This window comes from Enterobacter cloacae complex sp. GYL001 (genome assembly GCF_049237125.1).
GTDB classification, from domain to species: Bacteria; Pseudomonadota; Gammaproteobacteria; order Enterobacterales; family Enterobacteriaceae; genus Enterobacter; species Enterobacter hormaechei_C.
This window is the reverse complement of sequence record NZ_JBMKGW010000001.1, coordinates 56553-517925: the sequence shown is the minus strand read 5'-3', so window position 1 is coordinate 517925 and position 461373 is coordinate 56553. Positions and strand designations below refer to the sequence as shown.

The 461373-nt window shown below is 56.3% G+C and carries 404 protein-coding genes, 15 tRNA genes, 3 pseudogenes and 2 riboswitches (1 of these 424 cut by a window edge); of the genes and pseudogenes, 202 read left to right on the top strand and 220 right to left on the bottom strand.

Translation table 11 applies throughout. The features are described 5' to 3' along the window. Nucleotides 1–155 precede the first annotated feature (155 nt). Nucleotides 156–325: riboswitch (M-box (ykoK) riboswitch) on the top strand. A 60-nt stretch (nt 326–385) separates the two neighbouring features. After that, nucleotides 386–1387, top strand: a complete 1002-nt coding sequence (locus ACOTWU_RS02380; protein WP_126498950.1) for a magnesium transporter — start codon at nt 386–388, stop codon at nt 1385–1387. A 42-nt stretch (nt 1388–1429) separates the two neighbouring features. Here the strand turns inward: ACOTWU_RS02380 and ACOTWU_RS02375 are convergent. Next, nucleotides 1430–1517, bottom strand: a tRNA-Ser gene (locus ACOTWU_RS02375). Between the two features lie 254 nt (nt 1518–1771). On the opposite strand from ACOTWU_RS02375, the gene ACOTWU_RS02370 reads away from it, so the two are divergent. After that, complete coding sequence (locus ACOTWU_RS02370; RefSeq protein WP_110292605.1) at nt 1772–2290, top strand: LuxR C-terminal-related transcriptional regulator; 519 nt, start codon at nt 1772–1774, stop codon at nt 2288–2290. 39 nt (nt 2291–2329) lie between these two features. On the opposite strand, the gene ACOTWU_RS02365 is transcribed toward ACOTWU_RS02370, so the two are convergent. Beyond that, nucleotides 2330–3943, bottom strand: a complete 1614-nt coding sequence (locus tag ACOTWU_RS02365; protein ID WP_126498951.1) for a mechanosensitive ion channel family protein — start codon at nt 3941–3943, stop codon at nt 2330–2332. Nucleotides 3944–4116: 173 nt separating this feature from the next. On the opposite strand from ACOTWU_RS02365, the gene ACOTWU_RS02360 reads away from it, so the two are divergent. From ACOTWU_RS02360 to ACOTWU_RS02350, 3 genes are read left to right on the top strand one after another with little or no spacing between them, the layout of a single operon-like run. Beyond that, on the top strand, nt 4117–5124 hold the full coding sequence (locus ACOTWU_RS02360; protein ID WP_040117465.1) for an ABC transporter substrate-binding protein: 1008 nt from the start codon (nt 4117–4119) through the stop codon (nt 5122–5124). Continuing rightward, nucleotides 5121–6152 carry a FecCD family ABC transporter permease gene (locus ACOTWU_RS02355; RefSeq protein WP_040117464.1) on the top strand — a complete coding sequence of 344 codons (1032 nt, stop codon included), beginning with the start codon at nt 5121–5123 and terminating at the stop codon, nt 6150–6152. Before ACOTWU_RS02360 ends, ACOTWU_RS02355 begins: the two co-directional genes overlap by 4 nt. Next, nucleotides 6149–6910 (top strand): ABC transporter ATP-binding protein, encoded by a 762-nt coding sequence (locus ACOTWU_RS02350; protein ID WP_040117463.1) that lies wholly within the window; start codon nt 6149–6151, stop codon nt 6908–6910. The genes ACOTWU_RS02355 and ACOTWU_RS02350 overlap by 4 nt, the downstream gene beginning before the upstream one ends. Nucleotides 6911–6970: 60 nt before the next feature. Here the strand turns inward: ACOTWU_RS02350 and ACOTWU_RS02345 are convergent. Continuing rightward, nucleotides 6971–7058, bottom strand: a tRNA-Ser gene (locus ACOTWU_RS02345). A gap of 144 nt (nt 7059–7202) precedes the next feature. Further along, complete coding sequence (locus ACOTWU_RS02340) at nt 7203–8831, bottom strand: ABC transporter substrate-binding protein (protein ID WP_040117462.1); 1629 nt, start codon at nt 8829–8831, stop codon at nt 7203–7205. Between the two features lie 270 nt (nt 8832–9101). Here ACOTWU_RS02340 and yccA point away from each other — a divergent pair, with 270 nt between their 5' ends. Together yccA and tusE are read left to right on the top strand one after the other, a co-directional pair. Further along, nucleotides 9102–9761 carry an FtsH protease modulator YccA gene (yccA, locus tag ACOTWU_RS02335; RefSeq protein WP_003858127.1) on the top strand — a complete coding sequence of 220 codons (660 nt, stop codon included), beginning with the start codon at nt 9102–9104 and terminating at the stop codon, nt 9759–9761. A gap of 88 nt (nt 9762–9849) precedes the next feature. Then, complete coding sequence (tusE, locus tag ACOTWU_RS02330; protein ID WP_003858129.1) at nt 9850–10179, top strand: sulfurtransferase TusE; 330 nt, start codon at nt 9850–9852, stop codon at nt 10177–10179. On the opposite strand, the gene yccX is transcribed toward tusE, so the two are convergent. Continuing rightward, nucleotides 10176–10457: an acylphosphatase gene (gene yccX, locus ACOTWU_RS02325; RefSeq protein ID WP_023296278.1), complete on the bottom strand. Its 282-nt coding sequence runs from the start codon at nt 10455–10457 to the stop codon at nt 10176–10178. The two genes, tusE and yccX, sit on opposite strands and share 4 nt — an antisense overlap. Nucleotides 10458–10550: 93 nt before the next feature. On the opposite strand from yccX, the gene rlmI reads away from it, so the two are divergent. Beyond that, nucleotides 10551–11741, top strand: a complete 1191-nt coding sequence (gene rlmI / locus ACOTWU_RS02320; protein ID WP_015570890.1) for a 23S rRNA (cytosine(1962)-C(5))-methyltransferase RlmI — start codon at nt 10551–10553, stop codon at nt 11739–11741. A gap of 60 nt (nt 11742–11801) precedes the next feature. After that, nucleotides 11802–12119: a heat shock protein HspQ gene (gene hspQ, locus ACOTWU_RS02315; RefSeq protein WP_126498952.1), complete on the top strand. Its 318-nt coding sequence runs from the start codon at nt 11802–11804 to the stop codon at nt 12117–12119. A 33-nt stretch (nt 12120–12152) separates the two neighbouring features. On the opposite strand, the gene ACOTWU_RS02310 is transcribed toward hspQ, so the two are convergent. Further along, entirely contained in the window at nt 12153–12566 is a 414-nt protein-coding gene (locus ACOTWU_RS02310) for a CoA-binding protein (RefSeq protein WP_006809337.1), read from the bottom strand. Between the two features lie 171 nt (nt 12567–12737). Between ACOTWU_RS02310 and csgI the strand changes: the two genes are divergently transcribed. Together csgI and mgsA are read left to right on the top strand one after the other, a co-directional pair. Further along, nucleotides 12738–13400, top strand: coding sequence for a curli synthesis inhibitor (gene csgI / locus ACOTWU_RS02305; RefSeq protein WP_040117461.1), 663 nt, complete (start codon nt 12738–12740; stop codon nt 13398–13400). A gap of 80 nt (nt 13401–13480) precedes the next feature. Next, entirely contained in the window at nt 13481–13939 is a 459-nt protein-coding gene (gene mgsA, locus ACOTWU_RS02300; protein WP_003858146.1) for a methylglyoxal synthase, read from the top strand. A 53-nt stretch (nt 13940–13992) separates the two neighbouring features. Here the strand turns inward: mgsA and helD are convergent, their stop codons facing one another. Further along, on the bottom strand, nt 13993–16047 hold the full coding sequence (gene helD / locus ACOTWU_RS02295; protein ID WP_040118286.1) for a DNA helicase IV: 2055 nt from the start codon (nt 16045–16047) through the stop codon (nt 13993–13995). A 122-nt stretch (nt 16048–16169) separates the two neighbouring features. Here helD and ACOTWU_RS02290 point away from each other — a divergent pair, with 122 nt between their 5' ends. Together ACOTWU_RS02290 and yccS are read left to right on the top strand one after the other, a co-directional pair. Continuing rightward, nucleotides 16170–16616 carry a YccF domain-containing protein gene (locus ACOTWU_RS02290; RefSeq protein WP_003858149.1) on the top strand — a complete coding sequence of 149 codons (447 nt, stop codon included), beginning with the start codon at nt 16170–16172 and terminating at the stop codon, nt 16614–16616. Between the two features lie 18 nt (nt 16617–16634). Further along, a complete protein-coding gene (yccS, locus tag ACOTWU_RS02285; protein WP_040117460.1) occupies nt 16635–18797 on the top strand; it encodes a YccS family putative transporter in 2163 nt (720 codons plus the stop codon). On the opposite strand, the gene ACOTWU_RS02280 is transcribed toward yccS, so the two are convergent. Then, nucleotides 18754–19380 (bottom strand): TfoX/Sxy family DNA transformation protein, encoded by a 627-nt coding sequence (locus ACOTWU_RS02280; RefSeq protein ID WP_017384804.1) that lies wholly within the window; start codon nt 19378–19380, stop codon nt 18754–18756. The two genes, yccS and ACOTWU_RS02280, sit on opposite strands and share 44 nt — an antisense overlap. 217 nt (nt 19381–19597) lie before the next feature. Here ACOTWU_RS02280 and sulA point away from each other — a divergent pair, with 217 nt between their 5' ends. Together sulA and ompA are read left to right on the top strand one after the other, a co-directional pair. Continuing rightward, nucleotides 19598–20107, top strand: a complete 510-nt coding sequence (sulA, locus tag ACOTWU_RS02275) for an SOS-induced cell division inhibitor SulA (protein ID WP_026094322.1) — start codon at nt 19598–19600, stop codon at nt 20105–20107. Nucleotides 20108–20463: 356 nt separating this feature from the next. Further along, nucleotides 20464–21516 carry a porin OmpA gene (gene ompA, locus ACOTWU_RS02270; protein WP_017694761.1) on the top strand — a complete coding sequence of 351 codons (1053 nt, stop codon included), beginning with the start codon at nt 20464–20466 and terminating at the stop codon, nt 21514–21516. Between the two features lie 65 nt (nt 21517–21581). On the opposite strand, the gene matP is transcribed toward ompA, so the two are convergent. Beyond that, entirely contained in the window at nt 21582–22034 is a 453-nt protein-coding gene (gene matP / locus ACOTWU_RS02265) for a macrodomain Ter protein MatP (RefSeq protein WP_006809347.1), read from the bottom strand. A 186-nt stretch (nt 22035–22220) separates the two neighbouring features. On the opposite strand from matP, the gene ACOTWU_RS02260 reads away from it, so the two are divergent. Both ACOTWU_RS02260 and fabA read left to right on the top strand, forming a co-directional pair. Continuing rightward, complete coding sequence (locus tag ACOTWU_RS02260; protein WP_017384808.1) at nt 22221–23981, top strand: AAA family ATPase; 1761 nt, start codon at nt 22221–22223, stop codon at nt 23979–23981. A gap of 68 nt (nt 23982–24049) precedes the next feature. Further along, on the top strand, nt 24050–24568 hold the full coding sequence (fabA, locus tag ACOTWU_RS02255) for a bifunctional 3-hydroxydecanoyl-ACP dehydratase/trans-2-decenoyl-ACP isomerase (RefSeq protein WP_000227926.1): 519 nt from the start codon (nt 24050–24052) through the stop codon (nt 24566–24568). Nucleotides 24569–24639: 71 nt separating this feature from the next. Here the strand turns inward: fabA and rmf are convergent, their stop codons facing one another. From rmf to rlmKL, 6 genes are all read right to left on the bottom strand, one after another. Beyond that, nucleotides 24640–24807, bottom strand: a complete 168-nt coding sequence (gene rmf / locus ACOTWU_RS02250; RefSeq protein ID WP_003858162.1) for a ribosome modulation factor — start codon at nt 24805–24807, stop codon at nt 24640–24642. A 254-nt stretch (nt 24808–25061) separates the two neighbouring features. Beyond that, the gene (pqiC, locus tag ACOTWU_RS02245; protein WP_015570900.1) at nt 25062–25628 is read right to left on the bottom strand and encodes a membrane integrity-associated transporter subunit PqiC; all 567 of its coding nucleotides are present in this window, start codon (nt 25626–25628) and stop codon (nt 25062–25064) included. Continuing rightward, on the bottom strand, nt 25625–27265 hold the full coding sequence (pqiB, locus tag ACOTWU_RS02240) for an intermembrane transport protein PqiB (protein WP_015570901.1): 1641 nt from the start codon (nt 27263–27265) through the stop codon (nt 25625–25627). The genes pqiC and pqiB overlap by 4 nt, the downstream gene beginning before the upstream one ends. A gap of 4 nt (nt 27266–27269) precedes the next feature. Then, entirely contained in the window at nt 27270–28523 is a 1254-nt protein-coding gene (pqiA, locus tag ACOTWU_RS02235) for a membrane integrity-associated transporter subunit PqiA (RefSeq protein ID WP_023296270.1), read from the bottom strand. Between the two features lie 13 nt (nt 28524–28536). Then, nucleotides 28537–30444: an ABC transporter ATP-binding protein gene (locus ACOTWU_RS02230; protein WP_252049314.1), complete on the bottom strand. Its 1908-nt coding sequence runs from the start codon at nt 30442–30444 to the stop codon at nt 28537–28539. A gap of 12 nt (nt 30445–30456) precedes the next feature. After that, nucleotides 30457–32565 (bottom strand): bifunctional 23S rRNA (guanine(2069)-N(7))-methyltransferase RlmK/23S rRNA (guanine(2445)-N(2))-methyltransferase RlmL, encoded by a 2109-nt coding sequence (gene rlmKL, locus ACOTWU_RS02225; RefSeq protein WP_040118285.1) that lies wholly within the window; start codon nt 32563–32565, stop codon nt 30457–30459. 98 nt (nt 32566–32663) lie between these two features. Between rlmKL and ACOTWU_RS02220 the strand changes: the two genes are divergently transcribed. Beyond that, entirely contained in the window at nt 32664–33773 is a 1110-nt protein-coding gene (locus ACOTWU_RS02220) for a YcbX family protein (RefSeq protein ID WP_017384813.1), read from the top strand. On the opposite strand, the gene zapC is transcribed toward ACOTWU_RS02220, so the two are convergent. Continuing rightward, on the bottom strand, nt 33770–34312 hold the full coding sequence (gene zapC / locus ACOTWU_RS02215) for a cell division protein ZapC (protein ID WP_015570906.1): 543 nt from the start codon (nt 34310–34312) through the stop codon (nt 33770–33772). The genes ACOTWU_RS02220 and zapC overlap by 4 nt on opposite strands. 166 nt (nt 34313–34478) lie before the next feature. Next, a complete protein-coding gene (pyrD, locus tag ACOTWU_RS02210; protein WP_017384814.1) occupies nt 34479–35489 on the bottom strand; it encodes a quinone-dependent dihydroorotate dehydrogenase in 1011 nt (336 codons plus the stop codon). A 249-nt stretch (nt 35490–35738) separates the two neighbouring features. On the opposite strand from pyrD, the gene ssuE reads away from it, so the two are divergent. Genes ssuE through ssuB form a run of 5 tightly spaced genes read left to right on the top strand, consistent with a single transcriptional unit; the run spans nt 35739 to nt 39979 of the window. Beyond that, complete coding sequence (ssuE, locus tag ACOTWU_RS02205) at nt 35739–36314, top strand: NADPH-dependent FMN reductase (RefSeq protein WP_003858180.1); 576 nt, start codon at nt 35739–35741, stop codon at nt 36312–36314. Beyond that, nucleotides 36307–37269 (top strand): sulfonate ABC transporter substrate-binding protein, encoded by a 963-nt coding sequence (locus tag ACOTWU_RS02200; RefSeq protein ID WP_047717613.1) that lies wholly within the window; start codon nt 36307–36309, stop codon nt 37267–37269. The genes ssuE and ACOTWU_RS02200 overlap by 8 nt, the downstream gene beginning before the upstream one ends. Next, nucleotides 37266–38411 (top strand): FMNH2-dependent alkanesulfonate monooxygenase, encoded by a 1146-nt coding sequence (ssuD, locus tag ACOTWU_RS02195; RefSeq protein ID WP_017384817.1) that lies wholly within the window; start codon nt 37266–37268, stop codon nt 38409–38411. Before ACOTWU_RS02200 ends, ssuD begins: the two co-directional genes overlap by 4 nt. A 9-nt stretch (nt 38412–38420) precedes the next feature. After that, nucleotides 38421–39212 carry an aliphatic sulfonate ABC transporter permease SsuC gene (ssuC, locus tag ACOTWU_RS02190; protein WP_003858185.1) on the top strand — a complete coding sequence of 264 codons (792 nt, stop codon included), beginning with the start codon at nt 38421–38423 and terminating at the stop codon, nt 39210–39212. Beyond that, on the top strand, nt 39209–39979 hold the full coding sequence (gene ssuB, locus ACOTWU_RS02185) for an aliphatic sulfonates ABC transporter ATP-binding protein (RefSeq protein WP_126498953.1): 771 nt from the start codon (nt 39209–39211) through the stop codon (nt 39977–39979). The genes ssuC and ssuB overlap by 4 nt, the downstream gene beginning before the upstream one ends. 100 nt (nt 39980–40079) lie before the next feature. Here the strand turns inward: ssuB and pepN are convergent, their stop codons facing one another. Then, a complete protein-coding gene (gene pepN, locus ACOTWU_RS02180) occupies nt 40080–42692 on the bottom strand; it encodes an aminopeptidase N (RefSeq protein ID WP_126498954.1) in 2613 nt (870 codons plus the stop codon). A gap of 254 nt (nt 42693–42946) precedes the next feature. Here pepN and pncB point away from each other — a divergent pair, with 254 nt between their 5' ends. The 4 genes from pncB (at nt 42947) to ACOTWU_RS02160 (ending at nt 48758) form a co-directional block, all read left to right on the top strand. Continuing rightward, nucleotides 42947–44149: a nicotinate phosphoribosyltransferase gene (pncB, locus tag ACOTWU_RS02175; RefSeq protein ID WP_045344713.1), complete on the top strand. Its 1203-nt coding sequence runs from the start codon at nt 42947–42949 to the stop codon at nt 44147–44149. 168 nt (nt 44150–44317) lie between these two features. Then, the gene (gene asnS / locus ACOTWU_RS02170) at nt 44318–45718 is read left to right on the top strand and encodes an asparagine--tRNA ligase (protein ID WP_015570955.1); all 1401 of its coding nucleotides are present in this window, start codon (nt 44318–44320) and stop codon (nt 45716–45718) included. Between the two features lie 606 nt (nt 45719–46324). Next, on the top strand, nt 46325–47383 hold the full coding sequence (gene ompF, locus ACOTWU_RS02165) for a porin OmpF (protein WP_017384819.1): 1059 nt from the start codon (nt 46325–46327) through the stop codon (nt 47381–47383). 184 nt (nt 47384–47567) lie between these two features. Beyond that, entirely contained in the window at nt 47568–48758 is a 1191-nt protein-coding gene (locus ACOTWU_RS02160) for an amino acid aminotransferase (RefSeq protein WP_017384820.1), read from the top strand. Between the two features lie 53 nt (nt 48759–48811). Here the strand turns inward: ACOTWU_RS02160 and ACOTWU_RS02155 are convergent, their stop codons facing one another. The 7 genes from ACOTWU_RS02155 to cmoM all read right to left on the bottom strand — a co-directional run bounded on the left by ACOTWU_RS02155 (nt 48812) and on the right by cmoM (nt 59447). Beyond that, nucleotides 48812–49459, bottom strand: coding sequence for an MBL fold metallo-hydrolase (locus ACOTWU_RS02155; RefSeq protein WP_032619969.1), 648 nt, complete (start codon nt 49457–49459; stop codon nt 48812–48814). Nucleotides 49460–49479: 20 nt separating this feature from the next. Beyond that, nucleotides 49480–50031, bottom strand: a complete 552-nt coding sequence (locus ACOTWU_RS02150; RefSeq protein ID WP_003858202.1) for a YcbK family protein — start codon at nt 50029–50031, stop codon at nt 49480–49482. Nucleotides 50032–50206: 175 nt separating this feature from the next. Beyond that, the gene (gene ldtD / locus ACOTWU_RS02145; RefSeq protein ID WP_126498955.1) at nt 50207–52030 is read right to left on the bottom strand and encodes a L,D-transpeptidase; all 1824 of its coding nucleotides are present in this window, start codon (nt 52028–52030) and stop codon (nt 50207–50209) included. Nucleotides 52031–52208: 178 nt separating this feature from the next. Further along, nucleotides 52209–56657 (bottom strand): chromosome partition protein MukB, encoded by a 4449-nt coding sequence (mukB, locus tag ACOTWU_RS02140; RefSeq protein ID WP_252049315.1) that lies wholly within the window; start codon nt 56655–56657, stop codon nt 52209–52211. Beyond that, nucleotides 56657–57361 carry a chromosome partition protein MukE gene (mukE, locus tag ACOTWU_RS02135; protein WP_017384823.1) on the bottom strand — a complete coding sequence of 235 codons (705 nt, stop codon included), beginning with the start codon at nt 57359–57361 and terminating at the stop codon, nt 56657–56659. Before mukE ends, mukB begins: the two co-directional genes overlap by 1 nt. Then, the gene (gene mukF / locus ACOTWU_RS02130) at nt 57342–58664 is read right to left on the bottom strand and encodes a chromosome partition protein MukF (protein WP_015570962.1); all 1323 of its coding nucleotides are present in this window, start codon (nt 58662–58664) and stop codon (nt 57342–57344) included. Before mukF ends, mukE begins: the two co-directional genes overlap by 20 nt. Nucleotides 58665–58667: 3 nt before the next feature. Further along, nucleotides 58668–59447 (bottom strand): tRNA uridine 5-oxyacetic acid(34) methyltransferase CmoM, encoded by a 780-nt coding sequence (gene cmoM, locus ACOTWU_RS02125; RefSeq protein WP_003858212.1) that lies wholly within the window; start codon nt 59445–59447, stop codon nt 58668–58670. 120 nt (nt 59448–59567) lie between these two features. Here cmoM and elyC point away from each other — a divergent pair, with 120 nt between their 5' ends. Next, entirely contained in the window at nt 59568–60347 is a 780-nt protein-coding gene (elyC, locus tag ACOTWU_RS02120) for an envelope biogenesis factor ElyC (RefSeq protein WP_126498956.1), read from the top strand. Here the strand turns inward: elyC and ACOTWU_RS02115 are convergent. From ACOTWU_RS02115 to ACOTWU_RS02055, 13 genes are all read right to left on the bottom strand, one after another. Beyond that, complete coding sequence (locus ACOTWU_RS02115; protein WP_003858216.1) at nt 60324–61217, bottom strand: YcbJ family phosphotransferase; 894 nt, start codon at nt 61215–61217, stop codon at nt 60324–60326. The two genes, elyC and ACOTWU_RS02115, sit on opposite strands and share 24 nt — an antisense overlap. A 142-nt stretch (nt 61218–61359) precedes the next feature. Further along, entirely contained in the window at nt 61360–62106 is a 747-nt protein-coding gene (kdsB, locus tag ACOTWU_RS02110; RefSeq protein WP_015570964.1) for a 3-deoxy-manno-octulosonate cytidylyltransferase, read from the bottom strand. After that, on the bottom strand, nt 62103–62285 hold the full coding sequence (ycaR, locus tag ACOTWU_RS02105) for a protein YcaR (RefSeq protein ID WP_003858220.1): 183 nt from the start codon (nt 62283–62285) through the stop codon (nt 62103–62105). Before ycaR ends, kdsB begins: the two co-directional genes overlap by 4 nt. A 45-nt stretch (nt 62286–62330) precedes the next feature. Further along, on the bottom strand, nt 62331–63560 hold the full coding sequence (locus tag ACOTWU_RS02100) for a winged helix-turn-helix domain-containing protein (protein WP_032671220.1): 1230 nt from the start codon (nt 63558–63560) through the stop codon (nt 62331–62333). Nucleotides 63561–63603: 43 nt separating this feature from the next. Next, nucleotides 63604–64581: a tetraacyldisaccharide 4'-kinase gene (lpxK, locus tag ACOTWU_RS02095; protein WP_015570966.1), complete on the bottom strand. Its 978-nt coding sequence runs from the start codon at nt 64579–64581 to the stop codon at nt 63604–63606. Next, the gene (gene msbA, locus ACOTWU_RS02090; RefSeq protein WP_017693697.1) at nt 64578–66326 is read right to left on the bottom strand and encodes a lipid A ABC transporter ATP-binding protein/permease MsbA; all 1749 of its coding nucleotides are present in this window, start codon (nt 66324–66326) and stop codon (nt 64578–64580) included. Before msbA ends, lpxK begins: the two co-directional genes overlap by 4 nt. Before the next feature lie 36 nt (nt 66327–66362). After that, complete coding sequence (locus ACOTWU_RS02085) at nt 66363–68627, bottom strand: ComEC family protein (RefSeq protein WP_220719784.1); 2265 nt, start codon at nt 68625–68627, stop codon at nt 66363–66365. Between the two features lie 212 nt (nt 68628–68839). Then, on the bottom strand, nt 68840–69127 hold the full coding sequence (ihfB, locus tag ACOTWU_RS02080) for an integration host factor subunit beta (protein WP_003858233.1): 288 nt from the start codon (nt 69125–69127) through the stop codon (nt 68840–68842). 170 nt (nt 69128–69297) lie between these two features. Further along, nucleotides 69298–70971, bottom strand: coding sequence for a 30S ribosomal protein S1 (gene rpsA, locus ACOTWU_RS02075; protein ID WP_003858235.1), 1674 nt, complete (start codon nt 70969–70971; stop codon nt 69298–69300). A 111-nt stretch (nt 70972–71082) separates the two neighbouring features. Next, complete coding sequence (gene cmk, locus ACOTWU_RS02070; protein WP_015570968.1) at nt 71083–71766, bottom strand: (d)CMP kinase; 684 nt, start codon at nt 71764–71766, stop codon at nt 71083–71085. A 185-nt stretch (nt 71767–71951) separates the two neighbouring features. Beyond that, nucleotides 71952–73235 (bottom strand): 3-phosphoshikimate 1-carboxyvinyltransferase, encoded by a 1284-nt coding sequence (aroA, locus tag ACOTWU_RS02065; RefSeq protein WP_126498958.1) that lies wholly within the window; start codon nt 73233–73235, stop codon nt 71952–71954. A gap of 68 nt (nt 73236–73303) precedes the next feature. Beyond that, a complete protein-coding gene (gene serC, locus ACOTWU_RS02060; protein ID WP_017384829.1) occupies nt 73304–74392 on the bottom strand; it encodes a 3-phosphoserine/phosphohydroxythreonine transaminase in 1089 nt (362 codons plus the stop codon). Nucleotides 74393–74554: 162 nt separating this feature from the next. Continuing rightward, complete coding sequence (locus ACOTWU_RS02055; RefSeq protein ID WP_017693700.1) at nt 74555–75247, bottom strand: DUF421 domain-containing protein; 693 nt, start codon at nt 75245–75247, stop codon at nt 74555–74557. Between the two features lie 127 nt (nt 75248–75374). Here ACOTWU_RS02055 and ycaO point away from each other — a divergent pair, with 127 nt between their 5' ends. From ycaO to pflA, 4 genes are all read left to right on the top strand, one after another. Continuing rightward, nucleotides 75375–77135: a 30S ribosomal protein S12 methylthiotransferase accessory factor YcaO gene (gene ycaO, locus ACOTWU_RS02050; RefSeq protein WP_015570974.1), complete on the top strand. Its 1761-nt coding sequence runs from the start codon at nt 75375–75377 to the stop codon at nt 77133–77135. Between the two features lie 406 nt (nt 77136–77541). Further along, the gene (focA, locus tag ACOTWU_RS02045) at nt 77542–78399 is read left to right on the top strand and encodes a formate transporter FocA (protein WP_017384832.1); all 858 of its coding nucleotides are present in this window, start codon (nt 77542–77544) and stop codon (nt 78397–78399) included. 51 nt (nt 78400–78450) lie between these two features. Next, complete coding sequence (gene pflB, locus ACOTWU_RS02040) at nt 78451–80733, top strand: formate C-acetyltransferase (RefSeq protein ID WP_015570975.1); 2283 nt, start codon at nt 78451–78453, stop codon at nt 80731–80733. 203 nt (nt 80734–80936) lie between these two features. After that, nucleotides 80937–81677 (top strand): pyruvate formate lyase 1-activating protein, encoded by a 741-nt coding sequence (pflA, locus tag ACOTWU_RS02035; RefSeq protein WP_003858250.1) that lies wholly within the window; start codon nt 80937–80939, stop codon nt 81675–81677. A gap of 36 nt (nt 81678–81713) precedes the next feature. Here the strand turns inward: pflA and ACOTWU_RS02030 are convergent, their stop codons facing one another. From ACOTWU_RS02030 to lrp, 10 genes are all read right to left on the bottom strand, one after another. Then, on the bottom strand, nt 81714–82235 hold the full coding sequence (locus ACOTWU_RS02030) for an anti-virulence regulator CigR family protein (RefSeq protein ID WP_017384833.1): 522 nt from the start codon (nt 82233–82235) through the stop codon (nt 81714–81716). A 122-nt stretch (nt 82236–82357) separates the two neighbouring features. Beyond that, nucleotides 82358–83506 (bottom strand): MFS transporter, encoded by a 1149-nt coding sequence (locus ACOTWU_RS02025; RefSeq protein ID WP_003858254.1) that lies wholly within the window; start codon nt 83504–83506, stop codon nt 82358–82360. A 274-nt stretch (nt 83507–83780) separates the two neighbouring features. Beyond that, a complete protein-coding gene (locus ACOTWU_RS02020; RefSeq protein ID WP_017384834.1) occupies nt 83781–84644 on the bottom strand; it encodes a dimethyl sulfoxide reductase anchor subunit family protein in 864 nt (287 codons plus the stop codon). A 1-nt stretch (nt 84645) separates the two neighbouring features. After that, nucleotides 84646–85263: a DMSO/selenate family reductase complex B subunit gene (locus ACOTWU_RS02015; RefSeq protein ID WP_017384835.1), complete on the bottom strand. Its 618-nt coding sequence runs from the start codon at nt 85261–85263 to the stop codon at nt 84646–84648. A gap of 10 nt (nt 85264–85273) precedes the next feature. After that, nucleotides 85274–87718, bottom strand: coding sequence for a dimethylsulfoxide reductase subunit A (gene dmsA / locus ACOTWU_RS02010; protein ID WP_126499015.1), 2445 nt, complete (start codon nt 87716–87718; stop codon nt 85274–85276). A gap of 211 nt (nt 87719–87929) precedes the next feature. After that, nucleotides 87930–89222: a serine--tRNA ligase gene (gene serS / locus ACOTWU_RS02005; RefSeq protein WP_003858266.1), complete on the bottom strand. Its 1293-nt coding sequence runs from the start codon at nt 89220–89222 to the stop codon at nt 87930–87932. A 92-nt stretch (nt 89223–89314) separates the two neighbouring features. Further along, nucleotides 89315–90658, bottom strand: coding sequence for a replication-associated recombination protein RarA (gene rarA / locus ACOTWU_RS02000; RefSeq protein ID WP_126499016.1), 1344 nt, complete (start codon nt 90656–90658; stop codon nt 89315–89317). A gap of 9 nt (nt 90659–90667) precedes the next feature. Next, nucleotides 90668–91282: an outer membrane lipoprotein chaperone LolA gene (gene lolA, locus ACOTWU_RS01995; protein ID WP_126499017.1), complete on the bottom strand. Its 615-nt coding sequence runs from the start codon at nt 91280–91282 to the stop codon at nt 90668–90670. Nucleotides 91283–91409: 127 nt separating this feature from the next. Continuing rightward, nucleotides 91410–95084, bottom strand: coding sequence for a DNA translocase FtsK 4TM domain-containing protein (locus tag ACOTWU_RS01990; RefSeq protein ID WP_126499018.1), 3675 nt, complete (start codon nt 95082–95084; stop codon nt 91410–91412). A 135-nt stretch (nt 95085–95219) separates the two neighbouring features. Continuing rightward, the gene (lrp, locus tag ACOTWU_RS01985) at nt 95220–95714 is read right to left on the bottom strand and encodes a leucine-responsive transcriptional regulator Lrp (RefSeq protein WP_000228469.1); all 495 of its coding nucleotides are present in this window, start codon (nt 95712–95714) and stop codon (nt 95220–95222) included. Between the two features lie 543 nt (nt 95715–96257). Here lrp and trxB point away from each other — a divergent pair. From trxB to infA, 5 genes are all read left to right on the top strand, one after another. After that, a complete protein-coding gene (gene trxB / locus ACOTWU_RS01980) occupies nt 96258–97226 on the top strand; it encodes a thioredoxin-disulfide reductase (RefSeq protein ID WP_003858303.1) in 969 nt (322 codons plus the stop codon). A 114-nt stretch (nt 97227–97340) separates the two neighbouring features. Beyond that, a complete protein-coding gene (gene cydD, locus ACOTWU_RS01975; protein WP_126290825.1) occupies nt 97341–99107 on the top strand; it encodes a heme ABC transporter permease/ATP-binding protein CydD in 1767 nt (588 codons plus the stop codon). After that, on the top strand, nt 99107–100828 hold the full coding sequence (cydC, locus tag ACOTWU_RS01970; protein ID WP_110292408.1) for a heme ABC transporter ATP-binding protein/permease CydC: 1722 nt from the start codon (nt 99107–99109) through the stop codon (nt 100826–100828). Before cydD ends, cydC begins: the two co-directional genes overlap by 1 nt. A gap of 45 nt (nt 100829–100873) precedes the next feature. Then, nucleotides 100874–101578 (top strand): leucyl/phenylalanyl-tRNA--protein transferase, encoded by a 705-nt coding sequence (aat, locus tag ACOTWU_RS01965; RefSeq protein ID WP_023296218.1) that lies wholly within the window; start codon nt 100874–100876, stop codon nt 101576–101578. A gap of 284 nt (nt 101579–101862) precedes the next feature. Then, nucleotides 101863–102081, top strand: a complete 219-nt coding sequence (gene infA, locus ACOTWU_RS01960) for a translation initiation factor IF-1 (protein ID WP_002211347.1) — start codon at nt 101863–101865, stop codon at nt 102079–102081. A 204-nt stretch (nt 102082–102285) separates the two neighbouring features. Here the strand turns inward: infA and clpA are convergent, their stop codons facing one another. Beyond that, nucleotides 102286–104565: an ATP-dependent Clp protease ATP-binding subunit ClpA gene (gene clpA / locus ACOTWU_RS01955; RefSeq protein ID WP_006809407.1), complete on the bottom strand. Its 2280-nt coding sequence runs from the start codon at nt 104563–104565 to the stop codon at nt 102286–102288. 27 nt (nt 104566–104592) lie between these two features. Beyond that, nucleotides 104593–104913, bottom strand: a complete 321-nt coding sequence (clpS, locus tag ACOTWU_RS01950) for an ATP-dependent Clp protease adapter ClpS (protein WP_006174393.1) — start codon at nt 104911–104913, stop codon at nt 104593–104595. A gap of 267 nt (nt 104914–105180) precedes the next feature. Here clpS and cspD point away from each other — a divergent pair, with 267 nt between their 5' ends. Beyond that, on the top strand, nt 105181–105402 hold the full coding sequence (gene cspD, locus ACOTWU_RS01945; RefSeq protein ID WP_006809408.1) for a cold shock-like protein CspD: 222 nt from the start codon (nt 105181–105183) through the stop codon (nt 105400–105402). Nucleotides 105403–105472: 70 nt separating this feature from the next. Here cspD and macB read toward each other — a convergent pair whose 3' ends face one another. Both macB and macA read right to left on the bottom strand, forming a co-directional pair. Then, nucleotides 105473–107413: a macrolide ABC transporter ATP-binding protein/permease MacB gene (macB, locus tag ACOTWU_RS01940; RefSeq protein ID WP_126499019.1), complete on the bottom strand. Its 1941-nt coding sequence runs from the start codon at nt 107411–107413 to the stop codon at nt 105473–105475. After that, nucleotides 107410–108525 carry a macrolide transporter subunit MacA gene (gene macA / locus ACOTWU_RS01935; protein ID WP_033486313.1) on the bottom strand — a complete coding sequence of 372 codons (1116 nt, stop codon included), beginning with the start codon at nt 108523–108525 and terminating at the stop codon, nt 107410–107412. The genes macB and macA overlap by 4 nt, the downstream gene beginning before the upstream one ends. A 159-nt stretch (nt 108526–108684) precedes the next feature. On the opposite strand from macA, the gene ACOTWU_RS01930 reads away from it, so the two are divergent. Further along, entirely contained in the window at nt 108685–109641 is a 957-nt protein-coding gene (locus ACOTWU_RS01930) for a VirK/YbjX family protein (protein WP_126499020.1), read from the top strand. On the opposite strand, the gene ACOTWU_RS01925 is transcribed toward ACOTWU_RS01930, so the two are convergent. Next, complete coding sequence (locus ACOTWU_RS01925; protein ID WP_017693708.1) at nt 109638–111296, bottom strand: ATP-dependent endonuclease; 1659 nt, start codon at nt 111294–111296, stop codon at nt 109638–109640. The genes ACOTWU_RS01930 and ACOTWU_RS01925 overlap by 4 nt on opposite strands. 291 nt (nt 111297–111587) lie before the next feature. Here ACOTWU_RS01925 and aqpZ point away from each other — a divergent pair, with 291 nt between their 5' ends. From aqpZ to ACOTWU_RS01885, 8 genes are all read left to right on the top strand, one after another. Further along, nucleotides 111588–112283 (top strand): aquaporin Z, encoded by a 696-nt coding sequence (gene aqpZ / locus ACOTWU_RS01920; RefSeq protein ID WP_032103428.1) that lies wholly within the window; start codon nt 111588–111590, stop codon nt 112281–112283. Nucleotides 112284–112462: 179 nt separating this feature from the next. Beyond that, a complete protein-coding gene (locus ACOTWU_RS01915; RefSeq protein WP_015570988.1) occupies nt 112463–113362 on the top strand; it encodes a lysine exporter LysO family protein in 900 nt (299 codons plus the stop codon). Nucleotides 113363–113506: 144 nt separating this feature from the next. After that, nucleotides 113507–115159 (top strand): hydroxylamine reductase, encoded by a 1653-nt coding sequence (gene hcp, locus ACOTWU_RS01910; RefSeq protein ID WP_040117445.1) that lies wholly within the window; start codon nt 113507–113509, stop codon nt 115157–115159. A gap of 10 nt (nt 115160–115169) precedes the next feature. Beyond that, nucleotides 115170–116138: an NADH oxidoreductase gene (gene hcr / locus ACOTWU_RS01905; protein ID WP_040117444.1), complete on the top strand. Its 969-nt coding sequence runs from the start codon at nt 115170–115172 to the stop codon at nt 116136–116138. Between the two features lie 304 nt (nt 116139–116442). Further along, the gene (gene poxB / locus ACOTWU_RS01900) at nt 116443–118161 is read left to right on the top strand and encodes a ubiquinone-dependent pyruvate dehydrogenase (RefSeq protein WP_032653119.1); all 1719 of its coding nucleotides are present in this window, start codon (nt 116443–116445) and stop codon (nt 118159–118161) included. Nucleotides 118162–118199: 38 nt separating this feature from the next. Then, entirely contained in the window at nt 118200–119201 is a 1002-nt protein-coding gene (ltaE, locus tag ACOTWU_RS01895) for a low-specificity L-threonine aldolase (RefSeq protein WP_126499021.1), read from the top strand. Nucleotides 119202–119211: 10 nt separating this feature from the next. Then, nucleotides 119212–120648, top strand: coding sequence for an SDR family oxidoreductase (locus tag ACOTWU_RS01890; protein ID WP_126499022.1), 1437 nt, complete (start codon nt 119212–119214; stop codon nt 120646–120648). 92 nt (nt 120649–120740) lie between these two features. Continuing rightward, nucleotides 120741–121754 carry an NAD-dependent epimerase/dehydratase family protein gene (locus ACOTWU_RS01885; protein WP_017384852.1) on the top strand — a complete coding sequence of 338 codons (1014 nt, stop codon included), beginning with the start codon at nt 120741–120743 and terminating at the stop codon, nt 121752–121754. A gap of 138 nt (nt 121755–121892) precedes the next feature. Here ACOTWU_RS01885 and ACOTWU_RS01880 read toward each other — a convergent pair whose 3' ends face one another. From ACOTWU_RS01880 to gspC, 15 genes are all read right to left on the bottom strand, one after another. Further along, entirely contained in the window at nt 121893–123704 is a 1812-nt protein-coding gene (locus ACOTWU_RS01880) for a glycoside hydrolase family 19 protein (RefSeq protein WP_252049319.1), read from the bottom strand. 134 nt (nt 123705–123838) lie between these two features. After that, nucleotides 123839–124279 carry a type III secretion system invasion protein IagB gene (iagB, locus tag ACOTWU_RS01875; RefSeq protein ID WP_040117441.1) on the bottom strand — a complete coding sequence of 147 codons (441 nt, stop codon included), beginning with the start codon at nt 124277–124279 and terminating at the stop codon, nt 123839–123841. Between the two features lie 102 nt (nt 124280–124381). Continuing rightward, a complete protein-coding gene (locus tag ACOTWU_RS01870; protein WP_126499023.1) occupies nt 124382–127084 on the bottom strand; it encodes a glycosyl hydrolase family 18 protein in 2703 nt (900 codons plus the stop codon). Nucleotides 127085–127338: 254 nt separating this feature from the next. Then, nucleotides 127339–128136, bottom strand: coding sequence for a prepilin peptidase (locus tag ACOTWU_RS01865; protein ID WP_023303380.1), 798 nt, complete (start codon nt 128134–128136; stop codon nt 127339–127341). Next, on the bottom strand, nt 128133–128618 hold the full coding sequence (gspM, locus tag ACOTWU_RS01860; protein WP_017384857.1) for a type II secretion system protein GspM: 486 nt from the start codon (nt 128616–128618) through the stop codon (nt 128133–128135). Before gspM ends, ACOTWU_RS01865 begins: the two co-directional genes overlap by 4 nt. Beyond that, complete coding sequence (gene gspL / locus ACOTWU_RS01855; protein ID WP_032103415.1) at nt 128615–129748, bottom strand: type II secretion system protein GspL; 1134 nt, start codon at nt 129746–129748, stop codon at nt 128615–128617. The genes gspM and gspL overlap by 4 nt, the downstream gene beginning before the upstream one ends. A gap of 15 nt (nt 129749–129763) precedes the next feature. Then, the gene (gspK, locus tag ACOTWU_RS01850; RefSeq protein WP_126499024.1) at nt 129764–130774 is read right to left on the bottom strand and encodes a type II secretion system minor pseudopilin GspK; all 1011 of its coding nucleotides are present in this window, start codon (nt 130772–130774) and stop codon (nt 129764–129766) included. After that, a complete protein-coding gene (gene gspJ, locus ACOTWU_RS01845; RefSeq protein WP_126499025.1) occupies nt 130771–131379 on the bottom strand; it encodes a type II secretion system minor pseudopilin GspJ in 609 nt (202 codons plus the stop codon). Before gspJ ends, gspK begins: the two co-directional genes overlap by 4 nt. Beyond that, nucleotides 131376–131756 (bottom strand): type II secretion system minor pseudopilin GspI, encoded by a 381-nt coding sequence (gspI, locus tag ACOTWU_RS01840; RefSeq protein ID WP_015571001.1) that lies wholly within the window; start codon nt 131754–131756, stop codon nt 131376–131378. Before gspI ends, gspJ begins: the two co-directional genes overlap by 4 nt. Then, nucleotides 131749–132234 (bottom strand): type II secretion system minor pseudopilin GspH, encoded by a 486-nt coding sequence (gspH, locus tag ACOTWU_RS01835; RefSeq protein ID WP_045334210.1) that lies wholly within the window; start codon nt 132232–132234, stop codon nt 131749–131751. The genes gspI and gspH overlap by 8 nt, the downstream gene beginning before the upstream one ends. Then, nucleotides 132234–132683: a type II secretion system major pseudopilin GspG gene (gspG, locus tag ACOTWU_RS01830; protein ID WP_003858352.1), complete on the bottom strand. Its 450-nt coding sequence runs from the start codon at nt 132681–132683 to the stop codon at nt 132234–132236. Before gspG ends, gspH begins: the two co-directional genes overlap by 1 nt. 3 nt (nt 132684–132686) lie before the next feature. Further along, a complete protein-coding gene (gene gspF, locus ACOTWU_RS01825) occupies nt 132687–133895 on the bottom strand; it encodes a type II secretion system inner membrane protein GspF (RefSeq protein WP_017384864.1) in 1209 nt (402 codons plus the stop codon). Further along, nucleotides 133895–135373 carry a type II secretion system ATPase GspE gene (gspE, locus tag ACOTWU_RS01820; RefSeq protein WP_126499026.1) on the bottom strand — a complete coding sequence of 493 codons (1479 nt, stop codon included), beginning with the start codon at nt 135371–135373 and terminating at the stop codon, nt 133895–133897. Before gspE ends, gspF begins: the two co-directional genes overlap by 1 nt. Nucleotides 135374–135387: 14 nt before the next feature. Continuing rightward, a complete protein-coding gene (gene gspD / locus ACOTWU_RS01815) occupies nt 135388–137304 on the bottom strand; it encodes a type II secretion system secretin GspD (protein ID WP_015571003.1) in 1917 nt (638 codons plus the stop codon). A 13-nt stretch (nt 137305–137317) separates the two neighbouring features. Beyond that, entirely contained in the window at nt 137318–138049 is a 732-nt protein-coding gene (gene gspC, locus ACOTWU_RS01810) for a type II secretion system protein GspC (RefSeq protein WP_017693723.1), read from the bottom strand. A 300-nt stretch (nt 138050–138349) separates the two neighbouring features. On the opposite strand from gspC, the gene ACOTWU_RS01805 reads away from it, so the two are divergent. After that, nucleotides 138350–139912 carry an ExeA family protein gene (locus ACOTWU_RS01805; protein ID WP_220719354.1) on the top strand — a complete coding sequence of 521 codons (1563 nt, stop codon included), beginning with the start codon at nt 138350–138352 and terminating at the stop codon, nt 139910–139912. Continuing rightward, a complete protein-coding gene (locus ACOTWU_RS01800) occupies nt 139912–140550 on the top strand; it encodes a hypothetical protein (RefSeq protein ID WP_032653093.1) in 639 nt (212 codons plus the stop codon). The genes ACOTWU_RS01805 and ACOTWU_RS01800 overlap by 1 nt, the downstream gene beginning before the upstream one ends. Here the strand turns inward: ACOTWU_RS01800 and ACOTWU_RS01795 are convergent. The 3 genes from ACOTWU_RS01795 to ACOTWU_RS01785 all read right to left on the bottom strand — a co-directional run bounded on the left by ACOTWU_RS01795 (nt 140547) and on the right by ACOTWU_RS01785 (nt 142590). Then, the gene (locus ACOTWU_RS01795) at nt 140547–141170 is read right to left on the bottom strand and encodes a helix-turn-helix domain-containing protein (RefSeq protein WP_126499028.1); all 624 of its coding nucleotides are present in this window, start codon (nt 141168–141170) and stop codon (nt 140547–140549) included. The genes ACOTWU_RS01800 and ACOTWU_RS01795 overlap by 4 nt on opposite strands. 269 nt (nt 141171–141439) lie before the next feature. Further along, complete coding sequence (locus ACOTWU_RS01790) at nt 141440–142270, bottom strand: N-acetylmuramoyl-L-alanine amidase (RefSeq protein WP_023303370.1); 831 nt, start codon at nt 142268–142270, stop codon at nt 141440–141442. Further along, nucleotides 142267–142590, bottom strand: a complete 324-nt coding sequence (locus tag ACOTWU_RS01785; RefSeq protein WP_006174327.1) for a heavy metal-binding domain-containing protein — start codon at nt 142588–142590, stop codon at nt 142267–142269. Before ACOTWU_RS01785 ends, ACOTWU_RS01790 begins: the two co-directional genes overlap by 4 nt. Nucleotides 142591–142687: 97 nt before the next feature. On the opposite strand from ACOTWU_RS01785, the gene ACOTWU_RS01780 reads away from it, so the two are divergent. The 6 genes from ACOTWU_RS01780 (at nt 142688) to artJ (ending at nt 147213) form a co-directional block, all read left to right on the top strand. Beyond that, nucleotides 142688–143206, top strand: a complete 519-nt coding sequence (locus tag ACOTWU_RS01780) for a lipoprotein (RefSeq protein WP_015571007.1) — start codon at nt 142688–142690, stop codon at nt 143204–143206. 226 nt (nt 143207–143432) lie between these two features. Further along, on the top strand, nt 143433–144161 hold the full coding sequence (gene artP / locus ACOTWU_RS01775; RefSeq protein WP_006809439.1) for an arginine ABC transporter ATP-binding protein ArtP: 729 nt from the start codon (nt 143433–143435) through the stop codon (nt 144159–144161). 18 nt (nt 144162–144179) lie between these two features. Beyond that, entirely contained in the window at nt 144180–144911 is a 732-nt protein-coding gene (gene artI, locus ACOTWU_RS01770) for an arginine ABC transporter substrate-binding protein ArtI (RefSeq protein ID WP_006174322.1), read from the top strand. Nucleotides 144912–144917: 6 nt separating this feature from the next. Further along, nucleotides 144918–145634, top strand: coding sequence for an arginine ABC transporter permease ArtQ (gene artQ / locus ACOTWU_RS01765; RefSeq protein WP_003858367.1), 717 nt, complete (start codon nt 144918–144920; stop codon nt 145632–145634). Continuing rightward, nucleotides 145634–146302, top strand: a complete 669-nt coding sequence (gene artM, locus ACOTWU_RS01760; RefSeq protein WP_003858369.1) for an arginine ABC transporter permease ArtM — start codon at nt 145634–145636, stop codon at nt 146300–146302. The genes artQ and artM overlap by 1 nt, the downstream gene beginning before the upstream one ends. Before the next feature lie 179 nt (nt 146303–146481). Beyond that, entirely contained in the window at nt 146482–147213 is a 732-nt protein-coding gene (artJ, locus tag ACOTWU_RS01755) for an arginine ABC transporter substrate-binding protein ArtJ (RefSeq protein ID WP_015571008.1), read from the top strand. 76 nt (nt 147214–147289) lie between these two features. Here artJ and ACOTWU_RS01750 read toward each other — a convergent pair whose 3' ends face one another. From ACOTWU_RS01750 to nfsA, 11 genes are all read right to left on the bottom strand, one after another. After that, nucleotides 147290–148759 carry a sensor histidine kinase gene (locus ACOTWU_RS01750; RefSeq protein ID WP_126499030.1) on the bottom strand — a complete coding sequence of 490 codons (1470 nt, stop codon included), beginning with the start codon at nt 148757–148759 and terminating at the stop codon, nt 147290–147292. Beyond that, entirely contained in the window at nt 148743–149450 is a 708-nt protein-coding gene (locus ACOTWU_RS01745; protein WP_022650690.1) for a response regulator transcription factor, read from the bottom strand. Before ACOTWU_RS01745 ends, ACOTWU_RS01750 begins: the two co-directional genes overlap by 17 nt. A 313-nt stretch (nt 149451–149763) precedes the next feature. Continuing rightward, entirely contained in the window at nt 149764–150894 is a 1131-nt protein-coding gene (gene rlmC / locus ACOTWU_RS01740; protein ID WP_110870882.1) for a 23S rRNA (uracil(747)-C(5))-methyltransferase RlmC, read from the bottom strand. Nucleotides 150895–150934: 40 nt separating this feature from the next. Next, on the bottom strand, nt 150935–151432 hold the full coding sequence (locus tag ACOTWU_RS01735) for a YbjO family protein (protein ID WP_085929694.1): 498 nt from the start codon (nt 151430–151432) through the stop codon (nt 150935–150937). A gap of 42 nt (nt 151433–151474) precedes the next feature. Then, entirely contained in the window at nt 151475–152320 is an 846-nt protein-coding gene (potI, locus tag ACOTWU_RS01730) for a putrescine ABC transporter permease PotI (RefSeq protein ID WP_003858378.1), read from the bottom strand. Then, nucleotides 152317–153270, bottom strand: coding sequence for a putrescine ABC transporter permease PotH (gene potH, locus ACOTWU_RS01725; protein WP_017693731.1), 954 nt, complete (start codon nt 153268–153270; stop codon nt 152317–152319). Before potH ends, potI begins: the two co-directional genes overlap by 4 nt. Before the next feature lie 9 nt (nt 153271–153279). Beyond that, complete coding sequence (gene potG / locus ACOTWU_RS01720) at nt 153280–154413, bottom strand: putrescine ABC transporter ATP-binding subunit PotG (RefSeq protein ID WP_006809449.1); 1134 nt, start codon at nt 154411–154413, stop codon at nt 153280–153282. 143 nt (nt 154414–154556) lie between these two features. Next, the gene (gene potF, locus ACOTWU_RS01715) at nt 154557–155669 is read right to left on the bottom strand and encodes a spermidine/putrescine ABC transporter substrate-binding protein PotF (protein ID WP_421625754.1); all 1113 of its coding nucleotides are present in this window, start codon (nt 155667–155669) and stop codon (nt 154557–154559) included. A 350-nt stretch (nt 155670–156019) separates the two neighbouring features. Further along, entirely contained in the window at nt 156020–156496 is a 477-nt protein-coding gene (locus tag ACOTWU_RS01710) for a YbjN domain-containing protein (RefSeq protein WP_003858385.1), read from the bottom strand. 63 nt (nt 156497–156559) lie between these two features. Next, a complete protein-coding gene (rimK, locus tag ACOTWU_RS01705; RefSeq protein ID WP_017384877.1) occupies nt 156560–157462 on the bottom strand; it encodes a 30S ribosomal protein S6--L-glutamate ligase in 903 nt (300 codons plus the stop codon). Nucleotides 157463–157526: 64 nt separating this feature from the next. Then, nucleotides 157527–158249, bottom strand: a complete 723-nt coding sequence (gene nfsA, locus ACOTWU_RS01700; protein WP_015571015.1) for a nitroreductase NfsA — start codon at nt 158247–158249, stop codon at nt 157527–157529. A gap of 185 nt (nt 158250–158434) precedes the next feature. Between nfsA and ACOTWU_RS01695 the strand changes: the two genes are divergently transcribed. Next, entirely contained in the window at nt 158435–158704 is a 270-nt protein-coding gene (locus tag ACOTWU_RS01695) for a GrxA family glutaredoxin (RefSeq protein ID WP_006809455.1), read from the top strand. Between the two features lie 30 nt (nt 158705–158734). Here the strand turns inward: ACOTWU_RS01695 and ACOTWU_RS01690 are convergent, their stop codons facing one another. After that, nucleotides 158735–159109, bottom strand: coding sequence for an inner membrane protein YbjM (locus tag ACOTWU_RS01690; protein WP_017384878.1), 375 nt, complete (start codon nt 159107–159109; stop codon nt 158735–158737). 274 nt (nt 159110–159383) lie between these two features. Between ACOTWU_RS01690 and ACOTWU_RS01685 the strand changes: the two genes are divergently transcribed. From ACOTWU_RS01685 to arsC, 6 genes are all read left to right on the top strand, one after another. After that, the gene (locus ACOTWU_RS01685) at nt 159384–161069 is read left to right on the top strand and encodes an aspartate:alanine antiporter (protein ID WP_026080732.1); all 1686 of its coding nucleotides are present in this window, start codon (nt 159384–159386) and stop codon (nt 161067–161069) included. Nucleotides 161070–161736: 667 nt separating this feature from the next. Then, nucleotides 161737–162258 (top strand): DUF2778 domain-containing protein, encoded by a 522-nt coding sequence (locus ACOTWU_RS01680; RefSeq protein ID WP_072050684.1) that lies wholly within the window; start codon nt 161737–161739, stop codon nt 162256–162258. A gap of 254 nt (nt 162259–162512) precedes the next feature. Next, nucleotides 162513–163004, top strand: a complete 492-nt coding sequence (locus tag ACOTWU_RS01675; RefSeq protein WP_126499032.1) for an Hcp family type VI secretion system effector — start codon at nt 162513–162515, stop codon at nt 163002–163004. Nucleotides 163005–163113: 109 nt separating this feature from the next. Beyond that, nucleotides 163114–163434 (top strand): metalloregulator ArsR/SmtB family transcription factor, encoded by a 321-nt coding sequence (locus tag ACOTWU_RS01670; protein ID WP_015571018.1) that lies wholly within the window; start codon nt 163114–163116, stop codon nt 163432–163434. Nucleotides 163435–163474: 40 nt separating this feature from the next. Then, a complete protein-coding gene (locus tag ACOTWU_RS01665) occupies nt 163475–164764 on the top strand; it encodes an arsenic transporter (protein WP_039271233.1) in 1290 nt (429 codons plus the stop codon). A 12-nt stretch (nt 164765–164776) separates the two neighbouring features. After that, the gene (gene arsC, locus ACOTWU_RS01660) at nt 164777–165208 is read left to right on the top strand and encodes a glutaredoxin-dependent arsenate reductase (RefSeq protein ID WP_015571020.1); all 432 of its coding nucleotides are present in this window, start codon (nt 164777–164779) and stop codon (nt 165206–165208) included. Nucleotides 165209–165229: 21 nt separating this feature from the next. Here the strand turns inward: arsC and ACOTWU_RS01655 are convergent, their stop codons facing one another. Continuing rightward, nucleotides 165230–165781 (bottom strand): TetR/AcrR family transcriptional regulator, encoded by a 552-nt coding sequence (locus ACOTWU_RS01655; RefSeq protein WP_015571021.1) that lies wholly within the window; start codon nt 165779–165781, stop codon nt 165230–165232. A gap of 82 nt (nt 165782–165863) precedes the next feature. On the opposite strand from ACOTWU_RS01655, the gene ACOTWU_RS01650 reads away from it, so the two are divergent. Beyond that, nucleotides 165864–167078 carry an MFS transporter gene (locus tag ACOTWU_RS01650; RefSeq protein ID WP_017693738.1) on the top strand — a complete coding sequence of 405 codons (1215 nt, stop codon included), beginning with the start codon at nt 165864–165866 and terminating at the stop codon, nt 167076–167078. Next, on the top strand, nt 167068–167880 hold the full coding sequence (locus ACOTWU_RS01645) for a Cof-type HAD-IIB family hydrolase (RefSeq protein ID WP_015571023.1): 813 nt from the start codon (nt 167068–167070) through the stop codon (nt 167878–167880). Before ACOTWU_RS01650 ends, ACOTWU_RS01645 begins: the two co-directional genes overlap by 11 nt. Before the next feature lie 90 nt (nt 167881–167970). Here the strand turns inward: ACOTWU_RS01645 and ACOTWU_RS01640 are convergent, their stop codons facing one another. Next, on the bottom strand, nt 167971–169203 hold the full coding sequence (locus tag ACOTWU_RS01640) for an MFS transporter (protein WP_126499033.1): 1233 nt from the start codon (nt 169201–169203) through the stop codon (nt 167971–167973). A gap of 167 nt (nt 169204–169370) precedes the next feature. Here ACOTWU_RS01640 and ACOTWU_RS01635 point away from each other — a divergent pair, with 167 nt between their 5' ends. From ACOTWU_RS01635 to deoR, 3 genes are all read left to right on the top strand, one after another. After that, nucleotides 169371–170099, top strand: a complete 729-nt coding sequence (locus tag ACOTWU_RS01635) for a phosphatase PAP2 family protein (RefSeq protein WP_023303358.1) — start codon at nt 169371–169373, stop codon at nt 170097–170099. Nucleotides 170100–170106: 7 nt separating this feature from the next. Then, the gene (gene ybjG, locus ACOTWU_RS01630; RefSeq protein ID WP_023296185.1) at nt 170107–170715 is read left to right on the top strand and encodes an undecaprenyl-diphosphate phosphatase; all 609 of its coding nucleotides are present in this window, start codon (nt 170107–170109) and stop codon (nt 170713–170715) included. Nucleotides 170716–170782: 67 nt separating this feature from the next. Next, nucleotides 170783–171541 (top strand): DNA-binding transcriptional repressor DeoR, encoded by a 759-nt coding sequence (gene deoR / locus ACOTWU_RS01625; RefSeq protein ID WP_017384886.1) that lies wholly within the window; start codon nt 170783–170785, stop codon nt 171539–171541. Nucleotides 171542–171625: 84 nt separating this feature from the next. Here deoR and dacC read toward each other — a convergent pair whose 3' ends face one another. Beyond that, nucleotides 171626–172831 (bottom strand): serine-type D-Ala-D-Ala carboxypeptidase, encoded by a 1206-nt coding sequence (dacC, locus tag ACOTWU_RS01620; RefSeq protein ID WP_023296184.1) that lies wholly within the window; start codon nt 172829–172831, stop codon nt 171626–171628. Between the two features lie 243 nt (nt 172832–173074). On the opposite strand from dacC, the gene ACOTWU_RS01615 reads away from it, so the two are divergent. Next, on the top strand, nt 173075–173701 hold the full coding sequence (locus ACOTWU_RS01615) for a glutathione S-transferase family protein (protein ID WP_023296183.1): 627 nt from the start codon (nt 173075–173077) through the stop codon (nt 173699–173701). Here the strand turns inward: ACOTWU_RS01615 and ACOTWU_RS01610 are convergent, their stop codons facing one another. Both ACOTWU_RS01610 and bssR read right to left on the bottom strand, forming a co-directional pair. After that, a complete protein-coding gene (locus ACOTWU_RS01610) occupies nt 173702–174820 on the bottom strand; it encodes a PQQ-dependent sugar dehydrogenase (protein ID WP_023296182.1) in 1119 nt (372 codons plus the stop codon). 106 nt (nt 174821–174926) lie between these two features. After that, nucleotides 174927–175310 (bottom strand): biofilm formation regulator BssR, encoded by a 384-nt coding sequence (gene bssR / locus ACOTWU_RS01605; protein ID WP_032620009.1) that lies wholly within the window; start codon nt 175308–175310, stop codon nt 174927–174929. A 217-nt stretch (nt 175311–175527) separates the two neighbouring features. Between bssR and rimO the strand changes: the two genes are divergently transcribed. Continuing rightward, nucleotides 175528–176853, top strand: a complete 1326-nt coding sequence (gene rimO / locus ACOTWU_RS01600; RefSeq protein ID WP_017693743.1) for a 30S ribosomal protein S12 methylthiotransferase RimO — start codon at nt 175528–175530, stop codon at nt 176851–176853. A gap of 63 nt (nt 176854–176916) precedes the next feature. On the opposite strand, the gene gsiD is transcribed toward rimO, so the two are convergent. Genes gsiD through iaaA form a run of 5 tightly spaced genes read right to left on the bottom strand, consistent with a single transcriptional unit; the run spans nt 176917 to nt 183139 of the window. Then, complete coding sequence (gene gsiD, locus ACOTWU_RS01595; RefSeq protein ID WP_110870890.1) at nt 176917–177828, bottom strand: glutathione ABC transporter permease GsiD; 912 nt, start codon at nt 177826–177828, stop codon at nt 176917–176919. Nucleotide 177829: 1 nt separating this feature from the next. Further along, the gene (gsiC, locus tag ACOTWU_RS01590; RefSeq protein WP_006809475.1) at nt 177830–178750 is read right to left on the bottom strand and encodes a glutathione ABC transporter permease GsiC; all 921 of its coding nucleotides are present in this window, start codon (nt 178748–178750) and stop codon (nt 177830–177832) included. A 5-nt stretch (nt 178751–178755) separates the two neighbouring features. After that, nucleotides 178756–180294, bottom strand: coding sequence for a glutathione ABC transporter substrate-binding protein GsiB (gsiB, locus tag ACOTWU_RS01585; RefSeq protein ID WP_032634035.1), 1539 nt, complete (start codon nt 180292–180294; stop codon nt 178756–178758). Between the two features lie 23 nt (nt 180295–180317). After that, nucleotides 180318–182189: a glutathione ABC transporter ATP-binding protein GsiA gene (gsiA, locus tag ACOTWU_RS01580; RefSeq protein ID WP_032620016.1), complete on the bottom strand. Its 1872-nt coding sequence runs from the start codon at nt 182187–182189 to the stop codon at nt 180318–180320. Nucleotides 182190–182200: 11 nt separating this feature from the next. Further along, nucleotides 182201–183139 (bottom strand): beta-aspartyl-peptidase, encoded by a 939-nt coding sequence (gene iaaA, locus ACOTWU_RS01575; protein WP_017384893.1) that lies wholly within the window; start codon nt 183137–183139, stop codon nt 182201–182203. A gap of 189 nt (nt 183140–183328) precedes the next feature. Between iaaA and moeA the strand changes: the two genes are divergently transcribed. Together moeA and moeB are read left to right on the top strand one after the other, a co-directional pair. After that, nucleotides 183329–184561: a molybdopterin molybdotransferase MoeA gene (moeA, locus tag ACOTWU_RS01570; RefSeq protein WP_126499034.1), complete on the top strand. Its 1233-nt coding sequence runs from the start codon at nt 183329–183331 to the stop codon at nt 184559–184561. A 1-nt stretch (nt 184562) separates the two neighbouring features. Beyond that, entirely contained in the window at nt 184563–185315 is a 753-nt protein-coding gene (moeB, locus tag ACOTWU_RS01565; protein ID WP_023296178.1) for a molybdopterin-synthase adenylyltransferase MoeB, read from the top strand. 114 nt (nt 185316–185429) lie between these two features. Here moeB and fsa read toward each other — a convergent pair whose 3' ends face one another. Next, nucleotides 185430–186092 carry a fructose-6-phosphate aldolase gene (gene fsa, locus ACOTWU_RS01560; RefSeq protein ID WP_017693747.1) on the bottom strand — a complete coding sequence of 221 codons (663 nt, stop codon included), beginning with the start codon at nt 186090–186092 and terminating at the stop codon, nt 185430–185432. A gap of 127 nt (nt 186093–186219) precedes the next feature. On the opposite strand from fsa, the gene ACOTWU_RS01555 reads away from it, so the two are divergent. From ACOTWU_RS01555 to ACOTWU_RS01540, 4 genes are all read left to right on the top strand, one after another. Beyond that, nucleotides 186220–187119, top strand: a complete 900-nt coding sequence (locus ACOTWU_RS01555) for a glycyl-radical enzyme activating protein (RefSeq protein ID WP_023296177.1) — start codon at nt 186220–186222, stop codon at nt 187117–187119. 4 nt (nt 187120–187123) lie between these two features. Continuing rightward, nucleotides 187124–189556, top strand: coding sequence for a formate C-acetyltransferase/glycerol dehydratase family glycyl radical enzyme (locus tag ACOTWU_RS01550; RefSeq protein WP_023296176.1), 2433 nt, complete (start codon nt 187124–187126; stop codon nt 189554–189556). 218 nt (nt 189557–189774) lie between these two features. Next, the gene (locus ACOTWU_RS01545; protein ID WP_126499035.1) at nt 189775–190590 is read left to right on the top strand and encodes a Cof-type HAD-IIB family hydrolase; all 816 of its coding nucleotides are present in this window, start codon (nt 189775–189777) and stop codon (nt 190588–190590) included. A 150-nt stretch (nt 190591–190740) separates the two neighbouring features. Further along, nucleotides 190741–191997 (top strand): DUF1479 domain-containing protein, encoded by a 1257-nt coding sequence (locus ACOTWU_RS01540; RefSeq protein ID WP_032620020.1) that lies wholly within the window; start codon nt 190741–190743, stop codon nt 191995–191997. On the opposite strand, the gene ACOTWU_RS01535 is transcribed toward ACOTWU_RS01540, so the two are convergent. After that, entirely contained in the window at nt 191994–193067 is a 1074-nt protein-coding gene (locus ACOTWU_RS01535; RefSeq protein ID WP_023303349.1) for a LacI family DNA-binding transcriptional regulator, read from the bottom strand. The two genes, ACOTWU_RS01540 and ACOTWU_RS01535, sit on opposite strands and share 4 nt — an antisense overlap. A gap of 286 nt (nt 193068–193353) precedes the next feature. Between ACOTWU_RS01535 and ACOTWU_RS01530 the strand changes: the two genes are divergently transcribed. Beyond that, nucleotides 193354–194655, top strand: a complete 1302-nt coding sequence (locus ACOTWU_RS01530; protein WP_015571039.1) for an MFS transporter — start codon at nt 193354–193356, stop codon at nt 194653–194655. Nucleotides 194656–194672: 17 nt separating this feature from the next. Further along, nucleotides 194673–197036: a TIM-barrel domain-containing protein gene (locus ACOTWU_RS01525; RefSeq protein WP_126499036.1), complete on the top strand. Its 2364-nt coding sequence runs from the start codon at nt 194673–194675 to the stop codon at nt 197034–197036. 92 nt (nt 197037–197128) lie between these two features. On the opposite strand, the gene ACOTWU_RS01520 is transcribed toward ACOTWU_RS01525, so the two are convergent. After that, nucleotides 197129–198724: an ABC-F family ATPase gene (locus ACOTWU_RS01520; RefSeq protein WP_003858434.1), complete on the bottom strand. Its 1596-nt coding sequence runs from the start codon at nt 198722–198724 to the stop codon at nt 197129–197131. Between the two features lie 222 nt (nt 198725–198946). Between ACOTWU_RS01520 and ldtB the strand changes: the two genes are divergently transcribed. Next, a complete protein-coding gene (ldtB, locus tag ACOTWU_RS01515) occupies nt 198947–199867 on the top strand; it encodes a L,D-transpeptidase (protein ID WP_015571042.1) in 921 nt (306 codons plus the stop codon). Nucleotides 199868–199908: 41 nt separating this feature from the next. Here ldtB and ACOTWU_RS01510 read toward each other — a convergent pair whose 3' ends face one another. From ACOTWU_RS01510 to ACOTWU_RS01485, 6 genes are all read right to left on the bottom strand, one after another. Beyond that, on the bottom strand, nt 199909–200625 hold the full coding sequence (locus tag ACOTWU_RS01510; RefSeq protein WP_023296171.1) for a GntR family transcriptional regulator: 717 nt from the start codon (nt 200623–200625) through the stop codon (nt 199909–199911). A 14-nt stretch (nt 200626–200639) separates the two neighbouring features. Continuing rightward, the gene (locus ACOTWU_RS01505; RefSeq protein ID WP_023296170.1) at nt 200640–201962 is read right to left on the bottom strand and encodes a PTS sugar transporter subunit IIC; all 1323 of its coding nucleotides are present in this window, start codon (nt 201960–201962) and stop codon (nt 200640–200642) included. Between the two features lie 51 nt (nt 201963–202013). Further along, on the bottom strand, nt 202014–203390 hold the full coding sequence (locus tag ACOTWU_RS01500; RefSeq protein ID WP_023296169.1) for a glycoside hydrolase family 1 protein: 1377 nt from the start codon (nt 203388–203390) through the stop codon (nt 202014–202016). 184 nt (nt 203391–203574) lie between these two features. Further along, nucleotides 203575–204945, bottom strand: coding sequence for a TolC family protein (locus ACOTWU_RS01495; protein WP_126499037.1), 1371 nt, complete (start codon nt 204943–204945; stop codon nt 203575–203577). 3 nt (nt 204946–204948) lie between these two features. Continuing rightward, on the bottom strand, nt 204949–206889 hold the full coding sequence (locus ACOTWU_RS01490) for a MacB family efflux pump subunit (protein WP_126499038.1): 1941 nt from the start codon (nt 206887–206889) through the stop codon (nt 204949–204951). Further along, entirely contained in the window at nt 206886–208073 is a 1188-nt protein-coding gene (locus tag ACOTWU_RS01485; RefSeq protein WP_023296166.1) for an efflux RND transporter periplasmic adaptor subunit, read from the bottom strand. Before ACOTWU_RS01485 ends, ACOTWU_RS01490 begins: the two co-directional genes overlap by 4 nt. 670 nt (nt 208074–208743) lie before the next feature. Between ACOTWU_RS01485 and iroB the strand changes: the two genes are divergently transcribed. The 4 genes from iroB to ACOTWU_RS01465 all read left to right on the top strand — a co-directional run bounded on the left by iroB (nt 208744) and on the right by ACOTWU_RS01465 (nt 216019). Beyond that, nucleotides 208744–209859 (top strand): salmochelin biosynthesis C-glycosyltransferase IroB, encoded by a 1116-nt coding sequence (gene iroB / locus ACOTWU_RS01480; RefSeq protein ID WP_017384908.1) that lies wholly within the window; start codon nt 208744–208746, stop codon nt 209857–209859. A gap of 141 nt (nt 209860–210000) precedes the next feature. Continuing rightward, nucleotides 210001–213660 (top strand): salmochelin/enterobactin export ABC transporter IroC, encoded by a 3660-nt coding sequence (gene iroC, locus ACOTWU_RS01475; RefSeq protein WP_062938637.1) that lies wholly within the window; start codon nt 210001–210003, stop codon nt 213658–213660. Between the two features lie 101 nt (nt 213661–213761). Continuing rightward, complete coding sequence (locus tag ACOTWU_RS01470; protein WP_017384910.1) at nt 213762–214991, top strand: esterase family protein; 1230 nt, start codon at nt 213762–213764, stop codon at nt 214989–214991. 83 nt (nt 214992–215074) lie between these two features. Then, nucleotides 215075–216019: an alpha/beta hydrolase gene (locus ACOTWU_RS01465; RefSeq protein ID WP_015571052.1), complete on the top strand. Its 945-nt coding sequence runs from the start codon at nt 215075–215077 to the stop codon at nt 216017–216019. A 44-nt stretch (nt 216020–216063) separates the two neighbouring features. Here ACOTWU_RS01465 and iroN read toward each other — a convergent pair whose 3' ends face one another. From iroN to mntR, 7 genes are all read right to left on the bottom strand, one after another. Then, nucleotides 216064–218238 carry a siderophore salmochelin receptor IroN gene (gene iroN / locus ACOTWU_RS01460; RefSeq protein WP_026080738.1) on the bottom strand — a complete coding sequence of 725 codons (2175 nt, stop codon included), beginning with the start codon at nt 218236–218238 and terminating at the stop codon, nt 216064–216066. A gap of 346 nt (nt 218239–218584) precedes the next feature. Further along, nucleotides 218585–219625, bottom strand: coding sequence for an aldo/keto reductase (locus ACOTWU_RS01455; RefSeq protein WP_015571054.1), 1041 nt, complete (start codon nt 219623–219625; stop codon nt 218585–218587). A 102-nt stretch (nt 219626–219727) separates the two neighbouring features. Next, on the bottom strand, nt 219728–221251 hold the full coding sequence (locus ACOTWU_RS01450) for an efflux transporter outer membrane subunit (protein WP_017384913.1): 1524 nt from the start codon (nt 221249–221251) through the stop codon (nt 219728–219730). Further along, the gene (locus tag ACOTWU_RS01445; RefSeq protein ID WP_015571056.1) at nt 221251–222822 is read right to left on the bottom strand and encodes a DHA2 family efflux MFS transporter permease subunit; all 1572 of its coding nucleotides are present in this window, start codon (nt 222820–222822) and stop codon (nt 221251–221253) included. The genes ACOTWU_RS01450 and ACOTWU_RS01445 overlap by 1 nt, the downstream gene beginning before the upstream one ends. Continuing rightward, nucleotides 222819–223913: an HlyD family secretion protein gene (locus tag ACOTWU_RS01440; protein WP_062938638.1), complete on the bottom strand. Its 1095-nt coding sequence runs from the start codon at nt 223911–223913 to the stop codon at nt 222819–222821. The genes ACOTWU_RS01445 and ACOTWU_RS01440 overlap by 4 nt, the downstream gene beginning before the upstream one ends. A gap of 101 nt (nt 223914–224014) precedes the next feature. Continuing rightward, nucleotides 224015–225124, bottom strand: a complete 1110-nt coding sequence (locus ACOTWU_RS01435; protein WP_017384914.1) for an anion transporter — start codon at nt 225122–225124, stop codon at nt 224015–224017. After that, the gene (gene mntR / locus ACOTWU_RS01430; RefSeq protein WP_015571059.1) at nt 225121–225594 is read right to left on the bottom strand and encodes a manganese-binding transcriptional regulator MntR; all 474 of its coding nucleotides are present in this window, start codon (nt 225592–225594) and stop codon (nt 225121–225123) included. Before mntR ends, ACOTWU_RS01435 begins: the two co-directional genes overlap by 4 nt. Nucleotides 225595–225777: 183 nt before the next feature. Here mntR and mntS point away from each other — a divergent pair, with 183 nt between their 5' ends. After that, entirely contained in the window at nt 225778–225906 is a 129-nt protein-coding gene (gene mntS / locus ACOTWU_RS01425; protein ID WP_017384915.1) for a manganase accumulation protein MntS, read from the top strand. 269 nt (nt 225907–226175) lie between these two features. Continuing rightward, nucleotides 226176–227759, top strand: coding sequence for a phosphoethanolamine transferase (locus ACOTWU_RS01420; protein WP_062938639.1), 1584 nt, complete (start codon nt 226176–226178; stop codon nt 227757–227759). Between the two features lie 114 nt (nt 227760–227873). Here the strand turns inward: ACOTWU_RS01420 and ompX are convergent, their stop codons facing one another. Next, nucleotides 227874–228392: an outer membrane protein OmpX gene (gene ompX / locus ACOTWU_RS01415; protein WP_003858450.1), complete on the bottom strand. Its 519-nt coding sequence runs from the start codon at nt 228390–228392 to the stop codon at nt 227874–227876. 354 nt (nt 228393–228746) lie between these two features. Here ompX and rhtA point away from each other — a divergent pair, with 354 nt between their 5' ends. From rhtA to ybiO, 6 genes are all read left to right on the top strand, one after another. Next, entirely contained in the window at nt 228747–229634 is an 888-nt protein-coding gene (rhtA, locus tag ACOTWU_RS01410) for a threonine/homoserine exporter RhtA (protein ID WP_126499040.1), read from the top strand. Nucleotides 229635–229932: 298 nt separating this feature from the next. Next, on the top strand, nt 229933–230436 hold the full coding sequence (gene dps / locus ACOTWU_RS01405; protein WP_000100801.1) for a DNA starvation/stationary phase protection protein Dps: 504 nt from the start codon (nt 229933–229935) through the stop codon (nt 230434–230436). 361 nt (nt 230437–230797) lie between these two features. After that, entirely contained in the window at nt 230798–231541 is a 744-nt protein-coding gene (glnH, locus tag ACOTWU_RS01400) for a glutamine ABC transporter substrate-binding protein GlnH (RefSeq protein ID WP_421625753.1), read from the top strand. A gap of 93 nt (nt 231542–231634) precedes the next feature. Beyond that, nucleotides 231635–232294 (top strand): glutamine ABC transporter permease GlnP, encoded by a 660-nt coding sequence (glnP, locus tag ACOTWU_RS01395; RefSeq protein ID WP_003858462.1) that lies wholly within the window; start codon nt 231635–231637, stop codon nt 232292–232294. Further along, the gene (glnQ, locus tag ACOTWU_RS01390) at nt 232291–233013 is read left to right on the top strand and encodes a glutamine ABC transporter ATP-binding protein GlnQ (protein WP_006809503.1); all 723 of its coding nucleotides are present in this window, start codon (nt 232291–232293) and stop codon (nt 233011–233013) included. The genes glnP and glnQ overlap by 4 nt, the downstream gene beginning before the upstream one ends. A gap of 118 nt (nt 233014–233131) precedes the next feature. Beyond that, nucleotides 233132–235348 carry a mechanosensitive channel protein gene (ybiO, locus tag ACOTWU_RS01385; protein WP_126499056.1) on the top strand — a complete coding sequence of 739 codons (2217 nt, stop codon included), beginning with the start codon at nt 233132–233134 and terminating at the stop codon, nt 235346–235348. A 45-nt stretch (nt 235349–235393) separates the two neighbouring features. Here ybiO and rlmF read toward each other — a convergent pair whose 3' ends face one another. Further along, nucleotides 235394–236305 (bottom strand): 23S rRNA (adenine(1618)-N(6))-methyltransferase RlmF, encoded by a 912-nt coding sequence (gene rlmF / locus ACOTWU_RS01380; protein WP_045343727.1) that lies wholly within the window; start codon nt 236303–236305, stop codon nt 235394–235396. 242 nt (nt 236306–236547) lie between these two features. Here rlmF and mcbA point away from each other — a divergent pair, with 242 nt between their 5' ends. The 3 genes from mcbA (at nt 236548) to ybiJ (ending at nt 237747) form a co-directional block, all read left to right on the top strand. After that, on the top strand, nt 236548–236811 hold the full coding sequence (gene mcbA / locus ACOTWU_RS01375) for a DUF1471 family periplasmic protein McbA (RefSeq protein ID WP_003858470.1): 264 nt from the start codon (nt 236548–236550) through the stop codon (nt 236809–236811). 123 nt (nt 236812–236934) lie between these two features. Continuing rightward, a complete protein-coding gene (locus ACOTWU_RS01370; RefSeq protein ID WP_220719369.1) occupies nt 236935–237201 on the top strand; it encodes a DksA/TraR family C4-type zinc finger protein in 267 nt (88 codons plus the stop codon). A 285-nt stretch (nt 237202–237486) separates the two neighbouring features. Further along, on the top strand, nt 237487–237747 hold the full coding sequence (gene ybiJ / locus ACOTWU_RS01365; RefSeq protein WP_003858474.1) for a DUF1471 family protein YbiJ: 261 nt from the start codon (nt 237487–237489) through the stop codon (nt 237745–237747). Nucleotides 237748–237864: 117 nt separating this feature from the next. Here ybiJ and ybiB read toward each other — a convergent pair whose 3' ends face one another. Continuing rightward, a complete protein-coding gene (gene ybiB, locus ACOTWU_RS01360; RefSeq protein WP_017384921.1) occupies nt 237865–238827 on the bottom strand; it encodes a DNA-binding protein YbiB in 963 nt (320 codons plus the stop codon). Nucleotides 238828–239082: 255 nt separating this feature from the next. Here ybiB and ACOTWU_RS01355 point away from each other — a divergent pair, with 255 nt between their 5' ends. From ACOTWU_RS01355 to ACOTWU_RS01335, 5 genes are all read left to right on the top strand, one after another. Further along, nucleotides 239083–239619 (top strand): fimbrial protein, encoded by a 537-nt coding sequence (locus ACOTWU_RS01355; protein WP_023303332.1) that lies wholly within the window; start codon nt 239083–239085, stop codon nt 239617–239619. A gap of 69 nt (nt 239620–239688) precedes the next feature. Beyond that, nucleotides 239689–240363, top strand: a complete 675-nt coding sequence (locus ACOTWU_RS01350) for a fimbrial biogenesis chaperone (protein ID WP_017693767.1) — start codon at nt 239689–239691, stop codon at nt 240361–240363. A gap of 26 nt (nt 240364–240389) precedes the next feature. Next, nucleotides 240390–242933 carry a fimbria/pilus outer membrane usher protein gene (locus tag ACOTWU_RS01345; RefSeq protein WP_164554789.1) on the top strand — a complete coding sequence of 848 codons (2544 nt, stop codon included), beginning with the start codon at nt 240390–240392 and terminating at the stop codon, nt 242931–242933. A 21-nt stretch (nt 242934–242954) separates the two neighbouring features. After that, nucleotides 242955–243944 carry a fimbrial protein gene (locus ACOTWU_RS01340; protein WP_126499041.1) on the top strand — a complete coding sequence of 330 codons (990 nt, stop codon included), beginning with the start codon at nt 242955–242957 and terminating at the stop codon, nt 243942–243944. Nucleotides 243945–243949: 5 nt separating this feature from the next. Continuing rightward, nucleotides 243950–244453: a fimbrial protein gene (locus tag ACOTWU_RS01335; protein ID WP_015571072.1), complete on the top strand. Its 504-nt coding sequence runs from the start codon at nt 243950–243952 to the stop codon at nt 244451–244453. Here ACOTWU_RS01335 and dinG read toward each other — a convergent pair. Next, complete coding sequence (gene dinG / locus ACOTWU_RS01330) at nt 244440–246617, bottom strand: ATP-dependent DNA helicase DinG (protein ID WP_421625752.1); 2178 nt, start codon at nt 246615–246617, stop codon at nt 244440–244442. The genes ACOTWU_RS01335 and dinG overlap by 14 nt on opposite strands. A gap of 97 nt (nt 246618–246714) precedes the next feature. After that, nucleotides 246715–248097: an ATP-dependent RNA helicase RhlE gene (gene rhlE / locus ACOTWU_RS01325; protein ID WP_017693771.1), complete on the bottom strand. Its 1383-nt coding sequence runs from the start codon at nt 248095–248097 to the stop codon at nt 246715–246717. Between the two features lie 204 nt (nt 248098–248301). On the opposite strand from rhlE, the gene cecR reads away from it, so the two are divergent. From cecR to ACOTWU_RS01300, 5 genes are read left to right on the top strand one after another with little or no spacing between them, the layout of a single operon-like run. Further along, nucleotides 248302–248979 carry a transcriptional regulator CecR gene (cecR, locus tag ACOTWU_RS01320; RefSeq protein WP_015571074.1) on the top strand — a complete coding sequence of 226 codons (678 nt, stop codon included), beginning with the start codon at nt 248302–248304 and terminating at the stop codon, nt 248977–248979. After that, nucleotides 248976–249971 (top strand): secretion protein HlyD, encoded by a 996-nt coding sequence (gene hlyD / locus ACOTWU_RS01315; protein WP_023296152.1) that lies wholly within the window; start codon nt 248976–248978, stop codon nt 249969–249971. The genes cecR and hlyD overlap by 4 nt, the downstream gene beginning before the upstream one ends. Next, complete coding sequence (locus ACOTWU_RS01310) at nt 249964–251703, top strand: ATP-binding cassette domain-containing protein (protein WP_032668742.1); 1740 nt, start codon at nt 249964–249966, stop codon at nt 251701–251703. Before hlyD ends, ACOTWU_RS01310 begins: the two co-directional genes overlap by 8 nt. Continuing rightward, the gene (locus ACOTWU_RS01305) at nt 251693–252826 is read left to right on the top strand and encodes an ABC transporter permease (RefSeq protein WP_023296150.1); all 1134 of its coding nucleotides are present in this window, start codon (nt 251693–251695) and stop codon (nt 252824–252826) included. Before ACOTWU_RS01310 ends, ACOTWU_RS01305 begins: the two co-directional genes overlap by 11 nt. 57 nt (nt 252827–252883) lie before the next feature. Then, complete coding sequence (locus ACOTWU_RS01300; RefSeq protein ID WP_040117403.1) at nt 252884–253990, top strand: ABC transporter permease; 1107 nt, start codon at nt 252884–252886, stop codon at nt 253988–253990. On the opposite strand, the gene ACOTWU_RS01295 is transcribed toward ACOTWU_RS01300, so the two are convergent. After that, nucleotides 253952–254362 (bottom strand): YbhQ family protein, encoded by a 411-nt coding sequence (locus ACOTWU_RS01295; protein WP_003858499.1) that lies wholly within the window; start codon nt 254360–254362, stop codon nt 253952–253954. The two genes, ACOTWU_RS01300 and ACOTWU_RS01295, sit on opposite strands and share 39 nt — an antisense overlap. Before the next feature lie 133 nt (nt 254363–254495). Between ACOTWU_RS01295 and ACOTWU_RS01290 the strand changes: the two genes are divergently transcribed. The 3 genes from ACOTWU_RS01290 to ACOTWU_RS01280 are packed head-to-tail and all read left to right on the top strand — an operon-like array spanning nt 254496 to nt 257454. Continuing rightward, nucleotides 254496–255257: an endonuclease/exonuclease/phosphatase family protein gene (locus ACOTWU_RS01290; protein ID WP_017384933.1), complete on the top strand. Its 762-nt coding sequence runs from the start codon at nt 254496–254498 to the stop codon at nt 255255–255257. Further along, nucleotides 255254–256492 carry a cardiolipin synthase ClsB gene (gene clsB / locus ACOTWU_RS01285; protein WP_126499042.1) on the top strand — a complete coding sequence of 413 codons (1239 nt, stop codon included), beginning with the start codon at nt 255254–255256 and terminating at the stop codon, nt 256490–256492. The genes ACOTWU_RS01290 and clsB overlap by 4 nt, the downstream gene beginning before the upstream one ends. Then, nucleotides 256492–257454, top strand: coding sequence for a lysylphosphatidylglycerol synthase domain-containing protein (locus ACOTWU_RS01280; protein ID WP_015571080.1), 963 nt, complete (start codon nt 256492–256494; stop codon nt 257452–257454). The genes clsB and ACOTWU_RS01280 overlap by 1 nt, the downstream gene beginning before the upstream one ends. A gap of 126 nt (nt 257455–257580) precedes the next feature. Here ACOTWU_RS01280 and ACOTWU_RS01275 read toward each other — a convergent pair whose 3' ends face one another. The 6 genes from ACOTWU_RS01275 to moaA all read right to left on the bottom strand — a co-directional run bounded on the left by ACOTWU_RS01275 (nt 257581) and on the right by moaA (nt 261054). Beyond that, nucleotides 257581–258288, bottom strand: a complete 708-nt coding sequence (locus tag ACOTWU_RS01275; protein ID WP_015571081.1) for a Bax inhibitor-1/YccA family protein — start codon at nt 258286–258288, stop codon at nt 257581–257583. A 58-nt stretch (nt 258289–258346) separates the two neighbouring features. Then, nucleotides 258347–258799 carry a molybdopterin synthase catalytic subunit MoaE gene (gene moaE, locus ACOTWU_RS01270; RefSeq protein WP_015571082.1) on the bottom strand — a complete coding sequence of 151 codons (453 nt, stop codon included), beginning with the start codon at nt 258797–258799 and terminating at the stop codon, nt 258347–258349. A 1-nt stretch (nt 258800) separates the two neighbouring features. Next, complete coding sequence (gene moaD / locus ACOTWU_RS01265; protein WP_040117401.1) at nt 258801–259046, bottom strand: molybdopterin synthase sulfur carrier subunit; 246 nt, start codon at nt 259044–259046, stop codon at nt 258801–258803. Further along, on the bottom strand, nt 259039–259524 hold the full coding sequence (moaC, locus tag ACOTWU_RS01260) for a cyclic pyranopterin monophosphate synthase MoaC (protein WP_006809528.1): 486 nt from the start codon (nt 259522–259524) through the stop codon (nt 259039–259041). Before moaC ends, moaD begins: the two co-directional genes overlap by 8 nt. Nucleotides 259525–259527: 3 nt before the next feature. Then, nucleotides 259528–260040, bottom strand: coding sequence for a molybdenum cofactor biosynthesis protein B (gene moaB / locus ACOTWU_RS01255; RefSeq protein WP_252049321.1), 513 nt, complete (start codon nt 260038–260040; stop codon nt 259528–259530). A 24-nt stretch (nt 260041–260064) separates the two neighbouring features. Next, nucleotides 260065–261054, bottom strand: coding sequence for a GTP 3',8-cyclase MoaA (gene moaA, locus ACOTWU_RS01250; protein WP_063157823.1), 990 nt, complete (start codon nt 261052–261054; stop codon nt 260065–260067). Next, nucleotides 261042–261175, bottom strand: a riboswitch (molybdenum cofactor riboswitch). Its footprint overlaps the gene before it by 13 nt. 226 nt (nt 261176–261401) lie before the next feature. Between moaA and yvcK the strand changes: the two genes are divergently transcribed. After that, nucleotides 261402–262310, top strand: a complete 909-nt coding sequence (gene yvcK / locus ACOTWU_RS01245) for a uridine diphosphate-N-acetylglucosamine-binding protein YvcK (RefSeq protein WP_017384936.1) — start codon at nt 261402–261404, stop codon at nt 262308–262310. 78 nt (nt 262311–262388) lie between these two features. On the opposite strand, the gene uvrB is transcribed toward yvcK, so the two are convergent. Continuing rightward, the gene (uvrB, locus tag ACOTWU_RS01240) at nt 262389–264404 is read right to left on the bottom strand and encodes an excinuclease ABC subunit UvrB (RefSeq protein WP_023303330.1); all 2016 of its coding nucleotides are present in this window, start codon (nt 264402–264404) and stop codon (nt 262389–262391) included. 748 nt (nt 264405–265152) lie between these two features. Between uvrB and ACOTWU_RS01235 the strand changes: the two genes are divergently transcribed. Next, nucleotides 265153–265875, top strand: coding sequence for an ABC transporter ATP-binding protein (locus tag ACOTWU_RS01235; protein ID WP_015571086.1), 723 nt, complete (start codon nt 265153–265155; stop codon nt 265873–265875). Here the strand turns inward: ACOTWU_RS01235 and bioD are convergent. From bioD to bioB, 4 genes are read right to left on the bottom strand one after another with little or no spacing between them, the layout of a single operon-like run. After that, nucleotides 265838–266539 (bottom strand): dethiobiotin synthase, encoded by a 702-nt coding sequence (gene bioD / locus ACOTWU_RS01230; RefSeq protein WP_023303329.1) that lies wholly within the window; start codon nt 266537–266539, stop codon nt 265838–265840. The two genes, ACOTWU_RS01235 and bioD, sit on opposite strands and share 38 nt — an antisense overlap. After that, the gene (bioC, locus tag ACOTWU_RS01225) at nt 266532–267287 is read right to left on the bottom strand and encodes a malonyl-ACP O-methyltransferase BioC (RefSeq protein WP_040117398.1); all 756 of its coding nucleotides are present in this window, start codon (nt 267285–267287) and stop codon (nt 266532–266534) included. Before bioC ends, bioD begins: the two co-directional genes overlap by 8 nt. Next, on the bottom strand, nt 267271–268428 hold the full coding sequence (gene bioF / locus ACOTWU_RS01220; RefSeq protein ID WP_126499043.1) for an 8-amino-7-oxononanoate synthase: 1158 nt from the start codon (nt 268426–268428) through the stop codon (nt 267271–267273). Before bioF ends, bioC begins: the two co-directional genes overlap by 17 nt. Next, the gene (gene bioB, locus ACOTWU_RS01215; RefSeq protein ID WP_023303328.1) at nt 268425–269465 is read right to left on the bottom strand and encodes a biotin synthase BioB; all 1041 of its coding nucleotides are present in this window, start codon (nt 269463–269465) and stop codon (nt 268425–268427) included. The genes bioF and bioB overlap by 4 nt, the downstream gene beginning before the upstream one ends. An 86-nt stretch (nt 269466–269551) precedes the next feature. Here bioB and bioA point away from each other — a divergent pair, with 86 nt between their 5' ends. Together bioA and ACOTWU_RS01205 are read left to right on the top strand one after the other, a co-directional pair. After that, nucleotides 269552–270841 (top strand): adenosylmethionine--8-amino-7-oxononanoate transaminase, encoded by a 1290-nt coding sequence (gene bioA / locus ACOTWU_RS01210; protein WP_421625751.1) that lies wholly within the window; start codon nt 269552–269554, stop codon nt 270839–270841. A 47-nt stretch (nt 270842–270888) separates the two neighbouring features. Then, a complete protein-coding gene (locus ACOTWU_RS01205; protein WP_003858531.1) occupies nt 270889–271365 on the top strand; it encodes a kinase inhibitor in 477 nt (158 codons plus the stop codon). 84 nt (nt 271366–271449) lie between these two features. Here ACOTWU_RS01205 and hutH read toward each other — a convergent pair whose 3' ends face one another. From hutH to hutI, 5 genes are all read right to left on the bottom strand, one after another. Continuing rightward, nucleotides 271450–272970, bottom strand: a complete 1521-nt coding sequence (gene hutH / locus ACOTWU_RS01200; protein ID WP_032670307.1) for a histidine ammonia-lyase — start codon at nt 272968–272970, stop codon at nt 271450–271452. After that, a complete protein-coding gene (gene hutU, locus ACOTWU_RS01195) occupies nt 272967–274655 on the bottom strand; it encodes a urocanate hydratase (RefSeq protein ID WP_032670308.1) in 1689 nt (562 codons plus the stop codon). Before hutU ends, hutH begins: the two co-directional genes overlap by 4 nt. 127 nt (nt 274656–274782) lie before the next feature. Next, nucleotides 274783–275517, bottom strand: coding sequence for a histidine utilization repressor (locus ACOTWU_RS01190; protein WP_017384945.1), 735 nt, complete (start codon nt 275515–275517; stop codon nt 274783–274785). A gap of 19 nt (nt 275518–275536) precedes the next feature. Next, nucleotides 275537–276475, bottom strand: coding sequence for a formimidoylglutamase (gene hutG / locus ACOTWU_RS01185; protein WP_047063390.1), 939 nt, complete (start codon nt 276473–276475; stop codon nt 275537–275539). Then, the gene (hutI, locus tag ACOTWU_RS01180) at nt 276472–277695 is read right to left on the bottom strand and encodes an imidazolonepropionase (RefSeq protein WP_032670311.1); all 1224 of its coding nucleotides are present in this window, start codon (nt 277693–277695) and stop codon (nt 276472–276474) included. The genes hutG and hutI overlap by 4 nt, the downstream gene beginning before the upstream one ends. Before the next feature lie 223 nt (nt 277696–277918). On the opposite strand from hutI, the gene ACOTWU_RS01175 reads away from it, so the two are divergent. Beyond that, nucleotides 277919–279202: a putative acyl-CoA thioester hydrolase gene (locus tag ACOTWU_RS01175; protein ID WP_023296146.1), complete on the top strand. Its 1284-nt coding sequence runs from the start codon at nt 277919–277921 to the stop codon at nt 279200–279202. A gap of 102 nt (nt 279203–279304) precedes the next feature. On the opposite strand, the gene pgl is transcribed toward ACOTWU_RS01175, so the two are convergent. After that, nucleotides 279305–280300 (bottom strand): 6-phosphogluconolactonase, encoded by a 996-nt coding sequence (gene pgl / locus ACOTWU_RS01170; protein ID WP_015571095.1) that lies wholly within the window; start codon nt 280298–280300, stop codon nt 279305–279307. Between the two features lie 119 nt (nt 280301–280419). On the opposite strand from pgl, the gene ACOTWU_RS01165 reads away from it, so the two are divergent. Beyond that, on the top strand, nt 280420–281238 hold the full coding sequence (locus ACOTWU_RS01165) for a pyridoxal phosphatase (protein ID WP_017384949.1): 819 nt from the start codon (nt 280420–280422) through the stop codon (nt 281236–281238). On the opposite strand, the gene modC is transcribed toward ACOTWU_RS01165, so the two are convergent. The 4 genes from modC to ACOTWU_RS01145 form a co-directional block, all read right to left on the bottom strand. Next, nucleotides 281239–282297: a molybdenum ABC transporter ATP-binding protein ModC gene (gene modC / locus ACOTWU_RS01160; RefSeq protein WP_017694124.1), complete on the bottom strand. Its 1059-nt coding sequence runs from the start codon at nt 282295–282297 to the stop codon at nt 281239–281241. Continuing rightward, a complete protein-coding gene (modB, locus tag ACOTWU_RS01155; protein ID WP_003858545.1) occupies nt 282297–282989 on the bottom strand; it encodes a molybdate ABC transporter permease subunit in 693 nt (230 codons plus the stop codon). The genes modC and modB overlap by 1 nt, the downstream gene beginning before the upstream one ends. Beyond that, on the bottom strand, nt 282986–283762 hold the full coding sequence (modA, locus tag ACOTWU_RS01150; protein ID WP_017384951.1) for a molybdate ABC transporter substrate-binding protein: 777 nt from the start codon (nt 283760–283762) through the stop codon (nt 282986–282988). Before modA ends, modB begins: the two co-directional genes overlap by 4 nt. 178 nt (nt 283763–283940) lie before the next feature. Beyond that, nucleotides 283941–284093: an AcrZ family multidrug efflux pump-associated protein gene (locus ACOTWU_RS01145; protein WP_003858549.1), complete on the bottom strand. Its 153-nt coding sequence runs from the start codon at nt 284091–284093 to the stop codon at nt 283941–283943. 127 nt (nt 284094–284220) lie between these two features. Between ACOTWU_RS01145 and modE the strand changes: the two genes are divergently transcribed. The 7 genes from modE to gpmA all read left to right on the top strand — a co-directional run bounded on the left by modE (nt 284221) and on the right by gpmA (nt 292029). After that, the gene (gene modE / locus ACOTWU_RS01140) at nt 284221–285009 is read left to right on the top strand and encodes a molybdenum-dependent transcriptional regulator (protein WP_015571099.1); all 789 of its coding nucleotides are present in this window, start codon (nt 284221–284223) and stop codon (nt 285007–285009) included. Nucleotides 285010–285076: 67 nt separating this feature from the next. Further along, nucleotides 285077–286549 (top strand): molybdate ABC transporter ATP-binding protein ModF, encoded by a 1473-nt coding sequence (modF, locus tag ACOTWU_RS01135; protein ID WP_126499044.1) that lies wholly within the window; start codon nt 285077–285079, stop codon nt 286547–286549. A 201-nt stretch (nt 286550–286750) separates the two neighbouring features. Then, complete coding sequence (gene galE / locus ACOTWU_RS01130; protein ID WP_003858554.1) at nt 286751–287767, top strand: UDP-glucose 4-epimerase GalE; 1017 nt, start codon at nt 286751–286753, stop codon at nt 287765–287767. 9 nt (nt 287768–287776) lie between these two features. After that, nucleotides 287777–288823, top strand: a complete 1047-nt coding sequence (gene galT / locus ACOTWU_RS01125; RefSeq protein ID WP_017694127.1) for a galactose-1-phosphate uridylyltransferase — start codon at nt 287777–287779, stop codon at nt 288821–288823. 2 nt (nt 288824–288825) lie between these two features. Next, on the top strand, nt 288826–289974 hold the full coding sequence (galK, locus tag ACOTWU_RS01120; protein WP_023324336.1) for a galactokinase: 1149 nt from the start codon (nt 288826–288828) through the stop codon (nt 289972–289974). Beyond that, nucleotides 289968–291011, top strand: a complete 1044-nt coding sequence (galM, locus tag ACOTWU_RS01115; protein WP_040117389.1) for a galactose-1-epimerase — start codon at nt 289968–289970, stop codon at nt 291009–291011. The genes galK and galM overlap by 7 nt, the downstream gene beginning before the upstream one ends. A 265-nt stretch (nt 291012–291276) precedes the next feature. Next, the gene (gpmA, locus tag ACOTWU_RS01110; RefSeq protein ID WP_006809557.1) at nt 291277–292029 is read left to right on the top strand and encodes a 2,3-diphosphoglycerate-dependent phosphoglycerate mutase; all 753 of its coding nucleotides are present in this window, start codon (nt 291277–291279) and stop codon (nt 292027–292029) included. A 61-nt stretch (nt 292030–292090) separates the two neighbouring features. Here gpmA and aroG read toward each other — a convergent pair whose 3' ends face one another. Beyond that, nucleotides 292091–293143: a 3-deoxy-7-phosphoheptulonate synthase AroG gene (gene aroG / locus ACOTWU_RS01105; RefSeq protein ID WP_017694130.1), complete on the bottom strand. Its 1053-nt coding sequence runs from the start codon at nt 293141–293143 to the stop codon at nt 292091–292093. A gap of 304 nt (nt 293144–293447) precedes the next feature. On the opposite strand from aroG, the gene ACOTWU_RS01100 reads away from it, so the two are divergent. Together ACOTWU_RS01100 and zitB are read left to right on the top strand one after the other, a co-directional pair. Continuing rightward, nucleotides 293448–293807: a protein YbgS gene (locus ACOTWU_RS01100; RefSeq protein WP_003858566.1), complete on the top strand. Its 360-nt coding sequence runs from the start codon at nt 293448–293450 to the stop codon at nt 293805–293807. A 99-nt stretch (nt 293808–293906) separates the two neighbouring features. Further along, nucleotides 293907–294851: a CDF family zinc transporter ZitB gene (gene zitB, locus ACOTWU_RS01095; protein ID WP_040117388.1), complete on the top strand. Its 945-nt coding sequence runs from the start codon at nt 293907–293909 to the stop codon at nt 294849–294851. On the opposite strand, the gene pnuC is transcribed toward zitB, so the two are convergent. The 21 genes and pseudogenes from pnuC to mngA all read right to left on the bottom strand — a co-directional run bounded on the left by pnuC (nt 294848) and on the right by mngA (nt 311718). Continuing rightward, on the bottom strand, nt 294848–295567 hold the full coding sequence (gene pnuC / locus ACOTWU_RS01090) for a nicotinamide riboside transporter PnuC (protein ID WP_017694131.1): 720 nt from the start codon (nt 295565–295567) through the stop codon (nt 294848–294850). The genes zitB and pnuC overlap by 4 nt on opposite strands. 22 nt (nt 295568–295589) lie before the next feature. Further along, complete coding sequence (nadA, locus tag ACOTWU_RS01085; protein ID WP_040117387.1) at nt 295590–296633, bottom strand: quinolinate synthase NadA; 1044 nt, start codon at nt 296631–296633, stop codon at nt 295590–295592. A gap of 230 nt (nt 296634–296863) precedes the next feature. Further along, nucleotides 296864–296939: transfer RNA gene (locus ACOTWU_RS01080), tRNA-Lys, on the bottom strand. 31 nt (nt 296940–296970) lie between these two features. Beyond that, nucleotides 296971–297046, bottom strand: a tRNA-Lys gene (locus ACOTWU_RS01075). Between the two features lie 41 nt (nt 297047–297087). Next, nucleotides 297088–297163: transfer RNA gene (locus ACOTWU_RS01070), tRNA-Lys, on the bottom strand. 41 nt (nt 297164–297204) lie between these two features. Further along, nucleotides 297205–297280 (bottom strand) — tRNA-Lys (locus ACOTWU_RS01065). Nucleotides 297281–297283: 3 nt separating this feature from the next. After that, a tRNA-Val gene (locus ACOTWU_RS01060) sits at nt 297284–297359 on the bottom strand. A gap of 27 nt (nt 297360–297386) precedes the next feature. Continuing rightward, nucleotides 297387–297462: transfer RNA gene (locus ACOTWU_RS01055), tRNA-Lys, on the bottom strand. Between the two features lie 161 nt (nt 297463–297623). Then, nucleotides 297624–298412 (bottom strand): cell division protein CpoB, encoded by a 789-nt coding sequence (gene cpoB / locus ACOTWU_RS01050; RefSeq protein WP_126499045.1) that lies wholly within the window; start codon nt 298410–298412, stop codon nt 297624–297626. A 9-nt stretch (nt 298413–298421) separates the two neighbouring features. Next, nucleotides 298422–298943 carry a peptidoglycan-associated lipoprotein Pal gene (pal, locus tag ACOTWU_RS01045; protein WP_003858578.1) on the bottom strand — a complete coding sequence of 174 codons (522 nt, stop codon included), beginning with the start codon at nt 298941–298943 and terminating at the stop codon, nt 298422–298424. Between the two features lie 34 nt (nt 298944–298977). Beyond that, nucleotides 298978–300270, bottom strand: coding sequence for a Tol-Pal system beta propeller repeat protein TolB (gene tolB, locus ACOTWU_RS01040; protein ID WP_017384962.1), 1293 nt, complete (start codon nt 300268–300270; stop codon nt 298978–298980). Nucleotides 300271–300370: 100 nt separating this feature from the next. Continuing rightward, on the bottom strand, nt 300371–301618 hold the full coding sequence (gene tolA / locus ACOTWU_RS01035; RefSeq protein WP_045328908.1) for a cell envelope integrity protein TolA: 1248 nt from the start codon (nt 301616–301618) through the stop codon (nt 300371–300373). A gap of 28 nt (nt 301619–301646) precedes the next feature. After that, nucleotides 301647–302075 carry a colicin uptake protein TolR gene (gene tolR, locus ACOTWU_RS01030; protein WP_003858589.1) on the bottom strand — a complete coding sequence of 143 codons (429 nt, stop codon included), beginning with the start codon at nt 302073–302075 and terminating at the stop codon, nt 301647–301649. 3 nt (nt 302076–302078) lie between these two features. Continuing rightward, nucleotides 302079–302771, bottom strand: a complete 693-nt coding sequence (tolQ, locus tag ACOTWU_RS01025; protein ID WP_003858590.1) for a Tol-Pal system protein TolQ — start codon at nt 302769–302771, stop codon at nt 302079–302081. After that, nucleotides 302768–303172 carry a tol-pal system-associated acyl-CoA thioesterase gene (gene ybgC, locus ACOTWU_RS01020; protein WP_003858593.1) on the bottom strand — a complete coding sequence of 135 codons (405 nt, stop codon included), beginning with the start codon at nt 303170–303172 and terminating at the stop codon, nt 302768–302770. Before ybgC ends, tolQ begins: the two co-directional genes overlap by 4 nt. Before the next feature lie 148 nt (nt 303173–303320). After that, the gene (ybgE, locus tag ACOTWU_RS01015) at nt 303321–303611 is read right to left on the bottom strand and encodes a cyd operon protein YbgE (RefSeq protein ID WP_003858596.1); all 291 of its coding nucleotides are present in this window, start codon (nt 303609–303611) and stop codon (nt 303321–303323) included. Next, entirely contained in the window at nt 303611–303724 is a 114-nt protein-coding gene (gene cydX, locus ACOTWU_RS01010) for a cytochrome bd-I oxidase subunit CydX (RefSeq protein ID WP_003858598.1), read from the bottom strand. The genes ybgE and cydX overlap by 1 nt, the downstream gene beginning before the upstream one ends. Nucleotides 303725–303738: 14 nt before the next feature. Continuing rightward, nucleotides 303739–304878 carry a cytochrome d ubiquinol oxidase subunit II gene (cydB, locus tag ACOTWU_RS01005; RefSeq protein ID WP_023303309.1) on the bottom strand — a complete coding sequence of 380 codons (1140 nt, stop codon included), beginning with the start codon at nt 304876–304878 and terminating at the stop codon, nt 303739–303741. A gap of 15 nt (nt 304879–304893) precedes the next feature. Continuing rightward, nucleotides 304894–306462, bottom strand: coding sequence for a cytochrome ubiquinol oxidase subunit I (gene cydA, locus ACOTWU_RS01000; protein ID WP_003858601.1), 1569 nt, complete (start codon nt 306460–306462; stop codon nt 304894–304896). A 679-nt stretch (nt 306463–307141) separates the two neighbouring features. Beyond that, a pseudogene (gene mngB, locus ACOTWU_RS00995) lies at nt 307142–309778 on the bottom strand (mannosylglycerate hydrolase). A 23-nt stretch (nt 309779–309801) separates the two neighbouring features. Beyond that, a complete protein-coding gene (mngA, locus tag ACOTWU_RS00990) occupies nt 309802–311718 on the bottom strand; it encodes a PTS 2-O-a-mannosyl-D-glycerate transporter subunit IIABC (protein WP_220719348.1) in 1917 nt (638 codons plus the stop codon). A gap of 170 nt (nt 311719–311888) precedes the next feature. Between mngA and ACOTWU_RS00985 the strand changes: the two genes are divergently transcribed. Further along, the gene (locus tag ACOTWU_RS00985) at nt 311889–312605 is read left to right on the top strand and encodes a GntR family transcriptional regulator (RefSeq protein WP_040117384.1); all 717 of its coding nucleotides are present in this window, start codon (nt 311889–311891) and stop codon (nt 312603–312605) included. An 86-nt stretch (nt 312606–312691) separates the two neighbouring features. Here ACOTWU_RS00985 and sucD read toward each other — a convergent pair whose 3' ends face one another. The 8 genes from sucD to sdhC all read right to left on the bottom strand — a co-directional run bounded on the left by sucD (nt 312692) and on the right by sdhC (nt 322464). Continuing rightward, the gene (sucD, locus tag ACOTWU_RS00980) at nt 312692–313561 is read right to left on the bottom strand and encodes a succinate--CoA ligase subunit alpha (RefSeq protein ID WP_003858609.1); all 870 of its coding nucleotides are present in this window, start codon (nt 313559–313561) and stop codon (nt 312692–312694) included. Then, nucleotides 313561–314727 carry an ADP-forming succinate--CoA ligase subunit beta gene (gene sucC, locus ACOTWU_RS00975; protein WP_017384968.1) on the bottom strand — a complete coding sequence of 389 codons (1167 nt, stop codon included), beginning with the start codon at nt 314725–314727 and terminating at the stop codon, nt 313561–313563. Before sucC ends, sucD begins: the two co-directional genes overlap by 1 nt. An 85-nt stretch (nt 314728–314812) precedes the next feature. Beyond that, a complete protein-coding gene (gene odhB, locus ACOTWU_RS00970; RefSeq protein WP_003858613.1) occupies nt 314813–316039 on the bottom strand; it encodes a 2-oxoglutarate dehydrogenase complex dihydrolipoyllysine-residue succinyltransferase in 1227 nt (408 codons plus the stop codon). Nucleotides 316040–316053: 14 nt separating this feature from the next. Further along, nucleotides 316054–318861, bottom strand: coding sequence for a 2-oxoglutarate dehydrogenase E1 component (gene sucA, locus ACOTWU_RS00965; RefSeq protein WP_003858615.1), 2808 nt, complete (start codon nt 318859–318861; stop codon nt 316054–316056). Nucleotides 318862–319220: 359 nt separating this feature from the next. Continuing rightward, on the bottom strand, nt 319221–319937 hold the full coding sequence (locus ACOTWU_RS00960) for a succinate dehydrogenase iron-sulfur subunit (protein WP_023303307.1): 717 nt from the start codon (nt 319935–319937) through the stop codon (nt 319221–319223). 15 nt (nt 319938–319952) lie between these two features. After that, nucleotides 319953–321719 (bottom strand): succinate dehydrogenase flavoprotein subunit, encoded by a 1767-nt coding sequence (gene sdhA, locus ACOTWU_RS00955; protein WP_017384970.1) that lies wholly within the window; start codon nt 321717–321719, stop codon nt 319953–319955. Then, entirely contained in the window at nt 321719–322066 is a 348-nt protein-coding gene (gene sdhD, locus ACOTWU_RS00950; RefSeq protein ID WP_003858621.1) for a succinate dehydrogenase membrane anchor subunit, read from the bottom strand. Before sdhD ends, sdhA begins: the two co-directional genes overlap by 1 nt. After that, a complete protein-coding gene (gene sdhC / locus ACOTWU_RS00945) occupies nt 322060–322464 on the bottom strand; it encodes a succinate dehydrogenase cytochrome b556 subunit (protein WP_164550786.1) in 405 nt (134 codons plus the stop codon). Before sdhC ends, sdhD begins: the two co-directional genes overlap by 7 nt. Nucleotides 322465–323103: 639 nt before the next feature. Here sdhC and ACOTWU_RS00940 point away from each other — a divergent pair. Continuing rightward, nucleotides 323104–324387 (top strand): citrate synthase, encoded by a 1284-nt coding sequence (locus tag ACOTWU_RS00940; protein ID WP_006809584.1) that lies wholly within the window; start codon nt 323104–323106, stop codon nt 324385–324387. Between the two features lie 84 nt (nt 324388–324471). Here the strand turns inward: ACOTWU_RS00940 and nei are convergent, their stop codons facing one another. The 7 genes from nei to ACOTWU_RS00905 form a co-directional block, all read right to left on the bottom strand. Then, nucleotides 324472–325263 (bottom strand): endonuclease VIII, encoded by a 792-nt coding sequence (nei, locus tag ACOTWU_RS00935; protein WP_126499047.1) that lies wholly within the window; start codon nt 325261–325263, stop codon nt 324472–324474. 18 nt (nt 325264–325281) lie between these two features. After that, nucleotides 325282–326022: a 5-oxoprolinase subunit PxpA gene (gene pxpA / locus ACOTWU_RS00930; protein ID WP_126499048.1), complete on the bottom strand. Its 741-nt coding sequence runs from the start codon at nt 326020–326022 to the stop codon at nt 325282–325284. After that, on the bottom strand, nt 326009–326941 hold the full coding sequence (pxpC, locus tag ACOTWU_RS00925; RefSeq protein WP_047728001.1) for a 5-oxoprolinase subunit PxpC: 933 nt from the start codon (nt 326939–326941) through the stop codon (nt 326009–326011). The genes pxpA and pxpC overlap by 14 nt, the downstream gene beginning before the upstream one ends. Next, a complete protein-coding gene (gene pxpB, locus ACOTWU_RS00920; RefSeq protein WP_003858633.1) occupies nt 326935–327591 on the bottom strand; it encodes a 5-oxoprolinase subunit PxpB in 657 nt (218 codons plus the stop codon). Before pxpB ends, pxpC begins: the two co-directional genes overlap by 7 nt. A 14-nt stretch (nt 327592–327605) precedes the next feature. After that, nucleotides 327606–328349 (bottom strand): type 2 GTP cyclohydrolase I, encoded by a 744-nt coding sequence (locus tag ACOTWU_RS00915; protein WP_026094364.1) that lies wholly within the window; start codon nt 328347–328349, stop codon nt 327606–327608. 10 nt (nt 328350–328359) lie between these two features. Next, the gene (phrB, locus tag ACOTWU_RS00910) at nt 328360–329772 is read right to left on the bottom strand and encodes a deoxyribodipyrimidine photo-lyase (RefSeq protein ID WP_023303302.1); all 1413 of its coding nucleotides are present in this window, start codon (nt 329770–329772) and stop codon (nt 328360–328362) included. Between the two features lie 598 nt (nt 329773–330370). Continuing rightward, nucleotides 330371–330577 carry a YbfA family protein gene (locus tag ACOTWU_RS00905; RefSeq protein WP_003858637.1) on the bottom strand — a complete coding sequence of 69 codons (207 nt, stop codon included), beginning with the start codon at nt 330575–330577 and terminating at the stop codon, nt 330371–330373. 309 nt (nt 330578–330886) lie between these two features. Between ACOTWU_RS00905 and kdpF the strand changes: the two genes are divergently transcribed. The 9 genes from kdpF (at nt 330887) to potE (ending at nt 342777) form a co-directional block, all read left to right on the top strand. Then, nucleotides 330887–330976: a K(+)-transporting ATPase subunit F gene (kdpF, locus tag ACOTWU_RS00900; protein ID WP_003858638.1), complete on the top strand. Its 90-nt coding sequence runs from the start codon at nt 330887–330889 to the stop codon at nt 330974–330976. Continuing rightward, complete coding sequence (kdpA, locus tag ACOTWU_RS00895) at nt 330976–332655, top strand: potassium-transporting ATPase subunit KdpA (RefSeq protein WP_126499049.1); 1680 nt, start codon at nt 330976–330978, stop codon at nt 332653–332655. Before kdpF ends, kdpA begins: the two co-directional genes overlap by 1 nt. An 18-nt stretch (nt 332656–332673) precedes the next feature. Continuing rightward, a complete protein-coding gene (kdpB, locus tag ACOTWU_RS00890) occupies nt 332674–334722 on the top strand; it encodes a potassium-transporting ATPase subunit KdpB (RefSeq protein WP_126499050.1) in 2049 nt (682 codons plus the stop codon). Between the two features lie 12 nt (nt 334723–334734). Beyond that, nucleotides 334735–335310, top strand: coding sequence for a potassium-transporting ATPase subunit KdpC (kdpC, locus tag ACOTWU_RS00885; RefSeq protein ID WP_126499051.1), 576 nt, complete (start codon nt 334735–334737; stop codon nt 335308–335310). Next, a complete protein-coding gene (kdpD, locus tag ACOTWU_RS00880; protein WP_015571120.1) occupies nt 335311–337998 on the top strand; it encodes a two-component system sensor histidine kinase KdpD in 2688 nt (895 codons plus the stop codon). Further along, nucleotides 337995–338672, top strand: a complete 678-nt coding sequence (kdpE, locus tag ACOTWU_RS00875) for a two-component system response regulator KdpE (RefSeq protein WP_032670340.1) — start codon at nt 337995–337997, stop codon at nt 338670–338672. The genes kdpD and kdpE overlap by 4 nt, the downstream gene beginning before the upstream one ends. Nucleotides 338673–338950: 278 nt before the next feature. Next, nucleotides 338951–339055 (top strand): leader peptide SpeFL, encoded by a 105-nt coding sequence (gene speFL, locus ACOTWU_RS00870; RefSeq protein WP_003858645.1) that lies wholly within the window; start codon nt 338951–338953, stop codon nt 339053–339055. Nucleotides 339056–339310: 255 nt separating this feature from the next. After that, a complete protein-coding gene (gene speF / locus ACOTWU_RS00865; protein ID WP_126499052.1) occupies nt 339311–341509 on the top strand; it encodes an ornithine decarboxylase SpeF in 2199 nt (732 codons plus the stop codon). Then, a complete protein-coding gene (potE, locus tag ACOTWU_RS00860; protein WP_126499053.1) occupies nt 341506–342777 on the top strand; it encodes a putrescine-ornithine antiporter in 1272 nt (423 codons plus the stop codon). The genes speF and potE overlap by 4 nt, the downstream gene beginning before the upstream one ends. Before the next feature lie 145 nt (nt 342778–342922). Here potE and pgm read toward each other — a convergent pair whose 3' ends face one another. Further along, nucleotides 342923–344563: a phosphoglucomutase (alpha-D-glucose-1,6-bisphosphate-dependent) gene (gene pgm / locus ACOTWU_RS00855; RefSeq protein ID WP_126499054.1), complete on the bottom strand. Its 1641-nt coding sequence runs from the start codon at nt 344561–344563 to the stop codon at nt 342923–342925. Nucleotides 344564–344587: 24 nt separating this feature from the next. Beyond that, nucleotides 344588–345133: a replication initiation negative regulator SeqA gene (gene seqA / locus ACOTWU_RS00850; RefSeq protein ID WP_003858650.1), complete on the bottom strand. Its 546-nt coding sequence runs from the start codon at nt 345131–345133 to the stop codon at nt 344588–344590. Nucleotides 345134–345316: 183 nt separating this feature from the next. Between seqA and ybfF the strand changes: the two genes are divergently transcribed. The 4 genes from ybfF (at nt 345317) to fur (ending at nt 347930) form a co-directional block, all read left to right on the top strand. After that, nucleotides 345317–346090, top strand: a complete 774-nt coding sequence (gene ybfF / locus ACOTWU_RS00845; protein WP_032670343.1) for an esterase — start codon at nt 345317–345319, stop codon at nt 346088–346090. Nucleotides 346091–346218: 128 nt separating this feature from the next. Beyond that, nucleotides 346219–346506: a LexA regulated protein gene (gene ybfE / locus ACOTWU_RS00840; RefSeq protein ID WP_003858652.1), complete on the top strand. Its 288-nt coding sequence runs from the start codon at nt 346219–346221 to the stop codon at nt 346504–346506. Nucleotides 346507–346661: 155 nt separating this feature from the next. After that, nucleotides 346662–347192 (top strand): flavodoxin FldA, encoded by a 531-nt coding sequence (gene fldA / locus ACOTWU_RS00835; RefSeq protein WP_003858653.1) that lies wholly within the window; start codon nt 346662–346664, stop codon nt 347190–347192. Between the two features lie 291 nt (nt 347193–347483). Next, on the top strand, nt 347484–347930 hold the full coding sequence (gene fur / locus ACOTWU_RS00830) for a ferric iron uptake transcriptional regulator (protein ID WP_010428651.1): 447 nt from the start codon (nt 347484–347486) through the stop codon (nt 347928–347930). Between the two features lie 142 nt (nt 347931–348072). Here fur and chiQ read toward each other — a convergent pair whose 3' ends face one another. The 4 genes from chiQ to nagE all read right to left on the bottom strand — a co-directional run bounded on the left by chiQ (nt 348073) and on the right by nagE (nt 354077). Further along, the gene (gene chiQ, locus ACOTWU_RS00825; protein WP_032102682.1) at nt 348073–348399 is read right to left on the bottom strand and encodes a ChiQ/YbfN family lipoprotein; all 327 of its coding nucleotides are present in this window, start codon (nt 348397–348399) and stop codon (nt 348073–348075) included. 47 nt (nt 348400–348446) lie between these two features. Then, entirely contained in the window at nt 348447–349844 is a 1398-nt protein-coding gene (gene chiP / locus ACOTWU_RS00820) for a chitoporin ChiP (protein WP_017694280.1), read from the bottom strand. Nucleotides 349845–350290: 446 nt separating this feature from the next. Further along, nucleotides 350291–351958: a glutamine--tRNA ligase gene (gene glnS, locus ACOTWU_RS00815; protein WP_040117376.1), complete on the bottom strand. Its 1668-nt coding sequence runs from the start codon at nt 351956–351958 to the stop codon at nt 350291–350293. A gap of 169 nt (nt 351959–352127) precedes the next feature. Further along, nucleotides 352128–354077, bottom strand: a complete 1950-nt coding sequence (nagE, locus tag ACOTWU_RS00810; RefSeq protein ID WP_126499164.1) for a PTS N-acetyl glucosamine transporter subunit IIABC — start codon at nt 354075–354077, stop codon at nt 352128–352130. Nucleotides 354078–354402: 325 nt separating this feature from the next. Here nagE and nagB point away from each other — a divergent pair, with 325 nt between their 5' ends. From nagB to ACOTWU_RS00750, 12 genes are all read left to right on the top strand, one after another. Further along, complete coding sequence (nagB, locus tag ACOTWU_RS00805) at nt 354403–355203, top strand: glucosamine-6-phosphate deaminase (protein WP_003858663.1); 801 nt, start codon at nt 354403–354405, stop codon at nt 355201–355203. A 55-nt stretch (nt 355204–355258) separates the two neighbouring features. Continuing rightward, a complete protein-coding gene (nagA, locus tag ACOTWU_RS00800; protein ID WP_023296119.1) occupies nt 355259–356407 on the top strand; it encodes an N-acetylglucosamine-6-phosphate deacetylase in 1149 nt (382 codons plus the stop codon). Between the two features lie 8 nt (nt 356408–356415). Then, a complete protein-coding gene (nagC, locus tag ACOTWU_RS00795) occupies nt 356416–357636 on the top strand; it encodes a DNA-binding transcriptional regulator NagC (RefSeq protein WP_006809613.1) in 1221 nt (406 codons plus the stop codon). A gap of 45 nt (nt 357637–357681) precedes the next feature. Then, entirely contained in the window at nt 357682–358434 is a 753-nt protein-coding gene (nagD, locus tag ACOTWU_RS00790; protein WP_003858667.1) for a ribonucleotide monophosphatase NagD, read from the top strand. A gap of 250 nt (nt 358435–358684) precedes the next feature. Continuing rightward, entirely contained in the window at nt 358685–360349 is a 1665-nt protein-coding gene (gene asnB, locus ACOTWU_RS00785) for an asparagine synthase B (protein ID WP_015571128.1), read from the top strand. Between the two features lie 225 nt (nt 360350–360574). Beyond that, nucleotides 360575–360651: transfer RNA gene (locus ACOTWU_RS00780), tRNA-Met, on the top strand. An 8-nt stretch (nt 360652–360659) separates the two neighbouring features. Continuing rightward, nucleotides 360660–360744 (top strand) — tRNA-Leu (locus ACOTWU_RS00775). Between the two features lie 23 nt (nt 360745–360767). Further along, nucleotides 360768–360842 (top strand) — tRNA-Gln (locus ACOTWU_RS00770). Between the two features lie 32 nt (nt 360843–360874). Beyond that, nucleotides 360875–360949: transfer RNA gene (locus ACOTWU_RS00765), tRNA-Gln, on the top strand. Nucleotides 360950–360966: 17 nt separating this feature from the next. Continuing rightward, nucleotides 360967–361043, top strand: a tRNA-Met gene (locus ACOTWU_RS00760). A gap of 41 nt (nt 361044–361084) precedes the next feature. Then, a tRNA-Gln gene (locus tag ACOTWU_RS00755) sits at nt 361085–361159 on the top strand. 34 nt (nt 361160–361193) lie between these two features. Then, nucleotides 361194–361268 (top strand) — tRNA-Gln (locus ACOTWU_RS00750). Nucleotides 361269–361373: 105 nt separating this feature from the next. Here ACOTWU_RS00750 and ubiF read toward each other — a convergent pair. Further along, complete coding sequence (gene ubiF, locus ACOTWU_RS00745) at nt 361374–362549, bottom strand: 3-demethoxyubiquinol 3-hydroxylase (RefSeq protein WP_040117374.1); 1176 nt, start codon at nt 362547–362549, stop codon at nt 361374–361376. Nucleotides 362550–362684: 135 nt separating this feature from the next. Between ubiF and miaB the strand changes: the two genes are divergently transcribed. The 10 genes from miaB to rihA all read left to right on the top strand — a co-directional run bounded on the left by miaB (nt 362685) and on the right by rihA (nt 372933). Further along, nucleotides 362685–364109 (top strand): tRNA (N6-isopentenyl adenosine(37)-C2)-methylthiotransferase MiaB, encoded by a 1425-nt coding sequence (gene miaB / locus ACOTWU_RS00740; protein WP_126499163.1) that lies wholly within the window; start codon nt 362685–362687, stop codon nt 364107–364109. A gap of 163 nt (nt 364110–364272) precedes the next feature. Beyond that, nucleotides 364273–365319 (top strand): PhoH family protein, encoded by a 1047-nt coding sequence (locus ACOTWU_RS00735; protein WP_003858674.1) that lies wholly within the window; start codon nt 364273–364275, stop codon nt 365317–365319. Then, nucleotides 365316–365783: an rRNA maturation RNase YbeY gene (gene ybeY, locus ACOTWU_RS00730; RefSeq protein ID WP_017694310.1), complete on the top strand. Its 468-nt coding sequence runs from the start codon at nt 365316–365318 to the stop codon at nt 365781–365783. Before ACOTWU_RS00735 ends, ybeY begins: the two co-directional genes overlap by 4 nt. Nucleotides 365784–365867: 84 nt before the next feature. Further along, a complete protein-coding gene (gene corC, locus ACOTWU_RS00725; RefSeq protein WP_003858679.1) occupies nt 365868–366746 on the top strand; it encodes a CNNM family magnesium/cobalt transport protein CorC in 879 nt (292 codons plus the stop codon). 5 nt (nt 366747–366751) lie between these two features. Beyond that, entirely contained in the window at nt 366752–368290 is a 1539-nt protein-coding gene (gene lnt, locus ACOTWU_RS00720) for an apolipoprotein N-acyltransferase (protein ID WP_040117373.1), read from the top strand. A gap of 380 nt (nt 368291–368670) precedes the next feature. Next, complete coding sequence (locus ACOTWU_RS00715; RefSeq protein ID WP_003858681.1) at nt 368671–369576, top strand: amino acid ABC transporter substrate-binding protein; 906 nt, start codon at nt 368671–368673, stop codon at nt 369574–369576. 155 nt (nt 369577–369731) lie between these two features. Then, nucleotides 369732–370472, top strand: coding sequence for a glutamate/aspartate ABC transporter permease GltJ (gltJ, locus tag ACOTWU_RS00710; protein ID WP_015571133.1), 741 nt, complete (start codon nt 369732–369734; stop codon nt 370470–370472). Continuing rightward, entirely contained in the window at nt 370473–371147 is a 675-nt protein-coding gene (gene gltK / locus ACOTWU_RS00705; RefSeq protein WP_003858686.1) for a glutamate/aspartate ABC transporter permease GltK, read from the top strand. Beyond that, nucleotides 371147–371872, top strand: a complete 726-nt coding sequence (locus tag ACOTWU_RS00700) for an amino acid ABC transporter ATP-binding protein (protein ID WP_017382465.1) — start codon at nt 371147–371149, stop codon at nt 371870–371872. The genes gltK and ACOTWU_RS00700 overlap by 1 nt, the downstream gene beginning before the upstream one ends. Before the next feature lie 119 nt (nt 371873–371991). Then, nucleotides 371992–372933 carry a pyrimidine-specific ribonucleoside hydrolase RihA gene (gene rihA / locus ACOTWU_RS00695; RefSeq protein WP_040117372.1) on the top strand — a complete coding sequence of 314 codons (942 nt, stop codon included), beginning with the start codon at nt 371992–371994 and terminating at the stop codon, nt 372931–372933. A gap of 56 nt (nt 372934–372989) precedes the next feature. Here the strand turns inward: rihA and ACOTWU_RS00690 are convergent, their stop codons facing one another. Continuing rightward, nucleotides 372990–373472, bottom strand: a complete 483-nt coding sequence (locus tag ACOTWU_RS00690) for a zinc ribbon-containing protein (RefSeq protein ID WP_003858689.1) — start codon at nt 373470–373472, stop codon at nt 372990–372992. Between the two features lie 214 nt (nt 373473–373686). Between ACOTWU_RS00690 and leuS the strand changes: the two genes are divergently transcribed. From leuS to lipA, 14 genes are all read left to right on the top strand, one after another. Continuing rightward, entirely contained in the window at nt 373687–376269 is a 2583-nt protein-coding gene (gene leuS / locus ACOTWU_RS00685; protein WP_015571136.1) for a leucine--tRNA ligase, read from the top strand. 14 nt (nt 376270–376283) lie between these two features. Further along, nucleotides 376284–376853: an LPS assembly lipoprotein LptE gene (gene lptE / locus ACOTWU_RS00680; RefSeq protein ID WP_006809628.1), complete on the top strand. Its 570-nt coding sequence runs from the start codon at nt 376284–376286 to the stop codon at nt 376851–376853. After that, nucleotides 376853–377884, top strand: coding sequence for a DNA polymerase III subunit delta (gene holA, locus ACOTWU_RS00675; RefSeq protein WP_252049323.1), 1032 nt, complete (start codon nt 376853–376855; stop codon nt 377882–377884). Before lptE ends, holA begins: the two co-directional genes overlap by 1 nt. Then, nucleotides 377877–378542, top strand: a complete 666-nt coding sequence (gene nadD / locus ACOTWU_RS00670) for a nicotinate-nucleotide adenylyltransferase (protein ID WP_003858694.1) — start codon at nt 377877–377879, stop codon at nt 378540–378542. The genes holA and nadD overlap by 8 nt, the downstream gene beginning before the upstream one ends. A gap of 268 nt (nt 378543–378810) precedes the next feature. Continuing rightward, nucleotides 378811–379128 (top strand): ribosome silencing factor, encoded by a 318-nt coding sequence (rsfS, locus tag ACOTWU_RS00665; protein WP_003858696.1) that lies wholly within the window; start codon nt 378811–378813, stop codon nt 379126–379128. A 3-nt stretch (nt 379129–379131) separates the two neighbouring features. After that, nucleotides 379132–379599, top strand: a complete 468-nt coding sequence (gene rlmH / locus ACOTWU_RS00660; RefSeq protein ID WP_003858701.1) for a 23S rRNA (pseudouridine(1915)-N(3))-methyltransferase RlmH — start codon at nt 379132–379134, stop codon at nt 379597–379599. Between the two features lie 28 nt (nt 379600–379627). Beyond that, nucleotides 379628–381529 carry a peptidoglycan DD-transpeptidase MrdA gene (gene mrdA / locus ACOTWU_RS00655; protein ID WP_015571138.1) on the top strand — a complete coding sequence of 634 codons (1902 nt, stop codon included), beginning with the start codon at nt 379628–379630 and terminating at the stop codon, nt 381527–381529. A 2-nt stretch (nt 381530–381531) separates the two neighbouring features. Next, complete coding sequence (mrdB, locus tag ACOTWU_RS00650; protein ID WP_015571139.1) at nt 381532–382644, top strand: peptidoglycan glycosyltransferase MrdB; 1113 nt, start codon at nt 381532–381534, stop codon at nt 382642–382644. 16 nt (nt 382645–382660) lie between these two features. Next, the gene (gene rlpA / locus ACOTWU_RS00645) at nt 382661–383767 is read left to right on the top strand and encodes an endolytic peptidoglycan transglycosylase RlpA (RefSeq protein ID WP_023303295.1); all 1107 of its coding nucleotides are present in this window, start codon (nt 382661–382663) and stop codon (nt 383765–383767) included. Between the two features lie 139 nt (nt 383768–383906). Continuing rightward, entirely contained in the window at nt 383907–385118 is a 1212-nt protein-coding gene (gene dacA, locus ACOTWU_RS00640; RefSeq protein WP_003858714.1) for a D-alanyl-D-alanine carboxypeptidase DacA, read from the top strand. A gap of 107 nt (nt 385119–385225) precedes the next feature. Continuing rightward, on the top strand, nt 385226–385489 hold the full coding sequence (gene ybeD / locus ACOTWU_RS00635) for a DUF493 family protein YbeD (protein WP_003858718.1): 264 nt from the start codon (nt 385226–385228) through the stop codon (nt 385487–385489). Nucleotides 385490–385583: 94 nt separating this feature from the next. Then, complete coding sequence (gene lipB / locus ACOTWU_RS00630; protein ID WP_017694313.1) at nt 385584–386225, top strand: lipoyl(octanoyl) transferase LipB; 642 nt, start codon at nt 385584–385586, stop codon at nt 386223–386225. A 291-nt stretch (nt 386226–386516) separates the two neighbouring features. Continuing rightward, the gene (locus ACOTWU_RS00625) at nt 386517–387470 is read left to right on the top strand and encodes a YbeF family transcriptional regulator (RefSeq protein ID WP_017694314.1); all 954 of its coding nucleotides are present in this window, start codon (nt 386517–386519) and stop codon (nt 387468–387470) included. Nucleotides 387471–387677: 207 nt separating this feature from the next. Beyond that, nucleotides 387678–388643: a lipoyl synthase gene (gene lipA / locus ACOTWU_RS00620; RefSeq protein ID WP_006809637.1), complete on the top strand. Its 966-nt coding sequence runs from the start codon at nt 387678–387680 to the stop codon at nt 388641–388643. A 79-nt stretch (nt 388644–388722) separates the two neighbouring features. Here lipA and tatE read toward each other — a convergent pair whose 3' ends face one another. Together tatE and ACOTWU_RS00610 are read right to left on the bottom strand one after the other, a co-directional pair. After that, complete coding sequence (gene tatE, locus ACOTWU_RS00615; RefSeq protein ID WP_003858723.1) at nt 388723–388926, bottom strand: twin-arginine translocase subunit TatE; 204 nt, start codon at nt 388924–388926, stop codon at nt 388723–388725. A 125-nt stretch (nt 388927–389051) separates the two neighbouring features. Then, entirely contained in the window at nt 389052–389840 is a 789-nt protein-coding gene (locus ACOTWU_RS00610) for a deaminated glutathione amidase (RefSeq protein ID WP_023303294.1), read from the bottom strand. Nucleotides 389841–389907: 67 nt separating this feature from the next. Here ACOTWU_RS00610 and crcB point away from each other — a divergent pair, with 67 nt between their 5' ends. Continuing rightward, entirely contained in the window at nt 389908–390291 is a 384-nt protein-coding gene (crcB, locus tag ACOTWU_RS00605) for a fluoride efflux transporter CrcB (RefSeq protein ID WP_023303293.1), read from the top strand. A 219-nt stretch (nt 390292–390510) separates the two neighbouring features. Here the strand turns inward: crcB and cspE are convergent, their stop codons facing one another. From cspE to ACOTWU_RS00570, 7 genes are all read right to left on the bottom strand, one after another. Continuing rightward, nucleotides 390511–390720, bottom strand: a complete 210-nt coding sequence (gene cspE, locus ACOTWU_RS00600) for a transcription antiterminator/RNA stability regulator CspE (protein WP_002439184.1) — start codon at nt 390718–390720, stop codon at nt 390511–390513. A gap of 190 nt (nt 390721–390910) precedes the next feature. Further along, complete coding sequence (gene pagP / locus ACOTWU_RS00595; RefSeq protein WP_017382475.1) at nt 390911–391486, bottom strand: lipid IV(A) palmitoyltransferase PagP; 576 nt, start codon at nt 391484–391486, stop codon at nt 390911–390913. Nucleotides 391487–391647: 161 nt separating this feature from the next. Then, nucleotides 391648–394764 carry an efflux RND transporter permease subunit gene (locus ACOTWU_RS00590; protein WP_126499162.1) on the bottom strand — a complete coding sequence of 1039 codons (3117 nt, stop codon included), beginning with the start codon at nt 394762–394764 and terminating at the stop codon, nt 391648–391650. Continuing rightward, nucleotides 394761–395960: an efflux RND transporter periplasmic adaptor subunit gene (locus ACOTWU_RS00585; protein WP_032103118.1), complete on the bottom strand. Its 1200-nt coding sequence runs from the start codon at nt 395958–395960 to the stop codon at nt 394761–394763. Before ACOTWU_RS00585 ends, ACOTWU_RS00590 begins: the two co-directional genes overlap by 4 nt. After that, the gene (locus ACOTWU_RS00580) at nt 395957–397213 is read right to left on the bottom strand and encodes a TolC family protein (RefSeq protein WP_015571145.1); all 1257 of its coding nucleotides are present in this window, start codon (nt 397211–397213) and stop codon (nt 395957–395959) included. Before ACOTWU_RS00580 ends, ACOTWU_RS00585 begins: the two co-directional genes overlap by 4 nt. A gap of 11 nt (nt 397214–397224) precedes the next feature. Beyond that, nucleotides 397225–397518 carry a copper-binding protein gene (locus tag ACOTWU_RS00575; RefSeq protein ID WP_045907131.1) on the bottom strand — a complete coding sequence of 98 codons (294 nt, stop codon included), beginning with the start codon at nt 397516–397518 and terminating at the stop codon, nt 397225–397227. A gap of 54 nt (nt 397519–397572) precedes the next feature. Next, nucleotides 397573–397974: a hypothetical protein gene (locus ACOTWU_RS00570; RefSeq protein ID WP_032620077.1), complete on the bottom strand. Its 402-nt coding sequence runs from the start codon at nt 397972–397974 to the stop codon at nt 397573–397575. 339 nt (nt 397975–398313) lie between these two features. Here ACOTWU_RS00570 and dcuC point away from each other — a divergent pair, with 339 nt between their 5' ends. The 7 genes from dcuC (at nt 398314) to ptsP (ending at nt 407015) form a co-directional block, all read left to right on the top strand. Next, a complete protein-coding gene (gene dcuC / locus ACOTWU_RS00565; RefSeq protein WP_045328961.1) occupies nt 398314–399681 on the top strand; it encodes an anaerobic C4-dicarboxylate transporter DcuC in 1368 nt (455 codons plus the stop codon). 94 nt (nt 399682–399775) lie between these two features. Continuing rightward, complete coding sequence (gene rna / locus ACOTWU_RS00560; RefSeq protein WP_003858741.1) at nt 399776–400585, top strand: ribonuclease I; 810 nt, start codon at nt 399776–399778, stop codon at nt 400583–400585. A 173-nt stretch (nt 400586–400758) separates the two neighbouring features. Then, nucleotides 400759–401082 (top strand): PTS fructose transporter subunit IIB, encoded by a 324-nt coding sequence (locus ACOTWU_RS00555; RefSeq protein WP_017382483.1) that lies wholly within the window; start codon nt 400759–400761, stop codon nt 401080–401082. A gap of 27 nt (nt 401083–401109) precedes the next feature. Beyond that, complete coding sequence (locus tag ACOTWU_RS00550) at nt 401110–402360, top strand: PTS fructose transporter subunit IIC (RefSeq protein ID WP_045615074.1); 1251 nt, start codon at nt 401110–401112, stop codon at nt 402358–402360. Nucleotides 402361–402371: 11 nt separating this feature from the next. Then, nucleotides 402372–403484, top strand: a complete 1113-nt coding sequence (gene ypdF, locus ACOTWU_RS00545; RefSeq protein WP_126499161.1) for an aminopeptidase — start codon at nt 402372–402374, stop codon at nt 403482–403484. Next, nucleotides 403457–404497 carry an aminopeptidase gene (gene ypdE / locus ACOTWU_RS00540; protein ID WP_023303286.1) on the top strand — a complete coding sequence of 347 codons (1041 nt, stop codon included), beginning with the start codon at nt 403457–403459 and terminating at the stop codon, nt 404495–404497. The genes ypdF and ypdE overlap by 28 nt, the downstream gene beginning before the upstream one ends. 22 nt (nt 404498–404519) lie before the next feature. Then, on the top strand, nt 404520–407015 hold the full coding sequence (ptsP, locus tag ACOTWU_RS00535) for a phosphoenolpyruvate--protein phosphotransferase (RefSeq protein WP_126499160.1): 2496 nt from the start codon (nt 404520–404522) through the stop codon (nt 407013–407015). A 3-nt stretch (nt 407016–407018) separates the two neighbouring features. Here ptsP and ACOTWU_RS00530 read toward each other — a convergent pair whose 3' ends face one another. After that, complete coding sequence (locus ACOTWU_RS00530) at nt 407019–407873, bottom strand: helix-turn-helix domain-containing protein (protein ID WP_026080541.1); 855 nt, start codon at nt 407871–407873, stop codon at nt 407019–407021. A gap of 1 nt (nt 407874) precedes the next feature. Continuing rightward, a complete protein-coding gene (locus ACOTWU_RS00525; protein WP_003858756.1) occupies nt 407875–408495 on the bottom strand; it encodes a flavin reductase family protein in 621 nt (206 codons plus the stop codon). Nucleotides 408496–408757: 262 nt separating this feature from the next. Here ACOTWU_RS00525 and rnk point away from each other — a divergent pair, with 262 nt between their 5' ends. Then, a complete protein-coding gene (rnk, locus tag ACOTWU_RS00520) occupies nt 408758–409168 on the top strand; it encodes a nucleoside diphosphate kinase regulator (protein WP_006809650.1) in 411 nt (136 codons plus the stop codon). Between the two features lie 137 nt (nt 409169–409305). Then, nucleotides 409306–409395: a small membrane protein YldA gene (gene yldA, locus ACOTWU_RS00515; protein ID WP_015571155.1), complete on the top strand. Its 90-nt coding sequence runs from the start codon at nt 409306–409308 to the stop codon at nt 409393–409395. 10 nt (nt 409396–409405) lie between these two features. Here yldA and ACOTWU_RS00510 read toward each other — a convergent pair whose 3' ends face one another. Next, the gene (locus ACOTWU_RS00510; RefSeq protein ID WP_015571156.1) at nt 409406–410644 is read right to left on the bottom strand and encodes a zinc-dependent alcohol dehydrogenase; all 1239 of its coding nucleotides are present in this window, start codon (nt 410642–410644) and stop codon (nt 409406–409408) included. Between the two features lie 181 nt (nt 410645–410825). Between ACOTWU_RS00510 and uspG the strand changes: the two genes are divergently transcribed. Continuing rightward, a complete protein-coding gene (gene uspG, locus ACOTWU_RS00505; protein ID WP_006809652.1) occupies nt 410826–411254 on the top strand; it encodes a universal stress protein UspG in 429 nt (142 codons plus the stop codon). 59 nt (nt 411255–411313) lie between these two features. Here uspG and ahpF read toward each other — a convergent pair whose 3' ends face one another. Then, on the bottom strand, nt 411314–412879 hold the full coding sequence (ahpF, locus tag ACOTWU_RS00500; protein ID WP_017382489.1) for an alkyl hydroperoxide reductase subunit F: 1566 nt from the start codon (nt 412877–412879) through the stop codon (nt 411314–411316). A 188-nt stretch (nt 412880–413067) separates the two neighbouring features. Then, nucleotides 413068–413631, bottom strand: coding sequence for an alkyl hydroperoxide reductase subunit C (gene ahpC, locus ACOTWU_RS00495; protein ID WP_014882974.1), 564 nt, complete (start codon nt 413629–413631; stop codon nt 413068–413070). 621 nt (nt 413632–414252) lie between these two features. Here ahpC and citR point away from each other — a divergent pair. The 3 genes from citR to ACOTWU_RS00480 all read left to right on the top strand — a co-directional run bounded on the left by citR (nt 414253) and on the right by ACOTWU_RS00480 (nt 417134). Beyond that, nucleotides 414253–415173, top strand: coding sequence for a DNA-binding transcriptional repressor CitR (gene citR, locus ACOTWU_RS00490; protein WP_126499159.1), 921 nt, complete (start codon nt 414253–414255; stop codon nt 415171–415173). 126 nt (nt 415174–415299) lie between these two features. Further along, entirely contained in the window at nt 415300–416523 is a 1224-nt protein-coding gene (locus ACOTWU_RS00485; protein ID WP_017382491.1) for a phosphoadenosine phosphosulfate reductase, read from the top strand. After that, entirely contained in the window at nt 416508–417134 is a 627-nt protein-coding gene (locus ACOTWU_RS00480; protein ID WP_017382492.1) for an IbrB-like domain-containing protein, read from the top strand. Before ACOTWU_RS00485 ends, ACOTWU_RS00480 begins: the two co-directional genes overlap by 16 nt. Here ACOTWU_RS00480 and ACOTWU_RS00475 read toward each other — a convergent pair whose 3' ends face one another. Continuing rightward, nucleotides 417135–418295, bottom strand: a complete 1161-nt coding sequence (locus ACOTWU_RS00475) for a pyridoxal phosphate-dependent aminotransferase (RefSeq protein WP_017382493.1) — start codon at nt 418293–418295, stop codon at nt 417135–417137. A 122-nt stretch (nt 418296–418417) separates the two neighbouring features. Here ACOTWU_RS00475 and ACOTWU_RS00470 point away from each other — a divergent pair, with 122 nt between their 5' ends. Genes ACOTWU_RS00470 through ACOTWU_RS00460 form a run of 3 tightly spaced genes read left to right on the top strand, consistent with a single transcriptional unit; the run spans nt 418418 to nt 420257 of the window. Continuing rightward, nucleotides 418418–419032 (top strand): methylthioribulose 1-phosphate dehydratase, encoded by a 615-nt coding sequence (locus ACOTWU_RS00470; protein WP_017382494.1) that lies wholly within the window; start codon nt 418418–418420, stop codon nt 419030–419032. Next, on the top strand, nt 419029–419718 hold the full coding sequence (gene mtnC, locus ACOTWU_RS00465; protein WP_045340906.1) for an acireductone synthase: 690 nt from the start codon (nt 419029–419031) through the stop codon (nt 419716–419718). Before ACOTWU_RS00470 ends, mtnC begins: the two co-directional genes overlap by 4 nt. Beyond that, nucleotides 419715–420257 (top strand): 1,2-dihydroxy-3-keto-5-methylthiopentene dioxygenase, encoded by a 543-nt coding sequence (locus ACOTWU_RS00460; protein ID WP_045340908.1) that lies wholly within the window; start codon nt 419715–419717, stop codon nt 420255–420257. Before mtnC ends, ACOTWU_RS00460 begins: the two co-directional genes overlap by 4 nt. A gap of 89 nt (nt 420258–420346) precedes the next feature. Here the strand turns inward: ACOTWU_RS00460 and ACOTWU_RS00455 are convergent. After that, a pseudogene (locus ACOTWU_RS00455) lies at nt 420347–420418 on the bottom strand (polyketide cyclase); the annotation flags it as partial. Between the two features lie 103 nt (nt 420419–420521). After that, a complete protein-coding gene (gene mtnA / locus ACOTWU_RS00450; RefSeq protein WP_126499157.1) occupies nt 420522–421538 on the bottom strand; it encodes an S-methyl-5-thioribose-1-phosphate isomerase in 1017 nt (338 codons plus the stop codon). 102 nt (nt 421539–421640) lie between these two features. Between mtnA and mtnK the strand changes: the two genes are divergently transcribed. Then, a complete protein-coding gene (gene mtnK, locus ACOTWU_RS00445; RefSeq protein ID WP_045334385.1) occupies nt 421641–422840 on the top strand; it encodes an S-methyl-5-thioribose kinase in 1200 nt (399 codons plus the stop codon). A gap of 52 nt (nt 422841–422892) precedes the next feature. Here mtnK and ACOTWU_RS00440 read toward each other — a convergent pair whose 3' ends face one another. From ACOTWU_RS00440 to ACOTWU_RS00425, 4 genes are all read right to left on the bottom strand, one after another. Then, nucleotides 422893–424134: an LVIVD repeat-containing protein gene (locus tag ACOTWU_RS00440; RefSeq protein ID WP_206513927.1), complete on the bottom strand. Its 1242-nt coding sequence runs from the start codon at nt 424132–424134 to the stop codon at nt 422893–422895. Between the two features lie 92 nt (nt 424135–424226). Then, nucleotides 424227–425291, bottom strand: a complete 1065-nt coding sequence (locus ACOTWU_RS00435) for a sugar ABC transporter substrate-binding protein (protein ID WP_015571167.1) — start codon at nt 425289–425291, stop codon at nt 424227–424229. Nucleotides 425292–425310: 19 nt separating this feature from the next. Beyond that, nucleotides 425311–426306: an ABC transporter permease gene (locus ACOTWU_RS00430; RefSeq protein ID WP_032103096.1), complete on the bottom strand. Its 996-nt coding sequence runs from the start codon at nt 426304–426306 to the stop codon at nt 425311–425313. Continuing rightward, nucleotides 426303–427805 carry a sugar ABC transporter ATP-binding protein gene (locus tag ACOTWU_RS00425; protein ID WP_126499156.1) on the bottom strand — a complete coding sequence of 501 codons (1503 nt, stop codon included), beginning with the start codon at nt 427803–427805 and terminating at the stop codon, nt 426303–426305. The genes ACOTWU_RS00430 and ACOTWU_RS00425 overlap by 4 nt, the downstream gene beginning before the upstream one ends. Nucleotides 427806–427964: 159 nt before the next feature. On the opposite strand from ACOTWU_RS00425, the gene ACOTWU_RS00420 reads away from it, so the two are divergent. The 3 genes from ACOTWU_RS00420 to ACOTWU_RS00410 all read left to right on the top strand — a co-directional run bounded on the left by ACOTWU_RS00420 (nt 427965) and on the right by ACOTWU_RS00410 (nt 430091). Further along, nucleotides 427965–429053: an oxidoreductase gene (locus ACOTWU_RS00420; protein ID WP_048973963.1), complete on the top strand. Its 1089-nt coding sequence runs from the start codon at nt 427965–427967 to the stop codon at nt 429051–429053. Nucleotides 429054–429409: 356 nt separating this feature from the next. Further along, nucleotides 429410–429715, top strand: coding sequence for a type II toxin-antitoxin system RelE family toxin (locus ACOTWU_RS00415; protein WP_126499155.1), 306 nt, complete (start codon nt 429410–429412; stop codon nt 429713–429715). Further along, nucleotides 429687–430091, top strand: a complete 405-nt coding sequence (locus tag ACOTWU_RS00410; RefSeq protein ID WP_032670385.1) for a helix-turn-helix domain-containing protein — start codon at nt 429687–429689, stop codon at nt 430089–430091. The genes ACOTWU_RS00415 and ACOTWU_RS00410 overlap by 29 nt, the downstream gene beginning before the upstream one ends. Here ACOTWU_RS00410 and ACOTWU_RS00405 read toward each other — a convergent pair. The 7 genes from ACOTWU_RS00405 to entC form a co-directional block, all read right to left on the bottom strand. Further along, a complete protein-coding gene (locus tag ACOTWU_RS00405; RefSeq protein WP_006809671.1) occupies nt 430088–430285 on the bottom strand; it encodes a YbdD/YjiX family protein in 198 nt (65 codons plus the stop codon). The two genes, ACOTWU_RS00410 and ACOTWU_RS00405, sit on opposite strands and share 4 nt — an antisense overlap. Nucleotides 430286–430345: 60 nt before the next feature. Beyond that, nucleotides 430346–432451, bottom strand: a complete 2106-nt coding sequence (gene cstA / locus ACOTWU_RS00400) for a pyruvate/proton symporter CstA (protein ID WP_015571172.1) — start codon at nt 432449–432451, stop codon at nt 430346–430348. A gap of 149 nt (nt 432452–432600) precedes the next feature. Continuing rightward, nucleotides 432601–433014 carry a proofreading thioesterase EntH gene (gene entH / locus ACOTWU_RS00395; RefSeq protein WP_015571173.1) on the bottom strand — a complete coding sequence of 138 codons (414 nt, stop codon included), beginning with the start codon at nt 433012–433014 and terminating at the stop codon, nt 432601–432603. Then, nucleotides 433014–433766 carry a 2,3-dihydro-2,3-dihydroxybenzoate dehydrogenase EntA gene (entA, locus tag ACOTWU_RS00390; protein ID WP_015571174.1) on the bottom strand — a complete coding sequence of 251 codons (753 nt, stop codon included), beginning with the start codon at nt 433764–433766 and terminating at the stop codon, nt 433014–433016. Before entA ends, entH begins: the two co-directional genes overlap by 1 nt. Continuing rightward, entirely contained in the window at nt 433766–434620 is an 855-nt protein-coding gene (locus ACOTWU_RS00385; protein ID WP_015571175.1) for an isochorismatase, read from the bottom strand. The genes entA and ACOTWU_RS00385 overlap by 1 nt, the downstream gene beginning before the upstream one ends. A 10-nt stretch (nt 434621–434630) precedes the next feature. Then, complete coding sequence (gene entE, locus ACOTWU_RS00380; RefSeq protein WP_017382511.1) at nt 434631–436241, bottom strand: (2,3-dihydroxybenzoyl)adenylate synthase EntE; 1611 nt, start codon at nt 436239–436241, stop codon at nt 434631–434633. Nucleotides 436242–436250: 9 nt separating this feature from the next. Continuing rightward, entirely contained in the window at nt 436251–437426 is a 1176-nt protein-coding gene (entC, locus tag ACOTWU_RS00375; RefSeq protein ID WP_017382512.1) for an isochorismate synthase EntC, read from the bottom strand. A gap of 187 nt (nt 437427–437613) precedes the next feature. Between entC and fepB the strand changes: the two genes are divergently transcribed. After that, a complete protein-coding gene (fepB, locus tag ACOTWU_RS00370) occupies nt 437614–438573 on the top strand; it encodes a Fe2+-enterobactin ABC transporter substrate-binding protein (protein ID WP_032103091.1) in 960 nt (319 codons plus the stop codon). Between the two features lie 77 nt (nt 438574–438650). Here the strand turns inward: fepB and entS are convergent, their stop codons facing one another. Beyond that, entirely contained in the window at nt 438651–439877 is a 1227-nt protein-coding gene (gene entS, locus ACOTWU_RS00365) for an enterobactin transporter EntS (protein WP_126499154.1), read from the bottom strand. A 109-nt stretch (nt 439878–439986) separates the two neighbouring features. Between entS and fepD the strand changes: the two genes are divergently transcribed. From fepD to fepC, 3 genes are read left to right on the top strand one after another with little or no spacing between them, the layout of a single operon-like run. Then, on the top strand, nt 439987–440991 hold the full coding sequence (gene fepD, locus ACOTWU_RS00360; RefSeq protein WP_421625750.1) for a Fe(3+)-siderophore ABC transporter permease: 1005 nt from the start codon (nt 439987–439989) through the stop codon (nt 440989–440991). Continuing rightward, nucleotides 440991–441980 carry an iron-enterobactin ABC transporter permease gene (gene fepG, locus ACOTWU_RS00355; protein WP_026094382.1) on the top strand — a complete coding sequence of 330 codons (990 nt, stop codon included), beginning with the start codon at nt 440991–440993 and terminating at the stop codon, nt 441978–441980. The genes fepD and fepG overlap by 1 nt, the downstream gene beginning before the upstream one ends. Continuing rightward, nucleotides 441977–442771 (top strand): iron-enterobactin ABC transporter ATP-binding protein, encoded by a 795-nt coding sequence (gene fepC / locus ACOTWU_RS00350; RefSeq protein WP_032652926.1) that lies wholly within the window; start codon nt 441977–441979, stop codon nt 442769–442771. Before fepG ends, fepC begins: the two co-directional genes overlap by 4 nt. A gap of 82 nt (nt 442772–442853) precedes the next feature. On the opposite strand, the gene entF is transcribed toward fepC, so the two are convergent. The 3 genes from entF to fes are packed head-to-tail and all read right to left on the bottom strand — an operon-like array spanning nt 442854 to nt 448130. Then, the gene (entF, locus tag ACOTWU_RS00345) at nt 442854–446711 is read right to left on the bottom strand and encodes an enterobactin non-ribosomal peptide synthetase EntF (protein ID WP_126499153.1); all 3858 of its coding nucleotides are present in this window, start codon (nt 446709–446711) and stop codon (nt 442854–442856) included. After that, the gene (locus ACOTWU_RS00340) at nt 446708–446920 is read right to left on the bottom strand and encodes an MbtH family protein (RefSeq protein WP_015571182.1); all 213 of its coding nucleotides are present in this window, start codon (nt 446918–446920) and stop codon (nt 446708–446710) included. The genes entF and ACOTWU_RS00340 overlap by 4 nt, the downstream gene beginning before the upstream one ends. A 10-nt stretch (nt 446921–446930) precedes the next feature. Further along, nucleotides 446931–448130: an enterochelin esterase gene (fes, locus tag ACOTWU_RS00335; protein WP_045334393.1), complete on the bottom strand. Its 1200-nt coding sequence runs from the start codon at nt 448128–448130 to the stop codon at nt 446931–446933. 146 nt (nt 448131–448276) lie between these two features. Here fes and ACOTWU_RS00330 point away from each other — a divergent pair, with 146 nt between their 5' ends. Next, the gene (locus ACOTWU_RS00330) at nt 448277–450526 is read left to right on the top strand and encodes a TonB-dependent siderophore receptor (protein ID WP_015571183.1); all 2250 of its coding nucleotides are present in this window, start codon (nt 448277–448279) and stop codon (nt 450524–450526) included. Nucleotides 450527–450588: 62 nt separating this feature from the next. Continuing rightward, nucleotides 450589–451278 (top strand): enterobactin synthase subunit EntD, encoded by a 690-nt coding sequence (gene entD, locus ACOTWU_RS00325; RefSeq protein WP_126499152.1) that lies wholly within the window; start codon nt 450589–450591, stop codon nt 451276–451278. On the opposite strand, the gene ACOTWU_RS00320 is transcribed toward entD, so the two are convergent. The 7 genes and pseudogenes from ACOTWU_RS00320 to betT form a co-directional block, all read right to left on the bottom strand. Then, nucleotides 451214–452053, bottom strand: a complete 840-nt coding sequence (locus ACOTWU_RS00320; RefSeq protein WP_017382522.1) for a metal ABC transporter permease — start codon at nt 452051–452053, stop codon at nt 451214–451216. The two genes, entD and ACOTWU_RS00320, sit on opposite strands and share 65 nt — an antisense overlap. Next, nucleotides 452047–452898, bottom strand: a complete 852-nt coding sequence (gene sitC / locus ACOTWU_RS00315) for an iron/manganese ABC transporter permease subunit SitC (RefSeq protein ID WP_023296090.1) — start codon at nt 452896–452898, stop codon at nt 452047–452049. The genes ACOTWU_RS00320 and sitC overlap by 7 nt, the downstream gene beginning before the upstream one ends. Continuing rightward, on the bottom strand, nt 452895–453701 hold the full coding sequence (gene sitB, locus ACOTWU_RS00310) for an iron/manganese ABC transporter ATP-binding protein SitB (protein WP_017382524.1): 807 nt from the start codon (nt 453699–453701) through the stop codon (nt 452895–452897). Before sitB ends, sitC begins: the two co-directional genes overlap by 4 nt. A 2-nt stretch (nt 453702–453703) precedes the next feature. Then, on the bottom strand, nt 453704–454615 hold the full coding sequence (gene sitA / locus ACOTWU_RS00305) for an iron/manganese ABC transporter substrate-binding protein SitA (RefSeq protein WP_040117351.1): 912 nt from the start codon (nt 454613–454615) through the stop codon (nt 453704–453706). Between the two features lie 203 nt (nt 454616–454818). Beyond that, nucleotides 454819–455103 carry a NadS family protein gene (gene nadS / locus ACOTWU_RS00300; protein ID WP_032670406.1) on the bottom strand — a complete coding sequence of 95 codons (285 nt, stop codon included), beginning with the start codon at nt 455101–455103 and terminating at the stop codon, nt 454819–454821. Between the two features lie 65 nt (nt 455104–455168). Then, nucleotides 455169–455492, bottom strand: a pseudogene (locus tag ACOTWU_RS00295) (type II toxin-antitoxin system RelE/ParE family toxin); the annotation flags it as partial. Between the two features lie 139 nt (nt 455493–455631). Beyond that, the gene (gene betT / locus ACOTWU_RS00290; RefSeq protein WP_126499151.1) at nt 455632–457665 is read right to left on the bottom strand and encodes a choline BCCT transporter BetT; all 2034 of its coding nucleotides are present in this window, start codon (nt 457663–457665) and stop codon (nt 455632–455634) included. Between the two features lie 128 nt (nt 457666–457793). Between betT and betI the strand changes: the two genes are divergently transcribed. The 3 genes in view from betI to betA are tightly spaced (at most 13 nt apart) and all read left to right on the top strand, a layout consistent with a single transcriptional unit that may run on beyond the window. Next, nucleotides 457794–458381 (top strand): transcriptional regulator BetI, encoded by a 588-nt coding sequence (gene betI / locus ACOTWU_RS00285; RefSeq protein WP_017382531.1) that lies wholly within the window; start codon nt 457794–457796, stop codon nt 458379–458381. A 13-nt stretch (nt 458382–458394) separates the two neighbouring features. Continuing rightward, nucleotides 458395–459867, top strand: coding sequence for a betaine-aldehyde dehydrogenase (betB, locus tag ACOTWU_RS00280; RefSeq protein ID WP_126499150.1), 1473 nt, complete (start codon nt 458395–458397; stop codon nt 459865–459867). A 13-nt stretch (nt 459868–459880) separates the two neighbouring features. After that, nucleotides 459881–461373, top strand: partial view of a choline dehydrogenase gene (gene betA / locus ACOTWU_RS00275; protein ID WP_252049324.1) — the 5' portion only. Its footprint extends 172 nt past the window's final position; only the first 1493 of its 1665 coding nucleotides appear in the window; its start codon is at nt 459881–459883; its stop codon lies beyond the right edge, outside the window.

Genomic DNA, 461373 nt, shown 5'->3' with positions numbered 1-461373 from the left:
CCCTCCCCCGTTAATAATTTAATTGTCCATTTAAAATGAATAACCTTAAATAAACCCTCAACATTTTATTAATAAGATTTACCTAAACCGTTCTTAAACATTATTTAATTTTCTGAGCACTAAATTTAAACAGGCGTATTATCCCTCTCGTTTTACAACGATCTCGTTATGGCGAGGCTCCTGTACAAATACACGTTATCGCTCTGGTGGGTTCGAGAGAACCGGCACAGGGTAAAACAGGCACTGTCGAATCAAGGCTTTGTCAGTATAACTTCCCTTGTGGGATACGGTGTACAGTGCTGAACCCAGGACGTGGGGATCTCCTTTCCGACATGCCCTGTCTTGCTCGCCCCTGAGAGATTTTAATATTCAAAGGGAATTTACTATGTCTTACGCTATTCACAACCAAAACCTGGTTTTTAATGACAGCGCCATCGCGCAATATATGAATACCGATTTTATCGTTATCGATATTTCATTATGCGTAGCTCTGGCACGCGAGCAGTTCTTTGAAAAATTAAAAGATGATGATATTCCGTCGCATATTTTTATCGAAGATAACGGTCGCCTCGCGGGTTTAATCGCCGTACGCAAATTATTGCAGGCCACGGACACCGTGCAGCCTGTTAAGGGGTTGATGATATCGGATTTTATTCAGCTCAAACCGGAAGATGAGCGGGCGGATGTCGCCGGGCTGCTGGCGCACGCGGGTGCGGATGTAGTGCCGGTGGTGACCCACGGCAAGCTGGTGGGCTGCCTTACCGAGCGTGAAATCGCCCATCTGCTGGAAGATGACGTTACTGAAGATGCCCAGCTTCAGGGGGCGACGCTGCCGCTGGAGAAGCCCTATCTGGAAACCAGCGCCTTCAGCCTGTGGAAGAAACGCTCCGTCTGGCTGCTGCTGCTGTTTGTTGCGGAAGCGTATACCAGTTCGGTGATCCAGCATTTTGAAGAGGCGCTGGAATCAGCCATCGCGCTGGCGTTCTTTATTCCGCTGCTGATTGGCACCGGCGGAAACAGCGGGACGCAGATCACCTCGACGCTGGTGCGCGCCATGGCGCTGGGTGAAGTCCACCTTCGCGATGTGGGTCGCGTGCTGCGCAAAGAGATGAGCACCTCGTTAATGATTGCCGCCACGCTGGGTCTGGCGGGCTGCGTTCGCGCCTGGATGATGGGTATTGGGATGGAAATCACGCTCATCGTCAGCCTGACGCTGGTCTGCATTACACTGTGGAGCGCCATCGTCTCGTCGGTGATCCCGATGGTACTGAAACGCTGCAAAATCGATCCGGCGGTGGTCTCCGCACCGTTTATCGCCACGCTAATCGACGGGACCGGGCTGATTATCTACTTCAAAATCGCGCAGTATACGCTGGGGCTGGAATAACGAAAAAACCCTGCGATATTGCTATCGCAGGGTTTTCGAATTTGGCGGAAGCGTAGAGATTCGAACTCTAGAACCCTTTCGGGTCGCCGGTTTTCAAGACCGGTGCCTTCAACCGCTCGGCCACGCTTCCAAAGTGAGGCGCACTATAAACATCTCTGAGCATGATGTAAAGCACGAATTTGCATAACATTACACGTCTTCCGTCCTCCCCTTCCGTCCCGCTGATTTCTTCGCCATCGACTGGCTAAAATGTAAACATTTATTTTTACATTCATAACGTTTATTAGATTCGCGGATGGTCATTTAGACTCTTTTTCGCACAACACCCATTAACCGTAGATCACTGCGATAAGAGATTAGCCATGACTTTATTTAACGACGATTATGAATTTTTTATTTATCAGTGATAACTATTACCTTTGCCATGGTGTATCAAGCTCCCTGACATCAACCCATTTGATTCGCGATGACGCGGATATTCACGATCTTGATGGGGTCGATCAGGCGATGGATTTTATCATTGCGATTGAACAGGATAAGTTACGCAATAAAACCATTCGGCAGGTCAAAAAAGTTAAGTGTGATTACATTGTCCTGATGCATGAGATAGAAGCCAACCGCGCAGTGAGAATCGATAATATTATCTATTCGTCGATGCATTTTACTGCTCACCCTTTTCAGCAGCTGATGCGCTTTTACCGGGCGCTCAGAACACACTCCTTTACGCGACGCGAATATGACGTGCTGAAGCTGTTTCATTTGGAAAACCATGAGATCGCGAAAAAGCTGCAACTGTCACAAAAAACGACCAGCACCTACCGCGTGAGGATCCTCGAGAAATTAAATATGCGCTCAAAAAACATTCTGGCGATGACCCGTGTAAAATCGGCGATCGTCGATTAAAAGCTGTAACATTTTGCCTTGCCACAAAAAACCGGGCCGTCACGTTTCGCCCTGAGGGGGTTTGGCTGGCGCGGTATACCAGTTCTCTTTGGCAACCATTACGCTGCCCTCTGGCTGCATAACAAAATTCGGGGACATGATCTGCACGTTAAATTCGTTAAACACATCCTGTATCTGGCTATGCAGTTCATTGCGGGCAACCGCGAGGGACTGTTCGGGCAGCAGACGGACCTGCAATTCGTAAGCGATATACCAGTCCATTAACCCTAACTGGCGTACCAGCGGCGGCTCGGAAAGGTCAATCCCTTTTGCCCGTTTCGCGGCCAGCTCCAGCATGGCATGCACCTGACGCCATGGGGTGTCATAACCGATCGTGACGCTGACCGTCAGATTGAGGCTGCCATCGGGCTGTAGCGCGCTCAGGTTGGTGATCTTACCGCTCACCACCACCGCGTTGGGTACGGTAACGACATAATTTTCCCGGGTAATAATTTTGGTCGCCAGCATGCCAATTTCACTGACCTTGCCTTCGTTATCCGCTACCCGAATGACATCGCCTTTGCGCAGCGCGCGGGAGTAAATCAGGACCAGACCGCTCATGGCATGGTTCATCACCCCTGCCGAGCCCAGCGTTAACATCAGGCCGAAGAAGACGCTAATACCTTTAAACGCCAGCGAGTTAGCACCGGGAAGAAACGGCCAGGCGGCGGAGAGAGCAAATAGCCAGACGGCAACGGAAATGAGCTTACGGGTCGCCCCTACGGTTTCCGGATGTACGCCGGGAAGTTGCAGACGACCAGCCTCCACCTGATTGAGCACCATCTTAAGAAGCTTCAGAATAAAAGCGGTAATGAGGAAAATGATCAGCACAATCGTCAGCCCCGGCAAGGCCGAGACAATCGCCAGGGCGATTTGCTGCACCACGCGAAGCGTCCAGTCTCCCAGCGACGTGCCCCACACCCGCGTCCACGGAAACAGACTGAACGCCCAGCTCAGCCAGACGTAAAAGCCGATCAGCCCCAGCAGGAACATCAGCAAGGCGTAAAGCCGAATCTCAATGGCGCCAATGTATCGCCGCCAGCTTTGCGGCACCCGGCTGCGATTCTCCACAATACGCCGACGGTAGACGCGCCGGAACCAGCGCCAGGAACGCCACGCGCCATAGCAGAGCAGCAACAGCCCCAGCAGGCCAGCGGCAGTTTTTACCGTAGACAGCGCCAGCCAGCCGGTATCGTATTGATCGCGCAGCGCCATTCTCTGCGCTTCCATGCGCGCCAGCACGCGCTGTGCGGCCTGATCGAGGGTAAGGTCGTCCCCTTCGTCCAAATCCCCTTCGGTCAGCAGCATCACAGGTTTACCGTTCATCACTATCAGCCGTCCCTGCTGGTTATAGCGGGTCACGGGGACGATGCTGAGCGGCTCACGCACATCCGCCTCGGTAAAATTGCGCAGGGTGTTGCGGATGCGTAAAACGCGCTCTTCCGGCGTGGTCAGGCCAAATTTCGCCTGTAGCATGACGATGGGCTGATGAAAGTTATAGACCGTTCGGGCGCGCTCCTGCTCCGTAGGCGCCTGGCGGGGCTCTGCGGCATACGATAAGAAGCCGCTCAGGGCGGCAAAACAGAACGCAAACGCGAGCAGGATCTTTTTCATCCTTACTACCCCAGGTCAGAAATCTTGTTATTTTTCAGGCAACCCGCGAATGCCAGGTGGGTATGTTGAGAATAGTCCAGCCTTTCGTTTCTGCAACAAGCGACGGTGAGCGTGTTGCTCTCAGTCACAATATATGTATTATGTTATAACATAACAATTTTGGATTGCGTTTTATGTTACTCAAAAAAGGGTTATTTCTGGCTTCACTGCTCACCATAGCGCCTGCCGCTTTCGCCGCTACCACCTGGCCACTCACGATTGAAAATTGCGGCGTAAAGCAGACCTTTACGCAGGCTCCTCAGCGCGTCGTGACCGTGGGTCAGCATGAAACAGAATTACTGCTCGCACTGGGGCTGGAGAAAACGATCGCCGCGACGTCAGTCTGGTTCGGCAAGCTCCCGGCCCCGCTGGAGGATGCCGGAAAAAACCTCCCCCGGCTTGCAGATAATTCCCCCTCCTTTGAAGCCGTGGCAGGGCAGAAACCTGAACTCGTTCTCGCGCAGTATCACTGGCACATTGGTCCGCAGGGAGAAGTGGGAACCCGTGAGCAGTTTGCCTCGCTGGGGATTAATACGTGGATCTCCCCTGCCGACTGCACGGATAAAACGGTAACGGAAACCTCAAACGCAGACGGAGCACGTAGCGCGCCGTTTTCACTGGCGGAAATTACACGGGAAGTGACGGATCTGGCGACGATTTTTGATGTTTCCGCGCGAGGTGAGCAGCTCAATCGTGCGCTGACGGAACGTATTAAAAAGGCCCAGGCGCGCGCCTCCGCGAAACCACTTAGCGTTGTATTCTGGTTCTCCAGCAGCCGTCTGAATGGCGATCCCTGGGTGGCGGGGAATTACGGCGCGCCAGGCTGGATCAGCCGCACGCTGGGGTTAAAGAACATTATTGACTCTCACGACGAATGGCCCGCTGTAACGTGGGAACATATAGCCCGCTCGCAGCCGGACGTGATTGTTATCGCCGGGATGTCCCGCAGGCTCTACCCTGCCGATGACGTTGAGGTAAAAAAAGCGTTCTTGCGCAGTGACCCGGTGACAAAGAACATGCCTGCGGTCAGGAACAACCACATCATCGTGGTGCCAGCGATGTCGTTAAACCCTTCATTGCGTAACGTCGATGCGGTTGAGCTTATCAGCGATCGGCTGGCTTCTTTCCGGGATGAACAATGAGTCATTTCGCTTTTGACCGCCGCCAGCAGGGTTTACTGGCAGCAGGCGCCATGGCGCTGCCGCTGATGCTGGTCTTTGCCGCCAGTATCGGTGATATGCCGGTGTCGTATGCCAGTACCGGGAAAGCGATCCTCAACGGACTGGGTTTGACCTCTTATGCGTTGCCGCAAACGGAGGAAGGTATCGTCTGGCAATATCGCATGAGCCGGGCAGTAATGGCCGCGTGCAGCGGCGGCGGCCTGGCGTTGTGCGGGCTGGTGTTGCAGTCGATCCTGCGTAACCCTCTGGCTGAGCCTTATCTGCTGGGGATTTCCGCGGGCGCATCGCTGGGGGCCGTCTGCGTGATGCTTCTCGGCATCGGGGGGAGCGTGATTGGCGTGAGCAGCGGTGCGTTTGTCGGCTCGTGCGCCGCCTTTGCGCTCATCATGGTTATTACAAACGGGATGAGTGAAAGCCCGTCGCGCATTTTGCTGGCTGGCATTGCGGGCACCCAGCTCTTCAACGCCATGACCGCGTACGTCGTCAGTACGTCCGCCAATGCCGAGCAGTCCCGTAGCGTCATGTTCTGGCTGCTGGGAAGTCTGAGCGGCGTGCGCTGGCCTGACGCGCTGCTGGCGCTGGCCGTTACGCTTGCGGGTTTACTGGTGGTATTGCTCTTTTCACGGGCGCTGGACACCTTCACCTTCGGGGATGAGGTCTCCACCACGCTGGGGATCCCGGTTACCGCCGTGCGTATTGTCTTATTGCTGACCTGTGCCATTGTTACCGCAACGCTGGTGAGCGCCACGGGCGCAGTGGGGTTTGTCGGGCTGGTCATTCCCCATGTAACGCGCATGCTATGTGGGCCGGGCCATCGTCTATCTATCCCGCTGACGTTTCTTATCGGCGCCCACTTTATGATCCTCGCCGATATCGTCTCACGCACGCTGATTGTGCACCAGGTTCTGCCCATCGGGGTGGTGACTGCGCTGGTGGGCGCCCCCGTCTTTGTGGCGTTGCTTTATCAAAACCGAAAGGAGCATCCATGAATATTACTGTGGCCGGGTTAACCGTAACCCGACAAGCGCAGACGGTGCTTAAGGATATCGATCTCGACCTGCCATCCGGGCAGATTATCGGCCTGTTAGGGCCAAACGGCTCGGGCAAGTCGACGCTGCTGCGCTGTCTCGCCGGGCTGTTTCCACGACTCAGCGAACGCGTGGCGCTTAATGGCACAACGCTAGGCATGATGCCGCTGAAAAAACGCGCGCAGCACATGGCTTTTGTCCCGCAACATGCTGAGGTCGACGGAGAACTGACCGTTGAGGACATTGTCAGACTGGGGCGTACGCCCTACCGGAAAACATTCCAGAAAACCTCGCGCGACGATGAGGCTGCGGTTGAGCAGGCGATTGGCCTGATGCAGTTATGCCGCTTACGCCAGCGGCGATGGCACTCTTTGTCTGGCGGAGAGCGCCAGCGAAGCCAGATAGCCCGCGCGCTGGCCCAGCAGCCGCAGGTGCTGTTGCTCGATGAACCGACAAACCACCTGGACATTCAGCACCAGCTGGAGCTGATGCGGCTCGTTTCACAGCTGCCGCTTACGGTGGTGGTTGCACTGCACGATCTCAATCTTGCGGCCAATTATTGCCAGCGTCTGATCCTCCTGAAGGCCGGGCAGATCGCCGCCACGGGCGCGCCAGAGGAGGTACTGACACCAGCAAACATCGAGGACACCTGGTGCGTAAAAGCTCAGGTCTGCAAGGCCGACGCCGGGATCACGATAAGCTACAACATGGTGGCATGACGGAAGCCTGGCGCAAAAGCAAAAACCCCTGCGATATTGCTATCGCAGGGGTTTCAAATTTGGCGGAAGCGTAGAGATTCGAACTCTAGAACCCTTTCGGGTCGCCGGTTTTCAAGACCGGTGCCTTCAACCGCTCGGCCACGCTTCCTAAGTGAGGCGAACTATAAACACCTCACCGCGCGCTGTAAAGAGTGCGCGCATTCGTTCGCTTTAAAAATAGCCAAAATGCGTTTAATTGGTTGAATAGACGACAGATTGGCCATTTTGGCAGCATAATATCCACCGCGGATCGTTAGTGCTTTTTGATGTACATATCTTTGGTGTAGTAGTACCCGAGCTTGTCTGGCGTGAAGCCCCCTACCCACGGTTTCACCAGGTGCGTGCGCACGTAATGATAGACCGGGATCGCCGGTACATCCCGTCCCAGCAGATCTTCTGCCTGCTGGTAGAATTTACCGCGCTCCTCCGCCGTTTTCGATTTCGCCGCGTTCACCAGTGCCCGATCGTAGTCCGGATTGCTGTACTGAGTGGTGTTTTGGCTGTCCCCGGTACGGAAGTTGTTCAGGAAGGTTGCCGCATCGTCGTAATCAGCAATCCAGGCGTAGCGTACCGCGTCAAAGTTATGGGTGTGCATGGTATCAAGCATGGTTTTCCACTCCTGATTTTGCAGCTTCGCCTCAACGCCGAGGTTCTTCTTCCACATTGAGCTGGCGGCAATGGCAATACGCTGGTGCGATTCCGAGGTGTTATAGAGGAGATTAAAGCTGAGCGGATGGCTGTCGTTAAATCCGGCTTCGGCCAGCAGCTTTTTCGCCTCGGCAATGCGTTTATCCATCGGCCAGCTGGCGTAATCCGGGTTCTGGAGCTTGACGCCGCCAATATCCGGCTGGCTGATCAGCCATGCCGGGCGCTGGCCCTGCCCTAATACTTTCCCGGCGATGATGTCTTTATCCAGCGCCAGGTTCAGCGCCTTGCGCACGCGGGCGTCGTTGAACGGCGGCCGGGTGGTGTTGAACTGATAATAATAGGTGGCAAGCTGCGGTGAAACGTCCAGCTCGCTCCCCAGCGTTTTCTTCAGCTGAGCAAACTGGTTGATCGGCACCGTGTAAACAATGTCGATTTCGCCCGCTTTGTAGCGGTTGACGTCAGCAGCTTCAGAGGAAATGGGCAGATAGGTCACCTTGTTGATGACGGTATGTTCGTTATCCCAATATTTCGGGTTACGCACCGCCACAATGCGTTCGTTAACCACCCACTGTGACAGTTTATAGGCCCCGCTGCTGACGAAGTGCTCCGGTTTGGTCCACTTATCACCGAAACGGCCTACCAGGACTTTATCAATTGGCACCAGAGACGGGTGAGCCAGCATCGCCAGGAAAGCGGCGTTAGGTTGCGTGAGCGTCACTTCCAGCGTGCTGTCATTGATGGCTTTCACCCCCAGCGACTCGGGCGCTTTTTTGCCTTCTGCAATATCAGTGCCGTTGACGATACGCATACTGCCGGGATAGCTGGCATACGGAGAGGCAGTTTTCGGGTCGACCAGTCGCTGCCAGCTCCAGACAATATCTTCCGCGGTGATGGGGGTTCCATCGCTCCAGATAATGCCCGGACGCAGATGGAACGTCCAGACGGTGTTGTCTTTATTTTCCCATTTCTCCGCCAGGCGCGGCTGGATTTCACCTGCCGGAGAGACGCTGACCAGCCCGTCGAATAAATCGCTGATAATATTGAATTCGACATCGCTTTCGACTTTATGCGGGTCGAGCGAGGCGGGTTCACTGCCGTTGTTCCTGACCAGTTCCTGCTTATCTGCCAGCTGGGTTCCTGCCGGCACGTTAGCCGCCCAGGTTGCCGTGCTGGCGCACAGGATCCCTGCGGTTAACAAAGAGAGTGTAAAGTGCGTGCGTGTTTGTGGTTTCATTTCCTTCGCCTTATTGTCTGTTTTTATGACGATCCGGAAATAACTCTTAGCGGCCTTAGGGAAATAACGCAATATTTTTCAGTGACCTATAAGAGGTTGATCTGAATACGCCCTACAAACCGCACTTCATTCTGAGTACAAAGGCTTTGCCAGAATAAAAAACCAGTATAATCCCTAAGGGGCTGAGTAAAGATGGGTAAAACCACTTTGCGTCTGCCGCGCCGTTTCCTATTCTTTGCGCTAATTACATCTGTCATAAGAGAGTGACTCATGGATCGTATAATTACTTCTTCACGCGACCGCACATCGCTACTCAGCACCCATAAGGTGCTGCGCAATACCTATTTCATGCTCAGCCTGACGCTGGCGTTTTCGGCGATTACCGCGACGGCCAGCACCGTACTGATGCTGCCTTCTCCGGGCCTGATCCTCACGCTGGTAGGTATGTACGGTCTGATGTTCCTGACCTACAAAACCGCGGATAAACCGGTGGGTATTCTCTCCGCGTTCGCCTTTACCGGCTTCCTGGGCTACATTCTGGGGCCAATCCTGAATGCCTATCTGTCTGCCGGAATGGGCGACGTGATTGGTATGGCGCTGGGCGGTACCGCGCTGGTGTTCTTCTGCTGCTCGGCCTACGTGCTGACCACCCGTAAGGACATGTCCTTCCTTGGCGGTATGCTGATGGCAGGTATCGTGATTGTGCTGGTCGGTATGCTGGCGAACATCTTCCTGCAATTGCCTGCGCTGCATCTGGCAATCAGCGCGGTGTTTATCCTGATTTCATCCGGCGCAATCCTGTATGAAACCAGCAACATCATTCACGGCGGTGAGACGAACTATATCCGCGCCACCGTGAGCCTGTATGTGTCGCTGTACAACATTTTTGTCAGCCTGCTGAGCATCCTGGGCTTCGCCAGCCGCGATTAACTCACCGTGCTGTGAACAGGGCCCCGCTTATGCGGGGCTTTGTTTTTTTGGTAGACTTAGGCGGTTTTTGACTAACGTGTGAATGAATATGTTGAGTTTTGAAGGCAAAGAGATCGAAACCGATAACGACGGTTATCTGAAAGAGAGCAGCCAGTGGAGCGAAGCGCTGGCGGAGAAAATTGCGGAAAACGAAGGAATTACCCTCTCCCCGGAACACTGGGAAGTGGTGCGCTTCGTGCGAGAATTTTACCTTGAATTCAACACCTCGCCGGCTATCCGCATGCTGGTCAAAGCCATGGCGAATAAATTTGGCGAAGAGAAAGGCAACAGCCGTTATCTGTATCGCCTGTTTCCGAAAGGCCCGGCTAAACAGGCGACAAAAATCGCCGGCCTGCCAAAGCCGGTAAAATGCATTTAATAGCGAATACTGAAGTTAGCGTATTCCCGGTCGGGTTGATGCGGTTCCGTTAGCACCTTATCAACCCGCGCGCTGCGCGGTCCGCCCGCTTTCAGCCACGCCACCAGCTTCTCAACCCGATCCGCCTCACCGCAGGCCACAACCTCCACGCTGCCATCATCCATGTTACGCGCATACCCTGTCAGCCCGAGCTGAAGGGCTTCGCGCTGGGTGCTGTAGCGGAATCCGACGCCCTGTACAAGGCCATGAACCCAGGCAATGGTGCAAACATTTGACATCATTCTTCTCCTTATCCGACTGGCGCGTTGCATTTCCTCACTGAAGTCGGGAAAATGGCGGCCATTTCATTGGAATCGACAGAATAGCAAATTATGAGTGTACGTTTAGTGTTAGCCAAAGGGCGCGAGAAGTCATTACTGCGCCGTCATCCCTGGGTCTTTTCCGGCGCGGTTGCCCGCATGGAAGGTAAAGCCAGCCTCGGTGAAACCATCGATATTGTTGACCATCAGGGGAAATGGTTAGCACGCGGCGCATACTCGCCAGCATCTCAGATCCGCGCGCGCGTCTGGACGTTCGATAAAGAAGAAACCATCGATATCGACTTCTTTGTCCGTCGTTTGCAACAGGCGCAGCAGTGGCGCGAGTGGCTGGCAAAGCGTGACGGGCTGGACAGCTATCGTCTGATTGCCGGAGAGTCCGACGGGCTGCCGGGCGTGACCATTGACCGCTTCGGCAATTTCCTGGTGTTGCAGCTGCTGAGCGCCGGGGCGGAATACCAGCGTGCCGCGCTGATTAGCGCCCTGCAAACCCTGTTCCCGGAATGTGCCATTTACGACCGCAGCGACGTGGCGGTACGTAAAAAAGAGGGCATGGAGCTGACGCAAGGCCCGGTCACCGGCGAACTGCCGCCTGCCCTGCTGCCTATCGAAGAACATGGCATGAAGCTGCTGGTGGATATCCAGGGCGGCCATAAGACCGGTTATTACCTCGACCAGCGTGACAGCCGTCTGGCAACGCGCCAGTACGTTGCCGATAAACGCGTGCTGAACTGCTTCTCTTATACCGGCGGCTTTGCGGTCTCTGCCCTGATGGGCGGCTGTGCTCAGGTGGTGAGTGTCGACACCTCACAGGAAGCGCTGGACGTGGCGAAGCAGAACGTTGAGCTGAACAAGCTGGATCTGAGCAAAGCGGAGTTTGTGCGCGACGACGTATTCAAACTGCTGCGTAAATACCGCGACCAGGGCGAGAAATTTGACGTCATCGTGATGGACCCGCCGAAGTTTGTTGAAAACAAAAGCCAGCTGATGGGCGCCTGCCGTGGCTATAAAGACATCAACATGCTGGCGATCCAGCTGCTGAACCCGGGCGGTGTGCTGCTGACGTTCTCCTGCTCTGGCCTGATGACGACAGATTTATTCCAAAAAATCATCGCCGATGCCGCAATAGATGCGGGTCGTGATGTACAATTTATAGAGCAGTTCCGTCAGGCCGCCGATCACCCGGTGATCGCTACCTACCCGGAAGGGCTGTATCTGAAAGGGTTTGCCTGTCGCGTCATGTAACTTGAAAAGAGAAATATTGCCCGCACATAGTGTGTATGTAATGTTTCCCGGGAGGTGACTATGATTGCCAGCAAATTCGGTATCGGCCAGCAGGTCCGCCACACCTTGCTTGGATATTTGGGTGTGGTCGTGGATATCGACCCGGAGTATTCCCTTGATGAACCGTCAGCAGACGATCTGGCCGTTGACGCAGAGCTTCGCGCCACGCCCTGGTATCATGTGGTTATGGAGGGCGACGATGGTCAGCCTGTCCATACCTATCTTGCCGAAGCGCAGCTGAGTGGTGAACTACAGGATGAGCATCCGGAACAACCCACTATGGACGAGCTTGCTCAGACCATCCGCAAACAGTTACAGGCACCAAGACTGCGCAACTAAAGGTGTAAAAAAGCCCGTCAAACGGGCTTTTTTTTATTTTGCCAGCCCCAGACGGGGAATATCGATTGCCGGACAGCGATCCATCACCACCTTCAGCCCGGCATCGCGCGCCAGCACGGCCGCCTGCTCATTAATCACGCCCAGCTGCATCCACAGCGTTTTCGCGCCGATGGCAATCGCCTCCTGCGCCACGCCCCAGGCCGCCTCTGAATTACGAAAAACGTCCACCATATCCACCTTTTCCGGCACGTCCGCGAGCGTCGCATAGCCCTGCTGGCCCAGCAGCGTTTTCCCCGCCACCTTCGGCGAGACCGGGATCACGTGATAACCCTGATCCAGAAGGTATTTCATGACCCGATAGCTTGGGCGATCCGGTTTATCGCTCGCGCCGACCAGCGCGATAGTGCGCGTGGACGTCAGAATCTCGACAATGTCGTTCTCTTTCATGCTCTTCCTCCTGGCTTTTTTCAAAGTGTACGTCAAAGCGGACATCTCAACCACGCATCCCATACAGAAGTATGAGGGCAAAACGGCAGAATATGTCTATATGTTAGTAAACGTGTTTGTCGAAAACTTTTGATACATTCTTACCGGGTAGTTTGTCTACAGGAGTCTGCTATGAAAACCGGCATTGCCTGGGCTATGGTTGCGTTAATCATGCCGGTTTGTGTTTTCGCAACCACCCTCAGACTCTCAACCGACATTGACCTGCTGGTGCTGGACGGGAAAAAAGTCTCCAGCTCCCTGCTGCGGGGTGCAGACAGTATCGAGCTGGATAACGGCCCGCACCAGGTGGTTTTTCGGGTGGAAAAGACCATTCGCCTCGCCGACAACGAACAGCAGGTGTACATTTCGCCTCCGCTGGTGGTCAGCTTTAATACCCAGCTTATCAGCCAGGTCAATTTTCGTCTCCCGCGCCTTGAGACAGAAAAGGAGTCACTGGCATTTGATGCCTCGCCGCGCATTGAACTGGTGGACGGGGACTCCATGCCCATCCCGGTAAAACTGGATATTCTGGCGCTGACAAAAAGGTCAAAGGGAACAGACTATGAAGCGGACACCGAGACCTACAACAGGGCCAGCAGGCGCGCCTCGCTGCCCCAGTTCGCCACCATGATGGCGGATGACAGTACCCTGCTTTCGGGCGTATCGGAGCTGGATGTACTCCCCCCTCAGTCGCAGACCCTTACTGAGCAACGCCTCAAGTTCTGGTTCCAGAATGCCGATCCGGACACGCGCGCCCGTTTTCTGCAATGGGCGAAGCAACAACCTTCGTCGTAAGCCACATTTTTTCGTCCTTTCTCTTGCAGCATCAGCCAGTTCCCGTCATCGTGTAACGAGGTAACCTCACGGATAAGATTATGGAACTGACAACACGCACACTTCCGGCGCGCAAGCACATTGCTCTGGTTGCGCACGATCACTGTAAACAAATGCTGCTTAACTGGGTTCGTCGCCATCAGCCTCTTTTACAGCATCATGCCCTTTCTGCCACGGGAACAACCGGCAACCTGATCCACCGCGAAACCGGTCTGGAAGTGAATGCCATGCTGAGCGGCCCGATGGGGGGTGACCAGCAGGTAGGTGCTCAGATTTCAGAAGGTAAAATTGACGTTCTGATTTTCTTCTGGGATCCGCTGAACGCGGTTCCGCATGATCCAGACGTTAAAGCGCTGCTGCGTCTGGCGACGGTGTGGAACATTCCGGTAGCCACCAATCTTTCAACGGCAGATTTCATCATTGAATCGCCGCAGTTTAACGATCCGGTGGAGATTTTGATCCCGGATTATCAGCGTTATCTTGCGGAGAGACTGAAGTAGTTTTTTGCCCGGTGGCGCTGCGCTTACCGGGCCTACAGAATTTGCCCGGCGCGTTACGGCTTTCTCGCCACCGGCACGTCAATACTCTTCAAAATATCGACAAACACCGACGGCTCCTCTTTGTTGAACAAGAGCCACACGCGATGGCGCGCGCGGGTTATCGCCACGTACAGTAAACGCCGCTCCTCTGCATCCGGGAAATCTTCCGGAACAGGTAATAACGCCTCTTCCATCACGGATTCCCGCGCCGGTGCAGGGAAACCGTCGCTCCCCTCTTTTAGCCCCACCACAATCACGTAGTCGGCCTGCTGCCCTTTACTGGCGTGAATGGTCATAAAATCGAGCTGAAGTTTTGGCCAGCGCGTCGCCGCTTTTTCCAGCGCCGTCGGCTTGAGGTGGTGATAACGCGCCAGGACCAGAATCCGCTCATCCGGTTTCGCATAGCCGCTCAGTTTATCCAGCAGCGGCTCCAGCTGATCGTCCGCCAGCAGCGTGACGGCCTTTTTATCCCCCGACGTCAGGCTGTTAAGCGGTTTCGACAGCTGGTGCGGGTTCTGCTGAATAAAACGGTTGGCTATTTCGCCAATCCGCGAGTTGAAGCGGTAGGTGGTGTCCAGATCGCTGCGATCGCCTTCCCCAAAATAGTGGTGGAAGGCCGTCGTGAGGGATAGTTGCGCCCCGCTGAAACGGTAGATAGCCTGCCAGTCATCGCCCACGGCAAACAGCGACGTGTGTTTATTCTGCGCCCGCAGCGCCGAAAGCAGCGCAGCGCGCTGCGGCGAGATATCCTGAAACTCATCCACCAGGATGTGTTTCCACGGGCTGACGAAGCGCCCTTTCTCCAGAATGATAATGGCCTGATGGATCAGCCCCGAAAAATCGACCGCGTTTTCGTCTTTCAGCGCGGTTTTCCACGCTTTCAGCATCGGTGCCATCAGCTTTACCCGTTTAGAAAACACAGCGCGGATCGACTCCGGTGCGCTTTCTATCATCTCCGCCTGAGAGCCGCCGTGCATGCGCATCAGGCTTACCCACCGGTCGAGACGAGAGCCCAGCCGGCGCGCCAGCTTTTCATCCTGCCAGAAGCTGCCCTCCGGCACCTCCCAGCTGAGTTCCTCTTCAAGCCACTGACGCCAGCCTTTCGCCTGCGCCTTTTTTTCACTGCACTGCTGACGCCATGCCTTGATAAACAGCGCCTGGCGAGCCTGAGCGTCGTTCTCCAGCTTGCTGACAACAGGAACTTTTTTGCTGCCCTGTTGAATGATGTGTAAAGCGAGGGAGTGGAACGTGCGCGCCGAGATATCCTGGGTATGCAAACGCGCCTGAATGCGCTCATCCATCTCCTGCGCAGCCTTGCGACCAAAGGCCAGCAGCAAAATCTGGTCTGCAACCGCCTCGCCCGTTGTCAGAAGCCAACCCGCGCGCGCCACCAGCACCGACGTTTTGCCGCTCCCGGCACCTGCCAGCACCAATAAAGACTGTTCGCCATTCACCACGGCGCGCGCCTGGGCAGGATTGAGGGGCGATGACTCCACCGTGCTGAAGAAGTCGGCATATTGCGTAAGCATCGCCTCAGTCCAGGCCTGGTTATGCGCCAGACGGCTTTTCTCGATATCGCTCAGCCAGGCCTGGCACTTCCGCCACGCGTCGCGGCAGTTATCAAATTCCTCAAGCCGCGCCACCGGTAAAGGCAATGCCGTCAGCGCCTGGGCGATTTTTTGCTGAAGCCCGGCGGTTTGCTGGCGCGTCAGCCACTTCTGCTGCGTATTGCTTAGCGCGATATCGTCCAGCATCTGTTGCAGAACCTGTGCGGCAATCACGCTCATCTCCTGGCTCCACTGCTGCCAGCGCGTGTTCAGATGATGGTGGAAGCGTTGGGTTTCCGCCCACTCGGTCCCGTGGAGTCGCACCACTTTGTCTGCCGGCAGGACGAACTCCAGCTCCCCCCATACCAGCCCTCGTTTACAATGAATGGCCAGTAGCTGATTAAACGGAATAAGGTATTCGTGGCGTTCACCGGAGACTTTCACTCCTGCATTGAGCAGGACAATCTTGTCGTAAGGGTGCTGCGCCAGGCGTTTGCCCATTGAAGTTGCTTTCAGTTCCATATCCTGCCGGATCCACGAGGTCATAATTTGTCAGACAGTTTAACTGCCAGTTTTAAGGTGCTCCAGCCCAAAAAAACGTTACAATCACCGGGCGTTAATCATATCGAAGGAAATGAGGGTTTATGCGTACCGTTCTGAATGTGTTGAATTTTGTCCTTGGCGGTTTTGCCACCACCCTTTCCTGGCTTTTTGCCACCCTGGTGAGCATCGTGCTCATCTTCACCCTTCCGCTGACGCGCTCCTGCTGGGAAATCACCAAACTGTCCCTCGTTCCTTATGGAAATGAAGCCGTACACGTGGATGAGCTGGAGCCGGAAAGAAAAAACGCCCTGATGAATACCGGCGGCACGCTGCTGAATATTTTATGGCTGATCTTCTTTGGCTGGTGGTTGTGTCTGATGCATATCTTCGCCGGTATCGCCCAGTGCATCACGATTATAGGCATTCCGGTTGGCATCGCTAATTTCAAAATTGCTACCATCGCCCTGTGGCCGGTAGGACGCCGTGTTGTCCCGGTCGAAGTCGCGCAAGCCGCGCGTGAAGCCAACGCCCGTCGCCGTTTTCAGTAATAAGGACTGGCCGCACTCATGCTAAGCCCCCTGCTTCGTCGCTATACGTGGAACAGTAACTGGCTGTATAACGTCAGGATCTTTATCGCCCTCTGCGGCACCGTCGCTCTGCCGTGGTGGCTAAATGACGTGAAGCTCACCATCCCCCTCACGCTTGGGGTGGTGGCCGGTGCGCTGGCGGATCTCGACGACCGCCTGGCCGGTCGTTTGCGTAATCTGGTCATCACGCTGGTCTGCTTCTTTATTGCTTCCGCCTCCGTTGAGCTGCTTTTCCCCTGGCCCTGGCTGTTTGCCTTAGGGCTGACGGTGTCCACCAGCGGTTTCATTTTGCTCGGCGGCCTCGGGCAACGCTACGCCACTATCGCGTTTGGCGCCCTGCTGATTGCCATTTACACCATGCTGGGCGTCTCTCTTTACGATCAGTGGTATCAGCAACCGGTCCTGCTGCTGTTGGGCGCTATCTGGTATAACCTGCTGACCTTAACCGGACATCTTATTTTTCCGGTTCGTGCCTTACAGGACAACATTGCCCGCAGTTACGAACAGCTGGCCCACTATCTGGAACTGAAATCCCGGCTGTTTGATCCGGATATTGAAGAGGACAGCCAGGCGCCCCTGTACGATCTGGCGCTGGCAAATGGCCAGCTGGTCGCCACGCTGAATCAGACCAAAGCGTCTCTGCTCACCCGTCTGCGCGGCGATCGCGGTCAGCGCGGTACCCGGCGCACACTGCACTACTACTTTGTCGCCCAGGATATTCACGAGCGCGCCAGCTCCTCGCATGTGCAGTACGCTGACCTGCGCGAGAAATTCCGCTACAGCGACGTGATGTTCCGTTTCCAGCGCCTGCTGTCGATGCAGTCTCAGGCCTGCCAGCAACTTACGCGCTCAATACTGCTGCGCACGCCCTATCAGCACGATCCTCGCTTTGAACGCGCATTCAGTCATCTGGATGCGGCCCTCGATCGCGTTCAGGCCAGTGGGACATCGCCGGAACAGTTCAAAGCCCTGGGATTCTTGCTCAACAACCTGAGAGCCATCGATGCTCAGCTCGCCACCATTGAGTCTGAACAGGCGATGGCAATGCCGGGCAATGACGCCGACAACCAGCTTGCCGACGACAGTCTCAACGGTTTCAGCGATATGTGGCTGCGCCTGAGCCGTCATTTTACGCCGGAATCCGCCCTCTTTCGCCATGCGGTAAGGATGTCGCTGGTTCTGTGCGTCGGCTACGCGTTTATCCAGATAACAGGATTGCACCACGGTTACTGGATCCTGCTGACCAGCCTGTTTGTCTGCCAGCCGAACTATAACGCTACCCGCCATCGGCTCGCGCTGCGTATTGTCGGGACATTAGTCGGGGTCGCCATCGGGCTGCCGGTGCTCTACTTTGTGCCATCCGTAGAAGGGCAACTGATCCTGATCGTGATTACCGGTGTACTGTTTTTCGCCTTCCGCAATGTGCAGTACGCCCACGCCACGATGTTCATCACGCTGCTGGTGCTGCTCTGCTTCAATCTGCTGGGTGAAGGCTTTGAAGTGGCCCTTCCTCGCGTTATCGACACGCTAATCGGCTGCGCCATTGCCTGGGCGGCGGTGAGCTTTATCTGGCCGGACTGGCGTTTTCGTAACTTACCGCGCGTGTCCGACAGAGCGATGAACGCTAACTGCCGCTATCTGGATGCTATTCTTGAGCAATACCATCAGGGTCGCGATAACCGTCTGGCCTATCGGATTGCCCGTCGCGATGCGCATAACACGGACGCAGAGCTGGCTTCCGTTGTCTCGAATATGTCAACTGAGCCGCGCGCCACGGCAGAAATCCGGGAGACAGCCTTCCGCCTGCTGTGTCTGAACCACACGTTCACCAGCTATATCTCTACCCTTGGCGCCCACCGTGAGAAACTGACAAACCCGGGCATCCTGGCGCTGCTGGACGACGCCGTTTGCTACGTTGATGATGCGCTTCATCATCAACCTGCGGATGGGCCACGGGTTCACCAGGCACTGGATGAACTGGTGCAACGTATCGCTCACCTTGATCCTGGCACCGACAACAAAGCTCCGCTGGTCCTACAGCAAATTGGCCTGCTTATCGCTTTGCTGCCGGAAATTTGTCGGCTGCGACAGAAGATCGCTACCTGGCGGAATGATGGCCCTGCGACTCAGGCAGCGCATTAAACCACTCCATAAGCTCCCGGCGAATATCCGCCGGGAGTGCCGCTTCATGTAACCCTTCGATGGCGCCTTCAAGCGCGAACAATACCCGGATACTCAGCGCTTTATTCTTAGAGCGCATTTTCAGCCAGCTCGTCTTCGCCCCCAACTGTCGTAGCGTCTCTTCATTGGTAATGCCCGCCTCCATAAGCAGGACCTCAATCTGAAAGGTCAGGTTCGGCAGATCCTTAAGCCGGTTACGCTGATGGCGCTGGTAGCGCTCTTTCCTGGCGGCATCGAGCGCAAACGAGGAGAGCTGAAGCAGCTTTTCCCTGTTTTGCCACAGACCTTCATCCACACGGTAGTAATTAAGCAGCACTGGCCGTCCTCGTTTCATCAGGGTCAGAAAAGAGGAGGCGTTTTTTACACAGTATTTTGCACTTTGCTCACAGGCGCGAAGGTACAGCTCGCCGTCAGACACCATCGCGAACACCGCTTCATCCACGGCCAGGGTATAACCGCCAAACAGGGCGCGATGATGAATTTCGCCCAGCGGAGAGAGGTATTCCTGAGATTGATAAATCCGATCATAAGATATCTTTTTCATGATAATTCCATTAAAAATCATACAGTAAACACGATATTTCTTACTAACGGATCCGTTAGCAGGAAAATAGGCAACTTATTGCCGTTGGGCAAGATGATTTTTTCAGGTTCACCAGGAATGGATGAAATTTGCGAGTCGCTTTCCGAAAATGAGGTTGATCTTTATGCACACAGGGGTTACTGTATATCCATACAGTAACTACAGGGCTGGAATGAATATGTACACTTCAGGCTATGCAAATCACTTAACACCTTCCACTTCTGCCGCAGGCAATGCTGCGCAGAATTCTATCGGGCGTGTATCGACAGGGCTTATCAGTGAAGTGGTTTACCGTGAAGACCAGCCGCTGTTAACACAACTCTTACTCCTGCCGCTTTTGCAGCAGCTCGGGCAACAGTCTCGCTGGCAGCTCTGGCTGACGCCACAGCAAAAATTAAGTCGTGAATGGGTTCAGTCGGCTGGCCTGCCGTTAGCGAAGGTGATGCAGATTAATCAACTCTCCCCTTGCGATACGGTCGAGTCGATGGTCCGGGCATTACGTACCGGGAACTATAGCGTCGTGATTGGGTGGTTGCCTGAGGATCTGTCGCAAGAGGAACATTTGCGTCTGACTGAAGCGGCTGAAGAAGGTAACGCGATGGGTTTCATCATGCGGCCGGTTCGTGGAGATTCCTATCGCAGAGGACAACATCCCGGGCTAAAAATTCACTCAAATGTGTACCATTGAGTCATTTTAAGAGTTTTCCTGGAATTTTTTTCGACCGCAGTATGCAAAAAAAGTTCAACGCGCCAAAACTGCGGCAAGGCTTGTCTGACGCGGTTCTCGTTAATTTTACTGCACAAAATTCGTTCAAAAATTGTTAAATATTAGGTATACGGAACTTTTTTTTTCATATGCCTGACGGACTTCACACTTGTAAGTTTTCAGCTACGTTGTAGACTTTACATCGCCAGGGGTGCTCGGCCTAAGCCGAAGATATCGGTAGGTTTATATTTGACCACGCCCCCCGGTGAAGGATTTAACCGTGATTCCTCCGATGGAGATATTCATGGCAAATTTTGGATGATAACGAGGCGCAAAAAATGAAAAAGACAGCTATCGCGATTGCAGTGGCACTGGCTGGCTTCGCTACCGTAGCGCAGGCCGCTCCGAAAGATAATACCTGGTATGCAGGTGGTAAACTGGGCTGGTCTCAGTTCCATGACACCGGTTGGTACAACAGCAGCCTGAACAACGATGGCCCTACTCACGAGAGCCAGCTGGGTGCAGGTGCGTTCGGTGGCTATCAGGTTAACCCGTATGTTGGCTTTGAAATGGGTTACGACTGGTTAGGTCGTATGCCTTACAAAGGCGACAACGTAAATGGCGCTTTCAAAGCTCAAGGCGTACAGCTGACCGCTAAACTGGGTTACCCAGTAACTGACGATCTGGACGTGTACACCCGTCTGGGCGGCATGGTATGGCGTGCAGACTCCAGCAACAGCATCGCTGGTGACGACCACGACACTGGTGTTTCCCCAGTATTCGCTGGTGGCGTTGAGTGGGCAATGACCCGTGACATCGCTACCCGTCTGGAATACCAGTGGGTTAACAACATCGGTGACGGTGCTACCGTTGGCGTTCGTCCAGACAACGGCATGCTGAGCGTTGGTGTTTCTTACCGTTTCGGTCAGCAGGAAGATGCGCCAGTCGTAGCTCCAGCTCCGGCTCCAGCTCCAGAAGTACAGACCAAGCACTTCACTCTGAAGTCTGACGTTCTGTTCAACTTCAACAAAGCTACCCTGAAACCAGAAGGTCAGCAGGCACTGGATCAGCTGTACACCCAGCTGAGCAACCTGGATCCTAAAGACGGTTCTGTAGTGGTTCTGGGCTTCACCGACCGTATCGGTTCTGACGCTTACAACCAGGGTCTGTCTGAGAAACGTGCTCAGTCTGTAGTTGATTACCTGGTATCTAAAGGTATCCCAGCTAACAAGATCTCCCCACGTGGTATGGGCGAATCTAACCCAGTTACCGGTTCTACCTGTGACAACGTGAAACCACGCGCTGCACTGATCGACTGCCTGGCACCAGATCGTCGCGTAGAGATCGAAGTTAAAGGTATCAAAGACGTTGTAACTCAGCCTGCGGCATAAGTTATCGTCTTATAAAAAAACCCCGCGATGCGGGGTTTTTTATTATCTGAAGAAAAGTAAAAAGCTTATTTTTTACCTAACAGTGCCTGTAGATCGTTCTTCAGCGTCGACATCTGGCTGGCATACTTCTCTTTGTGCTCGGCATCTTCAATCAGCTGCACCACCGTTTCCGACAGGGTTTTTCCGCGCCGCTGCGCAAGCCCGGCCAGACGCTGCCAGACCATGAACTCCAGGTCGATCGATTTCTTACGGGTGTGCTGATGCTCGGCATTGAAATGCCGTTTACGACGAGCACGGATAGTTTGCTTCATCCGGTTTAACAAGGCCGGATTAATGTGTTTCTCAATCCAGCCGTTGACCTGTACCGGTTCGTTTTCGAGGGTCAGCAACATATCCACAGCTTCTTGTGCCGCGCTGGCTTCGATGTAGCAGGTGATCAGCTCCCCTTCACGGTGCTTTTTGACCAGGTACTTCCATTTCCAGCCGCTTTCGAGGTTTTCCAGTTGTTGATATTTCATTGCGATCTCAGTGTTACCGTGTAACTCTGTTCAGAATATCAGTTTTTTGGCAATCTGCTGAAAAGAAATCATATCCTGTGAAACGCCGCAGGCGATCCGCATGACGAAAACCCGAATCCTGATTGGGCAGAGTGCGCCGCTTACGGTATACTCCACGGTTTTACTTCTGACTAAAAAACATCAACTTTGACCATTACGAAACTTGCATGGCGTGACCTGGTTCCGGATACCGAGAGCTATCAGGAGCTGTTTGCACAGCCAGACCTCACAAAAGAACACGAATTCATACTTAGCGATACACAACCGCGTTTGCATTACGCGCTGGAACAGATGTCATCCCCATGGGCTACATCTCCTTTCATGCTGCTCAAAGCCCCGGAAGAAGCCGAGTATCTGACGCTTCTCGGTGATGCCATGCGCCAGTTGCATCCAAAAACGAATGCCGTTTTTGGTGGTCAGTATCATATTGCCGGACGTGACGTGACCTTCGAACCTGCCACGCAGGCAGACGGACAATTCGCTGCAAAAGGCGAAGTGATCACCGCCAACTGGGTGGAAGCAGAACAGCTGTTCGGCTGCCTTCGTCAGTTCAATGGCGATGTGTCACTGCAACCCGGTCTGGTACACCGCGCGAACGGTGGTGTGTTGCTCATCTCCCTTCGCACCCTGCTCGCACAGCCTCTGCTGTGGATGCGCCTGAAAACGGTGGTGATGCAGCAACGTTTTGACTGGATAGGCTACGACGATTCACGTCCGCTGCCTGTTTCCATTCCGTCTATGCCGCTGTCGCTGACCGTCGTGCTGACGGGTGACCGTGAATCTCTGGCTGATTTCCAGGAAATGGAGCCAGAACTCGCGGAGCAGGCGGTTTACAGTGAATTTGAAGACAATATTCAGATCGCCGATGCCGATGACATGGCGCAGTGGTGTCAGTGGGTTATGGCCGTGGCGGAACGTTTCGCGCTGCCCTCGCCTGCCGAGGATGCGTGGCCGGGCTTAATCCGCGAGGCCGTACGCTACACTGGCGATCAGGAAACCCTGCCGCTCTGCCCGCTCTGGATCGGTAAACAGCTGCGTGAAGTGGGCGTTATCAGCGGCAACGGTCCGTTTACTGGTGAGCAGCTTAGCCAGATGCTGGCCCAGCGTGAATGGCGTGAAGGTTATCTTGCTGACCGTATGCAGGATGAAATTCTGCTGGAACAGATTCTGGTGGAGACCGAAGGCGAACGTATCGGGCAAATCAACGCCTTGTCCGTCATCGAGTTCCCCGGACACCCGCGCGCCTTTGGCGAGCCTTCCCGTATCAGCTGTGTCGTGCACATTGGTGACGGCGAATTTACCGATATCGAACGCAAGGCCGAACTGGGCGGAAACATTCATGCCAAAGGCATGATGATCATGCAGGCATTCCTGATGTCTGAACTTCAGCTGGAGCAGCAGATCCCCTTCTCTGCCTCGTTGACCTTTGAGCAGTCCTACAGTGAAGTCGACGGCGACAGCGCCTCGATGGCAGAGCTGTGCGCCGTGATCAGCGCGCTTGCAGACGTACCGATTAATCAGAATATTGCGATTACCGGTTCCGTGGATCAGTTTGGTCGTGCTCAACCGGTGGGTGGACTGAATGAGAAAATCGAAGGCTTCTTCGCTATCTGCCAGCAGCGCGGTTTAAACGGCAAACAGGGCGTGATTATTCCGGCGCCTAACGCTCGCCATTTGAGCCTGAGCCAGGCGATTCTGGATGCGGTAGAGCAGGAACAATTCGCCGTCTGGGCCATCGAAGGGGTTGAGGATGCACTACCCTTACTGACAAACCTGGTCTGGGACGGCGAAGGCCAGACAACCCTGATGCAGACCATTCAGGAACGTATAGCTCAGGCGACACAGCAGGATGCTCGTCATCGTTATCCGTGGCCGTTACGCTGGTTAAGTTGGTTTAGTGCTAACTGATCGGACTTGTTCAGCGTACACGTGTTAGCTATCCTGCGTCCTTCACTAAAATAAGGCTTACTGAGAACATGGTAGATAAACGCGAATCCTATACTAAAGAAGACCTTCTTGCCTCTGGTCGCGGTGAACTGTTTGGTGCGAAAGGCCCGCAGTTACCGGCCCCAAATATGCTGATGATGGACCGTGTCGTGAAAATGACCGAAACCGGCGGCAACTTTGATAAGGGTTACGTAGAAGCAGAACTCGATATCAACCCGGACCTGTGGTTCTTCGGTTGCCACTTTATTGGCGATCCGGTAATGCCTGGCTGCCTGGGCCTCGATGCCATGTGGCAGCTGGTTGGCTTCTATCTGGGCTGGCTTGGCGGTGAAGGTAAAGGCCGTGCGCTGGGCGTAGGCGAAGTGAAATTCACCGGTCAGGTTCTGCCTACCGCGAAGAAGGTCACCTACCGTATCCATTTCAAACGCATCGTTAACCGCCGCCTGATTATGGGCCTGGCGGACGGTGAAGTGCTGGTAGATGGTCGTCTTATCTATACCGCGAACGACCTGAAAGTGGGTCTGTTCCAGGATACCTCCGCTTTCTGATAACGGCATTTAGCCCCTTCCAGAAAGGCGAAACCTCCGCATTGCGGAGGTTTCTTTTTAAAGAGACGGTATCAAGCAAGTACTGCCCTGTCTCCGATGGCTTCTCGCCAGCCCCCTAGCCATTGGGACCTTTGATTCAGGGCCTGATAGGGACACATTTCTTTTGAACGTCCGGCGATGCCAGCCTGATAACCACGTTGATGAGCCCTTTCCAGGCGATCTCGTTTCTGTCTCTTCATGCCTCGTTTCCCTCATTCTTTTGTCTGGTGGAAAGAAAACAGTGATTGCAATATGTGCAAGCACAGTTAACGAATACCCCGAATCGGCGTCAGCGTCAACGTTCAAAATTCATACGGGTGTCATATTTGTGAGCTACATGGAAGATCGTTTGTACAAAAAATGTGACGCGGGACAAGTAACAAACTGAACATAAAACGAAAAAAAAGCCGCAATCAGCAAGAAGCTGAGTGCGGCTTTCGTCGATGAATTTTACTTATGGCAGCCGGGAAATCTCTCTTGCGATAGCAGCCGACTCCTGTGCCCACCCCTGCGCAAGCACTTTCACCATTTCGTCATAGCCATCTTTCTGCTGCTTCAGTTCCAGATGGAAAGGACGCTTAATCAACTGGCCCTGATGATTCAAGAGCCACTCCCCGCTGATAACAACCGCACCATCATAGCGGCCATGGAATCCCGTCACGTTAACATTCAGAGTGTCCTGATCGCTTCCCAGAGGCTGCGAGGCGACTACCCAACCAGGAAGCTGGCTGCTCAGATTCGCCACCAGCGTATTGCGTAGCTGCTGATCCAGCGGGCTGGCCCACAGGTTATTGTTGGCAATAACGTACTGCACATCGCTGGTCTGGTAGACCACCCCGTTGCCCGCCAGATAATCTGGCACGGCAACCTGTTCAACCCACAGCAGACGGCTGCCCTGCGAGCTGCTACTCTGCGCACCGGATTGCGCGCTTAACGGCAACTGGTAGTAGCTTTTGTTATCGCTTCCAGAGCTACAGGCCGTTAATACCAGTGCGCCTGCGATGATTAGCCATTTTTTCATTGTTTCGCCCTCTTAGGCTCAGGATCCTTTTTGTCTTTCGCTTCAAACACCAGCGCGTTGCTCTTTTCATTGAGCGTTTTCAGAACGGGCTGTAGCTCGCGTAAAACCTGATCAAGACGTTGCATATCCGCCACCATCTTGTTGTAAGCCGCTGAGCCCGGCTGGAAGCCCTGCATACTGCGATTCAGTTCGCGCAACGTTTTCTGCATATCCTGCGGCAGCTGCTGCATGGACTGGTTGGCGGTGATCTTGTTGATATTATCCAGCGTGGTTTGCAGACGTTGCATCGTCGCCTGGCTCTGATGCAGTGATCCCGTCGCGGCCTCAAGCATTGGATTCAGCGGCAGATTGTTGATCTTATCCAGTGTTTCCATCAGGCGCTGTTGGATCTGCGCCAGGCCACTGCTGACCGTAGGAATGATTTTGTAGCCGCCAAATTCACGGATCCCCGTCATTGGTGGCGCTTTTGGATAGAAGTCCATATCGACATATAACGCCCCTGTGACCAGGTTGCCAGTTTTCAGCGAGCCACGCAGACCGCGATTCATCAGATCGCTGATATGCTCCCCAATATCCTGGTCCTCGCCTATCTGGTTAATCAAACGCTCAGGCTCAATGCGGATCAGCACCGGAATACGATAATCATCATCAAGCATCTGCTTGAGTCCCGGAACAAAGTAAGGCACTTGTCCCACGGTCCCCAGACGGATACCGCGGAACTCAACTGGCGCCCCAGGCTGCAAGCCGCGTACAGAGTCCTTAAAGAACATCAGGTAGTCGATGTGATCGGTATAGAGCGCATCCTGAATGCTTTTTTGATCGTCAAACAGCCTGAAGGCGGTTTTCTCCGCCACCGGTTGTCCCAGATCTATACCTTCCGGCACATCAAAACTGACGCCCCCACCAAACAGCGTGGTGAGTGAACCCATCTCAACGCGCATCCCCGCAGAGGTCAGATCCACCGCGATCCCGCTGTCTTTCCAGAAGCGAACGTTGCTGGTCACCAGGCGGTCATTAGGCGCATTGATAAAAAGCTGATAGCTGATGGTCCGTTTTTGCGGATCGAAGGTGCTTGTTTCAACCGAACCGACGCGATATCCACGGAACAGCACCGGATCGCCCGGCGAGAGCTGGCCCGCTTTTTTGCTGTCCAGAATAACGCGGATCCCTTTTGCATCCGGTGGCGCAAGCGGCGGTGAATCCAGCAGCTGATAGTTTGCTGGCTGGGCGCCTTTGTTGCCGGGCTGGAGTTCAATATAAGCCCCGGACAATAGCGTCCCTAAGCCGCTGATCCCTTCTCTCCCGACCTGCGGTTTCACTACCCAAAAAACAGAATCTTCATGGAGCAGTTTTTCCATGCCGGCATTCAGGCGGGCCTTGATTTCAACATGGGTTAAATCATCCGTCAGGGTCGCGCTTTCCACGACACCCACATCCACGCTGCGGCTCTTGATGGTGGTTTTTCCGCCCTCAATCCCCTCTGCATTGGTGGTAATTAGCGTGACTTCCGGTCCCTGATGGCTGTAATGATAAAACAGGATCCATGCACCGATCAGCGCGGTCACGATGGGGAAAATCCACACCGGCGACCAGTTTCTGACCTTCTGCACTTTAGCCTCTCCACTCTTATTTTCCATGCTCTTACTCTTCCTCATGGCTTGAATCGGGCTCACGATCCCACGATAAACGAGGGTCGAAGGTCATGGCCGCAAACATGGTCATAATGACGACCAACGCAAACATCAGCGCCCCCATAGCGGGATAAATACTCATCAGCCCCCCCATACGCACCAGCGCTGAGAGAACTGCAATCACGAACACGTCAATCATCGACCAGCGGCCAACAAATTCCACGACCTCATAAATCAGATGCATACGCTCGCTGTCTCGCTTACCGTGCCCTTTTGCATCCCAGCAAAGCCAGGCAATGGCAATCATCTTTAAGGTCGGAACCATAATACTGGCGAGGAATATGACGCCTGCCACAGGGTAAGACCCCTCGCTCCACAGCAAAATCACCCCGGCCAGTATGGTCGAGGGCATTCTGTCGCCGAGCAGATCGGTGATCATGATCGGCAAGATATTGGCGGGCAGATAGAGCATGACAGAGGTCACCAGCAGCGCCATGGTCCATTGCAGGCTATTTTTACGCCGGACGTGACCTTTTGTTTCACAGCGTGGACACACCTCGACATCCGCGGGCAGCACGGCGGTGCAGCACGAGCAGGAGCGAAGCCCCTGACGGATACCCGGTACGCCCACCTTTACCGTCTGCAAGAGCGTCGGCGCCGGGGCAATATCGTCCCAGGCCCAGCGTCGGTCCACGCACTGGAACGCGCGCAGTTGTAGCACGCAGTACAGACACCACGGAATAAAGCTGCTGCCAATCCCCACATCGCCGTAGGCCATCAGCTTCACGAAGCTGACCAGGATACCCGCGAGAAAAATTTCCGCCATCCCCCAGCTTTTCAACTGGAACAGGATCCGCGCGAGTTTGATTTTAAGGACAGTGGGCATCCTGACGCGGTTGACCAGCAGCAGAATGACGACCAGGCAAAAAGCCGGGACGATCTGCACGAAAAGAAGAAAGAAGGTGCCAAGGCTGGCGTAATCTTCCGAGAACATCACGCCTGGTATTTCCAGTAAATCCACCTGGCTGGTCATCCCGCCCACTTTCATATAGATGAAAGGGAAGAGATTGGAGAGCAGTAACATGAATAAGGCTGCCAGCGCATAAGCCGTAGGACGCTGCCTTGGCGCGTCCCACTCGGTCGTCAGCGTAGCGCCGCAGCGCGGGCAGGCAGCCTTATGTCCGTGACCAAGCTCTGGCAACGCCACGAGCATATCGCATTGCGAGCATAATATATGCCGATCGGCATGGTGCTGGTCACACATAGATTATCCCTGTTTATGCGCCGTTTTTCAGAGACTCAAGGTACTCCCAGCGCTCAAATGCCTCTTCCAGCGCCTGTTCAGCCTGGGAGAGTTCAGCCAATACTTTCTGAGTATAGTCGTGAGGCTGCGTAAAGAATGACGCATCAGCGACCTGGATTTGCAGTGCTTCCAGTGCAGCCTCCAGCTCTTCCAGACGCTGCGGCAGCCCTTCCAGCTCGCGCTGCAAGTTATAACTCATTTTAGCAGGAGACTTTTTGACAGTTTCTGCCTTTGCAACAACAGGTTCAGCGACATTTTTGGTCTTCGCCTGTTTTTGCGCCAGCGACTGCGATTGCTGTCCACGCGCGTCATGATAGCCGCCCACATATTGCCCGATGCGCCCTTTGCCTTCGAAGATCCAGCACTCGGTCACGGTGTTATCGACAAACTGACGATCGTGGCTGACCAGCATTACGGTTCCCTGATAACCATCAATCAACTCTTCCAGCAGTTCCAGCGTTTCGACATCCAGATCGTTAGTCGGTTCATCGAGAATCAATAAGTTACTGGGTTTCAGGAACAGACGCGCCAGCAAAAGACGGTTACGTTCTCCCCCGGACAGCGCGCGCACCGGCGTCATAGCGCGTTTCGGGTGGAACAGGAAGTCCTGAAGGTAGCCCAGCACGTGACGCGGCTTGCCATTAACCATGACCTCCTGTTTACCCTCGGCGAGGTTATCCATCACCGTACGGTCTGGATCCAGCTCGGCGCGGTGCTGGTCGAAGTACGCCACTTCCAGTTTGGTACCGCAGTGGATACGACCGCTGTCGGCCTGGAGCTGACCGAGCATCAGTTTCAGCAGTGTGGTTTTACCGCACCCGTTCGGGCCGATCAGCGCAATTTTGTCGCCGCGCTGAACCTGAGCGGAGAAATCGTTCACCAGCACTTTGCCGTCAACCGAATAATTCACGTTCTCCATTTCGAAGACAATCTTGCCCGAGCGGGACGCCTCTTCCACCTGCATTTTGGCGCTACCCATGACTTCGCGGCGTTCGCTACGTTCGCGGCGCATCGCCTTCAGGGCGCGAACGCGGCCTTCGTTACGGGTACGACGCGCTTTAATGCCCTGACGGATCCATACCTCTTCCTGGGCCAGCTTGCGGTCGAACTCGGCATTTTGCAGCTCTTCCACGCGCAGGTTTTCTTCTTTCTCCTGCAGATAGGTATCGTAATCGCCCGGATAGGTCACCAGCTTGCCGCGATCAAGATCGACAATGCGCGTGGCCATGTTGCGGATGAACGAACGGTCGTGGGAGATGAAGATAATGGTGCCGTTAAAGGTTTTCAGGAACCCTTCCAGCCAGTCAATCGCTTCGATATCCAGGTGGTTCGTCGGTTCGTCCAGCAGCAGCACCTTAGGCCCGCTCACCAGGGCACGACCCAGCGCCGCTTTACGCAGCCAGCCACCGGAGAGCGCCGACAGCTCCATATCCGCTTCCAGGCCAAGCTGGGCCAGCACTTCGTTAATGCGGTTTTCCAGCTGCCACAGGCCGTGGTGATCGAGCATCTCCTGCACTTTTGCCAGCTCGTTGAGATTCTTGTCGCTCGGGTCCGTCATCACCAGATGCGAAATCTCGTGGTAACGCTTGAGGTATTCCGCCTGCTCTGAAATCCCTTCGGCCACAAAATCGTACACGCTGCCGGTGACGTTACGCGGCGGATCCTGTTGCAGACGAGAGACGATCAGATCCTGCTCGTAAACAATACGGCCGTCATCCAGCCCCTGCTCACGGTTGAGGATTTTCATCAGCGTCGATTTACCTGCGCCGTTACGGCCCACCAGACAGACGCGCTCGTTATCTTCGATATGCAGCTCTGCATTATCGAGAAGCGGTGAGTCGCTGAAAGAGAGCCACGCGCCGTGCATACTAATTAAAGACATTTATTTTTCCTTTCAGACCGCGGAGATCAGCCAGCAGTTGTGGATTTGACGGTTACGGGCAAAGTCCTGAGACAGCGTTTTTTGGCTGATTTCTTGTGCTTTCAGTCCCAGTTCGGCCAGGCCGTCGTGATCCATGCGGAATCCGCGCTTGTTATTCGAGAACATAATGGTGCCGCCTTTACGCAGCAGACGCTTCAGGTCGGTCATCAGGCGCAGGTGATCGCGTTGAACATCAAAGCTATCCTCCATACGCTTGGAGTTAGAGAAGGTCGGCGGATCGATAAAGATCAGGTCAAACTGCTCGTCGGTATCGCGCAGCCAGCCCAGCACGTCGGCCTGTAACAGGCGATGCTGACGGCCGGTTAAGCCGTTAAGACGCAGGTTGCGCTCTGCCCACTCCAGATAAGTCCGGGACATATCTACCGTGGTGGTGCTACGCGCGCCGCCAAGCCCCGCATGAACGCTGGCGCTGCCGGTATAGGAGAACAGGTTCAGGAAGTCTTTCCCCTTGCTCATCTGGCCCAGCATGCGGCGGGCGATACGGTGATCGAGGAACAGGCCGGTATCAAGGTAGTCGGTCAGGTTAACCCACAGGCGCGCGTTATATTCGCCCACTTCGAGGAAGTCGCCTTTCTCGCCCATCTTCTGATACTGGTTTTTGCCTTTCTGACGCTCACGGGTTTTCAGCACCAGCTTGTTTGGCGAAATGCCGAGTACGGCGATGGTGGCCGCAATCACATCCAGCATACGCTGACGCGCTTTTTGCGCATCGATAGTTTTCGGCGGGGCGTATTCCTGAACCACCACCCAGTCCGCATAGCGGTCAACCGCCACGTTGTACTCGGGCAGGTCAGCGTCGTACAGGCGATAACATTCGATGCCTTCTTGCTTCGCCCACTTCTCAAATTTCTTCAGGTTTTTGCGCAGGCGGTTGGCGTAATCTTCCGCCACGCCTGACGGTTTGCTATCCGCCGCTACCTCTGCCAGATGGTAGTTTTTCTGCACGCAGTCCAGCGGGCCGTTTTTCGCTTTGAACTGGCGATCGGCACGCAATTGCAGGCAGCTCAGCAGCTCCGGCGAGGCGCTAAACAGGGAGAGGTTCCAGCCGCCGAAATGCGCTTTCATGTTGCGGCCCAGCAGGCTGTGCAGTGCAATCAGCGCCGGCTCGCTGTCCAGACGCTCACCATACGGCGGGTTGCTGATCACCGTACCGTACGGGCCTTTTGGCAGCGGATTGGTCAGGTTCGCCACGTCCTTCACCTCGAAGGTCACCAGCTCGCCGATACCGGCACGACGGGCGTTGCTGCGCGCGCGTTCAATCACCCGTGCATCGCTGTCCGAACCGTAAAAGTGAGAGGTGTACTCCGCCAGCCCTTTACGGGCGCGGGTCTGCGCATCGTCTTTGACCTCTTTCCAGATGGCTTCATCGTGCTGCGCCCAGCCTTTGAAGCCCCAGTGGCCGCGGTGCAGCCCTGGCGCACGGTCGGTGGCCAGCATCGCGGCTTCAATCAGCAGCGTACCGGAACCGCACATCGGATCGAGCAGCGGCGTACCTGGCTGCCATCCGGAGCGCATCACGATAGCGGCAGCCAGCGTTTCTTTGATCGGCGCCATTCCGGTGCGATCGCGATAGCCGCGCAGATGCAGGCCTGCGCCACTCAGATCCAGGGAAATACTGGCCGTATCGCCGTTCAGCCAGACGTTGATACGCAGATCCGGGTTGTCACGGTCAACGTTCGGACGTTCTTTATTGCGACGCGTGAAGCAGTCCACAATGGCATCCTTAACGCGCAGGGCACCATACTGGCTGTTGCGGATCTCATCGTTGACGCCGTTGAAATGCACCGCAAAGGTAGCGTCCGGGGTGAAGATCTCTGTCCAGTCGATCATCTGTACGCCGGTGTAGAGATCAAGATCGCTGTAGACCTTGCACTCTTTCATCGGCAGCATGATGCGCGACGCCAGACGGCTCCACATCAGGCTCTGGTAAATAAGCCGCGTGTCGCCCTCAAAATGGACACCACCCTGAACCACCCGGCACTCTTTCGCGCCCAGGGCTTCCAGTTCAGTTTTTAACAGCTCTTCCAGCCCACGGGCCGTACTGGCAAACAGAGAATTCATATCGTCACTTTTACTCATAGAAAATTGTCGCGCATTATAGCTAATATGGCGTGTATGTCATAAAGTTGAAGGCTTATTTTCTTTAGCGGGAGTGTGCAGTGGCGACGTTATCCAGGCTTTTTATTCATCCGGTGAAATCCATGCGCGGCATCGGCGTCTCTCACGCGCTGGCCGATATGAGCGGATTCGCCTTCGATCGTATTTTTATGGTCACCGAGCCTGACGGTACGTTTATCACCGCACGTCAGTTCCCGCAGATGGTTCGCTTTACCCCTTCCCCGCTTCATGACGGGCTGCATTTGACTGCGCCGGACGGTTCAAGCGTCGTGATCCGCTTTGCTGATTTTGCGCCGCTTGATGCGCCAACGGAAGTGTGGGGCAATCATTTTACCGCGCGTATCGCGCCGGATAACATTAACCAGTGGCTGAGCGGCTTTTTCTCCCGTGACGTTCAGCTGCGCTGGGTTGGGCCTGCGCTGACCCGTCGCGTGAAGCGCCACGATGCGGTTCCTCTCTCCTTCGCGGATGGTTTTCCCTTCCTTCTGACCAGCGAGGCCTCGCTGCGTGATTTACAAAACCGTTGCAAAGCCAGCGTGCAGATGGAGCAATTTCGCCCGAATCTGGTGGTGACCGGAGCGAATGCCTGGGATGAAGATACCTGGAAAGTGATCCGCATCGGCAGCGTTATTTTTGATGTCGTGAAGCCGTGCAGCCGCTGTATTTTTACCACCGTCAGCCCGGAGAAAGGTCAGAAACACCCTTCCGGCGAACCGCTGAAAACCTTGCAGTCATTTCGTACCGCGCAGGATAACGGCGATGTCGACTTCGGCCAGAACCTGATCCCCCGCTCCAGCGGCGTGATCCGCGTGGGCGACGAGGTCGAAATTCTCACCCGCGGGCCTGCCAGGGTGTACGGCGCAGGTCAGGAAGAAGAGATGGTTGACGTTGTCACCAACGTCGCTTCCGCGGTGGATATTCACTGGGAAGGCAAAGTTATCCGTGGTAACAATCAGCAGGTGCTACTGGAACAGCTGGAGCAGGCAGGTATCCGCGTACCGTATTCCTGTCGCGCGGGGATTTGCGGATGCTGTCGCATTAAACTGGTCGATGGTGAAGTAAGTGCCCTGAAGAAATCTGCGATTGGCAGTGACGGCACGATCCTGTGCTGTAGCTGTGTCCCGAAAACATCCGTACAGCTGGAAGCTTAAACTGCCTGTTCAAGGCTGAAGGAATCAACGCGCAGCTGTGGCTTCAGCCTGTCATTCATCACTTTGATGGCATCACCTAACTGCATAACTCGCCCGGCAATGGTCACGCCGGGTTGGGCCAGCAAACAGAGCGCAGCGTTTTCACCGGGTTCAACCACCAGCAAATTCACCTCTTCTTCGGTATCGCTCAGATTGACGCTCGCCGCATCGCCGATAGCCGGGGTCCAGCACATGCCGTGGGCGAGAAAATGCCAGCTTTTCGGCATTTGCGGTTTCAGGAAACGGATCGCCACCAGCGCATTTAGTACCAGTTCAGCGCGCTGTTCTTTGGAGAGATCGAACTCGCGGCATTTTTCTTCAAAAGAGAAATAGAGTGCAGCGTCGTCAACGCAAAAGCCTGAGGGAGCAAACGCGTCTGGCGTTAACATTCGGCGCGCAAAACGAGAGCGAAACAACATGCCATTGGCTAAGTCGAGCATCATACGGTCATGCTCGTCACAAAAATACCAGCGCCAGTTATCGTCAGGTTTAATTCGCATGTTTCTCTCCCGTCCCCTAAACGTCCTGTACTAAAAATGTCCTGTTTGCCGCTTCGCTTATAACACTAGTAATAAAAGACTATAATGTTTAAATAAGCAACAATGACGGAATATAAAACAACCAGGGCTGGAAATAAAGCCCTGGTTGTCTGATTAAGAGAAAAGATTAGATATGCGTGACGATTTCTTTAATCAGCGGCGGCCCTTTAAAAATAAAGCCGGAATAAATTTGCACCAGCGATGCACCTGCCGCCATCTTCTCACGTGCAGCGATGACAGAGTCAATGCCACCCACGCCAATAATCGGCAGCTGACCTTTTAATTCTGCGGAGAGTGCGCGAATAATTTCGGTGCTTTTTAATTGTACCGGACGGCCACTTAATCCACCCGCTTCGTCACAGTTTTTCATTCCCTGAACGAGAGAGCGATCGAGTGTTGTATTGGTTGCAATCACACCATCAATATTATGGCGAACTAAACTGTCGGCAACCTGGATCAATTCTTCTGCCGAAAGATCCGGGGCGATCTTAACCGCGACCGGAACATATTTATGGTGGATCGCCTGTAGCGCCGTTTGTTTATTTTTAATGGCGCTAAGAAGATCGTCGAGCGCTTCGCCATATTGTAATGAACGCAGTCCTGGGGTGTTAGGCGAAGATATATTCACCGCAATATAACCGGCATAGGCATAGACTTTTTCCATACAAATCAGATAGTCATCTTTACCCTGCTCGACCGGCGTGTCTTTATTTTTGCCAATATTAATACCCAGCACGCCATCAAAATGGGCTTTCTTAACGTTCTCAACCAGATGATCGACGCCAAGGTTATTAAAGCCCATGCGGTTGATCAGCCCCTCGGCTTCAACCAGGCGAAACAGACGTGGCTTGTCATTTCCCGGCTGCGGACGCGGCGTCACCGTCCCGATTTCGATCGAGCCAAAGCCCATCGCACCGAGTGCATCAATGCATTCGCCATTTTTGTCCAGACCGGCCGCCAGGCCCAGTGGATTTTTGAAAGTCAGGCCCATGCACTGAACTGGTTTTTCCGGCACGTTTTGACGCACCAGCGCGGCCAGAGGCGTTCCTGTAATACGGCGTAACTGCTGAAATGTTAATTCATGAGCGCGCTCAGGATCGAGCTGGAAAAGGGCTTTACGAACGAAGGGGTAGTACATGAACTCTCCTGGATTCCCGGTGTGCAAACCGGGAGGGGATTATGTGCGATCCCGCCCGGAAAGGGAATTGACCTGTGGCAAAAAAAGCCACGTAAAACGCAATCGTTTACTTATCGGTTCGCTTCTTATGCATTTTTCTGCATTCATCCTGAGGATAAATCATTTAGTGGAATAACCATGCAATGTCACACTCCTGAAAATTGTTATGAATGTTAGATAAAAGCAAACAATTAGTTATAAGGAGCAACCATGCGCGTCATTACCCTGGCCGGAAGCCCCCGCTTCCCCTCTCGCTCCAGCGCACTGCTGGAATACGCTCGCGAAAAGCTTAATGCTCTGGATGTCGAAGTGTGTCACTGGAATTTGCACAATTTCGCGCCTGAAGATCTGCTCTACGCCCGTTTCGACAGCCCGGCGCTGAAAACCCTGATCGAACAACTTAAGAGTGCTGACGGGCTGGTCGTCGCGACACCGATTTATAAAGCCTCTTTTTCCGGCGCACTGAAAACGCTGCTCGATCTGCTGCCCGAACGCGCGCTGGACGGTAAGGTCGTCCTGCCGCTGGCCACAGGCGGTACGGTAGCTCATTTACTGGCGGTGGATTATGCCCTCAAGCCGGTTCTGAACGCGCTGAAAGCGCAGGAGATCCTGCATGGCGTCTTCGCTGACGACTCACAGGTAATCGACTACCAGCATAAACCCCATTTCACGCCGAATCTGCAAACCCGCCTCGACAGTGCGCTCGAAACCTTCTGGCACGCCCTGAACCGTCGGGATCGCCACGCGGCAGCATTTCATCAATCACAAGGAGTGGCGCATGTTTAAAACAGTTACCCGTATCGGGCTGGCAGGTCTGCTGGCAGTGGCGTCGCTGGCTCAGGCGGCGGAGAAAGCGCCGGAGAGCCTGCGTATCGGTTATCAGAAAGGCAGCGTCAGCATGGTATTGGCGAAAAGCCATGCGTTGCTTGAGAAGCGTTTCCCGGAGACCAAATTCTCATGGGTCGAGTTCCCTGCCGGACCACAGATGCTGGAGGCGCTGAACGTCGGGAGTATTGATTTAGGCAGCACCGGCGATATCCCGCCAATCTTTGCGCAGGCTGCCGGGGCGGATCTGGTTTACGTTGGCGTTGAGCCCGCCAAGCCGAAGGCAGAGGTTATTTTGGTGCCGGAAAACAGTGAGATCAAAAGCGTCGCCGACCTCAAAGGCCGTAAGGTTGCTTTCCAGAAAGGTTCCAGCTCGCACAACCTGCTGCTGCGCGCGTTGCAGGAGGCCGGCCTAAAATTCACCGATATCCAGCCCGTTTACCTGACGCCTGCCGATGCGCGCGCGGCGTTTCAGCAAAAAAATGTTGATGCCTGGGCTATCTGGGATCCGTACTACTCCGCCGCACTGTTGCAGGGCGGTGTGCGGGTGCTGAAAGACGGCACCACCCTGAAGCAGACCGGTTCGTTCTACCTGGCGGCACGTCCTTACGCTGAGAAAAATGGCGCATTTATTCAGCAGGTGCTGGATACCTTCTCTCAGGCCGATGCGCTGACCCAAAGCCAGCGTCAGCAGAGCATCACGCTGCTGGCAAAAACCATGGGCCTGCCTGAACCGGTGATCGCCACTTATCTTGACCACCGTCCTCCCACCACCATAGCACCGGTTGACGCCCACGTTGCCGCTCTCCAGCAGCAAACGGCAGACCTCTTTTATCAAAACCGCCTGGTTCCAAAGCAGGTGAATATTCGCGAACGCATCTGGCAACCCGCTGGCATTGAAGGAAAAAAATCATGAGTCTGAATCTTTTCTGGTTTTTACCCACCCACGGTGATGGACACTATCTTGGCACAGAAGAAGGCGCCCGCCCGGTCGATCACGGCTATCTACAGCAGATCGCCCAGGCGGCAGACCGCATCGGTTTTACCGGGGTACTGATCCCGACGGGCCGCTCGTGTGAGGATGCGTGGCTGGTTGCCGCGTCAATGATCCCCGTCACCCAGCGTCTGAAATTCCTGGTAGCCTTGCGCCCGAGCGTGGTGTCGCCCACCGTCGCGGCGCGTCAGGCGGCAACGCTGGACAGGCTTTCCAACGGCCGTGCGCTGTTCAACCTGGTGACGGGCAGCGATCCGCAGGAGCTGGCGGGCGATGGCGTCTTCCTCGACCATACCGAGCGCTATGAAGCCTCCGCAGAGTTCACCCGCGTCTGGCGACGTCTGCTGGAAGGGGAAACCGTCACCTTCGAAGGGAAACATATCCACGTTCGCGATGCACAGCTCTACTTCCCGCCGGTACAGCAGCCGCGCCCTCCCCTCTATTTCGGCGGATCGTCGGACGTGGCGCAGGAGCTGGCGGCTGAGCAGGTCGATCTCTATCTGACCTGGGGCGAGCCACCGGAGCTGGTGAAAGAGAAAATTGCTCAGGTACGCGCTAAAGCCGCAGAACATGGCCGTACGGTACGCTTCGGCATTCGCCTGCACGTGATCGTACGCGAAACCAACGACGAGGCCTGGCAAGCCGCCGACCGTCTGATCGCTCATCTGGACGACGACACTATCGCTAAAGCACAGGCGGCGTTTGCCAAAACCGACTCCGTGGGCCAGCACCGGATGGCTTCCCTGCACAACGGCAAGCGTGAAAATCTTGAGATCAGCCCGAACCTGTGGGCCGGGGTAGGTCTGGTGCGCGGAGGCGCCGGCACGGCACTGGTCGGCGACGGTCCAACCGTAGCGGCACGCATTAATGAATACGCGGCGCTGGGGATCGACAGCTTTATCCTGTCTGGCTACCCACATCTGGAGGAGGCGTACAAGGTGGGTGAACTGCTGTTCCCGCATCTGGATGTCGCTATCCCGGAAATTCCGCAGCCACGTCAGCTTCAGTTGCAGGGCGAAGCCGTGGCGAACGCGTTTATCCCGAGAAAAGTCGCGCAAAGCTAAGGAGCCACCATGTCTGCAACCGCACAAAAATGGCTGCTGCGCGCCGCGCCGTGGTTTCTGCCCGTCGGCATTGTCCTCGTCTGGCAACTGGCGTCTTCAACTGGCTGGCTGTCGAGCCGCATTTTGCCCTCTCCGGAGGGCGTTGTGGAAGCGTTCTGGTCGCTAAGCGCAAGCGGTGAGCTGTGGCAACATCTTGCCATCAGCTCCTGGCGCGCGGTAATTGGCTTTTCGATAGGCGGAAGCATCGGCCTGACGCTGGGGCTGATCAGCGGCCTGTCACGCTGGGGTGAGCGGCTGCTGGATACCTCCGTTCAGATGCTGCGCAACGTGCCGCATCTGGCGCTTATTCCGCTGGTTATCCTGTGGTTTGGCATTGATGAGAGCGCCAAAATTTTCCTCGTGGCGCTGGGAACGTTATTCCCGATTTATATCAATACCTGGCATGGGATCCGTAATATCGATCGCGGTCTGGTGGAGATGGCCCGCAGCTATGGCCTGTCAGGTTTTGCCCTGTTTACCCATGTGATCCTGCCGGGCGCCCTGCCCTCCATTATGGTTGGGGTGCGTTTTGCGCTCGGCCTGATGTGGCTAACCCTGATCGTGGCGGAAACCATTTCGGCTAACTCCGGCATTGGTTATCTGGCGATGAACGCCCGCGAGTTCCTGCAAACGGACGTGGTGGTGGTTGCCATTATCCTTTATGCCCTGCTCGGCAAACTTGCGGACGTCAGCGCCCAGTGGCTGGAACGTAGCTGGCTGCGCTGGAACCCGGCCTACACCGCTCAGGAGGCGAAAGCATGAATACTGCACGACTGAACCAGGGAACACCGTTACTGCTGAACGGCGTGACCAAACGCTACGGCGACAACACCATTCTGAATGCACTGGATCTGCATATTCCTGCCGGACAGTTCGTGGCCGTTGTCGGCCGCAGCGGTGGCGGCAAGAGTACCCTGCTGCGTCTTTTAGCCGGGCTGGAAGCGCCAAACAGCGGTGACATTCTGGCAGGCACTACGCCGCTGGCCACGATTCAGGATGATACGCGCATGATGTTTCAGGACGCGCGTCTGCTGCCGTGGAAAACGGTGATGGATAACGTCGGGCTGGGCCTGAAGGGCAGCTGGCGGGAGGACGCCCGGCAGGCACTCGCAGCGGTAGGGCTGGAGAATCGCGCGGGAGAGTGGCCTGCGGCCCTGTCGGGTGGACAAAAGCAGCGCGTAGCGCTGGCACGCGCGCTGATTCACCGTCCCGGCCTGTTGCTGCTCGATGAACCGCTCGGCGCGCTTGATGCCCTGACGCGGATCGAGATGCAGGATCTGATTGAAACCCTCTGGCAGACGCACGGCTTTACGGTACTGCTGGTGACGCATGATGTCAGTGAAGCCGTGGCAATGGCAGAGAGGGTGCTGTTAATAGAAGAGGGCAAAATTGGTCTGGATCTGACGGTAGATATTCCACGTCCTCGCCGCGTGGGATCGGCCAGACTGGCGGAGCTGGAAGCCGAAGTACTGGATCGGGTGATGAAACGTGGGGAAGCGGAGATTCAGCGGATAAAGGCTAATGCCTGATGCCCTCACCCCGGCCCTCTCCCTGTGGGAGAGGGAGAAAACCGATGCCCCGCGACCCCACGTAGGCCCGGTAAGCGTAGCGCCACCGGGCTTTTTTACATCAGGCCAGCGCCTTAGCAATCTTCTCGTACAGATCGCCAGACAGATTTTCCAGCCCTTTCAGCTGCTCAAGCGCGGCGCGCATTTTCGCCTGACGCTGCGCATCGTAACGTTTCAGGCGGATCAGCGGCTCAATCAGACGAGACGCCACCTGCGGGTTACGGCTGTTCAGCTCGGTCAGCATTTCAACCATGAACTGATAACCGCTGCCGTCTTCGGCATGGAACGCGGCCGGGTTGCTGCTGGCGAAGGCACCAATCAGAGAGCGGACGCGGTTCGGGTTGCTCATGGTGAACGAACGGTGCTTCAGCAGGCTGCGTACTTTGCTGAGTACATCGGCTGCCGGGCTGGTGGCCTGAAGGATGAACCACTTGTCCATCACCAGACCATCCTGATACCACTTGTCGTCGTACTCCTGCATCAGCGCATCGCGGCACGGCAGCTCGGCGGCAACGCTTGCGGCCAGCGCGGCCAGGGCATCCGTCATGTTATCGGCTTCGTGGTACTGCTTGCTGACCAGCGTGTTCGCCAGCTCTGCCTCACCAAACGCCAGATAGCGCAGGCAGGTATTGCGCAGGGAACGTTTACCGATATCCGCATGTTCCACCCGATACGCGTCCAGCTTGTTGGCGTTGTAAATGGCGAGGAACTCATCTGCCAGTTCGGTCGCCAGCGTGCGGGTCAGCGCTTCACGCACGGCGACGATGGCAATCGGGTCGATGATGTCAAACAGCTCGGCGATTTCAGTCGCAGAAGGCAGCGTCAAAATTTCAGCCGCCAGCGCCGGGTCAATGTTCTCATCCAGCAGGATGGCACGGAACGCGTCTGCCACATGAACCGGCAACGTCAGCGGCTGGCCCTGCTGGTAACGGTTGACGTTCAGCTTGATGTAGGTCGCCAGCAGGCTTTGTGCCGCATCCCAGCGCGAGAAATCGTTGCGCGCGTGACGCATCAGGAACGTCAGCTGCTGATCGCTCCACTTATATTCGAGTTTCACCGGCGCGGAGAATTCGCACAGCAGGGCAGGAACGGGCTGGAAATAGACGTTATCGAAGATAAAGGTCTGCTCTGCCTGGGTCACGTTCAGCACGTTATGCACCGGGTGGCCGCCCTTCTGTAACGGGATCACGTTGCCTTCGTTGTCGTATAGCTCAACGCTGAACGGAATGTGCAGCGGATGTATCTCTTCCTGCTCGGCCGTTGGCGGCGTGCGCTGGCTGATGGTCAGCGTGTACTGCTCGGTTTCCGGGTTGTAGTCGTCTTTGACCGTCACAATCGGCGTACCGGCCTGGCTGTACCAGCGGCGGAAATGAGACAGATCGACGTTAGAGGCGTCCTCCATCGCCTGGACGAAATCGTCGCAGGTGGCCGCACTGCCGTCGTGGCGTTCGAAGTAGAGCTGCATCCCTTTCTGGAAATTCTCTTCACCCAGCAGGGTGTGGATCATACGGATAATTTCAGCGCCTTTTTCATACACCGTCAGGGTGTAGAAGTTATTCATCTCAATGACTTTATCCGGGCGGATCGGGTGCGCCATTGGGCTGGCATCTTCTGCAAATTGCAGACCACGCATGGTGCGCACGTTGTTGATGCGGTTCACCGCCCGCGATCCCAGATCGGAGCTGAACTCCTGATCGCGGAAGACGGTTAAGCCCTCTTTCAGGCTCAGCTGGAACCAGTCGCGACAGGTGACGCGGTTCCCGGTCCAGTTATGGAAATATTCGTGGCCGATAACGCGTTCGATATCGAGGTAATCTTTATCCGTGGCGGTATCGGTACGCGCCAGCACGTATTTAGAGTTAAAGATGTTAAGGCCTTTATTCTCCATCGCGCCCATGTTGAAGAAATCGACCGCAACGATCATATAGATGTCGAGGTCATATTCGAGGCCAAAGCGCGTTTCATCCCACTTCATGGAGTTGATGAGGGAGGTCATTGCCCACGGTGCGCGGTCAAGGTTGCCACGGTCCACGAACAGCTCCAGCGCGACTTCACGGCCAGAGCGCGTTTTAAAGGTGTCGCGCAGGACATCGAAATCTCCCGCCACCAGCGCAAACAGATAGCAGGGTTTCGGGAACGGATCCTGCCACTGTACCCAGTGACGGCCATTCTCCAGTTCCCCTTCAGCAATCCGGTTGCCGTTGGAAAGCAGGTACGGGTACAGCGTTTTGTCGGCAATAATTTTGGTGGTAAAGCGCGCCAGGACGTCCGGGCGATCCAGATACCAGGTAATGTGGCGGAAACCTTCGGCTTCACACTGGGTACACAGGGCTACGCCTGACTGGTAAAGTCCTTCCAGCGCGGTATTGGCGGCAGGGCTAATTTCATTCACGATGCGCAGGGTAAAGCGTTCCGGCAGGTTGTCGATGACCAGCTGGTTGCCTTCTTCTTTATAGTCTGACCAGGCTTCATCGTTAATATGCAGGGAAACCAACGTCAGGTCTTCACCATCCAGACGCAGCGGCACGGCAGTCGCGCTCTGGCGCGTCACCTGGCTTATCGCCGTCACCACGGTTTTTGTGGCATCCAGGTCGAAAGTCAGATCGATATCGCTTATCAGGTATTCCGGCGCACGATAGTCGTGGCGGTATTTAGCTTGTGGCTGTTGTGTCATAGAAAACCTTATGCATCGTTTGTCGAGTAACGATTCAATATATTCCTGTTGTGTAAAACGCGCTATGCAGAATGTTCATCTTTTCAGGCACAACGCCCTTTTTAGCTACATTTTTATAACACGGGGCACGAAATGCTCTCGACCATAAAGTGTGCTTATGTTGTGATCGGGGTTCAATAAATCACTAAACAGGGTATACTCCGGAGTTGTTTATTGTACTAAACGCTCCCGTGAGAGGATGCTACAGCGCACCTATGACTCAATTCGCTTCTCCGGTTCTGCATACGTTGCTGGATACCGACGCGTACAAGCTGCATATGCAGCAAGCCGTGTTTCACCACTATCATGATGTCCATGTTGCGGCGGAATTTCGCTGCCGGGGTGACGACTTGCTGGGTATCTACGCAGATTCCATTCGTGAACAGGTCGAGGCCATGCAGCATCTGGCGCTCACCGATGACGAATATCAGTGGCTTTCAGGCCTGCCTTTCTTTAAAGCGGATTATCTGAACTGGCTGCGTGAGTTCCGCTATAACCCGGAACAGGTCACCGTCACCAATGATAACGGCAAGCTGGACATTCGTCTGACCGGCCCGTGGCGTGAGGTGATCATGTGGGAAGTGCCGCTTCTGGCCGTGATCAGCGAGCTGGCCCACCGCTATCGCTCCCCTGAAACCGGTGTGACGCAGGCGGTTGCCGCTCTGGAGAATAAACTCGTTGAGTTTTCCAGACTGACCGAAGGACTGGATATGTCCCGATTCCGTCTGATGGACTTTGGCACGCGCCGCCGCTTCTCTCGCGAGGTTCAGGAAGCCATTGTCAGACGTCTGCAACAGGAGCCTTGGTTCGTTGGCACCAGTAACTACGATCTGGCACGTCGCCTTGATTTAACGCCGATGGGCACCCAGGCGCACGAATGGTTCCAGGCGCACCAGCAGATCAGCCCTGACCTTGCCAACAGCCAGCGCGCCGCCCTCGCCGCGTGGCTAAAGGAATACCCGGATCGGCTGGGTATTGCCCTTACCGACTGCATTACCATGGACGCGTTCCTGCGCGACTTTGGCCCTGAGTTTGCCGAACGCTACCAGGGTTTGCGCCATGATTCCGGGGACCCGGTTGAATGGGGTGAGAAAGCCATCGCCCATTACGAAAAACTGGGCATCGACCCCATGAGTAAGGTGCTGGTCTTCTCCGATAACCTTGACCTGGCGAAAGCCGTCGACCTTTATCGCCATTTCTCATCGCGGGTGAACCTGAGTTTCGGGATTGGTACGCGGTTAACCTGTGATATTCCTCAGGTGAAACCGCTGAACATCGTCATAAAACTGGTGGAATGTAACGGTAAGCCGGTCGCGAAGCTCTCCGACAGTCCGGGCAAAACCATCTGCCATGACAAAGCGTTTGTCCGCGCATTACGTAAAGCCTTCGATTTGCCTCAGGTTAAAAAAGCCAGTTAACGGCTTCGGGGGAGCCTGCATGGCTCCCCTTCTCTTATTAATTTCTTATTTCTTCTCTTAAGACGGTGAAATTTACTTGTCTGATAGCGGATGGCAGGTAACATAGATATCCCCCCTATAAGGGCGGACAAGTGTTTATTTTTTCCGACTATTAACAGAGAGAATATTATGAGCGTTGTGCCTGTAGCCGACGTACTCCAGGGCCGTGTCGCCGTTGACCAGGAGGTCACCGTGCGCGGATGGGTGCGTACTCGCCGAGATTCTAAAGCTGGCATCTCCTTCCTCGCCGTCTATGACGGTTCCTGCTTTGATCCTGTACAGGCCGTCATTAATAATTCTCTGCCCAATTACAATGATGACGTTCTGCACCTGACAACCGGCTGTTCCGTGATCGTCACCGGTGTTGTGGTGGCCTCTCCGGGCCAGGGTCAGAGCTACGAAATTCAGGCGACCTCGGTGGAAGTGACCGGCTGGGTTGAAGATCCTGACACCTACCCGATGGCTGCAAAGCGTCACAGCATCGAATATCTGCGTGAAGTCGCGCACCTGCGTCCGCGCACCAACCTGATTGGTGCGGTTGCCCGCGTGCGTCATACGCTGGCGCAGGCGCTGCATCGTTTCTTTGACGAGCAGGGTTACTTCTGGGTTTCTACTCCGCTGATCACGGCTTCCGATACCGAAGGCGCAGGTGAAATGTTTCGCGTTTCAACGCTGGATATGGAAAACCTGCCGCGTACGCCGGAAGGTAAAGTCGATTACGACAAAGACTTCTTTGGTAAAGAAGCCTTCCTGACGGTTTCCGGCCAGCTCAACGGTGAAACCTACGCCTGTGCGCTGTCTAAGATCTATACCTTCGGCCCAACCTTCCGTGCGGAAAACTCCAACACCAGCCGTCACCTGGCGGAATTCTGGATGCTGGAGCCGGAAGTGGCCTTTGCCGATCTAAATGACGCGGCAGCCCTGGCAGAAGCGATGCTGAAATACGTGTTTAAAGCCGTTCTCGAAGAGCGTGCAGACGACATGAAATTCTTCGCTGAGCGTGTCGATAACGACGCCATCGCCCGTCTTGAGCGCTTCGTCTCCGCAGACTTCGCGCAGGTGGATTACACCGACGCGGTCGCTATCCTGGAAAAATGCGGCGAGAAATTCGAAAACCCGGTTTACTGGGGCGTGGATCTCTCCTCCGAGCACGAACGTTATCTGGCAGAGAAGCACTTTAAAGCACCGGTTGTGGTAAAAAACTATCCGAAAGACATTAAGGCGTTCTATATGCGCCTTAACGAAGACGGTAAAACCGTTGCCGCGATGGATGTCCTCGCGCCGGGCATCGGTGAGATCATCGGTGGCTCCCAGCGTGAAGAGCGCCTGGATGTGCTGGACGCGCGTATGCAGGAGATGGGCCTTAACCCGGCGGACTACAGCTGGTATCGCGATCTCCGTCGCTACGGCACCGTTCCACACTCCGGCTTTGGCCTGGGCTTCGAACGTCTGATTGCTTACGTAACAGGTGTTCAGAACGTACGTGATGTGATTCCGTTCCCACGCACACCGCGTAACGCAAGTTTCTAACCGACCAAATCATTAATGGCCAGCAAATGCTGGCCATTATTTTATCCTGCAATGTCAGTTTTCGTCAGTCAGAAGTAAGCGTCTTTAAACCACAACCCCGCTATTACCTCTACCTGTTACGTTTTGTTTCCACGAAATATCCTGAGACAAAAAAATAACCCCATTCTTATTGCGCTTAAAACAATTCTTACGCATTAGCATAAAAAACAATCAATTTCACAGCCATCTGGATGGCTTTTGTCGATCATAAGAAAAAATGAGCCGTTTAACTTCTGTTTATACGAAAGGCCTTTAGCTAAATTAAATATAAGGAAATCATATATATAAGAATAAAGCGGATGTTTAATTCGCCAGGCGGCACTGAAATTTGAGGTGCTTCACAAAGTTCCCAAAAATACATATTTAGTTACACATATTTTCTTTTGGTAACTGAATCTTGAAGATTGTAGCACTTTCAGTGTAGCGAAACGGTTCTATGAATGGAAAGCTGCCTGTCAGACACATAAAGACACCTAACTCTCATCAATAGTTCCGGAAATATTTATTGACAGAATTTATTGGCGGCAGTGGCGAGTGTCATAAAAAAACCAATGAGGGTAATAAATAATGATGAAGCGCAATATCCTGGCAGTGGTAGTCCCTGCCCTGCTGGTAGCCGGTGCAGCAAACGCTGCTGAAATCTATAACAAAGACGGCAACAAATTAGATCTTTACGGGAAAGCAGTTGGCCTGCATTACTTCTCTGATTACGCGGGCAACGATGGCGACAACACTTACGCGCGTCTGGGCTTCAAAGGTGAAACTCAGATCAACGATCAGCTGACTGGCTACGGTCAGTGGGAATACAACTTCCAGGGTAACAACTCTGAAGGTGGCGATGCACAGAACGGCAACAAAACCCGTCTGGCATTCGCAGGTCTGAAATTTGGTGACGCAGGCTCCTTCGACTACGGTCGTAACTACGGTCTGGTCTATGACGCAATCGGCATCACCGATATGCTGCCTGAGTTCGGCGGCGACACCGGCGCGAGCGATAACTTCTTCGCAGGCCGTACGGGTGGTCTGGCGACTTACCGTAACAGCAACTTCTTCGGCCTGGTTGACGGTCTGAACTTTGGTGTTCAGTACCTGGGCAAAAATGAACGTGATGATGCAGTACGTTCCAACGGTGACGGCTGGGCAACCTCTCTGAGCTATGATTTCGACGGTTTCGGCATTGTGGGTGCTTATGGTGCAGCTGACCGTACCAACAACCAGCAGACGCTGGAATGGGGTAAAGGTGACAAAGCTGAACAGTGGGCAACCGGCCTGAAATATGACGCGAACAACATCTACCTGGCAGCTATTTATGGCGAGATGCGTAACGCAGCGCGTCTGGGCAGCCGTGGTTTCGCTAACAAGTCTCAGGACTTCTCTGTCGTCGCTCAGTACCAGTTCGACTTCGGTCTGCGTCCATCCATCGCTTACTACAAATCTAAAGCGAAAGACGTAGAAGGTATCGGTGACGAAGACTACATCAACTACATCGACGTTGGTGCGACATACTACTTCAACAAAAACATGTCTACCTATGTTGACTATCAGATCAACCAGCTGAAAGACGACAACAAGCTGGGCATCAACAACGACGATATCGTGGCTCTGGGTCTGGTTTACCAGTTCTAATCAGCACACCTCGTTGTTATATGCTTAATGAACAGGGCTTCGGCCCTGTTTTTTTATTCCTGAGAGAAAATAATAGCGACTTTTGAAAAGCCGCACGCTTTTCGTCGCAAACGGTTGGCATTTTGTAAATCTACCGTTAACCTGATAGCGGATTTCACTTCTGTAATCACAATGGAACTTCGTCATGTTTGAGAACATTACTGCCGCTCCTGCCGACCCAATTCTGGGCCTGGCCGATCTGTTTCGTGCCGACGACCGCCCTGGCAAAATCAACCTGGGTATTGGTGTATATAAAGATGAAACCGGCAAAACTCCGGTACTGACCAGCGTCAAAAAAGCTGAGCAGTATCTGCTGGAAAACGAAACCACCAAAAACTACCTCGGTATTGATGGTATCCCTGAATTTGGTCGCTGCACCCAGGAGCTGCTGTTCGGCAAAGGCAGCACCATTGTGAGCGAAAAACGCGCCCGCACAGCGCAGACCCCAGGCGGTACCGGCGCACTGCGCGTGGCGGCAGATTTCCTGGCGAAAAACACCTCTGTGAAGCGTGTGTGGGTAAGCAATCCAAGCTGGCCGAACCACAAGAGCGTTTTTAATTCTGCGGGTCTGGAAGTGCGTGAATACGCCTACTACGACGCGGCAAACCACGCGCTGGATTTCGACGGTCTACTGGCCAGCCTGAGCGAAGCCCAGGCGGGCGATGTGGTGCTGTTCCACGGCTGCTGCCATAACCCAACCGGTATCGATCCTACGCTTGAGCAGTGGGAACAGCTGGCTAAGCTGTCCGTTGAAAAAGGCTGGCTGCCGCTGTTCGACTTCGCTTACCAGGGCTTTGCCCGTGGTCTGGAAGAAGATGCTGAAGGTCTGCGCGCATTCGCCGCCGTGCATCAGGAGCTGATTGTCGCAAGCTCCTATTCCAAGAACTTTGGTCTGTATAACGAGCGTGTCGGCGCCTGTACGCTGGTGGCTGCTGACGAAGCAACCGTCGATCGCGCATTCAGCCAGATGAAGTCCGTGATCCGCGCTAACTACTCTAACCCACCGGCACACGGTGCGTCTGTGGTCGCGACGATCCTGAGCAACGATGCGCTGCGCGCAATCTGGGAGCAAGAGCTGAACGATATGCGTCAGCGCATTCAGCGCATGCGTCTGCTGTTTGTGAACACGCTGGCTGAGAAAGGCGCTGACCGTGACTTCAGCTTCATCATCAAGCAGAACGGCATGTTCTCCTTCAGCGGCCTGACCAAAGAGCAGGTGCTGCGCCTGCGTGAAGAGTTTGGCGTGTATGCCGTTGCCTCTGGCCGCGTGAACGTTGCAGGTATGACGCCTGACAACATGGCGCCGCTGTGCGAAGCCATTGTCGCGGTGCTGTAACCTGCACCCATAAAAAAAGCCTGCATCGCGCAGGCTTTTTTATTTTACCGGGTTTACCAGACAGGCATTTCATCCTGAAGGAACGGGTTATGCAACCGCTCATCGCCCAGCGTCGACATCGGTCCGTGTCCAGGGATAAACGTCACATCATCACCTAACGGCAATAACTTCTGCTTAATCGACTGAATCAGCTGACCGTGATCGCCGCGTGGGAAATCACTGCGTCCTACGCCCCCTTTGAAAATCACGTCACCGGAAATCAGCAGGCGCGACACGTCATCAAAGAAGACGATATGGCCGGGCGTATGCCCTGGGCAATGCAACACCTGTAAAGTTACATTCCCTACGTTAACGCGATCGCCTTCGTTCAGCCAGCGGTCCGGTGTCAGTGGCTGACACTCATCCAGACCAAACATACGGCTTTGGGCAGGTAGCCCCTGAAGCCAGAACTCATCTTCTTTTTCCGGGCCGATAATCGGCACACCGTAGTGTTCAGCCAGTTCTGCCGCTGCACCCACATGGTCGAGATGGCCATGGGTGAGTAAAATCTGCATCAGCGTTACACCGCTGGCAGCGACTTCCTGCTTGATTGTCCCGGCGTCTCCACCGGGATCGACAAGCGCGGCCAGTTTAGTTTGTTCACACCAGATCAATGAACAGTTCTGTGAGAACGCGGTAACCGGAATAATACGATAGTTCATACTGCTCCTGTGTTTCGTTATTACCAGTGCCGAACCGGCCCGGTATCAATATGCACAAAGTTGCTACGTGGGTAGTATCCTACACCACCTGCGCGCATAGATAACGCCGCTTTGCGAATATTGGCTAACGAAACGCCTTCAATATGGAAATCCATCGCCTGCCCTTTAGTGTGATAGCTTTTTTTCGCTACCCCACGGCTGTGGGCGCGCAGTTCATTGTTGGTATCCAGAGAGCGATAGCCAGAAATGAGTTGCACCGGCCTTTTGGTCCCCAGCAGTCCCTGCAAGCGGTAAAGCTGATCGAATAATCCAGGGTCGATGGCTTTGATTTTATTCGCGCGGAAATCACGGAAAAAATGGTTGAGTCTTGCTAATTCATCCTGAATATAGCCTCTGCCATCGAAAAATTCCGCTTTAAGCGTCTCACCAGTATGCAGATTGTTGAGCGTTAAAATACGCGGACGAGGTGTCGAGAGGGTGGCAAATGCTGGCGTCGGAAGGATGGCTGCTGCGCCCAGCGCAACGCCACCTAACGCCAGCAATTTGCGGCGATTAGCGTCAAATTTGTCCATGATAATCAGGTCTACAGGTAAAAGAAATTGTCAATATGCTTAGCGCACGAAGGGCACCATAACTGGCAAAGCTTGCTACGTCAAGGCGCCCAACCCCAGTGAATACGCGGCTTGCAGCCAGATCGCCTCATATTCACCATAACTTACGACAATCATTTTTACCGAACTACTTCATTTACCTGATTAATTGTTCCGCTTTTGGCAAAATTTGTGCGCCTGATCGCGCTGTCAGATCATAATTGTAAATATCTGTACGATACTGGGTGCGTCCGTCCGCGCCTACAAACGCCGTCAGATAGTAAAGATTGACCGGAATATTGTGGCGGATATTGACGTAACGCGTATCCCCCTGCTTCAGGGCATCTGATATCCGCGTATCGTTCCAGCCTGCATCCTGCAACAGCATATTCGCCAGCTCGGAGGCCTTGTTCACGCGGACACAGCCCGAGCTGAGCGCGCGTGCATCTTTCTGGAACAGATTATGGTTCGGGGTATCATGCAGGTAGATAGCGTCCGAACTTGGCATATTGAATTTGTAACGTCCCAGCGAGTTATGTGCGCCAGGTGCCTGCTGGAAACGAAACGGCAGGTTCGAAGGCGTAATCGTTGACCAGTCGACCATCCAGGGATCAATCGCTTCTTTGCTGTTCCAGCCACGCATCACCGTATAGTTATGTCGCTCCAGATAACCCGGATCATTCCATACCTTAGGCAGGATATCTTTGCGCGCCAGCGTCGGCGGCACGTTCCACGGCGGGTTAACCACCACGTTATTCAGCGCGCTGCTCATCATTGGCGTTTTTCGGTCAGGTCGGCCGACAATCACGCGGGACGCCAGCACTTCGCTACCGTCCTGATAGTAGACCAGGGAGTACGCCGGAATGTTGACCATAATGCCGGTGGATAACGTGCCCGGCAGCAAGCGCAAGCGCTGGATATTCAACGCCAGCACCCCTGCCCGCTGGGCCGGAGAGACGTTCAGCCAGTCGCGAGTAGATGGACCAATCACGCCGTCAGCGCCAAGCCCCTGCGCGGCCTGGAACTGCTTCACTGCGGCGACCAGCTCGCGATCGTAAGCGGCGGGCTTATTGCTCAACGCAACGGCCGTTTTCTCTTTTACCGGCGCCGACGGGCTGACGACCGCATTTTGCGTCTCGTCACCGGGCAGAGCAATTTTAGGGCCGCTGTCGAGAATGCCGGAGCGTTTCATAATTTCGCGGATCGCAGGCACATCGCTGCTCCACTGCCCCGGACGCAGCGTTGTGGTGCCACGCAGCTGAGGCCACGGGCGGGAATCCGCGACCAGCTCAAGAAGCGACTGATGCATCGTGGCATATTGCGGATGGGCAGGCGCAAGGCTTGCGATAAAGCGCGGCAGTTCGCCGTTATCCAGCGACAGCTGCCACTGATTAATGACGGACAGCGCAGGCGTCGCCAGCTTGTACGGTTTACTGCTGTATAACCAGCGGTTGCCGTTCACCGAAATCCCCGCCACAAACTGTAAGTAGCCCATCATGGCATCAGACAACACCACGTCACGCGCCTGTCCGGTAACGGCAGGGTCGGTCAGGAGCTCAACCCAGGTCGTGAACTGCGGCTGAAAGCCTGCAATCGCCACTTCAGCCAGCTGCTGCTGGAAGGCTCGTACCGCCTCGCGATTTTCCCACATCGGTTTCATATCGCGCGCAGCGTAAAGCAGCGTGAGCTGGTTAATATAAGCGGGAGTATAGCCCGAGGGCAGGCCGGTCATAAGCTGCTGGCGTAATGATTCAGTATCGATGCCTTCCGGCAGCGGTTTAATGTCGGCCATGATGGCCGTCGCCGGAGACTGATCCAGCGGTTGTGACAGCGACGTCGGCTGCGCGCCCATCGTCGCGGAGCTGTCAGTCGGTACAATTTCAGGCTCATCGGCCTGAGCGGTAAACAGTGGAGCAAACATCACTGTCAGGCACAAACTCAGCGCAGACAGCTGACGACCACGATTTTTCTTAAGCAACATCCCTTGCCCCCTGTTTTTCACGACATGCCCATTATTCTGGAGCTTTCCTTCAGTATAGAAAGGCATACTCGCTGCTGCCTTACCTTATGTAAAGAAGTTTAAAGATAACGCAGCCCTGAACACAAGTTAAGTGAATAAAAAAGCGGCGCATGAGCGCCGCTATTTGTCGCACCCCGGGTTAAGAGGCGTCAGCCGTGCCCGGTAATGACTCCGGTGGCTGCGGGGCGAAACCACGCAGGCCCACGACGTGTACGTGTTCACTGTTCTGAAACACCTTACGCACCAGCTTATAGGTTGTCCCTTTTTCCGGACTGATGTTTTCCGGCGCCGCGATGATGAGCTGCATATCGAGTCGCTCGCAAAGCTCAAACAGCGTGGCGATGGAGCGGGCGTCGAGACGCGCGGCTTCATCGAGGAACAGCAGACGGCATGGCGAGATGTCTTTGCCGCGCAGACGACGCGCTTCATCTTCCCAGCTCTGCACCACCATCACCAGAATCGACATACCGGTACCGATAGCTTCACCGGTAGAGAGCGCACCGGATTCCGCGCGCAGCCAGCCGTCTGAGCCACGGTTAACCTCAACTTCCATTTCCAGATAGTTGCGGTAGTCCAGCAGCTCCTCGCCGATGGTTTGCGGCGTACGCTGGCCCATGTCAATCTGCGGATTCAGACGCTGATATAGCTTCGCCAGCGCTTCGGAGAAGGTCAGGCGGTTACTGTTGAACAGATCCTGATGCTGTTCGTGCTGTTCAGACAACACGTCCAGCAGCGTGGAGTGCGCCTCACGCACGTTCACGTTCAGCCGCACGCTGTTGACCTGGCCAAACGACACGCTTTGCAGGCCCTGGTTCAGCTGACGGATACGGTTCTGCTCGCGTTGAATGGTTTTACGAATAATATTCGCCACGCTGCGGGAGCTGATTGCCAGCTTCTGCTCGCGGGAGGTCAGCTCCTCCGTCAAACGGCCCAGCTCGATCTCCATCTGTTCGATCGCTTCCACCGGATCGTCGGTACGGATGATGTCCTGACGAATACGCTCGCGTAAGTGCTGATAAACCGCCACGAAGAACTGAATTTTGCGCTCAGGACGCTTCGGATCTTCGGACATACGCAGCACGTCGCGCAGGTGTTCGTTATCCGCCACCGCCAGACGCAGCGCGCCCAGCGCCTTATCCGACATAGAGCGCAGTTCATCGGCTGACAGGTACGCCAGCTCGCGACGATGCAGACGACGCTCCACGTTGTTATCTTTCACCATGCGCATCACCGCGCACCACCCCGCCTTCGCGGTCACAACCTGTTCACGCATCTCGTGATAGTCACGCTCCAGCTTGCGCAGGCGTCGCGTCAGGTTGTCCATCTCTGCTTCACAGAAGGTCAGCGCTTTTTCCAGCTGATTACGACGCGCGCGGTTGTTGCTGAGCTGAGCATGCAGCTCATCGCGGCGAATACGCGCCCGCTCTTCTGCACCGCTGTCGGCGCGAACGCCGATGTCCTGCAACTCTTTATGCAGATCGTTTAACAGCTCTTTCTTGGTGTCGAAGGAGCTTTTCAGCGAGGCCATGACCTGGCTGTACTGGCTCAGCTGTGCGGCGTGAGTACGCATCGCTTCACGGGCGCGCGTACGCTCTGCTTCGGCCTGCTCAAGACGCTGGCGCAGCTTTTCATTAAGATCGCTGTTCCCGCTCAGCATTTCTGCTGAATCGGAGTAGCCGAAGTGTGCGCGACGTTGCACCACTTCCGTCAGGGCAAACGCCTGCTGACGCGCTTCGCGCTGCACCTGCTGTGACCAGGCATAATCCTCTTTTAACTGCTCAAACTGTTCCGGGTCGCTCTGGAGAACGGAAACCATCGGCTCCAGTTTTGCCAGCTGATTGCCGTGCTGCTGCACAAAGCGCGCCGCTTCCTGCGCTTCGTCCAGACGTTCCTGAATTTCGTCTACGCGGTCGGCGAGCGTATCGTCCGCCAGCAGGTTCAGGCGCGGCAGGATGCGGTTAAGGGCCGCAACGCCCTCTTTCGCCTGCTCGAACTGCACGCGGCTTTGCTGGTTGTCATTTTCATGGCTGGCAAGCGCACGCTCCAGCTCACCACGGCGGATGTTGAGCTTGCGGATTTCAGCTTCCGGATCGGGCTCAAAGGCCACGCCCAGGTGGCTGCCGATAAAGCGGCTGAACGCCTGATGCAGACGCTGCGTTTTTTGAACATCAAACGACAGGGTTGCAAAACGTTCAGAAAGCGTTTCGCGCTCAGCGTGCAGGCTTTCAATACGGTTTTCACGCGCGGCGCGGCCAAACAGCGGCAGTTCCGGGAAGCGCGAATAGCGCCACTGGCGATCGGCGATTTTCACCACCACCGCTTTTTCCAGCTCGTCGACGCTGAATACGCTGTCATCAAACGACTGCGGATCCCCTTCGATGAGGTAGAGATCTTCCGGGCAGTCTTCCAGCCCTGCAAGCTGGTCAGAAATCAGCGACAGATCCGGCACCACAATCGCGTTACGGGATGGACCGTACAGCGCGGAGAAGTACGGCGCATCGTCCAGGCCGACATCGTCGTAAATTTCAGACAGCAGCACGCCGCCGAAACGCTCGGCTAAGGCATTCAGGCGCGGATCTTCTGAGCCGCCAGGCTGGCTTAAACGCTCAATCTCTTCATCGACGTCACGCTTGCGCGCACCCACTTCGTCACGCTCAACAATCGCTTCACGCTCGCGCTCCAGCAGCTGTTGCATGTATTCGGTGACGTCCTGGCTGGAGGAAAACTCCTGGCCACACTGTTCGCTGAGCTGGTTCAGGCTGCTTTGTGCGGCCAGCCAGATCGGCGCACGCTGTAAGAGCGTCTTCGAACGGGACTGAAGCTGTTCCAGCTCCTGACGCAGCGTCATGCGCTGTTCGCTGGCGTTCGATACGGTATCCGACAGGGCCGCAATACGCGCTTCCAGCTCCTGGTGCAGGGCCTCAAGCTCGTCGAAATCGTAATTTTTACCCTGACGCTTGCAGAATTCCGCCAGCAGACGCTCGGCTTCCTGCTGTTCACGCAGACGCTGTTCCAGCTCGTTCAGGCGCATGCGCAGCGACTGCACCTGTTCGGCCAGATGGCGTTGATTGACGCCGTCGCGCAGCAGCTCACGGGCAACGTCCCACGCTTCGTTACGCGCCAGCGGACCGTTAATCGCCACCACCAGCTGGTACGCCTGCTCAAACTGGCTATGCGCCGTTTGCGCCACGCTCATTTTCTGATCGAGAGAAAGCAGTTTCTCAGTGGCTTCCTGCTCTTTGGCCTGGAAGGTATCCAGCCATTCGTCAGCGCTTTCCGGGGTCAGGTCCGGCAGATGGCACAGCTCTTTGGCACGCTGCAACGCCTGCAATGCCTGGTTGTACTGAATCGCACGCGTCTGCTGCACGTCCAGCGCCTGCTGGTAATCAGCAAGCTGGCTTTTCAGCTCATCCACTTCCAGCTCGGCGGCTTCCGCGCGGGCTTCGTTCTCTTCCTGCAAATCGGCGGCTTCGGCCACCACTTCATTTTGCTCTTCAAGACGAATTTGCAGCTCATCCAGATCGGCTTCATAGCGCTCGATTTTTTCCTGCTGACGCAGCGCGGTCTGCACCAGGTTCAGGTGATCGCTGGCCGCCTGGTAATCGGCTTCCAGATCCCCTTCCGCACCGTTGTGCTCGCCCAGTTCGCGCGCCATTTCGACATGCTTATACTGCTCAGCCACCAGCTGTTTGCGGGAGGTAAACAGCTCGCGGCGGTATTCCAGCGCCTGATCGAGATGAATACGGCGCTCGTTGGCGTGGCGCATATAGTCCGCCGCCACGTAGTTGGTGGCTTCGCTGATCAGGTGCTTAAACAGGTCGCGGTCAGACTGTGTGACGCGAATCGCTTCCAGCGTCATGCGGTTTTCACGCAGCGCGGCTTCCATATCCTGGAAAGCCTTACGCACGCCGCTGTTTTCCGGCAGCAGGTAGTCGCGCAGGGAGCGCGTAATGGCGCTGGAGATACCGCCGTACAGGGAGGCTTCAATCAGACGGTAGTATTTACTACGATCTGACGCGCTGCGCAGACGACGGGCTACCACGCCGAGATCGAACATCAGAGAGTGGTAGTCGGTAATGGAGTTAAACTGCTTAAACTGCACGCCTTCGATAGCTTCCAGCTTGTCCTTCAGCTCCTGAAGCGTGAGGACGCGCGCCTGACGTTCATTCAGGGTTTCCGTCAGCAGCGCGGTCGGCTGTACGGAGGTTGGTAGTCCCTGGATCGCAAACGGTTTGATATCTACTTTACGGTCGCGACCGGCAACCTGTTGCAGGCGCACGCCTACAACCACGCGCTGATGACGGGAGTTGATCACGTCCAGTACGGAATAACAGACGCCCGCTTTCAGCTTACCGTGCAGACCTTTATCGCGGGAGCCGCTCGTGGCGCCCGCTTCGGTGGTGTTACGGAAGTGCAGCAGGGTCAGGTCAGGGATCAGCGCCGTCACGAAGGCCGCCATGGTGGTGGATTTACCCGCCCCGTTACCGCCGGAGAGCGTTGTCACCAGCTCATCCAGATCGAAGGTTCGGGCAAAGAAGCCGTTCCAGTTAATCAGCGTTAGTGAGCGAAATTTACCGCGTTCAATCATTACTCTTCCTCCCCGCTATCCGGCTGATTCTCTTCGTGCTCGTCATTGAGCTGCAAATGGTTTTCCACCGGCATCGCTTCACCGTCACGGATCATGCGCAGCTGCGCTTCACGCGCATCGTCACCCGCACGCACATCGGCGCCAAAACGGAAGACCGATTCGGTAATACGGAACTTGCTGCTGTCGTGACCCATGAACCAGACCATTCCCAGACGGCGCAGACGGTTCAGGGAAGAGCGAACTTTTTCCTGTAATTTCTGACGGTCCAGATCGGACCCCGTTGAGCGGTTATTCACCAGCTTGAGCAGCTTGCTTTCATCCGCCAGCGACAGCAGCTCATCGTAAAGCTCCTGCTGGGTGAAGATCCCTTCATTCGCCAGACGTTCCGGGCTGAGATAGAGGTAGCAGAGAATTTTGCCGACCATCATATCCAGTTCGGAAAGCACCGAGCGCGGAATAAGCGTGGTAGAGCGCGGACGCAGGTAGAAAAACCCTTCCGGCGCGCGGATCAGCTCAACGTTATAGCGAGCGTAAAACTCTTCCAGGTACTCCTGAAAGTCCATCAAAAAGGCGTGATTATCCAGCTCGTCAAGGCCAATGTGACGACCGGCACGCAGCTGGCTATCCAGCGCCGGAAACAACGGATTCGCCAGCGCCTGTGCCAGCTTAACTGGCATCACGTGTTCAATATTTGTCAATGACATGCGCCTGTACCTTGGCTCCGTAATCGTTAATCGGCTGCCACTTCGGCGGCAGTCCGGTGAAATCGGCTTGTGCGATGCCCAGGCGCACCGCCTGGTCTACAACAATGCGGGCAACATCGAAGTGGCGCGCGCGCGGATACTGCGCCAGATAGTCGCGTACCACGAGGCCAAGATCCAGCGGTGCTTGTCTGGTTTTGTAGACAGCGAGCTGTTCTTCGATCATCGCCGCAAGCTGCTCGCGAATTTCGTTAAATTCTTCGTATTCCAGATCCGGCGGCAGTTCACCGGTGACCTCTTCATCACGCAGCGCCATCTCTTCGTCGCGCATATCCAGCAGACGATCGGCGTTGGCGTAGGTCAGCGCCCACGGCGCATCGAAGTAGGTCTGTACCGACTGGCGCAGACGTTGAGCAAAGACGCGATTCTTATCCATATCGATGGCGGTACGGATAAATTTATGCACGTGGCGGTCGTAACCGATCCACAGGTCGATCGACTGCTGGCCCCAGCTGATAATGCGGTCAAGCTTGCTCTGCAAATCAAACACCAGACGGTCGATAAAATGCAGATCGTCGTGCGCCATCGTCGCGTCCTGGATGCGCAGCAGATTGGCCTGTAGCTTATCTCCCGCCGCCTCCAGCGTATCCTGCAACTCACGCAGCGTACCCGACGTTTCTGACAGCAAGAGTTCACAGCTGGAGATGGCCGCACGCCAGTCTTTATTAAGCAGTTGAGCGATATCGTCTTTCACCTGCTGCTGCTGTTCGTCCATCAGACGTTGAGTCAGATCGATACTGTCGAAAATCTCGGCAACCGAATATTTCAGCGGCGCGTAAACGTTGCGATGCCAGTGGAATTCGTCACCGTTTTCATCAGCCGCGTCGGCGGCACGCTTCAGCTCGCCTGCAACAATAGAGAGCTGCATGGAGAGACGCAGCGTGGAAAATTCGCGCTGGCGGATGTAATAGTCGGTAATGCCAATGCCCAGTGGCGTAAGACGATAGATGGCGTTTCCTTCCGCCTGCTCGCTGGTAAAGCGGTTCAGCAGACGTTGACGCACCATATCATTGATTGCGTTGTTGGCACGCACGCTAATGGTTTCGCTGGTTTGCTCAAACGCATCACTGACGTGGCGGAACGCATCCACCAGTTCGCCTTCACTCATTTCGCCATCCAGGCGTTCGCCGTTTAGCGTCGCAACCGCCAGCAGGAATGAGAGTCTGTCTACCGGCAGCGAGATGGAGAAATCGTTTTTCCTGGCCCAGGCAACCAGTTCGGGGACTGTCTGGGAAAATTCACTCATAGATTATCCTTGCATCTGCGGCTTGCGCGCGGTGACGTGTATATAGCGGCCAAGGCTCAGATAAGGCTCCTGGCGGCAGTACCGCGTCTCTATTTCTGTTAAGGCGTCTAAACAGTCATCCTGTTTTTGTTTATCACGCAGATAATCATGAAACACCCTCACGCCGGTTTTGCCGGTAATTTCCCAACCGATCTCCTCCAGCCAGCCATAGACCTGCTGCGGTTCACGGGGGAAATCCGGTGAAAGCGTGCGTCGTTTCTTTTTATACATGCCCTGCTGTACATAGCCAAAATTGCCGACCAGCACGTTTCGCATTAGCAGGCCGTTGGCATTGTAAAACATCAGCGATAACGCACCGCCCGGGCGCAACATCGACCACAGCGTTTTTAACATCGCTTGTGGTTCGGCGATCCATTCGAGCACAGCATGAAACAATATCAGATCAACCTGCGTTTCCAAATGCTGCGGAATGTCCTGAGCGGCGCAATGTATAAAATGCATGTTGTCGCTCACACCTTTCTCTTCCGCCGCTCGCCCTGCGCGCGCAACCATCTCGGCAGAAAGATCGCAAAGCGTGACGTGATGTCCCCGCTGCGCCATCAGAATTGCAGTCTGACCTTCCCCACCGCCGGCATCCAGCACGCGCAACGGTCGGTCACCGAATTCAGCCAGCAGCTTGTCCAGATCCTGCCAGAGGATCGTCTGACGCAGCTGACCTTTGGTGGTGCCATAAATGTTGCGCGAAAACTTTTCCGCGATGTCATCAAAATTGCGATCCCGCATTGGGAGGGTTCCACTCACTGCAAAACCGCTATTTTGTCACACCCGCGCGGAGAATGAACCACTCTGGTGTAATATCACCGACAATCGCCTGCTGTATGGTTAAAAAAGGAACCAAAAAGGATGCTTTTTACCCTAAAAAAATATATCGGAGGCATGATGCTTCCCCTTCCCCTGCTGTTGCTTCTCATCGCGCTGGGGCTGGCATTAATATGGTTTAGCCGCTTTCAGAAAAGCGGTAAATCCCTCGTTACCGTGGGCTGGCTGGCGCTGCTGTTACTCAGCCTGCAACCGGTCGCTGACGGTTTATTACGTCCGATTGAAAACACCTACCCGACATGGCAGGGAAATCAGAAGGTGGGCTATATCGTGGTGCTGGGCGGCGGATATACCTGGGATCCGAACTGGGCGCCCAGCTCGAACCTGATCAACAACAGCCTGCCGCGCCTGAACGAGGGGATCCGCCTGTGGCTGGCCAATCCTGGATCGAAGATGATCTTCACGGGCGCTGCGGCAAAAACCAACCCGGTCAGTACCGCTGAAGCAGGAGCAAGAGTGGCTGAATCGCTTGGCGTACCACGTTCCGCCATCATCACGCTGGATAGCCCAAAAGATACCGAAGAAGAGGCGGCGGCGGTGAAACAGGCCATCGGTGATGTACCGTTCCTGCTGGTGACCTCTGCTTCACACCTGCCGCGCGCAATGATTTTCTTTAAGAAGCAGGGCCTGCATCCGCTTCCTGCTCCGGCAAACCAGATGGCTATTGACGCCCCGCTCAATCCGTGGGAACGGATAATCCCGTCCCCGGTATGGCTGATGCACAGCGATCGCGTCGGCTACGAGACGCTTGGCCGCCTCTGGCAGTGGCTCAAAGGTTCGTCAGGCAAGCCAGGGCAGGAGTGATTTTGCGGCCAGATCGAAACTGGCGCGATTAAAGCGCCCGGTGTTGACCAGCTGCGCCACCTCATCCCAGAGAAGATAGAGCCAGCGTCGCCAGAGAAAGGCCTCCGCAACAGGGGCGCGCTGAAGATAGTGCCAGAGCAAATCTTCCGCCGCCCCGCCCTCGCTCAGCCTGAACAGTTCGTACTCGCGCGGCGCCCAGAGCATGATCCCCGGCCCGACCATCGCCAGCAGCTGGTCGCTGCGCGAGTCTTTAAGCATACTGCGCAGCGTGAAATTGCCGTGAACCAGCACGCAGTTGTCGTTAAAACCCTCAAACAGCGTCGGCAGACACTCCCGGGTGCGGAATAAAATACGTTTGTCCTGCATCGTTAAACCGGTGTTGTTGAACTGGTTCAGCGTGCCCCACAGCACTTCAACACGCTGGCGATACCACAGCGGCCACAGGTTTTCCTGCGTGCTGTCCACCGCGCCAACAAGACCCCGGCTGTCCTGCCGATGCCAGGCAAGCAGAGCCTCGACAATCTGATCTTTCAGCTGTTCCCAGCGCTCCGGTGTACGCGTCGGGGCTTCAACAGAAACCCCGCGTAAACGCTCGATAAGCAGAACATCCGGGCCGGGATGCTCCTCATGGGTCATCACGCCGTAGACCGTCGGCATGCGGACAGTCCCTTCCCGCGCCAGCATCGACATTTTCCAGGCCAGCTGTCTGGCGACGCCCGGCGAGGTAAAACTTCTGGCCATCAGCGGCATGGGGTTTCCCTGACTGTCGTACAACGACCAGAGTGCGGTGTCGGCCTTTTCATTCACGCATTCCACCCGGCTTAGCTTTTCGCCAAGGAGATGGCTGAGTTCAGCACGCAGCTGTTCCATATGAGATTACCCCCATTAAGACTACTGCTTTTATAATGAGCGCGCGAAACCCGGATGTCACCCGGTAGAGATCAATAATGAAAAAGAAAAGGAAAATAGCCAGGCGGGAGAACATCCCCCCAGACGAGGGGATGCCAGCGAATTAACGCATTTCGACGCGTACGCGCTCGAGATCTTCAGGGGTATCCACGCCGGTGCCTGGGATTTCCTGGGCAACCGCAACGTGAATTTTCTCGCCGTACCACAGCACGCGAAGCTGTTCGAGCATTTCAATATGCTCCAGCGGGCTTGGTGCCCAGGCGACGTAGCGACGAATAAAGCCGGCGCGGTAGCCGTAAATACCGATGTGGCGCAGGAAGGTTTCGCCGATTGTCTCTTTCGATTGCGCGAAACGATCGCGATCCCACGGAATGGTGGCGCGGGAGAAATAGAGCGCGTAGCCCTCTGCGTCCATGACCACTTTCACCGCATTCGGATTGAACGCCTCTTCAGCGTGGTGAATCGGCACCGCGAGGGTCGCCATCCCGACCTGACGCTGTGCCAGGTTGTCGGCCACCTGACGGATAATCGCCGCCGGGATCATCGGCTCATCGCCCTGCACGTTCACAATCACCGTCTCGTCGCTGAAACCGCATTTTTCGACGACTTCCGCCAGGCGCTCGGTGCCTGACTGATGATCGGCACGGGTCATGCACACTTCCCCACCCGCGGCCTCAACCGCGCGCGCAACATCCGGGTGATCGGTGGCGACGATGACGCGTCCGGCGCCCGATTCGCGTGCCCGTTCAAGGACATGCACAATCATCGGTTTGCCATTGATATCCACCAGCGGTTTACCTGGCAGGCGCGTTGAAGCATAACGCGCAGGGATAATGACAACAAAACTCATGGTTTGATCTCTTCTGCCACCAGGGAACGGGCTTCATTTTCCAGCAGGACCGGAATACCGTCACGCAGCGGGAACGCCAGGCTGTCCAGTTTGCAAATCAGCTCTTGTTTATCCTGGCTGTAATACAGTTTGCCGTTGCACACCGGGCAGGCAATAATTTCAAGTAAACGGTGATCCATAGTTCCTCCGTATGGGTAATCGCTAAAGCTTATCACATTCCCTTTTCAGGGAGTGCCTGTTTCCCAGCCACCTCGACAGGTCGTAAACAGCCCCGCAGGCACGCGACCGAGTACAATTTCATGCGCCCCCTGCCAGCGGGCAAATTCACTGAGCGCAGTCGTTAACCCTTTTTCCAGGCCAGCCGTCACCTTTATGCCCTCTTCAAGCCAGAGCGCGATAATTTCAAGCATGCCGGTTTTACGGTGCATTTTAGCGTCCATGCGCCCGACTAGCTGGCCTTTGTGCAGCAGCGGCAAAACAAAATAACCATACTGCCGCCTGGGCGCCGGAGTGTAGCATTCCAGACGGTAGCTGAAATTAAACAACTGCCCGGCCCGCTTTCTGTCCCAGACAACGGGGTCGAACGGCGACAGCACGGCACTGTGGGTCGCCTGGAGTTTGCCCTCCTGCGCCTGCGCCAGCAGAGGGAACAAATCCGCATGCAACCACATTTCACCTAACGACTCTACCGAGACCGGCATGACGCGCTGTTCGCGCTGCCACGATTCCAGCAGTGGTTTTAGCTGCGGCTGACGCAGACGATAATAATCCGCCAGCCACTGTGGACGGAAGATGCCAAGGCTGCGGGCGCTATTCCCGAGCATGATGGCTTCGGCTGCGTCCTGAGACAGCAGGTCACGCGTATCGTCCCAGTGAGGCATAACGCGGTGCGTGAGGTCATAGACGCGCTGAAAGTTGCGACGCTCGACCACCATCACTTTGCCCGACGTAAACAGCCCTTCAAGATGGCGTTTGTGCGGTTTCCACTCCCACCATCCGCTTGCCCCTTTTCGCGGGTGTTCAAAATCCGCGGAGCGTACCGGCCCGTTTTCCTGAATATGGGCAATCAGTTGCTCTATTTCATCCGCGTGTTCCACCATCCACTCCTGACGGTATTTCCAGCCCATTTTGTCCGGGGCGAGCATGCGGTGACGCACCAGTGCAAAATCGCTTCGCGGGAGAAAACAGGCTTCATGCGCCCAGTATTCCATCAGTTCGCCCTGACTTAGCGCATTATCCAGCCACTGCGGAGGATAGTTTCCCAGGCGGCTAAACAGGACCAGATACGGGCTACGCGCCACGATGTTAATGGTGTCGATTTGCAGCAACGACATGCGTTGCACGGTAGAGAGGATATCAGCTGGCTGCGCGCGGCGACGGGGCTTTTTCAGAAGCCCCTGGGCGGCAAGATGCAAGTTTCGTGCGGCTGCAAGTGAGAGTTGCGGTAGAGACATGCGTTTTCCTGTCAGTCAAAGCGCCACCGGAACCGCGTAGAAGTTACTGCACTAACGCGAGCAGTTCCTTGAGCAAATGTTCCGGCTGTTCGCCGCTGAGTTCAGCGTCAACCGGCAGATACCACCAGTTTTCTTTCGCAAAGGCCCGGCATTTTACCGCGTCTTTTTCCGTCATGATCAGCGTCTGTCCCGGCGCTGCCAGCCTTTCAACCTCTTCGGCAACTAACGCCTGGTGATCGGCGAGCGGCACCCGTTTATCAAGCTTTGCGCCGCACTGCTCCAGCGTTGCGAAGAAACGCGGCGGATGACCTATACCGGCCATCGCAACCAGATGTTCCAGTTGCGCGACGTCTTTACGCACGCCGGTCAACATATTCACGGCCTGTCCGGGACGAAGATGCATCGGGATTTCGCCCGCTCTGGCTTCACCACCGTTTACAATCACAGCATCGACGCTCTTCAGGCGCGACGCACGCTCACGCATTGGACCGGCTGGCAGCCACCAGCCGTTGCCAAAACGCCGAACGCCGTCAATGACCACGATCTCTTTGTCACGCGCCAGCGCGTAATGCTGCAAACCATCATCGGTAATAACGATTTGTACGTCATGCTCCGCAAGCAGTGCCTTCACGGCATCACTGCGCACCGGCGATACCGCAACCGGCGCGCCGGTACGCTGGTAAATCAGTACCGGCTCATCACCGGCTTCAGCGGTTGTCGTAGCTGGGCTCAGCACCAGTGGATACTGCGCCGCTTTACCACCGTAACCGCGTGAGACAACTCCCGGGCGGATACCGCGTTTATGGAGCTGTTCTACCAGCCAGATCACCACCGGGGTTTTGCCGTTTCCACCCGCCGTCAGGTTGCCGACCACCACCACCGGTACCGGTGCGCGCCAGGCGCGCTTGATCCCGAGGCGGTAAAGCAGACGAATAGCACCGCTCACCAGGCCATACAGCCAGGAGAGCGGGAGAAGCAGCACCCACAGAGGGGATTCACCCGACCAGATGCGTGCAATCATTGACCGAACTGCATTTTATGAAGCTGCGCGTAAACACCACGCTGTTCCAGCAGGTCCGCATGGCTGCCGCGTTCAACGATCACGCCATCTTCCACCACCACGATTTCGTCAGCCTGTTCGATGGTCGACAGACGGTGCGCGATAACCAGCGAGGTACGGTTTTTCTGTAATTCATCCAGAGCAGACTGGATAGCGCGTTCAGATTCCGTATCCAGTGCGGACGTTGCTTCATCGAGGATCAGAATCGGGCTGTTGCGCAGCAGCGCACGGGCAATCGCGATACGCTGACGCTGACCACCTGAGAGCAGCACCCCGTTTTCGCCAATGATCGTATCCAGACCGTTATCCATTTTGTTAATGAAGTCCATCGCATAGGCCATACGCGCCGCATTCTCAATCTCTTCACGGCTGTACTCTTCGGTACGGGCATACGCAATGTTGTTCGCCACCGTATCGTTGAACAGATGCACGTTCTGCGAGACCAGCGCGACCTGGTTACGCAGCGACTGGAGGGTATATTCCCGCAGGTCGTGACCATCAAGCAGGATCTCGCCCTGGTCGATATCGTAGAAACGGGTAATCAGGCTGGCAATGGTCGACTTGCCCGAACCGGAACGACCGACCAGCGCAACGGTTTTACCCGCCGGGATGGACAGGCTGATATCACGCAGCGCCGGCACTTCACGGCCTGGATAGGTAAAGGTGACGTTACGGAATTCCAGGTCGCCTTTAGCGCGCTCGATCACGCGTGTACCTTCATCTTTTTCCTGTTCGGAATCGAGGATGCTGAACAGCGTCTGACAGGCTGCCATCCCGCGCTGGAACTGGGCGTTGACGTTAGTCAGCGATTTCAGCGGACGCATCAGCGCAATCATGGATGAGAACACCACCGTAATGGTACCCGCAGTCAGGGTTTCCATGACGCTCGGGAAACTGGCGGCATACAGGACGAAGGCCAGGGCCAGAGAGGCAATCAGCTGAATGATCGGATCGGAAATCGACGAGGCCGATACCATTTTCATTCCTTGCAGGCGCATTCTGTTGCTGACCTTGTCAAAGCGTTTGGTTTCGACTTCCTGACCGCCAAAAATCAACACTTCCTTATGGCCTTTCAGCATCTGCTCGGCGCTGGTAGTCACCTGCCCCATCGTATTCTGCATATTTTTACTGATGTTGCGAAAACGCTTTGATACCACGCGGATCGCGATGGAGACAATCGGCGCCAGCACAATAAGGATCAGCGACAGTTGCCAGCTGTAATAGAACATCATCGCGAACAAGCCGATGATGGATGCGCCTTCACGCACAACGGTAATCAGTGCGCTGGAAGAGGACGACGCCACCTGCTCTGAATCGTAGGTAATACGCGACAGCAGGGTGCCGGTTGACTGTTTGTCAAAGAATGAGACCGGCATCCCCATCATATGGCTGAACAGCCGGCGGCGCATGGTCATCACCACTTTACCGGATACCCAGGAGATGCAGTAGCTGGATACATAGCTGGAGATTCCGCGTAAGATCATCAGCCCAATAACCACCAGCGGCATCCATAGCAGCACTGAACGATCCGTTTTACCGAAACCGTCATCCAGTAACGGTTTGAGAAGCGATAACATAAACGTATCGCTGGCTGCGTTGAGGATTAACGCTACGCCCGCCACGATCAAGCCTGTTTTGAAAGGAGCAATCATCGGCCAGAGCCGGCGGAACGTTTGCCACGTGGAGAGATCTTTGTCGTTATGCATTCAAAAAACCAGCATTTGTTGAAATAGCCGCATATTCTACCCGTTATCTACGGGCGCGCCAAACCACTGATGATACCAACGCGGTAAATAGTGTTCGCGTAAGCGACGAATTTGCCGACTATGGTGCGAAAAGGTCACAGATATCTGCCCGGAATGCGGGGTATCAAGCCAGAGATATCCCTCCGTTCGATAGCGCCGGACCACTTTAATAGAAGGGAAACGCCACGCGTTATAGCGAGCCATCGAGGCCAGCGAAACCTGCCCCTCTACGCGCTGTAGCAACGGTGTTGAAGATGACGTGTTACTTCCATGATGCGGCACCTGAATCAGTGTAGACGCAAGCTGACGCCAGCGGTGGCTTAGCATTGCCAGTTCTGCCTGCGCTTCAATGTCTCCGGTCAGTAAAACGCTCTGTTCGCCGTCATCGATTTTTACCACACAGGAGCGGTTGTTACCTTTCGCCGAGGTGTTTTCGGGTGGCCAGTGCACGGAGAACGTTAAACCCTGCCACTGCCATCGCTGTCCTCGAAAGCACGGAAGATGTCCGGACCAGGATAAGGGGCTCCTGATCCACATTGCGGGCCAGGCAGCTTTTAGCGATGCCAGTCCCCCCGCGTGGTCGAGATGTTCATGGCTCAGGATCACCCCTTCCGGTCTCAGATGATGCCAGCGTAGCCAGGGGATAATCAGCTGCTGCGCACTGTCCCCACCGGGCCATGCCAGCCCGGTGTCATACAGAATGGCCTTGCCGTGACGCTCAATGACCATCGCCAGCCCCTGCCCTACATCCAGCATATGCAGGGACCAGCTGTCTGTTTTAACCCTGTGCCAGAGGGGAAAGGCCAGCACCACGCTGCCTGCCAGACAGACTGCGGGTGCTGCGCTGAAGGCCCTGAATCGCCAGCCAATGACCAGCAGCCACGGCAGTAACGTCAGGTATTGCCAGCGTTCATCAACGTCCTGCCAGCCATTCGGTAAACGCATCAATAGCCAGAAAAGCCCTGCCAGAGATTTATCAGTAGCCAGCCAGACAATACTTTCCAGCGCAGCGACCGGAAACAGATGCAGAAACATGCCGAGCAGGATCAGCGGAACTGAGATAAACGTGACCAGAGGAACGGCAAACAGGTTCGCCACCAGCGAGGAGAGGCTGAAACCATGGAAAATCAGGACCTGAAGCGGCAACAGAAGCAGCAGCATTCCAACCTGCAAATACACTAGCGTCGCCAGCGGCCGCAGGCACCGGCCACGTTGCCAGTGCGGGAGAGGCAACCACTGATACCAAAAAATAAGCGCGGCGACCGCAAACGCTGACAACGCCAGGCTTTGTGACAGTACCGCCAGTGGATCGAAAATCAGGATCGCCGCCACGCAGGTAAGCCATACCTGCCAGGGCGACCACTGGCGACCACTCATTTTTAATGCAGCCAGTACCACAAGCGCGATAACCGTGCGCAGCGCGGGCGGCTGCAAGCCCGTTAGCCATGCGTAAAACGCGGCAAAAATCAGCCCTGCCAGCAAGGGGATTTGCCAGATAATCCAGCGGCCCGGCAGGAAGAACTGGATGCCCCGCGCCAGAAACCAGATGACAGAAGCGGCCAGCGCAATATGTAATCCCGAGATTGCCATCAGATGCATCGTTCCGGTATTACGCATCAGGTTTTTTATCTCCCGCGAGACCGATAGCCGCTCCCCCATCCCCAGCCCCAGGATCACGGGTCCCCACTGATATGCTGAAAGAGTATTCTGTAGTGATGTCAGGTATTGCGCACGCAGACTACAGCCTTCGTCAACGAGCGCCGCATGGGTAAACCGTCCACTCAGCGTCTGGTGTCGGGCAAAGGCATTTTTCTGTGAATCATAGCCGCCATCGTTGAGTTCTCCGTGTACCGCCCTGAGCCGCAGGGTCATTGCCCAGCGTTGACCCACGCAGACGTTTTGCGGCAAATAGTTGCCATACAGCGCCACGCCCATGGCAGCCCACACGCGTTCTCCATTGAGGCTGACAATCCTTCCCTGATGCATCGTTGCGCCGTCCGTTGCGGTAATGACCACCTCGGCCTGCTGCGGTGCTTGCGTTAAATAGTTCATCGGCCACACGCTTTCCTGAGCTGCCAGGATCCCCCAGCACATAAAAAGCAATGCGAGGCCTGAAAACCTGAGCCATTTTCTCTGCTGTACGGATAACGCAATTCCTGCGGCAATCAGCAACCAGACAATATGCAAATCTGGCAAAACGGGTAACCAATAGAGCGGGATTATGGCCAGAATGGCGCACATACTGATAACGTGGATCCCCATCTTCACCTCCATGTTTCAGGTGATTATGCGGCGGGACTGATGCGTCGTCAGACAGAAAAAACGTGATTTACAGCGGGCGCTGCAACCTTTTTAAGCGCTTACAGCAAAGAGAAAATTTAAATGCGGCGCGTATTCAGAAATGCAGGGGCGGGATACAAAAAAAGCACCCTAAGGTGCTTTCTTTAAACTCAGTTTAACCCTGATGATTAAACTCAGTTACCGTAAATATTGGCGCGATCGCGCAGTTCTTTACCCGGCTTAAAGTGCGGAACATACTTTCCTTCCAGCTCCACTTTATCGCCAGTCTTCGGGTTACGCCCGGTACGTGGTGCACGATAGTGCAGAGAAAAACTACCGAAACCGCGGATTTCAATGCGCTCGCCCTGGGCAAGAGTGGTAGCCATATGCTCCAGCATCTCTTTAACGGCATCTTCCACAGCCTTGGCAGGGATATGCGGTTGCTGACTGGCAAGTCTTTCAATCAATTCTGACTTGGTCATGATTCCTCCGGTTCCTTTCAAACCCATTAGCTGAACAGCTTATTAAACAAGGGCGGCCGTAGCCGCCCTTTGTTATTGATTACAGGACGAATCCTGCAATCTGTCAAGTCTGCTCTCCATCCTTCGCGCTGTAAATGCGTTACAGCTCAAATGATGGTGCGAACCTGAACTTACTCGCCTTTAGCTGCTTTGAAAGCTTCAGCCATTGCGTTGTTAGAGAAGTTTGCATCTTCCTGTTTGTTCACAGTTGCGATTGCATCTTTCTCATCAGCTTCGTCTTTAGCACGAACAGACAGGCTGATTGCACGGTTCTTACGGTCAACACCGGTGAACTTAGCTTCAACGTCGTCACCAACGCTCAGAACCAGAGTTGCATCTTCAACGCGGTCACGTGAAGCTTCGGAAGCGCGCAGGTAACCTTCAACGCCGTCAGCCAGTTCTACGGTTGCGCCTTTAGCGTCAACAGCAGTCACTTTACCGTTTACGATTGCGCCTTTCTTGTTCAGTGCAACCCAGTTGTTGAACGGATCTTCTGCGAGCTGTTTAACGCCCAGGGAGATACGCTCACGCTCTGCGTCAACTTGCAGAACAACTGCTGCGATTTCGTCGCCTTTTTTGTATTCACGAACTGCTTCTTCGCCTGCAACGTTCCAGGAGATGTCAGACAGGTGAACCAGGCCATCGATGCCGCCGTCCAGGCCGATGAAGATACCGAAGTCAGTGATAGACTTGATTTTACCTTCAACACGGTCGCCCTTGTTGTGGGTTTCCGCGAACTGCTGCCATGGGTTGTTTTTGCACTGCTTCAGGCCCAGGGAGATACGACGACGTTCTTCGTCGATATCCAGAACCATCACTTCCACTACATCACCAACGTTAACAACTTTGGATGGGTGGATGTTTTTGTTGGTCCAGTCCATTTCGGAAACGTGCACCAGACCTTCAACGCCTTCTTCGATTTCAACGAAGCAGCCGTAGTCAGTCAGGTTGGTAACGCGACCAGTCAGTTTAGTACCTTCTGGGTAACGCTTAGCGATAGCTACCCATGGATCTTCGCCCAGCTGTTTCAGGCCGAGGGATACACGAGTACGCTCGCGGTCGAACTTCAGCACTTTAACAGTGATTTCGTCGCCCACGTTCACGATTTCGCTTGGATGCTTAACGCGTTTCCACGCCATGTCGGTGATGTGCAGCAGGCCATCAACGCCGCCCAGGTCAACGAATGCGCCGTAGTCAGTGAGGTTCTTAACGATACCTTTGACTTCCATGCCTTCCTGCAGGTTTTCCAGCAGCTGATCGCGTTCTGCGCTGTTTTCGGATTCGATAACGGCACGACGGGAAACAACAACGTTGTTACGCTTCTGGTCCAGCTTGATTACTTTGAACTCAAGCTCTTTGCCTTCGAGGTGCAGGGTGTCACGGACTGGACGAACGTCTACCAGAGAACCTGGCAGGAACGCACGAATACCATTCAGCTCAACAGTGAAGCCACCTTTAACTTTGCCGTTGATAACACCGACCACAGTTTCAGCTTCTTCGTAAGCTTTTTCCAGCGTGATCCATGCTTCGTGACGTTTAGCTTTCTCACGAGACAGCAGGGTTTCGCCGAAGCCGTCTTCTACTGCGTCCAGAGCAACGTCAACTTCGTCACCTACCTGGATTTCCAGCTCGCCCTGGGCGTTTTTGAACTGCTCAGCCGGGATGGCAGACTCAGATTTCAGACCGGCGTCAACCAGTACAACGTCTTTGTCGATAGCAACAACAACGCCACGAACGATGGAACCCGGACGGGTTTCGATTTCTTTTAAGGATTCTTCAAACAGTTGAGCAAAAGATTCAGTCATGTTTAATCTTCAGGTTAATATTAACGTCCACCTGGCTCCGTGCCGGATGGGGTTGTTTCACATACCCGCCGTCAATCCATTGCAGCGGGGGTACTGCTAAATCGGTCGCGATTACGCGAGTGCCAGTTTTTGGCGCGCATATTGTAGCGCTTTTTCAATCACTTGCTCAATAGTTAAACTGGTTGAATCCAGCACTAATGCGTCTTGCGCGGGAACAAGTGGTGCGACGGCGCGGTTACGATCGCGGTCATCGCGCTCTTTTATCTCGGATAAAAGGCGATCAAAGTTAACACTAAACCCCTTTTCCTGCAACTGAAGCATGCGGCGTTGAGCACGTTCTTCTGAAGAGGCGTCAAGGAAAATTTTCACTGGCGCATCGGGGAATACCACGGTTCCCATGTCGCGGCCGTCGGCGATCAGCCCCGGCGCTTCACGGAAACCGCGCTGGCGACGTAACAGCGCTTCACGAACGCGTGGGAAAGCCGCCACCTGAGAGGCCGCATTGGCCACTTCTTGCGTACGGATTTCACCGCTGACATCTTCCCCTTCAAGGATCACTTCAAGGTTGCCATCGGTCGAGACAAAGCGCACATCCAGATGCGCAGCCAGCGGTACCAGAGCTTCTTCAGACGCAACATCCACATGATGATGCAGCGCAGCCAGCGCCAGCACGCGATAGATTGCTCCCGAATCTAAAAGATGCCATTGCAATGCTTCCGCCATCGCTTTGCACAGAGTACCTTTCCCTGCGCCACTTGGCCCATCAATGGTGATTACCGGGGCAATTGCCGTCATCTTTTTCTCCTTAATTAAGGCATACCGTTTACATGAACGCCGCGCATTATACGCGCCAACGTGCGCAACTGTTACCTTTGCGTGCAAATTACGGAATGATTGAAGCAGAGTGTAGAAGAAATGAAAGAGGATGAGTGTCAGAAAGCGTAAGGAAATGCCGCATCAGGTGATGCGGCATACGATCATCAGGCCAGGGTGCTAATGCGCGCCAGCTGTTCGAAGTAGTCCGGGAACGTTTTTGCCGTACACTTCGGATCAAGGATAGTGACTGGCGTATCTGACAACGCCACCAGCGAGAAACACATCGCCATGCGGTGATCGTTGTAGGTGCCAATTTCTGCAAATTGCAGTTTTGCCGGCGGCGTGACGCGAATGTAGTCTTCGCCCTCTTCTACCTCGGCCCCCACTTTACGCAGCTCGGTTGCCATCGCGAACAGGCGGTCCGTCTCTTTCACACGCCAGTTGTAAATGTTTCGCAGCGTGGTGGTGCCTTTCGCAAACAGCGCAGCGGTGGCAATGGTCATCGCCGCATCCGGAATATGGTTCATATCCATATCGATGGCGTTCAGCTCACCGTGGGTACAGGAGATGAAGTCATCGCCCCAGGTCACCACCGCGCCCATTTTTTCCAGCACGTCAGCAAAACGGATATCGCCCTGCACGCTGTTGCGGCCGATGCCCGTCACTTTAACCGTACCGCCTTTAATCGCGCCTGCGGCAAGGAAATAGGAGGCGGATGAAGCATCGCCTTCAACCAGGTAGTGGCCAGGGGACTGATACTGCTGCGCTCCGCGCACCACGAAACGCTGATAAGACTGGTTTTCCACCTCAACACCAAAGGTGTTCATCAGGTGCAGGGTGATATCAATGTACGGCTTAGAAACCAGGTCGCCTTTAATGCTGATGACGGTGTCCTGTGGTGCCAGCGGTGCGGTCATCAGCAGCGCGGTCAGGAACTGGCTGGAAACGCTACCGTCAACCTCAACATTGCCGCCAGTGAATCCCCCGCGCAGACGCAGGGGCGGGTAATTTTCCTGCTCAAGATAATCAATCTGCGCGCCGCCCTGACGCAGGGCATCCACCAGATGGCCGATCGGACGCTCTTTCATTCGCGGCTCACCGGTCAGCACAATATCGTTACTCCCCAGACACAGCGCAGCGGCCAGAGGACGCATCGCGGTACCGGCGTTACCCAGGAAAAGCTTCAGCGCTTCAGCAGAATGTAACGCGCCGCCGTTACCGGTGACTTCACAACGGGTACGATCGTCAGACAGCGCGTACTGAACGCCCAACGCTTTCAGTGCATTGAGCATATGGCGCACGTCATCGCTGTCCAGCAGATTAGTGAGGACGGTGGTGCCGTTTGCCAGAGCTGCCAGCAGCAGAGCGCGGTTCGAGACACTTTTTGAACCAGGCAGATTAATGGTGCCATCTACCCGCGCGATAGGTTGTAACGTCAGGGATTCCATGAAACTCAACTCTCAACTCAACATAATAAAAACCCCGCAGGAACGCTGCGGGGGTGAAAAACAGCCAATTAACCGTGACGACGTTCGAAGTCGATCATGAAATCAGTCAGGGCTTTAACGCCCTCCAGCGGCATGGCGTTATAGATAGAGGCGCGCATTCCGCCTACCACACGGTGGCCTTTCAGCGCATGCAGACCCGCCGCGAAGGACTCTTCCAGGAACACATTATCCAGGTTGCTGTCCGCCAGCTGGAACGGCACGTTCATGCGCGAACGGTTAGTTTTGGCGACATCGTTACGGTAGAAATCGCTCTTGTCGATCACGCCGTACAGCAGTTCAGCCTTTTGCTGATTGATCTTATCCATCTGCGCCACACCGCCTTTTTGCTTCAGCCATTTGAAGACCAGGCCGGAGAGATACCAGGCAAACGTTGGTGGGGTGTTGAACATGGAATCGTTGTCGTTCAGGACGGTGTAATCCAGAATTGACGGGCAAGACTTATGGGCTTTCCCCAGCAGGTCTTCACGCACAATAACGATAGTCAGACCCGCAGGACCGATGTTTTTCTGGGCACCCGCGTAGATGACGCCGTAGCGGCTGACATCCAGCGGGGTGGACAGAATGGTTGAAGAGAGATCCGCCGTCACAATGACATTTTCGCCAAAGTCTGGCTCTTCGTGAATGGCAATACCGTCGATGGTTTCGTTCGGGCAGTAGTGAAGATACGCGGCGTTGTCAGAAAGCTGCCACTCACTCATCGGCTTCACGGCGCGCAGACCGTCAACGGTCACTTTGGCATCGATGACATTCGGCGTGCAATATTTGTGCGCTTCTTTTACCGCACTGGCCGCCCAGTAGCCGGCATCAACGTAATCAGCGGTGGTTTTGTCGCCCAGTAGATTGAGCGGGATACCCGCAAACTGGCCGCGTCCACCGCCGTGACAGAACAATACTTTGTAGTTCGAGGGAATGTTCAGCAGATCGCGAAAATCCTTTTCTGCTTCTTCCGCCACCTGAATAAACGCTTTACCCCGGTGGCTGACTTCCATCACCGACGTACCCAGACCGTTCCAGTCACACAGCTCCTGTTGAGCCTGTTTGAGCACGTCTGCCGGTAACATTGCCGGACCTGAACTGAAATTAAAGACTTGAGCCATTTCCCCTCACCACGCTAAAAGCCATAAGTTATAACTGTGGATATCGGTTTTATCATTCAGTGACACGCGCCGCAATGTCTAAAACTGATGGCCGAAGAAATGTGCCCCTCGTCACACAATACAATCTGCCGTACCGTTGTCACAAAACCGACAAAATCGCTGTCAGGTGTTACGTTTAGCCCGGCTAACCTTCGTCCATTCTGGATTCGTACAGCGGGGGCATAATTGATGATCGCCCGCCTGCATAACCACGACATGACTACATTTTATGCAGGCGTACTCGCCCGCTTCAGGTACAGTTTTGTATCGCTCGATGAGCATATCCGGCAGGATGCACAGGCCGGGCTTCACTTCATCGTCGGAATAGTAATAGACGCTGATTTGACCATTCGTTTCCATAATCGCCAGACGCACCTGCCCCAGTTGCTCAACGCTGCTCAAACGGAGTTCCATAAAGAACTCAAACTCCGTCATATTGGCGCTTTGCACATTCTCCCAGGCCAGTTGACCATCTTCGACAATCACCACCGGCTTCCCTTCGAGCAGATCTTCCAGTTTCTCACTTTTCGACATCAGCCACATGACCAGCCGGTACAGCAGTGCAAGCGTCACGAAGACGATAAAGACCGGCACCATCGGCACATCGTCATAAAAGGCAACGTCCCCTGCCGCCGACCCCAGCGTCAGGATGATCAGCACTTCAAACAGCGACATCTGCCGCACGCCGCGACGTCCGGTGATTTTCAGAAACAGGAAAACGAGTACAAAGGTGTACAGGCTGCGCAGCGCTACTTCGCCTAAAAACTCAGGAGGGACTTTATCAAACGCCATCCGCTGGAGATCGAAAGCTTTCATTTTTTTATGCCTTAACAGTAGGTTACTGCTTATAAGCATAGTCCAGCCATTTATTTTCGCCGGAGATAGCACCCGTCACGCAAAACCCGTATCATTGCGCGCTTTACGTACGATAAAAGTGAACGCCATGACTCAAACGTTTATCCCCGGCAAAGACGCCGCTCTGGAAGATTCCATCGCTCGCTTCCAGCAGAAACTGACCGACCTGGGCTTTAATATCGAAGAAGCCTCCTGGCTGAATCCGGTGCCTCACGTCTGGTCCGTGCATATTCGCGACAAAGACTGTGCGCTGTGCTTTACCAACGGTAAAGGCGCGACCAAAAAAGCGGCACTGGCCTCTGCGCTGGGTGAGTATTTTGAGCGTCTGTCCACCAACTACTTCTTCGCCGACTTCTGGCTGGGCGAAACTATTGCCAACGGTCCGTTCGTTCACTATCCGAACGAAAAATGGTTCCCGCTGACCGAAAACGATGAACTGCCGGAAGGCATTCTCGATGCCCGCCTGCGCGCGTTCTACGATCCGGAAAACGAACTGACCGGCAGCATGTTGATCGACCTGCAATCCGGCAATGAGGATCGTGGGATCTGCGCCCTGCCGTTCACCCGTCAGTCTGACGAGCAGACCGTTTATATCCCGATGAACATCGTCGGCAACCTGTATGTGTCTAACGGCATGTCTGCCGGTAATACCCGCAACGAAGCGCGCGTGCAGGGATTGTCTGAAGTTTTCGAGCGTCATATCAAAAACCGCATTATTGCTGAATCCATCAGCCTGCCGGAGATCCCGGCTGACGTGCTGGCGCGCTACCCGGGCGTGGTGGAATCCATCGCCAAACTGGAAGCAGAAGGTTTCCCAATCTTTGCTTATGACGGCTCTCTGGGCGGCAAATATCCGGTTATCTGCGTGGTACTGTTCAACCCGGCAAATGGCACCTGCTTCGCCTCCTTCGGCGCGCACCCGGACTTCGGCGTGGCGCTGGAGCGTACCGTAACCGAACTGCTGCAAGGTCGTAGCCTGAAAGATCTCGATGTCTTTACTCCGCCAACCTTTGATGACGAAGAAGTCGCCGAGCACACCAACCTCGAAACACACTTCATCGACTCCAGCGGTTTGATCTCCTGGGATATGTTCAAACAGGACGCGGACTATCCGTTCGTGGACTGGAGCTTTGCCGGTACGACGGAAGAAGAATTCGCCACCCTGATGGCGATCTTCAACGCGGAAGATCAGGAAGTTTACATTGCCGACTATGAACACCTCGGCGTTTACGCGTGCCGTATTATTGTGCCAGGTATGTCGGACATTTATCCGGCAGAAGATCTGTGGCTGGCGAACAACAGCATGGGCGCGCATCTGCGTGAAACCCTGCTGGCCCTGCCAGGCAGCGAGTGGGATAAAGAAGATTATCTGAACCTGATCGCCCAGCTGGACGAAGAAGGACACGATGATTTCACCCGCGTGCGCGAACTGCTGGGTCTGGCGACCGGAAAAGATAACGGCTGGTACACCCTGCGCATCGGCGAGCTGAAAGCGATGCTGGCGCTGGCGGGCGGCGATCTGGATCAGGCTTTGGCCTGGACCGAGTGGACGATGGAGTTTAACCAGTCCGTCTTCTCCGCCGAGCGCACTAACTATTACCGTTGCCTGCAAACGCTGCTCCTGCTTTCTCAGGAAGACGACCGCGAGCCATTGCAGTATCTGAACGCCTTTGTACGTATGTACGGTGCGGATGCCGTTGAAGCTGCCAGCGCGGCGCTGAGCGGTGAAGAACCATTCTACGGCCTGCAAGCGGTTGACAACGATCTGAAAGCCTTCCCGGCGCATCAGTCACTGCTGAATGCGTATGAAAAATTGCAGAAGGCAAAAGCCGCTTACTGGTCAAAATAAGCGCATATAACATTAATGGCTGTAGGCGTATTCAATCGCCTGAGCTATATTACGGGGCAATTTCATTGCCCCTTTTTTTTTATTTTTCCGCAATGACGTTTAATTGTAATAATTAAGTTAACCACGGGTAAATATAAAAACGCTTACCTGAGCTTTACTGTTACTAATTATAATAAATACTCCATTTTAATTAACTGTTCCACGGGAGGCTGAAGGAAAAAATTCAACTCTTTTCATAACTTTTAAAATTTATTTTTATACGGATAATCAAATACTTACTCCGCTTTTGCTGTAAAACCATACACACTGCGGGCCTATAAGCCAGGCGAGATATGATCTATATCAATTTCTCTTCTATAATGCTTTGTTAGTATCTCGTCGCCGACTTAATAAAGAGAGAGTTAGTGTGAAAGCTGACAACCCTTTTGATCTATTACTCCCCGCTGCGATGGCGAAAGTTGCCGAAGAAGCGGGTGTCTACAAAGCCACGAAACATCCGATGACGACGTTCTTTCTGGCCATTACGGCTGGGGTGTTCATCTCCATCGCTTTCGTCTTCTATATCACAGCCACCACCGGCACTGCCGGGATGCCTTTCGGCATAGCGAAATTGATTGGTGGTATTTGCTTCTCACTGGGCCTGATTCTCTGCGTCATCTGCGGCGCCGACCTCTTCACCTCAACGGTGCTGATTGTGGTGGCAAAAGCCAGCGGAAGAATTACCTGGGGTCAACTGGGGCGCAACTGGCTCAACGTTTACGTTGGCAACCTGATTGGCTGTCTGCTCTTTGTTCTGTTGATGTGGCTCTCTGGCGAGTATATGACCGCCAACGGCGGCTGGGGGCTTAACGTCCTGCAAACCGCCGACCACAAAATGCACCATACATTTATCGAAGCTGTTGCTCTCGGCATCCTCGCAAACCTGATGGTCTGCCTGGCGGTCTGGATGAGCTACTCTGGTCGTAGCCTGATGGATAAAGCCATGATTATGGTTCTGCCGGTTGCGATGTTTGTTGCCAGCGGCTTTGAGCACAGTATTGCGAATATGTTCATGATCCCGATGGGGATTGTTATCCGCAACTTTGCAAGCCCGGAGTTCTGGACTGCTGTAGGTTCAACCCCGGAAAGTTTTTCACACCTGACTATTATGAACTTCATTACTGATAACCTGATCCCCGTCACTATCGGGAACATTATCGGTGGGGGTCTGTTAGTTGGGTTGACATACTGGGTCATTTACCTGCGTGGCGGCGATCATCATTAATGGTTGTCTCAGGCAGTAAATAAAAAATCCACTTAAGAAGGTAGGTGTTACATGTCCGAGCTTAATGAAAAGTTAGCCACAGCCTGGGAAGGTTTTACGAAAGGTGACTGGCAGAATGAAGTCAACGTCCGTGACTTCATTCAGAAAAACTATACCCCGTATGAAGGTGACGAATCCTTCCTGGCTGGTGCGACTGACGCAACCACCAAGCTGTGGGACAGCGTAATGGAAGGCGTTAAACTGGAAAACCGCACTCACGCGCCAGTTGATTTTGACACCTCCGTTGCTTCTACCATCACTTCTCACGATGCTGGCTACATCAACAAAGCCCTTGAGAAAATCGTTGGTCTGCAAACTGAAGCACCACTGAAACGCGCAATCATCCCGTTCGGTGGTATCAAAATGGTTGAAGGTTCCTGCAAAGCGTATAACCGCGAGCTGGACCCAATGCTGAAAAAAATCTTCACCGAATACCGTAAAACCCATAACCAGGGCGTATTCGATGTTTACACCAAAGACATTCTGAACTGCCGTAAATCTGGCGTTCTGACCGGTCTGCCAGATGCCTATGGCCGTGGCCGTATCATCGGTGACTACCGTCGCGTTGCGCTGTACGGTATCGACTTCCTGATGAAAGACAAATACGCACAGTTCGTCTCTCTCCAGTCTGACCTGGAAAACGGCGTAAACCTGGAAGCGACTATCCGTCTGCGTGAAGAGATCGCTGAACAGCACCGTGCGCTGGGTCAGATCAAAGAGATGGCGGCTAAATACGGCTGCGATATCTCTGGTCCTGCAACCAACGCTCAGGAAGCTATCCAGTGGACCTACTTCGGCTACCTGGCCGCTGTTAAGTCTCAGAACGGTGCAGCAATGTCCTTCGGCCGCGTATCCACCTTCCTGGATGCGTACATCGAACGTGACCTGAAAGCAGGCAAAATCACCGAACAAGACGCTCAGGAAATGATTGACCACCTGGTCATGAAACTGCGTATGGTTCGCTTCCTGCGTACCCCAGAATATGATGAGCTGTTCTCTGGTGACCCAATCTGGGCAACCGAATCTATCGGCGGTATGGGCGTAGACGGCCGTACTCTGGTAACCAAAAACAGCTTCCGCTTCCTGAACACCCTGTACACCATGGGTCCTTCTCCGGAGCCGAACATCACCGTTCTGTGGTCTGAAAAACTGCCTCTGAACTTCAAGAAATTCGCCGCTAAAGTGTCCATCGACACCTCTTCTCTGCAATACGAGAACGATGACCTGATGCGTCCTGACTTCAACAACGATGACTACGCTATCGCTTGCTGCGTAAGTCCAATGGTTGTTGGTAAGCAAATGCAGTTCTTCGGTGCGCGTGCAAACCTGGCGAAAACCATGCTGTACGCAATCAACGGCGGCGTTGATGAAAAACTGAAAATGCAGGTTGGTCCTAAGTCTGAACCGATCAAAGGCGACGTGCTGAACTATGACGAAGTCATGGAGCGCATGGACCACTTCATGGACTGGCTGGCTAAACAGTACGTGACCGCGCTGAACGTTATCCACTACATGCACGACAAGTACAGCTACGAAGCCTCTCTGATGGCGCTGCACGACCGTGACGTCGTTCGCACCATGGCGTGTGGTATCGCAGGTCTGTCCGTTGCTGCTGACTCCCTGTCTGCAATCAAATATGCGAAAGTTAAACCAATTCGTGACGAAGATGGTCTGGCTATCGACTTCGAAATCGAAGGCGAATATCCGCAGTTTGGTAACAACGACGCTCGCGTTGATGACATGGCGGTTGACCTGGTAGAACGTTTCATGAAGAAAATTCAGAAACTCACTACCTATCGTAACGCTATCCCGACTCAGTCTGTTCTGACCATCACCTCTAACGTTGTGTATGGTAAGAAAACCGGTAACACCCCAGACGGTCGTCGTGCTGGCGCGCCATTCGGCCCAGGTGCTAACCCAATGCACGGTCGTGACCAGAAAGGTGCGGTTGCCTCTCTGACCTCCGTTGCTAAACTGCCGTTTGCTTACGCGAAAGATGGTATCTCTTACACCTTCTCTATCGTGCCAAACGCGCTGGGTAAAGACGACGAAGTGCGTAAAACTAACCTGGCGGGTCTGATGGATGGTTACTTCCACCACGAAGCGTCCATCGAAGGTGGTCAGCACCTGAACGTGAACGTGATGAACCGTGAAATGCTGCTCGACGCGATGGAACACCCTGAGAAATATCCTCAGCTGACCATCCGCGTATCTGGCTACGCAGTACGTTTTAACTCCCTGACGAAAGAACAGCAGCAGGACGTTATTACCCGTACTTTCACTCAGTCCATGTAAGTGGAATTGACTGAAATCACGCGTTAAAAAGCGTACAATAAAGGCTCCACGCAAGTGGGGCCTTTTTAACACCCTCGCTTTATCAGTCTCTTTTGTCCGCTATCTATACTTAATGGATAACAGCCAAAACAGACTCGACATAGCCTTTGAGCTGTGCATCTACATAGGCCCCCGGATGGGCCAAATTCGGAGATATCACCGCAATGTCAATTATTGGTCGCATTCACTCCTTTGAATCCTGTGGCACCGTCGATGGCCCGGGGATCCGCTTTATCACTTTCTTCCAGGGCTGCCTGATGCGCTGCCTGTACTGCCATAACCGTGACACCTGGGACACCCATGGCGGTAAAGAAGTCACCGTTGAAGATCTGATGAAAGAGGTGGTGACCTATCGCCACTTCATGAACGCGTCCGGCGGTGGCGTGACGGCATCCGGCGGTGAAGCCATTCTTCAGGCTGAGTTTGTGCGCGACTGGTTCCGCGCCTGCCACAAAGAAGGCATTCATACCTGCCTCGACACCAACGGCTTTGTGCGCCGTTACGATCCGGTTATTGATGAACTGCTTGAAGTGACCGATCTGGTGATGCTCGATCTCAAGCAGATGAACGATGAGATCCACCAGAATCTGGTTGGCGTTTCAAACCACCGTACGCTGGAATTTGCCAAATACATTGCCAATAAAGGCGTCAAGACCTGGATCCGCTACGTGGTGGTGCCGGGCTGGTCAGATGATGATGACTCTGCACATCGTCTGGGTGAATTTACCCGGGATATGGGTAACGTGGAGAAAATTGAACTCCTGCCCTATCACGAGCTGGGTAAACATAAATGGGTGGCGATGGGTGAAGAGTACAAACTCGATGGCGTGAAGCCGCCGAAAAAAGAGACGATGGAGCGCGTCAAAGGTATTCTTGAGCAGTATGGCCACAAGGTCATGTATTAACGAAAAGGCCCGGTGAAAACCGGGTCTTTTTATATTCTATTTAAAGACGCCGTTAATAACGGAAGTCACAATCGCCGTACTCAGCGCAATTAAGACCAGGTCGTCACCTACTACGCGCCATTCATAGCCCGGATAGGAAGGAAGCTGACCCAGCATATCGGCTGGCACGGTTTTCTTCGCAATGCCCGGAGGCAGTGGCTTACCGCGCGCCAGGTTTTTCGCAATTCCCGGAGGCAGAGAGTCGTAGCCCGTTAAGCCGTAATTCAGTGCCAGATGGCGGGCATGATCGAAGCTCACGCGAGCATCCACATCATTACCGACATCTTTGCTGTTTTTAAAGCTCTTATCCGATTTCCCAGGGTTATCCTGACCGTTATTGTGTTTATTACCATGGTTACCAGCGTTCCCGTTACCATGATTGCCGCTATTACCTTGTCCGCCACCGTTTCCGTGACCACCACCATTCCCGTTTCCAGGATTAGCCATGGCCGGAGCCGTTGCAAACGTTAAAGCCAACACTACGGCAAGTGCGGTAGTGGAAAAACGACGAGTAGACATGATTGCTGCCTTTTAGTGGTAAACTCATTTGAATTATCGCCAGGCAGTAAAAACTCACAATAAGTAAAAGTCTTATATGTGACAGGGACAAAAAAGCCTGTCATCGACAGGCTTTTAATAAGTCATGCATGGGCCACTGGCGTTGGATGTTCGCCCACTTTGCGCAGCAGCATTAACAGATAAATAAACGACACGCTGGCGATCATAATAAACAGCAGATTGTCAGAATAATTTTGCATGAGCATAGCGGTAAAAGTCGGCCCCAGTAAACTGCCGATGGTGTAACTCAGCAACAAAGCCTGGTTCATTGCAACCAGTTGGTGATGCTCAACTTTCTCACAGGCCCAGGCCATCGCGACCGGATAGAGCGTAAAGCCCGCAGCTCCCAGAATGAACAGCGCAGGCGCCATTGCGGCGTTGCTGAGCATGGCGAGACAGCCCATGATGACCACGAAGACCTGAACGCGCAGCACCAGCAGACGACCAAAGCGGTCCGCCAGGCGGCCAATCGGCCACTGGCCGACAATCCCCGCGCTGACCATCACCGCCATCCAGAAACCGATCCCGGAATCACTGACGCCCTGATGGTTAAGATAGAGCGGCATCAGGCCATAGAGCGAGCCCAGCACAATCCCGGAAATAATGCAGCCGTTAACCCCCAGACGCGCCTGGCGCAGTCTCAGCATCGGCCAGACGTGGGTAGCTTCCTGATGCTCGCTGTTTTGATTCACAATACGGGTAAAGAGCAGCGGCAGGATCGCCGCCAGAACCATGCCCGTCACCCACGGCAGCACGCTCATCAGGTCGGTTGGCAGTTTGCTGACCATCAGCTGTCCCAGAACGGTACCGACGTAGTAAACCATCATATAGGCCGCCAGCAGACGCCCGCGATTACGGGACGTTCCGCTGCACATTAGCGCACTTTCAACCACCACCCAGATCATGGCGCAGCCGACGCCCGCAATAAAGCGCCAGACCATCCAGCTCCAGAAGCCGACCATGAGGCCTAAACCGGCGCAGCCGACGGCAAAAATCAGCGACGCCAGATAATAACTGCGGTTAAAACCAAAGCGCTTAATAAGGCTGCCCGTTAATAAGGTGCCCAGCAGATTACCCGTAAAAAAGGACGAGCTAACCATACCCACCTGCCAGGTCGGTAAGTTTTCATGGGCGAGCCATAGCGGGACGAGTGTGTTTAACACCGCGATCGCCAGGGTCAGCAAAAGCAGGCCACAGAGCAACAAAAGCACCGGGCGGGTATAGGTGGTCATGGATTAAAAACCGTGAGGAAGTTCAGATTTCGTGCGCATCATGCCACTGGCAAAAACAAAGTCAATCCACCGGTTCAGGCGTCACGCACGTTATGCGCCTTGTCGATTTAAAAAACTCATCCTGCTAATGCAAAGCCTGTTACTGATATTAATTATCTATTTGTTTTTATTTATTTCCGGGAATTTTTACAACGAAACATCAGTCGAAAAATTTCATGAATGAAAAAAGAAAAGCCGGGCGCTATGTCCCGGCTTTTTATAACAAAATCTAAAATTAGCTGGCGATAGCCATACCGACCGTCATATGCAGACCGTAAAATACGCCGCGACCAATTAACTCCCCTGCCAGCACCAGCACAAAGGCCAGGGACAGCAACGGCAGCGCAGGCGAGTAACCTTTAAGCTGAGGGGCAATCCAGCACACCAGCGCCGCCGTCAGCAGCACCACACGCCAGGCCATCAGCGAACCGTAATCCGGCACCAACGCCGAAGCCTGCTGGATAGAGCTGTGAATGGTCGCCAGCTCCGCTCCCTGCATGAGCGCGACAACGGTACTGATTACCAGCGCCAGCAGCGAGACCGCGGGCAGCAGGCGCATCGCCCAACCATTAATACCAGCCACACGCAGCAGCAGATAACCCAGCAGCGGCCCGCCAATAAACATGGTCAGGAAGAAGCTCATCGGCGTCCAGACGCTGTACCAGGTCGGAACGGTATCGATAGTGTTGTACACCCGGACCATCATCCAGACGAAGACAACGCCCAGTACCATGGTGACGATGAGCCACAACGCGCGTAACCCTGAAGGCAGCTTTTTCAGCGCTGCCAGTAACCACCCCAGCCCACCAACGGCAAAGAAGATTGCGCCGCTGGCAATCTCGTTACTCAGCGAAGAGGCACCTACGCGGTTCAGGGAGTTAAACGCGCGCATCGGTGAGCCCAGGTGCAGCGTAGAGGCGATAAACCCAATTCCCATCAACACCCACAGGCCAAACATGCTTAACACCAAACGCTGCTGCTGTTCAGCATTGAGGTTCCCTTTTAACAGCGCCAGCGCAAGGACGATAAACCCGCCCGCCACGCACTGCCCAAAGACCGTGAAGATCATCAGCGGCCATTCATGCCATCCACTTCCCATCTCACACCTCCTTCGGGTTTGCCAGGTAGCCGGTGGTGTCACCCGTCGGACGGCTGTTGGCGTTAGGTTTAATCACAATACTCGGCTTCGTGAAGTGCGCAGACGGCAGCGGCGCGACGGCAGCAAGCTGACCGTGTTTTTTGCGCAGCTCCTCAATCGGGCCAAAGTCCAGCGCGCGCAGCGGGCAGGACTCGACGCAGATGGGCTTTTTGCCGTCCGCCACGCGGCTGTGGCAGCCGTCGCACTTGGTCATGTGGCCTTTGGCGGCATTGTACTGCGGCGCGCCGTACGGACAGGCCATGTGGCAGTAGCGACAGCCGATGCAGACATCCTCGTCCACCACCACAAAACCGTCGTCGCGCTTGTGCATTGCCCCGCTCGGGCAGACCTTGGTGCAGGCCGGATCTTCGCAGTGGTTGCAGGCAATCGACAGGTAATAGGCGAAGACATCCTGATGCCAGACGCCGTTGTCCTCCTGCCAGTCGCCGCCCGCGTATTCATAAATACGACGGAAGCTAACGTCCGGGGTCAGGTCTTTGTAATCCTTGCAGGCCAGCTCGCAGGTTTTGCACCCGGTGCAGCGGCTGGAATCAATAAAAAATCCATACTGGGTTGTCATCGGTTACTCCTTACGCCTTTTCAACCTGAACGAGGTTTGTGTGGGATGGGTTGCCCTTCGCCAGCGGCGACGGACGCTGCGTAGTGAGAACGTTGATGCAGCCCGCCTGATCGATACGGTTCGCATCCGGGTTATACCAGGCCCCTTCCCCCAGCGCGACAACGCCAGGCATCATACGCGGAGTCACTTTAGCTTCGATATGCACTTCGCCACGTCCGTTGAAGATACGTACGCGATCGCCATTACTGATGCCGCGCGCTTTCGCATCCATCGGGTTGATCCACATCTCCTGTCGGCAGGCCGCTTTCAGTACGTCAACGTTGCCGTAGGTGGAGTGAACACGCGCTTTGTAGTGGAAACCGGTCAACTGAAGCGGGAATTTCGCCGTCAGCGGATCGTTGTAGTTTTCGAAGCCTGGCGTATAAATCGGCAGCGGATCGATAACGTCCCCTTCCGGCAATTCCCACGTTGCGGCAATTTTTGCCAGCTCTTCGGAGTAGATCTCGATTTTGCCCGACGGCGTGGTCAGCGGATTGGCCTGCGGATCGTCGCGGAAGGCTTTATACGCCACGTGATGCCCTTCGGGATCGCGCTGCTTGTACATGCCCTGCTTGCGGAAGGTATCGAAGTCCGGCAGGTCAGGAATGGCTTTGCGTGAGAGCTCGTGCAGATGGCGCATCCACCCTTCCTGAGTACGTCCTTCAGTGAACTGCTGCTCAACGCCAAGACGTTTCGCCAGCTCGGAAGTCATCTCATAGATGGTTTTGCACTCGAAGCGCGGTTTGATGGCCTGGTCAGTGAAGATCACATAGGACATGTTGCCGCAGGAGGCGTCCAGCGCGAAATCCATCTGCTCAGACGCGGTGCAGTCTGGAAGCAGAATATCGGCATACTTCGCCGATGAGGTCATGTGGCAGTCGATCACCACAATCATTTCGCACTTCTTGTCGTCCTGCAAAATTTCATGGGTGCGGTTGATTTCAGAGTGCTGGTTGATCAGGCAGTTACCGGCATAGTTCCAGATCATTTTGATCGGCACGTCCAGCTTATCTTTGCCTCGAACACCGTCACGCAGCGCGGTCATTTCCGGGCCGCGCTCGATCGCGTCCGTCCACATAAACATGGAGATGCTGGTCTGAACCGGGTTATCCAGCGTTGGCATACGTTCAAACGGGACTTCATACGAGCCTTCACGCGCCCCGCTATTACCGCCGTGAATACCAACGTTGCCAGTCAGAATCGAGAGCATAGAAATAGCGCGGGTGGCAATTTCGCCGTTCGCGTGACGCTGTGGTCCCCATCCCTGGCTGATATAAGCCGGTTTTGCTGAACCAATTTCACGGGCCAGCTGAACAATACGCTCGACTGGAATGCCGGTAATGGTGGATGCCCACTCAGGGGTTTTCGCTACCCCGTCGCTGCCCTGACCAAGAATGTACGCTTTGTAATGCCCGTTAGCCGGTGCGCTGGCTGGCAGGGTCTTCTCGTCATAACCAACGCAGTATTTATCAAGGAACGGCTGATCGACGAGGTTTTCAGTGATCATCACATACGCCAGCGCATTGACCAGCGCCGCATCGGTACCAGGGCGAATAGGGATCCACTCGTCTTCACGTCCCGCGCCGGTATCGGTATAGCGCGGATCGACGATGATCATACGTGCGTTGGATTTGGCGCGCGCCTGCTCAAGATAATAGGTTACCCCACCGCCGCTCATCCGGGTTTCGCTTGGGTTGTTACCGAACAACACCACCAGTTTACTGTTTTCGATATCCGACGGGCTGTTACCGTCTGCCCAGCCGCCGTAGGTGTAGTTCAGACCCGCAGCAATCTGTGCGGAAGAGTAATCGCCGTAATGATTGAGATAGCCGCCGCAGCAGTTCATCAGGCGCGCCACCAGCGTTTTACCCGGCGGCCAGGAGCGGGTCATGGTACCGCCCAGCGTCCCGGTGCCGTAGTTGAGGTAGATGGATTCGTTGCCATACTCTTTGATCAGGCGCTGCATGTTAGTCGCGATAATATCGTAGGCTTCGTCCCAGCTAATACGCTCGAACTTCCCTTCCCCACGCTTACCGACGCGCTTCATTGGGTATTTCAGACGATCCGGGTTATAAACGCGACGGCGCATTGAACGGCCACGCAGACAGGCACGAACCTGATGTAACCCTTCGTAGTTATCATCTCCGGTATTGTCTGTTTCGACATATTTGATTTCACCGTCCACAACATGCATACGCAGAGGACAACGGCTACCACAGTTAACGGTACAGGCACTCCACACCACTTTTTCCGGGGCTGAAGCGGGAGACAGAGCCTCCGCCGCCGACGCCAGACGGGTAAAAGGGAGCGTAAAGGCGCTACTGGCAACCGCCAGACCGCCTATTGCCGTGGTTTTCATCAACCCACGGCGAGTGACCTCGGCAGCCATTAACGCTTCAGGCGCTTTGATTTTCATAAAGACTCACTTTGGTTGCTCACAAAGAAATAAAGGGCGGCATACACCGCTATATAGTTTTATGTATAACGATATTTTTGGTTATCAGTGTTTTATGCTGACTTTCGTTCGGAGGAGTATTACTACTTTAGAGGGAGGGGTTATTGCTTCGTATCAAATCAGAGGCATAAAAAAAGCGCCCTGAGGCGCTTTTTTGTCTTAGAGCAAATAATTAGCCGATGAACTGCTGGCCTTTCATGTAAGGGCGCAGCACTTCAGGGATCTCAATGCGTCCGTCAGCCTGCTGGTAGTTTTCCAGCACAGCAACCAGCGTACGGCCTACTGCCAGACCAGAACCGTTCAGGGTATGAACCAGACGGGTTTTCTTGTCAGATTTGCTGCGGCAACGCGCCTGCATACGACGCGCCTGGAAATCCCAGACGTTGGAGCAGGAGGAGATTTCACGGTAGGTGTTCTGCGCAGGCACCCAGACTTCAAGGTCGAAGGTTTTGCAGGCACCGAAGCCCATGTCGCCGGTGCACAGCGCCATACGGCGGTACGGCAGGCCCAGCAGCTCCAGCACTTTCTCAGCATGACCGGTCATCTCTTCCAGCGCGTCCATAGACTCTTCCGGACGAACGATCTGCACCATCTCAACTTTATCGAACTGGTGCATACGTATCAGACCGCGCGTATCGCGACCGTAAGAACCGGCTTCAGAACGGAAACATGGAGAGTGCGCGGTCAGTTTGATTGGCAGATCGTCTTCGTCGATGATCTCATCACGCACGAGGTTGGTCAGCGGCACTTCCGCGGTTGGGATCAGTGCGTAGTTGCTGCTGTCTGCTTCCTCGTCCAGCGGACGGGTGTGGAACAGATCGCCGGCAAATTTCGGCAACTGGCCGGTACCGTACAGCGTATCGTGGTTAACCAGATACGGAACGTAGGTTTCGCTGTAGCCGTGCTGCTCGGTGTGCAGATCCAGCATGAACTGCGCCAGAGCGCGGTGCAGATGGGCAATTTGACCTTTCATGACCACAAAGCGAGAACCCGTCAGCTTAACCGCAGCCGCAAAGTCCAGGCCCGCATGCATTTCGCCCAGCGTCACGTGATCGCGCACCTCGAAGTCAAACTCGCGAGGCGTGCCCCAGCGTTTCACTTCAACGTTGTCGTTTTCGTCTTTGCCGACAGGTACGCTGTCGTCAGGAATGTTCGGGATCGCCAGAGCGATATCACGAATTTCAGCCTGAAGAACATCCAGTTCAGCTTTCGCCTGATCCAGCTCTTCACCCAGTTTGTTCACTTCCAGGCGTAATGGCTCAATATCTTCCCCGCGCGCTTTCGCCTGGCCAATGGATTTCGATCGAGAATTACGCTCTGCTTGCAGATTTTCAGTTTGTACCTGCAAAACTTTACGACGCTCTTCAAGAGCGCGCAGCTTATCTACATCCAGCTTAAAGCCCCGGCGTGCCAGTTTTTCAGCGACTGCGTCTGGCTCATTACGCAGCAGATTGGGATCGAGCATGCTTATCCTGTGCTTATCGAATTAAAAAAGGAAAAAGTGACCACAGCCTGCGGCCACAGAGATATATTGCCAACATTACCGCAACGATTGAACTAACGGTAGCGTTTTATAGGGCTATTTTGATCCTGTCCGGCAAGCCAGGCGAGCTTTTCGCCAATCTTACCCTCAAGACCTCTGTTTGTGGGATGATAATAGCGGGTTTGTGCCATCTCCTGCGGGAAATACTCTTCCCCGGCGGCGTAGGCATTGGGTTCATCATGGGCGTAGCGATACTCCTGCCCGTAACCCATCTCTTTCATCAATTTGGTTGGCGCATTGCGCAGATGAACCGGCACATCGTAGTCCGGACGTCCACGTGCATCTGACATCGCCGCTTTGAAGGCGGTATACACCGCGTTACTTTTCGGCGCGCAGGCCAGATAGACAATTGCCTGCGCAATGGCACGCTCACCTTCCGCGGGTCCGACGCGGGTAAAGCAGTCCCAGGCGGAAATAGCAACCTGCATGGCGCGTGGATCGGCATTACCGACATCTTCCGACGCAATGGCCAGGCAGCGACGCGCGACATATAACGGATCGCCACCGGCGGTAATGATCCGCGCGTACCAGTAGAGCGCCGCATCCGGGGCGCTGCCGCGCACGGACTTATGTAATGCCGAGATCAGATCGTAAAAACGATCGCCTTTATTATCGAAGCGTGCGCTGCGTTCACCGGCTATTTCGGTGAGCAACTCAGGTTTCAGTACCCGCTTGCCCGCATCGTCCACTTCAGCCATATCGGCCATCATTTCCAGCATGTTCAGCGCGCGGCGCGCATCGCCGTTGACCAGTTCCGCAATCGCCCGACGCGTGTCGTCTGGCAGAACGATATCCTGCCCGCCGTAGCCGCGCGCCTTATCCTCCATCGCCTGCGTCAGAACCTTTTCGATATCCTCTGTGGTCAGGGATTTAAGCAGGTAAACGCGGGCGCGGGAAAGCAGCGCGGAGTTGAGTTCAAACGACGGGTTTTCCGTGGTTGCGCCGATGAAGAAAATCGTGCCGTCTTCAATGTGCGGCAGAAACGCATCCTGTTGGCTCTTGTTGAAGCGGTGGACTTCATCAACAAAAAGAATGGTGCGGCGCCCGGCATTACGGTTTTGCCGCGCGCGCTCGATCGCCTCACGAATCTCCTTTACGCCGGAGGTAACCGCCGAGATGCGCTCAACGTCCGCGTTAGCATAGCGGGCGATCACTTCAGCGAGGGTTGTTTTGCCGGTGCCGGGTGGCCCCCAGAGGATCATGGAGTGCAGATGCCCGGCCTCTATGGCGCGCGGCAAGGGTTTCCCCGCAGCCAGCAGGTGTTGCTGGCCGATGTACTGCGCTAAATTTTCTGGCCGCATACGGGCGGCCAGAGGTTGAAACGCATTATCTGAAAAATCGAGCGACAGGTTGCTCACTCATGCCTCTTACTTATTACGTTGGTCGTCCACCGTTACGCCCTGCGGCGGGGTAAAGGTGAATTTCGAAACATCTACAGCGCCGTTTTGCTGAGACTTAAGCTGATAGCTACTGCGCTGATCGTCCTGCTCAACCGCACCGAACTGATTAATGGTACCGTTGCTGCTCACGTTAATGGTGAACTGCTTCAGGTTACCGTTGCTGCCTTTTGGCGTCAGGACGAACTCATCTCCGTTTTGTTTAATGTTGTACTGCTGCCAGTCGCTGGACTGGTTACGGGCAATGAGCATAAACGGCGTATTACTGGTCGCATCTTTCAGCCAGGTGGCGGTCGCCTGCTCAACAAACGGGTTGTAGAACCATAAGGTTTTCCCGTCGGACACCAGCACGCTTTCATCCGGCTGGGTCATATGCCAGTTGAAGAGATTCGGGCGTTTCACCCACAAATCCCCCTGACCTTCCTGCACCGCGTTGCCACTGCCGTCAGTCACTTTTTGCGTGAAGCTGGCGTGGAAGCTGCTCACTTTATCCAGTCGGCTTTTAAGGTCGCTGGCTGCATCAGCCCAGACGCTGCTGGCAACAAAACTGGAGAGTAATGCACAGGCGATGGCGATTTTTTTCATTGTTATTCCTTAAAATACGTCTTCCCGATATGGGGGTTCCGTTTCTATTCTGGACCTGCCCGAAGGCAGGCGACAGAAGAATATGCTTAATTTTTGCTGATTTACCCTTCTTTGCAATCGATGAAGGTTAATCAAACGGCGGTGGCGCCAGCACCTCACGGTTACCGTTATGCCCCTGTTCGCTCACAATACCCTGGGCTTCCATCTGCTCGATAATACGCGCCGCGCGGTTGTAGCCAATACGGAACTGGCGCTGGACGCCGGAGATAGACGCCTTACGTTTTTCGGTAACGAAATTAACCGCCTGGTCAAATAACGGATCCAGCTCTTCGCCGCCGTCAAAACCACCGCCGCCACCTTCGCTTTCACTGTCGGAGGTGATGCCGTCAACGTATTGCGGCCGACCGCGCGCTTTCCAGTCCTGCACCACCGCATGCACTTCCTGGTCGCGAACAAACGCACCGTGTACGCGCACCGGCGAGGTGGAGTTCGGGCCGGAATAGAGCATATCACCCATACCCAGCAGCGACTCTGCACCGCCCTGGTCAAGGATAGTACGCGAGTCAATTTTACTCGACACGGTAAACGCGATACGGGTCGGGATGTTTGCCTTAATAAGACCGGTGATAACGTCTACGGACGGACGCTGCGTTGCCAGCACCAGGTGGATGCCCGCCGCACGCGCTTTCTGTGCCAGACGCGCAATCAGCTCTTCCACTTTCTTGCCAACGGTCATCATCAGGTCGGCGAACTCATCCACCAGCACCACGATGTAAGGCAGTTTTTCCAGCACCGGATGCTGGGTATCCATGCTGTCCCCCGGCTTCCAGTATGGGTCCGGAATCGGACGGCCCATACGTGCCGCCTCAGCGATTTTCTCGTTATAACCGGCCAGGTTACGCACGCCCAGCGCAGACATCAGCTTGTAGCGACGCTCCATTTCATTGACGCTCCAGCGCAATGCGTTGGCGGCGTCCTTCATGTCGGTCACTACTTCCGTTAACAGGTGCGGAATGCCTTCGTAGACGGACAGTTCAAGCATTTTCGGGTCGATCATGATGAAACGCACATCTTCAGGCTGCGCTTTGTAGAGCATACTGAGGATCATGGCGTTCACCCCGACCGATTTACCGGAGCCGGTGGTACCCGCAACCAGCAGGTGCGGCATCTTCGCGAGATCGGCAACCACCGGATCGCCAGCGATATCTTTACCCAACACCACGGTCAGAGGGGACGGGTTGTCGCGGAATTTGGTGTTATCCAGAACTTCACGCAGATAAACGGTCTGGCGTTTCTTGTTTGGCAGCTCAAGGCCAACGTAAGGCTTACCTGGGATCACTTCCACCACGCGTACCGCCACGGTCGACAGAGAACGCGCCAGGTCACGGGAGAGGTTAGAAATACGCGCCGCTTTTACGCCTGGCGCCAGATTCAGTTCGAAACGGGTGATCACCGGGCCAGGTGAGTAGTTCACCACGTCCGCTTTAATGCGGAAGTCAGCCAGACGCGCTTCCACCAGACGGGCCATCTGCTCAAGGGCAAAAGTATCCACCGGTTCGACTTCCGCTGGCGGCGGCGTTAACAGATCCAGCGACGGCAACGGCGTACTTGGTCGTTGCAGCGGACGGCTGTCTCCGTTACGCATCAGCAGCGGGTGAATCAGGCTTTCCTGCGGCTGTGGTGCTGGCTGCTGGAACTGCGGCTGCGGCGGTTGGGCCGGCGGTGTATGCGGCTGCGCATAAGCCTGCGGCGCTGGCTGTTGTGGCTGCGCATTAACCTGCGGCGCTGGCGCCTGGCGCACCGGTTCCGCTTCTGGCATCACGCTCGGCGTGAACAGCGGTTCGCTCGGACCGTCATCCACCAGATCTTTCATCGGTGAAAATTCAAAATCCGAGAGCGAGAACGGGTTTGCCCCCGAAGGCTGCTCACCGGAATAACGTTGCTGTTGCGTGGCCGCAAACTGACGCGCTAATTCCGCTTCGGCAGCATCATCTTCATCCTGCTGAGAATGAACATCGTGTTGGTACTCATTCCCGTAGCGTTGAGTCTGCTGGGCGGCAAACTGACGCGCCAGCTCATCCTGATGCAGTTCGTCGGCATCATCTTCGTAGTCGGACTCACGGGCTTTCTCTTCCGCCATACGCTGGGAAGGCAGTTTAATGCCATAAGAGGCCAGCTCCCGGCGCGTCGGTACGCGCACGCGATTAGGGCGCGGCAATTGTGGACCAATGCCCTCTTTTACCTGAGGACGCGGCGCACCATCGGTTGCCGGGCTGAATAGCGGAGCGGACGCGGCAGCGGCAGCGGCTGCCGTTGCCTGCTTCACGGTTTCCGCTCTCGACGCAACGGCTGGCGCTGGGTCTACAGGTGCAACGCTTGCAGAAGGCGCTTTTACAACAGGCTCCTGCACCGGCTCAGGCACGGGCTGATACCAGGCGGCAAGCTGCTCGCGCTCTCGGGCACGGCGCTCTTCCACCTCTTCAAAATAGTACAATGGCGGACGGGATGGCTTCGCTTCCTCCACCGCTTCGGGTTCAGACACCGGCGCAACGTATGGCTGTTCACGTACAGCGGGTTCGGGCGTATAAGCCTGATACGGCTGTTGCGGCTCGCTGGCAGGCTCAGGCGGCTGATACGGTTGCTGCCACTGTTCCTGCTGCACAGAAATATAGCTCTCAGGCTCCGGCGCAATGGTCGGTTCAGGCGTATGGACACCTGGCGCAGTCTGCCAGTCCACCTGCGGTTGCTGGATCGCGGACTCCGGTGCCGGAACAGGCGAGGACGGCATCACGGCTTCAACAGGCGCAACATGGGCCTGCGCAGCCGTCGTTGCGGCAGCAGCAGCGGCTACCGGTTCAGTTACGGAATGACCATGCAACAGCGGATCGTATTCATCATACTCACCCGGCGTAGCTCGATGACCAGAGAACAACACATCATCAGGATCGACGGCCGCGCCGCGATACTCAATCTGCTCCTCTTCATCCATACGTTTGCCGGAGAAAAGCGCGGCATCCGTTTTACGGCCTAACGGGTTAGCAAATTTTTCAGCAACGCGCTGGCGGCGCGCCAGAGCACCGCGCAGAATACGGGCACGGCGGGATTCACGACGCTGCACGGGTGCCTCGTCTTCCTCTTCGTACTCATCTTCATATTCATCTTCATCGACCCACGTATCATCACGACGGGTGCGATTGCTGGCAAACGTCAGCAGAGTCAGAATAAAGCTGCCGATTTTTTCGGCAATGCTCACCCAGGACCAGCCGGTAAACAGCGTCAGGCCCGCTGCCCAGATACAAAGCAGCGCCAGCGTGCCGCCGCTGCTGTGAAGCATCGGTTGCAGCGCGGAGCTCAACAGGCTGCCAATCACCCCGCCGGAGGCGAAGTACCAGATGTCATCGGCGTTGATCGCCGCCAGTCCGCAGGAGGTGAGGATCAGCGCCAGGGCGCCAATCAGGCGCAGCGAAACGGCAAAATAATCGATGTAGTCGTCGTTCTGTCGATGACGCCAGGCAAACCAGCATCCGCCAATAATGATGACGGGAAGGGTATAGGCCATCACACCGAAAATGAAGAAGAGTGTGTCCGCAAGCCAGGCGCCGGGAACGCCACCTAAATTATGGATAGGCTCATGCCATGCGGTTTGCGACCAGCTGGGGTCTGAGGGGTTGAAACTGAGTAAGGCAGCCATCAGCCAGACGGCAAAAAGGGCAATAACAATCAGTAACGCCTCAAGGAGACGACGTCCGCTGCTTAGCTTAGATAATGTGACTTCTTTGTCTTCAGTGTATTCCTGGCTCAAGAAAGGCTCTCCAGGTATCAGGCATGTCCTGCCTGTGTGCTAAAACGGACAACAGCGCCGGGACTCCCCGGCACTGTTGCTGTATGGATTAACAGGAGTGTAATCAAACTACACTGATTTTGCACCTGTTCCGTGTTAGCGCGTCTTAATAACCAGACGATTGCTCTGTTTGACCTCTTCCATCACCACATAAGTACGGGTGTCGTTCACGCCTGGCAGACGCAGCAGGGTTTCACCCAGCAGCTTACGGTAGGCGGACATATCAGGCACACGGGTTTTCAACAGGTAGTCAAAATCACCGGAAACCAGATGACACTCTTGAATTTCTTCAAGTTTTTGTACAGCGGCGTTAAATTGCTCAAACACATCTGGTGCACCACGATTCAGAGTAATCTCAACAAATACCAGAAGTGAGGCATCCAGATAATGCGGGTTCAGCAGAGCCGTATAGCCCTGAATAAAACCCTGTCTTTCCAGTCGACGCACACGCTCAAGGCACGGCGTCGGGGAAAGTCCCACACGTTTTGAAAGCTCGACGTTGGAAATACGCCCATCCTTTTGCAATTCATTAAGAATGTTACGATCGATACGGTCGAGATCTTTGCCAGGGCGCTTCTTGCTATCTACCATTATTATTGTCTCTCTGTATTCCTTCCCTACTCCTGCCTGGACCCTGTGCACATCACTGTTCAGAGCCTGGACCCGTTATTCATCACATCGCCTGGTTATGTATTAGACGCGATGTAGATTCGGGTTCTGCGGTAAGAAGACCGTTGCCCGAAAGCAGTCACAGACATCACGTATGGCGTCTGTCCACACCATGCGTAGATTTCACTGACCCGGTAAAAATGGCATTTCCGTGCATGTCTATGCGGCATGCAGTTCGTGCGTCTTTTTTTCTTCCTTGAATGTTTTCGCAAAAGCGCAGGGGATTGTCAAAGCAAAACATCGATTTTTAGTACAACATGCCGGATATTCATTACGGAGGGGTATTAATCCTCATTTTATTGCCTTATAAACGCGCGGTTTTCAGTAGCAGAAGTGATGTGACCGCCTCTGACCCATAGGGCGCGTCTATTGCATATATCGGAAGCAAAACTCTCCTGCTCTTTTTTTACGGCAACAAATTCCCTACAATCCAGCCCATTGCCTGCCAACAACAATGGGGATCTCATGGGCACGACCAAACACAGTAAGCTGCTAATCCTTGGTTCTGGACCTGCGGGATATACCGCAGCGGTCTATGCTGCACGCGCTAACCTGCAACCGGTACTGATCACCGGGATGGAAAAAGGCGGTCAGCTGACCACCACCACGGAAGTGGAAAACTGGCCTGGCGACCCGAACGACCTGACCGGGCCGCTGCTGATGGAGCGCATGCACGAGCATGCCGCCAAATTCGAAACCGAAATCCTGTTCGACCACATCAATAAAGTGGATTTGCAGAACCGTCCGTTCCGCCTGACGGGTGACAGCGGCGAATACACCTGCGATGCGCTGATCATCGCCACCGGCGCCTCTGCCCGCTATCTCGGCCTGCCGTCTGAAGAAGCGTTCAAAGGCCGCGGCGTGTCAGCCTGCGCGACCTGCGACGGTTTCTTCTATCGCAACCAGAAAGTTGCGGTTATCGGCGGCGGCAACACCGCTGTGGAAGAAGCGCTGTATCTGGCAAATATTGCCTCAGAAGTACACCTGATTCACCGTCGCGACACCTTCCGCGCGGAGAAGATCCTGATTAAACGCCTGATGGACAAAGTGGCGAGCGGCAACATTGTGCTGCATACCAACCGTACGCTGGAAGAAGTGACTGGCGATCAGATGGGCGTGGCGGGACTGCGTATCCGTGATACCCAGAACACCGATAACGTCGAAACGCTGGAAGTGGCAGGCCTGTTTGTGGCAATCGGTCACAGCCCGAACACGGCTATCTTTGAAGGCCAGCTGGAGCTGGAGAACGGCTACATCAAAGTGCAGTCTGGCATTCACGGCAACGCCACCCAGACCAGCGTTCCGGGTGTCTTCGCAGCTGGCGACGTGATGGACCATATTTATCGTCAGGCGATCACTTCTGCGGGCACCGGTTGTATGGCCGCGCTGGACGCAGAACGCTACCTGGACGGGCTGGCTGAACAAGGCAAATAATCTTTACAAGTCAGTAACAAACGTAAATAAAGGCGGCCACTGGTCGCCTTTATTTTTGCTCGCGTGTAACATGCAGAGGTCTAATTTCTTATAACGTCACCTGCAAAGTACGCAATGGAAAAAACCCGTCAACAAGAGTTAACCCGCTGGCTGAAACAGCAAAGCGTTCTGTCCCGCCGCTGGCTTATGATTTCCCGCGTTCTGGGATTCATCAGCGGTCTGTTGATTGTTGCCCAGGCATGGCTGCTGGCCCGCATTCTCAATCATATGATCATGGAGAACATTCCGCGCGAAGCGCTGCTGTTGCCGTTTATCGTTCTGGTGCTGGTTTTCGTTCTGCGTGCGTGGGTGGTCTGGCTGCGCGAGCGGGTTGGATTCCATGCCGGGCAGCACATCCGCTATGAGATCCGCCGCAAGGTGCTCGACCGGCTTTCGGAAGCCGGGCCTGCGTGGATCCAGGGCAAACCGGCTGGTAGCTGGGCGACGCTGATCCTTGAGCAAATCGACGATATGCACGATTACTACGCGCGTTATCTTCCCCAGATGGCGCTGGCGGTGTTTGTGCCCCTGATGATTGTTATCGCCATCTTCCCTGTTAACTGGGTGGCGGCGTTGATCCTGCTGGGCACCGCCCCGCTCATCCCGCTGTTTATGGCGATGGTCGGCATGGGTGCGGCAGATGCTAACCGTCGTAACTTCCTGGCGTTGGGTCGGTTGAGCGGTCATTTCCTGGACCGTCTGCGCGGAATGGAAACCCTGCGGATCTTCGGTCGTGGTGAAGCGGAAACCGAAAACATTCGCCTGGCGTCACAGGATTTTCGTCAGCGCACCATGGAAGTGTTGCGCATGGCCTTTCTCTCTTCTGGCGTGCTCGAATTTTTCACCTCCCTGTCGATTGCGCTGGTGGCGGTTTACTTTGGCTTCTCCTACCTCGGCGCGCTGGACTTTGGCCACTACGGTACGGCGGTCACGCTTTCCGCCGGGTTCCTGGCGCTGATCCTGGCCCCGGAATTTTTCCAGCCGCTTCGCGATCTCGGCACCTTTTACCATGCCAAAGCGCAGGCGGTAGGTGCTGCCGACAGCCTGAAAACCTTCATGGAAACGCCGCTGGCGCATCCGGAGCGTGGTGAAGTGACGCTGAATACGAACGATCCGGTGACCATTGAAGCACAGGATTTTTCTGTTCTGTCGCCTGAAGGCAAAGTGCTGGCCGGTCCGCTGAACTTTACCCTGCCTGCCGGGCAACGTGTGGTGCTGGTGGGTACCAGCGGCTCAGGTAAAAGCTCATTGTTGAATGCGCTGTCAGGTTTTATGGCGTACACCGGATCGCTGCGTATCAACAAAACGGAGCTGCGCGAGCTCGATCCGGATGCCTGGCGTAAACAGCTGAGTTGGGTGGGGCAAAACCCACAGCTGCCTGCCCCGACGCTACGCGAGAATGTGCTGCTGGCACGGCCGGATGCGCGTGAAGATGAGCTGCAATCGGTCCTCGACCGCGCCTGGGTCAGCGAGTTTCTGCCGCTGCTTGCGCAGGGTGTCGATACCGTCATTGGCGATCAGTCTGCCGGGCTGTCAGTAGGCCAGGCACAGCGCGTCGCGGTTGCCCGTGCGCTGCTGAATCCCTCTTCGCTAATGCTGCTGGACGAACCCGCCGCCAGCCTGGACGCTCACAGCGAGCAGCGCGTGATGGATGCGCTTAACGCAGCCTCACGCCAGCAAACCACCCTGATGGTGACCCACCAGCTGGAAGGTATTGCCGACTGGGATCAGATTTGGGTGATGGAAAACGGACACTTTGTTGAGCAAGGCGATTACGCCACGCTTGTTGCCGCGCAGGGGCCGTTTGCGACCCTGCTGGCGAACCGTCAGGAGGATATCTGATGCGCGCCCTGCTTCCGTATCTTGCACTGTATAAACGCCACAAATGGATGCTGACGCTCGGGATCGTGCTGGCGATCGTCACGCTGCTGGCCAGCATCGGCCTGCTTACGCTTTCCGGCTGGTTCCTCTCCGCGTCTGCGGCCGCAGGCTTTGCCGGGCTGTACAGCTTTAACTACATGCTGCCTGCCGCCGGGGTGCGCGGCACGGCGATTACGCGAACTGCCGGACGCTACTTCGAACGTCTGGTCAGCCACGACGCGACCTTCCGCGTGCTGCAACACCTGCGTATTTACACCTTCAGCAAACTGCTGCCCCTCTCCCCTGCCGGGCTGGCACGTTTTCGACAGGGCGAATTACTCAACCGCGTGGTCGCAGATGTGGATACGCTGGATCACCTCTATCTGCGCGTCATTTCACCTATGGTGGGCGCGTTTGTAGTGATTGTCGTGGTCACGCTGGGGTTGAGTTTCCTGGATGTTCCCATCGCACTGACGCTCGGCGGCATCATGCTGATGACGCTGATTATTCTGCCGCCCCTGTTTTATCGTGCAGGTAAAACCACCGGGGAAAACCTGACGCGCCTGCGAGGGGAATATCGCCAGCAGCTCACCGCCTGGTTGCAGGGACAGGCCGAGCTCACCCTTTTTGGTGCCAGCAAACGGTACCGCGCCCGCATGGAAAATACGGAGCTGAACTGGCATGAAGCCCAGCGGCGCCAGTCTGAACTGACCGCGTTCTCCCAGGCGCTGATGATGTTAATTGGTGGGATTGCCGTCATCGCCATGCTCTGGATGGCCTCCGGTGGCGTGGGCGGTAACGCGCAGCCTGGCCCGCTGATTGCGCTGTTTGTTTTCTGTGCCCTGGCAGCCTTTGAAGCCTTAGCCCCGGTCACGGGCGCTTTTCAGCATCTCGGCCAGGTGATTGCCTCTGCGCTGCGCATTACGGATATTGCCGAGCAGGAGCCGGAAGTGAAGTTCAGCGCGGGTCAAACCGCTGTGCCAGAGCAGGTCGCGCTGACGCTCAGCAATGTCACTTTCACCTACGACAAGCAGGCGCAAAACGCGCTGGAAGACATCACCCTTTCTGTTGATGCCGGGCAGCGCATTGCGATCCTTGGCCGTACGGGATGTGGGAAATCGACACTTCTGCAACTTCTCACGCGCGCGTGGGACCCACAGCAGGGCGAGATTCGGTTTAACGACGTTCCGCTGTCTGGTTTTAGCGAAGCGGCCTTGCGTAAAACGGTCAGCGTCGTGCCCCAGCGGGTGCATCTGTTCAGCGCTACGCTGCGCGATAATCTTCTTCTGGCGGCACCAGACGCCTCCGACGATACGCTGCGGGCAATGCTGGAGCAGGTTGGGCTGCACAAGCTGCTTGAAGACGACGGGTTGAACAGCTGGCTGGGTGAAGGGGGTCGACAGCTTTCCGGCGGCGAACTGCGTCGTCTGGCCATTGCGCGTGCGCTGCTGCACGATGCGCCGCTGATGCTGCTGGATGAACCGACAGAAGGACTGGATGCCACGACAGAGAGCCAAATCCTTGATTTACTGGCGAATGTGATGAAAGGTAAAACCGTGCTGATGGTCACGCACCGTCTGCGAGGGCTGGTGAATTTCGATCAGATAATTGTGATGGACAACGGACACATAATTGAGCAAGGTAGTCACGCAGAGCTGCTGGCAAAACAAGGTCGCTACTACCAGTTTAAACAGCGCCTGTAGACTATATTTGTAGCGTCCTCTCTCGCGTACTGGAGTTCTGTTGTCATGCGCCTGGTGCAGCTTTCTCGCCATAATATTGCGTTCCCTTCTCCGGAGGGGGCGCTGCGTGAACCTAACGGCTTGCTGGCTCTGGGCGGCGATCTCAGCCCGGCACGGCTCTTAATGGCTTACCAGCGCGGCATCTTTCCGTGGTTTTCTCCTGGCGACCCGATCTTATGGTGGTCTCCCGACCCGCGAGCCGTGCTGTGGCCTGGGCAGTTTCACCTGAGCCGCAGCATGAAGCGTTTTCATGCAAAATCACCCTTTCGCGTCACGCTTAATCACGCCTTCGGCCAGGTTATCGAAGGCTGCGCTGAAGATCGTCACGAAGGCACCTGGATAACCCGCGATATCATTATCGCCTATCACCAGCTTCATGAGCTGGGGTACGCGCATTCGATCGAAGTGTGGAGCGGGGACGACCTCGTCGGGGGCATGTACGGCGTGGCGCAGGGTACGCTGTTCTGCGGCGAGTCGATGTTCTCCCGCTCCACGAATGCGTCGAAAACCGCGCTGCTGGTTTTTAGCCAGGAATTTGCCCGACGTGGAGGACAGTTAATGGATTGTCAGGTGCTGAATGAGCATACCGCCTCGCTCGGCGCCGTTGAAATCTCCCGCCGACACTATATCGAACACCTGGAACAGTGCCGAAAGGAGACCCTACCACGCGATTTTTGGGTTCCCAGAACGCTCTTTATACCCAATGCCTAAATGTTTTCCGCATATTTTTTATGAGGGTGTTATAATTACGCCGCAGAGTAGCTTCTGCCTGTTGCCCCGCCGCCGTTTGGGACCCTCGCTTCAGATAACGTCCTTACGTTTATCCTGTCGTCTCCCCTTTACGAATGCGCTTTCCGTTCGGTTGTACCGTGACGCTTGGGCAATACGCTGAGACTGTTTTGCTGCGTTTTAAACGCGCAATTCTTTACTTAATTGAGGAATTTCGGCATTATCTTGCCGGTTCAAAACTTGGTAGTGATACCCCAGAGGATTAGATGGCCAAAGAAGACAATATTGAAATGCAGGGTACCGTACTTGATACGTTGCCTAATACCATGTTTCGCGTAGAACTGGAAAACGGTCACGTGGTAACTGCGCACATCTCCGGTAAAATGCGCAAAAACTATATCCGCATTTTGACGGGCGACAAAGTGACTGTTGAGCTGACCCCGTACGACCTGAGCAAAGGCCGCATTGTCTTCCGTAGTCGCTAATTGTTTTCGCCTGTAATGGCAGATGAATATTTAAAAGGTCGGGACAATCCCGGCCTTTTTTATTTATGGCTTTAGTGTGGCTGTTCAGGAAGAGGTATTTTAGTGCGTTCTGATGCCTTCACCCTGACCCTCTCCCACAGGGAGAGGGAGAAAAGCGGACACAAAAAAGCCGGGTTAAAAACCCGGCTTTTACACTAAAGAAAATCAGTGAGCCGCTTCCGGCTTGTGCTTCGCCGCACTCTGGAAATCGTACGTCAGTTCGTTCTTCGCCTGATCCAGCCCCACCGTTACCTGGCCGCCGTCCACCAGCGAGCCAAACAGCAGCTCGTTCGCCAGCGGTTTCTTCAGGTTGTCCTGAATCACGCGCGCCATCGGACGGGCGCCCATCGCACGGTCGTAGCCTTTCTCAGCCAGCCAGTTGCGGGCCTCCTGGCTCACTTCCAGCGACACGCCTTTCTGATCCAGCTGGACCTGCAACTCGACGATGAACTTGTCCACCACCTGATGAATCACCTCGGTAGACAGATGATCGAACCAGATAATGTTGTCCAGACGGTTACGGAACTCCGGCGTGAAGATCTTCTTGATCTCTTCCATCGCATCGGTGCTGTTATCCTGGTGGATCAGGCCGATGGATTTACGCTCGGTTTCCCGCACCCCGGCGTTGGTGGTCATCACCAGCACCACGTTGCGGAAATCGGCCTTGCGCCCGTTGTTATCGGTCAGCGTCCCGTTGTCCATCACCTGCAACAGGATGTTGAACACGTCCGGATGCGCTTTCTCGATTTCATCGAGCAACAGTACCGCGTGCGGATGCTTGATAACCGCGTCCGTAAGCAGGCCGCCCTGGTCAAAGCCCACGTATCCCGGAGGCGCACCAATCAAACGGCTGACGGTATGACGCTCCATATACTCGGACATATCAAAGCGCAGCAACTCAATGCCCAGCGCTTTGGAGAGCTGAACCGTCACCTCGGTTTTCCCCACACCGGTCGGGCCGGCGAACAGGAAGGAACCGACAGGCTTGTGGTCATGCCCCAGGCCAGCACGGGCCATCTTGATCGCTTCGGTTAAAGCCTCAATGGCTTTATCCTGACCAAAGACCAGCATTTTCAGGCGATTGCCGAGGGTGCGCAGCGTATCACGGTCGCTCTGAGAAACGCTCTTCTCAGGAATACGCGCGATGCGGGCCACCACGGACTCGATATCCGCCACATTCACGGTTTTCTTACGCTTGCTGGCTGGCATCAGGCGTGCACGCGCACCCGCCTCATCAATCACGTCGATCGCTTTATCCGGCAGATGACGATCGTTGATGTATTTCACCGCCAGTTCCACCGCCGCACGGACCGCTTTCGCGGTGTAACGCACGTCGTGGTGTGCTTCGTACTTGGTTTTCAGGCCATTGATGATCTGCACCGTTTCGTCAACCGACGGCTCGGTCACGTCGATTTTCTGGAAACGACGCGCCAGCGCACGATCCTTCTCAAAGATGTTGCTGAACTCCTGGTACGTCGTGGAGCCCATCACGCGGATCTTGCCGCTGGAGAGCAGCGGTTTGATCAGGTTAGCGGCATCCACCTGGCCACCGGAGGCCGCACCTGCGCCGATGATGGTGTGGATCTCATCGATAAACAGGATGCTGTTGGTGTCCTGCTCCAGCTGTTTTAACAGCGCTTTGAAACGTTTTTCGAAATCACCGCGGTATTTGGTGCCCGCCAGCAGCGAGCCAATATCCAGCGAGTAGATGGTGCAGTCGGCAATCACTTCCGGCACGTCGCCCTGCACAATGCGCCAGGCCAGCCCTTCGGCAATCGCGGTTTTACCCACGCCAGATTCCCCCACCAGCAGCGGGTTGTTCTTACGGCGGCGGCACAGCACCTGGATGGCACGCTCCAGCTCTTTGTCGCGGCCAATCAGCGGGTCGATACCGCCAACGCGAGCAAGCTGGTTAAGGTTGGTGGTGAAGTTTTCCATACGATCCTCCCCGCCTGCTTGCTCTTCATTGCTGTTGATCTGTCCGCTGGGATCCGATGCCTGGTTAGGCTCGTCTTTTCGCGTTCCGTGAGAGATGAAGTTGACCACGTCGAGCCGGCTGACTTCGTGTTTACGCAGCAGGTAGGCCGCCTGGGACTCCTGCTCGCTGAAGATGGCGACCAGGACATTGGCGCCAGTCACTTCGCTACGTCCGGAAGACTGGACGTGGAAAACCGCGCGCTGCAACACGCGCTGGAAGCTGAGCGTCGGCTGCGTGTCGCGCTCTTCTTCACTGGCTGGCAGCACCGGTGTAGTTTGTTCGATGAAGGCTTCGAGTTCCTGACGTAGCGCCACCAGATCCACGGAGCAGGCTTCCAGCGCTTCGCGGGCAGATGGGTTGCTAAGCAGTGCGAGCAGCAGGTGCTCGACGGTCATAAACTCATGTCGGTGCTCACGCGCTCTGGCGAAAGCCATGTTTAAACTGAGTTCCAGTTCTTGATTGAGCATAGGCACCTCCCCCAATTTTATGCCTTATCAGGCCTTTTCCAGCGTACACAGCAACGGATGCTCGTTCTCCCTTGCATAGTCGTTCACCATCGCTACTTTGGTTTCCGCAACCTCGGCAGTAAAGATGCCGCAGATCGCTTTGCCACGATAATGAACGGTAAGCATCAGTTGCGTTGCACGTTCAACATCATAAGAAAAGAACTTTTGTAGCACGTCAATAACAAATTCCATCGGCGTGTAATCATCGTTCATTAACATAACTTTATACATAGATGGCGGTTTTAGCGCGTCGCGCACTTTATCTTCCGCCAGCTGGTCAAAATCCAGCCAATCGTTGGTCTTACCCATTATGCATAACCACTTTGAATCTACCTCAGATGTTAGATAACAATCATCTATTACTGTCATCCGCGATGTCTGTCACAAACTGTTGCAATAGCGTTAACTGCCTCAAATTTTGGTTGATTATTGTCCCAACTCCAGCGCCAAACGCTTGACGGCTTCTTCCGTTTCTCTAAATTGTACAAGCGTGAGTTGGCGAGGTTTTGAACAGCCCCCACTCCACCACCGGTTCATTCCATCTTAATTTATAAGATTTACGAAGGATGTCGAAGCATGGAAATGGGTACTGTTAAGTGGTTCAACAACGCCAAGGGGTTTGGCTTCATTTGCCCCGAAGGCGGCGGCGAGGATATCTTCGCTCACTATTCCACCATTCAGATGGATGGTTACAGGACGCTCAAAGCCGGGCAGTCCGTCCGGTTCGATGTACACCAGGGGCCAAAAGGCAATCACGCCAGTCTTATCGTGCCCGTTGAAGCAGAAACGGTTGCATAGCTCTCTGATTCATTGTGTACACCCCGCAGGCAAAATGCCAGCCCGATCGGCTGGCATTTTTATTTTCGGGTTATTCCCGCGCCAGCGCATCCACCGGATCCAGCCGCGCCGCGTTTCGTGCCGGCAGCCAGCCAAACAAAATGCCGGTAAAGGTGGAGCACAAAAACGCGGTGAGGATCGCCATCGGTGAGAAGCCAATCTCCCACCCCGGTAAAAAGAGCTGGAGCGCGAAGGCGATCATCATTGAGAGCGCAATCCCCATTGCGCCTCCCACCAGACACACCAGCACCGCTTCAATCAAAAATTGCTGGAGCACATCGCTGGCTCTGGCCCCGACCGCCATGCGAATGCCGATCTCCCGCGTACGTTCGGTCACCGACACCAGCATAATGTTCATCACCCCTATCCCGCCGACGACCAGCGAAATCACCGCCACCAGCGTCAGGAACAGCTGAAGAGTACGTGTGGTCTTTTCGGCCGTTTTCAAGAGGCCGTCCATGTTCCAGGTGAAGAAATCCTTTTTCCCGTGGCGCAACGTTAACAGCCGCTCGAGCTGCTGTTCCGCCAGCGCGCTGTCGTAGCCCTCTTTCACTCGCACGGTAATGGAGTTGAGCCAGGACTGTCCCATAATGCGCCCGGAAATGGTGCTGTACGGCAGCCAGACGCGCAGGATCTTGCTGCTGCCAAACATGGACTGTTTCTCTTCCGCCACACCAATCACCGTGGCGGGCATGTTACCCACCAGGATCACTTCCCCCACCACACGGGTTTTATTGGGGAAAAGCTGTCTGCGCGAGTTAGCGTCTAACACCACCACCTGCGCCCTGCCCGCCAGCTGTTCCGCGTTGAAGGTCGCCCCTTCGCTGAAGGTCATGCCGTAGACGTTGAAGTAATCTCCGCTGACGCCGTTAGCGCTGGCCGCCACGTCGATGTTGCCGTAGCGCAGACGAAGGTTTTGCGACACGGCAGGCGTGGCGGAGTTCACCCACGGCTGCTTCTGAATAGCCGCCAGATCGTCGTATTTCAGCGCCTGCTGATACTGCGGCTCGTCGTCGCCAAAATCTTTGCCGGGGTAAACGTCGATGGTGTTAGTCCCGATGGCGCGAATATCCGCCAGCACCAGCTGTTTCGCCGCATCGCCCACCACCACAATCGACACCACCGAGGCAATACCGATAATGATGCCGAGCATGGTCAGCAGGGTGCGCATTTTGTTGGCCGCCATCGCCAGCCAGGCCATGGTCAGCGCTTCACGAAAGCCGCTGGAGAACTGTCCCCAGCCGGTGGACGCAGGTAAGGCTTCTTTCGGCGCCGCCGCTCTGGACTGACGTGGCGGCGGGTTGCTGACCAGCTCGCCGTCGTGGATCTCAATGATGCGTTCCGCCTGCGCTGCCACCTGCGGATCGTGGGTGACAATAATCACCGTATGCCCCTGATCGCGCAGCTGATGCAGGATCGCCATCACCTCTTCACCGGAATGGCTGTCGAGCGCACCGGTTGGCTCATCAGCGAGGATCACCTGTCCGCCGTTCATCAGCGCACGGGCAATACTCACGCGCTGCTGCTGACCGCCGGAAAGCTGCGAAGGCTGATAATCAACACGCTCCGCCAGCCCAAGACGCGTTAACAGCGCCTTCGCGCGTTCAAGGCGTTTTTTGCGCTCGACGCCCGCATACACCGCCGGCACCTCCACGTTCTGCGCCGCGCTCAGGTGTGAAAGCAGATGGTAACGCTGAAAAATAAAGCCAAAATGCTCGCGACGCAGCTTCGCCAGCGCGTCGCCGTCCAGGGTGGAAACATCCGTCCCGGCCACGCGATAGGTGCCGCTGGTGGGCTTATCCAGACAGCCGAGAATGTTCATCAGCGTTGATTTACCCGAGCCCGACGCCCCGACAATCGCCACCATTTCACCGGCTTCAACGCGCAGGGAGATGCCCTTCAGCACCTCCACCGGCCCGTCGCCGGACGGATAGTTGCGACGAATGTCATTCAGCTCAAGCAGCGCCGTCATTGCGCGGCTCCGGGCAGGGTTTCGCTGGTGACCACTTCCTCACCCTCTTCCAGCCCTTTTACCACCACCACATCGGTGTCGTTACGTGCGCCAATCACCACTTCCCGCTCGCGGGTTTCGCCGTTGCGCAGCACTTTCACCTTGTAGCGATTGTCCCCGGCGGATTCACCCAGCGCGGAGAGCGGAACCGTCAGCACGTTTTTCACGCCGGTCAGCTGGATATGCACCTGGGCGGTCATCTCCAGACGCAGCACGCCCTGCGGGTTTGGCACCTCAAAACGCGCATAGTAGAAGATGGCGTCGTTGACCTTCTCCGGCGTCGGCAGGATATCTTTCAGCACCCCTTCATAGCGGGTTTGCGGATCGCCCAGCACCGTAAACCAGGCTTTCTGCCCCGGCTTAAGGTGAATGACGTCCGCTTCGGATACCTGGGCTTTCACCAGCATGGTGCTCATATCCGCCAGGGTCAGGATGTTCGGCGCCTGCTGCGCGGCGATGACCGTCTGGCCTTGCAGGGTGGTTATCTGCGTCACTTCCCCGGCCATTGGCGCAACGATTTGCGTGTAATCGAGGTTGGTTTTCGCCGTATCCAGCGAGGCCTGATTCCGTTTGATTTGCGCATCGATGGTGCCAATCTGCGCCTGCTTCACCGCCAGCTCCGTGGCGGCTGTGTCCAGATCCTGTTTCGAGATAGCCTGCGTTTTCGCCAGCGCCTGCTGGCGCGTCAGGGTGACCTGAGCGAGATTACGCTCCGCCTGAGCCTGCGCGCGCTGCGCGCGCAGCTCCATCAGCGTCGCTTCCACTTCGCGGATTTGGTTTTGCGCCTGCTCAGGATCGATCACGCCCAGCAGCTGGCCTTTTTTAACCTTATCGCCAATCTCAACTGACAGGGTTTTAAGCTGACCGCTGACCTGCGCGCCCACGTCAACCTTACGCAGGGCATCCAGTTTCCCCGTCGCCAGCACGTTTTGTTGCAGCTCGCCAGGACGAACAATCAGCGTTTGATACTGTGGTACCGGCGCATTCAGTACCTTCCATAACCAGAATCCGCCCGCTAACACCACTACCGCCAGCAGCAGAAACAGCTTTCTGCGTTTTCCCTTCAGGTTCATAAATATTCCAAATAATTGCTCTGGCTATCATCACCGTTGATTTTATCTAAACCACTCCTCAACGAAACCCCCGATCCCCGTAATCGTCGGGAATTGTTTACCCGATGTTGATAAAGCGCCTGCTGAAATAGCGATATTCCACCAGAAGCAGGATCTAACATGTCTTCCATCGTCGATACACCTTATTCAACGCTGCCCCAGCCTAAATCGGGCTGGCAACTGTTTAAAAGCCTGGCATCGGGTTCCCTCACGCCGGGGCTGGCGTGGCAAAATCCGGCCTATCGACGTAAGTTTATGTTGCGCTCGCTGGCAACGCCGTTCACCACTGCGCGCCTGCTCGGAAATCTTGCAAAACAGCCCCGTCTGATGCAGATCCTGCGCGTGCAGCCCGGCCTGCCGTGCCGCCTGCACCGGCCGTGGCTGACCGTCAATATGGGCCGTCAGACTACGCTGGACGCATTGAACGATCACTATGAGATGATGAGCCGCCATCTTCCGGCGTCGCTGCTGAACGGTTACCTCTCCAGCCAGGGCATTATGCTGGTGACGTTAACGGGCAAAGAGGAGCAGCAGTTTAGCGTTCGCCTGAGCGCGGATGCGTTTCTGGACAAAGAAGGGGAAGCGACCCTCACTTTTTGCGACCACCAGAACACGATGCTGGCCGAGCTGACCTTTACGCTGTGCACATACCAGGGCAAGCCAACGCTCTTCATCGGCGGAATGCAGGGGGCGAAAGCGCATGTCCCGCACGAGCACATTCAGCTGGCGACCAAAGCCTGTCACGGACTGTTCCCAAAACGTCTGCTGGTTGAAGCGGTCATGACGCTGGCAGGCGCCTTCCCGGTCGAGCAGATCCTCGCGGTGAGTAACGCCACCCACATCTACCGCAGCTGGCGCTATCGCAAGAAAAAAGAGGGAAAATTGCTGGCTGACTATGACAGCTTCTGGCGCTCCCTTGGCGGACAGCAGCAGGATAACGGCAACTTTGCCCTGCCACTGACCATGCCACGCAAACCGATGGAAGAGATTGCGAGTAAAAAACGGTCCGAATACCGCCGCCGCTATGCCCTGCTTGATAGCCTGATCCAACAGGTTTCGCAGGCGACTGCCCGTTAATCGGCCCTCCCGCGAGCCAGCCAGAGGACGCGGGAGAACATTTTACGCAGCAGCGTGGGCACCGACTCCACGCCTCGCCTGCCCGCTTCCGTCGCAACTTCAATGGCCAAATCCGGTTTTGACGACCGATGGATAGCTTTGGCAATCACCCGGCGCATATTCATGGGCACATCTACCGGGATCATCGCCACGCGGTGAAAGACGTCGTCAAATCCCTGGCGGTACATAAAGTGCTCCATGTCCATCGCAGGCAGCGCGGTCAGATGTTCCCGCTCCTCTTCACGATCGTTATTGAGCAGGCTGCGCACGGTCGCCGCATATTTTTTACCCGCCTCATCGCCATCCACCAGTACGTGCCACTCTATCCCCATCCGGCGCGCAAATTTGATCAGCGGTTTTAAGCCAGACTGAGCAAATTCGATCACTTTGATCCCTTCGGCGTCAAAGTGGTGTCCGCACTGGCGAGCCAGCTCGTTTATCACCCAGGTTTCCGTTTCCCCTTCCACCAGCAACCAGCAGCGGGCAAACAGGGAAGAGGCACGGTTAAAACGGATATGAAACGCAATTCGTCGGCCATCTTCGGCATTTAACCCGCCGGGCCCGAGCCGGTAAGCGGTGACCCGCGACGATTCACGCACCAGGCGGCAGACATACTCCACCGGCGTCAGAGAGAGCAGCTCTCCGGAATTCGTGGTGGTGACTCGCTGCAACGGCAGCAAATTAAGAAGATGCCATGCCACGGAAAGCATAATCGGGTGCAGCCGCGTTTCCGGATCTTCCACCAGCAGCAGCGGGCGCGCGTCCCGATCCAGGCGCACCGTCCCTTTCGCCTGTAAAAGCGTGGAGAATAATCCCAGCAGGATCACCCGATGCGTGCGCCCGCCGGGGCGGTCGATCATGCGGTTGATAATATCGAGATAGCGCCAGCTTCGTTGTTCATCGTGCGAGCGGCGACGCATCAGACGGTGGCGCGCCTGCCCCGTTCCCTGCTCGGAGAAATAGTGCTCCAGCAGTTGCACCATGGCAGACAGTCCCTGACGGATCTGGCCGTCGGTGAGGTTCTGCGGCCGTGAGACCAGTTCACGGGCGAGGAAATCCAGTTCGCGGGCGGTCACCTCCACCTCGGGCATATTCGGCACGGTGCCGTTACGGATCCGCCGCATAAAGCGCGCGTCTCGTAAGCGCAGCACGGGGGAGAGGCGGATAAGATGGCGGGCAAGCTCGTCAATATTATCGAGCGGGATCGGATTTCCCTTCTCATCAAGAAATTCACGCAGGGTTAACACCCCGTCGTTTTGCGCCATTTCGCCCTCAAGGCGATAGAAAATACGCTGGAAACCATCTTCACAGGGCACCCAGCAGGGCGACATAGGCCGAAAACGACGCACGCGATGGCGACCGGGCTCGGATTCGCGGAAGGTCAGAATGATATGCAGGTGTTTCTCGCGTCCGTTGACATCCCCTGGCGGAAACCAGAAGTCATCATGAACGAAGTGGTACAAGTTCTCTTCGGGCGAAAGTAGCAGCGTCAGGGCATCCAGCAAGCTGGATTTACCCCAGGCATTTTCGCCTATCAGGACGTTGTTCTGTTCCAGTTGCAGCGACAGGCGGTTAATCCCGCGAAACCCGACAATCTCCACACGTTCGAGTAGCATACATCCCCCGCAATTCGGCCACTTTTTCCTTCAAGTTATCAGCAGTATAGCGGCAGGCTGTGGGTCACGACAGCAGAATATACGCCCCCTTAATTATTGGGCTATGCTCTTATTACCTCCGTTCTGAACAAGGATTGACATCACATTGCCTTAAATCAAATTTAGTGAATTTATTTGAGTGGCGAAGGGATGTTGATGGTTTCAAAATACTGGCTCTTTGAGTCGTCATCCCTTTATGGCGATATAACCCGCGCGCAGGAATGGGCGCGGACGTTTATTATTGAGGTGGTTATGTTCAGAAAATTAGCGGCAGAATGCTTTGGTACATTCTGGCTGGTGTTTGGTGGCTGCGGTAGCGCAGTACTGGCAGCCGCATTTCCGGAATTAGGTATTGGCTTTGTCGGCGTCGCGCTGGCATTCGGTTTAACTGTATTAACCATGGCATTCGCCGTGGGGCATATTTCCGGCGGTCATTTCAACCCGGCCGTCACATTAGGATTATGGGCGGGCGGACGTTTCCCGGCGAAAGATATTATTGGCTATATTATTGCCCAGGTTATTGGCGGTATTATTGCCGCGGCGGTGCTGTACGTAATTGCCAGCGGTAAAGCCGGATTTGACGCCGCGGCCAGCGGATTTGCGTCGAACGGCTTCGGCGAACACTCTCCAGGCGGCTACTCGATGCTGTCTGCCATCGTGATTGAAATTGTGCTCACCGCAGGCTTCCTGTTGGTGATCCACGGCGCAACGGACAAATACGCGCCTGCGGGCTTTGCCCCCATCGCTATTGGTCTGGCGTTGACGCTGATCCACCTCATCTCCATTCCGGTGACCAACACCTCCGTTAACCCGGCGCGCAGCACCGCGGTGGCTATTTTCCAGGGCGGCTGGGCGCTTGAACAGCTGTGGCTGTTCTGGGTGATGCCTATTATCGGCGGTATTCTGGGCGGCGTGCTGTATCGCACCCTGCTGGAAAAACACGATTAATGGTTTTCCCCCTCTCCCTGTGGGAGAGGGCCGGGGTGAGGACATCAGGCCGCACCACCCCAAATAGACAAGCCGGGTAAGGCGTAGCCGCCACCCGGCTTTTTTTGTAGCTTTACCTCACAGCCTTTATTGGGTAGTGTCTCTGGCGCTTAACTGATACTCAAAAGGACCGGCTGTTCATGTTCTCAGGACTCCTCATCATTCTTCTGCCCCTGATTGTGGGCTACCTTATTCCGCTGCGTCATGAATCGGCCTTAAAGCTTATTAATCGTTTTCTCAGCTGGATTGTTTACGTCATTCTGTTCTTTATGGGGATCAGCCTGGCCTTCCTGGATAATCTGGCGACGAACTTGCTTTCCATCCTGCATTATTCTGCGGTTACGGTAGTGGTTATTCTGCTGTGCAATATTGCTGCGCTGTTCTGGCTGGAACGCACTATTCCCTGGAAAAATCACCACCATCAGGAAAAGCTTCCCTCCCGTATTGCGATGGCGCTGGAATCATTAAAACTGTGCGGCGTGGTGGTACTCGGTTTTTTACTGGGTCTGACCGGCTGGGCATTTTTACAGCACGCAACGGAAGCCAGCGAATATACGCTTATTTTCCTGCTCTTCCTGATTGGTATTCAGCTGCGAAATAATGGCATGACGCTGAAACAGATTGTCCTTAACCGCCGGGGCATGATGGTTGCCGTTATCGTTGTGGCCAGCTCACTGGCGGGGGGAGTGATTAACGCCTTTATTCTCGATCTGCCGCTGAAAACCAGCCTGGCGATGGCGTCCGGTTTCGGCTGGTATTCGCTCTCCGGTATTCTGCTGACCGAATCGTTTGGTCCGGTGATCGGCAGCGCCGCCTTCTTTAACGATCTGGCGCGCGAGCTGATAGCCATCATGCTGATCCCCGGCCTGGTACGCCGCAGCCGCTCTACCGCGCTGGGCCTGTGCGGGGCCACCTCAATGGACTTTACCCTGCCGGTATTACAGCGCTCGGGAGGGCTGGAGATGGTCCCTGCCGCCATCGTACACGGCTTTATTCTGAGCCTGCTGGTCCCCATTCTGATGGCGTTCTTCTCAGCCTGATACTGCTTTGGCGGTAGTGAACCTGCCGCCAAAATTGCGCTAAATCAATAACCCTCCACTTAGTATAAGAAAGCACTTTTCTCTGCTGTGGCACAGGCATAACCTTAAACATGTATCTCAAATATAACTTTAACAGGTGTGATTATGTTTTGTGTGCAATGTGAACAAACCATCCGTACCCCAGCAGGCAACGGCTGCTCTTACGCGCAGGGAATGTGCGGCAAAACCGCAGAAACGTCCGATCTCCAGGATCTGCTGATTGCGGCGCTGCAAGGCTTGTCCGCCTGGGCCTTCAAAGCCCGTGAATATGGCATTGTTGATCACTATGCCGACAGCTTTGCGCCGCGCGCATTTTTCTCCACGCTGACCAACGTTAACTTCGATTCTCCACGCATTGTGGGCTATGCCCGCGAAGCGATTGCCCTGCGTGAAGCCCTGAAAGCGCAGTGCCTGAATGCCGACGCCAGCGCCCGCGTGGACAACCCGATGGCGGAGCTACAGCTGGTGAGCGACGACCTGGGCGAGCTACAGCGTCAGGCCGCAGAATTTACTCCCAATAAAGACAAAGCGGCGATTGGCGAAAACATCCTCGGCCTGCGCCTGCTGTGCCTGTACGGTCTGAAAGGTGCTGCGGCCTATATGGAACACGCGCACGTACTCGGCCAGTACGACAACGCTATTTACGCCCAGTACCACAAAATCATGGCCTGGCTGGGCACCTGGCCTTCCGATATGAACGCCCTGCTGGAATGCTCGATGGAAATCGGCCAGATGAACTTCAAAGTGATGAGCATTCTGGATGCCGGTGAAACCAGCACCTACGGCCACCCAACGCCAACGCAGGTCAACGTCAAAGCGACCGAAGGCAAATGCATCCTGATCTCCGGTCATGACCTGAAAGATCTCTACAACCTGCTGAAGCAGACCGAAGGCACCGGCGTTAACGTTTATACCCACGGCGAAATGCTGCCCGCGCACGGTTACCCGGAGCTGCGTAAATTTAAGCATCTGATCGGTAACTACGGCAGCGGCTGGCAGAACCAGCAGGTGGAGTTCGCCCGCTTCCCTGGCCCAATCGTCATGACCTCTAACTGCATCATCGACCCGACCGTCGGCGCGTATGACGACCGTATCTGGACCCGCAGCATCGTCGGCTGGCCGGGCGTGAGCCACCTTGAAGGCGACGATTTCGGTCCGGTTATCGCTCAGGCGCAGCAGATGGCAGGCTTCCCGTACAGCGAAATTCCGCACCTCATCACCGTCGGTTTTGGTCGTGAAACCCTGCTGGGTGCGGCGGATTCCCTGATTGACCTCGTCAGCCGTGAAAAACTGCGTCACATCTTCCTGATCGGCGGCTGTGACGGCGCGCGCGGGGAACGTAACTACTTCACCGATTTCGCCACCCGCGTACCGGAAGACTGTCTGATCCTGACCCTGGCCTGCGGTAAGTACCGTTTCAACAAGCTGGACTTCGGCAACATCGAAGGCCTGCCGCGCCTGGTGGATGCGGGTCAGTGTAACGATGCGTACTCTGCCATTATTCTGGCGGTCACGCTGGCGGAGAAACTGGGCTGCGGCGTGAACGATCTGCCGCTGTCGCTGGTGCTCTCCTGGTTTGAACAGAAAGCGATTGTCATCCTGCTGACCCTGCTCTCTCTCGGCGTCACTAATATCGTGACCGGCCCGACCGCGCCAGGCTTCCTGACGCCAGACCTGCTGGCCATCCTGAACGAGAAATTTGGTCTGCGTTCTGTGACCAACGTTGAAGATGATATGAAGCAACTGCTGAGCGCGTAAGGAGTAACTCATGACCATGCCAACCTCACAATGTCCGTGGCGGATGCAGGTTCATCACATCCATCAGGAGACGCCGGATGTGTGGACGCTGTCGCTGCTGTGCCACGACTACTACCCGTACCGTGCAGGTCAGTATGCGCTGGTGAGCGTGCGTAATTCGGCGGACACTCTGCGCGCCTACACGATCTCCTCCACGCCGGGCGTGAGCGAGTACATTACGCTCACCGTTCGTCGTATTGATGACGGCGCAGGATCCGAGTGGCTGACCCGGGACGTGAAGCGCGGGGATTACATCTGGCTGTCTGACGCGCAGGGCGAGTTTACCTGTGACGACAAGACGGAAGATAAATTCCTGCTGCTGGCGGCGGGTTGTGGCGTGACGCCGATTATGTCGATGCGTCGCTGGCTGGCGAAATACCGTCCTCAGGCCGACGTGCAGGTGATTTTCAGCGTTCGTTCCCCGGAAGATGTGATTTTTGCCGAAGAATGGCGCAACTATCCGGTGACGCTGGTGGCCGAGCACAACGCGACGCACGCTTTTGTCGCGGGGCGCCTGAGCCGCGAGCTGCTGCAAAGCGTGCCGGATATTGCGAACCGCATCGTGATGACCTGCGGCCCGGCGCCGTACATGGAGATCGTGGAGAAAGAAGTGAAAGCGCTCGGCGTGACCCGCTTCTTCAAAGAGCAGTTCTTCACGCCTGTAGCGGAAGCGGCGACCAGCGGGATGAAGTTCACGAAGCTGCAACCGGCGCAGACCTTCTTTGGCCGCGTGGGCACCACGCTGCTTGAAGCGCTGGAAAGCAACAACGTACCGGTGGCAGCGGCCTGTCGCGCCGGGGTGTGCGGTTGCTGTAAGACCAAAGTGGTTTCCGGTGAGTACACGGTCACCAGCACCATGACGCTGACCGATGCGGAAATCGCGGAGGGCTATGTGCTGGCATGTTCGTGCCATCCGCAGGGCGATCTTGTGCTCGCATAATCTGTCGTGGTTCACCTGTAGGCCCGGTAAGCATCAGCGCCACCGGGCTTTTTTGTCCGTGCAGGCCAGCTCATTTGCCTTTGAAACTCCTGTAGGCCCGGTAAGCGTCAGCGCCACCGGGCTTTTTGCCGGGTGGCACTAGGCCTACATTGTGCCTACTGCCTGTGCGGCAGCCCGTTATTTTTTTGACTTTGCCAGGCGCGTCGCGCAGAAAAACCACCTGTACTTAAAGAGTACTGAGCAGGCAATACAGCGACTTTCTTCTAAGCTTGTAAGCGATATCACAAAAAGGAGACGGACAACCATGAAACAAACTGTGGCTGCATACATAGCGAAAACCCTTGAGCAGGCTGGCGTAAAGCGTATCTGGGGCGTCACTGGCGATTCTCTGAACGGACTCAGCGATAGCCTTAACAAGATGAAAACTATTGAGTGGATGCCCACCCGCCATGAAGAAGTCGCCGCCTTTGCCGCCGGTGCCGAAGCGCAGCTTACGGGTGAACTCGCCGTCTGTGCAGGTTCCTGCGGACCGGGAAACCTGCACCTCATCAACGGTCTGTTCGACTGTCACCGCAACCATGTTCCGGTGCTGGCGATTGCGGCTCACATTCCGTCATCTGAAATCGGTAGCGGCTATTTTCAGGAGACGCATCCGCAGGAGCTGTTCCGTGAATGCAGCCACTATTGCGAGCTGGTCTCATCGCCGGAGCAGATCCCACAGGTGCTGGCGATAGCCATGCGTAAGGCGATCCTGAATCGCGGGGTTTCGGTGGTTGTGCTGCCGGGGGACGTGGCGCTGAAGGCCGCACCTGAAACCGCCACCACCCACTGGTACTCTGCGCCCCAGCCAACCATTACCCCTGCCGATGAAGAGCTGAAAAAGCTGGCGCAGCTGCTGCGATACTCCAGCAATATCGCCCTGATGTGCGGCAGCGGCTGCGCCGGCGCGCATAAAGAGCTGGTGGAATTTGCCGGTAAGCTGAAGGCGCCAGTTGTGCACGCCCTGCGCGGGAAAGAGCACGTTGAATACGATAACCCGTACGATGTCGGCATGACCGGGCTGATCGGTTTTTCCAGCGGCTTCCACACCATGATGAACGCCGACACGCTGATCCTGCTCGGCACCCAGTTCCCGTACCGCGCGTTCTACCCGACGGATGCCAAAATTATCCAGATCGACATTAATCCCGGCAGCATCGGCGCGCACAGCAAGGTGGATATGGCGCTTATCGGCGATATCAAATCCACCCTCGCCGCCCTGCTGCCGCTGCTGGAAGAAAAAACGGACCGCAAATTCCTCGATAAAGCCCTGAGCGATTATCGCGATGCGCGCAAGGGGCTGGACGATCTCGCCAAACCGAGCGAAAAAGCGATCCACCCGCAGTATCTGGCGCAGCAGATCAGCCACTTCGCCGACGACGATGCCATCTTCACCTGCGACGTAGGAACGCCCACCGTCTGGGCCGCGCGCTATCTGAAAATGAACGGCAAACGTCGCCTGCTTGGGTCGTTCAACCATGGCTCAATGGCCAACGCCATGCCGCAGGCGCTGGGCGCAAAAGCGACGGCACCGGAACGTCAGGTGGTGGCGATGTGCGGCGACGGCGGGTTCAGTATGCTGATGGGGGATTTCCTGTCGGTGGCGCAGATGAAGCTTCCGCTGAAAATCGTGGTCTTTAACAACAGCGTTCTGGGCTTCGTGGCGATGGAGATGAAGGCCGGAGGCTACCTCACGGACGGCACCGAACTGCACGACACCAACTTTGCCCGCATCGCCGAAGCCTGCGGTATCACCGGTATTCGGGTGGAGAAAGCCTCAGAGGTGGACGACGCCCTGCAACGCGCCTTCGCCATCGACGGCCCGGTGCTGGTGGATGTGGTGGTCGCCAAAGAAGAGCTGGCGATCCCGCCTCAAATCAAGCTGGAACAGGCCAAAGGTTTTAGCCTCTACATGCTGCGCGCCATCATCAGCGGGCGCGGTGACGAAGTGATCGAACTGGCAAAAACCAACTGGCTCAGGTAAAACATTTCACAAGACCTCTTAGATTAAAGGGATGTGAAATGATTGATTTACGTAGTGATACCGTTACCCGTCCGAGCCGCGCCATGCTCGAAGAGATGATGGCCGCCCCGGTCGGGGACGACGTCTACGGCGATGACCCGACGGTCAACGAACTCCAGCGCTATGCGGCAGAGCTGAGCGGTAAAGACGCTGCCCTGTTCCTGCCCACCGGCACGCAGGCTAACCTGGTGGCGCTGCTCAGCCACTGCGAGCGCGGCGAGGAGTATATCGTCGGCCAGGGGGCGCATAACTACCTGTACGAAGCCGGCGGTGCGGCGGTGCTTGGCAGCATCCAGCCGCAGCCGATTGACGCCGCGCCGGACGGTACGCTGCCGCTGGACAAGGTCGCGGCGAAAATCAAAGCCGATGATATTCACTTCGCCCGCACTAAACTGCTGAGCCTCGAAAACACCCATAACGGTAAAGTCCTGCCGCGCGAATACCTGAAAGCGGCATGGGACTTTACCCGTGAGCGCAAGCTCGGCCTGCACGTTGACGGCGCACGTATCTTCAACGCCGTGGTGGAGTACGGCTGCGAGCTGAAAGCGATCACCCAATATTGCGACTCGTTCACCATTTGCCTCTCTAAAGGGCTGGGTACGCCGGTAGGTTCCCTGCTGGTTGGCAGCGCGGACTACATCAGGCGCGCCAACCGCTGGCGCAAAATGACCGGCGGCGGGATGCGTCAGGCGGGTATTCTGGCGGCAGCCGGACTGTACGCCCTGAAAAATAACGTGTCACGCCTGAAAAACGATCACGACAATGCAGCGTGGATGGCAGCGCAGCTGCGTGAAATCGGCGCTGATGTCATGCGTCACGACACCAACATGCTGTTTGTCCGCGTCGGCGATGAGCATGCTGCCGCGCTGGGCGACTTTATGAAAGCCCGTGGCGTGCTGATTAACGCCTCCCCGGTCGTGCGGCTGGTGATGCACCTTGACGTTAACCGCGAGCAGTTGACCGAGGTGGTGAAACACTGGCAGGCATTTTTACAGCGTTAAGGAGCATACCGTGCCGCAACGTATTCTGGTGCTCGGCGCCAGCGGGTATATCGGTCAGCACCTGACCACTGCGTTAAGCCAGCAGGGGCACCAGGTGCTGGCAGCGGCACGCAACACGGAACGCCTGCAAAAGCTACATTTGCCTGGCGTGACGTGTCACAACGTTGACCTTAGCTGGCCGAAAGCGCTTCCTGCGCTGCTGGAAGGGGTCGATACGCTTTACTACCTTGTCCACAGCATGGGCGAAGGCGGCGATTTTATCGCCCACGAGCGTCAGGTGGCGATGAACGTTCGTGATGCGCTGCTGCAAACGCCGGTGAAGCAGGTGATTTTTTTAAGCTCGCTCCAGGCGCCTGAGCACGAGCAGTCAGACCATCTGCGCGCCCGACAGCTGACGGCAGAAACGCTGCGGAGCGCCCGTATCCCCGTTACCGAACTGCGGGCAGGGATCATCGTCGGCGCGGGTTCCGCCGCGTTCGAAGTGATGCGCGATATGGTCTACAACCTGCCCGTGCTGACGCCGCCGCGCTGGGTACGCTCGCGCACCACGCCCATTGCGCTGGAGAATTTACTCCATTATCTGGTGGCATTGCTGGATCACCCGGCGGAGCAGCATCGCGTGCTGGAGGCGGCAGGTCCGGAAGTGCTGAGCTATCAGGCGCAGTTCGAACATTTTATGCGGGTGAGTGGCCGCCACCGCTGGCTGATCCCCATCCCCTTCCCGACCCGCTGGATATCGGTGTGGTTTTTGAATGTGATCACCTCCGTGCCGCCGACGACCGCCAAAGCGCTTATCCAGGGGTTGAAGCACGATCTGCTGGCGGACGATCGCGCGCTGCGCGCCTTAATTCCCCAGGAACTCATCCGCTTTGACGACGCGGTGCGCAACACGCTGAAAGAGGAAGAGAAGCTGGTGAACTCCAGCGACTGGGGTTATGACGCGCAGGCGTTTGCCCGCTGGCGGCCCGAGTACGGCTATTATCCGAAACAGGCGGGCTGTACGGTAAAAACCACGGCCAGCCTGGCAGCGCTGTGGGAAGTTGTGAACCAGATCGGCGGCAAAGAGCGCTATTTCTTCGGCAATATTCTGTGGCAAACGCGCGGCGCGCTGGATCTGCTGGTCGGTCACCGGCTGGCAAAAGGCCGCCCTGCCCATCCCTGGCTGAAGGTGGGCGATACCGTCGACAGCTGGAAAGTGATTATTGTTGAGCCGGAAAAACAGCTGGCGCTGCTGTTTGGCATGAAGGCGCCGGGGCTGGGGCGGCTCTGCTTCACCCTCAAGGACAACGTCGACCATCGTGAACTGGACGTTCGGGCATGGTGGCATCCACACGGAATGCCGGGTCTGTTTTACTGGTTGCTGATGATCCCGGCACACCTGTTTATCTTCCGCGGAATGGCGAAACGGATTGCGCAACTGGCAGAAGAAAAGCGGGAAAATAACTAAATAAAACTCTTAATCTTTCACCTTTCCCATTGCAACACATCGTAATTCACGAAAGAATGCGCACGAAATTCTTTTCAACACAGTGGATTGTTATGAAGGTACTGGTTACCGGGGCGACCAGCGGCTTAGGCCGAAATGCGGTCGAGTTTCTGCGCAACAAAGGCATCAGCGTGAGGGCCACCGGTCGCAATGAGGCGATGGGTAAGCTCCTGCAAAAAATGGGCGCTGAATTTGTCCATGCCGATCTGACGGAGCTGGTCTCCTCTCAGGCCAAGGTGATGCTCGCCGGTATCGATACGCTGTGGCACTGCTCCAGTTTTACCTCCCCGTGGGGTACCCAGGAAGCTTTTGATCTCGCTAACGTGCGCGCCACGCGTCGTCTGGGCGAATGGGCCGTCGCCTGGGGCGTGCGTAACTTTATTCATATCTCCTCCCCGTCGCTCTATTTCGACTATCACCACCATCGTGATATTCAGGAAGATTTCCGCCCGGCGCGCTTCGCCTGTGAGTTTGCCCGCAGTAAAGCGGCGGGCGAAGAGGTGATCGACCTGCTGGCCCAGTCAAACCCGCACACCCGCTTTACCGTGCTGCGTCCGCAGAGCCTGTTTGGGCCGCACGACAAAGTCTTTATCCCGCGACTGGCCCAGATGATGCACCACTACGGCAGCGTGCTGTTACCGCGCGGCGGCGATGCGCTGGTGGACATGACCTATTACGAAAATGCCGTTCACGCCATGTGGCTGGCGAGCCAGCCGGAATGCGATAAGCTGGTGTCGGGCCGCGCGTACAACATCACCAACGGCGAACCCTGTACCCTGCGCAGCATTGTGCAAAGGCTGATTGACGAGTTAAAAATCGACTGCCGGATCCGTTCTGTTCCTTACCCGATGCTGGACATGATTGCCCGCAGCATGGAGCGCTTTGGCAGTAAATCGGCGAAAGAGCCTGCGCTGACGCATTACGGTGTGTCGAAGCTCAACTTTGATTTTACGCTGGATATTTCGCGGGCGGAGAACGAGCTGGGATATAAACCGATTGTATCGCTGGATGAAGGGATAGTGCGTACGGCGGCGTGGTTACGGGATCACGGGAAACTTCATCGTTAGCCTTTTGCCCGGTGGCGGCTGCGCCTTACCGGGCCTACAACTGCACCGTACTGTCCCCTCGCCCCCCTGGGGAGAGGGTTAGGGTGAGGGGAAAGAGCAGACACTAAAACGGCAACCCTGGGGGTTGCCGTTTGCTGTTTATAATGCCGTCCAGGCTTCAGCCCATGCCAGACCTGCGCCAGGTTCATAGTACGTCGGCGCATTGTTACACCAGCCGCTGTACGGGAACGGTTTGCACTGGAACAGTTTACCGTGGTTGTTCACGATATCACCGGCGTTGTACTTGCTGTTCGCGCTCCATGCCGGGTAAGACGTATCTTCTCCGGATGGCGTTGCCGCTTTCGCTTTCACGTTCAGCAGGTAAGACGTGGTGCTGCTCAGTTCGCCATCGCTGACGGTCAGGCTCACTTCATACTGCTGCGCCGTCGCAGACTCTGGCGCTGTAAAGGTCACAACCGCTTTGTCCTGACCGGTAACAGTCTGACCATCCTGGGAACGCCAGGTATACGTCAGCGTGTTACCATCTGGATCGGTAGAGCCTTCGGCGCTCAGAGAAACCTGCGCACCCGCTTCCACTGCACCGATCGGACCGGCAATCTGCGCAACCGGCGCGTGGTTCACCACAACCGGCGTTTCATCCGGCGTTGGGGTTGGTGCCGGCGTTTCATCGTCGGATGGCGTCGGTGTTGGCGTGACCGGCGTTTCGTCCGGGGTCTCGGAAGAACCCTCGTCGTTAACAATTTTCACGTTAAAGAAGTGCTGCACGCACTTGCTGTAGTCACCGTCTTTAAATGCGCTGAACGGGGTCTGGTAACCCACCAGCTGGCAAGAGTAGGTTTTGCCGTCCGGAGTATCCGCGCTCCATCCCCAGTCCTGTTCCCAGTAAATCTTCAGGGCGCCTGCGCCACCTTCGTCGAACTGCTTCATATTGGCGCAACCCAACACTTCGTTCGCCGGTACAGGCACTTTCAGGTAGTTCGCGAACTCTTTGTAATACTTGATACGGTTTTGAGACTGCGCAATTTCAGTCGGGCCGCCGCACTCAACGCCGCCGTTGATGATTTGGGTGGTCACACCAAAGCCCGGAACCAGACCGTTGGCTTTATCGTGATCGTTCGGCTGCCATGTACCGTCGATCACCTGCAACATGCTTGGTTTTGGCGGCTGCGGATAGGCGAAGAAGAAGATCGCACTCGCCAGGTTCAGCCAGGTGTCCGCCACCAGCTCAGGTTTGTCGAGCAGCGTACGCACGTCGCCGTACATCGCTTCAGAGAATGGACCGTAGTTGTAATTGTAGGACAACTGTTTCGCACCACGACCGAAGTAGCTCAGGAAATCGCCGTCTTTATCTTTACCGCAAGGCCAGGTCTGCCCCTGCCAGACGTCCGGGTTACATTCGCCGTTATAACCGCCCTTCTGCCCTTCGCTCCAGCCCATTTCACGTACGTGGACCAACGCCTGACGCCATTCGGCTTCCGGACGCCAGCTTTCGTGGCCGCCGGTCTCCTGGGCAAAGTGGGCAAACATGGTGGCCAGCTCTTTGCGGCAGATGGCGTCGCTGTCACGACCGTCATTGTAGGTCTTACACAGCGCCGGGAATTTACCCACGGCTTTCAGGAAGTTGCTGTAGGTATAGGCCTGCGCGCGCAGCGGGAAGAGATATTCCCAGTCGCTGGCTTTCACAATCCCTTCAACGCGCTTAACGTTGTCCGGGTTCGCCGCCCGGCCTGGCTCAATCAGTTCGACCTGGGCGTTATCCAGCGTCTGGATGGTCTCTTTAACCGAAGCCATCAGCGGGAAGTCCGTCGGTTCCTTCTCTTTCTTCGCCAGATCGCTGGCTTTGATGGTGTACGGCTCACTGCTGGTCTCCTTCAGGTTAGCAGCCTGAGCCATGAGTGGCGCCACGCAGGCTCCCGCAATGAGTACACTCAGTAACGTCCTTTTGTTCATTTCAGTTTTCCTGTTCGTTTAAAATTAAATGTTAAAATCCCGGCTTAGGTATTACTCCGTTAATACATAAACCACATTCAGCTGTTTTCACTTTTCGAAGAACACCTTCAGGAATTCTTCAAAAATAAAAAACGTTAATAACGTGCTGCTAATTTCAGTTGCTGATATTTGGCCCAGACCTTATGGGCATATTTCATCCTCTGCGGATAATTTTCTTTTTTCAGTCCGGCGTTATACGCGCCAACGGCTTCCCAGTTATAGCCATACACCCTGATCATCCCGGCAAGGATAGAAGCCCCGACCATGATCGAGGTACACGGCTCCGTGATTAACCGGTATTCGTCGATTCCTCTGCTTTCCAGCGCGGTAAAATGCGAACTGTTGATTTGCATCAGCCCGACATCCCGCGTGCCATCGCGGTTTTGCCCAACCGCATACGGGTTCATTCCGGATTCCACATTCGCTATCGCGTACAGTAAATAAGGGTCGACATGATAATAATGCGCCGCTTTATCCCAACAATTTGCCAGGGCGCTTTGGCTTATTATCAATAACAACAAAATCAACTTTTTCATTTTTACCTGCTGACAGTTTCGGTTATTTCTCCTTACCAACATCCTGTAAAATGAATTTTGAATCACTCCCCCTCTAAAAGGGGGAGCCATTAATGGGTTAGATTATTTGCAGTCTGTTGATGCGCCTTCTTTTACCCATACGTCGCTGTTGGCTGGATTATCACCACGGGTCCACCATTTCGTACGGTAAACGTTTCCTTCATAGGTGGTGGTGTCGCCGCCGTTGTAGACCAGGTCAGAACGCCAGTTCATCTTCACGTTGCTCACCAGCTCCCATGCATCCACACCGAAGCCAGGCTGATTGCCCTGAGTCCAGTACTTCGCTTTCCACACCAGATGGTCGAAGCTTACGGTATCGCCACCGTTGTAGATTTTGCTGGATTCCCACGCCGCATATTTGCTGGCGTTAGCATCCACAGGCGCATCGCAGCTCCCTTTGTCAGACGGTGGAGTCACATCATCAGCCGGAGGGGTAACGTCATCCGCCGGGTTAGTGTCTTCGTCATCTGGCACAGGTGCAGGCGCCGCTTTCGGATTCACGGTGACCTGGACGTTAGACTGCACGCTGGTCTTACCGTCGCTCACCACCACGCTCAGGGTGTAGGTAGACGTCGAGCTCACTTCCGGCGCAGTGATGTTCACGTTCGCGGAGTCAGACCCGGTAGCGTGCATATCTGCTGGTACACTCCAGGCGTAGGTCAACGCATCTCCGTCTGGATCCGCGGCCTGGGCATGCAGCGCATAGGTTTCACCTGATTCAAGCGTGATCGCTTCCATTGGGTTTAAAACCGGTGCCTGGTTAGCTTTCGGCGCCTTGTTCACCACCTGGATATCAATCGCGTTGCTCAGGCCTTTTGCATCGGTCACCGTCAGGCGGAACACCATGGTCTGGTCGGACGTCGCGGCGGCAACGTTAAAGGTCGCTTTCGCTTTGGTGCTGTTGGTGATGGTGACCGACGGACCAGAGACCTGAGTCCATTTGTAGGTAATCGCATCGCCATCAGGATCGCTTGAAGCAGAGCCATCGAGCGTGACGGTTACCGGGCCAGACACGTTCTGGTCGGCAGAGGACGCGATTGGCGCGTGGTTGGTGACCTCCGGATCAACCGGCGTAGCGTCGCCGCCCAGCAGGCTTTCGTTCATCGCGTTCAGGATGTCACCGGTGTCAGAGTCGATAGACCATGCGAACAGGCCACCCAGTTTATTCGCCAGAACATACTTACCTTTCGCCGTGGTTGAACGCGCATCTTCATACGTGATCAGGTCGCCGGTAGTTTTGTTGAAGACGTAAGGGGCTTCCGCATCAGCGTCGTAGCCGTATTCCCAGCCTGGTTTGCCTTTGTATTCGTTAACGATCTGACGATAGTCAACCACACCGGGTTCCCAGGTCCCTTTCACCATACCTGTAGCGGTGCCGGTGAAAGGATTGTTACCGGTGTAGCCATGCACGCCGGTCCAGCCGCGGCCATACATTCCCGCACCCACCACGATCTTGCCTGGTTGTACGCCCTGGGAAAGCAGCGCGTTAACGCCATTTTCAGTGGTGTAGTCAGTGTCCGGACGCCATGCTGGCGCGCGCAGCGCCGCCTGGTGGCCGAGAACGGTGTTGCTCCAGCCGCCGTAGAAGTCATAGCTCATCAGGAAGATGTGGTCGAGGTACTGCTGAGCGGCAGTGTAATCCACGTCTTCGATCTTATCGCGGCCTGCACCGATGGCGCTGGTCAGTTCATAGGTACGGCCCGTCTGTGCAGACAGCTCGTTCAGCATGGTGCGCAGGTCATGCATCAGCGCGGTATAGGTCGCTTTATCCTGCTGCGGATTGCCCAGGTTTTCGCTCACACCGCCGCCGCCAGGGAATTCCCAGTCGATATCCACGCCGTCAAAGAATTTCCAGGTCTGGAGGAACTCTTTCACAGAAGAGACAAAGCGTGCGCGGATAGCCGGGTCACCCATGTGGAAGAAGGGATCGGAGAGCGTCCAGCCGCCGATAGATGGCAGCACTTTCAGGTCCGGATGCGCTTTTTTCAGCGCCATCAGCTGGCCAAAGTTACCTTTATACGGGTCGTCCCAGCCGGAGACGCCAGCCTGTGGTTTTTGCAGCGCAGCCCATGGGTCGTGGATCGCCACGGTATAGTCAGGTCGGCCCTTACAGTCGTTCTGGAGCACGCGGAAGCTGTTGCCGCCTTCAATGGTTTTCAGGCCGTCGTTGATGCCGTCACCGCCACAGATTGGAATGAAGCCGTAAAGAATGTGGTTGAGGTTTGCCGCAGGGATCTTATCAACCGGGAAGTTACGGTCATAAACGCCCCACTCCGGGAAGTAGGCCGCAACCACTTTATCGGTATGCTTCGCAAACGCTTTGTTATTCTCTTTGAGAGACGTATTCAGCGGCAGCAGGTGGCTACCGTCGGTGTCTGCCACAATAATCAGCTTGCTGGCGCTTTTCGCACAGCCGCTGGCGTTACAGACTTCAACCTGCTCCTGATAACGCCCGCCTTTTTTCACTTTAAACGTTGCAGAGCCCGTCGCGCCGGCTGCGCCGGTCCATACGGTTTGTCCGTCCAGCAGAACTTTCGCTGAAGTTGGCGCATCACCACTCCAGACGTTCCACTCAACTTTTACATCCACGCCATCGTTATGCACTTTGACAAGATTGTTATAATCCTGGGCTGCCTGATCCACTTCCACCAGGGCAAATTTGTCATTGCCATAGCCGATCGTCGGTGCCCCTGGCGCTGCTGCAAATGCGGAGCTGGTTGCCGCCGCAATAAAGAGCGCCAGATATTTTGGCTTCATAAATTTCATTTTTATTTCCTGATAAATTTATTCGTAACGTAATAACCCATGTCTTCCGTGAGATCATGGATGCGTTTCGCGTAATGCGTATTTAACCAACGTGAGTGCCGTGAACAAAAAATTGTTGCTGCGTTGTATTCCTCCATTAAAAGATACAAGCTGAAATTCCGTGTAGCTTATATCTCTTACGATACACTGAGCGTAAAGGGTCGTCCTTCCCTTCCTCCATCAAAAAGATTTATAAAAAATCTTGACCTGTATATTTAAAATGTGAAAGCAAATTGCTGGCTCATAAACACCACTATTCCAGCAAAGGCGAGATAAGGACCAAAAGAAATAGTGAGGTTATTTTTATTTAAATTATTTACGGCGAAATAACCGACAATACCGCTTAACGCTGCCGCCAGTTCAATGGAGGGCAACACCTGCCAGCCGCACCAGGCGCCCAGCGCCGCCAGTAGCTTAAAATCCCCGTAACCCAGACCTTCTCGTCCCGTGATCAGACGAAAAGCCCAGTAGAGCAGCCAGAGCGACAGATAGCCCGCCACCGCGCCGAACAGCGCATCGCGTAGCGGCAACGTGTGGTCAAACGCATGGAGCACTAACCCCGCCCACAGCAGCGGCTGGGTCAGGCAGTCCGGAAGCAGCTGATGCTGCCAGTCGATCATGGCCAGCGGCAGTAAAAAAGCCGCCAGTAACCACAAAGAGAACAGCGCCTGAACGTCCGGCATGCACCAGGCCGTGATGCCAAAAAACAAGGCGGAGATCAGTTCGACCAGAAAGAGTCGCAGCGGGATCGCGCTGCCGCACTGGTGGCAGCGTCCCCGTAATAACAGCCAGCTGAGCAGCGGGATGTTTTCCCACGCGGCAAGTGCGTGCTGGCACACCGGACAGTTCGAGGCCGGAAAGAGCAGATTGCCACTCCCCTCCTCATCCATCACCATCCCCGGTACGCGTTCGGCGACAACGCCAAGAAAACTGCCCACAATGCCGCCCAGGATCGCACTCATTATCGGGAACCCTACCGGAAAGGCGTCCCGCATCAGCGAAAAGGTATTCATGCGTTTTTTGACCAGGTGAGCTGCACCTGCGCTTTCACGTCGCTGAGGTGGTCCACCGGCGTGAGGTTTATTTTTTGCAGTCTCACGCCGGAGGTCTGATTAATTTCACGCAGCCAGCTTCTTAATTCATACACATTCACCCGATTCAACACGAACGATAAAGTTTGCCCCTCCTGGCGCATATCCGTCAGTGAAAGGTTAATTTCATGGGCGCTGTTCTCGACCACCGTACGCGGATTATTCGTTTTGACTATCTGGACCTGAAGATGATTTTTATCAATTTCACTGCGCATCCAGTTAAGGGTTTCTTTTTGTCTTTTAAGCGTCGACTTACTATTTTGAATCATATTATCCAGGGGGATCACTCCCGTGTAATACACCACTGCCCCCACAATGGCAACGGCACATATTTTTAAAATAATTTTTTCCCGGGTGCTATAATTCTGATAGCGTGACTTCAGCTGCGCGATTCGCTCTTTCATTTATGTTTCCCTGCGATCATGGCGGTATACGGTTCGGTTGTTGAAACAGGCTGTAAGGTAAAATCAAAATTCTCACTGGTCTGGTTAACAAACGCCTGCAACGCGGGCTGGTTTTGCGCGCTGACGCTCAGCGTCAGGGTGTTTTGCTGCGCATCGTATTCCAGCAGCTCGATCTCCATCGCAGGGACTGACTGCCGGGCGTTCTCCAGCTCATCAAGCTGAAGAAAGAATCCCTTGCTCTGTTTTTTCAGGCTTTGACCAAAGTGATATTTGATATTGGTCTGCTGGCGCATGCTGGGGAAATGGTGCTGATAAACCTGGACGATCTCCTCCTGCACCCGATTTTCCTGCTGCACCAGCATCCAGGCCATTGCAATGCGTGGCCCCAGCAGCAGAGCAACAGACAGCACACCCGCCGCCACCATCGCGGCTTTCATACTTTTCGCCGCCCGCCCATTACCGGCCTTAAGGCTGAATTCACCGTGAAGCAGGTTAACGCGGCAGGTTTGCCACTGCGGCTGAATCAGTGCCAGCGGATGCTGCCAGGCATGCTGCACGTCAACGTGCACCTTCGCAGGCGCATCGCCGTAACACCACACTTCCCCGACCCCGGCTTTCTGCATTAACAGCGGCAGCAGGGTTGCCTCCATTTCACCCGCCACATGGGGCGATAAACGCAGCCAGTAGCTATCATCCTGTGCGACCAGCGTGCTGCCCCCTGTCGTCACGGGCAGCAGCCAGGCATCAGGCAGGGCCTGAATCACGTTTAATCCGGCCTCCTGACAGCGGGTTAATGCCGCGCGCAGGCGGTCGGCGTCAATGGCCACGGCGTCGACGTCGGCGCCTTTTTTGTGGAGTACCGTCCAGTGGAGGTTGTCCACGTCGCCAATCAGCGTCTCTTCCGCCATCCACGAGAAGGCCATCGCCTGAGAAGCCACCTTTTTCGGCAGCGTAAAATGGCGGAAAATCATGTCGCTGGCGGGCAACAGGAGACAAACGCGCGTAGCCAGGGGGTGTTCGGCCAGCATCTCCAGGCTGTCGACCACCTCAACGCGCTCGCTGCCGGACTCACACCACATTATTTTCCCGCCCTCGCGGCTGTCGGGACGAACAAAAAGTACCTGTTTCATAACGTTCTACTTTTCTTATTCAATCATTCGGTAACGACGCTGCCACGTCACGATCTCACCGGCTTCGTTATTCACCTGAAGCTGGCTGACCACGCGAAGCGTTAATTCATCGGTATTGCCGGTGTAATTCACGCGGAAGTACCGGCTGTTTATAGAAAATTGATCCGCCACCTGCGGGAGATCGTCTTTTAACTGCGGGAAGGCCTGCTCCAGCGCTTTGCTGAACGCTTCCATATTTTCCCAGCCCGATTCCGGACGCGCATCCAGCAGGCGAACGGCGTCATCCCGCGTCAGTTTTCCGGGGAACATGGCCGCCAGCACGGCGGCCTGTTCCGGTTGCAGGGTGTTGACATCGACCTTGCTGGCAGCGTCCGGCAGCGCGCATAACAGCTTGCTCACCTTCGGATACGCCGTAACAGGGAACGCCGGCAGCAGTTTGATTTCCGCGATGCTGCGCATCATCTGATTTGCCGGTTGCCGCGCGGGCACGACGCCAGCCCACGCATCGCTTTCGGCCCCCTCCTTCGCCGTGGTGCTGTCACCATCGAGATAATCCACCAGCTGGAAATAGACCGCCTCCGCCGTGCCCGGGCTGAGGCCGCTTTCCGTCAGAAGTTGTTCAACAATCCGCGCTTTACGCGGTGTTTCCGCCACCGCGGGAGCGCTTTGCCCCTGGGGTGCGATGTCGGCGGCCAACAGGTTATTGACGTTAAAGCAGTCCTGCGCATCGTCCACCTGGCTCACGACCGTATAGTCCTCACCCTGCGTCTCCAGCGGCTGATGCCAGTCGCCGTCCAGCGCCAGCGGCTTGCTCTCGCCGCTGGCGTCGGTCTGTAACCGGTCCTTCACCACTTTTTCCTGGGTTTGCATCGCCCAGCGCAGCTGCTGCTGGCTTACCTGATAATGCGTTTTCTGCAAATTACGGCAGAACTGCTGGCTGATTTTGGCGGCCAGCGCCGACATCATCACCAGCAAAATCAGCACCACCAGCAGGGCGACGCCCTGTTGTTGACGGATCCGTTTCATGGTCTGGTCTCCGGCGAAGGCGCTGGCGCTGCGGCAGCGGCCACCTCCGGCATATCACCCGGTGTAGTGAACACCCAGCGCCAGGTATCCCCGCTTTCCATCGTCAACGTAACCTCCACGCCGTCCGGCAGATGGGCAGCGTCGTGCCAGGCTGTCAGCCAGCCCTGACGATAAAACCGCCACTGCAATGATTTTACGCCGCTGACAATCGGCACTTCGTCAGGCTTAACGTCCGCCGGGCCGTCAATGACCGGCCAGACGTCGCGATACAAACGCCCCTCTTCCAGCCGCCAGCACACGCGCTCCAGCTGGACCGTTCCGCTCACGCCATTCAGGGTGGTCAGTTCAAGAGCATCGCCCTCCTGACGAAACAGCTCCGGCTCATTACGCGGGGCGCGCGCGTGAAGCTGGAAAAAATCACGCTCCATCAGACTCCAGGCGCGCTGAAGCTGGTTGAGCTTTGCGGCGCTGGCATCGGTGGCCGAGCTGGTACGCATCGCGCCGTCCAGAATTTGCCAGGCCAGGGTGCTGATCACCGCGAAGATAGTCAGCGCAATCATGATCTCCAGCAGGGTAAATCCGCGCTGGCGTCGCGTTTTCTTCACTTGCTCTCTCCCGGCGGAATGATGCGCAGGGAGATAACCGGCTGGCTCTCATCGCTTTCCGCATATACGCGTAGGGTATTCGCCCAGACGTTGTCGGCGGTTTTCACCCGCTGCTTACGCCAGTTCCAGCTGCGCCCGCCCATGATTTCCGTCCCCTGCTGTTCAGCATCCGGGAAGTCGGTTCGGGTGAGCTGTGCTTCCGCCAGCTGATTTTCCGCCACCCAACTGGCCTGCAAGGTATCGGCCAGTCCATGGGTAAAACGTACGTTCAGGGAGACCGAGTTCATCAGCGCCAGCGCGGCGGTGGAGAAAATCACCAGAGCGACCATCACCTCCAGCAGCGTCATCCCCTTTTGCTTTTTGTTGCCGTTAGCCATCATTTTCTACCGATACCGGCGCCGCGCCCTGCGACACCACGCGGAAATGGTGCTGTTTGTCGTAACTTTGCAGCGTCAGCGTAAAGCGGCTGATTTCACCGTCCGGTAAAAAGATCACCTGCGGCTCGGACGCCACCGTCGCGGCCAGGCGCTGCGGCGAAAGCGACACGTGCATCTCTTCCGGAAAATCACCTTTGGTGTTAATGCGTCCGGCAGATAATGGCACCCAGTGACGCTCGCCATTTTTATCGGCGATCGTCACCAGCTGATATTTATCGGTGGCGATCACCAGCCCAACAATATTTCCGTCCATCACCGCACGGTCTGAACCATAATCAACGAGCGCTTTTAATTGCTGGCCAAATATATCCGCGCCGCTGCGCGAAGGAATGGTGGATACCACCATCATGGCGCAGCTGGCAAATATCACCAGCGCCAGAATAATTTCCAGCAACGTAAAGCCGCGTTGATTTTTCATTATTTCTCTTTCTTATCGAGAGACCAGTTGGTAATGTCATCGGCGGTATTGGCTTCGCCGTCCGGACCGGCTGAGAAGACGTCCACCGCGCCGTGTTCACCCGGGCTCACCAGAAGATAATCATTGCCCCAGGGGTCCTGCGGCAGGCGACGGATATAGCCGTCCGTGCGGTAGCCGTTCGGGATTGGCGCGATTTCAGGTTTGGTCACCAGCGCCTGCAAACCCTGCTCTGTGGTCGGGTAGCGGTGGTTATCCAGCTTGTACATATCCAGCGAGCCTTCGAGCGCGACAATATCGCTGGTTGCTTTTTGCGTATCGGCTTTTTCCTTATTGCCCATTAAATTTGGCACCACCATACTCGCCAGTACGCCGAGAATAACAATGACCACCATTAATTCGAGCAATGTAAAGCCCGCCTGGCGAGCCAGGTTTTTACGTTTTAAAGCCATGATTTAACCTACCATATTATTAAGTTGCAGAAGCGGTTGTAATATTGACAGAACGATGAATAAAACAATCGTCGCCATGGATACCACCAGCGCCGGTTCAAAGACCGACAGCGTTAATGTAATTCGATGTTGTAAGGCCGATTCCTGATTTTCCGCCGCGCGATCCATTAAATTACCTAATTCCCCGCTCTCTTCACCGGAGGCAATCATATACAGCATGGTGGGCGGGAATAATTTCGCCTGTTCCAGCGCCGCATACAGCGACGCCCCCTGGCGCACGGTGTCGGCGGCCTGCTCCAGCACCTGCCGGGCATAGCGGTTTTCAATACCGTCCATCGCGATATACATTCCCTCCAGCAGCGGCACGCTACTGGCCTGCAAAATGCTCAGGGTACGGATATAGCGGGCACTGTTGATGGCGCAGACCAGCTTTTTAATCGGCGAGCCGTTCACCAGCCAGCTGTGCCAGCGAAAACGGTTTTTGGCATTCCTCAGCCAGGTTTTGAAGCCGATAAAGCCGCCGCCCAGAATGCCCACAATATAAATGCCCCAGGCTTGCAGGAAATCACTTACCGCAATCAGCGTCCGGGTGGTGATCGGCAGCTGCTGCTTCATGTGGGTAAACTGCTCGATCACCTGCGGCACCACCGCCACCAGCAGGATGCTGATGACCGCGATGGCGACCACGGTGAGGGTTATCGGGTAGACCATTGCCTGCGTCAGCTTGCTTTTCATCTTCTGGCGCTGCTCGTTGTACTCCGCCAGCTTTTCCAGCACGTCGCCCAGGTGACCGGTTTTCTCCCCGGCCATCACCAGCGTGCAGTAAAGCTTGTCGAAGGTGCGCGGAAACTGGCTGAAGGCATCGAACAGGGTGTGGCCTTCCACCACCTTCTCGCGGATCTCCACCACCATCGCCGCCAGCTTTTTGTCTTCCGTCTGCTTCGAGATCGCTTTCAGCGCGCTCTCCAGCGGCAGCGCGGCGTTGACCAGCGTCGAAAGCTGACGGGTAAACATCGACAGCACCGGAGTAGAGAGCTTCACCCCGGTTTTCGCTTTCCCGCCAGCCGCCGTTTCGCGGGTTTCGGTGATGCTGACGGGCATCAGCTTTTGCTCGCGAAGCCACTGGCGAACCTGCTTCTGCCCCTCGGCCTGTAACGTCCCGCGCTGGGTTTTCCCCGCGGCATCCGTCGCCGTCCAGGCATAGAAAGCCATTACGCATCCCCCCCACGTTCGGCGGTGACGCGCATGACCTCTTCCAGAGACGTCACGCCGCCGATCACCTTCAGCAGCCCGTTTTCACGCAGGCTGTAGGCATGCTTAAAAAGCTGCGTTTCGAGGGACATTTCGTCCTTATCTTCATGGATGGCGCGGCGCATGGCGCTGTCCACCACCAGGAATTCATGGATACCGGCGCGGCCCTGATAGCCGCTCTGACGGCAGTGTTCGCACCCCACCGCGCGGTAAATCGCGTCTGGCGGCGCGGCCATAAAGCTGAACAGCGCTTTTTCATTGGCGTCCAGCGGACTGGTGGTCCGGCAGTGCGTACACAGCCGACGCACCAGACGCTGGGCAATGACACCGAGCAGCGATGAACCGATTAAGAAGGACTCCAGCCCCATATCCCGCAGACGGGTTATCGCCCCTGCGGCACTGTTGGTGTGCAGCGTCGACATCACCAGGTGACCGGTCAGCGACGCCTGCACCGCAATCTGGGCGGTCTCACCGTCGCGAATTTCCCCGATCATCACCACGTCCGGGTCCTGACGCAGAATGGCGCGCAGCCCGCGGGCAAAGGTCATGTCCACGCGCGGGTTAACCTGCGTCTGCCCCACCCCTTCCAGCTCGTACTCAATCGGATCTTCCACGGTCAGAATGTTGCGTTCGTGACCGTTCAGCGCCGAGAGTATGGCGTACAGCGTGGTACTTTTACCGGAACCCGTCGGGCCGGTAACGAGGATGATCCCGTGCGGGCGGTCGATCAGCCCTTTCAGCTTCTCCAGTTCTTCATCAATCAGCCCCAGCTTGTTGATGTCGGGCTTGAGATTGCTTTTATCGAGCAGGCGCATCACCACGCGCTCGCCGTACTGGGACGGAATGGTCGAGACGCGCACGTCGATGGCCTTGCGACCGATGCGCAGGGAGATACGGCCATCCTGCGGGAGGCGTTTCTCGGCGATGTCGAGTTTCGACATCACCTTGATACGCGACACCAGCAGCGGGGCGAGCTTACGCGCCGGTTTCAGCACCGGGCGCAGCACGCCGTCAACGCGAAAGCGTATGCTCAGGGTGCGCTCGAAGGTTTCGATATGAATATCTGACGCGCCCTCCTTCACCGCCTCGCCGAGAATGGCGTTGATCAGGCGGATCACTGGCGAGTTTTCGTCGTTATCGAGCAGATCTTCGTTATCCGGGATCTCCTCGGTTAACGCCATCAGATCGATATCCGCGTCCATGTCGTCCACCAGCTGCTGCGACACGCCGCTGCTCTGCTGCCAGATTTTAGCCAGCATCTCGTCAAACGCTTCCGGCGCCAGGGTAACCGGGACAAACGCGCGTCCCAGCACCCGGCGCACCTCCAGCAGCGCTAACGCCGGGGTGTCCTCACGGATATAGACGTCATTGTTGTAAAGCAGAACGCCGTTTTCTTTTGCGTAGTTGCTGCTACACAGGGTTTTAGTCAGTTCGTCCACGTTTCCCCTCCGCCTTACTCTTTAAACGGATTGCGTGCCGCGTGGGTTTTCACGGGTGCAGTGCTGGCGGCAGGAAACGCTGGCAGTACGGCGTTGTCGCTCGGCTCAACGATACCGAGCTTTTTCTCTTCCACGCGCTGCATCTGGCGCACCCGGATCTGGTCGTATTTCTCTTTCGAGGCTGCGCTGTAGTTGTCGTCGTCACGCAGGACGGTGGTATGAATAAACACCATCAGGTTGCGTTTAGAGGTATCCTGCGAGGTGTAGCGGAACAGCTGCCCGACCAGCGGGATATCGCCGAGCAGCGGCACTTTGGAGACCGACTGTTTGGTCACATTTTCCATCAGGCCGCCGAGCACCACCGTCTGGCCACTGTGGACCATCACTTCGTTATTAATCGTGCGCGTGTTGAAGGTTGGGCCGAGGCTGGAATCTTCCGTTGCGCTGTTGTCGACGCTGGATACTTCCTGCTCAATCTTCAGGTGGATCATGTCGCCATCGTTGATTTGCGGCACAATCTTCAGCTTGGTCCCCACGGTTTTACGCTCAACCGAGTTAAAGACGTTGTCGCCGCTGGTGGTTTGCGAACCGGAAAGCACCGGCACATCCTGACCGACGTTGAACGACGCTTCTTTATTATCCAGCGTGACCACGCTTGGCGTGGAGAGGATGTCGTTTTTACCGTCGGTGGAGAGCGCGGTCACCAGCGCACCGAAATCACCGTTAAAGAAGCCGGTCGCAAGGCCCGTGAAGCTCGCCCCTTTCATGGTGCCATTTTTAATCTGGCTGATTGGCAGGCCGGTAGCGCCAAACTGCACGCCGCCGTGCTTGCTCGTCCACTGCACGCCAAGATCCAGGCCGTTGCCGTCCTGCACTTCGGCAATGATCGCTTCCACCAGCACCTGCGGACGGCGAATATCCAGCTTGTCGATCACCTTCTCCAGGGAGTTCATCACGTTAGGCTGCGCGGTGATCACCAGGGAGTTGGTCGACTCGTCGGCGGTAATATTCAGGTCGGTTGAGGCGCTCGCGGTTTTCGCTTTGGCCGCGCCCGGCTTGTCTTTCAGCTGCTCGCCAATCCCCGTCAGCACCGGTACCACTTTGGTGGCGCTGGCATATTTAAGGTAGAAGACGCGGGTGTTCCCCTCGTTATTCTGCTCGCGATCCAGCTGATGGATAAGGGAACGGGTACGCGCGCGCGCATCTTCCGAGCCGCTGATCACCAGGCTATTGGTTTCGTCATCCGCCACCACCTTGGTCGCCAGCTGCGGCGCATTCTGCCCCTTCTGCTCTTCGTTGTTGAGGTTATTCAACATATCCGAAAGCTCTTTGGCAGAGGCAAAGCGCAGCGGGATGATTTCGCGGCGCTGAATACCGTCTTTATCGACGCGCTGAACCAGATCCACCAGGCGGTTCACCACCGAGGCTTTACCGGTTAACAGCAGGACGTTGGACGGCTCAAAGTGGACCACATTCCCGATGCCGGTGGCATCGTTGAGCTGACGCAGCAGCGGGGCCAGCTCGCGAACGGGTACGTTTTCCATACGCACCACGCGGGTGATAATCTCGTCACCTTTGCCCGGGTTCTTGCTGTCTGCCAGCGGCGCACCGGCGGTACGCGCTACGCTTGAGCGCACCACTTTGACCATGCCGTTGTCCATCGGGATCACCGACAGGCCGTAGAGATCCAGCACGCTCAGGAAGAACTGGTAATACTCATCCTCCGTCAGCACGTTGTAGGTTCTGACCGAGACGGTTCCCTGGACGGACGGATCGACCAGAATAGTTTTGTTGAGATTGCGACCTACCGTATCGATAAACTCGCGAATATCAGTATTTTTAAAACTTGCGCTAAAGTTAGCTGCAAGCAGCGAACTGGAATATAACGACAATGCGGTCAGCGCCACGCACGCCCAGGGAAATTTTTTCATGTCTGCACACTTATTAATTGTTTAGAACATTAACCCGAATATTTTCAAGGTGAGCGTGACGTCGTACGATGACCTCCGCTTCTTTCATTTTCGACCAGTTGGCAATAATGCTTTTCGCTTTTGCTTCATCGGTCATATCGACAGAGTTAACCTGAATCGCCACATCGCCTTTTTCCAGACCTGACTGACTGTAAAAGGCGGAGGCATTCCTTGGGTTTATCCTGTAGCCTTCCAGTCGGCCTTTTTCAATGATGGGTTTTAACACCAGATAATCATCAAGATGCACACTCTCTGCGCCAGCATCTTTCGTCGATTTTGTAACCGGGCCGCTCTCCACGCCCCCCTTAAAATAGTCCGGTTTATTTAACGCCAGTACCTGCGTAGCACCTTCATAATTAACCACCACATTATCTTTGTTTATTTCCTGAATAAATGCGTCGTTAAACCCGGCGAGCGGTTCACCCTCGCGGTAGCTTCGCTGGCCGCCCGGGGTTTTGATGACAGCGAAGGAGAGCCAGGCGTCATCACTGCGCACAATGCCTTCAATCTCCGCCGCCAGCGGGGGTTTTGCCGCAGCCGATAAGTTCTCCTGACGGACGGCAGCCGTAAAAAGCGTGAAGGGTTTGTCTTCGCGCGTTTTTTTCAGCGGCTGTAGGTCAGAATTAGCAAACTTATTCATAACTTTTTTATAATCTTTAAAGGTGAGATAGCCTTGCTGGCCACAAAAAATGAGCAGCAAAAACATAATACAAGGCGTTATCCACCGTGACAGAAATGAGAACCTCATTTTTTATCCGGCCTATAGCAAAGCAAAAATAAGCAGCGTCATACTGCGCCAATATGGAGGAAAATAGTAATAAGCTGTTGCAAACGCGACCACTGACTTCGCCACCAACTTTCATAAAGAAAAATATTGACCGTATAAATTCCAGATGTTAGGCGCAGCCGGCTGGATATTTTTACTCTGTCTGCAAATTGACCGCTCAGGGGCATTACCTTACTTTCTGCTGCTGTTGCTATTCCTAATCAGAGACGGTAAGTCGTTATGTATCAGAGCCACTTTAATTTTAAAAATCCGCCATTCAGGACAATCACCCGTTTATCCGGTGATTTTCTGGTGCCTTATCATCAGGACGTGTTCAACCTGCTGAAAGAGAAAACCCAGCTGGCGGGAATTATCGGGCTTTTTTGCGACGACGCTCCGCTTCTGGGTCAGTTCATCGACGCGCTGAAAGCCAGCAACCATACCGTTCTTGCCATCAACGCGTTTCCCAAACTGAGTGCCAGTAGCCTGCTGTACAAACTCAACCCGGGAACGAAAGTGATTAAAGATCGCATGCAGGCAGTGGATGCCGTCCTGCGCCAGTGGCAGGAGGGGAAAGCAAAATCCAGAGTGCTGACGATCGCCCATGCCGAAGCCATGAAGGAGAGCTGCCGTGAAGTCCTGGGAACGCTGCTCACGCGCGCCCAGGAGCTGAACTTCCGGCTCGCCGTGGTACTGACGGGCACTGCGGATCAGGAGATCCTGCTAAAGCAACCTGAACTGCGCGAATATACGCACACGCATCATGCCCTGCGCCCCCTGACCTGCCGCGAATACCTGAGCTATGTTCAGGCCCAGTGCGAAGAACACGGCTGCGAAAACTCGCCGTTGCCGCCTGCCCGCGTGCGCAAAATGCACACGCTGACCAAAGGCAACATCAGCAAACTGAATGCGCTGGCGCACCTGTCAATGCTCGCCGCCTGGACGGAACGCGCGGCGCAGGTCAGCCCACGTCATTTACGTCTGGCGGCGGGAGAGCTCCTGCCCGCCCAAAAACACGGTAAGCGCCTGGCGACCGTGGGGCTGTTTGCGTCCGTGCTGTTTGCCGCCTGCGGCTGGTATTTGACCTCATCGATCGGCGCACGCCTGCCGATCCAGCTGCCGGTGCCCGTCAGCTGGAAACAGCAATCGCTAAAAGTCGAAGCGCCCGTAGTGCCGGTTATCGACAACGAAATAGTTAATCAGCCGGATGCGATGCATCAGTTGTATCTCATGTGGGGGTATGACGCCTCGGCCGAAGATGCGCTGTGCCAGAACGCCGCCAAAGTAAACCTGATGTGTAAACAGGGGAACGCGTCGCCGGAGACGCTGGCGCAGGAAGGGTATCCGTGGGTCAGTGAACTGAAAACCAGCGGCCATCTTAACTATGCGGTGGTCGCCAGGGTCGGGGACACGTCCATTGACCTGTTAATGAATAACCGGACCTGGCAGGTGAGCCGCAGCTGGTTTAACCTGCACGCGACCGGCAACTTCACCCAGCTGCACCGCCTGACACCGGAAGGTAAAGACGCGATCGGCGCGGCCAGCGACAGCAAAGATATGGCCTGGCTGGATCAGCAATTAAGCCTGGCGCTGAGCCAGCCCGAAACACATGCCCGGATCTGGACCACAGAGATGATGAAACGCACCCGCGAATTCCAGCAAAAAATGCATCTGCACGTGGATGGTATCCCCGGGGAAGATACGCTGATGCAGCTGATGCGCGTGACCAACAGCACGCCGGGCGTACTGATTCAGGCCACCCGCACCACCCCGGACGCGAAAATGCAGGAGAAGAAAGCCTAATGTCGACCATCTGTCTTGCGGCCCAGCGCAGCTATACAACCGGGGAAGCGGTCTGGTTTTCGTACCGTCTCCCCAGCCTGAAAAACGTATTCGGCAAAACAGCGTTATGGCTGGTCGGGCTTTGCGTCATGCTGGTTGTCGGCCTGTATATGCACGTCTACTGGAACCTGCACCACCCGGCGCCTGAACCGGTCAACGCCAGCGTTGCGAAACCGGAAACGCAGCTTTCGGATATGCATTACGTGTACGTGAGTAAACCGTTCCCGCATCCGCAGCCTAAAGCTGCGCCAGTGCCAGTTGATGTTCCATCGATGCAGGATCTGCCGATCAACAGTGATGACGGCGACTGGCAGCAGGCGCCCGACGGCGCGGTGCCACACGACGCCTCGCGGGATACCTTACCCGGGACCGAAGCGCATGAGCACGATAACGCTCCCGCCAGCACGGGCAGTGAAGAGTCATCATTAACAGAATTATTTAAGCAGGCGCTAAAAGAGCAGGAGCAGGATTATTCTCAAGGAAAAATTCCCGCGCCGCCGGTTGACGAAACGCAGGATAATTCACAAGCCAGTGTAAAAAACAGTGGAAATAGCCGTTCTCCTTTCAGTGAAAAAGGAGACGGCGGGAGCAGGTATTAATATTTTTCAGGCAGTGCGGTAAGGTTAAGCAGTCGACCTTTTTCCACCACAATATATTGACCCTTTTTCAGATCGGAGAGGATTTTAATAATAGTGCTACGTGCCAGGTTAGTGTATTCCTGAATGTAATCATAAACGTTAATATCACGCTGTTGTTGAACAATCAGGTCGTTAATCTCATATAAAAATTCGCGGACAACGGAATACGCACTGCGGGCAACCAGAACATCATCACGTTTGCTCAGCATGCAGATGTACCAGGAAAGGACTTTGGTCAGTTCTGGCCACAGATTTTTTTCGGTCATCAGCTGGGCGAAGACCTCTTTCTTGATCGAGCGAACAACCGTATTCGTCCGAACAAGGCTGTACATATGGGTGGCGTTGTAATACATTGACGACAGGCCGAAAATGCATTGCCCGGTGACGGTGAACATGCACAGTTCGTCAGATTCACGTCGAAATTCGACTTCACCGCTGACGATAATATGAATATAGCCGGAATCAGAGGTGGAAATTTTCTGCCATTTTTTTAACGTTCTTTCTTCAACGCCTGAGGTTGCAGAAATGATCTTTTCCATTTCATGTTGCGGACGTAATTTTTTTCCATAGATGCTTAACATTGTTATACCCGATTTAAGATGTGATTTTTAAAAAGAATGGCCACGGTGTTGTTACCGAGCCATAAATATTTTTCCTGATGAAAACGTCAAGAATAAACAAAAAAAGAGTGAAGCTTTTTATTAATTCGCCAAATTACTTAGCGCGCTATGTGTCCATCTTAAATCCGGATAATTTTAAGTCAATTAACTAAAAATGAAATGAGTTTGTACTTAGGATTAATCTGATAGGAACTTACGAAAATATACTCATTCGGGGGTAGTCCGAAGGTTTACCCCTGCCCGTATTTCTCTAAAAGTGCTTCGGCAATCGCCATGGTTTCCACATCCGCTACGCCATTCCATAACTGCGGACGGAAATGCATCTGGAAAACCATGATGATGCGTTTTTGCTGTTCGGGCGTACTGTTTTCTGGCACTTCGTAACCGTAGCGCGCCAGCAAATCGAGCAGTGCTGCGGTATCAACCTGCTGATAATGCGGTCGCCCGTTGATATAAAAATTCACGCGCCCCGGATCGGGCCAGGCTCCGATACCCTGCTGCGCCAGTTCGCGCCACGGAAACAGCGGGCCAGGATCGTCTTTACGCTGCGGGGCGATATCCGAGTGTGCCACCACGTTCTGCGGTTTAATGTCGTAGCGGGCGATGATATCTCTGGCAAGCGGGATCAGCGCCGCAATTTGCCCCGGTTCGAAGGGGGTAAAGGTTTTCACGCCATCGGTTTTCCGCCAGCCGCGGTTTTCCAGCTCAATGCCGACGGAGGTATCATTTATGCGGTTGGTGCCACGCCAGAAGCTGATGCCCGCATGCCAGGCCAGTTCGCTCTCCGGGACCAGCTGCCAGATACGCGGTTTGCCCTGCGGAGCTGGCGGCTTTGCGGGGATGAGATAGTGAGAGCTGACGTTTTTATCGGTCAGGGTCGCAAGCGAGGTGTCGAAATCATCGGCGGTGTAGTGAATAACCAGCACCTTTATACGCGGGTAGGCCGCCTGCGCCTGATGGCGCGTATCCAGCTCGTACGCGCCTTTATCAACAATGCCCTCTTCCGAGGCGCATCCTGCCAGCAACATCGCCAGCAGGAGGGTTGAGAGCGAACGCTTCATCGACGGGTCTTCACCGCCGTACCGCTTACGCTCACCATCAGCATGCTGGCATCTTTCCCGACCGTTTCGTAGTCGATATCAATGCCCACCACCGCATCCGCGCCCAGCGCTTTGGCCTGCTCGCCCAGCTCCTTAAAAGCAATCTCGCGCGCCTTACGCAGCTCTTTCTCGTACGCGCCGGAACGACCCCCGACGATATCCCGAATGCCGGCAAAGAAATCGCGGAAAATGTTGGCGCCCAGAATCGCCTCACCGGTGACCACGCCGCAGTACTCGGTAATCGGTTGACCTTCCAGGGTTGGCGTTGTTGAAAATTGCATACTTTCTCTCCTTCTTTAGCGTTCAATGCGTTAGCGACAGCATTATCGGTTCGTTACGCTATGATTGAAAGGATAGTTAATAAATAAGGAAATCAACATGCGCTACTCTGCTTTAACGCTTTTAGTGCCATGCGCGCTGGTGCTCAGCGCCTGCACAACGCCGGTCACGCCAGCCTTTAAGGATATCGGAACCCGCAGCGGCCCTTGTATTGAGGGTGGCCCGGATGCCGTGGCGCAACAATTTTATGATTACCGTATTCAGCATCGCGGTAATGACCTGACCGCCCTGCGCCCGTACCTGAGCGATAATCTGGCGAAACTGCTCACCGACGCTTCGCGCGATCCGCAGCACAACGCCCTGCTGTCATCCGATCCGTTCTCCAGCCGCGCCACGCTGCCGGACAGCGCCGACGTTGCCAGCGCGTCCACCATACCGAATACCGACGCACGCAATATTCCCCTGCGCGTGAAGCTCACCCAGGGGACGCAAACCTGGCAGGATGAGGTGCTGATGATCCGTGAAGGCCAGTGCTGGGCAATAGACGATGTGCGCTACATTGGCGGCAGCGTTCATGCCCCGGCGGGCACCCTTCGCCAGTCGATCGAGAACCGCTAACGCCTCCGTTCAATAAACGTTAACCCCGTAAAATGTCCGGCATTTCCTGCGGAATGCCGACATTTATACTCGCCCCCCTTTCCCGTCGCTATTTTGTGCTATGTTTAAGAGGAAACACGGGTTATATTTAACTTTTAACGCAGAAATATTGCATAACTATTCTGTCAACGGTACTATCTGCGGCCTCAATTGCTATAGATTGCCTGGATGAGTAAAGACTGCCCCGATGAGTATTAAACTAAACGGCATTAACTGCTTCTACGGCGCACACCAGGCGCTGTTCGACATTACGCTGAGTTGCCCGGAGGGCGAAACGCTGGTTTTGCTCGGCCCAAGCGGCGCGGGAAAAAGCTCCCTTCTGCGTGTTCTTAATCTGCTTGAAATGCCCCGTTCGGGGACGCTGGCCATCGCCGGTAACCATTTTGACTTCGCGAAAACCCCGTCTGATAAAGCGATTCGTGAACTGCGTCAAAACGTGGGCATGGTTTTCCAGCAATACAATCTCTGGCCGCATCTGACGGTGGTGCAAAACCTGATTGAAGCCCCGTGCCGCGTGCTTGGCTTAAGCAAAGACCAGGCGATGGCGCGTGCGGAAAAGCTGCTGGAACGTCTGCGTCTGAAACCGTACAGCGACCGGTACCCTTTACACCTCTCTGGTGGTCAGCAACAGCGTGTGGCGATCGCCCGTGCGCTGATGATGGAGCCGGCAGTGCTGCTGTTTGACGAGCCAACCGCGGCGCTGGACCCGGAAATTACCGCCCAGATCGTGAGCATTATTCGTGAGCTGGCGGAAACCAACATTACCCAGGTCATCGTGACCCACGAGGTGGAAGTGGCGCGCAAAACCGCCAGCCGCGTGGTCTATATGGAAAACGGGTATATCGTTGAGCAGGGTGACGCGAGCTGCTTCACTAACCCGCAAACCGATGCCTTCAAAAACTATTTATCTCACTGATGTGTTAGGGAAATTATAATGAAAAAAGTATTGATTGCCGCGCTGCTTGCTAGCGTCAGCCTTTCCGCTACCGCAGCCCAGACCATCCGTTTCGCCACTGAAGCGTCCTACCCTCCGTTTGAATCCATTGATGCGAACAACAAGATTGTTGGCTTCGACGTGGACCTGGCAAACGCCCTGTGTAAAGAGATCGACGCGACCTGTACCTTCAGCAACCAGGCGTTCGACAGCCTGATCCCAAGCCTGAAGTTCCGCCGTATCGACGCCGTAATGGCCGGAATGGACATCACTCCGGAGCGTGAAAAGCAGGTTCTGTTCACCACCCCTTACTATGACAACTCGGCCCTGTTCATCGGTCAGAAAGGTAAATACGCCTCCGTTGACCTGCTGAAAGGCAAGAAAGTCGGCGTGCAGAACGGCACCACGCACCAGAAATTCATCATGGATAAGCATCCGGAAATCACCACCGTGCCGTATGACAGCTACCAGAATGCGAAGCTGGACCTGCAAAACGGTCGTATCGATGCGGTGTTCGGGGACACGGCTGTCGTGACCGAATGGCTGAAAGCGAACGACAAACTGGCCGCCGTGGGTGACAAGGTGACCGATAAAGACTACTTCGGTACAGGTCTGGGTATTGCCGTACGTCAGGGCAATACCGAGTTGCAGCAGAAATTCAACGCTGCGCTGGAAAAAGTGAAGAAAGACGGCACCTACGAAACCATCTACAAAAAATGGTTCCAGAAGTAATTCCTGATGAATGAAATTTTTCCTTTAGCAAGCGCCGCCGGGATGACCGTCGGCCTTGCCGTTTGTGCACTGATTATCGGCCTCGTACTGGCGATGTTCTTTGCGGTGTGGGAGTCCGTTAAGTGGCGCCCTGTCGCATGGCTCGGTTCAGCGCTGGTGACTGTGCTGCGTGGACTGCCGGAAATTCTGGTGGTCCTGTTTATCTATTTCGGCTCCTCACAGCTGCTGTTAACGCTGTCGGACGGCTTCACGATTAATCTCGGCTTTGCGCAGATCCCGGTGCAGATGCAGATTGAGAACTTCGACGTCAGCCCGTTCCTGTGCGGCGTGATTGCGCTCTCCCTGCTCTATTCGGCCTATGCGTCACAAACGCTGCGCGGCGCGCTGAAAGCGGTACCGCAGGGTCAATGGGAATCCGGCCAGGCGCTGGGTCTGTCGAAAGCGGCGATCTTCTTCCGCCTGGTGATGCCGCAGATGTGGCGTCATGCCCTGCCAGGGCTGGGTAACCAGTGGCTGGTACTGCTGAAAGATACCGCGCTGGTGAGCCTGATCAGCGTGAACGATTTGATGTTGCAAACCAAAAGTATCGCCACCCGTACGCAGGAGCCGTTTACCTGGTACATCGTCGCGGCGGCTATCTACCTGGTGATCACGTTGCTGAGCCAGTACGTTCTGAAGCGTATTGATCTGCGCGCAACGCGTTTTGAACGGAGACCAGGCTGATGCTGGATTATTTACCCGAACTGATGAAAGGGCTGCACACCAGCCTGACGCTGACCGTCGCGTCTATCATCGTGGCGCTGATCCTGGCGCTGATCTTCACCATCGTCCTGACGCTGAAAACGCCGGTGCTGGTGTGGATTGTACGTGGCTACATTACGCTCTTTACCGGAACGCCGCTGCTGGTGCAGATCTTCCTGATTTACTACGGCCCGGGCCAGTTCCCGTCGTTACAGGAATATCCGGTTATCTGGCATCTGCTCTCTGAGCCATGGCTCTGCGCCCTGATTGCCCTCTCCCTGAACAGCGCGGCCTATACCACGCAGCTGTTCTACGGTGCCATTCGCGCGATCCCGGAAGGCCAGTGGCAGTCCTGCGGGGCTCTGGGCATGAGCAAGAAGGATACGCTGGCGATCCTGCTGCCTTATGCCTTTAAGCGCGCCCTCTCTTCCTATTCCAACGAAGTCGTGCTGGTGTTCAAAAGTACCTCCCTGGCCTACACCATCACCCTGATGGAAGTGATGGGCCACGGACAACTGCTGTACGGACGCACCTACGACGTGATGGTGTTCGGTGCGGCGGGTCTGGTCTATCTGGTGGTCAACGGTCTGCTGACCCTGATGATGCGTCTTATCGAGCGTAAGGCGCTGGCGTTTGAGCGCAGAAATTAATCGACTTAATGCATAAAGCTGATTTCGTAGTGCGGGTAACCTGATGGGTTACCCGCATTTTTTTATGCATTAAATAATATTTAATCATATTTATTGCATATAAATTCATTGAGTGGCATTGTACATCCATGCCGCAGACACGGCGCATAATGACAAGATTGACAGACGGGAGCATTACAATGAAAAAGTTAGTTCTGGCCGCATTACTCGCAACCTTCGCCGCTGGCGCATCCGCCGCCGATAAAATCAATTTCGGCGTTTCTGCCACCTATCCGCCGTTTGAATCGCTGGATGCCAGCAACCAGATCGTCGGCTTCGACATCGACCTGGCGAAAGCGCTGTGCAAGCAGATGCAGGCCGACTGCACCTTTACTAACCACGCATTTGACAGCCTGATCCCGTCCCTGAAATTTAAAAAGTACGACGCGGTGATCTCCGGCATGGACATCACGCCAGAGCGCAGCAAGCAGGTCGCGTTCACCGACCCGTACTACGCGAACTCTGCGGTGGTGATTGCGAAGAAAGGGGCTTATAAATCTTTCGACGAGCTGAAAGGCAAGCGCATCGGCATGGAGAACGGCACCACGCACCAGAAATACCTCCAGGACAAGCATCCTGAAGTGAAAACCGTGGCCTACGACAGCTACCAGAACGCCATTATCGACCTGAAAAATGGCCGTATTGATGGCGTATTTGGCGACACCGCGGTCGTGAATGAGTGGCTGAAAACCAACCCGCAGCTGGGTACAGCGACGGAGAAAGTGACCGATCCGCAGTATTTCGGCACTGGCCTCGGTATTGCCGTGCGTCCGGATAACAAGGCTCTGCTTGAGAAACTGAACGGCGCGCTGAAAGCGATCAAAGCTGACGGCACATACCAGAAAATCAGCGAGCAGTGGTTCCCGCAATAACCTTTTTTGCCGGGTGACCTGGCCTACGGGGGTGGTCTGTAGGCCGGGTAAGGCGAAGCCGCCACCCGGCAATTTCTTAAAGCGGCACAAAGAACCTGAACCGTGCCCCGCTCACGGACTCCATCAGCCTGATCCCCCCGCCGTGCAGCTCCAGCATTCTTTTCACGATTAACAGCCCTAACCCGCCCCGGTGCTCCCGCGAGGCCTGTGGATTTAACGCTGACGGACGCTGGAACAGATCGTCCCGTAATGCGGCATCAACACCCGTTCCGCTGTCGGCCACTTCAACCTGTAACCGGTCGTTCTCCTGCCACACCGCCAGACGAATGTCTCCACCTGCTGGGGTATGGCGTATCGCATTATCCAGCAGATTCGTCACCACCCGTTCAATCATGGAAACATCGGCCAACACCTGCGGCAGCGGACCCGGGACGTCAATGTGCAGATTTAACTCACGCGTGCGGGCAGCGAGTTCAAACTTTTGCGCCACGTCGGAAATCAGTTCAGCCATGGCAAAACGCTCGCGCTGGGGCTTGATGCCGCCGTGCTCAAGACGCGCCAGCTCGAACAGCTGCTGCGACAGATGGCGTACCTTTTGCCCCTGACGCAGCGCGGTAGCGAGGTACTGCTGATGCTCCTGCGGCGACAGCGTTGCGGATTTCAGCGACAGCGTTTCCAGATAACCCAGCAGCGACGTCAGCGGGGTGCGTAAGTCGTGCGAAATGTTGGCGATAAACTCCCGGCGCTGGCGGTCGCTGTCGGCCAGCCGATCCCACTGAGAGGTGATTTTGCGCGCCAGCTCGATAAAGGTATTGCGCAGGATCGCCACTTCATCCTGGCCGGCAGGCTCAAGCGGTTGGGCCGCCAGCTGCTTAATCGCGCTGATGCTGTCCTGCTCCAGCCCGGCCACGTCCAGCGTGAGCTCTTTAACCGGGCGCGTCACCCAGTACCAGAGCAGCAACCCCGCCAGCAGACCAAACAGCGCCACCAGCAGCATCGACCACAGCGCCGTACTCCAGAGCGCTTTGTGCCAGGCCATCTCCGCCAGCGCGTTGGACTCCTCCCCCTGCAAAATAATGTACAGATACCCCTTCAGCTCACCGTCCTGCCGCAGCGGGGTGGCGCTGAAGACTTTCTTATTCTGGCTTCGGGGATCGTCGCCAAACACCGGCATCACCGTCCCGCTGAGGAAATTCTGTATCGGCGCGAGGTCAATTTTTTGCCGCTGAATGTGCCCCGGCGGGGCGGCATCGGCCAGGATATCGCCATCTGGCGAGACAACATACAGCTCGACGCTCGGATTAAACGTCATCAGCCGGTCGAACAGCGGTATTAAGGCGCTGCGATCCACCCTGCCCTGCGCATCCAGAATCGCTTCCCGCTGCACAATCTGCTGCGCCAGCCCACCGGAGAGCCGCTGCACCATCGCATTGCCGTACTGCATGCTACTGTAGAGCTGCACCGCACAGGCGACGGTGGCGCAGAGCAGCAGTAACGCCGTAAACAGCAGCGTCAGGCGCTGGCTCAGGCTAAAGCGACGCATCATGATTCTGCTCCGCAAATTTGTAGCCTTTGCCCCAGACGGTGCGAACGATCTCCGGCTCGGCGGCATCTTTCTCTATTTTAATGCGCAGGCGGTTAATGTGGGTATTGACGGTGTGTTCGTAGCCTTCGTGCTGATACCCCCATACCTGCTCCAGCAGTGCCAGCCGCGAAAAGACCTCTCCGGGATGGCGGGCAAAGAAATAGAGCAGTTCAAATTCGCGCGGGGTGAGATCGACGTGTTGACCGTTAAGGCGCACGGTGCGCGCCAGCGGATCGATAGTCAGTCCGTGCGCCTGAATAATGCCGTCCGTCTGCGCCTGGCCCATCGCCTGCTGACGGCGAAACAGCGCCTTAATGCGGGCAATCAGCTCCTGCACCGAGAAAGGTTTTGCCAGATAATCATCCGCCCCGGTTTCCAGGCCAGTAATACGGTCAGTTTCACTGCTGCGGGCGCTAATGATGATAATGGGCAGGTAGCGGGTCATCTGGCGGATACGGCGGCAAATCTCCAGACCATCAACATTCGGCAGCATCAGATCGAGGATCACCGCGTCCCACGGCTGTGTTTCAAGACGTTGTAAGGCGTTGCCCCCGTCGGGCTCGTGGGTAATGGCGTAGCCTTCATCTTCCAGATTAAGACGCAGGAGTGCCGCGATATCGTGGTCGTCTTCTACCAGCAGGATCTGCTTCATGGGTAAGCCTTCAATCATTTGTTATGACGTAAGCTTACCTGATTTCGAGCGGGGGAAGAGTTCACATTTTGTTGAACATTGTGCGGGGTTTATGCCGGGTGGCGGCTTCGCCTTACCCGGCCTGCGCTTTGGTTAACAACGTGAGCTGACAGGCTATTTTGCCGACCAGTTGAAAGCGCCACGCTGGCTTAAAACAGAGACGGGAGTCGCATTACTGGGTTGAGCAAACAAAGCCGGGTGGCGGCTACGCCTTACCCGGCCTACTCCGGATCGTAGGCCCGGTAAGCGCAGCGCCACCGGGCGATGTTGAGGATTAGCGCGTTTTCACCAACAACGTCAACACTTCATAATGGGCGGTATGGGGGAACATATCGAAAAGCTGAACGCGCGCAATGCGGTAGCCCGGCAGGCTGGCGATATCCTTCGCCATGGTCTGCGCGTTACAGCTGGAGTAGACAATGTACTCCGGCGCCATCTGGCTCAGGTAGTCGCAGAGCGCCTGGCCGATACCCCGGCGCGGCGGGTTCACCAGCACCAGCTCCGGCACGTTGCCCTGCCCGGTCGCGAACTGCGTGGAGTCCAGCGCCTGGAAATGCAGATTCGTTAACCCCAGCTCCGCGGCGGACTGCTTCGCGCAGGCAATCGCTTCGGCGGAGATCTCAATGCCGGTGAGCTGCATGTCTGGCGTGGCACAGTGCAGGCCAAAGCCGCCGACGCCGCAGAACAGATCCCACATGTGATGAACCTGTAACGCACGCACCCAGTCGCGCGCGGTGGCGTACAGCGCGCTGGCGACGGTGGGGTTAGTCTGGAAGAAGCTTTGCGGACGGATCCACAGCGGCACGCCGTTGAAGCTCTCCGCCAGCGCATGCTGTTCGGTGAAGAAGATCTCTTTCTCCCCTTCCATGATCGCCATATGCACCGGCTGAATATTTGCGGTGATAACCTTAATCTGCGGAAGCTGTTCCTGCAACCCCGGAAGCGCCGCGCGCAGCTGCTCCAGCTTGTTTTCCGAACGCAGCACAAAGCGCAGCATCATCCCGCCGTCGATCTGGCTTTCGGTCAGCAAAAGGTATTTCAGCTCGCCGCGCCTGCGGGCAACGTTATAGGGCGTTAACCCCGCCCGGGCGATAAACGGTTTCAGCGCGCTAAACACCGGCTCAAACGAGGCGGGATATAGCGGGCAGTCGGTTAAATCTTCCGGGGTGCCGTCGCGGTGCAGCATCCCCAGCAGCGGCTTTTCAACGCTGCCGCTGACCACCATTTTGGCTTTATTGCGAAAGCCCTGTTCCGGGCCACTGACGGGTGCGCACCACTCGCCCACCGCATGTGCTGTCAGCAGCTGTTGCAGGTCGGCCATTTTGGCGGTGAGTTGTTGAGATACCGGTTGTTCTATCCACTGACAGGAGCGGCAGCGTCCGGCGTCATAGAGTGCGCACTGCATATGAAAACCTTAAGAAACACGGGGGCTGCGATTATACACATTATTGCAGGCGGAAGAACCGCCGACTGGAAGCCGGGAGATAAAGCAGGCAGAGCACCAGCATATCCGGCAGTTTTTGCATCACCAGTGAATGGAAAATCTCGCGTCGCGACTCACCGGGTATGCTGAACAGCTCCGGATAGCCATAGCCCAGCGAGGCGGCCCACAGGTAGCCTGCGGCGGTGATCTGCGTAAGCAGATACACCCAGCGCGCCCAGTTACGTCCTTTCACCAGCGAGAACGCACAGTAGATCTCAATAAACACCAGCATCAGGCTGCTGAGAAACACCAGCGTCAGATTCCACGTCTGCGCGCTGCGGTGAATAAATTCCCCCATTCCGCGCGGACCCAGCGTGTTCATTATCATCAGCACATCCAGGCAGCGGATCATAATAATGGCGAGCGCCGCCACCTGCACCAGTGCAGGGACGTTCGGACGAGCGTGCGAATGACGTGTTTTTTGTAAGAATCCCAATGTTTTTACTTCCCTGAAAAACAGTGCCGCGTCATACGCGGCACATCACTGGAAATAGTAATTCCTTCAGCCGCGTCTTGCACGCTGGATATCGCGCACACGCTGTTTTTCCGCGCGCGCCATCAAATACCAGGCGATAAATCCGACAATTCCGACCACGCCAAGGATGATGGACGCCAGGGCGTTGATCTCCGGATTCACCCCCATCCGCACGCTGGAGAAGACCAGCATCGGCAGCGTCGTCGCGCCCGGTCCCGACACAAAGCTGGCGATAACCAGATCGTCGAGCGAGAGCGTGAACGCCAGCAGCCAGCCGGAGATCACCGCCGGCATAATCATCGGCAGCGTGATGATGAAAAAGACCTTCAGCGGCGTTGCGCCGAGATCCATTGCCGCCTCTTCAATGGAGCGATCCAGCTCGCGCAGCCGCGAGGAGATCACCACCGCCACATACGCCGTACAGAAGGTGACATGTGCCAGCCAGATGGTGAGCATCCCGCGATCCGCTGGCCAGCCGATGGCGTGCGCCAGCGCGACAAACAGCAGCAGCAGCGACAGGCCGGTGATGACGTCCGGCATAACCAGCGGGGCGGTGATCATAAACGCGAAACCATTCGCCCCGCGGAAACGGCCAAAGCGCACCATCACCAGCGCGGCGATAGTGCCCAGCACGCAGGCCATCGTCGCCGCCAGCGCCGCAATGGTCAGGCTCAGCCCCACCGCGCTCATCATCGCATCATCGTGGAACAGCTCGCTGTACCAGCGCGTCGACCAGCCCGCCCAGACGGTGACCAGCTTAGAGCTGTTGAACGAGTAGATCACCAGCATCAGCATTGGCGCATACAGGAAGGTAAAGCCGATAATCAGGATCGCAATTCGCCACGGGGAGCGTACTACCGGTAAGTTGTTCATCCGTGGTCTCCCATCTGTTTCTGCTGATGTTTGTGGAACCACATGATCGGCACGATCAGCAGCAGTAACATGACGATCGCCACCGCCGAGGCCACCGGCCAGTCGCGGTTATTGAAGAACTCCTGCCACAGCACGCGGCCAATCATGATGCTGTCCGGGCCGCCGAGCAGTTCCGGGATCACAAACTCCCCGACCGCCGGGATAAACACCAGCATCGATCCGGCGATGATCCCGCCTTTGGTGAGCGGCACAATGACGCTGAAGAAAGTCTTCAACGGGCGTGCGCCGAGGTCCAGGGAGGCTTCCACCAGCGAGTAATCGATTCGCGTCAGCGCCGTATAGATTGGCAGCACCATAAACGGCAGATAGGCATAGACAATCCCGATATACACCGCAAGGTTGGTGTGCAGGATCGTCAGCGGCTGGTCGATGACCCCAAGCCACAGCAGGAAGTTATTCAGTATGCCGTTATTCTTCAGGATCCCCATCCACGCGTACACGCGGATCAGGAACGACGTCCACGACGGTAAAATGACCAACAGCAGTAAAATATTTCGCGTCGACGGCTTGCTGTGCGCCACTGCCCACGCCAGCGGGTAGCCCATCAACAAGCAGCAAATCGTAGAAATAGCCGCAACCTGTAACGACTGCAAATAGGCTTCGAAATAGAGCGGATCGTCGGTCAGTTGCAGGAAATTACCGAGGTTTAAGGTCAGCGTCAGCTGCCCGTCGGCCCACTCCCACAGATCGGTATACGGTGGGATCGCCCGCGCCATCTCCGCCAGGCTGATCTTAAAGACGATCAGGAACGGCAGCAGAAACAGCAGGATCAGCCAGATATAGGGCATGGCGATGACCAGCTTGCGGCCATGCGCCATCTGCATGCGCGCCAGCCAGAGCGCGAAACCGCCCGGTTTTTTGACGCGGGCTGGAGGTTCAAGTGTGCTCATGACCGCTCCTTATACCGTCAGGACTACGCAACTGTCCGCATCCCAGCAGAGGCTCACTTCGTCGCCCCAGGTTGGCTGTCCCTTGCGATACCGGTGTTCGTTCTGTAACTGGGCGCTGAGCATCTGGCCGCTTTTCAGGCGCACATGGTAAATCGACAGATCGCCGAGATAGGCAATGTGTACCACTTCGCCCACGGCAAAGTTATAGCCATCGGCGGGCGGCTCATCGCAAAGCATGATTTTTTCCGGGCGCAGGGCAACGTAAACCGGCACGTTGTCCACCACGGAGTTATCAGAATCAACCTTCAGCGGATGCACCAGCCCCGGCGATTCAATCACCAGACCGTCTTCCTGGCGTTCCTTCAGTAGCCCTTCGAAGACGTTTACCGAGCCGATGAACTCCGCGCTGTAGCGGGTTGTCGGGTGTTCATAGATCTCTTCCGGCTCGCCGATCTGCACGAACTTACCGCGATTCATGATCGCAATGCGCCCGGCCATGGTCATCGCCTCTTCCTGATCGTGGGTCACCATCACGCAGGTCACCCCCACGCGCTCGAGGATATCCACCACTTCCAGCTGCATCCGGTCGCGCAGCTTTTTATCCAGCGCGCCCATCGGCTCGTCGAGCAGTAATAATTTTGGTCGCTTCGCCAGACTTCTTGCCAGCGCCACGCGCTGACGCTGGCCGCCGGAAAGCTGATGCGGCTTACGCTTCGCAAACTCCTGCATATGCACCAGGCTCAGCATCTCTGCCACGCGCGCGGTGATTTCGGCTTTCGGCAGTTTGTCCTGCTTCAGGCCGAAGGCGATGTTCTGCTCAACGGTCATGTGCGGGAACAGGGCATAGGACTGGAACATCATGTTTATGGGCCGCTGGTACGGCGGCACGCTGGAGAGGTCTACCCCATCCAGCACGATCTGCCCGGCGGTAGGCTGTTCAAAGCCTGCCAGCATACGCAGCAGTGTGGATTTGCCGCAGCCTGATGCGCCGAGCAAAGCAAAAATTTCACCTTTGTAGATCGTCAGGCTGACATCGTCCACGGCATGCTGGCCGTCGAAGGATTTGGTGAGGTTACGAATTTCAAGAAGCGGGGTCAGCGCTTTACGGACTTTCGCCTGCGGGCGGGGGATCGCGTCATTCACGGGGTGTTCTCCGGCATAGATCAACACTGGTGCAAACGCACCGTCAGGGTGCGCATCGCCGGGCGGCGCTAACGCTTGCCCGGCCTACGGGATCTGTCGGCCCGGTAAGCAACAGCGCCACCGGGCAACGATATCAAACGCCGTTACTTACCGCTTTTCACCTTGGTCCACGCGCGGGTACGCACACGGTCAATTTTTGGTTCCTGCACTTTCAGGGTGAACAGCTTGGCAAACACATCGGCTGGCGGGTAGATCGCCGGATTATTGCGGATATCTTCGCTCACCAGCGGCACGGAGGCCTTGTTACCGTTGGCGTAGTAGACATGGTCGCTGATGTGGGCAATCACGTCCGGACGCATCAGGTAGTTGAGGAACTGATACGCTTCCTCTTTATTTTTCGCATCAGCCGGCATCGCGAAGACGTCGAAGAACGCCAGCGCCCCCTCCTTCGGAATGAAGTAGGAAACATTCACGCCGTTTTTCGCCTCTTTCGCGCGGTTCGCCGCCTGCCAGACGTCGCCCGCCCAGCCGATGGCCACGCAGATATCCCCGTTAGCCAGGTCATTGATGTACTGAGAGGAGTGGAAGTAGCGAATATTCGGACGCAGCTTCAGGAGCAGGTCAGTCGCCGTACCGGTGTAGTCGTCAGCCTTGCTGCTGTTTGGATCTTTGCCGAGATAGTTAAGCACGGTGGCGAAAATCTCTTCCGGCGCATCGAGGAAAGAGACGCCGCAGCTTTTCAGCTTCTCGAGGTTTTCCGGCTTCAGCATCACGTCCCAGCTGTCCAGCTTGACGTCCGGGCCCAGCGCCGCTTTGACTTTATCCACGTTATAGCCAATACCGGTGGTCGCCCACAGGTAAGGCATCGCGTATTTATTCTCCGGATCGTGCTTCGCCACCAGCTTCAGCACGTCCGGATCGAGGTTTTTCCAGTTTGGTAATTTGCTCTTGTCCAGCGGCTGGAAGACACCGGCGGTCAGCTGACGCTCCAGGAAGCTTGCCGACGGCACCACCAGATCGAAACCGGTGCTGCCCGCCATCAGTTTGCCTTCCAGCACTTCGTTGGAATCGAATACGTCGTAGACAACCTTAATGCCGGTCTCTTTTTCAAAATTCGCGACGGTGTCCGGCGCAATATAGTCAGACCAGTTATAGACGTGCAGCGTTTTTTGTTCCGCAGCGAGCGTGCCGGCAGAGACGGCCATCAGAGCACCCGCAACCAGACCCGATAACCATTTTTTATTCAAGGCGATCATATTGTTATTCCTTCTGAAAGTTCGTTAACAAACGAACCAAATCTGTGCAGCCTGAAGATATGCAATAATCATGCATAGTTTGTCGCTCTGCCCGAAATAAAATACCCCCCTCATTCCGGCAGGTTCCGCTCGCTTTTTTAAGCACCGCAAGAATAACTGTAGCCCGTGTCTCCGGCTATAGCCCAGACGAAAAAACGCCTTTTATCAATTTTTTATGCAGATTATGTCTACGTGATAAGCCGAAACGGCCGCAGAGGAGGTGAAAAACTCTTTAAAGAAAGGTTAAAAGCAGCAGAAAAAACGGTGTTATGCAGCCGCTCTGGCAGCGACTGCGCAAAAGTCAGACAGGCTTAGTGGAGAAAATTGGGAGATGCATCATTATTCTCGGCGTCATCTTCCGCGCTATACAGCAGGTGATGTGCGTTGGCTTCCATCATTACCATGGAAATTTGCTCTTCGCTCAGGCGCATAAACCAGGCGAACTGCTTGAAGGAGAGCCCCGCGCCGGAGAATAAAGACTGGCAAACCACCAGCTTTGGCAGATTATCATCCTGTATGTCGAGAAACGCTTTCACCGTCAAAGAACTGGCGTTGATCGCTGACAGATCAGAGGCCAGCGCCAGCAGCGCTGAAGGCTTTACTTCGGCCAGCGCGGAGAAAAGGATCACGTCGTTGATCAGATCGATTTTGGCATCGAAAATGCCGTCGAAATTTTGCATGTGAGGCAGATGCAGCGCCTGGCAGGAGTCGCATTCGAAGAAAGTAATACCGGCATCATCGAGCCATTGACGTAACGTATCCAGTGTAGGTACGACCTGTAAATCCATCGCTGTGCAGCCTCTTAAATAAAAACGTTGTCCAGATTACGCAAAAAGTGCGCGCCGATCCATTTAACCGCCCGTTTTCAGGCAAAATCCCGGCGTCGCATGGCGTTCAATCCATGCGATCATTTTACCTGCAATATCGACGCCTGTGGTTTTTTCCACCCCTTCCAGCCCCGGCGAGGCGTTGACTTCCATCACCAGCGGCCCGCGCCCGGCACGCAGCAGATCGACCCCCGCCACGTCCAGGCCCAGCGTCTGCGCTGCTTTCACCGCAATCTCGCGCTCGCGCTCGCTAATAAGGGCCACCCGCGCGATACCGCCGCGGTGCAGGTTAGAGCGGAAGTCGCCCTCTTTTGCCTGCCGCTCTATGGCGGCCACCACCTCATCGCCCACCACAAAGCAGCGGATGTCGCACCCGTTGGCCTCTTTAATATACTCCTGCACCAGAATATGGGCATTCAGACCGCGAAACGCGTCGATCACGCTTTCCGCCGCCTGACGCGTCTCCGCCAGTACCACCCCAATACCCTGCGTACCTTCCACCAGCTTAATAACCAGCGGCGCACCGCCCACCATGTCGATTAAATCGCTGGTGTCGTCCGGGGAGTGGGCAATCCCGGTGACGGGCAGATCGATCCCCTGGCGCGCCAGCAGTTGCAGCGAGCGCAGCTTATCGCGGGCGCGGGAGATCGCCACGGACTCGTTGAGCGGATAGCTTCCCAGCATTTCAAACTGGCGCAGCGCAGCCGTGCCGTAATAGGTTATCTGGGAGCCAATGCGGGGGATCACCGCATCAAAATGCGGGAGTTTGCGGCCTTTGTAATGAATCGACGACGCCGCAGGGTCGATGTTCATATAGCAGGACATCGGATCGAGGATCTCAACCTGATGTCCGCGTTTCGCCGCCGCTTCTCGCAGGCGTTTACATGAATAGAGCGTTCCATCCCGGGACAATATGGCAATTTTCACCCTGCACCTCTCTAAAGACATGGTAAAAGCCTGCCTATCATACACGAGGCGCAGGAGGAATGGACTACCGCGTTGCCCAGCCCTGTTTGTGCAGGTAATCGAGAATGAACGGGCGGTTCTCCTTAATGATGGTGCGACGAATATGGTCGCTCCAGGTGTCGCGGCGGTTGTTGCTGTCGCGCGTCAGATAGTAGTTCGCCAGCTCTTCATCGTATTGATGCAGAACGTCCTGGTCGACCGGCTGGTAGTGGTTTTCATGCACCAGCATCGCAGCAGGAATGCGCGGCTTCAGATCCGGGTTATCTGCCGGCCAGCCGAGGCACAGACCAAACAGCGGCAGCACGTGTTTAGGCAGCTTCAGCAGTTCCGTCACGCTTTCGATGTTGTTACGCAGCCCGCCAATATAGACGCCGCCAAGCCCCAGCGATTCCGCCGCCGTGAACGCGTTTTGCGCCATCAGCGCCGTATCCACCACGCCCAGCAGCAGCTGTTCCGCCAGCCCCAGCTCGGCCTCGGGGCAGATTTGCAGATGACGGTTAAAATCGGCGCAGAACACCCAGAACTCAGCCGCCTGGGCAACGTGCTTTTGTCCGCCCGTCAGCGTTACCAGCTGCTCACGCATCGCCGGATCGGTGATGCGGATAATGGAGCTGCACTGCAAAAAGCTGGAGCTGGAGGTGCCTCTTGCGCTGTCGATGATCGCTTCCCGCTGCGCCTGGGTAATCGGCTCATCGGTGAAATGGCGAATGGAACGGTGGGAACGAAGCAGGTCAATGGTTGGCGTCATTTTGTCTCTCTTTGTGTTGCGTAAAACGTATGGCAGCCAGTATAGGCAATGATCCACCTGATGTAATTGGCGAAACATAGCCTGACTGTATCAAAGTGACAGGTGAAACCTTCTTTCCATGACGGCAGGTTATCGTGCACTATAGGCGCTATTCGCCGTCAGGCTTGTTTTTTGAGGAGAGAGAAATGTTTGCAGTAATTTTTGGTCGTCCAGGATGCCCTTACTGTGTACGCGCGAAAGAGCTGGCAGAGAAACTGACTGAAGAACGTGATGATTTCAACTTCCGTTACGTGGATATCCACGCGGAAGGCATCACTAAAGCCGATCTGGAAAAAACCGTGGGTAAACCGGTTGAAACCGTGCCGCAGATCTTCCTCGATCAGAAACACATCGGCGGCTGCACCGATTTTGAGGCCTACGCCAAAGAACACCTGGGCCTGTTTGCGGCTCAGTAATGCGAAGACGCCCTCACCCTGAGGGCGTTTTTATTTACGGTGCTTCCGCTGTTGCAGCAGGCTGCGCGTAAATAAGAAACAGAGCGCGCCCAGCGCACACCAGAAAACGCCACTCAGTAGCCACGCCACTTCCTGCCAGACGCTTCTCGACGAGAGAAACAGCACGCGCATCAGAAGCAGGCAGAGCGGGGCCGCAAGCATTGCCCCAATAAGCGGCATCACCACCTCGCCTTTACGCGAGAGAAAACCGGCGACTACCCCCGGCAGGATGAAGAACAACAGGCCCAGCTCGGGATGACCGGACGCTCTGAAGGCGCCTTTCACGTTAAAAGCGAGCGACATGCAAACGACCGTAAACAGCAAAAAACAGCTGATTACGCCAGCCCAGTTTCGTTTAAAGTTCAAACTATCCTCCTGACTTATCTCTATCAAATACAAAAATCGTCCGGTGGACGCCCAGTCAGATAAAGCAATGCGGCAATCCTTGCCAAAGCACGCACAAAAGTCGTGCGATAATAGGTGGCTGTCGGTAGCTATTACGATTAAACTAACCGACTGCTAGTGTTTAGGGTATTTATCAGGAAGCAGGGAGATGCAAAGTGATTCCCTGACTCTGAAAACAGTAGCCCAAATAGTCCTTTCATTCAACAACTTACTGGTAAACAAGAAGTTAGCCTCCGTGAATATAAACGTCGCAGACTTGTTAAATGGGAATTACATCCTGTTATTATTTGTGGTACTGGCGCTGGGCCTTTGTCTGGGTAAATTACGCCTGGGTTCAGTTCAACTTGGTAATTCCATTGGCGTTTTAGTCGTCTCCCTGTTATTAGGTCAACAACATTTCAGTATTAACACGGACGCGCTTAACTTAGGTTTCATGCTGTTTATTTTTTGCGTAGGCGTGGAAGCCGGTCCGAACTTTTTTTCCATTTTCTTCCGAGACGGCAAAAATTACCTGATGCTGGCGCTGGTGATGGTCGGTAGCGCCCTGCTGATTGCGTTAGGGCTGGGCAAACTGTTTGGCTGGGACATCGGCTTAACGGCCGGTATGCTGGCAGGCTCGATGACCTCCACGCCGGTGCTTGTTGGCGCGGGGGATACGCTTCGTCATTCTGGCATGGCAGGCACGCAGCTTTCCTCCGCGCTAGACAACCTGAGTCTGGGCTATGCCCTGACCTATCTGATTGGTCTGGTGAGCCTGATTGTTGGCGCGCGCTATCTGCCAAAACTTCAGCATCAGGATCTTCAGACCAGCGCCCAGACCATCGCCCGCGAGCGCGGCCTGGACACGGACTCCAAACGTAAAGTTTACCTGCCGGTGATCCGCGCCTACCGCGTCGGGCCGGAGCTGGTTGCCTGGACCGACGGGAAAAACCTGCGCGAGCTGGGGATCTACCGTCAGACCGGCTGCTACATCGAACGTATCCGTCGTAACGGCATTCTGGCAAACCCGGACGGTGACGCGGTGCTCCAGATGGGCGATGACATCGCCCTTGTTGGCTACCCGGACGCCCACGCGCGTCTCGATCCGAGCTTCCGCAACGGGAAAGAGGTGTTTGACCGCGACCTGCTGGACATGCGTATCGTCACCGAAGAGATTGTGGTGAAAAACCACAACGCCGTGGGCCGCCGTCTGGCACAGCTGAAGCTGACCGACCACGGCTGTTTCCTCAACCGCGTGATCCGCAGCCAGATTGAAATGCCTATCGACGATAACGTGGTGCTCAATAAAGGCGATGTGTTGCAGGTCAGCGGCGATGCCCGACGGGTTAAAACCGTTGCCGACCGTATCGGCTTTATCTCGATCCACAGCCAGGTGACGGACCTGTTAGCCTTCTGCGCCTTCTTCATTGTCGGCCTGATGATCGGGATGATAACCTTCCAGTTCAGCAACTTTAGCTTCGGCATTGGTAACGCAGCCGGTCTGCTGTTCGCCGGGATCATGCTGGGCTTCCTGCGAGCGAACCATCCCACCTTCGGCTATATCCCTCAGGGGGCGCTGAACATGGTGAAAGAGTTCGGTCTGATGGTCTTTATGGCGGGTGTCGGCTTAAGCGCCGGGAGCGGCATTGGCAACGGCCTGGGCGCGGTCGGCTGGCAAATGTTGGTTTCCGGACTTATCGTCAGCCTGGTACCGGTGGTGATCTGTTTCCTGTTCGGCGCCTACGTGCTGCGCATGAACCGCGCCCTGCTCTTCGGCGCGATGATGGGCGCGCGCACCTGCGCACCGGCGATGGAGATCATCAGCGACACCGCGCGCAGCAATATCCCGGCGCTGGGCTATGCAGGCACGTACGCCATCGCCAACGTGCTGCTGACGCTGGCGGGTACGCTGATCATCATTATCTGGCCAGGACTCGGATAAATCTCAAGTTTGCGTGTGGCTGAAAAAATTTTCGTTCCGCGCAGAACTTTTTACGCAGGGTGCAGTCATAACTAGTGCCACTGCTTTTCTTTGATGTCCCCAATTTGTGGAGCCCATCAACCCCGCCGTTTTGGTTCAAGGTTGATGGGTTTTTTGTTGCCTGAATTTTATTAACATTAAAATCAACAGGTTATATTGCATCATCAAGCCCAGTGGCGGCAAAATGGCGACTAAAAAATACATGTATCACCATCTTTCGTTATCCCACCTCTTAACATGCTCAGTGGACGCTTTACAAAAACCATCAAGATCAGGAAATAAGGTTAACTGTCGCACATCAAATGTTTCTGAAAGGATGCGCAAGAACATCAGTTTCATTTCAACCGTTATTGCTAATGGCTAATAAAATCGTCCTGGCAGTGTGGGAACTTTCGTAAGTCATTTCTATTAATTGGTTAAAATTTACCTGGTCAATTTCCTAAAAACAGATTCATTGGGTTTAACATGATCAGGTTTGAATTTTCATCTCATCTGCGGGCATATGCTGCGGCGAATAAATGTAAATAATGGAATTAACAGAGATGGACTTTACAGCAGTAGTATTTGGATTAAAGATGGCGACCATGCCGAAGATAACATCCAACGGTGACAAGAAGGGTTGGTATGTATGGCTATAAATGGAACAATGACGCTAAATGGTGCTGACTACGCCCCATTTAATTTATATGGGGTTGGCATCTTTATGGCGCATTCCGGACAGGGAACTTACCGTAATCAAGGAACTTGTGGCGCAATACAAGGTGCAGGCCCAATTCCCCCAGGTAAATATTGGATTGTTGATCGAGGCTCAGGAGGTTTCTTATCCTCATTAAAAGCTCATGTTCAGGACCAATGGAACAAAATAAGATCCGGTGCGGAATTTGGCCGTGATGAGTGGTTTGCTTTATATAAGGATGATTGGGGAATCGACGATGGAACATGGGTTGATCACGTCTATCGCGGGCTGTTCAGACTCCATCCCGGTACAGTGTCAGAAGGGTGTATAACAATCGCTCATAACTCCGATTATGCATTAATCCGTAACGCTCTTATGAACACAGAGCTTATTCAGGTTCCATGTATGCGTTCACTTATGGCTCGCGGCTGTATTGAGGTTGTTGACGTTGGATATAGCTACACTTGCCCGTAAATGGGGATCAAGACTGCTTAAGGCCGTCTGGTTTGTGTTAATTAGCTTTGTGCTAGGACGCACGCTGGGTCCTTCAACAGATTATATTAATCATAATGTTGCAACTGCTATTTGCGACTTCATCTATGGTGATGTGAATGCGGAAACAATGTACGAAACATATATAAACACCGATATTTTAATCCTTTTTACTCTCACAACGGTTTTCTATCTCTTAACAATGAAGTTATTCAATAAAATAAGGAAAAAATAATATGCCAATCCCTCCCTATATGTGGCTCAAAGACGACGGCGGCGCGGATATCAAAGGCTCAGTAGATGTTCAGGACCGCGAAGGAAGCATTGAGATAATCGGTTTAAGTCACGGTATCAATCTTCCGGTTAATAGTGCAAATGGAGCGATTACCGGTACACGACAGCACTCTTCTATGAGGATCGAAAAGGAGGTGGATAGTTCTACCCCATATCTTTATAAAGCTGCCGCCACTGGCCAGGCACTGAAAAGCGCAAAAATTAAGTTCTATCATATTAACGATGCCGGTCAGGAAGTGTGCTATTACACAGTCTTCATGGAGAACGTGAAGGTGACTGGGGTTAACTGTAGCGTACCTAATGTGAAAATCGCGGCCAACGATAAAATTAACCACGTCGAAAGCGTCAGCTTGCAGTATGAAAAGATCACCTGGCGCATTGTTGATGGGAACATCCAGCACAGTGACGCCTGGAACGAACGCACTACGGCGTAAAATAAAAGTACTTCTTTAAGGGCAATTATTTGCCCTTATTGCCCTTCCCTCACCTGCCACAAACATATATGATTTAATGTATATGATAAAAACCACGCAGGATCGCCAGATGCTTCACCCCGTTCAGCTCTTCAAAACCCTCTCCGACGAAACGCGCCTCTCCATCGTCATGCTTCTGCGTGAAGCGGGCGAGCTGTGCGTCTGCGATCTCTGCTCCGCTACCAACGAGCCGCAGCCGAAAGTCTCCCGCCACATGGCCTTACTGCGCGAGGCCGGGCTGGCCATCGACCGTCGCGAGGGTAAGTGGATCTACTACCGTCTCTCTCCCAACATGCCTGCATGGGCGGCAACCGTTATCGACACCAGCTGGAACTGCCTGCGGGAAGAGACGCGTATGAAGCTGAAAAACCGACTTCCGGGCTCGTGCTGACCAAAACATATTCACAATAACAGATATAATGGAGTAAAAGATGTTTCTGGCAGGTGGGATTTTTTTATTCACACTGGTGCTGGTCATCTGGCAACCCAGAGGGCTCAGCATCGGCTGGAGCGCTACCATTGGCGCCGCGCTGGCGCTGATGAGCGGCGTTATCCACATTAACGATATCCCTGTGGTGTGGAATATCGTCTGGAATGCGACGGCAACGTTTATCGCGGTTATCGTTATCAGCCTGCTGCTGGATGAGTCCGGCTTTTTCGAGTGGGCCGCGCTGCACGTTGCCCGCTGGGGAAACGGTCGCGGGCGATTGCTGTTTACCTGGATCGTGCTGCTGGGCGCAGCCGTGGCGGCGCTGTTTGCCAATGACGGCGCGGCGCTGATCCTCACCCCTATCGTCATCGCTATGCTGCTGGCGCTGGGGTTCAGCAAGCAGGCTACGCTGGCGTTCGTGATGGCGGCGGGATTTATCGCCGATACCGCCAGCCTGCCGCTGATTGTCTCCAACCTGGTCAACATTGTGTCGGCGGACTTCTTTAAGCTGGGCTTCAGCGAATACGCCTCGGTGATGATCCCGGTTGATATCGCTGCGATTGCCGCAACGCTGGTGATGCTGCATCTGTTCTTCCGAAAAGAAATTCCCCCCGAATATGACCAGGCAAAACTCCGCGAGCCCGTACGGGCCATTCACGACCTGCCAACGTTCAGAACGGGCTGGATCGTGCTGCTGCTACTGCTTGTCGGTTTCTTTGTGCTTGAACCTCTGGGTATCCCGGTCAGCGCTATCGCAACAACTGGCGCGCTGATTTTGTTTGCCGTTGCTAAACGCGGGCACGCCATTAACACTGGAAAAGTGCTGCGCGGCGCGCCGTGGCAAATTGTTATCTTCTCGCTGGGGATGTATCTGGTGGTGTATGGCCTGCGCAACGCCGGGCTGACGGAGTCTCTTTCAGGCGTTCTTGATCACTTAGCCGGATACGGACTCTGGGTCACCACGCTGGGAACCGGATTTATCACCGCCTTCCTGTCATCCATAATGAACAATATGCCAACGGTGCTGATTGGCGCGCTCTCCATTGAGGGTAGTGCTGCAACAGGGTTGGTTAAAGAGGCGATGATTTACGCTAACGTGATTGGCTGCGATTTGGGGCCGAAAATTACCCCCATAGGAAGTCTGGCTACCCTGCTCTGGCTCCATGTGCTGGCACAGAAAAACATGACTGTTACCTGGGGCTACTACTTCAGGACGGGCATCATAATGACCCTGCCGGTTCTCTTTGTGACGCTCGCCGCACTCGCGCTACGTCTCTCCTTCACACCATAATGAGTCACTGATATGAGCTACATCACCATTTATCACAACCCCGCCTGCGGCACGTCGCGCAATACGCTGGAGATGATCCGCAACAGCGGTACGGAACCAGAGATTGTCCTCTATCTGGAAAACCCGCCGTCACGCGATCAACTGACCAGGCTGATTGCAGACATGGGGATTTCCGTGTGCGATCTGCTGCGCAAAAACGTCGAGCCTTATGAGCAACTGGGCCTTGCCGGGGGAAATTTCACCGATGACCAGCTTATCGATTTCATGCTGCAATACCCCATCCTGATTAACCGTCCGATTGTGGTGACGCCGCTGGGCACCCGTCTGTGCCGCCCTTCTGAAGTCGTTCTCGACATCCTTCCGGACGCGCAAAAAGGGGCATTTACGAAGGAAGATGGCGAAGTCGTCGTTGACGCCAGCGGGAAAAAAATCTCCCGACAGTAAGCGTAGCCGGGGCGAGTGCTATCAGACGGTATCCTCGCCTGCAATCCGCCCCACCATCACCCGGATCTCCTCCCGGGTTAACGGCGACCGATCGGTCACAAAATGCAGCGTCATCCCCTCGATAAACGCATCCAGCGCGCGGGCGGTGGCCGGATCAAACCACTGCTCCAGCGTAGCCTGGCTCATCTTCATCCAGTCCTGCATCACCGTTTTCAGCGCGGCGCTGCGGTGCATAAACGCGTACAGCTGATACATCAGCGCCATATTGTGTGGCGTGGTCACGGCTGAACTGTGGATAAGCGTGGTAATGGCCTCGCACGCCCTCTCGCGCCCCGTAACCCCCGCGAAGAAATCCCGGTACTGCTGAGACATCTGCTGCGTAAACCACGTGAATGCCTCCTCCAGAAGCGACTCCATCCCGTCGAAATAGTAGGTCATCGACCCCAGCGGCACGCCTGCGCAGGTGGCAATTTTGCGGTGCGTGACGGCATGAATACCGTGCTCAGCAATGGTGTCCAGCGTCGCCTGGAGTATCTTCTCGCGGCGGTTAGGGTCGTTCGGTGGTCTGCTCATAAAATCCTCATCCGGTTTATGTACAAATGTACACAAAGTTGCTAGTGTTGTCGCTATTGTTGTACTTCTGGTGCTGATCCCAATGACGCTAACTTCTCCTCGCAAAGCCCTGCATCTGCGCATGTGGGCGCTATTTATGTTCTTCTTCATCCCCGGGCTGCTGATGGCTTCATGGGCAACGCGCACCCCGGCAATCCGCGATACGTTATCCGTTTCGACTGCGGAGATGGGGATCGTGCTGTTTGGCCTGTCGATTGGCTCGATGAGCGGCATTCTCTGCTCGGCCTGGCTGGTGAAACGCTTTGGCACGCGCGCGGTGATCCGCACCACCATGTGCTGCGCCGTGGTGGGAATGCTCGGTCTGAGCGTGGCGCTGTGGTTCGCCTCGCCGCTGATGTTTGCCCTTGGGCTGATGGTATTTGGCGGCAGCTTTGGTGCGGCGGAAGTGGCCATTAACGTCGAGGGGGCCGCCGTTGAACAGGCGATGAACAAAACGGTGCTGCCGATGATGCATGGCTTTTACAGCCTCGGCACGCTGGCAGGCGCGGGCGTGGGGATGGCGCTGACGGCGCTGGGCATTGCGGCCAATGTGCACATTTTACTCGCGGCGCTGGTCTGTATTATCCCGATCCTCACCGGCATCAGGGCTATTCCCGCAGGCACAGGACAAAATGCCTCGGACGAACAGAAGTCTGCGGCAAAAGGGTTGCCCTTCTATCGCGATTTCCAGCTGATGCTGATTGGCGTGGTGGTGCTGGCGATGGCGTTTGCTGAAGGCTCCGCCAACGACTGGCTACCGTTGCTGATGGTAGACGGGCACGGATTTAGCCCCACCTCCGGCTCGCTGATTTACGCCGGGTTTACGCTCGGCATGACCGTCGGACGCTTTACCGGGGGCTGGTTTATCGACCGTTACAGCCGCGTGGCTGTCGTCCGTGCCAGCGCCCTGCTGGGTGGGCTGGGCATCGCGATGATTATCTTTGTGGATGTGGACTGGATTGCCGGCGTGTCGGTGATCCTGTGGGGACTGGGCGCCTCCCTTGGCTTCCCGCTGACCATTTCCGCTGCCAGCGATACCGGCCCCGACGCGCCGACGCGCGTGAGCGTCGTGGCGACCACGGGCTACCTCGCTTTCCTGGTGGGCCCGCCGCTGCTTGGATTCCTCGGTGAGCACTACGGGTTACGCAGCGCGATGCTGGTGGTATTAGGGTTAGTCATTATTGCCGCCCTGGTGGCGCGAGCGGTGGCAAAACCGGAAGCAGAAACAACGTCAATGGAGAAGGGATATGAGCGTTAAACTGATTGCAGTCGACATGGATGGCTCCTTCCTGAGCGATGCGAAAACCTATAACCGCGCGCGTTTTCTGGCGCAGTACGCGCGCATGAAAGCGCAAGGCATCCGTTTTGTGGTCGCCAGCGGAAACCAGTACTACCAGCTGATCTCATTTTTCCCGGAGATCGCCCATGAAATTGCCTTCGTTGCCGAAAACGGCGGCTGGGTGGTGGATGCGGGCGAAGACGTGTTTAACGGCGAACTGTCGAAAGAGCATTTTCTGACCGTCGCCACCCTGTTAAACGACGTGCCCGGCATTGAGATAATTGCCTGCGGAAAAAACAGCGCCTACACGCTGAAAACGTATAACGACCTCTTCAAAGAGATTGCTGCGAAATACTATCACCGCCTTGAAAGCGTCAGCAGCTTTGACAACCTCAACGATATTTTCTTCAAATTCGGGCTAAACGTCTCTGACGACGAAATTCCGCGCATTCAGGCGCTGCTGCATGAGAAGCTTGGCGACATCATGGTGCCGGTGACCACGGGACACGGCAGTATCGACCTGATTATCCCCGGCGTGCACAAAGCTAACGGCCTGCGGATCCTGCAAGCGCGCTGGGGCATTGAGGACAGTGAAGTGGTGGCCTTTGGCGACAGCGGTAACGACGTGGAGATGCTGCGACAGGCTGGGTTTGGCTTCGCGATGGCCAATGCCAGACCGCATATTAAAGCGGTGGCCCGCTATGAAGCGCCGAACAATAATGACGAAGGGGTGCTGGACGTAATTGATAGGGTGCTGGATGGGAGGGCGCCGTTTAATTGATTCCGTGCGCTCTGGTGCCCTCACCCTAACCCTCTCCCACAGGGAGAGGGGACTGTCCCGAGCTCGCCCACGGGGGAGAGGGAATAAGAATTACGGTTGCAGGGCGTTTCCGACGCGTTTGTCTTTCAGGAATACCACCATCAGGGCAATCCACAGCACGCCGTTGGCGAGGTTAAACAGGCTGAACAGTCCGTTACCGCCGAAAGCATAGGCATGCTTGCTCACCTCAATACCGACGGTGAAAATCAGCATTTGCAGCATCCCCATCGCGGCAGACACCGTGCCTTTACTCATTTCACTGGCGAACAGCGTCAGGCGTACCAGACCGGCATTCGCCACGCCAATACCAAACGCGTAAACGCTCAGCCCCGCCGTCATCCACAGGTACGCATGAGACGAGGCTACGGTCGCCACCGCCGCGATAATCAGCCCTGCCGCAATGGGCCAGCCGCCCATAATAATCAGCGAACGCACGGTACGATGCGACGTCAGACGCGCCAGCACCAGGTTACCGATAATCAACGCGCCAAAAATCGGCACCTGTAACAGGCCATACTCATAGCTGCTAAGCTGCTCGCCGCTGATGATAATAACCGGCGACTGGGCAATCCACGCCAGCAGCGGCAGGCTGACAAAGCCCGTCGCCAGCGCGCCCGCGACAAAACGGCCGTTTTTCAGCACCGCCTTATAATCACGCCCCAGCTCTTTAAGCGAGAGCTTTTCGCCCAGGCGGGTGGCGGTCTCCGGCATCGCACGGTGCAGCCCAAAGAAAGAGATGGCCGCAAGCGCGGCAAAGAGGACGAACATCCCTTCCCACGGCGCAACGTGGACCCATGCGGCTCCCACCAGCGGCCCCAGAAGCGGCGCAATCAGCGCCACGTTCGCCATCAGCGCGGTTATTTTGATACATACCGCCTCCTCAAACGACTCCTGAATAGCGGCGTAGCCCACGGCGCCAATAAAGCACAGGCTCACGCCCTGAAGGAAACGCAGCAGCGTGAATTGCTCAATGTTCTGCGCCAGCAGCGTGGCGAGACAGGTGACGATAAACCACACCACGCCCGTCAGCATCACCGGGCGGCGGCCAATACGATCCGACAGCGGCCCTAAAAGCCACTGTAAAAACATGCCGCCCGCCAGATAGGCGGTCATGGATGTAGGTACCCACTCAATACCTGCGTTGTACTGCTCAACCACAGCCAGCATGCCTGGCTGGATCATGTCGTTGCCGATGTAGGTAGAGAATTCGTAAAGCACCAGACACAGAGGAAAAAGTAACGCCTGACGACCCAGACGATTACCGGAAGAAGAACGGTTTATCATGCAATCTCTTTAGTATGAAAAAATCGCGATGAGTGTAATGAATTGCCGCTGTCTGAGATAGCATAATCACGTGAAAACACAGAAATAAGGCACTTATCGTTGTTGTTTAAGGTTTCCTTAAGTTGCCCTCCCTATGATAGTGCTATTTCACGTTATTGACCGAAACTATGACACACGCCGTCAGCCCTTCAGAATTATCTAAGTTACCGACAAATAAGACAAAAAGCCTTTACCGTTTGCCTGCCCGCTTTTATGGTTATCAGCTTTTCGGGCTGATCGTCCTTGCGCTGCTTTTTACCTGGCTTTCGCGCGATGAATCGCTTGACCGATGGATAACCGGCTTCTGGTATGACGCGGCGACGCACCATTTCCCGCTACAGCAAAACCCGCTGCTGGATCTGCTGAACCATCGGCTGGCGAAATATGTGACCATTGCGCTGGCTGCCGCATCGCTGATTTACGGCGCTTACAAACGCAATGCCCGGCTGGTGACGGCCGCGCTTCTGATGGGGCTGGGGGCGCTGGTAGTTGGGGTGCTGAAAAGCATAAGCCACCACAGCTGTCCGTGGGATCTGGTGGAGTATGGCGGCAAAGCCGTCTCGTATCCCCTGTTCAGCGCCGTTCCGGCAGACAGCGGACCGGGACGCTGCTTTCCCGGCGGCCACGCCTCAAGCGGGTTTATGGTGATGGGGTTGTTTTTTGCCTTCTGGCGTGAACGTCCGCGCCTGGCCTGGTCCTTTGTCGCGTTAGGCGTTGTTATGGGGCTGCTGATGGGATTCGGGCAGGTCATGCGCGGCGCGCATTTTTTCTCTCACAACCTGTGGGCCGGGTGGTGGGTCTGGTTTTCCCAGGTGCTGGTTTACGGGCTGGTTTCCACCTGGTTTGCTAAAGAGTAACGAGATTATGTTAGAAAATCTGAACTACGAACTGTTTTACCTGCTCAACGCCACGCCAGCATCACCGGAATGGATGATCGATCTCGCCACCTTCATTGCGAAAGATGTGATCAGCATTGTACCGGCGCTGGCGGTGATCCTCTGGTTATGGGGACCTCGTACACAGGTCACCGCCCAGCGCCATCTGGTGATCAAAATGGCGATGGCGATCGGCGTGAGCGTGCTGGCAAGCTACGTGCTGGGCCACGCCTTCCCGCACGATCGTCCGTTTGTCGAGCACGTCGGCTACAACTTCCTGCACCATGCGCCGGATGACTCGTTCCCGAGCGATCACGGCACGGTGATCTTCACCTTTGCGCTGGCCTTCCTGTTCTGGCATCGCCTGTGGTCCGGCATGGTGCTGATGGGGGTGGCGGTCGCCATCGCCTGGTCCCGCGTCTACCTGGGCGTGCACTGGCCGCTGGATATGGTCGGCGGTTTCCTGGTGGGGCTGATGGGCTGCGTCAGCGCAGCCATCCTGTGGAGCCTCTTTGGTCCGGCGCTTTATCGTGGATTATCACAGGCCTATCGCGTTCTGTTTGCCCTTCCGATCCGCAAAGGCTGGATACGTGACTAACCCCGGTCCGTCAGGTTACACTTGAGCCCCCGCCCTGCGGGGGCTCACTTTTTTAGCCCGAGGATCTATGGAAACACGTCGCGATGACCGCATTGCTCAGCTACTTCAGGCGCTGAAGCGCAGCGATAAGCTGCATCTTAAGGAAGCCGCTACCCTGCTTGGCGTGTCTGAAATGACCATTCGTCGCGATCTGAACAGCGACAGCGCCCCCGTTGTGCTGCTTGGCGGGTATATTGTTCTGGAGCCGCGTAGCGCCAGCCATTATCTGTTAAGCGATCAAAAAACACGCCTGGTGGAAGAGAAGCGCAAAGCCGCGCGGCTCGCCGCCTCGCTGGTGCAGCCGCATCAAACGCTGTTTTTTGACTGCGGTACGACAACCCCGTGGATCATCGAGGCCATCGACAGCACCGTTCCCTTTACCGCCGTCTGTTATTCGCTAAACACCTTCCTGGCCTTGCAGGAGAAACCGGCGTGCCGGGTGATTTTGTGCGGCGGCGAGTTTCATGCCAGCAACGCCATCTTCAAACCGCTGAATATTCAGGACACGCTGAGCAATGTATGCCCGGATATCGCCTTTTACTCTGCGGCGGGCGTGAATGTGAAACAGGGGGCAACCTGTTTTAATCTTGAAGAGTTACCGGTGAAACAGTGGGCGCTCAACGCCGCACAGCAGCATGTGCTGGTGGTTGATCACAGTAAATTTGGCAAGGTTCGTCCGGCAAGGATGGGGGAACTGTCGCGCTTTGACGCCATCGTCAGTGATTGCCGCCCGGATGACGAGCTGGTGTCGTATGCAAAGGCGCAGCAGGTGAAGTTGATGTATTGAGGTTATGCCGGGTGGCGCTTCGCTTACCCGGCCTACAACAGCTCGAACGAAGGCCGGGTAAGCGCAGCGCCACCCGGCAAAAACCTAGCTGAACCAGCTGCCAAACCAGCCGTGGAACTTCATTAACACAAAGTCCCACATCCGGCTGAAGAAGCCCCCCTCTTCCACCGCTTCCATCACCACCAGCGGACGCTGCTCAATGGATTTGCCGTTAAGCTGGAAATCTATCGTCCCGACCACCTGGCCTTTTTTCAACGGCGCGGTCAGCTGTGGCTCGGTCAGGGTATAGCTGGCTTTCAGGTTTTTCAGCTGACCGCGTGGAATGGTGACGGACCCCGCTTCACCTGCCCCCAGGTTCACTTCACTTTTATCCCCAAACCAGACGCGCTGGCTGACGAAGGTGGCGTCCGGCTTAATCGGCGTGACGGTTTCAAAGAAGCGGAAACCCCAGGTCAGCAGTTTTTCGGATTCATTAAAACGAATGCGGTCGGTTTTCGTCCCCAGCACCACCGAGATCAGGCGCATGTCGCCCTGCGTCGCAGAAGCCACCAGGTTGTATCCGGCCCCGGCGGTCGTCCCCGTTTTCATGCCGTCCACGTTAACGTTACTGCTCCAGAGCAGACGGTTACGGTTAGGCTGGCGGATATTGTTGAAGGTAAACTCTTTCTCTTTATGGATGGCGTACTCATCCGGCACGTCATGGATCAGCGCTTTGCCCAGCAGCGCCATATCGCGCGCGGTACTGAACTGACCGGGCGCATCCAGGCCGTGAACGGTTTTAAAGGTGGTGTTGGTCAGACCCAGTTTTTGCGCGTAGCCATTCATCAACCCAATGAATGAGTCCTGACTGCCTGCGACGTAATCGGCCAGCGCAATACAGGCATCATTTCCCGACTGAATAATGACCCCTTTATTCAGATCGGAAACGGAGACCTGATCGCCGGGCTTCAGGAACATGACGGACGAGCCGCGCAGCGCCGGGTTACCCGTCGCCCAGGCATCTTTGCCGACGGTGACCATGTCATCCAGCTTGATCTTGCCCGCTTTCAACGCCTGGCCGACAACATAGCTGGTCATAATTTTCGTCAGGCTCGCCGGGTCGAGTTTTTCGTCGGCGTTACCTTCCGCCAGCACTTTCCCGCTGGCGTAATCCATCAGGATCCAGGCGCGCGCATCGACAGGCGGCGCCTCGGGCGCCGTCTGTTCCGCCGCATGGAGCGTTGGGGCAAAAAGGAAAAGCAGCGCCGAGCCTGCCGCCAGGCTGCGCAGAGAAGAAGTTTTTTGCGTCATAAATGCCACCCGAGTGTCCATTCTAAAAATCACGTCACAATCACCGTGTCGCAAGAAGCGATGAGTAATAGCGCACTACAGCGTTCAAAGAAACCTGTTCCAGGTAAAGTTTTTAAAGTTTATGCAATAACATTCAGATACGCTTTGATTGCGGCGTTTTTTTTAGCATCTGTTGCGTAATTGTTAGGTTTATCTCACCATGGCGAAAAGCTGACTCGGATTCACATCTCATCGGGAGTAAATATGATTACGCTGTGGGGCAGGAACAATTCGACTAACGTGAAGAAAGTGCTCTGGACGCTGGAGGAACTGGATTTACCGTTCAACCAAATCATGGCTGGCATGGCGTTCGGGGTGAATAAAGACGCCGACTATCTGGCGATGAACCCAAACGGACTGGTGCCGTTGCTGCGCGATGACGAGACAGACGCCACGCTGTGGGAGTCCAACACCATCGTGCGTTATCTCGCCGCGCAATACGGCCAGGGTCGCCTGTGGGTGGAAAATCCGGCCCGGCGCGCGCAGGGCGAAAAATGGATGGACTGGGCAAACCAGACGCTTTCCCCCACGCACCGGGTGATCCTGATGGGGCTGATCCGCACGCCGGAAGCCGAACGTGATTATCCCGCCATTCATGCCGCCCAGGACGCCTGCGAATCCCTGTTCGCGATGATGGACGACGAACTGGCGAAGCACGCCTGGTTCTCCGGCGACACCTTCGGCGTGGGCGATATCGCCGTCGCCCCCTTCGTCTGGAACCTCACTAACATGGGTCTTAGCTGGAGCCCGCGCCCTCACCTGGAGCGCTGGATCCAGCAGCTTAGCGAACGCCCGGCGTATCGCAACGTGGTGATGATCCCGGTGACCTGATTACGACCTGGACGGGCTGACTTTCAGCAGTTGCCCGTCCGTCTCGTCAGTCAGCACGTACAGATAGCCATCCGGCCCGACGCGCACATCGCGAATACGCTGATCTTTATCGCCCAGAATGCGTCCGTCCTCCGTCACGCTATTGCCCTTCACGCTCAGCACGATGACGTCTTTCTCCTTCAGCGCGCCGATAAACAGCTTGTTTTTCCACTGCGGGAAGACGTCGCTGTTGTAGAACGCCATGCCGCTGACGGCGGGCGATACTTTCCAGACAAACAGCGGCTTTTCGGTGCCCTCAACGTGCTCGCCTTTCGCTTCCGGGATTTTCAGGCCGCTGTAATTAATCCCGTGCGTCGCCAGGGGCCAGCCGTAGTTTTTGCCCTTCTCAGGAATGTTAATCTCATCCCCACCGCGTGGTCCGTGTTCGTTGAGCCACAGCGTGTCGCTCCACGGATTCATCGCCATCCCCTGCGGGTTGCGAATGCCATAGGACCAGATTTCAGGGCGCGCACCGGCGGTGTTCACAAACGGATTATCCGGCGGCACTTTTCCGTCCTCCGTCAGGCGCACCACCTTGCCCTGAAGCTTGTCCAGCTCCTGCGCCGTCGGGCGCTGGTTGTTTTCACCCAGGCCAATAAAGAGATAGCCTTTGCCGTCGAACACCAGCCGTCCGCCAAAGTGGTTGCCGGTAGAGAGCTTCGGCATCTGTCGGAACACCACCTGGAAGCCCTCAATGCGCGAAATGTCATCGCTCAACCGCCCGTAGCCCACGGCGGTACCCGCTTTGCCATCATTACCTGCCTCGGCGAAGCTGAGCCAGACCCGCCGTGACTGTGCAAAATCCGGGGCCAGCGCGACGTCCAGCAGTCCGCCCTGGCCGCTCGCCCACACTTTCGGCACGCCGACAATCGGATCGGAGAGCCCTTTTCCAGCCTGCCAGTGCTTAAGCTGCCCGTCTTTGAGCGTGATGAGCAGCCCCTTGTTATCTGGCAAAAACGCCAGCGACCAGGGGTGATCCAGTTTTGTCTGTAGCACGTCGACTTTAACCGTCTCAGGCGCTGCAAGCAGTGAAAGCGGGAATAACAAGACTGGAAGGAAAATCAACGAGGATCGAGGCATAACGCACTCCTTTATCGACATATGGCTTAAAGATTAGCCACTGTTCCCGGGTGCGTTACCACTTTTACAAAAGCTTAATCAGAAGGGGGAGTTGCCTCCCCCGGGTTCAGTGCCGGGCAAGCGTTTCCGGCTTGTTCAGACACATGATGCAAAGCGCGAGCGTGGTCAGGCAGTTTTCAAGCTTCTCCGCGTTAACGGCAATAAAATTCGGGCAGTCGTGACGTCCGTTCATCAAACAGACTCCGGCGATGGAGAGCACCTCGGCGGCGCGGCGCAGCGCCACTAATTCGCTTTCAGCGCAGTGCGCTTTCAGGATGGGTGCTTTTTCACGCATGAAATTGCAAAGTTCAAAGAAGTTATCACGCAGATTTTCGCTTTCGCTGACTGACATATACCCTTTCGCCTTGCGGAGTTGCAGATATGCGGCCAGGTCGATTCGGGCGTTGATCAGCTTGTTAAGCAGATCGCGTTTCAGTCTGTCAACGGACATGCTACTTCCTCCCCTGTCAGCCATGTTACCTTATTAAGGATAAGGTCATTTTTTGTACAATGTAATGCCTGAGATCAATAAACGATAACTGATTAACATTCTTTACAATGTTACAACGATTGCCCGCCTCAACTGCGCCATCAAGAGTGTATAAATCCCCCGCGATACGCTGTAAAATCCCGCCCTGATAACTCCATAATTGATGAATTTTTAACCTATGAGCAATGTTACGCACCCGCCGAAAATCGGCTTTGTCTCCCTCGGCTGCCCGAAGAACCTGGTGGACTCCGAACGCATCCTGACTGAACTTCGCACTGAAGGCTATGACGTGGTGCCAAGCTACGACAACGCCGACATGGTGATCGTCAACACCTGCGGGTTCATCGACAGCGCGGTCCAGGAGTCACTGGAAGCCATTGGTGAAGCCCTGACGGAAAACGGCAAAGTGATTGTCACCGGCTGCCTGGGCGCGAAGGTGGATCAGATCCGCGAAGTGCACCCGAAAGTGCTTGAGATCACAGGCCCGCACAGCTACGAGCAGGTGCTGGAACATGTTCATCACTACGTCCCCAAACCAAAGCACAACCCGTTCCTGAGCCTGGTGCCGGAACAGGGCGTGAAGCTGACGCCGCGCCACTACGCCTACCTGAAAATTTCCGAAGGCTGCAACCACCGCTGTACCTTCTGCATCATCCCGTCGATGCGTGGCGATCTGGTGAGCCGTCCGATTGGCGAGGTGCTGGCAGAAGCCAAACGCCTGGCCGACGCGGGCGTGAAGGAGCTGCTGGTCATCTCCCAGGACACCTCCGCCTACGGTGTGGACGTCAAACACCGCTCCGGTTTCCACAACGGCGAGCCGGTGAAAACCAGCATGGTCGGCCTGTGCGAGCAGCTGGCTAAGCTCGGGATCTGGACGCGCCTGCACTACGTCTACCCTTATCCGCACGTTGACGATGTGATCCCGCTGATGGCGGAAGGCAAAATCCTGCCGTATCTGGATATCCCGCTACAGCACGCCAGCCCGCGCATTCTGAAGCTGATGAAACGTCCTGGCTCCGTGGATCGCCAACTGGCGCGCATCAAGCAGTGGCGTGAGATCTGCCCGGATCTGACCCTGCGCTCCACCTTTATTGTCGGCTTCCCGGGTGAAACCGAAGAAGATTTCCAGATGCTGCTCGACTTCCTGAAAGAGGCGCGTCTGGATCGCGTCGGCTGCTTCAAGTACAGCCCGGTTGAAGGCGCAACGGCCAACGAGCTGGCGGACCAGGTACCGGAAGAGGTAAAAGAGGAGCGCTGGAACCGCTTTATGCAGCTACAACAGCAGATCTCTGCTGAACGCTTGCAGGAGAAAGTGGGCCGCGAAATTCTGGTGATTATCGACGAAGTGGACGAAGAAGGCGCGATTGGCCGCAGCATGGCGGATGCACCGGAAATCGATGGCGCGGTGTACCTGAACGGCGAAACACAGGTTAAGCCGGGTGATATTATTCGCGTGAAGGTTGAAAACGCGGATGAGTATGACCTGTGGGGTAGCCGGGTTTAAACACCCTGCTTCCCTTTTGTAGGCCGGGTAAGGCGTAGCCGCCACCCGGCACATTTCACTGCACTACCCCTTAATCCTCGGGTCCAGCGCGTCGCGCAGCCCATCCCCCAGCAGGTTAAACGCCAGCACGGTCAGGAAAATCGCCAGGCTCGGGAAGAGCGCCACGTGTGGCGCAATCACCATATCCGCCCGCGCCTCGTTCAGCATCGCGCCCCACTCCGGCGTCGGCGGCTGTGCCCCTAACCCCAGAAACGACAGGCTGGCCGCCGAGATAATCGACACGCCTATGCGCATGGTGAAATAGACCACGATAGACGAGACCGTTCCCGGCAGAATATGGCTGAACAGGATGGTGGCATCGCTGGCTCCCATGCTGCGCGCCGACTCGATAAAGGTCTGCTGCTTCAGCACCAGCGTGTTGCCACGTACCAGACGCGCGAAAGCGGGAATCGAGAATACCGCCACGGCGATAATGACGTTCGCCATGCCGCTGCCCATCACCGCCACCACGGCAATCGCCAGCAGAATACCGGGAAAGGCAAACAGCACGTCGCAGATACGCATGATGATGCGGTCCCACCAGCCTTCGTAGTACCCGGCCACCAGCCCCAGCACGGTGCCAATTGCTGCGCCCATCAGCACCGCGAAGACCCCGGCCGCCAGTGAGATCTGCGCCCCTACCAGCACGCGGCTAAAAATATCGCGCCCGAGCGAGTCCACGCCAAACCAGTGCATCATCGACGGACCATCGTTCAGCCGGTCGTAGTCGAAGTAGTTTTCCGCATCAAACGGGGCTATCCAGGGGGCGATAATCGCCACCAGGATCAGCAGTAACACAAACAACCCGGCGACCATAGCGACGGGCTGACGACGGAATCGACGCCAGAACTCAACCCACGGGGTGCGAATATGGTCCGGCCTGATCCCCGGCATAGCGTTTAAAATGGCCTGGCGACGCCAGTTCAGTAATCGCATCTTACTTATACCTGATGGCCGGGTTAATGGCGGCGTACAGCACATCCACCACTAAGTTGATAAGAATAAACTCCAGCGAGAAAAGCAGGACTTCAGCCTGAATAACCGGATAGTCACGCATATCGACCGAGTCGACCAGCAGGCGCCCCAGCCCCGGCCAGTTAAAGACCTTCTCAACCACGATAGAGCCCCCCAGCAGGAAGCCGAACTGTAGCCCCATCATCGTGACCACCGGGATCATCGCATTACGAAAACCATGCTTCAGAATGACCCATTTCTCACTCACCCCTTTTGCCCGCGCGGTGCGAATGTAATCTTCGCTCAGCACGTCGACAAACGAGGCGCGGGTAAATCGGGCCATAACCGCCGCAACGGCCGCGCCTAGCGTCATAGAGGGCAGAATGTAGTGCTTCCAGGTGTCGGCCCCGACGGTCGGCAACCAGCCCAGCTCGACGGAGAAAATCTGCATCAGCAGCATGCCCAGCGCAAACGCCGGGAAAGAGATGCCGGTGACCGCCAGCGCCATACCGAGCTTATCCGGCCAGCGGTTGCGCCAGACGGCGGCGACAATCCCCGCGCCCAGGCCAAAGACAACCGCCCAGCTCATACTGGCAATCGTTAACCAGAAGGTAGGCATAAAGCGGCTGGCAATCTCCTCCGACACCGGACGACGCGACACCATTGAGATGCCGAAATCGCCCTGAAGGACATTGCCAATGTAACGCAGAAATTGCCTGTACAGCGGCTGGTCAAGACCGAGCTGTTTACGCACCAGTTCAATAACCGTCGCATCCGCTTCCGGTCCGGCAATCAAACGCGCCGGATCGCCGGGCAGCATATGGACAAACAAAAACACCAGCACGGCCACAATCAGCAGCGTCGGGATAAGCCCCAGCAGGCGTTTACACACATAATTCAGCATGAGTTTTATTTCAAATCCGCGTCATCAAAGCTAAAGCCCGTATCCGGCATGATGTAAAAACCGGTCAGCGCTTTGTTGTGGGCTGAGACCAGTTTTTCCACCACCAGCGGCACCCACGGCGACTCTTTCCAGATAATGTCCTGCGCCTCTTTGTACAGGCGTGCTTTCTCTTCCGGTTTGGTGGTTTTCAGGGCATCGGCCAGATCTTTATCCACCTGCGGATTACTGTAGAACGCGGTATTGAACAGCGTTGGCGGCCAGTTCTGGGAAGCAAACAGCGGCGACAGGGACCAGTCCGCTTCTCCGGTTGAAGCCGTCCAGCCGGTGTAGAACATCCGCACGCCGCTCTCTTTCTGTCCTTTGCCTTCCACTTCCGCCGCTCGCTGTCCGGCATCCATCGCCGTAACCCTGGCTTTAATGCCCACCTGCGCCAACTGCTGCTGGGTAAATTGCAGCACCTTCTGCGCGGTACTGTGGTTATGCGACGACCACAGCGTAGTGCTAAAGCCGTTCGTATAGCCCGCCTCTTTCAGCAGTTCCCGCGCTTTCGCCGGATCGTAAGGCCACGGCTGATAGCTTTGCGCGTACTCAATGGTTGGCGGCATCACGCCCGTCGCCGGGGTGGCGTAGCCGGCAAAGGCCACCTTCACCAGCGCCTGGCGGTTAATGGCGTAGTTGATGGCTTCACGCACCTTCGGGTTATCAAACGGTTTCTGCGTAACGTTCATGCTGATGTAGCGCTGCATGATCGACGGGCTGGCCACCAGTTCCAGCTTGCTGTTTTTCGCCAGCAGCGCCGCCTGTTCGTACGGGATCGGGAAGGCAAACTGCGCTTCGCCGGTTTGCAGCATTGCGGCGCGGGTATTATTGTCCACTACCGGCCGCCAAGTGATGGTATCCAGCTTCGGCAGCCCCTGCTGCCAGTATCCGGCGAATTTTTTCACCTTCACAAAATCGGTCTGGTTCCAGGTGAGCAGTTCGTACGGTCCGGTCCCCACCGGGTGGAATCCAATCTCTTTGCCGTATTTTTTCAGGGCGGCGGGCGAAATCATCGCCGTCGCGGGATGCGCCAGGATATTGATAAACGCCGAGAACGGCTCTTTGAGGGTGATCTTCACCGTTGCCGGATCAACCACCTCGGTTTGGGCGATATTTTTATACAGGTTGTAGCGTTTAAGACCGTTTTCCGGATTGCTGGCACGATCCAGGTTGACCTTAACCGCCTCGGCGTTGAAGTCGGTGCCATCCTGGAACTTCACGCCGGTACGGAGCTTAACGGTATAGACCAGCCCGTCGTCCGACACGGTATAGCCTTCCGCCAGCACGTTTTTCAGCTTCATTTCGCGGTCCAGGCCGAACAGCCCCTGGTAGAAGGATTTTGCCACCGCCTGAGAAAGAGTGTCGTTGGCATCATACGGATCCAGGGTCGTGAAGTTAGACCCCACAGCCACCACCACATCTTTCGCCGCGAACGCGGGGGCGGCGGCCAGCGCAGCCGTCACGCTCGCGGCCAGCAGCCATTTACGAGCAACAAAAGGAACCATTGTGTTCTCCTGCCTGTTGTAAGTTATAACCGCGAGAATGCATTGCCCTGACGCGGTGGTGCGACAAAATGACCGGGTCCCACCTCACGCAGCGCCACGCGCTCCAGGGTTTCGCCCCGTTTACGAATATTGCTCGGCATTTCGTCCTGCAACAGCACGCGCTGGGCGTGACGATGCTCAGGATCGGCAACCGGTACGGCAGCCATCAGCTTGCGGGTGTAAGGGTGCTGCGGGTTTTCAAACACCGCCCGACGGGGGCCGATTTCAACAATTTGCCCCATGTACATCACCGCCACGCGATGGCTGATCCGCTCCACCACCGCCATATCGTGGGAGATAAACAGAAACGCAATGCCCAAATCCCGCTGTAAATCGAGCAGGAGATTGATAATTTGCGCGCGGATAGAGACATCCAGCGCTGACACGGACTCATCCGCAATCACCACTTTCGGATTGAGGGCCAATGCCCTCGCAATGCAGATACGCTGACGCTGACCGCCAGAAAATTCGTGCGGATAACGCCAGGCATGCTCCGACTTCAGGCCCACGCGCTCCAGCAGCCATGCGACGCGGCGCTGCGCGGCTTCACCGTCGAGCAGGTTATGCACCCGCAGCGGCTCCATAATCGAGTACCCCACCGTATGGCGCGGATCGAGCGACGCATAAGGATCCTGGAATATAAACTGAATATCCCGGCGCACCGCCTGCAATTTACTGTTAGGGAGCGTGTCGATGCGCTCACCGTTGAAGGTGATGCTCCCCTCCTGCGACGCCACCAGCCTGAGCAGCGCCCGTCCGGTGGTGGATTTACCGCAGCCGGACTCCCCCACCAGCGCCAGCGTTTCGCCCGGCCAGAGATCAAAACTGACGTTTTCAACCGCATGCACTTCGCGCTTCACGCGATTGAGGATCCCGCTACGCAGCGGGAAACGGGTCACCAGGTCACGCACTTCGAGAATTGGCCTGCCGGGAACCACCGTATCCTGTTCGGTTTCGTCTTCCTGCTGGCCCTGTTCGGTCTGTGAGATCAGCGGAAAACGGCGCGGAAAATCACTGCCATTCATGGCCCCCAGACGCGGGACCGCCGCCAGCAGCGCTTTGGTATAAGGATGCACCGGCGCATGAAAGACCTGCTCCACCGTGCCGGTTTCCACGGCATTGCCCTGATGCATAACCAGCACCCGATCGGCAATATCCGCCACCACCCCCATATCATGGGTGATGAAAATCACCCCCATCTCCATCTCCTGCTGCAACACCTTAATCAGTTGCAGGATCTGGGCCTGAATGGTGACATCCAGCGCCGTGGTGGGTTCGTCCGCAATGAGCACCGCCGGACGGCACGACAGCGCCATCGCAATCATCACCCGCTGGCGCATGCCGCCGGAAAGCTGATGCGGATAGCGGGACAAAATCGCGTGCGCCTCAGGGATACGCACCAGCTCCAGCATCCGTTTTGCTTCGTTGAGCGCCTCATCACCGCTCAGTCCCTGATGCAGGCGGATAGATTCGGCAATCTGCTCGCCCACCGGAAAAACCGGGTTCAGGGAGGTCATCGGCTCCTGAAAAATCATCGCAATATCTGCCCCGCGCACCCCCTGCATCTGGGACGCACTGAGCTCGTTGAGATCGATAACCTGACGGTTGCGACGGCGCAACAGCATCCGCTCGCTGGTGACCTGCCCGCCCGTCTGCTCAAGCAGACGCATCAGCGCCAGCGCGGTAACGGATTTACCGGAACCTGATTCGCCAACAATCGCCAGCGTCTCGCCGCGCCTGAGCGAAAACGATAAATTCTGTACTGCGGGGATGAACTGCCGCTCTTCCTGAAACGCAATATTCAGTTGGTGGACAGCCAGCACTTCGCAGTTGTCCAGCTCTTCACGGTGCGGCACGCAATGCCCCCTTATTCACGATAAATGCCTGTGCTGGGCGCATCGCCGGCATACCCCCACGCCCGGTACATCCCTTCACTGTTGAACGGCAGAGCCACGTTGCCCTCCCGATCCACCGCAATTAAGCCGCCAATCCCGCCCAGCGCCGGCAGTTTCTCCATCACTACCCGCTCGCAGGCCTCACTCAGGCTTAATCCGCCGTAATCCATTAGCGCGGTAATGTCGTAGGCCGCCAGCGCGCGGATAAACACTTCGCCGGTGCCGGTGCATGACACCGCCGCGGTGGCGTTATTGGCGTAACACCCGGCCCCCGGCAGCGGGCTGTCGCCGACGCGACCGGGAAGTTTGTTGGTCATACCGCCTGTCGACGTCGCGGCGGCGAGGTTACCGGCTTTATCCAGCGCCACCGCGCCTACCGTGCCCATTTTGCTGCGTTCATCGAGCGGCGCGGCATGGTCCAGCTGCGTCATCCCCGCTGTACGGGCGTCCAGCAGTTGCCGGTAACGCTCCTCGGTGGAGAAAAGATCGGGCGAGACCGTGTCCATCCCGTGCTCGACGGCAAATTTTTCCGCCCCCGCCCCGGCCAGCAGCACATGCGGGCTTTGTTCCATCACCAGACGCGCGGCCAGCACCGGATTACGCAGACGGCTGACACCCGCTACCGCGCCCGCCTTCAGGGTGACGCCGTCCATCACGCAGGCATCCAGCTCGTGCGTTTCATCGCGCGTAAAGACCGAGCCAATACCGGCATTAAACAGCGGGCACTCCTCCAGCAGACGTACTGCTTCGGTCACCACGTCCAGCGCGCTGTCGCCCGCTTCCAGCATCCGCTGGCCTGTTTCCACAATGGCGTTCAGCGCATCAATATAACGCTTCTCCTGCTCGGGACTGAGCTGTGCACGGGTGATTGCCCCGGCACCGCCATGAATTGCGATAACCGCTTTACTCATTTCGCATCACCCATCAGCCTGGCTGGCTGCTTTTTCTATAAATATCATTATCGTCGACGAATCTTCAGATGATTTTTGAATATAGAAAGACGCAACTGTGATGTAAAGCGTACACCCATCGGGTCATACAGTTAGCCGCACTTTTCTGCCATAATGAGCGCTTTCGTTGTTACTCCGCAGGAGCCCACCATGGATTTTACCGCCGGACTGATGCCGCTTGAGACGGCACTCTCGCAGATGCTTGATCGTATTACTCCACAGCACGACGTTGAGACACTGCCGCTTGTGCGCTGTTTTGGCCGTATTGCCGCGCGCGATATCGTCTCGCCGCTGAACGTGCCGGGGTTCGATAACGCGGCGATGGACGGCTATGCCGTACGTCTGGCGGATCTGCAAACGGGTCAGCCGCTGCCGGTGGCAGGTAAAGCGTTTGCCGGGCAGCCGTTCAACGGTGAGTGGCCAGCGGGCACCTGCGTGCGCATTATGACCGGGGCACCGGTGCCAAAGGGCTGTGAAGCCGTGGTGATGCAGGAAGAGACCGAACAAACGGACGACGGCGTGCGCTTTACCGCCAGCGTCAAAGCGGGACAAAATATCCGCCACACCGGGGAAGACATTACCCTGGGCGCAACGGTCTTTGCCGCCGGGCAAAAGCTGACGGTCGCCGAACTGCCGGTGCTGGCATCGCTTGGCATCGCGGAGATTGACGTGGTCCGCAAAGTGCGCGTGGCGGTGTTCTCCACGGGAGACGAGCTACAGCTTCCGGGTCAGCCACTGAACGAGGGGCAGATTTACGACACCAACCGTCTGGCGGTGCACCTGATGCTTGAGCAGCTGGGCTGTGAGGTGATTAACCTCGGTATCATTCCTGACGATCCGCAAAAACTGCGCGCGGCGTTTATCGACGCTGACGCCTCTGCCGACGTGGTGATCAGCTCCGGCGGCGTATCGGTTGGCGAAGCGGATTACACCAAAACCCTGCTTGAAGAGCTGGGCGAAATCGCCTTCTGGAAGCTGGCGATTAAACCGGGCAAACCGTTCGCGTTTGGCAAACTTCCGCACAGCTGGTTCTGTGGCCTGCCGGGTAACCCGGTCTCCGCCGCGCTTACCTTCTACCAGCTGGTGATCCCGCTGCTGGCGAAGCTTTCAGGCAACAATGCCAGCCCGCTGCCGGAGCGTGTGCGCGTGCGGGCGGCAACGCGCCTCAAAAAATCACCGGGCCGTCTCGATTTCCAGCGCGGCATTCTGGCGCGCAACGCCGACGGCGAGCTGGAGGTGAGCACTACCGGGCATCAGGGTTCGCACATCTTTAGCTCCTTCAGTCAGGGGAACTGCTTTATCGTGCTGGAGCGCGATCGCGGCCACGTTGCGGCGGGCGAATGGGTTGAAGTGGAACGCTTTAACCACCTGTTCGGAGGCTGACATGACGGTGGAACTGAGCGACCCGGAGATGATGCGCTATAACCGCCAGATCGTGCTACGCGGGTTTGATTTCGAGGGCCAGGAAGCGCTCAAGGCGGCCAGCGTGCTGGTTGTGGGCCTGGGCGGGCTGGGCTGCGCAGCGGCGCAATACCTGGCTGCGGCGGGTGTCGGCAGCATGACGCTGCTGGATTTCGACACCGTGTCGGTGTCCAACCTGCAACGCCAGACGCTGCACAGCGACGCGACGGTCGGTCAGCCTAAAGTGGAATCAGCACGCACGGCGCTGGCGCGCATTAACCCCAACGTTCAGTTCACCCTGATTGACGCGATGCTGGATGACGACGCGCTGTTTGCCCAGATTGCACGGCATGACCTGGTGCTGGACTGCACCGATAACGTCGCCATTCGCAACCAGCTCAATGCGGGCTGCTTTGCCCGTAAAACGCCGCTGATTTCCGGCGCGGCCATCCGCATGGAGGGGCAAATCAGCGTTTTTACCTACGCTGAAGGAGAGCCCTGCTACCGCTGCCTGAGCCGTCTGTTTGGCGAGAATGCGCTGACCTGCGTCGAGGCGGGCGTGATGGCGCCACTGGTTGGCGTTATCGGTTCCTTGCAGGCGATGGAGGCGATCAAAGTGCTGGCGCACTACGGCACGCCCGCAGCGGGTAAAATCGTGATGTATGACGCGATGACCTGCCAGTTCCGCGAGATGAAGCTGATGCGTAATCCCGGGTGTGAGGTGTGCAGCAAATAAAAAAGTCGGGTGGCGGCTTCGCCTTACCCGACCTACAACGGCTCGAACGGCACCACCCGGCAACAGCGATGCAAACGTAGGCCGGGTAAGCGTTAGCGCCACCCGGCAACCGCATCAGACAGACGTCCGTCCAAACGCCCCCTGCCAGTCCTGCTCAAACTTCACAATTGCCGCATCCACGGCCGGAGAGGTAATAAACTGCTGCGCCACGTCCAGCGGCAGCGTGATGGATTCGCACCCTGCCAGCAGGCAGTCCAGCGCCTGGCGCGGGGTTTTAAAGCTCGCCGCCAGCACTTTTGACTGCGGGGCATGCAGGGTCAGCAACTGTTGCAGTTCGACCACCGTCTGGATCCCATCCCCGCCCTGCGCGTCCACGCGGTTCACATAAGGAGCCACATACTCAGCCCCCGCCAGTGCGGAGAGCATCCCCTGTGCTGCGCCGTACACCGCCGTACCCAGCGTCGGGATCCCTTCTGCTTTCAGCATTTTGATCGCCGCCAGCCCTTCAGCGGTCACGGGCACTTTCACCACCAGGTCATTGATTATCGCGCGCAGCTTACGTGCGTCTTCCACCATTCCCTCGGCGGTCTTCGCCATCACCTGAGCGAACAGCCGGCCCTTGCCGCCCAGCGCGTCGTGCAGCGCGGGCAGCAGCTCTTCCAGAGGCGTTTTACCCGCCGCCACAATGCTTGGGTTAGTGGTCACGCCCGCCAGCGGGAAGATACGCGCCAGCTTTTTGACTGCCGCAACGTCAGATGTGTCGAGATAAAGTTCCATGATGTCACCCTCAAAATTAGCCTGCACTTACCCTATCACAGCAAAACCTGCTCAGGAATTGACCCATATCAAGATAACTTTCATTCGAAAGTAATTTAATCTTCATATGTAATTCGAGGGCAAGAAAATGATCTTCAATATACAGCGTTACTCCACCCACGACGGTCCCGGTATTCGAACCGTGGTATTCCTGAAAGGCTGCTCGCTGGGCTGTCGCTGGTGTCAGAACCCGGAAAGCCGCTCCCGCACGCGGGACGTCCTGTTTGATGCCCGTCTGTGCCTGGACGGCTGTGACCTGTGTCAGCAGGCCGCGCCGGGGTGTGTTGAACGCGCGCTGAACGGGCTGGTCATTCATCGTGAGAAGCTTAACGACGAGACGCTCACTGCCCTCACCGACTGCTGCCCGACCCAGGCGCTTACCGTCTGCGGTGAAGAGAAGCAGGTGGAGGAGATTATGGCCGCCGTGCTGCGCGACAAGCCCTTCTACGACCGCAGCGGCGGCGGGATCACCCTCTCCGGCGGCGAGCCGTTCATGAACCCGGCGCTGGCACATGCCCTGTTTAAAGCCAGCCATGAACAAGGCATTCATACCGCCGTTGAAACCTGCCTTCACGTACCATGGCATTATATCGAGCCGTCACTGCCGTATGTCGATCTATTCCTGGCGGACCTGAAACATGTGGACAGTGACGTATTTAAACAGTGGACCGATGGCTCAGCCAAACGGATCCTGGACAACCTGAAGCGCCTGGCCGCCGCCGGGAAAAAAATCACCATTCGCGTGCCGCTGATCCAGGGCTTTAACGCCGATGAAGCGTCGGTTACCGCCATTACCAATTTCGCCGCCGACGAACTCGGCGTTCACGATATTCATTTTCTGCCGTATCACACGCTGGGCATGAACAAATACACCCTGCTCGGCCAACCCTACTCTGCCCCTGACAAACCGCTGGATAACCCTGCCCTGCTGGACTTCGCGCAGCAGTATGCCTGCCAGAAAGGGTTAACCGCGACCTTACGAGGATAAACTTATGACCACCCTGAATCTCAACACCCTCAGCGAGCGCATCAAGGCGCACAAAACGGCGCTGGTGCATATCGTTAAGCCGCCGGTCTGTACCGAGCGCGCGCAGCATTACACCGAAATGTATCAGCAGCACATGGACAAGCCGATCCCGGTACGTCGCGCCCTGGCGCTGGCGCATCACCTGGCCGAGCGTACCATCTGGATCAAGCATGACGAGCTGATTATCGGTAACCAGGCCAGCGAAGTGCGCGCCGCGCCGATCTTCCCGGAATATACCGTCTCCTGGATTGAGAAAGAGATTGACGATCTGGCGGACCGCCCGGGCGCAGGCTTTGCGGTGAGCGAAGAGAACAAGCGCGTGCTGCATGAGATCTGCCCGTGGTGGCGCGGCCAGACGGTGCAGGACCGCTGCTACGGCATGTTCACCGACGAGCAGAAAGGCCTGCTGGAAACCGGCATCATCAAAGCGGAAGGCAACATGACCTCCGGTGACGCACACCTGGCGGTGAATTTCCCGCTGGTGCTGGAGAAAGGGCTTGACGGCCTGCGCGCGAAAGTGGCCGAGCGCCGGTCGCGCATCAACCTGACGGTGCTGGACGATCTGCACGGCGACCAGTTCCTGAAAGCCATTGATATCGTGCTGGAAGCCGTAAGCCTGCACATCAAACGCTTTGCCGACCTGGCGCGTGAAATGGCCGCAACAGAAACCCGCGACAGCCGCCGCGACGAGCTGCTGGCCATGGCGGAAAACTGCGACATCATCGCCCACCAACCGCCAAAAACCTTCTGGCAGGCGCTACAGCTGTGCTACTTCATTCAGCTGATCCTGCAAATTGAGTCCAACGGTCACTCCGTCTCCTTTGCCCGTATGGACCAGTACCTTTACCCGTACTACCGCCGCGACGTGGAGCTGGACCAGAGTCTGGATCGCGAGCACGCCATTGAGCTGCTGCACAGCTGCTGGCTGAAGCTGCTGGAAGTGAACAAAATCCGCTCCGGCTCGCACTCCAAAGCCTCTGCGGGCAGCCCGCTGTATCAGAACGTCACCATCGGCGGCCAGAAGCTGGTCAACGGTGAACCGATGGACGCGGTCAACCCGCTCTCTTACGCCATTCTCGAATCCTGCGGCCGTCTGCGCTCCACCCAGCCGAACCTGAGCGTGCGCTACCACGCGGGCATGAGCAACGACTTCCTCGACGCCTGCGTGCAGGTGATCCGCTGCGGCTTCGGGATGCCGGCGTTTAACAACGATGAAATCGTGATCCCGGAATTTATCAAGCTCGGCGTGGAACGAGAGGACGCGTATGACTATGCGGCGATTGGCTGCATCGAAACCGCCGTCGGCGGCAAGTGGGGCTATCGCTGCACCGGCATGAGCTTTATCAACTTCGCCCGCGTGATGCTGGCGGCGCTGGAAGGCGGTCGCGACGCCACCAGCGGCCAGGTGTTCCTGCCGCAGGAAAAAGCGCTTTCTGCCGGTAATTTCGGGAATTTCGATGAGGTCATGGCGGCGTGGGATAACCAGATCCGCTACTACACCCGCAAATCCATTGAGATCGAGTACGTGGTGGACACCATGCTGGAAGAGAACGTCCACGATATTCTCTGCTCGGCGCTGGTGGACGACTGTATCGAACGCGCGAAAAGCATTAAGCAGGGCGGCGCGAAGTATGACTGGGTTTCCGGCCTACAGGTGGGGATCGCCAACCTTGGCAACAGCCTGGCAGCGGTGAAGAAGCTGGTGTTTGACCAGGGCGTTATCGGTCAGCAACAGCTGGCGGCGGCGCTGGCGGATGACTTCGAGGGGCTGACCCACGAGCAGCTGCGCCAGCGCCTGATCAACGGCGCGCCGAAGTACGGCAACGACGACGACAGCGTGGACCTGCTGCTGACCCGTGCTTATCAGACCTACATTGAAGAGCTGAAGCAGTATCACAACCCACGCTACGGCCGCGGCCCGATTGGGGGTAACTACTACGCGGGCACGTCGTCTATCTCCGCAAACGTGCCGTTTGGCGCAGCAACCATGGCGACGCCGGACGGCCGTAAAGCCCACACCCCGCTGGCGGAAGGGGCAAGCCCGGCCTCCGGTACCGACCACCTCGGCCCGACGGCGGTGATTGGCTCCGTGGGTAAACTGCCGACGGAAGCGATTCTCGGCGGCGTGCTGCTAAACCAGAAGCTGAACCCGTCGACGCTGGAAAACGACAGCGATCGCCAGAAGCTGATGGTGCTGCTGCGCACCTTCTTCGAGGTGCATAAAGGCTGGCACATTCAGTACAACATCGTCTCCCGCGAAACGCTGCTGGAAGCGAAGAAACACCCGGATCAGTATCGTGACCTGGTGGTGCGCGTGGCGGGTTACTCGGCGTTCTTCACTGCCCTGTCGCCGGATGCGCAGGACGATATTATTGCCCGTACTGAGCATACGCTGTAACGGTTTATCCCCTCTCCCTTGAGGGAGAGGGTTAGGGTGAGGGGGAAATGCGCACGCTGATGCCCTCACCCCGGCCCTCTCCCACGGGGAGAGGGAGAAAACACTAAAAACGGCAACTTCGGTTGCCGTTTTGCTTTGACTTTCGAATGAAATTAAATTTGTGCTCCCCGTCACCTTGTTATTAGAATGTTTCAAACGCAGTGACCCAGGAGCACAGTATGACCGTAAAAGTTATCGTCACCGATATGGACGGAACTTTCCTTGATGATGCCAAGCAGTACGATCGTGACCGCTTCCAGGCACAGTTTGAGCAGCTTAAAGCCCGCGACATTGAATTTGTTGTCGCCAGCGGCAACCAGTATTACCAGCTCATCTCCTTCTTTCCCGAGCTGAAAGACCAGATCTCCTTCGTGGCAGAAAACGGCGCGCTGGTCTTCGATCACGGCGAACAGATTTTCCACGGCGAACTGACGCGTCATGAGTCGCAGATCGTCATTGGCGAGTTGCTGAAAGACAAAGGGCTGAATTTCGTGGCCTGCGGGCTGGAGAGCGCGTACGTCAGCGATAAGGCGCCAGAAGCGTTCGTGAAGCTGATGTCGAAACACTACCATCGCTTAAAACCCATCAGCGATTACCGCGAAATTGACGACGTGCTGTTTAAATTCTCCCTGAACCTGCCGGACAGCGATATCCCGAATCTGGTTGATAAACTGCACGTCTCCCTGGAGGGCATCATGAAGCCGGTCACCAGCGGCTTCGGTTTTGTCGATTTGATTATCCCCGGCCTGCACAAGGCCAACGGCATCAGCCGCCTGCTTAAACGCTGGAAAGTCTCACCTCAGGCGTGCGTCGGCATTGGCGACAGCGGCAACGATGCGGAAATGCTGAAGCTGGTAAAATACTCCTTTGCGATGGGCAACGCGGCGGACAGCATTAAAGAGGTCAGCCGTTACACTACCGACGATAACAACCATCAGGGCGCGCTGAATGTGATTCAGTCCGTGCTCGACGCGCACTCCCCGTTCGACGCCTGATCCCCCTACCTGCCGGAGCCTCGCTCCGGCCTCTCACTCTTTTCCCATCCTGTGGCACCCGTCAAGGTTTTAAACTTGCATTAACTTTTTTTTAACTTAAAGTATCACTTGTAGACACTTTTACTTTCGAATGAAAGATGCGAGGCAGTTATGACCTTTACCAGCGAAACGTTGCCAGCGGACCATAAAGCGGCAATCCGTCAGATGAAACGTGAATTACGCGCGCAGATCGGCGACGTGCAGGCGGTGTTCGACCGGCTCAGCGATAAAATCGCCACCCGCGTGGCGGAAATCAACGCTCTCAAAAACAAAGGCGAAACCGTCTGGCCAGTGATCCCTTTTGCCGACGTGAAAAACGGCACGATCACCGCCGAACAGCGCGAAGCCGTTAAACGTCGCGGCTGCGGGGTGATCAAAGGCCACTTCCCGCGCGAGCAGGCGCTGGCGTGGGATCAGTCGATGCTCGACTACCTCGATCTGAACAAATTTGACGAGGTGTACAAAGGACCCGGCGATAACTTCTTCGGCACCTTAACGGCCTCTCGTCCGGAGATTTATCCGATCTACTGGTCTCAGGCGCAAATGCAGGCGCGCCAGAGTGAAGAGATGGCGCAGGTACAGTCATTCCTGAACCGTTTATGGACATTTGAGAGCAACGGTAAACAGTGGTTCGACCCGGACGTGAGCGTGATTTACCCTGACCGCATCCGCCGCCGCCCGCCGGGAACCACCTCGAAAGGACTTGGCGCACACACCGATTCTGGCGCGCTGGAGCGCTGGCTGCTGCCCGCTTATCAGCAGGTGTTCGCCCGCGTGTTTGACGGCAACGTCGAGAAATACGATCCGTGGAATGCCGCGCATCGTACCGAAGTGGAAGAGTACACCGTCGATAACACCACCAAATGCTCGGTGTTCCGCACCTTCCAGGGCTGGACGGCGCTGTCGGATATGATCCCCGGCCAGGGGCTGCTGCACGTGGTGCCGATCCCGGAGGCAATGGCTTACATTCTGCTGCGTCCGCTGCTGGACGACGTGCCGGAAGACGAGCTGTGCGGCGTGGCGCCGGGGCGCGTGCTGCCGATTTCTGAGAAGTGGCACCCGCTGCTGATCGAAGCGTTAACCAGCATTCCGGCGCTGGAAGCCGGTGATTCCGTGTGGTGGCACTGCGATGTGATCCACTCCGTCGCGCCGGTGGAAAATCAGCAGGGCTGGGGCAACGTGATGTACATTCCTGCCGCGCCGATGTGCGAGAAGAATCTCGCCTATGCGAAAAAGGTCAAGGAAGCGCTGGAAACCGGCGCGTCACCGGGCGATTTCCCGCGCGAGGATTATGAGAAAAGCTGGCAGGGCCGCTTTACCGTGAACGATCTCAACATCCACGGCAGGCGCGCGCTGGGCATGGCTTAACCGTCATACAGCCCTTCCCGCTCAACGGCGGTGCGTCGTTTCCCCTGACGTATCCGCCGTACCGACTCCCGCACGGTCAGCGTGCCGTTTAGCAGCAATGTTCCCACCGGCGCATCCGGGCGCATCAGCCGCTGCTGGAGCATATGCACCGCTTCCGTTCCCAGCTCATCACGCGGAACATGTACCGCGGTTAAGGGCACATCCTGAATCGCCGCGAGATTAAAGCCGTCGATGCTCATCACCGAGACATCATGCGGCACGCGCAGACCGTGGTTTTGCAGCGCGCTGATGGTCCCCGCCGCCATAAAATCGCCACCAACCAGGAACGCCGTCGGCAGGTCCTTCCCTTTCTGCTGGTGAAGCCACTCGCTTACCAGCTGCTCCGTCTCTCTGGCGCTGAAGCTGGACACCATCAGCAGGTCGCGCCTGTCGCTGAACCTGAGGTTATGACCGTGCCACGCGTCGCGGATCCCGGACAGGCGCAGCTCCATGGTGTAGCGACGCAGGCACAGCACGTTCATCACCTCCCGGTGCCCCATCTCGAACAGGTACTCCGCCGCCCGCTTGCCAATCGCGCGATGATCCGGCGCGACGGCGGGCAGGCGCATGTGGCGGTCCCGGCAGTTAATCAGCATACAGGGTTTGCCCACGTCTACCGCCAGATCGTGAATATGCGGATCGTCGATACCGAGGAGGATCGCCGCCTGGGTGTCCACTTCGTTCATGCGGGCCAGAAACAGCTGGGCATCGCTGTCGTTCTCCTCCAGCGCACAGTAACGCAGGCGAACTTCGTGCGAGGCCAGCCCTTTGCTCACGCTCTGGATGACGCGGTAGTAAAAGATGTCGGACCGCTCGTCAAACGCCCGCTGCGGGGCAAACACCACCAGGCTGTTAAGCAGCAGACGCCCCGCCGCCATGCCGTCCATTACCCCCAGCTCCCGCGCGCACGCCAGCACCTTTGCCCGTGCTTTTTCGCTGGTGTTTGCCTTCCCCGCCAGCACGCGAGAAACGGTGCTGATGGAGAGCTGCGTCCGGGCGGCGATTTCGGTGATTTTAAGCCTTTTGTCCATTTTGTGATCTGGCTCCGGATGTGAAATGAAAAAATTTTCACAACTTGTTTATCAGGTAATAACTTGCAAGAAGGCCATAATGCCGAAAATTAAACCTCGGTTATGAGAAAGTTTGCACAAAATACACTATTCCCTGCCCAATTTCTTTCTTAAGGTGAACCTGTCACACAACTTCCATACTAGTTGTATAGCAGCTTAGCGCTCTAAAACAGATAACTTTCAAACGCCTGACGCTGTGTGACACCTGAACCTTTGTCCCCTTACCGTCCGTCTTGTGGAGAAGAAAATGAGTCAGGACATCAATAACACCGTAGCGACAAGCAAAACACGTCGCGTCATCAGGAACCTGCGCTGGTACGTACTGGTGCTGTTTCTTCTCGGCGTGACCGTTAACTACATCACCCGTAACTCGTTAGGTATTCTCGCCCCTGAACTGAAAGAGAGCCTCGGGATCACCACCGAGCAGTACTCCTGGATCGTCGGCGCGTTCCAGATCGCCTACACCATTTTCCAGCCCCTGTGCGGCTGGCTGATTGACGTTATCGGCCTGAAAATCGGCTTTATGGTCTGCGCCGGGATCTGGGCGCTGATGTGTATCTTCCACGCGGGTGCCGGAAGCTGGCTGCACCTGGCGATTCTGCGCTTCTTTATGGGTGCGTCCGAAGCCGCCGCCACGCCAGCGAACGCCAAAACCATCGGTGAATGGTTCCCGAAATCAGAGCGCCCTGTTGCCGCAGGCTGGGCGGGGGTAGGCTTCTCCATTGGGGCCATGCTGGCCCCGCCTATCATCTACTTTGCTCACGCGTCGTTCGGCTGGCAGGGTGCGTTTATGTTTACCGGCGTGCTGGCGCTGCTGTGGGTGATCCTGTGGTGGGCGTTTTATCACAACCCGGAACAGCACCCAAACCTGAGCCGCGATGAGCTGGCGTTTATCAAGCAGGATAACGAACCTGCGCCGGTCAAACTGCCCTTCCTGACCGCGCTGAAAACCGTCTCGAAGAACAAACGGTTCTACGGTATCGCCATCCCGGCCTTTATGGCGGAACCGGCCTGGGCCGTGCTGAGCTTCTGGGTGCCGCTGTACCTCGCCAAAGAGCACGGTATGGATTTGAAACAGATCGCGATGTTCGCCTGGCTGCCGTTCCTGGCCGCCGACCTCGGCAGCGTGGCGAGCGGCTACCTGACCCGGCTCTACACCCGCTGGTTTGGCTGCACCCGCGTTAACTCGGTGGTAGCCAGCTCCGTCACCGGCGCGTTTCTGATGATTTCTCTGGCCGTCGTGGCCGTGACCCGCGACCCGTATATCACCATCGTGCTGATCTCTATCGGCGGCTTCGGGCACCAGATCATCTCCTGCATGCTGAGCGCCCTGGTCGTGGAGTCGTTCGACAAAGGCCAGATGGCGACCGTCAACGGCATGCGCGGCTCGGCGGCGTGGATCGCCAGCTTCCTGTTCTCACTGTTAATCGGTGTGACCGCCGACAAAATCGGCTTTAACCCGCTTTTTATTGCCATGGGCTTCTTTGACCTGATTGGCGCTGTCTTCCTGGTAGCATTTATTGCTGAACGTCGCGCCAAGCGCGCCTGATAGTGGATGTATTGCATATGAAAACCCTGAAAAACTGGACCGTAGATAAGCAGTCAGCAAACCATCTGGAACTGCTGATCGATAATCAGCACCGCCTGTGTCTGTATGTGCTGGAAGAGAATCTGTTCCGTGTGCTGATCAAACGTAAAGGCGAGCTGGCGCTGAACCGCACCTGGAGCATCGCGCCGGAACAAGATGTGCCGTGGGAAGGCCGCCGTCGTGACGATGTCAGCGGCTTCACCTGCCCTGCCTGGACGCTGACGCAGCAGGACGACACGTTAACCGTAGCGACTGAACAGCTGCGCGTCACCGTCCACCAGCCGCTGTGGCTGGAGTGGCACTACCGCAATGAGGCGGGCGAGTGGCAGCCGCTGGTCAATGACCGCCCGACCAGCGCCTACCTGCTGAACGCCCACGGTGACGGCGTGGCGCACTATCTTAGCCGTCGTAAGGATGAACGTTTTTACGGTCTGGGTGAGAAAGCGGGTGATTTACAGCGCAACGGCAAACGCTATGAGATGCGTAACCTGGACGCGATGGGCTATAACGCGGCCAGCACCGATCCGCTTTACAAGCACATCCCGTTCACCCTCACCCGTCGCGATGACGTGAGCTACGGTCTGTTCTACGATAACCTGAGCAGCTGCTGGCTGGATCTGGGTAACGAGATCGACAACTATCACACCGCCTACCGCCGCTGGCAGGCGGAAGCGGGCGATATTGACTACTACATCTTTACCGGCAAGCGTGCGCTGGACGTGACGAAAGCCTTCGTGCGCCTGACGGGGAAAACGCTGTTCGGACCGAAGTGGAGCCTGGGCTACAGCGGCTCGACCATGCACTACACCGACGCGCCGGATGCGCAAAACCAGCTGATGAACTTCATCCGCCTGTGCGATGAGCATGCCATTCCGTGCGACTCGTTCCAGCTCTCCTCCGGCTATACCTCGATTAACGGCAAGCGCTACGTCTTTAACTGGAACTACGACAAAGTGCCGCAGCCGAAGGTGATGAGCCAGGCGTTCCACGACGCGGGGCTGCGGCTTGCGGCCAACATCAAGCCGTGTCTGTTGCAGGATCATCCCCGCTACAGCGAAGTGGCGGAACGCGGCCTGTTCATTCGTGATTCAGAAACCGATGCGCCTGAACGTTCCAGCTTCTGGGATGACGAAGGATCGCATCTCGACTTCACCAACCCGCAGACGGTGCAGTGGTGGCAGAACGGCGTGACCACGCAGCTGCTGGAGATGGGCATCGACTCCACCTGGAACGACAACAACGAGTATGAAGTGTGGGACGGGGAAGCGCGCTGCTATGGCTTCGGTCAGGAGATCGCCATCAAGCACATTCGCCCGGTGATGCCGCTGCTGATGATGCGCGCCTCGCTGGAAGCGCAGCAGCGCTTTGCGCCGGAGAAACGTCCGTATCTGATCTCCCGCTCCGGCTGCGCCGGGATGCAGCGCTACGTTCAGACCTGGAGCGGCGATAACCGCACTAACTGGGACACCCTGCGTTATAACATCCGCATGGGGCTGGGCATGAGCCTGTCCGGACTGTTCAACGTCGGTCACGACGTCGGCGGTTTCTCCGGCGACAAGCCGGATGCCGAGCTGTTCGTGCGCTGGGTACAGAACGGCGTGATGCACCCGCGCTTTACCATTCACTCGTGGAACGATGATCACACGGTGAACGAGCCGTGGATGTACCCGGGCGTCACGCCTGCGATTCGCAGCGCCATTGAACTGCGCTACCGCCTGCTGCCGTACCTCTACACCCTGCTCTGGCAGGCGCACGCCGACGACGAGCCGATGCTGCGCCCGACCTTCCTCGATCATGAGCACGATGCGCAGACGTTTGAAGAGTGCGACGACTTCCTGCTGGGCCGTGACCTGCTGGTGGCCAGCGTCGTCGAAGCCGGGCAGCGCGAGCGCCGCGTCTGGCTGCCGGATAACGAAACCGGCTGGTACGATTTTTACACTCACGCGTGGTATGCGGGCGGGCAAGCGATCGTCCTTGATGCGCCGCTGGAAAAGCTGCCGCTGCTGGTACGCGCCGGGGCCGGTTTGCCGCTCAGCGAGCGCATCCGTCACGTGAGCGCAGATAAAGACGATACCCGTGAGCTGAAACTGTTCCCGGTGAAAGGCGTCGGCACCACCGCCGGGCTGCTGTTTGAGGATGACGGCGAAAGCTGGGGCTACCAGAACGGCAATGCGCTGTGGGTGGAATGGGAGATGGTGTGCGACGGCGCAAGTATCAACCTGAAGGTGAATGCGCGCGGCGACTATCGTCCGGCATGGAAGGCGCTGAAGGTGTCATTACCGGCGGGGGAAAAACGTACGTTGCGGGTGAACGGAGTTGATGGGGGCGAGTGGGTGGTGTAGTGCGGCCTGTTGCCCTCACCCTAACCCTCTCCCACAGGGAGAGGGGATAGAACGTAGGCCGGGTAAGGCGAAGCCGCCACCCGGCTATTTTTTTAACTCTCGATACCTTTACTGCGCAGGTAATCTTCGTAGTTACCGGTGAAGTCCACCACGCGCTCTGGCGTAATTTCGATCACGCGGGTCGCCAGCGAGCTGACGAACTCCCGGTCGTGAGAGACGAAGATCAGGGTGCCCTGATACATCTCCAGCGCCATGTTCAGCGACTCAATAGATTCCATATCCAGGTGGTTAGTCGGTTCGTCCATCACCAGAATATTCGGTTTTTCCATCATCAGCTTGCCGAACAGCATACGGCCCTTTTCACCACCGGAGAGCACTTTGGCGGGCTTTTTGATGTCGTCCTGGCTGAACAGCAGACGCCCCAGAATGCTGCGTACCGCCTGCTCGTCGTCGCCTTCCTGCTTCCACTGGCTCATCCAGTCGAAGACGGTCAGATCGTTTTCAAACTCATATTCATGGTCCTGCGCGTAGTAACCAATCTGCGCGTTTTCAGACCATTTCACGGTACCGTTATCCGGTTGCAGTTCACCCACCAGGGTTTTCAGCATAGTGGATTTACCCACGCCGTTGGCGCCGAGGATGGCAATCTTCTCGCCCACTTCCAGCAGCAGGTTGAAGTTTTTGAACAGCGGGCCTTCATCGAAGCCTTTGGTGAGGGCTTCCACTTCCAGCGCGTTACGGAACAGCTTCTTGTCCTGCTCGAAGCGGATGAACGGGTTCTGACGGCTGGAGGCTTTAACCTCTTCCAGCTTGATTTTGTCGATCTGACGGGCACGCGACGTTGCCTGGCGCGATTTAGAGGCGTTGGCGCTGAAGCGGCTGACGAAGGATTGCAGGTCAGCAATCTGCGCTTTCTTCTTGGCGTTGTCGGCCAGCAGACGCTCGCGCGCCTGGGTTGCCGCCGTCATGTACTCATCGTAGTTGCCCGGATAAACGCGCAGCTCGCCGTAGTCCAGATCCGCCATGTGGGTACACACCATGTTCAGGAAGTGACGGTCGTGCGAGATGATGATCATGGTGCTGTCGCGATCGTTCAGCGTCTGCTCCAGCCAGCGGATGGTGTCGATGTCCAGGTTGTTCGTCGGTTCGTCGAGCAGCAGGATGTCCGGGTTAGAGAACAGCGCCTGCGCCAGCAGCACACGCAGCTTCCAGCCTGGCGCGACTTCGCTCATCGGGCCGTAATGCTGTTCAACCGGAATACCGACGCCCAGCAGCAGTTCGCCCGCACGCGCTTCCGCAGAGTAGCCGTCCATTTCGCCGTATTGCGTTTCCAGGTCGGCCACTTTGTAACCGTCTTCTTCGCTCATCTCAGCGAGACCGTAGATACGATCGCGCTCCTGCTTCACTTCCCACAGCTCCGCGTGCCCCATGATCACGGTGTCGAGCACGGTGAACTCTTCGAAGGCGAACTGATCCTGACGCAGCTTACCGATGCGCTCGTTAGGGTCGAGCGACACGTTACCGAGCGTTGGCTCCAGGTCACCGCCGAGGATCTTCATAAAGGTGGATTTTCCGCTACCGTTGGCACCAATCAGGCCGTAACGGTTGCCGCCGCCAAATTTGACGGAAATGTTTTCGAACAGCGGCTTACTGCCAAACTGCATAGTGACGTTGCTGGTAACTAACACGGAGAGATTCCTGCGAAAAGTGTGATAAACGCGGCATTATGCCACAATTCCGAATTGAGATCCCCTGTTGCGGTAATCCACTAAACTTTAACAAAATCGAAAAAAATGTGATTTCGTACACATCTGAATTCCCAGTTAACGGGAATGCACATATAATGCGCTCCCATTACCGATTCAGACTTATCAACTCATCGCCAGAATGGCTTAGATACCTCGCATAACATGAACATGAAATTAACAACGCTTTTTGCGGCGGCGTTAGCCGTAGTAGGTTTTTGTAAGACCGCGTCTGCGGTGACGTATCCCCTGCCGACAGACGGAAGCCGTCTGGTGGGTGAAAACCAGGTGGTGACGGTGCCGGAAGGGAACTCTCAGCCGCTGGAATACTTCGCGGCGCAGTATCAGCTCGGTCTGTCGAACATGCTGGAGGCGAACCCGGGCGTTGACCCGTATCTGCCGAAAGCGGGTACCGTACTCAACATTCCACAGCAGCTGATCCTGCCGGATACCGTGCACGAAGGTATCGTGATTAACAGCGCCGAAATGCGTCTGTATTACTACCCGAAAGGCACCAACACCGTGATCGTGCTGCCTATCGGTATCGGTCAGCTGGGTAAAGACACTCCGCTGAACTGGACCACCAAAGTGGAGCGTAAGAAAGCGGGCCCAACCTGGACGCCGACCGCCAAAATGCACGCTGAGTACATTGCTGCCGGCGAACCGCTGCCAGCCGTTGTGCCTGCCGGCCCGGATAACCCGATGGGTCTGTACGCGCTGTACATTGGACGTCTGTATGCCATCCACGGTACTAACGCCAACTTCGGTATCGGCCTGCGCGTAAGCCACGGCTGCGTGCGTCTGCGTAATGAAGACATCAAATTCCTGTTCGATAACGTGCCGGTCGGTACGCGCGTGCAGTTCATTAACGAACCGGTGAAAGCGACGTCAGAGCCGGACGGCAGCCGTTACATTGAAGTGCATAACCCGCTGTCCACCAGCGAAGATCAGATCAACAACAACGAAATCGTACCGATTAAGCTGACCAGCGCGGTGCAGTCCGTCACCTCTCAGGCGGATGTTGACACGACCATCGTTGACCAGGCGATTCAGAACCGTTCCGGTATGCCGGTGCGTCTGAACTAATCGTGAGAATTAAAAAAGCGGGCCGCGGGGCCCGCTTTTTTTTATCCGTTATTCACGATAACGATGCCGCCATGGTCATAGCGATAGTGACAATGGGCGTACTCCAGCGGCGTGCCATCTTCAAGATAGATCACCTGCTCCACCTCCAGCACCGGATCGGTCTGTTCACAGATTAAGTGCTGCATATCCAGCGCATTTGGTTTCAGCGCCCGCACCACCCGATACGATCCCATGATCTTCAGCCCCAGCGTCTCCTGTACATACCGGAATACCGAACTTTCAAGATGGGTTTTGTTCAGACCGGGCACCAGATTGAGCGGCATTACCGTGGCGTCCAGAGACATCGGCTCACCGTTCAGTAAACGCAGACGGATAAAGTCATAGATCGGCGTATCCGGATTTATCATCAGCGATGCCTGCTCTTTCTCGTTCGGGAAGCGCAGTTCGAAGTGCACCACCTGGCTCGTCACCGTGCCTAAATGTTCCCAGGTTTTGGTCGCCCCGAAGTAGTCGCTGCCGGAGAGATCCCACTGGGAAAGCTGGAGGAAATTTTTGCGGATGAACGTGCCCTGCCCCTGTCGGGTATAGACCAGCCCTTCTACGATCAGCTGACGCATCGCCTGCTGAATGGTCATCCGGCTGGTGCTGAACTCCGCCGCCAGCGCAAACTGGTCCGGCAGAGGTTCATTGGCGGCGTACTGCTGGGTGATAATGCGTTTCTTAATTTCCCGCGCTATGGTGATGTACTTCGCCGCCATCGTCCTTCCTTAAATTAGTGTTCTGTCCCGCTGTTTTTCAACGCCACTCGCTCGGCAACTTTGAGGAAAGGCAGGTAGAAGAATACACCAAATACGATGATTGCCAACTGCACCACCACCGCCCGCCAGTCCCCCGCCGTCGCCAGCCAGGCGCTGAGGATCGGCGGGGTCGTCCACGGGATCATCACCACGCAGCGCGACATGAGCCCCAGCGTGGTACAGAGCCACGCAAAGTAAATCCCGATAGCGGGCAGCAGCACAAACGGGATCATCAGCGGCAGGTTAAAGACTATCGGCAGGCCGAAAATCACCGGCTCGTTGATGTTAAACAGACCCGGCGCCAGCGACAGACGCGCCACCTGCTTCGCTGATTTCTGTCTTGAGAAGATGAAGATAGCAATCAGCAATGAGATTGTGCTGCCCGTCCCGCCCACCATGCCAAAGGTCGGCACAAAGATGTTGTTGATGATGTGCGGGATCGGCTGGCCGTTGGCAAAGGCCAGCATATTCTCATTGGTATTGATCAGCAGGAATGGCTCCAGCACCACGCTGTTGACCACCGACTGATGAATACCGAGCGTGAACAGGAAGTTACCGAAGCTGTAAATGAAGATCGTCCCGGGCAGGCTGGTGTTGATCAGCCGCAGCGGCTGCTGAATAAATGTCGTAATGAGATGGATCAGATCCGTGTGCAGCACGTTCGCCAGTATAGCCGCCAGCACCGCAAACAGGGAGAGCGTGAGGATCGTCGGGATCAGCGCGGTAAAGGATTTGCTCACCGCTGGCGGTACGTTCTCCCCCAGCGAAATGTGCAGCGCCTTCAGCCGTGAAATGGCGATAAACAGCTCGGTTGAGAGCAGCCCAATCAGCACCCCGGCGAAAATCCCGGTGGAGCCGATATTGGCGAACGTCAGCACCTGGGTAACGTTTACCGTGGCGTCGCTGCCGACGGGGGTAATCTGTAAGCGCATCGGCATCATGATGATGAAACTGCTGACGGCGATAACCACTGCCGAGACCGGATTGTCGAAATCTTTGTTGCGCGCCAGCGACCAGGCGATCATCGGCGCCAGCAGCAGCGCGGCGATGTTCAGCGTGCCGTTGATGATCGCCTCGCCCCACACCTTAAACTGCGTGAGCGTGTCGCCCTCTAAGATCCAGGGAAACACCACGTTGTTCACCAGCACCGCCAGACCGGCAAGGATGAAAATCGGCATTACCGTGGCGAAGGCATCGCGCAGGGATCGCAGGTGCACCTGGTTTGCCAGGCGCGCCGAGAACTCAACAAATTTATCGACAAAAGACTGCATGTGCGGTGTTATTTTTGTTTCAGACATAGCGGATAGTTCCCATCAATCAGTCACAAAAACGGCCCGGCAGCGTACGGCTTACATCTCGCGTCCGTTGGTATGGATAACCTGTTTTAACCACGCATAGCTCTTCTTCGGCACGCGCTTCAGGTCTTTCAGGTCGTGATTTTCACGGTTGACGTAGACCACGCCGTAGCGCTTGCGCATGTCACCCTGCGAGCTAAGAATGTCAATCAACCCCCAGCCGAGATAGCCCAATACCTCTGCCCCGTCCTCGAACATCGCCTCTTTCATGGCCTCGATATGCGCCCGGTGGTAGTCGATGCGGTAGGTATCCTCTATGGGGTTTACGCCATCCCAGGACTCAATCACCCCAATGCCGTTCTCAATCGGGAATACTGGCATCCGCCAGTCGTTGGCATAGCGGGTGATGATGGTGCGAAAGCCCAGCGGGTCGATCTGCCAGTTCCACTCGGTGGCCTTCAGGTACGGATTGTTTTTCTCGCCGTGCAGCAGGTAATAGTTCACCGGCGTGCCTTCCGGGATGGCATCGCTGTCCAGCGTTTTGCTGGCGTAGTAGCTGAAGGCCATAAAGTCGTTCTTCGTGCGCGCAAACAGCGCGAGATCGTCTGCGCGGTAGATATCGCCGAAGCCTTCCTGCTCCACCACCGCCATCACCGCCGGGCTGTAGCCCTGGCCCGCGAAGACGCGCAGCAGGTTCTGGTTGAGGAATTCGTCGTACTGCTGGGCGCAGAAGATGTCACGCGGTTTGCAGGTGGCCGGATAAATCAGCTGGTGCGCCAGCATGCCGCCCATCAGCTTGCCCGGCTTAGTCTGGTGCAGGTACTCGGTCAGCGCCATGTGCGCCACCATAGTGTGATGCTGCACTTCGTACAGCTCGCGCAGGGTTTCCTCCCCCTTCATATAGCCGGAGATGCGGAAGGCTATCGGCATGTGGAAAATATTCTGCTCGTTAAAGGTCAGCCAGTACTTCACCCGGTCACCGTAGCAGTCGATCATCTTTTTGCCGTAGCGGATAAACGCCTCCACGACGCGACGATCGTTAAATCCGTTGTACTCCTGCGCCAGCGCCAGCGGCATATCGAAGTGGTAGAGGCAGACCATCGGCTCGATACCGCGGGCGATCAGATCGTCGATAAAGCGGTCGTAAAAGGCGATACCCTCGTCGTTAAAATCGCCGTCACCCTGCGGGCAGACGCGGCTCCAGGAGATCTGGAAGCGGTAGCAGTTCATGCCCAGATCCTGCATCAGGTCGAAATCTTCCCGGTAGCGGTGGTAGGAGTCGGTGGCCACTTTCCAGTCAGAGATATTTTCACCGGCTTCGCGAATGTCGTACACCGACATCCCCTTTCCGCCCTCATTCCAGGCCCCTTCCGTCTGCATGCTCGACACCGAGTTGCCCCATAAGAAGTTGGCTGGCAGTGATTGATTCATGGTTGCCTCCTATATGACTAGTCATTTAAATGATATGACTAGTCATATAGCCGGAGATGAAATTTCGATCAAAGGGGAGGAGCGATTTTTGTGAGATGGGTTTGAATAATGACGAGGGATGTCTTGCGAACTGCGCCCTGGCAGCAAGTCATATTGCTGCCAGACGTAAATGAGTCTGCGCAATTCAGGGGAAAGATACCGAACCGCCGAACTCCATATAGATTTTTGCCAGATTATTTAACTGGTTAAAGCGATTTTCATACAGTGCCAGTTCGGCCTGACGGCGTTTCTCCTGAGCATCAAGCCAGAAAGAAATTCGCACCGCGCCCTGGCGATAGCGAACTTCGTTTAACCTCTCTGATTTTTTCGCCAGTTCCAGGCCTTCACGTAGAAGCGTCTCCTGTTCCAGGAGTTGATGACGCAAAGCAAGCGCATCTTCTATGCTACTCATCGCCTTGTAAAGTTCCTGTTTAAACTCCAGAACCCGTTGCTCGTAGTCGTTGCGGGCAATCTTCACGTCCATGCCCCTTTCTCTCCATTCCAGGAACGGCAGGGTCAGGTTTGCTCCAACAGAGCCTACAGGATTTTCCAGGAAGGCCATAAGGCTGCTGCTGCTGGTGCCAAGCGAGCCGGTCAGACTAAACGCTGGATAAAATGCAGTACGCTGGACATCAACGGTGGCCAATGCTTCCCGTACCCGCCACTCTTTAGCGCTGATATCGGGTCGATGCCGCAGCACGTTGACCGGGATCTTTCCACTGACCTGCGGCAGTGGTCCCATTGGTAACGCTTTCGGTTCGACTATCGCGCTGCCCAGCGCGGTTCCAAGCAAAACGGCTTGCTGATTGAGCGCCTGTAAACGTTCATTCTTCAACGCCGCCAGCCTGTTTTCCTGCGAAAGCACGCCCTGCTGAGCATCCACAACATCCAGAGAGGAGGCACCGCCCGCGGCATAGCGCGCGTTAGCCAGGCGCAGCGTCTCTTTTGCATAGTCGATGCTTTGTTGCAGGACAGACAGCTGCTGGTTAATAAAGCCTAAGCGCCAGTAATTATTACTGGCATTTGAAAGCAGCGTCAGGCGTGCAGAACGCAGATCCTCTTCCGAGGCAAAACGTGCCCACGCCTTCCCATCGCGCTGCCGCGCTATTTTGCCCCACAGATCCAGCTCATAGCTGGTATTAATACTGGCAACGCTGCCCCTGGTCCAGTGGGCTGAGCTGTTCAGCTGTTTTTTACCGTCAAGCGCGAGCGAACCTTTTAGTCCCGGATCGTTTGTGATGCCAATCCGCTCTTCTTCCAGGCGGGCGCCATAAACACGCAATACTGCTCCAGCGACATCGTTATTGCGCACCATCACCTGCCGCAGCCAGCCGTCGAGGTCTGGATCGTTAAAGGCCTGCCAGTCGAACGGCATCCTCTCCTCCGCAGCATCCGCCTGATACCAGTTGGCAGGGTATTTCACCTCAGGAGGCTGATAGTCGCTTTTCAGAGAGTCGGCGCAGCCAGCACTAAGCAGGACAGCAAGGCATACCGTTAAAGGGGATAATATTTTCATGGGTTACTCGCTGGCCAGTGAAACGACCGGATCCATCCTTGCTGCCTTGCGGGCAGGGAGATAACCAAAGATCATGCCGATTAAAGTTGAGCAGAAGAATGCGGCAGCAGCGGCCTGCCACGAATAAATGGCGGTGAAAATGCCCCCTGCCAGCGCGGTGAACAGCGCTCCGGCGGCATACGACAGTGCAATACCTAACACTCCGCCTATTAGACATACCAGCACAGCCTCAATCATAAACTGCTGCATGATATCGCCCTGACGCGCACCGACCGCCATTCGTACGCCAATCTCATGGGTCCGTTCCGTGACCGACACCAGCATGATATTCATCACCCCAATGCTGCCGATCATCAGCGAGATGCAGGCCACCATCAGAATCAGGATGCTAAAGGTCATTGAGGTCCGTTCGATTGATTGTCGAATCTGCTCGAAATTATAAAGCTGGAAGTCTTTCACGCCGTGGCGTTGAGTGAGAAGCTGAGAAATAGCGCTGACCGCTGCCTCGTTGGCAACATCATCCTTAAGCCTTACGCTGATGCTGGTCAACACCGGTTTTCCTGTCATTCGATACATCACCGTGCTGTAAGGCATCCAGACGTTAATGCGATTAGGCGCATAGCTTCGGCTGTTCCCTTTGGCGATGCCGACAACCCGTGCAGGCACGGAACCCAGAAAAACGATTTGCCCAAGTGCCTTGAGTCCCGCATCGTCAAATAACGCCTTGCGGGCGTTTTCATCAATGATGACTTCCTGCGAGGCATTTCGATCGTCCTGGAAAGTTGATCCCTGCAACAGTTCAATACCGTTTACGCGAAAATGATCGCGCCCAACGCCATTGATCGTGGCGGTAGCGGATTTACCCAGAAAGCGAATGTTGTCGGAAGCGTTAACTTCGGGGCTGACGCTGTCAACAAACCCCTGCTTTGCTAATGCTTCGGCGTCTGCCGGGACCAGTGTACGAATGGCTTCAGTGCTGTCGTCAAAGAAATCCCTTCCCGGGTAGATGCTCACCACGTTGGTTCCAAGCTCCTTGATATTATCAAGGGTTCGCTGTTTCGCGCCTTCTCCCAGTGCCACCACCGTAACAACCGCGGCGATACCAAAAATAATGCCCGTCATGGTTAACGTCGTGCGCAGGCGATGCGCATTCATCGCTTTTAACGCCATGTGCAGGGATTCACGGGTACGGTCAACAATACTTTGCCACCAGCTTTGCTGAACGCTGTCAGGTCGTTTAAGGGCAACCCCGGAGGTAACACGACTGCCGGTATCAGAAATAATTTCACCGTCACGCAGCTCAATAATACGGTTAGCATGCTGCGCTACCTTCATATCATGTGTCACCATAACCACGGTATGGCCACGCTGATTCAGTTCACTGAGTATTGACAGTACCTCCTGACCGGACTGCGTATCCAGCGCGCCGGTGGGTTCATCCGCCAGAATGATTTCACCGCCGTTAATCAGCGAGCGGGCAATACTCACACGCTGCTGCTGGCCGCCTGAAAGCTCTCCCGGCTTATGATGTTCACGACCTTCCAGCCCGAGTCTTCCAAGCAATGTCGCCGCGCGCAGACGGCGCTTTTCGCGCTCACTATTGGCATAAATCGCCGGAATTTCAACGTTACTTAACGCGCTCAGGTCGGGCATTAAATGATAACGCTGGAAGATAAAACCGATGTGCTCACGGCGGATCCTTGCCAGATCGTCAGGTGAAAGCTGGGCGGCATTTTGACCGCTGATAAAGTAATCGCCACAATCAGGGACATCGAGACAGCCCATAATATTCATCAGGGTTGACTTACCGGAACCGGAGGCGCCGATGATCGCGACCATCTCCCCAGCAGCGAAAGTCAAATCAATCCCTTTAAGCACGGTGAGATCCTGTCCACCGTTCCTGTAGGTGCGGCTGATGCCCTTGAGTTCTATGATATTACTCAAGATACAAACCCTTCCCCGGGCGCTTTTTCACCCGGCTGCGATAACACAACATGTTCCCCGACTTTTACACCGTCCAGGATCTGGATATCCACACTGTTAGTAATGCCGGTTTTGACCTCACGGGTTTCCAGCCGGTTATCACTGGTCAATATCTGCACCTGCTGCTTGTTGCCACTCACCTTGTGCACAGCCTGAATCGGCACCAGTAACGTATTTTTAGCTTCTCCAGCCAGCAAGGTCACCTGTGCTGTCATGGCAATTCGCAGCCGATTTTCTGGATTGGGGACATCCAGCAGCGCGTTGTAGTACACCGAAGCATTTGACGTGCCTGACCCTGAGGCTGAGCTACTGCTGGCAAGGCTATCATCTTTCATAACCGACTCAGGTGCCAGTTCAACGGTACGTAACGTGGCGTCATAATGCTTATCCGGCTCAGAGAAAATGGTGAATCTGGCTTTCTGTCCCGGTGAAATTCGCGTGATATCCGCCTCAGAGATCTGGGCTTTAATTGTCATCACGTCCAGACGTGCGAGTTTGATAATGGTCGGCGCACTTTGGCTGGAGTTAACCGTTTGGCCCTGTTGGGTGACAACGGCAATAACAATGCCGTCCATGGGAGCAACAACTTTTGTATAACCCAAATCGACCTTTTTCTTGTCGACATCAATTTGCGCCTGGACGAGTTTGGCATTCAGTGCCGATAGCTCAGCGCGGGTACTGGCCAGCGTGGTTTCAGCCGTTTCGAAATCTTCTCTCGAGCTGGCATCCTCATTTAACATCTGGCGCTGGCGCTTAAAACGCAATGAGGCTTGCTTCAACTGCGCCTGCTTAGCCTGAAGGTCCGCTTTTACCACGTTGAGAGCAGCTTCTGCGTTGCGTAAATCATTCCGCTGCGGCACGTCATCAATTTCAGCGATGAGCTGCCCTTTAGTGACACGATCGCCTAACTTCACCTTCAGCGACTTAACCTGGCCAGAAACCTGTGCCCCAACGTTGACCCGCTCAATCGCATCAATTCGACCGGTAGCAAGTACGGCGTTTTCAATATCGCCGATGCGTACTGGAGCGGTAACATACTCAGGAACCTCGGGGCTTCTCAGGAAGAAGAACAAGGCGATGCTAAAAATAATTAGCAGAGCCGCAGCACAGGTCATTACGCGTCGGAGAGGGAATTTTGTTAACATTACGCAGGTTTTCCATAACGATAAACAGCAGTGAATCAGGCATCATAGTAACATCGCCAGTATTTACGGGAGGTAAACCCGCGCTATTTGGTGAAGTAGCGTCATCGTAGACCCCCGCCATCAATTACACAGAATCACCAGGTCCGCCTGTAAACCGCCGCAAGCGTGGGATTTTGTGCCTAAATCCACAGAGTCCCCTTTTGCTGAGCCCCACCTGCGATTTTTCCCATAATCGATTCATTGTGCATTAAGTGCTTAATTATAGTTGCAACTCACATATGATAATAGTAATTATTATCATTAGCATTTGCACTGATGGTTTATCTGGCAAGGTATACAGAGGTATCAGGAAACAAGCCTCTCCAGGTTTGTTGAACGGTCTCACACTCAACAAATGCATCTGAACACCGCGGCGTGGCAGCACGACGCCGCCTGGGCTGTTCAAAAGGACAACGGCGCGTAAGCGTTAATGGAAGCCGGGACAAGGAATTCCCGATTCACCAGCCTACGTCACGGAACAGTCAGCGACAGGACCGTTCGTAAGGCTGGTGAAACTCAAAAAGGACGCAGCGTCTGTCAAAGCAGGCTTAACGAAAATTAACGTCCTGCTGCTGGCATATGACTGCGTCGACTTCCTGATTTAGTTCGTCAAGCGGAGAGGGATTTTCTCATGCGTATTTTGTTTGTAGGCCCGCCTCTCTATGGGCTGCTGTATCCTGTGCTGTCTCTGGCACAGGCGTTTCGCGTTAACGGCCATGAAGTGCTGATCGCCAGCGGAGGAAAATTCGCCCAAAAAGCGGCAGAAGCAGGGCTGGTGGTATTTGACGCCGCACCCGGTTTTGATTCTGAAGCTGACTATCGCCGCCGCGAGGCACAGCGAAAAGAAAGCAACATCGGCACAAAAATGGGCAACTTCTCATTCTTCAGCGAAGAGATGGCCGACCACCTGGTGGAGTTTGCCGGACACTGGCGGCCCGATCTCATCATCTACCCGCCGCTCGGGGTCATCGGGCCTCTGATTGCCGCCAAATACGATATACCGGTCGTAATGCAAACCGTCGGCTTCGGCCATACGCCCTGGCATATCAAAGGCGTAACGCGTTCGCTCGCGGACGCCTATCATCGCCACGGCGTTGGGGCCGCACCGCGCGATATGGCCTGGATCGACGTAACACCACCGAGCATGAGCATTCTTGAAAACGACGGAGAACCCATTATTCCCATGCAGTACGTCCCGTACAACGGCGGCGCGGTGTGGGAACCGTGGTGGGAGAGGACGCCCGACCGTAAACGTCTGCTGGTGAGTCTCGGTACCGTCAAACCGATGGTCGACGGCCTTGACCTGATCGCCTGGGTGATGGATTCCGCCAGTGAAGTCGATGCCGAGATCATCCTGCATCTTTCGGCCAATGCGCGGTCGGATCTGCGCTCACTGCCCTCAAATGTTCGCCTGGTCGACTGGATACCCATGGGAGCCTTCCTGAACGGCGCAGATGGCTTCATTCATCATGGTGGCGCGGGCAATACCCTGACGGCGCTGCACGCCGGTATTCCACAGATCGTCTTCGGCCAGGGTGCCGATCGCCCGGTAAATGCCCGCGCTGTTGTCGAACGCGGCTGCGGGATCATCCCCGGCGACGACGGCCTGTCGAGCAGCATGATCAATGCTTTCCTCGACAATCGCGCGCTTCGCGACGCCTCTGAAGAGGTAGCGGCGGAAATGGCAGCGCAACCCTGTCCGAGCGAGGTGGCGAAAAGCCTGATCGCGAGGGTACAGAAAGGGTAGCCACTACGCCGTCATGACGATCATACGCCAGCACGCATCCAGGAGATACGCCCGTAACAATGCGGGACCGGATCGGGCTGGCGCTTTTTTTTGCACAGCGATCCGACTTGGATCCTATTGTTTACAGACGGAGGAGGCTTAATGCCTGCGACTCACTCTCCCACTCCTGCGCGGTCCTGGATAGTTCGCCTGGCACGCGTGTGCTGGGAACGTAAGAAACTTAGCATCATCGTAGTGGTAGCGTCGGTCTCGACCATTCTGCTGGCCGCGCTGACGCCGTTGCTGACAAGGCAAGCGGTGAACGACGCGCTGGCGGGCAATCCGACTCGTCTGCCGTGGCTGGCCTGCGGGCTATTGCTGATTGCCTTTTTTGATTTCATCGGTAACTACGTGCGCCGCGGTTATGCCGGGGAGCTCTCGCTCTGGGTGCAGCACACCCTGCGAGGACGGGCATTCGACAGTATTCAAAAACTTGACGGCGCAGGCCAGGACGCACTGCGCACCGGGCAGGTGATTTCACGGACCAACAGCGATCTGCAGCAGGTACATACCCTGCTACAGATGTGCCCGGTGCCGCTGGCGGTGTTCACTTATTACATTGCCGGCATTGCCGTGATGCTGTGGATGTCACCCGCCATGACGCTCATCGTCGTGTGCGTACTGGCATGCCTGGCTATCACTGCGCTGCGCGCGCGTCGCCGGGTCTTTGCGCAAACCGGGCTGGCCTCGGACCGACTGGCAAATCTCACCGAACATATGCGCGAGGTGCTGGCGCAGATCTCAGTGGTAAAATCCTGCGTGGCGGAGCTGCGTGAAACGCGCTGGCTGGATCGCCAGTCGCGGCAGATGGTGCGGGTACGCATCGGCGCGGCCATCTCGCAGGCGATGCCAGGTGCCACCATGCTGGCGCTACCGGTGCTCGGGCAAATCGTCCTGCTGTGCTACGGCGGCTGGTCGGTTATGCACGGGCGCATCGATCTCGGCACCTTCGTGGCGTTTGCCAGCTTCCTCGCGATGCTGACCGGGCCAACCCGTGTACTGGCATCGTTTCTGGTTATCGCCCAGCGCACCCAGGCGTCCGTGGAGCGCGTGTTTGCTCTGATCGACACCCGTTCGCAGATGGAAGACGGGACGGAGGCGATTAACGGTCAGGTTATCGGGCTGCAACTGGAGAATATGAGCTTCGAGTACCGTGGCGGCAGACGCATCCTCAGCGATGTCTCCTTTTCCCTGCACGCCGGTGAAACGGTGGCGGTAGTGGGCGCATCGGGTTCCGGGAAATCCACGCTGCTGATGCTGCTGGCGCGTTTTTACGATCCCAGCGCCGGAGAGATATGGCTCAACACCAGCGCAGGCCGACAGAACCTCCGCGATCTCAGGCTGGAGGCGCTTCGTCGTCGGGTAGGCGTTGTGTTTGAGGATGCTTTTCTGTTTGCCGGTACGGTGGCGGAAAATATCGCCTACGGGCACCCTCAGGCAACGGCGGACGACATTCGCCTCGCGGCGAGGGCAGCAGGAGCCAGCGATTTTATCAACGCCCTGCCGAAAGGCTTCGATACCCAATTAACCGAACGCGGTACGAATCTTTCCGGCGGACAGAGGCAGCGAATCGCGCTGGCACGGGCGCTCATTACCGCGCCGGAAGTGTTGATCCTCGATGACACCACCTCGGCGGTCGATGCCGGTACTGAAGCGGAGATCAACACCGCGCTGAGTCGCTATGCTGACGAAAAGCATATGCTGCTGGTGATTGCCCGACGCCGTTCGACGCTTCAGTTAGCCAGCCGGATTGTGGTGCTGGATAAGGGCCGGGTGGTGGACACCGGAACCCAGGCAGAACTTGAAGCGCGCTGTCCGGCGTTCCGCGCGCTGATGACCGGTGACGGCGATTTCCTCGCGCCTTCCCACAGTGGGCCTAACGGATTGTGGCCGACCGTACCAGCGGCACAAGACGATGCGGCGCAGACGGGGGATAAAGGCTTTGTCGCCCGTATGACGCGCGTGCCGGAAAATGCAGTACAGCAGGCGCTGGCCGGTAAAGGCCGCAAAGTCACGTCGCTGCTGAAGCCCGTGGCGTGGATGTTCGTCATCGCCGCCCTGCTGATCGCCCTCGATTCGGCGGCAGGCGTCGGGGTACTTATACTGTTGCAGCGCGGCATTGACTCCGGCGTTGCCACAGGCGATATGTCGACTATCGGCCTCTGTGCCCTATTCGCCCTGTGCCTGGTGGCCGTGAGCTGGTGCTGTTATTCACTACAGACTGTCTTCGCCGCCAGAGCGGCAGAGTCAGTCCAGCATACGGTGCGCTTGCGCAGCTTCGGCCATATGCTGCGTCTTGGTCTCCCCTGGCATGAAAAGCATGTCGATTCACGTCTGACCCGCATGACCGTAGATGTGGACTCTCTCGCCCGCTTTCTGCAAAACGGCCTTGCCGGTGCAGCCACCAGCCTGGTGACAATGTTCGCCATCGCCGCCGCCATGTTCTGGCTCGACCCGCTCCTGGCGCTGACGGCATTAAGCGCGGTGCCAGTGGTCGCACTGGCAACCTGGATTTATCGCCGCCTCAGCTCCCCTGCTTATGCGCAGGCGCGGCTGGAAATAGGCAAAGTCAACAGCACCCTGCAGGAGAAAGTCTCCGGCTTGCGCGTTGTGCAATCGCATGGCCAGCAGGAACAGGAAGCCGCCCGGCTGCGCGCGTTATCGGATCGGTTCCGTGCGACCCGCGTACGTGCGCAAAAATACCTTGCCGTCTATTTCCCGTTCCTGACCTTCTGCACCGAGGCCTCCTATGCCGCCGTTCTTCTGGTGGGTGCATCGCGAGTCGCCGAAGGCGAAATGACCGCCGGGGTGCTGGCGGCTTTCTTCCTGCTGCTGGGGCAATTCTATGGGCCAGTGCAGCAGTTATCAGGAATTGTCGACGCCTGGCAGCAGGCGACGGCCAGCGGCAAACATATCAATGAACTGCTGGCGACCGAAGGCACAGAGAACATCGAGCCCTCTTCCGCACCGCCCGCCACCGGCGCGCTGCATCTTAATGAGCTCACGTTCAGTTATCCCGACAGTCCTCAACCCGCGCTGAACAAACTTACCCTGACAATCCCTGAGGGAAGGGTCGTCGCGGTCGTTGGTCGCAGCGGTGCGGGTAAGTCAACGCTGATCAAGCTGATCGCCGGATTGTATTCCCCCACCCACGGCAGGATCAGCATTGGCGATCGGATAATTGATGATGCCTCGCTTGCCGATTACCGTCGCCAGATTGGGCTGGTCGATCAGGATGTGGCGTTGTTTAGTGGTGATATTGCGGAAAACATTCGTTATTCACGGCCATCCAGTACCAATGACGACGTTGAGATTGCCTCTCAACGGGCAGGGCTGTATGAGACGGTGCGCAATCTGCCGCAGGGATTCCGCACACCGGTGAATAACGGCGGTGCCGATCTGTCCGCAGGTCAGCGCCAGCTGATTGCACTGGCCCGCGCACAACTGGCGAATGCTCACATCCTGCTGCTCGATGAAGCCACGTCACGCCTGGATCGCACATCCGAAGAGCGATTGATGTCATCGTTAACAGACGTCGCGCACACCGGGAAGCACCTGGCGCTGATTGTGGCGCACCGTCTGACCACCGCGCAGCGCTGCGATCTGATTGCCGTTATCGATAAGGGGCAGCTTGCGGAATACGGCACCCACGAACAGCTGTTAGCGGCCGGCGGCCTCTACACCCGCTTGTGGCATGACAGCGTCGGCAGCTCTGTTCCCCATCGCCAGCACGACATCACGGGGGGAATCGTGGAAGAGTAATTGCGCACGTAAGACATTACAAAACACGCGCTAAAGCGGCTGTTCCCGGAATAGCCGCTTTAGCTATTTATACTGACACCCTTCATATTCAAAGAGAGTGAATGCTGAACATGCAACAACATCCCTCTGCTATCGCCAGGCTGCGCAGCCAGCTGGCAGCAGGCCACATTGCTAACCTTTCTGACTTCTGGCGAGACGCTGAGTCGCTAAATGTACCGCTGGTGACGCCAGTCGACGGAGCGAAAGACGAGCGTGATGTGACATTTCTGTGGCGCGCCAGGCACCCTCTACAGGGCGTTTATCTGCGTCTGAATCGGGTGACGGATAAAGAGCACGTGGCGAAAGGGATGATGACCGCCCTTCCCGCGACGGATATCTGGACTCTGACACTGCGTTTACCCGCAAGCTACTGCGGCTCCTATTCGCTGGTGGAAATCCCCCCCGGCACCCCGGCCGAGACGATTGCACAGTCCGGAGGCCGCTTTGCTACCCTCGTCGGGCACGCCGATCCGCTAAACAAAACGCCGGGGATCAACGTTCGGGGAAGCACACAGGAGTCGGTGCTGGCGCTTGATAAAGCCCCCGCCCAGTCCGAATGGCGCGGCGGGTCACCCAGCGGGCAATTGCTTACCTCGGCGCGCACTCTCGCCGGGGAATCGCGCCGGGTTCGGCTCTATCTGCCGGACGTTGATGTTTCGCAGCCCCTCGGCCTGGTGGTACTGCCCGATGGTGAAACCTGGTTCGATCACCTTGGCGTATGCGCGGCAATTGACGCCGCCATAAACAACGGACGCATCGTGCCTGTGGCTGTACTTGGCATCGACAATATCGATGAACACGAGCGAACTGCGATACTCGGCGGGCGCAGCGAGCTGATAAAGGATATCGCCGACCAGTTGTTGCCGACGATCCGCGCCGAACACCCGCAGCGGCGGTGGGCAGACCGTTCGCGCACCGTGCTGGCCGGACAGAGCCTCGGCGGGGTCAGCGCGCTCATGGCCGCTCGTTACGCACCGGAAACGTTCGGGCTGGCGCTCAGCCACTCCCCTTCGATGTGGTGGACGCCAGAGGGTGCCAGCCGGCCAAACGTGTTCAGCGAAACCGATACGTCATGGGTGAGCGAACATCTGCTTTCTGCCCCGCCGCAGGGTGTGCGCATCCGCCTGTGCGTGGGATCGCTGGAAGGTTCGACGGTACCCCACGTTCAGCGGCTGCATCAGCAGTTGCTTACCGCTGGCGTCGACAGCCATTGCGCAATGTATACCGGGGGTCACGATTACGCATGGTGGCGCGGCGCACTGATTGACGGGCTTGGTTTACTCCAGGGTTGACTTGACCCGCGAACACTTTCAGGCAACTGTACAGGCTTCCTGAATAAAGAAAATGTCACCTGCGGAAAAGGAATAAACATCAGATGTATGCCCGCGAGTATCGCCCAACACGCTCACGCAAGGCGCTTGTCACTCTTCTTTCTGGTCTCACCCTTATCTGGAATGCGCACGCTTTCGCAAAGCCGGATATGCAGCCACTGGGGCCGAATATCGCCGATAAAGGCTCTGCGTTTTACCATTTCAGCGTCAACTCGTTCGACTCCGCCGATGGCAGCCGCCATTATCGGGTATGGACGGCCGTGCCAAATAAAGCCGCACCGGCGTCGGGCTACCCGATTTTATATATGCTCGACGGCAACGCAGTTATGGACCGCCTGAACGACGACCTGCTCAAACAGCTGGCAGAAAAATCACCGCCGGTGATTGTGGCTGTCGGGTATCAGACCAACCTCCCCTTCGATCTCAACGGCAGGGCCTACGACTATACGCCAGCAGCAGAAAGCGGCAAAACGGATACCCGCAGCCGTAAGAGTGGGGGTAGCAACGACTTCCGCCAGTTACTGGAAACGCGTATAGCGCCAAAGGTGGAACAGGGATTGAATATCGATCGGCAGCGTCGCGGCCTGTGGGGGCACTCCTACGGCGGCCTGTTCGTGCTGGATGCATGGCTGTCTTCCCCTTATTTCCGGACGTATTACAGCGCCAGCCCGTCGTTGGGCAGAGGCCATGATGCGCTACTGAGCCGCATCACGGCGGTTGAGCCGTCGCAATACTGCGCCAGGCGCCTGATGATAATGGAAGGTTCGGCGACACCGGGCGATAACCGGGAAACACATGCTGCCGGAGTGCTGACGAAAATTCATGCCACCCTCGCCACGCTGGAAGATAAAGGCGTCAATGCCGCCTTTTGGGATTTCCCAAACCTGGGACACGGGCCGATGTTCAACGCCTCCTTCCGCGGAGCGCTGTTAGATATCAGTGGTGAAAACGCAGGTAACACAGCAGGCTGTCATTCATTAAGCCGCTAAACACTGCCCGCCTTGACGCGGGCAGTACACCTGTAACACTACGATCAAAATGACGCGGTAACACCGGCATAATAAGCCCGGCCAGGCTCGTTATAGGTATTCGCCCCTTCGGAAGATCGGTAGATCTGTTTATCTAAGATATTGCTGACACCAACGTTAAGACGTAGATTTTTATTAATATCGTAATTGAAGTTCGTCCCCACCAGCGAATAAGCGCCCAGCTCTTTACCTGACAGACCGCCAGTATCTTCACTACGAGTTTCCGAATGAGTACGCGGTTTTTGTCTGCCGTATAACGTCCAGTTGACGCTGGCAGAGAACGCCTGGGTGATGGTCCAGTCAAGCGAGTTATTAATGGTGTATTTCGGGATGATCGACAGCGGGTTACCGGTGTCTTTTTGCTCCGAGGTGATCATCCAGGTGGCATTGGTATTCCAGTTCAGACGATCTTTCACCAGCGGGAACGCCATGCTGGCTTCGATACCGTCCACCAGCGCTTTCCCGCCGTTCTGCCACTGGAGAATATATGCGCCGGAAGCGGTTTGCCCGATAACATTATCGCCGGCCACGATCTTATTCTGGTAGTCATTGCGGAAGTAGGTCACGCTGGCATGGTAATCTTCCCAGGCGAACTCCAGCCCAATTTCTTTATTGATGCTGATTTCCGGATCGAGATCTTTATTACCGATCAGGTAGCAGCCGCCCGATGTAATATCTTTTGGACAACCGTTGCCTTTCGAGTAGAGCAGATAACCTTCGCTGGATTGGTACAGGTTTGGTGCTTTAAAGGTTCGGGCAATCCCCGCTTTGACTTTGAAGTAATCGCCCAATTCCTGCGAGAGGTTCAGGCTGGGGCTGAAGTTACCGCCGGACTCGTTGAGATAATCAAAGCGCAGGCCGGGAATGATATTCGTGCCGGGAACCGGCTCAATATTATCTTCAATATACAGCGCACTGATTTGGGAATGGTTTTTACTGCTGCGATCCGCAGCCGAGCCAGAAATGCCGCCGATATCACTGTCATCCACGGTCAGGCTGGTAGAGGAAGGATCGTCGAGCTCATCGCGGCTCCACTCCGCACCCACGGTCAGCGTTTGATCGACCAGCGCATTCAGCGGAATATTAAGCTCGCCGCTGGTTCGCCAGGAGCTCAGGCGATTGGTCGTGAACTTTTCATCCGCCGAAATACGCCCTTCACCGCCACCGGATAATCCTTCATTCATGCGGGTGTTATTGGTTTTCTCATAATAGACACCAAAACGGCTTTGACCCCAGTCCCAGATACCATTGTGCGTAACGCCATAATTCTGCCGGTAAAGGCGGTTCGTCTCCTCGCCGGATTTCGCCAGGCTTTCAGTGACGGCACTGGAAGAACTGTTTTGCGTATCGCCTGCATAGATATTCCCCTGACGGCTATATCCGGCTTCGAAATCGATAATTTGCTGCGGATTTAATTTCCACGAGACAACGCCGTTAATATCTTTGTTGCGCACCCCTTCATGCCCGGCCGCGTTTTTCGTACCGGCCGAGGAGTTAATATCCCAGCTGTCGGCATCGGTTTTATTCAGGTTTCCGTACAGGCGCATGGTCAGCGCATCGCCAGCCAGCGGCCCGCTAAGGCTGAAGTTGGCGCGACGCGTAGCGCCTTCGTCGCTGCTTTCCGGCTGGTTGGTGTATAACGACAGCGAACCGTGCCAGTCGTTGGTAGGGCGTTTGGTAATGATGTTCACCACCCCGCCCGCTGCGCCCGAACCGTAGCGTGCCGCCGCAGGGCCGCGGATCACTTCAATACGCTCAACCTGTTCCGGTGGCACCCAGTTGGTGTCGCCGCGGGTATCACGCTCTCCACGCCAGCTATAACGCACGGCGTTGCGCGACGTCACCGGCACACCATCAATTAAAATTAAGGTGTTCTCCGGCCCCATGCCGCGAATGTCGATCTGGCGGTTATTACCACGTGTACCCGAGGCGCTGTTGCCGGTCAGATTGACACCGGGCATTTTGCGAATAATATCGGAGAGATCGTTGACCGGAGGGTTCTTTTTAATATCTTCGCTGGTAATAATCGACACGCCCGGCTGCTGTTTGAGTACCTGCTCAGCGGTGGCTTCCACCACCAGGGTCTCGTCGTTATCATCGGAGGATTTTGCCAGTGATACCTGACTGTTCAACCCTGCCAGGAGCGCAGTGAGCGGCCAGAAGATCTTGATAATTCTCATACCCATTCCCTAATACATGCCTAACGTAAAAGTGATCGATCGTTAAGCTCACATCCTTGCCAGATATTTTAAACTGCCATTATTTTTATAATAAGAATGATAATTAATATCATTTGGAGAGGATTAAGGCAATCCTTAATACACGGATGCGCGCATTAATGAAACGCACGCATTGGCCCGGAGTGATTCTTCCCGGGTACCACCCTGTGCGTTCGTAAAGCTGGCATACTGAAACAGCGGAAGAAGAGAACAGCCCATTGGTATTTCGTGTAGTGACATAACGTTAATATGTCATTACAAGGGAACGCAGCCCCGGTAAGCGCAAGCGCCACCGGGGAAAGAAAGGTTATTGTTGCGCTAACTGATTGCGACGGTACTCGCCCTGGCGCTCCAGCATCCAGCCAGGATACTCGCGCGGCAGCGCGCTGACCGCATCCAGCTGTTTCAGCTCATCATCGCTCAGCTGAATGCCGGTTGCGGCAATGTTGTCATCCAACTGATCGACCCGTTTCGCCCCGATGATGACGCTGGTCACCGCTTTCTGGTGCAGCAGCCACGCCAGCGCGATTTGCGCCACGGAAACGCCTTTACTTTCGGCGATGGTACGCATCACGTCCACGCAGTCGAAGGCGCGATCTTTATTCACCGGCGGGAAGTCGAACGCCAGGCGACGACTACCGGCCGCGCTCTGCCCGTCGCGATCGTATTTTCCGCTCAGCAGACCACCCGCCAGCGGGCTCCATACCATCAACCCGACGCCTTCGCTCTGCATCATCGGCACCAGTTCGCGCTCAAGGTCGCGCCCGGCGATGGTGTAGTACGCCTGCAATGAGGCAAAACGCGCCAGCCCCAGACGCTCAGAGATGCCGAGCGCTTTGGCAATCTGCCATGCCGCCCAGTTCGAGACGCCGATATAGCGTACGTGACCGTGCTGCACAAGATTATCCAGCGCGTAAAGCGTCTCCTCGATGGGGGTCGCGGGGTCGAAACCGTGCAGCTGATAGAGATCGATATGATCCAGCTGCAAGCGACGCAGGCTCTCCTTCACGCCGCTGATGATGTGATAGCGCGAGCTACCGCGCGAGTTCACCCCCGCTGTGCCGGTTTCACCGAACACCTTGGTGGCAACGACCACGTTTTCGCGCGGAATTTTCAGGTTCTTCAGCGCCTGCCCGGTGATCTCCTCTGAACGCCCTTCCGAGTAGACATCTGCCGTGTCGATAAAATTGATCCCGGCGTCCAGCGCGCGGCCCACCAGCTGCTCGGCGTCGCTTTGCTGAAGCTGACCAATTTTGCCCCACATGCCGCCTTCACCGCCGAAGGTCATGGTGCCGAGGCAGAGTTCAGAAACAAACAGTCCGGTATTGCCCAGTTTTTGATAACGCATAACGCTTTCCTCGCATGTCGATTGGATGTCTGTTAGTTATACCCGCCCCCCAGCCATCGCGAATGTGGCGTTCCTGTCCGTTTCTTGCCCAATCCTCTGAATCTATCCGCGCGGGGCGTCGCCAAAGACGCTGTAGTCTGGCAGCCGCACCTGCTGATACGGCTCCCAGCCGCCGCCGAGGGCTTTGTAGAGCGCCACCAGGTCAAGCGCGCTCTGCACTTGCGCCTGCGCCCGCTGCTGTTCGGCCTGAGCGAGCTGACGCTGGGCGTCCAGCACGTCAATAAAGCTGGCGATCCCCTGCCGGTAGCTGTCGCTGGCGAGATCAAAGGCGTTTTGCAGCGCGTCGATGGTTTTCGCCAGGCCCGCTTCACGCTGCTGGTCGGTGCGATAGCTCACCAGCGCGTTTTCAACGTCGCCGAGCGCCGTCAGTACCGTCTGGCGATAGTCCAGCACTGCCGCCCCCTGCTGCGCGCGCGCCACCTTTACGCTGGAGACCAGCCGACCGCCCTGGAAAATCGGTATGGAAACCTGCGGGCCAAAGCTGTAGAAGTGGCTGCTCCAGTCGGTCAGCCAGTTAGATTCACTGTTGCGCAGGCCAAACTGTCCGGAGAGGGTAAAGCTCGGGAACAGTTCTGCCACCGAGACGCCAATCTGCGCCGTGGCGGCATGGAGATTCGCCTCGGCTTCGCGCACGTCCGGGCGACGGCGGGCCAGCGTCGACGGAATACCGGTCTGCACAATATCTGGCAGGGCAGGCATCGGCTGCACGGATTGCAGTTCGGCATCCAGCGCGCCCGGAGGTTTGCCGAGCAGGATCGCCAGCCCGTTCATCGCCTGGCGTTCCTGCGCCTGATACTGCGGCAGCTGCGCTTCAAGATTGCCCAGCTGCGCCCGGGCGTTCTCCACGTCCATCTGCGGCGACAGCCCGCCCCGCTGGCGGCTTTCGGTCAGATCCAGCGTCTGCTGTGCGCTTTCAATTTGCGTATTAAGCGTGGCAATGATGCTCTGCGCCCCACGCAGCTGTAGCCACGCCCGCGCCACTTCGGCTTCCAGCGAGACCAGCGCATCGTTACGCTGCTCGATCGCCGCCCGCTGCTGCGCCTCAGCCGCTTCTACCTGACGGCGCACCTTGCCCCACAGGTCGATTTCCCACTGGGCGTCGAAGCTGCCCTGATAGAGGTTTATCGGCTGCGTCAGCGGGCCTAACGCGCCCCGCAGTTCAGGATCGACATTATTCAACTGGTCATACACGCCGTGGGATTTCAGCTCCCCTTCCAGCCCAAGCTGCTGGCGCGTCGCCTGCACATTGCCATTCACCGACGGGAAAAACGCCCCGCCGGCCTGGTTAATCTGTTCGCGCGCGCCGGCAATGCGTAATACCGTTTGCTGTAGCGTCAGATTCCCGGCGATGGCGCGTTCAATCAGGCTGTCGAGCTGCGGCGAGCCGAAGGTTTTCCACCAGCGCGGGTTAGTGGCCGCGGAGGAAGTTTGCGATTTCACCGCGCTGTCGCCCTTATCGTTCCAGTGCGTGGTGGCGGGCGGTGCAGGCTGTTGGTAGTCCGGCCCGACGGCGCAGCCCACCAGCAGCATCATTATCATCAGAGGGTGTAAACGTCTGTGTATCATCAGTGTGCTCCTGCACTCCCCTCGCTCTTAACCGGCGAGAGCAACAAACAAAACGGAATCAGTAATAGGGCCACCGCGCTCAGAATGGTGAAGACGTCGATGTAGGCCAGAAAGCGCGACTGCTCGATCATCGTCTGGTACATCCGCCCGGTGGCAATGCCGGTCGGATCGCCCACCTGAGTGGTGAAGTTCTGGATCGCCTGGGCGCTTTCGCGAATCGCCAGCTGGAACTGCTCGTTAAACGGCGAAGCGTGGTAAGCCAGATGCGCGCTGTGCGCCTGCGAGCGCTCGGTGATCGCCGCCGTCGAGAGCGAAATCCCAATCGAGCCGGCCACGTTGCGGAACATGGTAAACAGCGCCGCCGCGTCGGCGTTAAGCCGCCTCGGGATCGAGATAAAGGCGATGGTGGTGAGGGGCACAAACAGGAACCCCAGTCCAATCGACTGGGCGCTGCGGAACAGCACCAGCGTTTCGAAGTCGATATCCGGCGTCAGCGTGCGGGACCAGAAGAACGACACCGCCAGGCAGGTAAAGCCGAAGGCGATGATCCAGCGCGTCTGCACCACCGGCATCAGCTTCAGCACCAGCGGGATGGTCAGCACAATCAGCACCGCGCCAGGCGAGAGCACCAGCCCGGACCAGGTGGCGGTATAGCCCAAATCCTGCTGCGCCAGCTGCGGAATAACCACCGAGCTGCCGTACAGGATCATCGCCATCCCCGCCATCAGCAGGCTGGAGATCGCAAAGTTGCGGTCCTTCATACAGTGCAGATCCACCACCGGCTTTCTGGCATACATCAGCCAGTAGATCGCGCCGATAATGCCGACCAGCGTCAGTACTGCGAAGGTGCGGATAAAGTTCGAATAGAACCAGTCATCATCTTCGCCCCGGTCGAGCATCACCTGCAAACAGCCAAGACCGAGGGCGATCAGGCCGATCCCCGTCCAGTCGACGGTGAGCTTCTCTTCCGACTTTTTCTCCCACGGCGGATCTTCCAGCAGCTGATAGATGGCCAGCACCGTCACAATCCCTACCGGGATATTGATAAAGAACACCCAGCGCCAGGAGTAGTTATCGGTGATCCAGCCCCCCAGCGTGGGACCGAGTACCGGCGCGACGATAATGGCAATGGATGAAAGGCCAAAGGCTTTGCCCCTGTCCTCCGGCTTGAAGTAGTCGAGTAGCACCGACTGCTGGGTAGGCTGCAATCCGCCGCCAAAGAACCCCTGCATCACGCGGAACAGGATGATTTGCCATAGCTCGGTGGCGATGCCGCACAGGAACGAGCAGATGGTGAACATCACAATGCAGATCAGGAAGAACTGCTTGCGACCAAACAGACGGCTCAGAAAAGCCGAAATTGGCAGCACGATGCCGTTCGCCACCAGGTAGCTGGTGAGCACCCAGGTGGATTCGTCATAGCTGGCCGAGAGCGACCCTGCGACGTGGGGCAGCGCCACGTTGACGATGGTGGTGTCCAGAATTTCCATAAACACCGCCAGGGTGACCACAATCGCCACCGCCCACGGGTTACTGGCGGGCTTCCAGTTATCGTGGCTGTGATCCGTCATTCCACGGTGACCTTCGGTTCAACCGACAGCCCCAGCGGCAGCGGCTTGTTCGGATCCAGCCCTTTATCAATGACGATTTTCACCGGCACGCGCTGAACGATCTTCACAAAGTTACCGGTGGCGTTTTCCGACGGGAAGGCGGAGAAGCGCGAGCCGCTGCCCTGCTGGATGCTGTCGATATGGCCTTCCAGCTCCATATCCGGCCAGGCATCGACGGACACGGTCACTTTGTCGCCCGGCTTCATGCGCTCAAGCTGCGACTCCTTGAAGTTCGCCACCACCCACACGTTCGGGGAAACCAGCGAGAACAGCGCCGTACCTGCCTGCACCAGCGTACCGGGCTGGACGTTGCGTTTGGTGACAAAACCGTCGAACGGGGCGCGGACTTCGGTATAAGAGAGGTTCAGGTTGGCGGTTTCCAGCTGCGCTCTGGCCTGATCGACCTGCCGTTCGCGGGCTTCGACGTTGGTCTCCTGCTGGCGGATTTGCAGCTGAACCTGCTCCGCCACTTCCAGCTGCGCCTGCGCGCTGGCCAGATCCGCCTGGGCACTCCGCAGTTGAGCGTTCGCGGCATCGATACTTTGTTGCGTGGTCGCGCGCGGGTCAACGCCGCGCTGACGGCGGTACTCCGCCTGCGCGTTGGCCATATCCGCCTGAGCTTTCAGTACCTGGGCTTTGGCTTCATCGCGCTGGGCGGGATATTGCACCTTCGAGAGCGCCAGCTGCGCCTGCGCCTGGTGCAACTGCGCAACCGCCAGCCCAAGCTGGGCCTGGGCCTGATCGCGCTGGGCGGTGGTATCACGCGGATCGATCACCACCAGCACATCCCCTTTCTTCACGCGCTGGTTATCCCGCACGCGAAGTTCGGTGACGTAGCCTGCCGTTTTTGGGGCAATGGTCACTACGTCGCCGTCGGTGAAGGCGTCGTCGGTGGTCTCTTCGTTACGGGTTAAAAACCACCAGACCAGCGCCACAATCACCATCACGATGACCACGATACCAAGGATAATTAACGGTTTTTTCCCCGGGCGCTTGCGCTCGTTATTGTTTTGATCCTGCTCGTCAGCAGGTGGGTTTTGATCTTCTGCCATAGTTCAGCAACGGTCCTGTCAGTGAGCGGCATCACACTATGCCGTTCACTAAAGCTAGGACGTTGCTATACATTTGCCAGGAAAAACTGACAAATTGCGCACTATATGAGAAGGAATAGTCCGAAACCCACCGCCGCTGACCAGAGCAGCATCGGGATTGACCATAAATGGAAGCGCCACCAGATGCGGCGATCGTTGGCCATCCGCAGGGCGATGAGGTTAGCCAGCGAGCCAGGCAGCAACCCAAAGCCGCCGACGTTGACCGCCCACGCCAGCAGTACCGTTGGGGGAACATAGTTAAGCAGCAAAATGGTGGACGGCACGTTACTGATCACCTGCGAGAGACCAATCGCCGTCAGCCATAATCCCGGCTGTGACAGACCGCTGACGCTATGGAGAACGTTCTGCAATACCGGGAGCTGGATCAGGAGATGGACGTCAATAAACATCGCCATAAACACCAGCAGCAGCGTCCAGTCAACGCTCACCAGCACCCGCCGGGCGAGGAACAGGAAGCCGCACGCCACCAGCAGCGCGCCCGCCAGCGCCTGGTTTAACTCCAGCGCGATAAGGAAAACGATATACAGCCCCAGGCAGCTCCAGACGAGACGCGGCTGCCACTGGGGGCCGGTTGTACCGCTGTGGTACTGCAACGATTTATTCGGGAAAGCAAACCAGCCCACCGCCAGCAGCGACGCCACGATCGCCAGCGCCAGCGGCGCCATCTGCCCGGTAAACGCGGTAAACGACAGGCCGGAGCGTCCCCACAGCAGAATGTTCTGCGGGTTACCGATAGGCGTGAGCAGCGAGCCCGCATTGACGGCCAGCGCTTCAAAGATAATCAGACGGGTAACCGGTATTTCGCACAGCTTACGCAGCGTGAGCGTAAGCGGCACCACGATAAAAAGCGCCACGTCATTAGTGAGAAACGTCGACAACAGCGCCGCCGAAAAGACCATAAACAGGGCCAGCTTGCGCTCGGTGGCGAAGCGGCGCACCATTTTGCGCCCCAGCACGTCAAAATAGCCGCTCAGCTCCACGCCTTTGGTGAGCATCATCAAACCGCTCAGAGTAATAATGGTGCGCCAGTCTATGGCCGCCGGCCAGGTGTGCGGCGTGAAGGGCACAAAGACGCTGAGCCCAACGCCAGTGATCAGTAAAAGATGGAAAAAGCGATCGCGTTTCAGGGCCTGCAAGCCGGGGATGTTCATTCAGCGGAGGGACCGTATTTGAGCGTAAACTCGCGGAACTTCAACAGCGTCTCTTCACTGACGTGGTGTTCCATACCTTCGGCATCCCGACGGGCAATTTCCGGGCTGACGCCCAGCACCAGTAAAAAATTCTCGACGATCTGGTGGCGCTCGCGGCTCTCCTGCGCCAGCTTTTCGCCCTCAGCGGTGAGAAACACCCCGCGCCAGGGGATCATTTCGATCAGCCCGACCGACGCCAGACGTTTTAACATTTTGGCAACGGTTGGCTGCGACACCCCCAGGCGTGCGGCCATATCCACCTGGCGCGCTTCTCCAACCTCACGGATCAGATCAGAGATCAGTTCGACATAATCATCAATCAGCTCCCGGCGGTGCGCCTCACGCACCTGGCGGAAGCCTTCCACATGCTCTTCAACGTTCACCAGTTGCGTCGTTTTTTTTGTTGTTGGCTTACCTGCGCGACGGTTCATTGTGCTTCCTCAATGGGGTTGACGCTTCCAGCGCCCTGTAACGGAGCGCACATTGTAAACCATAGCTCTACAAGCACAAAAAATTAACGAATTAGCCATAGCTATACAATATAGCCTGTGCTATATCTGTATGTAATGCAGTCACCCTTCACGGATCGAAGGGATCATGAATCAGGAGGTCTTATGAATGAATTCAAGAGGTGTATGAACGTGTTTACCCACTCTCCTTTTAAAGTGCGCCTGATGCTGTTGAACATGCTGTGCGATATGTTTAACGCCAAACCGCAGCAGGACGACAATTCTTCCCACTAAGCGGCGTCGCGGTACGCCGCTTCATTTTCCCGTCACACTTACGTTGTAAACTGGCCTGTTCCCGATTATTTTTGCGGATTTGCAGCCCGCTTCGCAAAACATCTGTTTAGCAACTGTTGACCTTAATTCACGCTCGCACTATCTTCTTGCAGCCCTGCACAATTTGCGGCTCGCTGAAGCGGACCTCTCATTCCCTTTCCACGCACTGTCCGGCAGGCTTTGACCCTTGACGCCAGGGTGAGCACATGGCGTTTTCGTGATAGTGATCTATGAACGTAACCCTGATTGATACACTTGTTACCCGCAGCCGGGCCTTAAGCCCGTGGACGGGATTCTATTTTTTGCAATCGCTGTTGATTAACTTTGCTCTTGGCTACCCCTTTAGCCTGCTTTATGCCGTCGGATTCACCTGTATTCTTCACCTGCTCTGGCGAAGCGCACCGCGCGTGCAGAAAGTGCTTATCGGGATCTGTTCTCTGATTGCTGCCGCCTATTTCCCGTTTGGCCAGGCCTATGGCGCGCCGAACTTTAATACTCTGCTGGCGCTCCACTCCACCAATATGGAAGAGTCCACAGAGATCCTGACGATCTTTCCGTGGTACAACTACGTGGTTGGCCTTTTCATTTTTGCCCTCGGTGTGATTGCGGTTCGTCGTAAGCCCGTCGGGAAAAAGGCATGGGGTAAAATTGAAAGCCTGTGCCTGGCCTTTAGCGTGGTGACGTTTTTTGTTGCACCGGTACAAAATCTGGCCTGGGGCGGCGTGTTTAAGCTTAAAGATACCGGGTATCCGGTGTTTCGCTTCGTCAAAGACGTGGTGGTGAATAACGAGGAAGTGCTCGACGAGCAGGCGCGTATGGCCGAGCTTTCCACCATGAAAGATACCTGGAACGTGCTGGCGGTGAAACCGAAGTATCACACTTACGTGGTGGTGATCGGGGAAAGCGCGCGTCGCGATGCGCTCGGCGCGTTTGGCGGTCACTGGGATAACACGCCGTTTGCCAGCGCCGTTAACGGTACGCTGTTTACCGACTACGTGGCGGCCAGCGGCTCGACGCAGAAATCACTCGGTCTGACGCTCAACCGCGTGGTGGATGGAAAACCGCAGTTTCAGGATAATTTTGTCACCCTGGCCAACCGGGCAGGTTTTCAGACATGGTGGTTCTCTAACCAGGGACAGATCGGCGAGTATGATACCGCCATCGCCAGCATCGCGAAGCGTGCCGACGAGGTACAGTTCCTGAAAAGCGGTGATTTCGAAGCCGATAAAAACACAAAAGATGAAGCGTTGCTAAAAATGACGGCGCAGGTCTTTGCTACTCAGCGCACCCAGCCGCAGCTGATTGTCCTGCACCTGATGGGGTCACACCCGCAGGCATGCGATCGTACCGGGGGAAAATATGCGGAGTTTGTGCAATCCAAAGAGACCTCGTGTTATCTCTACACCATGACGCAAACCGACGATCTGCTCAGCAAGCTGTACGCACAGCTGCGCAACAGCGGCGACAGCTTCTCGATGGTCTATTTCTCTGACCACGGTCTGGCATTTAAGGAGCGCGGTAAACAGGTGCAGTATCTGGCACACGATGACAAGTTCCAGCAAAACTTCCAGGTACCGTTTATGGTGCTGTCGAGTGATGACAAAACGCATCGCATCATCAAAGCGCGCCGTTCCGCGAACGATTTCCTGAAATTCTTCTCACAATGGACGGGGATTAAGGCGAAAGAGATAAAAAATGATTACCCGTTTATCTCCGGGAAGAAGGGCCCGCCAGTTTACATTACCAACTTTAAGTTACAGAAAGTCGACTATACCCATCTTGGGACGGATATTTTCGATATTAAGAGTAAGTAATTTCTGCCGTTTCGTGCGGGCTGATGCCCTCACCGACCCTCTCCCACGGGGAGAGGGTACAAACAAAAAAAATCCGCCACATTGGGCGGATTTTTTACTGGCTCACCGAAGTGATTAGAAGCGGTAACCTACGCCCGCGATCCAGGTGCCAACGTCAACGTTGCGGATACGGCTCTGCTCATAGGAGAAGTCCAGAGCAACGTTTTCGATTGGGTTGAACTGCATACCTGCGCCATAGGAGAAACCATAGTCGCTGTTGCTTGCAGTACGGTTCAGACCCTGGTTTTCGGTCTGCTGGAATTTACCGTAGCCAACACCTACAACACCGTAGATGCTTGCCCAGTCATTCAGGCGGTAAGCAGGACCCGCGGTGATGCCGTAGTACTGACCTTTATTGTAAGAGCCATTTTCAGTACGATCTTTCTCGGTGTAAGTGAAAGAACCGATCACACCCAGCGGGTTGTTGTCTTGCTCATAACGGTACTTCAGGTTGAAACCGTTGGTTTTGTTCATCACGCCCTGCATATCGCTCTGAGCGTAACCACCAGTTACAGTAGAAGTTGCCGCTACAGCGGTACCTGCGGAAACAGCCAGAACAGCTGCCAGTGCTGAAAGACATGCAATTTTTTTCATAACCACCTCAAATGTGCTTCAAGTAAGTCCGTAAGTTTTAAATATATCAAAAAATTCTGTGAAACTCTTTGTCATTCACGATGTCTAATGCGACCTTTCCTGTAACAGAACATTTCCAGCACCAGCTATCTCGTTCAAATAACTCCAGATTTTCACCTGTAAATGCTAATAGTGCGCGTCATTGCCATTTAGTTCATCCAGATTATTCCTAATCTTTCAGGCGATAAAATCATCAACGTTTTCTCATTTTACGGATTTTCCCTGGATTTTTTTCAACAGTAGCTCAACCGTTGCAGCTTATTTCCATTACACTGCGACTTTTACCTCATTTGACATAAATTGACAGGAGAAAGGATGCCAGGTTTACCTCGTAAATCGTCGGTCTGGATGCCGGTGGCAGTCATACTTATCGCGATGATGTCCATACAAAGCGGCGCGTCGCTGGCAAAATCGCTGTTTCCGCTGGTTGGTGCGCCCGGCGTCACGGCGCTGCGTATCTCATTAGGCACCCTGATCCTCGTGGTTGTTTTTAAACCCTGGCGGCTACGGTTTAAAAAGGAGCAGCGACTGCCACTGCTTTTTTATGGGCTGGCGCTGGGAGGGATGAACTACATGTTCTATCTCTCTATTCAGACGATCCCGCTGGGGATCGCGGTCGCGCTTGAATTTACCGGCCCGCTGGCGGTTGCCCTCTTCTCTTCTCGTCGTCCGGTAGACTTTATCTGGGTCGTACTGGCCGTGCTGGGGCTATGGTTCCTGCTGCCGCTCGGGCAAAGCGTTTCACAAATCGATCTGACAGGAGCAGCTCTGGCGCTGGGCGCGGGGGCATGCTGGGCGGTGTATATTCTCACTGGCCAGCGTGCGGGGGAAGAGCACGGCCCCGCGACGGTCGCCTTAGGCTCGCTGATTGCCGCCGTTATCTTTGTCCCGATTGGAATGGCACAAGCGACAGACTCAATATGGCAATGGTCAATCCTGCCGGTTGGGCTGGCGGTTGCCATTCTCTCCACGGCGCTGCCCTACTCTCTGGAGATGATCGCCCTGACGCGCCTGCCCACACGCATTTTTGGTACGCTCATGAGCATGGAGCCCGCGCTGGCCGCCATCTCAGGAATGATTTTCCTCGGTGAAACCCTGACCCTGGTACAAACGCTGGCGCTCTGTTCCATTATCGCGGCGTCTATGGGCTCCACCCTGACCATGCGTCCGGAACCTAAAGTGGAAAAAATAGACCTCAACTAAGCCTTAAATTCTGCATGGCTAACCCGCCATGCAGAATATACGCCACGTCAGTAGCTCAAATAATTTCTTACAAACTCTCTCATATTGCCAAAATATTTCACCTGCTCGCCTTCCGGCAAAGCGAATTAAGATTGATCTGTATCAATTTAAATAAACCACTTACTTTTCAAATATTTGATAATACAACCTTCCTTTCGCTATTAAACCGATAGGCAGAGCCAAACCGCAGAGAAAAAATCCGGTGCTATACTTAGTCCCGTAATTACCTGGGACACAAACATCAAGAGGATATGAGATTATGAGTACCGCTAAACTGGTGAAAACGAAAGCGTCTAATCTGCTTTATACCCGTAACGATGTATCGGATAGCGATAAAAAAGCGACCATCGAGTTGCTGAATCGCCAGGTGGTCCAGTTCATCGATCTTTCGCTGATCACCAAACAGGCCCACTGGAATATGCGCGGTGCAAACTTTATTGCCGTTCATGAAATGCTGGATGGCTTCCGCACAGCACTGGTGACTCACCTGGATACCATGGCCGAACGCGCCGTACAGCTCGGTGGCGTGGCACTGGGTACAACACAGGTGATCAACAGCAAAACGCCACTGAAAAGCTATCCGCTGGATATCCATACCGTTCAGGATCACCTGAAAGAGCTGGCGGATCGTTATGCGATTGTGGCGAACGATGTTCGTAAAGCGATTGGCGAAGCCAAAGATGAAGATACCGCTGATATCTTCACTGCCGCATCACGCGACCTGGATCAGTTCCTGTGGTTCATCGAGTCCAACATCGAATAATCCCTGCGGATTGTCCGAATAACCCTCGCCCCTGGCGGGGGTTTTGCACATTTATGGTGCGCACTTTTGCCCGCAATGGCCGCAAAAGTGAATAAAATGTAATAATCACCTCACACAACCGTTAACGGAAGATTGTTTTTTCGTCAGATTCTGCGCTAAATATCCCCCTGTCAGAAGACCTTAACGAAGCGCACCAAAACGGTGCTCCATTCTGGTGCAACCTGGCAGAATTGCCACGCTTTTTGTGCAATGCGTGACATCATCCCCTTTGCAAAACAACAGCTTGTAAAATTGGCACGATTTTTTCATTGTGCCTGAGGTTCTCGCAGGGGATCGCCCCGTGGATATAAAAGGAAATGTTATGAAGTCTGTATTAAAAGTTTCACTGGCTGCACTTATCCTGGCGTTTGCGGTGTCCTCGCAGGCTGCCGACAAACTGGTTGTGGCGACTGACACGGCGTTCGTACCGTTTGAATTCAAACAGGGTGATAAATACGTTGGTTTTGACGTGGATCTGTGGGCCGCTGTCGCAAAAGAACTCAAACTGGATTACACCCTGAAGCCAATGGATTTCAGCGGCATTATCCCGGCACTGCAAACCAAAAACGTTGACCTGGCGCTGGCAGGCATCACCATTACCGAAGAACGTAAAAAAGCCATCGACTTCTCTGACGGCTACTACAAAAGCGGCCTGCTGGTGATGGTGAAAGCGGATAACAACGACGTGAAAAGCGTGAAAGATCTCGACGGTAAAGTGGTCGCCGTGAAGAGCGGAACCGGCTCCGTTGATTACGCGAAAGCCAACATCAAAACCAAAGACCTGCGTCAGTTCCCGAACATCGACAACGCTTACATGGAACTGGGCACCAACCGCGCTGACGCGGTGCTGCACGACACGCCTAACATCCTTTACTTCATCAAAACCGCCGGTAATGGCAAGTTCAAAGCGGTAGGTGATTCCCTGGAAGCTCAGCAGTACGGTATTGCGTTCCCGAAAGGCAGCGACGACCTGCGTAACAAAGTTAACGGCGCGCTGAAAACCCTGAAAGAGAACGGCACCTATAACGAAATCTACAAAAAATGGTTCGGTACCGAGCCTAAATAATTTCACCTGACTTCAGGTTTGTAACGCCCGGTGGCGCTTCCGCTTACCGGGCCTACGTTTTTTGTTTTTCACCACGGTATACAGGAATACATCATGCAGTTTGACTGGAGCGCCATCTGGCCTGCCATTCCTCTCTTGCTTGAAGGCGCTAAAATGACCCTGTGGATTTCGGTCCTCGGTCTGGTTGGCGGGTTGATTATCGGTCTGGTGGCCGGTTTCGCCCGCACCTACGGCGGCTGGATTGCAAACCACATCGCACTGGTTTTCATCGAAGTGATCCGCGGCACCCCCATTGTGGTGCAGGTCATGTTCATCTACTTCGCCCTGCCGATGGCCTTCACCGACCTGCGCATCGACCCGTTCAGCGCCGCCGTTGTTACCATCATGATCAACTCCGGCGCCTACATTGCGGAAATTACCCGCGGTGCGGTGCTGTCGATTCATAAAGGCTTCAGCGAAGCCGGCCTGGCGTTAGGTCTTTCCCGTCGCGAAACCATTCGTCACGTGATCCTGCCGTTGGCGCTGCGCCGCATGCTGCCGCCGCTGGGTAACCAGTGGATCATCAGCATTAAAGACACCTCGCTGTTTATTGTTATCGGCGTGGCCGAACTGACCCGTCAGGGCCAGGAGATCATCGCGGGTAACTTCCGCGCTCTGGAAATCTGGAGTGCGGTCGCCGTTGTCTATCTGATTATCACGCTTGTCCTGAGCTTTGTTCTGCGTCGTCTTGAAAGAAGGATGAAAATCCTGTGATTGAATTTAAAAACGTTTCCAAGCACTTTGGCCCAACCCAGGTGCTGCACAATATCGATTTGAACATCAGGCAGGGCGAAGTGGTGGTGATCATCGGGCCGTCCGGTTCCGGTAAATCCACCCTGCTGCGCTGCATTAACAAGCTTGAGGAGATCACCAGCGGCGATTTGATCGTCGATGGTCTGAAGGTTAACGATCCGAAAGTGGACGAGCGCCTGATCCGCCAGGAAGCGGGCATGGTGTTCCAGCAGTTCTACCTGTTCCCGCACCTCACGGCGCTGGAAAACGTGATGTTCGGTCCTCTGCGCGTGCGCGGGGCCAGCAAAGCGGCAGCGGAAGCGCTGGCAAAAGATCTGCTGGCGAAGGTTGGTCTGGCGGAGCGTGCCCACCACTATCCTTCCGAGCTGTCCGGCGGCCAGCAGCAGCGCGTGGCCATTGCCCGTGCGCTGGCGGTGAAGCCAAAGATGATGCTGTTCGATGAGCCAACGTCGGCACTCGACCCGGAGCTGCGTCACGAAGTGCTGAAAGTTATGCAGGATCTGGCGGAAGAAGGCATGACGATGGTGATCGTTACCCACGAAATCGGCTTTGCCGAAAAGGTGGCGTCCCGTCTGATCTTCATTGATAAGGGCCGTATCGCGGAGGACGGGAATCCGCAGGCGCTGATTGCGAACCCACCAAGCCAGCGCCTTCAGGAGTTCCTGCAACACGTCTCCTGATAGCTACACAGAGCCGGGCATGCCCGGCTTTTTTACGCCGGATTGTTCCCAAAAACTCCCCTCCGCTCCCCGCGCTCTATACTTATCATTTTGCACGATATTTTTGTCGGAGGACGCCGTGCCGTGGATCCTGTTGCTACTGTTTAGCCTGTTTAGCGCGCCATCACTTGCTGTAACCCTTCCCGGCGTTACCACCGGAGCCGGAGCCACCGCCACCCAGCAAAATGCGCCGCCAGAGCCAGACGCTGAAAAGAAAAAAGCCGCCTACGGCGCGCTGGCCGACGTGCTTGAGAACGACACGTCCCGACAGGAGTTGATCGATCAGCTGAGGAAAGTGGCCGCCACGCCGCCTCAGGATCCGGTTCCTGCTATTGCGCCGCCGGAAGCCGAAGAAGAAAAAACGGTGCTGGAAAACGTCACCGACATCAGTCGCCGCTACGGGGAAGCCCTGTCGTCGCGTTTTGCCCAGCTCTATCGCAACCTGGTTGGCACCTCACATAAGCCTTTTAATCCTCACACCTTTTCCGCAGCCGCCACCCAGTTTGCTATTCTGGCCGGCGCCGTCTTCATTTTTTACTGGCTGTTGCGCCTGTCTGTCTGGCCGCTTTACCGGAAAATGGGCCAGTGGGGACGCAAAAAGAATCAGCATAAAAGCAGCTGGCTGCATCTTCCGGCAATGATTACCGGGGCGTTTGTCATCGATTTGCTGCTGCTGGCCCTGACGCTGTTTGTCGGCCAGATGCTGGCCGACCGACTTAATACCGGAAACAAAACCATCGCGTTTCAGCAGGGACTGTTCCTCAATGCCTTTGCCCTGATTGAGTTCTTTAAAGCCCTCCTGCGGTTGATCTTCTGCCCGCGCGTGCCGGACCTTCGCCCCTTCGCCATTTCGGATCAGAGCGCCAAATACTGGGCGGTGCGGCTCAGCGTGCTGAGCGGGTTGATCGGTTATGGCCTGCTGGTTGCCGTGCCGATTATTTCCAACCAGGTTAACGTGCAGTTCGGGGCGCTGGCGAACGTGCTGATCATGCTGTGCATTACCGTCTGGGCGCTGTACCTCATCTTCCACAATAAAAAAGCGATCACCGACAGCCTGCTGCACCTGGCCGATCGCTCCCTCTCCTTTTTCAGCCTCTTTATTCGCGCCTTTGCGCTGGTGTGGCACTGGCTGGCCAGCGCCTATTTTATTGTGCTCTGTTTCTTCTCCCTGTTCGATCCGGGCAATAGCCTGAAATTTATGATGGGGGCGACGTTCAAAAGCCTGGCGATTATCGGCATTGCGGCCTTTGTCTCTGGCCTGCTCTCCCGCTGGCTGTCGAAAACGATCACCCTGTCGCCGCAGGTTCAGCGTAACTACCCGGAACTGCAAAAGCGGGTAAATGGCTGGATGACGGTATCCCTGAAGGTGGCGCGTATTCTGACGGTCTGCGTGGCAATTATGCTGCTGCTGAACGCGTGGGGTCTGTTTGATTTCTGGAACTGGCTGCATAACGGCGCGGGGGAAAAGACCGTTGATATTCTTATTCGTATCGCGCTGATCTTGTTCTTCTCCGCCGTCGGCTGGACGCTGCTGGCAAGCCTTATCGAAAACCGTCTGGTGTCGGATGTCCACGGCAGGCCGCTGCCGAGCGCCCGCGCCCGCACGCTGCTGACTCTGTGCCGCAACGCGCTGGCGGTGATCATCAGCACCATCACCATCATGATTGTGCTGTCGGAAATCGGCGTGAATATCGCCCCGCTGCTGGCGGGTGCCGGTGCGCTTGGGCTGGCGATCTCCTTTGGTTCGCAGACGCTGGTGAAGGATATTATCACCGGCATTTTTATCCAGTTTGAGAACGGGATGAACACCGGGGATCTGGTGACCATCGGACCGCTCACCGGCACGGTGGAGAGGATGTCCATTCGCTCCGTCGGCGTACGTCAGGATACCGGCGCGTACCACATTATTCCGTGGTCATCGATCACCACCTTTGCCAACTTTGTGCGCGGCATTGGTTCGGTGGTGGCGAATTATGATGTCGATCGTCATGAGGATGCAGATAAGGCGAAGCAGGCGCTGCGGGATGCGGTGAGCGAACTGATGGAGATGGAGGATATTCGCGGGCTGGTGATTGGTGAACCGTCGTTCGCGGGCATCGTCGGGCTAACGAACACTGCCTTTACCCTGCGCGTGTCGTTCACCACCCAGCCGCTGAAGCAGTGGACGGTGCGCTTCGCCCTCGACAGCATGGTGAAAAAACACTTCGATCTGGCGAACGTGAGAGCGCCGGTGCAGACGTATCAGGTATTATCGCCGCCCGCTTCGCCGCTCCCTCCGCAAGAGCCGACGCTGTAACCGAGCCGGGTGGCGGCTTCGCCTTACCCGGCCTGCGATGGGGGGCTATTTGCGGCGTTTGTTATCGTCCATAAAGGTCCAGGCGATAAAGCGGCTCTGCTTCTGGCCCTGCGCCATCTCTTTTTTGATTACCTTCACCGCGCCGACGTCGGTCAGCGCGCGGTAAAGCGGCGGCAGGTTATCGCCGCGGGAGACCAGCGTGGTAAACCATTTCACCTGACGACCGAAGCCCTTACTCTCGGCAATCATGCGCAAAATAAATGCCACTTCCCCTCCCTCGCACCACAGCTCCTGCTGCTGGCCGCCAAAGTTCAGCGCGCCGTCTTCAGCCTGGCCCAGGTTACGCCGCTTGCGTTCACTTCCCGCACGTGCGGAGGCGGCGGAGTCGTGGAAGGGCGGGTTGCACAGGGTGGCATCATATTGTTCGTTCTTGTGAATAATGCCGTTGAAAATAGCAGCGGCATCCTTTTGACGACGCAAACGAACGGCCCGGCTTAACCCCGGGTTAGCGTTGATAATGGCCTGCGCGCTGGCGAAGGCTTCGGCGCCGATCTCGCTGCCGGTAAACCGCCACTGGTACTCATGTGCGCCTATCAGGGGGTAGATCAGGTTCGCGCCCGTACCGATATCAAGCACGGTGGCCTGTTTCGGCACCACGCCGCCATTGTCATCCGCCAGCAGATCGGCAAGATGATGGACATAATCCGCACGTCCTGGCACCGGTGGGCAGAGAAAGCCATCCGGGATGTCCCAGTGCGTAACGCCATAAAAATGGGCCAGCAGCGCTTTGTTCAGCGTCTTAACCGCCAGCGGATCGGCAAAGTTTACCGACGGTTCACCGGCTGGTGTCTGAACGATAAAATCCTGCAATTCCGGGCAGCTCAGGCACAGGGCTTTCATGTCGTAGCGGCTACGGTGGCGGTTACGCGGGTGCAATCCCGGCTTTAGGGAAGTCATGGCATTCTCCTTTAGACAGCCGCGTAAGATACCCTGTGACGGCGCGGGGGTAAATATCTGTCTGCGCTGCACAAAAAACCGACGAAAATCAGCAACCTGTATGTCTATGATCTGTCAGCAAATTGTCAGAATTTATCGTTCAAAAAATAAGCAGATCATCATCAAATTTTTGCGCTAAATCACGCGCGTCAGGCTTCTAAACTTAAGAGGAATCACCTGTTGTTTCCCCTGAGGATGTGATTATGAAAAAGTATCTGACCTTTATTATTGCGGGTGCGCTGGCAGGCGCATCGTTCTCAGCCTGGTCCGTTCAACCTCTGACCGACAGCAACGACACCAGCCAGCTACGTGCGGCCGGGACGGTCTCTGTCAGCCGGGCAAGCAACCTTGATGACCTTCAGGACAAGCTGGCCGAAAAAGCGCGTCAGGAAGGGGCTAAAGGCTTCGTGGTGAACGCCGCCGGTGGCGATAACCATATGTACGGCACCGCGACCATCTATAAATAACGCCCTCTTTTCCCACACTGCATCTGCCAGGCAGATGCAGTTCTCATTTCCTTCCTTCGCCTTGACTGTGCGTTTTTTAACCCCATATTAAGATGAATGGCTTAAACAGATCAGGAGAACATGATGGCTTCCGGCTGGGCGAATGACGACGCCGTTAACGAACAGATCAACAGTACCATTGAAGATGCGGTCGCGCGTGCTCGCGGTGAAATTCCGCGCGGCGAAAGTTTGACGGAATGCGAAGAATGCGGGGATCCGATTCCTGAAGCACGGCGTAAAGCCATTCCTGGCGTACGGCTATGCATTGCCTGTCAGCAGGAGAAAGATTCAAAAAATGCGGAACATTCAGGATATAATCGTAGAGGATCGAAAGACAGCCAGTTACGTTGACTTTCCTTTACCGAAGTTAACCGCGCCAGCCGTTTACTTTACGCTCACGACTTTTAGCGAAACGCGTAGCAAAACGTGCCCTTCCGATGGCTTCTGTAAAGCGCATCCCCAAGAAATGTCAATTGCGCTTCTGAATTTATTAATAATCAATAAGTTATTTGTCATTCAATTTTTTTGAGCAACCACGTCAATTCTCTTCGATTTTATCTTCCACTAAAAACCGTGATACTTATCACATCGACGGAACATCGTCCCCTTAACAGAATAACCTGCGAGAATTGACCTATGAAAACCATCAAATATGCTGTTGCCGCTGTTGCCCTGTCCGCTCTGTCTTTCGGCGCTTTCGCCGTAGAGCCAGTCTCCTCTACTCAGGCACAGGATCTGAACAAAATCGGGGTGGTGAGTGCTGAAGGCGCGACCACGCTGGACGGTCTGGAAGCCAAACTGGCGGAAAAAGCTGCCGCTGCCGGCGCAAGTGGATACACCATCACCTCCACTAACGGTAATAACAAACTGAGCGGTACTGCGGTTATCTACAAGTAATCGAACGAATTATGCTCCACCCTCACCCTACCCTCTGGTGAGATGCTCCAACCCTCATTGACCCTGTTGTTGTTACCCTTGTTTGCCCGTCCGCCACTGGACGGGCTTTTTTTTTGCTTAAAACGACTGCGCCACGCGCTGCAACCCGGCGTCCACGGACGCCACTTCCCCTGCCGCCAGCAGACAGCAGGCCATTTGCAGCTTGATAGACTGCGGAACCGGCACCTTTCCGGCCAGACACTGTACGATCCAGTGCGCGGTGACTTGCGGATCTTTCGACTCAGGCAGGATCACATCGCTGTTCTCTTCCCCACGTTCCAGCACGACCCGCGTCCCGGCAGGCTCAATCAGCATCAGCTGTGGACAACGCTGCGGGTTGGCGTAAACCTCCCCTTCAGTTCCATGCATCAGCAGCGCTCGCCCGCCGATTTCGGCAAAGAATTGACCGACCCGCGTCACGTACTCCGGATGGGAGACACTGGAAAGACGCAGCGCGGCGTCTTCGGCAAACGGCGTCGCCAGCTTCGCCAGGGTGTGGGCGCTGTTACGTACCCCCATGCGCCAGCGCATGTCCAGCTGCTTTTCCAGCGGCGGGCAGAGCGCGCGCACGGGAATATAGACCGGCTGGTTCCCCTCCAGCTTTGCCTGCGCCTGGCCAGCATGGAGAGTGGGTTCGATGCCTAATAATTCCAGAATGGTTTCTGTCAGCACGCGCGTCGGATCTTCGCTCACGCCATGCACCACCACCGGGAAACCGAGTTTCTGCAACAGAATAGCCAGCAGCGGCGTGAGGTTTGCCTGCTTACGCGCGCCATTGTAGGTCGGGATCACAATCGGCATCGGCTTCGTGACGGGCGGGGTTAAACGCATCGTCTGCGACTGCATGGCCTCATAAAAACCGCGCATCTCCGCCTCACCTTCCCCTTTGATGCGCAGCGCAATCAGAATGCCGCCCATTTCCAGATCCGGCACGTCGCCATTCAGCATATGCGTGTACAACGCACGGGCCGTTTCCTGATCCAGATCGCGAGCATGGTTTTTCCCACGCCCTACCTCTTTGATAATTTTGCGGTAATCCACGACATTTCTCCTGACAGCATCATCTTGTTAACAATATAGCCCGATGAACACGCACCCGATAGTGTTTTGTGATCATTATCAACCTGCTGTTTTCAGGTAAAAAAATAAACTCAAGCACTATTTGCATTATTTGTGATTGGAACTAAAGATTCGTACCTGCCCTTTTTTTGATTAAATAAACATCGGAAAGTTATTAAGGGTCAACGGTAAAAACGTCCAGGCAACGTTTTTGCCAGTAACACATTGGGATTTACTATGAACAAGGTTGCATTAGGGTTGTTTATCGCCACAACGGTGGGATGTTCTGCATCCGCATTTGCGGCAACCAACGGTGAAGGGCAGATTAATTTCACCGGAGAAATTATCGATTCTGCTTGCCAGGTCGTGAATGGATTAAGTAATCCATTAGATGTTCAGTTAGGAAAAGTATCTAAAACGGTATTTACCGGCGCAGGCTCTACCAGCACACTCACGAAGTTTGATATTAAGTTAACCAATTGTCCGGAAACCGTAACCTCGGCTGCGATTAACTTCGGTGGTACCCCGGATGCGGATAATAATGCCACGCTGGCATTAACGCCCGATACCGATGCGGCTACTGGTGTAGCTATTCAGCTAATGGATGCTTCCGGGCAGCCTGTCACTCTGTATACCCCTTCGAAGCAATATCCTTTAGCCTCCGGAACGGAGGTTAACGACCTGGAGTTCGGTGCGCGTTATATTCAAACTCAGGCGGCAGTTACTGCGGGCCCTGCTAACTCTGTATCGACCTTCACCGTTATTTATAACTGATCTTATCAATCCTGAGATATTAATGCTCTTGCGGGCATTAATATCTCATCTTTTTATTGAGAAATCTTTATGCGCCACGGTTATTTACTGAGCACTCTTTTACTGGTAGCAGCCTCGGCACAGGCGGGTGTCGTGATCAATGGCACCCGTCTGGTCTATCAGGGAGATAAAAAGGAATCATCTCTTGGTCTTTCAAACCCAGATACCACGGATTATCTGGTGCAGTCCTGGGTCGATTCCGGCGGTAAAAACCTGGCCAAAGCCCCGTTCCTGATCACCCCGCCGCTTTTCCGACTGGATGCGAAAGAAGATAACGTACTACGCGTGGTGCGTACGGGAGGAAATTTACCGGAAGACAGGGAATCTCTGTACTGGCTGAATATTAAAGCGATCCCTTCCTCAAAGCAGGTTGAAGGCGTAAATACGCTGCAAATTGCCATTAACACCCGAATTAAATTGCTCTATCGCCCGTCAGCGGTAAAAGGCAAACCAGAAGATATGGCCGATAAACTTGAATGGCATCGCGAAGGGAATGATTTAGTGGTGAACAATCCCACGCCTTTCTATATGAATTTTCAGGCCGTCACCCTGAATGGTCAGAAAATCACGAAAGCCACCTGGGCTGTGCCGAAAACTGAAACGCATTTTGCTTTACCTGGCAATGTCGGAGGCTCGACCGTCGTGTATTCCATTATTACGGATTACGGCAGCATCAGCCAGACATGGTCTAAACCCGTTCATTAATAATATTGCCCGGTAATAAAATCATCATGTACCGCCATAAAAAGCCGTTCACCTGCCGATTTTCGTCATTGCTGATGACTTTTTGTTGCCTGGCAATGGCGATCTTTGCGCAGCAGGTTTTGGCTGATGATTATTTTAACCCTGCCCTGCTGGACATTGATAACCCGCAGCAGGAAAAGACCGATCTGTCTGTCTATGAAAAAGGTCCCGGTCAGGCGCCAGGTAAATATCAGGTCGCGGTATTTATCAATAACAATAAAATTGATACCCGTGACGTGACCTTTAACGTAGTTAAAGATCCGCAGGGCACCAGCACGCTTCAGCCTTGTTTTACACTGGACGAATTAAAGAGCCTCGGGATCAAAACGCAAAAATATCCGCAGCTGAGGGCAGAAGGTCAATGCGCCGATCTACACGCCATCCCTTCGGCATCCGCGACCTTTCGCGTGCGCAATCAGCAGCTGCTGCTGAGCATTCCGCAAAAGGCGCTCGGACAGGTGCCACGCGGTTACATCGACCCGAAAGAGTTTGACGAAGGGATCAACGCGGGCCTGCTTAATTACAGCGTCAACGCCAGCCAGAGCCATGCGCGCCAGCAGGGTGAAGAGGATAGCAGCAGCCAGTACGTTAACCTGCGTCCCGGCTTCAACCTCGGGGCATGGCGCGTTCGTAACTACTCCACCTGGAATCGCAGCACCACGGGCCACGAGGAGGAACAGAAATTCACCTCCGTTTATACCTATGCGCAACGCGATATTGTGGCAATGAAAAGTGACGTGACGGTGGGCCAAAGCACCTCACCTTCCGACGTTTTTGACAGCGTCCCCTACACCGGCGTGGAGCTGAAATCCGACAACGACATGCTGCCAGACAGCGAAAAAGGCTATGCCCCTATTATTCGCGGCACCGCCCACAGTAACGCGCTGGTGATGGTCCGCCAGAACGGGTACGTGATTTATCAGAACACGGTCGCGCCGGGCGCATTCGAAATTAACGACCTCTACCCCACCGGCAGCAGCGGCGACCTCCAGGTCACGGTGAAAGAAACTGACGGCAGCGAAAGTCATTTCGTGGTGCCGTTTGCCTCCGTGCCGGTATTGCAGCGTGAAAAAAACCTGCGCTACAGCGTAACCGCCGGGCGTTATCGCTCTTATGACAAAGACGTTGAAAAGACCCCGTTTGCCCAGGGAAGCGCCATCTACGGTTTACCTCACGGCTTCACGGCCTACGGCGGCGTGCAGCAGAGCAGCCACTATCAGTCCCAGGCGCTCGGCGCCGGGAAAAACATGGGCGATCTCGGGGCGTTCTCCATTGACGTGACCCGCGCCAGAGCCCTGCTGAAAAAACAGCAGTCCAGCAAGGGCCAGTCGTGGCGCGTACGCTACAGCAAAGATTTCGCCGGTTCAGGCACCAACTTTTCGCTTGCGGGCTATCGCTATAACAGCAAGGGGTTTTACACCCTGGACGACACTATGGAGTCGTATACCCGCGCTGACGACTGGTCTGCTCCCCAGCAGCGCCGCGCCCGTACAGAAGCCACCATTGACCAGACGCTGCCAGAAGGTTGGGGGTCGGTGACGCTGAGCATGGTGAAGGAAACTTACTGGAGCCAGAGCCAGAACATGACCTCCCTGAGCGTCAGCTACAACAACAGCTGGCACGGCGTGAGCTACAGCCTCAGCTACAGCATGAACAAAAACACCCACGACAGCGATGAAGACGGTAATGAGGTAACAAACGACAACCAGTTCTCGCTGAGCGTTTCGGTTCCGCTGGATCGCTGGATGCATAACACCTGGGCCACGTACAACCTGAACAACACCAAAGATGGCACCACGCAGAACATCGGTCTTAACGGTACGGCGCTGAAAGAAGACAACCTGAACTGGAATATCCAGGAAGGACTCAGCAGCACCGGCAGCGGTAACTCCACCAGCATCAACACCGATTACAAAGCGACCTACGGCGAAGTGAGCGCAGGCGTCAGTCAGGATAAGTATCAGCAGACCCTGAACGTCGGTTTGCAGGGCGGCGTGGTGGCCCACGCTAACGGGATAACCCTGAGCCAGCCGCTCGGTGAAACCATCGCGCTGGTGAAAGCGCCAGGTACGCACGGCACCCATATCACCAACCAGACAGGCGTGGAGACTGACTTCCGCGGCTATACCGTCGTGCCGTTCGTGACCGCGTATCGCCATAACACCATCGCACTGGATACCGAAACGCTGCCGGAGGATGCCGACGTCACCCACGCGGCGCAGATCGTGACGCCGACCCGAGGGGCCGTGGTGCGCGCCAGCTTTACTACCCGCGTGGGTAATCGCGTCCTGATGACGCTTACACAAAATGGTAAACCGCTGCCCTTCGGCGCAACGGTCACCACCGGGGATAAGGACAGCGAATTTATTGTCGGAAATGACGGCCAGACTTACCTCTCGGGTCTGCCACAGCAAGGGCATCTCAACGTTTCCTGGGGACAGGAGGCGAGCGAGCACTGCGTCGCTGACTATGCGCTAACGGATGAGAAAGAGAAAACCAGCATCATTAACGCTGCCGCGCAGTGTCATTGATTACCGTTCAGGCTAACGATTATGCAAATGATTAAACAGTGCTTTTTCTTACTGGTTCTGGGAACCGCCGCGTTATTTATGCCGCATGCGAAGGCGACCTGCACCACGCCGGATCTGCCCAAAATGATTAACGTGGCCTCCATCTCTGTCCCCACGACGCTGGCCGTTGGCGCAACTATCCCGGGGACAGAGCAAAGCGTTCATGTTGCCGGGCACTGCGATCAGAGTATCGACAGCGGTCTGGAAATTGTTTCCTGCTACTACGGCACCGGCGCGGAAATTCCTGGGCTCAGGGGCGTTTATGATTCCGGCGTACCGGGGATTGGGGTCGCACTAATGAACGATCAGGGTCAGCGAATCAGCGGAGCCGGCGGAGTACAGTGCGATTCACGCGGAACGCCTGTTGCCTATGTTTCTACCGATGGCACACAGTCGTTTAACTTTGACGTCACGCTTGAACTGGTGAAAACAAGCGACGCCGTGACATCCGGCACGCTGTTGCAGTCTCAGACCGAATTCGGCATTGGCGTTTTTGGCCATGAAGGGATCGGCAGCCCTAATCATATTGCGTATGCAGGTAACGTCATTTTGCATCAGGTCACCTGCTCTGTTTCGCCAAAAAATCTCACCGTTAATTTGGGCGATTTTCCCGTCAGTGATTTTATGAGCGTGGGGTTTTTATCCAGCCCCGCTCAGACGTTTAATATCACCGTTAACTGTGACACAACCGTTCAGCCTGAGCTAAAAATCACCAGTGCTAACGGGTACGAAACGGCATTTGAGGGAGTGATCAAACTGACGAAGCAGACGGGCATGGCAAGGGGCGTCGGGGTAAGAATGCTGTTTGATGACCATATCGCGACCTTTGACTCCTACGTCAACACCCAAAGCCAGGCCGTTGCCAATGAAACGCTGGATATCCCCTTTCAGGTTCGCTACGAGCAGACCAGCGATGTGGTGACGCCCGGCCCCGCCAACACCGTAGCAACCATCACTCTCGCCTATAAGTGACAAACATGAAAAAGACAATCGCGTTTCTGGCGGTGGGCTTACTGGCCCAGGCTCACGCAGACGACATTCAGATCCAGATGACGGGAAATATTTACGCCAATACCTGCGTCATTGACAGCGCCAGCCGCAACCTGACGGTGGACTTAGGCCAGGCGGTGTCGGGCAGTTTTAGAGACGTGGGGGATACCGGCGAGTGGAAAGACTTTTCCCTGTCAGTATCGCACTGCCCAGCCACGCTGGCGCTTGCCACGGCCTTTTTCTATGGCCAGGCAGACAGCGTGCATCCGACCAAATTTGCCAATATCGGTAGCGCAAAGGGACTGGCGCTGGAGCTGGCAGACCGACAGGACAAAATACTGATTGCCCCGCAGGCCGCCTTTAACGCCGCCATCAATCCGAGCGACCACACGGCAACCTTTCCTCTGTCCGCACGCTACTACGCCACCTCAATGCCCGTCACTGCCGGGACGTTCAGCAGCGTGATTCAGGTGACATTCACTTACCAGTAGGACCGCGCCTCTTTGCACGGATGCTTTTTGTACGCCCGGCAGAGGGTTTTGCCGGGCGTTTTTTTACCTCCGGCACTTCTGGCTGCTCAATCGGGAAGATCGGCAGCGCATTCAGCAGCCGCTGGCCATAGTTTTTGGTGAGCAGACGTTTGTCATAAATCACCACCTCGCCCCAGCATCCGTGGCTACGGATCAGGCGCCCGACCTGCTGGATCAGGTTAAACGACGCCGCAGGCAGGCTTTGCACTTCAAACGGATAACGGTTAAGGCTTTTCAGCCATTCGCCTTCGGTGATCACCACCGGGCTGTCGATGGGCGGGAAGGCAATTTTATGGATATGCACCTGCGTCAGGTAGTCGCCTTTTAAATCCAGCCCTTCCGCAAAGGACTGTAGCCCCACCAGCACGCTACGCTCGCCGTTATCAATGCGTTTACGGTGCGTTTCCACCAGCCGATAGCGCGGCTGATCGCCCTGCACCAGCAGGAGTAAGCGCAGATCGGTGACGTGCTCCAGGAAGCGTTGCATCGCGCGGCCGCTGGCAAACAGCACCAGCATACCGGGGTTTTTTTTACTCTCAACCTGCTCGCGGAAGTAGGCCGCCATTTCCGCAATATGCTGCTCTTCGTTATCGATAAGCGGCTCATAGTTCATGCGCGGGATCACCAGCTTGCCCTGCTCACAGTGGTTGAACGGCGAGTCCAGGGCCACAAAACGGTCCCCCGCTTTCTCTTTCAGGCCGCTCATTTCCTGCAACCTTGAGAAGCTGTTCAGTGAACGCAGGGTTGCCGACGTCACTACCACGTGCGGCACGCTGCGCCAGATCAGCTTTTCCAGCTGATCGGCCACGCGGATGCCCACGCAGTGGAAGAACAGATGTACCTGTCCGTCTCGCACTTCGCGGGTGGCCCACTTTGTCACTGGCGCCCCGGACGCCTGCGCCATCGAGGCCAGCCGCCAGAGTTTGCTCTGCGCCTCAAACATGCCCAGCGCGCGGTTCATTTGCAGCAGAATGCGGTGCAAGCGCACCACGTCATGGGTACCGGTTTTCTCGCTGAGATCGTTTAAGAACATCTCCGCCAGCCCGCGCAGCTTTTCAAGGTGCTTCGCCAGCTGCTGGCAAATCTCCATCACTTCCTGTGGCAACTCCCCCATCGCAAAGCGGTGTTCCGCTTCCTGGGTGGCGGGAAGATACAGGTCAAGGATGTTATTCAGCGAGGCGATGAGGCCGTACACCTCTTCACAGTGCTCGCTCAACCGCTCCGGGACCGCCAGCGGCGGCGTGGTTTTCGGGCGGAACTGCTCCATGCAGGTTGCCACCAGCTTGCAGAACAGATCGAGTTGCAGGCGAAACCACGGGGCGGTAATTTCCGCACTCATCTCCAGCGCATCCCGCGCCACGTCGGGCAGATGATGACCTTCATCCAGCACCAGCAGCAGGTTTTTGGGCTCCGGCAGGACCGCTTCACTCTCCAGGGCAGCCATCACCAGCGCATGGTTGGCGACAACCACCTCCGCTTCCTGAATCTCACGCCGGGCGACAAAGAACGGGCACTCGCGATAGTAATGACAGTTGCGGTTCAGGCAGCTCGCTTTATCGGTGCTGAGCCTGCGCCACAGGTCGTCGCCGATCGCCTGGCTGGTGTGATCCCGCAGGCCGTCCCACCTGTAGCCGTCGAGATCGGCCTTTAGCTTTGCGCACTGCTCCTGCTCCGCCTTGTTGTTTGGCGTCAGCTCGTCATCAAGAAACGCGAGCAGATCCTGCTGGGAGGGTTCACTGCTGGCCAGCGCCGCCAGATTGCGCGGGCAGACGTAACGCCCGCGACCAAAGGCGGCGGTGAAGCGTAAATCCGGGATAATTTTGCGCAGCAGCGGCAAATCTTTGCTGAAGATCTGATCCTGCAAGGCCACGTTAGCGGTACTGACCACCAGCGTTTTGTCTTCTTCCCGCGCGATGGCAATGCCGGGAATGAGATACGACAGGGTTTTCCCGACGCCGGTCGGGGCTTCAATCGCCAGATGTCGTCCGTCGTCCCCGGCGAGCGTTTTTGCCACGTCGGCAATCATCTGCCGCTGCGGGGCTCGGGGGATAAAGTCGGGGATCTGCTGTTGTAGCGCCTTATACCATGCGCCAATTTGCGCCTTGAGCGCAGCGGTTAAAGCCATCGGAAAACCTGAAATACTGTATAAACAGCCACTATTGTGGCACTTTCTCTCCGCTGCCGCAAAAAGAAAAGCCCGGCTTTACGACCGGGCTTCCAGATTACTGCGGGTTAGCAGGTTTACGCGGGCGGCGTCGGCGCTGCCCCTCGCCTGCCGGTTTCCCTTCGCCGCTACGCCACGGGTTTTCACCGGCTGGTTTGCTGTCGTTATTACGACGCGGCGGTTTGCCCGAAGATTTCGGCGCGCCACCTTCGGCACGACGCGGCTGCTGACCGCGACCACCGCCACCCTGACCGCGACCGCCGCCCTGACGACCGTTCTGAATTGGCTCAGCTTTGATCGACGGGTCCACTTCATAACCCGGGGTTTCAATGCGCGGGATCTCTTTCTTCAGCAGGCGTTCGATGTCGCGCAGCAGCTTGTGTTCATCCACGCAGACCAGAGAGAGCGCTTCCCCGGTTGCCGCCGCACGGCCGGTACGGCCGATACGGTGCACGTAGTCTTCCGGCACGTTTGGCAGCTCGTAGTTCACCACGTGCGGCAGCTCTTCAATGTCCAGGCCACGGGCGGCGATGTCGGTTGCCACCAGCACACGTATGTCGCCGGATTTAAAATCAGCCAGCGCGCGGGTACGCGCACCTTGACTCTTGTTGCCGTGGATCGCCGCGCTGCGAATACCGTCTTTATTGAGCTGTTCCGCCAGGTGGTTAGCGCCGTGCTTGGTGCGGGTAAAGACCAGTACCTGCTGCCAGTTGCCCTGGCCGATCATCTGGGAGAGCAGTTCCCGCTTGCGCTTCTTATCCACAAAGTGCACGTGCTGCGTCACCTGCTCGGAGGCGGTATTGCGGCGCGCGACTTCCACTTCCAGCGGGTTATGCAGCAGCTTTTCCGCCAGTGCCTTGATCTCGTCGGAGAAAGTCGCGGAGAAGAGCAGGTTCTGACGACGCGTCGGCAGCTTCGCCAGCACGCGGCGAATGTCGTGGATGAAGCCCATATCCAGCATACGGTCGGCTTCGTCCAGAACCAGAATTTCGATGTTATCGAGCTTCACCGCGTTCTGGTGTTCCAGATCCAGCAGACGCCCCGGCGTTGCCACCAGCACGTCCACGCCGCCGCGCAGCTTCATCATCTGTGGGTTAATGCTTACCCCGCCGAAAACCACCAGCGAACGAATGTTGAGGTAGCGGCTGTATTCACGCACGTTCTCGCCAATCTGGGCCGCCAGTTCGCGGGTTGGGGTGAGGATCAGCGCACGCACCGGACGACGGCCTTTGGCGTGCGGCTGGTTTTTTACCAACAGCTCCAGCAGCGGCAGGGTAAAGCCTGCGGTCTTACCGGTACCGGTCTGCGCGCTTGCCATCAGGTCACGGCCCTGCAAAACGGCCGGAATGGCCTGCTGCTGGATAGGGGTTGGCTCAACGTAGCCCTGCTCTGCGATGGCGCGCAGAATTTCCGGGTTCAGACCAAGGGAATCAAAAGACATAAAAACTCCGAACCGCCCCGACCATCACAGGTGTAGTTTTCAGGGAGATATAGCGAATAGAAGGACAAAAACCACAATGTCGCGAAGGTGCGGAGTGTAGCAGCTTTTGTGACGTGGCGCATAAAATATCCCCGGCGATGACTCGACGCAGGCAGGAATCAGGCATAATCTTAATCAATCGATTGATTAATTTTTAGTGCTGCTATGAATACAACCCCAACGACAACCAAAGGCGAACAGGCGAAAAGTCAGCTTATCGCCGCTGCGCTGGCGCAGTTTGGCGAGTATGGTCTGCATGCCACCACGCGGGATATCGCCGCTCAGGCCGGGCAGAATATTGCGGCCATCACCTACTATTTTGGCTCAAAAGAGGATTTATACCTCGCCTGTGCCCAGTGGATCGCGGATTTTATCGGCACCAGCTTCCGCCCGCACGTGGAAGAAGCCACCGCGCTGTTCAGCCAGCCAGAGCCGGACCGGGCTGCCATCCGCCAGTTGATCCTTAACGCCTGTCACAACATGATCCGCCTGCTGACGCACGACGATACGCTGAACCTGAGCAAATTTATCTCCCGCGAGCAGCTCTCCCCCACTGCCGCGTACCAGCTGGTGCACGATCAGGTGATCGCTCCGATGCACGGCCATCTGACCCGGCTGATCGCCGCCTATACCGGACGGGACGCCAGCGATACCGACACCATTTTGCATACCCACGCCCTGCTGGGCGAAGTGCTCGCCTTCCGTCTGGGGCGTGAGACCATCCTGTTACGTACGGGCTGGACACAATTCGATGAGGATAAAGCCGCGCAAATTAGCCAGGTCATTACCTGTCACGTTGATCTGATCCTGCAAGGCTTAACGCAAAGGAGCCAGAAGTCATGAAAAAACCTGTCGCCATCATTCTGGTGGTTGTTGTGTTACTTGCTGCGGGAATCGGTGGCTGGCTGTGGTATCAGAGCCAGCAGGATCGTGGCCTGACGCTGTACGGCAACGTGGATATCCGCACCGTGAACATGAGCTTCCGCGTCGGCGGACGGCTGGCCTCGCTGAACGTTGACGAAGGCGATGCCATCAAAGCCGGGCAGACGCTGGGAATGCTGGACAAAGCCCCGTTTGAGAACGCGCTGATGCAGGCAAAAGCAGGCGTCTCCGTCGCACAGGCGCAATACGACCTGATGCTGGCGGGCTACCGTGACGAAGAGATCTCCCAGGCGGCCGCTGCCGTTAAGCAGGCAAAAGCAGCCTATGACTATGCGCAGAATTTCTATAACCGTCAGCAAGGCTTATGGAAAAGCCGTACTATTTCCGCCAACGACCTGGAAAACGCGCGCTCATCCCGCGACCAGGCACAGGCGACGCTGAAATCTGCCCAGGATAAGCTAAGCCAGTACCGCACCGGTAACCGTGCGCAGGACATTGCCCAGGCGAAGGCCAGCCTTGAGCAGGCGCAGGCGCAGTTAGCCCAGGCGGAGCTGGATCTGCACGACACCACGTTAGTCGCCCCGTCTGACGGCACGCTGATGACCCGCGCCGTGGAGCCGGGCAGCATGCTCAGCGCGGGCAGCACCGTGTTAACGCTCTCCTTAACCCGTCCGGTGTGGGTGCGCGCTTACATTGATGAGCCAAATCTTGGCCAGATGCAGCCGGGCCGCGAACTGCTGCTCTATACCGACGGTCGCCCGGACAAGCCATATCACGGCAAAGTGGGCTTCGTCTCCCCTACCGCCGAGTTCACGCCAAAAACCGTTGAAACCCCGGACCTGCGTACCGACCTGGTGTACCGCCTGCGCATCATCGTCACCGATGCGGACGACGCGCTGCGTCAGGGCATGCCTGTTACCGTGACCTTAAACGACGGGGAACGACATGAATGATGCGGTTATCCAGCTCAACAATCTGGTCAAACGCTTCCCGGGAATGGCTAAACCGGCGGTCGCGCCGCTGAACTGTACGATCCAGAAAGGCTATGTGACCGGGCTGGTGGGGCCGGACGGCGCGGGCAAAACCACGCTGATGCGGATGCTGGCGGGATTGCTGAAGCCGGATGAAGGCAGTGCCAGCGTGCTTGGCCTCGATCCGATCAAAGACGACGCGGCGCTCCACGGCATGCTCGGCTATATGCCGCAGAAGTTTGGTCTGTACGAAGATCTGACGGTAATGGAAAACCTCAACCTGTATGCCGATCTGCGCAGCGTTACCGGCGAAACCCGGCAGAAAACCTTCCAGCGTCTGCTTGCGTTTACCTCCCTCGGCCCATTCACCGACCGGCTGGCGGGCAAACTTTCCGGCGGGATGAAGCAGAAGCTGGGGCTGGCCTGCACGCTGGTGGGCGAACCGAAGGTGCTCTTGCTGGATGAACCCGGCGTGGGCGTGGACCCGATTTCCCGCCGCGAGCTGTGGCAGATGGTGCACGAGCTGGCGGGTGACGGCATGCTGATCCTCTGGAGTACCTCTTACCTTGATGAAGCAGAGCAGTGCCGCGACGTGCTGCTGATGAATGAAGGCGAACTGCTCTATCAGGGCGAACCCACCGAGCTGACGCAAACCATGGCCGGGCGCAGTTTTCTGCTGCACAGCGCGCAGGAGTCCAACCGCAAGCTGCTGCAACGGGTACTGAAGCTGCCGCAGGTGAGCGACGGGATGATTCAGGGCCGTTCGGTGCGCGTGATCCTCAAAAAAGAGACTACCGCCGACGATATCCGCCGTGCGCAGGGTATGCCTGAGATCGACATGACAGAGACCGCGCCGCGCTTTGAAGATGCGTTTATCGATCTGCTGGGCGGGGCGGGAACCTCAGAATCACCGCTTGGCGCCATCCTGCACACGGTGGAAGGCACGCCGGGCGAAACGGTCATTGAAGCGAAATCGCTCACCAAAAAATTCGGCGATTTCGCCGCCACCGATAACGTCAATTTTGCCGTGAAGCGCGGCGAGATATTTGGCCTGCTCGGGCCGAACGGCGCGGGGAAATCCACCACCTTCAAAATGATGTGCGGCCTGCTGGTACCAACCTCCGGCAAAGCGCTGGTGCTGGATATGGATCTGAAAGTCAGCTCCGGCAAGGCGCGCCAGCATCTCGGGTATATGGCGCAGAAGTTTTCGCTGTATGGCAACCTGACGGTCGAGCAGAATCTGCGCTTTTTCTCCGGCGTGTACGGCCTGCGCGGGCGGGCGCAGAACGAAAAAATCCGCCGCATGAGCGACGCCTTCGCGTTAACCAACATTGCGTCCCACGCCACCGACGAGCTGCCGCTCGGCTTTAAGCAGCGGCTGGCGCTGGCCTGCTCACTGATGCACGAGCCGGATATCCTGTTTCTTGATGAACCGACTTCAGGCGTGGACCCCCTCACCCGCCGAGAATTCTGGTTGCATATCAATAGCATGGTGGAAAAAGGCGTGACCGTGATGGTCACCACCCACTTTATGGACGAGGCAGAGTATTGCGACCGCATCGGGCTGGTCTATCGCGGCAAGCTGATTGCCCACGGCACGCCGGATGACCTGAAAGCGCAGGCCGCCGACGACGCTCAGCCAGACCCGACCATGGAGCAGGCGTTTATCACCCTCATCCAAGACTGGGATAAGGAGAATACTCATGCGCAGTAACACCCTTTCCTGGCGCCGGGTGCGCGCCCTGTGCGTCAAAGAGACGCGGCAGATTGTGCGTGACCCCAGCAGCTGGCTGATTGCGGTGGTGATCCCCCTGCTGCTGCTGTTTATTTTCGGCTACGGGATTAACCTCGACTCCAGCAAGCTGCGGGTCGGGATTTTGCTGGAGCAGCAGAGCGAAGAGGCGCTGGACTTCACCCACGCCATGACCGGCTCGCCCTACATCGATGCCACCATCAGCGACAACCGGCAGGAACTGATCCAGAAAATGCAGGCCGGAAAAATTCGCGGTCTGATCGTCATTCCGGTCGATTTTGCCGCCAATATGGCACGCCCGGGCGCCGATGCGCCAATTCAGGTGATCACCGACGGCAGCGAGCCGAACACCGCCAACTTCGTGCAGGGCTACGCGGAGGGTATCTGGCAGCTCTGGCAGATGCAGCGCGCCGAAGACCGGGGGGAGGAGTTTGAACCGCTGATTGACGTGCAGACGCGCTACTGGTTTAACCCCGCCGCCATTAGCCAGCATTTTATTATTCCGGGGGCGGTCACCATCATCATGACGGTGATTGGCGCGATCCTCACCTCGCTGGTGATCGCCCGCGAATGGGAGCGCGGCACCATGGAGGCGCTGCTCTCGACCGAAGTGACGCGCGTCGAGCTGCTGCTCTGCAAGCTGATTCCCTACTACTTCCTCGGCATGCTGGCGATGCTGCTCTGTATGCTGGTCTCGGTATTTATTCTTGGCGTGCCGTACCGCGGCTCGCTGGTGCTGCTGTTCTTTATTACCAGCCTGTTTTTGCTCAGCACGCTGGGGATGGGGCTACTCATCTCCACCATCACCCGCAACCAGTTTAACGCCGCGCAGGTGGCGCTTAATGCCGCCTTCCTGCCGTCGATTATGCTCTCCGGCTTTATCTTCCAGATAGACAGTATGCCGGCGGTGATCCGCGCCGTGACGTACATCATTCCGGCGCGCTACTTTGTGAGCACCCTGCAAAGCCTGTTCCTGGCGGGAAATATTCCGGTGGTGCTGATTATCAACACCCTGTTTTTGCTGGCGTCGGCGGTGATGTTTATCGGGCTGACGTGGATGAAAACGAAAAGAAGATTAGATTAGCCATCGGATTTTGTAGGTCGGGTAAGCGCAAGCGCCACCCGACAGGAGGACGACGCGATGTTTCACCGTTTATGGACATTGATCCGCAAAGAGCTGCAATCCTTGCTGCGCGAGCCGCAGACCCGCGCCATTCTGGTGCTGCCGGTGCTGCTTCAGGTTGTACTGTTTCCGTTTGCCGCCACGCTGGAGGTCACCAACGCCACCATCGCCATTTACAACGAAGACAACGGCAAGCATTCCGTCGAGTTGACGCAGCGTTTCGCCCGCGCCAAAGCCTTTACCCATGTCCTGCTTCTGGAAAGCCCGCAGGCGATCCAGCCCACCATCGACACGCAGAAAGCATTATTGCTGGTGCGCTTCCCGGCGGACTTCTCCCGCAACCTGGACAAATTCCAGACCGCGCCGATGCAGCTGATCCTCGACGGACGTAACTCCAACAGCGCCCAGATTGCGGCGAACTATTTGCAACAGGTGGTGAAGGATTACCAGCAGGAGCTGATGGCAGGCAAACCCAAACCCAACAACAGCGAGCTGGTGGTGCGCAACTGGTACAACCCGAACCTGGACTATAAATGGTTTGTGGTGCCGTCATTAATCGCCATGATCACCACCATTGGCGTGATGATTGTCACCTCGCTGTCCGTGGCGCGCGAACGTGAGCAAGGTACGCTGGATCAGCTGCTGGTCTCACCGCTCGCCACCTGGCAGATATTTGTCGGCAAGGCGGTGCCGGCACTGATTGTCGCGACGTTCCAGGCCACCATCGTGCTGGGAGTGGGAATATGGGCGTACCAGATCCCGTTTGCCGGATCGCTGGCGCTGTTTTACTTCACGATGGTAATTTACGGCCTGTCGCTGGTGGGGTTTGGGCTGCTGATTTCCGCGCTCTGCTCAACGCAGCAGCAGGCGTTTATCGGGGTGTTTGTCTTTATGATGCCGGCGATCTTGCTTTCAGGGTACGTTTCGCCAGTGGAGAACATGCCGGTGTGGTTACAGGATTTGACGTGGATAAACCCGATTCGTCACTTCACGGATATCACCAAGCAAATCTATCTGAAGGATGCGAGTCTGGATATTGTGTGGGGAAGTTTGTGGCCGCTACTGGTCATCGCGGCCACAACGGGCTCAGTGGCCTATGCGATGTTTAGACGAAACATCGCGTAGCTTTTTCTCTTTGGTGAGTAACGACACCACCGCAGGCCCTGCGAGGATAGCCAGACCCGCCAGGGCCAGCAGCAGGTTGTTTTGCAGCACGCGTGACAACAGCCACAGGACGATCATTGCCGCACCAAAATACCAGGTGGTGGTGAGCTCTTCGAGCACATCACCCACTTCACGCCAGCGCGCGTCGTGGTGACGCTGTAAAAACAGCATCGACAGCACGGTCACGCCGTAAACCACGCATAACCCTAAGCCGACACGCACCAGCGTGCCGCTCATCCAGCCCATCACCAGTACGGCCACGACCAGTAAATGCAACATTATCTGCCAGCAACTCAAACCGGTTGCGACACGAACGCGTTGTTGCCACTTCATGGCTTCTCTCCTGAAGGATTTTTCTCTGCTAATTCAGACTACCGCACTTTACGGAAAATTCCGTAACGCCGCATCTTTTTGTGACGCCTACTACACTTTATTTTCATCGGGATAGTCACCCAGGAAGGTGTTTATGAGCAAAAAAACGCAGCATTTCTCGCTTAAGGTGCTGACGATAAACATTCATAAGGGCTTCACAGCATTTAACCGCCGCTTCATTTTACCGGAGCTGCGCGACGCGGTACGCACCGTCAGCGCCGATATTGTCTGCCTCCAGGAGGTCATGGGCGCGCACGAAGTGCACCCGATGCATTTCGAAAACTGGCCCGACACGCCCCACTACGAGTTTCTGGCGGATACCATGTGGAGCGATTACGCCTACGGGCGCAATGCGGTCTACCCGGAGGGGCATCACGGTAACGCGGTGCTGTCGCGTTTTCCTATCGAGCATTATGAGAACCGCGACGTCTCCGTTGGCGAGAGCGAAAAACGCGGGCTGTTATACTGTCGTATCACCCCCCCGGCGCTCGATTTTCCCATTCATGTGGGCTGTGTTCATCTTGGCCTGCGTGAAGCCCACCGTCAGGCCCAGCTACAGATGCTGGCAGACTGGACCAATGCGCTGCCGGAGGGCGAGCCCGTCGTGGTGGCCGGTGATTTCAACGACTGGCGACAGCGGGCCAACCATCCGCTGAAGGTGAAGGCGGGGCTGGAGGAGATCTTTACCCGCTCACGCGGTCGTCCCGCGCGGACGTTTCCGGTGCGCTTCCCCCTGCTGCGCCTTGACCGTATCTACGTAAAAAATGCCCACGCCAGCAGCCCGACGGCGCTGGCTTTACTCAACTGGCGACATCTCTCCGACCATGCCCCACTCAGCGCGGAGATCCACTTATGAAATGCACATGGCAGGAAGGTAACCGTATTACGCTGCTGGAAAATGGCGATAACTTTTATCCGGCGGTTTTTGAGGCGATTAGCCACGCACAGCAGAAAGTCTTTCTGGAAACGTTTATCTGGTTTGAAGACGACGTGGGCAGGCAGTTGCACAGCGCACTGCTGCATGCCGCCCGTCGCGGTGTAAAAATCGAGGTTCTGCTCGACGGATATGGTTCGCCGGATCTCAGCGACGAATTTGTTAACGAGCTCACCGCCGCAGGGGTGGTGTTCCGCTATTACGATCCCGGCCCGCGTCTGTTCGGCATGCGCACCAACCTGTTCCGCCGAATGCACCGCAAAATTGTGGTGGTGGATGAAACGGTGGCCTTCGTTGGCGGCATTAACTACTCCGCCGAGCATATGTCGGATTACGGTCCCGAAGCTAAACAGGACTACGCGATCCGTATCGAAGGACCGGTGGTTCAGGACATCCAGCTGTTCGTGCTGGAAAACTTACCCGGCAAAGAGGCCGTTCGCCGCTGGTGGCGACGCCGTCATCGCCCGGAAGAGAACCGCAAGCCCGGCGAGGCGCAGGCGCTGTTCGTCTGGCGGGATAACGAGGAGCACCGGGACGATATCGAGCGTCATTACCTGAAGATGCTGGCGAACGCGAAGCGCGAGGTGATTATCGCCAACGCCTATTTCTTCCCCGGTTACCGGATTTTGCACGCCATGCGCAACGCGGCCCGACGCGGCGTGAGCGTGAAGCTTATCGTGCAGGGTGAGCCCGATATGCCAATTGTGAAGGTCGGCGCGCGTCTGCTCTATCGCTATCTGGTCAAAAGCGGCGTGCAGATCTATGAATATCGCCGCCGCCCGCTGCACGGCAAAGTCGCCGTGATGGATGACCACTGGGCGACCGTTGGCTCCAGCAACCTCGATCCGCTGAGCTTATCGCTCAATCTGGAAGCGAACCTGATCATCCACGATCGCCAGTTTAATCAGACCCTGCGCGATAACCTTCAGGGTCTTATCAATAAAGACTGCGTGCGTGTGGATGAGTCCATGGTGCCGAAACGGAGCTGGTGGAACGTGGGCATCGGCGTGGTGGTGTTCCACTTCCTGCGCCACTTCCCGGCCATGGTGGGCTGGCTGCCCGCGCATACGCCGAAACTGGCGCTGGTGGATCCGCCTGTGCAACCCGAAATGGAAACCCAGGACCGCGTAGAGGCGGAAGATGGAGGGAAAACCTGATGTCGAAATCTCATCCTCGCTGGCGGCTGGCGAAAAAAATCCTGACCTGGCTGTTCTTCATTGCCGTCGCGGTCCTGCTGGTGGTGTATGCCCAAAAGGTGGACTGGGAAGAGGTGTGGAAAGTTATTCGCAACTACAACCGGACAGTCCTGCTGGGGGCCGTTGGGCTGGTGATTGTGAGCTACCTGATGTACGGCTGCTATGACCTGCTGGGACGTGCCTACTGCGGACATAAGCTTGCCAAACGGCAGGTTATGCTGGTGTCATTCATCTGCTATGCCTTTAACCTGACGCTGAGCACCTGGGTGGGCGGGATTGGTATGCGCTATCGCCTGTACTCCCGCCTTGGCTTACCGGGCGGCACCATCACGCGTATTTTCTCCTTAAGCATCACCACCAACTGGCTGGGGTATATCCTGCTGGGCGGGGTGATTTTCACCATCGGCGTGGTGCAGCTGCCTGCGCACTGGTACATCGATGAGGCTACCCTGCGCATCCTGGGCATCGTACTGCTGCTGATCATCGCCGCCTACCTGTGGGCCTGCGCCTTTGCCAAACGTCGTCACATGACCATTAAAGGCCAGAAGCTGGTGCTGCCGTCATGGAAGTTTGCCGTCCTGCAAATGGTGGTTTCCAGCGCTAACTGGATGGCGATGGGGGCCATTATCTGGCTGTTGATTGGCGAAGATGTGAACTACTTCTTCGTGCTGGGCGTGCTGCTGGTAAGCAGTATTGCCGGGGTGATTGTGCATATTCCGGCGGGTATTGGCGTACTGGAGGCGGTGTTTATCGCGCTGCTTGCGGGGGAGCATGTGTCTCACGGGACGATTATCGCCGCCCTGCTCGCGTACCGCATGATCTACTACTTCCTGCCGCTGGCGCTGGCAACGGTCTGTTATCTGGTGCTGGAGAGTCGGGCGAAGAAGCTGCGCGCGAAGAACGAGAGGATGTTGGCGAAGTGAGTTGTGTCGGGTAGCGCTGCGGTCTGATGCCCTCACCCCGGCCCTCTCCCACGGGGAGAGGGAGAAAAGCCCGCACCGTGCAATCCCCTCTCCCTGAGGGAGAGGGTTAGGGTGAGGGGGAAATAACTAGCGACGGTTGCCGAAGATACGCAGCAGCATCAGGAACAGGTTGATGAAGTCCAGATAAAGCGTCAGCGCGCCCAGAATCGAGTATTTGCGCAGGTTTGAACTGTCGCGAACATCAATTTGTTCACCGATGTTTTTCAGCTTCTGGGTGTCGTAAGCGGTTAAGCCCACGAAGATCACCACCCCGATATAGGTCACCGCCCACATCAGCGCGTCACTCTTCAGCCACAGGTTCACCAGCGACGCCAGCACAATCCCAATCAGCCCCATAAACAGCATGTTGCCGAAGCCGCTCAGGTCACGTTTGGTGGTGTAACCGTACAGGCTCATCACACCGAACATCCCGCCGGTCACCACAAACGTGCTGGCGATGGAAGAGTAGGTGTAAACGATGAAAATACTGGAAAGCGTCAGCCCGGTCAGCGCCGAATAGAGCATAAACAGCGTGGTCGCCATACCCGCGCTGAGCTTGTGCACCAGCCCGGAGAGCACGAACACCAGCGCCAGTTGCGCAATAATCAGCCCAAAGAAGGTGATTTTGCTGGAGAAGATAAACATCATCAGTTCAGGCGTGTTTGCCGCATACCACGCGATAAACGCGGTAAGCAGCAGGCCAACCGTCATCCAGCCATACACCTGAGCCATGTAGGTTTGCAGCCCGCTACGGGTCTGCTGAACTATCGAATCGGAACGCGGAAATCGGTCCATGATTCACTCCTGATTAAGTAAACACACACGTTAAGAGTAACACATCCGCGTAAACCAACTACCAACGGCTGGCGGCATGTTTATCGCTGTCGCGTGATTCCACCCAGCGCTCACCTTCCGGCGTCGCTTCACGCTTCCAGAACGGCGCTTTGGTTTTAAGGTAATCCATGATGAACTCCCCCGCCGCAAAAGCACTCCCGCGATGGGCGCTGGTGACGCCGACAAACACAATCTCTTCGCCGGGCCACATTTCGCCGATGCGATGGATAACCGTAACGCGCCCCAGCGGCCAGCGGCCTCGCGCCTCTTCGACAATGGCCGCCAGCGATTTTTCGGTCATTCCCGGATAGTGCTCCAGCGTCAGCGCTTTTACGCTGTCCCCGAGATTATGATTACGCACTTTCCCGGTAAACGTCACGACCGCGCCGTCTTCGTCGCGCCCGGCCAGCCAGTCATATTCCGTGCCCACGTTAAAACGCTCATGGCCGACCAGAATTCGGGTTTCCGTCATCTTAACCCCCTGTGACCGGCGGGAAGAAGGCCACTTCGTCCCCATCGGCCAGCGGGTGGGTTAACTCCACCAGCGTCTGGTTCACGGCGGCCAGCAGTTTGCCTTCGTCCAGCGCCAGCGCCCAGCGGTCGCCTTGCGCCGCCAGATGCGCACGCAGGGCGGCGACATTTTCGAAAGCGCCGTCCAGCGTCAGGCTGTCGGTATTGACCAGCTCACGCACCTGGGCAAAAAAGAGCACCTTAATCATGGCTTTCCACCTTAAAATCACCGGATTTGCCGCCGCTTTTTGCCAGCAGACGCACCGGGCCAATCACCATATCTTTCTGCACCGCTTTACACATATCGTAGATGGTCAGCGCCGCCACGGAGGCCGCCGTCAACGCCTCCATCTCCACGCCGGTTTTCCCGGTTAAGCGGCACAGGGACTCGATACGCACGCGGTTATGCTCCGGCTGTGCCTGCAAATTTACCTCCACTTTGCTGAGCATCAGCGGATGGCAGAGCGGGATGAGGTCCCAGGTACGTTTAGCGGCCTGAATACCGGCGATGCGGGCGGTGGCAAACACATCACCCTTGTGATGGCTACCGTCGATAATCATCGCCAGCGTCTCCGGCAGCATGGTGACGAACGCTTCAGCACGCGCCTCGCGCACCGTTTCGGCTTTGGCGGAGACATCCACCATATGCGCTTCGCCAGCGGCGTTAATGTGGGTCAGTTGTGACATAGCTTATTTCTTTAAATGGGGATGGAAATTACACGGACGGGTACGGGCATCCAGCTGCGGGGCAATAATGTTTTCCCACGCGGTGCGGCAGGCTTTGGTCGACCCCGGCATGGCGAAGATCAGCGTCTTATTCGCCACCCCCGCGACGGCACGGGACTGAAGCGTAGAGGTGCCAATCTCATCAAAGGAGAGCATACGGAACACTTCGCCGAAGCCTTCCACTTCGCGATCGAACAGCGGGAGCAGCGCTTCCGGCGCCTGGTCGCCTGCGGTAAAGCCGGTGCCGCCAGTGATCAGCACAACCTGGACGTCATCATCCGCAATCCACTGTGAGACCTGAGCGCGAATGGCGTAACGGTTTTCTTTGACGATCGCTTTATCAACAATCTGGTGTCCGGCTTCGTGTGCCGCCTCGCGCAGCCAGTGGCCAGAGGTATCATCCTCTTCACCACGACGTTCGGAAACGGTAAGAATAGCAATGCGTGTCGGGATAAATTCCGCGCTTACCTGACTCATCTTCTGGTTCCTTCTAAAGCCTGATTACCCGCCGATATAGGACAGGTTCTGAGTAATGCCGGTGTTGCCCTGATGCAGGAAATGGGTCTGCTTTTTGTGCGTCAGCGCCTCGGAAATACGTGCTTCAAGCGCGTCCTGCTGGGCGTCATCTTTCAGCAAATCGCGCAGATCGACGCCGCCATCCCCGAACAGGCAAAGATGGAGCTTGCCGACGGAGGAGACGCGCAGGCGGTTGCAGCTGGCACAGAAGTCTTTTTCATAGGGCATGATCAGGCCGATTTCGCCTTCATAATCCGGATGACAAAAGACCTGCGCCGGGCCATCGCTGCGCTGGCGGATCTGGTGGATCCAGCCGCGTTTCAGCAGTTCGTCGCGCAGAACCATGCCGGAGATATGATGGCGACGGAACAGCTCGCTGCCCTCCCCGGTCTCCATCAGCTCAATAAAACGCAGTTGAATGCGGCGCGGTTTGATCCACGCCAGGAAAGTGTCCAGCTGATGGTGGTTCACATCACGCATCAACACGGTATTGACTTTGACCTTGTCGAAACCGGCGGTGAACGCGGCATCGATGCCGTCCATCACCTGCTGGAACTTATCCTGGCCGGTAATGGCGTGGAACTGACGGGCGTCCAGGCTATCGACGCTGACGTTGATCGCCGTCAGCCCCGCATCGCGCCAGTTCGCCACGTCACGCGCCATGCGGTAACCGTTGGTGGTCACCGCGATCTGGCGGATACGTTCGTTTTCACGCACGGCGGCAATGATGTCAGGGAAATCACGGCGCAGGGAGGGCTCTCCCCCGGTAAGACGCACTTTTTCCGTGCCAAGTTCAGAGAACGCGCGCGTGACGCGGCGTACTTCATCCACGGAGAGAAAGCCATTATTGGTGACGCTGCCCGGCTTGTAGCCATCGGGCAGGCAGTAGGTGCAACGGAAGTTACACACGTCGGTAATCGACAAACGTAAGTAGAAAAACTTACGCGCGAAAGCATCAGTAAGTTGTGAAGCCATGTACACCTTTCCAGATCGGGAGGCACAGTCATTTCTTTCTGTACCCTGGTGGCAAATCCGCCACGGCCAGGGCGCCATATCTCTCGACACAGGCGCCAGGGCTAGAGTGTATGTTTTCAGTTTTGAAAACGTGGTTATGGCGATAGTAGCGTGGAAATCGCCACTTCGCCATTGTCGCTTTTCGCTATATAAATTTATATATAACGATGTTATCGTGCATTTTCACTACAGAATACGCAAAAACAGCGCTTTCGCATTGATATACGTCATTATGGTTTGTGAGAGGCATCGTCTTTTAGGAGTAGTTGCGTTACTGTGACGCAAGCTTAACAGGATAAGGAATAGGTATGCGCAATCGCACTTTTGCGGATCTGGACCGCGTGGTCGCTCTTGGCGGAGGTCACGGTCTGGGACGCGTGATGTCGTCGTTATCGTCACTGGGCTCGCGCCTGACGGGCATCGTGACAACAACGGACAACGGCGGCTCAACCGGGCGGATCCGACGCGCTGAAGGCGGGATTGCCTGGGGTGACATGCGCAATTGCCTCAACCAGCTTATCACGGAGCCTAGCGTGGCCTCGGCGATGTTTGAGTACCGTTTTGGCGGAAATGGTGAACTTTCAGGCCATAACCTTGGAAATCTGATGTTAAAGGCGTTGGATCACCTGAGCGTGCGCCCTCTGGAAGCGATCAATTTAATTCGTAACCTGTTAAAGGTGGATGCATTCCTGATCCCGATGTCCGAACAGCCGGTGGATTTAATGGCGATCGATGCCGACGATCACGAAGTGTATGGTGAAGTGAATATCGACCAGCTTCTTCTTCCGCCAAAAGAGCTAATGACCTACCCCAGCGTACCCGCAACGCGTGAAGCGGTAGAAGCGATTGCCGAGGCCGATCTGATCCTGATTGGGCCGGGAAGTTTTTATACCAGCCTGATGCCGATCCTGCTGGTGAAAGAGCTGGCGCAGGCGCTGCGCAGAACGCCTGCGCCCATGGTCTATATCGGTAATTTAGGCCGCGAACTCAGCCCGGCGGCGGCAAGCCTGTCGCTGGCGGATAAGCTGGACCTGATGGAACAGTACGTTGGTAAGAAAATTATCGATGGTGTCGTGGTCGGGCCGAAAGTGGATGTATCGGGGATTGGCGATCGCGTGGTGGTGCAGGAGCCGCTGGAAGCCAGCGATATTAAATATCGCCACGACCGCCATCTGCTGCGCGAGGCGCTGGAGAAGGCGATTCAGGCATTAGGTTAGGTTCGTTTTGTGCGGCCTGATGCCCTCACCCCGGCCCTCTCCCACAGGGAGAGGGAGAAAACGCCACCGGGCAAAAAACTACGATGCCGCAATAAACAGATCCCGCAGCTGATGCAGCTGATCGCGGATTTGCGCGGCCTCTTCGAACTCCAGGTTCTGCGCATGCTGCATCATCTGCCCTTCCAGCTCGTGGATCTTCTGCTGCAACGCTTTCGGCGTCAGCGCGACGGTATCCTCTTCCACCACTGAACGGGCCTTGCTGCGGCCTTTCGCTTTGGTCTTCGCAATGTTCTGACCCAGCGCCAGGATATCCACCACCTTCTTGTTCAGCCCCTGCGGCGTGATGCCGTGCTCTTCGTTGTAGCGCTGCTGCTTCTCGCGACGACGTTCCGTTTCGCCAATCGCTTTGGCCATCGACGGGGTGATTTTATCCCCGTACAGGATCGCCTTCCCGTTGACGTTACGCGCGGCGCGGCCTATGGTCTGGATCAGCGAGCGCTCGGAACGCAGGAAGCCCTCTTTGTCCGCGTCCAGAATCGCCACCAGCGACACCTCAGGCATATCCAGCCCTTCTCGCAGAAGGTTAATACCGACCAGCACGTCGAACTCGCCCAGACGCAGATCGCGGATGATCTCCATACGCTCCACGGTATCGATATCCGAGTGCAGATACCGCACCTTCTCACCGTGTTCTTCCAGATACTCCGTCAAATCTTCCGCCATACGTTTGGTGAGCGTGGTAACCAGCACGCGCTCGTTGATGGCGGAACGGGCACGTATTTCCGAGAGCAGATCGTCCACCTGCGTCGCCACCGGACGCACCTCGATAATTGGATCCAGCAGCCCGGTCGGACGCACCACCTGGTCCACCACGTCATCACCGGATTTTTCCAGCTCGTAGTTGCCCGGCGTCGCCGATACGTAGATGGTCTGCGGAGCAAGCGCCTCAAATTCTTCAAACTTCATCGGACGGTTGTCCAGCGCTGACGGCAGTCGGAACCCGTACTCCACCAGCGTCTCTTTACGCGCGCGGTCACCGCGGTACATCCCGCCGATCTGGGGGATCGTAACGTGGGATTCGTCGATCACCAGCAGGCCGTCCGCCGGAAGGTAGTCAAACAGCGTCGGCGGCGCTTCGCCCGGCCCGCGCCCGGAGAGGTAGCGCGAGTAGTTTTCGATGCCGGAGCAGTAGCCCAGCTCGTTCATCATCTCCAGATCGAACTGGGTACGCTGGCTCAGGCGCTGCTCTTCCAGCAGCTTATTGTTCGCCAGCAGCACCTTACGGCGGTCCGCCAGCTCGGTTTTGATCTCTTCCATCGCCTGCACAATACGCTCGCGCGGCGTTACATAGTGCGTTTTTGGGTAGATGGTGAAGCGCTGGATCACCGACTCGACGTGACCGGTCAACGGATCGAACAGCGACAGGCGTTCAACCTCTTCGTCGAACAGCTCTACGCGCAGCGCCATATCGTCCGACTCCGCCGGGAAGATATCAATCACCTCGCCGCGCACGCGGAAGGTCCCGCGCTGGAACGCCTGATCGTTACGGGTGTACTGCAACTCCGCCAGACGGCGCAAAATCGCACGCTGATCGATGATCATCCCCTGCGTCAGGTGCAGCATCATCTTGAGATAGAGATCCGGATCGCCCAGGCCGTAGATCGCCGACACCGAGGCCACCACCACCACATCACGACGCTCCAGCAGCGCCTTGGTCGCCGACAAACGCATCTGCTCGATATGTTCGTTCACCGAGGCATCTTTCTCGATAAACGTGTCGGAGCTGGGAACGTAGGCTTCCGGCTGGTAGTAGTCGTAGTAGGAGACGAAATACTCCACCGCGTTTTCCGGGAAGAACTCTTTCATCTCACCATACAGCTGCGCCGCCAGCGTTTTGTTCGGCGCGAGAACCATCGTCGGACGCTGGAGATCGGCAATGACGTTGGCAATGGTGAAGGTTTTGCCCGAACCGGTAACCCCCAGCAGGGTCTGGTGCGCCAGCCCGTCCTCCAGCCCCTCTTCCAGGCGACGAATAGCCTCGGGCTGATCCCCGGAAGGACGGAAAGCAGAATTCAGTTTAAACGGTTTACTCATGGGCGACGACCTGATGACAGAATAAGCGGCAGGTGAGTAATTTTACTCGTTGTGGCCAGGATTGCCAGTAAAAAACACTGGATGAAAAACCAGTAGCGTGTCAGGATATTTAGCGTAGCGCAGAGAGGATTAGTGCGTTCGCGAGCCAAATTTCGACTGTGACAAAATAAAACACCAGCCTCAGGGGGTTATCCCCAGAACTATTACTTTTTTAACATTTGTCAAGGGCGGTTATGAAAGTTTTATGGCAACAGGTCTCGCTGGCGTTGAGGGAATTGCTTTTATCTAATTCGTTAAAAAATAAAGACTAATTTATTAAGCCGCGTTTCGCACCAATTTGGTTGTAACCCGCGTATTCTCTCGCTTATCGCGGGTTTTCTAACTCTAATGCACAAGGTTATCCACAGGAATAGTGGATAACTGCCTCCAGCCCGTACAGCATGCACTCCAGCAAATTCCCGGTTTTTCCCACGAAGCGGCAGTAAAAAATTTTTATCACTCTTTTTTGCCTGGAAAACGTTCATTTTTTCATAAGCGACTGGCGAGATCTTAATCACAATTCTGTCATTTCTCCTGCACCACAATTCGACATACGCAGCACCGGGAGTGTGCAATTCGTATAAACGTTCAGCTTTTGATAGTGAGTTATTCCTAAAAATGGCCTTTTTTTAATCATTATGAAGTTCCTGGCAGGCGTTTTGCAGACATCACTCTGTGCATCACCCCACACATTTTTAAGGAGAGAAAGATGTTGAGTCTGCGTGCTGTAAATCAGTTTTACGGAAGCCAACATACGCTATGGAACGTGAATATCGATTTCCCGCAAGGCATCTGTACGGGCATTGTTGGCCTGCCTGGCATGGGCAAATCCACGCTTATGAACTGCATTACCGGAAAGGTGCCCGTCGAGAGCGGCACCATCATCTGGCATGAGGCTGGCGCGCCGCCGCATAACTTGCTCAACCCTGCGTCAGCATTCCCGGCGCCGCCGACGATAGGCTACGTCCCGCAGGATCGGCGAATATTTTCCCAGCTCACCGTCGATGAAAATCTGCATATCGCTATGCGGGCGACGGGGAAACCCGACCCGGCATCAAAAAGTGACGTGTATGCCCTGTTTCCGGAGCTCTATCCGCTGCGACAGAGCCGTGCCTCTGCGCTGTCCCCTGACGACCAGTATCAGCTGGCCCTCGCCAGTGCGCTGGTTAATCGTCCACGCGTGTTGATTCTGGATGAGCCCATGCATGGCGCAGGGCACGGTTTCGCGCGCAGGCTGGGGCAGTTGCTGGTGCGGTTGAATCGGGAGCTGGGAATGACGGTGCTGTTAGCGGAGCAACAGCTGTCGTTTATCCGCCGGGTAGCGGATCGTTTCTGCATGCTCTATCGCGGACGTAACGTGGCACAGGGCCACGTTAACGAGCTGGATGACGACCTTATTGCGCACTGGATGGCGCGGGACATAAGGCGCTGAGGTCGAGATAGCGTCCGGTTTCCGCCTGCTCTGCGCCGTCGGCAAGCCACGGGATCTCGCCGAGAAACGGCGCAGGCAGCACCCGCTTCAGCGTCGCCAGATACTCAGCATGACGTTTACCCGGCGCTACCACGTCATTGGCAATCCACCCTGCCAGACGCAACCCGGCCTGCTGCACGGCCTGGGCGGTCAGCATGGCGTGATTGATACAGCCAAGCTTCACGCCAACCACCAGAATGACCGGAAGCTGCTCGGCCTGCACCCAGTCAGCAAATGTCTGCTCGTCGGACAGCGGGGTAAACCAGCCGCCAGCCCCCTCCACCAGCACCCAGTCGGCCTGCGTTTCCAGGACGCGTAACCCGGAAGAGAGCACCGAAAAATCAATCGGACGATCTTCATCGACGCTGACGATGTGCGGCGAGGTGGGTTCAGCAAAGGTATAGGGGTTCACCGCAGAATAGGCCAGCGTAAGGCTGCTGTTACGCTGTAGCGCCAGCGCATCGGTATTACGTAAGCCTTCCGGCGTCATCTCGCTGCCGGAGGCTACGGGCTTATACCCGGCCGTAGTTTTCCCCAGCAGACGCGCCGCCTGCAACAGCGCGGCGCTGGCAACCGTTTTACCGACTTCAGTGTCCGTGCCGGTAACAAAATAACGTTCAGTCACGTTCAATAATCCCATGAAAAAGATGATAAGAGAGCGGGAACCGGCCCCGCTCCTGCGGCCAGGCCAGCTCGAGACGCTGGAGTTGGCCACGGGTAAGGGGTTTCTTCTCCCGTCCGGCGTGCAGGTGCGTCGCGCCTATGCCCTTAAGCGATCGCATGGCGCTTAACGCATCGCTAAATTCGAGGGTGACGGTCTGGACCATGCTGCGATAGCGCCAGCCTGCCAGCGCCTGAGTGACCTGTTGGTGCGAGAGAAACCGGTTGGCGTGCGGCTGCGCATCCACTGCCCTCCACGCCTGATTTAGCTCTGGCAACGAACTTTCCAGCAGGGTGGTAAAGGCCACCGCTCCGCCGGGCCGCGCCACACGGTACAGCTCGCGTAGGGCCTGCGGCAGGCTGGCGCACCACTGCACCGCCAGATGGCTCCAGACAAGGTCAAACAGCGCATCCTCCAGCGGGATGGCCTCGATATCGGCCACCAGATAACGGTCTGCTGACTGCTGCTGGCGGGCCTCATCCAGCATCTGCGCGGATAAATCCAGCGCCGTGACGTGGCTACCCGTTGCGCGCCAGTAGCGGCTATTGCCGCCAGGCCCGCAGCCAGCGTCGAGCACCTGCGCAAAACGCCCCTCACCGAGCGCGGCCAGCAGCCCGCGGGCGCTCAGGCGTTGCAGCTCATCGTGCTGTGAATAGCTTTGCGCTGCCCGGCCAAACGCGGCGGCAACGGCCTGTTTATTGACGGGAGACATACAGTGCCTCCAGAAGCGTATCGATATCCTGCGGCTCGTGCGCTGCCGTGAGCGTCAGACGCAAGCGCGCGGTGCCTGGCGGCACGGTGGGTGGGCGGATCGCCGTGACCCACTGCCCCCGCTCTCGTAGCGCCTGTGCCAGCATCAGCGCCCGAGGATTCTCACCCACAATCACGGGCTGAATGGCGCTGTGCGAGTCGGTAAGCCGGTAAGGCAGTGCGCTTACCCCCCGGCGAAAACGCTGAATATGGTCGGCCAGGCGCGCCCGGCGTTCAGCGCCGTCTTCGCCGCGGATCACCGCAAGCGACGCAGAGAGCGCCACGGCCTGCGCCGGGGGCATGCTGGTGCTGTAGATCAGGTGCCGGGCGAACTGCACCAGGTAATCGGCCACCGGCTCGCTGCACAACACCGCGGCGCCGCTGACGCCGAAGCCTTTGCCGAAGGTTACCACCAGCAGTTCCGGCCTGACGCGTTGCTGGTGCGCGCTTCCGCGCCCCTCCTCGCCGGTGACGCCAATGCCGTGGGCATCGTCGACCAGCAGCCAGGCGTTCTGCTGTTTTGCGACGTCATGCAAGGTGGCAAGGGGCGCGCTGTCGCCGTCCATGCTGAATACCCCTTCCGTCACCGCCAGCTGAAGCCCTGAACAGGGTTTACCCAGCAGGACGTTCAGCTGAGAGGCATCGTTATGGGCAAAACGCCGCAGCTGCGCCGGGCTGAGACTGGCCGCTTCAAGCAGGGACGCGTGGCTCAGGCGGTCCGCGATGATGCGGTCGTCTTTGCCCATCAGGGCGGCAATCACCGCCTGATTCGCGGCAAAACCGGAGATAAACAGCAGCGCCCGCGGGTAGCCCAGCCAGTCGGCCAGCTCTTCCTCCAGCGCCTGATGCGCCGTGGTGTAGCCGCTGACGTGCCCGGAGCCACCGCTGCCCACGCCGTAACGATCCGCGCCCTGCTGCCAGGCGCGAACGATCTGCGGGTGCTGGCTCAGGCCCAGATAATCGTTGCTGGAGAAATTACAGAACCGCTCTCCTTCCCGGGAGAGAAAACGGCCTGCACCGTTTTCCACTACCCTGCGCACCCGAAACGCATCCGTCGCCCGCCGCTCGTCGAGCGCGGTCCTGATACGTGCCTGCCAGGTCATACGGCTGCCGCGTTGTAGAACTGGTCGGTGTCGGCGTTAAAAATCTGCTGCTCCAGCTGCTGCTGTTGCTCGTTATCCCCCGCCTGTACCTCGGTCTGGTGTGGGTTCAGCCCCAGCTTGCGGAACAGCTGGACATCTTTGTCCTCTTCCGGGTTTGGCGTGGTCAGCAGTTTACAGCCGTAGAAGATGGAGTTAGCCCCGGCCATGAAGCACATCGCCTGGGTCTGCTCGCTCATCTGCTCGCGACCGGCAGAGAGGCGAACATAAGAGGTCGGCATCATGATGCGTGCCACCGCGATGGTGCGGATGAAATCGAAGGCATCCACGTCCTCGTTATCCGCCAGCGGCGTGCCTTTTACCTTCACCAGCATGTTGATGGGCACGCTTTCCGGCGGGGTCGGCAGGTTTGCCAGCTGTAACAGCAGGCCGGCACGATCTTTTACCGTCTCGCCCAGTCCCACGATCCCGCCGGAACAGACCTTGATCCCCGCATCACGCACTTTATCCAGCGTGTCCAGACGCTCCTGATAGGTGCGCGTGGTGATGATGTTGCCGTAGAACTCCGGCGAAGTATCGAGGTTGTGGTTATAGTAATCCAGCCCCGCCGCCGAGAGACGCTGCGCCTGCTCTTCGTTCAGCGTACCAAGGGTCATGCAGGCTTCAAGCCCCATCTCCTTCACCCCCTTCACCATCTGCTCCAGATAGGGCATGTCGCGGTCATGCGGATTTTTCCACGCCGCGCCCATGCAGAAGCGGGTCGAGCCAGCGTTTTTGGCCTTGCGCGCGGAGTCGAGCACCTGCTCGACTTCCATCAGGCGCTCGGATTCGAGACCGGTTTTATAGCGCGCGCTTTGCGGGCAATATTTGCAGTCTTCCGGGCAAGCCCCGGTTTTGATCGACAGCAGCGTGCTGACCTGAACATGACGCGGATCGAAGTGCTGGCGGTGCACCTGTTGCGCCTCAAACATCAGCTCCAGGAAAGGTTTGTTGAATAATTCAGTGACTTGCGACATCGTCCAGCGTGCGTGGTGAGCCATCGGGCTTCTCCAAAGGGTTTTGTTAATTGTCGGTTCGGTTTATACTTGTAAACCTAAAACTTTTCAAAATGGTTTACAAGTCGATTATGACCCAGGACGATCTCGCCTTCGACAAGCAGCATATCTGGCACCCTTACACCTCCACGACCCGCCCCCTTCCCGTCTATCCGGTAGCCTCGGCCCACGGCTGCGAGCTGCATCTTGCCAGCGGCGAGCGGCTTGTTGACGGGATGTCCTCCTGGTGGGCGGCGATCCATGGCTACAACCACCCGCGACTGAACGCGGCGATGAAAGCGCAGATTGACCAGATGTCACACGTGATGTTTGGCGGGATCACGCATCAGCCCGCGGTGGATTTATGCCGTCGCCTGGTAGCGATGACGACTGAATCGCTGGAGTGCGTTTTCCTGGCCGACTCCGGCTCGGTGGCCGTGGAAGTGGCGATGAAAATGGCGTTGCAGTACTGGCATGCGAAGGGCGAAACGCGCCAGCGGTTCCTTACCTTCCGCAACGGCTATCACGGCGACACTTTCGGCGCGATGTCGGTATGTGATCCGGACAACTCCATGCACAGCCTGTGGAAAGGCTATCTGCCGGAAAACCTGTTTGCGCCAGCCCCGCAGAGCCGCTTCGACGGCGAATGGAACGAGATGGACATGGTGGGCTTCGCGCGGCTGATGGCGGCCCATCGCCACGAGATTGCCGCCGTTATTCTCGAACCGATTGTGCAGGGCGCGGGCGGAATGCGGATGTACCATCCCGAGTGGCTGAGGCGCATTCGGAAGATGTGCGACCGCGAAGGGATCCTGCTGATTGCCGATGAGATCGCCACCGGCTTTGGCCGCACCGGGAAATTGTTCGCCTGCGAGCATGCGGGGATCGCGCCGGATATTCTGTGCCTGGGGAAAGCGCTCACCGGCGGCACCATGACGCTCTCCGCCACGCTTACCACCCGCCAGGTTGCCGATACCATCAGCGACGGTGACGCGGGCTGCTTTATGCACGGCCCGACGTTTATGGGCAACCCGCTGGCCTGCGCCGTGGCAAGCGAAAGCCTCGCCATTCTGGAAAGCGGCGCATGGCAGACGCAGGTGGCGGCGATTGAGGCGCAGCTGAAGCAGCAGTTAAGCGCGGCGGCGGAGGCGGAATACGTCGCGGACGTCCGCGTACTGGGCGCCATCGGGGTAATCGAGACAACGCATCCGGTGAACATGGCCGCGTTGCAGCGCTTCTTCGTTGACCAGGGCGTGTGGGTGCGACCTTTCGGTAAGCTGATTTACCTCATGCCGCCGTACAGCATTTCTGCGGATCAGCTCCGCAAGCTGACCGGGGCAGTGGTTGAAGCCGTTAACACTTCAGCGCATTTCGCGATTTAACCCCATGCGTTACACTTTCTGAATGAGTGAGTAACGAGGAAAATCGGATGAAAATCATCAGTAAAGATTTGCGCGACGGCGAAAAGCTGCCGGAACGTCACGTGTTTAACGGGATGGGTTATCAGGGGGATAATATCTCTCCCCATCTGGCGTGGGACGATGTGCCAGCGGGAACCAAAAGTTTTGTCGTGACCTGCTACGATCCGGATGCGCCAACCGGGTCGGGCTGGTGGCACTGGATCGTGGCAAACCTGCCCGCCGACACGCGCGTGCTGCCGCAGGGCTCCGGTTCCGATCTGGTTGCTCTGCCTGACGGTGCGATTCAGACGCGCACTGACTTTGGCAAAGCGGGCTACGGCGGCGCGGCGCCGCCAAAAGGGGAAACGCACCGCTATATCTTCACCGTGCACGCGCTGGATGTGGACAAGATTGAGGTCGACGAAGGGGCGAGCGGCGCGATGGTAGGCTTTAACGTGCATTTCCATTCGCTGGGCAGCGCGTCGATTACGGCGATGTATTCGTAAAAAAAGCCGGGTGGCGGCTACGCCTTACCCGGCCTACATTTCGCACTCGTAGGCCCGGTAAGCGCAGCGCCACCGGGCATAAAATCACAGCACCGATGGTAACAGCCCCACCAGCCGTCCTTCCTCCAGAAGCTGCATCGCCTTATCAATATCCGGCGCAAAGAAGCGGTCGTCATCGTAGTGCGTAACGTGCTCGCGCAGTTCCTGGCGCGCCTGCTCCAGCAGCGGGCTGGATTTTAGCCCTTCGCGCAAATCAATACCCTGACACGCCGCCAGCCACTCCACCGCCAGCACGCCACGGGTGTTAGAGGCCATCTCCCACAGACGACGCCCGGCAGCCGGGGCCATCGAAACGTGATCTTCCTGGTTGGCTGAGGTTGGCAGGCTGTCCACGCTGTGCGGATGCGACAGGGCTTTGTTCTCGCTTGCCAGTGCCGCGGCGGTGACCTGGGCTATCATGAAGCCCGAGTTCACGCCGCCGTTGCGCACCAGGAATGGCGGCAGCTGGGACATGTGCTTATCCATCATCAGCGCGATTCGACGCTCAGACAACGCCCCGATTTCGGCAATCGCCAGGGCGATATTATCTGCGGCCATCGCCACCGGCTCGGCGTGGAAGTTACCGCCAGAAACCACCTCATTTTCCTGAGCAAATACCAGTGGGTTATCGGACACCGCATTGGCCTCCACCAGCAGCACTTCTGCCGCCTGGCGCAGCTGCGTCAGGCATGCGCCCATCACCTGCGGCTGGCAGCGCAGGGAATACGGATCCTGCACCTTCTCACAGTTGTGATGCGAATCGGCAATGTCGCTGGTATCGGTAAGTACGTGGCGGTACATGGCAGCGGCATCAATCTGCCCGCGCTGGCCGCGCACCTCGTGGATGCGGGCATCGAACGGACGACGCGAGCCGAGCACCGCCTCAGTGGTCAGTGCACCGCACACCACCGCCGAAGCGAACAGATCTTCCGCTTCAAACAGACCGCGCAGCGCGAAAGCGGTCGACGCCTGCGTGCCGTTGAGCAGCGCCAGCCCCTCTTTTGCCGCGAGGGTGATCGGCGTTAAGCCAGCTTTTTTCAGCGCCTCTTTCGCAGGCAGCCACTCCCCTTGCCAGCGCGCCTGGCCTTCACCCAGCAGGAGCAGCGACATATGCGCCAGCGGCGCCAGATCGCCGGAGGCGCCGACGGAGCCCTTCGCCGGGATCCACGGATAAACTTCCGCATTGACCAGCGCCATCAGCGCCTGGATCACGCTCAGACGAATGCCGGAAAACCCACGCGCCAGGCTGTTGATTTTCAACACCATCATCAGGCGGACGATCTCATCGTCCAGCGGCTGGCCAACCCCCGCCGCGTGCGACAGCACCAGCGAACGCTGTAAATTCTCCAGATCGTGCGTGGCGATGCGGGTCTGCGCCAGCAGGCCAAACCCGGTATTGATGCCGTAGGCGGTGCGCCCCTCCGCCACAATCGCCTCCACGCAGGCCACGCTGTCGTTAATGGCACGGTGGGCGCTTTCATCAAGGGAGAGTGTCATCGGCTGACGCCAGACGTGACGCAGCTGTTTGAGCGTCAGCGAGCCGGGAGTAAGTGTTAACGCGTTCATGCAGGCTTTCCTTGTGTGGCGGGGATCATCGGCAGGTTCAGGCCCTGCTCTTGGGCACAATCAATGGCAATCTCGTAACCCGCATCCGCGTGACGCATCACGCCGGTTGCCGGGTCGTTGTGCAGCACGCGAGCGATACGCGCGGCCGCTTCATCAGTTCCGTCACAGACGATGACCATCCCGGAGTGCTGGGAGAAGCCCATCCCGACGCCGCCGCCGTGGTGCAGCGACACCCAGGTCGCGCCGCTGGCGGTGTTCAGCAGGGCATTCAGCAGCGGCCAGTCGGAGACCGCATCCGAGCCGTCGCGCATGGCTTCGGTTTCACGGTTCGGACTGGCGACAGAGCCGGAGTCCAGGTGGTCGCGGCCAATGACGATCGGCGCGGAGACTTCGCCGCTGCGCACCATTTCGTTAAAGGCGAGGCCGAGTTTTTGCCGCCACTCCAGCCCGACCCAGCAGATACGCGCCGGCAGGCCCTGGAAGTTAATGCGCTCGCGCGCCATATCCAGCCAGCGATGCAGGTGTTCGTCGTCGGCGACAATCTCTTTCACTCTGGCGTCGGTTTTGTAGATATCCTCCGGATCGCCGGACAGGGCAACCCAGCGGAACGGCCCAATGCCGCGGCAGAACAGAGGACGAATATAGGCGGGCACGAAGCCGGGGAAGTCAAAGGCGTTATTCACCCCCATCTCTTTCGCCATCTGGCGGATGTTATTCCCGTAATCAAAGGTCGGAATACCCATCTTACTGAAGGCCAGCATCGCGGAGACGTGTTCCGCCATGGCGCGTTTAGCCGCCAGTACCGTGCCCTCAGGATCGGTTTCCGCTTTTTGCTGGTAGTCTTCCCACGTCCAGCCCTTTGGCAGATAGCCGTGGAGCGGATCGTGAGCGCTGGTCTGGTCGGTGACCAGATCCGGACGCACGCCGCGCGCCACCAGTTCCGGCAGAATAACCGCCGCGTTGCCGCACAGGGCAACCGAAACGGCTTTGCCTTCAGCGGTGTACTTTTTGATGCGCGCCAGCGCGTCATCGAGGTTGTCGGCCTGTTCATCGACATAGTGGGTACGCAGACGGAAATCGATGCGGCTCTGCTGGCACTCAATGTTCAGGGAGCACGCGCCCGCCAGCGTCGCGGCCAGCGGCTGCGCGCCGCCCATGCCGCCCAGTCCAGCGGTGAGCACCCAGCGGCCTTTCAGTGATCCGTTATAGTGCTGACGGCCCGCTTCCACGAAGGTTTCATACGTGCCCTGCACAATCCCCTGGCTGCCGATGTAGATCCAGCTACCCGCGGTCATCTGGCCGTACATGGCCAGCCCTTTTGCGTCCAGCTCGTTGAAGTGTTCCCACGTCGCCCAGTGCGGCACCAGGTTGGAGTTGGCAATCAGCACGCGGGGCGCATTTTTATGGGTTTTGAATACGCCCACCGGTTTGCCGGATTGCACCAGCAGCGTTTCGTCGTTTTCGAGATTCGTCAAAGACTCGACAATCGCGTCATAGCACGCCCAGTTGCGCGCGGCGCGGCCAATGCCGCCGTAGACCACCAGCTCGTGGGGATTTTCTGCTACCTCAGGATCAAGGTTGTTCATCAACATGCGCAGCGGTGCTTCGGTGAGCCAGCTTTTTGCGGTGAGCGTGGTGCCGCGCGCGGCGCGGACATCCTGCTTGCGGTATTTATCTGACGACATTGTGTGTTCCTCATAAGGGACAGGTGATGCGTTTAGATATACTTGTATAGACAAGCACACACAAGGTCGGATTTAACAAAAAAGATACAATTTTGCTATATTGCGTTAGCGATCACGCTTATAAAACTTATGACATAAAGTGGCCCTGCAACCGGTAGCGATTCCCCGGGAATAGCAGCTTCGCATGCGACACAATTTGCGAGGACGACCAGGTACGACGGCGGATCAGCAGACAGGGATCGTGCTCTTTAATACGCAACAGCTCGCACTCCTGCGGCGTGGCGCGCACGGCTTCCACGATATGCTCCCCTTCCGTCAGCGGGGCGACGAGCGAGAGATACGCATGCGGTGTGGTTTGGGTGTAATCCTGGCTCAGGTAATCCGGTATCCGCTCCGCGTTGACGCAGCGATCTTCAATCTGGACCGGAATGTCGTTCTCATAATGCACCATCACCGAATGGAAAATCCGGGTGCCCTCGGTAACGTTCAGCTCGATGGCTTGTTCGGCGCTGGCCTGCGTCTCTTCAAGCACCAACACCTCGCAGTGGTGCTGATGGTTGCGGGCGGCAATTTCATCGGCAATGCTGCGGATTTCAAACAGCGCCGACTGTCCTTTTGGCTCGGCGACAAAGGTTCCGACACCCTGCAAACGCACCAGCAACCCTTCATCGGTCAGTTCACGCAGTGCGCGGTTGATGGTCATTCGGCTAAAGCCAAACTGCGCCACCAGCTCGGCCTCGGACGGAATGCGGTCGTGCGGGCGCCAGACGCCGGCGGCGATTTTTTCGCTGATCGCCTGCTTCACCTTTTCGTAAAAAGGCGCGGGAGGGCTCGGCTGCGGCAGGGGCGAGCGTGAAAACATCATGACTCCTTGAATGTTGTTATGCCCACCAGTGAGCAATTTGCCAGGCCAGTCGGGCGGCGAGCTTAGCGCCCTGACCGTCCCGATCGTAGTGCGGATTAAATTCCACCAGATCCGCCGCCTGTAGTTTACCGCTTCGGCAGATACGCTCAATCACCGGGAACAGATCCAGCGCCGGGATCCCCAACGCCGCAGGGGCGGACACGGCGGGCATTTCTGCGGCAGGCAGCACATCGAGGTCAACGGTGAGATAAACCCGGTCTGCCTGCGCAAGCACGCTATCCAGCGCGGATAGCGCATCCCGGCGAAAATCGAGATCTTCAACCAGCGTCACGTTCAACCGCTCAGCTTCCTCCCACAGCGCCTGAGTATTCGCCGCACGGCTTACCCCCAGGCAGGCGTAGTGAAACACCCGCGAATGAGACGCGCAGTAGTGCGCCAGCTGGCGGAACGGCGTGCCGGACGTTGCCCGTTCGGCCTTGCGTAAATCGAGGTGCGCATCCAGGTTGATCACCGCAAGGCGATCGTTCGGAAAGGCGTCCAGCACGCCGCGCCCGTGCGCCCAGGCGGTTTCATGTCCACCACCGAAAACCAGAGTACGCATCCCGGATTGCTGGCACGCGGTTATGGCCTCGCTCAGCGCCTGCTGTGCCGCCTCCAGCGCGTGGCCTTCAACATAAATAGCGCCCATATCCACGAGGCGCGCATGCCCCTGATGGCTCGCCATATTCGCCAGCGCGCCACGCAACACATCGGGTGCCTGTGCAGCACCGGGCCTGCCCTGGTTACGCTTAACCCCTTCATCACATTCAAAGCCCAGCAGGGCGATGCCTGACGGCGCGGGAGAAAAGTGTTCGCGCTGCTGTATGGTCTGGAAGAGACGTTTCGCGGTGCTGGACTCGGCGCTGTCGTCACGACCCTGCCAGACCTGCGGAGAGACGGGATGCCACAGTTTCATGCTACCTGCCCCCGAAACACGCGTTGATACATAGGATTCCGCCCCGGCTCGTAAACCATCTCAACCGGATGATTCGCCTCCCAGACGACGAAATCAGCCACATAACCTGGCTTTAACTGCCCGTGCGTCGCACCACGTCCTAGCGCCTGCGCCGCATGCCGCGTCACGCCAGCCCAGGCCTCTTCCGGCGTGAGGCCAAACTGGACGCAGGCCATGTTCATTGCCAGATGCAGGCTGGCAAACGGGCTGGTGCCCGGATTGTAGTCGGTAGCCACCGCCATCGGCACGCCCTGCTCTCTCAGCTGCGCCACCGGTGGACGCTGGCGCTCCTGAAGAAAATAGAACGCGCCGGGGAGCAATACCGCCACCGTGCCGCTTTGCGCCATCGCCTGAATACCTGAATCATCGAGATACTCAATATGATCGGCCGACAGCCCTTTATACTGGCTGACCAGCGCCGCGCCGCCGAGATTCGACAGTTGTTCTACATGCCCTTTTACCGGGATCCCGAGCGCGGCGGCGGCCCGGAACAGGCGCTCGGTTTGCGCCGGGGTAAAGCCGACGTTTTCACAAAACACGTCCACCGCTTCAAATAACTCTTTTTGCCACAGCGTGGGCATGATCTGCTCACAGACCAGCGCCAGATAGGCATCCGGATCCTGTCGGTACTCGGCAGGAACGGCGTGCGCGGCCAGCAGCGTCGGGCTGATATCGACCAGATTATTCAGGCTGAGCTGGCGGGCAACCAGCAGCATTTTCTCTTCGGCTTCGGCATTCAGTCCGTATCCCGATTTGATTTCAACGGTCGTTACGCCTTCATTCATCAGCCGCTGGAGTCGCTGCTGCGCCACCGTCAGGAGCGTTTCCGGCGAACTGTTGCGGGTGGCCGTGACCGTGGCGTTAATTCCGCCGCCCTGCGCGCTAATGGTCTGATATGACACGCCGTTAAGCCGTTGCTCCCATTCCGCTGCGCGATCGCCGCCGAACACCAGATGGGTGTGGCAATCGATCAGGCCGGGGGTAACCAGACGCCCGTCGAGATCGACACACTGACGATGCCCGGAGGGGATCTCGGATTCAGGAATAATGGCCAGAATCGTCTGGCCGCGCACAACGAGGGCATGTTGTTCTCTCAGGCCGTAGGGCTCCGCCTCACCTGTCGCCAGGGTTGCCAGTCGCGCATTTCGCCATATCACATCATCGGGATGAAGCTGCTGCATGTGCCTTCCACTTGTCATGGGTTGTATAGACATTTATTTTCATCTGCCGCCTGCTGTCAACCGCATTGGGGGAAAATGTTATTTATTTGTGATGACTTTCCCGTCGCCTGCGGGCAAAAATGCAACTTTTCCGGTTTTTATCTTCCCGTTTCGCTCAACTTAGTATAAAAAAGCAGGCTATTTCGTCTATCCAGATAAGACTTGCATACCCAGGAGCATTACCTTGAATATTTCCAGGATTTCCCGTCTGGCGTTGGCACTCGCCTTTGGCGTGACTTTATCCGCTTGCAGTTCAACACCACCGGATCAGCAACCTTCTGAGCAGGTTGCTCCGGGCACCGCTTCCCGTCCGATCCTGTCAGCGGCTGAAGCGAAGAACTTCACCCGTGCGCACTATTTCTCGGCGATGGATCCCAATGCAGCCCCGTGGACGCCTTCTTCTATTAACCTGCCGAAACAGCCAGACTTCGTTGTCGGCCCGGCCGGGGCAGAGGGCGTTACACACACCTCTATTCAGGCAGCCGTTGATGCCGCAATTACCAAACACAGCGCATCTCGTCAGTACATTGCCATCCTGCCGGGTGAATACGAAGGAACCGTTTATGTTCCGGCGGCACCGGGAAGCATTACGCTTTACGGCCTGGGCGAAAAAGCGGTCGACGTAAAAATTGGCCTGGCGATTGATTCAGAGATCGACAGCACCACCTGGCGCCATCTGGTGAACCCGGCCGGTAAATACATGCCAGGTAAACCGGCGTGGTATATGTTTGATAACTGCCAGCGCAAGCGTGCCGCCACCATTGGCGTGATGTGTTCGGCGGTATTCTGGTCACAGAACAATGGCCTGCAATTGCAGAACCTGACCATTCAGAACACCCTGGGCGACAGCGTTGACGCAGGTAATCATCAGGCCGTGGCGCTGCGTAGCGATGGCGACAAGGTACAGATTAACAACGTCAATATCCTGGGCCGCCAGAACACCTTCTTCGTGACCAACAGCGGCGTGCAGAATACCCTTCAGAACAACCGTCTGACGCGTACTCTGGTCACCAACAGCTACATTGAAGGCGACGTGGATATGGTCTCTGGCCGCGGCGCGGTGGTATTTGATAACACCGACTTCCGCGTGGTGAATTCACGTACGCAGCAGGAAGGTTACGTCTTTGCCCCGGCCACGCAGTCTAACCTGTTCTATGGCTTCCTGGCCGTGAATAGCCGCTTTACTGCTGCTGGCGATGGCGTGGCGCAGCTTGGTCGCTCTCTGGACGTGGACTCCGCCACTAACGGCCAGGTCGTGATCCGCGACAGCGTGATTAACGAAGGCTTTAACATGGCAAAACCGTGGGCGGATGCGGCGATCTCGAAACGTCCTTTCTCCGGCAACACCGGCACGGTGGATGAGAAAGACAACGTGCAGCGTAACCTGAATGACGCTAACTTTAACCGCATGTGGGAATATAACAACCGCGGTCTGGGTAGCAAAGTGGTTGCTGAGCCGAAGCAGTAAAATGCCTGCTGCCGGGTGGCGGCTGCGCCTTACCCGGCCTACCTCATGCATTAACCGCGCATAAAAAAACCTCGCATTTGCGAGGTTTTTTTCGTCTACGGATCAATGAGCGTTAATCACAACCCACATCGGCCCTTGTCCGACCGCATAGCGTCCTTTCTCTTCCAGTAGACCCTGCACGCCCTGGATTTCATAGAGCGCAATGTGGTGGGATTTCTGCCCCGCCGCAATCAGGTATTTGCCGCTGTGATCGACATTAAAGCCGCGCGGCTGGGTTTCTGTCGGCTGGAAGCCTTCAACTGCCAGAACGCTGCCGTCTTCAGAGACGCTGAAGATGGTGATCAGACTGGAGGTACGGTCACAGGCATACAGGTGACGGCCATCCGGCGTAATGTGAATGTCTGCCGCCCAGCGTGTGTCGGAGAAATCAGATGGCATCATGTCCAGCGTCTGTACGCACTCGATCTGTCCGTTAGGATCGTTCAGCTCCCACACGTCTACCGAGCTGTTCAGCTCGTTAACGACATAGGCATACTGCTGATTCGGGTGGAAGACCATGTGGCGCGGGCCTGCGCCTTCCACGGTGGTGACTTCCGCCGGGCTCTGCGCGACCAGATGACCGTCATCGCTCAGGGTGAACAGGCAGATGCGGTCCTGCTTAAGCGCTGGCACCCACAGCGTGCGGTTATCCGGCGAAATGTTGGCGGAGTGGCAACCTTCTAGCCCTTCTACCACGTCGACGGTTTCAACGGGAATACCGTCTTCCAGGCGGGTGACGCTCACGCAGCCTGCATTGTAGGAGCCGCTGAAGATAAAGTTGCCTTTATGGTCAGTGGAAATATGGGTCGGGCTGCCCGGCAGCGGGGCTTCTGCGGTATAGGTCAGCGCGCCGTCATCCGGGGAGATGCGGTATGCCAGTACGCGGAATTCCGGGCGTACGCCGACATAAAGAAAACGTTTATCCGGGCTGACGACCATCGGCTGCACCTGGCCTGGCACATCAACAACCTGAACCAGCGTAAGCGAACCTTCTGTATTCAAACGCCAGACATGGATCTGCTGACTTTCAGGACTGGCGGTATAAACGGTTTGTTTCATGAATACTCCTGATTATTTTTAACGGTGAATGCTGAATTGTAGTCCGGGATTTTGCAGGGTTCCGCTCTCGGTGTACCATCCCGACAGACCTTAAATTCAACATTAACCCGGAAGAAAAAATGACCTCGCGAGTGATTGCCCTGGATTTAGACGGAACACTGCTTACCCCTCAGAAAACCCTGCTCCCCTCTTCTCTTGAGGCCCTCAAACGAGCCCAGGAAGCGGGGTATCAACTTCTCATCGTAACGGGTCGACATCACGTAGCCATTCATCCTTTTTATCAGGCACTGGGCTTAGATACACCTGCAATTTGTTGTAATGGCACCTATTTGTATGATTATCAGGCAAAAAAGGTTTTAGCCTCCGATCCGCTTCCCGTTACGCAGGCGCTGCAATTGATTGATTTACTGGATGAGCATGCCATTCACGGCCTGATGTATGTGGATAACGCCATGGTGTATGAACGCCCTACCGGCCATGTGATCCGCACCAGCAACTGGGCTCTGTCTCTGCCGGAAGCGCAGCGTCCGGTGTTCACTCAGGTTTCCTCCCTGCGCCAGGCGGCGGAAGACGTCGACGCAATCTGGAAATTTGCCCTGACCGATGAAGACACCGCCAAACTGAATACTTTCGCAAAACATGTCGAGCATACGCTGGGTCTGGAATGTGAATGGTCCTGGCACGATCAGGTGGATATCGCCCGCAAAGGCAACAGCAAAGGAAAGCGTCTGACCCAGTTCGTCGAATCGCAGGGCGGATCAATGCAGGACGTAATTGCCTTCGGCGATAACTATAACGACATCAGCATGCTGGAAGCGTCCGGAACGGGCGTGGCGATGGGTAATGCCGATGACGCGGTGAAAGCGCGCGCTGACGTGGTGATTGGCGATAACACCACCGACAGCATCGCGCAATATATTTATACCCACCTGCTGTAATCAGGCGGTTATGGAAACGCTCTTGATTTGCGCGTAAAGCCACAGGCCAGGCTTGATGCCCAGCTCATCCCTGGCCCACGGGCTGATGCGCGCCCACAGCGTTCTGTTGCCTACTTCCAGCTGCACTTCCACCTGGCCGTTATCATCAAAACACTGCGCCACTTTTGCGCGCAAAATATTGCGGATACTGGTTTGCAGCGGCGGTTGCAGGACCAGGGAGACATCCGACGCCTGAATGCGGATCCGTAACGTGGACTGAATCGGGGTATCGATTTTATTCACCCACAAATGCTGATCGCCCAGCGCCAGCGCGGTCATCGCGTAGTGCGGATGGTGCTCCAGCACGCTCACCTTCAGAATGCTGCTCTGCTGCTCCTTTGGCAGCCATGGATGCATAACGCTGCTGCCCCACACCTCCTCCAGATTGCCGAATGCCTTCACCCTGCCCGCTTCCAGCACCAGCACTTTGTCGGCCAGATGTAAGATCTCATCCAGCGAATGGCTGACGTAGAGCATTGGCACATTGATTTCCCGCGCCAGACGTTGCAGATACGGCAGCAGCTCGCGCTTGCGCGGAATATCCAGCGAGGCCAGCGGCTCATCCAGCAGCAACAGTTCCGGCGCGGTTAACAGGGCGCGGCCAATCGCCACGCGCTGTTTTTCACCACCCGACAGCGACGACGGCAGACGATCCAGCAGCGGTTCGATGCCCAGCAGCGCCACTAGCTTATCGAACTGTCCGGCCATGTTTTTTGCCATGCCGTAACGCAGGTTCCCGCGAACGCTGTAGTGCGGAAACAGGCGCGCATCCTGAAACACATAGCCGATACGGCGTTTGTCCGGTGACAGGCAGACCTTCTTCTCCGCGTCATTTAAGACGCGGTTATTTAGCACAATACGGCCAGACTGGGGACGCGTCAGGCCGCTAATCGCATTAATCAGCGACGTTTTCCCCGCCCCGGACACGCCAAAAATGGCGGTGATACCGCTGGCAGGCAGCGTTTCGTTCAGCGTCAGGGTGTGGCTGCCCAGGGTTTGCGTAAAGTTGAGTTCCAGCATCACGATTTCCCCATCCGTTCACGGCTGAGGCGCGCCAGCCACTCAGATACCAGCAGCGAGACCAGAGCGAGCACAATCGAAATAATACACAGCCGGGCCGCCGCACCTTCGCCGCCCGGGGTCTGAATCAGGGTATACATGGCCGACGGGATGGTCCGCGTCTCGCCGGGAATGTTCGACACAAAGGTGATGGTCGCGCCAAACTCACCCAACGAGCGGGCGAAGGCTAACACCGTACCGACAATAATGCCCGGTAACGTGAGCGGAAGCGTAATGGTCAGGAATACCCGCCAGCGGCCTGCGCCCAGCGTGCGGGCGGCCTGTTCTAACCGGATATCCACCCCTTCCAGCGCCAGGCGGATAGCGCGCACCATCAGCGGGAAGGACATTACTGCCGCGGCCAGAACCGCGCCGCGCCAGCTGAAAGCGAAGGTCAGTCCGAACCAGTCGTACAGCCATTCGCCGATAAAACCGCGCCGCCCCATGGAGATCAGCAGCAGATATCCGACCACCACAGGCGGTAAGACAAGCGGAAGATGGAGAACACTGTCGAGCAGGGCTTTGCCTGGAAACTTCACGCGAACCAGTAACCAGGCAAAGAACACCCCAAAGGGCAAACTCAGCGCAACCGCCAGGGAAGAGACTTTCAGGCTCAGCAGCACGGCCTGCCATTCAGGTTCGGTCAATATCATTCGTGAGTCGTAAATCCGTAACGTTTAAAGATCGCGGACGCTTCCGGCCCCTTCAGGTAGTCAACAAAGGCCGTCACGGTCGCATTTTTATGTCCATCAACTATCGCAACAGGATATTCTACTTTCTTATGCGAGTCTTCCGGGAAGGTGCCCACCACCTTCACACCTTTACTGGCGACGGCATCGGAGCCGTAAACGATCCCGAGTGGCGCTTCGTTACGCTCCACCAGCGCCAGCGCGCCACGCACATCTTCTGCGGGAGCCAGCTTCGGCGATAAGGTCTCCCATGCACCCAGTTTTTGTAGCGCTTCTTTCGCATAAATCCCGGCAGGAACATGCTCCGGATCGCCTACCGCCAGACGGCCACCGTTGAGCAGACGGGTCCAGTCCGTCTGTTTGTTGATGGCGATGTCGTCCTGCTTGCTGTTTGTGGGCGCGACCACCACCAGGCTATTTCCCAGCAGCGTTTCGCGGGTAGCCGTATCAACAGATTTTTTCTCCACCGCGTAATCCATCCATTTCTGATCGGCAGAGATGAACAGATCCGCGGGTGCCCCCGCTTCAATCTGGCGGGCCAGCGTGGACGAGGAGGCAAACGACGAGACCACCTCGACGTTTTTCTCTTTTTTGTATACCGCAGCAATATCCTGCATCGCGTTAGTCAGCGACGCCGCCGCAAAGACCGTGATTTTTCCTTCATCCGCCAGTGCGTGGGCGGTGAGTGAGAGAGTCAGCGTTGCCCCTGCGAAAAGGCGTACCCATGAACGTGCCATTTGAAGCTCCTGTGCGTGTCGTTATATACAAATAAATATAACGACATATCGCAGGCGTTCCTAGCGCTAAATCGTACCCATTAATGCGTAAACTCAAGGAACGTTGTAAAAGATATCGGCGGGAAAGGAATAAACTTGAGAGCAAAACGCCCGGGCTGGCCGGGCGTTTTGGAGGAAATCATTGCTGCTTTTTAGGCTGGTCACGACGATGACCAATGTTCGAAAAGACGTTGAACACTTCACCCAGGCCGTAGATGGCACCGAGGATGATAGCCATCACTACTGGCACCATGATTACCGCGAATACCAGACTTTTCAACAACTCTAACATGGTTTTCTCCAGATCTTGTGAACGGCTTATTCTACCCTGAAAAGTAAGAAAAACATCCCCTTTTGTGCGGTGCGCTTTCCGCCCCCGGGCATTTGGGTCACAATAGCCTTTTTACCGGGACACTGTTATGCAGGCCGAAATTCTCCTCACCCTACGACTTCAGCAGAAGCTTTTCGCCGATCCGCGACGCATCGCCCTGTTAAAACAAATAGAACAAACTGGCTCGATTAGCCAGGGAGCCAAAAACGCCGGCATCAGCTATAAAAGCGCCTGGGATGCGATTAACGACATGAACACCCTGAGCGAACATACGCTGGTTGAGCGCGCCACCGGCGGGAAAGGCGGCGGCGGCGCCGTGTTGACGCGTTATGGGCAACGTCTGATCCAGCTCTACGATTTACTGGCGCAGATCCAGCAAAAAGCATTTGATGTGCTGAGCGATGACGACAACCTGCCGCTGGATAGCCTGCTGGGCGCCATCTCCCGTTTCTCTTTGCAGACCAGCGCCCGCAACCAGTGGTTTGGTACGGTGACGGGGCGCGATCATTCGCAGGTGCAGGAGCATATAGAGATCCTGCTCGCGGACGGTACGACGCGCCTGAAAGCCGCCATCACCGCGCAAAGTGGTCAACGCCTTGGGCTGAACGAAGGTCAGGAGGTGCTGGTATTACTCAAAGCGCCCTGGATCAGCATCGCACTCAACCCTGAGCAGGCCGCAGAGGCCGACAACCAGCTACGCGGGCGTATCAGCCACATCGAGCGCGGCGCAGAACAATGTGAAGTGCTGATGACCCTGCCGGATGGACAGTTGCTCTGCGCTACCGTTCCGGTGAACGACGCGACCGAATTAGACGAAGGTGCTGTGGTGACCGCATATTTCAATGCAGACAGGGTAATTATCGCCACATTATGCTAAGCGCATTGACAACCCTGCTTACACTGAGTATCCCTGACATCTGTTGCTGCAAAAAATGGGATAACACATGTCATCATTGCATATTTCGCAAGGCACGTTTCGTCTTAGTGATACCCGTACCTTATCGCTGCCAGAGTTAACCCTTCGCGCCGGAGAAAGCTGGGCGTTTGTGGGCACGAATGGCAGCGGAAAATCCGCGCTGGCCCGCGCTCTGGCAGGCGAATTAACCCAACTGAAGGGTGAACGTCGCTGCACCTTTACCCGGCTGACGCGCCTTTCCTTCGAACAGCTGCAAAAGCTGGTCAGCGATGAGTGGCAGCGTAACAATACCGATTTGCTCAGCCCCGGCGAAGAAGATACCGGCCGCACGACGGCGGAAATTATCCAGGATGAGATAAAAGATCCTGCCCGCTGTCAGCAGCTGGCGGAGCAATTTGGCATTACCGCCCTGCTTAATCGCCGCTTTAAATACCTTTCAACCGGTGAAACGCGCAAAACGCTGCTGTGTCAGGCGCTGATGAGCGAGCCGGAACTCCTGATCCTGGATGAACCGTTTGACGGACTGGATGTGCAGTCCCGCGCGCAGCTGGCAGCGTTGCTGGCGTCGCTTAACCAGCAGGGATACACGCTTGTGCTGGTTCTTAACCGCTTTGATGAGATCCCGGATTTCGTACATTATGCGGGCGTGCTGGCGGACTGTAGCCTGACCGAAACCGGCGAGAAAGCCGTACTGCTTCGGCAGGCGCTGATTGCGCAGCTGGCGCACAGCGAGAAACTGGACGGTATTGCCCTGCCGGAGCCGGATGCGCCCTCAGCACGCCACGGGCTGGAGCCTGACCAGCCGCGCATTGTGCTGCGCGATGGGGTGGTTGCTTACGACGATCGCCCTATTCTTAATCACCTCAGCTGGACGGTTAATCCTGGTGAGCACTGGCAGATCGTCGGCCCCAACGGAGCGGGTAAATCCACGCTGCTGAGCCTGATCACCGGGGATCACCCGCAGGGATACAGCAACGATCTCACCCTGTTCGGCCGTCGCCGCGGCAGCGGGGAAACCATCTGGGATATCAAAAAGCACATCGGCTATGTCAGCAGCAGCCTGCACCTGGACTACCGGGTGAGCACCACGGTGCGAAATGTGATCCACTCTGGCTTCTTCGACTCCATTGGTATTTATCAGGCGGTATCCGACAAGCAGCACAAGCTGGCGCAGCAGTGGCTGGATATTCTGGGTATGGATAACCGGGTCGCCGATGCGCCATTCCACAGCCTGTCGTGGGGGCAGCAGCGGCTGGCATTGATCGTCCGCGCGCTGGTCAAGCACCCTACGCTGCTGATTCTTGACGAACCGTTGCAGGGGCTGGATCCGCTCAACCGTCAGCTGATCCGCCGCTTTGTGGATGTCCTGATTAGCGAAGGTGAAACCCAGCTGCTGTTTGTGTCCCACCATGCTGAAGATGCCCCGTCCTGCATCACCCATCGGCTGGAATTTGTCCCTGACCGCGAGCAATACCGCTACCTGCTGAGCAAAATCGATTAACGCGTGGAGGGCGCTGCCCTCCGCTTTTCAGACAACCTGCAACAATACATCTCTATCTCTTTGATCTACAATGCACTCAGTCTGTGAAAAAGCGCGTGTGAAAACCAGTGTAAACGATACCACTATTTTATCCCATGTCACACTTTTCGCGTCTCTGATATGCTATGGTTAATTCATACCATAAGCCTAATGGAGCGAAATATGCGAGTTCTGGTAACAGGTGGTAGCGGTTACATAGGAAGTCATACCTGTGTGCAACTGCTGCAAAGCGGCCACGATGTCGTCATTCTTGATAACCTGTGCAACAGTAAGCGCAGCGTGCTGCCGGTCATTGAACGCCTTTCGGGTAAACAGCCGACTTTCGTGGAAGGCGACATCCGCAATGAAGCGTTGATGACTGAAATCCTTCACGATCACGCGATTGAAACCGTTATCCACTTCGCGGGCCTGAAAGCGGTTGGCGAATCGGTGGCAAAACCGCTTGAGTACTATGACAACAACGTCAACGGTACCCTGCGTCTGATCTCCGCCATGCGTGCGGCCAACGTTAAAAATTTTATCTTCAGCTCCTCCGCGACCGTCTACGGCGATCAGCCAAAAATCCCTTACGTTGAAAGCTTCCCGACCGGTACGCCGCAAAGCCCGTATGGCAAAAGCAAGCTGATGGTAGAGCAGATCCTGACCGACCTGCAAAAAGCTCAGCCTGAGTGGAGCATTGCCTTGCTGCGCTACTTCAACCCGGTTGGCGCGCATCCGTCAGGTGATATGGGCGAAGATCCGCAGGGCATTCCTAATAACCTGATGCCGTATATCGCGCAGGTTGCCGTAGGGCGCCGCGATTCCCTGGCGATTTTTGGTAACGATTATCCTACCGAAGATGGCACCGGCGTGCGCGATTACATTCATGTCATGGATCTGGCCGACGGCCACGTGGCGGCGATGCAGCAGCTGGCTGATAAACCGGGCGTGCATATTTACAACCTCGGCGCCGGGATCGGCAGCAGCGTGCTGGACGTGGTGAATGCCTTCAGTAAAGCCTGCGGCAAGCCGGTGAAGTATCACTTCGCTCCCCGCCGCGATGGCGACCTCCCGGCTTACTGGGCCGATGCCACCAAAGCGGATAAAGAGCTTAATTGGCGTGTCACCCGCACGCTTGATGAAATGGCACAGGATACCTGGCACTGGCAGTCGCGCCATCCGCAAGGCTATCCAGATTAAGGATTTGTCATGACGCAATTCAATCCCGTCGATCACCCGCATCGTCGTTTTAACCCGCTCAGCGGGCAATGGATTTTAGTTTCACCGCATCGCGCCAAGCGCCCCTGGCAGGGCGCGCAAGAGACGCCTGCCAAACAGACGCTGCCGCAGCATGATCCGGACTGTTTCCTCTGCCCGGGCAATACGCGCGTGACGGGCGATAAAAACCCGGACTACCAAGGCACCTTCGTGTTTACTAACGACTTTGCCGCGCTGATGACCGATACGCCAGACGCGCCGGAAAGCCATGACCCGCTGATGCGCTGCGAAAGCGCCCGCGGCACCAGCCGCGTGATCTGCTTCTCGCCCGATCACAGCAAAACGCTGCCGGAGCTGAGCGTGGAGGCGCTGAAAGAGGTGGTCAGCACCTGGCAGGCGCAAACCGCAGAGCTGGGGCAGAGCTATCCCTGGGTGCAGGTGTTCGAAAACAAAGGCGCGGCGATGGGCTGCTCCAACCCGCATCCGCACGGTCAGATCTGGGCGAACAGCTTCCTGCCGAATGAAGCCGAGCGTGAGGACCGACTGCAAAAAGCGTATTTCACCCAGAACGGTTCGCCGATGCTGGTGGATTACACCCAGCGTGAGCTGGCGGATGGCAGCCGTACCGTGGTGGAAACCGAGCACTGGCTTGCGGTGGTCCCTTACTGGGCGGCGTGGCCGTTTGAGACGCTGCTGCTGCCTAAAGCCCATGTTCAGCGCATTACCGAACTCAGCGACGCCCAGCGTGACGACCTGGCGCTGGCGCTGAAAAAACTGACCAGCCGCTACGACAACCTCTTCCAGTGCTCCTTCCCCTACTCCATGGGCTGGCACGGCGCGCCGTTTAACGGCGAAGAGAATCAACACTGGCAGTTACATGCACACTTCTACCCGCCGCTGCTGCGTTCTGCGACGGTACGTAAATTCATGGTGGGCTATGAAATGCTGGCGGAAACCCAGCGCGACCTGACGGCGGAACAGGCGGCAGAACGTCTGCGTGCCGTTAGCGACGTCCATTACCGCGAATCAGGAGTCTAAAAATGAGTCTGAAAGATAAAACACAATCCCTGTTTGCTGAAAAATTTGGCTACCCTGCCACCCATGTTATCCAGGCGCCTGGCCGCGTTAATCTGATCGGCGAGCACACCGACTATAACGACGGTTTTGTCCTGCCGTGTGCCATCGACTACCAGACGGTGATCAGCTGCGCGAAACGCGACGATCGTCATGTGCGAGTGATCGCCGCGGATTACGGCAACGAAATTGACGAATTTTCCCTCGATGCGCCGATCGTGACCCACGACAGCCAGCAGTGGTCGAACTATGTTCGCGGCGTGGTGAAGCACCTGCAAAAGCGTAACAAGAATTTCGGCGGGGCCGATCTGGTGATCAGCGGCAACGTGCCGCAGGGGGCGGGATTAAGCTCTTCCGCATCGCTGGAAGTGGCGGTCGGCACCGTGTTCCAGCAGCTTTATCATCTGCCGCTGGACGGGGCGCAGATCGCCCTCAACGGTCAGGAAGCGGAAAACCAGTTCGTGGGCTGCAACTGCGGCATTATGGATCAGCTGATTTCCGCGCTGGGCAAGAAAGAACACGCTTTGCTGATTGACTGCCGCTCCCTCGGGACCAAAGCGGTTCCGCTGCCTAAAGGGGCGGCTGTGGTGATCATCAACAGCAACTTCAAACGCACCCTGGTGGGCAGCGAGTACAACACCCGTCGCGAACAGTGCGAAACCGGCGCGCGCTTCTTCCAGCAGCCAGCCCTGCGTGATGTCTCACTTGATGAATTTAACAAGGTTGCCCACGAGCTGGACCCGGTTGTCACGAAGCGCGTGCGTCATATACTGACGGAAAATGCCCGTACCGTAGAAGCCGCCTCCGCGCTGGCAAAAGGTGACCTGAAGCGGATGGGCGAGCTGATGGCCGAATCGCATGCCTCCATGCGTGACGATTTCGAAATCACCGTGCCGCAAATCGACACCCTGGTTGAAATTGTGAAAGCCACGATTGGCGACAAAGGCGGCGTGCGTATGACCGGCGGCGGATTTGGCGGGTGCGTCGTCGCCCTGGTGCCGGAAGAGCTGGTCCCTGCCATTCAGGACGCGGTGGCTAAACAGTACGAAGCCAAAACGGGCATCAAAGAAACTTTCTATGTCTGCAAAGCATCACAAGGAGCCGGACAGTGCTAAACGAAACACCAACACTCGCACCGGATGGTCTGCCGTATCGCCTGTTAACCCTGCGCAACAGCGCCGGGATGGTGGTTACGCTGATGGACTGGGGCGCAACGTTACTTTCTGCCCGCGTACCGATGCCTGACGGCAGCGTGCGCGAAACCCTGCTTGGCTGCGCATCGCCGGAGCAGTATATCGAGCAGACCGCTTTTCTGGGCGCATCCATAGGCCGCTACGCTAACCGCATCGCCAGAAGCCAGTTTACGCTGGACGGCGTAACGTATTCCCTGCTTGCCAGCCAGGGCGAAAATCAGCTGCACGGCGGCCCGGAAGGGTTTGATAAACGTCGCTGGAAGATTGTGCAGCAAAATGACGGTGAGGTCTGGTTCTCTCTGGACTCCCTCGATGGAGACCAGGGCTTCCCGGGCAATCTCACTGCAACCGCGCGCTTCACCCTGACCGAAGATAATCGCATCGCCATTGAGTATCGCGCGACCGTCGATAAGCCGTGCCCGGTCAACCTGACTAACCACGCCTATTTCAACCTTGACGGTAATCAGACCGATGTCCGCAGCCACAAACTCCAGATCCTGGCGGACGAGTATCTCCCGGTCGATGAGATGGGTATCCCTTATCAGGCGCTGAAACCGGTAAGCGGAAATAGCTTTGATTTCCGACAGCCGAAAACCATTGCTCAGGATTTCCTGAGTGATGACGATCAGCGCAAGGTGAAAGGCTACGACCACGCGTTCCTGTTGCAGGCAAAAGGCGATCTTTCTCAACCTGCCGCACAGGTCTGGTCTGCTGATGAGAAGTTACAGATGACGGTCTACACCACCGCCCCTGCCCTACAGTTCTACTCCGGTAACTATCTGGAGGGTACTACGGCGCGTGAACATGACGCCTACGGCGCCTGGCAAGGACTGGCGCTGGAAAGCGAGTTCCTGCCGGACACGCCTAACCATCCTGAATGGCCGCAGCCGGACTGCGTGCTACGTCCGGGTGAAGAGTACGTAAGCGTCACCGAGTATCATTTCATTCCGCGCGCTTAATGTCCGGCGGCGCACGGGCCTACAAATGTAGGCCGGAGAAGCGAAGCGCCATCCGGCAAAAAAGCCTGGCCCTCACCGCGAGGGCTTTTTTATCTCCGCCTTGCTGAAAATAGCGGCGATCGCAGACAAAATCATAACCCTGGATTCACATGCATCTTACACTCTCGAACTATTTTCGCTATGGTTAGGGTTAAGCGTTGCTGCTGGCACAGTCACGGCAATATAATGAGAATTGTTATCATTCAAAATGCTTGAGGAGTAAGAAATGGCTAATACTAAGCTTGTCCTGGTGCGCCACGGCGAAAGCCAGTGGAACAACGAAAACCGCTTCACCGGTTGGTATGACGTTGATCTGTCCGAGAAAGGCGTGAGTGAAGCAAAAGCGGCAGGTAAACTGCTGAAAGAAGAAGGCTTCACCTTTGACTTTGCTTACACCTCTGTGCTGAAACGTGCCATCCATACCCTGTGGAACGTTCTGGACGAGCTGGATCAGGCCTGGCTGCCGGTTGAGAAATCCTGGAAACTGAACGAGCGTCACTACGGTGCGCTGCAAGGTCTGAACAAAGCGGAAACCGCAGAAAAATACGGTGACGAGCAGGTTAAGCAGTGGCGTCGTGGTTTTGCGGTCACGCCTCCAGAGCTGAGCAAAGATGACGAGCGCTACCCGGGCCACGATCCGCGTTACGCGAAGCTGACTGAGGCTGAACTGCCGCAGACCGAAAGCCTGGCGCTGACCATCGACCGCGTTGTGCCTTACTGGAACGAAACCATTCTGCCACGCCTGAAAAGCGGCGAGCGCGTCATTATCGCTGCTCACGGTAACTCCCTGCGTGCGCTGGTGAAATACCTGGATAACATGGGTGAAGATGAAATCCTCGAGCTGAATATCCCTACCGGCGTGCCGCTGGTGTACGAGTTCGACGAAAACTTCAAGCCAGTTAAACATTACTACCTGGGTAACGCCGACGAAATCGCTGCAAAAGCGGCGGCCGTGGCGAACCAGGGTAAAGCGAAGTAATATTCCCCGGACATAAAAAAAGCGTGGAGCAATCCACGCTTTTTTATTGCCCGGGACAAACTTAGCCGCGACGCGCTTTAACCGCATCCGCCAACTGATGCAGGATCGCATCGGTATCGTCCCAGCCAATGCAGGCATCCGTCACGCTCTTACCGTAGACCAGCGGCTCACTGCCCTCCAGGTTCTGGTTGCCTTCCACCAGATGGCTCTCAATCATCACCCCAATCACTGCGCGTTCACCGCTGGCGATTTGCTGACACACATCTGCGCCGACTTCCATCTGCTTTTTAAACTGTTTGCTGGAGTTGGCATGGCTGAAATCGATCATCACCTGCGGTGCCAGACCCGCTTTCTCCAGCCCTGCTTTTACCTCCGCTACGTGTTTAGCACTGTAGTTAGGCTCTTTACCGCCGCGCAGTATAATATGGCAATCGCCATTACCGCTGGTATTCACGATAGCGGAGTGGCCCCACTTGGTCACCGACAGGAAGCAGTGCGGCGCGCCAGCCGCATTAATGGCGTCAATAGCGACTTTAATGGTGCCATCAGTGCCATTTTTGAAACCCACCGGGCATGACAGGCCAGACGCCAGCTCACGGTGAACCTGAGATTCCGTCGTACGCGCGCCAATAGCGCCCCAGCTCATCAGGTCAGCCAGATACTGCGGGGTGATCATATCGAGGAATTCTCCGGCAGCAGGCAGCCCGCTGTCGTTGATCTCCAGCAGCAGCTTACGCGCAATGCGCAGGCCGTCGTTGATCTGGAAACTGTTGTCCATATGCGGATCGTTGATCAACCCTTTCCAGCCCACGGTGGTACGCGGTTTTTCGAAATAAACGCGCATCACGATTTCCAGTTCGCCTTTCAGCTCTTCACGCAGGGCGAGCAGACGGGACGCATACTCTTTGGCCGCAGCAGGATCGTGAATGGAGCACGGCCCAATGACCACCAGAAGACGATCGTCGCTACCTTTCAGGATCTTGTGGATCGCCTTGCGGGCATGAGACACCGTGTTGGCGGCATTTTCGGTGGCAGGGAATTTTTCAAGGAGCGCTACGGGAGGTAATAACTCATTGATCTCTTTAATGCGTAAATCGTCGTTCTGATAATTCATCTTCTTTCCGGCTCTGCCATATCTTTAGTAATGAAAGCAATCCTTTCAATCTAACTTGTCGGCCACGAAGTGTAAACGGGCTTTTACACTTCGCGCAGATAATTCCTGGAATTCGCCTAAAATACACAACAAAATAGCGAAAAATGAGATCTGGCCTAAGCTTTTTACTTGTAACGACTGTTTTTAAATATTTATACGCGATTCCATCCTGACATAAATCAGGAAACTGGGATCTTTCGCCACTGAACAAGATGCACTGTTGGAGAATGTTATCCAGCGTAACGATAAGAACAGGAGCACCATGATGAAAATGACGAAACTGACTACGCTTTTCCTGACGGCAACCCTTACTCTGGCAAGCGGTAGCGTACTGGCTGCTGACGCAGGCTCATCCGGCAGCAACGGCGACGCGAATGCCGCTGCCGAAGCAGGCCAGGTTGCGCCGGATGCAAAACAGAATATTGCGCCAAACAATGTTGATAACAGTAATATCAACACGGGCAATACCAACACCGGCGGGACGAACACAGGCACGATGAACCATGAGGGTATGACTACCGACGAGGTTCATAAAAACTCAGTGTGTAAAGACGGGAAATGCCCGGACCCGAATGACAAAGTAGGCAGCGATGCCAATACCAAAACGGACGGTACTACCCAGTAACCTTCCGTAAGGTAAAACAGGGAGAGCGAATGCTCTCCTTTTTTATTTAAGCTCTTAAAAACGCTAAACTAAAAATAATAATAAATCAGGAACGATACCATGGCGCACTCCCACTCCCACTCCCATTCCCACTCCACTGGCGATGAAAATGCCAAACGGCTTCTGCTGGCTTTTGGCGTCACTGCCACCTTTATGATAATTGAGGTCACAGGCGGACTGATATCCGGATCGCTGGCGCTGCTGGCCGATGCCGGGCATATGCTGACCGACGCTGCCGCGCTCCTGTTTGCTCTGCTGGCCGTGCAGTTTGCCCGTCGCCCTCCCAATACCCGCCACACCTTTGGCTGGCTCAGACTGACCACGCTTGCCGCCTTTGTGAATGCGATTGCACTGGTGGTCATTACTCTTCTTATCGTCTGGGAGGCTTTTCAGCGCTTTCGGCATCCACAACCGATAGCCGGGACGACAATGATGGTTATCGCCATTGCCGGGTTGGTCGCCAATATTCTGGCGTTCTGGATATTGCACCGCGGCAGCAGTGAAAAAAATCTGAACGTACGGGCCGCGGCGCTTCATGTGCTGGGCGATCTGCTGGGTTCCGTAGGGGCCATCGTAGCCGCGCTGATCATTATGGGCACGGGCTGGACCCCTATCGACCCGATTCTTTCCGTGCTGGTATCGTGCCTTGTATTACGCAGTGCCTGGCGGCTGTTGAAAGAGAGCGTCAATGAGCTGCTGGAAGGCGCTCCCACGTCGCTGGATATTGGCGAGCTAAAACGCAATCTGTGTCGTTCCATTCCTGAAGTCCGTAACGTTCACCACGTTCACGTCTGGCTGGTGGGTGAGAAACCGCTTATGACGCTGCACGTTCAGGTTATTCCGCCCCACGATCACGATGCGTTGCTTGAACGTATTCGGCACTTCCTTGAGCATCACTACGAAATTGCGCACGCCACCATCCAGATGGAGTATCAGCCATGTAACGGGCCAGACTGTCACCTGAACGAGGCGCAGTCCGGCCACTCACACGCCCATCACCATTAACGGGAAAGCGCGCGCGAGCCACGCTCACGCGCGCTGTTAATCCACATGCGACTGCCGTTCAGGGCAATGACCGTCAGCAGCATGTACTCCAGCGACATGGCATAAACACCCTGACGGGCAAAAATCACCACGCTAATGACGTTGATGACCACCCACAGCAGCCAGTTCTCAACGTATTTACGGGTCATCAGGATCATTGCGGCAATCGACAGTACCATCATGCAGGAATCCCAGAACGGGAAGGCATCCGGCTGAAGCTCAGGCATCGTCACGTTTAATCCCAGACCCGACATGACCGAGACCGCCACGCGCGTCAGGAAGGCAAATACCGGATCAATAAAGACGGTCATAAAGCCGATAGCTACCACGCAGGCCGCGAACCAGGTGATGGCTTTTGGCAACGGCAGCCAGCGGATTTGCAGTTCCGCCTCCTGCTGACTGTTTTGCCGAGACCAGGCGTACCAGCCATAGATATTGGCTGCGAAGAAGAACAGCTGTAGAAGCAGGCTGGCGTAGAGCTGGATCTGGAAAAAGATGATCGCAAACAGCGTGACGTTTATCAGCCCGAACGCATAGTTGCTGATCTTCTCAAGGCTGGCCAGCCAGATACAGAGTAAACCGGCCAGCGTACCCACCGCTTCAATCCACGACAGGTCATAGCCGCCCGCACCAATCGGGATATGAACCAGGATGTTCTGTGTGCTAAAAAAATCCATTTTTTCTCCGGAGCGTAATAAGTTAAGTACGTAGTGTAGCCGCAAAATCCAGCATACGGTTAAGTGGAATTAACGCGCCTTCACGCAGAGTGGCATCCACGTGGATCTCATGCGCTGCGCCACCGTTTTCCAGCCCCTCCGCAATCGCTTTGAGCCCATTCATCGCCATCCACGGACAATGCGCGCAGCTTCGGCAGGTCGCCCCTTCTCCGGCGGTCGGCGCTTCGAGCAACGTTTTTTCCGGCACGGCCTGCTGCATCTTGTAGAAGATACCGCGATCGGTCGCCACAATTAGCTGCTTGTTCGGCAGGGTTTTCGCAGCATGAATAAGCTGGCTGGTTGACCCGACGGCATCCGCCATGTCGACGATGGACTGCGGGGATTCCGGGTGCACCAGAATCGCGGCGTCCGGGTATAACCCTCTCATGCGCGTCAGGGCCTGGGTCTTAAACTCGTCGTGAACGATACAGGCGCCCTGCCAGCACAGCACATCCGCACCGGTTTGTTTTTGTACATAGTTTCCCAGGTGACGATCGGGCGCCCAGATGATTTTCTCCCCCAGGCTGTCCAGATGCTCAATCAGCTCAACGGCGATACTAGAGGTCACTACCCAGTCTGCCCGGGCTTTCACCGCCGCAGACGTGTTGGCATAGACCACCACGGTACGATCAGGGTGGGCATCACAGAAGGCGGTGAACTCATCAATCGGGCAACCGAGGTCAAGGGAGCATTCGGCATTCAGCGTCGGCATCAGTATGGTTTTTTCCGGGCTGAGAATTTTTGCCGTTTCGCCCATGAAGCGCACACCTGCAACCAGCAGCGTGGAGGCCGGATGTTTTGCACCGAAACGCGCCATTTCCAGGGAGTCTGAGATACAGCCGCCCGTCTCTTCTGCCAGCTGCTGAATTTCCGGGTCGGTGTAGTAATGCGCCACCATCACCGCATCACGCTCTTTAAGCAGGCGCTTGATTTTTTCACGATAGAACTGTTTTTCATCCCGGCTTAGCGGAGCGGGCTTCGGCGGGAAGGGATAGATTGCGGTTTCGGGATCAAACATCACACTCATTATGGCTTCTCGTTTTACTGGCTTAACAATATTGCCTTTGTTTTGCATGAGATAACAAAAATGAGGCAATGGTGTTTTGTATACTAAACAAGATAGCGAATTTGAGGGGGAATGTCATCGGGAATTGATGCCGGTAGCATCTGTCGGGTGGCGGCTTCGCCTTACCCGACCTACAAGGCCCTGACGAACGACAGATAGCAAAAAGGCGCCTTTAGGGCGCCTTTCAACACTGGTGGGTCGTGCAGGATTCGAACCTGCGACCAATTGATTAAAAGTCAACTGCTCTACCAACTGAGCTAACGACCCCTTGCGGGATGTACTTCAAATCTATTCAGGCTGGTGGGTCGTGCAGGATTCGAACCTGCGACCAATTGATTAAAAGTCAACTGCTCTACCAACTGAGCTAACGACCCGTTCGGGTGTTGCCTGAATTATCACTCGGAACCAATAAAATTGGTGGGTCGTGCAGGATTCGAACCTGCGACCAATTGATTAAAAGTCAACTGCTCTACCAACTGAGCTAACGACCCGTTCGGGTGTTGCCTGAATTATCACTCGGAACCAATAAAATTGGTGGGTCGTGCAGGATTCGAACCTGCGACCAATTGATTAAAAGTCAACTGCTCTACCAACTGAGCTAACGACCCGAGTGGTGGGTGATGACGGGCTCGAACCGCCGACCCCCTCCGTGTAAAGGAGATGCTCTACCAACTGAGCTAATCACCCACTCTGTACTGCCAGAACTGCTTTAAGTGGTGGGTCGTGCAGGATTCGAACCTGCGACCAATTGATTAAAAGTCAACTGCTCTACCAACTGAGCTAACGACCCACTTTTGCGCTGCTTTCACGTTGTTTGATATCCCGTGGCAACGGCGGCATATATTACTGATTTAAGAATTCTGCGCAACAAAAATTTCGATGAAGATCACTTAACTGCTTAGGAATCATGCTGCACGACCAGAAATGACGCGATTTCTGGTCATGCGATAATCAACCCATCGAACTCAAACGTTTTTGCGCTTGTTTGGCACCGTCTGTACCCGGGAATTTTGCAACCACCTGCTGATAAACCGCTTTGGCTTTTGCAGTGTCGCCTTTGTCCTGCATGATCACGCCGACTTTATACATCGCATCAGGCGCTTTCGGTGATTTCGGGTAATTTTTCACCACAGAGGCAAAATAAAACGCCGCATCATCCTTTTTACCCTTGTTGTAATTCAACTGACCCAGCCAGTAGTTCGCATTTGGCTGGTAAGTGGAATCAGGGTACTTCTTAACGAAGTTCTGAAACGCAACGATAGCATCGTCCTGGCGCGATTTGTCCTGCACCAGGGCAATGGCCGCGTTGTAGTCCGTATTCGCGTCACCGCTCTGTACAGGCGCACCAGACGACGCGGAGGCATCTGCCGCAGGTGCAGGCGTTGCCGCACCGCTTTGATCGCCTGCTGCTGGCTGTTCTGCTGCTCCGCCGCTGTTCAGGCTATCCATCTGCAACAAAATTTGCTTCTGGCGCTCCACAACCTGATTAATCTGATACTGACTCTCCTGGATCTGACCACGAAGGGAATCAATATCATTCTGGTTATCGGAAAGCTGCTGCTGGAGTTGAGTTAAAAGCTGGCTGTGAGCGTTAGAAATACGCTCGAGTTGAGTGACCCGGTCTTCTACCGAGCCTGAGCCGACACTACTGATTGGTGCCTGAGCAAAAGCGGCCCAGGGGGCCGCTATTCCAACCAGTAACGACAGACTCATCAGATGATGTCTGAAGTTACTGCTCATGCAATTCTCTTAGTAAACGAGTACGGCACGACGGTTTTTGGAGTAAGCCGCTTCGTCGTGACCCAGTACTGCTGGTTTTTCTTTACCGTAAGAAACGATGGAGATCTGGTCAGCAGAAACGCCTTTACCCTGGAGGTACATTTTAACAGCGTTTGCACGACGTTCACCCAGGGAGATGTTGTACTCCGGAGTACCACGTTCGTCCGCATGACCTTCTACGGTGACTTTGTAAGACGGGTTGCTACGCAGGAAGTTTGCGTGCGCATCCAGCATTGCAGCGAAGTCAGAACGGATGTCGTATTTATCCAGATCGAAGTAAACGATGTTGTTCTGCTGTAACTGCTGCATCTGAAGACGCGCTTGCTCTTCAGAAGACATATTGCCATTGCCGTTAGCGTCCATACCGGTGCCGGCACCCATCATGCCTTCGCCGCTCTGGTCATTGCTTGCATTCTTGTTAGAAGAACACGCTGCGATTGCCATAACAGGCAGAGCGATCATCAGCCCCTTCAGCACTTTGTTCAGTTGCATTTCTAAGATTCCTTTAGTAATCAATTAATTATTATTACAGATACGGCGACCAGGCAGGTGATTTTACCTGTCCATCAGTTGCCGGAAGACGCGCTTTGAAACGCCCATCTGTAGAAACCAGATTCAGCACGGATCCCATCCCCTGAGAAGAGCTGTAGATTACCATGGTGCCGTTAGGTGCCAGACTTGGCGTTTCATCCAGGAACGTTGACGACAGTACTTGTACGCCCCCCGTTACCAGATCTTGTTTGGCAATGTGCTGCTGACCACCCGCAGTACTGACCATTACCATCGTTTTACCATCGGCACTGACGTCAGCATCCTGGTTCTGAGAACCTTCCCAGGTAATACGCTGCGCTGCTCCGCCGTTGATATTCACTTTATAAACTTGTGGACGACCTGCCTGGTCAGACGTAAAGGCCAGATTCTGGCTGTCCGGGAACCAGGTTGGCTCAGTGTTGTTGCTACGACCATCCGTGACCTGACGGATCTGACCAGAACCAATATCCATCACGTACAGGTTCAGGCTACCGGTTTTAGACAGGGCAAACGCCAGTTTGGTACCGTCCGGAGAGAACGCAGGCGCACCGTTGTGACGCGGGAATGACGCAACCTGACGCACAGCACCGTTAGAGAGCGTCTGGATGACCAGCGCGGAACGGCCGCTTTCGAAGGTCACGTACGCCAGCTTAGAGCCGTCCGGAGACCATGCCGGAGACATCAGCGGCTGTGGTGAACGGTGTACGGTGAACTGGTTGTAGCCATCGTAGTCAGAGACGCGCAGCTCATAAGGGAACTGGCCGCCGTTAGTCTGTACTACGTACGCGATACGAGTACGGAACGCACCTTTAATACCGGTCAGCTTCTCAAACACTTCGTCACTCGCCGTATGGCCTGCGTAACGCAGCCACTGCTTGTTCACCTTATACGTGTTTTGAGCCAGAACGGTACCCGGCGCACCGCCGGTATCCACCAGCTGATAAGCGACGTTATAGCCGCCGTCTGGCGCAGGAGTAACCTGTCCGACAACCACGGCATCGATACCCAGTGCAGACCATGCAGCAGGTTGAACTTCCTGAGCGGTACCCGGCTGCTGCGGCAGACGAGAACGATCTAAGGGGTTAAATTTACCGCTGTTACGCAGGTCAGCTGCAACAATGCCGCCAATATCTTCAGGCGCAGCGCCCGGGCCTGCCCACTGGAACGGAACGACACCGATTGGACGCGCTGAGTCGTTCCAGTCGGTAATGTCGATGCTTACTGTGGCATGCACTGCTGACGTCAACAGTACTAAAAAACCAAAAGCTAATCGTAATGCCTGCTTCATCATATCTCCCTTATCCGAACAATAAGTCCTGGATAATTTAGCAGAAGGTTAACAAACTCAAATACACAAAACTATCAGAACCCGATAACCGCAGCTCTGCTTATGGCTTAAAGTTCAGCGAAGCGTCTTTGAACACTTCATAGACAGCCTGTGACGGAGGTTTTGGCAGTTTTGCCTGATTCACTGCCACAAGTGCAGCCTGGCATAACGCTTCATCTCCCCCTTCTGACTCAACGCTCAGCACCATACCATCCGTAGCCAGTTTAATATGCAGTCGGCAGGTTTTCCCGGTATAGAGCGATTTATCGTTAAGTCTGCTGGCAATAGCCGCAGCAATCTGATTCTTATAGTCGTTGATCTCAGCGCCAGAAGCACCGTTGTTCTTAGTGTTACCACTTCCTGCCGGTGCTGCGTTACTTCCTTTCGCCCCACCGCCCGTTTTCGGTGCATTCTTACCGGAGCTCAGGTCGCCCAGCAGATCGTCAACCCCTGCGGCAGCGGCTTTTTCCGCAGCAGCGGCCTTTTTAGCTGCGGCTTTTTCGGCAGCCGCTTTCTTATCAGCAGCGGCTTTCTCAGCTGCCGCTTTTTTATCAGCAGCGGCTTTTTCCGCAGCGGCGGCTTTTTCTGCCGCAGCTTTCTCGGCGGCGGCCGCTTTTTTCGCAGCATCGGCAGCCGCTTTCTTCTCTGCTTCCTGCGCAGCTTTTTTGGCGGCTTCCGCTTCGGCTTTCTTCTGTGCGTCAGCGGCAGCTTTTTTCGCCGCTTCGGCTTCTGCTTTCTTCTTCGCATCAGCAGCGGCTTTCTTCGCTGCTTCGGCTTCCGCTTTCTTCTGCGCATCAGCAGCCGCTTTCTTCGCCGCGTCTGCGGCTAACTTAGCCTGAGCATCTGCCTGCGCCTTCGCGTCTGCTGCGGCTTTGGCTGCCGCCTCTTCCGCCTGCTTCTGCTGCTCCTGAGCTTTCTTCGCTGCGGCTTCAGCCTGTTTCTGCTGCTCCGCCTGCTCTTTAGCGGCTTCCTGCGCCTGCAAACGCTCTTTCTCAAGCTGCTTCAGACGTTCCTGCTCGGCGGCCTGCTTTTCACGCAGCTCTTCCGCCTGCTGTTGCGCCTGTTTTTCTCGCTGCTCTTCAGCACGTTTAGAGCTCGCCTGCTGCTGTTGCTGACGATTATAGTTCTGAACGATCGCACCGGGATCCACCATGACGGCGTCGATGGACGAGCCCCCACCGCCGCCTGATGCATCAAGGTGCTCATCGAACGAACTCCAGATCAGCGCTGCAAAAAGAATTACGTGCAGCACTGCGGAGACGATTATCGCTCGCTTAAGCTTGTCGTTCTGTTCGGTTGCCTTTGACACTATCGGTTCCCAAAAACTACGCAGATGATCAAATAGGCTGAGTCATTAAGCCAACTGACTTAACGCCCGCGCTATGTAGCAAGTTCAGCGCTTTGATAATTTCATCATATGGTACGTCTTTCGCACCACCGATTAAGAAGACCGTCTTCGGATTTGACTCCAGGCGTCGTTGCGCTTCAGCAATAACCTGCTCTGGCGGAAGCTGATCCATACGATCTTTCTCTACCACCACGCTGTACTGCCCTACGCCGGAAACCTCAATGATGACCGGAGGATCGTCATTGGTGCTTACCGCCTGTGATTCTGTCGCATCCGGCAGATCAACTTCCACGCTCTGGGTGATGATGGGCGCCGTCGCCATAAAGATCAGCAGCAGCACCAGCAGCACGTCCAGTAACGGAACGATATTGATTTCGGACTTGAGCTCGCGACGACCTCGTCCACGCGATCTGGCCATGGTTTACCCCTTGTTGCTCTCGGTGCTGGTAAACGCCTGACGATGCAGAATCGCGGTGAACTCTTCCATAAAGTTGTCGTAGTTCAGTTCCAGTTTGTTCACGCGCTGGTTCAGACGGTTGTACGCCATTACCGCCGGAATTGCGGCGAACAGACCGATTGCGGTCGCGATCAGTGCTTCTGCGATACCCGGCGCAACCATCTGCAACGTTGCCTGCTTCACCGCCCCAAGGGCGATAAAGGCGTGCATGATCCCCCACACCGTACCAAACAGGCCGATATACGGGCTGATGGAGCCAACGGTTCCGAGGAAAGGAATATGCGTTTCAAGATTTTCCAGTTCGCGGTTCATGGAGATGCGCATCGCACGCGACGCCCCTTCTACCACGGCTTCCGGCGCATGGCTGTTAGCGCGATGTAAGCGAGCGAACTCTTTGAAACCGCTGTAGAAAATTTGTTCGGAGCCTGAAAGGTTATCACGGCGTCCCTGGCTTTCCTGGTACAGACGCGAAAGCTCAATACCCGACCAGAACTTATCTTCAAACGCTTCGGCTTCGCGGCCAGCGGCATTGAGGATACGCGTTCTCTGGATGATGATGGCCCAGGATGCGATTGAAAAACCAATCAAAATCAACATGATAAGTTTAACCAGAAGGCTTGCCTTCAGGAACAAATCAAGGATATTCATGTCAGTCACTGCTTAAACTCCGCGACAATAGACTTAGGAAGCGCACGAGGCTTCATTATGGTTGGATCAACACAGACAATCAGGACTTCAGCTGAGTTCAGTACCGTGTTCTCTGCATTGACTATCCGCTGCGTGAAAACCAGTGAAGTTCCGCGCATTGATGTAATTTCTGTTTGGACTTCGAGCATATCGTCGAGTCTGGCAGGCGCAAAATACTCAAGCGTCATCTTGCGTACCACGAAGGCAACTCGCTCAGCCAACAGCACCTGTTGACTAAAGTGATGATGGCGCAGCATCTCTGTGCGTGCCCGTTCATAAAAAGCAACGTAGCTGGCGTGGTAGACCACACCACCGGCATCGGTATCTTCGTAATAGACACGTACCGGCCATCGAAACAGCGTTGTATTCACTTTACATCCCGGTAATACAAGAAAAGTTGGAGCTTTCAAACTTCGCTACTATACGCGCGGGAATGATGGTTTGGAATGGGAGAAAGTAAACGGAGAGTAAATTTTTATGGGCCAGGGTAAGCCCATAACGTTAACGGACATTTCTTATTCAGAAGAAGAAGAAAATCAAACCGGCGAGGAGAACCAGATCGGCAATCAGTGGGCAGAAGATGCCCTGCCAGTGTAGCGCTTTCGGACGAAAGCCGACACCGTGAATCACGCCTGCGCACACCGCCCACATAATCAGGAAGCCGTGCCAGATTTCAAGCTCGCTGGTTTTCGCCGCGAAGCGCGACGGGTCCCAGAAGATACAGCCTGCCAGCAGTAATGCCATAATGAGGGAAAGCGCCCTCAAGGGGCGCTTATCCATTACCGCATATAACGTTGCGATAATATTCATTAGTGCTTTTCTTCACCTGCTTTGGTCGCTTCTACATGCTCAAGCGCCAGGGCAGTGATGACACCAAACGCACAGGCAAGAAGCGTCCCTAAAATCCATGCGAAATACCACATATTCAGCTCCTTACTTAGTACATAGAGTGGGTGTTGCTTTCGATATGTTCTTTAGTGATACGACCGAACATTTTCCAGTAACACCAGATGGTGTAAGCCAGAACAATCGGAACGAACACGCAAGCCACATAGGTCATTAAGTTCAGCGTCATATGGCTGGACGTTGCATCCCACATGGTCAGGCTGGCATTCATCATGGTGCTGGATGGCATCACGAACGGGAACATCGCAATACCGGCCGTCAGGATGATGCACGCCAGCGTCAGGGAAGAGAATACGAACGCCAGAGCGCCTTTCTCCAGACGAGACGTCAGCACGGTCAGCAGTGGCAGCAGCACACCCAGAGCCGGGATAGCCCACAGCACAGGGGTATTGTTGAAGTTCACCAGCCATGCACCGGCCTGACGCGCCACTTCTTTGGTCAGCGGGTTAGACGGTGCAGCATGGTTGATAGCGGACGTCACCACGTATCCATCAATACCATACACCACCCACACGCCTGCCAGAGCGAAGCAGACCAGCGTCACCAGCGCTGCCACCTGAGCGGTAGCGCGGGAACGCAGATGCAGTTCACCTACGGTACGCATCTGGAGATAGGTTGCCCCCTGGGTGATGATCATCGCCACGCTCACCACGCCTGCCAGCAGACCAAACGGATTCAGCAGCTGGAAGAAGTTACCGGTGTAGAACAGACGCATATATTCGTCGACGTGGAACGGTACGCCCTGCAACAGGTTACCGAACGCCACACCAATGACCAGCGGTGGAACGAAGCTACCGATGAAGATGCCCCAGTCCCACATGTTACGCCAGCGGGTGTCTTCAATCTTGGAACGGTAGTCGAAACCCACCGGACGGAAGAATAAAGAAGCCAGCACCAGAATCATCGCCACATAGAAGCCGGAGAACGCAGCCGCGTAGACCATCGGCCAGGCAGCGAACAGCGCGCCGCCTGCGGTGATCAGCCACACCTGGTTACCGTCCCAGTGCGGGGCGATGGAGTTGATCATGATTCGACGCTCGGTGTCATTACGACCGAGGAAACGGGTGAGCATGCCCACGCCCATGTCGAAACCATCGGTGACCGCGAAACCAATCAGCAGAACACCGATCAGCAGCCACCAGATAAAACGCAATACTTCATAATCGATCATTTGATGACTCCTGTCTTAGCGTGCCGGCTGAGTAGTCGCAACAGACTGCTCGTAGTGGTAGCGACCGGTTTTCAGGCTGCTTGGGCCAAGGCGCGCGAACTTGAACATCAGGAACAGTTCAGCCACCAGGAACAGGGTGTACAGACCGCAAATGAGCAGCATGGAGAAGATCAGGTCGCCTGCGGTCAGGGAGGAGTTCGCTACCGCTGTTGGCAGCACCTCACCGATCGCCCACGGCTGACGGCCATATTCCGCAACAAACCAGCCGGACTCGATAGCAATCCATGGCAGTGGGATACCGTACAGCGCGGTGCGCAGCAGCCATTTTTTCTCACCGATACGGTTACGAATGACTGACCAGAACGAGGCCGCGATGATCAGCAGCATGATAATGCCGCAACCCACCATGATGCGGAACGCGAAGTACAGCGGCGCAACGCGTGGAATAGAGTCTTTGGTTGCCATCTGAATCTGCGCTTCCGTCGCGTCGGAGACGTTCGGGGTATAGCGTTTCAGCAGCAGACCGTAACCGAGGTCTTTCTTCACGTCGTTAAATTGATCGCGAACGGCCTGGTCGGTAGAGCCGGCGCGCAGCTGTTCCAGCAGCGAGTAGGCTTTCATCCCGTTACGGATACGCTCTTCATGCTGCACCATCAGATCTTTCAGGCCAGTCACCTGTTTGTCGACGGAGCGCGTGGCGATAATACCCAGAGCGTAAGGAATTTGAATGGCGAAGCGGTTTTCCTGCGCTTCCTGGTCAGGCACACCGAACAGGGTAAACGCTGCCGGTGCCGGCTGGGTTTCCCATTCAGCTTCAATTGCGGCGAGTTTGGTTTTCTGCACGTCGCCCATTTCGTAACCGGATTCATCACCCAGAACAATCACGGACAGAATCGCGGCCATACCGAAGCTTGCTGCGATAGCAAAAGAACGCTTAGCGAACGCGAAGTCACGGCCGCGCAGCATATAGTAGGAGCTGATGCCCAGCACGAACATCGCGCCGCACACATAGCCAGACGCCACGGTGTGAACGAATTTAACCTGAGCAACCGGGTTCAGGACCAGCTCAGCGAAGCTGACCATCTCCATACGCATGGTTTCGAAGTTGAAATCAGATGCGATTGGGTTTTGCATCCAGCCGTTCGCCACCAGGATCCACAGTGCGGACAAGTTGGAGCCTAATGCCACCAGCCAGGTTACCGCCATATGCTGGACTTTACCCAGACGGTCCCAACCGAAGAAGAACAGACCTACAAAGGTGGATTCGAGGAAGAAGGCCATCAGACCTTCAATGGCCAGCGGCGCACCGAAAATATCCCCCACATAATGGGAATAGTAAGACCAGTTTGTCCCGAACTGGAACTCCATGGTCAGACCGGTTGCCACGCCCAGCGCAAAGTTGATACCAAACAACTTGCCCCAGAACTTGGTCATATCTTTATAAATCTGTTTGCCGGAGAGGACGTAAACCGTTTCCATGATGGCCAGCAGGAACGCCATACCGAGCGTCAGCGGCACAAACAGGAAGTGGTACATCGCGGTCAAGGCAAACTGTAAGCGCGACAGTTCGACTACGTCTAACATTATGACTCCTTGCTCATCGCATGAAGACTCCGAGAGTGAACCCCGTTAGATAAGGATCCACACGCATGCCCCAATACAAAGTTATCTGCTTCCCTTCTTCGTTGCTTATTCTCTTCAGGAGGAAAAAGCAATGATGAAAGGTTACAAATACGTTAAGAAAAAACCAAATTGATCCCGTAAATATAATACGCTGCAAAACCCTTACAATAAACAGGTTTTTATTCGAACAGATTTACGTTTTTCGACGGCGATCAATTTATAGCAAAATTACCACTTTTCGGCCATTTTGATCGGGAACAATTTAACGCCTTTCGGAGCCTTTTTCCAAGTATTAAACATTGATTTAAATCAAAAACAGTCAGAGCTGTTAATGATGTTTCTTTGTGGTGCGGATAGTAAAAACCTTGTTAACAATATGTATATTTAAAGGCGTTATTGGTTATAAAAGCCAGAAGATAATATAAACAGTTGTGATTTTTATTAACGCGCGAGAAAAAACGCATTTTGCCGGAAGATAACCATATAATGTTATCTGCTTCACAGTATTTTTCTTTCGCTTTGCTACCCGCCGAAAAGATTACATTTCATTCACCTTTAATAATCTTAAAATTAACACCCTTTCGTGACTATTTGATGAAATAAAGGCCGCAGGAATGCGGCCTTTATTTTGTTCGGAGGATTACCTTTCAATTTTTATGCTAAAGGTGCGTGACTGGCATGGCCGGAACGACCCCGTAATGGCTGAACCCTCCTCCCCTTGCGCCTTGCGCACCTAATTCATGTCCGTTTCGCAACAGGCCTGGACCTCACGGTTCACAGACAAAGCCACGTCACAGGAGCGGGTCTCCGAAGGGTTGTACAGACGAAGAATCATCTCGTCACGATCCTCCGCTTTTTTCAGCGCACTGAGTACGCATCCGTTAGGCGCCAGCGTTAGCAGGCTATAGCTACAAGGGGTGGTGAAAGAGGCGCGGTTAAGCTTCATCGCATCCCACGGGATTTTGTTATAGCAGAGCGCTGGCGTTAACCACGACTTCGCCTGCTGCGCAACGCCAGCACTGACGGGCGTACCATTAAAACTGAACAGGCTAAAGCGACAGGTTAACTGGCCCCGCATCTGCGAATCAGGCACCGGCATTTTGATCCCGGACGGTCTGCCGGGGCGCAGCAGTAAATCTTCTTTCCCAAGCACCCCCACGCCGCGAAGCAACGTCAGGGCAAACGTTTTTTGACGCTCGCCAGTCACTTCAAATTCGCGCAACCCTTCGGTAAACAGGGCCATTCCGTTACGCCGTTCCTGGAGCACCGCGTAGTTGAGCAGATTCCACACCGGCAGCGGCGCTTCCTTCCAGCCCTCCTCCTGCCAGTTCGCCATCGCTTCATCCTGTACAGGTCGCGTCAGCGAACCGAACTGGGTATCGGCTAACACCGTGTCTGCGGTAAATGGCGTCGGGATCAGCACCCGCACACGGTGGTCATCCGCGTGATTTCCGAGACGCGCCTCAACGTCGATACGTCGGCTGTTATGGCTGAGCGTGACCGTGAGTTCTGCCTCAAGCGTTCCCGTCTGCTGACGCGCAGAACGTTCGGCGAGATCCGCCGGCACCGCCATGCGATGGCGGATCACCGCCCTGCTCTGCCAGGCCTCGTGGATCACCTCAACCTCATGCTCGCCCTGAGCGGAAGTGAGTCTCCACTCTTCCCGTGAAGGCGAGTAGTCGTACTCATCGCCATCATCCGAGCTCTCTTCTATTTCCAGCGCGCGGTCATAGATAAGCCCGGACGCTTTATCGAGCAGACGCAGGGTGCCGTCGTCGTTTAACGTTATTTCCCAGAAAGCATTTTCCAGCAACGCCTCCGACGATTTTTCTGCCGCCAGCAGCTTGCCGGCCACGTGCGGCTCGATATAGAGCGTGCGGTAACCCATTGATGGCAGGATCTGATTGAGCTGGATATCAAACTCCATAAAGGGATCGTAGTTGCCGTAATGCACAATTTGCCGGTCAATCAAGCCGGGGTCGATTTCACGCGCGCTGCGCAGGCAGTAAGGGATTTCATTCCCCCTATCGTCCAGCAGGCGGAACTGGCTGGCGCGCAGACGTATCGTGGTGTTAATCACTTCCTCACGCGGCCAGGGCGTGAGGTTAAACATCACCAGTTTGTCTTCCTCGCTCTGCGGCATGTTGTCGACAATCTTGCGCATATAGAAGCATGTCAGGTTATCGGCCATGTCTTCCGCCAGCTCGAAGCGTGACATCACCTCACGATGCACTTTGTCACTACAGCAGCAGCCGATACTGTCGTGGGCGTGATTCTTGAGGATCTCTTTCCACATTTTTTCCAGCAAGCCGTGGTGATACTCAAAGCCCAGCGTCCAGGCAAGCGTGGCCAGCGGCTCAAGGACGTTGACGATTTTATTCTCTATCCGGGCGTGGGCGATTTTGATATCCATCCGCGTGGAGCCTATCGTCCGGTGCACTCGCATATATTTACCGTCAATAAACTCCCCTTTCAGCGTCGCCAGTTCATCGCGGTGCGCGTCAATGTGGTCAAACACCTCCTCGAAGCGGCTCATCACAAACTGACGCTGCGGATAGATTTCGCGCAGCTTATCCATCACCGCAAAGATGTTCTGCTGGAGCGGCATCTGATCATGGCCGTTAGGCAGCAAAATTTCTTTCGTCACGGAGGCTTTTTCCAGCACCTCGAAGTACGTGTCGAGCCGTTTGCGCAGCCCGGCCTCATCCTCCGGTAAGTACTTACCAATCGCGTAGCCCAGCGGCAGCACCTGTGCCGTCACTTCGCTGCCGTCCTGACTTTGCCAGAGAAATTCGGTTTTATCGGTACCGTGCCGCTCGGAACACCCGCGCCAGAACATGGTACGCGTGATGCCAAAACCATTGTAAATGTGCGGCAGCTGGGAAGACATGCCGAAGGAGTCCGGCAGATAGCCAATTTTCATCGGCTCGCCAAAGGCCAGACAGTCGCGTATACCGTACATCAGATTTCGGACAATCGACTCGCCGGAAACAAGGGTGGTATCCGTCTGGGTATACCACGGCCCGATAATCAGCTTCCCGGCCGCCACCAGTGCCTTCACGCGTGGCCTGTTTTCCGGTTTCACGGCAAAATAATCTTCCAGCACCGCCGTCTGGCCGTCGAGTACGTAGTATTTATACTCTGCGTCCTGCTCAAGACGAGTGAGGATCTCTTCCATATTATTGACCAGAAGAATACGTGACGCTTCGGTGGTGAAGTACCACTCCCGGTCCCAGTGCATATGTGGCGTGATATGAACGCGAGATACAGCTTTCATCTTCGTTTCCTGTCGGTGCGTGTTTAGGAGGGTATGTCTTCAGTCACGTAGGTGCCGCTCTTCACGGCCTGGCGTCGCCAGAGCAGTAAAATGAGCGTAGAGATTGCGGCGCCAGCCAGCGCGGCGCCAAACCAGCCGACAGCGGCCATCACGCCGCCCAGCCCGGCATCATGCAGTAAGAAGAGCGAGAAAATGCCCGCGCCGGGGGTGGATAGCCCAATCCCCATCGCCCCGACAATCGCTCCGGTCACCATTGACCCCAGAACAAATGAGCCAATGACCCGCAACGGATCCTCGATAGCCATCGGAATTGCCCCTTCGGTGATGCCCGCCAGCCCCAGCAGCCAGGTGGACTTGCCGGTTTCAATTTCGAACTGTTTGAACAGGTTCGGAGCCAGCATCGTTGATGCCGTCACGGTAAAGGCCGATACCATTTTGACGGAGGCAAAAATCGCATAAGGCCCGTATACGCCATTGGCCATCGCTCCCAGACAGAACGCGTAAGAGGCTTTGTTGACCGGACCGCCCAGATCGAACGAGCACATAAAGCCCAGGATCGCCCCCAGCAGCAGCGCATTCGCGCCGGACAGACCGTTAAGCCAGGCGGTCAGGGCGTTATTGATCCAGGCTACCGGTTCGCCGATCACAAACAGCATCAGGCTGCCTGCGCCCAGCACGCCAATCACCGGATAGAGATAAAAGGTCAGAAAGCCGTTGTAGCGGCTACTCAGCCGGATGTGGTTTTTCACCCAGCGCATCAGGTAGCCCGCAATCAGCCCGCCGACGATGGCCCCGAGAAAACCAGAGCCGATCATATTGGCGGCAAGACCCGCCGCAAAGCCCGGCGTTAGCGCAGGTTTATCCGCCAGCGAGTAAGCGGTATAGGCCGCCAGAACAGGCACCATCAGAATACCGAGCATCCCGCCGCCCAGTTTGCGGTACATCCACAGCCACGAATTTTCCTGATCGAACAGATGCTGCAAGCCCAGGATTTGCGCCAGCAGTACCGACACTGCCAGCACCGTGCCGCCAGCGACAATCAGCGGCACCGCAAAGGAGATACCGCTGAGCAGCGCCTGCTTGAGTTCGGTTTTAACGCACTTTTTCGCGTCCGAGTCGACATGCGCAGGACGCGCATCGGATACAGGCTGTAGCGCCAGCGCACGCTCAATGAGCGCTTCCGCATGGCGTAAGGGTCCCGCGACGGGCACGGAAATGGCGGGCATCCCCTGAAAACGCTCACGCTCTTTGATCGCCACTTCCGCCGCGAAGATACACGCTTTTGCCTCCTGCAACTGCTGCGCGGTGATGCGCCCCTCAATACCATTTGCCCCCTGCTTTTCGACCACCACATTGACGCCGAGCTTACGTCCCGCTTTTTCGAGATACTCCGCTGCCATGTAGGTATGGGCGATCCCGGCCGGACAGGCGGTAACGCAGACGATCGTCGGGGCATTCTCCGCAACGGCGGTTTCTTGTGCGTCAGGCGCCGTTTCCAGCGCCGCAAGCACCGCTTCCGCGCTGGTCGCCGTCATCACGCGCGCCCTGAGCTCGTCATCCGCCAGGCGAGACGTCAGTTCCGTCAGGACCTGAATATGCGTTGATCCCGCTTGTGCGGGAGGAATGGCGAGCAGAAAAATTAGCTCGACCTCCTCCGGTCCGTCCACACCTTCCCAGGCCAGCGGCTCACGCAGTGTGGCCACGGCAAAAGCCGCTTCGTTTACCGCCACTGATTTACCATGAGGTACGGCCAGCCCCTCGCCCTGCGCCGTCGGGCCAAGCGATTCCCGATGGAAAACGTCTGCCAGAAACGTATCGGCGTCGGCTATTTTGCCCAACGCCACCAGCCGCGTCGCAAGCTGACGGATTGCCTCATCACGGCTGGTAAACTGCGCCTGCACGCAGACAGCACGGGGGTCGGTCAGAGTCGTCAGGTTCATAAGATCCTCACCTATCCAAAGTTATTGTCTGGGGAGGATTGTGGCAGACCGGATAATACATTTATGTGATCATTTTCACTAACACCGATATTTGTATCTTATTTGTATTATTTACAAATTTACCACTGAAGGCATAATTCCCTGAAAACGTATTAAAAAGGCGCGACACAATGGGCAATAAACCGATGTACCGGCAGATCGCCGATGCGTTCCGCGAGAAAATTAATGCTGGTGAGTTAAAACCTGGCGACGCGCTGCCGACGGAATCCAGCCTTCAGGAGGCGTTTAGCGTCAGCCGGGTCACCGTGCGGCAGGCTTTGAAGCTGCTCGCCGACGAGCAGATCATCGAAAGTATTCAGGGCAGCGGCTCGTATGTAAAAGAGGAGCGGGTGAATTACGATATTTATCAGCTCACCGGCTTTTACGAAAAGTTAGCGGATCGCAACGTCGATACGCACAGCGACGTCAGCGTCTTCGAAGTGGTGAAAGCCGATGAGCGGCTCGCGGCAAAACTTGCGCTCAATCCGGATGATAAGGTCTGGCACGTCAAGCGCGTACGCTTCATCAGGGAAAAGCCGGTGAATCTGGAAGAGACATGGATGCCGCTGGCGATGTTCCCCGACCTCACCTGGGAAGTGATGGAACAGTCGAAATACCATTACATTGAGCAGATCAAAAAGATGGTTATCGATCGCAGCGAGCAGGAGCTGGTGCCAGTCATGCCACCGGACGAGGCGATTGCCGCCCTGGCGCTCGATCCGGCAAAACCGATTCTGGAAAAAGTCTCTCGTGGCTTTCTGAAAGACGGCCGGGTATTTGAATACAGTCGCAACGTGTTTAACACCGACGACTATAAATTCACCCTGGTGGCTAAACGCAGGCAATAAAAAAAGGCCGCTTTACAGCGGCCAACCATGTCGAAACGGACATTTTTTTATACTTCAACGCGCCCCATTCAGGGAGCAGAGAGGACTTACTTAATGATGGATTTCAGTGCTTCACCGATATCCGCCAGGCTGCGAACGGTTTTCACGCCTGCGGCTTCCAGTGCTGCGAATTTCTCATCAGCCGTACCTTTACCGCCTGCGATAATCGCGCCCGCGTGACCCATACGTTTGCCTTTCGGCGCGGTCACACCCGCGATGTAACCCACCACCGGCTTGGTCACATGATCTTTGATGTAAGCAGCCGCTTCTTCTTCCGCGCTACCACCGATCTCACCGATCATCACGATCGCTTCGGTCTGTGGATCTTCCTGGAACAGCTTCAGGATGTCGATGAAGTTAGAGCCCGGGATCGGGTCACCGCCGATGCCCACGCAGGTGGACTGGCCGAAACCGTAGTCGGTGGTCTGCTTAACCGCTTCATAGGTCAGGGTACCGGAACGGGACACGATACCCACTTTGCCTGGGCGATGAATGTGGCCCGGCATGATACCGATTTTGCATTCGCCTGGAGTGATAACGCCTGGGCAGTTCGGGCCGATCATGCGCACGCCTGCTTCGTCCAGCTTCACCTTCACGGTCAGCATATCCAGCGTCGGGATGCCTTCGGTGATGGTGATGATCAGCTTAATGCCTGCGTCGATCGCTTCCAGAATAGAGTCTTTGCAGAACGGCGCCGGTACGTAGATCACGGTCGCGGTTGCGCCCGTCGCTTCTACCGCTTCACGCACGGTGTTGAACACCGGCAGGCCCAGGTGCGTGGTGCCGCCTTTACCTGGCGTTACGCCGCCAACCATCTGCGTACCGTAGGCAATCGCCTGTTCGGAGTGGAAAGTCCCCTGGCTACCGGTGAAGCCCTGGCAGATAACCTTGGTATCTTTATTAATTAAAACGGACATTATTTCCCCTCCACTGCGGCAACAACCTGCTGAGCTGCATCCGTCAGACTTTTCGCTGCAATAATATTCAGGCCGCTGTCAGCCAGTTTTTTCGCGCCGAGTTCAGCGTTGTTCCCTTCCAGACGTACAACAACCGGAACGTTAACGCCCACTTCTTCTACCGCGCCGATGATACCGTCGGCGATCAGGTCGCAACGTACGATACCGCCGAAGATGTTCACCAGAACCGCTTTCACGTTGCTGTCAGAGAGGATGATTTTGAACGCTTCGGTTACGCGCTCTTTGGTTGCGCCACCGCCCACGTCGAGGAAGTTCGCTGGCTCACCGCCGTGCAGCTTAACGATGTCCATGGTGCCCATTGCCAGGCCCGCACCGTTAACCATGCAGCCGATGTTGCCATCCAGCGCGACGTAGTTCAGCTCCCACTGTGCAGCCTGTGCTTCACGCGGATCTTCCTGAGACTGATCGCGCATTTCACGCAGATCGGACTGGCGGAACAGCGCGTTGCCGTCAGCGCCCAGCTTGCCGTCGAGGCAGATCAGGTCGCCCTGGGTGGTGATCACCAGCGGGTTGATCTCGATCAGCGCCAAATCGCGCTCCAGGAAAATGGTCGCCAGACCCATGAAGATCTTGGTGAACTGCTGAACCAGCTTGCCTTCCAGACCCAGTTTGAATGCCAGCTCACGACCCTGGTAAGGCATTGGGCCCGCCAGCGGATCGATAGCCACTTTGTGGATCAGGTGCGGGGTTTCTTCCGCCACTTTTTCGATTTCCACGCCGCCTTCGGTAGACGCCATGAACACCACGCGACGGGAGCTACGGTCTACGACTGCGCCGAGGTACAGTTCTTTCGCGATGTCGGTTGCCGCTTCAACCAGGATCTGGTTAACCGGCTGGCCGTTCGCATCTGTCTGGTAGGTTACCAGACGCTTGCCGAGCCAATGTTCAGCAAACGCACGGATCTCTTCTTTGCTCTTAACAACCTTCACACCGCCCGCTTTACCACGGCCACCAGCGTGAACCTGACATTTAACTACCCACGGGCCGGAACCGATTTTAGACGCGGCTTCTTCTGCTTCACGCGGGGTAGTACAGGCATAACCCACCGGAGCCGGTAAGCCATACCGGGCAAACAGCTGTTTGGCCTGATATTCATGTAAGTTCATGTGTTCTATCCATCCTTCAGGTAATCGTTAGGTAGTGCTTTTGTAGGCCCGGCAAGCAACGCGCCGCCGGGCAAGACTGCAAAAACTAGACGTCCAGCAGCAGACGCGTTGGATCTTCCAGCAGCTCTTTAATGGCAACCAGGAAGCCTACGGACTCGCGGCCGTCGATCAGGCGGTGATCGTAAGAGAGCGCCAGGTACATCATCGGCAGGATCTCCACTTTACCGTCTACCGCCATTGGACGATCTTTAATGGCGTGCATACCCAGGATCGCGCTCTGCGGCGGGTTGATGATCGGGGTAGACATCAGCGAGCCGAACACACCACCGTTGGTAATGGTGAAGTTACCGCCAGTCAGGTCCTCAACGGTCAGCTTGCCGTCGCGGCCTTTCACGGCCAGCTCTTTGATTTTCTTCTCGATGTCAGCCATACCCAGGGTATCCACGTCACGCAGAACCGGGGTAACCAGGCCGCGTGGGGTAGAAACCGCCATGCTGACGTCGAAGTAGTTGTGGTAAACCACGTCATCGCCATCGATAGACGCGTTCACTTCCGGGTAGCGTTTCAGCGCTTCAACTACCGCTTTCACGTAGAAGGACATGAAGCCCAGACGGATACCGTGACGTTTTTCAAACGCGTCACCGTACTGCTTGCGCAGATCCATGATTGGCTTCATGTTGACTTCGTTAAAGGTGGTCAGCATCGCGGTGGAGTTTTTCGCTTCCAGCAGACGCTCGGCCACGCGCTTACGCAGGCGGGTCATCGGCACGCGTTTTTCGCTACGTGCGCCCAGAGCTGGCTGTGCCGCTGGTGCTGCCGCAGGGGCTTTCGCTTCCGCTTTCGCCTCAGAAGGCGCTTTTGCCAGATGCTTGTCGATGTCTTCGCGCGTCAGACGGCCACCCACGCCGGTGCCTTTGATGGCTGCCGGATCGAGGCTGTGCTCAGCCAGCAGGCGACGGATCGCCGGGCTGAGCGCGTCATTGGTCTGATCGGACAGAGACGCCTGCTGGCGCTGGGCCGGAGTAGACGCTTTCTCTTCAGATTTGGCGCTGGACTCTTTGCCCGCGCTATTGCCTTCACGCAGGCGACCCAGGATCTGGCGAGAAGTGACGGTCGTACCTTCATCTTCCAGGACTGCATCCAGAATGCCATCCGCTGAAGCCGGTACTTCCAGTACCACTTTGTCAGTTTCGATTTCTACCAGCACTTCGTCACGGGTTACCGCGTCGCCTGGTTTTTTGTGCCAGGTGGCGACGGTTGCATCTGCTACGGACTCAGGCAGGTCGGGAACAAGAATATCTACGCTACTCATTATGTATCCTTTAATTAATCGACGTTCAGCGCGTCATTGACCAGATCTTGTTGCTGCTTCTGGTGAACGGACATATACCCTACCGCCGGAGAGGCGGAGGCCGGGCGACCTGCATAACGCAGGGCAGACCCAAATGGAATCACTTCACGGAAATGATGCTGGCTGCAATACCATGCGCCCTGGTTGAGCGGCTCTTCCTGGCACCAGACAAAATCATGAACGTGAGCGTACTGTTTCAGCACTTCCTGCATCGCCTGATGCGGGAACGGATAAAGCTGTTCGATACGCACGATGGCGACATCTTTCTGATCGTTCTTACGGCGCTGTTCCAGCAGGTCGTAATAAACCTTACCAGAACACATTACGACACGCTTAACGGCCTGCGGATCCAGCTCGTCAATTTCACCGATGGCCGGCAGGAAGGTGCCGTTTGCCAGCTCTTCCAGGCTGGAGACCGCCAGTGGATGGCGCAGCAGGGATTTTGGCGACATGACCACCAGCGGACGGCGCATACCGCGCAGCGCCTGACGACGCAGCATGTGGTAAACCTGAGCCGGAGTGGACGGCACGCAAACCTGCATATTCTGCTCGGCGCAGAGTTGCAGATAACGCTCCAGACGCGCGGAGGAGTGCTCCGGACCTTGTCCTTCATAGCCGTGCGGCAGCAGCATCACCAGACCGCACATACGGCCCCACTTCTGCTCACCGGAGGAGATGAACTGGTCGATGACGACCTGCGCACCGTTGGCGAAGTCACCGAACTGCGCTTCCCAGATGGTCAGAGTGCGGGGTTCTGCGGTGGCGTAGCCGTATTCGAAGGCCAGAACCGCTTCTTCTGACAGCACGGAGTCCCAGACCTTGAACTGGCCCTGACCGTTATGCACGTGCTGAAGCGGAGTGTACGTTGAACCGTTAGACTGGTTATGCACAACCGCATGACGGTGAAAGAAGGTGCCACGACCCGCATCTTCACCGGACAGACGAACCGGAATACCTTCGTCAACCAGCGTCGCATAGGCCAGCGTTTCCGCGCCGCCCCAGTCGAACAGCTTCTCACCCGCCGCCATGGCCTGGCGGTCGCCATAGATCTTGGCCACGCGGGACTGCATCTCGATCGCTTCCGGCACGGTGCTGATGCGTTTAGCCAGCTCCTGCAAACGCTTCATTTCAACCTTGTTCGGGTAGCTCTCGTCCCACTCGTGGTTGAGGTACGGCGACCAAGTGAAGGAGTGCATGTTCATTGGACGCAGCTCTTTCACTACGCATTCACCCGCGTCCAGCGCGTCGCGATAAAGATTGACCATTTCGGTCGCATCTTCCAGCGTCGCCACTTTTTCGCTTTCCAGCTTGTCAGCATAGATTTTACGCGGCGTCGGGTGTTTTTTGATTTTCTGGTACATCAGCGGCTGGGTTGCACTTGGCTCATCCGCTTCGTTGTGGCCGTGACGGCGGTAGCAGAAGAGGTCAATGAACACGTCGCGCTTGAAGGTGTTACGGAAGTCCAGCGCCAGACGGGTAACGAAAGCAACGGCTTCAGGGTCATCCGCGTTAACGTGGAAAATTGGCGCCTGAACCATTTTACCGATGTCGGTGCAGTACGGGGTGGAACGCGCATCCAGCGGGTTAGAGGTGGTGAAGCCCACCTGGTTGTTGATTACGATGCGAACGGTACCGCCCACTTCATAACCACGCGCTTTCGACATGTTCAGGGTTTCCTGAACCACGCCCTGCCCTGTGACCGCCGCATCACCGTGAATAGTGATTGGCAGTACTTTATTGCTGCTCGGCTCGTCCAGACGATCCAGACGCGCACGCACGGAACCGATAACCACCGGGCTGACGATTTCCAGGTGCGACGGGTTAAACGCCAGCGCCAGGTGAACCTGACCGCCCTCGGTTTCGATATCCGACGAGAAGCCCATGTGGTATTTCACGTCACCGGTGCCGAGGTGCTCTTTATGTTTACCCGCAAATTCGTCGAACAGATCCTGCGGCTTTTTACCCAGCACGTTAACCAGCACGTTCAGGCGACCACGGTGCGCCATGCCCAGCACCACTTCGCGCGTGCCGCTCTTACCGGCATGACGAATCAGCTCTTTCAGCATCGGGACTAACGCATCGCCGCCCTCCAGTGAGAAGCGTTTTGCGCCAGGGAATTTCGCGCCCAGATAGCGCTCAAGGCCTTCCGCGGCGGTCAGTTCGCTGAGGAAACGTTTTTTCTCTTCTGCTGAGAAATTCGCGTGGCCTGCCACGGATTCGATACGCTGCTGGATCCAGCGTTTCTCTTCGGTGGAGGTAATGTGCATATATTCCGCGCCGATGGAGCCGCAGTAGGTTTGCTTGAGCGCGTCAATCAGATCGCCCAGCTTCATCGTGTCTTTGCCGATGGCAAAGGAACCTACGTTAAAGCTTTCCTGGAAATCGGCCTCGGTCAGATCGTGATAAGCCGGATCAAGATCCGCTACACGTTCCTGCTGCCACAGTCCCAGCGGATCGAGATTCGCATGCTGGTGACCACGGAAGCGATAAGCGTTGATAAGTTGCAGGACTTTAACCTGCTTCGCATTGGTGTCAGGGTCGGAAATCGCAGAAGAGTAACGTGAGGCATCCTTCGCCAGACGACGGAAATAATCACGTGTTTTTGAATGGAATTGATCCGGTTTGACCCCTGTACCAGGCAACTGCTGGAACATGGAACGCCAGTTTGCGTCCACTGAGTCAGGATCGGTTAAGAAGTCTTCATAGAGCTGTTCTATCCAGCTCTGGTTTGAACCAGAGAGGTAAGAAGAGTCCAGCCAGGCTTTCATTGCGCCGTTCTGCATCGTGATCCCTTAAGCATTTTTATGCTTACTTTCGCCGTAGAAACTACCACGCACACCACGTGTACGTGCCGGGGTTCACCTGCGAGCTCTTTGTGGCCCGCGAAGGAACCTTTAGAAACTGTCTAAATAATCTTCGTCGTTCCGGCTGCGACTGCGTTGCGGCTTTCACTCACCCCAGTCACATAGTCAACTATGCTCCAGGGGATTCGTTCAACCGCGCCTTGTCTCGCGCTGAACGTCTCGATTATTTACTTATCTGGCAGTTTTTAAAGGTTTCTGCAATTTGCCCGGTGACGCTACGCTTACCGGGCCTACTGTTACGTAGGCCGGATAAGCGCAGCGCCATCCGGCGTTGTTACTTACGCACTGCGCTGCAACAACATCGACTTAATATGCCCGATGGCGCGCGTCGGGTTCAGCCCCTTAGGACACACACTGACGCAGTTCATGATGCTATGGCAGCGGAATACGCTGAAAGCGTCACTTAGCCCTTCCAGACGATTCTCGGTTTCGGTATCGCGGCTGTCGATCAGGAAGCGATAGGCAGCCAGCAGACCCGCAGGGCCGATAAATTTATCCGGGTTCCACCAGAATGACGGGCATGACGTAGAACAGCATGCACAGAGAATACACTCGTACAACCCATCGAGTTTTTCACGCTGCTCAGGAGACTGTAAGTGCTCGCGAGCGGGTGGATTTTGCCCATTATTCAATAAGTAAGGCTTAATCTTCTCATATTGTGCATAGAATTGCCCCATGTCCACCACCAAATCACGCACGACCGGCAGGCCAGGCAGAGGACGGATCACAATTTTCTGGCCAGAACGCTGTAGCGCTGAAATTGGCGTAATACAGGCCAGACCGTTTTTGCCGTTCATGTTTACACCGTCAGAGCCACACACCCCTTCACGGCAGGAGCGGCGGAACGACAGCGTAGGATCTTTCTCTTTCAGCTGGATTAAGGCATCCAGCAGCATCATGTCACGACCTTCTTCCGCTTCGAGGGTGTAATCCTGCATACGCGGAGCATCGTCTACATCCGGGTTATAACGATAAACTGAGAATTCGAGTTTCATTATCCTGTCTCCGCATTAGTAGGTACGAATCTTCGGCGGGAACGCCGGACGCAGTTTCGGTTCCATGTTAACGCTACGACGCGTCATGGTTTCCGACTCTGGCAGATACAGGGAATGGCACAGCCAGTTTTCGTCATCACGATCCGGGAAGTCGAAGCGGCTATGGGCGCCACGGCTTTCGGTACGGAAGTTTGCCGACATCGCAGTGGCGAACGCGGTTTCCATCAGGTTATCCAGCTCCAGGCACTCAACGCGCTGGGTGTTGAACTCGCTGGAGGTATCATCCAGACGGGCATTCTTCAGACGCTCGCGGATCGCTTTCAGCTGCTCAAGCCCTTTGGCCATCGCGTCACCTTCGCGGAATACCGAGAAGTTGTGCTGCATACACTCCTGCAACGCCTTACGGATCTCCACCGGATCTTCGCCGCTACGGTTGCCGTTCCAGCGGTTGAGGCGCTCAAGAGAGGCATCTATTTCGTCGTCGGTCGCATCACGCAGCGCGCCCTGCTCGGCAATAGACTCCTGGAGATGCAGACCCACCGCACGACCAAATACCACCAGGTCCAGCAGGGAGTTGCCGCCCAGACGGTTTGCGCCGTGCACGGATACGCAGGCAATTTCGCCTACCGCGAACAGGCCAGGGATGACCACGTCTTCGCCCTGCTCGTTCACGGTCAGCGCCTGACCGGTCACTTTGGTCGGAATACCGCCCATCATGTAGTGACAGGTTGGGATAACCGGAATTGGCTCTTTCACAGGGTCGACGTGCGCGAAGGTGCGGGACAGCTCCAGAATGCCCGGCAGACGGGATTCCAGCACTTCTTTACCCAGATGGTCGAGTTTCAGCTTCGCGTGTGGACCCCAAGGGCCGTCACAGCCGCGGCCTTCACGGATTTCGATCATGATGGAACGCGCCACCACGTCACGGCCCGCAAGGTCTTTTGCGTTTGGCGCATAACGCTCCATGAAGCGCTCGCCATGTTTGTTCAGCAGGTAACCACCTTCACCACGGCAGCCTTCTGTCACCAGTACGCCCGCACCGGCGATACCGGTTGGGTGGAACTGCCACATCTCCATGTCCTGCACCGGCACGCCAGCGCGGATCGCCATCCCAACGCCGTCACCGGTGTTGATATGGGCGTTGGTAGTGGACTGATAGATACGGCCTGCGCCGCCGGTCGCCAGCACGGTTGCGCGGGCTTTGAAGTAGACCACTTCACCGGTTTCGATGCACAGGGCGGTACAACCCACCACGGCGCCATCGGCGTTTTTCACCAGATCCAGCGCATACCACTCGGAGAAAATTGTGGTGTGGTTTTTCAGGTTCTGCTGATACAGCGTGTGCAGCAGCGCGTGGCCGGTACGGTCAGCCGCCGCTGCGGTACGTGCCGCCTGCTCGCCGCCGAAGTTTTTCGACTGGCCGCCAAACGGACGCTGATAGATGGTGCCATTTTCCAGACGAGAGAACGGCAGACCCATGTGGTCCAGCTCCAGAATCGCTTCCGGGCCGGTTTTACACATATATTCGATGGCATCCTGGTCACCGATGTAATCGGAACCTTTTACCGTATCGTACATATGCCATTCCCAGTTATCTTCATGGGAATTACCCAGCGCAACGGTGATACCGCCCTGCGCAGACACAGTGTGGGAACGGGTCGGGAATACTTTAGAGAGCAGCGCACAGGTCTGGCCGCTCTGGGAAATTTGTAGTGCGGCGCGCATACCTGCGCCACCCGCACCAATCACAACAGCATCAAATTCTCTGACTGGCAGTTTCATTACACACCCCACACAACAACAAATCCATAAATGACGTAAACCAGCAGAGCAACAACAATAATCAGTTGCAGCGGAAGGCGAATCGCCAGCGGTTTAACGTAATCGGTCAACACCTGCCACATGCCAATCCAGGCATGAATAAGGATGGAGAACAGGGCCAGCAGGGTGAACACTTTGGTGAAGGCCGATCCGAAGAAACCACTCCAGATTTCCCACGTCAGCGTGCCGCTGGTCGCGAAGAAACCGATCATATAGATGATGTAAAGGGTGAGAACGATGGCGGTAGCACGGACCAGGATGAAGTCATGTACGCCGTTGCGTCCTAATGCGGAGGCGTTGCTTACCATACGAGAACTCCTGCGAGAAGTGAAAGCACGACAGTGATCACAAATGAAATGTTAGCGGTACGTTTACCGGCCTCGAACGTCTCTTCCAGGTAGCCAAAGTCCATCAGCATATGGCGAACGCCGCCAACCACGTGATAGGCCAGCGCGGTCAGAATGCCCCACATGATAAATTTCACGAAGAAGCTGTTCATGATGACTGAGGCCTGGAGGAATCCTTCAGGGGATGAGAGGCTGGTTCCCAGTAACCACAGCAAGATACCGACCGCCACAAACGTAATCACACCAGAAACACGGTGCAGAATGGACGCTATTGCTGTTACAGGGAATCGGATCGTTTTGAGATCCAGATTGACAGGTCTTTGTTTTTTCACATTTCTTATCATGAATAACGCCCACATGCTGTTCTTATTGTTTCCTTCCTCCGGACTGCGATGCGGGTCAGACAGCGTTCCTTTTCTATAACTGCGCGTCATGCAAAACATTGCTTCCAAATGCTAAAACGACACGTTACAACGCTGGGTGGCTCGGGATTGCAGGGTGTTCCGGAGACCTGGCGGCAGTATAGGCCGTTCACAAAATCATTACAATTAACCTACATACAGTTTGTTGGGTTTTCTCTTGAACAGTGATCGGGGTCACGATAACAACATCTTTTTAATTTTTAATCATCTGATTTGACAAATGTTAAACAATATTGTTACAAACGTCATCAGAAAAGGCATATAATGCGCAAAAGTTATGAGGTCTCTCTTTCACCTGACAAATAGTTATGTAACAGTGTGATGGTATTGACCGAAGTTATCAGGACAGTTATTAGTGATATACAGGTTTGAATAATTCGGACTGCAAAAACGCTGATTTGCTGTTGTTTCACTGATATTTCATTCGTTTACCTGCAAGGCGCCATAGCTCTGTACCCTGGTTTCTCCTCGTGAGCTGAGCGGTAAGCCAAATAACAATCTGGTAACGATGATTAACAGCTGAAAGCAAATCCGGTAAAGCGCAGTCTTAAGCATAAGGCGCTAAGGAGACCGTAAATGGCTGATACAAAGGCAAAACTCACCCTAAATGGTGATGATGCTATTGAACTGGATGTGCTAAAAGGCACGCTCGGTCAGGATGTTATTGATATCCGTACGCTGGGTTCCAAAGGAGTTTTCACCTTTGACCCTGGATTTACCTCTACCGCATCTTGCGAATCCAAAATCACCTACATTGACGGTGACGAAGGTATCCTGCTCCATCGCGGCTTCCCCATCGATCAGTTAGCCACCGAATCCAACTATCTGGAAGTGTGCTACATCCTGCTGAACGGCGAAAAACCGACGCAGGCGCAGTACGATGAATTCAAAACCACCGTGACCCGTCACACCATGATCCATGAGCAGATTACCCGTCTGTTCCATGCGTTCCGTCGTGACTCTCATCCGATGGCGGTCATGTGCGGTATTACCGGTGCGCTGGCGGCGTTCTACCACGATTCTCTGGACGTGAATAACCCACGTCACCGTGATATCGCGGCGTTCCGTCTGCTGTCTAAAATGCCTACCATGGCGGCGATGTGTTACAAATACTCTATCGGTCAGCCGTTTGTGTACCCACGCAATGACCTCTCCTACGCGGGTAACTTCCTGCGTATGATGTTCTCCACGCCGTGCGAAGAGTACGAAGTGAACCCGGTGCTGGAACGCGCGATGGACCGTATTCTGATCCTGCACGCTGACCACGAACAAAACGCCTCGACCTCTACCGTCCGTACCGCGGGCTCTTCCGGCGCGAACCCGTTCGCCTGTATCGCTGCGGGCATCGCCTCCCTGTGGGGACCGGCGCACGGCGGCGCGAACGAAGCGGCACTGAAGATGCTGGAAGAGATCAGCTCCGTTGAGCACATTCCTGAGTTCGTGCGCCGCGCGAAAGACAAGAATGACTCCTTCCGTCTGATGGGCTTCGGTCACCGTGTTTACAAAAACTACGACCCGCGCGCGACCGTCATGCGTGAGACCTGCCACGAAGTGCTGAAAGAGCTGGGCACCAAAGATGATCTGCTGGAAGTGGCGATGGAGCTGGAACACATCGCGCTGAACGACCCGTACTTCATCGAGAAGAAACTCTACCCGAACGTCGATTTCTACTCTGGCATTATTCTGAAAGCGATGGGCATTCCGTCTTCCATGTTCACCGTAATCTTCGCCATGGCGCGTACCGTGGGCTGGATTGCGCACTGGAACGAAATGCACAGCGAAGGCATGAAAATCGCGCGTCCTCGTCAGCTGTATACCGGCTACGAGCAGCGTGATTTTAAGTCTGACATTAAGCGCTAAAAAACACGCCCGGCGGCGCTTCGCTTGCCGGGCCTACAAGTGCGAGATGTAGGCCGGGTAAGGCGTAGCCACCACCCGGCTTTTTTACATCTGGCACCCAGGACACCAGTAAAACGGCCTGGAAGAGATCGTCGCCTTCTCAATCACCCCGCCGCACCGCTCACACTTTTTACCCGCCCGATGAAACACCTTGAAGCGGAACAGCGCCCCGTGATGCTTGTTCTCATCCACCACGCCGCGCGTGTTGTACGACAGCCGTGGAATATCCAGTAACGCGTGCGACAGCGCCTCCAGCTGTTCATCGCTCAGCTGCGACGCTTTGCGCTGCGGCGCCAGCCCCACTTCCCAGAGGATCTCCACCCGCAGGTAGTTTCCCAGCCCCGCCAGAAATGCCTGATCGAGCAACAGCCCGGAAAACTGCCGGTTGCGGAATGTGGGGGATAACAACCGGGCTTTCACATCGCTTGCCGTCAGACGCATGTCGAGCACGTCCGGCCCGACCCGCTGTAAGAACGGATGCGTCAGCAGCTGCTCCGGCGTTAACATTTCGATATCAGAGGCGCTGTAGAGCAGGATCGCCTTATCCGCCGTTTGTAGCCGCACGCGCAGCACGCGGGTCGTTTGCGGCTGCTCGTCCGCCTCCACCACCCGCCAAACGCCGTAAAGCTGATTATGGCTGTATAACGTCAGGTTATGGGAAAAGTGGGTGAGTAACGCCTTGCCGCGCGTTTCAATGTGGGTCACCGTCTGCCCCACCAGCTGCGATTCAAACGGCTTGAGTTGAGGAAAGGCAAACCAGACGTATGTCAGAGGTTTGCCCTTTATCGCCGCCTCCAGGCTATCCGCCGCGCGCCGGATCTCCGGACCTTCTGGCATGTTATTGTCCTTTCATGATTATTCTGCGCTGACAACAATGCCCTCTTCCGAGAACGCCATCCGCAGGCGTCGCGCAAACTGGAGCGCATGCTCGCCGTCACCGTGTAAGCACACCGTATCAGCCTGAACGTTTGCCGTTGTCCCCTCCGTTGAGGTTACTCGCCCGAAGCGCACCATCTCCAGCGTCTGCGCCAGCGCTTTACCTTCGTCGGTGATCAGCGCACCGGCCTGCGTACGCGGAACAAGGCTACCGTCCGGCAGGTATCCCCGATCGGCAAACACTTCCTGCCGCGTAGTCAGCCCCAGCCGCTCTCCGGCACGGATAAGCTCGCTGCCCGCCAGGCCTACCAGAATCAGTTGTGGATTACAGTCCCGCACCGCGCGGGCAATGGCATCCGCCAGCGCCGGATCTTTCGCCGCCTGGTTATAGAGCATGCCGTGCGGCTTGACGTGGCGCAACACGCCATTCTCAGCGCGCACTATCGTCTCCAGCGCGCCGATCTGGTAGAGCATTTGCGCGTAAACCGTCTCAGGCGGCAGATCCATCGCTGTGCGACCAAAGTTTTCCCGGTCGGGAAAGCTGGGGTGAGCGCCAATCGCCACGCCGTTTTTCATGGCATTGCGCACGCTCGCCAGCATGGTCTGCGCATCGCCGGCATGAAACCCGCAGGCGATGTTCACCGAGGAGACCAGCGTCATCAGCGCCGCATCGGCGCTGCTGCCCTCCCCCAGATCGGCGTTTAAATCAATCTTTACCATCGAGCCTCCACGCCAGCTGATCGAGATAACGCTGCTGATCCTGCCGGGCTTTCAGCGCCTCCTCCAGCGAACACTGCACAAAATGAATGGGCTGACCGAGAGGAATTTGCGCCAGATGGTAGCGATCCGCTTCGATAATGCAGGCAATACGCGGATATCCCCCCGTGGTTTGCGCATCGTTCATCAGTACGATGGGCTGCCCGTTGCCCGGCACCTGAATCACCCCGGGCAACAGACCATGGGAAAGCAGCTCCCGGTCAGTCGTGCGGGTCAGCGGCTGGCCCTGAAGCCGGTAACCCATGCGGTTACTCTGCGGGCTGATCTTCCATGGCGAGCGCCAGAAAGACTCTTTCGCGGCTTCATCAAACTCATGGTATTCCGGTCCTGGTAAGGCGCGGATCACGTTCCCCCACAGCAGCTGTTTCACGCCCTGCGTGGTGGTGAAATGGCGCGTTGAGATCTTTATCCGCAGACGATCGCCGTCACGCAGCAGCCGTCCTTCATGGCCGCCCATTCCCGCTTTCTGGTCGGTGCTGGATGAGCCCAACACCTCCGGCACGTCGATCCCCCCCGCCACCGCAAGATAGCTGCGCACGCCGTGCAGAGGACGCTTGAGCGTCAGACGCTGCCCGGCCTTCGCCCGCAGGCGCCAGCCGGTCCACACCGCTTTGCCGTCCAGCGTCGCGTCACAGCCCGCGCCGGTTAAGGCAAACCAGGTTTCCTGACCAAACTCAATCACGCACTGACCCAGCGTAATTTCTAACGCCGCCGTGCTGCCTGCGTTACCTACCAGCAGGTTGGCAATCTCCAGCGAAGGGCGATCGAGCGCACCGCAGTAGCTCACGCCCGACTGACGCAGCCCAAAACGCCCGGCATCCTGTACCGAGGTGTAAAGCCCTGCGCGAATAAGCGTTAACATACCCCCTCCTTCTGCGGGATAAAGCGCAGGGTATCCCCCGGACGCAGGAGTATGGGCGCATCCTGGCCTGGTTCAAATAACGGCGTGGACGTGTGCCCAATCAGCTGCCAGCCTCCCGGTGAGGCGAGCGGATAAATTCCCGTTTGCTCGCCACCAATCGCCACGCTGCCCGCCGGTACGCTCAGGCGCGGCTCAGCCCGGCGCGGCGTATGCAGCTGGGGCGATAAGCCGCCCAGATAGGGGAAACCCGGCTGAAATCCCAAAAACCAGACAACATAGTCGACTGAGCTATGCAGCTCCACAACCTGCTTCTCCGTTAATCCACAGTGTTCGGCCACCACGCCAAGGTCGGGACCTCCCTTGCCGCCATAGACAACCGGGATCTCAATCGTCCGCGATTCCGGCTCCAGCGCCTCGCTCTCCTCCCACCAGCGTTGCAGACGCTCAATGGCATCCAGCGCCCCCGTGTGCGGATCACGCAGCACCACGGTGATATTATTCATACCCGGAATAGCTTCAACCACGCCGGGTAGCTCGGGCAGTCGCTGAGCCAGACGCCAGATACGCTTTTGCGTGGCAAGCGTCACCGGAGGCTCAAGCTCCAGAACTACCGCGGTTTCACCCAGAAGATAACAACGCGCTCGCTGCACTTAACTACCTCTCATCAGGCCGGATTAGGGATATCAATAAACGTCACATCCAGATCGGTATTTTCCGTCAGCCACTCGCTGAGGGCGCGGATGCCGCCACGCTCGGTGGCGTGATGGCCCGCCGCGTAAAAATGCAGGCCTTGTTCACGGGCTGAGTGAATGGTCTGCTCGGAGACTTCGCCGGTAATGAAGGCGTCGACACCAAAACGCGCCGCGCTGTCAATAAAGCCCTGGCCGCCGCCGGTGCACCATGCCACGCGCTTCACGGTATCCGGCCCGGTGTCGCCGCACCACAGCGGACGACGCCCCAGGCGCGCTTCGATCCACGAAGCCAGCTCCAGACCCGGAACCGGCATCGACAGTTCGCCCCACGGCACCAGAGGTTCAATTTCGCCCATCACGGTAATCCCCAGCAGCTGCGCAAGCTGAACGTTATTTCCCAGTTCAGGATGCGCATCGAGCGGCAGGTGATAGCCGTACAGATTGATGTCATTCGCCAGCAGCGTTTTGAGTCGGTTGCGCTTCATGCCGCGAATAATCGGTGATTCGTTTTTCCAGAAATAACCGTGGTGGACAATCACCGCATCGGCTTCCTGACGCACCGCCTCATCCAGCAGCGCCTGGCTTGCCGTCACGCCGGTGATGATTTTTTGCACCGCCTCGCGCCCCTCCACCTGCAAGCCATTCGGGCCGTAGTCGCTAAACGAAGCCGTGTTGAGTTTTTCGTTAATCAGGCGTTCCAGTTCACTGTTTTTCATCATCATTCTCTCAAACTTTTCGGGCGGCTTCGTACGCCGCCAGCGTGGCGACGCGCGCCTGTTTATGGTCGACAATGGGACGGGGATAGTTCAGGGTAACACGCTGTTTATCCGCCCATACCCAGGGCTCATGAATGGCTTTGGCCGGGACATCCTTTAGCTCAGGCAGCCAGCGACGGATAAACTCGCCGTCGGCGTCAAATCGTTGTCCCTGCGTGGTCGGATTGAAGATCCGAAAATAGGGAGCCGCATCCGTTCCGGTGGAGGCCGCCCACTGCCAGCCGCCGTTATTCGCCGCCAGATCGCCATCGATCAGCTGAGAGATAAAATAACGCTCTCCGGTTCGCCAGTCGATAAGCAGATCCTTCACCAGGAAGCTGGCGGTAATCATACGCAGACGGTTATGCATCCACCCGGTTTCATTGAGCTGCCGCATAGCCGCATCAACAATCGGGAAGCCGGTGAGCCCACGCTGCCATGCCTTAAGCAGCTTCTCATTCGACTGCCACTGTACCTGTTCGGTCCAACGAATAAAGGGCCGATGTTTACACAAATCAGGATGATACGTCATCAGATGGCGATAAAACTCACGCCAGATCAGTTCGTTCAGCCACACTGCGCCCGCCCCCCCGTCTAAGGCCTGAGGCTGTTCCGCCAGCAGGCGATGTAAACACTGGCGCGGAGAGAGCGCGCCCAGCGCTAAACAGGCCGACAAGCGGCTGGTGCCTTCAGTCGCTGGAAAATCCCGACGCGCCTCGTACTCTGCCGCCCCCTGCGTGCAGAACTGACGCAACCGGTCAATAGCTGCTTTCTCACTGGCGGGGAATACTGTTTCATCGAACGACTGCTGGGGATAATTCAGCCTGATCGCCGGCAGATCCGTTATCGTTTCCCCTCTCACGGTCGGGGCGGTAACGCACTCAGGTAGTCCCTCTTTCAGGCGTTTGATAAAGGCATTTTTAAACGGCGTGAAAACTTTATACATTTCGTGGCTACCGGTCATTACGCTGCCCGGCGCGAGCATCACGCTGTCATCAAAGCCTTCACAGACCACGCCCGCAAGGGTTTTCTCCAGCTGACGATCCCGCTGTTGCTCGTTGAATTCATACTGATAGTTGTAATAAAGATGCGTTACTGCGTGCTGCTGGCAGATTGCCTGCACCGTCTGGCGCTGCGCGGCAAAATCATGGGCCTCTTTATAGATCAGCGGAATGCCTTTTTCAGCCAGTGAATGTTGCAGGTCATTCAGATACGCGCTGAGTAGTGCCGCTTGCCGGGGCGCCATGTCGTGCTGCCGCCACTGTTCAGGCGTGGCGATAAACAGGGCCAGCACATTCGCGTCTTTAGCGCGGCAGGCCGCCGCGAGAGCGAAGTTGTCGTGAATGCGTAAATCCGCGCGAAACCAAACCAGATGGGTGGGCATAAAACTCCAGGCAATTGTCCATTATGTCCGTAAGGGCATGCCGTAAAAGGAAAAAGGCACGCATTGAACTACTTTGCCATGAAGTGTAGACGGGATGAAATAAAAAAGGCCGCCCGAGGCGGCCTTAACGCTACTTGTCCTGCGCTATCAGGGTAAAGGCAATAAACACATCCGGTTTATCACTCTTTACAACAAGTACGCTGGCGACAATGAACGCGATGCATAAATAGCGTTTCACTATGCGGTCCCTGCTGCTAACCGCTCCACCTATCACCACCGGTGATAAATCGGTGGACACAAGCCCGGGTAGGTGGGCTGCTTTACGGCTATGGATACACCTTTCCCAGGACCGATGCCCATTTGCGAGATGGCGGAAAGGGACGTGGCATCATAATTAGCACCAACACCAAAAGTAAGTTATTTCAGTAAAATTAGGAATTTATAAAGGTGAAGTGGATTGTGAACTTTCTAAAGAAGGGTATGATAAAAATCCCGGGTAGGGGCTGCAAGATTACCCAACGGACCGCGAATCCCGAGGGACAAAAAAACCGCCACATTGCTGTAGGCGGTTTTTTTATGGCTACGATGTCACACCGTATCAGTAGAAATCGCAGGTCGCTTTCTCGGCCTGATCCATCCACACCGGCTTCTCGCTGGTTTTCGCCCAGACGCGGTGCAGGTAACTGTAGAAACGTGCGCGATCTTTCCAGAACAGCATCACCGGCAGGGCCAGCACGCCAGCCACTACGGCGAAAGTGCGACGCATGAAAATGATATGAGCCGGAAACTCTTTATAAAGATCCATAATTTTCTCCCCTGTAGTTGGCCGGAAACCGTCTCCGAAAAATGTGAAATCTGTGACCTGGTTAAAATAATACCGCTTTGTTTGTAATTTTACTACTCATCCGACCACTTATTTTCATCCATTTCGTGAATATTTACATTCCCGCATGTAATTAAGTTACAAAAAAGTTAACGATTTACTTACCAATAGTTAAATTGTGGTCTTTCCCTTTTTATACTTTTTTTACACCTGCCCTTCTGATTTTTGCGAAATCTTTGCGCCATAAATCCTACCGTTTGTACAACAACAAAAGTCACCCGGAGGTGGATTGTGAGTGCAGGTCTGATTGCCGGCATCGTGCTGGTGTTCCTGTTATTGGGTTATCTGATTTATGCCCTGATTAATGCGGAGGCATTCTGATGGCTGCTCAGGCGTTTTTGCTTATTGCCAGCTTTTTACTGGTGCTGTTTGTGCTCGCCAGGTCGCTGGGAACAGCGCTGGCGCGTCTGATAAACAACGTGCCATTGCCGGGCACGCGAAATATTGAAAACGTGCTCTGGCGCATTTCAGGTATCAGCGATCGGGAAATGAACTGGCGCCAGTACCTGATGGCGATACTGCTTCTGAATATCCTGGGGCTTATTGCCCTCTTTACGCTGCTGATGCTCCAGGGCAGTCTGCCGTTGAACCCACAGCAGTTACCGGGTTTATCCTGGCATCTGGCGCTGAACACGGCGGTCAGCTTTGTCACCAACACCAACTGGCAGTCTTACGCTGGTGAAACCACGCTCAGCTACTTCAGCCAGATGGCCGGGTTAACCGTGCAAAACTTTCTTTCTGCGGCCAGCGGTATCGCGGTGATCTTCGCCCTGACGCGCGCGTTTGCCCGTCAGAATGTCAGCACCCTCGGCAACGCCTGGGTTGATGTCACGCGCATCACCCTTTGGATCCTGGTGCCTGTTGCGCTGATTATTGCCCTGTTCTTTATTCAGCAAGGCACTCTGCAAAACCTGCTGCCTTATACCCCTTACACCTCGCTTGAAGGGGCCAGGGAACTCCTTCCAATGGGGCCGGTGGCGTCGCAGGAAGCGATCAAGATGCTGGGCACCAACGGCGGCGGCTTCTTCAACGCCAACTCATCGCATCCGTTTGAAAACCCAACGGCATTAACCAATTTTGTACAGATGCTGGCGATCTTCCTGATCCCCGCCGCGCTCTGCTTCGCCTTTGGCGATGTGGTTAACGATCGCCGCCAGGGACGTACGCTGCTGTGGGCGATGTCGTTGATCTTCGTGGTCTGCGTAGCACTGGTGATGTGGGCCGAATGGAACGGCAACAGCCACTTCATGCAGCTGGGGGCTAACAGCAATATCAACCTGGAAGGCAAAGAGAGCCGCTTCGGCATTCTTGCCAGCAGCCTCTATGCGGTGGTCACCACGGCGGCCTCCTGCGGGGCAGTGAACGCCATGCACGACTCTTTTACCGCGCTCGGCGGCATGATCCCGATGTGGCTGATGCAGATTGGCGAGGTAGTTTTCGGTGGGGTCGGTTCGGGGCTGTACGGCATGCTGTTGTTCGTTCTGCTCGCCGTGTTTATCGCCGGGCTAATGATCGGTCGCACGCCGGAGTATCTCGGCAAAAAAATCGACGTCCGCGAAATGAAATTAACCGCGCTGGCAATTCTGGTCACCCCCACCCTTGTGCTGCTCGGTACCGCGCTGGCGCTGATGACCGACGCCGGGCGCAACGGCATCTTTAACCCGGGCATTCACGGCTTTAGCGAAGTGCTTTACGCCGTTTCGTCTGCCGCCAACAACAACGGCAGCGCCTTTGCAGGATTAAGCGCCAACTCGCCGTTCTGGAACTGTTTGCTGGCGTTCTGCATGTTCATCGGACGTTTCGGCGTGATTATTCCCGTCATGGCGATCGCTGGAACACTGGTGAATAAGAAGATCCAGCCGACCACCACCGGTACGTTACCGACTCACGGCGCGCTGTTCGTCGGCCTGCTGATTGGCACCGTTCTGCTGGTGGGTGCCCTGACCTTTATCCCCGCCCTCGCGTTAGGCCCGGTTGCGGAATATCTCTCTTTACGCTGATTTTGCGGAGAATTTGTCATGAGTCGTAAACAACTGGCCCTGCTCGAACCGACGTTAGTTCGTCAGGCCCTCATGGATGCGGTAAAAAAACTGAGCCCGCGCGTGCAGTGGCACAACCCGGTGATGTTTATTGTCTGGACTGGAAGTTTACTCACCACCGCAATGGCGATTGCCATGGGAACGGGACACCTTTCAGGGAATGCAACCTTTACCGCCGCCATCAGCCTGTGGCTGTGGTTTACCGTGCTGTTCGCCAACTTCGCCGAAGCGTTAGCGGAAGGCCGCAGTAAGGCACAGGCCAACAGCCTGAAAGGGGTAAAAAAGACCGCCTTTGCGCGCAAATTACGCGAACCTAAATACGGCGCGCAGATGGACCACGTTCCGGCGGGTGAACTGCGCAAAGGTGACGTGGTGCTGGTGGAAGCTGGCGACATCATCCCCTGCGACGGTGAGGTGATTGAGGGCGGCGCGTCGGTAGACGAAAGCGCCATTACCGGGGAATCCGCACCGGTGATCCGTGAGTCGGGCGGAGATTTCGCCTCAGTTACCGGCGGAACGCGCATTCTTTCCGACTGGCTGGTGATCCAGTGCAGCGTTAACCCGGGCGAAACCTTTCTCGACCGGATGATCGCCATGGTGGAAGGCGCACAGCGTCGTAAAACGCCGAACGAGATCGCCCTGACCATTCTGCTGGTGGCGCTCACCATTGTTTTCCTGCTGGCAACGGCGACCCTGTGGCCTTTCTCCGCCTACGGCGGTACAGCGGTTAGCATCACCGTACTGATCGCCCTGCTGGTCTGTCTGATCCCCACCACTATCGGCGGCCTGCTTTCCGCGATTGGCGTGGCGGGGATGAGCCGGATGCTGGGCGCGAACGTCATCGCCACCAGCGGACGCGCCGTTGAAGCGGCGGGTGACGTAGACGTGCTGCTGCTGGATAAAACCGGGACCATCACCCTGGGCAATCGTCAGGCCTCTGACTTTCTACCTGCTCCCGGCGTGGATGAAAAAACGCTGGCTGACGCGGCGCAGCTTTCCTCGCTGGCCGATGAAACGCCGGAAGGCCGCAGTATCGTGATCCTCGCCAAGCAGCGCTTTAACCTGCGCCAGCGCGACGTTCAGAGCCTGCACGCCACGTTCGTGCCCTTCACAGCGCAAACCCGAATGAGCGGAATTAACATTCAGGACCGGATGATCCGTAAAGGGTCCGTTGATGCCATTCGCCGTCATATTGAAGCCAATAATGGACACTTCCCCCCGGAAGTCGACAACCTGGTGGAAAGCGTGGCGCGTCAGGGAGCAACCCCGCTGGTGGTGGCGGAAGGTGCAAGCGTTCTGGGGGTTATCGCCCTGAAGGATATCGTTAAAGGCGGTATTAAAGAGCGTTTCGCCCAGATGCGTAAGATGGGCATTAAAACAGTGATGATCACCGGGGATAACCGTCTGACTGCGGCGGCCATTGCCGCCGAAGCGGGCGTGGATGATTTCCTTTCCGAAGCGACGCCGGAAGCGAAGCTGGCACTCATTCGCCAGTATCAGGCGGAAGGCCGTCTGGTGGCGATGACCGGCGACGGCACCAACGACGCCCCGGCGCTGGCGCAGGCCGACGTGGCGGTGGCGATGAACTCCGGTACCCAGGCGGCAAAAGAGGCGGGCAACATGGTGGATCTCGACTCGAACCCGACCAAGCTGATCGAAGTGGTACATATCGGGAAGCAGATGCTGATGACGCGCGGCTCGCTGACCACGTTCAGTATCGCCAACGACGTGGCGAAGTATTTCGCCATCATTCCGGCGGCTTTTGCGGCAACCTACCCGCAGCTGAATGCCCTGAACGTGATGCACCTGCACTCTCCGGCCTCGGCCATTTTGAGCGCGGTGATCTTCAACGCGCTGATTATTGTCTTTCTTATTCCGCTGGCGCTGAAAGGGGTGAGCTATAAGCCGCTGACGGCCGCCGCCATGCTGCGCCGTAACCTGTGGATTTACGGTCTGGGTGGGCTGGTGGTGCCCTTTATTGGGATCAAGGTTATCGACATGCTGTTAACGCTGTTCGGGCTGGTTTAAAAGGTGGATCCAATGACGATGTTACGTCCCGCTATACTGTTGTTTATTCTGCTGTCTCTGATTACCGGCGGGCTTTACCCGCTGATGACTACCGCGCTGGGCCAGTGGCGGTTTAAAGATCAGGCCAACGGCTCGCTGATTATCCAGAACGGTGAAAACCGCGGCTCGCGTCTGATTGGGCAGAACTTTACGGACCCGCGCTACTTCCAGGGACGCCCTTCCGCCACTGCGGAAAGCCCGTATAATCCAATGGCCTCCGGCGGCAGCAATCTGGCTGGCAGTAATCCTGACCTGGACAAAGCCGTTGCTGAACGCGTTGCCGCCCTGCGCGCCGCGAATCCGCAGGCCAGCCGTGAGGTGCCGGTTGAGCTGATCACCGCTTCCGCGAGCGGGCTGGATTACAGCCTGACGCCGGATGCGGTGGTGTGGCAGATCCCACGCGTGGCAGCCGCCCGTCAGCTGACCGTCGAGCAGGTGAGCCAGCTGGTCGCAGAACATACGCAAAAGCCGCTGGTCAGCTTCATCGGCATGCCGGTAGTGAACATTGTTGAGCTGAATCTGGCGCTGGACGCGCTAAGGAAGAACTAAATGACCGACGAGCCCATGCGCCCGGATCCGGACAGGCTGCTTGAACAGACGGCTGAAGCCCACCGCGGCAAGCTGAAAATTTTCTTCGGCGCCTGCGCGGGCGTCGGGAAAACCTTCGCCATGCTGACGGAAGCCCAGCGGCTTCGGGCGCAGGGGCTTGATATTCTCATCGGCGTGGTGGAAACCCACGGTCGCAAAGAGACGGCTGCGCTGCTGACGGGGCTGGCGACGCAGCCGCCCCAGCGTATCAGCCATCGCGGGCGGCTGGTCACGGAGTTTGATCTTGATGCCGCCCTCGCCCGCCGCCCTGCCCTGATCCTGATGGACGAACTGGCGCACAGCAATGCGCCAGGCTCCCGCCATCCGAAGCGCTGGCAGGATGTTGAGGAGCTGCTTGAGGCAGGCATTGACGTCTTCACCACGGTGAATGTTCAGCATCTGGAAAGCCTGAACGACGTAGTGAGCGGCGTAACCGGTATCCAGGTGCGGGAAACCGTCCCCGATCCGTTTTTTGATTCTGCCGATGAAGTCGTACTGGTTGACCTGCCGCCGGACGATCTACGCCAGCGCCTGCACGAAGGCAAAGTGTATATTGCCGGCCAGGCCGAACGCGCCATCGAACATTTTTTCCGCAAAGGAAACCTGATTGCCCTGCGCGAGCTGGCCCTGCGCCGCACCGCCGATCGCGTTGATGACCAGATGCGCGCCTGGCGAGACCTACAGGGACAAGAGCGCGTCTGGCACACGCGGGACGCCATTCTGTTATGCATTGGTCACGGCAGCGGCAACGAAAAACTGGTTCGCACCGCCGCCCGGCTGGCAGCGAAATTTGGCAGCGTCTGGCACGCGGTCTACGTCGAAACGCCGCAGCTGCATGGTCTGCCAGAAAATCAGCGTCGCGCCATTTTGAGCGCGCTGCGGCTGGCGCAGGAGCTGGGTGCCGAAACCGCCACCCTTTCCGAACCGCAGGAAGATAAAGCCATTCTGCGCTACGCGCGCGAGCACAACCTGGGCAAGATTGTCATTGGACGTCGACAGCATCGCCGCTGGTTTAGCCGCGAATCTTTTGCCGACAGGCTGGCCCGCCGCGCGCCGGATCTTGATTTAGTCATCGTCGCGCTGGATGACAAGCCCGCCCCTCTGCCCAACCGTACGCCGGATGCTCGCACCTTTGGCGATAAATGGCGCATTCAGATCCGGGGTTGCCTGGTGGCCGTGGTCCTTTGCGCCCTGATTACGGTGATTGCCAGCCAGTGGCTCATCGCCTTCGACGCCGCCAATCTGGTCATGATTTATCTGCTCGGCGTCGTTGTGGTCGCGCTCTTTTATGGCCGCTGGCCGTCGGTGCTGGCAACGGTGATCAACGTCATCAGCTTCGACCTTTTTTTTATCGCTCCGCGCGGGACGCTTGCTGTCTCGGACGTGCAGTACATTCTGACCTTTGCCGTGATGCTTACCGTCGGGCTGGTGATCGGGAATCTGACGGCAGGCGTACGCTACCAGGCACGCATTGCCCGCTATCGCGAGCAGCGCACGCGCCATCTGTATGAAATGTCAAAATCGCTGGCGGTTGGCCGCACGCAGCGGGATATCGTGCAGACCAGCGAGCAGTTTATTCGTTCGACCTTTCATGCCAGTAACCTGATTTTGCTCCCCGACGAACAAGGGCGCCTTCGCCCGCTGACCTCCCCTTCGGGGATGACGCCCTGGGATGAAGCGATTGCCCGCTGGAGTTTCGATAAGGGGTTACCTGCCGGCGCCGGCACCGACACGCTGCCCGGCGTGCCTTACCAGATCCTGCCGCTGCGCAGCGCGGATAAAAATCACGGGCTGGTCATCGTCGAGCCGTCTAACCTGCGTCAGCTGATGATCCCAGAGCAGCAGCGCCTGCTGGAAACCTTCACCCTGCTGGTCGCCAGCGCCCTTGAACGGCTGGCGCTCACCGCCAGCGAAGAGCAGGCGCGGCTGGCAAGCGAGCGCGAAAGTATTCGCAATTCACTGCTGGCAGCGCTGTCTCACGATTTGCGCACCCCGCTTACCGTGCTGTTTGGCCAGTCCGAAATTCTGACGCTGGATCTGGCGGCGGAAGGATCAAAGCACGCGATGCAGGCCAGCGAAATTCGCCAGCACGTGCTGAATACCACGCGCCTGGTGAACAACCTGCTGGACATGGCGCGCATTCAGTCCGGCGGGTTTAACCTCAAAAAAGAGTGGCTCACCCTTGAGGAGGTTGTCGGCAGTGCGCTGAAGATGCTGGAGCCGGGTCTCGGCGGGCGCCATATTGAGCTGGACATGCCGGAACCCCTGACGTTAATCCATGTGGATGGCCCGCTGTTTGAGCGCGTGCTGATTAATCTGCTGGAAAACGCGGCTAAATACGCCGGGACAAAGGCCCGGCTGGGGATTGCTGCCAGGGTGGATAAACGTGTGCTGCGGCTCGACGTCTGGGATAACGGGCCGGGTATTCCGGCCGGTCAGGAGCGCGCCATATTCGAAAAATTTGCGCGCGGTAATAAGGAATCCGCCATTCCGGGCGTTGGGCTGGGTCTGGCGATCTGCCAGGCGATTGTCGACGTGCATGGTGGCACCATTTCCGCAGAGAACCGCCCGGAAGGTGGGGCACGCTTTTGTGTTACACTTCCTCTTGAAACCCCACCAGAACTTGATGAATTACCAGAGGATTTGTGATTAACGTTCTGATTGTTGAAGATGAGCTCGCTATCAGCCGATTTCTGCGTACCGCGCTGGAAGGCGACGGCTTGCGCGTGCATGAAGCCGGTACGCTTCAACGGGGGTTAATTGAAGCCGCCACCCGCAAGCCAGATCTGGTGATCCTGGATCTGGGACTTCCGGATGGCGACGGCATCGATTTTATTCGTGAGGTGCGTCAGTGGAGCCAGATGCCCATTCTGGTGCTCTCTGCCCGCACCGAAGAGACGGATAAAATCGCCGCGCTGGATGCCGGAGCGGATGATTATCTGATCAAACCGTTTGGCATTGGCGAGTTACAGGCCCGGCTTCGTGTGGCGCTGCGTCGACACAGTGCCACGTCCTCTTCCGATCCGGTGTACGCCTTTGGCGATATCCGCGTCGATCTTGCCGCCCGCCGCATCGTGCGAGGGGAAGAAGAGATCCACCTTACGCCTATCGAATTTCGTCTGCTGGCCGTGCTGCTCAATAACCACGGAAAAGTGTTAACGCAGCGACAGCTGTTAAGCCAGGTCTGGGGACCGAATGCTGTCGAGCATAGTCACTATTTACGCATTTATATGGGACACCTTCGCCAGAAACTTGAAGCCGATCCCGCGCGTCCTCGTCATTTATTAACAGAAACCGGTATCGGATATCGGTTTATGATCTGAATAAGTATTCACTTTAATTTTAAATAAAAAACATACCAGCCTTAATATAGCCATGAAAATAACGATGAGTTTATTTTCATAGCTATATCCGCCCTCTTTAAACACAATTAAAACATCAATTTAACACCGAACCAACAAAACAGCATTTTGATCTGCGTTATTCACTCAAAACGACTAATTATTTCTGAAATGATCGGTTATTGGTGATCTGTTTCACAGTTAATCCCTTTTTCCTGGATAAAATGACCATGCTTTCAATTACTGAAAGGAAACTGAACATGGAAAACAATAATCGTTTAATGCCCCATATAAGGCGGACAACACATATCATGATGTTTGCCCACCGTAACTGTTTTGACTTTCATCTCTTTAACGCCCGGTAGTCCTTCGACTTCTGGCGCATCTGCTTACAGGTTATCCTGAAAAACGCTATTTTACAGGCTGTTGCCTGTGAGCACCTGCGCTCATTCCTTGTGATTCAGATTCTCCGCAACCGGGCGGACTGAATTCTACTCAGCAAAAAAGCAATTAACTGATTTCGTATCAGCGGACACGCTTTGCTTTTTTTTCCGGAAATAATCGATTTCTTTACCGCAAGAAGTCGAGGGCCCCATATTGCCTGAAATAAAGAGATAAAGATGAAAACGTTAAAAATTGCCGTCAGCCGTGCCTGCCCTGAATGCTTTACCACTTCGCGCGACATCGTGGATATCACCGCATCAGATTATATTGATGTGGCAGCCGTGGTTCTGGCCGTCAGCGATATTTTCAATGGCGCCATAGAAGAAATAGAAGCCACGGGATTCGGTATCCCGGTGTTTATTGCCACGCATAAAGAAGAAAGGGTTCCGGCTGAATTTCTGTCGCGTATTCACGGCGTTTTTGAGTACTCCGACACCAGCAATGCGTACTACGGACGCCAGCTTGAAGCGGCTGCACAGAAGTACGAAACCCAGCTCCGCCCGCCGTTCTTCCGCGCGCTGGTCGATTACGTCCAGCAGGGGAACAGCGCGTTTGACTGCCCCGGACATCAGGGAGGCCAGTTCTTCCGCCGCCATCCGGCCGGAAACCAGTTTGTCGATTTCTTTGGCGAAACGCTTTTCCGCGCCGATCTGTGCAATGCCGACGTGGCAATGGGCGATCTGCTGATCCACGAAGGCGCGCCATGCATCGCCCAGCAGCATGCGGCAAAAGTCTTTAATGCGGATAAAACCTACTTCGTGCTGAACGGCACCTCCTCTTCCAACAAGGTGGTGCTCAATGCCCTGCTCACGCCAGGCGATCTGGTGCTGTTCGATCGCAATAACCATAAATCTAATCACCACGGGGCGCTGTTACAGGCGGGCGCGACGCCGGTGTATCTGGAAACGGCGCGCAACCCGTACGGGTTTATCGGCGGTATCGACGCACACTGTTTCGACGAGAGCTACCTGCGGGAGCTGGTGTCAGAGGTCGCGCCTGGCCGTGCGCGGGATGAACGTCCGTTCCGTCTGGCGGTGATCCAGCTGGGCACCTACGACGGTACCATTTATAACGCCCGTCAGGTGGTGGATAAGATTGGTCACCTGTGCGATTACATTCTGTTTGACTCCGCCTGGGTGGGTTACGAGCAGTTTATCCCGATGATGGCCGACTGCTCGCCGCTGCTGCTGGAGCTGAACGAAAACGATCCGGGCATTCTGGTGACCCAGTCGGTGCATAAGCAGCAGGCGGGCTTCTCGCAAACCTCGCAAATCCATAAGAAGGACAGCCACATAAAAGGCCAGCCGCGCTATGTCCCGCATAAACGCCTCAACAACGCCTTTATGATGCACGCCTCCACCAGCCCGTTTTATCCGCTGTTTGCCGCCCTGGATATCAACGCCCGCATGCACGAGGGGCAAAGTGGGCGCAACATGTGGATGGACTGCGTGGTGACGGGTATCGAAGCGCGGAAACTGATCCTTCAGAACTGTCAGTTTATTCGTCCGTTCGTGCCGGAGACGGTGGATGGCCGTCCATGGGAAAGCTGGGATACGGCAGAGATTGCGACCGATCTGCGCTTCTTCCATTTCGTTCCGGGCGAACGCTGGCACGCCTTTGAGGGATACGCCGAGCATCAGTATTTTATCGATCCCTGCAAACTGCTGCTAACTACGCCGGGCATCAACGCCCGCACCGGTGAGTACGATGATTTCGGCGTGCCCGCGACCATCCTCGCCAACTTCCTGCGTGAAAACGGCATCGTGCCGGAAAAATGCGACCTCAATTCCATTCTGTTCCTGCTCACCCCGGCGGAGGACATGGGCAAATTGCAGCAGCTCGTCGCCCAGCTGGTGCGCTTCGAAAAACTGCTCCAGAGCGATGTGCCGCTGAAAGAGGTTCTGCCCTCTCTTTATAAGCAACATCCGGAACGTTATGCGGATTATACCCTGCGTCAGATTTGTCAGGAGATGCATGACCTCTACGCCCGCCATAACGTGAAGCAGTTGCAGAAAGAGATGTTCCGCAAGTCTCACTTCCCACGCGTCATGATGAACCTGCAGGAGGCGAACTATGCCTATCTGCGCGGTGAGGTCGAGCTGGTGTCCCTGCGCGACGCGGAAGGCCGTATCGCCGCGGAAGGCGCGCTGCCTTACCCACCGGGGGTGTTGTGCGTGGTGCCGGGAGAAGTCTGGGGCGGTTCCGTGCTGCGCTATTTCGCCGCGCTGGAAGACGGGATCAATCTGCTGCCGGGTTTTGCGCCGGAGTTACAGGGGGTTTACGTCGAGGAGTGTGACGGTCGCAAACAGGTGCGCTGCTACGTCATCAAACAACCTGCCGCTCAGCCATCGCTGCTGAAAGGAGAAAAATTATGAGTAAGGCCAACAAGATGGGCGTGGTGCAACTCACTATTCTCACCATGGTGAATATGATGGGTTCGGGGATCATCATGCTCCCCACCAAGCTCGCTGAAGTGGGGACGATTTCGATTATCTCCTGGCTTGTTACCGCCGTGGGTTCGATGGCGCTGGCGTGGGCGTTTGCCAAGTGCGGTATGTTCAGCCGCAAGTCCGGTAACTTTATGGCGAACTATACCTATGGCGTGTCGCTGCTGATCGCCAATGTGGCGATTGCCATTTCCGCTGTCGGTTACGGCACAGAGCTGTTTGGCGCGACGCTGACCCCGGTGCAAATTGGGCTGGCGACCATCGGCGTGCTCTGGATCTGCACCGTCGCTAACTTTGGCGGCGCGCGCATCACCGGACAGCTCAGCAGCATCACCGTCTGGGGCGTCATCATCCCGGTTGTCGGCCTGTGCATCATCGGCTGGTTCTGGTTCAGCCCGACGCTGTACGCCAATTCCTGGAATCCGCATCACGTACCGTTCTTCACCGCCGTGGGATCGTCCATCGCCATGACGCTGTGGGCCTTCCTCGGGCTGGAGTCGGCCTGTGCGAATGCGGAAGTGGTGGAAAACCCGGAGAAAAATGTGCCGATCGCGGTACTCGGCGGGACGCTGGGGGCGGCGGTGATCTATATCGTCTCAACCAACGTGATTGCGGGAATTGTGCCCAACATGGATCTGGCTAACTCCACGGCGCCGTTCGGACTGGCGTTTGCGCAGATGTTTACGCCGGAGGTAGGGAAAGTGATCATGGGACTGATGGTGATGTCCTGCTGCGGCTCGCTGCTGGGCTGGCAGTTCACCATCGCCCAGGTATTCAAATCTTCCGCTGACGAAGGTTATTTCCCGAAAATCTTCTCCCGCGTCACCAAAGCCGATGCACCGGTGCAGGGTATGCTGGCGATTGTGGTTTTCCAGAGCGGTTTGTCGCTGATGACCATCAGCCCGTCACTGAACAGCCAGTTTAACGTGCTGGTCAACCTGGCGGTGGTGACGAACATCATTCCGTACATTCTGTCGATGGCGGCGCTGGTGATTATTCAGAAGGTGGCGAAGGTGGATCCGCGCAAAGCCCGGGCGGCCAATATCGTGGCGCTGATTGGGGCGATTTACAGCTTCTATGCGCTCTACTCGTCCGGTCAGGAGGCGATGCTGTATGGGGCGATGGTGACATTCATGGGCTGGACGCTGTACGGTCTGGTCTCACCACGGTTTGAACTGAAGAATAAACATAGTTAAAAAAGAAGCCCGGTAGCGCTGGCGCTTACCGGGCCTACGAGGTCAATGCAAAACGGCAACCCTGAGGTTGCCGTTTTTTATGTTTTCTCCCTCTCCCAGTGGGAGAGGGCCGGGGTGAGGGCATCAGCCCGCACCAGATCACGACTTACGCGTTTTTCAGCACTTCGCTGACAATCTCTACCGCTTCTTTCTCAATCTGCTGACGATGCTCAGCGCCGAGGAAGCTTTCACAATAGATTTTGTACGCATCTTCCGTACCGGATGGACGCGCGGCGAACCAGCCGTTTTCGGTCATCACCTTCAGGCCGCCGATCGATGCGCCGTTACCCGGCGCCGCCGTCAGGCGCGCGGTGATCGGGTCACCTGCCAGGGTACTGGCACTGACCATCTCCGGAGAGAGTTTTGACAGAGCTGCTTTTTGCGCAGACGTGGCGCCAGCCTGAATACGGTTATAGCTTGGCGCACCAAAACGTTCCGCCAGCTCGTTGTAATGTTCCTGCGGGTTCTTACCGGTGATCGCGGTTATTTCCGCCGCCAGCAGGCACATGATGATGCCGTCTTTATCGGTTGACCATGGGGTGCCGTCGAAGCGCAGGAAGGATGCCCCCGCGCTCTCTTCACCGCCAAAGCCGAAGCTGCCGTCGTGCAGACCATCAACAAACCACTTAAAGCCCACCGGCACTTCCACCAGCTTGCGACCCAGCGCGTCGACCACACGGTCAATCATGGCGGAAGAGACCAGCGTTTTACCCACCGCGACCTCTTTGCCCCACTGCGGACGGTGCTGGAAGAGATAGTTAATCGCAACAGCCAGGTAGTGGTTCGGGTTCATCAGCCCGGCAGGGGTGACGATACCGTGACGGTCGTAGTCCGGGTCGTTGGCAAACGCCAGATCGAACTTGTCGCGCAGCGCCAGCAGGCCAGCCATTGCGCATTCGGAGGAGCAGTCCATACGGATCGCGCCGTCTTTGTCCAGGTGCATAAAGCGGAAGGTCTGATCGACGTGATCGTTCACGATGGTCAGATCCAGCTTGTAGTGCTCGGCAATGCGTTTCCAGTATTCAATACCGGAGCCGCCCAGTGGATCCACGCCCAGCTTCAGACCGGCTTTCTGGATAGCGGCCATATCGACGATATCCGCCAGCCCTTCCACGAACGGCTGCACCAGATCCTGCTCTTTCACGTGGCCGGAGGCCATGGCTTCATCCAGCGAGATGCGTTTCACACCGTTCAGACCGTTAGCCAGTAACGCGTTGGCACGATCTTCCACCACTTTCGTGACGTTGGTATCCGCCGGGCCACCGTTAGGTGGGTTGTACTTGATGCCGCCATCTTCCGGTGGGTTGTGGGACGGGGTGATCACAATGCCGTCAGCCTGCGCGCCACCTTTTTTGTTGTGTACCAGAATAGCGTTAGAAACCGCTGGCGTTGGCGTAAAACCGTTGTTCTCCTGAACAATCACGTCTACGCCGTTCGCCGCCAGCACTTCCAGCACGGAGATAAAAGCAGGTTCAGACAGGGCGTGGGTATCTTTCCCTACATAGCACGGACCGGTGACGCCATTTTTGGCGCGCTCTTCCGCGATGGCCTGAGCAATGGCCAGAATGTGCGGTTCGTTAAAGCTGTGGCGCGCCGCACTACCGCGGTGGCCAGATGTACCAAACTTCACTGCGTGTTCTGCGTTGCCCACCACCGGCTTCAGCACGTAGTACTGCGCGGTCAGTTGAGCGACGTTAATCAAATCGCTTTGTTGTGCAGGTTGTCCTGCACGGCTGTGATTTGCCATTGCCTGGTCCTTCTGATGCAAGGGTTAAATTGTACCGCAAACCTTTTCGATCAATTCCGCCGGGAACTGCATGGACTGCATGATATGTTCGATCATGCTGCACTTACGACCCGTATTGGTGTTGGTGATCACCCAGTATGGTGTACCGGGAACGTGTTTGGGCTTGGTTTGGTTGCCATTTTGCAGCAGGGTCTGCTCGTCGCCTGCGAAGTAAACGCGCGTGCGACCGTGCAGCGACTCTGTCGCTTCTGCAAATGCGTTGTTATCCAGTGAGTAAAGTGTAGACAGCACCAGCATAAAGCGGTTAACCGCCTTTTTCTGCTCGGCATATTCATCGGACAGCAGCAGCTCGCGCATCGCGCGCACTTTGTCTTTTGCCGGCATGACGGCAGGTTTTACTTGTGCAACAACGCTCGGCTGAGACACGACATCTTTAGTGACAGGAGTGGGCTGTGAGGCGGCGGAAATTTTAAGCATGCGCCGTAAAATGTCGGACGCGCTCTCCCCAATATGCCGCGTCTGGCTGGCAATATACTGATAGAGTTCGTCATCAACTTCGATTGTTTTCATCTTAATCCAGTGCGATATCTTATCTGAATACAAGTCGTTGAGATTATAAGGTCAAATCCCAACAGCGGATAGCGTCAAACCAGGTTGGCGGCAAAAGTCAGATTAAACTGGATCCTTGCCCCCGGGCGGCAGAATGGTCAACATGATACCCTAACCTGACAAACCTAAAAAAAGAACTTTGCCATGAAATTGAATACCCGAGCGCAAACTGCACAATCGCCGAACAATAATTCTCCCATCGTACTGGTTCACGGCCTGTTTGGTAGTCTGGATAATCTGGGTGTGCTGGCGCGCGATTTAGTGACCGATCACGCGATCCTCCAGGTTGATATGCGCAATCACGGTCTTTCTGGGCGCTCGGAGGAGATGACCTACGCAGCCATGGCGCAGGATCTGCGGGACACCCTCGATGCGAATAATATCCAGAAAGCGACGCTTATCGGGCATTCAATGGGCGGCAAAGCGGTGATGGCGCTCACTGCGCTGGCCCCTGAGCGAATTTCCGGGCTGGTGGTCATCGACGTTGCGCCCGTCAATTACGACGTTCGCCGTCACGATGAGATTTTTACCGCCATCAATGCGGTCACCGAAGCGGGTGTCGCAACTCGCCAGCAGGCGGCTGCCGTTATGCGTGAGCATCTTGATGAGGAAGGCGTAGTTCAGTTCCTGCTGAAATCGTTTGTTGACGGACAATGGCGCTTTAACGTCCCGGTATTGTGGGATCAGTATTCGCATATTGTGGGCTGGGAAACCGTCCCCGCCTGGCCGCACCCTACCCTTTTTATTCGCGGCGGCAACTCCCCTTACGTCACTGACGCGTACCGTGACACGCTGCTGGCGCAATTCCCGCAGGCTCGCGCTCACGTCATTGCCGGTGCCGGGCACTGGGTACACGCGGAAAAACCGGATGCCGTCCTGCGCGCTATTCGCCGCTATCTTACTGATACAGCGAATTGATTAAAAAGCCAGCGACCGGAAGACGACGGGCTTCCAGTCGTTGGCGTGTGGATTTGGGTGATGTATGATGGCGCGCTTATCGCCCGGGCATTAGCAGGGCGGCGTGTTTCCCCCGAAGTCTCAGAATCATGGCCAAAGAACAAACGGACCGTACGACACTAGATCTGTTCGCGAATGAGCGTCGACCGGGACGACCGAAAACGAATCCGCTTTCGCGCGATGAACAGCTGCGTATCAATAAACGCAACCAGCTTAAACGCGATAAAAATCGTGGGCTTAAGCGTGTCGAACTGAAGCTGAATGCCGATGCCGTCGATGCGCTTAACGAATTAGCTGACGCGCGCAACATCAGCCGCAGCGAACTGATCGAAGAGATGCTGATCGCCCAGCTTGAGACGTTACGCGGCAAGGCGTGAGTCAGAAAATCCCCAATATTACCTTTTTCATGTAGCACAGAGTGCAGTCCTGCGTGATAGCTGTTTCCGCAGGGTTGCCTGTTCTGCTATTATTGCCCTTATCCGTGGACAATTTGCGCCACCATACCATTAAGTTTCAAGAGGTTATTTTACTCATGGCAATCATCGGCATTTTCTTTGGCAGTGATACCGGCAATACTGAAAATATCGCAAAAAACATTCAAAAACAGCTCGGTAAAGACGTTGCTGATGTGCATGACATCGCCAAGAGCAGCAAAGAAGATCTCGAGGGCTATGACATCCTGCTGCTGGGCATCCCGACCTGGTACTACGGTGAAGCACAGTGTGACTGGGACGATTTCTTCCCGACGCTGGAAGAAGTAGACTTCAACGGCAAGCTGGTTGCCCTGTTTGGCTGTGGCGATCAGGAAGACTATGCTGAGTATTTCTGTGATGCGCTGGGCACTATTCGCGACATCATTGAGCCACGCGGTGCGGCGATCGTCGGTCACTGGCCAACGGCGGGTTACCATTTCGAAGCGTCCAAAGGTCTGGCAGATGACGATCACTTCGTTGGCCTGGCCATTGATGAAGACCGTCAGCCAGAGCTGACCGCTGAGCGTGTAGAAAAATGGGTTAAGCAGGTTCGTGAAGAGCTGAACCTGGACGATATCCTTAACGCCTGATATCCCTGCGGCGCAACTCCGGTTGCGCCCGTTTTCCAGGTAAAACCGATTAAATTAATTGCTACAAACTTTTAACTTTTTCGCCCAGACCTGTACAATATCCCCCTGGTAAAAAGTGGGTGCCATCGAAGAAGTTTGTTGGTGATACCACGTTTTTATAAGCATACTTTGCTTGAGACTTGCAGTTTTCATTTAGCCATGGCAGTTCTATAATGAGACGCATTATCCCAAGTGCATTTTCTGTCACTTCTTCTTTTGAAGTGAATCGTTTAGCAACAGGACAGATTCCGCATGACTGACAACAATACCGCATTAAAGAAAGCTGGCCTGAAAGTAACGCTTCCTCGGTTAAAAATCCTTGAAGTGCTTCAGGGGCCAGACAATCACCATGTCAGTGCGGAAGACCTTTATAAGCGTCTTATCGATATGGGTGAAGAGATTGGGCTGGCAACCGTCTATCGTGTGCTGAACCAGTTTGATGACGCGGGCATTGTTACTCGTCATAATTTCGAAGGCGGTAAATCCGTGTTCGAGCTGACTCAGCAGCATCACCACGATCACCTGATCTGCCTCGACTGTGGCAAGGTCATTGAATTTAGCGATGATTCCATTGAATCACGCCAGCGTGAAATCGCCGCCCGTCATGGCATCCGCCTGACCAACCACAGCCTGTACCTGTACGGTCACTGCGCTGAAGGCGATTGCCGCGAAGACGACCACGCGCACGACGCGAAATAATATCGTGTTCATACTCTGAGCCAGCCGTAAGGTTGGCTTTTTTTTGCCTGAAAAAAGCCCGGTGGCGCTGCGCTTACCGGGCCTACGGGCTGTGACACCGTTGTAGGCCCGGTAAGCGCAGCGCCACCGGGCGTAAAGCAACTTATTTATTGTTATTGCGAATCTCGTCCCAGATCTTATCGCAACGCTTCGCCACTTCCTGATCGTTACCGCTTTTCCGCGCCTGGATACAGGCCTGGTAATCCATCACGCGAACATTTTCCTGCGTCGCAAACTGCTCATGCGCTTTCTCTTTTTTCAGCACATTCAGCACGCTCTGGCAGGCTTCAATCTTCTCTGGCGATCCTTGTGCTGTATTGATGCAGGCGCTATACGCCTCCTTCAGACGGGAGTCTTCTTTCTGCGCCTGATCCTGCGCACACGCCACCAGCCCCGATGCCAGCAGCGCAACGATTACCATTTTTTTCATCATATGCAGTCTCCATGCAGGCGGGATTTCGCCCGCCTGCGTGTTCATCAGAAGATTGTGAATGGCGCAATGACCATGAATTTCACGTCACGTTCATCCTGGAAGATGTTGCCGTAACCGCCCGCGTAGCTCGGGATATCGGAGTGGTTGTCATACTGGGTGAAGTGCAGTTTGAACATCGTGCCTTTCGCACGGCCCTCCTGAAGGGTGTAAATCGCATCCAGACTGTATGAAGACTCTTTCAGACGGTAGTTCGGATCGTAGTAGGCGTCTGGCGTAGCCATATCTGCTGGCTTCGCGTCCCAGGCGTACGCGTAGGACGCACCCACTGCCCAACCAGGCAGGTTCCAGTTCTTCAGGTCATACATTGCGCCGAAGAAGACCGCCTTTTCGCCGTCGGCGTTGAAGTCAGAGCGGTTATCCCACCAGATATCCAGACGACCATTGGAAGAGGCGTAGGTTGGCGTCATACGTTGCAGGAAGTAGCCCTGCTGCCCTTCTGCCTTGACCCATGTTCCCTCCAGACGTAAATCAACCTGACCTACCTTGTAGCCGAAGGTCAACGCCTGTAACCACGCGGTGCCGTCATAGATATCATTTACGCTGCCATCACTGACTTTGTCGCGCGTACCGTAGAACTGATAGCTGGTGCTCAGCGGGCTACCCGCGATATCAAATTTGTAGCTGGCTTTAGCAAAGTACTGATCGATATAGCCTTCAGCCTGACCAAAAGCAGCTTCCAGCACCAGATCGTTTTTGAAGTCGTACTTCGCCCCCAGCGAGTGGAGATAATCAACTTTGGTTTTTTTATCATTCTGATAGAACTTGTCCATCTCAATGTGCCACGGCGCTTTGTACTCGTTGGTCCACATATAGGAGAAGCTCAACGCCCCCGCATCGCCGTAGTCAAAATTAGCACCGGCTTCCGCACCCTGATAAGTGCCTGGCATAAAGCTCCAGTGCGGTGCTAACAGCGTCTGACCGGTTGGCTGGATATAACCTCCACGCGCCCAGACCGGACCATATTTGAATTTTGCAGCCGCTTTATACAGGCTGATTCCGCTTTTATCGCCGGACCAGTCTTCATCGTAGGCTTTATTGCTGGAGGAGAACGCAATTTCGTTCGGATGGCCGCTGTCGCCATTTTCGGCCATTTCAATTGCGGTGAACGCTGCAATATCGATCCCGAACATATCGGCGGCATATCCCGACTGAAAATCCAGGTTGGCGTTCCAGGTCGAGTGAGAAAGGTTGGTTTTGTATTTATCTTCAGTGACGTCTTTACGGTCACGCTCACGCTGCCAGTAATAAATACCGCCCGTGAGGGTGGAATCTTCAATGAAACCTGCTGCTTTTGCCTCTGGCGCAACCACCAGGCCCGACATTGCTGTTACACCGGCGATAGCCAGCGCCAGCGCACTACGTTTGCCACTGAACGTACGCATAGATTATTCCTCTTTGACGAATTAAAACGCCTTAAACGGCGAAAAACAGAAAAGACCAAGTGGTCAGGGGTAGTCAGAAATACCCTCGAATTAACTACCGTCTTTAGGTTATTTTTCGCGACGCGAATTATCAATGCTTTTAATCAGGCAAAAGTCAGGATTATGACGAAGAGCACATATTTCGTAGTGCTTTGTAACATTTACCGGGAAGCAAGTACTGGCGGGGGAATGCGCTAATTTTCAGTAAGTAACATTGATATTGTGAATATATTTTTCAGCGTTTCTGTTTTTGGAAAACAACAAACTTTTTTAAATAAAATAAGTAGCACCACATTGACCTGGAATGTTGGCTTTAATTCATCATCCCGATGCTTAACGACATGATCGTTAAATAAAAAAACGCCGCATTACGCGGCGTTTGTTTCTCATTGACCATGCCAGCGTGATTATTCGCCGATCTTAGTCCAGGTATCACGCAGACCGACGGTACGGTTAAATACCGGTTTTTCCGCCGTGCTGTAACGGCTGTCCAGGCAGAAGTAACCCTCACGTTCAAACTGGAACGCTTTACCGGCTTCAGCGGCTTTCAGAGACGGCTCGGCATACCCCTGCTTGATAATCAACGACTCAGGGTTGATAACCGCCAGGAAGTCCTCCGCAGCGCCTGGGTTAGGTACGCTGAACAGACGATCGTAGAGACGGATCTCAACCGGCAGCGCATGCTGCGCGCTCACCCAGTGGATCACACCTTTCACTTTACGGCCATCCGCCGGATCTTTACTCAGCGTCTCTGCGTCGTACGTACAGAAGATGGTCGTGATGTTACCTTCCGCATCTTTCTCTACGCGCTCGGCTTTGATCACATAGGCGTTACGCAGACGCACTTCTTTGCCCAGCACCAGACGCTTGTACTGCTTGTTCGCTTCTTCGCGGAAGTCGGCGCGATCGATCCAGATTTCACCGCTGAACGGCACGTCGCGGGTGCCCATTTCCGGTTTGTTCGGATGGTTAGGCATCGAGACCCGTTCGCTTCCACCCTGCGGATAGTTTTCGATGACCAGTTTCACTGGATCGATCACTGCCATCGCGCGCGGCGCGTTTTCGTTCAGGTCTTCGCGAATGCAGGATTCCAGAGACGCCATTTCGATGGTGTTGTCCTGCTTGGTAACGCCAATACGTTTGCAGAACTCACGAATGGACGCCGAGGTGTAGCCACGACGACGCAGGCCAGAGATGGTCGGCATACGCGGGTCGTCCCAGCCTTCAACGTGCTTGTCGGTGACCAGCAGGTTCAGCTTACGCTTGGACATCACGGTGTATTCCAGGTTCAGACGAGAGAATTCGTACTGACGCGGATGCACAGGAATGGTGATGTTATCCAGCACCCAGTCGTACAGACGACGGTTGTCCTGGAATTCCAGCGTGCACAGAGAGTGCGTAATGCCTTCCAGCGCATCGCTGATGCAGTGGGTGAAGTCGTACATCGGGTAGATGCACCACTTGTTACCGGTCTGGTGGTGTTCAGCGAACTTAATGCGGTACAGCACCGGATCGCGCATCACGATGAACGGAGACGCCATATCGATTTTGGCACGCAGACACGCTTTACCTTCTTCGAAGCCACCGGCACGCATTTTTTCAAACAGCGCCAGGTTCTCTTCCACGCTACGATCGCGGAACGGGCTGTTTTTACCAGGCTGAGTCAGCGTACCGCGGTATTCACGGATTTCGTCACCAGACAATTCGTCGACGTATGCCAGACCTTTGTTAATCAGTTCAACCGCATAGGCATACAGCTGATCGAAATAGTCTGAGGAGTAGCAGATATCGCCAGACCAGTTGAAGCCCAGCCATTGCACGTCGTTTTTAATCGACTCAACGTATTCGATGTCTTCTTTTACTGGGTTGGTGTCATCGAAACGCAGGTTGCACTGCCCCTGGTAATCTTGCGCAATACCAAAGTTCAGGCAGATCGATTTGGCGTGACCAATGTGCAGGTAGCCATTTGGCTCCGGCGGGAAACGCGTGTGGACTGTGGTGTGCTTACCACTGGCCAGATCTTCATCGATGATCTGACGAATAAAGTTACTCGGGCGGGCTTCTGCCTCACTCATCGTGGATTCCTCAAAGCGTAAACAACGTATAACGGCATATGATCTTATAAGCCGGACGTAGTGACAACCCTTAAAACGTCCCGGAAGAAAATAATGGGGGCAATTGCTGCAAAAAAAAGCGGCGGAGGATATCCCCCGCCGCTAAAGGCATAACTCTACTCAGGAGCGATTACTTGCCTTTAATCTCATACAGTGGCGTCTGGCCTGCAACCACCTGACCCTGCGCCTGGATCACCAGACCGCTGAAGTCGTCGATGTTGCTGCACACGACCGGGCTTATCATGGAGCGCGCGTTGGCATTCAGGAAGTCCAGATCCATTTCCAGAATCGGCTGACCTGCCGCCACTTCAGCACCCTCTTCCACCAGACGAGTAAAGCCCTGACCGTTCAGCGCAACGGTATCGATACCCATATGAACAACGATCTCCGCGCCTTTTTCCGTTTCCAGGCAGAACGCGTGGTTGGTGTTGAAGATTTTCACGATAGTACCGGCAGCCGGAGAGACCACGGTTTTGTCCGTTGGTTTCACCGCCACGCCGTCACCGACCGCTTTGCTGGCGAACGCTTCGTCAGGCACCTGCTCAAGCGCAACAACGTCACCTGTCACCGGAGAAACCAGCGCAGCGATGGTCACCGCGTTTGGCACAGCCTGCGGTTTTGCAACCGGCGCGTCAGCCACTGGCTCGTTATCCGTTGAGGCGGCAGCGACCGGCCCACGGGCAACCACTTTTTTCATTTCATCGCCGATAGATTCGGCTTTCGCACCCACGATAACCTGGATGGTTTGTTTGTTCAGTTTCACCACACCAGACGCACCCAGGCGTTTGCACATTGCATCGCTCACGCGCGCGGAGTCACCTACGGTCAGACGCAGACGGGTAATACAGGCATCGATCGCTTTCAGGTTGTCGGTGCCACCCACAGCGGCAATGTAGTTGGTTGCCAGCTGGGTTAAACCCTCTTCGGTATTGCTGTTGGCTTCACTGGTCACAACATCATCTTTCGTATCTTCGCGGCCCGGCGTCTTCAGGTTAAACATACGAATAACCGCGCTGAACAGAACGAAGTAGATAACGAAGAAGATCAGGCCCATCACCATCAGGATCCAGACGTTGCTGCTTGCCGCCGGCAGGTTGTACATCAACACATAGTCGATGGCGCCTGCGGAGAAGGAGAAGCCAGCATGGATACCCAGAAGGGTGGCGACGAACAGGCTGATACCGGTCAGGATCGCGTGCATCAGATACAGCAGCGGAGCCAGGAACATGAACAGGAATTCCAGTGGCTCGGTCACGCCGGTCAGGAAGGCGGTGATCGCAACGGACAGCAGCATCCCGCCAACCATTGGGCGACGCGCTTTCGGCGCAGCCAGGTACATTGCCAGCGCCGCGCCAGGCAGACCAAACATCATGATTGGGAAGAAGCCAGACATGAACATGCCCGCGGTGCCGTCGCCTGCGTAGAAGCGGTTGATATCACCGTGGAATACCGCGCCGGCCGCGTTGGTGAACTCACCAATCTGGAACCAGGCGATGGTGTTCAGTACCTGATGCAGACCGGTTGGGATCAGCAGACGGTTAATGAAACCGAAGATGCCCGCGCCCATTGCGCCCGCAGACACGATCCACTCGCCACCCGCATGGATAGCATGCTGCACCGGTGGCCAAACGTAGCCAAAGATGGCGGCGAGGATCAGACAGAAAAAGCCCGTCGCAATCGGCACAAAACGTTTACCGCCGAAGAAGCTCAGGAAGTCAGGAAGTTTGATACCTGCCCAACGGTTGTACACGGCGCCACCCACCAGGCCGGTAATGATACCTGCCAGCACACCCATATTGATTTCAGGGTTGATGGTTACCATCGCTTTCGTGAGGATGAAGTAACCGACAGCCCCTGCCAGTGCCGCGGCACCAGCGCTGTCTTTTGACCAGCTTGACGCCACACCGATGGCGAAAATCAGCGCCAGGTTGTCAAAAATTGCGCCGCCTGCCTGGGCGATAAACGGCACGTTAAGAAGATCGGGTTGCCCGAATCGCAGCAGCAACGCTGCAACCGGTAGCACGGCGATAGGGAGCTGCAAAGCCCTACCGAGGCGCTGGAAAAAACCTAAAATATTCATCCTATTCCCCCTACGAGACCCTTTGTTAAGACTCGCGCATAAACTATGTTTTTATTGTGTCACGAACGATAGATACAGTTGATGATTCACTGGCAGTGTGAGTGTGTGAAAAATTAATTCGTATCGCAAATTAAACACCTATTTTTTGTGATTATTGTCACCAAATATCGTATTAAACCCTCCCTTTCACTGGCTAACGACGAAAACTTATTTTATCATTCAAAAAATCAAGACGGATTGATCCGGCCTGAAAGGTTCCAGGTTACGCTTAGTTCAGGTTGCACTAATCATCCGCCCACTTTTACTTAAACTTTAGAGGTGAATAATGAGACTGATTCCCCTGGCAACAGCTGAACAAGTCGGAAAATGGGCTGCTCGTCATATCGTTAACCGCATCAACGCGTTCAAACCAACAGCCGATCGTCCTTTCGTTCTCGGTCTTCCAACCGGTGGCACGCCCCTGACCGCGTATAAAGCTCTGGTTGAAATGCACAAAGCGGGCCAGGTTAGCTTTAAACACGTTGTGACCTTCAACATGGACGAATATGTCGGCCTGCCGAAGGAACATCCGGAAAGTTACCACAGCTTTATGCACCGTAATTTCTTCGATCACGTTGATATTCCGGCTGAAAACATTAACCTGCTGAATGGAAACGCGCCTGATATTGACGCAGAATGCCGTCAGTATGAAGAAAAAATCCGTTCCTACGGTAAAATCCACCTGTTTATGGGCGGCGTAGGCAACGATGGTCATATCGCGTTCAACGAACCGGCATCTTCACTGGCTTCCCGTACCCGTATTAAAACGCTGACCCATGATACGCGCGTGGCTAACTCCCGCTTCTTTGACGGCGACGTCAATCAGGTGCCTAAATACGCGCTGACCGTAGGCGTGGGCACGCTGCTGGATGCCGAAGAAGTGATGATTCTGGTGCTGGGCGCGGTGAAAGCGCAAGCGCTTCAGGCTGCCGTTGAAGGCAACGTGAACCATATGTGGACGATCAGCTGCTTACAGCTGCATCCAAAAGCGGTTGTCGTGTGTGACGAACCGTCCACCATGGAGCTGAAAGTGAAAACGCTGAAATACTTCAACGAGCTGGAAGCTGAGAACATCAAAGGTCTGTAATTGAATAACCGCCTCTTTTATCCGAGGCGGTCGCTTTTTTTAACCGGGGGTCGATATGTACGCTTTAACCCACGGTCGGATTTATACCGGCCATGAAATTCTGGATGACCATGCGATTGTAATCGCCAATGGCCTGATTGAACGTGTTTGCCCGCTGGCGGAACTGCCGCCGGAGATCGAACAGCGTTCCCTCAATGGAGCAGTAATCTCCCCCGGTTTCATCGACGTACAGCTTAACGGCTGCGGCGGTGTCCAGTTTAACGATACCGCAGAGGCGGTATCGGTTGAAACGCTGGAAATCATGCAAAAAGCCAACGAGAAATCGGGCTGCACCAGCTATCTGCCAACGCTGATCACCAGCAGCGATGACCTGATGAAACAGGGTATCCGCGTCATGCGCGAATACCTGGCAAAACATCCGAATCAGGCGCTGGGCCTGCACCTGGAAGGACCATGGCTGAATATGGTCAAGAAAGGCACCCATAACCCAAACTACGTGCGCAAACCGGATGCCGAGCTGGTGGATTACATGTGCGCCAATGCCGATGTGATCACCAAAGTAACGCTGGCCCCGGAAATGACCGGCACGGACGTTATCAGCAAACTGGCCGCCGCCGGGATTGTGGTGTCTGCGGGCCATTCGAACGCGACGCTGAAAGAGGCGAAGGCCGGTTTCCGCGCAGGCATTACGTTTGCCACACACCTTTATAACGCGATGCCCTATATTACTGGCCGCGAACCGGGACTGGTTGGCGCCATTCTGGATGAACCAGACGTCTACTGCGGCATTATCGCCGACGGCTTGCATGTCGATTACACCAACATCCGCAACGCCAAACGCCTGAAAGGCGACAAGCTCTGCCTTGTGACGGATGCTACCGCTCCGGCAGGGGCGAATATTGACCAGTTCATTTTTGCTGGTAAAACAATATACTACCGGAATGGACTGTGTGTGGATGAGAACGGCACGCTGAGCGGTTCTTCTCTGACGATGATCGAAGGGGTACGTAACCTCGTTGAACATTGCGGCATCGCGCTTGAGGAAGTGCTGCGCATGGCCACGCTTTATCCGGCGCGCGCCATTGGCGTCGATAAACAGCTCGGCGGTATTGCGCCAGGTATGGTTGCAAACCTGACGGCGTTCACACACGATTATAAAATTATTAAGACCATCGTTAATGGTAACGAGGTCGTCACTGAGTAAGTAAAAGTATGACACCAGGCGGACAAGCTCAAATCGGTAATGTCGATCTCGTTAAACAACTTAACAGCGCGGCGGTTTATCGCCTGATTGACCAGCACGGGCCAATCTCACGCATTCAGATAGCCGAACAAAGCCAGCTTGCTCCCGCCAGCGTGACAAAAATTACACGTCAGCTCATTGAGCGCGGCCTGATCAAAGAAGTCGATCAGCAGGCCTCCACCGGGGGCCGCCGCGCGATTTCCATCGTCACGGAAACCCGCAATTTTCAGGCCATTGGCGTTCGCTTAGGACGTCATGACACCACGCTTACGCTCTACGATCTGAGCAGCAAGGCCATTGCCGAAGAACACTACCCCCTTCCTGAGCGCACGCAGGAGACGCTTGAACACGCGTTGCTGAATACCATTGCGCATTTCATCGAAAGCTGTCAGCGCAAGATCCGTGAACTCATCGCCATCTCGGTGATTTTGCCCGGCCTGGTTGACCCGGAAAGCGGCGTTATTCGCTACATGCCGCATATTAAGGTAGAGAACTGGGGGCTGGTTGAGGCGCTGGAAAAGCGCTTCAAGCTGACCTGCTTTGTTGGTCACGATATTCGCTCGCTGGCGCTGGCGGAGCACTACTTTGGTGCGAGCCAGGACTGCGAAGACTCTATTCTGGTGCGCGTTCACCGTGGTACAGGTGCGGGCATCATCTCGAATGGCCGCATTTTTATTGGCCGTAACGGTAACGTAGGCGAGATTGGTCATATCCAGGTGGAACCGCTTGGCGAGCGCTGCCACTGCGGTAACTTTGGCTGTCTTGAAACCGTTGCCGCCAATGCCGCCATTGAACATCGCGTTCGCCATCTGCTGGAGCAGGGTTACCAGAGCCGCGTCACGCTGGACGATTGTAAGATCGGCGCCATCTGCAAAGCGGCAAACAAAGGCGATGCGCTGGCCTGCGAAGTGATCGAACAGGTAGGACGCCACCTGGGTAAGACCATCGCCATTGCCATCAACCTGTTTAATCCGCAGAAAGTGGTGATTGCCGGCGAGATCGTTGAAGCCGAAAAAGTGTTACTGCCCGCCATTGAAGGCTGCATCAATACCCAGGCGCTGAAGGCATTTCGCCAGAATTTGCCGGTGGTGCGATCTACGCTCGATCACCGCTCGGCAATTGGCGCATTCGCCCTGGTAAAACGTGCCATGCTCAACGGGATCCTGCTGCAACATTTGCTGGAATCCTGATCGGACCTTATAGTAACGCCTTCTTTTTTTGATGTCGGATTGTCCATGACCATTAAGAATGTAATTTGTGATATCGACGGCGTGCTGATGCACGACAACGTTGCCGTGCCGGGTGCTGCGGAGTTTCTTCACCGCATCATCGACAAAGGAATGCCACTGGTTCTTCTCACGAACTACCCTTCACAGACTGGTCAGGATCTGGCAAACCGCTTTGCTACCGCAGGCGTCAACGTCCCGGACAGCGTGTTCTATACCTCTGCGATGGCGACCGCGGATTTCCTGAAGCGTCAGGAAGGCAAAAAAGCCTATGTCGTTGGTGAAGGTGCGCTGATCCACGAGCTGTATAAAGCGGGCTTCACCATCACCGACGTGAACCCGGACTTTGTCATCGTGGGCGAAACGCGCTCCTTTAACTGGGAGATGATGCATAAGGCAGCCTACTTTGTCGCCAACGGTGCGCGTTTTATCGCCACCAACCCGGACACGCACGGTCGTGGTTTTTATCCCGCCTGCGGTGCGCTGTGCGCCGGTATCGAAAAAATCTCGGGTCGTAAGCCGTTTGTTGTCGGTAAACCGAGCCCGTGGATCATCCGCGCCGCACTGAATACGATGCAGGCACACTCAGAAGAAACCGTCATCGTGGGCGACAACCTGCGTACCGATATTCTGGCTGGCTTCCAGGCGGGGCTTGAAACCATCCTGGTGCTTTCTGGCGTTTCACAGCTTGATGACATTGATACGATGCCGTTCCGGCCAAGCTGGATTTACCCCTCTGTCGACGAAATCGACGTTATTTGATTCAGAACCACGCCTCAGGGCGTGGTTTTTCATTTCTGCTGTCTGAAAACATCACTTCATCTAACGAAATCAGCCCTTCATTGAGAAATCATCAATAGAATTGCTTAAGACATACTCTTTTTTTAAGATTCGGCAATCGCCATTGCACTTTTTACGTTTTCATCGGTAAAACGCTTGCGCCCCCTCCCCCTTTTGCGGCATTTTCATAAGCAAGCAACATCACAACGCAACAGGGTTAACGGAGAAGGTTATGTGTTCTATTTTTGGCGTACTGGATATTAAAACTGACGCGGGCGAACTGCGTAAAAAAGCACTCGAATTGTCCCGCCTGATGCGCCATCGCGGTCCGGACTGGTCAGGCGTATACGCCAGCGATAAAGCGATTCTGGCTCACGAACGTCTCTCCATTGTTGATGTCAACGCTGGCGCACAGCCGCTGTATAACGAGAAAAAAACGCACGCGCTGGCTGTTAACGGTGAAATTTACAACCATCAGGCGCTGCGCGCCGAGTACGGCGATCGCTACGCGTTTCAGACCGGCTCAGACTGCGAAGTGATCCTGGCGCTGTATCAGGAGAAAGGCCCGGAGTTCCTCGACGATCTGCAAGGTATGTTCGCCTTCGCCCTGTACGACAGCGAAAAAGACGCTTACCTGATTGGCCGCGACCATATCGGTATTATCCCGCTGTACATGGGACACGATGAGCACGGCAACTTCTACGTTGCCTCAGAGATGAAAGCCCTGGTACCGGTGTGCCGCACCATCAAAGAGTTCCCGGCAGGTAGCTACCTGTGGAGTAAAGACGGCGAGATCCGCCCGTACTACCAGCGCGACTGGTTTGATTATGAGGCGGTGAAAGACAACGTGACGGACAAAGCCGAACTGCGTCAGGCCCTGGAAGAGTCAGTGAAAAGCCACCTGATGTCAGACGTACCTTACGGCGTACTGCTCTCCGGCGGTCTGGACTCCTCCGTGATCTCCGCGATCACCAAGAAATTCGCCGCACGTCGCGTGGAAGATCAGGAGCGCTCTGAAGCCTGGTGGCCGCAGCTGCACTCCTTTGCCGTGGGTCTGGAAGGGGCACCTGACCTGAAAGCCGCCCAGGAAGTGGCAAATCATCTCGGCACGGTGCACCATGAAATTCACTTCACCGTACAGGAAGGTCTGGATGCGATCCGCGATGTGATCTATCACATTGAAACCTATGATGTAACCACCATTCGCGCCTCCACACCGATGTATTTGATGTCGCGGAAGATCAAAGCGATGGGCATCAAGATGGTGCTCTCCGGCGAGGGTTCTGACGAAGTGTTTGGCGGTTACCTCTATTTCCACAAAGCGCCAAACGCCAAAGAGCTGCATGAAGAAACGGTGCGTAAGCTACAGGCGCTGCACATGTTTGACTGCGCGCGCGCCAACAAAGCGATGTCCGCCTGGGGTGTGGAAGCCCGCGTGCCGTTCCTCGATAAGAAATTCCTTGATGTGGCGATGCGCATCAACCCGCAGGACAAAATGTGCGGCAACGGCAAAATGGAGAAACATATCCTGCGAGAATGTTTTGAATCCTACCTGCCGGCGAGTGTGGCGTGGCGTCAGAAAGAGCAGTTCTCCGATGGCGTGGGTTACAGCTGGATCGACACCCTGAAAGAGGTGGCGGCGAAACAGGTTTCTGATCAACAACTGGAAACTGCGAGCTTCCGTTTCCCGTACAACACGCCAGCCTCGAAAGAAGCGTATTTGTACCGTGAGATCTTTGAGGAGCTGTTCCCGGTTCCAAGCGCAGCAGAGTGCGTACCGGGTGGTCCATCGGTCGCCTGCTCTTCTGCTAAAGCCATTGAATGGGATGAATCATTCAAAGCGATGAACGATCCGTCAGGACGCGCGGTGGGCGTTCACCAGTCTGCCTATAAATAATGTTCAGAGTATCATCAGGCCCTCCGGGGCCTGATTTTTTTGCCTCTCTTTTCTCCGCATAAAATCGATTAATAACCAATAATTGTCGAATATTCGGCCTCGCTGTTCGCAACCTAACCAAACAGTCACATTCCGGCTATTTTCATTGAAAAAGGTGTTGACGCTGCAAGGGTCTATACGCATAATGCGCCCCGCAACGCCGATAAGGTAACGCGAAAAAAAGATGGCTACGTAGCTCAGTTGGTTAGAGCACATCACTCATAATGATGGGGTCACAGGTTCGAATCCCGTCGTAGCCACCATCTTTTTTGCGGGAGTGGCGAAATTGGTAGACGCACCAGATTTAGGTTCTGGCGCCGCAAGGTGTGCGAGTTCAAGTCTCGCCTCCCGCACCATTCCCAGGTAAGCGTTGCACGGATGGGGTATCGCCAAGCGGTAAGGCACCGGTTTTTGATACCGGCATTCCCTGGTTCGAATCCAGGTACCCCAGCCATATTTCTTCGATTATGCGGTTCTCCGCGGTATTGGGGTATCGCCAAGCGGTAAGGCACCGGTTTTTGATACCGGCATTCCCTGGTTCGAATCCAGGTACCCCAGCCATCGAAGATTGCAGTACTGGCTACGTAGCTCAGTTGGTTAGAGCACATCACTCATAATGATGGGGTCACAGGTTCGAATCCCGTCGTAGCCACCATATTTATGTTATCGAATACGATTCGGTAAACTGAACATTGTTGGGGTATCGCCAAGCGGTAAGGCACCGGATTCTGATTCCGGCATTCCGAGGTTCGAATCCTCGTACCCCAGCCACTTTAAAGTCGTTAAGCAGTTTGTTTAACGCAATTGGGGTGTCGCCAAGCGGTAAGGCTCTGGTTTCTGATACCAGCATTCCGGGGTTCGAATCCCTGCACCCCAGCCACTTAAAACAAACAAGCCCGCTCTGCGGGCTTTTTTGTTTTTGTACAGAATTGTGCGGCCTGATGCCCTCACCCTGACCCTCTCCCACGGGGAGAGGGGAAAAGGATTAGAGTCCGAGGGCGTATTTCAGGGCCTGACGCTTCAGCCCACCGGCACGCTCCGCCGCCATCAATCCAATATTGCGCACTATACGCACCGGACCAACATCGTTGCTGAACCCGGCATAGAACAGATCCATCCCCGACTGCATAATGAAGTTATCCGCCATACGGCGCGTCTGGTAGCGCTTCAGTACCTGATGGCTGGCCCAGGCTTCCGCGTGGGCGCGAGCGTTACCCAGCACATCCAGTAACGCATCGACGTCACGGTATCCCAGATTCACCCCCTGCCCCGCCAGCGGATGAATGGTGTGCGCCGCGTCCCCCACCAGCACCAGTCCTTCACGGGCATACTGCAACGCATGGCGTCGCATCAGCGGGAATGCGCCGGCGGCAACCGGGGTCACGTTGCCCAGACGGCTCGGGAAGTGCTGGCGAATTTCGCGCTGCAACTGATCCATGGACAGACCCTGCAACTGTCGAATGCGCGCCGGTTTGTCGTACCACACCAGCGAAGCCCAGTTATCAAACAGCGGTAAGAATGCATGCGGGCCGTTCGGCGTAAAATGCTGCCAGGTGCTTTCGCCCGGCGCGTTTTCTGACTGAACGGTGATCAGCATGCAGGACTGCTGGTACTGCCAGGCATGGATCCCAATGCCTGCCATCTGCCTGACCTGCGAGTTCGCGCCATCCGCCCCTACCACCAGCTTCACGGCCAGCTCATCGTCGTTGTCCAGCGTCAGGAGATACCCGCCATCATGACGATGCAGGGCTTTCAGCGAGTCCGGAACGCGCAGCGTCACCTTCGGGTGCGCCTCCAGCGCCTGCCAGAGTGCCTGCTGGAGCACGTTGTTTTCCACCATATAGCCCAGGCGCGGCAGTTTCAGCTCGGCGGCATCAAACGACACGTGAGCATTTTCCCACTCCCAGGTTTCAAGACGGCTGTATGGGTGCGCGCGCATCGCCAGCACCGCCTCCCAGACGCCCAGCCCGCGAAGCAGATCAACAGAGGCCGCGCTGATGGCGGAAATACGCACGTCCGGTTGGCTGGCAGGATCGAATGCCGGCGGAGCCGCCTGTTCAATAACGGTTACGTCAAATCCCTGCTGCGCCAGCCCCAGCGCCAGTGCGCCGCCGACCATACCGCCGCCAACAACGGCAACTTCGGTTTTCAGGAGTGTCATGGTCACTATTCCTTATTGGAGAATACCTTAAGTTTACCGGATTTTTGCGACCCTGAGGTTGACAACCTTCATACTGGTCACAACCGCACCAAAGCATTACAATACGCGGCTTGCAATCCTGAGCTGAGCAAGTCGATGACTAAAAAACTCCATATAAAAACCTGGGGCTGTCAGATGAACGAATACGATTCATCGAAGATGGCCGATCTGCTGGATACCACCCACGGATACCAGCTGACTGAAAATGCGAAAGAAGCCGATGTGCTGCTGCTGAACACCTGTTCAATTCGTGAAAAAGCACAGGAAAAAGTCTTTCATGTGTTAGGCCGCTGGAAGCTTCTCAAACGGAAAAATCCGGACCTGATTATTGGCGTGGGTGGCTGCGTCGCATCGCAGGAAGGTAAGCTGATCCGCCAGAGAGCCCCCTATGTGGATATCGTTTTTGGCCCTCAGACCCTGCACCGCCTGCCAGAGATGATTAATCAGGTTCGCGGCAGCCGTAGCCCGGTGGTTGACGTGAGCTTCCCGGAGATCGAGAAATTTGACCGTCTGCCTGAGCCGCGCGCTGATGGCCCGACCGCCTTCGTCTCCATCATGGAAGGCTGCAACAAATACTGTACTTACTGCGTGGTGCCTTACACCCGCGGTGAAGAAGTGAGCCGCCCGGCAGACGATATCCTGTTTGAAATCGCGCAGCTTGCCGCGCAGGGCGTTCGTGAAGTGAACATGCTGGGTCAGAACGTAAACGCCTGGCGCGGGGAAAACTACGACGGCACCACCGGCAGCTTTGCTGAACTGCTGCGTCTGGTGGCGGCGATTGACGGCATCGACCGCATTCGCTTTACCACCAGCCATCCGATGGAATTTACCGACGACATTATTGACGTCTATCGCGATACGCCAGAGCTGGTGAGCTTCCTGCACCTGCCGATCCAGTGCGGTTCTGACCGCGTGCTGAACCTGATGGGTCGTCCACATACGGTGCTCGAGTATAAGTCCACCATCCGCAAGCTGCGTGAAGCGCGCCCGGATATCCAGATTAGCTCCGACTTTATCGTCGGCTTCCCTGGCGAAACCGCTGATGACTTTGAGCGCACCATGAAGCTCATCGGCGAGGTGAATTTCGACGTCAGCTACAGCTTTATCTTCTCTGCGCGCCCGGGCACCCCTGCGGCCGATATGGTTGACGATGTGCCGGAAGAAGAGAAAAAGCAGCGTCTGTATATTCTACAGGAGCGTATCAACCAGCAGGCCAACGCCTGGAGTCGTCGTATGCTCGGCACTGTCCAGCGTATTCTGGTGGAAGGCACCTCCCGTAAGAGCGTCATGGAACTGTCTGGTCGAACCGAAAATAACCGCGTGGTGAATTTTGAAGGCACCCCGGACATGATCGGTAAGTTTGTGGACGTCGAGATTGTCGAAGTACTCACGAACTCGCTGCGCGGGAAGGTGGTACGCACTGAGGACGAAATGGGTCTGCGTATTGCCGAGACGCCGGAATCTGTTATCTCTCGCACCCGCAAAGTCAACGATTCTGGCGTAGGTATTTACCAGCCGTGATCCTCCTGGCCTGCCTGTCCGGCAGGCCTTGTATTTCCTCTCATCACCCCCAATATCTACCGCAACGCTTGCGCCTTTATTCTGTGGCGTGAATAATTTCGGTAATGACCGTTTTATTACGCCGTGTGGCGGCGAGTCAGTTAACTACTCAAAGAGGAACAGTTTGAACATAGATACGCGTGAAATTAGCCTTGAGCCAGCAGACAACGCTCGCCTGCTGAGCCTGTGCGGGCCGTTTGATGACAACATCAAACAACTTGAGCGACGTCTGGGTATCGAAATCAATCGTCGCGATAACCATTTCAAACTCACCGGACGCCCAATCTGCGTCAACGCCGCGGCGGATATTCTCCGCAGCCTGTATGTTGATACCGCCCCGATGCGCGGTGAGATCCAGGATATTGAACCTGAACAGATCCACCTGGCCATTAAAGAGGCGCGCGTGCTTGAGCAGAGCGCGGAGAGCGTGCCGGACTATGGCAAAGCCATCAACATCAAAACTAAACGCGGCGTGATTAAGCCTCGTACCCCGAACCAGGCGCAGTACATCGCCAACATTCTCGACCACGACATCACCTTCGGTGTAGGCCCGGCGGGTACGGGTAAAACCTATCTGGCGGTTGCCGCTGCGGTTGATGCGCTCGAGCGTCAGGAGATCCGCCGTATCCTGCTGACCCGCCCTGCTGTTGAAGCCGGTGAAAAACTGGGCTTCCTGCCGGGCGATTTGAGTCAGAAAGTAGATCCCTACCTGCGCCCGCTGTATGACGCGCTGTTCGAAATGCTCGGCTTTGAGAAAGTTGAAAAGCTCATCGAGCGTAACGTGATTGAAGTTGCTCCGCTGGCCTACATGCGTGGCCGTACGCTTAACGACGCGTTCATCATTCTGGATGAGAGCCAGAACACCACCATCGAACAGATGAAGATGTTCCTGACGCGTATTGGCTTTAACTCGAAAGCGGTTATCACCGGTGACGTCACCCAGATTGACCTGCCGCGTAACACCAAATCGGGTCTGCGTCACGCCATCGAAGTCCTGGCCGAGGTAGAGGAAATCAGCTTTAACTTCTTCCACAGTGAAGACGTGGTACGCCATCCGGTCGTCGCGCGTATCGTTAACGCTTATGAGGCCTGGGAAGAGGCAGATCAGAAGCGCAGGGCCGAACTGGCCGCAGAACGTAAGCGCGAAGCGCAGGAGCATGAACAGAAATGAGTCAGGTGATCCTCGATTTACAGCTGGCCTGTGATGATAATTCCGGCATGCCAGAAGAGGCACAGTTTCAGAAATGGCTGGATGCCGTTATCCCCCAGTTTCAGGAAGAATCAGAGGTCACGATTCGCCTGGTGGATGAAGCAGAAAGCCATGAGCTCAACCTGACCTACCGCGGGAAAGATAAGCCGACCAACGTGCTCTCTTTCCCGTTCGAAGCCCCTCCGGGCATTGAGATGCCGCTGCTGGGCGATCTGATCATCTGCCGTCAGGTGGTTGAGCAGGAAGCCAAAGAGCAGCAAAAGCCGCTGGAAGCGCACTGGGCGCACATGGTGGTGCACGGTAGCCTGCATCTTCTGGGTTACGACCATATTGAAGATGACGAAGCGGAAGAGATGGAATCCCTCGAGACAGAGATAATGCTTGCTCTGGGCTATGAGGATCCGTACATTGCCGAGAAAGAATAGTCAGTCACTGACTACCATGCCGCCGCGCAGGGACATAGCGCGGCGGTTAACATTGAACTAACAAGAGAACCCTTAACAAACGCCATGAGCGACGACAATTCACACAGTAGCGACACGACAACCACTAAAAAGGGATTTTTCTCCCTCATTCTGAACCAGCTTTTCCACGGCGAACCGAAAAACCGTGATGAACTGCTGGAGCTGATTCGTGATTCCGGGCAGAACGACCTTATCGACGAAGATACGCGCGAAATGCTCGAAGGGGTGATGGACATCGCCGACCAGCGCGTCCGCGACATCATGATCCCCCGCTCGCAGATGATTACCCTGAAACGCAACCAGACGCTGGACGAGTGCCTCGATGTGATTATCGAATCGGCTCACTCACGTTTCCCGGTCATCAGCGAAGACAAAGATCACATTGAAGGGATTTTGATGGCGAAAGATCTGCTGCCGTTTATGCGCAGCGATGCCGAAGCCTTCAGTATGGAAAAGGTGTTACGCCCGGCCGTGGTTGTGCCGGAAAGTAAACGTGTGGATCGGATGCTGAAGGAGTTTCGCTCCCAGCGCTATCACATGGCGATTGTTATTGATGAATTTGGTGGCGTTTCCGGTCTGGTCACAATCGAAGACATCCTTGAGCTGATCGTGGGCGAAATCGAAGATGAGTATGACGAAGAAGAGGATATCGACTTCCGTCAGCTGAGCCGCCACACCTGGACCGTGCGCGCGCTGGCCTCCATTGAAGACTTCAACGATACCTTTGGCACCAGCTTCAGCGATGAAGAAGTGGACACCATTGGTGGTCTGGTGATGCAGGCCTTCGGCCATCTTCCGGCCCGCGGTGAAACCGTTGACATCGATGGTTACCAGTTCAAGGTCGCAATGGCTGACAGCCGACGTATTATTCAGGTTCACGTCAGAATGCCGGACGACTCACCGGTGCCAAAACTGGAAGATTAATGTAAATGGCATTTGCCCCACTCTTTGAACGCCAGCGCGTCCGTTTGCTGCTGGCGCTGTTACTCGGAGCCAGCGGTACGCTGGCTTTTTCTCCTTACGATATCTGGCCAGCCGCTATTCTCTCCCTGATGGGGCTACAGGGTCTTACCCTGAACCGCCGTCCGGTACAGGCCGCGGCCATTGGCTACTTCTGGGGGCTGGGGCTGTTCGGCTCTGGTATCAACTGGGTCTACGTCAGTATCGCGCAATTTGGCGGAATGCCGGGGCCGGTTAACGTCTTCCTGGTTGTGCTGCTCGCCGCCTATCTCTCGCTCTACACCGGCCTGTTCGCGGGCATCCTGTCTCGCCTGTGGCCAAAAAAGACCTGGCTGCGCGTGGCGATAGCGGCACCCGTTGTCTGGCAAATCACCGAATTTCTGCGCGGCTGGGTACTGACCGGTTTCCCGTGGTTGCAGTTCGGCTATAGCCAGGTAGACGGCCCGCTGAAAGGCCTGGCCCCGGTCATGGGCGTGGAGGCGATCAACTTCCTGCTCATGGCGGTCAGCGGCCTTCTGGTGCTGGCTCTGGTGACACGTAACTGGAAGCCGCTGGTTGCCGCGTTGATCCTGTTTGCCCTGCCCTTCCCGCTGCGTTATATCCAGTGGTTTACGCTGGAGCCCGCGCGCGCCACGCAGGTTTCTCTGGTCCAGGGCGATATCCCGCAGTCCCTGAAATGGGATGAGAATCAGCTGCTGAACACGCTGAAAATCTACGCCAACGCCACTGAAAAGGTGATGGGCAAATCGCAGCTCATCATCTGGCCTGAGTCTGCGATCCCGGACCTGGAGATCAATCAGCAGCCCTTCCTGAAGATGATGGATGATCTGCTGCGCGCGCGCGGCAGTACGCTGATCACCGGAATTGTGGATGCGCGTCTCAATCAGCAGAACCGCTATGACACGTACAACACGATCATTACGCTCGGTAAGGACAGCGAATACAGCTATACCTCCACCAATCGCTACAACAAAAACCACCTTGTACCGTTTGGCGAATTTGTTCCGCTGGAGTCTATTCTGCGCCCACTGGCACCGTTCTTTGATTTGCCGATGTCCTCATTCAGCCGGGGCCCTTACGTTCAGCCGCAGCTGCATGCGCACGGTTTTGCCCTGACGGCCGCCATTTGCTACGAGATTATCCTCGGCGAGCAGGTGCGCGATAATTTCCGCCCGGACACCGACTATCTGCTGACCATCTCAAACGATGCGTGGTTCGGTAAATCGATTGGCCCGTGGCAGCACTTCCAGATGGCGCGAATGCGTTCTCTGGAGCTGGCACGTCCGTTGCTGCGCAGCACCAATAACGGCATTACCGCCGTGATTGGTCCGCAGGGTGAAATCCAGGCCATGATCCCGCAATTTACCCGTGAGGTGCTGACTACTAACGTCACGCCAACTACCGGGCTTACGCCTTACGCGCGCACCGGGAACTGGCCGCTGTGGATTTTGACCTTGCTCTTCGGCTTTGGCGCAGTACTGATGAGCCTGCGTCAGCGTCGTAAATAACCTTACCTTCTGTTGCCGGGTGGCGGCTACGCCTTACCCGGCCTACTCTCCGCCGCCCCCACCCGACAATTTCCTCCCAAACTTCAATTCTGGCACGCCTGTTGCTTTGTTTATTCATATCAACGCTGTCTGGCTTAACGTGCAACTTTGTCGCACCAGCGTAGATCATCGGTAGCACCGAAACGGTGCAACGAGGGATTATTGCCTCTGAATGGTGCGGCGCGCTTCGCAAAAATAAACAATAACGCAGCAAAATCTTTACATTAAGCCAGACTAAATGTTAACAAGCTTGCATAACACTGCACTCGCATTGCGCGAGATATAACAACATCACAATGGGTATCTATGCGTCACTGGCGCTGATAAGAAAGGAGTTGGGTATGCAATTACGTAAACTGGCCACAGCAATGCTGGTTATGGGAATGTCTGCGGGGGTTGTCCACGCTGAAGACGCTCCGGCAGCAGGAAGCACTCTCGACAAGATTGCCAAAAACGGCGTGATCGTGGTCGGCCACCGTGAATCTTCTGTCCCGTTCTCTTACTACGACAACACGCAAAAAGTCGTGGGCTATTCACAGGATTACTCCAACGCCATCGTTGAAGCCGTGAAGAAAAAGCTGAACAAACCTGACCTGCAAGTGAAGCTGATCCCCATCACTTCACAAAACCGTATTCCTCTGCTGCAAAACGGCACATTTGATTTTGAATGTGGCTCAACCACCAACAACCTTGAGCGTCAGAAACAGGCCGCTTTCTCGGACACCATCTTCGTTGTGGGCACCCGCCTGCTGACGAAGAAAGGCGGCGACATCAAAGATTTTGCTGACCTGAAAGGCAAAGCGGTTGTCGTGACCTCCGGTACCACGTCCGAAGTGCTGCTGCACAAGCTGAACGACGAGAAGAAAATGGACATGCGCATCATCAGCGCGAAAGACCATGGCGACTCCTTCCGTACCCTGGAAAGCGGCCGTGCTGTCGCGTTTATGATGGATGACGCCCTGCTGGCGGGCGAACGCGCGAAAGCGAAGAAACCAGACAACTGGGAAATCGTCGGTACCGCCCAGTCGAAAGAAGCCTACGGCTGTATGCTGCGTAAAGGTGACGAGGACTTCAAGAAACTGATCGATGACACCATCGCTCAGGCGCAAACCTCCGGCGAAGCGGCAAAATGGTTCGACAAATGGTTCAAGAACCCAATTCCACCAAAAAACCTGAACATGAACTTTGAACTGTCTGACGACATGAAAGCGCTGTTCAAATCACCAAACGACAAAGCTCTTAACTAATTAGAACGACAGGGGCGGGATCTCCTGCCCTCTCGATTGTCGGGAAGCATGGACAGACTATACGTTGAGTGGTCGTTCCCCACTCAGCGCAAAAATTGAGCTTCTCACCAATCTTCGAGGGTAGCGCTGCTACCCTTTTTTTTCTGGAGTTTACTATGTCAATTGACTGGAACTGGGGCATCTTTCTGCAACAAGCCCCGTTCGGCAACACCACCTATCTCGGCTGGCTGTGGAGCGGCTTTCAGGTTACCGTTGCGTTATCGATAACGGCGTGGATTATCGCGTTTCTTGTCGGTTCGCTGTTCGGTATTCTGCGTACCGTCCCTAACCGTTTTCTCTCTTCGATTGGCACGCTCTATGTGGAACTGTTCCGTAACGTTCCGCTGATCGTGCAGTTCTTTACCTGGTATCTGGTGATCCCGGAACTGCTGCCGGAAGATCTCGGCATGTGGTTTAAGGCCGAGCTGGATCCTAACGTACAATTTTTTGTCTCCTCTATGCTGTGTCTGGGGCTGTTCACCGCTGCGCGCGTCTGCGAGCAGGTACGTGCCGCCATACAGTCACTGCCGCGCGGGCAAAAGAATGCGGCACTGGCAATGGGCCTGACTCTGCCCCAGGCCTACCGTTACGTACTGCTGCCTAACGCTTACCGCGTCATCGTTCCGCCGATGACGTCCGAGATGATGAACCTGGTAAAAAACTCGGCTATCGCCTCAACCATCGGTCTGGTGGATATGGCGGCACAGGCGGGCAAACTGCTGGATTACTCCGCTCACGCCTGGGAATCCTTCACGGCGATCACGCTCGCCTATGTTCTGATTAACGCTTTCATCATGCTGGTGATGAACCTGGTTGAACGCAAAGTACGCCTGCCGGGCAATCTGGGGGGCAAATAAATGTACGATTTTGACTGGAGTTCCATTGTTCCCTCCATGCCCTATCTGCTGGATGGACTGGCAATCACCTTAAAGATCACCGTTATCGCCATTATCGTCGGTATTGTCTGGGGCACCCTGCTGGCAGTGATGCGCCTGTCGAGCTTTAAGCCGCTCGCCTGGTTTGCCACGGCTTACGTTAACGTATTCCGCTCCATTCCACTGGTCATGGTGCTGCTGTGGTTTTATCTGATTGTTCCCGGCTTTTTACAGAACGTACTGGGACTGTCGCCAAAGACCGATATCCGCCTGATCTCTGCCATGGTGGCGTTTTCCATGTTTGAAGCCGCCTACTACTCAGAGATCATCCGCGCAGGTATTCAGAGTATCTCTCGCGGGCAGTCCAGCGCTGCGCTGGCGCTCGGTATGACGCACTGGCAGTCCATGAAGCTCATTATTTTGCCGCAGGCGTTTCGCGCCATGGTTCCGCTGCTGCTGACGCAGGGCATCGTCCTGTTCCAGGATACCTCCCTGGTCTACGTGCTGAGTCTGGCAGACTTCTTCCGTACCGCCTCCACCATTGGCGAACGTGACGGAACGCAGGTTGAGATGATCCTCTTCGCGGGCGGGGTCTATTTTGTGATTAGTTTAAGCGCATCGCTGTTGGTCAGCTGGCTGAAGAAAAGGACGGTATAATGATTTCCCTGAAAAATGTTTCTAAATGGTATGGGCACTTTCAGGTGCTGACCGACTGCTCAACAGAAGTAAAAAAAGGCGATGTGGTAGTGGTATGCGGCCCGTCCGGTTCCGGTAAGTCCACGCTTATCAAAACCGTTAATGGGCTGGAACCTGTCCAGCAGGGCGAGATTGTCGTTAACGGCACCAAAGTAAATGACAGGAAAACCAACCTTGCCCAGCTTCGCTCCCACGTAGGGATGGTGTTCCAGCATTTTGAGCTGTTCCCTCACCTGTCCATCATTGAGAACCTGACGCTGGCGCAGGTCAAAGTGCTGAAGCGCGACAAAAAAGCGGCGCGCGAAAAGGGGCTGAAGCTGCTGGAACGCGTCGGGCTGTCTGCGCATGCGAATAAGTTCCCGGCCCAGCTTTCGGGCGGCCAACAGCAGCGTGTGGCAATCGCGCGTGCGCTGTGCATGGATCCGGTGGCAATGCTGTTTGATGAGCCGACGTCCGCGCTCGACCCTGAGATGATCAACGAAGTGCTGGACGTCATGGTGGAGCTGGCGCACGAAGGGATGACCATGATGGTGGTGACGCACGAAATGGGCTTCGCCCGTAAAGTGGCCAACCGCGTGATCTTCATGGATGAAGGAAAAATTGTTGAAGACTCACCAAAAGAAGAGTTCTTCGCAAATCCTAAATCTGAACGTGCAAAAGACTTCCTCGCCAAAATCCTGCATTAATCTTTTTAGTGCGCAATCTGCGGATTGCGCACTGCTTCACGCTTTAGATCTCTTTTTCTATTCGGCGTCATATCGCAGCGTTAACCTTGTCACAAATAATGCTGAGAATGGAGAACGCTATGGCACAGCCAATTATTCTCGACTGCGATCCGGGTCATGATGACGCGATCGCACTCGTCCTTGCTCTTGCTTCCCCTGAACTGGACGTAAAAGCTGTCACCTCCTCCGCCGGGAACCAGACGCCGGATAAAACCTTACGAAACGTGTTGCGGATGTTGACGCTGCTGAAACGCACCGATATTCCGGTCGCAGGTGGCGCCGTTAAGCCACTGATGCGCGAGCTGATCATTGCGGATAATGTTCACGGTGAGAGTGGGCTGGATGGCCCGGCGCTACCGGAGCCGAATTTCGCACCGCAAAACTGCACTGCCGTCGAGCTCATGGCGAAGGTGCTGCGTGAGAGCGCAGAGCCCGTGACGCTGGTGGCGACCGGCCCGCAGACCAACGTTGCGCTGCTGCTGAACAGCCATCCTGAACTGCACAGCAACATCGCCCGTATCGTCATCATGGGCGGGGCAATGGGGCTGGGGAACTGGACGCCAGCAGCAGAGTTCAACATCTTCGTTGACCCGGAAGCCGCGGAAATCGTCTTCCAGTCGGGCCTGCCGATTGTGATGGCGGGGCTGGACGTGACGCATCGGGCACAGATTATGACAGACGATATTGAACGCTTCCGCGCCGTGGGCAACCCGGTTGCAACGACCGTGGCCGAGCTGCTCGACTTCTTTATGGAGTATCACAAAGCCGAGAAGTGGGGCTTCCACGGCGCCCCGCTGCATGACCCATGCACCATCGCCTGGCTGCTGAAGCCGGAAATGTTTACCACGGTCGAGCGTTGGGTTGGTGTGGAAACACAGGGGAAATATACCCAGGGAATGACGGTGGTGGACTATTACTCATTGACGGGAAACAAGCCGAATACCACGGTAATGGTGGATATCGATCGGGAAGCGTTTGTGGATTTGCTGGCGGAGCGGCTGGCTTATTATTCTGTGGCCTGATGCCCTCACCCCGACCCTCTCCGACAGGGAGAGGGTGCAAACAGTTTTGCTTTTACCTACGGCTCAAACGGCCGACGCTGGAACTGGTCGTGCCCGCACTTCGGACACAGCGACAGCACCTCCGGCGTATAAACGGCGATATGGTGGTGGCACTTCTCACACACCAGGTTCCCCAACCCCACTACTTCGCCGCTGTGATAGACACCGTGGTGGTTTAAATCCTGAAACACCTCACGCCATTCCAGCTGAGTTTTATCGGTAATATCCGCCAGCTCCTGCCACAGGCTCTCTTTGATGACCCGCATAAAAACGCTGTCGGCGATCTCGTCCTGGCTCTCTTCATAGCTTCGCGCGAACTCCTCCAGGTCACGGCGTACGGCGCGCGTCACCTCTTCCACTTCGGTTCGCGTTAACTCACCCGTTTGCGTCACGCGTGCGCGTGCCTGTTCGACCAGCGCGTCGATATCACGCTCGCCGTTACGCAGCCGTTCCGTCAGAGTCGCTACCAGTTCACGGTAAAATTGAGCAACCTTGTTCATCATTTTGCCTCCCGGGTAAGTAACTGTCTCTAATAATAGACCTTATTTCGCCGCCGCTTTGTCAGGTGAAGCACAGACCCGGTAAATTCCTGCAAAGTGCATTTGCGTGAAAGGCTGTTTTGACGCGGGCGTTTGGGCTATGCTATGCGGATCTGAATTACCACATCCATTGGCTACATTTGTAGCTGTATTGAACACAGGACCACTGGCTGCCATGCAAGAGCAATACCGCCCGGAAGAGATAGAATCAAAAGTCCAGCAACACTGGGACGAGAAGCGCACCTTTGAAGTAACCGAAGACGAGAGCAAAGAGAAGTATTACTGCCTGTCGATGCTTCCCTATCCTTCTGGTCGACTACACATGGGCCACGTGCGTAACTACACCATCGGTGACGTGATTGCGCGCTACCAGCGTATGCTGGGCAAAAACGTTCTTCAGCCTATCGGCTGGGATGCGTTCGGCCTGCCTGCTGAAGGCGCGGCGGTGAAAAACAACACGGCACCGGCTCCGTGGACGTACGACAACATCGCGTACATGAAAAACCAGCTGAAAATGCTGGGCTTCGGCTATGACTGGAGCCGCGAGCTGGCAACCTGTACCCCGGAATACTACCGCTGGGAGCAGAAATTCTTCACCGAGCTGTATAAAAAAGGCCTGGTGTACAAGAAGACCTCTGCCGTTAACTGGTGCCCGAATGACCAGACCGTTCTCGCGAACGAGCAGGTTATCGACGGCTGCTGCTGGCGCTGCGACACAAAAGTAGAGCGTAAAGAGATCCCGCAGTGGTTTATCAAAATCACCGCCTACGCTGACGAACTGCTGAACGATCTGGATAATCTGGACCACTGGCCAGATACCGTTAAAACCATGCAGCGCAACTGGATCGGCCGTTCCGAAGGTGTGGAAATTACCTTCAACGTTGAGAACTACGACCAGACCCTGACCGTCTATACCACCCGTCCGGACACCTTCATGGGCGCGACCTACCTGGCCGTGGCCGCAGGTCACCCGCTGGCGCAGAAAGCGGCAGAAAACAATCCGGAACTGGCGACCTTCATCGACGAATGCCGCAATACTAAAGTGGCCGAAGCCGACATGGCGACGATGGAGAAAAAAGGCGTTGATACCGGCTTTAAAGCCATTCACCCGCTGACGGGCGAAGCGATCCCTGTCTGGGCAGCCAACTTCGTACTGATGGAATACGGCACAGGCGCAGTGATGGCCGTGCCGGGTCACGACCAGCGCGACTACGAATTTGCCACCAAATACGGCCTGACCATCAAGCCTGTTATTCTTGCCGCTGACGGCTCTGAGCCCGATCTCTCTGAGCAAGCGCTGACTGAAAAAGGCACCCTGTTTAACTCCGGTGAGTTCAGCGGCCTTAGCTTCGAAGAAGGCTTCAACGCCATCGCCGACAAGCTGGCCTCCCTGGGCGTGGGCGAGCGTAAAGTGAACTACCGTCTGCGCGACTGGGGCGTTTCCCGTCAGCGTTACTGGGGTGCGCCAATCCCAATGGTGACTCTGGAAGATGGCACCGTGATGCCAACGCCGGAAGATCAGCTGCCGGTGATCCTGCCGGAAGACGTGGTCATGGACGGCATCACCAGCCCGATCAAAGCCGATCCTGAGTGGGCGAAAACCACCGTCAACGGTCAGCCAGCGCTGCGTGAAACCGACACCTTCGACACCTTTATGGAATCCTCCTGGTACTATGCGCGCTACACCTGCCCGCAGTACAAAGAAGGCATGCTGGATTCCGATGCAGCAAACTACTGGCTGCCGGTAGACATCTACATCGGTGGCATTGAACACGCCATCATGCACCTGCTCTACTTCCGCTTCTTCCACAAACTGATGCGTGACGCAGGCCTCGTCAACTCCGACGAGCCGGCAAAACAGCTGCTGTGTCAGGGTATGGTGCTGGCAGATGCGTTCTACTACGTTGGCGCGAACGGCGAGCGTAACTGGGTTTCTCCGGTTGATGCGATTGTGGAGCGCGACGAGAAAGGCCGTATCGTGAAGGCGAAAGACGCCGAAGGTCATGAACTGGTGTATACCGGCATGAGCAAGATGTCCAAGTCGAAAAATAACGGTATCGACCCGCAGGTAATGGTTGAGCGTTACGGCGCTGACACCGTGCGTCTGTTCATGATGTTCGCCTCCCCGGCAGATATGACGCTGGAATGGCAGGAATCCGGCGTTGAAGGGGCAAACCGCTTCCTGAAACGCGTCTGGAAACTGGTGTACGAGCACACCTCTCAGGGTGATGCGCCAGCGCTGAACGTGGCTGCACTGAGCGAAGATCAGCAGGCGCTGCGTCGTGATGTTCATAAAACCATTGCGAAAGTCACCGATGATATTGGTCGTCGTCAGACCTTCAATACCGCAATTGCGGCTATTATGGAACTGATGAACAAGCTGGCGAAAGCCCCGCAGGACGGCGAGCAGGATCGCGCCTTAATGCGTGAAGCGCTGCTGGCGGTCGTTCGCATGCTTAACCCGTTCACGCCGCACGTTAGCTTCACCCTGTGGCAGGAGCTGAAAGGCGAAGGCGATATCGACAACGCGCCGTGGCCAGTGGCGGATGAATCCGCTATGGTGGAAAACACCACGCTGGTGGTGGTGCAGGTTAACGGTAAAGTGCGCGGTAAAATTACCGTCGCGGTCGACGCAACCGAAGAACAGGTTCGCGAGCGCGCAGGCCAGGAGCATCTGGTCGCGAAATACCTTGAGGGCGTTACCGTACGTAAAGTGATCTACGTACCTGGTAAACTGCTGAATCTGGTCGTTGGCTAAGCGCGGGAGGAAACGTGCGACAACTGGCAACAATACTCTTATCTCTGGCGGTGCTGGTCACCGCTGGCTGCGGCTGGCACCTGCGCAACACCACGGCAGTGCCTGCTCAGATGAAAACAATGATCTTCGACTCATCCGATCCGAACGGACCGCTGAGCCGGGCCATTCGTAACCAGCTGCGTTTGAACGATGTTGAGCTGATCGAGAAGGGAACCCTGCGTCAGGATGTTCCTTCGCTTCGCGTCCTGAAATCAACGCTGTCACAAGATACGGCCTCGATCTTCCAGGATGGGCGGACGGCGGAATATCAGATGGTGCTTACCGTTGATGCGGCCGTCTTGATGCCAGGTAAAGATATTTACCCTATCAATACCAAAGTCTACCGCTCGTTCTTCGATAACCCGCAGACGGCGCTGGCAAAAGACGCCGAACAGCAGATTATCATCAAAGAGATGTACGATAAGGCCGCGGAACAGCTGATCCGCAGACTGCCTGCCATTGCCGCGTCGACGAAAAAAGGCGCTGACGTCATCGAAACACCGGATGCCAGCACGCCGGATATGCCAACGTCTCTGGGTAACTGATGATCAGGTTGTATCCTGAACAACTCCGCGCGCAGCTCAACGAAGGGCTGCGCGCGGCCTATCTGCTACTCGGCAATGACCCCCTGTTACTTCAGGAAAGCCTTGATGCGGTTCGCCATGCGGCAGCCGCGCAGGGTTTCGATGAGCATCATACGTTCCAGATCGATAACAGTACCGACTGGAACGCTATCTTCTCGCTTTGTCAGGCCATGAGCCTGTTTGCCTCTCGTCAGACAATCCAGATCCTGCTGCCAGAGAATGGACCTAACGCTGCTATCAATGAACAGCTGGCCATGCTGGTAAGTTTGTTACACGACGATCTGCTGCTTATCGTACGCGGCAACAAACTCACAAAAGCGCAGGAAAACGCGGCCTGGTTTACCCGGCTAGCCCCCAGTGCGGTGCTGGTCACCTGCCAGACGCCAGAGCAGGCGCATCTGCCAAAATGGGTTGCCGCGCGAGCAAAGCAGCACAATTTGCACCTGGATGAGGCCGCCAGTCAGCTCCTGTGCTACTGCTACGAAGGCAACCTTCTGGCACTGGCGCAGGCGCTGGACAGGCTCGCCCTGCTGTGGCCCGATGGTAAGCTGACGCTGCCGCGCGTGGAACAGGCGGTGAATGATGCCGCGCACTTTACCCCCTTCCACTGGGTTGATGCGCTGCTGTCGGCGAAAAGTAAGCGTGCTCTGCACATCCTGCAACAGCTGCGCCTGGAAGGGAGTGAGCCGGTCATCCTGCTCCGTACGCTCCAGCGCGAATTACTGCTGCTGAACAACCTTAAACGCCAGTCAGCACACACGCCCCTGCGCGCCTTATTCGACAAACATCGCGTCTGGCAAAACCGTCGGGCGATGACCACGGAGGCGATAAACCGCCTGAGCCAGGAGCAGTTGCGTCAGGCAGTACAACTTCTGATGCGCGCCGAACTGACGTTAAAACAGGATTACGGCCAGTCTGTCTGGGCGGAGCTGGAGAGCCTCTCTTTGCTGCTCTGCCATAAGGCGCTGGCAGACGTATTTATCGATGGGTGATATGCATTCTTTACAGGCAATGTATGGCGGGACCTTCGACCCGGTACACTATGGGCATCTTAAGCCGGTAGAAATCCTCGCGAATTTGATTGGGTTGCAGCGGGTAATCATCATGCCCAACAATGTTCCGCCGCACCGTCCTCAGCCAGAAGCAACCAGCGAGCAGCGTAAAGCGATGCTCGCGCTGGCTATCGCCGATAAGCCTCTCTTCACGCTGGATGAGCGTGAACTGCGCAGGGATACCCCTTCCTGGACATCGCAAACGCTGCGGGAGTGGCGCGCTGAGCAAGGGCCCATGAAACCGCTGGCGTTTATTATCGGCCAGGATTCCTTGCTCAACTTTCCCAGCTGGTACCAGTACGAAACCATTCTGGAAAACAGTCATCTGCTGGTCTGCCGCCGTCCGGGCTACCCGCTGACCATGCGCGACGCACAGCATCAGCAGTGGCTTGACGCGCATCTGACGGACAATATAGAAGACCTGCACAGTCTCCCCGCCGGGAAAATTTACCTCGCTGAAACGCCGTGGTTTGATATTTCCGCAACCCTCATCCGCGAGCGTCTCCAGCAGGGTTTAGACTGTGACGATCTCCTCCCCTCGCCCGTGCTGGCCTATATCCATGCGCACGGTCTGTATCAGAAAAGTACAGATGTCTGAGCATCGCCGGCGAAATTGTCCGTTAATGATTATCCTGCCTTGACAGGCTAAGCCATACTGATATCCTCCGCTGCCAGACTTTCCCGCCGATCGCTGCTTTACAGAAATTGTTTTACAAAAATGGCGATGCAATATCAGGCGGAGGGTGGGATGATACCCGCCTTCAAAAGCCGGGCGGTGACATTTGTCCCGCGACTGGCGTCAGTTCAGGTATACTGACTGACCACGAATTCATAGTTGTACAATCTCATTCACCCAGGGGGAAAACTTGCAGGGTAAAGCACTCCAGGATTTTGTTATCGACAAAATTGATGACCTGAAAGGTCAGGACATCATCGCTATCGACGTTAAGGGTAAATCCAGCATCACCGACTGCATGATCATCTGCACCGGGACCTCAACTCGTCACGTTGTTTCGATTGCTGACCATGTTGTTCAGGAATCGCGCGCGGCAGGGCTGCTTCCGCTGGGCGTTGAAGGTGAAGCGACCGCTGACTGGGTGGTTGTCGATCTCGGCGATGTGATTGTCCACGTCATGCAGGAAGAGAGCCGTCGCCTGTATGAGCTGGAAAAACTCTGGGGTTAATGCGTGAAGTTGCAACTGGTCGCCGTCGGCACCAAAATGCCGGACTGGGTACAAACCGGTTTTACTGAGTATCTGCGTCGTTTCCCAAAAGATATGCCGTTCGAACTGGTGGAGATCCCAGCAGGAAAGCGCGGCAAGAACGCAGATATCAAACGTATTCTTGATAAAGAGGGAGAACTGATGCTGGCTGCCGCAGGCAAAAACCGCATCGTGACCCTCGATATTCCGGGCAAACCCTGGGATACGCCGCAGCTGGCGCACGAACTGGAGCGCTGGAAGCAGGATGGTCGGGACGTCAGTCTGTTGATTGGCGGACCAGAGGGGTTATCTCCCGCCTGCAAAGCGGCAGCAGAACAAAGTTGGTCACTCTCGGCGCTGACGCTGCCCCACCCGCTTGTACGGGTTCTCGTGGCAGAAAGTTTGTATCGCGCATGGAGCATCACTACCAACCACCCTTATCACCGCGAGTAATGACTGACCAGGGTAATTTAAGCAGCGGATGAAACTACAGAATTCTTTTCGCGACTATACGGCTGAGTCCGCGCTGTTTGTGCGCCGGGCGCTGGTCGCCTTTACGGGGATTTTGCTGCTTACCGGCGTGCTGATCGCCAACCTCTATAATCTGCAAATTGTCCGCTATACCGATTACCAGACCCGCTCAAACGAAAACCGTATCAAGCTGGTGCCCATCGCGCCCAGCCGCGGCATTATCTACGATCGTAACGGCACGCCGCTGGCGCTTAATCGCACCATCTACCAGATAGAGATGATGCCCGAGAAAGTGGATAACGTGCAGGATACGCTGAACGCGCTGAGAAGCGTTGTCGACCTGACTGATGACGATATCGCTGCGTTCAAAAAAGAGCGCGCACGTTCTCACCGCTTCACCTCCATTCCGGTAAAAACCAACCTGACGGAAGTGCAGGTCGCCCGTTTTGCCGTTAACCAGTACCGTTTCCCCGGTGTGGAAGTCAAAGGCTATAAACGCCGCTACTATCCTTACGGCTCCGCGCTGACGCACGTCATTGGTTACGTCTCCAAAATCAACGATAAAGACGTCGAACGCCTTGATAAAGACGGCAAGCTGGCTAACTACGCCGCAACCCATGATATTGGCAAGCTGGGGATCGAACGTTATTACGAAGATGTGCTGCACGGTCAAACCGGGTATGAAGAGGTTGAAGTTAACAACCGTGGCCGCGTGATCCGTCAGCTGAAAGAGGTTCCCCCGCAGGCGGGGCATGACGTCTATCTGACGCTCGACCTGAAGCTACAGCAGTATATCGAGACGCTGCTGGCGGGTAGCCGTGCTGCGGTTATTGTGACCGACCCGCGTACCGGCGGCATTCTGGCAATGGTTTCGATGCCAAGCTACGATCCGAACCTGTTCGTGGATGGCATCTCCAGCAAGGATTACTCCGGCCTGCTCAACGATCCAAACACGCCGCTGGTGAATCGCGCGACGCAGGGGGTTTATCCTCCAGCTTCAACGGTTAAACCGTATGTCGCCGTGTCTGCGCTAAGCGCGGGCGTCATCACCCGCAATACCAGTCTGTTTGACCCCGGCTGGTGGCAGTTGCCTGGCTCTGAGAAACGCTACCGCGACTGGAAAAAATGGGGCCACGGCCATCTGAACGTGACCAAATCACTGGAGGAGTCGGCGGATACCTTCTTCTATCAGGTCGCCTACGACATGGGTATTGACCGTCTGTCTGAATGGATGAGCAAATTCGGCTACGGGCATTACACCGGTATAGATTTGGCTGAAGAGCGTTCCGGCAACATGCCAACCCGCGAATGGAAGCTGAAGCGCTTTAAAAAACCCTGGTATCAGGGTGACACCATTCCGGTAGGGATCGGCCAGGGCTACTGGACGGCAACGCCGCTGCAAATGAACAAGGCGATGATGATCCTCATTAACGATGGCGTTGTGAAAGTGCCGCACCTGCTGCAAAGCACCGTTGAAGACGGCAAAAAAGTGCCGTGGATACAGCCGCACGAGCCGCCGGTGGGTGACATTCATTCCGGCTACTGGGAAATCGCGAAAGACGGCATGTACGGTGTAGCCAACCGCCCTAACGGGACGGCGCACAAATATTTCGCTGGCGCACCGTATAAGGTAGCCGCGAAATCAGGTACGGCTCAGGTCTTCGGTCTGAAAGCGAATGAAACTTATAACGCACATAAAATTGCCGAACGTCTGCGTGACCACAAGCTCATGACGGCGTTTGCCCCTTATGATAACCCGCAGGTTGCGGTGGCGATGATTCTTGAGAACGGCGGCGCAGGCCCGGCGGTGGGTACCATCATGCGTCAAATCCTTGACCACATCATGCTGGGTGACAACAACACCGAACTGCCAGCTGAAAACCCGGCAGCCGCTGCGGCGGAGGACCAATAATCATGACGGATAATCCGAATAAAAAATCGCTGTGGGACAAGATCCACATCGACCCTGCCATGCTGCTGATCCTGCTGGCTCTGCTGGTCTATAGCGCCCTCGTTATCTGGAGCGCCAGCGGCCAGGATATCGGCATGATGGAGCGTAAAATCGGCCAGATCGCCATGGGTCTGGTCATTATGGTGGTGATGGCGCAAATACCGCCGCGCGTGTACGAGGGCTGGGCGCCCTATCTCTATATTTTCTGTATCATTTTGTTGGTGGCAGTAGATGCTTTCGGCGCCATCTCGAAAGGGGCGCAACGCTGGCTGGATCTGGGGATTGTCCGCTTCCAGCCGTCGGAAATCGCCAAAATCGCCGTCCCGCTGATGGTGGCGCGCTTTATTAACCGCGACGTCTGCCCGCCGTCGTTGAAAAATACCGCCATTGCGCTGGTGCTGATTTTCCTGCCGACGCTGCTCGTGGCCGCACAGCCGGACCTCGGTACTTCAATTCTTATCGCCCTCTCCGGCCTGTTCGTCCTGTTCCTGTCCGGCCTGAGCTGGCGTCTGATTGGTATCGCCGTGGTGCTGGTTGCCGCGTTTATCCCCATCCTCTGGTTCTTCCTGATGCATGATTACCAGCGTCAGCGCGTTATGATGCTACTCGATCCCGAGACCGATCCGCTGGGCGCAGGCTATCATATTATTCAGTCGAAGATTGCGATTGGCTCCGGAGGCCTGCGTGGTAAAGGCTGGCTGCACGGTACGCAGTCGCAGCTCGAATTTTTACCGGAACGCCACACCGACTTTATCTTTGCCGTTCTGGCTGAGGAGTTAGGGCTGGTTGGCATCCTGGTGCTGCTTGCACTCTACGTGCTGCTGATCATGCGAGGTTTGTGGATTGCCGCGCGCGCGCAAACCACCTTTGGTCGCGTGATGGCAGGCGGATTAATGTTGATTTTGTTCGTTTATGTCTTCGTAAATATTGGTATGGTGAGTGGTATTCTGCCGGTTGTTGGCGTACCGCTGCCGCTGGTGAGTTACGGGGGCTCGGCACTGATCGTGTTGATGGCCGGGTTTGGTATCGTCATGTCGATCCATACCCACAGGAAAATGTTGTCCAAAAGCGTATAAAAATAAGGGGATCGCAATGCGTAAGCAGTGGCTGGGGATCTGCATCGCAGCAAGTTTACTTGCCGCCTGTACAAGTGATGATGGTCAGCAACAGGCAACCGTCGCGCCGCCGCAGCCTGCGGTCTGTAATGGCCCGATTGTTGAGATTAGCGGTGCCGATCCCGTTTATGAACCGCTGAACGCCAGCGTGAATCAGGATTATCAGCGCGACGGTAAAAGCTATAAAATCGTTCAGGATCCTTCCCGTTTCAGCCAGGCTGGCTTTGCTGCCATCTATGACGCTGAGCCCGGCAGCAATCTGACCGCGTCGGGTGAAACCTTCGATCCGATGCAGATCACGGCGGCACACCCGACGTTGCCTGTCCCGAGCTATGCACGCATCACTAACCTGGCGAATGGCCGAATGATCGTGGTGCGTATCAACGATCGCGGTCCTTACGGCACCGATCGCGTGATCTCCCTGTCCCGCGCGGCTGCCGACCGTCTGAACACCTCAAACAATACTAAAGTGCGTATCGACCCGATTATCGTGGCGCAGGATGGTTCACTGTCTGGCCCGGGCACGGCCTGTACCACGGTCGCGAAACAGACCTATGCCCTGCCCGCTCGCCCGGATCTGAGCGGTGGTATGGGGGGCGCTTCAACGCCGGCAGAGCCCGCACAGCCGCAGGGTGAAGTGCGTGCTATCAGCAACGATACGCTGCAAAGTGAAGACGCGACAGGCGCCCCGGTGAAAAGCAGTGGTTTCCTTGGCGCACCAACCACGTTAGCGCCGGGCGTGATTGAATCAAATGAACCTGCCCCAGCGCCTGCGCCCGTCGCTGCTGCACCCGCTACACAACCCGCCCCGGTGACCGCGCCTGCTGCTACGCAGACGGCGGCGCCTGCGACGGCGAGCGGCAGCTACGTGGTTCAGGTTGGCGCCGTCAGCGATCGGACCCGTGCAGAGCAATATCAGCAGCGTTTAAGCAAGCAGTTTGGCGTGCCAGGCCGCGTTGAGCAAAACGGTGCGGTATGGCGTATCCAGATGGGTCCATTTGCCAGCAAATCGCAGGCAGCGTCCCTGCAACAGCGTTTGCAGAGCGAGGCGCAGCTCCAGTCGTTTATCGCTGTTGCAAAATAATTATTCGGTGGTATCCGAAATGTCAGTTTGTGTAAAGCACGTTAACACTCTCATGATGAAAGTCGGATGCCTGCCCGTATAGCATTTGCTATAGTAAGGCACTTTTTTTAATTCCATCACGGATGTCGTAGTTCTGACCATGAAGACCACTTTTTCTGCTCGTTTTGTGCAGCGCATGGCGCTGACCACGGCCCTTTGCGCTGCTGCGTTCTCCGCAGCTCACGCGGACGACCTGAACATCAAGACCATGATCCCTGGCGTTCCGCAGATCGACGCGGAATCCTACATCCTGATTGATTACAACTCCGGCAAAGTTCTGGCAGAACAGAACGCCGATGCCCGCCGCGATCCGGCCAGCCTGACCAAAATGATGACCAGCTATGTTATCGGCCAGGCCATGAAAGCAGGCAAATTCAAAGAAACCGACCTGGTGACTATCGGTAACGATGCGTGGGCAACCGGCAACCCGGTGTTCAAAGGTTCATCGCTGATGTTCCTGAAGCCAGGCATGCAGGTTCCGGTCTCTCAGCTTATCCGTGGCATCAACTTGCAGTCCGGTAACGACGCCTGCGTGGCCATGGCCGATTTTGCAGCGGGCAGCCAGGACGCGTTTGTGGGCCTGATGAACAGCTACGTCTCCGCCCTGGGCCTGAAAAACAGCCACTTCCAGACCGTTCACGGCCTGGACGCCGAGGGTCAGTACAGCTCCGCGCGTGACATGGCACTGATCGGTCAGGCGCTGATCCGCGACGTGCCAAACGAGTACTCTATCTACAAAGAGAAAGAGTTCACCTTCAACGGCATTCGTCAGACCAACCGTAACGGCCTGCTGTGGGACAACAGCCTGAACGTCGACGGCATCAAAACTGGCCACACCGATAAAGCCGGCTATAACCTGGTGGCCTCCGCCACTGAAGGCCAGATGCGTCTGATCTCTGCCGTGATGGGGGGACGTACGTTTAAAGGCCGCGAAACGGAAAGCAAAAAGCTGCTGACCTGGGGCTTCCGCTTCTTCGAAACCGTGAACCCGCTGAAAGCCGGTAAAGAATTTGCCTCTGAACCTGTCTGGTTTGGCGATAACGACCGCGCTTCCCTGGGCGTGGACAAAGATCTCTATCTGACGATCCCACGCGGTCGTATGAAAGATCTGAAAGCCAGCTACGTGCTGAATACCACCGAGCTGCACGCCCCGCTGCAAAAGAATCAGGTCGTGGGTACCATTAACTTCCAGCTGGATGGCAAAACCATCGATCAGCGCCCGCTGGTGGTGCTGGAGGAAATTCCTGAAGGCAATTTCTTCGGCAAAATCATTGATTACATTAAGCTGATGTTCCATCACTGGTTTGGTTAAAAATTGAACACTTGAAAGTGTGATTTTGATCCCCATATACTACGTATCAGTAAAACTCCCGCCCCGTGGCGGGAGTTATTATTTTTTATACACACGCCGGAGCTGACATGAAAACCAAACTTAACGAACTGCTTGAATTCCCTACCCCTTTTACTTACAAAGTAATGGGTCTGGCGAAACCTGAGCTGGTTGATCAGGTGGTTGAAGTGGTACAGCGCCATGCGCCGGGTGACTACTCTCCATCAGTCAAACCGAGCAGCAAAGGTAACTACCACTCGGTCTCAATCACCATCACTGCGACACACATTGAGCAGGTTGAGACGCTGTACGAAGAGCTCGGCAATATCGAAATTGTTCGTATGGTGCTGTAGTCCCCCTGCGGTTACCCGGTTTGCCGGGTAACCCACTTCCCCGCTGTGATATACTCCCCGTTACCTATTCTCCCTTGTCTTCGGAGACGTCCTTTTGTACCAGGATAAAATTCTTGTCCGCCATCTTGGGCTACAGCCTTACGAGCCAGTCTCTCAGGCTATGCATGAATTTACCGATATGCGCGATGACACCACCCCTGATGAAATCTGGCTGGTTGAACACTTGCCGGTGTTTACTCAAGGCCAGGCAGGAAAAGCCGAACATTTATTGATGACGGGTGATATCCCGGTGATCCAGAGCGATCGCGGTGGACAGGTAACCTACCACGGCCCGGGCCAGCAGGTAATGTATGTCCTGCTTAACCTGAAACGCAGAAAGCTGGGCGTGCGTGAGCTCGTGACCTTACTGGAACAAACCGTGGTGAACACGCTCGCTGAGTACGGTATCGATGCTCACCCTCGCGCCGATGCCCCGGGCGTCTATGTTGGAGAGATGAAGATCTGTTCGCTGGGGCTGCGTATCCGTAAAGGCTGCTCGTTCCACGGGCTGGCGCTGAATATCAATATGGATCTGACCCCTTTCCAGCGCATCAACCCATGCGGGTATGCCGGTATGGAAATGACGCAAATGCGCCAGTGGGTCGATACCGCCACCCCTGAGAATATCCGCCCCGTGCTTCTGAAGAAGTTTTTAGCGCTGCTTAACAATCCTGACTACGAATATATTGCTGCTTAACACACTTCCGGCAGTGGTTCGGTTATTTGACCAGCCACTGCTTAATTGCCGCATTTACGCTTTACAATAAACCGCATATTCTATATTTTCGAGTCGCCCATATATTAGCGTCCCATATTAATTAGAACCTTAATAGTACCATCACCGGGTATCGTGTAACGTGCGTGATAATCACCCAACTGCTTGTTTTCGATAAACAAGGGAAACTTGCGAAACACTTTACGAATCTCTGCAAGCATAATAAATAAATTCAACTATCATTCATATTGTGAATGGATACGGAGTAAGAGCGTGGAGCCTACTAATTTACCAGCCAAACGCCTGAATGAAACCAGCGGCGAAGATAAGCCGCAAATTTTCCGGACTTTACGTAATATTGATCTCAATTTATTGACTATTTTTGAGGCGGTATATGTCCACAAAGGTATCGTTAATGCTGCGAAAATTCTTAATCTCACGCCCTCCGCTATTAGCCAGTCAATTCAAAAATTGCGCGCGATATTTCCCGATCCCTTATTTATTCGTAAAGGCCAGGGCGTAACCCCCACCGCGTACGCCACCCATCTGCATGAGTACATCAGCCAGGGTCTGGAATCGATTCTGGGCGCGCTGGATCTCACCGGCAGTTACGATAAGCAACGAACCATCACCATAGGCACCTCTCCCTCTGTGGGCGTTCTGGTCATGCCCGCTATTTACCAGGCTGTTAAACAGCATGCGCCACAGCTGCTGATCCGCAACGTGCCCGTTAACGATCCGGAAACTCAGCTGGCACAATTCCAGACGGACCTGATCATCGACAGCAACAGCTTCGCGGCCAGGGCATTAGGGCATAACGTTCTCTATACCGACTCTCTGGCGCTCGTGTGTCGTCAGAATCATCCTGCATTGGGCGCAGCTTTGACGCCTGAAAATTTGCGTCATTACGAACATGCAACCTTTATGTCCGAGGGACAGGGTCCGGATCCGCTGCGCCAGCGTATTGACGAACTGTTCCCGGACCGTCTGATCAGCTTCAGCAGTTACAATATGTTTACCCTTGCGGCCCTGATTGGCAGCAGCGATTTGCTCTGTATTATGCCTGTGCGTCTCTTCACTCTGCTTCAAAAGTGCTGGCCGCTGGAGAGCATTCCATTGAGTCAACTTACGACGGAATCTGTTGAAATCTCACTGCATTACAACAAGCTAAGCCTGCGCGATCCGGTGCTGGAAAACGTCATTAACGTGATCCGCCAGGCGTTCTGATCCCGCCTTTCAGCACAAGCCCCTGCCGCAAGCGGGGCAAAAGGCACAAAACAACAACTATTTTACAAATTGGCGACCTGGCAGGCTGCTTTATCGCCCCTTTAAATGATATACTGCCTGTCGTTCGTTCAAAAATAGTTGATAATTACAACATTCCCTTGAATTGAAACGCTTTCCTTCGATATTCGCAACTGGAACACGCACGCTATGAGTAAACCCATTGTGATGGAACGCGGTGTTAAATACCGCGATGCCGATAAAATGGCCCTTATCCCGGTTAAAAACGTGGCTACAGAGCGCGAGGCGCTGTTAAGAAAACCGGAATGGATGAAAATCAAACTTCCGGCCGACTCTTCGCGTATCCAGGGGATCAAAGCGGCGATGCGCAAAAATGGCCTTCACTCTGTCTGTGAAGAGGCCTCCTGCCCTAACCTTGCTGAATGTTTCAATCACGGTACCGCGACATTTATGATTCTGGGTGCCATCTGCACCCGCCGCTGTCCGTTCTGTGACGTTGCCCATGGCCGTCCTGTTGCGCCTGACGCAAACGAACCGCAAAAACTGGCGCAGACGATTGCCGATATGGCGCTGCGTTATGTTGTTATCACCTCCGTTGACCGTGACGATCTGCGCGATGGCGGTGCTCAGCATTTTGCTGACTGTATTACCGCCATCCGCGAAAAAAGCCCGAACATTAAGATTGAGACGCTGGTGCCGGACTTCCGTGGCCGTATGGATCGCGCGCTCGATATCCTGACCGCGACGCCACCAGACGTATTCAACCACAACCTGGAGAACGTACCGCGTATCTACCGTCAGGTACGTCCCGGTGCAGACTACAACTGGTCGCTGAAGCTGCTGGAACGCTTTAAAGAAGCCCATCCGCATATTCCTACCAAGTCTGGCCTGATGGTCGGCCTGGGTGAAACCAACGCTGAGATCATTGAAGTGATGCGCGATCTTCGCCGCCACGGCGTCACCATGCTGACGCTGGGCCAGTACCTCCAGCCAAGCCGTCACCACCTGCCTGTACAGCGTTACGTGAGCCCGGATGAGTTCGATGAAATGAAAGCCGAAGCGATGGCGATGGGCTTTACCCATGCCGCGTGCGGTCCGTTTGTTCGCTCCTCTTATCACGCCGATATGCAGGCGAAGGGCGAAGAAGTGAAATAAAGCTGTAAAATTTATTTACAGTAAAACAAAAAACCGGCCTCGTGAGCCGGTTTTTTATGCAAGCCTTGCAGCATTGCCATTACTCTTTGTGTGAAAGCTTCTGTGCAGTGATGTCATCTTCGGCACTTTTCTTCGCTGCCGCGTCGTCATCGTTCATTGCTTTCTTAAAGCCCTTAATGGCAGCACCCAGGTCTCCACCCAGCGTGCGTAACTTCTTGGTACCGAACAGCAGGACGACCAGTGCGGCAACCACCAGCAGTTTGGTAATACTAATCTCACCCATAAATACCTTCTTTACATGAAACAGGCTGCATTCCGCCAAAAAACCTGAACGTATTAACGGTCATTTGGCGCGTGCACACAATAGCAATCTGTAACAAGGTGAATCAAGCATTGTTGAAAAAAACATCACATTAATTGCGGTGGCGCAAACCTGCGGTTGCGCAGAACAGGTAATTGCTGACGCGCAAGCGCTATTCGGGCGGAAATTATCTCCGTCAGCAATAACGCAGGCGTCTCCGCTGCTGCCGCAACCGTCACCCCCAGCGGATCGACAACCCTGCTCTGCCCGATATTTTTGTTACCACATTCACCCGCGGCTACCACGTAACAGGTGGTATCCAGCGCACGTGCTGCCAGCAGCGTCGCCCAGTGATGCTCCTTAAGCGGTCCTTTGACCCACGCGGCGGGCAGAACCAGCACCTCTGCCCCCTGCAATGCCAGGTTCAGCGCCAGCTCGGGAAAACGGATATCGTAGCAGGTCATCAGGCCAATCTTAACACCCTCGACCTCAATCAGCGGCGGAATTACACTCCCCGGATCGACCAGGCGCGACTCCTGAACGCTGAACGCATCATACAGATGAAGTTTGGCGTAGCTCGCGACGATGGCACCCTCACGTATCGCCACCAGCGTGTTTACCGCGCGCCCCGGCGAGGACGGAATATGGACCGTCAAGATGGTGGTGAGCGTGTTGCCAACGCTTTCGGCCAGCAGTCGTTTCAGAAACGCCCCTTCCAGCGTTTGCGCAGACTTTACCGACAGGTCTGGATCGCCATCATCACGGGCCAGTAACGCCTCAGGAAGTACCAGCAACGACGCCCCTTTTTGCTTCGCCTGATGCATCAGGGAGACGCATTTTTCCGCGTTTTCATTCCAGTCCGGCGTCACCGCGAACTGCCCTACTGCAACATACATAATTGTCTCCCGGTTAAAAACAGCGTTACACTCGACGCACTTACACAGCAAATAGCAGGTATTGACAGTGTTACAACTACTTATAGCCGTTTTTATTGGTGGAGGCACGGGTAGCGTTGCGCGGTGGCTCTTAAGCATGCGGTTTAACCCCCTGCATCAGGCCATTCCGATGGGGACACTGGCGGCAAATCTGATCGGGGCGTTTATTATTGGGATGGGGCTGGCCTGGTTTAATCGCATGGCCAACATCGACCCTATGTGGAAGGTTCTGATTACAACTGGTTTCTGCGGCGGCTTAACAACGTTTTCTACCTTCTCTGCGGAGGTAGTATTTCTGTTTCAGGAAGGCCGGATGGGCTGGGCGCTGACCAACATTGCCGTTAACATGCTTGGCTCGTTTGCGATGACTGCGATCGCATTCTGGTTATTTTCCTCCGCCAGCGGACATTAAGCGCGGCAACCTTAATGTTGGCTTAATTTTTCTCTGTCACTCTTGGCTCAATATTGAACGAGGGTGATAGCATGAAAGAAACTCTGTCAGGCGTGGGTATGGTATTGCTAAGCGTCGCGATCGTCGCCAGCTTCCTGAAGATCTATCTTATTGGTTGATTCAGAACGAAAAAAACCCGCTCATTGAGCGGGTTTTGAAATTCTTGCTGACGCGTCTGAATTACAGAGCGATTACGTTAGCAGCAGAAGGGCCTTTGGCACCGTTAGTGATTTCGAACTCTACGCGCTGACCTTCAGCCAGAGTTTTGAAACCATTAGACTGGATTGCAGAGAAGTGTACGAACACGTCTTTGCTGCCATCTTCAGGAGTAATGAAACCGAATCCTTTGGACTCATTAAACCACTTAACGTTACCTTTAATCTTAGACATCAAAATTACCTTTACATTAAAAAACGACACAAATGCTGTGTCGGGTATCAGTACAACAATTGTGAGGCGTTTTGTCCAGCGGATCTTTGATAAAAAGTGACAAAAGTCGCGTTAATTTTCGCTGTTCGATTTTTATCCTTTACATTTCAATGTCTGTGCGTTTTTTGGCCGATTTAGCAGAAAAATTCAGTTAAAACTGAAACCGCATCCAGGCAAAGTAAACGTTACCGTTGTTATAGGTACCCGGTATGTAGGTCATCTGAAACGTTGCCGGACCATAGCCGATGGAGGCAAGCGGCAGCAGTACCGGAACAGGAATGTATTTCCAGTTATCACGCGCCGTGAACCCTGCCGTATAGCCCAGCCCCAGACGGAAGTTGTCGTCTGATAACGGACGCCAGGTTTTTTCCCAGCCGTAGCCACCAATAGGCTCCCATTTATTGTAGGAGTCCTTAAACGCCATCAGGTACAGGCCATGCCAGTTACCTTTTTCATCCCAGCGAGACTGACCGAAGCCGGCCCCCCACGGACGCTCGTTATAACGGTCAGTTTTTTCTTTATCGTAGGCAAAACGTGCATGCCACGTAATGGCCGGAATATAGAGATCGTAATGCTCAGGTTCGTTCCATGTTTGCGCGACGTTATCCGTGAAGGTGGTGAACCAGCCTTTATCCGCTGTATTGCTGTCTGCATTAACCGCAGACGCAAACGATAACTGCCCAATAATAAACAACAAAATCAGGGGGAATTTAATTCGTACAATCACAATGCCATTACCATATTTAGTATTCGGTGCAGACCTTAACACAGAATACTTGAATGAACGCTTAACAGCATGGGTGTTATTCCTAATTACCATCCCGTTCCTGGGAATAATCTGAGGATACATAAACTGCATGCCTGAATAAGCACATGCAGTTGACATATTTAACGTTGATGTAACAATTTGTAGAGTGCGGGAATAACTAACATCGATAATAACGGTGCCGTTACCATGCCACCAATCATCGGCGCGGCAATACGTTGCATCACCTCTGAGCCACTCCCACTGCCCCACATGATGGGCAGCAGTCCCGCCATAATAGTGGCGACCGTCATCACCTTCGGACGCACGCGCAGCACGGCACCTTCGTGGATCGCCCGCATCAGCACCGTATTTCCCCCTTCTGGCTCCAGCCTGTGATATTTATCGAGCGCATGATTCAAATAAAGAACCATAATTACGCCGAATTCTGCCGCCACTCCGGAAAGGGCGATAAAGCCAACGGCCCCCGCCACTGACAAATTATATTCAAGCAGCCACAGTAACCACACGCCCCCAATAAGCGCGAACGGCAATGTCCCCATTATTATCAGGACATTTGATATCCGCCTGAAGGTTAACCATAAAAGGACGAATATAATCATCAGCGTGACAGGTAAAACTATTTTGAGCGTCGCGGTCGCCCGTTCCAGATATTCAAACTGCCCGGACCAGGAGAGAGACACGCCCTGCGGCAATACCACCTTCTCCTCCACCCGTTTTTGCATTTCATCCACGGCGGACTTCAGATCGCGCCCGCGCAAGTCCACGTAGATCCAGCTGGAAAGGCGCGCGTTTTCACTTTTTAGCATCGGTGGGCCTTCCGTCACGACGATATCGGCCAATTCCCCCAGCGCCACCTGGCTACCGCTGGCGGTCACTACCGGCAACACCCGCAACGTGTCGACGTTATCACGCAAATCGCGGGGATAACGCAGGTTGATGGGATACCGCTCGCGTCCCTGGATCACCTCGCCAATGTTATCGCCCCCGACCAGCGTGGAGACCAGGCTTTGCAGTTCATCGACGGAAACGCCGTAGCGCGCGGCTTTTTGCCGGTCGATACGAATATCTACATAGCGCCCGCCTTCCAGACGCTCCGCCAGCGCAGAGGAGACGCCAGGGACGTCCTTCACCACCTGCTCAATCTGCCGGGCCACACGCTCAATGTCGGCAATTTTATTGCCGTTCACCTTAATGCCGACCGGGCTTTTGATCCCGGTTGCCAGCATGTCCAGGCGGTTACGGACAGGCGGCACCCATACATTGGCAATGCCCGGCAGCGACACGGTTTTATCAAGCTCCTCCACCAGCTTTTGCGGCGTCATTCCTGGCCGCCACTGCTCGCGGGGCTTAAAGTGGATGGTTGTTTCCAGCATGGTTAATGGCGCGGGATCGGTTGCCGACTCCGCCCGACCGGCTTTGCCAAACACGCTCGCCACCTCCGGGACGCTTTTGATCAAGCGGTCCGTCTGCTGAAGCAGCCGCGATGCCTCGCGAGCAGAGATCCCCGGCAGCGTGGAGGGCATATAGAGTAAATCCCCTTCATCCAGCGGCGGCATAAATTCGCTTCCCAGGCGGCTCAGCGGCCAGAGCGTGGCGATCAGCAGCAGACATGCCAGTGCCAGCGTCATTTTCGGGAAGGTCAGTACCTTGTCCAGCAGCGGCTCATACAGGCGGATCAGGAGGCGGTTGATCGGGTTTGCCTTCTCATCCGGGATTTTCCCGCGAATGAAAAAGCCCATTAGCACCGGCACCAGGGTGATCCCAAGCCCGGCGGCCACGGCCATCGACCAGGTTTTGGTGAACGCCAGCGGCGAGAACATTCGCCCCTCCTGCGCTTCCAGCGAAAAAACCGGTATAAATGACAGCGTGATGATTAACAGGCTGCAAAACAGCGCTGGTCCCACTTCAACCGCCGCCTTTTCCGCCAGACGCCAGTATTCCCCCGGCGCGGGCTCCTTGCCCGGATTATCATGCCGCCACTGCTCCAGCACCTTGTGCATGTTTTCAATCATCACAATTGCCGCATCCACCATCGCCCCGATGGCAATGGCGATCCCGCCGAGCGACATCATATTCGCGTTAATGCCCTGATAGTGCATCACCACAAAAGCACCGAGGATCCCCAGCGGCAGAGAGACCATCGCCACCAGCGCGGAGCGCAGGTGGAAAAGGAACAGCGCGCACACCAGTACCACCACGGCAAACTCTTCGAGCAGCTTGTGCGTCAGCGTTTTGACCGATTCCTCAATCAGCGTGGAACGATCGTAGACCGGAACAATCTCGACGCCCTGCGGCAGCGTTTTTTGCAGCTTGCTCAGTTTCGCTTTTACCGCACGAAGCGTTTCCAGCGCATTCTGCCCGTAGCGCATCACGATCACGCCGCCAGCGACCTCCCCTTCACCGTTAAGCTCCGCCACGCCCCGGCGGATCTCCGGGCCAATGCCAATGGTGGCGACATCTTTCAGCAGGACAGGTACGCCATCGCGGGTGGCGATCACCACATTGCGAAAATCCTCCAGCGAGCGCAAATAGCCCGTTGTCCGCACCATATACTCCGCTTCGCTCATCTCCAGCAGGGCGCCGCCGCTCTCTTTATTGGCGGCCTGCACCGCGCCCGATAGCTGGCTGTGGGTAATATTCAGCGCGCGCATCTTCGCCGGGTCCGCCACGATCTGATACTGACGCACCATTCCGCCAATGCTTGCCACTTCAGATACATTCGGTACCGTCTTAAGCTCGAACTTAAGCGTCCAGTCCTGAAGGGCCCGCAGATCTGCCAGGCTGTGTTTTCCACTACGGTCGATCAGCGCATATTCGTAGATCCAGCCCACGCCCGTCGCATCTGGCCCCAGCGACACCTTCACGCCTGGCGGAAACTGCGCCTGTACCTGGCTTAAATATTCCAGCACCCGGGATCGCGCCCAGTAGAGATCGGTGCCATCCTCAAACAGCACATACACATAAGCGTCACCAAACATTGAAAAACCACGCACGGTTTTAGCTCCCGGCACAGACAACATGGAGGTTGTCAGGGGCCAGGTCACCTGATCTTCAATCACCTGCGGCGCTTTTCCGGGGTAACTCGCTTTGATAATGACCTGCACATCAGACAGATCGGGCAACGCGTCCAGCGGCGCGCGCTGCACCGCCCACCAGCCCCAGCCGGCCATCATCAGCGCGGCCAGGATCACCAGCAGGCGGTTACGCAACGAGGCGCGAATCACAGCGGCAATCATGGCGTCACCTCCGGCATCACGCTACGCAGGCTGGCTTCGGAATCAATGAGGAATTGCCCGGACGTCACCACCTTATCGCCCTCTTTGACCCCGGACAGGATCGCCGTCCAGCCCTGCGCCGTCAGGCCGGTTGTCACCGTCACAGGCTGGAAATAACCGTCCCCGGTGGCCAGCAGCAGACGCGCAGACTCTCCGCTGTTAATCACCGCCTCTTCCGGCACCGCCAGAACCGGCGGGCCTTTCATCTCTTCCGCACGCCTGACGGAGAGGTACATGCCTGGCTTCAGCTTATGTGCGGTATTTTCCAGCACGATACGGGCTTTCAGGGTTCGCGTGGTCGCCTCCATCTGCGGCAGCAATTCGCTGACCGTGCCGTGGAATTGCTCCCCCGGCCAGCTTTCTGACGTTGCTACCACGTTGCTGCCCACTGCCAGAGACTGCGCCTGCGTTTGCGGGTAGTCGACCACCAGCCAGACCGGATCGAGGCTGGCGATCTCAAACAGCGGCGCCGTTGCGGTGATTTGCGCCCCTTCCCGCACATCCAGCTTCACCACATAGCCCGCCCGGTCAGCGCGCAGGGTGAGCGTGGTCTGCGGCTTACCGCTACGCTCCAGCAAACGAATGACCTCTTCCGGCATAAACTGCAACGCCAGCCGCTCGCGTGCGGCGCGGGTCAATGCGGCATCGCCAAGCTGACGAACCGCGAGGTACTCCTGCTGAGCGGTGGTCCATTGCGGGATCCACAGTTGCGCCAGCGCCTCTCCGGCTTTCACCTGCTGCTGCGGCGCATTAACAAACAATTTTGACACCACGCCATTGGCCGGGGCTGACACCACCGAGACGTTACGTTCATCCGTTGCAACCGTGGCAAAGGCCGAGAACGGCGAAACCAGCTGGCGCATCTCAACGTTGGCGGTTTTCATCCCCAGGTTTTGCTGCTGTTGAGTGCTGATGACCACGCCTGACGCCGCCTGTGCTTCATCGGCGTAGCGCGGGACCAGATCCATATCCATAAAGGGGGATTTACCCGGCTTATCGAAGCGCTGACCGGGCACCATAGGGTCGTACCAGTAAAGCACCTTACGTTCAGAGGGTTGTGCAGCCGCAGCCGGCTGATGCGTCTGCTTCTTTCCGACAAAATAGCCGCCAGCGGCAGCTATCGCGATGGCAATCGCCATTAACGTTGTTTTTTTCATTGCGCCAGCTCCTGCGGGATCAGCCAGTTCACGGCAGCCCAGGTTCGCGCCATTTCGCGCTCCGCCTGGTTCACCGCCAGTTCCGTATCCAGTACGCCACGACGCGCCTCCAGCAGGGCCGGAAGCGCCGACTGTCCAGAGCGATATTGCGCCGTCAGTACCGCCAGCCGTTGACGCTGCAACGGCAGTACCTCGTCCCGCTGTCGCTGCCACACCGTTTGCGCAGCCTGATACTGCGCCACCAGCGTTTGCACCTGGGCAATGTGTTCACGTTTGAGCAGCGTCAGTTGATCCACCGCCTGCATTGAGCGGGAAACATCGGCGGCGTAATCCTTGTCCTGACGTTTTGACTGGAACAAAGGCAGATCCACGCTGAACATCACGCCAGCCATATCGTCATAGCCTTCGGCGCGGTGGGCGTAATAAACCTCCACATCCACATCGGGTATCGCCGCCACGGCAGATTGCGCTGAACGCGCTTTCGCGGTCTCGGCTTCACGTCGTGCGGCCTCCACTTCCGGGTGCCTGACGATCCCCTCCTGCAACGTTTTTTCATCGGCAGGAAGACGCTGATAGCGCGGCAGCGGACCGCGAACCGCCGTAATCGCATGCCCCGTAAGCTCCAGCAGACGGCTTTGCGCCAGCTGCACATCCCGCTGCGCCAGCGTCTCTTTGTCGCGCATGGCGCTGAGGATCATTTGCAGGGCCAGTACGCTGTCCGGCGTGGCGCTTCCCGCCCCGACGCTCGCCTTCTGCACGCCCCGCTGGCGTTCGGTTTCACGGACCAGCGTTCTGGCCGTGTTCAGCGCCTGCTGGGCCAGCGCCAGATCCAGCCAGGCCTGGGCGGTATCACGCTGAAGCGCGGCGCGGACGGCTTCGGATTTTGCCAGCACGCTTCGCGCCTGCGCCTGAAAGGTCTGCGCTTTACGTTCCCGCTTCTCTGAGCTGACGTAGCTTTGCATGATGCCAACCTTCTGCATGGTCATCCCTTCGCGCGTCAGCCGCCGATCGTTGCTGCCCTGTACCGGCACGTTTTCGATGCCGAATTTCAGTTTTGGGTCAGGTAATTGCCTGGCGGAATCCGCCATCGCATCCAGCGCCTGCGCTTCGTTACGGCTGGCGGAGAGTTCTGCTGAGTAGCGCTGGGCTTCGGTGAGGGTGTGTTCGAGCGTCCACGGCTCCGCCTGCGCGGCGGAGGTTAACAGGCCGAACAACACCCCACCGAGCCACAGGCTCAGTGTGTGTTGTTTCATGGTGACCTCGCTTAGCGTGCTGGCGTCAGCGAGATAATCTGGAAACCGTCACCCGCACGCTCAAGCGTGAAGGTCACTTCATCCCCTGGTTTGGCGTCACTCAGCGTGGCGCCGGCAGATAAAGTAAACGGCATGGTCATTGCTGGCCATTTTAGTTCCGGTATGGCCTCGTGCCGGAGCATGACGGCGCTGTCAGAGATCGACTGAACCACGCCGCGGCCCTGCCAGGTCTGGTTTGCCTGAACGGTATAAGAAGCGAAAGAGACAGACGCGCCAACCAGCGCGGAAAGGAATACGGTACGCATGATAAAACTCCTGTTAAACGTTAAGTAAATGAAAATCAACGAATTAACAGGTTTTTACTCCCGAAACCGGCAATAGCGGATCGTTGCCGGCGGCCCCACAGCAGGAGGGGTAACAGACCACGCAGAGTGGCTCGCAGACGAGCACTCTGGCGTCGTTAAGGTCAGGGTCATGGCGGCAGGCAGCGCCACCAGATGCGGCTGGGCAGGATCTTTTTGTACCTGATCCGGCACACAATGCTTTTCACACAGCGGTGAAGCACCGGCAGCATAATGCGGCCCCGGTTGCGCCATCATCTCCATATGCTGGATGGTGGCTACCTCGCCGCGCAAATCCATTGAACATTGATGGGAGGCGACGGCCACCTGACTCTGGATCAACAGCCAGCCAAACGCCAGCAAAAACATCAGCAGATGTTTTTTGATAAAGCGCAGGCGATATGTCCAGCTGGCGTGCATATTCAGATCGTCGGACAGGATAAAGTGAACCGAGTATAAGCAGGCAAAAGAATGAAAGAGAAGTGGTTTTAAAGAGATTTACGTTTTAAATCGATTCTCGGCAAGTAATACTCAAAACCTTAACACTTCACCATCAATTTAATGACATATAATATCTATTCATCAGGTCAATAACGTCTTAATATAAATGACGCAGGGTTAGCAAAAATATCGTCATCAGTGCCTTTAGTAGTCTCTTTCTTGATTTTAATCAGCAAGGACTGGACATTTATTCGGCACATTTCAGCTTCTTTTTTATTGATTATTTGTCTCTCGGGCAGCAAGGATACAGGGGAAATCATGCTTACTTTTCTCGAACTCCTCATTGGAGTCGTGGTCATTGTCGGTGTAGCACGCTACATCATTAAAGGTTACTCAGCCACCGGCGTGCTATTTGTCGGCGGCCTGACGCTGCTGATCATTAGCGCGCTAATGGGTCATCAGGTTTTACCCGCCAGCGAAGCCAGCACCGGATATACCGCTACCGATATTGTGGAATATATAAAAATTCTGCTGATGAGCCGCGGCGGCGATCTGGGCATGATGATCATGATGCTCTGCGGATTTGCTGCCTATATGACCCATATCGGCGCGAATGATATGGTGGTAAAGCTGGCTTCTAAGCCGCTGCAATATATTAATTCCCCCTATCTGCTGATGGTCGCGGCCTATTTCCTGGCCTGTCTGATGTCATTAGCCGTTTCCTCAGCAACGGGTCTTGGTGTGCTGTTAATGGCAACGTTGTTCCCGGTAATGGTTAACGTCGGGATCAGCCGTGGCGCAGCGGCGGCTATTTGCGCCTCTCCGGCGGCGATTATTCTCTCCCCTACTTCCGGTGACGTAGTGCTGGCCGCAAAAGCCGCGGAAATGTCGTTGATTGACTTCGCCTTCAAAACCACACTGCCGATCTCCATCACCGCTATTCTCGGCATGGGCGTGGCGCATTTCTTCTGGCAGCGCTATCTCGATAAGAAAGAGAACGTCAGCCACGAAATGATGGACGTCAGCGAAATCACCACTACCGCCCCGGCGTTTTATTCCATCCTGCCCTTCACGCCGATTATTGGCGTGCTTATTTTCGACGGCAAATGGGGCCCGCAGCTGCACATCATCACTATCCTGGTGATCTGTATGCTGCTGGCGGCCATCCTGGAATTCGTTCGTGGTTTTAATACCCAGAAAGTGTTCACGGGTCTGGAAGTTGCCTTCCGCGGTATGGCGGATGCCTTCGCGGGCGTGGTGATGCTGCTGGTTGCCGCGGGGGTGTTTGCCCAGGGGCTGAGCACCATCGGCTTTATTCAGAGCCTGATCTCTATCGCCACCTCGTTCGGCTCGGCCAGCATTATCCTGATGCTGGTGCTGGTGGTGCTGACCATGCTGGCGGCGATGACCACCGGCTCCGGTAACGCGCCGTTCTACGCCTTTGTTGAGATGATCCCTAAGCTGGCGCACTCCTCCGGCATCAACCCGGCTTACCTGTCCATTCCAATGCTTCAGGCTTCCAACCTGGGTCGTACCATTTCTCCGGTATCGGGCGTGGTGGTTGCGGTTGCGGGGATGGCGAAAATCTCTCCGTTTGAAGTGGTAAAACGCACGTCAGTGCCGGTGCTGGTTGGCCTGATTATCGTTATTATCGCCACCGAAGTGCTGCTTCCCGGCGCTGCCTAAGCGAAATTCCTGATTTCCAAAAAGCGCCTGCGGGCGCTTTTTGTGCTTTAATAACCCCCAGAAATTAATCGCGCCCAACCAATCAGGAAAGCAAATGTTCAGGAAGGATATCGTTATCCCGTCTGGCGCAGTAGCGCTTGCACTCTGTGTCTTCTCAATTCAGGCAGATCCGCTTAAGCCAACCCAGTACGGCGATTTCGATCGCTACGTTCTGGCCCTTTCCTGGCAAACCGGATTTTGCCAGAGCATGGTCGAACGTAACCGTGACGAACCGGAAGAGTGTCGCCTGCAAAAAGAGAGCAGCAACAAAACCGATTTTCTGACCGTCCACGGCTTATGGCCCGCGCTGCCGAAATCTATTGCCGCTCGCGGAGTGGATGAACGCCGCTGGATGCGCTTCGGCTGTGCCACTCGTCCGGTTCCGAATATGCCGGAAGCAAAAGCCAGCCGCAAATGTGACGCCGCAGAGACCGGACTATCGCTAACCGGCGCGGCGAAGCTGAACAGCGTGATGCCCGGCGCGGGCGGCAACTCCTGCCTTGAACGTTATGAATACGCGAAACACGGCGTCTGCTTTGGTTTTGATCCCGACGCTTACTTCGGCACCATGGTGCGCATGAACCAGGAAGTGAAGCACAGCGCGGCAGGAAAATTTCTGGCGGAAAATTATGGCAAAACCGTCCGCCGCAGCGACTTCGATGCAGCCGTGGCCAAAAGCTGGGGGAAACAGAGCGTAAAAGCGTTCAAGCTTACCTGCCACGGCAATCCGGCTTATCTGACCGAGATGCAGATCTCGCTGAACGCCAGCACCATCAACAACCCGCTCTCTGCCGGCTCCTTTGCGCCACAGCCGCATCCGGGCAACTGCGGCAAACAGTTTGTCATTGATAAAGCCGGTTACTGATGCTGCGCCGGGCACCTTTTTGCCCGGTTTTTCATTGATTTCCGTGATATGACGATTAACCTCACACTTCCGCTCACACGCATCATTTTTCCAGCAAAAGCATTATTAATCCGGTAAACATCACTGAAACCTCCCCGCCATAATCATGGCGTTATCTACAGGAGGAATTTCACATGGCTAAAAAACTGATTGCACTGTGCGCCTGCCCGATGGGCCTGGCACATACCTTCATGGCAGCCCAGGCGCTGGAAGACGCGGCGACGGAAGCCGGTTATGAGGTAAAAATTGAAACCCAGGGCGCGGACGGGATCCAGAATCGCCTGACCCCACAGGATATTGCCGACGCTGACATTATTATCCACGCCATCGCGATCACCCCGGAAGACAATGAGCGCTTCGAAACGCGCGACGTGTATGAGATTACGCTTCAGGACGCTATTAAAAACGCGGCAGGCACCCTGAAAGAGATCGAAGAGATGATTGCAGCAGAACAATAATAATCCTCACACCCAGGGGTTTTCGTCATGGCTATTAAAAAACGCAGCGCGGTTCGCCCGGACAGTCACGAGGGTGACACACTTGCCATCAAATCCGCACCGGTTGCCGCCAGTGCGTCTTTCTGGAAAGAGCTTCCACAGCACATTATGTCGGGGATATCCCGCATGGTGCCAACGCTTATCATGGGCGGGGTTATCCTCGCCATTTCACAGCTCATCGCCTACGTCTGGCTGGAGATCCCGCCTGACACCGGTATTCTCGACGCGCTTAACTCTGGCAAATTCACCGGTTTCAATCTCTCGGTATTGAAATTTGCCTATCTGACCGAATCGTTCGGCGGGCTGCTGTTCAGCTTCGCCATCCCGATGTTTGCCGCCTTTGTCGCCAACTCTATCGGCGGAAAGCTGGCCTTTCCGGCCGGGTTTATCGGTGGCCTTGTCGCCACGCAGCCGACGCTGGTGCTGAACTTTGATGCGGAAAAACTGACCTGGCTTGCCACCAAACCCGTGCCCTCCACGTTTATTGGCGCGCTGATTATCGCCATAGCCGCAGGCTATCTGGTCAAATGGCTGAATAGCCGTATTAACGTACCGCAGTATCTGCTGGCCTTTAAAAGCACCTTTCTGATCCCAATCCTCTCGGCGCTGTTTGTGATGCTGGCGATGTATTACATCATCACGCCGATTGGCGGCTGGCTGAATGCAGGTATGCGGACCGTACTGCTGGCGGCGGGTCAGGCGGGCTCCATGATGTATGCCATCGGGATGGCGGCGGCCACGGCGATCGATCTCGGCGGCCCCATTAACAAAGCGGCGGGATTTGTTGGCCTGGGGCTGACAACCGATCATGTCCTGCCCATCACCTCCCGCGCCGTGGCGATTGTTATTCCGCCCATTGGTCTGGGGCTGGCCACGCTGATTGACCATCGTCTGACCGGCAAACGACTGTTTAGTCCGCAGCTTTATCCGCAAGGCAAAACGGCCATGTTCCTCGCCTTTATGGGCATCAGTGAAGGGGCCATCCCGTTCCTGCTGGAAAATCCGCTTGCGACGCTGCCGGCGTATATGGCGGGTGCGATCGCGGGTGCGATGACCGCCACCGCGCTCGGTGCCGTGCAGTGGTTCCCTGAATCGGCGATCTGGGCGTGGCCGCTGGTCACCAATCTGGGGGCGTACATGCTCAGTATTGTGGTCGGGGCGGCGATCACCGCGCTGTTGGTCGTGATTATTCGTAACAGTCTGCACAAGCGCGGAAAACTCGCTATCGACACGCTGTAACGGGGTGAACCATGGAATTACTGAGAAGGCTTCATGCCTGGCTGGCTGCGGAAAAACTGGACGGCGTGCTCATCTCTTCGCGCCAGAATAAACAGCCGCACCTGGGCATTTCAACCGGTTCGGGATATGTGCTGGTGACACAAACCGCGGCACATATCCTGGTGGATTTCCGTTACTACAGCGATATCGCTTCACGAGCGGCGGGCTATGAGATGCACCTGCTTAACACGGAGAACCCGTTTGCGCAGGCGGTGAACCAGATTATTGCGAAGGACAATCTCGCCCGTCTTGGCTTTGAGGGTGAATACGTGAGCTGGCAAACAGGCGTGCTGTGGCGCGATACGCTGAATACTACCCTTTGCAGCACCTCGCTCGACGCGCTGCGGCAGATAAAAAGCGCTGACGAAATCGACCGTATCCGTGCAGCATGCGGCATTGCCGACCGCGCCGCACGACACATCCGGCGTTTCATTCAGCCCGGTATGCGCGAGCGTGAAGTCGCTGCCGAGCTGGAGTGGTTTATGAAGCAGGAGGGTGCGGACAAGCCCTCTTTCGACACCATTGTCGCCAGCGGGCCGCGCGGTGCGCTGCCCCACGGCAAAGCCTCTGACAAAGTGATTATGCCTGGCGAGATGATCACCCTTGATTTCGGCGCCCAACACCAGGGGTATTGCTCGGATATGACAAGGACCTTTCTTGTCGCCGGGCAAAACACGCCGCCGGAGGAGCACCCTCTCTATGCGGTGTACCAGATCGTTCTGGCGGCACAACAGGCGGCCATTGATGCCATCCGCCCCGGCGTTTCCTGTCATCAGATCGATAGCGCCGCACGTTCCGTGATTGAACGTGCAGGTTACGGCCCGCAGTTCGGGCATAACACCGGCCATGCCATTGGTATTGATGTCCATGAAAATCCACGTTTTTCCCCTACCGACCGCACCCCGTTGCAGCCCGGCATGGTGCTGACCGTTGAACCGGGGATCTACCTTGAACACCAGGGCGGGGTACGAATTGAAGATGTGGTGCTGGTGACGGAAACGGGCGCCGAGGTGCTTTATACCCTCGACAAACGGCTATTGCTGACGGGAGAACAAGAGTGGACAGAGATTTACTGCACGCCCTGAGCGAAGCAGACGCCATTGCGGCCTCAGAGCAAGAGGTGCGCGACATCCTGCTCAGTGAGGCGCAAAAATACCATAAAGAGGTTCAGTTTGATGGGCTGGGTTCCGTGCTTATCCGCGTCAACCAGAGCCGGGGCCCGAAGGTGATGGTCTGCGCCCATATGGATGAAGTCGGTTTTATGGTGCGTAGCGTCTCGCGCGAAGGGGCCATTGATGTCCTGCCCATCGGCAACGTGCGCATGATGGCCCGTACCCTTCAGCCGGTGCGCATCACCACGCGTAACGGGGAAAAAATACCGGGCCTGCTGGATGGAGATCTGAAAGGAGAAAACGTTGACAATTTGCGTGTCGACATTGGCGCGACGTCGGCGGAGGAGGTGTTCGCCGCCGGTATCGACGCAGGCGACCGCGTGACGTTCGATACACCCTTTCAGACCCTTCCCCACAATCGGGTGATGGGTAAAGCCTTCGACGATCGTCTCGGCTGTTACCTGCTGATTGCGCTGCTGCACGAGCTGCACCAGACGCCGCTCGACTGCGAGCTTTGGCTGGTGGCCAGCTCAAGTGAAGAGGTCGGCCTGCGCGGCGGCCAGACCGCCACGCGCGCCATTCATCCTGATATCGCGCTGGTGCTGGATACCGCCTGCTGGTCAAAAAATTTCGATTATGGCAGCGCCAACCATCGCCAGATCGGTGCGGGCCCGATGCTGGTGCTGTACGACAAAACGCTCATCGCCCCAGCCAAACTGATTGCGCTGGCTGAGACGATCGCGCGCTCGCAAGGGATCCCGCTGCAAAAAGACATGTTCAGCAACGGCGGAACGGACGGCGGGGCGATCCATCTCTCCGGCACTGGCGTGCCGACTCTTGTGCTTGGTCCCCCGACCCGACACGGGCACTGCGCGGCATCCATTGCCGACGAAAAAGACATTCATCACACCCAACAACTGCTTGTCGCGCTTGTGGCATGCATGAACCGTGAGACCGTGGATCATCTGACGGACTTCAGATGCTGATCTCACGCGGCCAGGAGGAAGTATGCTTTCAATTGAATTTTTCTGCCCACTGCCCAACGGCCTGCATGCGCGTCCGGCCTGGGCGTTAAAAGAGCAGTGCAGCGCATGGCGCAGCGACATCCGTTTTATCAACAGACGGCTTAACACTCACGCGGATGCCAAAAGCTCGCTGGCGCTGATCAGTACCGGTACGCTGTTTAATGACAGCTGCGTGCTGGAAATTAACGGCAGCGACGAGGAGCAGGCCCGACGCGTGCTGGAGGCGTATCTCACCGGCGCGTTTATCGACAGCGACAGTATTCCCTCCGGCGACGCGCCGCACGTTGCGCATCCCCTGCCCCGTTCGCTTGTAAGGCTTGCTCCCCACCTTCAGCACGGCATTACGCTCGCCAGTGGCATCGGGGCTGGCACTCTGCGAGGCTGGCAGAGCGATAACCTCAAACGTTATTGTCAGATCCCCGCCTCGCCGGAAGATATTACCCGCCTGGAACACAGCCTGGCGACACTGGCTGAACAGCTCAACCACCGTCTGCGCGGGCTGGACGGCGAGAGTAAAACAATTCTCAGCGCGCATCTTTCGCTGATCCAGGATGAGGAGTTTGGCGGCACCATACGCCGACTGATCGCCGAGGAGCGGCTAAGCCTTGCGGAGGCGATCATTCGTAATATGGAGCTGATCTGCGACAAGCTGTCGCTCTCCGCCAGCGACTACCTGCGTGAACGCGTCAGCGATATTCGAGACATCAGCGAGCAGCTTCTTAACATTACCTGGCCGGAGTTGCAGCAAACCTCCGCATTCACCCTCAGCGCCCCCACTATTCTGGTGGCGGAAGATCTGACGCCCAGCCAGTTTCTCAGCCTCGACACGCAGTACCTGAAAGGCATGGTGCTTGAAAAAACAGGCCGGACGTCGCATACGCTGATCCTGGCACGCGCGGCCTCCGTGCCTGTGCTGAGTGGTTTAACGGTCGCCTCGCTGGCGCCGTTGATGGGAAAAGAGGTCATTCTGGACGGCATCTGTAGCATGCTGGTCGTTGAACCCAACGACGCGGTGAATGATTACTATAGCGTGGCGCAGCGCCTTGCCGACCGATGCCACCAGCAGCAGATCAAAGATGCGGGTCTTCCAGCGCTCACCCGCGACAACGTACCGGTAGAGATTGCCGCCAACATCGGCAGCGCGCTGGAAGCGCCCGGGGCGTTTACCTGCGGCGCGCAGGGTATCGGGCTGTTTCGCACTGAAATGCTGTATATGGACAGAGACACCGCGCCGGACGAGCAGGAGCAATTCGAAGCCTATCAGCAGGTGCTGCTCTCCGCGCAGGGCAAGCCGGTCATCTTTCGCACAATGGACATCGGCGGCGATAAGCAGATCCCTTACCTGAACATTCCCCAGGAAGAAAACCCGTTCCTCGGCTATCGCGCCGTTCGCATTTATCCCGAATTTGCCGATCTCTTCCGCACTCAGCTGCGCGCGATCTTACGCGCAGGCGCCAGCGGCAATGCGCTGTTGATGATCCCGATGGTGCACAGCCTCGATCAGATTTTATGGATCAAACAGGAGTTGCAAAACGTTCGTGACGCCCTGGCCTCACAGGGGTTACGTCACACCGCACACCTGCCGCTGGGGATCATGGTTGAAGTGCCTTCAGTCTGCTTTATCATCGATCACTTCTGCGAAGAGGTGGATTTCTTCAGTATCGGCTCGAACGATATGACTCAGTATCTCTACGCTGTCGATCGCAACAACCCGCGCGTTTCGGGGCTGTATAACCCCATCACACCGTCTTTTTTACGCATGGTTCGCCAGATCGTCACCGCAGCGCATCGTCACGGGAAATGGGTCGGCATTTGCGGGGAGCTTGGCGGAGAGCAGCGCTACCTTCCTCTTCTGCTTGGGCTGGGCTTAGATGAGTTCAGCATGAGCGGGCCACGCATCCCTGCGGTAAAAACCCAGCTGCGTCAGCTGGACATGGCGGCCTGCCGGGCGCTGGCAGATAAGGCCTGCGACAGCCGCAGCGCAGAGGAAATTGAAGCCCTGCTGGCGGATTTCACACCGGAAACGCCGCCGCGTCCATTGCTGGCGCTGGAGACTATCGTGGTCAATGAGCCGCTGACCTCAAAAGAGCAGGTGCTTCAGTTCTTATGCGGAAATCTTGCGATTCATGGCAGGACCGAAAACCCGCTGGAGCTTGAAGAAGATCTCTGGCAGCGCGAAGAGATTGTCACCACCGCCGTCGGGTTTGGCGTGGCGATCCCTCACACCAAATCGCAATGGATACGCCACTCCAGCATCAGCATTGCACGCCTGGACAAGGCGATTGACTGGGAGTCGGATTTGGGCGACGTCGAGCTGGTGATCATGCTGACGCTCGGCGCTCAGGAAGGGATTAATCACGTGAAGGTCTTTTCCCAGCTGGCGCGGAAGCTGGTCAATAAAACGTTTCGCGAGTCGCTGTTTGCAGCAACGACGCCGCAAAGTATCCTGGATCTGTTGAACGCTGAAATCACGTTCTGACTGTCACTGAAAGCGTGCGCGATACTCCCCCGGCGTCAGGCCAAACTGGCGCCGGAACAGACGGCTAAAATAGTCGCTATCGGCATAGCCGCAGCGCTTCGCCACTTCCCCCACCGGCAGGTGGTATTTTTGCAGGATGGTTCTCGCCTTCGCCATACGCACCCAACGAACGTAATCCACAAAACTCATCGTCCCCTGTTGGGAGAACAGGCGTGACAGATGGTTAGCCGAAATATTAAAAAGCGCGGCGACGCTGTCCCGCGACAGGGATTCAGCATAGTTTTCCTGCACCCAGTTACAAATGCTCTGATAGAGAAAATCCCCGCGCGACAGTCCCGGTTCAGGCAGCGACGACACCACTTTCCGGCACCAGTGCAGCAGGCTCAGCACCAGCGGTTGAATAATGGCCTGATCCTGCGGGGAAGCGCTCAGGTGCGTCAGGGCCATCAGCATCGCAGCACATTCGCCTCGTTCAGGATGAGGAAGCTCAACGTGTCGCTGCGCAGGCACGGATCGCCCGTGACGGGTATCATGAAACACCAGCCCCAGCCACGACGGCGCAAAAAGAATGCTCAGCAGCATGACCGGTCGTTCAAACACCGGGACGCTGGCGGCCTGGGCGGGAAGAAACAGCATTTCCCCCTGGCTGAGGGTCTGGTGCCCGGTAACCAGTCTGTTGCCATATTCCCCGCGAAGAACGACGTCAAGCCGTGGCCAGTCGCGGCTCACGCTTCCGACAGCGTCAGACGCGCCACGTTGAGCAAACCAGACTCGCCCCAGCTGCTGTGGGTTGAGCACCAGGCCGCTCAACAGATCGGCAAAAAACTGCTGATCGGCGGGCAACAGGGTTGCGTGCATATCACCCCCTGCGCGCATCCGGGCGTACCAGATCGAAGCGATGGCTGTCACTGATGGCGTAGTAGGCTGTCGGTCCACCCGCACGCAGAATGGGCTGCGCTTTCGCGGTCTGGTAAATCCCCTCTTCCAGCAAACTCTCGGCGATATGGACGCCCACGACTTCGCCGAGCACCAGCCAGGTATCAATCGGTGTCCCATCCGCGCCGGTAAGCTGAATGCACTGTGACAATCGACACTCGAAATTCACCGGGCTTTCCGCCACGCGCGGCGAGCTCACAAGCTGGCTGGCTACGGGCGTCAGGCCGGCAAAGGTAAATTCATCCTCGCCATGAGGGAGCGTGGCGGAGGTTTCATTCATCGCCTCGGCGAGATCGCGCGTTGCGAGGTTCCAGACAAACTCCCCCGTTTCGGTAATATTCCGCACGCTATCCTTCCAGCCGTTGCTGGAAAAACCAATGATCGGTGGGCGATAGTTAAAGCAGTTAAAGAAGCTGTACGGGGCAAGGTTCAGTTGACCGGCCTTATCACAGGATGAGATCCAGCCAATCGGACGTGGACCGATAATGGCGTTCAGCGGGTCGTGCGGCAGGCCGTGCCCCTGAGACGGTTGGTAAAAGTACATATCGCTCTCTCTACGCTGGGGCTGCAACGCGCATTGCCCGGGTTCAGTCTTTCCAGCGTAACGAAATTTCCGTTCAGCGTGAATCGGGACGCCGGGTTTATTGCCAAAAATTCATATGGCGCATGATTGTGACCTTCATCACTTCAAACTTACGGTTTCAGACAGTATCATCAGATAAGTTAAACCCTCGCTGCCAGACGGCGAGGGTTTTCTTTTGGATTGGTTTCTGCGTTACACGCAGCATTAACGACATGGAGTAAAAATGTCCAGACCTACGATTATCATCAATGAACTCGACGCAGAACGTATTGACCGACTGTTGGAGAAACCAGAATTCGCCTCGCTGCCGGTAGCCGATGCGCTGAACGAAGAGCTCGACCGGGCGCAGATGTGTACGCCTGAAACCATGCCGCATGATGTGGTCACCATGAACAGCCAGGTGAAGTTCCGCAACCTGACCACCGGAGAGGAGCTCACCCGTACGCTGGTCTATCCGGCGCAGATGACCGACAGCAGCACGCAACTGTCGGTGCTGGCACCCGTGGGCGCAGCGCTGCTTGGACTGCGCACGGGCGATACCATCCACTGGGAACTCCCGGGCGGTGCCTCAGCTCACCTGGAAGTGCTTGAGCTGCTCTACCAGCCCGAAGCCGCTGGCGATTACCTGCGTTAATCCCTTCTGAACAAGCGACCCCGCTTTGCACAGAGGATGCACCCGCATCCTCTTTCCGCAAATTCACCCGATTGTGTTATATCGGACAAAAACCGCTTAATCCACGCTTAGTCTGTTGTAGTGCCGTGGGGACGGTCATGGGTGAGATACTTGTTATCACACTGGTTTTTCTCATCATCCTGGCGATCCTCGTCGTGGCGGTGCTGTATCTTGAGCGCCACTGGTGAGTGAGGAACCTCACACAACGCCGCCGGGGAAGGCATTCACCAGTCCCTTCACTTTCTGCTGCGCTGCCTCCGGGGTGTCTGCGCCAGGCACCAGGATCACCTTGCGGCACTCCTCCTCCCGTTTTTCGAAGATCTTATAGGCGCGCTCCGCATCAGCCAGCGGAAGATAGTGGGTCACAATATCTTCTGGGGTAAGCAGCCCTTTTTCGATGAGCGGCAGCAGCTCTCCCAGCCAGGCATGGACGTGGGTCTGCCCCATCTTAAAGCTCAGCCCTTTATCGAAGGCATCGCCAAACAGGAAGCCGTGAATAAAACCGGCGTACACGCCCGGCACGCTGACCACGCCGCCGCGTCGCACCGCAGCAATGCACTGGCGCAGGGCTTTGCCGCTGCTGCCTTCAATTTTCAGGTTACTGAGGATCGTTTCCGTGGTGCTGCCTTTGGCCTCAAACCCGACGGCATCAATCACCGCATCCACTCCGCGCTGTCCGGCCGTTTGCTCAATGATTTTCTCCGCCGCGTCGTTATCGTCATCAAAGTTAATCGGGATCGCGCCGTAGCGCTCCTGGGCAAACCGCAGTCGATAGGGATGATGGTCAACCACGAAAATCTGCTCTGCGCCGAGAAGCCGCGCGCAGGCAATGGTCAGTAACCCCACCGGCCCGGCCCCGAATACGGCGACGCTGGAGCCTTTCTGGATCTGCGCATTTTTCGCCGCCTGCCAGGCGGTAGGCAGAATATCTGACAGGAAAAGCGCTTTGTCGTCAGACAGCAGCTGGGGCACTTTAAACGGCCCCACGTTGCCTTTCGGGACGCGCACATACTCCGCCTGTCCGCCCGGCACGCCGCCGTAAAGATGGCTGTAGCCAAACAGCGCGGCAGGGGCGGGAATTTGCTTTTTGTTCAGCGCCGCGCCCTGCCCGCGGTTCGTGTTTTCGCAGGCCGCGTACTGTTGCATCTGGCAAAAGAAGCAGTCACCGCAGGCAATCACAAACGGGATCACCACCCGGTCACCTTTCTGCACGTTTTTCACTTCGCTCCCGCACTCCACCACCTCGCCCATAAATTCATGACCAAAGATATCGCCGTGCTGGACCTTGGGAATTTTTCCGCGATAAAGATGCAAATCAGAACCACAGATCGCCGTGGCCGTTACGCGCAGGATGATATCGTCAGGCTGTTCGATGCCCGGATCGGGGACATTATCGACCCGAACATGATGTGGACCGTGATAGGTGAGAGCTTTCATGCAACCTCCGAAAGGGTGTGGGTAAGCTTATAAAAGGGTAGCTACCTCTCGGGATCTGCCCCGGAATCCGGCTGTTTTGAGATTTATCCTGGCGAGATAAAAAAGTGCTGTCGGGATTACAGAAACCTTTTATATTTTGTGGTTGAATGATTTCAGCGTTTATAAACAAGGAGAAACGGTTATGTATCAAACAATCATTATGCCGGTTGATGTTTTCGAAATGGAACTGAGTGATAAGGCTGTACGTCACGCGGAATTTCTCGCGCAGCAGGACGGAGTTATTCATCTTCTGCATGTTTTACCGGGCTCTGCCAGCCTGAGCCTGCATCGTTTCGCTGCTGATGTGCGTCGTTTTGAAGAGCATTTACAGCATGAAGCCGAGACACGCCTGCAAACCATGGTCGGGCACTTCAGCATCGATCCTTCCCGCATCAAAACCCACGTCCGGTTCGGTAGCGTGCGCGACGCCGTTAATGAGCTGGCGGGGGAATTAAATGCCGACGTGGTAGTGATTGGTTCACGTAACCCTTCCATCACCACTCACCTGCTGGGGTCGAACGCCTCCAGCGTGATCCGCCACACCCACATTCCGGTGATGGTCGTGAGATAAAAAAAGAGGCCACCTTTTGGTGGCCTCTGGCATTGCAGGTGTCGTCTTGCTTTCTTTTATTATGCGGTTTTGGTGCGGATCAGATAATCAAACGAGCTCAGCGACGCTTTCGCACCTTCGCCAGTGGCGATGATGATCTGTTTGTACGGCACGGTGGTGCAGTCGCCCGCCGCAAATACGCCCTTCACGCTGGTTTCGCATTTCGCATCAATGATGATCTCGCCCATGCGGTTGCGCTCAATCGCGCCTTCCAGCCAGGTGGTGTTTGGCAGCAGGCCAATCTGAACAAAGATCCCTGCCAGCGCCACGCTGTGGATATCGCCACTCACGCGGTCACGGTATTCCAGACCGGTCACTTTGCTGCCGTCGCCTTTCACTTCTGTCGTCTGGGCATTGAGCACAATATCGACGTTATTCAGGCTACGTACTTTATCCTGCAACACCTGGTCCGCTTTCATCTCAGGGGCGAACTCCAGCAGGGTAACGTGTTCAACAATTCCCGCCAGATCGATAGCCGCTTCCACGCCGGAGTTACCGCCGCCGATCACCGCGACGCGTTTACCTTTGAACAGCGGGCCGTCACAGTGCGGGCAATAGGTCACGCCTTTGGTGCGATACTGATCTTCGCCCGGGACGTTCATGTTGCGCCATTTCGCGCCGGTGGCAATGATCACGCTGCGCGCCTTCAGCACCGCGCCGGACGCTGTTTCAATCTGGTGCAAACCACCCTCGACCGCCGCCGGAACCAGTTTGCTGGCGCTCTGGCTGTCAATGACATCCACGTCGTAGTCGCTGACGTGCGCTTTCAACGCCCCGGCCAGCTTCTGGCCTTCGGTTTTCGGCACGGAAATGTAGTTTTCAATGTCAACGGTATCCAGAACCTGACCACCGAAACGCTCCCCCATCAGACCGGTACGGATCCCTTTACGTGCGGAGTAGACCGCTGCCGCCGCGCCCGCCGGGCCGGAGCCAACAATCAGTACGTCGTACGCATCGCGTTGGTTCAACTCTTCCGCCGCACGTTTTTCTGCGCCGGTATCCACTTTGGCGACGATTTCGGTCAAGGTCATACGCCCCTGGCCGAACTCCTGACCATTCAGGTAAACCGCCGGAACGCCCATCACGTTGCGCTCGGTGATTTCGTTCTGGAACGTACCGCCGTCAATCGCCGTGTGCTTAATGCGTGGGTTGAGGACTGACATCAGGTTCAGCGCCTGCACCACGTCCGGACAGTTGTGGCAGGAGAGTGAGTAATAGGTTTCAAACTCAAAATCACCGTCGATATCGCGGATCTGCTCCAGCAGCGCCTGCGCTTCTTTTGACGGATGACCACCGGTCCACAGCAGCGCCAGCACCAGGGACGTAAATTCGTGCCCCAGCGGAGAGCCCGCGAAACGCGGCCCCTGGTCAGACCCTGGGTTGGCGATCAGGAAAGAAGGCTTACGGACTGCCAGCGTGTTGTCTTCTTTGAAGGTCACCTTCGGCGACAGCTCAGCAATCTCTGTCAGCAGCGCTTTGATTTCTGCCGATTTCGCGCTGTCGTCCAGCGTGGCAATCAGCTCAACAGGTTTGGTCAGTTTCTCAAGGTAGGCCTTGAGCTGGGTTTTCATGTTAGCGTCGAGCATTATTCTTCCCTCTCTTAAAACGTCATCATGCAAGCCGCCTTATACGGGCTGCCTGAATGCAACTTGCATCATGGTGCTGGAATGAAATGGGCGCGGGGAGCGCCCATTGATTGCCGGGTGGCACTTCGTTTACCCGGCCTACGATACTGTAGGCCTGTGCAAGCGTAGCGCCGCCAGGCTTTACAGACTTAGATCTTGCCGACCAGGTCCAGAGATGGCGCCAGCGTCGCTTCGCCTTCTTTCCATTTCGCCGGGCACACTTCGCCTGGGTGAGAAGCAACGTACTGAGCCGCTTTCACTTTGCGCAGCAGGTCAGATGCATCACGGCCGATACCTTCAGCGGTAACTTCGATAGCCTGGATAATGCCCTGCGGGTCAACAACGAAGGTCGCGCGGTCTGCCAGGCCTTCATCTTCACGCATGTTGTCGAAGTTACGGGTCAGGGCGCCAGTCGGGTCGCCGATCATCGCGTATTTGATTTTCGCGATAGTTTCAGAGCTGCTGTGCCACGCTTTGTGGGTGAAGTGGGTATCGGTAGAAACAGAGTAAACGTCTACGCCCAGCTTTTGCAGTTCTTCGTAGTGGTCTGCCACGTCGCCCAGTTCGGTCGGGCAAACGAAGGTGAAGTCAGCCGGATAGAAGAAGAACACGCTCCAGCGGCCTTCGGTATCTTTCTCAGTTACTTCGATGAACTCACCGTTTTTGAACGCCTGGTTTTTGAAAGGTTTAATTTTGGTGTTAATCAAGGACATCTGTACTTCCTCCGTGTTTTCGTTGAGATGTAAGGTAACCAACTTTGTTCATCGGGGCTAATGCGTATGCTTTATCAAATCAATCAGCCAAACCTTACAACAGCAACAAGACAGCAAGGTGAACCTTTTACAGGAAAGCCTGAAAGTAAAAAGGCCGCCTCAACGGGCGGCCCTGATACCTGAATTCCCCGCAGGTACATTCAGTGCCAGCCGAAGCTGGCGTTGCGTTGCGCTCTACATACCTTGTATCAAGGCCGTAACAGCGGTTTGATTACAGCATCCGTGCGCGCATTGAGCAATGCATAAGAGGGATAGTCCTGCCTATGGTTGTGATAGGCAGAATCGAACAGGTCTCAGAAACGTTATAAATTTAATTTCATTATAAATTTCGCGCTATATATAAATGCCAGTTGTCATTCAAATAATTCAATCACACTTTAAAGATAAAATTATCTTAATAAATCTTGAAGTTGTGTTTCAATAATCCAAAGCCGTGATATATTAAGATCACTTAATTTTTAAATTAAGCGAGTTACCCCCACGGATTGTTAAAGGTAACTTCCCTCTGTCGTACTCCATGATGTGATAACGACAGCAAACACAGCACACTCAGGACGAAACATGGCCAACCTCTACGACCTAAAAAAATTCGATCTCAATCTGTTAGTCATCTTCGAATGCATTTACCAACATCTCAGTATCAGTAAGGCTGCCGAGACACTTTATATCACGCCATCCGCCGTGAGCCAGTCGCTGCAACGTCTGCGTGGCCAGCTCAATGACCCCCTGTTCATCCGCTCAGGTAAGGGAATTACGCCGACCACGGTGGGCACCAACCTGCATCATCATCTTGAACAGAATCTCAACCAAATTGAGCAGACGATCAACATGATGCATCACTCGGACATCAAGAAAAAGTTCGTTATCTATTGCTCTCAAATGATGTCGCCCGGCTATATGCTCGAACCAATGAAGCTGCTAATGTCAGAGGATAATTATGAGATAGAACAACGAGATATGCTTATCTCTCCGGAATCCGCAGAGGACCTGCTCGCCTACCGTAAAGCCGACCTGATCTTTACTATTGCCCCAATTAAGAATCGCTCTGTGGTGTGTTCTCACTTTGCCACGGTGCCAATAGCGTTAATCTGCCGAGAAAACCATCCAAGACTCGCCGATACGGTCAGTCTCGAGGCGTTATACCGGGAAAAATTCACCTTTTACCAGAGTGCGCACCCGGGCGTTAAAGAGTTCCAGAATCGCGCCAATGACGTTTTCCCGGAAAGAAATATTGCTTTTCGCACGGACTCCATCAGCTCGCTTATCTCCATGGTCAGTTCATCTGATCTGTTAGGCTTTATACCCGTATCAATCTATGAAGCCTATAAAGAGACGTTAAAATTAAAACGGACCGCCGCCCCATTTGAATTGCCCGAAATACATGTCTATATGCTTTACAGCCGTTCATCGCTGAACAGCAGCGTTTTTTCAACGTTCATTGAGAAAATGCATAAACTCTGTCTTTCCGCTCCATCTGCGTAAAATCATTTATATGATGAATATAAAAATCGCAAACTGAAAAAATGATCCCGTGAAAATAATGAAAAATGATTTCATAATATCGTCTTAATTTTTTCCAGACATTTAACACGCAGGATGCGATTAACCATGTCGATCTATAAAATCCCTTTACAGGAAAATGTTTTAGACGCTTCAGCGGAACGCATAGACTGGACGCTAAACAATTTCTCCAGGGTATGCGTTTCCTTTTCCGGTGGAAAAGATTCTACCGTGATGCTGCATCTCGTTGCCCAGCAAGCACGGCAATTAAAGCGAAAAATAGATGTCATCTTTCTGGACTGGGAAGCGCAATTCTCCTCAACCATTCAGCATGTTGACACGATGAGAACGCTGTATCGGGATGTTATCCATCAGTTCTGGTGGGTAGCGCTTCCGCTCACGACCCAGAACGCCCTGTCACAGTTTCAACCTGAATGGCAGTGCTGGGAACCCGGGACAAACTGGGTTCGCCAGCCACCGGAAGATGCCATTACCGATTATCACTATTTCGATTTTTATCAGCAGGGAATGACGTTTGAAGTCTTCGTGCGAGAGTTTGCCGAATGGTATGCGCAAAAACGTCCTGCCGCCGTTATGGTGGGGATCCGCGCCGATGAATCCTACAACCGCTTTCTGGCTATCGCGTCGGCACGTAAGCAGCGCTTTTCTGACGATAAACCCTGGACGACCGTCGCACCGGGCGGGCACACCTGGTACATCTACCCTCTGTACGACTGGAAAACCGCCGACATCTGGACGTGGTTCGCGAAATCAAAATGTTGCTATAACCCGTTATACGACCTGATGTACAAGGCGGGGGTGCCGCCGCGTTATATGCGCATCTGCGAACCGTTTGGCCCGGAACAGCGTCAGGGCTTGTGGCTCTATCATGTCATTGAACCCGAACGCTGGGCGGCGATGTGTGAGCGTGCCTGCGGGGTGCGCAGCGGCGGTATTTATGCCGGGCACGATAACCATTTTTATGGCCACCGGAAGATCCTGAAACCAGACCATCTTGGCTGGCGCGAATACGCCATGCTGCTACTCGACAGCATGCCGCAAAATACGGCGGAACATTACCGCAATAAAATCGCGGTTTATCTCCACTGGTATCAAAAGCGAGGCATGAACGATATTCCCGATACGCAGGAGGGTGACATTGGTGCAAAAGATATCCCCTCCTGGCGACGCATTTGTAAGGTTTTACTCAACAATGACTATTGGTGCCGGGCACTTTCGTTTAGCCCAAATAAGCCCAAACACTATCAGCGCTACAGCGACAGAGTGAAAGCAAAACGCAAGGAATGGGGGATTTTATGCAACAACGAATAATCACCGAAATGGAAACGTACCTTCAGGCACTTTCTGAGGAAGAGCGAATAGCCGCTATTAATGCGTTTCGTCAGGCATTACATGAAATCAGCCCTTTTCGCGATCAGCCCGTCGATTGCGTATTGTGGATAAAAAAGACAAACATCAGCGCTAACGATTACAACCCAAATAACGTCGCGCCACCGGAAAAGCGGCTGCTCAGCAAGTCACTGGAGCTGGATGGATTCACACAGCCTATCGTGGTGACGGAAAATGCGCCACAGCACTACGAAATTGTCGATGGTTTTCACCGCCATGATATCGGCAGTAACCGGGCGCCCCTGAAGCGCCAGCTTAAGGGTTACCTTCCTGTCACCTGCCTGCGTAAAGCGCGGCAGGAAAAGTTCGACCGCATGGCTGCGACCATTCGCCACAACCGCGCGCGCGGACGCCACCAGATCAACGCCATGTCAGAAATCGTGCGCGAGCTGGTGCTTATGGGCTGGAGTGAGCAGAAAATTGGCCAGGAGTTGGGTATGGATAGCGACGAAGTGCTGCGCCTCAAACAAATCAACGGTCTGCTCGAACTCTTCGCAGACCGTCGTTTTTCTGAAGCCTGGACGGTGAAATAGTCAGAGCGCGTTTAACCGCGCAGCCGCTGCCAGCAGCGTCGATTCCTGCTTCGCAAAGCAAAGCCGGATCAGCTTATGCGGGAAGGGATCGGCGCAGAACACCGACAGCGGGATGGCCGCCACACCCACCTCTTTCGTCAGCCACTGGCAGAAACTCACGTCGTCCAGATCGGAAATCGCGCTGTAGTCGGCCAGCAGGAAGTAAGTACCTTCACAGGGTAAAATCTCCAGCCGACTCTGGCTCAACGCAGCCACAAACCGATCCCGACGCGCACGGTAAAAATCCGGCAGCTCGCGGTAGTGTCCGGGTTCGCTGCGCAACATGTCCGCCAGCGCCAGCTGAGCGGGTGTGTTCACCGCAAACGTCAGATACTGGTGCACTTTACGCAGCTCAGCGCTGATGGCGGCGGGCGCCACGCAGTACCCGACCTTCCAGCCGGTCATATGGTAGGTTTTGCCAAATGACGATACCGCGATTGCACGCTCACGAAGCTGCGGATGCGCCAGCACGCTGGCATGCCCCTCTTCGGCGAAGCAGATATGCTCATACACCTCGTCGCTCAGAACATAGATTTCACGTTCGGCGATGGCCTGCCACAGGGCGGCAAAATCGCTCTTCTGCCACACCGTCGCCGATGGGTTGTGCGGCGTATTCAGGATCACCAGCCGGGTTTTATCGCTCAGCAGCGCGGCAAACGCCTGCCAGTCCGGACGAAAATGCGGCGGCTGGAGCGCCACGCGTTTCACTACGCCGCCGGCCAGTTCAATCGCCGGGGCGTAGCTATCGTAGCTTGGGTCAAAACAAATCACCTCATCGCCCGTACGCACCAGGGCGGTTATCGCCGCATACAGCGCTTCGGTCGCCCCTGCGGTTACCGTGACATCGCTGTTCGCATCAGGTTTATAGCCATACAGCTCGGCCGTTTTATCCGCAATGGCTTCACGCAACGCCTGCACGCCGGTCATCGGCGCGTACTGGTTTGCCCCCTGCGCCACGTGGTACGCCAGACGCTCCTGCAAATAGCGCGGGCCGTCAAAATCCGGGAACCCCTGCGAGAGGTTAATGGCGTTATGCTGCTGCGCCAGAGCGCTCATCCGGGTAAAAATCGTCGTGCCGAGATTTGGAAGTTTACTCTGCGGGATCAACGGGTTATTGCTCATTGTAGTGTGCCTGCCTGTAATACTTATGTTGCTGACACTATAACACGATGTTAGTCTTTGGCAATCAAGACGCTTAGACGTCTAAACGATATAAATATTCCTGACCGAGAGGGTAAAAGGAAATGACAGACAACCTGCAACTCACACACCTGGTCGAGGCCTGCCGCTGGATTGGCGCTAAAGGCTGGGCGCCCGCTACCGGCGGCAATATGTCCGTGCGTCAGGATGAACACCTGTGCTGGCTGAGCGAATCCGGAAAAGACAAAGGCAGCCTGACCACCGCCGATTTTCTACAGGTTGAAATTGCCACCAACCGTGCGCCGTCTGGCCGTAAACCGTCGGCAGAGACCGGGCTGCATACCCTCATCTATCGCCTGTTTCCCGAGGCTAACGCCGTCCTGCACGTTCACACCGTCAATGCCACGGTGCTGTCGCGTCTGGTCAACGAGGCCGAGTTGAAGATCACCGGTTTCGAGATGCAAAAATCCCTTACCGGGCAGACCACGCACCAGGATACGGTGGCCATCCCGGTGTTTGATAATGACCAGGACATCGACGCCCTCGCCTCGCGCATCGCCCATTACGCGCAGGAACGCCCGCTTAATTATGGTTTTCTTCTGCGCGGCCATGGCTTAACCTGCTGGGGACGCGACGTGGCCGAAGCCCGCCGGCATCTGGAAGGTTTAGAATTCTTATTTGAATGCGAAATGCGTTTACGACAATGGGAGAGAGTATGATTCGCGCGATTGTGACGGATATTGAAGGGACCACCAGCGATATCCGTTTTGTCCATGATGTTTTGTTCCCCTACGCGCGTGAGCGGCTGGCGGCCTTCGTGACCGCGCAGCAGTACGCCGAGCCGGTCAAATCGATTCTGGACAACCTGCGCGATGAAATCAGCGCTCCGCATGCCAGCGTCAGCGATCTCATCAACGTACTGTTTACCTTTATGGATGAAGACCGCAAATCGACGGCGCTCAAAGCCCTGCAAGGCATCATCTGGCAGGACGGTTACGTCAACGGTGACTTTACCGGACACCTCTATCCTGACGTACTGCCCGCGCTGGAAAAATGGAAGGCGCAAGGGATTGATCTCTACGTTTATTCCTCTGGCTCCGTCACCGCGCAGAAACTGTTATTTGGCTACAGCGACGAAGGTGATATTACTCATCTGTTCAGCGGCTATTTTGATACCCACATTGGCACCAAGCGCGAGGTGCAGTCTTATCAAAATATTGCGGCGCAAACGGGCATTGCCCCGTCGCAGATCCTGTTTCTGTCGGATATTCATCAGGAGCTGGACGCGGCTGAACAGGCGGGTTTTCGTACCCTGCAACTGATTCGCGGTGAAGATGACGGCGCAAGCCATCATCATCAGATCCACCAGTTTGACGAGATTAATCCGGAGCAGATCCCTTCATGAGCGCATTGACCATTTATTCCGATAAAGACGCCAGTCAGCACCAGTGGCACAGCACCGACGCCGCCGAGATTGCCCAACAGCTCAACGCCAAAGGCGTGCGGTTTGAACGCTGGGCTGCGGATCGCGATTTAGGGCACGATCCCGCGCCTGAAGCCGTGATCGCGGCCTATCAGCATGCGATCGACAAGCTGGTGGCAGAGAAAGGTTACCAGAGCTGGGATGTGATCAGCCTGCGCGCCGACAATCCGCAGAAAGAGGCGCTGCGCGCGAAGTTTCTGAACGAACACACTCACGGCGAAGACGAAGTGCGCTTTTTCGTGGAAGGGGCGGGATTGTTCTGCCTGCACATCGGCGATGTGGTGTATCAGGTGCTGTGCGAGAAAAACGACCTGATTTCCGTTCCCGCGGGCACGCCGCACTGGTTTGATATGGGCTCAGAGCCGAACTTTACGGCGATTCGTATTTTCGATAACCCGGAGGGTTGGGTCGCACAGTTTACCGGGGATGCGATTGCGGATGCGTATCCACGCCTGGCATAGTCTGAACAGGCACGGTTAGCCCCCTCTCCCTGTGGGAGAGGGGGTTGAAGAGTCTTCACATACCCCACCAGCTGATCCAGCACAACACCCTACCCTTCATGGAAGCCCATCTGCTCATGCTGCTCGCGGATCTCCTTCGTCGGATGACGCGCAATCGCTGAGGTCGCGCGGTGCATCCACCACGCGCTCCAGTTTTAAGTCTGTGTCAGGATCGAGCGTCACGATGTTGTCCTCTCAGGGAACGCCCTTAAAGGATAGCCGGACTCAGGCAAATTTCCCTTTCGCTACCTCGTCCGGCGTGACCACGCCTGTATCCAGCACCCAGCCGCTAATCAGCGAGGCGGGGGTGACGTCAAACGCCGGGTTGTAGACTTGCGCGTTTTCCGGCGCCCACTGCACCACGCCAAAGCTCCCCGCCACGCCCGTCACTTCACTGGCCGCGCGCTGCTCAATCGGGATTGCGTCACCGTTCGGGCAGTCCGGGTCGAGGGTCGTTTGCGGGGCAGCGACGTAGAACGGAATGCCGTGAAACTTCGCCAGCACCGCCAGGGAATAGGTGCCGATTTTGTTCGCCACGTCGCCGTTGGCGGCAATGCGGTCTGCACCCACCCACACGGCGTCCACCTGCCCTTTTGCCATCAGGCTGGCGGCCATGGAGTCGGTAATCAGCTGATACGGTACGCCCAGCTCGCCGAGTTCCCACGCGGTCAGCCTGCCGCCCTGCAATAGCGGACGGGTTTCATCCACCCAGACGTTGCTTACCTTGCCTTCCTGATGCGCGCGAGCAATCACCCCCAGCGCGGTACCGACGCCCGCCGTCGCCAGCCCGCCGGTGTTGCAGTGGGTCAGCAGACGGCTGCCGCGCTTCACCAGCGCGCTGCCCGCACTGGCAATAGCGTCACAGAGCCGTTTGTCTTCGTCAATCAGCCGCAGCGCTTCAGCCACCAGCGCCGGAACATAATCTTCCTGCCACAGCGCCAGCTTCATGCGGTCGAGATTGTTCATCAGGTTCACCGCCGTCGGGCGGGAGGCGCGCAGGGTTTCCAGCGCCACCGCCAGCTCGTCGCGGCTTTTGCCGCTTTCCGCTAACAGCGCCAGCAACAGGCTTGCAGAGAGACCAATCAGCGGCGCGCCGCGCACCCGCAGGGCGTGGATGTGCCCGACCAGCGCCTCGACCGTCGAGGCATCCAGCCAGCGTTTCTCCTGTGGAAGCGCCTGCTGGTCGAGAATAAAGAGCTGATTATCCGCCACCCGCAGGCTGGTCGTCTGTAATGTCTGCATGTCGTTAATTCCCTGTTGCGTTGTTGTAGCACATTGTGTCAGGATGAAATCCAGATGTATAGACGTCTACATGTCTTAATTAGCAAAACTGAGGAGCAGGCCATGTCGCAATACCGTACCTTTACCGCTCAGGACGCCGTGGAGTATGCCAGGCAGTTTGGCGGACTTGACGATCCTTCATCGCTGGTAGAGGCGCAGGAAATCGGCGACGGCAACCTCAACCTGGTCTTTAAAATTTTCGACCGCGCGGGCGTGAGCCGCATCGTCGTTAAGCAGGCGCTGCCCTATGTACGCTGCGTCGGCGAATCCTGGCCGCTGACGCTGGATCGTGCCCGTCTTGAAGCGCAAACCCTGGTCGAGCATTACCAGCACAGCCCGCAGCACACGGTGAAAATCCACCACTTTGACCCGGAACTGGCGGTGATGGTGATGGAAGATCTCTCCAGCCATCGCATCTGGCGCGGCGAGCTGATTAACAACATTTACTACCCCCAGGCGGCGCGTCAGCTGGGGGAATATCTGGCTCACACCCTGTTCCACACCAGCGATTTTTATCTGCATCCGCACGATAAAAAAGCGCAGGTAGCGAAATTCATCAACCCGGAGATGTGCGAGATCACCGAAGATCTGTTCTTTAACGATCCGTACCAGATCCACGCGCGCAACAGCTACCCGGCCGATCTGGAAAACGATGTTGCCGCCCTGCGCGACGACGCCCAGCTTAAAATCGCCGTGGCCTCCCTCAAGCACCGCTTTTTCTCGCACGCCGAAGCCCTGCTGCACGGAGACATTCACAGCGGTTCGATTTTTGTGGCCGACGGCAGCCTGAAGGCCATCGACGCTGAGTTCGGCTATTTTGGGCCGATTGGCTTTGACGTTGGCACCGCCATCGGCAACCTGCTGCTGAACTTCTGCGGCCTGCCTGGGCACCTCGGCATTCGCGATGCCGCCGCCGCGCGCGAGCAGCGCCTGACCGATATTCAGGAACTGTGGAACACCTTCGCGGAGCGCTTCCAGGCGCTGGCAAACGAGAAAGCCCGCGACGCCGCACTCAGCGCGCCGGGCTATGCCTCCGCGTTCCTGAAAAAGGTCTGGCATGACGCCATCGGGTTCTGCGGCACCGAGCTGATTCGCCGCAGCGTCGGGCTTTCACACGTGGCGGATATCGATACCATCCAGGATGAAGCCATGCGCCACGAATGCCTCCGCCATGCAATATCCCTCGGTAAAGCGCTGATTGTCATTGCCGACCGCATCGACAGCGCGGAAGAGCTGGTGGCGCGAGTGCGGCAGTACAGCTGATTTTCTCCCTCTCCCTGTGGGAGAGGGCCGGGGTGAGGGCATCAAACCGCACTCACCCCAGATACTCAATCACCGACATCCCGCCGTTATAATCCGTGCTGTAAATAATCCCCTGCGCATCCACAAACACGTCGCACGACTGGATCACCTGCGGGCGATTCGGCCGCGTGTCCATCATTCTTTCCGGCGCGGCGGGCACCAGCGCCCCCGTTTCCACCGGTCTATACGGGTTCGAAATGTCATACACGCGCACGCCCGCGTTCTGCCAGGTCGCAAAAATCAGCGTTGAGCTGACAAAGCTCCCCGGCCGGTTCTCGTGCAGGTTGTGCGGGCCAAAATGCGCCCCTTTCGCCACGTAGTCGGTTTCATCCGGCTGCGGGAAGGTCGAGATACTTACCGGATTCGACGGCTCGCGGATATCAAACAGCCAGATCAGCTTTTCGCCGTCTTCCTGATTGTCGAGCACCGCTTCGTCCAGCACCACCAGCAGGTCGCGGTCCGGCAGCGGCAGCGCGGTGTGCGTCCCACCGCCAAACGGCGGGCTCCAGTTACGGTGGCTAATGAGCTTAGGCCGGGTGCGGTCCTTCACGTCCAGCAGCGTCAGGCCGCCGTCACGCCAGCTGCCATACGCGGTGTCGCCGGCAATAATCGCATGGTGCAGCGCGTAGCGTTTGCCTTCCGGCCAGCCCGGCTTCTCACCTTCGGCCTGGTTCATCCCGGGCAGCCACCAGCGCCCCGCGACTTCAGGCTTACGCGGGTCCGCAAGATCGATGGTCAGAAAGATGTAATCGGTAAAGCCGTCGATCAGCGCTGAAACGTAGGCCCAGCGGCCGCCGACGTACCAGATGCGGTGAATGCCGATGCCACTCAGCGACAGAAAGCCGATTTCGCGTGGCCTGTCCGGCGTGGAGATATCAAAGACGCGAAGCCCGGCGCTCCAGACTTTATCCTGCACGTCGCTGACGGTCTCCCCCACCTGGCGGGTGTAGTAGACCTTCTCATCGGCAAAACGCGCATCGGCAAACAGATCCCGGGCGTTAATCACCAGCAGCAGATCGTCGTGCGCCTGGAGGTGTACGTTCCAGGTACCCGGCGGCGCGGGCACGTAACCTGCGGCTTTTGGTTTTTTCGGATCGCGCACGTCAACAATGGAAAAGCCCTGCGACACCATATGACCGATATAGGCGAAACCACGGTGCACCATCAGCTGTACACCGTCCGGACGACCGCCCTGGTCGCTATGGCCAATCAGCCGCATATTGCGGCTGTATTCGGGAGGGGGTAATTGAGACACCTTATGCTCCTTACGCCCGGTGGCGCTACGCTTACCGGGCCTACGGGTGAGAAATGTAGGCCGGGTAAGGCGCAGCCGCCACCCGGCTTGGTTTACTTGTTTTTAGCGGCAAGCGTCGCAAACCACGGCGCGATAAAATCTTCCGTCTGGCCCCAGCCTGGAATGATTTTCCCCAGAGACGCCACGTTCACCGCGCCCGGCTGGGCGGTCAGCAGCGCCTGCGGAATAGCCGCCGCCTTGAAATCGTAGGTGGCAGGCGTCGCTTCTCCGGCAATCTTATTGGCGATCAGGCGTACGTTGGTCGCGCCAATCAGCTTCGGATCTACCGCCACGCTCACCTTCCACGGGCTACCCGGCTCGCGCATCAGCTGGAGATCCTGGTTGGAGATGTCGATGCTGTAGAGCTTGATCTCGGTGCGGCCGTTCTCTTTCAGCGCCTTATACGCGCCCTGACTGAAGGCATCCCAGGTCCCCCAGATGGCGTCGATTTTACCTTTCGGGTATTTCGCGAGGATCGCCCCCACCTTGTTGGCGGTGTCGCCCTGCACGTCAGAGGAGACCGCGCCGATGGACTCCAGCTCTTTAATCTCCGGATACTGCTTTTGCAGTTCTTTGTAGGCCGCCTGACGGCGCTCCATCGGCGGGAAGCCCGCGACCCACAGCTTGACGATATTGGCCTTGCCGTTGAAATCTTTCGCCAGTTGACCAAAAGAGAGGTTGGTCAGGGAGGCATCGTCCTGCTGGGTAACGGTTACGCCCGGGATCTCGCCGTTCACGGCGGTATCAAACACCGAAACTTTAATCCCGGCATCCACCGCCTTCTTTACCAGCGCGGTGGAGTACGGATCGCGCCCCTGAGAGAGAATAATCCCGTCGTATTTCTGGCTGATGGCCTGGTTCACGAAATCCTGGAATCTGGCGTCGTCCCCGTTACTTAAAAACGTGCTGACCTTAAAGCCGAGCTTTTTCCCTTCCTGAATCGCCCCGGCAACAAACTGCGTGGTGTTGTCGTCCGAGCCCAGGTTGCGGATCACCGCAATGCGAATGGGGCCGTCATGGCTGGCAATGGCGGCCGGAACCGGCGCGGGGGTAGCCGCCAGGCCCGGCAAAGAAGTGAGTAATCCAAGAGCTACCAAAGAGAGCGCAATCTTTTTCATTTATTATCCCGTTGTGTTGTCAGCGTTTTTGTATGTAAGTAATCGCCAGTGCCATCGCGAGCACCAGCCCTTTTATAATGTCCATGGCGTAATACGGCACGGAGAGCATCACCAGCCCGTTCGACAGCACGCCGAGGATCACCGCCCCCACCAGCGTGCCCAGCGCGTTCGGCTTGCCGGACCCGGCCAGCGAGAACCCGATCCACGCCGCCGCCACCGCATCCATCAGGTAGCCGCCCCCCGCATTCACCTGCGATGAACCGATACGCGAAGCCAGCAAAATTCCGCCCAGTCCCGCCAGCAGCGAGGCGATCACGTAGGCCGCCACCTTGTAGCGCGTGGTGCGAATACCGGAGAGACGCGCGGCTTCCGGGTTGCCGCCAATGGCGTACATCCGGCGTCCGTGGGTGGTCAGCGACAGGCCCAACTGCGCCAGAATCGTCACCACCAGCATGACGATCACAATGGTCGGCACCTGCCCCAGCAGGCTGAACGCCGCCGGAATGGTCCCTTCCGCCATGTCGCCGCTCGGCAGCACCATGTTCTCGGTAATCGACCCGCCGTAGCTGTAGGTCATCGCCACGCCCTGGATGACAAACAGGCTGGCAAGGGTCGCGAGCATGTCCGGAATGCGCAGGATGACGATCAGAAAGGCGTTAAACAGGCCGACCAGCGTGCAGAGCGCAAGGGTCAGCAGAATCGACTCGGTGGTGCCGAAGCCGTGCCAGACGAAAAGCGAAATCACCAGCGCGTTCGCCAGCGACGCGGTTGACCCCACCGAGAGATCGAACCCGCCGACGGTCAGCGAAATCGAGACGCCGATGGCAATCACCGTCACGATGGCAATCGAGCGCAGAATGTTGATGATGTTGTTCGGATCGAGGAAGCTGTCCGACGCCAGGCCAAACACCGCCACCAGCGCGACGACGGTCAACAGCATGCCCCACCTGTAGAGAAAATCGAAAATCTGCTGACGGCCAGACGCCGCCGCGTTCACTGAAAGGGCCTTGCTCACGACGCCGTTCCTCCGGTTGAATAATAAAGTAGTGTCTCTTCCCGGGCCTCGGCTCCGGCGATTTCCGCCACGATGCGCCCGTCCCACAGCACGCAGATGCGGTCGCACAGCCCGACCAGCTCGGCGAACTCGCCCGAGGCGTAAATGACACCTTTGCCCTCGCGCGCCAGGCCGTCGATCAGCTGAAACAGATCGGTTTTGGCCTTCACGTCCACGCCTTTGGTCGGCTCGTCGAATATCAGCACGCTGGCGTCATTGCGCAGCCATTTGCCGATGGCGACCTTCTGCTGGTTACCGCCGGAAAGCCGACGCAGCACCTGCCCCGGCCCGCGTGCGCGCACGCCGACGCGGCCAATCACCTCTTCTGCCCAGCGCCACGCCTGACGATGACCAAACAGGCTCCAGCGCGAGAAGCTGTTATCGGCGCACACGGCAAGGTTCATGCTCACCGGCTCGTCGATAAAAATGCCCTCTTTGCGTCGCTCCTCCGGCACCAGCGCCAGACCGCGCAGTACCGAGTCTGCCGGATCGCGCGGTTTCCAGGCCTGATGGTTCAGCTCGCCGCGCGCGACGCGGCTTTTGCTGGCGCCAAACAGCGCCTTGCAGAGTTCCGTTTTCCCCGCCCCCGCCAGCCCGGCAATGCCGAGGATTTCACCTTTGCGCAGGTGCAGGGAGATATCTTTCAGCAGCGCATCGTCGTGCAGCCCTTCCACCCGCAGCAGCGTCTCCTCACCGTGCGGCGGGCGCGGGGGCGGATAGATATCGCTCAGCTCGTGGCCGAGCATCTTCTCAACAATCGCTTCGCCGCTCAGATCCGCCATCGGGCCGGACTCAATCAGCCTGCCGTCGCGCAGCACCGTCAGGGTGTCGCAGATGGCCTTCAGCTCGTGAATGCGGTGAGAGATAAACACCACGCCGATACCCTGCTGTTGCAGACGTCTTACTACCGCAAACAGACGCTCACTCTCGTGCGCGTCCAGCGGCGCGGTGGGCTCATCAAGAATGAGAAAACGGCAGTGGTGCGAGAGCGCCCGCGCCAGCAAAATCTGCTGTTTTTCAGCCAGCGTGCAACTGTCGATGGAGCGGCGTACGTCGAGCGAAACATCCAGCTGCGCCAGCGCCTGCCGCGCCTGCTGACGAACCGCGCGCCAGCTGTAGCGGTACCCCGGATGCGCCAACTGGTCGAGCATGATGTTTTCGGCAATGCTTAACCCGGGGATGAGCGCCACATCCACCTCCTGCTGCACAAGATGGATACCCAGCCGTTTGGCGTCCAGCGGCTCGCGGATACTTACCGGCTGGTTGTTAATGCAGATTTCGCCTTCATAACGATCGTGCGTCCCGCACAGCACCGCCATCAGCGTCGATTTCCCCGCGCCGTTGGCGCCGGTCAGCGCATGCACCGACCCGCCGTTCAGGGTGAAATCCACGCGCGACAGGGCCTGAAAGCCGGAAAAGGCCAGGCTGATACCGCGCATCTCAAGGCGACTGGAAACCATCCGCGTAAATCCTTCATTACTCTTCTGATTTAGCGAATTTTTCACAGCTCTTGTTGACTGACAACGACGTAAAAGGCATAAGTTAAAGCAAAATATTATTAGCCATCCGGATGTCCAGACATAACATCGGGTTAGCGCTTGCTAAAAAAGGACAACTTCATGAGCAACACCGATATCCGCGTCGTGCCCGGCCCGGCGAACTACTTCTCTCATCCGGGAAGCCTTGCCCACCTGGATGATTTCTTTACTCCGGAACAGCTTTCCCGCGCGGTGTGGATCTACGGCGAGCGGGCAATCGAGGGCGCACGCCCTTATCTGCCGCAGAGTTTTAACGCGACGGGGGCAAAACATCTGCTGTTTAAGGGCCATTGCAGCGAGCGTGACGTCACCCATCTGGTGAACGAGTCGGGTAGTGAAACCAGCGTGGTGATTGGCGTGGGCGGCGGTGCGGTAATGGATACCGTCAAGGCCGTGGCGCGTCGTCTGGGCGTGCCGTTCGTAGGCATTCCCACTATCGCCGCCACCTGCGCGGCGTGGACCCCGCTCTCCGTCTGGTACAACGATGCCGGTCAGGCGCTACAGTTTGAGATTTTTGACGACGCCAACTTTCTGGTGCTGGTGGAGCCGCAGATCATCCTTAACGCCCCGGCGGAATATCTGCTGGCGGGCATCGGCGATACGCTGGCGAAGTGGTACGAAGCGGCGGTGCTCGCCCCTCAATCTGAGAGTCTGCCGCTGACCGTGCGTCTTGGCCTGAACGGTGCGCTGGCGATCCGCGACGTGCTGCTGGAACGCAGCGAAGAAGCGCTTGCGGATCAGCAGCGCGGCGAACAGACGCAGGCGTTCCGGGACGTGGTGGATGCGATTATTGCCGGAGGCGGAATGGTCGGCGGTCTGGGTGAGCGCTATACCCGCGTGGCGGCGGCGCACGCGGTGCACAACGGCTTAACCGTGCTGCCGCAGACGGAAAAATACCTGCACGGCACCAAGGTGGCCTACGGCATTCTGGTGCAGAGCGCCCTGCTCGGTCAGGACGACGTGCTGGCGCAGCTGGTGGCGGCGTACCAGCGCTTCAATCTGCCGACCACGCTTCGCGAGCTGGACGTCGATATTCACAACCGCGACGAGCTGGATAAGGTCATTGCCCACACCCTGCGCCCGGTGGAGTCGATTCACTATCTGCCGGTGACGTTAACGCCTGAGGTGCTGCGCGCCGCGTTTGAGAAGGTGGAATCCTTCAGCCGTTAATCGCGCCGACGGGCTATACCTAATGATGATTCTCTCCACTCTTGCAACGAGGTCATCATGCAGATCGATTTAACAGGTAAAAAGGCGCTGGTTACCGGCGCCAGTCGTGGGCTGGGGCCGCGGGGCAAATTTCCGGCACCGGTCCGGATGTCGACGGCGCTCTGAACGCCTGATCGCAAATTTACTGCAAGCCTCTGTCGCCCGGCAGAGGCCTGTTCGAGCCGCCTCGACGATTCGCGTTTTGCCGCTTTCACCCGTTTTTTCTCCGCTCTACAGTACCCCATTAGAAATTCGGAATTTATCTAATAGTCTTATTATTTCCTTATATTTTGTGTGGGCGTACAGTGGAGGTACGGATGAAGATTGTCTGGTCCAATGGTGCAAAAAAGGCATTTTCCAGAATTGACGAGCGGTATCAGCGTCGCATTGAGGTAAAGCTTACTGAGCTGGATGACCGCTCGGCTCCCCGGCCAGATATCAAAAAAATATCGGCGACCGAAGATCATTTCCGGCTTCGCGTAGGCTATTACCGCATCGTCTATACGCTTCGGGACAATCCTGATAACCATTGTTATGTTTTGGCCGTCAAGCGCAGAACTTCAACGACTTACCTGCATGAGGAGAGTGCCACCTATGGCTGTTCAGCTAATCAAGGACGATAACGGGAAAACGCAGTACGCCGTTATTCCCTATCACGAATATTTTCGTATGCTCTTACAAATGTCAGAAATTGACGACGAAACCGACGACGATCTGGAGGATATTGAAGTCGAACACGATAGTCTAGATGACGTGGAATTGCCCGGAGAAGTATGCAGCATCATGACCTGGCAAAACGTCAGCCTACAGGCCGCCTGGCGCATTTTACGCGGCATGTCCCAGCAGGAGGTGGCGGAGAAGCTTGGCATCAGCCAGTCCGCCGTGTCACAGCTGGAAGCGCTGGACTCCCGACCGCAAAAGCGCACCCGCGAAAAGCTGGCGGCAATTTACGGCTGTAAACAGGAGCAGATCAGCCTCTATTTACCAAAAGAGGGTTAACAGCACTTCGCCCCGCCCTTGCCGCCGTAGCGGGCGTCCTGACGGTCGCGGAAAAATTCTTCGTAGGTCATGGGCGTCTGGTCCGGGTGGTTGACGCGCATATGCTCGACGTAGTTGTCGTAATCCGGCACGCCAATCATCATTTTAGCGGCCTGGCCCAGGTATTTACCTGCTTTGGAAAGGGTGTCGAACATAGTTCTGATCTCACAGGAAATGTAGGCCGGGTAAGGCGAAGCCGCCACCCGGCACACGGGTTAATGCGCCCCTTTCGCCTGGGTGACAATCTCGTCCAGGTTCTCAGGCATTGGCTCATACGGCGTCTCTTTCGCCGTCGGTTTGTCGACTTTCAACGCCGCCAGCGCGGTTTTCAGAGAATACAACGCCAGCACCACAACCACCACCATAAAGAAGATGGTCAGCCCGGCGTCCAGACGGTTGTTAAACACCAGCTGCGACAGTTGAGATTCGGTGTACTGTGCCGGGATCTTACCGCTGTCGATCATCGCCTGGAACTTGTTGGCGATCGCCAGGAAGCCCACCTTATTGTCCGGGCTGAAGGCTTTCTGCCAGCCCGCGGTCAGGGTACAGATCAGCAGCCACGCCGTTGGCACCAGCGCCACCCATGCGTAACGCTGGCGCTTCATCTTGAACAGGACTACGGCACAGAGCATCAGGGCCATGCCCGCCAGCATCTGGTTGGCGATACCGAACAGCGGCCACAGGGTGTTAATCCCGCCGAGCGGATCGACCACGCCCTGATGCAGGAAGTAGCCCCACGCCAGCACGCACAGCGCCGTCGCCAGCAGGTTAGCCGGGAGTGAATCGGTACGCTTCAGGTTCGGGGAGATCACCCCCAGCAGATCCTGCAACATAAAGCGCGCCGCACGCGTACCGGCATCCACCGCCGTCAGAATAAACAGCGCCTCGAACAGAATGGCGAAGTGATACCAGAACGAGACATCCATCAGCCCGCCCAGCGCGCCGTGCAGGATGTAGGCCATACCCACCGCCAGCGTTGGCGCTCCACCCGCACGGGAGATAATCGACTGCTCGCCTACTTCATTAGCGATATGCGTCAACGTTTCAGGGGTAATCGCAAAGCCCCAGCCGCTGACCACCTGCGCGGCAGAGGCAACCACGTCAACGGTGCCCGCCGGGGCCAGTACCGCCATTGGGCTGTTCATCGCAAAGTAAACGCCCGGGTCAATAATACAGGCCGAAACCAGCGCCATAATCGCCACGAAGGATTCCATCAGCATGCCGCCATAGCCGATCAGGCAGGCCTGATTTTCATTCGCCAGCATCTTCGGCGTGGTCCCGGAGGCGATTAGCGCGTGGAAGCCCGACACCGCCCCACAGGCGATGGTGATAAACAGGAACGGGAACAGGTTGCCGGTCCAGACCGGGCCGGTGCCGTCAATAAATTTGGTCAGCGCAGGCATGGTCAGGGTCGGGCGCATAATCAGAATGCCGATCGCCAGCCCGACGATGGTGCCGATTTTCAGGAAGGTAGAGAGGTAGTCACGCGGAGCCAGCAGCAGCCATACCGGCAGCACCGCCGCCACGAAACCGTAGCCCACCAGCATCCAGGTCAGCTGCACGCCGGTGAAGTCGAAGAACGGCGCCCAGGTCGGGCTTTCCGCTACCCAGCCGCCGGAGATAATGGCAAACACCAGGAACACCAGGCCAATAACTGAAACTTCACCAATGCGCCCCGGACGCAGATAGCGGATATAGATCCCCATAAACAGCGCCAGCGGAATGGTGAAGGCGACGGTATAGGTTCCCCACGGGCTGTGGGTCAAGGCTTTCACAACGATCATCGCCAGCACCGCGAGGATGATCACCATGATCATAAAGGTCGCCACCAGCGCAATCACCCCGGCGGTTGCGCCCATCTCCTCTTTCACCAGCTCACCCAGCGAACGACCGTCGCGGCGGGTGGAGACGAACAGCACCATGAAGTCCTGCACCGCGCCCGCCAGCACCACCCCCGCAAGGATCCAGATCATCCCTGGCAGGTAGCCCATCTGCGCGGCCAGTACCGGCCCCACCAGCGGGCCTGCCCCGGCAATCGCCGCGAAATGGTGACCGAACAGCACTTTTTTATCGGTCGGCACGTAGTCCAGCCCGTCGTTATGACGCACGGCCGGCGTCATGCGCGTGCCGTCTACGCCCAGTACCGTCTTCGCGATATAGCGGCCATAAAAACGGTATGCGATCAGATAAATGCAGACGGAGGCGACGACGATCCACAGCGCGTTGATCTGCTCCCCCCGGTTGAGGGCGATATAGCCCAGGGCAAAGGCTCCCACCACGGAGAGCACCGCCCACGTAAGGTATTTCCCTGAGTTGTTCATAGTTGTTGTCCGTTGTTGTGAAACAGTGAGATGTTACATTTTGTTTCTAGAACAACGGATAAAATTTAACAACTTTGAAACGCAATAATGCGTGGTCAAACCAGAGATTTACACCACAGTGTTAAGCCGATCACTTTCAGCTGAATGACTTACCCCAACACCATCGTACTCAACCGACAGGTACAGCACCGCCGCCCCTGCTCGTCGAACACCACGATCTCCCAGCTCTGGCTGGAACGGCCCAGATGCAGCGGCTGACACACGCCGCGTACCTTACCGTGAGAGACCGCGCGGTGGTGCGTGGCATTCAGTTCCGTGCCCACCACGTTCTGCCCGTCACGGGTCATCAGAAAACCGGCCATTGAGCCCAGCGTTTCCGCCAGCGCCGCCGAGGCGCCGCCATGCAGCAGGCCAAACGGCTGGTGGGTGCGGGCATCCACCGGCATCTCCGCTTCCAGCGTATCGTCCCCGAGGCGGGTATAGACGATGCCAAGGTGCCCCACCATCGTATTCAGGCTGGTGGCGTTCAGCTCCTCGAGCGTTAAATGACGTTTCCAGATCATTACGCCCCCAGCGTGGAGCCGCCGTCCACCACGATATCCTGCAAGGTGATATGGCTGGCGGCATCGGATGCCAGGAACAGCACGGTCGCAGCAATCTCCTGTGGACGGGCAATTTTACCGAGCGGAATGCCGAGCTTGAACTGCTCGCCAAAGCCGCGAATGCGCCGCTGTTCCGCATCATCGCTGGTCCACAGGGTGCGCTGCATGTCGGTATCCGTTGAACCCGGCGACACCAGGTTACAGCGTACGCCGCTGCCCGCCAGCTCCAGCCCGACGGTCAGCGCCAGGCTTTTCAGCGCCGCTTTCGACGCGCCGTAGGCGCTCATGCCGATGCGCGGCGTGTGCGCCGCGTCAGAGGCCACCGTCACAATCGCCCCCCCCTGCTGATGACGGAACTGGCCCATCGTCTGCTGGAACAGGTTGAACGCGCCGCCGACGTTGACCGCAAAGGTCTGCTGCCAGTCCTCCTGCGAGAGCTGATCCGTCGCGCCCATACGCAGAATGCCCGCCGCGTTAACCAGCACATCGAGCCGCTCAAGGCTGCTGAGCAAACGCCCGCAGACGTCACTCGCCTGCGCCGCATCCGCCACGTCCAGCGTTTCGGTGGCAAACGGATATTCGCCGTGAGGGAAAGCCAGATCGAACCCGGTCACCTGCGCCCCGGCCTCCACAAATGCCAGCGCGGTCGCATAACCAATGCCCTTACCCGCGCCCGTCACCCAGACCGTTTTACCGGTGAAATCAAAAGCCATCACTTCACCTCGCGGGAGAGCAGCGCCCACCAGGCATCGAGGGTCGGATTTTTTGCCAGCATCACGAAATCAATGTCGCCGTGCACTTTGCGCCAGCGGGCGGCCAGCGCCATCATCCGCACTGAATCCAGACCGTAGTCGATCAGGTTTTCGTCATCCATCGGCTCGTCGGACTCGTCCAGCAGCGGCAGGATCAGCTCACGCAGCGCGGCTTTCGTTGTCGGAACGGACGGCAGCAGCTCGTCGGTCATCACCACGCGGCCCGAACGTCCTGCCACGTATTTCAGCGACATCAGGTGCTCGTCGCGGGTGAAATCCGCCAGCGCGTCGGCGATAAAGAACGGTTTGATGTCGCGCATAAAGGCGTCGGTGGCGGTGGTCATGCAGCCGATGTGGGCGTACACGCCGGTGATCAAAAGCTGGTTGCGCCCGGTCTCTTTAAGCATCTGCTCCAGCGGCGAGCGGTGAAACGCGCTGTAGCGCCACTTCACCAGCACGGTGTCCGCTTCGTCCGGGGTCAGCTCAGCGACGATGCGCTGCTGCTCCGGCGAGCGAGTCAGGCCCGGCCCCCACATATCGTTCAGCAGGGCGCGGTCTTCATCGCTCTGATCTTTCGGCTGCGCGGTGTAGTACACCGGAATATTGTGCTCTTTGCAGTACGCGCGCAGTTTAGCGATGTTCGCCACTACCTGCTGCATCATGTCGCTATTTTCGCCCCAGAAGTTCAGGAAGTACTCCTGCATATCGTGGATCAGCAGCGCGGCGCGCTCCGGTTCAAACGCCCAGTTCACTTTACTGGTCGGCAGTTCGGCGGCGGTTGGCAGCGCGTATGCGGTTAATTTTGGAATGGCCATTCTCTGTTCCTCAGCCCCGGGCGCGTTCAGCAAGCCACAGGCGCAACTGTTTCTTATCAACTTTGCCGACCGGCGTGAGCGGAAGCGCATCCACGCTCTCCACGCGGTCCGGCAGCTTAAATTCGGCGACGCCCTGCTCGCGCAGGAAGCGGCGCACCTCCACCGCGCGCAGGGGCTGTTTCACCACCAGGTACGCGCAGCTTTTTTCGCCCAGCAGGCTGTCCTCCATGCTCACCAGCGCGGCGTGGATCACCGCGTCGTGGCGCAGCAGCAGGTTTTCGATCTCTTCGGCGGCGATCTTCTCGCCACCGCGGTTGATCTGATCTTTCTCGCGCCCCTGCACGGTGATGTAACCCTGCTCATCGATGGCGATCAGATCGCCCGAGCAGTAGAAACCGTTGGCATCAAAGGCGCTGGCGTTGTGTTCCGGGCTATTGAAATAGCCGCGGAAGGTGTAAGGGCCGCGCGTCATCAGACGCCCGACTTCCCCGCGCGGCAGCGGGTTGCCGTCCTCGTCCGCCACCCACACTTCATCGTCCGGGCACATCGGGCGGCCCTGGGTATTGATGATGCGCTCCGGCGCATCGTCGAGGGCGGTGTAGTTCACCAGCCCTTCCGCCATGCCAAACACCTGCTGAAGCTGGCAGCCAATTTCCGCCGGAATACGTGCCGCAAGCGTGGCGGAGAGACGTGCGCCGCCTACCTGGAGCAGTTCGAGGGATTTCAGCTGGGCGTTCCCCGCGCCGTCGGCAATCGCCTGCAACCACAGGCTGACCGCGGGCGGCACCAGTGAGGTGACGTTTATCTGATGCTGCTCAATCAGCGGGAAGCAGAGCGTGGCGCTCGGATCGTTAGCCAGCACCACGCAGCCGCCCGCCGTGAAAACGCCTAACGATCCCGGCGAGCTCATGGCGTAGTTATGCGCCGCAGGAAGCGCGTTCAGATAGCGGGTGTGCGCAGTGATACCGCAGATTTCGTTGCTGCGACGGATGCTGTAGTCGTAGTCGTTGTGCGTACGCGGGATCAGCTTCGGCGTGCCGGTGCTGCCGCCGGAGAGCTGGAAGAACGCCACTTCGTCGGCGGGCGTCGGGTTCGGGATGAAATTGTCCGCCGGGCGTGCAATCGCCGCCTCCAGCGCGTGTTCGCCCTTATCGCCGCGTAGCAGCACAACGCGTACCGAGCGATGCGCATCCACAAAGGTATTGAGAAAATCATCACCCGCGAACAGCGTGTGGTCGCGATCGGCAATCAGCACGGCGGGTTTGATCTGCTCCGCGTAGGCGTTGAGTTCGCTGCGCTGATGGCTAAAGAGCGCGTTAACCGGTGCGACGCCGATTTGCAGCAGCGCGAAGAAGGTGATGTAGAACTCGGCCACGTTGCCGAGCTGCACCAGCGCGGTCTCGCCGCGATGCAGCCCCTGCGCCTGAAGGACAGACGCCAGATTCGTCACCGCCTGATTAAACGCGCGGTAGGTGATGCGGCGATCGCCGTCAATTATCGCGACCGCATCGTTGTCCGCATGGTCCGTCAGGATGTGGGTCAGCGGCAGATCCTGCCAGTAGCCTTTTTCACGGTAGCGGCGGGCAAAATCCTCAGGCCAGCGGGTAAAAGGGATGGTCATGAGTATTCCTTAGTGCAAACCAAACACGTTGAGCATGGTGGAGAGCTTCACGCCCGTCTCGCGCCACTCGCCCACCGGGGAGGAAGCAGGCACAATGCCCGCGCCGGCAAACAGGCGAACGGTATTTTGATGCAGCCGCGCGCAGCGGATAGTTACCACCCACTCGCCGTTACCTTCGCTGTCGCACCAGCCGACGATGCCGCCGAACAGCTCACGATCGAACGGCTCCAGCTCGGCAATCAGCTCTTTTGCCGCCTGATGCGGGAAGCCGCTCAGCGCTGGCGTCGGGTGCAGCAGGCAGGCCAGCGTCAGGGCGTTCTCGTTTTCACGCGCGTCACCTTCTACCGGCGTCGCCAGATGCCACAGCGTCGGGGTGGTGATGAGCTGCGGGGAAGCCGGCATGGTCAGATGATGGCTGCGCGGTTCCAGAATGGTTTTCATCGCCTGCGTTACCAGGTCGTGCTCGTGACGGTCTTTTTCGGAGGCCAGCAGCTTAGTGCCCGCTTCGCGATCCAGCACATCGTCCGGCTGACGGCGCGCAGAGCCCGCCAGCGGCAGCGAGCTAAAGTGCGCGCCCTCTTTACGCAGCAGCAGTTCCGGGCTGGCGCCCAGCAGCACGCCGCCGTCTTCCAGCGGTACGTGGAAGTTAAAGCTAGCCGGGTTCTGGGCGATAAGACGCTCCATCAGCGCGCTGCTATCAATCTGTTTGTCGGTGGCGATATCAATCAGGCGCGACAGTACCACCTTATTCACCTGCGGCGTGGCGGTGAGCGACGCGGCGCGGGCGACCATCTCCTCGAAAACCGGCTGCGGCGGGATCTCGGTGCGTTGTTGCACATTCAGCGTCTGCGCGCCGGAGGCGTAGCGTGCGGACTGCTGACGCGCCGGGCGGGAGAAGGTTTGCCAGCGTTGCGGAATAAACAGCGATGACGGTTTGCGGGTATCGAAGGGGATCGCCCCTACCATCACCGGATGGGCAATGCCGCTGTTTTTCGCATTCTGGAAAGCCTGAGCTAATTTCTGCTGAAAGGGGCCCGCCGGATCGTCACCGCCGACGGCGGGTTCAGAAAAACGGGCAAAACAGCCTGACGTGGTAAAACTGCGATAGGGCGACATAAAGAAAAAGCTGTCTGATTGCAGCGTGGTCGCGGTGTGCTGAAGGTCCTCAGCCAATGACGTATCCATATCATCCTCCTAAAATGATAAAAGCAGTAATAATGATTATCATTTATATTTTCGTCGGCTAACCTAATCCCACATCGCCCTGGTGTCAACCGCAGAGCAAACAACTTGTGCGACTAACGCTTGCATACCTTCCCCGCAATCATGAAAATGAGAAGCATTAACTTCAACAAAAACAGGATGCCGCTCTGTGAAACTCCCTGCCGTTTGCCGTAATGCCTTTCTTTTAACAGGACTTTTTGTTTTAGGACTAACCTCAGCGACGGCCGCCGACTGGCCGCGTCAGGTCACAGACAGCCGCGGCGTACATACGCTTGAGAGCAAACCGACGCGCATTGTCTCCACCAGCGTGACCCTAACCGGCTCCCTGCTGGCCATTGACGCCCCGGTTATTGCCAGCGGAGCCACCACGCCAAACAACCGCGTGGCGGATGCACAGGGCTTTTTACGTCAGTGGGGCGATATCGCGAAACAGCGTAAGGTTGCCCGGCTGTACATCGGCGAGCCGAGCGCCGAAGCGGTCGCGGCCCAGATGCCGGACCTGATTTTGATCAGCGCCACCGGCGGGGATTCCGCGCTGGCGCTCTACGATCAGCTTTCCGCCATCGCCCCGACGCTTATCATTAACTACGACGACAAAAGCTGGCAGGAACTGCTGACCCAGCTGGGGACGATCACCGGGCAGGAAACACAGGCCGCAGAGCGCATCGCTGCCTTCGATAAACAGCTCGCCCAGGTGAAGCAGCAGATGAAGCTGCCGCCGCAGCCGGTGAACGCCATCGTCTACACCGCCGCGGCGCACACGGCGAACCTGTGGACGACAGACTCGGCTCAGGGCAAGCTGCTGCACCAGCTGGGCTTCACGCTGGCGGCGTTACCTGATGGATTGCACACCTCGCAAAGCCAGGGCAAGCGTCACGACATTATTCAGCTGGGCGGGGAAAACCTGGCGACGGGGCTGAACGGCGAAGGGCTGTTCGTGTTTGCCGGCGACCAGAAAGACGTGGACGCGATTTACGCCAATCCGCTGCTGGCGCATCTGCCGTCGGTCAAGAACAAGCGCGTCTGGGCGCTGGGAACGGAGACGTTCCGCCTGGATTATTACAGCGCGTTGTTGGTGTTGCAGCGTTTGAATTCAATTTTTAAATAAGTGGCACGTTTCCCGTAGGCCCGGTAAGCGCAGCGCCACCGGGCGTTTTGTCGGGTGGCGGCTACGCCTTACCCGACCTACAGGTTCTGCCTGAACCGACGCAACTCCACCAAAACCGCCAATAAAATTACGCCAACCACGGCTAACACAAACCCGCTGCTGCTCGCCGACGCCACCGGGGTCATTATCGCCCCCAGCCCGCCGAGGATCGCTGCGCCAATCGCATCGCCCGTGACGTTCTGCGCCGTCCACAGGCCGTTAATGCGCCCGAGCATCCCTTCCGGCGTCTGGGTCTGGATCAGGGTGTACTGTAAAAGAGAGCTGACCGCGCTCAGCCAGCCAAAAATCACCAGACACATCACCCCCAGCGCCCACACCGGCATCAGGCTGAAGAAACCAATCGCGATAAACGAGGCCAGCGTCGCCACCAGCATGATTAACCCCGGTCTCGCGCTCTGCGCCAGGTTTCCGCTGGTCAGCGCCCCGCACGCGGCGCCGAGCGGAATGGCGGCGTACAGCACGCCAATCTCTGAGGGGCTCATCTGCCACTCGCCCGCCAGCGCCGGGTATAGCACGCGCACGGCGCTCGCCATCGTCAGCAGGCCGCCGAGCAGCGCAATGCCGCCAATCAGCGGGTTGCTGAACAGAAAACGAATCGCGGCCATCAGGGACTTCAGCGGATGCTCGCGCGGCTGCGGCGGCGGTGGCAGGAGCGGCAGACGCAGCAGCGTCAGGGTGGTGATAAAGGTTCCCGCCGCGGCAAGGCCGTAGTTCCACGCCACGTTGCCGGTCGCCAGAAGCAGGCCGCCGACCATCGGCGAAATCACCGAACCGAGGCGCACGGTGAGCATGGTGATCGCCCCCGCCTGCATCAGGTTCTCGCGCCCGACCAGCGCGGGCGTGGCCGCCAGCAGCGCCGTCACGCCTAACGAGGCAAAAAAGCCGTCCCACAGGCCCAGGGCATAAATCGCCATCAGCGACGGCTCCGGCAGCATTGCGTTCAGACACAGCCCGACAAAGCCCACCCCGCAGGTGCCGCGCGCCAGCAGGATCAGTTTTTTACGCTCGTAGCGGTCCGCCAGTACGCCGCCCACCATCAGGCCGATAAACATCGCCCCGCCGGTTAAGGTGACGGATAACCCCACCAGCCAGCTGGAGTGGGTCATGGTCTGGATCTGTACCGGCACGGCGACCCCGAGCAGGCCGAGGGATAAAATGGAGATAAAGCGGGCGATAAAAACCGCTCGAAACGCCGGGTGCGTTTTCAGCAGGCTGTGGTTGAGCAGCCAGGATTTTTGATTCATGACAAGGCCTTGAGGTATCGGTCTACCATTTCCATGGGCGCACATGCTAACATAGCCAAATAAGATAGATAACGATAATTACTATCATTATCACATCATGGACGTTGCTATGTCGTTTTCCTCTTCCGCGGTGCGCGCCGTAGCCGTGCCCGTTTTATTGCTGCTGTTGATCCTTGCGATTGCACTCAGTTTGCTGGTTGGCGCGAAGCCGCTGCCCGCGTCCGTTATTGTCGATGCGCTCTCCGGTACCTGTCAGAGCGCCGACTGCATTATCGTGCTCGACGCCCGCCTGCCCCGCACCCTTGCCGGCCTGCTGGCCGGTGGCGCACTCGGGCTTGCCGGTGCCCTGATGCAAACCCTCACCCGCAACCCGCTGGCGGACCCTGGCATTCTCGGCGTGAACTCTGGTGCCAGTTTCGCCATTGTGCTCGGCGCGGCGCTGTTTGGTTTCACCTCTCCGTCTGAACAGCTGGTGATGACCTTCTGCGGCGCGCTGGCCGCCTCGCTGGTGGTGGCCTTTACCGGCAGCCAGGGCGGCGGACAGCTCAGCCCGGTACGTCTGACACTGGCGGGCGTGGCGCTCGCGGCGGTGCTGGAAGGCTTATCGAACGGCATCGCCCTGCTCAACCCGGACGTGTATGACCAGCTGCGCTTCTGGCAGGCCGGTTCGCTGGATATCCGTACCCTTGATACCCTGAAAGTGGTGGCATTCCCGGTGTTTATCTCTGCCGCCGTAGCGCTGTGTTTAAGCCGGGCGCTCAACAGCCTGAGCCTCGGCAGCGACACCGCGACCGCCCTCGGCAACCGCGTGGCGCGCACGCAGCTGACGGGCCTGCTTGTCATCACCGTGCTGTGCGGCAGCGCGACCGCCGTCGTCGGGCCGATTGCCTTCATCGGCCTGATGATGCCGCACATGGCGCGCTGGCTGGTGGGGGCGGATCACCGCTGGTCACTGCCGGTCACGCTGCTGGCGACCCCTGCCCTGCTGCTGTTTGCCGACGTACTGGGCCGCCTGCTGGTGCCGGGTGAATTGCGCGTCTCGGTGGTCAGCGCCTTTATCGGCGCGCCGGTGCTGATCTTCCTGGTACGACGCAGACGCGGGGGTGGCGCATGATGGCCCCGTCCCGTCGATTACTCACCAGCGTCGCCCTGCTGGTCGTCGCCAGTCTGCTGCTGGCGGTCTGGAGCCTGCAAAGCGGTGCCGTAACGCTTGATTTCGCGCAGGTCTTTCACGCTCTCACCGGCAGCGCGCCGCGTAACATCACCATGGTGGTCACCGAATGGCGACTGCCGCGCGTGGCGATGGCGATCCTGGTTGGCGCGGCGCTTGGCGTCAGCGGCGCGATATTCCAGTCGCTTATGCGTAACCCCCTCGGCAGCCCGGACGTGATGGGCCTGAATACCGGCGCGTGGAGCGGCGTGCTGGTGGCGATGGTGCTGTTCGGGCAGCATCTCATGGCCATTACCTTTACGGCGATGGCGGGCGGCATTCTCACCTCCCTGCTTATCTGGGCCCTGGCCTGGCGCAACGGCATCGACACCTTCCGCCTGATCATCATCGGGATCGGCATCCGCGCGATGCTGATGGCGTTTAACACCTGGCTTCTGCTACAGGCGTCGCTGGAAACCGCACTCTCCGCCGGGCTGTGGTACGCCGGTTCCCTCAACGGTCTGACGTGGGGAAAAACCTGGCCCGCCGCGCCGCTGATTATCCTGATGTTTATTGGCGCGCTGCTGCTGGTCAGGCGCATGCGCCTGCTGGAGATGGGCGACGACAGCGCCTGCGCGCTGGGCGTGAGCGTAGAGCGCTCGCGCCTGATGCTGATGCTGGTGGCGGTCTTGCTGACCGCAGCGTCTACCGCCATCGCCGGGCCGATCTCGTTTATTGCCCTTGTCGCGCCGCATATCGCGCGGCGACTTAGCGGCACCGCGCGCTGGGGATTAACCCAGGCAGCGCTATGCGGCGCAGTATTACTGCTGGCCGCCGATCTCTGCGCTCAGCGGCTGTTTACGCCTTATCAACTGCCGGTGGGCGTGGTGACCGTCAGCCTCGGCGGGATTTACCTCATCGTCTTGCTCGTTCAGGAGTCACGCAAGAAATGACAGATTCAACACCCCGCTTGCGCGGCGAAAACTTGACCCTCGGCTACGGTAAAAAAATCATTGCCCGGGACTTATCCGTTGCCATTCCGGACGGCCACTTCACCGCCATCATCGGGCCAAACGGCTGCGGCAAATCGACATTGCTGCGCACGCTGAGCCGCCTGATGTCGCCGGTTGAGGGCAGCGTGTTCCTCGACGGGGAGCAGATCCAGCGCTTCGCCAGCAAAGAGGTGGCGCGCCGAATTGGGCTGCTGGCGCAAAACGCCACCACGCCGGGGGATATTACCGTGCAGGAGCTGGTCTCCCGCGGGCGCTATCCGCACCAGCCGCTGTTTACCCGCTGGCGCAAGGAGGACGACGAGGCCGTGAAGCGCGCGATGCAGGCGACGGGCATCACCGATCTGGCCCAGCAAAGCGTCGATACCCTCTCCGGCGGACAGCGCCAGCGCGCGTGGATCGCGATGGTGCTGGCGCAGGAGACCTCCATCATGCTGCTGGACGAGCCGACGACCTGGCTGGATATCAGCCATCAGATTGACCTGCTGGAGCTGCTGAGCGAACTGAACCGCACGCAGGGCTACACCCTGGCAGCGGTGCTGCACGATTTAAACCAGGCGTGCCGCTACGCTACGCATTTGATTGCGCTGCGCGACGGCGAGATTGTGGCGCAGGGCGCGCCGAAGGAAATTGTGACGCCGGATCTGATCGCGCGGATCTACGGCATGCGCTGCATGATTATTGAGGATCCGGTGGCGGGTACGCCGTTGGTGGTGCCGTTGGGTCGGCGGTAATTGCCGGGTGGCGGCTACGCCTTACCCGGCCTACATTCAGCTCCCGTAGGCCCGGTAAGCGCAGCGCCACCGGGCATTTGCACTATCCAAAAATTTCCTTCAGTACCGGCCCAATCTTTTCAAACGCCTGCGGTGAAATAATATCCACGTGGGCGCAGTCCTGGCTGTACACCTCCAGCTCATCCACCCACGGCGCCCACGCGGCCTGCGGATCCAGGGTTCGCGTTCGCTCGGCGACAAACAGCGTCGCTTTACCGTCAAACCGCGCGCTGTGTGCCGTGGTGAGCAGCCGCACCGCGTCCGCATAGTTGCCTTCAATGGCGTTAAACAACTCGCTGGAGCCCTGCCCCTGCTGGGCGGCAATAAACGCCTGACGTTCGCGCTCAATTTCCGCCAGCACCTCCGGATCGAGGCCGTTGGCCTCTTTCTCCGCCCAGTTCTGGGTTTCCGGTGGCCAGGTATCCAGCAGGCCGAGGAACGCTACGTTTTCACCCTGCTCGCGCAGACGCGCCGCAATGCCCTGCGCCAGCGTGCCGCCGAGGGAATAGCCGAACAGATAATACGGCCCCTGCGGCTGTTGCTTACGCAACGTGTTCAGATGATGCTCGATCACCGCATCGAGATCCGCACACTGCTGCATCGGCCCGTCAGGCCGGGGAGACTGAATGCCGACGATTGACCAGCGCGGGCTGAGGTAGCGCGCCAGGACGCTAAACTGCCAGGCAAAGCCGGACGCCGGATGGAAGCAGAACAGCGTGGGGCCGTTGCTTTCACGCAGCGGGAGAACGGTTTCATACCCCAGACGCTGCGCCTGCTCGTCGCTCATCTGCGAGTCCAGCAGGGCGCTAAGCTTGCTCACCGTCGAGGCGACCATAATCTGCCCCGGCGTGACCTTGCGGCTGAACGCACGGCTGAGCTGAGCCGCAAGGCGCATCGCCAGCAGCGAGTGGCCGCCGAGGGCAAAGAAATCGGCCTCGATATCGTTCACCGCGCAGCCCAGCAGGGCAGAAAACGCCTGCGCCACGGTGACTTCGGTTTGCGTCTCGGGCGCGCGACCGGAAGTTTTGCTGGTCAGCTCCGGCAGCGGCAGCGCCTTGCGATCCAGTTTGCCGTTGGCGCTTAACGGCAGCGCGCTGATTTGCAGCAGCACCACCGGCACCATATGCGGTGGCAGCTGGGCTTTGAGTGATGCAAGCAGCGCGTCGCGATCCAGCAGTAAGCCGGATTCAGAGACAACGTATCCCACCAGCTGGCGGGCATCGCCGCCCGTGGCAGCCGCCTGGTTGAACACGCAGGCGTGCGCCACCGCCTGGGCCACATCCGGCAGCGCGAGCATCGCCCGGTCGATTTCGCCCAGCTCGATGCGCTGGCCGCGGATTTTCAGCTGATCGTCGCTGCGGCCCAGATATTCCACCGCGCCGTTGTCCAGCCAGCGGGCAACGTCCCCGGTGCGGTACATTCGCTCGCCGGGGGCAAACGGATCGGCGATAAAGCGGCTGGCGGTAAGGTCGGGGCGTCCCAGATACCCCTGCGCCAGCTGGATGCCGGTGAGATAGAGATCCCCCGCCACGCCGAACGGCACCGGGCGCATCATCGCGTCCAGAATGCGCAGCCCCGTATTCCACACCGGGAAGCCAATTGGCACGCTGTTGCCCTCCACCGCCGCCAGCTCGGGGCCAAACGCCGGATACCAGCTCACATCCACCGCCGCTTCGGTCGGGCCATAGAGGTTGTGCAGCGGCGCATGGGTGAGCTGTTCCCACTCGCGACACAGCGCAGTCGGCAACGCCTCGCCGCTACAGAACACCTGCTTCAGCGTCCTGCAACAGTCGACGTTTTCCGGCGTCAGCGAGGCGACGAACGCCGCCAGCATCGACGGCACGAAGTGGGTGGTGGTTACGCCATATTCTGCGAAGAAGCCCTGCATCGCCTGCGGATCGCGGTGCGCGTCCGGCTCGGCCATCACCAGCTTCGCCCCGGCGATAAACGGCCACCAGAACTCCCACACCGACACGTCAAAGCTGCACGGCGTTTTCTGCGCCACCACGTCATGCGCCGCCAGTGGATAATGATCCTGCATCCACTTCAGGCGGTTAACGATGGCGGTATGGCCGACCATCACCCCTTTTGGACGCCCCGTCGAACCGGAGGTAAAGATGATGTACGCGGTCTGCTCCGGCTTCGCCAGGCGCAGAGGTTCAGCATCGGTGGCCGGTAATAGTGTGTTGTAACTAAAGGTGGCGATCGGCAGATCGTTAAAGCGCGGAAGCTGCTCGTCGGTGGTAATGAGCAGCGACGGCTTCGCGTCCTCCAGCATCATCCGTAGACGGTCATCCGGGTAACCGGTATCCAGCGGCAGCCAGGCGGCGCCTGCTTCAACAATCCCGTGCAGCGCCAGGGTCAGGAACACCGAGCGCGGGAGCGCCACCGCCACGCTGTCGCCCGGCTTCACGCCGCGCGCGCGCAGCAGGTTTGCCAGCGCGACCACCTGCTCGCGCATCTGGCGGTAGTTCAGTTCAGTATGGGCATCCGCCAGCGCGGGGGCGTCCGGCGTTTTGCTCGCCTGCTCCGCCACAAGATCCGCCAGCGTGGTGGACGGCAGCGCCAGCCCGGTATCGTTGATGCGCGCCAGCCGGGCGTATTCCTGCTCTGATACGGTTTCCACGTCGCCACAGCGCAGGTCCGGATTGGCGGCAAACTGCGTCAGCATTGCGTTCAGGCGCGCCGCGTGCCCCTTCAGCGTCGCCTCGTCGTAACGCTGCCCGTTGGCGAGGATCTCAATGCTCAGTCCGCCCTGCTCGTCCGGGAACAGCGCCAGCTCCAGATCGTTCACCGGGCCGGTCGCCAGCGTGTGGGTAATGGCCTCCACGCCGTCGATATTCAGCTGATAATCGAACACCTTGACGTTCAGCACCGGACCAAAAAGGGCTTCGTCGCCTGCGGCACGTCCGCTGTCGCGCACGATCTGCTCGGCGTCGTAACGCTGATGGCGGCGCATCTTTTTCAGCTGGTTCGCCAGGCGCAGCGCCAGTTCCGGCAGGCTCTCCTGCGGGCGAATATTCACCGCCAGCGGCAGGACGTTGAGCACCGGTCCGGTCGCGGTCAGCGCGGCGGAGCCCATGCGGCGCATAAAGATAAACCCGGCGGCGTAGTCCAGCCGTCCGGTCAGGCGGCCCAGCCACAGCGCCACCAGCGCAAGGGCCAGATCGGTACGCTGCGCCTGGCCTGCCTTCTGTGCAAGCTGGCTGAACGCACGGCCGTCCATCGCAATTTTCAGGCGCAGGATATCGGTGGTGGCGGCGCGTCCCGGCAGCGGCGCGGAAGAGAGCGAGACCGGAGAAGGAAGCTGTTTGCGTTGTGCGGCCCAGAAAGCACCGTCGCGCTGATACGCCTCGCTGTCGCGATAGCGCTGATACTCCTCCACCACCTCGGCGAACGGGGTGAACGGCGAGGCCGGCGTGGATTCACCTTTCTGCCACGCAGCGTAAATGGCGGCGATCTGACGGGTAATAGCAGGGAAGCTGAAGCCATCTACCACCAGATGATGATACCGCTGATACCAGTACCAGTGGCTTTCTCCCACCTGGATCAGCTGGTGAAACGCCAGCGGCTGACCGCTGTCGACGCGCAGGTTCTGGTTGAGATCGGCCTCCATCAGCGCCACGGCGGCGTCGTGGGAGTCAACGCGCACGATGGACGGCTCCGGCAGGAGCATGGCCTCATCGATCCACTGCCACACCTCACCGTTATCTTCGGCAAAACGCATCCGCAGGGTGTCGGCCTGCATCATGCCTTCAGCGATGGCTTTTGCCAGCAATGGCGCATCGATAGCGCCTTTCAGCTCGGTGTAGTGCGCGACGCTCCAGGCATTTGGCAGGGAGGAAAGCTGCTCTGCCATCCAGATCCCCGGCTGGGCGGCGACAAGAGGGAGACGGTTCATGCGCGCTCCCCCGCAAAACATGACGGCTCAAGCGTCTGCCACTGTTCCGCCAGCCACTGCTGGCACGCCTCCTGAGATTGCGGTTCGCAGACCACGCGCCAGCCCGCGGGCAACTCGCACTGCTGCGGCCACAGGCTGTACTGCCCCTGGTCATTTTGCAAAATGGCGAACTGTCCCTGCGGATTATCGAAAGGATTGCTGAATTCCATACAGACTCCGTTATTGAATAAGCGGCTGCCAGAGGGTCATCAGCCCCTGCGTCAGCCCACCGCGCCAGCAAAGCGCATCGTGTCCGCCGTCAACCTGACGCCAGAAAACCGGTTGCTGAGTGTGTAGTTCGGCGAGGATCGCCTGGTTTGCGCGCAAAATAAGCGGCTCGTTGCGCCCGGCCTCAAGGACGATGCGCAGCCCGCGAGCGGTTTTGTCACCCGCTTTGAGTTGTTCGATGAGCAGCCCGTCCTGCTGCGCGCCGCGGTGCGGCCACCAGTAGGATCCGGACTGGCTGAGGATGCAGCCAAAACGCTGCGGCCAGTTGAGGCCCGCATAGAGGGAAGAGAGCCCGCCGAAGCTCTGACCCGCCACCACGGTATGGTCGGCGCGGTCGCTGAACGGGGCCATGCTTTTCACCTGCGGGAGAAGTTCGTCCTGCACCGCCAGCCAGAAATCAGGGTTACACGGCAGCTCGCGGCTGCGGTGTGCGGTGTCAATCACGTCGATTAAGACATAGACCGCAGGCAGCAGTTTGCCTTCATGGGTGAGCGACGCCAGCGCAGGCCAGACGGGCATGCTTTCGGCCCAGAACTGCCCGTCGAGCAGCACCGCCAGCGGGCGCTCGGGGCTTTCATCCCCGGTGGTAAAAATCCACACGCGGCGACGGTTCTTCAGACGCGCGCTGTGCCACTCAATGCAGACAGGCTTTTTGTAAGGGGTATCGGGATGGTTCCAGCCGGGCTGTACGGGCGCCTCCGGCATCTCCAGCGCCGAGACGGCGTGCCCGCGCCCGCCGCGCCAGCTCTGGGCATTCAGCGGGTCGGACACCGCGTGCGGCAATAGTTTGCGCCAGCCTTCGCGCAGCGCCATGCGGTCCGGCTGATCGCCTTCAAACACTGCGCTGGCAAAATCGTTTTCATTGTCGGAGGGGATAAAACAGTAGCTGCCGCGCCATTCGGGGCTGAACTCGCCCTGCCACTGCCAGACGTCGGTATCCGGGATACGTTCAAGGGACTGCGGACGGGCATTTTGATGGTGATCGGTCACACCGGTGACGTAGAGCCAGACGCGTTTAACCGTCGACGTTTTCTGCGTTCCCGCCGGGTCCCGCCACCAGAATGTCACGCGATAGTTTTCCTGATGACGTTCCCGTTCCGGCCCGTCTTTCGCCTGCCACCACGCTTCACTTCCGGTTGTTAACGCCGTCACCCTTATAACCCCATGTTTAACAGTCTTTTTTGTTTCAGAGCAAATTTTATTGATAATATTATTGATAACTATTTGCATTTGCAATAGCGTAATGCCCGCGCTGTGGGAAGCGCGCTCATTAAATAACCATAAAAGCGGGACGTACAATGAATAAGAAGATTCACTCTCTGGCCTTGCTGGTCAATTTAGGGATTTATGGTGTCGCGCTGCCCGTCATGGCAGACGACAACACCGCCTCCGCGCAGCATGAAGACACCATGGTGATCACCGCCGCCGAGCAGAATTTGCAGGCGCCGGGCGTGTCGACCATCACCGCCGACGAGATCCGCAAAAACCCGCCCGCGCGGGACGTGGCGGAAATCATCCGCACCATGCCGGGCGTTAACCTGACCGGCAACTCCACCAGCGGCCAGCGCGGGAATAACCGTCAGATTGACATTCGCGGCATGGGCCCGGAAAACACCCTGATCCTGATCGACGGCAAGCCGGTCACCAGCCGCAACTCCATCCGTCTGGGCTGGCGCGGCGAGCGTGATACCCGCGGCGATACCGGCTGGGTCCCGCCGGAGATGATCGAGCGCATCGAAGTGATCCGTGGCCCGGCTGCTGCCCGCTACGGTAACGGCGCGGCGGGCGGCGTGGTGAACATCATCACCAAAAAATTTGACGACCAGTGGCACGGCTCCTGGAACACCTACCTGAATGCGCCAGAGCATAAAGACGAAGGTTCCACCAAACGCACTAACTTCAGCCTGAGCGGCCCGCTGGGCGGGGATTTCAGCTTCCGCATGTACGGTAACCTGGATAAAACCCAGGCCGACGCCTGGGACATTAACCAGGGCCATCAGTCTGACCGTACCGGCGCATATGCCGACACGCTGCCGGCAGGCCGTGAAGGGGTCGAGAATAAAGACATCAACGGCGTGGTGCGCTGGGACTTTGCGCCTATGCAGTCCCTGGAGTTTGAGGCGGGATACAGCCGCCAGAACAACCTTTACGCGGGCGATACCCAGAATACCAACAACGACAACAGCTCAAGCGGGCTGGTGAAGAAGAACTACGGTAAAGAGACTAACCGTATCTATCGTCAGAACTTCGCGGTGACCTGGAACGGCGGCTGGGATAACGGCATTACCACCAGCAACTGGGCGCAGTACGAGCACACCCGCAACTCGCGTCTGGGCGAAGGCCTGGCGGGCGGTCTGGAAGGCCTGTTCAACAGCAATAAATTCACCGATACCGACCTGGCCGACGTGATGCTGCACAGCGAAATCAACCTGCCGATTGATTTCATTGTGAATCAAAACCTGACGCTCGGCACCGAGTGGAACCAGCAGCGCATGAAGGACTCGACCTCCTTCACGCAAACCCAACAGGGGGGCACCATCCCGGGCATGAGTGAAGACCGTAGCCCGTACACCTCAGCGGAGATCTTCTCCCTGTTCGCCGAAAACAACATGGAGCTGACCGACAGCACCATGCTGACCCCTGCTCTGCGCTTCGACCACCACACCATTGTGGGTAATAACTGGAGCCCGTCCCTGAACCTGTCGCAAGGTCTGGGGGATGACTTCACCCTGAAGATGGGCATCGCGCGCGCCTATAAAGCGCCAAGCCTGTATCAGACCAACCCGAACTACCTGCTGTACAGCAAAGGCCAGGGCTGCTACGCCAGTTCCGACGGCGTGGGCTGCTACATGATGGGTAACGACGATCTGAAAGCGGAAACCAGTATCAACAAAGAGATTGGCCTGGAGTGGAAACGCGACGGCTGGCTGGCGGGCGTGACCTGGTTCCGCAACGACTACCGCAACAAGATTGAAGCGGGCTACGCGCCGATTGGCCAGACGTCCACCGGCAAAGTCACCACCGATATCTACCAGTGGGAAAACGTGCCGAAGGCGGTAGTGGAAGGTCTGGAAGGCTCCCTGAACGTACCGGTCAGCGATACCATCAACTGGACCAATAACATCACCTACATGCTGCAAAGCAAGAACAAGGAGACCGGCGATCGTCTGTCGATCATCCCGGAGTATACGCTGAACTCTACCCTGAGCTGGCAGGTACGTCAGGATGTCTCATTGCAGTCGACCTTCACCTGGTACGGCAAGCAGCAGCCGAAGAAGTACAACTACAAAGGTCAGCCGGTGACCGGGTCTGAGAAAGACGAAGTCAGCCCGTACAGCATCGTTGGCCTGAGCGCGACCTGGGACGTGACCAAAAACGTCAGCCTGACCGGCGGCGTGGACAACGTCTTCGACAAGCGCCAGTGGCGTGCGGGTAACGCCCAGACCACGGGTAATACCACCACCGGCGCGTATATGTACGGTGCGGGCGCGTATACGTATAATGAACCGGGCCGTACCTGGTATATGAGCGTGAATACGCGTTTTTAAGGCACTGAAGTCAATCCTTCCCTCTCCCCTCCGGGGAGAGGGTCAGGGTGAGGGGAAAAACCATGCACACCACCCACAGCACATTTTCTCTCGCCGGCCACACCCTCCACCGCATCACTTTCGACCCCGCCACCTTTACCGACGCCGATCTCCTCTGGCTCCCCCACCACGCCCAGCTCGCTGACGCCGGACGCAAACGCAAGGCCGACCACCTGGCAGGCCGCATCGCCGCCGCGCACGCCTTACCTGACCACACCATGCCCGCCATCGGCCCCAGCGGGGAACCGCTCTGGCCGCAAGGTATTTCCGGCAGCATCACCCACAGCGGCACGCAGGCGATAGCCGTCGTCACGCAATACCCGGCGCTTATCGGCATCGATTGTGAAACGATCCTCTTCGAAAACGAAGCCAGGGAAATCAAAGACGGCATTATTGATACGCAGGAAGAACCTGTGCTTTCCCGCCTGGGATACCCGTTCGCCCTCGCCCTGACGCTGGTCTTCAGCGCCAAAGAGAGCCTGTTTAAGGCCCTCTTTCCGCAGGTACAGGCCTGGATGGGTTTTGACTGCGCCCGCGTTACCAAGCTCGACGACAAGACGCTCACGCTGGCGTTGACCCGTCAACTGGCAGGCTTTGAAGAAGGCACCGCCTTCCGCCTGCACTGGCAGCAGCACGGCGAACAGGTCATCACCCTGCTGTCACACGCTCCTGGCGACGCGCCTTCACGCTGGTCACCACAAACGTCACGATAAACACCATCGCGAACAGGACCACAATGGTCGGCGCAGGCGCGCTGTCGAGATAAAACGAGGCATAAACGCCGCTTACCGACACCAGCGCTGAAACGGCGACCGCCACCAGCAGTGCCATGTGAAAGCGTCGGGTAATCAGCACCGCCACGGCGCCGGGCGCAATCAGCAGGGAAATCGACAGAATGATCCCCACCGCTTTCAGCGTCGCAACGATGGTCAGCGAAACCATGCACAGTAAGCCGTAGTGCAGCCAGCGGGTGCGCAGGCCACTCGCCTGCGCCTGCTGATAGTCAAAGCAGAACAGCAGAAAATCGCGCCACTTCAGGCCAATCACCAGCGCAATCAGCCCCGCGACGAGACCGCTTTGCAGAATGTCCATCCCGTTAATACCCAACATATCGCCGAACAGAATGTGGTCGAGATGCACCTCAGGTTTGACGGCGATATAGAGGATCAGCCCGGCGCCGAACATGCCGGAAAAGACGATCCCCATGACCGTATCCTGTTTGATGCGGCTGTTATCCTTCAGATATCCGGTGGCGACCGCGCAGAAAAGACCGGCCACGAATGCACCCAGCGCCAGCGGCAGGCCCATCATCCAGGCCAGCACGACGCCGGGAAACACCGCGTGGCTCATGGCGTCGCCCATCAGCGCCCAGCCTTTCAGCACCAGAAAAACCGACAGCAGCGCACAGGGCACGGCCACCAGGAGTGAAATCAGCAGCGCGTTGTTCATAAACGCAAACTGGAACGGTTCGAGAAGCAGCGTCAACATGGGTGTGCCTCCCGCGCCCGACGGCGGCTGGCAAGCAGCCCGTGCTTCGGCGCAAAGACGAACGCCATCAGGAACAGCAGCGTCTGGGCGACCACGATAATGCCGCCGGTGGCGCCGTCCAGGTAATAGCTGGCCCACGCGCCGAGGAAGCTGGTGATGCTGCCAATGGCGACGGCAATCATCAGCAGGCGCGGGAAACGGTCGGTCAGCAGCCACGCGGTCGCGCCGGGCGTGACCACCAGACAGATCACCAGAAATGCGCCGACGGTTTGCAGCGCCGCCACGGTAGAGACCGCCAGCAGCGTGAAGAAGAGGATTTTCAGGCGTTCAGGACGCAGACCGATGGCGCGGGCGTGGTTCTCATCAAAAAAGGTCACCATCAGATCTTTCCATTTGAACAGCAGGATAACTATCGACACCACGCCGATAATCGCCAGCTGGACGATATCTTCCGGGGCGATAGCCAGAATATTGCCGAGGACGATGGTCTGAATGTTCACCGAGGTCGGGTTGAGCGAGACCATAAACAGCCCCAGCCCGAAAAACGAGGAGAAGATCAGCCCGATAATGGCGTCCTCCTTCAGGCGGCTGCGCTGGTTGAGAAACAGCATGCTGCCCGCCGCCAGCCCGCCCGACAGGAACGCCCCCAGCGAGAACGGCAGCCCGAGCATGTAGGCCCCCGCTACGCCCGGCACGATGGAGTGCGACAGCGCATCGCCGATCAGCGACCAGCCTTTGAGCATCAGATAGCAGGAGAGAAACGCGCATAGCCCGCCCACCATCGCCGAGACCCACATCGCGTTGAGCATGTACTCGTAGCCGAAGGGTTCGAGAAGCACGTTCATTTGGCCTCCTGACGGTGCGTGACGAAGGGGCGTTCGTCGTCGGTAATAATGCGATCTTCCGAGCCGCTGAGCACCACGTGGCGCAGCACGCCGCTGAAGGCGCGCTCAAGATTCTCGGCGGTAAAGGTGGTTTCCGTCGGGCCGCTCGCCAGCACGGTGCCTTTGACCATCACCGTGTAATCGCAGAATTCCGTGACCGAGCCCAGGTTATGGGTCGAGACCAGCATCGTTTTACCCTCGTCGCGCAGCTCCCGCAGCAGGCTGATGATCCTGGCTTCGGTTTTGACGTCCACGCCGGTAAACGGCTCGTCGAGCAGGATCACCTCGCCCTGCTGGGCAATCGCACGGGCCAGAAACACGCGCTTCTTCTGCCCGCCGGACAGCTCGCCAATCTGCCGATGGCGCAGCTCGAGCATATCTACACGCTTCAGGGCGTCGGTGACGATCTGCTTATCGCATTCTTTGGGACGACGCAGAAACCCCATATGCCCGTAGCGGCCCATCATCACCACGTCCTCGACGAGCACCGGAAACGACCAGTCGACCTCTTCCGACTGCGGCACGTAGGCGACCAGGTTCTGACGCAGAGCCCGGTGAGGCGGCAGCCCCAGAATGGAGATAGTGCCGCTCGCCGCCCGCACAAACCCCATCACCGCCTTAAACAGCGTGGACTTGCCGGAACCGTTCACCCCCACCAGGGCGGCAATCGATCCGCCCGGCACGCTGAACGATGCGTCGCGCAGCGCCGTGTGGCCGTTGCGGTAGGTCACGGTCACGTCGGTTACAACAATCCCCTCGTGCATGGTTACTCCTTCATGCCGTCACGGATGCCCTGCACCAGCGTGCGGGTGGTGACGTTCAGCAGATCGATATAGGTCGGCACCGGGCCGTTTTCAGCGCTCAGAGAGTCGACGTACAGCACGCCGCCATAGTGGGCGCCGGTTTCACGCGCCACCTGACGGGCGGGCTTATCCGAGACCGTGCTTTCGCTAAACACCGCCGGAATGTGATGTTTTTTCACCAGATCGATAACCTTGCGCACCTGCTGCGGCGTGCCCTGCTGATCGGCGTTGATCGGCCACAGGTAAAGCTCCTTCAGGCCCAAATCCCGCGCCAGATAGGAGAACGCCCCTTCGCTGGTTACCATCCAGCGTTTGTCTTCAGGTATCTCCGCGACCTGCTTGCGCAGCGGTTCGAGAGTGGCGGTGATCTTCTGCTTGTAGGCTTCCGCATTGCGCTGATAGGTCTGTGCGTTGGCCGGATCGTACTTCACCAGCGCGTCGCGGATGTTATCGACGTAAATCAGGGCGTTATCCGGCGACATCCACGCGTGCGGATTGGGCTTGCCGTTATAGGGCCCTTCGCTGATGCCCATCGGGGTGATGCCTTTGGTGACAATCACCTCCGGCACGCCGTTCAGATGCTGATAAAAGCGCTGGAACCACAGCTCCAGATTCATGCCGTTCGCCAGGATCAGCTGTGCCTTCTGCGCGCGTTTGATATCGCCCGGGGTGGGCTGGTATTCGTGAATTTCCGCGCCCGGTTTGGTGATGGAGGTGACCTCTGCGGCATCCCCCGCCACGTTTTTCGCCATATCAGCGATAACGGTAAAAGTGGTGATGACCTGGAACTTTTCAGCCGCCAGCGCGCCGGTAGTGGTCGCGGTCATGAGCAGCGCGCCGAGCAACAGACGCTTCAATCCTTGCCGTGGATGCATCGCAGAAGTCTCCTGAGGTGATTAAATTCAAAGCAAAATTAGCCTGTGCTATAAGGTATAGCACAGGCTATGTTTAAATGAAAATAATTATCATTAAAGTTGTGTCAATGAAGGGCGTGCCTGATGACGCTTCGCTTATCAGGCCTACGGTAAAGCAGATTTGTAGGCCGGGTAAGCGCAGCGCCACCCGGCAAGAGGGCTGCCTACTGCCCGGCAAGGGCCTTATAAAATGCAGGATTCTCCCGAATCACGTTAAGTACCTTCGCCGCCAGCCCGGTTGGGTTGCGACGTTTGGACTCCCAGCTTTTTATCGTGTCAACGCTCGTGCCAAGCGCCTTCGCCATTTCGCATTGGGTAATATTGAGCTGTTCTCTGATTGCGCGAACATCTGCAACTTCATAGCGGGTTACTCTGGAAGCTGTTTTCTTTCCGCTGTGGATCTCAACGGCTTCTTCAAGCGAAGATTTTAATTCATCAAATATACTCATTGTCTGCCTCCTCCTGCCTGAATAGGGTACATAGTACACCTACCATTTACGGCACAGGAAGCACTATTTTTCAGAACAGAAGTTAGTTTTTTAAGTTCAGCTTTCTCTGTCTCAGTCAGGCTGTCCCTAGTGCTTTTTAGATAGGCCATGATGAAATAGATCACCTCCTCCGTGGCCAAAAAGTAAATCACTCTGGCACCGCCTCTCTTTCCCTTTGAACCTGCCGCCATCCTTATTTTACGTAACCCACCCGTCTGTTGTATCAGGTCGCCTTTATCAGGCCAGGCAATGAGTTCCTTTTGCAGATCCTTTAATTCATCATCCGTAGCAATGCTTTTAATCTGCCGGGTAAAGAGTGATGTTTCGATAAACTCTATCGCGTGACTCATCCATAATTCCTTCCCTAATCGCAGCAAAAAGCCTGAATACATCAGGATCAGGCTCTTGCTACATTGTTACTCTTCCTTGAGTAATATTGCGCCAAAATACTGTATTTATATACAGGTCGGCAAAATTTTAAGAATCCATTTATACATCCGGGAACATCACGCTATTCCCCGGCGCTTCCCTGTGCAGATGGATAAAGTTCAGGTGCCGTTCATACTGGTCCAGAATGTCCGTGATCACCTGCTCCTTGCTGTAATCCATCAAATCATTCCCCTGGCTGCCTTCCAGCAGGAAGGTCTCCAGCCGGTAGTAGGTCGACTTCCCGCTGCGCGCCCGGTAGGTGAACCCGGGCACCGAATACTGCTGCGGCCAGATCTGATAGACAAAGTTCTGCTCGTCGCCCATGTGCACCAGCAGATCCAGGTGCCCCAGATTTTCGCCCTCTTCCGGGGGCAGGTTTTTCAGCTCCACGTAGGCGCCACGCAGCTTCAGCTCCTGGGCCACCTCTTCCATCGCCGGGAAACAGACCGTCTCCATCATCTGGCTGGTGTAGCGCGTGCCGGGGTAGTTCATCAGGCGCGAGAGACGTTTTTTCCAGCTCAGCCTGTCCTGCGCGCCCAGCGGACGCGGGGCGGTGTCGCGGCTGGCGCTGACGCGGCGGTAGTCTTCCACCTTAAGCGATTTATACAGCCCGGCCATCACGAAGAAGATCACGAAGCTGAACGGCAGGCCCATGATCACCGTGGTGTTCTGCAACGCCGAGATACCGTTGGTCATCAGCATGCCGAGCGTCAGCAGGCCGATGGCGACGGACCAGAAGATGCGCAGCCAGTTCGGCGCGTCGCTGTTAATGTCCTTGAGCTTCGAGGTGAAGTTCCCCAGCACCAGCGCGCCGGAGTCCGCCGAGGTGACGTAGAACAGCAGGCCGGTAATGGTCGCTACGGACGCGCTAAAGGTAAACGCCGGATACTGCGCCAGCAGGCTGTAGAAGCCGCGCTCCGGGTGCGCCATCGCTTCCTGGGCAAAAGTCGCATTGCCGTGGATGATCTCGTGCAGCGCGCTGTTGCCGAAAATCGACAGCCACAGCAGGGTAAAGGTGAACGGGATGATCAGCGTGCCCATCACGAACTGACGAATGGTGCGGCCACGCGAAATGCGCGCGAGGAACAGGCCGACAAACGGCGACCACGCCACCCACCACGCCCAGAAGAAGAGCGTCCAGTTGTTCATCCACTCTGTCGGACGGTCAAAGGCGAAGCTGTTCAGCGTCATGCCCATAAAGCGGTTCACGTAATCACCCACGTTCAGCACTAAGGCATTGAGCAAGAACGAGGTGTCGCCCATAAACAGCACGAACAGGATCAGCCCCAGCGCCAGCGCGACGTTCAGCTCGGAGAGCACGCGAATCCCTTTATCCACGCCGGAGGTCACCGAGATGGTGGCGATAATCACCGACAGCGCAATCAGCGCCGCCTTCGCCGCCATCGAATCCGGGATGCCAAACAGCACGCTCAGCCCGTAGTTAAGCTGCACCACGCCAATTCCGAGCGTTGTCGCGATACCAAAGATGGTGCCGATCACCGCCGCGATGTCTACCGTGTGCCCAATAGGGCCGTTGATCTTTTTGCCGAAAATCGGGTACAGCGCGGAGCGGATGGTAAGGGGCAAATTATAACGATAGCTAAAGTATCCGAGCGCCATGCCCATCAGGGCGTACATCGACCAGCCCGTCAGGCCGTAGTGGAACAGCGTCCAGACCATCGCCTGGCGCGCGGCCTCCATCGTCTGCCCTGCCCCTTCCGGCGGCTGCATATACTGCGTGACCGGTTCCGCCACGGAGAAGAACATCAGGTCGATGCCGATGCCCGCGGCAAACAGCATCGCGGCCCAGCTCAGCAGGCTGAATTCGGGCTTGGACTGCTCAGGCCCGAGCTTCACCGAACCGAAGCGCGAGCAGGCAATGCAGACCACGAAGACAATATAGAGCGTCGCCGCCAGCAGATAGTACCAGCCGAAGGTCTTCGACACCCAGTCCAGGGTGCGCCCAATCCACTCGGCAGAAAAATCACGAAAGAAAATGGTCGTCAGGGAAAACAACAAAATCAGCCCGGCGGACGTATAAAAAACGACCGGGTTGATTTTGTCTTTTTCTCTGTCCTGTGAAAGGTCTGTCATCCAGTATCCCCACTGTTTTTGTAACTATTGAAATCCAAATCCGCAACAATTAAGACACATTTTATATTGAACGTCCAATCAAAAACCGCTTTAATAGTTAACCAACGCTGATGAATGGAGTGGCAAAAATGCCCAAAGTGGGGATGCAGCCGATCCGGCGCAGGCAGCTAATCGATGCCACGCTGGAAGCAATTAATGAAGTGGGAATGCATGACGCAACCATCGCGCAAATCGCCCGTCGGGCGGGCGTATCCACGGGGATCATCAGCCACTATTTCAAAGATAAAAACGGTCTGCTGGAAGCGACCATGCGTGACATCACCGGTCAGCTGCGCGACGCGGTATTAAGCCGTTTACGCGCCCTGCCGGACGGCAGCGCAGAGCAGCGATTGCAGGCGATTGTCGGCGGCAATTTTGATGAAACCCAGATCAGCGGCGCGGCGATGAAGGCCTGGCTGGCCTTCTGGGCCAGCAGCATGCATCAGCCGATGCTCTACCGTTTGCAGCAGGTCAGCAGCCGCCGATTGCTCTCAAACCTGGTGTACGAGTTCCGTCGCGAGCTGCCGCGTGAACAGGCTGAAGAGGCGGGCTACGGGCTTGCCGCACTGATTGACGGGCTATGGCTGCGCGCTGCGCTCAGCGGCAAACCGCTGGATAAAACCCTGGCCCAGTCGCTCACCAGCCACTTTATCAGCCAGCATTTACCGACCGATTAACCGAGGAGAATTTATGTCCCGAATGGCAGAACAGCAGCTTTATATCAATGGTGGTTACACATCGGCCACCAGCGGTCGCACCTTCGAGACCATCAACCCGGCGAACGGTGAAGTTCTGGCAACCGTGCAGGCCGCCGGGCGCGAAGACGTGGACCGCGCCGTGGAAAGCGCACAGCGCGGGCAGAAGATCTGGGCGGCGATGACCGCCATGGAGCGCTCGCGCATCCTGCGCCGCGCCGTCGATATCCTGCGCGAGCGAAACGACGAGCTGGCAACGCTGGAAACCCTCGACACCGGTAAAGCGTATTCCGAAACCTCGACCGTCGACATCGTTACCGGCGCGGACGTGCTGGAGTACTACGCGGGGCTGATCCCGGCGCTGGAAGGCAGCCAGATCCCGCTGCGCGACACCTCGTTCGTCTACACCCGCCGCGAGCCGCTGGGCGTGGTGGCGGGCATCGGCGCGTGGAACTACCCGATCCAGATCGCCCTGTGGAAATCCGCCCCGGCGCTGGCGGCGGGCAACGCGATGATCTTCAAGCCGAGCGAAGTGACCCCGCTCACCGCCCTGAAGCTGGCGGAGATCTACACCGAGGCGGGCCTGCCGGACGGCGTGTTTAACGTCCTGCCGGGCGTGGGCGCGGAGACCGGCCAGTTCCTGACCGAGCATCCGGGCATCGCCAAAGTCTCCTTCACTGGCGGCGTCGCCAGCGGCAAAAAGGTGATGGCGAACTCGGCGGCCTCGTCCCTGAAAGAGGTGACGATGGAGCTGGGCGGTAAATCTCCGCTGATAGTGTTTGACGACGCGGATCTGGATCTCGCGGCAGATATCGCCATGATGGCGAACTTCTTCAGCTCCGGTCAGGTGTGCACCAACGGCACCCGCGTGTTCGTGCCCGCGAAGGTCAAAGCCGCGTTTGAGCAAAAAATCGTTGAGCGCGTGGGCCGCATCCGCGCGGGCGACCTGTTCGATGAAAACACCAACTTTGGCCCGATGGTCAGCTTCCCGCACCGCGACAGCGTGCTGCGCTACATCGCCAAAGGCAAAGAGGAAGGCGCGCGCGTGCTGTGCGGCGGCGACGTGTTGAAGGGTGACGGCTTTGATAACGGCGCGTGGGTGGCCCCGACCGTGTTCACCGACTGCACCGACGAAATGACCATCGTGCGCGAAGAGATCTTCGGCCCGGTGATGTCCATTCTTACCTATGACACTGACGAAGAGGCCATTCGCCGCGCCAATGATACCGACTACGGTCTGGCGGCGGGCATCGTCACCGCCGATCTGAACCGCGCCCACGGCGCTATTCATCAGCTCGAAGCGGGCATCTGCTGGATCAACACCTGGGGTGAATCCGCCGCAGAGATGCCGGTCGGCGGCTACAAACACTCCGGCATTGGCCGTGAGAACGGCGTCATGACGCTTCAGAGTTACACCCAGGTGAAGTCCATCCAGGTTGAGATGGGTAAATTCCAGTCCATATTTTAACCGGGAGGTTTATTTGCAATTTGACTACATCATTATCGGAGCCGGCTCTGCCGGCAACGTACTGGCAACACGACTGACTGAAGATCCGAACACCACCGTCCTGCTGCTTGAGGCGGGCGGGCCGGACTACCGCTTTGACTTCCGCACCCAGATGCCTGCCGCGCTGGCCTTCCCGTTGCAGGGCAAGCGCTACAACTGGGCGTATGAAACCGAGCCTGAGCCTTTCATGAACAATCGCCGCATGGAATGCGGACGGGGTAAAGGGCTGGGCGGCTCGTCGCTGATCAACGGCATGTGCTACGTGCGCGGTAACGCGATGGATCTGGACAACTGGGCGAAAGAACCGGGTCTGGAGCACTGGAGCTACCTCAACTGCCTGCCCTATTACCGCAAGGCAGAGACCCGCGACGTGGGGCCGAACGACTACCACGGCGGCGACGGTCCGGTGAGCGTCACCACCTCTAAGCCGGGCGTGAACCCGCTGTTTGAAGCGATGGTAGAGGCGGGCGTGCAGGCGGGCTACCCGCGCACCGACGACCTTAACGGCTATCAGCAGGAAGGCTTTGGCCCGATGGACCGTACGGTCACGCCGCAGGGCCGACGCGCCAGCACCGCGCGCGGCTATCTGGACCAGGCCAAACCGCGCCCGAATCTGACCATCCGCACCCACGCCATGACCGATCACATTATCTTTGACGGCAAGCGCGCGGTGGGCGTCGAGTGGCTGGAAGGCGAAAGCACCATTCCGTCAAAAGCGACGACGAAGAAAGAGGTGCTGCTGTGCGCGGGCGCCATCGCGTCTCCGCAGATCCTCCAGCGCTCCGGCGTGGGCAACGCTGAACTGCTGAAGCAGTTTGATATCCCGCTGGTACATGATTTACCCGGGGTGGGTGAAAACTTGCAGGATCACCTGGAGATGTACCTTCAGTATGAATGTAAGGAGCTGGTCTCCCTCTACCCTGCCCTGCAATGGTGGAACCAGCCGAAGATTGGCGCGGAGTGGCTGTTTGGCGGCACAGGCGTGGGCGCGAGCAACCACTTCGAAGCGGGCGGGTTTATCCGCAGCCGCGAGGAGTTCGAGTGGCCAAACATTCAGTATCACTTCCTGCCGGTGGCGATTAACTACAACGGCTCGAACGCGGTGAAAGAACATGGCTTCCAGTGCCACGTTGGCTCCATGCGCTCGCCGAGCCGCGGCCACGTGCGCATCAAGTCGCGCGATCCGCACCAGCATCCGGCGATCCTGTTCAACTACATGTCCCACGAGCAGGACTGGCAGGAGTTCCGCGACGCGATCCGCATCACCCGCGAGATCATGCACCAGCCTGCGCTGGACAAGTATCGCGGTCGTGAAATCAGCCCGGGCGTGGAATGCCAGACCGACGAACAGCTGGACGAGTTCGTGCGCAACCACGCTGAAACCGCCTTCCACCCGTGCGGCACCTGCAAGATGGGCTACGACGAAATGGCGGTGGTCGACGGCGAAGGCCGGGTTCACGGGCTGGA

Coding starts and splice junctions, on each gene's coding strand:
- ACOTWU_RS02380 (WP_126498950.1), top strand. CDS start 386: ATGTCTTACGCTATTCACAACCAAAACCTGGTTTTTAATGACAGCGCC.
- ACOTWU_RS02370 (WP_110292605.1), top strand. CDS start 1,772: ATGAATTTTTTATTTATCAGTGATAACTATTACCTTTGCCATGGTGTA.
- ACOTWU_RS02365 (WP_126498951.1), bottom strand. CDS start 3,943: ATGAAAAAGATCCTGCTCGCGTTTGCGTTCTGTTTTGCCGCCCTGAGC.
- ACOTWU_RS02360 (WP_040117465.1), top strand. CDS start 4,117: ATGTTACTCAAAAAAGGGTTATTTCTGGCTTCACTGCTCACCATAGCG.
- ACOTWU_RS02355 (WP_040117464.1), top strand. CDS start 5,121: ATGAGTCATTTCGCTTTTGACCGCCGCCAGCAGGGTTTACTGGCAGCA.
- ACOTWU_RS02350 (WP_040117463.1), top strand. CDS start 6,149: ATGAATATTACTGTGGCCGGGTTAACCGTAACCCGACAAGCGCAGACG.
- ACOTWU_RS02340 (WP_040117462.1), bottom strand. CDS start 8,831: ATGAAACCACAAACACGCACGCACTTTACACTCTCTTTGTTAACCGCA.
- yccA (WP_003858127.1), top strand. CDS start 9,102: ATGGATCGTATAATTACTTCTTCACGCGACCGCACATCGCTACTCAGC.
- tusE (WP_003858129.1), top strand. CDS start 9,850: ATGTTGAGTTTTGAAGGCAAAGAGATCGAAACCGATAACGACGGTTAT.
- yccX (WP_023296278.1), bottom strand. CDS start 10,457: ATGTCAAATGTTTGCACCATTGCCTGGGTTCATGGCCTTGTACAGGGC.
- rlmI (WP_015570890.1), top strand. CDS start 10,551: ATGAGTGTACGTTTAGTGTTAGCCAAAGGGCGCGAGAAGTCATTACTG.
- hspQ (WP_126498952.1), top strand. CDS start 11,802: ATGATTGCCAGCAAATTCGGTATCGGCCAGCAGGTCCGCCACACCTTG.
- ACOTWU_RS02310 (WP_006809337.1), bottom strand. CDS start 12,566: ATGAAAGAGAACGACATTGTCGAGATTCTGACGTCCACGCGCACTATC.
- csgI (WP_040117461.1), top strand. CDS start 12,738: ATGAAAACCGGCATTGCCTGGGCTATGGTTGCGTTAATCATGCCGGTT.
- mgsA (WP_003858146.1), top strand. CDS start 13,481: ATGGAACTGACAACACGCACACTTCCGGCGCGCAAGCACATTGCTCTG.
- helD (WP_040118286.1), bottom strand. CDS start 16,047: ATGGAACTGAAAGCAACTTCAATGGGCAAACGCCTGGCGCAGCACCCT.
- ACOTWU_RS02290 (WP_003858149.1), top strand. CDS start 16,170: ATGCGTACCGTTCTGAATGTGTTGAATTTTGTCCTTGGCGGTTTTGCC.
- yccS (WP_040117460.1), top strand. CDS start 16,635: ATGCTAAGCCCCCTGCTTCGTCGCTATACGTGGAACAGTAACTGGCTG.
- ACOTWU_RS02280 (WP_017384804.1), bottom strand. CDS start 19,380: ATGAAAAAGATATCTTATGATCGGATTTATCAATCTCAGGAATACCTC.
- sulA (WP_026094322.1), top strand. CDS start 19,598: ATGTACACTTCAGGCTATGCAAATCACTTAACACCTTCCACTTCTGCC.
- ompA (WP_017694761.1), top strand. CDS start 20,464: ATGAAAAAGACAGCTATCGCGATTGCAGTGGCACTGGCTGGCTTCGCT.
- matP (WP_006809347.1), bottom strand. CDS start 22,034: ATGAAATATCAACAACTGGAAAACCTCGAAAGCGGCTGGAAATGGAAG.
- fabA (WP_000227926.1), top strand. CDS start 24,050: ATGGTAGATAAACGCGAATCCTATACTAAAGAAGACCTTCTTGCCTCT.
- rmf (WP_003858162.1), bottom strand. CDS start 24,807: ATGAAGAGACAGAAACGAGATCGCCTGGAAAGGGCTCATCAACGTGGT.
- pqiC (WP_015570900.1), bottom strand. CDS start 25,628: ATGAAAAAATGGCTAATCATCGCAGGCGCACTGGTATTAACGGCCTGT.
- pqiB (WP_015570901.1), bottom strand. CDS start 27,265: ATGGAAAATAAGAGTGGAGAGGCTAAAGTGCAGAAGGTCAGAAACTGG.
- pqiA (WP_023296270.1), bottom strand. CDS start 28,523: ATGTGTGACCAGCACCATGCCGATCGGCATATATTATGCTCGCAATGC.
- ACOTWU_RS02230 (WP_252049314.1), bottom strand. CDS start 30,444: ATGTCTTTAATTAGTATGCACGGCGCGTGGCTCTCTTTCAGCGACTCA.
- rlmKL (WP_040118285.1), bottom strand. CDS start 32,565: ATGAATTCTCTGTTTGCCAGTACGGCCCGTGGGCTGGAAGAGCTGTTA.
- zapC (WP_015570906.1), bottom strand. CDS start 34,312: ATGCGAATTAAACCTGACGATAACTGGCGCTGGTATTTTTGTGACGAG.
- pyrD (WP_017384814.1), bottom strand. CDS start 35,489: ATGTACTACCCCTTCGTTCGTAAAGCCCTTTTCCAGCTCGATCCTGAG.
- ssuE (WP_003858180.1), top strand. CDS start 35,739: ATGCGCGTCATTACCCTGGCCGGAAGCCCCCGCTTCCCCTCTCGCTCC.
- ACOTWU_RS02200 (WP_047717613.1), top strand. CDS start 36,307: ATGTTTAAAACAGTTACCCGTATCGGGCTGGCAGGTCTGCTGGCAGTG.
- ssuD (WP_017384817.1), top strand. CDS start 37,266: ATGAGTCTGAATCTTTTCTGGTTTTTACCCACCCACGGTGATGGACAC.
- ssuC (WP_003858185.1), top strand. CDS start 38,421: ATGTCTGCAACCGCACAAAAATGGCTGCTGCGCGCCGCGCCGTGGTTT.
- ssuB (WP_126498953.1), top strand. CDS start 39,209: ATGAATACTGCACGACTGAACCAGGGAACACCGTTACTGCTGAACGGC.
- pepN (WP_126498954.1), bottom strand. CDS start 42,692: ATGACACAACAGCCACAAGCTAAATACCGCCACGACTATCGTGCGCCG.
- pncB (WP_045344713.1), top strand. CDS start 42,947: ATGACTCAATTCGCTTCTCCGGTTCTGCATACGTTGCTGGATACCGAC.
- asnS (WP_015570955.1), top strand. CDS start 44,318: ATGAGCGTTGTGCCTGTAGCCGACGTACTCCAGGGCCGTGTCGCCGTT.
- ompF (WP_017384819.1), top strand. CDS start 46,325: ATGATGAAGCGCAATATCCTGGCAGTGGTAGTCCCTGCCCTGCTGGTA.
- ACOTWU_RS02160 (WP_017384820.1), top strand. CDS start 47,568: ATGTTTGAGAACATTACTGCCGCTCCTGCCGACCCAATTCTGGGCCTG.
- ACOTWU_RS02155 (WP_032619969.1), bottom strand. CDS start 49,459: ATGAACTATCGTATTATTCCGGTTACCGCGTTCTCACAGAACTGTTCA.
- ACOTWU_RS02150 (WP_003858202.1), bottom strand. CDS start 50,031: ATGGACAAATTTGACGCTAATCGCCGCAAATTGCTGGCGTTAGGTGGC.
- ldtD (WP_126498955.1), bottom strand. CDS start 52,030: ATGTTGCTTAAGAAAAATCGTGGTCGTCAGCTGTCTGCGCTGAGTTTG.
- mukB (WP_252049315.1), bottom strand. CDS start 56,657: ATGATTGAACGCGGTAAATTTCGCTCACTAACGCTGATTAACTGGAAC.
- mukE (WP_017384823.1), bottom strand. CDS start 57,361: ATGTCATTGACAAATATTGAACACGTGATGCCAGTTAAGCTGGCACAG.
- mukF (WP_015570962.1), bottom strand. CDS start 58,664: ATGAGTGAATTTTCCCAGACAGTCCCCGAACTGGTTGCCTGGGCCAGG.
- cmoM (WP_003858212.1), bottom strand. CDS start 59,447: ATGCGGGATCGCAATTTTGATGACATCGCGGAAAAGTTTTCGCGCAAC.
- elyC (WP_126498956.1), top strand. CDS start 59,568: ATGCTTTTTACCCTAAAAAAATATATCGGAGGCATGATGCTTCCCCTT.
- ACOTWU_RS02115 (WP_003858216.1), bottom strand. CDS start 61,217: ATGGAACAGCTGCGTGCTGAACTCAGCCATCTCCTTGGCGAAAAGCTA.
- kdsB (WP_015570964.1), bottom strand. CDS start 62,106: ATGAGTTTTGTTGTCATTATCCCTGCGCGTTATGCTTCAACGCGCCTG.
- ycaR (WP_003858220.1), bottom strand. CDS start 62,285: ATGGATCACCGTTTACTTGAAATTATTGCCTGCCCGGTGTGCAACGGC.
- ACOTWU_RS02100 (WP_032671220.1), bottom strand. CDS start 63,560: ATGTCTCTACCGCAACTCTCACTTGCAGCCGCACGAAACTTGCATCTT.
- lpxK (WP_015570966.1), bottom strand. CDS start 64,581: ATGATTGCACGCATCTGGTCGGGTGAATCCCCTCTGTGGGTGCTGCTT.
- msbA (WP_017693697.1), bottom strand. CDS start 66,326: ATGCATAACGACAAAGATCTCTCCACGTGGCAAACGTTCCGCCGGCTC.
- ACOTWU_RS02085 (WP_220719784.1), bottom strand. CDS start 68,627: ATGGGGATCCACGTTATCAGTATGTGCGCCATTCTGGCCATAATCCCG.
- ihfB (WP_003858233.1), bottom strand. CDS start 69,127: ATGACCAAGTCAGAATTGATTGAAAGACTTGCCAGTCAGCAACCGCAT.
- rpsA (WP_003858235.1), bottom strand. CDS start 70,971: ATGACTGAATCTTTTGCTCAACTGTTTGAAGAATCCTTAAAAGAAATC.
- cmk (WP_015570968.1), bottom strand. CDS start 71,766: ATGACGGCAATTGCCCCGGTAATCACCATTGATGGGCCAAGTGGCGCA.
- aroA (WP_126498958.1), bottom strand. CDS start 73,235: ATGGAATCCCTGACGTTACAACCTATCGCGCGGGTAGATGGCACCATT.
- serC (WP_017384829.1), bottom strand. CDS start 74,392: ATGGCTCAAGTCTTTAATTTCAGTTCAGGTCCGGCAATGTTACCGGCA.
- ACOTWU_RS02055 (WP_017693700.1), bottom strand. CDS start 75,247: ATGAAAGCTTTCGATCTCCAGCGGATGGCGTTTGATAAAGTCCCTCCT.
- ycaO (WP_015570974.1), top strand. CDS start 75,375: ATGACTCAAACGTTTATCCCCGGCAAAGACGCCGCTCTGGAAGATTCC.
- pflB (WP_015570975.1), top strand. CDS start 78,451: ATGTCCGAGCTTAATGAAAAGTTAGCCACAGCCTGGGAAGGTTTTACG.
- pflA (WP_003858250.1), top strand. CDS start 80,937: ATGTCAATTATTGGTCGCATTCACTCCTTTGAATCCTGTGGCACCGTC.
- ACOTWU_RS02030 (WP_017384833.1), bottom strand. CDS start 82,235: ATGTCTACTCGTCGTTTTTCCACTACCGCACTTGCCGTAGTGTTGGCT.
- ACOTWU_RS02025 (WP_003858254.1), bottom strand. CDS start 83,506: ATGACCACCTATACCCGCCCGGTGCTTTTGTTGCTCTGTGGCCTGCTT.
- ACOTWU_RS02020 (WP_017384834.1), bottom strand. CDS start 84,644: ATGGGAAGTGGATGGCATGAATGGCCGCTGATGATCTTCACGGTCTTT.
- ACOTWU_RS02015 (WP_017384835.1), bottom strand. CDS start 85,263: ATGACAACCCAGTATGGATTTTTTATTGATTCCAGCCGCTGCACCGGG.
- dmsA (WP_126499015.1), bottom strand. CDS start 87,718: ATGAAAATCAAAGCGCCTGAAGCGTTAATGGCTGCCGAGGTCACTCGC.
- serS (WP_003858266.1), bottom strand. CDS start 89,222: ATGCTCGATCCCAATCTGCTGCGTAATGAGCCAGACGCAGTCGCTGAA.
- lolA (WP_126499017.1), bottom strand. CDS start 91,282: ATGAAAAAAATCGCCATCGCCTGTGCATTACTCTCCAGTTTTGTTGCC.
- lrp (WP_000228469.1), bottom strand. CDS start 95,714: ATGGTAGATAGCAAGAAGCGCCCTGGCAAAGATCTCGACCGTATCGAT.
- trxB (WP_003858303.1), top strand. CDS start 96,258: ATGGGCACGACCAAACACAGTAAGCTGCTAATCCTTGGTTCTGGACCT.
- cydD (WP_126290825.1), top strand. CDS start 97,341: ATGGAAAAAACCCGTCAACAAGAGTTAACCCGCTGGCTGAAACAGCAA.
- cydC (WP_110292408.1), top strand. CDS start 99,107: ATGCGCGCCCTGCTTCCGTATCTTGCACTGTATAAACGCCACAAATGG.
- aat (WP_023296218.1), top strand. CDS start 100,874: ATGCGCCTGGTGCAGCTTTCTCGCCATAATATTGCGTTCCCTTCTCCG.
- infA (WP_002211347.1), top strand. CDS start 101,863: ATGGCCAAAGAAGACAATATTGAAATGCAGGGTACCGTACTTGATACG.
- clpA (WP_006809407.1), bottom strand. CDS start 104,565: ATGCTCAATCAAGAACTGGAACTCAGTTTAAACATGGCTTTCGCCAGA.
- clpS (WP_006174393.1), bottom strand. CDS start 104,913: ATGGGTAAGACCAACGATTGGCTGGATTTTGACCAGCTGGCGGAAGAT.
- cspD (WP_006809408.1), top strand. CDS start 105,181: ATGGAAATGGGTACTGTTAAGTGGTTCAACAACGCCAAGGGGTTTGGC.
- macB (WP_126499019.1), bottom strand. CDS start 107,413: ATGACGGCGCTGCTTGAGCTGAATGACATTCGTCGCAACTATCCGTCC.
- macA (WP_033486313.1), bottom strand. CDS start 108,525: ATGAACCTGAAGGGAAAACGCAGAAAGCTGTTTCTGCTGCTGGCGGTA.
- ACOTWU_RS01930 (WP_126499020.1), top strand. CDS start 108,685: ATGTCTTCCATCGTCGATACACCTTATTCAACGCTGCCCCAGCCTAAA.
- ACOTWU_RS01925 (WP_017693708.1), bottom strand. CDS start 111,296: ATGCTACTCGAACGTGTGGAGATTGTCGGGTTTCGCGGGATTAACCGC.
- aqpZ (WP_032103428.1), top strand. CDS start 111,588: ATGTTCAGAAAATTAGCGGCAGAATGCTTTGGTACATTCTGGCTGGTG.
- ACOTWU_RS01915 (WP_015570988.1), top strand. CDS start 112,463: ATGTTCTCAGGACTCCTCATCATTCTTCTGCCCCTGATTGTGGGCTAC.
- hcp (WP_040117445.1), top strand. CDS start 113,507: ATGTTTTGTGTGCAATGTGAACAAACCATCCGTACCCCAGCAGGCAAC.
- hcr (WP_040117444.1), top strand. CDS start 115,170: ATGACCATGCCAACCTCACAATGTCCGTGGCGGATGCAGGTTCATCAC.
- poxB (WP_032653119.1), top strand. CDS start 116,443: ATGAAACAAACTGTGGCTGCATACATAGCGAAAACCCTTGAGCAGGCT.
- ltaE (WP_126499021.1), top strand. CDS start 118,200: ATGATTGATTTACGTAGTGATACCGTTACCCGTCCGAGCCGCGCCATG.
- ACOTWU_RS01885 (WP_017384852.1), top strand. CDS start 120,741: ATGAAGGTACTGGTTACCGGGGCGACCAGCGGCTTAGGCCGAAATGCG.
- ACOTWU_RS01880 (WP_252049319.1), bottom strand. CDS start 123,704: ATGAACAAAAGGACGTTACTGAGTGTACTCATTGCGGGAGCCTGCGTG.
- iagB (WP_040117441.1), bottom strand. CDS start 124,279: ATGAAAAAGTTGATTTTGTTGTTATTGATAATAAGCCAAAGCGCCCTG.
- ACOTWU_RS01870 (WP_126499023.1), bottom strand. CDS start 127,084: ATGAAATTTATGAAGCCAAAATATCTGGCGCTCTTTATTGCGGCGGCA.
- ACOTWU_RS01865 (WP_023303380.1), bottom strand. CDS start 128,136: ATGAATACCTTTTCGCTGATGCGGGACGCCTTTCCGGTAGGGTTCCCG.
- gspM (WP_017384857.1), bottom strand. CDS start 128,618: ATGAAAGAGCGAATCGCGCAGCTGAAGTCACGCTATCAGAATTATAGC.
- gspL (WP_032103415.1), bottom strand. CDS start 129,748: ATGAAACAGGTACTTTTTGTTCGTCCCGACAGCCGCGAGGGCGGGAAA.
- gspK (WP_126499024.1), bottom strand. CDS start 130,774: ATGAAACGGATCCGTCAACAACAGGGCGTCGCCCTGCTGGTGGTGCTG.
- gspI (WP_015571001.1), bottom strand. CDS start 131,756: ATGGCTAACGGCAACAAAAAGCAAAAGGGGATGACGCTGCTGGAGGTG.
- gspH (WP_045334210.1), bottom strand. CDS start 132,234: ATGAAAAATCAACGCGGCTTTACGTTGCTGGAAATTATTCTGGCGCTG.
- gspG (WP_003858352.1), bottom strand. CDS start 132,683: ATGGCTTTAAAACGTAAAAACCTGGCTCGCCAGGCGGGCTTTACATTG.
- gspF (WP_017384864.1), bottom strand. CDS start 133,895: ATGGCTTTCTATGCCTGGACGGCGACGGATGCCGCGGGGAAAACCCAG.
- gspD (WP_015571003.1), bottom strand. CDS start 137,304: ATGAAAAAATTTCCCTGGGCGTGCGTGGCGCTGACCGCATTGTCGTTA.
- gspC (WP_017693723.1), bottom strand. CDS start 138,049: ATGTTTTTGCTGCTCATTTTTTGTGGCCAGCAAGGCTATCTCACCTTT.
- ACOTWU_RS01805 (WP_220719354.1), top strand. CDS start 138,350: ATGTATCAGAGCCACTTTAATTTTAAAAATCCGCCATTCAGGACAATC.
- ACOTWU_RS01800 (WP_032653093.1), top strand. CDS start 139,912: ATGTCGACCATCTGTCTTGCGGCCCAGCGCAGCTATACAACCGGGGAA.
- ACOTWU_RS01795 (WP_126499028.1), bottom strand. CDS start 141,170: ATGTTAAGCATCTATGGAAAAAAATTACGTCCGCAACATGAAATGGAA.
- ACOTWU_RS01790 (WP_023303370.1), bottom strand. CDS start 142,270: ATGAAGCGTTCGCTCTCAACCCTCCTGCTGGCGATGTTGCTGGCAGGA.
- ACOTWU_RS01785 (WP_006174327.1), bottom strand. CDS start 142,590: ATGCAATTTTCAACAACGCCAACCCTGGAAGGTCAACCGATTACCGAG.
- ACOTWU_RS01780 (WP_015571007.1), top strand. CDS start 142,688: ATGCGCTACTCTGCTTTAACGCTTTTAGTGCCATGCGCGCTGGTGCTC.
- artP (WP_006809439.1), top strand. CDS start 143,433: ATGAGTATTAAACTAAACGGCATTAACTGCTTCTACGGCGCACACCAG.
- artI (WP_006174322.1), top strand. CDS start 144,180: ATGAAAAAAGTATTGATTGCCGCGCTGCTTGCTAGCGTCAGCCTTTCC.
- artQ (WP_003858367.1), top strand. CDS start 144,918: ATGAATGAAATTTTTCCTTTAGCAAGCGCCGCCGGGATGACCGTCGGC.
- artM (WP_003858369.1), top strand. CDS start 145,634: ATGCTGGATTATTTACCCGAACTGATGAAAGGGCTGCACACCAGCCTG.
- artJ (WP_015571008.1), top strand. CDS start 146,482: ATGAAAAAGTTAGTTCTGGCCGCATTACTCGCAACCTTCGCCGCTGGC.
- ACOTWU_RS01750 (WP_126499030.1), bottom strand. CDS start 148,759: ATGATGCGTCGCTTTAGCCTGAGCCAGCGCCTGACGCTGCTGTTTACG.
- ACOTWU_RS01745 (WP_022650690.1), bottom strand. CDS start 149,450: ATGAAGCAGATCCTGCTGGTAGAAGACGACCACGATATCGCGGCACTC.
- rlmC (WP_110870882.1), bottom strand. CDS start 150,894: ATGCAGTGCGCACTCTATGACGCCGGACGCTGCCGCTCCTGTCAGTGG.
- potI (WP_003858378.1), bottom strand. CDS start 152,320: ATGAACAACTTACCGGTAGTACGCTCCCCGTGGCGAATTGCGATCCTG.
- potH (WP_017693731.1), bottom strand. CDS start 153,270: ATGAGCACACTTGAACCTCCAGCCCGCGTCAAAAAACCGGGCGGTTTC.
- potF (WP_421625754.1), bottom strand. CDS start 155,669: ATGATCGCCTTGAATAAAAAATGGTTATCGGGTCTGGTTGCGGGTGCT.
- ACOTWU_RS01710 (WP_003858385.1), bottom strand. CDS start 156,496: ATGGATTTACAGGTCGTACCTACACTGGATACGTTACGTCAATGGCTC.
- nfsA (WP_015571015.1), bottom strand. CDS start 158,249: ATGACGCCAACCATTGACCTGCTTCGTTCCCACCGTTCCATTCGCCAT.
- ACOTWU_RS01695 (WP_006809455.1), top strand. CDS start 158,435: ATGTTTGCAGTAATTTTTGGTCGTCCAGGATGCCCTTACTGTGTACGC.
- ACOTWU_RS01680 (WP_072050684.1), top strand. CDS start 161,737: ATGGCTATAAATGGAACAATGACGCTAAATGGTGCTGACTACGCCCCA.
- ACOTWU_RS01675 (WP_126499032.1), top strand. CDS start 162,513: ATGCCAATCCCTCCCTATATGTGGCTCAAAGACGACGGCGGCGCGGAT.
- ACOTWU_RS01670 (WP_015571018.1), top strand. CDS start 163,114: ATGCTTCACCCCGTTCAGCTCTTCAAAACCCTCTCCGACGAAACGCGC.
- ACOTWU_RS01665 (WP_039271233.1), top strand. CDS start 163,475: ATGTTTCTGGCAGGTGGGATTTTTTTATTCACACTGGTGCTGGTCATC.
- arsC (WP_015571020.1), top strand. CDS start 164,777: ATGAGCTACATCACCATTTATCACAACCCCGCCTGCGGCACGTCGCGC.
- ACOTWU_RS01655 (WP_015571021.1), bottom strand. CDS start 165,781: ATGAGCAGACCACCGAACGACCCTAACCGCCGCGAGAAGATACTCCAG.
- ACOTWU_RS01650 (WP_017693738.1), top strand. CDS start 165,864: ATGACGCTAACTTCTCCTCGCAAAGCCCTGCATCTGCGCATGTGGGCG.
- ACOTWU_RS01645 (WP_015571023.1), top strand. CDS start 167,068: ATGAGCGTTAAACTGATTGCAGTCGACATGGATGGCTCCTTCCTGAGC.
- ACOTWU_RS01640 (WP_126499033.1), bottom strand. CDS start 169,203: ATGATAAACCGTTCTTCTTCCGGTAATCGTCTGGGTCGTCAGGCGTTA.
- ACOTWU_RS01635 (WP_023303358.1), top strand. CDS start 169,371: ATGACACACGCCGTCAGCCCTTCAGAATTATCTAAGTTACCGACAAAT.
- ybjG (WP_023296185.1), top strand. CDS start 170,107: ATGTTAGAAAATCTGAACTACGAACTGTTTTACCTGCTCAACGCCACG.
- deoR (WP_017384886.1), top strand. CDS start 170,783: ATGGAAACACGTCGCGATGACCGCATTGCTCAGCTACTTCAGGCGCTG.
- dacC (WP_023296184.1), bottom strand. CDS start 172,831: ATGACGCAAAAAACTTCTTCTCTGCGCAGCCTGGCGGCAGGCTCGGCG.
- ACOTWU_RS01615 (WP_023296183.1), top strand. CDS start 173,075: ATGATTACGCTGTGGGGCAGGAACAATTCGACTAACGTGAAGAAAGTG.
- ACOTWU_RS01610 (WP_023296182.1), bottom strand. CDS start 174,820: ATGCCTCGATCCTCGTTGATTTTCCTTCCAGTCTTGTTATTCCCGCTT.
- bssR (WP_032620009.1), bottom strand. CDS start 175,310: ATGTCCGTTGACAGACTGAAACGCGATCTGCTTAACAAGCTGATCAAC.
- rimO (WP_017693743.1), top strand. CDS start 175,528: ATGAGCAATGTTACGCACCCGCCGAAAATCGGCTTTGTCTCCCTCGGC.
- gsiD (WP_110870890.1), bottom strand. CDS start 177,828: ATGCGATTACTGAACTGGCGTCGCCAGGCCATTTTAAACGCTATGCCG.
- gsiC (WP_006809475.1), bottom strand. CDS start 178,750: ATGCTGAATTATGTGTGTAAACGCCTGCTGGGGCTTATCCCGACGCTG.
- gsiB (WP_032634035.1), bottom strand. CDS start 180,294: ATGGTTCCTTTTGTTGCTCGTAAATGGCTGCTGGCCGCGAGCGTGACG.
- iaaA (WP_017384893.1), bottom strand. CDS start 183,139: ATGAGTAAAGCGGTTATCGCAATTCATGGCGGTGCCGGGGCAATCACC.
- moeA (WP_126499034.1), top strand. CDS start 183,329: ATGGATTTTACCGCCGGACTGATGCCGCTTGAGACGGCACTCTCGCAG.
- moeB (WP_023296178.1), top strand. CDS start 184,563: ATGACGGTGGAACTGAGCGACCCGGAGATGATGCGCTATAACCGCCAG.
- fsa (WP_017693747.1), bottom strand. CDS start 186,092: ATGGAACTTTATCTCGACACATCTGACGTTGCGGCAGTCAAAAAGCTG.
- ACOTWU_RS01555 (WP_023296177.1), top strand. CDS start 186,220: ATGATCTTCAATATACAGCGTTACTCCACCCACGACGGTCCCGGTATT.
- ACOTWU_RS01550 (WP_023296176.1), top strand. CDS start 187,124: ATGACCACCCTGAATCTCAACACCCTCAGCGAGCGCATCAAGGCGCAC.
- ACOTWU_RS01545 (WP_126499035.1), top strand. CDS start 189,775: ATGACCGTAAAAGTTATCGTCACCGATATGGACGGAACTTTCCTTGAT.
- ACOTWU_RS01540 (WP_032620020.1), top strand. CDS start 190,741: ATGACCTTTACCAGCGAAACGTTGCCAGCGGACCATAAAGCGGCAATC.
- ACOTWU_RS01535 (WP_023303349.1), bottom strand. CDS start 193,067: ATGGACAAAAGGCTTAAAATCACCGAAATCGCCGCCCGGACGCAGCTC.
- ACOTWU_RS01530 (WP_015571039.1), top strand. CDS start 193,354: ATGAGTCAGGACATCAATAACACCGTAGCGACAAGCAAAACACGTCGC.
- ACOTWU_RS01525 (WP_126499036.1), top strand. CDS start 194,673: ATGAAAACCCTGAAAAACTGGACCGTAGATAAGCAGTCAGCAAACCAT.
- ldtB (WP_015571042.1), top strand. CDS start 198,947: ATGAACATGAAATTAACAACGCTTTTTGCGGCGGCGTTAGCCGTAGTA.
- ACOTWU_RS01510 (WP_023296171.1), bottom strand. CDS start 200,625: ATGGCGGCGAAGTACATCACCATAGCGCGGGAAATTAAGAAACGCATT.
- ACOTWU_RS01505 (WP_023296170.1), bottom strand. CDS start 201,962: ATGTCTGAAACAAAAATAACACCGCACATGCAGTCTTTTGTCGATAAA.
- ACOTWU_RS01500 (WP_023296169.1), bottom strand. CDS start 203,390: ATGAATCAATCACTGCCAGCCAACTTCTTATGGGGCAACTCGGTGTCG.
- ACOTWU_RS01495 (WP_126499037.1), bottom strand. CDS start 204,945: ATGAAAATATTATCCCCTTTAACGGTATGCCTTGCTGTCCTGCTTAGT.
- ACOTWU_RS01485 (WP_023296166.1), bottom strand. CDS start 208,073: ATGTTAACAAAATTCCCTCTCCGACGCGTAATGACCTGTGCTGCGGCT.
- iroB (WP_017384908.1), top strand. CDS start 208,744: ATGCGTATTTTGTTTGTAGGCCCGCCTCTCTATGGGCTGCTGTATCCT.
- iroC (WP_062938637.1), top strand. CDS start 210,001: ATGCCTGCGACTCACTCTCCCACTCCTGCGCGGTCCTGGATAGTTCGC.
- ACOTWU_RS01470 (WP_017384910.1), top strand. CDS start 213,762: ATGCTGAACATGCAACAACATCCCTCTGCTATCGCCAGGCTGCGCAGC.
- ACOTWU_RS01465 (WP_015571052.1), top strand. CDS start 215,075: ATGTATGCCCGCGAGTATCGCCCAACACGCTCACGCAAGGCGCTTGTC.
- iroN (WP_026080738.1), bottom strand. CDS start 218,238: ATGAGAATTATCAAGATCTTCTGGCCGCTCACTGCGCTCCTGGCAGGG.
- ACOTWU_RS01455 (WP_015571054.1), bottom strand. CDS start 219,625: ATGCGTTATCAAAAACTGGGCAATACCGGACTGTTTGTTTCTGAACTC.
- ACOTWU_RS01450 (WP_017384913.1), bottom strand. CDS start 221,251: ATGATACACAGACGTTTACACCCTCTGATGATAATGATGCTGCTGGTG.
- ACOTWU_RS01445 (WP_015571056.1), bottom strand. CDS start 222,822: ATGACGGATCACAGCCACGATAACTGGAAGCCCGCCAGTAACCCGTGG.
- ACOTWU_RS01440 (WP_062938638.1), bottom strand. CDS start 223,913: ATGGCAGAAGATCAAAACCCACCTGCTGACGAGCAGGATCAAAACAAT.
- ACOTWU_RS01435 (WP_017384914.1), bottom strand. CDS start 225,124: ATGAACATCCCCGGCTTGCAGGCCCTGAAACGCGATCGCTTTTTCCAT.
- mntR (WP_015571059.1), bottom strand. CDS start 225,594: ATGAACCGTCGCGCAGGTAAGCCAACAACAAAAAAAACGACGCAACTG.
- mntS (WP_017384915.1), top strand. CDS start 225,778: ATGAATGAATTCAAGAGGTGTATGAACGTGTTTACCCACTCTCCTTTT.
- ACOTWU_RS01420 (WP_062938639.1), top strand. CDS start 226,176: ATGAACGTAACCCTGATTGATACACTTGTTACCCGCAGCCGGGCCTTA.
- ompX (WP_003858450.1), bottom strand. CDS start 228,392: ATGAAAAAAATTGCATGTCTTTCAGCACTGGCAGCTGTTCTGGCTGTT.
- rhtA (WP_126499040.1), top strand. CDS start 228,747: ATGCCAGGTTTACCTCGTAAATCGTCGGTCTGGATGCCGGTGGCAGTC.
- dps (WP_000100801.1), top strand. CDS start 229,933: ATGAGTACCGCTAAACTGGTGAAAACGAAAGCGTCTAATCTGCTTTAT.
- glnH (WP_421625753.1), top strand. CDS start 230,798: ATGAAGTCTGTATTAAAAGTTTCACTGGCTGCACTTATCCTGGCGTTT.
- glnP (WP_003858462.1), top strand. CDS start 231,635: ATGCAGTTTGACTGGAGCGCCATCTGGCCTGCCATTCCTCTCTTGCTT.
- rlmF (WP_045343727.1), bottom strand. CDS start 236,305: ATGACTTCCCTAAAGCCGGGATTGCACCCGCGTAACCGCCACCGTAGC.
- mcbA (WP_003858470.1), top strand. CDS start 236,548: ATGAAAAAGTATCTGACCTTTATTATTGCGGGTGCGCTGGCAGGCGCA.
- ACOTWU_RS01370 (WP_220719369.1), top strand. CDS start 236,935: ATGGCTTCCGGCTGGGCGAATGACGACGCCGTTAACGAACAGATCAAC.
- ybiJ (WP_003858474.1), top strand. CDS start 237,487: ATGAAAACCATCAAATATGCTGTTGCCGCTGTTGCCCTGTCCGCTCTG.
- ACOTWU_RS01355 (WP_023303332.1), top strand. CDS start 239,083: ATGAACAAGGTTGCATTAGGGTTGTTTATCGCCACAACGGTGGGATGT.
- ACOTWU_RS01350 (WP_017693767.1), top strand. CDS start 239,689: ATGCGCCACGGTTATTTACTGAGCACTCTTTTACTGGTAGCAGCCTCG.
- ACOTWU_RS01345 (WP_164554789.1), top strand. CDS start 240,390: ATGTACCGCCATAAAAAGCCGTTCACCTGCCGATTTTCGTCATTGCTG.
- ACOTWU_RS01340 (WP_126499041.1), top strand. CDS start 242,955: ATGCAAATGATTAAACAGTGCTTTTTCTTACTGGTTCTGGGAACCGCC.
- ACOTWU_RS01335 (WP_015571072.1), top strand. CDS start 243,950: ATGAAAAAGACAATCGCGTTTCTGGCGGTGGGCTTACTGGCCCAGGCT.
- dinG (WP_421625752.1), bottom strand. CDS start 246,617: ATGGCTTTAACCGCTGCGCTCAAGGCGCAAATTGGCGCATGGTATAAG.
- rhlE (WP_017693771.1), bottom strand. CDS start 248,097: ATGTCTTTTGATTCCCTTGGTCTGAACCCGGAAATTCTGCGCGCCATC.
- cecR (WP_015571074.1), top strand. CDS start 248,302: ATGAATACAACCCCAACGACAACCAAAGGCGAACAGGCGAAAAGTCAG.
- hlyD (WP_023296152.1), top strand. CDS start 248,976: ATGAAAAAACCTGTCGCCATCATTCTGGTGGTTGTTGTGTTACTTGCT.
- ACOTWU_RS01310 (WP_032668742.1), top strand. CDS start 249,964: ATGAATGATGCGGTTATCCAGCTCAACAATCTGGTCAAACGCTTCCCG.
- ACOTWU_RS01305 (WP_023296150.1), top strand. CDS start 251,693: ATGCGCAGTAACACCCTTTCCTGGCGCCGGGTGCGCGCCCTGTGCGTC.
- ACOTWU_RS01300 (WP_040117403.1), top strand. CDS start 252,884: ATGTTTCACCGTTTATGGACATTGATCCGCAAAGAGCTGCAATCCTTG.
- ACOTWU_RS01295 (WP_003858499.1), bottom strand. CDS start 254,362: ATGAAGTGGCAACAACGCGTTCGTGTCGCAACCGGTTTGAGTTGCTGG.
- ACOTWU_RS01290 (WP_017384933.1), top strand. CDS start 254,496: ATGAGCAAAAAAACGCAGCATTTCTCGCTTAAGGTGCTGACGATAAAC.
- clsB (WP_126499042.1), top strand. CDS start 255,254: ATGAAATGCACATGGCAGGAAGGTAACCGTATTACGCTGCTGGAAAAT.
- ACOTWU_RS01280 (WP_015571080.1), top strand. CDS start 256,492: ATGTCGAAATCTCATCCTCGCTGGCGGCTGGCGAAAAAAATCCTGACC.
- ACOTWU_RS01275 (WP_015571081.1), bottom strand. CDS start 258,288: ATGGACCGATTTCCGCGTTCCGATTCGATAGTTCAGCAGACCCGTAGC.
- moaE (WP_015571082.1), bottom strand. CDS start 258,799: ATGACGGAAACCCGAATTCTGGTCGGCCATGAGCGTTTTAACGTGGGC.
- moaD (WP_040117401.1), bottom strand. CDS start 259,046: ATGATTAAGGTGCTCTTTTTTGCCCAGGTGCGTGAGCTGGTCAATACC.
- moaC (WP_006809528.1), bottom strand. CDS start 259,524: ATGTCACAACTGACCCACATTAACGCCGCTGGCGAAGCGCATATGGTG.
- moaB (WP_252049321.1), bottom strand. CDS start 260,040: ATGAGTCAGGTAAGCGCGGAATTTATCCCGACACGCATTGCTATTCTT.
- moaA (WP_063157823.1), bottom strand. CDS start 261,054: ATGGCTTCACAACTTACTGATGCTTTCGCGCGTAAGTTTTTCTACTTA.
- yvcK (WP_017384936.1), top strand. CDS start 261,402: ATGCGCAATCGCACTTTTGCGGATCTGGACCGCGTGGTCGCTCTTGGC.
- uvrB (WP_023303330.1), bottom strand. CDS start 264,404: ATGAGTAAACCGTTTAAACTGAATTCTGCTTTCCGTCCTTCCGGGGAT.
- ACOTWU_RS01235 (WP_015571086.1), top strand. CDS start 265,153: ATGTTGAGTCTGCGTGCTGTAAATCAGTTTTACGGAAGCCAACATACG.
- bioC (WP_040117398.1), bottom strand. CDS start 267,287: ATGTCTCCCGTCAATAAACAGGCCGTTGCCGCCGCGTTTGGCCGGGCA.
- bioF (WP_126499043.1), bottom strand. CDS start 268,428: ATGACCTGGCAGGCACGTATCAGGACCGCGCTCGACGAGCGGCGGGCG.
- bioB (WP_023303328.1), bottom strand. CDS start 269,465: ATGGCTCACCACGCACGCTGGACGATGTCGCAAGTCACTGAATTATTC.
- bioA (WP_421625751.1), top strand. CDS start 269,552: ATGACCCAGGACGATCTCGCCTTCGACAAGCAGCATATCTGGCACCCT.
- ACOTWU_RS01205 (WP_003858531.1), top strand. CDS start 270,889: ATGAAAATCATCAGTAAAGATTTGCGCGACGGCGAAAAGCTGCCGGAA.
- hutH (WP_032670307.1), bottom strand. CDS start 272,970: ATGAACGCGTTAACACTTACTCCCGGCTCGCTGACGCTCAAACAGCTG.
- hutU (WP_032670308.1), bottom strand. CDS start 274,655: ATGTCGTCAGATAAATACCGCAAGCAGGATGTCCGCGCCGCGCGCGGC.
- ACOTWU_RS01190 (WP_017384945.1), bottom strand. CDS start 275,517: ATGTTTTCACGCTCGCCCCTGCCGCAGCCGAGCCCTCCCGCGCCTTTT.
- hutG (WP_047063390.1), bottom strand. CDS start 276,475: ATGAAACTGTGGCATCCCGTCTCTCCGCAGGTCTGGCAGGGTCGTGAC.
- hutI (WP_032670311.1), bottom strand. CDS start 277,695: ATGCAGCAGCTTCATCCCGATGATGTGATATGGCGAAATGCGCGACTG.
- pgl (WP_015571095.1), bottom strand. CDS start 280,300: ATGAAACAAACCGTTTATACCGCCAGTCCTGAAAGTCAGCAGATCCAT.
- ACOTWU_RS01165 (WP_017384949.1), top strand. CDS start 280,420: ATGACCTCGCGAGTGATTGCCCTGGATTTAGACGGAACACTGCTTACC.
- modC (WP_017694124.1), bottom strand. CDS start 282,297: ATGCTGGAACTCAACTTTACGCAAACCCTGGGCAGCCACACCCTGACG.
- modB (WP_003858545.1), bottom strand. CDS start 282,989: ATGATATTGACCGAACCTGAATGGCAGGCCGTGCTGCTGAGCCTGAAA.
- modA (WP_017384951.1), bottom strand. CDS start 283,762: ATGGCACGTTCATGGGTACGCCTTTTCGCAGGGGCAACGCTGACTCTC.
- ACOTWU_RS01145 (WP_003858549.1), bottom strand. CDS start 284,093: ATGTTAGAGTTGTTGAAAAGTCTGGTATTCGCGGTAATCATGGTGCCA.
- modE (WP_015571099.1), top strand. CDS start 284,221: ATGCAGGCCGAAATTCTCCTCACCCTACGACTTCAGCAGAAGCTTTTC.
- modF (WP_126499044.1), top strand. CDS start 285,077: ATGTCATCATTGCATATTTCGCAAGGCACGTTTCGTCTTAGTGATACC.
- galE (WP_003858554.1), top strand. CDS start 286,751: ATGCGAGTTCTGGTAACAGGTGGTAGCGGTTACATAGGAAGTCATACC.
- galT (WP_017694127.1), top strand. CDS start 287,777: ATGACGCAATTCAATCCCGTCGATCACCCGCATCGTCGTTTTAACCCG.
- galK (WP_023324336.1), top strand. CDS start 288,826: ATGAGTCTGAAAGATAAAACACAATCCCTGTTTGCTGAAAAATTTGGC.
- gpmA (WP_006809557.1), top strand. CDS start 291,277: ATGGCTAATACTAAGCTTGTCCTGGTGCGCCACGGCGAAAGCCAGTGG.
- aroG (WP_017694130.1), bottom strand. CDS start 293,143: ATGAATTATCAGAACGACGATTTACGCATTAAAGAGATCAATGAGTTA.
- ACOTWU_RS01100 (WP_003858566.1), top strand. CDS start 293,448: ATGAAAATGACGAAACTGACTACGCTTTTCCTGACGGCAACCCTTACT.
- zitB (WP_040117388.1), top strand. CDS start 293,907: ATGGCGCACTCCCACTCCCACTCCCATTCCCACTCCACTGGCGATGAA.
- pnuC (WP_017694131.1), bottom strand. CDS start 295,567: ATGGATTTTTTTAGCACACAGAACATCCTGGTTCATATCCCGATTGGT.
- nadA (WP_040117387.1), bottom strand. CDS start 296,633: ATGAGTGTGATGTTTGATCCCGAAACCGCAATCTATCCCTTCCCGCCG.
- cpoB (WP_126499045.1), bottom strand. CDS start 298,412: ATGAGCAGTAACTTCAGACATCATCTGATGAGTCTGTCGTTACTGGTT.
- pal (WP_003858578.1), bottom strand. CDS start 298,943: ATGCAACTGAACAAAGTGCTGAAGGGGCTGATGATCGCTCTGCCTGTT.
- tolB (WP_017384962.1), bottom strand. CDS start 300,270: ATGAAGCAGGCATTACGATTAGCTTTTGGTTTTTTAGTACTGTTGACG.
- tolR (WP_003858589.1), bottom strand. CDS start 302,075: ATGGCCAGATCGCGTGGACGAGGTCGTCGCGAGCTCAAGTCCGAAATC.
- ybgE (WP_003858596.1), bottom strand. CDS start 303,611: ATGAATATTATCGCAACGTTATATGCGGTAATGGATAAGCGCCCCTTG.
- cydX (WP_003858598.1), bottom strand. CDS start 303,724: ATGTGGTATTTCGCATGGATTTTAGGGACGCTTCTTGCCTGTGCGTTT.
- cydB (WP_023303309.1), bottom strand. CDS start 304,878: ATGATCGATTATGAAGTATTGCGTTTTATCTGGTGGCTGCTGATCGGT.
- cydA (WP_003858601.1), bottom strand. CDS start 306,462: ATGTTAGACGTAGTCGAACTGTCGCGCTTACAGTTTGCCTTGACCGCG.
- mngA (WP_220719348.1), bottom strand. CDS start 311,718: ATGAACCTGACGACTCTGACCGACCCCCGTGCTGTCTGCGTGCAGGCG.
- ACOTWU_RS00985 (WP_040117384.1), top strand. CDS start 311,889: ATGGGCAATAAACCGATGTACCGGCAGATCGCCGATGCGTTCCGCGAG.
- sucD (WP_003858609.1), bottom strand. CDS start 313,561: ATGTCCGTTTTAATTAATAAAGATACCAAGGTTATCTGCCAGGGCTTC.
- sucC (WP_017384968.1), bottom strand. CDS start 314,727: ATGAACTTACATGAATATCAGGCCAAACAGCTGTTTGCCCGGTATGGC.
- odhB (WP_003858613.1), bottom strand. CDS start 316,039: ATGAGTAGCGTAGATATTCTTGTTCCCGACCTGCCTGAGTCCGTAGCA.
- sucA (WP_003858615.1), bottom strand. CDS start 318,861: ATGCAGAACGGCGCAATGAAAGCCTGGCTGGACTCTTCTTACCTCTCT.
- ACOTWU_RS00960 (WP_023303307.1), bottom strand. CDS start 319,937: ATGAAACTCGAATTCTCAGTTTATCGTTATAACCCGGATGTAGACGAT.
- sdhA (WP_017384970.1), bottom strand. CDS start 321,719: ATGAAACTGCCAGTCAGAGAATTTGATGCTGTTGTGATTGGTGCGGGT.
- sdhD (WP_003858621.1), bottom strand. CDS start 322,066: ATGGTAAGCAACGCCTCCGCATTAGGACGCAACGGCGTACATGACTTC.
- sdhC (WP_164550786.1), bottom strand. CDS start 322,464: ATGTGGGCGTTATTCATGATAAGAAATGTGAAAAAACAAAGACCTGTC.
- ACOTWU_RS00940 (WP_006809584.1), top strand. CDS start 323,104: ATGGCTGATACAAAGGCAAAACTCACCCTAAATGGTGATGATGCTATT.
- nei (WP_126499047.1), bottom strand. CDS start 325,263: ATGCCAGAAGGTCCGGAGATCCGGCGCGCGGCGGATAGCCTGGAGGCG.
- pxpA (WP_126499048.1), bottom strand. CDS start 326,022: ATGGTAAAGATTGATTTAAACGCCGATCTGGGGGAGGGCAGCAGCGCC.
- pxpC (WP_047728001.1), bottom strand. CDS start 326,941: ATGTTAACGCTTATTCGCGCAGGGCTTTACACCTCGGTACAGGATGCC.
- ACOTWU_RS00915 (WP_026094364.1), bottom strand. CDS start 328,349: ATGAAAAACAGTGAACTGGAACGCCTGATTAACGAAAAACTCAACACG.
- phrB (WP_023303302.1), bottom strand. CDS start 329,772: ATGCCCACCCATCTGGTTTGGTTTCGCGCGGATTTACGCATTCACGAC.
- ACOTWU_RS00905 (WP_003858637.1), bottom strand. CDS start 330,577: ATGGATCTTTATAAAGAGTTTCCGGCTCATATCATTTTCATGCGTCGC.
- kdpA (WP_126499049.1), top strand. CDS start 330,976: ATGGCTGCTCAGGCGTTTTTGCTTATTGCCAGCTTTTTACTGGTGCTG.
- kdpB (WP_126499050.1), top strand. CDS start 332,674: ATGAGTCGTAAACAACTGGCCCTGCTCGAACCGACGTTAGTTCGTCAG.
- kdpC (WP_126499051.1), top strand. CDS start 334,735: ATGACGATGTTACGTCCCGCTATACTGTTGTTTATTCTGCTGTCTCTG.
- kdpD (WP_015571120.1), top strand. CDS start 335,311: ATGACCGACGAGCCCATGCGCCCGGATCCGGACAGGCTGCTTGAACAG.
- speFL (WP_003858645.1), top strand. CDS start 338,951: ATGGAAAACAATAATCGTTTAATGCCCCATATAAGGCGGACAACACAT.
- speF (WP_126499052.1), top strand. CDS start 339,311: ATGAAAACGTTAAAAATTGCCGTCAGCCGTGCCTGCCCTGAATGCTTT.
- potE (WP_126499053.1), top strand. CDS start 341,506: ATGAGTAAGGCCAACAAGATGGGCGTGGTGCAACTCACTATTCTCACC.
- pgm (WP_126499054.1), bottom strand. CDS start 344,563: ATGGCAAATCACAGCCGTGCAGGACAACCTGCACAACAAAGCGATTTG.
- seqA (WP_003858650.1), bottom strand. CDS start 345,133: ATGAAAACAATCGAAGTTGATGACGAACTCTATCAGTATATTGCCAGC.
- ybfF (WP_032670343.1), top strand. CDS start 345,317: ATGAAATTGAATACCCGAGCGCAAACTGCACAATCGCCGAACAATAAT.
- ybfE (WP_003858652.1), top strand. CDS start 346,219: ATGGCCAAAGAACAAACGGACCGTACGACACTAGATCTGTTCGCGAAT.
- fldA (WP_003858653.1), top strand. CDS start 346,662: ATGGCAATCATCGGCATTTTCTTTGGCAGTGATACCGGCAATACTGAA.
- fur (WP_010428651.1), top strand. CDS start 347,484: ATGACTGACAACAATACCGCATTAAAGAAAGCTGGCCTGAAAGTAACG.
- chiQ (WP_032102682.1), bottom strand. CDS start 348,399: ATGAAAAAAATGGTAATCGTTGCGCTGCTGGCATCGGGGCTGGTGGCG.
- chiP (WP_017694280.1), bottom strand. CDS start 349,844: ATGCGTACGTTCAGTGGCAAACGTAGTGCGCTGGCGCTGGCTATCGCC.
- glnS (WP_040117376.1), bottom strand. CDS start 351,958: ATGAGTGAGGCAGAAGCCCGCCCGAGTAACTTTATTCGTCAGATCATC.
- nagE (WP_126499164.1), bottom strand. CDS start 354,077: ATGAATATTTTAGGTTTTTTCCAGCGCCTCGGTAGGGCTTTGCAGCTC.
- nagB (WP_003858663.1), top strand. CDS start 354,403: ATGAGACTGATTCCCCTGGCAACAGCTGAACAAGTCGGAAAATGGGCT.
- nagA (WP_023296119.1), top strand. CDS start 355,259: ATGTACGCTTTAACCCACGGTCGGATTTATACCGGCCATGAAATTCTG.
- nagC (WP_006809613.1), top strand. CDS start 356,416: ATGACACCAGGCGGACAAGCTCAAATCGGTAATGTCGATCTCGTTAAA.
- nagD (WP_003858667.1), top strand. CDS start 357,682: ATGACCATTAAGAATGTAATTTGTGATATCGACGGCGTGCTGATGCAC.
- asnB (WP_015571128.1), top strand. CDS start 358,685: ATGTGTTCTATTTTTGGCGTACTGGATATTAAAACTGACGCGGGCGAA.
- ubiF (WP_040117374.1), bottom strand. CDS start 362,549: ATGACACTCCTGAAAACCGAAGTTGCCGTTGTTGGCGGCGGTATGGTC.
- miaB (WP_126499163.1), top strand. CDS start 362,685: ATGACTAAAAAACTCCATATAAAAACCTGGGGCTGTCAGATGAACGAA.
- ybeY (WP_017694310.1), top strand. CDS start 365,316: ATGAGTCAGGTGATCCTCGATTTACAGCTGGCCTGTGATGATAATTCC.
- corC (WP_003858679.1), top strand. CDS start 365,868: ATGAGCGACGACAATTCACACAGTAGCGACACGACAACCACTAAAAAG.
- lnt (WP_040117373.1), top strand. CDS start 366,752: ATGGCATTTGCCCCACTCTTTGAACGCCAGCGCGTCCGTTTGCTGCTG.
- ACOTWU_RS00715 (WP_003858681.1), top strand. CDS start 368,671: ATGCAATTACGTAAACTGGCCACAGCAATGCTGGTTATGGGAATGTCT.
- gltJ (WP_015571133.1), top strand. CDS start 369,732: ATGTCAATTGACTGGAACTGGGGCATCTTTCTGCAACAAGCCCCGTTC.
- gltK (WP_003858686.1), top strand. CDS start 370,473: ATGTACGATTTTGACTGGAGTTCCATTGTTCCCTCCATGCCCTATCTG.
- ACOTWU_RS00700 (WP_017382465.1), top strand. CDS start 371,147: ATGATTTCCCTGAAAAATGTTTCTAAATGGTATGGGCACTTTCAGGTG.
- rihA (WP_040117372.1), top strand. CDS start 371,992: ATGGCACAGCCAATTATTCTCGACTGCGATCCGGGTCATGATGACGCG.
- ACOTWU_RS00690 (WP_003858689.1), bottom strand. CDS start 373,472: ATGAACAAGGTTGCTCAATTTTACCGTGAACTGGTAGCGACTCTGACG.
- leuS (WP_015571136.1), top strand. CDS start 373,687: ATGCAAGAGCAATACCGCCCGGAAGAGATAGAATCAAAAGTCCAGCAA.
- holA (WP_252049323.1), top strand. CDS start 376,853: ATGATCAGGTTGTATCCTGAACAACTCCGCGCGCAGCTCAACGAAGGG.
- nadD (WP_003858694.1), top strand. CDS start 377,877: ATGGGTGATATGCATTCTTTACAGGCAATGTATGGCGGGACCTTCGAC.
- mrdA (WP_015571138.1), top strand. CDS start 379,628: ATGAAACTACAGAATTCTTTTCGCGACTATACGGCTGAGTCCGCGCTG.
- mrdB (WP_015571139.1), top strand. CDS start 381,532: ATGACGGATAATCCGAATAAAAAATCGCTGTGGGACAAGATCCACATC.
- rlpA (WP_023303295.1), top strand. CDS start 382,661: ATGCGTAAGCAGTGGCTGGGGATCTGCATCGCAGCAAGTTTACTTGCC.
- dacA (WP_003858714.1), top strand. CDS start 383,907: ATGAAGACCACTTTTTCTGCTCGTTTTGTGCAGCGCATGGCGCTGACC.
- ybeD (WP_003858718.1), top strand. CDS start 385,226: ATGAAAACCAAACTTAACGAACTGCTTGAATTCCCTACCCCTTTTACT.
- lipA (WP_006809637.1), top strand. CDS start 387,678: ATGAGTAAACCCATTGTGATGGAACGCGGTGTTAAATACCGCGATGCC.
- tatE (WP_003858723.1), bottom strand. CDS start 388,926: ATGGGTGAGATTAGTATTACCAAACTGCTGGTGGTTGCCGCACTGGTC.
- ACOTWU_RS00610 (WP_023303294.1), bottom strand. CDS start 389,840: ATGTATGTTGCAGTAGGGCAGTTCGCGGTGACGCCGGACTGGAATGAA.
- cspE (WP_002439184.1), bottom strand. CDS start 390,720: ATGTCTAAGATTAAAGGTAACGTTAAGTGGTTTAATGAGTCCAAAGGA.
- ACOTWU_RS00590 (WP_126499162.1), bottom strand. CDS start 394,764: ATGATTGCCGCTGTGATTCGCGCCTCGTTGCGTAACCGCCTGCTGGTG.
- ACOTWU_RS00585 (WP_032103118.1), bottom strand. CDS start 395,960: ATGAAAAAAACAACGTTAATGGCGATTGCCATCGCGATAGCTGCCGCT.
- ACOTWU_RS00580 (WP_015571145.1), bottom strand. CDS start 397,213: ATGAAACAACACACACTGAGCCTGTGGCTCGGTGGGGTGTTGTTCGGC.
- ACOTWU_RS00575 (WP_045907131.1), bottom strand. CDS start 397,518: ATGCGTACCGTATTCCTTTCCGCGCTGGTTGGCGCGTCTGTCTCTTTC.
- ACOTWU_RS00570 (WP_032620077.1), bottom strand. CDS start 397,974: ATGCACGCCAGCTGGACATATCGCCTGCGCTTTATCAAAAAACATCTG.
- dcuC (WP_045328961.1), top strand. CDS start 398,314: ATGCTTACTTTTCTCGAACTCCTCATTGGAGTCGTGGTCATTGTCGGT.
- rna (WP_003858741.1), top strand. CDS start 399,776: ATGTTCAGGAAGGATATCGTTATCCCGTCTGGCGCAGTAGCGCTTGCA.
- ACOTWU_RS00555 (WP_017382483.1), top strand. CDS start 400,759: ATGGCTAAAAAACTGATTGCACTGTGCGCCTGCCCGATGGGCCTGGCA.
- ACOTWU_RS00550 (WP_045615074.1), top strand. CDS start 401,110: ATGGCTATTAAAAAACGCAGCGCGGTTCGCCCGGACAGTCACGAGGGT.
- ypdF (WP_126499161.1), top strand. CDS start 402,372: ATGGAATTACTGAGAAGGCTTCATGCCTGGCTGGCTGCGGAAAAACTG.
- ptsP (WP_126499160.1), top strand. CDS start 404,520: ATGCTTTCAATTGAATTTTTCTGCCCACTGCCCAACGGCCTGCATGCG.
- ACOTWU_RS00530 (WP_026080541.1), bottom strand. CDS start 407,873: ATGCACGCAACCCTGTTGCCCGCCGATCAGCAGTTTTTTGCCGATCTG.
- ACOTWU_RS00525 (WP_003858756.1), bottom strand. CDS start 408,495: ATGTACTTTTACCAACCGTCTCAGGGGCACGGCCTGCCGCACGACCCG.
- rnk (WP_006809650.1), top strand. CDS start 408,758: ATGTCCAGACCTACGATTATCATCAATGAACTCGACGCAGAACGTATT.
- yldA (WP_015571155.1), top strand. CDS start 409,306: ATGGGTGAGATACTTGTTATCACACTGGTTTTTCTCATCATCCTGGCG.
- ACOTWU_RS00510 (WP_015571156.1), bottom strand. CDS start 410,644: ATGAAAGCTCTCACCTATCACGGTCCACATCATGTTCGGGTCGATAAT.
- uspG (WP_006809652.1), top strand. CDS start 410,826: ATGTATCAAACAATCATTATGCCGGTTGATGTTTTCGAAATGGAACTG.
- ahpF (WP_017382489.1), bottom strand. CDS start 412,879: ATGCTCGACGCTAACATGAAAACCCAGCTCAAGGCCTACCTTGAGAAA.
- ahpC (WP_014882974.1), bottom strand. CDS start 413,631: ATGTCCTTGATTAACACCAAAATTAAACCTTTCAAAAACCAGGCGTTC.
- citR (WP_126499159.1), top strand. CDS start 414,253: ATGGCCAACCTCTACGACCTAAAAAAATTCGATCTCAATCTGTTAGTC.
- ACOTWU_RS00485 (WP_017382491.1), top strand. CDS start 415,300: ATGTCGATCTATAAAATCCCTTTACAGGAAAATGTTTTAGACGCTTCA.
- ACOTWU_RS00480 (WP_017382492.1), top strand. CDS start 416,508: ATGCAACAACGAATAATCACCGAAATGGAAACGTACCTTCAGGCACTT.
- ACOTWU_RS00475 (WP_017382493.1), bottom strand. CDS start 418,295: ATGAGCAATAACCCGTTGATCCCGCAGAGTAAACTTCCAAATCTCGGC.
- ACOTWU_RS00470 (WP_017382494.1), top strand. CDS start 418,418: ATGACAGACAACCTGCAACTCACACACCTGGTCGAGGCCTGCCGCTGG.
- mtnC (WP_045340906.1), top strand. CDS start 419,029: ATGATTCGCGCGATTGTGACGGATATTGAAGGGACCACCAGCGATATC.
- ACOTWU_RS00460 (WP_045340908.1), top strand. CDS start 419,715: ATGAGCGCATTGACCATTTATTCCGATAAAGACGCCAGTCAGCACCAG.
- mtnA (WP_126499157.1), bottom strand. CDS start 421,538: ATGCAGACATTACAGACGACCAGCCTGCGGGTGGCGGATAATCAGCTC.
- mtnK (WP_045334385.1), top strand. CDS start 421,641: ATGTCGCAATACCGTACCTTTACCGCTCAGGACGCCGTGGAGTATGCC.
- ACOTWU_RS00435 (WP_015571167.1), bottom strand. CDS start 425,291: ATGAAAAAGATTGCGCTCTCTTTGGTAGCTCTTGGATTACTCACTTCT.
- ACOTWU_RS00425 (WP_126499156.1), bottom strand. CDS start 427,805: ATGGTTTCCAGTCGCCTTGAGATGCGCGGTATCAGCCTGGCCTTTTCC.
- ACOTWU_RS00420 (WP_048973963.1), top strand. CDS start 427,965: ATGAGCAACACCGATATCCGCGTCGTGCCCGGCCCGGCGAACTACTTC.
- ACOTWU_RS00415 (WP_126499155.1), top strand. CDS start 429,410: ATGAAGATTGTCTGGTCCAATGGTGCAAAAAAGGCATTTTCCAGAATT.
- ACOTWU_RS00410 (WP_032670385.1), top strand. CDS start 429,687: ATGGCTGTTCAGCTAATCAAGGACGATAACGGGAAAACGCAGTACGCC.
- ACOTWU_RS00405 (WP_006809671.1), bottom strand. CDS start 430,285: ATGTTCGACACCCTTTCCAAAGCAGGTAAATACCTGGGCCAGGCCGCT.
- cstA (WP_015571172.1), bottom strand. CDS start 432,451: ATGAACAACTCAGGGAAATACCTTACGTGGGCGGTGCTCTCCGTGGTG.
- entH (WP_015571173.1), bottom strand. CDS start 433,014: ATGATCTGGAAACGTCATTTAACGCTCGAGGAGCTGAACGCCACCAGC.
- entA (WP_015571174.1), bottom strand. CDS start 433,766: ATGGCTTTTGATTTCACCGGTAAAACGGTCTGGGTGACGGGCGCGGGT.
- ACOTWU_RS00385 (WP_015571175.1), bottom strand. CDS start 434,620: ATGGCCATTCCAAAATTAACCGCATACGCGCTGCCAACCGCCGCCGAA.
- entE (WP_017382511.1), bottom strand. CDS start 436,241: ATGACCATCCCTTTTACCCGCTGGCCTGAGGATTTTGCCCGCCGCTAC.
- entC (WP_017382512.1), bottom strand. CDS start 437,426: ATGGATACGTCATTGGCTGAGGACCTTCAGCACACCGCGACCACGCTG.
- entS (WP_126499154.1), bottom strand. CDS start 439,877: ATGAATCAAAAATCCTGGCTGCTCAACCACAGCCTGCTGAAAACGCAC.
- fepD (WP_421625750.1), top strand. CDS start 439,987: ATGTCGTTTTCCTCTTCCGCGGTGCGCGCCGTAGCCGTGCCCGTTTTA.
- fepG (WP_026094382.1), top strand. CDS start 440,991: ATGGCCCCGTCCCGTCGATTACTCACCAGCGTCGCCCTGCTGGTCGTC.
- fepC (WP_032652926.1), top strand. CDS start 441,977: ATGACAGATTCAACACCCCGCTTGCGCGGCGAAAACTTGACCCTCGGC.
- entF (WP_126499153.1), bottom strand. CDS start 446,711: ATGAACCGTCTCCCTCTTGTCGCCGCCCAGCCGGGGATCTGGATGGCA.
- ACOTWU_RS00340 (WP_015571182.1), bottom strand. CDS start 446,920: ATGGAATTCAGCAATCCTTTCGATAATCCGCAGGGACAGTTCGCCATT.
- ACOTWU_RS00330 (WP_015571183.1), top strand. CDS start 448,277: ATGAATAAGAAGATTCACTCTCTGGCCTTGCTGGTCAATTTAGGGATT.
- entD (WP_126499152.1), top strand. CDS start 450,589: ATGCACACCACCCACAGCACATTTTCTCTCGCCGGCCACACCCTCCAC.
- ACOTWU_RS00320 (WP_017382522.1), bottom strand. CDS start 452,053: ATGTTGACGCTGCTTCTCGAACCGTTCCAGTTTGCGTTTATGAACAAC.
- sitC (WP_023296090.1), bottom strand. CDS start 452,898: ATGAACGTGCTTCTCGAACCCTTCGGCTACGAGTACATGCTCAACGCG.
- sitB (WP_017382524.1), bottom strand. CDS start 453,701: ATGCACGAGGGGATTGTTGTAACCGACGTGACCGTGACCTACCGCAAC.
- sitA (WP_040117351.1), bottom strand. CDS start 454,615: ATGCATCCACGGCAAGGATTGAAGCGTCTGTTGCTCGGCGCGCTGCTC.
- nadS (WP_032670406.1), bottom strand. CDS start 455,103: ATGAGTATATTTGATGAATTAAAATCTTCGCTTGAAGAAGCCGTTGAG.
- betT (WP_126499151.1), bottom strand. CDS start 457,665: ATGACAGACCTTTCACAGGACAGAGAAAAAGACAAAATCAACCCGGTC.
- betI (WP_017382531.1), top strand. CDS start 457,794: ATGCCCAAAGTGGGGATGCAGCCGATCCGGCGCAGGCAGCTAATCGAT.
- betB (WP_126499150.1), top strand. CDS start 458,395: ATGTCCCGAATGGCAGAACAGCAGCTTTATATCAATGGTGGTTACACA.